The organism is Pseudomonas sp. GW821-FHT02H06 (assembly GCF_059421525.1).
The window spans coordinates 173,015-634,387 of record NZ_JBWKVD010000002.1 but is presented as its reverse complement, the minus strand read 5'-3'; the positions used below and the strand labels follow the sequence as shown (position 1 = coordinate 634,387).

407 protein-coding genes, 2 tRNA genes and 11 pseudogenes (1 of these 420 running past the window's edge) are annotated in these 461,373 nt (G+C 61.1%); 175 read left to right on the top strand and 245 right to left on the bottom strand.

Annotated features, from left to right (window positions below; all coding sequences use genetic code 11):
- Window positions 1-30: 30 nt before the first annotated feature.
- The gene (locus AC07VF_RS05935; protein WP_495009286.1) at window positions 31-1,263 is read left to right on the top strand and encodes an acyl-CoA dehydrogenase; all 1,233 of its coding nucleotides are present in this window, start codon (window positions 31-33) and stop codon (window positions 1,261-1,263) included.
- Between the two features lie 62 nt (window positions 1,264-1,325).
- On the opposite strand, the gene AC07VF_RS05930 is transcribed toward AC07VF_RS05935, so the two are convergent.
- Window positions 1,326-2,678, bottom strand: coding sequence for a substrate-binding domain-containing protein (locus tag AC07VF_RS05930; RefSeq protein ID WP_495009287.1), 1,353 nt, complete (start codon window positions 2,676-2,678; stop codon window positions 1,326-1,328).
- 140 nt (window positions 2,679-2,818) lie between these two features.
- Window positions 2,819-3,631 (bottom strand): exodeoxyribonuclease III, encoded by an 813-nt coding sequence (gene xthA, locus AC07VF_RS05925; RefSeq protein WP_192173906.1) that lies wholly within the window; start codon window positions 3,629-3,631, stop codon window positions 2,819-2,821.
- A 220-nt stretch (window positions 3,632-3,851) separates the two neighbouring features.
- Between xthA and AC07VF_RS05920 the strand changes: the two genes are divergently transcribed.
- The 3 genes from AC07VF_RS05920 (at window position 3,852) to AC07VF_RS05910 (ending at window position 9,988) form a co-directional block, all read left to right on the top strand.
- Window positions 3,852-4,502 carry a GNAT family N-acetyltransferase gene (locus AC07VF_RS05920; RefSeq protein WP_495009288.1) on the top strand — a complete coding sequence of 217 codons (651 nt, stop codon included), beginning with the start codon at window positions 3,852-3,854 and terminating at the stop codon, window positions 4,500-4,502.
- Between the two features lie 66 nt (window positions 4,503-4,568).
- Window positions 4,569-6,299, top strand: a complete 1,731-nt coding sequence (locus AC07VF_RS05915) for an autotransporter assembly complex protein TamA (protein WP_346625989.1) — start codon at window positions 4,569-4,571, stop codon at window positions 6,297-6,299.
- Between the two features lie 71 nt (window positions 6,300-6,370).
- Entirely contained in the window at window positions 6,371-9,988 is a 3,618-nt protein-coding gene (locus tag AC07VF_RS05910; RefSeq protein WP_495009367.1) for a translocation/assembly module TamB domain-containing protein, read from the top strand.
- 113 nt (window positions 9,989-10,101) lie between these two features.
- Here AC07VF_RS05910 and AC07VF_RS05905 read toward each other — a convergent pair whose 3' ends face one another.
- Window positions 10,102-11,097: an aldo/keto reductase gene (locus tag AC07VF_RS05905; protein ID WP_495009289.1), complete on the bottom strand. Its 996-nt coding sequence runs from the start codon at window positions 11,095-11,097 to the stop codon at window positions 10,102-10,104.
- 126 nt (window positions 11,098-11,223) lie between these two features.
- Here AC07VF_RS05905 and AC07VF_RS05900 point away from each other — a divergent pair, with 126 nt between their 5' ends.
- The 8 genes from AC07VF_RS05900 to AC07VF_RS05865 all read left to right on the top strand — a co-directional run bounded on the left by AC07VF_RS05900 (window position 11,224) and on the right by AC07VF_RS05865 (window position 25,083).
- Window positions 11,224-12,153 carry a LysR family transcriptional regulator gene (locus AC07VF_RS05900; RefSeq protein ID WP_495009290.1) on the top strand — a complete coding sequence of 310 codons (930 nt, stop codon included), beginning with the start codon at window positions 11,224-11,226 and terminating at the stop codon, window positions 12,151-12,153.
- Between the two features lie 87 nt (window positions 12,154-12,240).
- Window positions 12,241-12,741, top strand: coding sequence for a thiol peroxidase (gene tpx, locus AC07VF_RS05895; protein ID WP_192173901.1), 501 nt, complete (start codon window positions 12,241-12,243; stop codon window positions 12,739-12,741).
- 213 nt (window positions 12,742-12,954) lie between these two features.
- On the top strand, window positions 12,955-14,271 hold the full coding sequence (locus AC07VF_RS05890; protein ID WP_495009291.1) for an MdtA/MuxA family multidrug efflux RND transporter periplasmic adaptor subunit: 1,317 nt from the start codon (window positions 12,955-12,957) through the stop codon (window positions 14,269-14,271).
- Window positions 14,268-17,363, top strand: coding sequence for an MdtB/MuxB family multidrug efflux RND transporter permease subunit (locus AC07VF_RS05885; RefSeq protein ID WP_495009292.1), 3,096 nt, complete (start codon window positions 14,268-14,270; stop codon window positions 17,361-17,363). Before AC07VF_RS05890 ends, AC07VF_RS05885 begins: the two co-directional genes overlap by 4 nt.
- A 112-nt stretch (window positions 17,364-17,475) precedes the next feature.
- Window positions 17,476-20,583 (top strand): efflux RND transporter permease subunit, encoded by a 3,108-nt coding sequence (locus AC07VF_RS05880; RefSeq protein ID WP_346630386.1) that lies wholly within the window; start codon window positions 17,476-17,478, stop codon window positions 20,581-20,583.
- Window positions 20,584-20,591: 8 nt separating this feature from the next.
- Window positions 20,592-22,070: an efflux transporter outer membrane subunit gene (locus AC07VF_RS05875; protein ID WP_495009368.1), complete on the top strand. Its 1,479-nt coding sequence runs from the start codon at window positions 20,592-20,594 to the stop codon at window positions 22,068-22,070.
- Window positions 22,071-22,197: 127 nt separating this feature from the next.
- On the top strand, window positions 22,198-24,288 hold the full coding sequence (locus AC07VF_RS05870) for a putative bifunctional diguanylate cyclase/phosphodiesterase (protein ID WP_495009293.1): 2,091 nt from the start codon (window positions 22,198-22,200) through the stop codon (window positions 24,286-24,288).
- Between the two features lie 48 nt (window positions 24,289-24,336).
- Complete coding sequence (locus tag AC07VF_RS05865; protein ID WP_282372508.1) at window positions 24,337-25,083, top strand: SDR family oxidoreductase; 747 nt, start codon at window positions 24,337-24,339, stop codon at window positions 25,081-25,083.
- Window positions 25,084-25,110: 27 nt separating this feature from the next.
- Here the strand turns inward: AC07VF_RS05865 and mapR are convergent, their stop codons facing one another.
- Entirely contained in the window at window positions 25,111-26,547 is a 1,437-nt protein-coding gene (gene mapR / locus AC07VF_RS05860) for a GntR family transcriptional regulator MpaR (RefSeq protein WP_495009294.1), read from the bottom strand.
- Window positions 26,548-26,779: 232 nt separating this feature from the next.
- Here mapR and AC07VF_RS05855 point away from each other — a divergent pair, with 232 nt between their 5' ends.
- Window positions 26,780-27,325, top strand: coding sequence for an MgtC/SapB family protein (locus AC07VF_RS05855; protein ID WP_192173894.1), 546 nt, complete (start codon window positions 26,780-26,782; stop codon window positions 27,323-27,325).
- Window positions 27,326-27,486: 161 nt separating this feature from the next.
- Here AC07VF_RS05855 and AC07VF_RS05850 read toward each other — a convergent pair whose 3' ends face one another.
- Complete coding sequence (locus AC07VF_RS05850; protein WP_163022162.1) at window positions 27,487-27,663, bottom strand: hypothetical protein; 177 nt, start codon at window positions 27,661-27,663, stop codon at window positions 27,487-27,489.
- Window positions 27,664-28,002: 339 nt separating this feature from the next.
- Here AC07VF_RS05850 and AC07VF_RS05845 point away from each other — a divergent pair, with 339 nt between their 5' ends.
- The 6 genes from AC07VF_RS05845 (at window position 28,003) to AC07VF_RS05820 (ending at window position 39,957) form a co-directional block, all read left to right on the top strand.
- Window positions 28,003-30,039: an alpha-1,4-glucan--maltose-1-phosphate maltosyltransferase gene (locus tag AC07VF_RS05845; RefSeq protein WP_282372510.1), complete on the top strand. Its 2,037-nt coding sequence runs from the start codon at window positions 28,003-28,005 to the stop codon at window positions 30,037-30,039.
- 16 nt (window positions 30,040-30,055) lie between these two features.
- On the top strand, window positions 30,056-33,376 hold the full coding sequence (treS, locus tag AC07VF_RS05840; RefSeq protein ID WP_495009295.1) for a maltose alpha-D-glucosyltransferase: 3,321 nt from the start codon (window positions 30,056-30,058) through the stop codon (window positions 33,374-33,376).
- Window positions 33,377-33,378: 2 nt separating this feature from the next.
- On the top strand, window positions 33,379-35,628 hold the full coding sequence (gene glgB / locus AC07VF_RS05835) for a 1,4-alpha-glucan branching protein GlgB (RefSeq protein ID WP_495009296.1): 2,250 nt from the start codon (window positions 33,379-33,381) through the stop codon (window positions 35,626-35,628).
- 382 nt (window positions 35,629-36,010) lie between these two features.
- On the top strand, window positions 36,011-36,691 hold the full coding sequence (locus AC07VF_RS05830) for a TIGR04211 family SH3 domain-containing protein (RefSeq protein WP_495009297.1): 681 nt from the start codon (window positions 36,011-36,013) through the stop codon (window positions 36,689-36,691).
- 160 nt (window positions 36,692-36,851) lie between these two features.
- Entirely contained in the window at window positions 36,852-38,579 is a 1,728-nt protein-coding gene (gene ggt, locus AC07VF_RS05825; protein WP_346630380.1) for a gamma-glutamyltransferase, read from the top strand.
- 193 nt (window positions 38,580-38,772) lie between these two features.
- On the top strand, window positions 38,773-39,957 hold the full coding sequence (locus AC07VF_RS05820; protein ID WP_495009298.1) for an acetyltransferase domain-containing protein: 1,185 nt from the start codon (window positions 38,773-38,775) through the stop codon (window positions 39,955-39,957).
- A 37-nt stretch (window positions 39,958-39,994) separates the two neighbouring features.
- Here the strand turns inward: AC07VF_RS05820 and AC07VF_RS05815 are convergent, their stop codons facing one another.
- Entirely contained in the window at window positions 39,995-41,137 is a 1,143-nt protein-coding gene (locus AC07VF_RS05815) for a MalY/PatB family protein (protein ID WP_282367982.1), read from the bottom strand.
- Between the two features lie 249 nt (window positions 41,138-41,386).
- Between AC07VF_RS05815 and AC07VF_RS05810 the strand changes: the two are divergent.
- The 11 genes and pseudogenes from AC07VF_RS05810 to AC07VF_RS05760 all read left to right on the top strand — a co-directional run.
- Window positions 41,387-43,723, top strand: a pseudogene (locus AC07VF_RS05810) (type VI secretion system Vgr family protein); the annotation flags it as partial.
- Window positions 43,709-45,316: a T6SS phospholipase effector Tle1-like catalytic domain-containing protein gene (locus AC07VF_RS05805; RefSeq protein ID WP_495031051.1), complete on the top strand. Its 1,608-nt coding sequence runs from the start codon at window positions 43,709-43,711 to the stop codon at window positions 45,314-45,316. The pseudogene AC07VF_RS05810 and the gene AC07VF_RS05805, both read left to right, overlap by 15 nt.
- Window positions 45,313-45,951, top strand: coding sequence for a DUF2931 family protein (locus tag AC07VF_RS05800; protein WP_495009299.1), 639 nt, complete (start codon window positions 45,313-45,315; stop codon window positions 45,949-45,951). Before AC07VF_RS05805 ends, AC07VF_RS05800 begins: the two co-directional genes overlap by 4 nt.
- A 97-nt stretch (window positions 45,952-46,048) precedes the next feature.
- Window positions 46,049-46,684, top strand: a complete 636-nt coding sequence (locus AC07VF_RS05795; RefSeq protein ID WP_495009300.1) for a DUF2931 family protein — start codon at window positions 46,049-46,051, stop codon at window positions 46,682-46,684.
- Between the two features lie 220 nt (window positions 46,685-46,904).
- A complete protein-coding gene (locus tag AC07VF_RS05790; protein ID WP_495009301.1) occupies window positions 46,905-47,168 on the top strand; it encodes a PAAR domain-containing protein in 264 nt (87 codons plus the stop codon).
- A gap of 351 nt (window positions 47,169-47,519) precedes the next feature.
- On the top strand, window positions 47,520-48,404 hold the full coding sequence (locus AC07VF_RS05785; protein ID WP_346626006.1) for a manganese catalase family protein: 885 nt from the start codon (window positions 47,520-47,522) through the stop codon (window positions 48,402-48,404).
- Between the two features lie 76 nt (window positions 48,405-48,480).
- On the top strand, window positions 48,481-48,687 hold the full coding sequence (locus AC07VF_RS05780) for a hypothetical protein (protein ID WP_192173883.1): 207 nt from the start codon (window positions 48,481-48,483) through the stop codon (window positions 48,685-48,687).
- 272 nt (window positions 48,688-48,959) lie between these two features.
- Complete coding sequence (locus tag AC07VF_RS05775; protein ID WP_495009302.1) at window positions 48,960-50,348, top strand: ATPase domain-containing protein; 1,389 nt, start codon at window positions 48,960-48,962, stop codon at window positions 50,346-50,348.
- A gap of 101 nt (window positions 50,349-50,449) precedes the next feature.
- On the top strand, window positions 50,450-50,815 hold the full coding sequence (locus AC07VF_RS05770; protein ID WP_423571365.1) for a response regulator: 366 nt from the start codon (window positions 50,450-50,452) through the stop codon (window positions 50,813-50,815).
- 100 nt (window positions 50,816-50,915) lie between these two features.
- A complete protein-coding gene (locus AC07VF_RS05765; protein WP_282367967.1) occupies window positions 50,916-51,257 on the top strand; it encodes a hypothetical protein in 342 nt (113 codons plus the stop codon).
- A 98-nt stretch (window positions 51,258-51,355) separates the two neighbouring features.
- Window positions 51,356-51,529 (top strand): hypothetical protein, encoded by a 174-nt coding sequence (locus AC07VF_RS05760; protein WP_495009303.1) that lies wholly within the window; start codon window positions 51,356-51,358, stop codon window positions 51,527-51,529.
- A 29-nt stretch (window positions 51,530-51,558) separates the two neighbouring features.
- On the opposite strand, the gene AC07VF_RS05755 is transcribed toward AC07VF_RS05760, so the two are convergent.
- From AC07VF_RS05755 to AC07VF_RS05745, 3 genes are all read right to left on the bottom strand, one after another.
- On the bottom strand, window positions 51,559-52,404 hold the full coding sequence (locus AC07VF_RS05755; RefSeq protein WP_495009369.1) for an alpha/beta fold hydrolase: 846 nt from the start codon (window positions 52,402-52,404) through the stop codon (window positions 51,559-51,561).
- Window positions 52,405-52,663: 259 nt separating this feature from the next.
- The gene (locus AC07VF_RS05750) at window positions 52,664-53,032 is read right to left on the bottom strand and encodes a histone-like nucleoid-structuring protein, MvaT/MvaU family (protein WP_192173877.1); all 369 of its coding nucleotides are present in this window, start codon (window positions 53,030-53,032) and stop codon (window positions 52,664-52,666) included.
- A gap of 216 nt (window positions 53,033-53,248) precedes the next feature.
- Window positions 53,249-54,214 carry a tyrosine-type recombinase/integrase gene (locus AC07VF_RS05745; protein WP_495009304.1) on the bottom strand — a complete coding sequence of 322 codons (966 nt, stop codon included), beginning with the start codon at window positions 54,212-54,214 and terminating at the stop codon, window positions 53,249-53,251.
- A gap of 180 nt (window positions 54,215-54,394) precedes the next feature.
- Here AC07VF_RS05745 and AC07VF_RS05740 point away from each other — a divergent pair, with 180 nt between their 5' ends.
- From AC07VF_RS05740 to AC07VF_RS05725, 4 genes are all read left to right on the top strand, one after another.
- Entirely contained in the window at window positions 54,395-55,402 is a 1,008-nt protein-coding gene (locus AC07VF_RS05740) for a DNA-binding protein (protein ID WP_495009305.1), read from the top strand.
- 32 nt (window positions 55,403-55,434) lie between these two features.
- Complete coding sequence (locus tag AC07VF_RS05735; RefSeq protein ID WP_495009306.1) at window positions 55,435-58,020, top strand: bifunctional diguanylate cyclase/phosphodiesterase; 2,586 nt, start codon at window positions 55,435-55,437, stop codon at window positions 58,018-58,020.
- Window positions 58,021-58,099: 79 nt separating this feature from the next.
- Window positions 58,100-59,455, top strand: a complete 1,356-nt coding sequence (locus AC07VF_RS05730) for an MATE family efflux transporter (protein ID WP_495009307.1) — start codon at window positions 58,100-58,102, stop codon at window positions 59,453-59,455.
- Between the two features lie 55 nt (window positions 59,456-59,510).
- Window positions 59,511-60,161 (top strand): TetR/AcrR family transcriptional regulator, encoded by a 651-nt coding sequence (locus AC07VF_RS05725; RefSeq protein WP_272631967.1) that lies wholly within the window; start codon window positions 59,511-59,513, stop codon window positions 60,159-60,161.
- 51 nt (window positions 60,162-60,212) lie between these two features.
- Here AC07VF_RS05725 and AC07VF_RS05720 read toward each other — a convergent pair whose 3' ends face one another.
- Together AC07VF_RS05720 and AC07VF_RS05715 are read right to left on the bottom strand one after the other, a co-directional pair.
- Window positions 60,213-62,906, bottom strand: a complete 2,694-nt coding sequence (locus AC07VF_RS05720) for a beta-glucosidase (RefSeq protein ID WP_495009370.1) — start codon at window positions 62,904-62,906, stop codon at window positions 60,213-60,215.
- Window positions 62,907-62,962: 56 nt separating this feature from the next.
- Entirely contained in the window at window positions 62,963-63,202 is a 240-nt protein-coding gene (locus AC07VF_RS05715) for a hypothetical protein (protein ID WP_495009308.1), read from the bottom strand.
- A gap of 598 nt (window positions 63,203-63,800) precedes the next feature.
- Here AC07VF_RS05715 and gspE point away from each other — a divergent pair.
- The 12 genes from gspE to AC07VF_RS05655 all read left to right on the top strand — a co-directional run bounded on the left by gspE (window position 63,801) and on the right by AC07VF_RS05655 (window position 76,427).
- Complete coding sequence (gene gspE, locus AC07VF_RS05710) at window positions 63,801-65,519, top strand: type II secretion system ATPase GspE (RefSeq protein WP_495009309.1); 1,719 nt, start codon at window positions 63,801-63,803, stop codon at window positions 65,517-65,519.
- Between the two features lies 1 nt (window position 65,520).
- The gene (gspF, locus tag AC07VF_RS05705) at window positions 65,521-66,735 is read left to right on the top strand and encodes a type II secretion system inner membrane protein GspF (protein ID WP_346630371.1); all 1,215 of its coding nucleotides are present in this window, start codon (window positions 65,521-65,523) and stop codon (window positions 66,733-66,735) included.
- A 33-nt stretch (window positions 66,736-66,768) separates the two neighbouring features.
- Window positions 66,769-67,197 (top strand): type II secretion system major pseudopilin GspG, encoded by a 429-nt coding sequence (gspG, locus tag AC07VF_RS05700; RefSeq protein WP_282367938.1) that lies wholly within the window; start codon window positions 66,769-66,771, stop codon window positions 67,195-67,197.
- Between the two features lie 9 nt (window positions 67,198-67,206).
- A complete protein-coding gene (locus AC07VF_RS05695; protein ID WP_282367936.1) occupies window positions 67,207-67,644 on the top strand; it encodes a GspH/FimT family pseudopilin in 438 nt (145 codons plus the stop codon).
- Window positions 67,641-68,021 carry a type II secretion system protein gene (locus tag AC07VF_RS05690; protein ID WP_495009310.1) on the top strand — a complete coding sequence of 127 codons (381 nt, stop codon included), beginning with the start codon at window positions 67,641-67,643 and terminating at the stop codon, window positions 68,019-68,021. The genes AC07VF_RS05695 and AC07VF_RS05690 overlap by 4 nt, the downstream gene beginning before the upstream one ends.
- Window positions 68,018-68,662, top strand: a complete 645-nt coding sequence (locus AC07VF_RS05685) for a type II secretion system protein GspJ (RefSeq protein ID WP_495009311.1) — start codon at window positions 68,018-68,020, stop codon at window positions 68,660-68,662. The genes AC07VF_RS05690 and AC07VF_RS05685 overlap by 4 nt, the downstream gene beginning before the upstream one ends.
- Complete coding sequence (locus AC07VF_RS05680; protein WP_495009312.1) at window positions 68,659-69,381, top strand: type II secretion system minor pseudopilin; 723 nt, start codon at window positions 68,659-68,661, stop codon at window positions 69,379-69,381. Before AC07VF_RS05685 ends, AC07VF_RS05680 begins: the two co-directional genes overlap by 4 nt.
- Entirely contained in the window at window positions 69,378-70,433 is a 1,056-nt protein-coding gene (locus tag AC07VF_RS05675) for a PilN domain-containing protein (protein ID WP_495009313.1), read from the top strand. The genes AC07VF_RS05680 and AC07VF_RS05675 overlap by 4 nt, the downstream gene beginning before the upstream one ends.
- Window positions 70,408-71,046 carry a type II secretion system protein GspM gene (gene gspM / locus AC07VF_RS05670; protein ID WP_346630365.1) on the top strand — a complete coding sequence of 213 codons (639 nt, stop codon included), beginning with the start codon at window positions 70,408-70,410 and terminating at the stop codon, window positions 71,044-71,046. Before AC07VF_RS05675 ends, gspM begins: the two co-directional genes overlap by 26 nt.
- Complete coding sequence (locus AC07VF_RS05665; RefSeq protein WP_495009314.1) at window positions 71,043-71,579, top strand: type II secretion system protein, XpsN-like; 537 nt, start codon at window positions 71,043-71,045, stop codon at window positions 71,577-71,579. The genes gspM and AC07VF_RS05665 overlap by 4 nt, the downstream gene beginning before the upstream one ends.
- A 7-nt stretch (window positions 71,580-71,586) precedes the next feature.
- Entirely contained in the window at window positions 71,587-73,905 is a 2,319-nt protein-coding gene (gene gspD / locus AC07VF_RS05660) for a type II secretion system secretin GspD (protein ID WP_495009371.1), read from the top strand.
- Window positions 73,906-74,054: 149 nt separating this feature from the next.
- Window positions 74,055-76,427 carry a membrane-bound PQQ-dependent dehydrogenase, glucose/quinate/shikimate family gene (locus AC07VF_RS05655; protein WP_495009315.1) on the top strand — a complete coding sequence of 791 codons (2,373 nt, stop codon included), beginning with the start codon at window positions 74,055-74,057 and terminating at the stop codon, window positions 76,425-76,427.
- Between the two features lie 259 nt (window positions 76,428-76,686).
- Here the strand turns inward: AC07VF_RS05655 and AC07VF_RS05650 are convergent, their stop codons facing one another.
- Window positions 76,687-77,577 (bottom strand): LysR substrate-binding domain-containing protein, encoded by an 891-nt coding sequence (locus tag AC07VF_RS05650; RefSeq protein WP_495009316.1) that lies wholly within the window; start codon window positions 77,575-77,577, stop codon window positions 76,687-76,689.
- A gap of 221 nt (window positions 77,578-77,798) precedes the next feature.
- Here AC07VF_RS05650 and AC07VF_RS05645 point away from each other — a divergent pair, with 221 nt between their 5' ends.
- The 9 genes from AC07VF_RS05645 (at window position 77,799) to AC07VF_RS05605 (ending at window position 86,184) form a co-directional block, all read left to right on the top strand.
- Window positions 77,799-78,875 carry an ABC transporter substrate-binding protein gene (locus AC07VF_RS05645; RefSeq protein ID WP_495009317.1) on the top strand — a complete coding sequence of 359 codons (1,077 nt, stop codon included), beginning with the start codon at window positions 77,799-77,801 and terminating at the stop codon, window positions 78,873-78,875.
- Window positions 78,876-78,983: 108 nt separating this feature from the next.
- Window positions 78,984-80,057, top strand: a complete 1,074-nt coding sequence (locus AC07VF_RS05640; RefSeq protein ID WP_495009318.1) for an ABC transporter ATP-binding protein — start codon at window positions 78,984-78,986, stop codon at window positions 80,055-80,057.
- Complete coding sequence (locus AC07VF_RS05635) at window positions 80,044-80,916, top strand: ABC transporter permease (protein WP_065990802.1); 873 nt, start codon at window positions 80,044-80,046, stop codon at window positions 80,914-80,916. The genes AC07VF_RS05640 and AC07VF_RS05635 overlap by 14 nt, the downstream gene beginning before the upstream one ends.
- A 6-nt stretch (window positions 80,917-80,922) precedes the next feature.
- Window positions 80,923-81,720, top strand: coding sequence for an ABC transporter permease (locus tag AC07VF_RS05630; protein ID WP_495009319.1), 798 nt, complete (start codon window positions 80,923-80,925; stop codon window positions 81,718-81,720).
- Window positions 81,717-82,859, top strand: coding sequence for an NAD(P)/FAD-dependent oxidoreductase (locus AC07VF_RS05625; RefSeq protein ID WP_495009320.1), 1,143 nt, complete (start codon window positions 81,717-81,719; stop codon window positions 82,857-82,859). Before AC07VF_RS05630 ends, AC07VF_RS05625 begins: the two co-directional genes overlap by 4 nt.
- Window positions 82,849-83,232 (top strand): (2Fe-2S)-binding protein, encoded by a 384-nt coding sequence (locus tag AC07VF_RS05620; RefSeq protein ID WP_192173854.1) that lies wholly within the window; start codon window positions 82,849-82,851, stop codon window positions 83,230-83,232. The genes AC07VF_RS05625 and AC07VF_RS05620 overlap by 11 nt, the downstream gene beginning before the upstream one ends.
- The gene (locus AC07VF_RS05615) at window positions 83,229-84,623 is read left to right on the top strand and encodes an FAD/NAD(P)-dependent oxidoreductase (RefSeq protein WP_495009321.1); all 1,395 of its coding nucleotides are present in this window, start codon (window positions 83,229-83,231) and stop codon (window positions 84,621-84,623) included. Before AC07VF_RS05620 ends, AC07VF_RS05615 begins: the two co-directional genes overlap by 4 nt.
- Window positions 84,624-84,645: 22 nt before the next feature.
- A complete protein-coding gene (locus AC07VF_RS05610) occupies window positions 84,646-85,797 on the top strand; it encodes an NAD(P)/FAD-dependent oxidoreductase (protein ID WP_495009322.1) in 1,152 nt (383 codons plus the stop codon).
- 36 nt (window positions 85,798-85,833) lie between these two features.
- Window positions 85,834-86,184 (top strand): RidA family protein, encoded by a 351-nt coding sequence (locus tag AC07VF_RS05605; RefSeq protein WP_407073248.1) that lies wholly within the window; start codon window positions 85,834-85,836, stop codon window positions 86,182-86,184.
- A 62-nt stretch (window positions 86,185-86,246) separates the two neighbouring features.
- Here AC07VF_RS05605 and AC07VF_RS05600 read toward each other — a convergent pair whose 3' ends face one another.
- From AC07VF_RS05600 to AC07VF_RS05590, 3 genes are all read right to left on the bottom strand, one after another.
- Window positions 86,247-86,489 carry a hypothetical protein gene (locus AC07VF_RS05600; RefSeq protein ID WP_192173851.1) on the bottom strand — a complete coding sequence of 81 codons (243 nt, stop codon included), beginning with the start codon at window positions 86,487-86,489 and terminating at the stop codon, window positions 86,247-86,249.
- Window positions 86,490-86,734: 245 nt separating this feature from the next.
- On the bottom strand, window positions 86,735-87,313 hold the full coding sequence (locus AC07VF_RS05595) for a nucleotidyltransferase family protein (RefSeq protein ID WP_495009323.1): 579 nt from the start codon (window positions 87,311-87,313) through the stop codon (window positions 86,735-86,737).
- 54 nt (window positions 87,314-87,367) lie between these two features.
- Entirely contained in the window at window positions 87,368-88,102 is a 735-nt protein-coding gene (locus AC07VF_RS05590) for an HAD family hydrolase (RefSeq protein ID WP_495009324.1), read from the bottom strand.
- Window positions 88,103-88,474: 372 nt separating this feature from the next.
- On the opposite strand from AC07VF_RS05590, the gene AC07VF_RS05585 reads away from it, so the two are divergent.
- The 9 genes from AC07VF_RS05585 to AC07VF_RS05545 all read left to right on the top strand — a co-directional run bounded on the left by AC07VF_RS05585 (window position 88,475) and on the right by AC07VF_RS05545 (window position 97,150).
- A complete protein-coding gene (locus AC07VF_RS05585) occupies window positions 88,475-89,689 on the top strand; it encodes a methyl-accepting chemotaxis protein (RefSeq protein ID WP_495031050.1) in 1,215 nt (404 codons plus the stop codon).
- Window positions 89,690-89,699: 10 nt separating this feature from the next.
- Window positions 89,700-90,068, top strand: a complete 369-nt coding sequence (locus tag AC07VF_RS05580; protein WP_065990830.1) for a response regulator — start codon at window positions 89,700-89,702, stop codon at window positions 90,066-90,068.
- Window positions 90,069-90,091: 23 nt separating this feature from the next.
- Window positions 90,092-90,379 (top strand): STAS domain-containing protein, encoded by a 288-nt coding sequence (locus tag AC07VF_RS05575; protein WP_495009325.1) that lies wholly within the window; start codon window positions 90,092-90,094, stop codon window positions 90,377-90,379.
- 67 nt (window positions 90,380-90,446) lie between these two features.
- Complete coding sequence (locus tag AC07VF_RS05570) at window positions 90,447-92,492, top strand: chemotaxis protein CheA (protein ID WP_495009326.1); 2,046 nt, start codon at window positions 90,447-90,449, stop codon at window positions 92,490-92,492.
- Between the two features lie 29 nt (window positions 92,493-92,521).
- The gene (locus AC07VF_RS05565) at window positions 92,522-94,180 is read left to right on the top strand and encodes a methyl-accepting chemotaxis protein (protein WP_495009327.1); all 1,659 of its coding nucleotides are present in this window, start codon (window positions 92,522-92,524) and stop codon (window positions 94,178-94,180) included.
- A 36-nt stretch (window positions 94,181-94,216) separates the two neighbouring features.
- The gene (locus AC07VF_RS05560; RefSeq protein ID WP_495009328.1) at window positions 94,217-94,756 is read left to right on the top strand and encodes a chemotaxis protein CheW; all 540 of its coding nucleotides are present in this window, start codon (window positions 94,217-94,219) and stop codon (window positions 94,754-94,756) included.
- Window positions 94,757-94,765: 9 nt separating this feature from the next.
- Entirely contained in the window at window positions 94,766-95,575 is an 810-nt protein-coding gene (locus AC07VF_RS05555; RefSeq protein WP_495009329.1) for a CheR family methyltransferase, read from the top strand.
- Window positions 95,572-96,105, top strand: a complete 534-nt coding sequence (cheD, locus tag AC07VF_RS05550; protein WP_495009330.1) for a chemoreceptor glutamine deamidase CheD — start codon at window positions 95,572-95,574, stop codon at window positions 96,103-96,105. The genes AC07VF_RS05555 and cheD overlap by 4 nt, the downstream gene beginning before the upstream one ends.
- Window positions 96,068-97,150 (top strand): protein-glutamate methylesterase/protein-glutamine glutaminase, encoded by a 1,083-nt coding sequence (locus AC07VF_RS05545; RefSeq protein ID WP_495009331.1) that lies wholly within the window; start codon window positions 96,068-96,070, stop codon window positions 97,148-97,150. The genes cheD and AC07VF_RS05545 overlap by 38 nt, the downstream gene beginning before the upstream one ends.
- A gap of 41 nt (window positions 97,151-97,191) precedes the next feature.
- On the opposite strand, the gene AC07VF_RS05540 is transcribed toward AC07VF_RS05545, so the two are convergent.
- Complete coding sequence (locus tag AC07VF_RS05540) at window positions 97,192-98,496, bottom strand: tyrosine-type recombinase/integrase (RefSeq protein WP_495009332.1); 1,305 nt, start codon at window positions 98,494-98,496, stop codon at window positions 97,192-97,194.
- 1,238 nt (window positions 98,497-99,734) lie between these two features.
- Between AC07VF_RS05540 and AC07VF_RS05535 the strand changes: the two genes are divergently transcribed.
- Window positions 99,735-100,070 (top strand): hypothetical protein, encoded by a 336-nt coding sequence (locus tag AC07VF_RS05535; RefSeq protein ID WP_282367849.1) that lies wholly within the window; start codon window positions 99,735-99,737, stop codon window positions 100,068-100,070.
- Between the two features lie 147 nt (window positions 100,071-100,217).
- Here AC07VF_RS05535 and AC07VF_RS05530 read toward each other — a convergent pair whose 3' ends face one another.
- Window positions 100,218-100,802, bottom strand: coding sequence for a CGNR zinc finger domain-containing protein (locus AC07VF_RS05530; protein WP_282367848.1), 585 nt, complete (start codon window positions 100,800-100,802; stop codon window positions 100,218-100,220).
- Window positions 100,803-100,875: 73 nt separating this feature from the next.
- Here AC07VF_RS05530 and AC07VF_RS05525 point away from each other — a divergent pair, with 73 nt between their 5' ends.
- Window positions 100,876-102,063 carry an MFS transporter gene (locus tag AC07VF_RS05525; protein ID WP_495009333.1) on the top strand — a complete coding sequence of 396 codons (1,188 nt, stop codon included), beginning with the start codon at window positions 100,876-100,878 and terminating at the stop codon, window positions 102,061-102,063.
- A gap of 59 nt (window positions 102,064-102,122) precedes the next feature.
- On the opposite strand, the gene AC07VF_RS05520 is transcribed toward AC07VF_RS05525, so the two are convergent.
- Window positions 102,123-102,908, bottom strand: coding sequence for an NAD(P)H-dependent oxidoreductase (locus AC07VF_RS05520; RefSeq protein ID WP_192174713.1), 786 nt, complete (start codon window positions 102,906-102,908; stop codon window positions 102,123-102,125).
- A gap of 85 nt (window positions 102,909-102,993) precedes the next feature.
- On the opposite strand from AC07VF_RS05520, the gene AC07VF_RS05515 reads away from it, so the two are divergent.
- Window positions 102,994-103,914: a LysR family transcriptional regulator gene (locus tag AC07VF_RS05515; RefSeq protein ID WP_495009334.1), complete on the top strand. Its 921-nt coding sequence runs from the start codon at window positions 102,994-102,996 to the stop codon at window positions 103,912-103,914.
- 978 nt (window positions 103,915-104,892) lie between these two features.
- On the opposite strand, the gene AC07VF_RS05510 is transcribed toward AC07VF_RS05515, so the two are convergent.
- Window positions 104,893-105,141 carry a CsbD family protein gene (locus AC07VF_RS05510; RefSeq protein ID WP_133775252.1) on the bottom strand — a complete coding sequence of 83 codons (249 nt, stop codon included), beginning with the start codon at window positions 105,139-105,141 and terminating at the stop codon, window positions 104,893-104,895.
- 269 nt (window positions 105,142-105,410) lie between these two features.
- Between AC07VF_RS05510 and AC07VF_RS05505 the strand changes: the two genes are divergently transcribed.
- Complete coding sequence (locus AC07VF_RS05505) at window positions 105,411-106,037, top strand: glutathione S-transferase family protein (RefSeq protein WP_282367843.1); 627 nt, start codon at window positions 105,411-105,413, stop codon at window positions 106,035-106,037.
- A gap of 126 nt (window positions 106,038-106,163) precedes the next feature.
- Here the strand turns inward: AC07VF_RS05505 and AC07VF_RS05500 are convergent, their stop codons facing one another.
- The 3 genes from AC07VF_RS05500 to AC07VF_RS05490 all read right to left on the bottom strand — a co-directional run bounded on the left by AC07VF_RS05500 (window position 106,164) and on the right by AC07VF_RS05490 (window position 108,212).
- A complete protein-coding gene (locus tag AC07VF_RS05500) occupies window positions 106,164-106,532 on the bottom strand; it encodes a histone-like nucleoid-structuring protein, MvaT/MvaU family (protein ID WP_282367842.1) in 369 nt (122 codons plus the stop codon).
- Window positions 106,533-106,689: 157 nt separating this feature from the next.
- The gene (locus tag AC07VF_RS05495) at window positions 106,690-107,133 is read right to left on the bottom strand and encodes a GNAT family N-acetyltransferase (RefSeq protein ID WP_495009335.1); all 444 of its coding nucleotides are present in this window, start codon (window positions 107,131-107,133) and stop codon (window positions 106,690-106,692) included.
- A gap of 134 nt (window positions 107,134-107,267) precedes the next feature.
- Window positions 107,268-108,212, bottom strand: coding sequence for a LysR family transcriptional regulator (locus AC07VF_RS05490; RefSeq protein ID WP_495009336.1), 945 nt, complete (start codon window positions 108,210-108,212; stop codon window positions 107,268-107,270).
- A 103-nt stretch (window positions 108,213-108,315) separates the two neighbouring features.
- Between AC07VF_RS05490 and araD1 the strand changes: the two genes are divergently transcribed.
- The 3 genes from araD1 (at window position 108,316) to AC07VF_RS05475 (ending at window position 112,315) form a co-directional block, all read left to right on the top strand.
- On the top strand, window positions 108,316-109,314 hold the full coding sequence (araD1, locus tag AC07VF_RS05485; protein WP_495009337.1) for an AraD1 family protein: 999 nt from the start codon (window positions 108,316-108,318) through the stop codon (window positions 109,312-109,314).
- Window positions 109,315-109,383: 69 nt separating this feature from the next.
- Window positions 109,384-110,703, top strand: a complete 1,320-nt coding sequence (locus AC07VF_RS05480) for an MFS transporter (protein WP_495009338.1) — start codon at window positions 109,384-109,386, stop codon at window positions 110,701-110,703.
- Window positions 110,704-110,758: 55 nt separating this feature from the next.
- A complete protein-coding gene (locus AC07VF_RS05475) occupies window positions 110,759-112,315 on the top strand; it encodes a UxaA family hydrolase (RefSeq protein ID WP_495009339.1) in 1,557 nt (518 codons plus the stop codon).
- Window positions 112,316-112,509: 194 nt separating this feature from the next.
- On the opposite strand, the gene sfnG is transcribed toward AC07VF_RS05475, so the two are convergent.
- Entirely contained in the window at window positions 112,510-113,610 is a 1,101-nt protein-coding gene (gene sfnG, locus AC07VF_RS05470; protein WP_495009340.1) for a dimethylsulfone monooxygenase SfnG, read from the bottom strand.
- A 397-nt stretch (window positions 113,611-114,007) separates the two neighbouring features.
- Here sfnG and AC07VF_RS05465 point away from each other — a divergent pair, with 397 nt between their 5' ends.
- Complete coding sequence (locus AC07VF_RS05465; RefSeq protein WP_495009373.1) at window positions 114,008-115,252, top strand: acyl-CoA dehydrogenase family protein; 1,245 nt, start codon at window positions 114,008-114,010, stop codon at window positions 115,250-115,252.
- Window positions 115,253-115,308: 56 nt separating this feature from the next.
- On the opposite strand, the gene AC07VF_RS05460 is transcribed toward AC07VF_RS05465, so the two are convergent.
- Together AC07VF_RS05460 and AC07VF_RS05455 are read right to left on the bottom strand one after the other, a co-directional pair.
- Window positions 115,309-116,778, bottom strand: a complete 1,470-nt coding sequence (locus AC07VF_RS05460; RefSeq protein ID WP_495009341.1) for a chemotaxis protein CheW — start codon at window positions 116,776-116,778, stop codon at window positions 115,309-115,311.
- Window positions 116,775-118,541: a PAS domain S-box protein gene (locus AC07VF_RS05455; RefSeq protein WP_346626085.1), complete on the bottom strand. Its 1,767-nt coding sequence runs from the start codon at window positions 118,539-118,541 to the stop codon at window positions 116,775-116,777. The genes AC07VF_RS05460 and AC07VF_RS05455 overlap by 4 nt, the downstream gene beginning before the upstream one ends.
- 552 nt (window positions 118,542-119,093) lie before the next feature.
- On the opposite strand from AC07VF_RS05455, the gene AC07VF_RS05450 reads away from it, so the two are divergent.
- Together AC07VF_RS05450 and AC07VF_RS05445 are read left to right on the top strand one after the other, a co-directional pair.
- Window positions 119,094-120,581 carry a SulP family inorganic anion transporter gene (locus tag AC07VF_RS05450; RefSeq protein ID WP_495009342.1) on the top strand — a complete coding sequence of 496 codons (1,488 nt, stop codon included), beginning with the start codon at window positions 119,094-119,096 and terminating at the stop codon, window positions 120,579-120,581.
- A 271-nt stretch (window positions 120,582-120,852) separates the two neighbouring features.
- Window positions 120,853-123,111, top strand: a complete 2,259-nt coding sequence (locus AC07VF_RS05445) for a putative bifunctional diguanylate cyclase/phosphodiesterase (RefSeq protein WP_495009343.1) — start codon at window positions 120,853-120,855, stop codon at window positions 123,109-123,111.
- A gap of 68 nt (window positions 123,112-123,179) precedes the next feature.
- Here AC07VF_RS05445 and AC07VF_RS05440 read toward each other — a convergent pair whose 3' ends face one another.
- Window positions 123,180-123,974, bottom strand: a complete 795-nt coding sequence (locus AC07VF_RS05440; protein ID WP_495009344.1) for an SDR family NAD(P)-dependent oxidoreductase — start codon at window positions 123,972-123,974, stop codon at window positions 123,180-123,182.
- A gap of 242 nt (window positions 123,975-124,216) precedes the next feature.
- On the opposite strand from AC07VF_RS05440, the gene AC07VF_RS05435 reads away from it, so the two are divergent.
- Both AC07VF_RS05435 and AC07VF_RS05430 read left to right on the top strand, forming a co-directional pair.
- Window positions 124,217-125,356 carry a glutathione-independent formaldehyde dehydrogenase gene (locus tag AC07VF_RS05435; protein ID WP_192174678.1) on the top strand — a complete coding sequence of 380 codons (1,140 nt, stop codon included), beginning with the start codon at window positions 124,217-124,219 and terminating at the stop codon, window positions 125,354-125,356.
- Window positions 125,357-125,513: 157 nt separating this feature from the next.
- Complete coding sequence (locus AC07VF_RS05430) at window positions 125,514-127,076, top strand: sensor domain-containing diguanylate cyclase (RefSeq protein ID WP_495009345.1); 1,563 nt, start codon at window positions 125,514-125,516, stop codon at window positions 127,074-127,076.
- A 93-nt stretch (window positions 127,077-127,169) separates the two neighbouring features.
- Here the strand turns inward: AC07VF_RS05430 and nac are convergent, their stop codons facing one another.
- Window positions 127,170-128,084 (bottom strand): nitrogen assimilation transcriptional regulator NAC, encoded by a 915-nt coding sequence (nac, locus tag AC07VF_RS05425; RefSeq protein ID WP_192174731.1) that lies wholly within the window; start codon window positions 128,082-128,084, stop codon window positions 127,170-127,172.
- Between the two features lie 316 nt (window positions 128,085-128,400).
- Here nac and AC07VF_RS05420 point away from each other — a divergent pair, with 316 nt between their 5' ends.
- The 3 genes from AC07VF_RS05420 to AC07VF_RS05410 are packed head-to-tail and all read left to right on the top strand — an operon-like array spanning window position 128,401 to window position 131,682.
- Entirely contained in the window at window positions 128,401-129,954 is a 1,554-nt protein-coding gene (locus AC07VF_RS05420) for an MFS transporter (protein WP_495009346.1), read from the top strand.
- 43 nt (window positions 129,955-129,997) lie between these two features.
- Window positions 129,998-130,708 carry a 5-oxoprolinase subunit PxpB gene (pxpB, locus tag AC07VF_RS05415; protein ID WP_495009347.1) on the top strand — a complete coding sequence of 237 codons (711 nt, stop codon included), beginning with the start codon at window positions 129,998-130,000 and terminating at the stop codon, window positions 130,706-130,708.
- Window positions 130,705-131,682 carry a 5-oxoprolinase subunit C family protein gene (locus AC07VF_RS05410; RefSeq protein ID WP_495009348.1) on the top strand — a complete coding sequence of 326 codons (978 nt, stop codon included), beginning with the start codon at window positions 130,705-130,707 and terminating at the stop codon, window positions 131,680-131,682. The genes pxpB and AC07VF_RS05410 overlap by 4 nt, the downstream gene beginning before the upstream one ends.
- A gap of 68 nt (window positions 131,683-131,750) precedes the next feature.
- On the opposite strand, the gene AC07VF_RS05405 is transcribed toward AC07VF_RS05410, so the two are convergent.
- The 11 genes from AC07VF_RS05405 to accB form a co-directional block, all read right to left on the bottom strand.
- On the bottom strand, window positions 131,751-132,959 hold the full coding sequence (locus AC07VF_RS05405; protein ID WP_495009349.1) for a pyridoxal phosphate-dependent aminotransferase: 1,209 nt from the start codon (window positions 132,957-132,959) through the stop codon (window positions 131,751-131,753).
- 180 nt (window positions 132,960-133,139) lie between these two features.
- On the bottom strand, window positions 133,140-133,409 hold the full coding sequence (locus tag AC07VF_RS05400; RefSeq protein ID WP_192174674.1) for a PA2433 domain-containing protein: 270 nt from the start codon (window positions 133,407-133,409) through the stop codon (window positions 133,140-133,142).
- Window positions 133,410-133,457: 48 nt separating this feature from the next.
- Window positions 133,458-134,291 (bottom strand): ABC transporter substrate-binding protein, encoded by an 834-nt coding sequence (locus AC07VF_RS05395; RefSeq protein WP_423571488.1) that lies wholly within the window; start codon window positions 134,289-134,291, stop codon window positions 133,458-133,460.
- A gap of 88 nt (window positions 134,292-134,379) precedes the next feature.
- Window positions 134,380-135,108: an amino acid ABC transporter ATP-binding protein gene (locus AC07VF_RS05390; RefSeq protein WP_495009374.1), complete on the bottom strand. Its 729-nt coding sequence runs from the start codon at window positions 135,106-135,108 to the stop codon at window positions 134,380-134,382.
- Between the two features lie 14 nt (window positions 135,109-135,122).
- On the bottom strand, window positions 135,123-135,881 hold the full coding sequence (locus AC07VF_RS05385) for an amino acid ABC transporter permease (RefSeq protein WP_192174672.1): 759 nt from the start codon (window positions 135,879-135,881) through the stop codon (window positions 135,123-135,125).
- A gap of 6 nt (window positions 135,882-135,887) precedes the next feature.
- Window positions 135,888-136,589, bottom strand: a complete 702-nt coding sequence (locus AC07VF_RS05380; protein WP_495009350.1) for an amino acid ABC transporter permease — start codon at window positions 136,587-136,589, stop codon at window positions 135,888-135,890.
- Window positions 136,590-136,685: 96 nt separating this feature from the next.
- Window positions 136,686-137,432: an SDR family oxidoreductase gene (locus AC07VF_RS05375; RefSeq protein ID WP_495009351.1), complete on the bottom strand. Its 747-nt coding sequence runs from the start codon at window positions 137,430-137,432 to the stop codon at window positions 136,686-136,688.
- 162 nt (window positions 137,433-137,594) lie between these two features.
- Window positions 137,595-138,362: a LamB/YcsF family protein gene (locus tag AC07VF_RS05370; protein ID WP_495009352.1), complete on the bottom strand. Its 768-nt coding sequence runs from the start codon at window positions 138,360-138,362 to the stop codon at window positions 137,595-137,597.
- A gap of 24 nt (window positions 138,363-138,386) precedes the next feature.
- On the bottom strand, window positions 138,387-138,797 hold the full coding sequence (locus AC07VF_RS05365; protein WP_192174668.1) for an acetyl-CoA carboxylase biotin carboxyl carrier protein: 411 nt from the start codon (window positions 138,795-138,797) through the stop codon (window positions 138,387-138,389).
- A gap of 5 nt (window positions 138,798-138,802) precedes the next feature.
- Entirely contained in the window at window positions 138,803-140,158 is a 1,356-nt protein-coding gene (gene accC / locus AC07VF_RS05360; protein ID WP_495009353.1) for an acetyl-CoA carboxylase biotin carboxylase subunit, read from the bottom strand.
- A 17-nt stretch (window positions 140,159-140,175) separates the two neighbouring features.
- Window positions 140,176-140,640, bottom strand: coding sequence for an acetyl-CoA carboxylase biotin carboxyl carrier protein (gene accB, locus AC07VF_RS05355; RefSeq protein WP_495009354.1), 465 nt, complete (start codon window positions 140,638-140,640; stop codon window positions 140,176-140,178).
- A gap of 441 nt (window positions 140,641-141,081) precedes the next feature.
- Between accB and AC07VF_RS05350 the strand changes: the two genes are divergently transcribed.
- Complete coding sequence (locus tag AC07VF_RS05350; protein WP_495009355.1) at window positions 141,082-142,425, top strand: OprD family porin; 1,344 nt, start codon at window positions 141,082-141,084, stop codon at window positions 142,423-142,425.
- Window positions 142,426-142,548: 123 nt separating this feature from the next.
- Here AC07VF_RS05350 and AC07VF_RS05345 read toward each other — a convergent pair whose 3' ends face one another.
- Both AC07VF_RS05345 and AC07VF_RS05340 read right to left on the bottom strand, forming a co-directional pair.
- The gene (locus AC07VF_RS05345; protein WP_192174664.1) at window positions 142,549-143,172 is read right to left on the bottom strand and encodes a dTMP kinase; all 624 of its coding nucleotides are present in this window, start codon (window positions 143,170-143,172) and stop codon (window positions 142,549-142,551) included.
- Window positions 143,173-143,175: 3 nt separating this feature from the next.
- Window positions 143,176-143,721 (bottom strand): glutathione peroxidase, encoded by a 546-nt coding sequence (locus tag AC07VF_RS05340; RefSeq protein WP_495009356.1) that lies wholly within the window; start codon window positions 143,719-143,721, stop codon window positions 143,176-143,178.
- A gap of 281 nt (window positions 143,722-144,002) precedes the next feature.
- Here AC07VF_RS05340 and AC07VF_RS05335 point away from each other — a divergent pair, with 281 nt between their 5' ends.
- The 3 genes from AC07VF_RS05335 to AC07VF_RS05325 all read left to right on the top strand — a co-directional run bounded on the left by AC07VF_RS05335 (window position 144,003) and on the right by AC07VF_RS05325 (window position 146,507).
- Entirely contained in the window at window positions 144,003-145,586 is a 1,584-nt protein-coding gene (locus tag AC07VF_RS05335) for a putative bifunctional diguanylate cyclase/phosphodiesterase (protein WP_192174663.1), read from the top strand.
- A 197-nt stretch (window positions 145,587-145,783) separates the two neighbouring features.
- The gene (locus AC07VF_RS05330) at window positions 145,784-145,945 is read left to right on the top strand and encodes a hypothetical protein (RefSeq protein WP_192174662.1); all 162 of its coding nucleotides are present in this window, start codon (window positions 145,784-145,786) and stop codon (window positions 145,943-145,945) included.
- 265 nt (window positions 145,946-146,210) lie between these two features.
- On the top strand, window positions 146,211-146,507 hold the full coding sequence (locus AC07VF_RS05325) for a phosphate-starvation-inducible PsiE family protein (protein ID WP_495009357.1): 297 nt from the start codon (window positions 146,211-146,213) through the stop codon (window positions 146,505-146,507).
- 144 nt (window positions 146,508-146,651) lie between these two features.
- On the opposite strand, the gene AC07VF_RS05320 is transcribed toward AC07VF_RS05325, so the two are convergent.
- The 3 genes from AC07VF_RS05320 to AC07VF_RS05310 form a co-directional block, all read right to left on the bottom strand.
- Complete coding sequence (locus AC07VF_RS05320; protein WP_423571501.1) at window positions 146,652-147,737, bottom strand: Gfo/Idh/MocA family protein; 1,086 nt, start codon at window positions 147,735-147,737, stop codon at window positions 146,652-146,654.
- Window positions 147,738-147,932: 195 nt separating this feature from the next.
- Window positions 147,933-148,844, bottom strand: coding sequence for a LysR family transcriptional regulator (locus AC07VF_RS05315; protein WP_495009358.1), 912 nt, complete (start codon window positions 148,842-148,844; stop codon window positions 147,933-147,935).
- A gap of 55 nt (window positions 148,845-148,899) precedes the next feature.
- Window positions 148,900-149,829, bottom strand: a complete 930-nt coding sequence (locus AC07VF_RS05310; protein WP_495009359.1) for a helix-turn-helix domain-containing protein — start codon at window positions 149,827-149,829, stop codon at window positions 148,900-148,902.
- A gap of 291 nt (window positions 149,830-150,120) precedes the next feature.
- Between AC07VF_RS05310 and AC07VF_RS05305 the strand changes: the two genes are divergently transcribed.
- The 3 genes from AC07VF_RS05305 (at window position 150,121) to AC07VF_RS05295 (ending at window position 153,217) form a co-directional block, all read left to right on the top strand.
- Window positions 150,121-151,434, top strand: coding sequence for an ABC transporter substrate-binding protein (locus tag AC07VF_RS05305; RefSeq protein WP_495009360.1), 1,314 nt, complete (start codon window positions 150,121-150,123; stop codon window positions 151,432-151,434).
- A 55-nt stretch (window positions 151,435-151,489) separates the two neighbouring features.
- The gene (locus AC07VF_RS05300) at window positions 151,490-152,263 is read left to right on the top strand and encodes an L-iditol 2-dehydrogenase (protein WP_495009361.1); all 774 of its coding nucleotides are present in this window, start codon (window positions 151,490-151,492) and stop codon (window positions 152,261-152,263) included.
- 171 nt (window positions 152,264-152,434) lie between these two features.
- Window positions 152,435-153,217 (top strand): YkgJ family cysteine cluster protein, encoded by a 783-nt coding sequence (locus tag AC07VF_RS05295; protein ID WP_495009362.1) that lies wholly within the window; start codon window positions 152,435-152,437, stop codon window positions 153,215-153,217.
- 18 nt (window positions 153,218-153,235) lie between these two features.
- On the opposite strand, the gene AC07VF_RS05290 is transcribed toward AC07VF_RS05295, so the two are convergent.
- Window positions 153,236-154,192, bottom strand: a complete 957-nt coding sequence (locus AC07VF_RS05290) for a threonine dehydratase (protein ID WP_495009363.1) — start codon at window positions 154,190-154,192, stop codon at window positions 153,236-153,238.
- Window positions 154,193-154,289: 97 nt separating this feature from the next.
- On the opposite strand from AC07VF_RS05290, the gene AC07VF_RS05285 reads away from it, so the two are divergent.
- On the top strand, window positions 154,290-155,165 hold the full coding sequence (locus AC07VF_RS05285; RefSeq protein WP_495009364.1) for an AraC family transcriptional regulator: 876 nt from the start codon (window positions 154,290-154,292) through the stop codon (window positions 155,163-155,165).
- On the opposite strand, the gene AC07VF_RS05280 is transcribed toward AC07VF_RS05285, so the two are convergent.
- Complete coding sequence (locus AC07VF_RS05280) at window positions 155,123-155,749, bottom strand: glutathione S-transferase family protein (RefSeq protein WP_495009365.1); 627 nt, start codon at window positions 155,747-155,749, stop codon at window positions 155,123-155,125. The two genes, AC07VF_RS05285 and AC07VF_RS05280, sit on opposite strands and share 43 nt — an antisense overlap.
- 17 nt (window positions 155,750-155,766) lie before the next feature.
- Window positions 155,767-155,982: a DUF6434 domain-containing protein gene (locus AC07VF_RS05275; protein ID WP_192174652.1), complete on the bottom strand. Its 216-nt coding sequence runs from the start codon at window positions 155,980-155,982 to the stop codon at window positions 155,767-155,769.
- Window positions 155,983-156,169: 187 nt separating this feature from the next.
- Between AC07VF_RS05275 and AC07VF_RS05270 the strand changes: the two genes are divergently transcribed.
- The 3 genes from AC07VF_RS05270 (at window position 156,170) to moaA (ending at window position 159,739) form a co-directional block, all read left to right on the top strand.
- A complete protein-coding gene (locus AC07VF_RS05270; protein WP_192174651.1) occupies window positions 156,170-157,519 on the top strand; it encodes a cation:proton antiporter in 1,350 nt (449 codons plus the stop codon).
- Between the two features lie 319 nt (window positions 157,520-157,838).
- Window positions 157,839-158,666, top strand: a complete 828-nt coding sequence (locus AC07VF_RS05265; RefSeq protein ID WP_282370676.1) for a formate/nitrite transporter family protein — start codon at window positions 157,839-157,841, stop codon at window positions 158,664-158,666.
- Window positions 158,667-158,740: 74 nt separating this feature from the next.
- On the top strand, window positions 158,741-159,739 hold the full coding sequence (gene moaA / locus AC07VF_RS05260) for a GTP 3',8-cyclase MoaA (protein WP_192174649.1): 999 nt from the start codon (window positions 158,741-158,743) through the stop codon (window positions 159,737-159,739).
- A gap of 88 nt (window positions 159,740-159,827) precedes the next feature.
- Here moaA and AC07VF_RS05255 read toward each other — a convergent pair whose 3' ends face one another.
- The 20 genes and pseudogenes from AC07VF_RS05255 to AC07VF_RS05160 form a co-directional block, all read right to left on the bottom strand.
- A complete protein-coding gene (locus AC07VF_RS05255; protein WP_495009366.1) occupies window positions 159,828-160,649 on the bottom strand; it encodes an alpha/beta fold hydrolase in 822 nt (273 codons plus the stop codon).
- Between the two features lie 792 nt (window positions 160,650-161,441).
- Window positions 161,442-162,041, bottom strand: a pseudogene (locus AC07VF_RS05250) (methyl-accepting chemotaxis protein); the annotation flags it as partial.
- Window positions 162,042-162,299: 258 nt separating this feature from the next.
- Window positions 162,300-163,190: pseudogene (locus tag AC07VF_RS05245) on the bottom strand (PDC sensor domain-containing protein); the annotation flags it as partial.
- Window positions 163,191-163,587: 397 nt separating this feature from the next.
- Window positions 163,588-164,337 (bottom strand): phosphonate metabolism protein PhnP, encoded by a 750-nt coding sequence (phnP, locus tag AC07VF_RS05240; protein WP_495009801.1) that lies wholly within the window; start codon window positions 164,335-164,337, stop codon window positions 163,588-163,590.
- Window positions 164,328-164,894: a phosphonate metabolism protein/1,5-bisphosphokinase (PRPP-forming) PhnN gene (gene phnN / locus AC07VF_RS05235; RefSeq protein ID WP_423571523.1), complete on the bottom strand. Its 567-nt coding sequence runs from the start codon at window positions 164,892-164,894 to the stop codon at window positions 164,328-164,330. The genes phnP and phnN overlap by 10 nt, the downstream gene beginning before the upstream one ends.
- Complete coding sequence (locus AC07VF_RS05230; protein ID WP_495009800.1) at window positions 164,894-166,057, bottom strand: alpha-D-ribose 1-methylphosphonate 5-triphosphate diphosphatase; 1,164 nt, start codon at window positions 166,055-166,057, stop codon at window positions 164,894-164,896. The genes phnN and AC07VF_RS05230 overlap by 1 nt, the downstream gene beginning before the upstream one ends.
- Window positions 166,051-166,800 (bottom strand): phosphonate C-P lyase system protein PhnL, encoded by a 750-nt coding sequence (gene phnL / locus AC07VF_RS05225; protein WP_346630293.1) that lies wholly within the window; start codon window positions 166,798-166,800, stop codon window positions 166,051-166,053. The genes AC07VF_RS05230 and phnL overlap by 7 nt, the downstream gene beginning before the upstream one ends.
- A gap of 22 nt (window positions 166,801-166,822) precedes the next feature.
- Window positions 166,823-167,653 carry a phosphonate C-P lyase system protein PhnK gene (gene phnK / locus AC07VF_RS05220; protein ID WP_495009799.1) on the bottom strand — a complete coding sequence of 277 codons (831 nt, stop codon included), beginning with the start codon at window positions 167,651-167,653 and terminating at the stop codon, window positions 166,823-166,825.
- The gene (locus tag AC07VF_RS05215; protein WP_495009798.1) at window positions 167,650-168,543 is read right to left on the bottom strand and encodes an alpha-D-ribose 1-methylphosphonate 5-phosphate C-P-lyase PhnJ; all 894 of its coding nucleotides are present in this window, start codon (window positions 168,541-168,543) and stop codon (window positions 167,650-167,652) included. The genes phnK and AC07VF_RS05215 overlap by 4 nt, the downstream gene beginning before the upstream one ends.
- A complete protein-coding gene (locus AC07VF_RS05210) occupies window positions 168,540-169,613 on the bottom strand; it encodes a carbon-phosphorus lyase complex subunit (protein WP_495009797.1) in 1,074 nt (357 codons plus the stop codon). The genes AC07VF_RS05215 and AC07VF_RS05210 overlap by 4 nt, the downstream gene beginning before the upstream one ends.
- A complete protein-coding gene (gene phnH / locus AC07VF_RS05205) occupies window positions 169,613-170,230 on the bottom strand; it encodes a phosphonate C-P lyase system protein PhnH (RefSeq protein ID WP_495009803.1) in 618 nt (205 codons plus the stop codon). Before phnH ends, AC07VF_RS05210 begins: the two co-directional genes overlap by 1 nt.
- A 26-nt stretch (window positions 170,231-170,256) precedes the next feature.
- On the bottom strand, window positions 170,257-170,739 hold the full coding sequence (gene phnG / locus AC07VF_RS05200) for a phosphonate C-P lyase system protein PhnG (protein ID WP_282370656.1): 483 nt from the start codon (window positions 170,737-170,739) through the stop codon (window positions 170,257-170,259).
- A gap of 14 nt (window positions 170,740-170,753) precedes the next feature.
- A complete protein-coding gene (gene phnF, locus AC07VF_RS05195; RefSeq protein WP_282370654.1) occupies window positions 170,754-171,473 on the bottom strand; it encodes a phosphonate metabolism transcriptional regulator PhnF in 720 nt (239 codons plus the stop codon).
- A 38-nt stretch (window positions 171,474-171,511) separates the two neighbouring features.
- On the bottom strand, window positions 171,512-172,300 hold the full coding sequence (phnE, locus tag AC07VF_RS05190) for a phosphonate ABC transporter, permease protein PhnE (RefSeq protein WP_122535792.1): 789 nt from the start codon (window positions 172,298-172,300) through the stop codon (window positions 171,512-171,514).
- 90 nt (window positions 172,301-172,390) lie between these two features.
- Window positions 172,391-173,395: a phosphonate ABC transporter substrate-binding protein gene (gene phnD / locus AC07VF_RS05185; protein ID WP_495009796.1), complete on the bottom strand. Its 1,005-nt coding sequence runs from the start codon at window positions 173,393-173,395 to the stop codon at window positions 172,391-172,393.
- 67 nt (window positions 173,396-173,462) lie between these two features.
- On the bottom strand, window positions 173,463-174,296 hold the full coding sequence (phnC, locus tag AC07VF_RS05180) for a phosphonate ABC transporter ATP-binding protein (RefSeq protein WP_495009795.1): 834 nt from the start codon (window positions 174,294-174,296) through the stop codon (window positions 173,463-173,465).
- 947 nt (window positions 174,297-175,243) lie between these two features.
- The gene (locus tag AC07VF_RS05175) at window positions 175,244-176,008 is read right to left on the bottom strand and encodes a methyl-accepting chemotaxis protein (protein WP_407073227.1); all 765 of its coding nucleotides are present in this window, start codon (window positions 176,006-176,008) and stop codon (window positions 175,244-175,246) included.
- A 93-nt stretch (window positions 176,009-176,101) separates the two neighbouring features.
- Window positions 176,102-177,136: pseudogene (locus AC07VF_RS05170) on the bottom strand (HAMP domain-containing protein); the annotation flags it as partial.
- 365 nt (window positions 177,137-177,501) lie between these two features.
- Window positions 177,502-178,173, bottom strand: coding sequence for a response regulator (locus AC07VF_RS05165; RefSeq protein WP_192172203.1), 672 nt, complete (start codon window positions 178,171-178,173; stop codon window positions 177,502-177,504).
- Window positions 178,148-181,549 (bottom strand): ATP-binding protein, encoded by a 3,402-nt coding sequence (locus AC07VF_RS05160; protein ID WP_495009794.1) that lies wholly within the window; start codon window positions 181,547-181,549, stop codon window positions 178,148-178,150. Before AC07VF_RS05160 ends, AC07VF_RS05165 begins: the two co-directional genes overlap by 26 nt.
- A 261-nt stretch (window positions 181,550-181,810) precedes the next feature.
- On the opposite strand from AC07VF_RS05160, the gene urtA reads away from it, so the two are divergent.
- From urtA to AC07VF_RS05125, 7 genes are all read left to right on the top strand, one after another.
- Window positions 181,811-183,055, top strand: a complete 1,245-nt coding sequence (urtA, locus tag AC07VF_RS05155) for an urea ABC transporter substrate-binding protein (RefSeq protein ID WP_495009793.1) — start codon at window positions 181,811-181,813, stop codon at window positions 183,053-183,055.
- Between the two features lie 163 nt (window positions 183,056-183,218).
- Complete coding sequence (gene urtB, locus AC07VF_RS05150) at window positions 183,219-184,136, top strand: urea ABC transporter permease subunit UrtB (protein ID WP_495009792.1); 918 nt, start codon at window positions 183,219-183,221, stop codon at window positions 184,134-184,136.
- Window positions 184,137-184,159: 23 nt separating this feature from the next.
- Window positions 184,160-185,341, top strand: coding sequence for an urea ABC transporter permease subunit UrtC (gene urtC / locus AC07VF_RS05145; RefSeq protein WP_495009791.1), 1,182 nt, complete (start codon window positions 184,160-184,162; stop codon window positions 185,339-185,341).
- Window positions 185,338-186,099, top strand: a complete 762-nt coding sequence (gene urtD, locus AC07VF_RS05140; RefSeq protein ID WP_495009790.1) for an urea ABC transporter ATP-binding protein UrtD — start codon at window positions 185,338-185,340, stop codon at window positions 186,097-186,099. Before urtC ends, urtD begins: the two co-directional genes overlap by 4 nt.
- Before the next feature lie 10 nt (window positions 186,100-186,109).
- Window positions 186,110-186,799: an urea ABC transporter ATP-binding subunit UrtE gene (gene urtE / locus AC07VF_RS05135; RefSeq protein ID WP_282370635.1), complete on the top strand. Its 690-nt coding sequence runs from the start codon at window positions 186,110-186,112 to the stop codon at window positions 186,797-186,799.
- A gap of 58 nt (window positions 186,800-186,857) precedes the next feature.
- A complete protein-coding gene (gene fmdA / locus AC07VF_RS05130; RefSeq protein ID WP_495009789.1) occupies window positions 186,858-188,087 on the top strand; it encodes a formamidase in 1,230 nt (409 codons plus the stop codon).
- A 77-nt stretch (window positions 188,088-188,164) separates the two neighbouring features.
- Window positions 188,165-188,512 carry an FmdB family zinc ribbon protein gene (locus tag AC07VF_RS05125; RefSeq protein ID WP_192172210.1) on the top strand — a complete coding sequence of 116 codons (348 nt, stop codon included), beginning with the start codon at window positions 188,165-188,167 and terminating at the stop codon, window positions 188,510-188,512.
- Between the two features lie 70 nt (window positions 188,513-188,582).
- Here AC07VF_RS05125 and AC07VF_RS05120 read toward each other — a convergent pair whose 3' ends face one another.
- The 14 genes and pseudogenes from AC07VF_RS05120 to mrdA all read right to left on the bottom strand — a co-directional run bounded on the left by AC07VF_RS05120 (window position 188,583) and on the right by mrdA (window position 206,897).
- Window positions 188,583-189,566, bottom strand: a complete 984-nt coding sequence (locus AC07VF_RS05120; protein ID WP_495009788.1) for an oligopeptide/dipeptide ABC transporter ATP-binding protein — start codon at window positions 189,564-189,566, stop codon at window positions 188,583-188,585.
- Complete coding sequence (locus AC07VF_RS05115) at window positions 189,563-190,597, bottom strand: ABC transporter ATP-binding protein (protein WP_495009787.1); 1,035 nt, start codon at window positions 190,595-190,597, stop codon at window positions 189,563-189,565. The genes AC07VF_RS05120 and AC07VF_RS05115 overlap by 4 nt, the downstream gene beginning before the upstream one ends.
- A 2-nt stretch (window positions 190,598-190,599) precedes the next feature.
- On the bottom strand, window positions 190,600-191,499 hold the full coding sequence (gene ddpC, locus AC07VF_RS05110) for a D,D-dipeptide ABC transporter permease (protein ID WP_192172213.1): 900 nt from the start codon (window positions 191,497-191,499) through the stop codon (window positions 190,600-190,602).
- Between the two features lies 1 nt (window position 191,500).
- A complete protein-coding gene (locus AC07VF_RS05105) occupies window positions 191,501-192,517 on the bottom strand; it encodes an ABC transporter permease (protein WP_495009786.1) in 1,017 nt (338 codons plus the stop codon).
- Between the two features lie 123 nt (window positions 192,518-192,640).
- Window positions 192,641-194,197, bottom strand: coding sequence for an ABC transporter substrate-binding protein (locus tag AC07VF_RS05100; protein WP_495009785.1), 1,557 nt, complete (start codon window positions 194,195-194,197; stop codon window positions 192,641-192,643).
- Between the two features lie 202 nt (window positions 194,198-194,399).
- The gene (ddpX, locus tag AC07VF_RS05095; RefSeq protein WP_495009784.1) at window positions 194,400-194,954 is read right to left on the bottom strand and encodes a D-alanyl-D-alanine dipeptidase; all 555 of its coding nucleotides are present in this window, start codon (window positions 194,952-194,954) and stop codon (window positions 194,400-194,402) included.
- An 89-nt stretch (window positions 194,955-195,043) separates the two neighbouring features.
- Entirely contained in the window at window positions 195,044-195,895 is an 852-nt protein-coding gene (locus tag AC07VF_RS05090; protein ID WP_495009783.1) for a MurR/RpiR family transcriptional regulator, read from the bottom strand.
- 284 nt (window positions 195,896-196,179) lie between these two features.
- The gene (locus AC07VF_RS05085) at window positions 196,180-197,490 is read right to left on the bottom strand and encodes a hypothetical protein (RefSeq protein ID WP_495009782.1); all 1,311 of its coding nucleotides are present in this window, start codon (window positions 197,488-197,490) and stop codon (window positions 196,180-196,182) included.
- Between the two features lie 254 nt (window positions 197,491-197,744).
- Window positions 197,745-197,843 (bottom strand): annotated as a pseudogene (locus tag AC07VF_RS05080) (MurR/RpiR family transcriptional regulator); the annotation flags it as partial.
- Window positions 197,844-198,155: 312 nt separating this feature from the next.
- The gene (locus AC07VF_RS05075; RefSeq protein WP_495009781.1) at window positions 198,156-200,822 is read right to left on the bottom strand and encodes an NHL repeat-containing protein; all 2,667 of its coding nucleotides are present in this window, start codon (window positions 200,820-200,822) and stop codon (window positions 198,156-198,158) included.
- A 312-nt stretch (window positions 200,823-201,134) separates the two neighbouring features.
- A pseudogene (locus AC07VF_RS05070) lies at window positions 201,135-201,311 on the bottom strand (ubiquinone-dependent pyruvate dehydrogenase); the annotation flags it as partial.
- Window positions 201,312-201,507: 196 nt separating this feature from the next.
- Complete coding sequence (locus AC07VF_RS05065; protein ID WP_495009780.1) at window positions 201,508-202,788, bottom strand: hypothetical protein; 1,281 nt, start codon at window positions 202,786-202,788, stop codon at window positions 201,508-201,510.
- A gap of 314 nt (window positions 202,789-203,102) precedes the next feature.
- Window positions 203,103-204,824 carry a ubiquinone-dependent pyruvate dehydrogenase gene (gene poxB / locus AC07VF_RS05060; RefSeq protein ID WP_346628244.1) on the bottom strand — a complete coding sequence of 574 codons (1,722 nt, stop codon included), beginning with the start codon at window positions 204,822-204,824 and terminating at the stop codon, window positions 203,103-203,105.
- Between the two features lie 138 nt (window positions 204,825-204,962).
- A complete protein-coding gene (mrdA, locus tag AC07VF_RS05055) occupies window positions 204,963-206,897 on the bottom strand; it encodes a penicillin-binding protein 2 (protein WP_495009779.1) in 1,935 nt (644 codons plus the stop codon).
- A gap of 522 nt (window positions 206,898-207,419) precedes the next feature.
- Between mrdA and AC07VF_RS05050 the strand changes: the two genes are divergently transcribed.
- The 4 genes from AC07VF_RS05050 to AC07VF_RS05035 all read left to right on the top strand — a co-directional run bounded on the left by AC07VF_RS05050 (window position 207,420) and on the right by AC07VF_RS05035 (window position 212,806).
- A complete protein-coding gene (locus AC07VF_RS05050; RefSeq protein WP_423571553.1) occupies window positions 207,420-208,166 on the top strand; it encodes a gluconate 2-dehydrogenase subunit 3 family protein in 747 nt (248 codons plus the stop codon).
- Between the two features lie 6 nt (window positions 208,167-208,172).
- Window positions 208,173-209,936, top strand: a complete 1,764-nt coding sequence (locus AC07VF_RS05045) for a GMC family oxidoreductase (protein WP_192172221.1) — start codon at window positions 208,173-208,175, stop codon at window positions 209,934-209,936.
- Window positions 209,933-211,159 (top strand): c-type cytochrome, encoded by a 1,227-nt coding sequence (locus AC07VF_RS05040; RefSeq protein ID WP_495009778.1) that lies wholly within the window; start codon window positions 209,933-209,935, stop codon window positions 211,157-211,159. The genes AC07VF_RS05045 and AC07VF_RS05040 overlap by 4 nt, the downstream gene beginning before the upstream one ends.
- A 516-nt stretch (window positions 211,160-211,675) precedes the next feature.
- On the top strand, window positions 211,676-212,806 hold the full coding sequence (locus AC07VF_RS05035) for an SMP-30/gluconolactonase/LRE family protein (protein ID WP_495009777.1): 1,131 nt from the start codon (window positions 211,676-211,678) through the stop codon (window positions 212,804-212,806).
- An 88-nt stretch (window positions 212,807-212,894) separates the two neighbouring features.
- Here AC07VF_RS05035 and AC07VF_RS05030 read toward each other — a convergent pair whose 3' ends face one another.
- From AC07VF_RS05030 to AC07VF_RS04985, 10 genes and pseudogenes are all read right to left on the bottom strand, one after another.
- Window positions 212,895-213,236: a hypothetical protein gene (locus AC07VF_RS05030; protein ID WP_495009776.1), complete on the bottom strand. Its 342-nt coding sequence runs from the start codon at window positions 213,234-213,236 to the stop codon at window positions 212,895-212,897.
- Window positions 213,237-213,458: 222 nt separating this feature from the next.
- Window positions 213,459-213,959, bottom strand: coding sequence for an SUKH-3 domain-containing protein (locus AC07VF_RS05025; protein WP_495009775.1), 501 nt, complete (start codon window positions 213,957-213,959; stop codon window positions 213,459-213,461).
- A 928-nt stretch (window positions 213,960-214,887) separates the two neighbouring features.
- On the bottom strand, window positions 214,888-215,520 hold the full coding sequence (locus AC07VF_RS05020; RefSeq protein ID WP_192172225.1) for a hypothetical protein: 633 nt from the start codon (window positions 215,518-215,520) through the stop codon (window positions 214,888-214,890).
- A 1-nt stretch (window position 215,521) separates the two neighbouring features.
- Window positions 215,522-220,205, bottom strand: a pseudogene (locus AC07VF_RS05015) (RHS repeat-associated core domain-containing protein).
- Entirely contained in the window at window positions 220,202-223,042 is a 2,841-nt protein-coding gene (locus AC07VF_RS05010) for a type VI secretion system Vgr family protein (RefSeq protein ID WP_495009774.1), read from the bottom strand. Before AC07VF_RS05010 ends, AC07VF_RS05015 begins: the two are co-directional and overlap by 4 nt.
- A 492-nt stretch (window positions 223,043-223,534) precedes the next feature.
- Window positions 223,535-224,884: an APC family permease gene (locus AC07VF_RS05005; protein WP_495009773.1), complete on the bottom strand. Its 1,350-nt coding sequence runs from the start codon at window positions 224,882-224,884 to the stop codon at window positions 223,535-223,537.
- Window positions 224,885-225,075: 191 nt separating this feature from the next.
- The gene (locus AC07VF_RS05000; RefSeq protein ID WP_282373075.1) at window positions 225,076-225,300 is read right to left on the bottom strand and encodes a DUF6555 family protein; all 225 of its coding nucleotides are present in this window, start codon (window positions 225,298-225,300) and stop codon (window positions 225,076-225,078) included.
- A gap of 89 nt (window positions 225,301-225,389) precedes the next feature.
- On the bottom strand, window positions 225,390-226,232 hold the full coding sequence (locus AC07VF_RS04995) for an OBAP family protein (protein ID WP_495009772.1): 843 nt from the start codon (window positions 226,230-226,232) through the stop codon (window positions 225,390-225,392).
- A gap of 475 nt (window positions 226,233-226,707) precedes the next feature.
- Window positions 226,708-227,019 carry a hypothetical protein gene (locus tag AC07VF_RS04990; RefSeq protein WP_282373073.1) on the bottom strand — a complete coding sequence of 104 codons (312 nt, stop codon included), beginning with the start codon at window positions 227,017-227,019 and terminating at the stop codon, window positions 226,708-226,710.
- A 249-nt stretch (window positions 227,020-227,268) separates the two neighbouring features.
- Window positions 227,269-227,796 carry a hypothetical protein gene (locus AC07VF_RS04985; protein ID WP_495009771.1) on the bottom strand — a complete coding sequence of 176 codons (528 nt, stop codon included), beginning with the start codon at window positions 227,794-227,796 and terminating at the stop codon, window positions 227,269-227,271.
- A 287-nt stretch (window positions 227,797-228,083) separates the two neighbouring features.
- On the opposite strand from AC07VF_RS04985, the gene AC07VF_RS04980 reads away from it, so the two are divergent.
- On the top strand, window positions 228,084-230,039 hold the full coding sequence (locus tag AC07VF_RS04980) for a putative bifunctional diguanylate cyclase/phosphodiesterase (RefSeq protein WP_192172232.1): 1,956 nt from the start codon (window positions 228,084-228,086) through the stop codon (window positions 230,037-230,039).
- A gap of 65 nt (window positions 230,040-230,104) precedes the next feature.
- Here the strand turns inward: AC07VF_RS04980 and AC07VF_RS04975 are convergent, their stop codons facing one another.
- The gene (locus tag AC07VF_RS04975) at window positions 230,105-230,596 is read right to left on the bottom strand and encodes a helix-turn-helix domain-containing protein (protein ID WP_495009770.1); all 492 of its coding nucleotides are present in this window, start codon (window positions 230,594-230,596) and stop codon (window positions 230,105-230,107) included.
- A gap of 775 nt (window positions 230,597-231,371) precedes the next feature.
- Between AC07VF_RS04975 and AC07VF_RS04970 the strand changes: the two genes are divergently transcribed.
- From AC07VF_RS04970 to AC07VF_RS04955, 4 genes are all read left to right on the top strand, one after another.
- The gene (locus AC07VF_RS04970; RefSeq protein WP_495009769.1) at window positions 231,372-244,781 is read left to right on the top strand and encodes a BapA/Bap/LapF family large adhesin; all 13,410 of its coding nucleotides are present in this window, start codon (window positions 231,372-231,374) and stop codon (window positions 244,779-244,781) included.
- A gap of 174 nt (window positions 244,782-244,955) precedes the next feature.
- Window positions 244,956-246,398: a TolC family outer membrane protein gene (locus AC07VF_RS04965; RefSeq protein ID WP_495009802.1), complete on the top strand. Its 1,443-nt coding sequence runs from the start codon at window positions 244,956-244,958 to the stop codon at window positions 246,396-246,398.
- On the top strand, window positions 246,395-248,554 hold the full coding sequence (locus tag AC07VF_RS04960; protein WP_423574505.1) for a type I secretion system permease/ATPase: 2,160 nt from the start codon (window positions 246,395-246,397) through the stop codon (window positions 248,552-248,554). The genes AC07VF_RS04965 and AC07VF_RS04960 overlap by 4 nt, the downstream gene beginning before the upstream one ends.
- On the top strand, window positions 248,551-249,759 hold the full coding sequence (locus tag AC07VF_RS04955) for a beta-barrel domain-containing protein (RefSeq protein WP_495009768.1): 1,209 nt from the start codon (window positions 248,551-248,553) through the stop codon (window positions 249,757-249,759). The genes AC07VF_RS04960 and AC07VF_RS04955 overlap by 4 nt, the downstream gene beginning before the upstream one ends.
- On the opposite strand, the gene AC07VF_RS04950 is transcribed toward AC07VF_RS04955, so the two are convergent.
- The gene (locus AC07VF_RS04950) at window positions 249,760-250,356 is read right to left on the bottom strand and encodes a trypsin-like peptidase domain-containing protein (protein WP_495009767.1); all 597 of its coding nucleotides are present in this window, start codon (window positions 250,354-250,356) and stop codon (window positions 249,760-249,762) included.
- Window positions 250,357-250,755: 399 nt separating this feature from the next.
- On the opposite strand from AC07VF_RS04950, the gene proP reads away from it, so the two are divergent.
- From proP to AC07VF_RS04935, 3 genes are all read left to right on the top strand, one after another.
- Entirely contained in the window at window positions 250,756-252,258 is a 1,503-nt protein-coding gene (gene proP, locus AC07VF_RS04945; protein ID WP_192172238.1) for a glycine betaine/L-proline transporter ProP, read from the top strand.
- Between the two features lie 173 nt (window positions 252,259-252,431).
- Entirely contained in the window at window positions 252,432-252,674 is a 243-nt protein-coding gene (locus AC07VF_RS04940) for a hypothetical protein (protein ID WP_192172239.1), read from the top strand.
- Between the two features lie 92 nt (window positions 252,675-252,766).
- Window positions 252,767-253,441, top strand: a complete 675-nt coding sequence (locus AC07VF_RS04935; protein WP_282372360.1) for an HAD family hydrolase — start codon at window positions 252,767-252,769, stop codon at window positions 253,439-253,441.
- A gap of 534 nt (window positions 253,442-253,975) precedes the next feature.
- Here the strand turns inward: AC07VF_RS04935 and AC07VF_RS04930 are convergent.
- A complete protein-coding gene (locus AC07VF_RS04930) occupies window positions 253,976-255,106 on the bottom strand; it encodes an alkene reductase (protein WP_495008260.1) in 1,131 nt (376 codons plus the stop codon).
- Window positions 255,107-255,412: 306 nt separating this feature from the next.
- Between AC07VF_RS04930 and AC07VF_RS04925 the strand changes: the two genes are divergently transcribed.
- Window positions 255,413-255,724, top strand: coding sequence for a cupin domain-containing protein (locus AC07VF_RS04925; protein ID WP_282372364.1), 312 nt, complete (start codon window positions 255,413-255,415; stop codon window positions 255,722-255,724).
- Between the two features lie 58 nt (window positions 255,725-255,782).
- On the opposite strand, the gene AC07VF_RS04920 is transcribed toward AC07VF_RS04925, so the two are convergent.
- Genes AC07VF_RS04920 through AC07VF_RS04905 form a run of 4 tightly spaced genes read right to left on the bottom strand, consistent with a single transcriptional unit; the run spans window position 255,783 to window position 258,679 of the window.
- A complete protein-coding gene (locus AC07VF_RS04920) occupies window positions 255,783-256,622 on the bottom strand; it encodes a transporter substrate-binding domain-containing protein (RefSeq protein WP_495008281.1) in 840 nt (279 codons plus the stop codon).
- The gene (locus tag AC07VF_RS04915; RefSeq protein ID WP_346628227.1) at window positions 256,616-257,377 is read right to left on the bottom strand and encodes an amino acid ABC transporter ATP-binding protein; all 762 of its coding nucleotides are present in this window, start codon (window positions 257,375-257,377) and stop codon (window positions 256,616-256,618) included. Before AC07VF_RS04915 ends, AC07VF_RS04920 begins: the two co-directional genes overlap by 7 nt.
- Window positions 257,374-258,033: an amino acid ABC transporter permease gene (locus AC07VF_RS04910; RefSeq protein ID WP_495008259.1), complete on the bottom strand. Its 660-nt coding sequence runs from the start codon at window positions 258,031-258,033 to the stop codon at window positions 257,374-257,376. The genes AC07VF_RS04915 and AC07VF_RS04910 overlap by 4 nt, the downstream gene beginning before the upstream one ends.
- Entirely contained in the window at window positions 258,014-258,679 is a 666-nt protein-coding gene (locus AC07VF_RS04905; protein WP_282372367.1) for an amino acid ABC transporter permease, read from the bottom strand. Before AC07VF_RS04905 ends, AC07VF_RS04910 begins: the two co-directional genes overlap by 20 nt.
- A 523-nt stretch (window positions 258,680-259,202) precedes the next feature.
- Between AC07VF_RS04905 and AC07VF_RS04900 the strand changes: the two genes are divergently transcribed.
- The 10 genes from AC07VF_RS04900 (at window position 259,203) to AC07VF_RS04855 (ending at window position 268,531) form a co-directional block, all read left to right on the top strand.
- The gene (locus tag AC07VF_RS04900) at window positions 259,203-260,576 is read left to right on the top strand and encodes an LLM class flavin-dependent oxidoreductase (protein WP_495008258.1); all 1,374 of its coding nucleotides are present in this window, start codon (window positions 259,203-259,205) and stop codon (window positions 260,574-260,576) included.
- 475 nt (window positions 260,577-261,051) lie between these two features.
- A complete protein-coding gene (locus AC07VF_RS04895) occupies window positions 261,052-261,903 on the top strand; it encodes a sensor histidine kinase (RefSeq protein WP_495008257.1) in 852 nt (283 codons plus the stop codon).
- Window positions 261,904-262,105: 202 nt separating this feature from the next.
- On the top strand, window positions 262,106-263,080 hold the full coding sequence (locus AC07VF_RS04890) for a GlxA family transcriptional regulator (protein ID WP_495008256.1): 975 nt from the start codon (window positions 262,106-262,108) through the stop codon (window positions 263,078-263,080).
- Between the two features lie 133 nt (window positions 263,081-263,213).
- A complete protein-coding gene (gene msrA, locus AC07VF_RS04885; RefSeq protein ID WP_346628222.1) occupies window positions 263,214-263,735 on the top strand; it encodes a peptide-methionine (S)-S-oxide reductase MsrA in 522 nt (173 codons plus the stop codon).
- 257 nt (window positions 263,736-263,992) lie between these two features.
- Window positions 263,993-264,898: an aliphatic sulfonate ABC transporter substrate-binding protein gene (locus AC07VF_RS04880; RefSeq protein WP_495008280.1), complete on the top strand. Its 906-nt coding sequence runs from the start codon at window positions 263,993-263,995 to the stop codon at window positions 264,896-264,898.
- Between the two features lie 64 nt (window positions 264,899-264,962).
- Window positions 264,963-265,835, top strand: a complete 873-nt coding sequence (gene ehuB / locus AC07VF_RS04875; protein ID WP_495008255.1) for an ectoine/hydroxyectoine ABC transporter substrate-binding protein EhuB — start codon at window positions 264,963-264,965, stop codon at window positions 265,833-265,835.
- Between the two features lie 253 nt (window positions 265,836-266,088).
- A complete protein-coding gene (gene ehuC, locus AC07VF_RS04870) occupies window positions 266,089-266,769 on the top strand; it encodes an ectoine/hydroxyectoine ABC transporter permease subunit EhuC (RefSeq protein WP_495008254.1) in 681 nt (226 codons plus the stop codon).
- Entirely contained in the window at window positions 266,766-267,416 is a 651-nt protein-coding gene (gene ehuD / locus AC07VF_RS04865; RefSeq protein WP_346630255.1) for an ectoine/hydroxyectoine ABC transporter permease subunit EhuD, read from the top strand. The genes ehuC and ehuD overlap by 4 nt, the downstream gene beginning before the upstream one ends.
- Window positions 267,409-268,200 (top strand): amino acid ABC transporter ATP-binding protein, encoded by a 792-nt coding sequence (locus AC07VF_RS04860; protein WP_192172254.1) that lies wholly within the window; start codon window positions 267,409-267,411, stop codon window positions 268,198-268,200. The genes ehuD and AC07VF_RS04860 overlap by 8 nt, the downstream gene beginning before the upstream one ends.
- Window positions 268,201-268,294: 94 nt before the next feature.
- Entirely contained in the window at window positions 268,295-268,531 is a 237-nt protein-coding gene (locus AC07VF_RS04855) for a hypothetical protein (RefSeq protein ID WP_495008253.1), read from the top strand.
- 121 nt (window positions 268,532-268,652) lie between these two features.
- Here the strand turns inward: AC07VF_RS04855 and AC07VF_RS04850 are convergent, their stop codons facing one another.
- From AC07VF_RS04850 to AC07VF_RS04680, 35 genes are all read right to left on the bottom strand, one after another.
- Complete coding sequence (locus AC07VF_RS04850; RefSeq protein ID WP_463581588.1) at window positions 268,653-269,012, bottom strand: response regulator; 360 nt, start codon at window positions 269,010-269,012, stop codon at window positions 268,653-268,655.
- A gap of 45 nt (window positions 269,013-269,057) precedes the next feature.
- Complete coding sequence (locus AC07VF_RS04845) at window positions 269,058-270,485, bottom strand: ATPase domain-containing protein (protein WP_274605507.1); 1,428 nt, start codon at window positions 270,483-270,485, stop codon at window positions 269,058-269,060.
- 175 nt (window positions 270,486-270,660) lie between these two features.
- Complete coding sequence (locus AC07VF_RS04840; RefSeq protein WP_192172258.1) at window positions 270,661-270,846, bottom strand: hypothetical protein; 186 nt, start codon at window positions 270,844-270,846, stop codon at window positions 270,661-270,663.
- A gap of 258 nt (window positions 270,847-271,104) precedes the next feature.
- The gene (locus AC07VF_RS04835) at window positions 271,105-272,400 is read right to left on the bottom strand and encodes a sensor histidine kinase (protein WP_495008252.1); all 1,296 of its coding nucleotides are present in this window, start codon (window positions 272,398-272,400) and stop codon (window positions 271,105-271,107) included.
- Window positions 272,401-272,482: 82 nt separating this feature from the next.
- Window positions 272,483-273,739, bottom strand: coding sequence for an MFS transporter (locus tag AC07VF_RS04830; RefSeq protein ID WP_495008251.1), 1,257 nt, complete (start codon window positions 273,737-273,739; stop codon window positions 272,483-272,485).
- Window positions 273,740-273,866: 127 nt separating this feature from the next.
- Window positions 273,867-276,092 carry an ATP-binding protein gene (locus AC07VF_RS04825; protein WP_495008250.1) on the bottom strand — a complete coding sequence of 742 codons (2,226 nt, stop codon included), beginning with the start codon at window positions 276,090-276,092 and terminating at the stop codon, window positions 273,867-273,869.
- Complete coding sequence (locus tag AC07VF_RS04820; protein WP_495008249.1) at window positions 276,082-276,714, bottom strand: biliverdin-producing heme oxygenase; 633 nt, start codon at window positions 276,712-276,714, stop codon at window positions 276,082-276,084. The genes AC07VF_RS04825 and AC07VF_RS04820 overlap by 11 nt, the downstream gene beginning before the upstream one ends.
- A 192-nt stretch (window positions 276,715-276,906) precedes the next feature.
- Window positions 276,907-277,662, bottom strand: coding sequence for a type VI secretion system ImpA family N-terminal domain-containing protein (locus tag AC07VF_RS04815; RefSeq protein WP_495008248.1), 756 nt, complete (start codon window positions 277,660-277,662; stop codon window positions 276,907-276,909).
- A complete protein-coding gene (gene tssE, locus AC07VF_RS04810; protein ID WP_495008247.1) occupies window positions 277,659-278,099 on the bottom strand; it encodes a type VI secretion system baseplate subunit TssE in 441 nt (146 codons plus the stop codon). The genes AC07VF_RS04815 and tssE overlap by 4 nt, the downstream gene beginning before the upstream one ends.
- 3 nt (window positions 278,100-278,102) lie before the next feature.
- Window positions 278,103-278,639 (bottom strand): type VI secretion system lipoprotein TssJ, encoded by a 537-nt coding sequence (gene tssJ / locus AC07VF_RS04805; RefSeq protein WP_495008246.1) that lies wholly within the window; start codon window positions 278,637-278,639, stop codon window positions 278,103-278,105.
- On the bottom strand, window positions 278,620-279,708 hold the full coding sequence (gene tssG, locus AC07VF_RS04800) for a type VI secretion system baseplate subunit TssG (RefSeq protein ID WP_495008245.1): 1,089 nt from the start codon (window positions 279,706-279,708) through the stop codon (window positions 278,620-278,622). The genes tssJ and tssG overlap by 20 nt, the downstream gene beginning before the upstream one ends.
- Complete coding sequence (gene tssF / locus AC07VF_RS04795; protein ID WP_495008244.1) at window positions 279,672-281,441, bottom strand: type VI secretion system baseplate subunit TssF; 1,770 nt, start codon at window positions 281,439-281,441, stop codon at window positions 279,672-279,674. Before tssF ends, tssG begins: the two co-directional genes overlap by 37 nt.
- Window positions 281,442-281,463: 22 nt before the next feature.
- Complete coding sequence (gene tssA / locus AC07VF_RS04790) at window positions 281,464-283,074, bottom strand: type VI secretion system protein TssA (RefSeq protein WP_495008243.1); 1,611 nt, start codon at window positions 283,072-283,074, stop codon at window positions 281,464-281,466.
- Window positions 283,071-286,448 (bottom strand): ImcF-related family protein, encoded by a 3,378-nt coding sequence (locus tag AC07VF_RS04785; RefSeq protein ID WP_495008242.1) that lies wholly within the window; start codon window positions 286,446-286,448, stop codon window positions 283,071-283,073. The genes tssA and AC07VF_RS04785 overlap by 4 nt, the downstream gene beginning before the upstream one ends.
- A 13-nt stretch (window positions 286,449-286,461) precedes the next feature.
- Window positions 286,462-287,685 (bottom strand): KPHS_23130 family T6SS system protein, encoded by a 1,224-nt coding sequence (locus tag AC07VF_RS04780; RefSeq protein WP_495008241.1) that lies wholly within the window; start codon window positions 287,683-287,685, stop codon window positions 286,462-286,464.
- Window positions 287,686-287,687: 2 nt separating this feature from the next.
- The gene (locus AC07VF_RS04775; RefSeq protein ID WP_495008240.1) at window positions 287,688-287,951 is read right to left on the bottom strand and encodes a PAAR domain-containing protein; all 264 of its coding nucleotides are present in this window, start codon (window positions 287,949-287,951) and stop codon (window positions 287,688-287,690) included.
- 205 nt (window positions 287,952-288,156) lie between these two features.
- Window positions 288,157-288,882 carry a hypothetical protein gene (locus AC07VF_RS04770; RefSeq protein ID WP_495008239.1) on the bottom strand — a complete coding sequence of 242 codons (726 nt, stop codon included), beginning with the start codon at window positions 288,880-288,882 and terminating at the stop codon, window positions 288,157-288,159.
- Window positions 288,883-289,012: 130 nt separating this feature from the next.
- Window positions 289,013-289,729 (bottom strand): hypothetical protein, encoded by a 717-nt coding sequence (locus tag AC07VF_RS04765; RefSeq protein ID WP_346630238.1) that lies wholly within the window; start codon window positions 289,727-289,729, stop codon window positions 289,013-289,015.
- Window positions 289,726-292,392, bottom strand: a complete 2,667-nt coding sequence (locus tag AC07VF_RS04760; RefSeq protein WP_495008238.1) for a hypothetical protein — start codon at window positions 292,390-292,392, stop codon at window positions 289,726-289,728. Before AC07VF_RS04760 ends, AC07VF_RS04765 begins: the two co-directional genes overlap by 4 nt.
- A 254-nt stretch (window positions 292,393-292,646) precedes the next feature.
- Window positions 292,647-293,285 (bottom strand): DUF2931 family protein, encoded by a 639-nt coding sequence (locus tag AC07VF_RS04755; protein WP_495008279.1) that lies wholly within the window; start codon window positions 293,283-293,285, stop codon window positions 292,647-292,649.
- A gap of 97 nt (window positions 293,286-293,382) precedes the next feature.
- A complete protein-coding gene (locus tag AC07VF_RS04750) occupies window positions 293,383-294,021 on the bottom strand; it encodes a DUF2931 family protein (RefSeq protein WP_346628205.1) in 639 nt (212 codons plus the stop codon).
- The gene (gene vgrG, locus AC07VF_RS04745) at window positions 294,018-297,950 is read right to left on the bottom strand and encodes a type VI secretion system tip protein VgrG (RefSeq protein WP_495008237.1); all 3,933 of its coding nucleotides are present in this window, start codon (window positions 297,948-297,950) and stop codon (window positions 294,018-294,020) included. The genes AC07VF_RS04750 and vgrG overlap by 4 nt, the downstream gene beginning before the upstream one ends.
- Window positions 297,950-300,580 carry a type VI secretion system ATPase TssH gene (gene tssH, locus AC07VF_RS04740; protein ID WP_495008236.1) on the bottom strand — a complete coding sequence of 877 codons (2,631 nt, stop codon included), beginning with the start codon at window positions 300,578-300,580 and terminating at the stop codon, window positions 297,950-297,952. The genes vgrG and tssH overlap by 1 nt, the downstream gene beginning before the upstream one ends.
- A 191-nt stretch (window positions 300,581-300,771) precedes the next feature.
- On the bottom strand, window positions 300,772-301,263 hold the full coding sequence (locus tag AC07VF_RS04735; protein WP_065991578.1) for an Hcp family type VI secretion system effector: 492 nt from the start codon (window positions 301,261-301,263) through the stop codon (window positions 300,772-300,774).
- A gap of 19 nt (window positions 301,264-301,282) precedes the next feature.
- Complete coding sequence (locus tag AC07VF_RS04730; RefSeq protein WP_495008235.1) at window positions 301,283-303,070, bottom strand: OmpA family protein; 1,788 nt, start codon at window positions 303,068-303,070, stop codon at window positions 301,283-301,285.
- Window positions 303,071-303,077: 7 nt separating this feature from the next.
- Window positions 303,078-303,749, bottom strand: coding sequence for a type VI secretion system protein TssL, short form (gene tssL / locus AC07VF_RS04725; protein WP_495008234.1), 672 nt, complete (start codon window positions 303,747-303,749; stop codon window positions 303,078-303,080).
- An 8-nt stretch (window positions 303,750-303,757) separates the two neighbouring features.
- The gene (gene tssK, locus AC07VF_RS04720) at window positions 303,758-305,113 is read right to left on the bottom strand and encodes a type VI secretion system baseplate subunit TssK (RefSeq protein ID WP_495008233.1); all 1,356 of its coding nucleotides are present in this window, start codon (window positions 305,111-305,113) and stop codon (window positions 303,758-303,760) included.
- A 23-nt stretch (window positions 305,114-305,136) separates the two neighbouring features.
- Window positions 305,137-306,675, bottom strand: coding sequence for a type VI secretion system contractile sheath large subunit (gene tssC / locus AC07VF_RS04715; protein ID WP_346629920.1), 1,539 nt, complete (start codon window positions 306,673-306,675; stop codon window positions 305,137-305,139).
- Between the two features lie 31 nt (window positions 306,676-306,706).
- On the bottom strand, window positions 306,707-307,210 hold the full coding sequence (tssB, locus tag AC07VF_RS04710; protein ID WP_423574541.1) for a type VI secretion system contractile sheath small subunit: 504 nt from the start codon (window positions 307,208-307,210) through the stop codon (window positions 306,707-306,709).
- Between the two features lie 387 nt (window positions 307,211-307,597).
- Window positions 307,598-309,223, bottom strand: coding sequence for an NADP-dependent glyceraldehyde-3-phosphate dehydrogenase (locus AC07VF_RS04705; protein ID WP_346628198.1), 1,626 nt, complete (start codon window positions 309,221-309,223; stop codon window positions 307,598-307,600).
- A gap of 142 nt (window positions 309,224-309,365) precedes the next feature.
- Window positions 309,366-310,490 (bottom strand): GGDEF domain-containing protein, encoded by a 1,125-nt coding sequence (locus AC07VF_RS04700; protein ID WP_495008232.1) that lies wholly within the window; start codon window positions 310,488-310,490, stop codon window positions 309,366-309,368.
- 149 nt (window positions 310,491-310,639) lie between these two features.
- Window positions 310,640-311,407 (bottom strand): DUF72 domain-containing protein, encoded by a 768-nt coding sequence (locus tag AC07VF_RS04695; protein ID WP_495008231.1) that lies wholly within the window; start codon window positions 311,405-311,407, stop codon window positions 310,640-310,642.
- A complete protein-coding gene (locus AC07VF_RS04690; RefSeq protein ID WP_495008230.1) occupies window positions 311,404-311,835 on the bottom strand; it encodes an HhH-GDP family DNA glycosylase in 432 nt (143 codons plus the stop codon). Before AC07VF_RS04690 ends, AC07VF_RS04695 begins: the two co-directional genes overlap by 4 nt.
- Window positions 311,836-311,922: 87 nt before the next feature.
- Window positions 311,923-312,615 (bottom strand): RES family NAD+ phosphorylase, encoded by a 693-nt coding sequence (locus tag AC07VF_RS04685; protein WP_495008229.1) that lies wholly within the window; start codon window positions 312,613-312,615, stop codon window positions 311,923-311,925.
- Window positions 312,609-313,013 carry an antitoxin Xre-like helix-turn-helix domain-containing protein gene (locus AC07VF_RS04680; RefSeq protein WP_282373384.1) on the bottom strand — a complete coding sequence of 135 codons (405 nt, stop codon included), beginning with the start codon at window positions 313,011-313,013 and terminating at the stop codon, window positions 312,609-312,611. Before AC07VF_RS04680 ends, AC07VF_RS04685 begins: the two co-directional genes overlap by 7 nt.
- A gap of 357 nt (window positions 313,014-313,370) precedes the next feature.
- Here AC07VF_RS04680 and AC07VF_RS04675 point away from each other — a divergent pair, with 357 nt between their 5' ends.
- Both AC07VF_RS04675 and AC07VF_RS04670 read left to right on the top strand, forming a co-directional pair.
- On the top strand, window positions 313,371-315,428 hold the full coding sequence (locus tag AC07VF_RS04675) for a TonB-dependent siderophore receptor (RefSeq protein ID WP_495008278.1): 2,058 nt from the start codon (window positions 313,371-313,373) through the stop codon (window positions 315,426-315,428).
- 247 nt (window positions 315,429-315,675) lie between these two features.
- Window positions 315,676-315,751 (top strand) — tRNA-Asn (locus AC07VF_RS04670).
- A 114-nt stretch (window positions 315,752-315,865) separates the two neighbouring features.
- Here AC07VF_RS04670 and AC07VF_RS04665 read toward each other — a convergent pair.
- The 6 genes from AC07VF_RS04665 to AC07VF_RS04640 form a co-directional block, all read right to left on the bottom strand.
- A complete protein-coding gene (locus AC07VF_RS04665) occupies window positions 315,866-316,552 on the bottom strand; it encodes a dihydrofolate reductase family protein (RefSeq protein WP_495008228.1) in 687 nt (228 codons plus the stop codon).
- A 433-nt stretch (window positions 316,553-316,985) separates the two neighbouring features.
- Entirely contained in the window at window positions 316,986-317,393 is a 408-nt protein-coding gene (locus AC07VF_RS04660) for an SRPBCC family protein (protein WP_495008227.1), read from the bottom strand.
- A 158-nt stretch (window positions 317,394-317,551) separates the two neighbouring features.
- A complete protein-coding gene (gene ycaC, locus AC07VF_RS04655; protein WP_282373664.1) occupies window positions 317,552-318,175 on the bottom strand; it encodes an isochorismate family cysteine hydrolase YcaC in 624 nt (207 codons plus the stop codon).
- Between the two features lie 126 nt (window positions 318,176-318,301).
- Entirely contained in the window at window positions 318,302-320,140 is a 1,839-nt protein-coding gene (locus tag AC07VF_RS04650) for an amidohydrolase (protein ID WP_495008277.1), read from the bottom strand.
- Between the two features lie 145 nt (window positions 320,141-320,285).
- Window positions 320,286-320,915: an antibiotic biosynthesis monooxygenase gene (locus AC07VF_RS04645; protein ID WP_495008226.1), complete on the bottom strand. Its 630-nt coding sequence runs from the start codon at window positions 320,913-320,915 to the stop codon at window positions 320,286-320,288.
- Entirely contained in the window at window positions 320,908-321,324 is a 417-nt protein-coding gene (locus AC07VF_RS04640; RefSeq protein WP_495008225.1) for a DoxX family protein, read from the bottom strand. Before AC07VF_RS04640 ends, AC07VF_RS04645 begins: the two co-directional genes overlap by 8 nt.
- Before the next feature lie 100 nt (window positions 321,325-321,424).
- Here AC07VF_RS04640 and AC07VF_RS04635 point away from each other — a divergent pair, with 100 nt between their 5' ends.
- Entirely contained in the window at window positions 321,425-321,568 is a 144-nt protein-coding gene (locus AC07VF_RS04635; protein ID WP_495008224.1) for a hypothetical protein, read from the top strand.
- Between the two features lie 259 nt (window positions 321,569-321,827).
- Here AC07VF_RS04635 and AC07VF_RS04630 read toward each other — a convergent pair whose 3' ends face one another.
- The 3 genes from AC07VF_RS04630 to AC07VF_RS04620 form a co-directional block, all read right to left on the bottom strand.
- The gene (locus tag AC07VF_RS04630) at window positions 321,828-322,097 is read right to left on the bottom strand and encodes a hypothetical protein (RefSeq protein WP_495008223.1); all 270 of its coding nucleotides are present in this window, start codon (window positions 322,095-322,097) and stop codon (window positions 321,828-321,830) included.
- Window positions 322,098-322,410: 313 nt separating this feature from the next.
- Window positions 322,411-323,331 (bottom strand): LysR family transcriptional regulator, encoded by a 921-nt coding sequence (locus AC07VF_RS04625; protein ID WP_133771037.1) that lies wholly within the window; start codon window positions 323,329-323,331, stop codon window positions 322,411-322,413.
- A 133-nt stretch (window positions 323,332-323,464) separates the two neighbouring features.
- Window positions 323,465-323,887 (bottom strand): helix-turn-helix domain-containing protein, encoded by a 423-nt coding sequence (locus AC07VF_RS04620; RefSeq protein WP_495008222.1) that lies wholly within the window; start codon window positions 323,885-323,887, stop codon window positions 323,465-323,467.
- Between the two features lie 225 nt (window positions 323,888-324,112).
- On the opposite strand from AC07VF_RS04620, the gene AC07VF_RS04615 reads away from it, so the two are divergent.
- Window positions 324,113-324,757, top strand: a complete 645-nt coding sequence (locus AC07VF_RS04615) for a phosphohydrolase (RefSeq protein WP_346629911.1) — start codon at window positions 324,113-324,115, stop codon at window positions 324,755-324,757.
- A 67-nt stretch (window positions 324,758-324,824) separates the two neighbouring features.
- Here the strand turns inward: AC07VF_RS04615 and AC07VF_RS04610 are convergent, their stop codons facing one another.
- The 4 genes from AC07VF_RS04610 to AC07VF_RS04595 all read right to left on the bottom strand — a co-directional run bounded on the left by AC07VF_RS04610 (window position 324,825) and on the right by AC07VF_RS04595 (window position 330,792).
- Window positions 324,825-327,110, bottom strand: a complete 2,286-nt coding sequence (locus AC07VF_RS04610; protein ID WP_495008221.1) for an ATP-binding protein — start codon at window positions 327,108-327,110, stop codon at window positions 324,825-324,827.
- A gap of 195 nt (window positions 327,111-327,305) precedes the next feature.
- Window positions 327,306-327,923, bottom strand: a complete 618-nt coding sequence (locus AC07VF_RS04605) for a response regulator transcription factor (protein WP_282369867.1) — start codon at window positions 327,921-327,923, stop codon at window positions 327,306-327,308.
- A 22-nt stretch (window positions 327,924-327,945) separates the two neighbouring features.
- Window positions 327,946-329,472, bottom strand: coding sequence for an ATP-binding protein (locus AC07VF_RS04600; protein WP_495008220.1), 1,527 nt, complete (start codon window positions 329,470-329,472; stop codon window positions 327,946-327,948).
- A gap of 309 nt (window positions 329,473-329,781) precedes the next feature.
- Complete coding sequence (locus AC07VF_RS04595; protein WP_495008219.1) at window positions 329,782-330,792, bottom strand: MBL fold metallo-hydrolase; 1,011 nt, start codon at window positions 330,790-330,792, stop codon at window positions 329,782-329,784.
- Window positions 330,793-331,027: 235 nt separating this feature from the next.
- Here AC07VF_RS04595 and AC07VF_RS04590 point away from each other — a divergent pair, with 235 nt between their 5' ends.
- Window positions 331,028-332,458 carry a mechanosensitive ion channel domain-containing protein gene (locus tag AC07VF_RS04590; RefSeq protein WP_495008218.1) on the top strand — a complete coding sequence of 477 codons (1,431 nt, stop codon included), beginning with the start codon at window positions 331,028-331,030 and terminating at the stop codon, window positions 332,456-332,458.
- A gap of 122 nt (window positions 332,459-332,580) precedes the next feature.
- On the opposite strand, the gene AC07VF_RS04585 is transcribed toward AC07VF_RS04590, so the two are convergent.
- A complete protein-coding gene (locus AC07VF_RS04585) occupies window positions 332,581-333,066 on the bottom strand; it encodes a Dps family protein (RefSeq protein ID WP_282369874.1) in 486 nt (161 codons plus the stop codon).
- A 210-nt stretch (window positions 333,067-333,276) separates the two neighbouring features.
- On the opposite strand from AC07VF_RS04585, the gene AC07VF_RS04580 reads away from it, so the two are divergent.
- Window positions 333,277-334,224: a VTT domain-containing protein gene (locus AC07VF_RS04580; protein ID WP_495008217.1), complete on the top strand. Its 948-nt coding sequence runs from the start codon at window positions 333,277-333,279 to the stop codon at window positions 334,222-334,224.
- A gap of 45 nt (window positions 334,225-334,269) precedes the next feature.
- Here AC07VF_RS04580 and hemB read toward each other — a convergent pair whose 3' ends face one another.
- Window positions 334,270-335,244, bottom strand: a complete 975-nt coding sequence (gene hemB, locus AC07VF_RS04575; protein WP_074887680.1) for a porphobilinogen synthase — start codon at window positions 335,242-335,244, stop codon at window positions 334,270-334,272.
- Between the two features lie 221 nt (window positions 335,245-335,465).
- Between hemB and AC07VF_RS04570 the strand changes: the two genes are divergently transcribed.
- Complete coding sequence (locus tag AC07VF_RS04570; RefSeq protein ID WP_495008216.1) at window positions 335,466-336,710, top strand: MFS transporter; 1,245 nt, start codon at window positions 335,466-335,468, stop codon at window positions 336,708-336,710.
- A 9-nt stretch (window positions 336,711-336,719) separates the two neighbouring features.
- Here AC07VF_RS04570 and AC07VF_RS04565 read toward each other — a convergent pair whose 3' ends face one another.
- A complete protein-coding gene (locus AC07VF_RS04565) occupies window positions 336,720-337,253 on the bottom strand; it encodes a GNAT family N-acetyltransferase (protein WP_495008215.1) in 534 nt (177 codons plus the stop codon).
- Window positions 337,254-337,435: 182 nt separating this feature from the next.
- Here AC07VF_RS04565 and AC07VF_RS04560 point away from each other — a divergent pair, with 182 nt between their 5' ends.
- On the top strand, window positions 337,436-338,374 hold the full coding sequence (locus tag AC07VF_RS04560; RefSeq protein WP_495008214.1) for a class I SAM-dependent methyltransferase: 939 nt from the start codon (window positions 337,436-337,438) through the stop codon (window positions 338,372-338,374).
- A 523-nt stretch (window positions 338,375-338,897) separates the two neighbouring features.
- Here the strand turns inward: AC07VF_RS04560 and AC07VF_RS04555 are convergent.
- On the bottom strand, window positions 338,898-340,517 hold the full coding sequence (locus AC07VF_RS04555) for a methyl-accepting chemotaxis protein (RefSeq protein ID WP_495008213.1): 1,620 nt from the start codon (window positions 340,515-340,517) through the stop codon (window positions 338,898-338,900).
- A gap of 266 nt (window positions 340,518-340,783) precedes the next feature.
- Window positions 340,784-341,620: an IclR family transcriptional regulator gene (locus tag AC07VF_RS04550; RefSeq protein WP_346629902.1), complete on the bottom strand. Its 837-nt coding sequence runs from the start codon at window positions 341,618-341,620 to the stop codon at window positions 340,784-340,786.
- A gap of 246 nt (window positions 341,621-341,866) precedes the next feature.
- Here AC07VF_RS04550 and AC07VF_RS04545 point away from each other — a divergent pair, with 246 nt between their 5' ends.
- From AC07VF_RS04545 to AC07VF_RS04515, 7 genes are read left to right on the top strand one after another with little or no spacing between them, the layout of a single operon-like run.
- Complete coding sequence (locus tag AC07VF_RS04545) at window positions 341,867-342,895, top strand: ABC transporter ATP-binding protein (RefSeq protein WP_495008212.1); 1,029 nt, start codon at window positions 341,867-341,869, stop codon at window positions 342,893-342,895.
- Window positions 342,892-343,755 carry an ABC transporter permease gene (locus tag AC07VF_RS04540; protein WP_346629900.1) on the top strand — a complete coding sequence of 288 codons (864 nt, stop codon included), beginning with the start codon at window positions 342,892-342,894 and terminating at the stop codon, window positions 343,753-343,755. Before AC07VF_RS04545 ends, AC07VF_RS04540 begins: the two co-directional genes overlap by 4 nt.
- A gap of 3 nt (window positions 343,756-343,758) precedes the next feature.
- A complete protein-coding gene (locus AC07VF_RS04535; protein WP_037010374.1) occupies window positions 343,759-344,553 on the top strand; it encodes an ABC transporter permease in 795 nt (264 codons plus the stop codon).
- Window positions 344,554-344,596: 43 nt separating this feature from the next.
- On the top strand, window positions 344,597-344,887 hold the full coding sequence (locus AC07VF_RS04530; RefSeq protein ID WP_495008211.1) for a (2Fe-2S)-binding protein: 291 nt from the start codon (window positions 344,597-344,599) through the stop codon (window positions 344,885-344,887).
- Complete coding sequence (locus tag AC07VF_RS04525) at window positions 344,884-346,260, top strand: FAD/NAD(P)-dependent oxidoreductase (RefSeq protein ID WP_495008210.1); 1,377 nt, start codon at window positions 344,884-344,886, stop codon at window positions 346,258-346,260. The genes AC07VF_RS04530 and AC07VF_RS04525 overlap by 4 nt, the downstream gene beginning before the upstream one ends.
- Window positions 346,257-347,453: an NAD(P)/FAD-dependent oxidoreductase gene (locus AC07VF_RS04520; RefSeq protein ID WP_495008209.1), complete on the top strand. Its 1,197-nt coding sequence runs from the start codon at window positions 346,257-346,259 to the stop codon at window positions 347,451-347,453. Before AC07VF_RS04525 ends, AC07VF_RS04520 begins: the two co-directional genes overlap by 4 nt.
- A complete protein-coding gene (locus AC07VF_RS04515) occupies window positions 347,450-348,502 on the top strand; it encodes an ABC transporter substrate-binding protein (RefSeq protein ID WP_495008208.1) in 1,053 nt (350 codons plus the stop codon). Before AC07VF_RS04520 ends, AC07VF_RS04515 begins: the two co-directional genes overlap by 4 nt.
- Before the next feature lie 533 nt (window positions 348,503-349,035).
- On the opposite strand, the gene AC07VF_RS04510 is transcribed toward AC07VF_RS04515, so the two are convergent.
- Window positions 349,036-349,572 carry a GNAT family N-acetyltransferase gene (locus tag AC07VF_RS04510; RefSeq protein WP_495008207.1) on the bottom strand — a complete coding sequence of 179 codons (537 nt, stop codon included), beginning with the start codon at window positions 349,570-349,572 and terminating at the stop codon, window positions 349,036-349,038.
- A gap of 321 nt (window positions 349,573-349,893) precedes the next feature.
- Here AC07VF_RS04510 and AC07VF_RS04505 point away from each other — a divergent pair, with 321 nt between their 5' ends.
- Complete coding sequence (locus AC07VF_RS04505; protein WP_423574842.1) at window positions 349,894-350,691, top strand: CAP domain-containing protein; 798 nt, start codon at window positions 349,894-349,896, stop codon at window positions 350,689-350,691.
- 43 nt (window positions 350,692-350,734) lie between these two features.
- On the opposite strand, the gene AC07VF_RS04500 is transcribed toward AC07VF_RS04505, so the two are convergent.
- Together AC07VF_RS04500 and AC07VF_RS04495 are read right to left on the bottom strand one after the other, a co-directional pair.
- Window positions 350,735-351,334: a hypothetical protein gene (locus tag AC07VF_RS04500; protein ID WP_192171923.1), complete on the bottom strand. Its 600-nt coding sequence runs from the start codon at window positions 351,332-351,334 to the stop codon at window positions 350,735-350,737.
- Window positions 351,335-351,481: 147 nt separating this feature from the next.
- A complete protein-coding gene (locus AC07VF_RS04495) occupies window positions 351,482-352,633 on the bottom strand; it encodes an ABC transporter ATP-binding protein (RefSeq protein WP_495008206.1) in 1,152 nt (383 codons plus the stop codon).
- A gap of 222 nt (window positions 352,634-352,855) precedes the next feature.
- Here AC07VF_RS04495 and AC07VF_RS04490 point away from each other — a divergent pair, with 222 nt between their 5' ends.
- The 5 genes from AC07VF_RS04490 (at window position 352,856) to AC07VF_RS04470 (ending at window position 357,878) form a co-directional block, all read left to right on the top strand.
- Window positions 352,856-354,190: an ABC transporter substrate-binding protein gene (locus tag AC07VF_RS04490; protein WP_495008205.1), complete on the top strand. Its 1,335-nt coding sequence runs from the start codon at window positions 352,856-352,858 to the stop codon at window positions 354,188-354,190.
- Window positions 354,191-354,345: 155 nt separating this feature from the next.
- Window positions 354,346-355,251: a carbohydrate ABC transporter permease gene (locus tag AC07VF_RS04485; protein WP_495008204.1), complete on the top strand. Its 906-nt coding sequence runs from the start codon at window positions 354,346-354,348 to the stop codon at window positions 355,249-355,251.
- A gap of 1 nt (window position 355,252) precedes the next feature.
- Window positions 355,253-356,119, top strand: coding sequence for a carbohydrate ABC transporter permease (locus AC07VF_RS04480; protein ID WP_346629891.1), 867 nt, complete (start codon window positions 355,253-355,255; stop codon window positions 356,117-356,119).
- A gap of 36 nt (window positions 356,120-356,155) precedes the next feature.
- The gene (locus tag AC07VF_RS04475) at window positions 356,156-357,136 is read left to right on the top strand and encodes a sugar-binding transcriptional regulator (protein ID WP_495008203.1); all 981 of its coding nucleotides are present in this window, start codon (window positions 356,156-356,158) and stop codon (window positions 357,134-357,136) included.
- A 22-nt stretch (window positions 357,137-357,158) separates the two neighbouring features.
- Window positions 357,159-357,878 carry an SDR family oxidoreductase gene (locus tag AC07VF_RS04470; RefSeq protein ID WP_495008202.1) on the top strand — a complete coding sequence of 240 codons (720 nt, stop codon included), beginning with the start codon at window positions 357,159-357,161 and terminating at the stop codon, window positions 357,876-357,878.
- 21 nt (window positions 357,879-357,899) lie between these two features.
- Here AC07VF_RS04470 and AC07VF_RS04465 read toward each other — a convergent pair whose 3' ends face one another.
- Together AC07VF_RS04465 and AC07VF_RS04460 are read right to left on the bottom strand one after the other, a co-directional pair.
- Window positions 357,900-358,619 carry a dienelactone hydrolase family protein gene (locus AC07VF_RS04465; protein ID WP_495008201.1) on the bottom strand — a complete coding sequence of 240 codons (720 nt, stop codon included), beginning with the start codon at window positions 358,617-358,619 and terminating at the stop codon, window positions 357,900-357,902.
- A 130-nt stretch (window positions 358,620-358,749) separates the two neighbouring features.
- Window positions 358,750-359,277, bottom strand: coding sequence for a sterol desaturase family protein (locus AC07VF_RS04460; RefSeq protein WP_495008276.1), 528 nt, complete (start codon window positions 359,275-359,277; stop codon window positions 358,750-358,752).
- Window positions 359,278-359,477: 200 nt separating this feature from the next.
- Here AC07VF_RS04460 and ppnN point away from each other — a divergent pair, with 200 nt between their 5' ends.
- The 5 genes from ppnN (at window position 359,478) to AC07VF_RS04435 (ending at window position 367,678) form a co-directional block, all read left to right on the top strand.
- Window positions 359,478-360,851: a nucleotide 5'-monophosphate nucleosidase PpnN gene (ppnN, locus tag AC07VF_RS04455; RefSeq protein WP_172612611.1), complete on the top strand. Its 1,374-nt coding sequence runs from the start codon at window positions 359,478-359,480 to the stop codon at window positions 360,849-360,851.
- 219 nt (window positions 360,852-361,070) lie between these two features.
- Window positions 361,071-361,664 carry a GNAT family N-acetyltransferase gene (locus AC07VF_RS04450; protein WP_282369938.1) on the top strand — a complete coding sequence of 198 codons (594 nt, stop codon included), beginning with the start codon at window positions 361,071-361,073 and terminating at the stop codon, window positions 361,662-361,664.
- Window positions 361,665-361,744: 80 nt separating this feature from the next.
- Window positions 361,745-366,559, top strand: coding sequence for an AvrE-family type 3 secretion system effector (locus AC07VF_RS04445; protein WP_495008200.1), 4,815 nt, complete (start codon window positions 361,745-361,747; stop codon window positions 366,557-366,559).
- A 59-nt stretch (window positions 366,560-366,618) separates the two neighbouring features.
- Entirely contained in the window at window positions 366,619-367,071 is a 453-nt protein-coding gene (locus tag AC07VF_RS04440; RefSeq protein WP_495008199.1) for a type III secretion system chaperone, read from the top strand.
- A 160-nt stretch (window positions 367,072-367,231) separates the two neighbouring features.
- Window positions 367,232-367,678, top strand: a complete 447-nt coding sequence (locus AC07VF_RS04435) for a CBS domain-containing protein (RefSeq protein WP_346628360.1) — start codon at window positions 367,232-367,234, stop codon at window positions 367,676-367,678.
- A 69-nt stretch (window positions 367,679-367,747) separates the two neighbouring features.
- Here the strand turns inward: AC07VF_RS04435 and AC07VF_RS04430 are convergent, their stop codons facing one another.
- On the bottom strand, window positions 367,748-369,742 hold the full coding sequence (locus AC07VF_RS04430) for a methyl-accepting chemotaxis protein (RefSeq protein ID WP_495008198.1): 1,995 nt from the start codon (window positions 369,740-369,742) through the stop codon (window positions 367,748-367,750).
- A 118-nt stretch (window positions 369,743-369,860) separates the two neighbouring features.
- Window positions 369,861-370,547, bottom strand: a complete 687-nt coding sequence (locus tag AC07VF_RS04425) for a hypothetical protein (protein WP_495008275.1) — start codon at window positions 370,545-370,547, stop codon at window positions 369,861-369,863.
- 289 nt (window positions 370,548-370,836) lie between these two features.
- Here AC07VF_RS04425 and mltA point away from each other — a divergent pair, with 289 nt between their 5' ends.
- Together mltA and AC07VF_RS04415 are read left to right on the top strand one after the other, a co-directional pair.
- Window positions 370,837-371,994, top strand: coding sequence for a murein transglycosylase A (gene mltA / locus AC07VF_RS04420; RefSeq protein WP_192172280.1), 1,158 nt, complete (start codon window positions 370,837-370,839; stop codon window positions 371,992-371,994).
- A gap of 119 nt (window positions 371,995-372,113) precedes the next feature.
- Window positions 372,114-373,325, top strand: coding sequence for an MFS transporter (locus AC07VF_RS04415; RefSeq protein WP_495008197.1), 1,212 nt, complete (start codon window positions 372,114-372,116; stop codon window positions 373,323-373,325).
- Window positions 373,326-373,399: 74 nt separating this feature from the next.
- Here AC07VF_RS04415 and AC07VF_RS04410 read toward each other — a convergent pair whose 3' ends face one another.
- Window positions 373,400-373,687, bottom strand: a complete 288-nt coding sequence (locus tag AC07VF_RS04410; RefSeq protein WP_346629884.1) for a DUF2934 domain-containing protein — start codon at window positions 373,685-373,687, stop codon at window positions 373,400-373,402.
- A gap of 121 nt (window positions 373,688-373,808) precedes the next feature.
- Entirely contained in the window at window positions 373,809-374,141 is a 333-nt protein-coding gene (locus tag AC07VF_RS04405) for an ElaB/YgaM/YqjD family protein (protein WP_192171937.1), read from the bottom strand.
- Window positions 374,142-374,309: 168 nt separating this feature from the next.
- Between AC07VF_RS04405 and pseH the strand changes: the two genes are divergently transcribed.
- A complete protein-coding gene (gene pseH, locus AC07VF_RS04400; RefSeq protein WP_495008196.1) occupies window positions 374,310-374,864 on the top strand; it encodes a UDP-4-amino-4,6-dideoxy-N-acetyl-beta-L-altrosamine N-acetyltransferase in 555 nt (184 codons plus the stop codon).
- 59 nt (window positions 374,865-374,923) lie between these two features.
- Here the strand turns inward: pseH and AC07VF_RS04395 are convergent, their stop codons facing one another.
- The 6 genes and pseudogenes from AC07VF_RS04395 to AC07VF_RS04370 form a co-directional block, all read right to left on the bottom strand.
- Entirely contained in the window at window positions 374,924-375,142 is a 219-nt protein-coding gene (locus tag AC07VF_RS04395; protein ID WP_192171939.1) for a hypothetical protein, read from the bottom strand.
- A 147-nt stretch (window positions 375,143-375,289) separates the two neighbouring features.
- Window positions 375,290-375,511 carry a hypothetical protein gene (locus tag AC07VF_RS04390; protein ID WP_495008195.1) on the bottom strand — a complete coding sequence of 74 codons (222 nt, stop codon included), beginning with the start codon at window positions 375,509-375,511 and terminating at the stop codon, window positions 375,290-375,292.
- A gap of 318 nt (window positions 375,512-375,829) precedes the next feature.
- Entirely contained in the window at window positions 375,830-376,693 is an 864-nt protein-coding gene (locus tag AC07VF_RS04385; protein WP_423574839.1) for a methyl-accepting chemotaxis protein, read from the bottom strand.
- A pseudogene (locus tag AC07VF_RS04380) lies at window positions 376,685-377,758 on the bottom strand (methyl-accepting chemotaxis protein); the annotation flags it as partial. The gene AC07VF_RS04385 and the pseudogene AC07VF_RS04380, both read right to left, overlap by 9 nt.
- Window positions 377,759-378,047: 289 nt before the next feature.
- Window positions 378,048-379,328, bottom strand: coding sequence for a translesion error-prone DNA polymerase V subunit UmuC (gene umuC, locus AC07VF_RS04375; RefSeq protein WP_495008194.1), 1,281 nt, complete (start codon window positions 379,326-379,328; stop codon window positions 378,048-378,050).
- A pseudogene (locus AC07VF_RS04370) lies at window positions 379,315-379,567 on the bottom strand (LexA family protein). Before AC07VF_RS04370 ends, umuC begins: the two are co-directional and overlap by 14 nt.
- A 1,140-nt stretch (window positions 379,568-380,707) precedes the next feature.
- Here AC07VF_RS04370 and AC07VF_RS04365 point away from each other — a divergent pair.
- Window positions 380,708-380,878 carry a hypothetical protein gene (locus tag AC07VF_RS04365; RefSeq protein ID WP_346628381.1) on the top strand — a complete coding sequence of 57 codons (171 nt, stop codon included), beginning with the start codon at window positions 380,708-380,710 and terminating at the stop codon, window positions 380,876-380,878.
- 667 nt (window positions 380,879-381,545) lie between these two features.
- Here AC07VF_RS04365 and AC07VF_RS04360 read toward each other — a convergent pair.
- The 48 genes and pseudogenes from AC07VF_RS04360 to AC07VF_RS04125 all read right to left on the bottom strand — a co-directional run bounded on the left by AC07VF_RS04360 (window position 381,546) and on the right by AC07VF_RS04125 (window position 418,878).
- Complete coding sequence (locus AC07VF_RS04360) at window positions 381,546-381,845, bottom strand: LexA family protein (RefSeq protein WP_495008193.1); 300 nt, start codon at window positions 381,843-381,845, stop codon at window positions 381,546-381,548.
- A gap of 43 nt (window positions 381,846-381,888) precedes the next feature.
- Complete coding sequence (locus AC07VF_RS04355; RefSeq protein WP_495008192.1) at window positions 381,889-382,185, bottom strand: hypothetical protein; 297 nt, start codon at window positions 382,183-382,185, stop codon at window positions 381,889-381,891.
- A 1,035-nt stretch (window positions 382,186-383,220) separates the two neighbouring features.
- The gene (locus AC07VF_RS04350) at window positions 383,221-384,861 is read right to left on the bottom strand and encodes a methyl-accepting chemotaxis protein (RefSeq protein ID WP_346628384.1); all 1,641 of its coding nucleotides are present in this window, start codon (window positions 384,859-384,861) and stop codon (window positions 383,221-383,223) included.
- 390 nt (window positions 384,862-385,251) lie between these two features.
- On the bottom strand, window positions 385,252-386,499 hold the full coding sequence (locus tag AC07VF_RS04345) for an SGNH/GDSL hydrolase family protein (RefSeq protein ID WP_495008191.1): 1,248 nt from the start codon (window positions 386,497-386,499) through the stop codon (window positions 385,252-385,254).
- Entirely contained in the window at window positions 386,496-386,711 is a 216-nt protein-coding gene (locus tag AC07VF_RS04340) for a hypothetical protein (RefSeq protein WP_346628386.1), read from the bottom strand. Before AC07VF_RS04340 ends, AC07VF_RS04345 begins: the two co-directional genes overlap by 4 nt.
- Before the next feature lie 52 nt (window positions 386,712-386,763).
- Window positions 386,764-387,189: a cell wall hydrolase gene (locus AC07VF_RS04335; protein WP_495008190.1), complete on the bottom strand. Its 426-nt coding sequence runs from the start codon at window positions 387,187-387,189 to the stop codon at window positions 386,764-386,766.
- 378 nt (window positions 387,190-387,567) lie between these two features.
- Window positions 387,568-387,789 (bottom strand): hypothetical protein, encoded by a 222-nt coding sequence (locus tag AC07VF_RS04330; RefSeq protein WP_495008189.1) that lies wholly within the window; start codon window positions 387,787-387,789, stop codon window positions 387,568-387,570.
- A 54-nt stretch (window positions 387,790-387,843) separates the two neighbouring features.
- Window positions 387,844-388,710, bottom strand: a complete 867-nt coding sequence (locus AC07VF_RS04325; RefSeq protein WP_495008188.1) for a hypothetical protein — start codon at window positions 388,708-388,710, stop codon at window positions 387,844-387,846.
- Window positions 388,710-389,012, bottom strand: a complete 303-nt coding sequence (locus AC07VF_RS04320; protein WP_495008187.1) for a hypothetical protein — start codon at window positions 389,010-389,012, stop codon at window positions 388,710-388,712. The genes AC07VF_RS04325 and AC07VF_RS04320 overlap by 1 nt, the downstream gene beginning before the upstream one ends.
- Before the next feature lies 1 nt (window position 389,013).
- Window positions 389,014-389,469, bottom strand: a pseudogene (locus tag AC07VF_RS04315) (DUF1983 domain-containing protein); the annotation flags it as partial.
- A gap of 2,529 nt (window positions 389,470-391,998) precedes the next feature.
- Window positions 391,999-394,887: pseudogene (locus AC07VF_RS04310) on the bottom strand (TipJ family phage tail tip protein); the annotation flags it as partial.
- 58 nt (window positions 394,888-394,945) lie between these two features.
- A complete protein-coding gene (locus AC07VF_RS04305; RefSeq protein ID WP_495008186.1) occupies window positions 394,946-395,554 on the bottom strand; it encodes a tail assembly protein in 609 nt (202 codons plus the stop codon).
- A 511-nt stretch (window positions 395,555-396,065) separates the two neighbouring features.
- Window positions 396,066-396,821 (bottom strand): C40 family peptidase, encoded by a 756-nt coding sequence (locus AC07VF_RS04300; protein ID WP_495008185.1) that lies wholly within the window; start codon window positions 396,819-396,821, stop codon window positions 396,066-396,068.
- Window positions 396,822-396,823: 2 nt separating this feature from the next.
- Window positions 396,824-397,573: a phage minor tail protein L gene (locus AC07VF_RS04295; RefSeq protein ID WP_495008184.1), complete on the bottom strand. Its 750-nt coding sequence runs from the start codon at window positions 397,571-397,573 to the stop codon at window positions 396,824-396,826.
- A 7-nt stretch (window positions 397,574-397,580) separates the two neighbouring features.
- Window positions 397,581-397,919, bottom strand: a complete 339-nt coding sequence (locus tag AC07VF_RS04290) for a phage tail protein (RefSeq protein WP_495008183.1) — start codon at window positions 397,917-397,919, stop codon at window positions 397,581-397,583.
- The gene (locus AC07VF_RS04285; RefSeq protein ID WP_495008182.1) at window positions 397,909-400,434 is read right to left on the bottom strand and encodes a phage tail tape measure protein; all 2,526 of its coding nucleotides are present in this window, start codon (window positions 400,432-400,434) and stop codon (window positions 397,909-397,911) included. Before AC07VF_RS04285 ends, AC07VF_RS04290 begins: the two co-directional genes overlap by 11 nt.
- 18 nt (window positions 400,435-400,452) lie before the next feature.
- Window positions 400,453-400,686, bottom strand: coding sequence for a phage tail assembly protein T (locus tag AC07VF_RS04280; protein ID WP_495008274.1), 234 nt, complete (start codon window positions 400,684-400,686; stop codon window positions 400,453-400,455).
- Window positions 400,662-401,087, bottom strand: coding sequence for a phage tail assembly chaperone family protein, TAC (locus AC07VF_RS04275; RefSeq protein WP_495008181.1), 426 nt, complete (start codon window positions 401,085-401,087; stop codon window positions 400,662-400,664). The genes AC07VF_RS04280 and AC07VF_RS04275 overlap by 25 nt, the downstream gene beginning before the upstream one ends.
- 9 nt (window positions 401,088-401,096) lie before the next feature.
- The gene (locus AC07VF_RS04270) at window positions 401,097-401,588 is read right to left on the bottom strand and encodes a phage tail tube protein (RefSeq protein WP_192131208.1); all 492 of its coding nucleotides are present in this window, start codon (window positions 401,586-401,588) and stop codon (window positions 401,097-401,099) included.
- 63 nt (window positions 401,589-401,651) lie between these two features.
- A complete protein-coding gene (locus AC07VF_RS04265; RefSeq protein WP_495008180.1) occupies window positions 401,652-402,020 on the bottom strand; it encodes a DUF3168 domain-containing protein in 369 nt (122 codons plus the stop codon).
- Window positions 402,017-402,502, bottom strand: a complete 486-nt coding sequence (locus AC07VF_RS04260) for an HK97-gp10 family putative phage morphogenesis protein (protein ID WP_495008179.1) — start codon at window positions 402,500-402,502, stop codon at window positions 402,017-402,019. Before AC07VF_RS04260 ends, AC07VF_RS04265 begins: the two co-directional genes overlap by 4 nt.
- Window positions 402,495-402,827, bottom strand: coding sequence for a phage head closure protein (locus AC07VF_RS04255; RefSeq protein WP_369304785.1), 333 nt, complete (start codon window positions 402,825-402,827; stop codon window positions 402,495-402,497). The genes AC07VF_RS04260 and AC07VF_RS04255 overlap by 8 nt, the downstream gene beginning before the upstream one ends.
- On the bottom strand, window positions 402,827-403,168 hold the full coding sequence (locus tag AC07VF_RS04250; protein WP_495008178.1) for a head-tail connector protein: 342 nt from the start codon (window positions 403,166-403,168) through the stop codon (window positions 402,827-402,829). The genes AC07VF_RS04255 and AC07VF_RS04250 overlap by 1 nt, the downstream gene beginning before the upstream one ends.
- A gap of 1 nt (window position 403,169) precedes the next feature.
- Window positions 403,170-403,652: a hypothetical protein gene (locus AC07VF_RS04245; RefSeq protein ID WP_495008177.1), complete on the bottom strand. Its 483-nt coding sequence runs from the start codon at window positions 403,650-403,652 to the stop codon at window positions 403,170-403,172.
- Between the two features lie 55 nt (window positions 403,653-403,707).
- Window positions 403,708-404,904, bottom strand: coding sequence for a phage major capsid protein (locus AC07VF_RS04240; RefSeq protein WP_495008176.1), 1,197 nt, complete (start codon window positions 404,902-404,904; stop codon window positions 403,708-403,710).
- A gap of 70 nt (window positions 404,905-404,974) precedes the next feature.
- Window positions 404,975-405,838 carry a head maturation protease, ClpP-related gene (locus tag AC07VF_RS04235; RefSeq protein ID WP_495008175.1) on the bottom strand — a complete coding sequence of 288 codons (864 nt, stop codon included), beginning with the start codon at window positions 405,836-405,838 and terminating at the stop codon, window positions 404,975-404,977.
- Between the two features lie 2 nt (window positions 405,839-405,840).
- Window positions 405,841-407,142 carry a phage portal protein gene (locus AC07VF_RS04230; protein ID WP_495008174.1) on the bottom strand — a complete coding sequence of 434 codons (1,302 nt, stop codon included), beginning with the start codon at window positions 407,140-407,142 and terminating at the stop codon, window positions 405,841-405,843.
- The gene (locus tag AC07VF_RS04225; RefSeq protein WP_163023144.1) at window positions 407,135-407,299 is read right to left on the bottom strand and encodes a hypothetical protein; all 165 of its coding nucleotides are present in this window, start codon (window positions 407,297-407,299) and stop codon (window positions 407,135-407,137) included. Before AC07VF_RS04225 ends, AC07VF_RS04230 begins: the two co-directional genes overlap by 8 nt.
- A complete protein-coding gene (locus AC07VF_RS04220; RefSeq protein ID WP_122537673.1) occupies window positions 407,296-409,023 on the bottom strand; it encodes a terminase large subunit in 1,728 nt (575 codons plus the stop codon). The genes AC07VF_RS04225 and AC07VF_RS04220 overlap by 4 nt, the downstream gene beginning before the upstream one ends.
- A complete protein-coding gene (locus tag AC07VF_RS04215) occupies window positions 409,023-409,508 on the bottom strand; it encodes a phage terminase small subunit P27 family (RefSeq protein WP_495008173.1) in 486 nt (161 codons plus the stop codon). The genes AC07VF_RS04220 and AC07VF_RS04215 overlap by 1 nt, the downstream gene beginning before the upstream one ends.
- A 161-nt stretch (window positions 409,509-409,669) precedes the next feature.
- Window positions 409,670-410,071, bottom strand: a complete 402-nt coding sequence (locus AC07VF_RS04210; protein WP_495008172.1) for an HNH endonuclease — start codon at window positions 410,069-410,071, stop codon at window positions 409,670-409,672.
- Window positions 410,062-410,241 carry a hypothetical protein gene (locus AC07VF_RS04205; protein WP_369304795.1) on the bottom strand — a complete coding sequence of 60 codons (180 nt, stop codon included), beginning with the start codon at window positions 410,239-410,241 and terminating at the stop codon, window positions 410,062-410,064. Before AC07VF_RS04205 ends, AC07VF_RS04210 begins: the two co-directional genes overlap by 10 nt.
- A 74-nt stretch (window positions 410,242-410,315) precedes the next feature.
- Window positions 410,316-410,528 (bottom strand): hypothetical protein, encoded by a 213-nt coding sequence (locus AC07VF_RS04200; protein WP_495008171.1) that lies wholly within the window; start codon window positions 410,526-410,528, stop codon window positions 410,316-410,318.
- Window positions 410,529-410,674: 146 nt separating this feature from the next.
- On the bottom strand, window positions 410,675-410,905 hold the full coding sequence (locus AC07VF_RS04195; RefSeq protein WP_495008170.1) for an Acb2/Tad1 domain-containing protein: 231 nt from the start codon (window positions 410,903-410,905) through the stop codon (window positions 410,675-410,677).
- Window positions 410,906-410,965: 60 nt separating this feature from the next.
- Entirely contained in the window at window positions 410,966-411,154 is a 189-nt protein-coding gene (locus tag AC07VF_RS04190) for a hypothetical protein (RefSeq protein ID WP_495008169.1), read from the bottom strand.
- Entirely contained in the window at window positions 411,114-411,500 is a 387-nt protein-coding gene (locus tag AC07VF_RS04185) for a hypothetical protein (RefSeq protein ID WP_495008273.1), read from the bottom strand. Before AC07VF_RS04185 ends, AC07VF_RS04190 begins: the two co-directional genes overlap by 41 nt.
- Window positions 411,501-411,541: 41 nt before the next feature.
- The gene (locus AC07VF_RS04180) at window positions 411,542-411,868 is read right to left on the bottom strand and encodes a phage holin, lambda family (RefSeq protein WP_495008168.1); all 327 of its coding nucleotides are present in this window, start codon (window positions 411,866-411,868) and stop codon (window positions 411,542-411,544) included.
- A gap of 565 nt (window positions 411,869-412,433) precedes the next feature.
- Window positions 412,434-412,703, bottom strand: a complete 270-nt coding sequence (locus AC07VF_RS04175; RefSeq protein WP_495008167.1) for a hypothetical protein — start codon at window positions 412,701-412,703, stop codon at window positions 412,434-412,436.
- A gap of 487 nt (window positions 412,704-413,190) precedes the next feature.
- Complete coding sequence (locus AC07VF_RS04170) at window positions 413,191-413,574, bottom strand: antiterminator Q family protein (RefSeq protein ID WP_495008166.1); 384 nt, start codon at window positions 413,572-413,574, stop codon at window positions 413,191-413,193.
- A 310-nt stretch (window positions 413,575-413,884) separates the two neighbouring features.
- Window positions 413,885-414,091, bottom strand: coding sequence for a hypothetical protein (locus AC07VF_RS04165; protein ID WP_495008164.1), 207 nt, complete (start codon window positions 414,089-414,091; stop codon window positions 413,885-413,887).
- The gene (locus AC07VF_RS04160; RefSeq protein WP_495008163.1) at window positions 414,085-415,380 is read right to left on the bottom strand and encodes a tyrosine-type recombinase/integrase; all 1,296 of its coding nucleotides are present in this window, start codon (window positions 415,378-415,380) and stop codon (window positions 414,085-414,087) included. Before AC07VF_RS04160 ends, AC07VF_RS04165 begins: the two co-directional genes overlap by 7 nt.
- Window positions 415,377-415,793, bottom strand: coding sequence for a VRR-NUC domain-containing protein (locus AC07VF_RS04155; RefSeq protein WP_495008162.1), 417 nt, complete (start codon window positions 415,791-415,793; stop codon window positions 415,377-415,379). The genes AC07VF_RS04160 and AC07VF_RS04155 overlap by 4 nt, the downstream gene beginning before the upstream one ends.
- A gap of 94 nt (window positions 415,794-415,887) precedes the next feature.
- Window positions 415,888-416,163 (bottom strand): hypothetical protein, encoded by a 276-nt coding sequence (locus tag AC07VF_RS04150; RefSeq protein WP_495008161.1) that lies wholly within the window; start codon window positions 416,161-416,163, stop codon window positions 415,888-415,890.
- Window positions 416,160-416,465 (bottom strand): DUF1364 domain-containing protein, encoded by a 306-nt coding sequence (locus AC07VF_RS04145; protein ID WP_495008160.1) that lies wholly within the window; start codon window positions 416,463-416,465, stop codon window positions 416,160-416,162. Before AC07VF_RS04145 ends, AC07VF_RS04150 begins: the two co-directional genes overlap by 4 nt.
- Before the next feature lie 109 nt (window positions 416,466-416,574).
- A complete protein-coding gene (locus tag AC07VF_RS04140) occupies window positions 416,575-416,775 on the bottom strand; it encodes a hypothetical protein (protein ID WP_495008159.1) in 201 nt (66 codons plus the stop codon).
- Complete coding sequence (locus AC07VF_RS04135; RefSeq protein ID WP_495008158.1) at window positions 416,772-417,428, bottom strand: replication protein P; 657 nt, start codon at window positions 417,426-417,428, stop codon at window positions 416,772-416,774. Before AC07VF_RS04135 ends, AC07VF_RS04140 begins: the two co-directional genes overlap by 4 nt.
- Window positions 417,428-418,204, bottom strand: a complete 777-nt coding sequence (locus AC07VF_RS04130) for a helix-turn-helix domain-containing protein (RefSeq protein ID WP_495008272.1) — start codon at window positions 418,202-418,204, stop codon at window positions 417,428-417,430. The genes AC07VF_RS04135 and AC07VF_RS04130 overlap by 1 nt, the downstream gene beginning before the upstream one ends.
- 11 nt (window positions 418,205-418,215) lie before the next feature.
- Window positions 418,216-418,878, bottom strand: a complete 663-nt coding sequence (locus AC07VF_RS04125) for a phage antirepressor KilAC domain-containing protein (RefSeq protein ID WP_495008271.1) — start codon at window positions 418,876-418,878, stop codon at window positions 418,216-418,218.
- Between the two features lie 218 nt (window positions 418,879-419,096).
- Between AC07VF_RS04125 and AC07VF_RS04120 the strand changes: the two genes are divergently transcribed.
- Window positions 419,097-419,357 carry a hypothetical protein gene (locus AC07VF_RS04120; RefSeq protein WP_495008157.1) on the top strand — a complete coding sequence of 87 codons (261 nt, stop codon included), beginning with the start codon at window positions 419,097-419,099 and terminating at the stop codon, window positions 419,355-419,357.
- An 82-nt stretch (window positions 419,358-419,439) separates the two neighbouring features.
- Here AC07VF_RS04120 and AC07VF_RS04115 read toward each other — a convergent pair whose 3' ends face one another.
- On the bottom strand, window positions 419,440-419,862 hold the full coding sequence (locus AC07VF_RS04115) for a phage regulatory CII family protein (RefSeq protein WP_495008156.1): 423 nt from the start codon (window positions 419,860-419,862) through the stop codon (window positions 419,440-419,442).
- A 77-nt stretch (window positions 419,863-419,939) separates the two neighbouring features.
- Entirely contained in the window at window positions 419,940-420,158 is a 219-nt protein-coding gene (locus AC07VF_RS04110) for a helix-turn-helix domain-containing protein (protein WP_495008155.1), read from the bottom strand.
- A 102-nt stretch (window positions 420,159-420,260) separates the two neighbouring features.
- Here AC07VF_RS04110 and AC07VF_RS04105 point away from each other — a divergent pair, with 102 nt between their 5' ends.
- The 3 genes from AC07VF_RS04105 (at window position 420,261) to AC07VF_RS04095 (ending at window position 423,503) form a co-directional block, all read left to right on the top strand.
- The gene (locus tag AC07VF_RS04105; protein WP_495008154.1) at window positions 420,261-421,103 is read left to right on the top strand and encodes a LexA family transcriptional regulator; all 843 of its coding nucleotides are present in this window, start codon (window positions 420,261-420,263) and stop codon (window positions 421,101-421,103) included.
- Window positions 421,104-421,215: 112 nt separating this feature from the next.
- Window positions 421,216-423,075, top strand: a complete 1,860-nt coding sequence (locus AC07VF_RS04100; RefSeq protein WP_495008153.1) for a DEAD/DEAH box helicase — start codon at window positions 421,216-421,218, stop codon at window positions 423,073-423,075.
- Window positions 423,072-423,503, top strand: a complete 432-nt coding sequence (locus AC07VF_RS04095; RefSeq protein WP_495008152.1) for a hypothetical protein — start codon at window positions 423,072-423,074, stop codon at window positions 423,501-423,503. Before AC07VF_RS04100 ends, AC07VF_RS04095 begins: the two co-directional genes overlap by 4 nt.
- A 47-nt stretch (window positions 423,504-423,550) precedes the next feature.
- Here the strand turns inward: AC07VF_RS04095 and AC07VF_RS04090 are convergent, their stop codons facing one another.
- Window positions 423,551-423,868 (bottom strand): DUF1654 domain-containing protein, encoded by a 318-nt coding sequence (locus AC07VF_RS04090; RefSeq protein WP_495008151.1) that lies wholly within the window; start codon window positions 423,866-423,868, stop codon window positions 423,551-423,553.
- A 345-nt stretch (window positions 423,869-424,213) separates the two neighbouring features.
- Here AC07VF_RS04090 and AC07VF_RS04085 point away from each other — a divergent pair, with 345 nt between their 5' ends.
- The 7 genes from AC07VF_RS04085 to AC07VF_RS04055 all read left to right on the top strand — a co-directional run bounded on the left by AC07VF_RS04085 (window position 424,214) and on the right by AC07VF_RS04055 (window position 428,186).
- The gene (locus AC07VF_RS04085; protein ID WP_495008150.1) at window positions 424,214-424,786 is read left to right on the top strand and encodes a hypothetical protein; all 573 of its coding nucleotides are present in this window, start codon (window positions 424,214-424,216) and stop codon (window positions 424,784-424,786) included.
- A 6-nt stretch (window positions 424,787-424,792) separates the two neighbouring features.
- Window positions 424,793-424,981 carry a hypothetical protein gene (locus AC07VF_RS04080; RefSeq protein ID WP_495008149.1) on the top strand — a complete coding sequence of 63 codons (189 nt, stop codon included), beginning with the start codon at window positions 424,793-424,795 and terminating at the stop codon, window positions 424,979-424,981.
- An 822-nt stretch (window positions 424,982-425,803) separates the two neighbouring features.
- Complete coding sequence (locus AC07VF_RS04075) at window positions 425,804-426,091, top strand: hypothetical protein (protein WP_495008148.1); 288 nt, start codon at window positions 425,804-425,806, stop codon at window positions 426,089-426,091.
- A complete protein-coding gene (locus AC07VF_RS04070; protein ID WP_495008147.1) occupies window positions 426,088-426,402 on the top strand; it encodes a hypothetical protein in 315 nt (104 codons plus the stop codon). Before AC07VF_RS04075 ends, AC07VF_RS04070 begins: the two co-directional genes overlap by 4 nt.
- Window positions 426,403-426,486: 84 nt before the next feature.
- Window positions 426,487-426,813, top strand: coding sequence for a hypothetical protein (locus AC07VF_RS04065; RefSeq protein WP_495008146.1), 327 nt, complete (start codon window positions 426,487-426,489; stop codon window positions 426,811-426,813).
- Entirely contained in the window at window positions 426,797-427,021 is a 225-nt protein-coding gene (locus AC07VF_RS04060) for a LexA family protein (protein WP_495008145.1), read from the top strand. The genes AC07VF_RS04065 and AC07VF_RS04060 overlap by 17 nt, the downstream gene beginning before the upstream one ends.
- 460 nt (window positions 427,022-427,481) lie before the next feature.
- Window positions 427,482-428,186 carry a hypothetical protein gene (locus AC07VF_RS04055; RefSeq protein WP_495008144.1) on the top strand — a complete coding sequence of 235 codons (705 nt, stop codon included), beginning with the start codon at window positions 427,482-427,484 and terminating at the stop codon, window positions 428,184-428,186.
- On the opposite strand, the gene AC07VF_RS04050 is transcribed toward AC07VF_RS04055, so the two are convergent.
- The 4 genes from AC07VF_RS04050 to AC07VF_RS04035 form a co-directional block, all read right to left on the bottom strand.
- The gene (locus AC07VF_RS04050; RefSeq protein WP_495008143.1) at window positions 428,187-428,390 is read right to left on the bottom strand and encodes a hypothetical protein; all 204 of its coding nucleotides are present in this window, start codon (window positions 428,388-428,390) and stop codon (window positions 428,187-428,189) included.
- A gap of 56 nt (window positions 428,391-428,446) precedes the next feature.
- Entirely contained in the window at window positions 428,447-428,650 is a 204-nt protein-coding gene (locus AC07VF_RS04045) for a hypothetical protein (protein WP_495008142.1), read from the bottom strand.
- Between the two features lie 199 nt (window positions 428,651-428,849).
- A complete protein-coding gene (locus AC07VF_RS04040; protein ID WP_495008141.1) occupies window positions 428,850-429,065 on the bottom strand; it encodes a hypothetical protein in 216 nt (71 codons plus the stop codon).
- A 101-nt stretch (window positions 429,066-429,166) separates the two neighbouring features.
- Window positions 429,167-429,637, bottom strand: coding sequence for a hypothetical protein (locus tag AC07VF_RS04035; protein ID WP_495008140.1), 471 nt, complete (start codon window positions 429,635-429,637; stop codon window positions 429,167-429,169).
- Between the two features lie 88 nt (window positions 429,638-429,725).
- Here AC07VF_RS04035 and AC07VF_RS04030 point away from each other — a divergent pair, with 88 nt between their 5' ends.
- Window positions 429,726-430,583 (top strand): phosphoadenosine phosphosulfate reductase domain-containing protein, encoded by an 858-nt coding sequence (locus AC07VF_RS04030; protein WP_495008139.1) that lies wholly within the window; start codon window positions 429,726-429,728, stop codon window positions 430,581-430,583.
- A gap of 11 nt (window positions 430,584-430,594) precedes the next feature.
- Here the strand turns inward: AC07VF_RS04030 and AC07VF_RS04025 are convergent, their stop codons facing one another.
- Window positions 430,595-431,365: a hypothetical protein gene (locus AC07VF_RS04025; protein WP_495008138.1), complete on the bottom strand. Its 771-nt coding sequence runs from the start codon at window positions 431,363-431,365 to the stop codon at window positions 430,595-430,597.
- Window positions 431,366-431,545: 180 nt separating this feature from the next.
- On the opposite strand from AC07VF_RS04025, the gene AC07VF_RS04020 reads away from it, so the two are divergent.
- Window positions 431,546-432,211 (top strand): hypothetical protein, encoded by a 666-nt coding sequence (locus AC07VF_RS04020; protein WP_495008137.1) that lies wholly within the window; start codon window positions 431,546-431,548, stop codon window positions 432,209-432,211.
- A gap of 111 nt (window positions 432,212-432,322) precedes the next feature.
- Here the strand turns inward: AC07VF_RS04020 and AC07VF_RS04015 are convergent, their stop codons facing one another.
- Window positions 432,323-433,126: a hypothetical protein gene (locus AC07VF_RS04015; RefSeq protein ID WP_495008136.1), complete on the bottom strand. Its 804-nt coding sequence runs from the start codon at window positions 433,124-433,126 to the stop codon at window positions 432,323-432,325.
- A gap of 250 nt (window positions 433,127-433,376) precedes the next feature.
- On the opposite strand from AC07VF_RS04015, the gene AC07VF_RS04010 reads away from it, so the two are divergent.
- The 5 genes from AC07VF_RS04010 to AC07VF_RS03990 all read left to right on the top strand — a co-directional run bounded on the left by AC07VF_RS04010 (window position 433,377) and on the right by AC07VF_RS03990 (window position 436,222).
- Complete coding sequence (locus tag AC07VF_RS04010) at window positions 433,377-433,703, top strand: hypothetical protein (protein WP_495008135.1); 327 nt, start codon at window positions 433,377-433,379, stop codon at window positions 433,701-433,703.
- The gene (locus AC07VF_RS04005) at window positions 433,700-434,290 is read left to right on the top strand and encodes a hypothetical protein (protein ID WP_495008134.1); all 591 of its coding nucleotides are present in this window, start codon (window positions 433,700-433,702) and stop codon (window positions 434,288-434,290) included. The genes AC07VF_RS04010 and AC07VF_RS04005 overlap by 4 nt, the downstream gene beginning before the upstream one ends.
- Window positions 434,291-434,562: 272 nt before the next feature.
- Window positions 434,563-434,871, top strand: a complete 309-nt coding sequence (locus AC07VF_RS04000) for a hypothetical protein (protein ID WP_495008133.1) — start codon at window positions 434,563-434,565, stop codon at window positions 434,869-434,871.
- A 26-nt stretch (window positions 434,872-434,897) separates the two neighbouring features.
- Entirely contained in the window at window positions 434,898-435,110 is a 213-nt protein-coding gene (locus tag AC07VF_RS03995) for a hypothetical protein (RefSeq protein WP_495008132.1), read from the top strand.
- Window positions 435,110-436,222: a tyrosine-type recombinase/integrase gene (locus AC07VF_RS03990; protein WP_495008270.1), complete on the top strand. Its 1,113-nt coding sequence runs from the start codon at window positions 435,110-435,112 to the stop codon at window positions 436,220-436,222. The genes AC07VF_RS03995 and AC07VF_RS03990 overlap by 1 nt, the downstream gene beginning before the upstream one ends.
- An 88-nt stretch (window positions 436,223-436,310) precedes the next feature.
- Here AC07VF_RS03990 and AC07VF_RS03985 read toward each other — a convergent pair.
- The 9 genes from AC07VF_RS03985 to thrS all read right to left on the bottom strand — a co-directional run bounded on the left by AC07VF_RS03985 (window position 436,311) and on the right by thrS (window position 443,784).
- A tRNA-Pro gene (locus AC07VF_RS03985) sits at window positions 436,311-436,387 on the bottom strand.
- Window positions 436,388-436,495: 108 nt separating this feature from the next.
- Complete coding sequence (locus tag AC07VF_RS03980) at window positions 436,496-436,852, bottom strand: MerR family transcriptional regulator (protein WP_074887387.1); 357 nt, start codon at window positions 436,850-436,852, stop codon at window positions 436,496-436,498.
- Window positions 436,833-437,135: an integration host factor subunit alpha gene (gene ihfA, locus AC07VF_RS03975; protein WP_002553164.1), complete on the bottom strand. Its 303-nt coding sequence runs from the start codon at window positions 437,133-437,135 to the stop codon at window positions 436,833-436,835. The genes AC07VF_RS03980 and ihfA overlap by 20 nt, the downstream gene beginning before the upstream one ends.
- Before the next feature lie 3 nt (window positions 437,136-437,138).
- On the bottom strand, window positions 437,139-439,517 hold the full coding sequence (pheT, locus tag AC07VF_RS03970) for a phenylalanine--tRNA ligase subunit beta (RefSeq protein WP_495008131.1): 2,379 nt from the start codon (window positions 439,515-439,517) through the stop codon (window positions 437,139-437,141).
- A gap of 32 nt (window positions 439,518-439,549) precedes the next feature.
- Window positions 439,550-440,566, bottom strand: coding sequence for a phenylalanine--tRNA ligase subunit alpha (gene pheS, locus AC07VF_RS03965; protein WP_065991532.1), 1,017 nt, complete (start codon window positions 440,564-440,566; stop codon window positions 439,550-439,552).
- A 104-nt stretch (window positions 440,567-440,670) separates the two neighbouring features.
- Window positions 440,671-441,027 (bottom strand): 50S ribosomal protein L20, encoded by a 357-nt coding sequence (rplT, locus tag AC07VF_RS03960; RefSeq protein WP_007905879.1) that lies wholly within the window; start codon window positions 441,025-441,027, stop codon window positions 440,671-440,673.
- Window positions 441,028-441,055: 28 nt separating this feature from the next.
- Window positions 441,056-441,250 carry a 50S ribosomal protein L35 gene (gene rpmI, locus AC07VF_RS03955; RefSeq protein ID WP_003442181.1) on the bottom strand — a complete coding sequence of 65 codons (195 nt, stop codon included), beginning with the start codon at window positions 441,248-441,250 and terminating at the stop codon, window positions 441,056-441,058.
- 60 nt (window positions 441,251-441,310) lie between these two features.
- Window positions 441,311-441,862, bottom strand: a complete 552-nt coding sequence (gene infC / locus AC07VF_RS03950) for a translation initiation factor IF-3 (RefSeq protein WP_172613086.1) — start codon at window positions 441,860-441,862, stop codon at window positions 441,311-441,313.
- Entirely contained in the window at window positions 441,862-443,784 is a 1,923-nt protein-coding gene (gene thrS / locus AC07VF_RS03945; RefSeq protein WP_133771115.1) for a threonine--tRNA ligase, read from the bottom strand. The genes infC and thrS overlap by 1 nt, the downstream gene beginning before the upstream one ends.
- Before the next feature lie 389 nt (window positions 443,785-444,173).
- Between thrS and AC07VF_RS03940 the strand changes: the two genes are divergently transcribed.
- Both AC07VF_RS03940 and AC07VF_RS03935 read left to right on the top strand, forming a co-directional pair.
- A complete protein-coding gene (locus AC07VF_RS03940) occupies window positions 444,174-444,488 on the top strand; it encodes a hypothetical protein (RefSeq protein WP_133771120.1) in 315 nt (104 codons plus the stop codon).
- Window positions 444,489-444,785: 297 nt separating this feature from the next.
- Entirely contained in the window at window positions 444,786-444,998 is a 213-nt protein-coding gene (locus tag AC07VF_RS03935) for a cold-shock protein (protein ID WP_065991529.1), read from the top strand.
- A 71-nt stretch (window positions 444,999-445,069) separates the two neighbouring features.
- On the opposite strand, the gene AC07VF_RS03930 is transcribed toward AC07VF_RS03935, so the two are convergent.
- From AC07VF_RS03930 to AC07VF_RS03885, 10 genes are all read right to left on the bottom strand, one after another.
- The gene (locus tag AC07VF_RS03930; protein ID WP_495008130.1) at window positions 445,070-445,408 is read right to left on the bottom strand and encodes an I78 family peptidase inhibitor; all 339 of its coding nucleotides are present in this window, start codon (window positions 445,406-445,408) and stop codon (window positions 445,070-445,072) included.
- 193 nt (window positions 445,409-445,601) lie between these two features.
- Entirely contained in the window at window positions 445,602-445,907 is a 306-nt protein-coding gene (locus AC07VF_RS03925) for a hypothetical protein (protein WP_495008129.1), read from the bottom strand.
- A 63-nt stretch (window positions 445,908-445,970) separates the two neighbouring features.
- Complete coding sequence (locus AC07VF_RS03920) at window positions 445,971-446,999, bottom strand: nucleoside hydrolase (protein WP_495008128.1); 1,029 nt, start codon at window positions 446,997-446,999, stop codon at window positions 445,971-445,973.
- Window positions 447,000-447,041: 42 nt separating this feature from the next.
- The gene (rbsD, locus tag AC07VF_RS03915; protein ID WP_192171987.1) at window positions 447,042-447,446 is read right to left on the bottom strand and encodes a D-ribose pyranase; all 405 of its coding nucleotides are present in this window, start codon (window positions 447,444-447,446) and stop codon (window positions 447,042-447,044) included.
- Window positions 447,443-448,375: a ribokinase gene (rbsK, locus tag AC07VF_RS03910; protein ID WP_495008127.1), complete on the bottom strand. Its 933-nt coding sequence runs from the start codon at window positions 448,373-448,375 to the stop codon at window positions 447,443-447,445. The genes rbsD and rbsK overlap by 4 nt, the downstream gene beginning before the upstream one ends.
- A gap of 47 nt (window positions 448,376-448,422) precedes the next feature.
- On the bottom strand, window positions 448,423-449,445 hold the full coding sequence (locus tag AC07VF_RS03905) for a LacI family DNA-binding transcriptional regulator (RefSeq protein ID WP_192171989.1): 1,023 nt from the start codon (window positions 449,443-449,445) through the stop codon (window positions 448,423-448,425).
- A 1-nt stretch (window position 449,446) separates the two neighbouring features.
- Window positions 449,447-450,442 carry an ABC transporter permease gene (locus AC07VF_RS03900; RefSeq protein WP_122538241.1) on the bottom strand — a complete coding sequence of 332 codons (996 nt, stop codon included), beginning with the start codon at window positions 450,440-450,442 and terminating at the stop codon, window positions 449,447-449,449.
- Window positions 450,442-451,992 (bottom strand): sugar ABC transporter ATP-binding protein, encoded by a 1,551-nt coding sequence (locus AC07VF_RS03895; protein ID WP_495008126.1) that lies wholly within the window; start codon window positions 451,990-451,992, stop codon window positions 450,442-450,444. Before AC07VF_RS03895 ends, AC07VF_RS03900 begins: the two co-directional genes overlap by 1 nt.
- Window positions 451,993-452,083: 91 nt before the next feature.
- Window positions 452,084-453,043, bottom strand: a complete 960-nt coding sequence (locus AC07VF_RS03890; RefSeq protein ID WP_495008125.1) for a sugar ABC transporter substrate-binding protein — start codon at window positions 453,041-453,043, stop codon at window positions 452,084-452,086.
- A 264-nt stretch (window positions 453,044-453,307) separates the two neighbouring features.
- Window positions 453,308-453,571 (bottom strand): DUF1652 domain-containing protein, encoded by a 264-nt coding sequence (locus tag AC07VF_RS03885; RefSeq protein WP_282371560.1) that lies wholly within the window; start codon window positions 453,569-453,571, stop codon window positions 453,308-453,310.
- 371 nt (window positions 453,572-453,942) lie between these two features.
- On the opposite strand from AC07VF_RS03885, the gene AC07VF_RS03880 reads away from it, so the two are divergent.
- Window positions 453,943-454,614 carry a lipopolysaccharide kinase InaA family protein gene (locus AC07VF_RS03880; protein ID WP_192171993.1) on the top strand — a complete coding sequence of 224 codons (672 nt, stop codon included), beginning with the start codon at window positions 453,943-453,945 and terminating at the stop codon, window positions 454,612-454,614.
- Between the two features lie 69 nt (window positions 454,615-454,683).
- On the opposite strand, the gene AC07VF_RS03875 is transcribed toward AC07VF_RS03880, so the two are convergent.
- Both AC07VF_RS03875 and AC07VF_RS03870 read right to left on the bottom strand, forming a co-directional pair.
- Window positions 454,684-457,299 carry a PAS domain-containing hybrid sensor histidine kinase/response regulator family protein gene (locus AC07VF_RS03875; protein ID WP_495008124.1) on the bottom strand — a complete coding sequence of 872 codons (2,616 nt, stop codon included), beginning with the start codon at window positions 457,297-457,299 and terminating at the stop codon, window positions 454,684-454,686.
- A 139-nt stretch (window positions 457,300-457,438) separates the two neighbouring features.
- The gene (locus AC07VF_RS03870) at window positions 457,439-457,663 is read right to left on the bottom strand and encodes a YgdI/YgdR family lipoprotein (protein ID WP_037010898.1); all 225 of its coding nucleotides are present in this window, start codon (window positions 457,661-457,663) and stop codon (window positions 457,439-457,441) included.
- Window positions 457,664-457,933: 270 nt separating this feature from the next.
- Between AC07VF_RS03870 and AC07VF_RS03865 the strand changes: the two genes are divergently transcribed.
- Together AC07VF_RS03865 and AC07VF_RS03860 are read left to right on the top strand one after the other, a co-directional pair.
- Entirely contained in the window at window positions 457,934-458,134 is a 201-nt protein-coding gene (locus AC07VF_RS03865) for a DUF1654 domain-containing protein (RefSeq protein ID WP_074887522.1), read from the top strand.
- A 172-nt stretch (window positions 458,135-458,306) separates the two neighbouring features.
- Window positions 458,307-459,356: an endonuclease/exonuclease/phosphatase family protein gene (locus AC07VF_RS03860; RefSeq protein WP_495008123.1), complete on the top strand. Its 1,050-nt coding sequence runs from the start codon at window positions 458,307-458,309 to the stop codon at window positions 459,354-459,356.
- Between the two features lie 92 nt (window positions 459,357-459,448).
- Here AC07VF_RS03860 and AC07VF_RS03855 read toward each other — a convergent pair whose 3' ends face one another.
- On the bottom strand, window positions 459,449-459,778 hold the full coding sequence (locus AC07VF_RS03855; protein WP_192171997.1) for a hypothetical protein: 330 nt from the start codon (window positions 459,776-459,778) through the stop codon (window positions 459,449-459,451).
- A 482-nt stretch (window positions 459,779-460,260) separates the two neighbouring features.
- On the opposite strand from AC07VF_RS03855, the gene AC07VF_RS03850 reads away from it, so the two are divergent.
- A complete protein-coding gene (locus tag AC07VF_RS03850; protein ID WP_192171998.1) occupies window positions 460,261-460,485 on the top strand; it encodes a DUF6555 family protein in 225 nt (74 codons plus the stop codon).
- An 83-nt stretch (window positions 460,486-460,568) separates the two neighbouring features.
- Entirely contained in the window at window positions 460,569-460,838 is a 270-nt protein-coding gene (locus AC07VF_RS03845) for a hypothetical protein (protein ID WP_192172285.1), read from the top strand.
- Window positions 460,839-461,061: 223 nt separating this feature from the next.
- Here AC07VF_RS03845 and map read toward each other — a convergent pair whose 3' ends face one another.
- On the bottom strand, window positions 461,062-461,373 hold the 3' portion of the coding sequence (map, locus tag AC07VF_RS03840) for a type I methionyl aminopeptidase (protein ID WP_346626226.1). Its footprint extends 474 nt past the window's final position; only the last 312 of its 786 coding nucleotides appear in the window; its start codon lies beyond the right edge, outside the window — the gene reads right to left on this strand; the stop codon is at window positions 461,062-461,064.

Genomic DNA, 461,373 nt, shown 5'->3' with positions numbered 1-461,373 from the left:
TGACAACACCTCACAGAAGGCAGCAGCCCCATGGATTTCGCTTACTCCCCCAAGGTTCAGGCACTGCGCGAGCGCGTGACCGCCTTCATGGACACCTACGTGTACCCGGCCGAGCCGGTGTTCGAGCGTCAAGTGGCCGAAGGCGATCGCTGGCAGCCGACGGCGATCATGGAGGACCTCAAGGCGAAGGCGAAAGCCGAGGGGCTGTGGAACCTGTTCCTGCCGGAATCCGAACTGGGGGCAGGGCTGTCGAACCTCGAGTACGCGCCGCTGGCGGAGATCATGGGCCGCTCGCTGCTGGGCCCGGAGCCGTTCAACTGTTCCGCGCCGGACACCGGCAATATGGAAGTGCTGGTGCGCTATGCCAATGACGCGCAAAAAGAGCGATGGCTGGAACCCTTGCTGCGCGGCGAGATCCGCTCGGCGTTTGCGATGACCGAACCCGACGTGGCCTCTTCGGATGCCACCAACATGGCCGCGACCGCCGTACGCGATGGCGATGAGTGGGTCATCAACGGACGCAAGTGGTGGACCTCCGGCGCCTGTGACCCGCGCTGCAAGATCATGGTCTTCATGGGCCTGAGCAACCCGGACGGCCCGCGTCACCAGCAGCATTCGATGATTCTGGTACCGACTGACGCGGCGGGGGTGAAGATCGTCCGGCCGCTGCCGGTGTTCGGCTACGACGATGCGCCCCACGGTCACGCCGAAGTGCTGTTTGAAAATGTACGCGTGCCGTACGAAAACGTCCTGCTGGGTGACGGACGCGGGTTCGAAATCGCCCAGGGTCGTCTGGGCCCGGGCAGGATTCACCACTGCATGCGTTCGGTCGGCATGGCGGAACGCGCGCTGGAATTGATGTGCAAACGCTCGGTTCAGCGCACCGCGTTTGGACGGCCATTGGCGCGACTGGGGGGCAACATCGACAAGATCGCCGACTCGCGCATGGAAATCGACATGGCGCGCCTGCTGACCCTGAAGGCCGCCTACATGATGGACACCGTGGGGAACAAGGTCGCAAAAAGCGAGATCGCGCAAATCAAGGTGGTCGCCCCAAACGTCGCCCTGCGGGTGATCGACCGGGCAATTCAGATGCACGGCGGTGCGGGGGTGTCCGGCGATTTCCCGTTGGCCTATATGTACGCCATGCAGCGCACCCTGCGCCTGGCCGATGGTCCGGACGAAGTGCACCGCGCGGCCATTGGGAAGTTTGAGATCGGCAAATATGTGCCGAAGGAGTTGATGCGCGGCGAGCATCGGTGATCGACCACGGCGTCACCAGCAACCCGTAGGTTGCTGGCACGGATGCGGGCGGCTGAGCCGCCTCACTCGACCCAAACCTCGACCCGGCGGTTCTTGATCCGGCCTTCATCGCCTTCATTGGCCGCCACCGGCATTTCGTCGCCAAACCCGCGCACGTCACGCAGCACCACCTGATGTTTCAGCAGCTCCCGGCGCACCGCCATGGCGCGCAGTTTTGACAGCAATTGCGCCCGCGCCGGATCGCTCTTGGCATCGCCAAATCCCGCCAGCGTCACCTTCTGATCCAGCTTGTCATGGGCCTTCAGGTACTCGACCACGCGCTTCAGATCGAGCATCGCCTTGGTGTCCAGCGTCGCGCTGCCCTGGGCGAAACGGAAATTCACCGACAGCCGCTCGGCCTCCCGCGCCAGATTCTGATACTCCAGCGGCATCTGTGCCGTCGCCCTCACTTTCACCGCCTGAACCGTCTGCGCCACAAACCCGTTCTGCGCGACGATAGACTGGCCCTGGGGACTCTGGGCGAACCGCACCAGCGCCTTGGCCCAGCGCTGCCTCGAGTCGGGCGGCAGGTAAAAATAGAGACGGCGCGACAGCGGATAGTCTTCGGTAGCAATCAGGCTGACCGTGGGCAGCATCGGTTTTGACTCACCGTCGATGATCGCCACGGCCTTTGCCTGGCGAATATAGGGCAGGCCGATGAAGCCGATGCCCTGACGGTCCTGACTGATCTGGTCGGACAGTTCCTCACTGGACTCGAAGCGCCTGGCCTCCTTCGACAGCGTCTTGGCGGACTTGGCCAGCACCAACTCGTTGAAGGTGTCGAACGTGCCGGACTGTTGATCCCGTGCGTATAAATGGATAGCCCCGGCCGGGCCGCCCAGTTGCTCCCAGTCGCGGATCTCGCCGGAAAAGATTTTCGCCAGTTCCGCCGTACTCAGCTCCCGCAGCGGGTTGCCGGGGTGAAGAATCACTGCCACGCCGTCGATGGCGATGACCTGCTCGGCCTCATGACTGCGCAGATCGCCCAGGGCCGCCAGCTCGATAGCCTCATTGTTCTTGATCGGTCTTGAGGATGCCGCCACATCGGCCAACCCGTCCTTCAGCGCTGCAAACCCGGTGCTCGATCCATGGGCAGCAATGTCGATGCTGACGTTCTGGCCCGAGGGCAATTGGGCGGTAATGCGCAGTTCGTTAGGGCGCGCGCCCGGTTGTTCCTGTATCGATTGCGCGTTTTGCTGCGCGAGCAAGCCTTTGACCAGCGCCGGCCCTAGCTGCGCGCCAATCGTATTCGAGCCCTGAATGCGCAAGGCGGGCGAGCCGTCAGTCGGCGCCGGAAGCGTAGCCGCGCCAGCGCTGACCGAGAGGGCGGCGGCAAGGAGTGAAGAGAGGACAAGGAAAACGCGAGTGCGCAGCATGTGCGGCATCTTTATATGAGCTGAGGTGGCCGGAGAATAAGACAGGCGGATGACGGCCAGATGACAGATCGCCGCTTGGTGCGCGTTGGAGGAGCAAGCCGCAGGCAGGGCGCCATGCGGCTCATCATTTAATGATTCGGTTATTCCAGCTCAAGCCAGATCGGCGCGTGGTCGGACGGCTTGTCCATGGAGCGCAAGTGATAATCCACGCCCGCTCCCTTGATGCGCGGTTGCAGGCCGTGGGACGCGAGGATCAGGTCGATGCGCAGGCCGCGCTTGGGCTCGTCTTCAAAACCGCGACTGCGGTAATCGAACCAGCTGAATTGATCGACCACTTCCGGGTACAGGTGGCGGAAGCTGTCCACCAGGCCCCAGTTCTTGAGTTTGGCGAGCCACTCGCGCTCCTCCGGCAGGAAGCTGCACTTGCCGGTTTTCAGCCAGCGCTTGGCGTTGTCGGCGCCGATGCCGATGTCGCTGTCTTCCGGAGAGATGTTGACGTCGCCCATCACCACCAGCGGCTGGTCATTGCTGAATTTCGTTTCCAGCAAGTTCTGCAGATCTGCGTAGAAGCGCAGCTTCGCCGGGAATTTGGTCGGGTGATCACGGCTTTCGCCCTGTGGGAAATAGCCGTTCATGACTGTCACCGGATTACCGTTGCGATCGGCGAATGTGCCCCAGATGAAGCGGCGCTGGGCGTCCTCGTCGTCGTTGTCGAAGCCCTTGTGAATTGACAGCGGCGGCTGACGGGAGAGCAGGGCGACGCCGTAATGGCCTTTCTGCCCGTGGAAATGCACGTGGTAGCCCAGCGCTTCGATATCGGCCTGGGGGAATTGCTCGTCGGAGACCTTGGTTTCCTGCAAGCCAATGACGTCGGGCTGATGTTTCTCGATCAACGCCGCCAGTTGGTGCGGTCGGGCGCGAAGGCCGTTGATATTAAAAGACACAAGTTTCATGGGCGGCGCTCCTGGCAGCTCCTTGCAAATACAAACGGCGATGCTAGCCGACCTGCCCGGTGACGGCCAGCGCCCGGTTCGCTCGGCTGCATTGGAACCGGGGGGCGTGCATTTCTGAATGGCGGCCAAGTCGTGGGAACTGCGCTTGCGGGCGGCGACTCGAAGCCTTGAAGACAACCACCCGAGCGACCGCCCCGGGCTCATCAAAAGGACGAACACCATGCCTGAACTGCCTGGCGAAACGGCGCAAATCCGTCAGCTCGACAGCGGCTATTCCCGCGAAACCCGCACGTTGCTGTACCTCGCCTACCGTCAGGAGCCGAGTTTCGCGTACCTGTTCGAATCCGGCCGCTCCGGCTACGAGCATCGGGTCAAGGCGACCATCCGTGCGTTGGTCAAACAGCACTTTCTTCAGGACTTGCCGGCGTTGGGGCTGTTCGTGGCGGACCGTCTGGTGGGCGTTGCGCTGATTGCGCCTCCCCAGCGGCGACTGGGCATCACCGAAAGCTGGGCCTGGCGGATTCGCATGTTGATAAGCACCGGCCTGCGCGGCACCCAGCGCTACCTGGAGTATTACCATGACGTGCTGGCCTGTGCGCCGTCGGAAGCGGTTCATGTGCTGCCGCTGCTCGGCGTCCATCCTGATTTTCAGGGCAAGCATTATGGTGAGCAGTTGCTTCTGGCGTTGCATGAGTGGTGTGGGCAGGACAAAAACTCGGAAGGCATCGTCCTCGACACGGGAAATGGCCATTATCTGGATTTTTACGATCGACACGGTTATCAAGAAATCGGCGAAGTGGAAGTAGGACCCGTCCGAGAACGCATATTTTTCCGCCCAAATCCCCAGGTTTCATTGGGCTCTGTGGCTTGAGCTACGCAAGCTTCCCCATTTGAGCGGGTTCCAGCAGCCCGCGTCGCTCGTGTAGCATTCGCGCCTATGAAGTTTCCCCATCGATACACCAGTGGCTTTCTCTTGATGTTGTCCAGCTGCGCGGCATTCGCCGATGCGCAGCTGGAGGTCCGGATCAAGCCGTCCAATGCCGCCCTCAAATCCAACATCGAAGGGTATGTAGGCAGCCTCGGCGAGCGCGACGAGCCGGCCCTCGAACGTTTCAGCGTGGGGGCCGTCGAGCAGGCGCAGAAGGCCGCTCAGGCCCTTGGTTATTATCAGGCGCAGATTGACAGCGAAGTCCGCCATGTCGACAACAACCTGCAACTGCTGCTGAAGGTCGAGGCGGGTGAGCCCGTCCACCTGCGCAATGTGTCCATCCGCGTGACCGGGCAGGCCACCCAGCTGAAAAGCTTTCGGGTCCCAAAGGGTGACGCCCTGAAACCCGGCGCTGTGCTCAACCATGGTGTCTACGAGGACGCCAAACACCTGATCGAAACCCAGGCCGCGCGCTATGGCTTCTTCAATGGCCGGTTCGTGACCCAGCGCCTGTCCGTTGACCCCCGTGCCGGTGTCGCCGACATTGAACTGGTCTACGACAGCGGGCCGCGTTTCTCCCTTGGCAAAGTCACCTTCAGCGGCGACGCGCCGTTCGATGAAGACCTGCTGCGGCGCATGGTGCCGTTCAAACAAGACACGCCTTACGACTCCGAACTGATCGCCGAACTCAATCAGGCCATGCAATCGAGCGGCTATTTCGAAGGGGTGCGGGTCAACGCATCGCCCACCGACGCCCAGGCTCAGGTCATTCCGGTGGACGTTCAGCTGCAAACCCGCAAGCCGCGCACCATGGGGCTGGGTGTCGGCTATTCGACCGACGTTGGCCCTCGGGTAAAAGCCAACTGGACGCGCCACTGGGTCAATCCCCAGGGTCACAGCTATGGCGCTGAAGCCGAAATCTCTGCGCCACGGCAGAATGTCGGCCTGTTCTACGACATCCCGCTGGACCCGCCCCTGACCGACAAACTGCGTTTCGCCGGCGGCTACCAATATGAAGAAATCGCCGACACCGACAGCCTCAGCAAGCTCTTGACCGTCGGCCCCGAGTGGCACAGCAAATTGCCCAGCGGCTGGGAACGGGTGATCTCGCTGAAATGGCAGCGCGAAGAATACCGGCTGGGCAACGATGAAGGCCTCAGCACCTTGCTCATGCCCGGCGTCAGCTATTCATACCTGCGCAGCGATAACCGCATCGACCCGCACAATGGCTACCGGCTGCAGTTCGATACTCAGGTCGCCAAGGAAGGACTGGGCTCGGACGCCAACCTCTTGCACGGCACGGTCATGCTCAAAGGGCTGACCACCGTGGCGCAGAACCACCGCTTTCTCGGGCGGGTGCAGGTCGGCGGCAGTGCCACCAATGGCTACAAATCGATCCCGCCTTCGCTGCGTTTCTTTGCCGGTGGCGATCAGAGCGTGCGCGGTTATGACTACCAATCGCTGTCCCCGGAAAACTCCGACGGCGACAAGATCGGCGGCCGCTACATGATCGCCGGCAGCGCCGAGTACCAGTACTCCATCGCCGAAAAGTGGCGAGTGGCGGCGTTCGTCGATCAGGGCAACTCGTTTAATACCCTGGACCTGCCGAGCCTCAAGACCGGCGTCGGCATCGGTGTGCGCTGGGTGTCTCCGGTCGGGCCGCTGCGCCTGGACCTCGCCCACGCACTGGATGAAGACGGCGGTATTCGTCTGCACTTCTCGATGGGACCTGAACTGTGACGAATAGGGATTTGTTGAAACGCACCGTCGCAATCACGGCGATTACGCTGCTTTCGTTGGTCATCCTGGTGATGCTGACATTGACGTTCGTTCTCGGTACCCAGAGCGGCAGCCGTTGGGCGCTCGGTCTGGTGCCGGGCCTGTCGGTCGAAGGGTTTTCCGGTCGTCTGGGCGGCGCATGGCAGGCGGATCACCTGATCTGGCAGCAAGGCCAGAGCACAGTCGACATTGACGCGCCGGTGTTCGACTGGTCACCGGCGTGCCTGGCGCGCATGACGCTGTGCATCGACAACCTGCAGACGGGCGACATCAGGCTGCAATTTCCGCCTTCGAGCGACGAAGCCAGCAGCGGCCCCATCAAATTGCCGGATCTCAAGCTGCCGCTCGCCCTGCAGCTGGGTCGCGTGCAGATCGGCAGTCTGCACCTGGACGGCACCGAACAGGTTCGCGATGTGCAACTGGCGGCGCACTGGACTGCCGAAGGGTTGAAGATCGATTCGCTGCACGCCGGTCGTGATGACATCGCGCTGGACTTGTCGGGCCTGCTTAAACCCGAGGGCGACTGGCCGCTGACCGCCGAAGGGCAATTGAAGCTGCCGGATGTCAGCGGTCAGCCGTTGTCACTGGCGCTGAACATTCAGGGCGATCTGCTCAAGACGTTGACGCTGAATGCGCAGAGCAAGGGGTATATCGACGCTCATCTGATCGGTGAGCTGCAGCCGTTGGTGGAAAACCTGCCGGCAACCATTGCCATCACCAGCGACACGTTCAAACCCGCTGCCGATTTGCCGGACACGTTGCAGCTCAATCAGTTGGTTCTCAACGCCAAGGGCGACCTTGCCCAGGGCTACGCCATCACCGGCAACGCCAGCCTTCCCGCTGAAAAAGGTCCGGTGGCACTGGCGCTACAAGGGCGTGTCGACGCCAAGGGCGCGGACATTGCGGCGCTGGACCTGACCGCCAGTGACAATCAGCGGCTCAAGGCCAGCGGCAAGCTGGATTGGCAGCAGGGCCTGCGCGCCGACGCCAAAATCGACTGGCTCGATTTCCCCTGGCATCGCCTGTACCCGCTGATCGATGAGCCGCAGGTCAGCGTGCATACGTTCACCGGCGAAGTGTCCTACACCGACGGCAAATACCTCGGCCATTTCGCTGGGGACTTCAAAGGGCCGGCCGGTCCTTTCACTCTGGAAAGCCCGTTCAGCGGCGATCTGCAGCAGATCTTTCTGCCCCAGCTTGAACTGGCAGCCGGGCAGGGCAAGGCCAGCGGTCACCTGAACCTGCAATTTGCCGACGGCATCGCCTGGGACACGGCGCTGGATCTCAGCGCCATCGATCCCGCTTATTGGGTCGCGGAGTTGCCGGGCGCCCTGGCAGGTCCGCTGCGCAGCAAAGGGTCGCTGCGTAACGAGCAATTGAACCTGAATGCTGACCTGGATCTGAAAGGGCGTCTGCGCGGCCAGCCTGCGGTGCTGCAAGCCAAGGCCGATGGGGCCGACAATAAATGGAATCTCAACGCCCTGGACATCCGCCTGGGCGATAACCGGATTCAGGGCACGGGCAGCCTGCAGCAGAAAATCGCCGCACAGCTGGACATCAACCTGCCGCGGCTGGGTCAACTGTGGCCCGGGCTGCAAGGGCAGATGAAAGGCCGCCTTGATGTCGCCGGCTCTGTGCAGGCGCCTCAGGGGCAATTGGCGTTGCAGGGCACTCAACTGGCCTTTGAGGCGAACAAGCTGCAAGCCCTTACTGTGGCGGCCAAGCTCGACAACGCCCAGCGCGCGACCCTTGATCTGAAGACATCCGGCATTCAAGCCGGCGATACCGCACTGGGCGCTTTGACTGTCAACGGTCAGGGCGACATCAAGCGTCAGCAGGTGAAACTCGACCTACAGGGACCGTTGCTCAAACTGGCCCTCGCGCTGGACGGCAACCTGGACAAAGGCAACTGGCGCGGGCGTCTGGCCAGCGGTGACATCCAGAGCGGCGGGCAGGACTGGAAGCTGCAGCAGCCGGCCAAACTGGAGCGTCTGGCCGACGGCAAGGTCAACTTCGGTGCCCATTGCTGGGTCTCGGGGCCTGCGAGTCTGTGCGGCGAAGATCAGCGTCTGATGCCGGAACCGCGCCTGCGCTATCACCTCAAGCGCTTCCCGCTGGAAAGCCTGGCCCAGTGGCTGCCCAAGGATTTTGCCTGGAAGGGCGCGCTCAATGCCGACATCCAGCTGGACGTTCCCGCTGCCGGCCCCAATGGCCAGGTGGTCATCGACGCCAGCGGCGGGACGCTGCGGGTCAAGGACAAGAACCAATGGCTGGACTTCCCCTACGACACGCTGAAGCTGACCAGCAGCCTGACCCCGAAGAAAGTCGACACTAGCCTCGATTTTCGTGGCGGCAAGCTCGGCGAACTGCTGGCCCGACTGAGCATCGACCCGATCGCCAAAAACAAGCCCGTCACCGGCGACTTCACCCTTAGCGGCCTGGATATTTCAGTGGGCAGGCCTTTCGTCCCGATGATCGAAAGACTCAACGGCAAGCTTAACGGCAGCGGCCGGATTTCGGGCAGCTTGATGGCGCCGCAGATCAACGGCAATGTGGCGCTCGTCGACGGTGAGGTGTCGGGTCCGGAAGTGCCCGTGAGCTTTGAAAAACTCAACGTTCAAGCCCTGATTGCCGGCGAACGTGTGGATTTGACCGGCAAATGGAGCAGCGGCGCGGCAGGTCAGGGCAGTATCGGCGGGCATGTGGCCTGGGCCGATGCGCTGGATGTCGACGTTGCGGTGAAAGGCACCCACCTGCCGATCACTGTTGAGCCCTACGCCAAGCTGGAAGCGGCGCCGGACCTGAAGATTACTCTGCAGGGCGACCGGCTGGCGGTGTCAGGCAAAGTCCTCATCCCGAAAGGCGAGATCACGGTGCGCCAGCTACCGCCCTCGACCGTTAAAGTGTCCGATGACACGGTGATCGTCGGCCAGCAGACCAAACAGGGCAAAACCCCGCTGGCCATCGCCATGGACGTGAACGTCGAAGTAGGGCAGGAAACCCTGAGTTTTACCGGCTTTGGCCTGACCGCCAATCTCGTCGGGCACGTGCACATCGGCGACAACATGGACACCCGCGGAGAGCTCAATCTCAACGATGGCCGCTACCGGGCTTACGGCCAGCGCCTGACCATTCGCAAGGCACGCCTGTTGTTCGCAGGGCCGGTGGATCAGCCGTATCTGGACATCGAAGCCATCCGCCAGACCGACGACGTGATTGCCGGCATTCGACTGAGCGGCAGCGCCGAGCAACCGACCACCACGGTGTTCTCGGAACCGGCCATGAGCCAGGAGCAAGCGCTGTCCTATCTGGTGCTGGGCCGTCCGCTGAGCACCAACGGTGAGGACAGCAACATGGTCGCCCAGGCGGCGCTGGCATTGGGCCTGGCCGGCGGTTCATCTACGGCGGGCAAGCTGGCGTCCGGGCTGGGGATTCAGGATTTCGACCTGGACACCTCCGGCAGCGGCGACAAGACGGCGGTGGTCGCCAGCGGCAAGATCACCGACAAGCTCAGCCTGCGGTATGGCGTGGGGGTGTTTGAACCGGCCAATACGCTGACCTTGCGCTATCTGTTGAGCAAGAAGGTGTATCTGGAGGTCGCGGGTGGTGTGGCGAGTTCGCTGGATATTTTCTATAAGCGGGATTTTTGATCAGACGAGGCGGATGGGGAGGGAACCGGCTTGCCAGCGGCGGAGTGCAGCCGCCAACAAGCCGGTCTAACGCATTACACCGCAAAGGATGAGCGGCTGCCGAACAACCCGCCTCAGCCATTGACCAGTTTCATCGCCGCGTCCGGATAACGGCCGCCTGCGACCGCGTTAACCGGGAACAGGTCTTTCAACGCCTGCAATTCCGCTGCACTGAGTGTCACGTCCAGCGCAGCGACGTTCTCCTCCAGGTATTTGCGCTGCTTGGTGCCAGGAATCGGAATCACGTCAGTGCCCTGGGCGAGCACCCAGGCCAACGCCAGCTGGCCGGCAGTGATGCCTTTTTCTGCCGCCAGTTGCTCGACCTTCTGCACCAGCAGCAGGTTTTTGGCGAAGTTTTCGCCCTGAAACCTCGGGCTGCTGCGGCGGTAGTCATCGGCGGCGAAGTCGTCCGGGCTTTTAAGGGCGCCCGTCAGAAAACCTCGGCCCAACGGGCTGTACGGGACAAACGCGATACCCAGACGGCGGCAAGTGTCCAGCACGCCGTTTTCTTCCGGATCGCGGCTCCACAGGGAGTATTCGGTCTGCAAGGCGGCAATGGGGTGAACCTTGTGAGCGCGTTCGAGGGTGCTGGCCGACGCTTCGCTCAAGCCGAGAAAGCGCACCTTGCCGGCTTTGACCAGCTCAGCCATGGCGCCAACGGACTCTTCGATTGCCACGCCCGGATCGATGCGGTGCTGGTAATACAGATCTAGCGTGTCGATTTTCAGCCGCTGCAACGTGCCATCGATCGCGGCGCGGATGTACTCGGGGCTGCCATTCACCCCGCGCGCGCCGGCGTCGCCCGGTGTACGGACGATGCCGAACTTGCTGGCGATGAACGCTTGATCCCGCTTGCCCGCCAGCGCTTTGCCCAACAGTTCTTCGTTGGTGTGGGGGCCGTACATGTCGGCGGTGTCGAGCAGGGTGACGCCCAGCTCAAGCGCCCGGTGAAGGGTGGCGATGGCTTCATCGGGATTGCCGCCGGTGGTGTAAAAGTCGGTCATGCCCATGCAGCCCAAGCCCAGGGCCGAGAGCTGTGGTCCGTTTTTGCCAAGTTGACGCGTTTGCATGATGAATGCCTTGTCGATCAAGAGGACCGCCATTCTTGCGCCTCGACAGCGTCGGGATAAACCGGCTAAAAGTGGTTTCACTATTGGTTATTTCTAAACAATCCCTCAGCGGACATGTGATGAGCCATGGATAAATTCAATGCGATGCGAGCCTTCACGCGCATCGTCGAGCTGGGCGGTTTCGCCAAAGCCGCCGACAGCCTGCACATGCCGCGCGCCTCGGTGACCATTCTGATCAAGCAACTGGAGGCGGAACTGGGCGTGCAATTGTTGATGCGCACCACGCGACAGGTGACGCCAACGCCGGACGGTCAGGCCTATTACCACCGCTGCGTGAATGTGCTGAACGCGCTGGAAGCCGCCGAATCGGTGTTCTCCTCGGTGGCCAAAGACCCGGAAGGGGTGCTGCGCGTCGACATGCCGTCTGGCATCGGTCGGCTGATCATCATGCCGCTGTTGCCGGAGCTCACCGAACGTTACCCCCGGCTGGAAATGGAAGTGGGCATGAACGATCGCCCGGTGGACCTGATTCGGGAGGGCTACGATTGCGTGATTCGCGGTGGCCAGCCCCTCGATCATTCACTGGTGGCCCGGCCGCTCGCTCAGATGCGCCAAGTGGTGTGCGCCAGTCCGAGCTATCTGCAGCGAAGGGGCACACCGCAATCACTGGCCGATCTGCAGCATCACCAGATCATCGAATACTTTTCTTCGACCACCAACAAGCGCTACGGGCTGGAGTTCGTCATCGACGGCCGGACCCAGGCGCCGGACCTGCCCAAAGCCCTGGCGACCAACAGCGCCGATGGCTACCTCGCCGCGTGCAGCGCGGGTTACGGACTGGTGCAGACGCCGTATTACCACGTTGCCGAATTATTGCGTCGTGGCGAGCTGATCGAAGTGCTGGGCGATGTCGAACAACCACTATTGCCTTTGACCGCGCTGTACCCGGCACACCGGCAGACCTCACGGCGGGTGAGGGTATTCGTCGACTGGGTGGTGGACGTGTGCTCGCGTCCGGGGCTGATGGACAAACCGGTAATGCACCGCGTTTCCTGACAACAAAATCGTTTCTGGCGGTAGGTTGCCGCGGTTTTTCATGGTTAACTTCCGCCTTCGCATGCCACTCAAACAAGGACTCAGCTCATGCCACAAGTGACTCGTAGAGGCTCCCCGGTACAGATCAGCGGCGAACTGCCGAAAGTCGGCAGCAAGGCGCCGGCCTTCAAACTGGTAGCGGGCGATCTGTCCGACGCCACGCTGGAAACCTTCGCCGGCAAGCGTAAGGTGCTGAACATTTTCCCGAGCGTCGACACACCGACCTGCGCCACTTCCATCCGCAAATTCAACGCCCAGGCCAACGAGCTGAACAACGCCGTCGTGCTGTGCATCTCCGCCGACCTGCCGTTCGCCCAGGCACGTTTCTGCGGCGCCGAAGGTCTGGAAAACGTGAAGAACCTGTCGACCATGCGCGGCGCGCAGTTCATGCAGGACTACGGCGTTGCCATCGCCGACGGGCCGATGGTGGGGCTGACTACCCGTGCCGTGGTCGTGCTGGACGAAAACGACGTTGTGTTGCACAGCGAGCTGGTACCGGAGATCGGTCAGGAGCCGAACTACGACGCAGCACTGGCGGTATTGAAGTAAGCTCGCAAGCGGCTTATTGCCATCAGCGGGCGCGGTAACATCCCGCAACATACAAGCGGCCTGACTCCATCAGGCCGTTTTTATTGGTACATCAGCACCTTATCCAAAGTAAGCACCAGGTAAATTGCCGGTAAAGGCCCTTTGCCTGTCCGCTCTCTGTGCTTATTGTTCAGCCTCCCGAAGACGCTCACGCGCACACTGGTTGATTTATTCATGCAATCGTCTGCCCCCCGTAATTCCCGTCGCTGGCTGATAAGCCTGTTGGTTCTGTTGATCGTCGCCGGCCTGTGCTGGCGCTTCTGGCCGGGATCCGCGTCGCAACCGAACGCCACGGCGCAGAAAGGCGAGCAGGCCCAGGCCAGCGCAACCCGCGGCGGCAAGGCGGTGGCCAAACGGCCCGGGTTCGGCGGCTCGACCGTTCCGGTACCGGTGCGGGTAGCAGCAGCGACCACCGGTGATTTCCCCATCTATTACAAAGCCCTCGGTACCGTAACGGCGCTGAACACGATCAACGTGCGCAGCCGTGTGGCGGGCGAATTGATGAAGATCAATTTCCAGGAAGGCCAACAGGTCAAGGCCGGCGATCTGCTGGCGGTGATCGACCCGCGCAGCTATCAGATCGCCCTGCAGCAGGCCGAAGGCACGCTGATGCAGAATCAGGCGCTGCTCAAGAATGCTCAACTCGACGTACAGCGTTATCGGGGCCTGTACAAAGAGGACAGCATCGCCAAGCAAACCCTGGACACTGCCGAATCCCTGGTGGGCCAGTATCAGGGCACGATCAAGACCAATCAGGCGGCGGTGGGCGACGCCAAACTCAACCTGGAGTTCTCGCAGATTCGTGCGCCGATTTCGGGCCGCATCGGCCTGCGCCAGCTGGACGTCGGCAATCTGGTGGCGGCCAATGACACCAACCCGTTGGTGGTGATCACCCAGACCAAGCCGATCACGGTCAACTTCACGCTGCCGGAAAAAGACCTCGCCGAAGTACTCAGCCGTTATCGCAGCGGCGGCAAGCTCCCGGTGGAAGCGTGGGATCGCGGGGACCTTAAGCTGCAGGCCACGGGCGTGCTCGCCAGCATCGACAACCAGATCGACATCACCACCGGCACGCTGAAATTCAAGGCGCGCTTCGATAACGACAACGAAGCGCTGTTTCCCAATCAGTTCGTCAACGCGCGGCTGCTGGCCAACACGCTGAAAAACGTGGTGCTGGTGCCTTCGGCGGCGGTTCAGTTCGGGGTTAACGGCACCTTCGTGTACGTGATGGACGGCGACAAGACCGTGCGCATCCGCCCGCTTAAAACCGGTGCCAGCGACGAGACCTCCACAGTCATCACCGAAGGTCTGGTGGCCGGTGACCGCGTGGTGCTTGAGGGCACCGACCGCCTGAAAGACGGCAGCGCCGTGGACGTGGTCAACGACAGCAAGGACGTACCGGCCACGCCGGGGCAGCAGTTGCAGGGCAAGCCGTCCAAGGAGCCCGGTGAGTCTGCGGGTGCCGAGCCGGCGAAGAAAGGCGACGTATGAACCTGTCACGGCTGTTCATCCTCCGGCCGGTCGCCACCACGCTGAGCATGCTCGCCATCGTGCTGGCCGGTCTGATCGCGTACACGCTGCTGCCGGTATCGGCATTGCCGCAGGTGGATTACCCGACCATCCGGGTGATGACGCTGTACCCGGGCGCCAGTCCGCAAGTGATGACCAGTGCCGTGACCGCGCCCCTTGAACGGCAGTTCGGGCAGATGCCGGGCCTGACGCAAATGGCCTCGACCAGCTCGGGCGGCGCCTCGGTCATCACCCTGCGTTTCAGCCTCGAGATCAACATGGACGTGGCCGAGCAGGAAGTGCAGGCGGCGATCAACGGTGCGACCAACCTGCTGCCGAACGACCTGCCGGCGCCGCCGACGTACAACAAGGTCAACCCGGCCGACACGCCGGTGCTGACCCTGGCAATCACCTCGAAGACAATGCTGCTGCCCAAACTCAACGATCTGGTCGATACGCGCATGGCGCAGAAGATCGCGCAGATCAGTGGAGTAGGCATGGTCACCATCGCCGGCGGTCAGCGTCAGGCGGTGCGGATCAAGGTCAATGCCGACGCGCTGGCGGCCAACGGCCTGAATCTGGCGGACGTGCGCACGCTGGTCAGCGCCTCCAACGTCAATACGCCCAAGGGTAACTTCGACGGCCCGACGCGGGTGTCGATGCTCGACGCCAATGACCAGCTCAAGTCCCCCGAGGAGTACGCCAACCTGATTCTGGCGTACAACAACGGCGGCCCGTTACGGCTCAAGGACGTCGCCGAGATCGTCGACGGCGCTGAAAACGATCGCCTCGCCGCCTGGGCCAATGAGAACCAGGCCGTGCTGCTGAACATCCAACGTCAACCGGGAGCCAACGTCATCGACGTGGTCGATCGGATCAAGGCCCTGCTGCCCAGCATCACCGAGAACCTGCCCGCCGGACTGGAAGTCACCGTGCTCACCGACCGCACGCAGACCATCCGTGCCTCGGTCAGCGACGTGCAGCACGAGTTGCTGATTTCCATCGTGCTGGTGGTGCTGGTCACCTTTCTATTCCTGCGGCGGTTCAGCGCGACGATCATTCCCTCGGTGGCCGTGCCGCTGTCGCTGATCGGTACGTTTGGCGTGATGTACCTGGCCGGCTTCTCGGTCAACAACCTCACGCTGATGGCGATGACCATTGCCACCGGTTTCGTGGTGGACGATGCCATCGTCATGCTGGAGAACATTTCCCGGCACCTGGAGGAGGGCGAGACGCCGTTGCAGGCCGCGCTCAAGGGCGCGCGGCAGATCGGTTTCACCCTGATCTCGCTGACCATCTCGCTGATTGCCGTGCTCATTCCGCTGTTGTTCATGGCCGATGTGGTCGGGCGCCTGTTCCGTGAATTCGCCATCACCCTGGCGGTGGCGATCCTGATTTCCCTGGTGGTGTCACTCACCCTGACGCCGATGATGTGCGCGCGCTTGCTCAAGCGTGAGCCGAAGGAAGAAGAGCAGGGCCGTTTTTACCGGGCCAGCGGCGCGTGGATCGACTGGCTGGTGGCCGCCTACGGGCGCAAGTTGCAGTGGGTGCTCAAGCATCAGCCGCTGACCCTGCTGGTTGCCGTCGCCACCCTCGGGATTACGGTGTTGCTGTATCTGGCCGTGCCCAAAGGCTTTTTCCCGGTGCAGGACACCGGCGTCATTCAGGGGATTTCCGAAGCGCCGCAATCGGTGTCGTTCGCTTCCATGAGTCAGCGCCAGCAGGCCCTGGCGAAAATCATCCTCAAGGACCCGGCAGTCGCCAGTCTGTCGTCCTACATCGGCGTCGACGGCGACAACGCGACCCTCAACAGCGGCCGCATGCTGATCAACCTCAAGTCCCACGGCGAGCGGGATGTCACCGCGTCCGAGGTGATCCAGCGCTTGCAGCCCGAGGTTGATCAGCTGTCCGACATTCGCCTGTTCATGCAGCCGGTGCAGGACCTGACCATCGAAGACCGGGTCAGTCGCACCCAGTACCAGTTCAGCATGTCCTCGCCGGACGCCGATCTGCTCAATCTGTGGAGCGGCAAACTGGTGGAGGCGCTGGTGCAGCGCCCGGAACTGACCGATGTCGCCAGCGACTTGCAGGACAAGGGTTTGCAGGTCTTCCTCAACATCGATCGCGATGCCGCCAGTCGGCTGGGCGTGACCGTCGCCAACATCACTGACGCGCTGTACGACGCGTTCGGCCAGCGGCAGATTTCCACCATCTACACCCAGGCCAGCCAGTACCGCGTGGTGCTGCAGGCGGATTCGCGCAGTGAACTGGGACCCGAAGCGCTGGAGCAGATTCACGTCAAGACCACCGACGGCGGGCAGGTCAAGCTGTCCAGTCTGGCCCGGATCGAACAACGGCAGGCGCAGCTGGCGATTGCCCATATCGGCCAGTTTCCGGCGGTGATGATGTCGTTCAACCTGGCGCCCGGTGTCGCGCTGGGCAAGGCCGTGGAAGTCATCGAGCAGGTGCAGAAAGACATCGGTATGCCGATCGGCGTGCAGACGGAATTCCAGGGCGCGGCCGAAGCGTTTCAGGCGTCGCTGTCCAGCACATTGCTGCTGGTGCTGGCGGCGGTGATCACCATGTACATCGTGCTGGGCGTGCTCTATGAGAGCTACATCCACCCGATCACCATTCTGTCGACCCTGCCGTCGGCGGCCATCGGTGCACTGCTGGCGCTGCTCATCAGCGGCAACGACCTGGGCATGATTGCCATCATCGGCATCATCCTGCTGATCGGCATTGTCAAGAAGAACGCGATCATGATGATCGACTTCGCCCTCGACGCCGAACGCAACCGCGGCATCGACCCGCAGACCGCCATCTACGAAGCGGCACTCCTGCGCTTCCGCCCCATTCTCATGACCACCCTGGCCGCGCTGTTCGGCGCCATCCCGCTGATGTTTGCCTCGGGCTCCGGCGCCGAGCTGCGTCAGCCCCTGGGTCTGGTGATGGTCGGCGGGCTGCTGGTCAGCCAGGTCCTGACGCTGTTTACCACGCCGGTCATCTATTTGTACTTCGATCGGCTGGGGCGCCGGTTCCAGCGCAACGAGAAAACCGAGGTGGCGGTATGACCGGCCAGCTGCAAGCTTCAGGCTTTAAGCCTCAAGCCAGAAGCAGCACCGCGCAGGCCGGGGCTGGTGCGTTCACTTGCCGCTTGAAGATTGCCGCCTGGAGCTCCCCCCCATGAACCTCTCCGGGCCCTTCATCAAACGCCCCGTAGCGACCATGCTCCTGAGCCTGGCGATCATGCTCCTGGGCGGGATGAGCTTCGGTCTGCTGCCGGTGTCGCCGCTGCCGAACATGGATTTTCCGGTCATCGTCGTCAGCGCCTCGCTGCCCGGCGCCAGTCCGGAAATCATGGCGTCCAGCGTGGCGACGCCGCTGGAGCGCTCCCTCGGGGTGATTGCCGGGGTTAACACCATGAGCAGCCGTTCGAGTCAGGGCTCGACGCGGATCATTCTGCAGTTCGACATGGACCGCGACATCAACGGTGCTGCGCGGGAAGTGCAGGCGGCCATCAACGCCGCACGCAACCTGCTGCCCAGCGGGATGCGCAGCATGCCGACCTACAAGAAGGTCAACCCGTCCCAGGCGCCGATCATGGTCCTCTCACTGACCTCCGACGTGCTGGAGAAGGGCGAGCTGTACGACATGGCGTCGACGATCCTGTCCCAGAGCCTGTCCCAGGTGAACGGCGTCGGCGAGGTGCAGATCGGCGGCAGTTCGCTGCCTGCCGTGCGCGTTGAGCTGGAGCCAAAATTGCTGTCCCAGTACGGCGTGTCGCTGGATGAAGTGCGCACGACCATCTCCAATTCCAACGTGCGGCGCCCGAAAGGCTCGGTGGAGAACAGCGAGCACAACTGGCAGGTGCAGGCCAACGACCAGCTGGAGAAGGCCAAGGATTACGAATCGCTGATCATCCATTACGCCAACGGCGCGGCGTTGCGTCTCAAGGATGTGGCCAAGGTCAAGGACTCGGTGGAAGACCGCTACAACAGCGGCTTCTTCAATGACAAAGCCGCGGTGCTGCTGGTGATCAACCGCCAGGCCGGCGCCAACATCATCGAAACCGTGGCGGCGATCAAGGCCCAGTTGCCGGCGTTGCAGGCGGTGCTCCCGGCCAGCGTCAAGCTTGACCTGGCCATGGACCGCTCGCCGGTGATCAAGGCCACGCTCCACGAAGCGGAAATGACGCTGCTGATTGCCGTGGTGCTGGTGATTCTGGTGGTGTTCCTGTTCCTGGGGAATTTCCGCGCCTCGCTGATCCCGACCCTCGCGGTGCCGGTGTCGCTGGTCGGCACCTTCGCGATCATGTACCTGTACGGTTTCTCGCTGAACAACCTGTCGCTGATGGCCCTGATTCTCGCCACCGGGCTGGTGGTCGACGATGCCATCGTGGTGCTGGAAAACATCTCCCGGCACATCGACCAAGGCGTGCCGCCCATGGAAGCGGCGTACCTGGGCGCCAAGGAGGTGGGCTTCACCCTGCTGTCGATGAACGTCTCACTGGTGGCGGTGTTTGTTTCGATCCTGTTCATGGGCGGGCTGGTGGAGAGCCTGTTCCGCGAGTTTTCCATCACCTTGTCGGTGTCCATCGTCGTTTCGCTGGTGGTGTCGCTGACCCTGACGCCGATGCTCTGCGCGCGCTGGCTCAAGCCCCACGTGCCGGGCACGGAAAATCGCTTGCAGCGCTGGAGCCAGCGGGTCAACGACCGCATGGTCGCCGGCTACGACCGCAGCCTGCGCTGGGTGCTGCGTCATCGGCGCCTGACCCTGCTGACGCTGCTGTTGACCATCGTCGGCAACATCGCTTTGTACGTCGTGGTGCCAAAGACCTTTCTGCCGCAGCAGGACACCGGCCAGCTGATGGGTTTCGTGCGCGGCGACGACGGCCTGTCGTTCTCGGTGATGCAGCCGAAGATGGACACGTTCCGCTCGGCGATCCTCAAGGACCCGGCCGTGGAGAGCGTCGCGGGCTTCATCGGCGGCAACGGCGGCACCGGCAACGCGTTCATCATCGTGCGCCTGAAGCCGATCAAGGAGCGCAACATCGGCGCCATGGAAGTGGTTGAGCGATTGCGCAAGGAAATGCCGCTGGTGCCGGGCGGGCGCCTATTCCTGCAGCCCGATCAGGACCTGCAGCTGGGCGGCGGCCGCGAGCAGACCACCTCCCAATACCAGTACATCCTGCAAAGTGGCGACCTGGAAACCCTGCGCCTGTGGTACCCGAAGATCGTCGCCGCCCTCAAGTCGCTCAAGGAATTGACCGCCATCGACGCCAACGACGGCGGCGGCACCCAGCAGGTGACGCTGATCGTCGACCGCGATGCGGCCAAGCGTCTGGGCATCGACATGAACATGGTCACCACGGTGCTGAACAACGCCTACAGCCAGCGCCAGGTGTCGACCATCTATGACCCGCTGAACCAGTATCAGGTGGTCATGGAGGTCAACCCGAAATACGCCCTCGACCCGACCACCCTGGAGCAGGTCCAGGTGATCACGGCCGATGGTGCACGGGTGCCGCTGTCGACCATCGCCCGTTACGAGCGCAGCCTGGAAGACGACCGGGTCAGCCACGACGGCCAGTTCGCTTCGGAAAACATCTCATTCGACCTGGCCGATGGCGTTACCCTCGACCAGGCCAACGCCGCCATCGAGCGCGCCGTCGCCGCGGTGGGCCTGCCCGAGGACGTGATCGCCAAGATGGCCGGGACCTCCGACGCCTTTGCCGCCACCCAGAAGAGCCAGCCGTGGATGATTCTCGGCGCGTTGGTGGCGGTGTATCTGGTGCTGGGCATTCTCTACGAAAGCTACATTCACCCGCTGACCATCCTCTCGACCCTGCCATCGGCCGGGGTCGGCGCGCTGCTGAGCATCTACCTCACCGGCGGGCAATTCAGCCTGATCTCGTTGTTGGGGCTGTTCCTGCTGATCGGCGTGGTGAAGAAGAACGCGATCCTGATGATCGACCTCGCCTTGCAGCTCGAACGCCAAGGCGGCATGACCCCGGTGGAGTCGATTCGCAATGCCTGCCTGCAGCGTCTGCGGCCGATTCTGATGACCACGCTGGCGGCAATTCTCGGCGCCGTGCCGTTACTGCTGAGCAGTGCCGAAGGCGCGGAAATGCGCCGGCCGCTGGGCCTGACCATCATCGGCGGCCTGATCCTCAGCCAGATCCTCACGCTGTACACCACGCCCGTGGTTTACCTTTATCTCGACCGTCTGCGCCATCGTTTCAACACGTGGCGCGGGGTGCAGACGGATGCTGCCCTGGACACTCCGCTATGAACGACTCGATGAAAGCCCCTGGCCCACAGCGGACGTTGCCGTTTCCCAAGACGTTCGGCGTCGCCTTGTGCGCGCTGCTGCTCAGTGCCTGTGCCGTCGGCCCGGATTACAAAACGCCGGACATGCCGACCCCGGCGCACTTCAAGCAGGCCGAAGGCTGGACCCAGGCCAACCCGAGTGATGCGATGGCCCGCGGCGCGTGGTGGGAAATCTACGGCGACGCCCAGCTCAACGCGCTGGTGGAGAAACTCAACACGTCCAACCAGACCGTGGCGCAGTACGAGGCCCAATACCGGCAGGCCGCCGCTCTGGTGCGCAGTGCGCGGGGCGCGTTCTTCCCGACGCTGGACCTGACCACCAGCAAGAACCGCTCGAGCCAGGGCACCGGCAGCAGCAGTTCGAGCCTGAGCAGTTCCAGCAGTGGCATTCGTGACACCTACAACGCGCAGCTGGGCGTCAGTTGGGAAGCCGACGTGTGGGGCAAACTGCGCCGCGGCCTGGAGGCCGACAAGGCCAGCGCCCAGGCGAGCCTCGCCGATCTGGCGTCGATGCGCCTGAGCCTGCAATCGCAACTGGTGCAGAGCTATCTGCAACTGCGGGTGATCGACGAGCAGAAGCGCTTGCTCGAAGCGACCGTTGACGCCTATCAGCGCTCGCTGACCATGACCCAGAACCAGTACCGCGCCGGGATTTCCGGCCGCGACGCCACCGCCCAGGCACAGACGCAGCTCAAGAGCACCCAGGCCGACCTGATCGACCTGCAATGGCAGCGTGCCCAGTTCGAGAACGCGATCGCCGTGCTGATGGGCCAGGCGCCAGCGGATTTCAGCCTCGCGGCGACCACCTCGATTCCGGCGGTACCGCAGATCCCGGCGCAGCTGCCGTCACAGTTGCTTGAACGCCGCCCTGATATTGCCGCCGCCGAGCGTTCGGTCATGACCGCCAACGCCAATATCGGCGTGGCCAAGGCCGCCTATTACCCGGACCTGACCCTGAGCATGAGCGGCGGTTACAGCAGCAGCACCGTCAGCAACTGGATTTCCCTGCCTAATCGCTTCTGGTCGGTGGGCCCGCAACTGGCGATGACCCTGTTCGACGGCGGTCAGCGCGCTGCCGAAGTAGACCGCACCGAAGCGGTCTACGACCAGACCGTCGCCCAGTACCGCCAGACCGTGCTCGACGGCTTCAAGGAAGTCGAGGACTACATGGCCCAGCTGCGCGTCTATGAGGAGGAAGCCGGGGTGCGCGACGAGGCGCTGCAATCGGCGCGTGATTCTCTGCGTCTGACCAACAACCAGTACAAGGCCGGGCTGATTGGCTACCTGGACGTGGTCAACGTGCAGACCACCGCGCTGAGCAACGAACGCAGCGTGCTGAACGTGCTGGAAAGCCGGTTGGTCGCCAGCGCCCAGTTGATTGCGGCATTGGGTGGCGGCTGGGACGCCGCGACCGGACTGACACCCGGCGCAGATGTGCCCGACCGTTGATTCCAGCTAAATAGCTATGTGCCATCTTTGCGACGGAGTGACGGGACTTTTACGGGAATTTCGGTACAATCGCCGCCGAATTGATCAGGGCTGAAAGGCCGCACTCCGTTGAGCCAAGGGCCAGCCCATGTTGATCGGCCATTACACCTATTCGCTGGTTTTGATTTCAGTTCTGGTTGCGATTCTCGCGTCTTACACGACCCTTGATCTGGCCGGGCGCATTGCTTCGGCCAGCGGTCGGGCAAGGATGTTGTGGGTGTGCGGCGGCGCGCTGTCCATGGGTGTCGGCGTTTGGTCCATGCATTTCATCGGCATGCTGGCGTTCATGCTGCCGATCCCGCTGGCGTACGACATCCCGCTGACACTCCTCTCGCTGCTGATCACCATCTTTTCTTCGGGTTTCGCGCTGTGGCTGGTCAGTCACGACCGCGTACCGCTGTCGAACATCGTGCTTGGGGCCTTCGTCATGGGCCTGGGCAGCAGCGCCATGCATTACACCGGCATGGCGGCGATGCGCATGCAGCCGGGCATCGACTACGACCCCGGCTTGTTCGGCCTGTCGTTGGTGATTGCCGTCACTGCATCCGCCGCCGCGCTGAGCATCGCCGTGCGGCTGCGCAAGGAAACCCCCTATGTGCGCCTGGCCCGGGGCGGCGCTGCGGTGGTCATGGGCTTTGCCATCCTCGGTATGCACTACACCGCAATGACCGCCGCCAATTTCCCGGTCGGCAGTTTCTGTGGTGCGCTGCCCACCGGCTTGCACACCGACGGTCTGGACAAGCTGGTATTGATCACCAGTCTGACGGTGCTGGGCATTACCTTGCTGACGTCGGTGCTTGATGCGCGCATGGCGGCGCGCACCGCCCAATTGTCGGCGTCGCTCAAGGAAGCCAACCGCGAGCTGACCCAACTGGCCCTGCACGACAACCTCACCGGACTGCCCAACCGCATCCTGCTGGCGGATCGCATCGATCAGGCCATGCGCAAGGTCGACGCCCAGGGCGGCATGTTCGCCCTGATGTTTCTGGATCTGGACGGCTTCAAACCGGTGAACGACGCGTTCGGTCACCACGTCGGCGATCAACTGTTGCGCGCGGTGGCTGTGCGCATGCGGGAAAACTTCCATCGCCACGACACCCTGGCGCGCATCGGCGGCGACGAGTTCGTGCTGCTGGTCGAGCTCGACGATGGCGAAGAGGCGGTCAGCGTGGCCTCGCGTCAGGTTTCCCTGGTGAGCCAGCCGTTCAGCGTGCAGGAACATGATCTGCAGGTGACGGTGAGCATCGGCATCAGCCTGTATCCTGGGAACGGCCGCACTCAGCAGGAACTGCTGATGAACGCCGACGCCGCCATGTACCACGCCAAGAACGCCGGCAAGAACGGTTACAGCTTTTTCGATGCGTCGATGAACACCAACGCGCGCAATCAGCTGCAGCTGTTGCAGGACCTGCGCCTTGCGCTGCGTAAAGGGCAGTTCTGCCTGCATTACCAGCCGAAATTCTCCGCCGGTACCCAGGAGCCCATCGGCGCCGAAGCGCTGGTGCGCTGGAATCACCCGCAGCTCGGGTTGCTGATGCCGGACAAATTCATTGGCCTTGCCGAAAAAACCGGCCTGATCATCCCCATTGGCGAGTGGGTGCTGCACGAGGCCTGCCGGCAGATGAAGCGCTGGTACGACAGCGGCTTTACACACTGGCGCATTGCGGTGAACCTGTCGGCGTTGCAGTTCAGCCATGTCGGGCTGGTCGAGACCGTCGCGGACGCGCTGGCCACCCACGGTCTGCCGGCCAACTGCCTGACCCTGGAAATCACCGAAACCACTGCCATGAGCGACGCCGATGCGAGCATGACCGTGCTGCAGAAGCTCTCGGACATGCACGTCGACCTGTCCATCGACGACTTCGGCACCGGCTATTCCAGCCTGATGTACCTCAAACGCCTGCCGGCCAACGAATTGAAGATCGACCGCGGTTTCGTCCGCGATCTGGAGCACGACAGCGACGACGCGGCCATTGTGTCGGCCATCGTCGCGCTGGGCCAGGCGCTGAACCTGCGCATCGTCGCCGAGGGTGTCGAGACCGCCAGCCAGCAGAAATTCCTCACGCGCCTGGGCTGCGACTCGCTGCAGGGTTACCTGCTGGGTTATCCGCTGCCGGCCGAGCGGTTCATGGCAGACATCGAAGCCGCGCGGCGTCGTGTCAGCGAAATCACGGATTGAGTGTTAATGCCCACCCCACCTCCACGCATTGATCGAACGGGAACATTTATGGATAAAAATCTCCTCATCACCGGCGGCTCCCGGGGTATCGGCGCCGCCACGGCGGTTCTGGCAGCAGCGCAGGGTTATCGCGTGTGCATCAACTATCTGTCCGATCACGCCTCCGCCGAGCGGCTGTGCGGGCAGATTCGCGAGACGGGCGGTCATGCCATCGCGGTGCAGGCCGATGTCAGCAACGAAGACGAGATCATTCGTCTGTTTGCGCGGATCGATTCGGAGATGGGGCGGATCACCGCGCTGGTCAACAACGCCGGTACGGTAGGCGAGGCGTCGCGGCTGGACACCATGTCGGAGTTTCGGCTGCTGAAGATCATGATGAGCAACGTGGTCGGGCCGATGCTGTGCAGCAAGCACGCACTGCTGCGCATGTTGCCCCGCCACGGCGGGCGCGGTGGCAGCATCGTCAATGTGTCGTCCGTCGCCGCACGGCTCGGATCACCCGGTGAGTACGTCGACTACGCGGCATCCAAAGGCGCGCTGGACACCTTCACCGTCGGGCTCGCCAAGGAAGTGGCGGGCGAGGGCGTGCGGGTCAATGCCGTGCGTCCCGGTTACATCTTCACCGACTTCCACGCCCTGAGCGGTGACCCCCATCGCGTCAGCAAGCTGGAACCGACCATCCCCATGGGCCGTGGCGGACTGGCCGATGAAGTGGCGGAAGCGATCCTGTGGCTGCTGTCCGACAAGGCCTCGTATTCGACGGGGTCGTTCATTGATCTGGGCGGCGGGCGCTGACGGCTCTGCAGCCATATCCAAGGCCGGCTAACCCATCATCGAGCGAATGATTTTCCCCAGCGTCTCCATCGCCCGTTCAGTCGTCTCACCCCACGGGCTGCCGTAGTTCAGGCGGATGAAGGGCTTGAATCGCCGCGTTGGCGAGAACATCGGGCCGGGGGCGATGCTGATGCCCTGGGCGAGGGCGGCCTGGAACACTTTCAGTGAATCGATTTGTTCCGGCAGCTCAACCCACAGGAAGTACCCGCCGGTGGGCTGGCTGACGCGGGTCTGCGCCGGAAAGTACCGGGCGATGGCGCCAAGCATCGCGCGCTGCTGATCTTCCAGGCTGTGGCGCAGCTTGCGCAGGTGGCGGTCGTAACCGCCATGTTGCAGGTAATCGGCGATGGCAGCCTGGGCCGGCATCGAGGCGCACAGCGAGGTCATGATTTTCAGCCGCTCGACCTTCTGCGCGTAACGCCCGGCAGCCACCCAACCCACCCGATAACCGGGCGCCAGGCTCTTGGCGAAGGAGCCGCAATGCAGCACCAGCCCTTCAGTGTCAAACGCCTTCGCCGGCTTCGGCGCGTGCTGGCCGTAATACAACTCGGCGTAGACGTCATCCTCGATCAGCGGCACCTCGTGCTTGCGCAGCAATTCCACCAGTTCCCGTTTGCGCGCTTCAGGCACCGTCGCGCCGGTGGGATTCTGAAAACTGGTCATGCTCCAGCAGGCTCTGATCGGGTAGCGCTCGAGCGCCTGTTCAAGCACCGCCAGGTCAATGCCTTGTTGCGGGTGCACCGGAATTTCCACCGCCTTGAGCTTCAGCCGTTCGAGCACTTGCAGGCAGGCGTAGAACGCCGGCGCCTCGATGGCCACCAGATCGCCGGGCTCGGTCACCGCTTGCAGGCACAGATTCAGCGCTTCGAGGGCGCCGTTGGTGATCAGCAGCTCGTCCATGGGCAGCATTTGCCCGGCGACCATGTACCGCAGCGCGATTTGCCGGCGCAGCGCAGGATTGCCGGGCGACAGGTCGCTGACCACCATGCGCGGGTCCATATCGCGGGTGGCGCTGGCGAGGGAGCGGGCCAGGCGCTGCAACGGGAACAGCCCGGCGCTGGGGAAGGCGGAGCCGAAGGGCACGGTGTTCGGGTCCTTGATGGATTCGAGAACCGAGAACACCAGATCGCTGACGTCGACTTCGGTGGACTCGCTAACCTGTGGCGGCGGGCGCGCATCGTGTTCTGAAACCTCACCGCCCAGACCCTGCAGGCGGACACTGTCGTTGACGAAGTAGCCGGAGCGCGGGCGTGCCCGGATCAGGCCTCGACGTTCCAGCAAGTAGTACGCCTGGAACACCGTAGACGGGCTGATGCCGTGGGTCTGGCTGGCGTAACGCACCGAAGGCACCCGTTGCCCTGCAGCCAGCACACCGGACCGGATCAGCTCGGCAATGTCGTCGGCAAACTTTTCATAGCGCTTCATGGCGGACTCGTGCTGAGTGGCTTCTGGGGTGCAGCCGCCATACACAAGCGACTGGGGCAGGGCGGAGGACCCGGCTGCAGGACCGGAATATGCCCTCGGTCTGCGGATTAGTACAGATGCAGATCGGCTGACAACCACCGGATCAGGCGTACCTCTTCGGTATCCACCTCCCGCACTCTCGCCCCGCGCTGCGGTCCATACCGCACTGACGTTAACCGAAGGGAATGCGCTGATGAATGCCTGGTGGGAAGAAGTGGTGGACACACTGCAGGCCGAGTTCTCTGATATCACCGATGCCGGGCAGATCACCCGCGTGACCATACGCCTGGTCATCGCGGCGCTGCTGGGCGGGATTCTGGGTTTCGAGCGGGAACACAAGGGCAAGGCGGCCGGGGTTCGAACGCACATGCTGGTGTGCATGGGGGCCGCGCTGTTTGTGCTGGTGCCGCGCATGGCCGGTGCCGACGACGCTGCTTTGAGCCGGGTGGTGCAGGGCATTGTGGCGGGGATCGGCTTTCTCGGCGCAGGGACCATCCTCAAGGGTGATGCGCTCAATGCCACTCAGGTGAAAGGCCTGACCACGGCGGCCGGTTTGTGGATGACCGCGGCCATTGGTATCGCGGCCGGGATGGGCAGGGAGATGACGGCAGTCTTGAGTACGGTGCTGGCACTGGGCATCTTTAGCCTGATGCCGATGATCGTCAGGCGGGTTGAGTCGGCGGAAGAACGTGCACACGACCCTGCCCGCAGGACGGGTGGCGATGCACAGGAGCCTTAGTCCGGCGGTTATTCAGGGGTATTGAGGGTGTGACGCTCGATTAATAGTGGGACCGGCTTTAGCCGGGAAGAAGCCAGTTGGCGCACCCTCAACATTGCGGCTAGCCATCTAGAAGCTTCCCGGCTAAAGCCGGTCCCACAACACCGCGTTGGGTCAAGGAATCACTCAGGAAACGTGTCATCCAGAATCGCCGGGGGCTCGCCGCTTGGCGGGTCACCCACCGGCGGTTCGATCACCGGAGGCATCAGCGGGGAAGGTGGCTCCTCGGGCTTGGGCACCGGCAGCTCGGGGTCGTCGATGTTCGGATCGGGCGTTTCTGCGGGAACGGGAATGCTCATGGTCTTCGCTTCCTTGGGTTCGTCGAGAGGGCGTGTCAGGTGACGTTGCAGCACACCCGTCAGCACGCACACATGTCGACCGCAGCGCCCTGGCAATGATTCACTTAATCCGCCTGGATACCCCGTTACGCCGGAGCCCCCGGCCTGCCATTATCCCTGGGGTGACTTGATCAAACGTCATGCAAGCTGTTTGAACTTTTGCCCGAGGCTGGCGTTCGGAACCTATGCCGCCACGTCCGGATGCGTTGATCCCGTGGCTCTCTCTTATGTTATGGACAAAGACGCTGAAGCAATGGGCGCCCCACGGTGGGCGTCCCTGGGCGTGAGGAGTGATGCTCGATGAATGATACTGCTGATCAGCCGTACGGCCCGGATTCCCTGGCCAACGATGTTCTCCACTCTATCCACCCTATCCCCCTGACCCAAGCCTTGCAGCTGCCGCGGATCGTGATCGAGGACACCCAGCCGGTGATCGATAACGGTCAGCTGGCGGCCAAGGCCGTTGTCGGTCAGCCGGTCACGGTCACCAGCAAAATCTACGCGGACGGCCACGACAAGATGGCCGTACGTATCGTCTACCGGGCCATCGACGACGAAGAATGGCAATCGGTGCCCATGCGCGAGCTGGGCAATGACAGCTGGATCGGCGAATTCACCCCGCCGACCTTCACCCGCTATGTCTATCGCCTTGAAGCCTGGATCGATCAGTTCGGCAGCTACCGCTACGAGCTGGAAAAGAAATACGCCGCCGGCGTGACCATCGATTTGGAGCTGGAAGAAGGGCGCCTGCACCTGGTGCACGCCGCCGAGCGCAGCAAGCTGGAAGTACGTGGGCAACTCGACACGTTGATCACGCGCTTCGGCGAGGCGACCGAAAACGAGGCCAAGGTGGCGCTGCTGCTGAGCAGTGACGCCGCCAGCGTCATGGCCAAGGCCGACAACCATGCGTTCTTGAGCCGCAGCCTGGAATTTCCGCTGGACGTCGAACGTGAGCTGGCCCAGTTCGCCAGCTGGTACGAACTGTTCCCACGTTCGATCACCGACGACAAAAAGCGTCACGGCACCTTCAAGGACGTCCACTCGCGCCTGCCGATGATCCGCGACATGGGCTTCGACGTTCTGTACTTCCCGCCGATCCACCCGATCGGTCGCGCTCACCGCAAAGGCCCGAACAACTCCCTCACCGCAGGGCCCGATGATGTGGGCAGCCCGTACGCCATCGGCAGCGAGGACGGAGGCCACGACGCTATCCACCCGCAACTGGGTACCCGCGAGGACTTCCGCGAGCTGGTCGCCGCGGCAGCCGAGCATGGCCTGGAAATCGCCCTCGATTTCGCCATCCAGTGCTCCCAGGACCACCTGTGGCTCAAGGAACACCCGGGCTGGTTCTCGTGGCGTCCGGACGGCACCATCCGTTACGCGGAAAACCCGCCGAAGAAATACCAGGACATCGTCAACGTCGATTTCTATGCGCCGGACGCGATTCCGGGCCTGTGGACCGAGCTGCGTGACGTGATCCTCGGCTGGGTGAAGGAGGGCGTGAAGATCTTCCGCGTCGACAACCCGCACACCAAGCCGCTGCCGTTCTGGCAGTGGATGATTGCCGACGTCCGCAGCAAGCACCCTGAAGTCATGTTCCTCGCCGAGGCCTTCACCAAGCCGGCGATGATGGCGCGCCTGGGCAAGGTCGGTTATTCCCAGAGCTACACCTATTTCACTTGGCGCAACACCAAGGCCGAGTTGAGCGAGTACTTCACTCAGCTCAACGAGTCGCCATGGCGCGAGTGCTACCGCCCGAATTTCTTCGTCAACACGCCGGACATCAACCCGCCGTTCCTGCATGACTCGGGTCGTCCGGGCTTCCTCATCCGTGCGGCGCTGGCGACCATGGGGTCGGGTTTGTGGGGCATGTATTCGGGCTTCGAGCTGTGTGAATCGGCGCCGGTACCGGGCAAAGAGGAATACCTGGACTCGGAGAAGTATGAGATCCGTCCCCGCGATTTCACCGCGCCTGGCAATATCATTGCCGAGATCGCCCAGCTCAACCGCATTCGCCGCCAGAACCCGGCGCTGCAGACGCACCTGGGTCTGAAGATCTACGCCGCGTACAACGACAACATCCTGTACTTCGGCAAGCGCACGGCGGATGGCAGCAATTTCATTCTGGTCGCCGTGAACCTCGATCCGCGCAACGTGCAGGAAGCGACGTTCGAGCTGCCGCTGTGGGAAATGGGCCTGCCGGACGATGCCGCCACCCTGGGCGAAGACTTGATGACCGGGCATTCCTGGACCTGGTATGGCAAGTACCAGTTCATGCGCCTGGACCCTTCGTACCAGCCGTTCGGTATCTGGCGCATCAAAGCCACAAACCAATAATTCAAAGGATGTGGTCATGGCAAAGAAACCCCGCAACGCTGCCTTTATCGAAGACCCGCTCTGGTACAAGGATGCGGTGATCTACCAGGTCCACGTGAAGTCGTTTTTCGATTCCAACGACGATGGCATCGGTGACTTCCCCGGCCTGATCGCCAAGCTCGACTACATTGCCCAGCTGGGCGTCAACACCATCTGGCTGCTGCCGTTCTACCCGTCGCCACGCCGCGACGATGGCTATGACATCTCCGAGTACCGGGGCGTGCACAGCGACTACGGCACCATGGCCGATGCGAAGAAGTTCATCGCCGAGGCGCACAACCGTGGCCTGCGGGTGATCACCGAGCTGGTCATCAACCACACCTCTGACCAGCACGCGTGGTTCCAGCGGGCGCGGCATGCCAAGAAGGGCTCCAAGGCGCGGGATTTCTACGTTTGGTCCGATGACCCGCAGAAGTACGACGGCACCCGGATTATCTTTCTCGACACCGAGAAGTCCAACTGGACCTGGGATCCGGTGGCCGAGCAGTACTTTTGGCACCGTTTCTATTCCCACCAGCCGGACCTGAACTTCGACAACCCGCAGGTCATGAAGGCGGTGATCGAGGTCATGCGCTACTGGCTGGACATGGGCATCGACGGCCTGCGTCTAGACGCGATTCCGTACCTGATCGAGCGTGACGGCACCAACAACGAAAACCTGCCGGAGACCCATCAGGTCCTCAAGCAGATCCGTGCCGAAATCGACGCCAACTACCCCGACCGCATGTTGCTGGCCGAGGCCAACCAGTGGCCGGAAGACACCCAGCTGTACTTCGGCGATCGCAAGGGCAAGGACGGCGACGAATGCCACATGGCGTTCCACTTCCCGCTGATGCCGCGCATGTACATGGCGGTGGCTCAGGAAGACCGTTTCCCGATCACCGACATCCTGCGCCAGACACCGGAAATCCCGGAGAACTGCCAGTGGGCGATCTTCCTGCGCAACCACGATGAACTGACGCTGGAAATGGTCACCGACCGCGAGCGTGATTATCTGTGGAATTACTACGCCTCGGACCGTCGCGCGCGAATCAACCTGGGCATTCGTCGTCGGCTGGCGCCGTTGCTGGAACGTGACCGCCGTCGCGTTGAACTGCTCAACAGCATGTTGCTGTCCATGCCCGGCACGCCGACCCTGTACTACGGCGACGAAATCGGCATGGGCGACAATATCTACCTCGGCGACCGCGACGGTGTGCGCACGCCGATGCAGTGGTCCATCGACCGTAACGGCGGCTTTTCCCGCGCCAACCCGGCGAGCCTGGTGCTGCCACCGATCATGGACCCGCTGTACGGTTATCAGTCGGTCAACGTCGAAGCGCAGGATCACGACCCGCACTCGCTGCTGAACTGGACCCGGCGCATGCTCGCCGTGCGCAGGCAGCAGAAAGCCTTCGGCCGCGGCACCCTGAAAATGCTCTCGCCGAGCAACCGCCGCATCCTGGCCTATACCCGCGAGTACACCGGGCCGGACGGCAAGACCGAAATCATCCTTTGCGTTGCCAACGTCTCGGCCGCCTCCCAGGCCGCCGAGCTTGAACTGGCGCCGTACGCCGGGACCGTTCCGGTCGAGATGCTCGGTGGCAGCGCCTTTCCACCTATTGGCCAGCTCAATTACCTGCTGACGTTGCCGCCTTACGGCTTCTACTGGTTCTTGCTGGCCGCGGAGAATCAAATGCCCAGCTGGCACGTTGAACCGGCCCAGAGCATGCCGGACTTCCCGACCCTGGTGCTCAAGCAGCGCCTGGAAGAATTGCTCGAAGAACCCCTGCGCCAGACCATGGAGCAGCAGTCGCTGTCGGTCTATCTGCCGAAACGCCGCTGGTTCGCCGGCAAAGGCACGGCGATCGACAGCATCCACATCGCCTACGCCGTGCGCTTCGGCTCCACGGTGCGGCCGGCGTTGCTGAGCGAAATCGAAGTCACCTCCGGTGGCGAAACCGTGCGCTACCAGTTGCCGTTCGGCCTGTTGCCGGAAGACGACATCAGCAGCGCCTTGCCGCAACAGTTGGCCCTGTCCCGCGTGCGTCGTGGTCGTCAGGTCGGCTTGATCACCGATGCATTCACCCTCGAGCCGTTCATTCGCAACGTCATCAAAGGCATGCAGGACAACACCGTGCTGGCGACGCCGGACGGTGAGCTGCAGTTCCAGAGCACGTCGCAACTGGCGCCGCTGGGCCTGAACGAGGACGCCGAGGTGCGTTACCTCTCGGCCGAGCAGTCCAATAGCTCGGTGGTGGTCGGCAAAAAGCTGGTGCTGAAAATGATTCGCCGTGTCGCGGCCGGTACTCACCCTGAGCTGGAAATGGGCGCGTACCTCACCGAAGCCGGCTACCCGCACATCTCGCCGCTGTTGGGCGCAGTCGTGCGCGTCGACGGGCAGGGCGAGAAAAACCTGCTGATGATCGCCCAGGGTTACCTGAGCAATCAGGGCGATGCGTGGGAATGGACGCAGAACAACCTCGAACGCGCCGTGCGTGATCACATGGCCCACGGTCAGTCGGCGCTGGAGCAGCAAGCCAACGCGCTGATCGAACTGAAAGACTTCGCCGGCCTGTTGGGTCAGCGTCTGGGCGAGATGCACGTGATCCTCGGCGCTCCGACGGATAACCCGGACTTCAAGACCGAAGTCACCAGCGTCAAGGACAGCGAGGCCTCGGCGAAGAGCGTTTCGGCGCAGATCGAGCGCGCCTTGCAGCTGCTTGAACAGCACCGCGACTCCCTCGAGGCCCAGGATCAGCAGCTCATCACTGAACTGCTGGGCAAACGCAAAGCGCTGCTGGCCCAGGTCAAAACCCTGGCGAAGCAGTCAGTCGGCGGCCTGAGAATGCGCGTGCACGGCGACCTGCACCTCGGCCAGATGCTGGTGGTGAAGGGCGATGCCTACCTGATCGACTTCGAAGGCGAGCCGGCGCGTCCGCTGCAGGAACGTCGGGCCAAATACAGCCCGTTCAAAGATGTCAGCGGCGTGCTGCGCTCGTTCGACTACGCTGCGGCGATGGCCCTGCGCAACGCGCAAAGTGCCGACACGTCGGTGCAGGCTGAAACCGCCCGCCAGCAAGTGGCCGAGACGTATTTGAAGCAGGCGCGCGAGGCCTTCCTCGACGGCTACCGCAAGGCCACCGTCGAAGTGGGTCACGACTGGAAAGATGCCAAGGGTGAAACGGCCGCGCTGGCGCTGTTCACCCTGGAAAAAGCCGCTTATGAAGTGGCCTACGAGGCTGAGAATCGGCCGACATGGTTGTCGGTTCCGCTTCAAGGCTTGCGCGGGCTTCTCGACCTGTCTGATGGAGAATGAAAATGAGTGCCTCTGACCAATTCGGTAACGGCAACCACGCAATATTGCCCAGCGCCGTCGACCTGGACGCGCTGATCCGCGCGGAGCACCGCGACCCGTTCTCGATGCTCGGCCCCCACAGCGATGGCGCTGAAGGCCAGGTGATCCGCGCCTATCTGCCCAATGCCCTGGCCGTGCGCGTGCTCTCGCGCGACGGCGAACGTGACCTCGGCGAGCTGAGCATGTCCGACAAACCGGGCTTCTTTGCCGGTCACTTTGCGGTTCGCGAACCCTATCTGCTGAAAATCTCGTGGGCCACTGGCGAGCAAATCACCGAAGACCCTTATAGCTTCGGCGAGCAGTTGGGCGAAATGGACTTGTACCTCTTCGCCGAGGGCAACCACCGCGACCTGAGCAGCGCTCTGGGCGCACAGGTCAAGAATGTTGATGGCGTCGACGGCGTGCGTTTCTCGGTATGGGCACCGAATGCCCGCCGAGTGTCCGTGGTGGGCGATTTCAACAGCTGGGATGGCCGTCGTCACCCGATGCGCCTGCGTCATCCGACCGGCGTGTGGGAAATTTTCATCCCGCGCATCGGCCCGGGCGAAGCGTACAAGTACGAAATCCTCGGCCAGCACGGCGTTCTGCCGCTGAAAGCTGACCCGATGGCCCTGGCCACCCAGCTGCCGCCGGCAACCGCGTCGAAAGTCGCTGCACCGCTGACGTTCGAGTGGCAGGACCAGGACTGGATGCAGTCCCGGGGCGAAAAGCACGACATTCATCAGCCGCTGTCGATCTACGAGCTGCACGCCGGCTCGTGGCAGTGGCACCACGGCGGCGATGACGAGCCGGATCGCCCGTACGACTGGCGCGAGCTGGCTGAAAACCTGATTCCTTACATCAAGGACCTGGGTTTCACCCACATCGAATTGATGCCGATCATGGAACACCCGTTTGGCGGCTCATGGGGTTATCAGGTGCTGTCGCAGTTCGCACCGAGCGCGCGCTACGGCACACCGGAAGACTTCGCCGCCTTCGTTGATGCCTGCCACCGTAACGACATCGGCGTAATTCTTGATTGGGTGCCGGCGCACTTCCCGACGGATGCACACGGTCTGGCTCAATTCGACGGGACTGCACTGTACGAATACGCCAACCCCCATGAAGGTTTCCATCAGGACTGGAACACCCTGATCTACAACCTGGGGCGCACTGAAGTCCACGGTTTCATGATTGCCTCCGGCATCCATTGGCTGAAGAACTTCCACGTCGATGCGTTGCGCGTCGATGCGGTGGCGTCAATGCTGTATCGCGACTATTCCCGCAACGCCGGCGAATGGGTCCCGAACCGTTACGGCGGCCGCGAAAACCTGGAGGCCATCGACTTCCTGCGCCACCTTAACGACGTGGTCGCGATCGAAGCGCCGGGCGCGTTGGTCATTGCCGAGGAATCGACGTCGTGGCCGGGCGTTTCGCAGCCCACCCAACAGGGCGGTCTGGGCTTTTCGTACAAGTGGAACATGGGCTGGATGCACGACACGCTCAAGTACATCGAGCAGGACCCGATCCATCGCCAGCATCACCATTCTCAGCTGAGTTTTGGCCTGGTCTATGCCTGGTCCGAGCGGTTCGTGCTGCCGATTTCCCACGATGAAGTGGTGCACGGCAAGCATTCCTTGATCGACAAGATGCCTGGCGACCGCTGGCAGAAATTCGCCAACCTGCGCGCGTACCTGTCGTTCATGTGGACCCACCCGGGCAAGAAGCTGCTGTTCATGGGCTGCGAGTTTGCCCAGTGGCGCGAGTGGAACCACGACACCGAACTGGACTGGCATTTCCTGCAGTACGCCGAGCACAAGGGCGTGCACTCGCTGGTCAGCGACCTGAACCGCCTGTACCGGACGGAAAAGGCGTTGTACGAGCAGGACTGCCAGCCACAGGGTTTCCAGTGGGTAATCGGTGACGACGCCGGTAACAGCGTCTATGCCTACCTGCGCTGGAGCAAGGAGGGCGAGCCGTTGCTGGTGGTCGCCAACCTGACACCGGTGCCGCGCGAAGGCTATCGTGTCGGCGTGCCGTTCAGCGGCAAGTGGGCCGAGCTGTTCAACAGCGACGCGGGGATCTATGCCGGTTCCAACTTCGGCAACGGCGGTGGCGTGCGCACCGACGACATCAAGAGCCATGGCCAGGCGTTCTCGCTGCCCTTGAACCTGCCACCGCTGGGTGTGGTGATCCTCAAGCCGACCGTGGAGCAGCTGCAGCAGGAGGGTTGATTTCCTCCGCCACACTGTTGTGAACCTGTGGGAGCGGGCGTGCTCGCGAATAGCGTTCTATCAGTCGACCTGATCGCCTGATGAAGCATTCGCCAGCGGGCTCGCTCCCACAGTCGTTTCTGCCCTGCCGACAAAGGTTGTGGGACCTTTCCCGGACGAATGTCATCCCTCGTCACTGAACCTGACATCTTTTGAATGGTCTGTTGACCACTGCGCGCGCAGTACGCTGGGGCCACGGCCTTCGACGTCCGGCTGAATTTCGCCCGCGCCAGATGCCTATTCCAGCAGTTGCAGCGCGTTGTTCGTCGCTGTCCGACCAGGCGTGATTCCCTTGCATGCGGCCCGCCCACCGGCCTTCTTTTCAATTTGTCGAAGATTATCCATGCCAATTTCTCCCTCCGATGTTTCCTTTCGCTTTACCCCTGTGCCGGGCGTTCGACGCCGTTTGCTAGCCGGCCTGCTGACCTCGCTGTTGTCCGTTGCCGTTGCCAGCCCGTTGGTCCACGCCGAAACGCAGAGCAAGGACCGCTGGGTCAGCGACACACTCAGCACTTACGTGCGCAGTGGCCCCACCGACGGTTATCGCATCGTCGGCACGCTGAAATCCGGGCAGAAAGTCGAGCTCATCAATACCCAGGGCGACTACAGCCAGGTGCGCGGCAGCGCCGGCGATAACGTGTGGATTCCCACCGCTGACCTGCAGGAAGTACCGGGGCAGGCCGAGCGCTTGCCGCAACTGACGCAGAAAGCCGCGGATCTCAGCGCGCAACTGAAGACCATCGACGACGACTGGAAGACCAAGGTTCAGGGCATGCAGGAAACCCTCGAGTCGCGCAAGAAACTGGTCGACGAGCTTGAGGCCCGCACCAAGGACCTGAACGCGCAGTTGGCCAGCGCCCAGTCCGACTTGCGCACCACCCAGGCGAAACTGGGTGACGAGAACAATCAGGTGCTGATGCGCTACATGGTCTACGGCGGCAGCATCGCTGGCGCGGGCCTGTTGCTGGGCCTGATCCTCCCGTCCCTGACCAAGGGCCGCAAGCGCAACGATCGCTGGTTCTGAAGCAGACTCAGCGCTGTCCTGCATCTACGCGCACCGAGCCCGGCATTTACCCTGCCGGGTTTTTAACGCTCACTGGCAACTTTCCCCCCATGCGCTAGTTTAGTGCGGGGCACCCTCTGCCCACGCTGTCCCCCCATCACAAGAAAAAGAGAAACCGCCCATGAAGTTCGAACCCTTCGCCCAGTCCCTCGTTGCGACGGCGCTGATCCTAGGTCTGTCCTGCGCTCACGCCGCTTCCGTGGCCCCGGCTGCCGCTGAAAACGGCATGGTCGTCACCGCGCAACACCTGGCCACCCACGTGGGCGTTGACGTGCTCAAGTCGGGCGGCAACGCAGTCGATGCGGCAGTCGCCGTGGGCTATGCGCTGGCCGTGGTCTATCCCGCCGCCGGCAACCTGGGCGGGGGCGGTTTCATGACCATCCAGCTGGCAGACGGGCGCAAGACCTTTCTCGACTTCCGCGAAAAAGCGCCGCTGGCGGCCACCGCCAACATGTACCTGGACAAGGACGGCAACGTCGTGCCGGACCTGAGTTCCAAGGGTCACCTGGCCGTCGGCGTGCCCGGCACGGTGTCGGGGATGGAAATGGCGCTGAGCAAATACGGCACCAAGAAACGCGCCGAAGTCATTGCCCCGGCGATCAAGCTCGCTGAAAACGGCTTCGCCCTGGAGCAGGGAGACGTTGACCTGCTCGGCACCGCCACCGACGAGTTCAAGGCCGACGCCAAAGACCTCGGCACGATCTTCCTGAACAAGGGCCAGCCGCTTCAAGTCGGCGACACCCTGGTGCAGAAAGACCTCGCCAAAACCCTCAAGGAAATCTCCGCCAAAGGCAGCGACGGTTTCTACAAGGGCTGGGTGGCCAAGGCCATCGTCGATTCCAGCCAGGCGGGGAAGGGCATCATCACCCAGGCGGATCTGGACAAGTACGCGACCCGCGAACTGGCGCCGATCGAGTGTGATTACCGCGGCTACCACGTGGTCTCGGCGCCGCCACCGAGCTCCGGCGGCGTGGTCATCTGCGAGATCATGAACATCCTCGAAGGCTACCCGATGCAGGAATTGGGGTATCACTCCGCCCAGGGCCTGCATTACCAGATTGAAGCCATGCGTCATGCCTACGTCGACCGCAACAGCTACCTGGGCGACCCGGACTTCGTCAAAAACCCGATCAGCCATCTGCTCGACCGCGACTATGCCGCCAAGCTGCGGGCCGCCATCGAACCGCAGAAAGCCGGGATCTCCCAGAACATCAAACCCGGCGTCGCGCCTCACGAAGGCAACAACACCACGCACTATTCCATCGTCGACAAATGGGGCAACGCGGTGTCCGTCACCTACACCCTCAACGACTGGTTTGGCGCTGGGGTGATGGCGAGCAGCACCGGCGTGATCCTCAACGACGAGATGGACGACTTCACCTCCAAGGTCGGCGTGCCGAACATGTACGGCCTGATTCAGGGCGAAGCCAACGCCATCGCCCCGGGCAAATCGCCGTTGTCGTCGATGAGCCCGACCATCGTCACCAAGGACGGCAAGACGGTGATGGTCGTCGGTACTCCGGGCGGCAGCCGCATCATCACCGCCACCTTGCTGACCATGCTCAACGTCATCGACTACGGCATGAACATCCAGGAAGCAGTCGATGCGCCTCGCTTCCACCAGCAGTGGATGCCGGAAACCACCAACCTGGAAACCTTCGCCGTCAGCCCTGACACCCAAAAGATCCTGGAAAGCTGGGGCCACAAATTCGCCGGCCCCCAGGACGCCAATCATCTGGCTGCCATTCTCGTTGGCGCGCCTTCGCTCGGTGGGAAGCCAGTGGGTAATAACCGTTTCTACGGCGCCAACGATCCGCGTCGCAGCACGGGGTTGTCGCTCGGTTATTGATCTGCGCGACAGCCGAGTCACCGGACGGGGCAGGGTGCTCATGGCCGGTGACGAGGCATTGTGGTGGTTTCGGGCCGCACCCTGCGCGTGATTTTGGTTGCGCGCAGGACACCTTGAAGTGTTATGTTATAACTCGCTTTTTACAGGCCTGACATGGGCCTGTCGGTTATCGCGCTTCGAGAGTCCACTGCGTATGCAAACCCTGTCTGTCCCTCTGCAATCTCCCGCCACGTCCATCGCCCACCCCGGCCGCCTGCAATCGATCGATGCCCTGCGTGGGCTGATCATCATCTTCATGTTGCTGGACCACGTGCGCGAGACGTTCTTTCTGCACCACCAGGTCAGCGACCCGATGGATGTCGCTCACACCAGCGTCGATCTGTTCATCAGCCGCACCCTCGCGCATTTCTGCGCACCGCTTTTCGTGTTCCTGACCGGGCTTTCCGCCTGGCTGTACGGTGAACGGCATGCGGGCAAGGGCGCGGTGGCGGGCTTTCTGTTCAAGCGCGGACTGGTGTTGATCGCGCTGGAACTGACCCTGGTGAATTTCGCCTGGACGTTCCAGTTTCCACCGACGGTGATTTACCTGCAGGTCATCTGGGCAATTGGCCTGAGCATGATTGCGCTGTCGGCGATGGTGGTATTGCCGCGCGGTGTGCTGGCGGCGCTGGGGCTGGCGATCATCGCCGGGCATAACCTGCTGGACGACGTGCATTTTACTGTGGGCTCGGCGATGCACATTCCGTGGGCGATTCTCCATGACCGCGGCTGGATCGAGGTCGGCGACAGTGTGCGCTTGCGTACCTCGTACCCACTGCTGCCGTGGATCGGCGTGATCGCCGTGGGTTACGCCGCGGGGCCGTGGTTTGGCCGCGACGCGAATGCGGAGAAGCGCGAGATCAACCTGATCGCCTGGGGGTTTGGCGCACTGACGCTGTTTCTCGCCCTGCGCGGCATCAACGGCTATGGCGAGAAGCCGTGGGTGGAGGGTGACACCATGGCCCACACGCTGATGAGCGTCCTCAACGTCACCAAATACCCGCCGTCGTTGCTGTTCATCAGCCTGACCCTGGGCGTCGGCTTGCTGGTGCTGGACTGGCTTGAGCGGCGGCAGGGGCGGGCATGGCTGCGACCGCTGGTGACTTTTGGCGCCGCGCCGATGTTTTTCTATCTGCTGCACTTGTATGTGCTCAAGCTGCTGTATGTCGGCGCGGTGGCGATCTGGGGGACGACCCAAGGCCAATACTTCGGCTTCACCTCGGTACTCGGCCTGTGGGGTTGCGCCGCGGTGCTCACTGTCGTGCTGTTGCCGGCAGTGAGCTGGTTCGCGGCGCTCAAGGCGCGACGCCGGGACATCGCCTGGCTGAAATACTTCTAAGCACGGCCATGCAGGACCGGCTTTAGCCGGGAAGGCGTCAGGCGCGGCGCAGGCTGCGTTCCATACGCGCCAGGCCTTCTTCCAGCATCGGCCGCGGGCAGCCAAAGTTCAGACGCACGAACTGGCCACAGTCCTCGCCGAATTCCAGCCCGTCGCTGAGCGCGACTTTGGCGTGTTCGAGGAAGAACTGCTGTGGGTTTTCCAGCCCCAGGCCGGAGCAATCCAGCCACGCCAGATAGGTGCTCTGGGGCAGGTTCATCGTAATACCGGGAAAGCGGGTTTTGATGGCCTCGGCCAGGTAATTCCGGTTGTCCTGCAGATATGCCACGACCTGTTCCAGCCACGGGCCGCCTTCGCGATAGGCCACTTCGGTGGCTTCCAGGCCCAGGGCGTTGACGCTGTCCACCAGCCCCAGCCGCCCGGCATTGAAACGCTGGCGCAGCTCGGCGTTCTGCACCACGGCGAACGCTGTTTTCAGACCGGCGATGTTCCAGGCCTTGCTCGCCGACATCAGCGTCACGCTGCGCGCCGCGATCTCCGGGCTCAGGGAAGCGATCGGCGTGTGCTGACGGCCGTCGAACAGCAGGTCGGCGTGGATCTCATCGGAAATGATCAGTGCATCGCGCCGCACGCAGGCTTCGCCGATGGCCAGCAATTCGTCGCGTTCGAAGACCTTGCCCAGCGGGTTGTGGGGATTGCTCAGCAGCAGCGCGCCATGGTCAGGCAGCGCGCGTTCCAGCGCCGCGACGTCGGTGGGGTATTCACCCTGAGCGTCAGCATGGAAGGGCAGATCAATGCGCGGCAGTTTCCAGTTGGCCGGCGCGTGCAGCAGCGGCGAGTAGTTCGGCGTCTGGACCAGCACCGCGCTGGATGGCGAAACCAGCGCGTGGAGCGCCATGTTTACCCCAGGCTCGACCCCGGGCAGAAACACCAGATCCTGCGCCTCGATCTGCCAGCCGTAACGGGCGGTGAGATGCTTGACCAAGGTTTCCCGCAACGCTTGCTGGGGCACGGAATAGCCCAGCAGCGGATGCTCCAGACGGTTCTTCAGCGCCTGCACAATGGGCGCTGCCACCGGGAAATCCATGTCCGCCACCCACATCGGCAGCACGTCTTCAGGGTACTGGCTCCACTTTTTGCTGCCGGTGTTCAAGCGCTGAAAAACGTTATTCAGATCCATGTTCTGGCCTGTCCTGCTCGAAAAAAGGGGGATTGTGCCAGAGAATGGCGGCCTGGGTTTGCTGTCGATTTGCGGTTTGTAGGATTACTCCGTAAATGCCGCTGGAACCGTCTCCTTCGTGTCTCCCCCTCTGGAGTCACACTTTGAAATGTCGCATCTTCGCCCGCTTCAGCCCTCTCTCATGGACGAGTTGATCCGGTTTTCTGCAGACCGGTCAGGGGCGCTTTCTCCTGCCAGGGACGCTCATTCATGATCACCGTATTGCCGCCTTTCTTCGATCACAGTCGCCATAAACTGGTTGTCCATCGCCTTCCTTTCTCGCTTGATGTGCTGGCGTTTGAGGGTGAGGAGCAGCTGAGTCAGCCGTTTCTGTATCGCGTGGAATTTACTTCGGTTGAGCAGGACATCGGGGCTGAACGTGTGTTGGGGCGGGACGTGCAGTTCAGTACGCATGCGGCGGCGCATACGTTGCCTGTTCCGATTCGTGGGTTGCCGGTGCCTTCGGTTAAACCGCTGCGCACGTTGCATGGGGTGGTGACGGGTTTCAAGCGGCTTTCCTGTTCTGCTGACGAAGCCAGATACGAGATTACTTTGCAGCCGCGCCTGGCGTTGCTGGGTCGAGGGCGGCAGTTCCGGATTTATCAGCATCAGTCGGTGCCGGAGATTGTCGAGAGTATCTTGCGGTCGCGGCATGATTTTGAGGGGCAGGATTTTCTGTTTTCGTTGGTGCGGGAGTACCCGACGCGTGAGCAGGTGATGCAGTACGGCGAGAGTGATCTGGTTTTTATCTCGCGGCTTCTGGCGGAGGTGGGGATCTGGTATCGCTTCACCAACGATGAGCGATTGGGTATTGCGGTCGTCGAGTTTCACGATGATCAGCGGCATTACGTTCGGCCGCGTGTGAGCTTGCCGATTCGGCCGCAGTCCGGGTTGGGCAGCAGTGGCGCGGACGGGGTCTGGGGGCTGCAGTCCAGTCATGGGGTTGTGGAGCAGAGCGTTCACTTTCGTGCTTATCACCATCGGGATGCGAGTGCGTGGCTGGATGGGGATGTGGATCAGACGCGGGGGGATTCCACGACCTATGGCGAGGCCTATCACTATGCCGAGCCGTACAAGGTGCTTGGCGACAAGCTGGATCAGGATGAGGATTTAGAAGGGGAAAGCGGGTTTTTCTATGGGCGGTTGCGGCATGAGCGGTATCTGAATAACCAGACTCGGCTGAGTGGCGTCAGCAGCAGTGCTTCGTTGGGATTGGCGCAGGTGCTGGCGATTTCCGGTGGAGCGCCCCAGGCATTTGAGCCGGGGGCGGTCATTACAGGATTGAAGTTGCGTGCTGCGCGGGACCGTAGTTTCGAGCTGAATTTTGATGCGATTCCGTATTCAGAAAGTGTGTGTTTTCGGCCGCCTTTGCTGGCTAAACCGCAAATAGCCGGCACTGTTCCGGCCCGTGTCACCAGCTCGCTGGCCAACGATCCGTATAGCCACATTGATAGTGAAGGTCGTTACAAGGTCAGCTTTCTGTTCGACCGAGACAGCTGGGAAATCGGTCAGGAAAGTCTGTGGCTCAGGTTGGCTCGGCCTTACGCAGGCGATACCCACGGCCTGCACCTGCCACTGATCTGCGGGACCGAGGTGGCTGTTGCCTTTGAGCAAGGCGACCCGGACCGACCGTACATCGCCCATGCGCTTCATGACAGCCGCCATCCCGATCATGTGACGTTGCTGCGCAGCGATTACAAACGCAACGTGCTGCGCACGCCGGCGAATAACAAATTGCGCATGGAAGACGACCGCGGCAAAGAGCACATCAAGCTCAGCACCGAACACAGCGGCAAGAGCCAGCTGAACCTTGGGCATCTGGTCGACAAAGAGAAGGATAGGCGCGGCGAAGGCTTTGAATTGCGCACCGATGGCTGGGGTGCGATTCGGGCCGGGCGTGGGGTGTTTATCAGCGCGGATGGCCAGGCCAAAGCGCAGGGCAAGCAGCTCGACATGAGTGCCGCAATCGGTCGCTTGCAGAGTGCCGGCGAGCAGCTGAAAACAATCTCCGCAGATGCTGACATTAGTCACGCCGATGCCGCTGGCGTCCAGGCGCAACTCGATCTGCTCAAACAGGATCTGGACGCGCTCAAATCCTCGGTGTTGCTGCTCAGCGCTCCGGACGGCATTGCCCTGACCAGCGGCAAACATCTGCAACTGGCCGCGCAAGACAACCTGATGCTCAACGCGGGCGGCCACGCCGACATCAGCGTGGTCAAGAAACTGTTCATGGGTATCGGCCAGGGCTTGAGCCTGTTCGTTCGCAAGGTCGGCCTGAAACTGATCTCCAACGAAGGCCCGGTGAGCGTCCAGGCACAGAACGATACGCTTGAACTGCTCGCTCGCCAGGGAATAAACATCACCAGCACCGAAGATGAAATTCACATCACGGCGAAGAAGCGGATCGTCCTCAATGCTGGCGGCAGCTACCTCGCCATTGAGCGGTGCAGCATCGAGTCCGGCACCGCGGGCGACTATTTCATCAAAGCCGCGCACTTCGATTTCAAAGCGAAAGCGGAACAGCCGGTTGAAATGCCAGTCCTGCCGCCGCTGCTGGATATTCCGCCCGAACTGCACGAATTCTGGGCCAGCTTCAGCGGCGGCAACATTCACTACGAGCGGAGCATGATCAAAAATGCTGCGCCGGTTGAACAGCCCGAGACACTTGAGGAGGAAGAAGAGGAAGAGGAAATCACCGAAGGAATTACTCTGCGTATTGGGTTGTTCTTTGACGGGACCGGGAATAATCAGAGCAATGCAGCGGCGACGGAGCGTTGCCGACGGCAGGATCTGGATACCTTTAGCAGTGAAGAGCTGGAGAGCATTGCCGCGACGTGCAAGCAGTATGGGTTTGGGGAGTTTGACGGCAGCGCGTTTAACAGCGCGCCGAATAACAGTTACGGGAATGCGCCGAGTAATGTGGCGCATTTGTATGACTTGTATCCGGATAACAGCAACACTCTGCTCAAGGCAGACCAAACGATCGCCTACATATCCGCTTACGTAGAAGGGATTGGTACTCGCAGCGGCGGGAAGGATGCCACGCTGGTTGGTCAAGCTCTTGGGCAGGGTGAAACGGGTGTCGTAGCGCGGGTTCTGGAAGCGCCAGCTTTGGCGGCGAAAGAGCTGAAGCGCTTTCGCCAAACAAATCCTGGGGTTTACGTCCAGCAAATCGAGTTCGATATTTTCGGTTTCAGTCGCGGCGCGGCGGCTGCCCGGCATTGTGCCAATGAACTGCTAAAGCCTGAACGTGGAGTATTTGAATATCTGCTCAAAGGCGGCGGCTTCGGGCTGTTGAAGAATTTCGATCCAGCCTACGAAGTCAGCATCAATCTAATTGGCCTGTTCGATACCGTTGCAGCCATCTCAGATCCTCTACATGGTGACTTCAGTCCTGGCAACGACCTTAATCGTGGCGTCAATCTATACCTGCCACCCGACTGCGCGCGACAGGTCATTCACCTTCAAGCCCTCGACGAATATCGCGCCGACTTTTCTCTGAATAATGCGCACCACACGCACCTCCAGATAGGGCTGCCGGGAGCGCACTCCGATGTCGGCGGGGGCTATCTGCCACGCGCGCGAGAAAAGTTGTGGATGACGCAACCCTGCAAGGCCAGCGTTCCGACCGGTCAAAGGGTTGAGTCCCACCCCGCGTGGGCTCGTGTAGAGGCGGACGCCAAGGCATTGCGCGAATCAGGCGTGGCCCGGGATGGCTACGTTGCGGTGAAAGCCTGGCCTGCAGCAACTAACCCTCGCGGCAGAGCTGCGTCGGTCACCGAGGACTACTGGGTAACAGTGCTGCTCGAACGCCCGGTGCACGGCGAACTGAGCCTGATTGCATTGCGTGTTATGCGTGAGCTGGGGATACGTCACGGCGTTCCATTCAAAGGTCTGGAGGCGCGGCCTGAACTCGCAGTGCCAGAGGAGCTAATGCCTATCGCCAAGCAAATCTTGCAGCAGGTAATGATGGACCGGCTCGTACGCCTTGAACCTGCGCAAGAGGCGTTGCTACGAGCGAGGTACATCCACCTGTCCGCACACTGGACCCCACGAGGCCCCTTCTTACTAAGCAAGCCAGCACCGCTGAATCGTAGGAATGTGCATCTCAACCGCCCGCAAAAGGGGTATCCAGAATGAAGCGTCTGATCTTAGTGGTTGGATTACTGATTAGTCTTAGTGCCTGTGCAATGAGCCCCTCAATGTCACCGCCCCCCAAATTGCCCTATCCAGCATGGTATGTCGGTCTGGCGGCTCCCCAACATATGGAGGTGTGGGTGGAGACGGTTGATGTGACCGATCAGCGAGGCCTGAGATTTTTTCGAGTGCATGGAGGAGTCGCGAGTTACACCGGTCAGCCAAAGGGCTGGGGAAATGGTGCTGGCAAGTCGAAGCCCATCAACAACGTCGATCTTCCTGAGCGTATCTTTCTGCGCTGGCAATCCTTGGTTGAGCCGCAAGCCTACAAGATTAGTATTCAGATACCGCAGTGGGTGCGCGATCAGATGATCAAGCCAGAGCAAGCATTTTGCTTATGGACAAGCAAATGGGAGGAGGACTATCGCGATGCGCTCACCCTCGGAATGGCGCCGGGGGGGATTGTTAAGGTCTGGGTAGGGGGATCTTGTTTGGGATACAGGGAAGTTGGCCGTTTTCAGGCTGAAGTCGAGCCGCTCGGTCCCTACCGTGGCGCAAGCAAAGGCAAGTACATCCCGCTCGAACCGGAGAACAAAGCTTATGTAGAACAGCACGGCATCCCCTATGGGAGTTGGTAACTCGGCGATGAGCGCTAACAAGGAGCATCACGGCACGCGACGGCTAGTGCATTTGCGGCTTTGTTCTTGGCTCCCATTTGCAGAATGGGTTTCCCAAATGAGGCGTCTGGTCTTTGCGGTCGGCTTGCTGATCAGCCTGAGTGCCTGCGCAACGGGAGGCTTAGTCCCCCCTGTCAAGCTGCCATATCCGGCGTGGTATATCGGCTTCGCCGCGCCCAAACACATGGAGGTGTGGGTGGAAAGTGTCGATGTGCTCGATCAGCGGGGATACGTTTTTTTCAACGTGCATGCCGGCGTCGCCGGTTACACGCGTAAGCCCGAGGGTTGGCACAAGGGCACATCTGGCGGGAAACCCATAAGTAACGTCGACTTACCAGACCAACTCCTTCTGCGTTGGCAATCACTCGTAGAGCCTCAAGCTTACAAAATCAGTATCCGGATACCGCAGTGGGTCCGTGAAGAGATGGTTAGACCGGAGCGTGTTCTCTGCCAGTGGAATCAGCAATGGAAAACAGACTATCGAGAGACGATCACACTCGGCATGGCACCCGGCGGGATTGTAAAAGTTTGGCTAGGCGGATCTTGCCTGAGCTTCAAAGAAGTGGGCCGCTATCAAGCTAAAGTCGAGCCGCTTGGCCCCAACCAGGACGGAAAAGGGCTGTTTTACCGTGCACCCAATCCAGCGGCACAAGCCTGGATAGATCAACACGGCATCCCTTATGGAAGTTGGTAATACTGTATAGGCATTCAAAGTTCCAGACGCGTTCTTAGTTGTAACTCCCCGAGCAGCTCAGGCCAGTGCAACAACTATCGCCCGATACAGCCCACTCGTCAGTAAGTTATTTCTCTAAACTTAATAGCGACAGAAACACGACGGGTAGAGCCAAACAACTAAATCCAGAATCACCGCAATCAAAGCATCAATCACTAAAACCAACAACGAGCCTCAAAACATGAAAGACATCATCCGCCTAGGCGACCTCACCACCCACGGCGGCGTCGTGCTTCAGGCCTTTCCGCAGACCGACCTGAACGGCAAGTCCATCGCCGGGGTGGGACACAACGTCAGTTGCCCATTATGCAAAGGCATTTTCCCCATCGCCGAAGGGAGCAGCACCTACACGGTCGACGGAATTCCCGTCGCATTAGACGGCATGAAAACCGCCTGTGGTGCGGCGCTTATCGCCAGTGCCCCAAAGGGCGCCGTTACCAGCTGAAAAAACCTGCGCGGGTCACCAACGGGCCTCGCTAGAACAATTCAGGGAGATCGACGGCGCAATGCCGTCGATCCTTGTGACGCCCCGCCGATCTAGACCTATTGTGGTCGACTTTCAGTAGTTATCTGAGCTCGAATGAAATGAGAAACCGCCCGTCGGCACATTATCAACCGTTATAAACTTTCAACGCGAAACCATTGGTCGGGTCTATTTCCGCTTTCCTGAATTACATCTTCAGCGATGTCTCTTTATATCTGTGCGGTCTGCTTAGTTGACAGATCGCCGCAATAGAAAGCTGAACTTGTCGTTAAAAACCCTGATACGAAATTAGCCTGAGAAGGGAGTAAGACTATGTTCCTGCACAATAAACGTCTTCAATACACGGTTCGCGTCGCCGAGCCTAATCCGGGTCTGGCCAACTTGCTGCTGGAGCAGTTCGGCGGCGCCCAGGGCGAGCTGGCTGCGGCCACTCGTTACTTTACCCAAGCGTTGGCTGAAGAAGATCCAGGTCGCAAGGATCTGTTGCTGGACATCGCCACCGAGGAACTGAGCCACCTTGAAATCATTGGCTCGATCATCGTGATGCTCAACAAGGGCGCCAAAGGCAAACTCGCCGAAGGCGTGCAAGCCGAGGGCGAGTTGTACCGTGACATCAACGGCGCCGGCAATGACTCGCACATCACCAGCCTGCTGTACGGCGGTGGTGCTCCGCTGGTCAACTCGGCCGGTGTGCCATGGACCGCAGCCTACATCGATACCATTGGCGAGCCGACGGCGGACTTCCGTTCGAACATCGCTGCTGAAGCACGGGCGAAGATCGTCTACGAACGCCTGATGAACGTGACCACCGATCCAGGCATCAAGGACGCCTTGGGCTTCCTCATGACCCGGGAAATCGCGCATCAGATCTCCTTCGAGAAAGCGCTCCACTCGATTCAGCCGAACTTCCCGCAAGGCAAGTTGCCAGGCATGCCGGAGTTCTCCCGCACTTACTTCAGCATGTCCAACGGCGAGCCGAACGTACGTGGCCCGTGGAACAGCGACGCAGATTTCGAATACGTCGAAAATCCAAAGCCGGCAGTCGATGGTGGTGACGGTACCGCTTCGGTGACGTTGAGCGAGGACGACTCGGTCACCCTGACGATGATGAAGGAGCGTCTGAAGTCTGATCTGGACGCGGAACCGATGACCGGCGCCGACCTTGGCTCGGGTCTGGCTCAGGGTAAAGCTGAGTAGCGCGATAAGGGGAGGGCCGGTACGTAGTGGCTCTCCCGGCGATGTGATCAAGACCACGTACGACATGGAGATTCTGATGAACAAGTTATTGGAAGATTCGACGCCCAATGAAGCCAGCGAGTTGTTCAACGACAACGCTCAGCTGGACTTCACATCCTGTGTGACCCGCTTCGAAGCAGAAGCTGCAACGCTGGGGCGTGGATTCAGAACCGCGTTGTTTGTTCAGCAATTCAAGGCCGGACTGTTGCCGAAGTCCGTAAAAGGGGTTGAAAGACTCCACTAAACCCCGTGGCTTCTAAGTTAGATTCCATAGAAGTGTCCGCTGGAAGGGCTGTCTGATCCGCTACGACTCCATCGATTTTGCCCGCGAAAGCGGGCTTTTTTTTGTCCCCGATCAGGGGGTAAAGTTGGATCCCGGCGCAGCCCCGGCATGCCCCGCCACCCGCAACGGTGCGACGGGCTGGACTGATCCGCGATTACCCGCCACTGTATTGCCTTTCGCGCGTGGGCAATGCGTATTTTCAGGCCTGATGCACATCAGGAGAGGGAGCAGATTTGAATCAGCTAAAACGCCTTGAGAGCGGGATCAAGGGCTTCGACGCACTGCTCAAAGGAGGCCTTGTGGCGGGCGCGTCATACATCATTCAGGGACGCCCGGGGTCGGGCAAGACGATCCTTGCCAACCAGTTGGGGTTCAATCACGTCCGGCAGAACGGCCGCGTGCTGTTCGCCACACTGCTGGCCGAGCCTCACGACCGGCTGTTTCATTTCCTCTCGACGCTGAGCTTTTTCGATCGCCAGGCGGTGGGCCAGAGCATCCAGTTTGTCAGCGCCTTCGACACGCTGGAGAACGACGGTCTCGACGAGGTCGTCAAGTTGCTGCGCCGCGAGATCAGTCGTCAGCATTCCAGCCTGCTGATTCTGGACGGGCTGCTCAACGCACGCTCCAAGGCAGAGACGCCGCTGGACACCAAGCAATTCATCTCCGAGCTGCAGGGCCATGCCGCTTTCGCCGGCTGCACGGTGCTGTTTCTCACCAGCTCGCAACTCGACGATGGCAGTCCCGAGCACACCATGGTTGACGGTGTGATCGAGATGGGCGAAGACATGGTCGGCTCCCGCACGGTGCGCCGGATCAAGATGCGCAAGACCCGGGGCAGCGGCGCGATCCCCGGCGCCCATGAATTCGAGATCAACGACCAGGGCATTTCCATTTACCCGCGTCTTGAATGTATGCTCACCCGAACCGGTGCGATGCCCGAACACCCTCACACCCTCCTGAGCAGCGGCATTGGCGGGCTGGACTCACACATCGGTGGCGGTCTGGTCCGGTCGTCGGTGACGCTGATCATGGGCCCTTCAGGCGCCGGGAAGACGTCTCTGGGCATCCAGTTTCTGAGCCAATGCTCTGCGCAGGAGCCGGGGCTGTACTTCGGCTTTCATGAGTCGCCGCAACGGGCAATGACCAAAGCGCGTTCTCTGGGCGTGGACTTCACGGCGCTGCAGGCGTCGGGCGCGCTGCACATCGTCTGGACACCGGCATCGGCAGGGCTTATCGACCGGGTGTGTTACGACTTGCTTGAAAGGGTGGAGCGGCTGCAGATCAAGCGCGTCTTCATCGACAGTCTCAATGCCCTGAGTCGGGCGGCCACCGATCAGCGTCGGGTGCCGGATGTTCTCGAAACCGTGCTTGGCGAGCTTCGCGCGCGCGGCGTCACGGTTATGGCTTCCTGGGAAGCGCATCGGTTGTTCGACGATCAAACGAGCATCCCGGCGCCTGACGTCTCCGGCGTGGTCGATAACCTGCTGCTCGTCCAGTTCGTTCAGCATCGGACTGAACTTCAACGCCAGGTTTCTATTCTGAAGATCAGAGACAACGCCTACGATCCCTCGCCACTTGAAGTCGTGATGAGCAACGCTGGAATCACCATGAAGAAGGTCTGAGATATGCGATTCGCAACGTGGGGATGGCCAGAACCATTGAGTTGCCTGACCAGGTGCCTGACCCTCGCGACATCGTGGGCCCGCCGGGAAATGGCCCTCTGATGCCAACCATTCTAATCATCGATGACGAATACCTGATTGCCGATATCCTCAGCTTCGCGCTGGAGGACGAGGGCTTTCAGACTGTGGTGGCCGGAAGCGGGCGCAAGGCACTGGAGATTCTTGATCGCGAGCGCCCCGACTTGATCATCACCGATTTCATGATGCCCGGCATGACCGGTCTGGAACTTGCCGAGACGATCAAGTCTCGGGACGTGCACATGTCGACGCCTATCATGCTCATGAGTGGCGCCCAGGCGTACATGGGGGCCGAGCGGCCAGACCTGTTTGATGAGGTGATTGAAAAGCCCTTTGATATCGACCAGGTCATCGGCAAGATTCACGCCCTGTTTCAAGCCCGCCGCTAAGCCCGCCTGTAAGGTTCTCGCAGTCCATCGTTATTGCCGTTGAACGAATCGATTCAGCCCAGGGTCGATACTGATAACGCTTATTGAGATGGGCAGTGCAATGAATACCTGGTACAGCAAATCGTTGGGTGAAGGCACCGTCGTCTACCGCCGCTTACGTGTGTTGAACGAACTTCGTCATCAAGTTTGTCCCGACGCTTCCTGCCCCTATTCGCTATACATGGACGCCGTCAGCGCGGAAACCATCGTGTTGTTTGATCCCGAGCAGATTGTGCTGGCCACCGCTTTTGGCGCACTGCCGTGTGGGCAACCCCATATCAATGGGGTTCGGTTGATCGATCTTGAATACCGTCCGCTCCCTGTCACATCCCAAAGTGCACAACTGTTCAGCTCTCCACGCATCCACCCGCAACCCCGGTTCTACGCTGAATACCGCGCGTGACGAGTTGCGCCTTGAATATTCAAGCTGATAACCGACGCAAGCCAGTTCCAGCGTGAGCGGCTGCGTTTGCTGTCAGTGCCGACCGCAGGAGAATCATCATGGCCGTGGCCGTTGTCAGACTGGAAGGTGAAGACATCCCCCTCGAACACAGGCAGTCGGGCGCAACCGCCGTCTTCCGTGTCAAAGATGACGAGGGCGCCGTACTGTATTTCGATGATGAAGTGGAAGCCGCCAAGTCGGCTGTTGAACTAAGCAATGCCGAGCAATCATGAGTTGGCAGCGGTCTGACATTGACTTGTGCTCAGTGATTTCTCAACAGGCTTAGTATCGCATCGGCGAATTCTCGCGGTGCTTCTTGCGGCACATTGTGGCCCACTCTCGCTATCACCTGCCGCCGGACTGGGCCTGCAAAACCCCGTAACGCAGCACTGTCCTCGCGTTTCGATGAGACGCCATCGTCTGCTCCCGCCAGAATCACCGTGGGCACTGTGATCAGGGGCTTCTGCGCGAGCTTCTCCTGAATCGCCGCGCAGGCAGGATCGCCCGCCGCCAGTCCATAGCGGTGTCGATAGGAATGCACGACCACGTCAACAAAGTCCGGGTTATCAAATGACTGCGCACTTTCAGTGAACGTGGATTCCGCAAATTGCCACGTTGGTGACCATAATTTCCAGAGCAAGTGGCAGAACTCATTTCGATTGGCCGCAAGGCCGGCGCGTCCGCGCTCACCGTGCAGGTAGTACTGATACCAGAGCCGTCGCTCTGTTTCGGGTGACGCCGGTGTGTTGGCTGCAGCGATGTCCTGAATGTTGTAGCCCGGGTCGCAACTGACCAGCCCGGTCACCCGTTCCGGCCACAGCGCAGCCACCACACACGCCGCGCGTCCGCCCCAGTCGTAGCCAGCGAGAATGGCTTTCGGGATATTCAATGCATCCAGCAGTGCCAGCAGGTCAGCGCCCAATGCGGCCTGTTCGCCCGAGCGGGGCGTGGCTGAATCTATAAAACGGGTAGGGCCGTATCCCCTCAGATAAGGCACGATGCAGCGGCAGCCGGCCTGGACAAGCTGCGTCGACACGTCGTCGTACGCGTGGATGTCATAGGGAAATCCGTGGAGCAATACCACAACCGGCCCATCGCCTGGGCCCATGTCGCGATATGAAACATTCAGCACGCCAGCAACTATATTCTTCACGGGAGTACTCCGGCAGACAGCAGTAAGGGAGCCCTGACGAATGTCGGGCTGACGTGTGAGGCGAAGAGGTTAAAACGATCCAATTGCGCGATTGGCAATTGCAGACTAACAAGAGAGCAATGATCGAATCACCGATGCCGCGCGACGGGCGCGGGCATCGGGAGATCGGCAACGGAGCGAAGGTTAATCACCTGTCCCCCCGTTCACAGATCCATCAGGAAACCCAGGATTCGACGGTGTCGGAACCGTGTTCGGCTTTCCATTCTTTCAAGGTCTTGTGATTGCCGCCTTTGGTTTCGACGACTTCACCGGTGTGCGGGTTTTTGTAGACTTTAACGGCGCGGGCTTTGCGAGTGGTCTTCTCGGGGGCAGTAGCGTTCTTGCCCTGTTTGGATCCGGTAGGGTGATCCAGAATCGAAATAATATCTTTCAGGCTCTTATTGTATTCGCCGAGCAGCGTACGCAATTTGCCTTCGAATTCGATTTCCTGTTCCAGGCCTTTATCGCCTTTCATGGCCTCAAGGGCCGCGAGCTGATCGGCAAGGTGACGTTCGAGTTGGCGGTATTCAGCAAGTTTAGACATTGGAACTCCATGTTTCGGTTTGTTGATACTGACGTGCGGCGTTAGCACTGGCGAACATTGGAGCGCACGGTGGTGACTGGTGTGACCGTGGACACTGTAGTGCGAGTGGGTGCATGGATGCCAGTACTAACAGCAAACTTTTCTGCCTTCTTTCCTGCCTTGACTGCAAAGCTGGCAGTTCATATGGCGCAGGCCGCTTTACAACATCAACGGCCGTCAGGTTTCGGCCAGGGCTGCAGGCTGCAAAGCGGTATTCAAAGCAGGCTTCAATGCCAGGCCGCCAAACGAGGTGGTCGGGTCTACATAACGCAGCGCCGATTTAATGTCTTTCCAGCCGACGTAATTCATCAGGCTTTTAATATCCCAGCCGTTAGCGGACGCCCAAGTTGCAAACCCTCGGCGCATTGAGTGACTGCTGTAGAGGTCATCAGGCAACCCGGCGTCTTTAAAGATGCGCCGCAACATCGGCACAAGGCTGTGGGAATTGATGGCTTCCATGGACAGGTTGCCCCAACGATCAATCCGGCGGAACACCGGACCGTGGGACAGGCCGGCCACCGTAATCCAGTTGATATAGGCATTGACCGGGCAGAGCGTCTTCAGCGCGGGGGTGCGAAACGTGGTGCCCTCATGCTGGCGGTCGCCTTTGGTGTAAGGCAGATAAAAGGTGATGCCTTCACCCGCCTGCGCCTGGGTGTTGCCGACGTCCAGCCTGGCCAGCTCATCGCCGCGGAACCCTCGCCAGAAACCGATCAGCACCAGAGCGATAGAGCGTCGGTGACGCATCAATGACTTGTGGTCGCCACGTGCCCAGGCAGCATCTGCCTCGTTCTCCAGCCACGTCACCGCTTGCTCGAGGTGACGCAGCAGCAGCGGCGCCGCCTGCTTGGCTTGCGCCGGGTGGACGACGCGGATGCCTTTGAGCAGCTGCCGTACCGTGGGCGTTTTGGTCGGGTCCGGAAACCCCTGGGTGACGTGCCACTGGGCCAGCGCGGCCAGACGCTGCTTCAGCGTACTGATGGCGTGCTGATCCGCGTACTCCGCGAGGTAGCGCACGATACCGTCGCCCGTGGTGGGCAGGTAACCGCCCCAGACCACTTCGAAGTGTTCGATCGCCGCCCGGTAGCTGCGGCGCGTGTTGGCGCGGGTGCCTGCTGACAGGTATCGATCTGCCTTTTCCATACATCCCTCGATCGGCGTGACACGGGCGCTTTGCTGGCTCAAATCGCGACGTGAGCGCCTGAAAAGCGATAAAGCACTATTATCGGCTGCTGGCAGAAACATTTCCACACAACGTTTTAGCTGATATCGTAACCTGTAATAGCGTGTTACGTAACACGGTACGAAATCGTAGGAGATGGCATGGCACGCGGTGGCATTAACAAGGCGGTAGTGGAGCGGGCCCGACAGGCGTTGCTGAGCAAAGGCGCTTACCCCAGCATCGACGCGGTGCGCGTGGAACTGGGCAACACCGGTTCGAAAACCACCATTGCCCGCTATCTCAAAGAGCTGGACGCCCAGGCGCCGGCCGAAGCGTCGTCCCGAGAGCGCATGGGCGAAGAGCTCAAATCATTGGTTGAAAGCTTGCTTGATCGGCTGACGGAGGAGGGCGAGGAGGTCGTCGCCCAGGCCCAGGCGGACTTCGATCGTCAGCGGATAGCCTGGGAGGCCCGACTGGAGGCCCTTGAGCTGGAGCTGAAATCAGCCCGGCACCAGTGCGAATCCCAGCACGCCGCGTTGACCGAGCAGGGCGCCCAGCTGCAAACCACCCATTCTTCCTGGCAGTCGGAACTGACGCGCAATGCCGGTCTGAGCCAGCAGTGCCAGGACCTTGAACGGCGGGTGCAGGACAAGGACCTGCAGATCCAGTCCCTCGAAGAAAAGCATGTCCACGCCCGCGCCGCGCTGGAGCATTACCGCGAGGCCATCAAGGAACAACGCGAGCAGGATCAGCGTCGCCACGAAGCCCAGCTTCAGCAGATTCAGCTTGAACAGCGAAAACTTCAGGAGACACTGGTCATCAAGCAGGATGAATCCACGCGCCTGAACCGCGACAACGAACGCTTGCTCGGCGAAATGCGTCAGCAGGCCCGGGCGCTGGCCGATCATCAAGACCACACCCAGCGCCTCGCCACAGAACTCCGCGAAGCGCAGATGGCCACTGCGAAAGCCGAAGGCGCCCGTGAGCAGCTGCAGGAGCAGTTGGCGGCGATAAAAGTGGACAGTAAATCCCTGGCGAAAGCAGTGGCACTGGCCAATGAGCAATTGGCGCACGCCAACCAGCAGATAGCTGCCTTGACCGAAGACAACGACAGCCTGCGTGCTCAGGTGCAGCTCATCATTGCTACACCGCCGCCGATACAGACGTAAGCGACCTGCCGGTCTTCAGCTTGCGGAAAACCATGCCAAACCAGCCCACCCCCGATGTCATCAAATCCGCCAGCCCCTCGACCGTTGCTTTGGCGCGGGGCTCGTTATTCAAATTTGTGTTCCTGCTGGCAGGCGTGTTTCTGCTGGCCGCTTACCTGTTGGCGTTCCTCGCCCATGACCTCGATCACACCGAGGAGATCGAGAGCGCTTTCTACACCGACAAGGCGGTGCGCTCGCTTCAAAAAACGCTGACCGTCACGACCAAGGATTATGCGTTCTGGGGCGATGCCTACCGTTACCTGCACCTGAGTGTCGACCCCGACTGGGCTTTTGTTCGTCAGAACATCGGGCCGACGCTATTCAGCGATTTCGGATTCCAGGGCGTGTTCGTCATCGATGACACCGGCCGCACGGTGTATGCCGTGGTGGAAGGGCAACTGGAAAAGGTCGATGCCGAGCCGTGGCTGGGCCCTGCCAAGGACGCGTTGTTGGCCAAGGCCCGGGAGGGCGCCGAGACAGAAACCCCGTTCACGGCGTTCATCGACCTGAACGGCACACCCGCGCTGGTCGCTGCAGCCGCCATCACCCCCGGCACCGATCCAAGCGTCGTTCCTGATGGCCGGACGCCCTCGGTGTTGATCTTCGTCGATATGCTGGACGACGCCAAGCTGGCCATTCTGGGCAAGGAATACGGCGTAGAGGGGTTGCACGTTGCAACGGCCGACGAGCGCGATCAGGTCTCGATCTTTCCGCTGGGCGAGGGCGGTGTCGCCGGCGCCTTGCACTGGACACCACCCAAGCCAGGCCAGCGATTGCTGGCCCTCGGTTTGCCGCTGATCGGGCTGGCCGCCGCGCTGGTGTGCCTGATGACCTGGGCGATCTTGCGTCGCACCACCGCCGCTGCGCGCTCCCTTGATGACAGTTACGCGTCCCTGCAAAAAAGCGAAAGCGCCCTCGCCACCAGCGAAGCGCGCTTTCGTGACGTGGTCGAAGCCAGCTCGGACTGGGTCTGGGAAATCGACAGCGAAGGGCGCTTCACTTACCTTTCCGACCGCTTCGAAAGCGTCACCGGCTTGAACCGCACGCAGTGGATCGGGGCACTGATGGACGACCTGCTGCAGACCGAGCTTGGCCAGGTGTCCCAGTGGCTGGCGATCCCCAATCGTCGCCCTGACATCACCATTCAGTGCCGCTACCTGGAGACCTGCGGCCGCGAGCGCATCAGTCGTCTGTCAGCGCGTTCGATGGCGGCGGGAGGATTCCGTGGCACGGCCACCGATGTCACCGAAGAAGTGGAAGCCCGTCGGCGCATCGAATTTCTCTCCCAGCACGACGCCCTGACCGGGCTGCCCAATCGGGTCCGCTTGCAGGAGTTTCTGGACGGCAAACTGAAAGCGTTGCCGACCCTTGACCAGCCACTGGTGATGCTGAGCATTGACCTGGACCGCTTCAAGCCGGTGAACGACCTGCTCGGCCACGCCGCCGGCGACCGCGTGCTCAATGACGTGTCCAGTCGGCTGTCCGATTGCGTGCGCCATGGCGATCTGGTCGCGCGGGTGGGCGGCGACGAATTCGTGCTGATCCTCAGCGACGCCCAGACCCAGGACGAAGTCGAATCGCTGTGCCGGCGACTGATCGAGTCCATCGAACGCCCGGTGCAGATCGACGACCAGGAAATATTCGTCAGCGCCAGCATCGGCATCGCCATGGCACCCACCGATGCACGCGAGGCGGCCGAGCTGCTGCGCTACGCCGATATCGCGCTGTATGAGGCCAAGGCCAGCGGTCGCGGCACCTGGCGGTTTTATGCCGGCGACATGAACGCCAAAATCATCGAGCGCAGGCGTCTTGAGAGCGACCTGCGCTATGCGATCAAACACAACGAACTGCGTCTGCATTTCCAGCCACGCTTTCGCATTTCCGATGGCAAGATGGTCGGCGCCGAAGCGCTGGTGCGTTGGCAGCATCCCCAGCGCGGTCTGATTCCGCCGGACACCTTCATTCCCATCGCCGAAGAAAGCGGGCTGATCATCCCCCTCAGCGACTGGGTCATGACCCAGGCATGCGCTGAAGCCGCGCGCTGGCCGAAACACCTGTTCATTTCCATCAACCTGTCGCCTGCCGAATTCAAGCGCGGCAACCTGCCGGCGCGCATTCAGTTCGCCCTCAAGGCCACCGGGATCGAGCCGTCGCGGGTCGAACTGGAGATCACCGAAGGGGTGATGATCGAGGACGCCGTAGGCGCGCTGGACGTCATGCAGACGCTGAAGCAGTTGGGCGTGCGCATCGCCATGGATGACTTTGGCACCGGTTATTCGTCGTTGAGTTACCTGCGCACGTTCCCCTTCGACGGGCTGAAGATCGACCGCAGCTTCCTGACCCGCCTCAGTGAAAGCGAAGGCGACCGCTCCATCGTGCAGGCCATTGTCGGGCTGGGCCGGGCGCTTTCACTGACGGTCACAGCCGAGGGCATTGAAACCGCCGAGCATCTGGCATTGCTGAAGGCAGTGCAGTGCGAGGAAGGCCAGGGGTATTTTCTGAGTCATCCCCTGACCACGTCGGACTTCCACGCGCTGCTGGACGCGAGAAGTGCGGCAGCGGCGGATACAAACGTATAAAGTGCCCGCGCTGTCCCGGCAGCACCTCTTCCATCACACCCGCTGCCGCACCCGGCCACTGTTCATTTCTGGAGTGTTCATGACTCACCCGCGCGCTGTTTTCACCGAAGGCTCGGTGGCCCGGCACGTCATGGTGATGTCGAGCACCAGCGCGTTGAGCCTGCTCGCGGTGTTTCTGGTGGACATTTTCACGCTGCTCTACGTGTCGATGCTCCACGATCCGATGCTGCTCGCGGCGACCGGGGTGGCGAAGGTGCTGATCTTCCTCAACAGCGCGGTGTCCAGCGGGCTGATCATCGCCGCCGCCACGGTGCTGTCCGAGCGGATCGGTCATCGCGCATCGAAGGCGTCTTCGCGGCTGGTCACTCACTTGATGCTGATGGTGGTGATCGCGTCGGGCGCGGCGGCGGCGTTGCAACTGGCGCTGTTGGTGCCGCTTACTCGCTGGCTCGGCGCGGACGCCAGCACCTACGAAGCCGCGCGGATGTTCATCTGGCTGACCCTGCCGTTCAGCGTGCTGCAATCGGCCATGCAAATGGCGGCGCAGATCCTGCGAACCGCCGGCGACAGCCGCCGCGCCCTGTGCGTGGTGCTTTCGGGCGCGGCGACACTGGCCCTTGCCGATCCACTGTTCATTTTCGGCTTTGGCCTCGGGCTTGAGGGCGCGGGGATTTCCTATGCGCTGTCGGCGCTGGTGTCCCTGGGCCTGGGCATTTGCTGGCTGCGCGCGCGGCTGGCGATGCCGTTTTCCGTCCGATGGCGACTGCTGCGTCTGCACACGCGCAAGGTCATGCAGGTCGGTTTGCCGGCGATGGTCGGCAATCTGGCGACCCCCGTGGGCCTGACCTATCTGGTTTCGTCGATCGGCGCCTATGGCACATCGGCGCTGGCGGCCATGTCGGTGATGGACCGGGTCATGCAGTTCGCCTACTGCGTGTTCTTTTCCCTGCCCAGCGCCCTCGCACCGGTGCTGGGGCAGAACATCGGCGCCCATCGACACGCTCGTGTGGCCAGGGCCATCGGCTTCAGCCGCAAGCTGGTGATCGTCTATGGTCTGTTGGTCTGGGCGGTGCTGCTGCTGGCGGCGAATCCGCTGGCGGACACCTATCAACTGGAAGGCACCGGTCGGGCGATCTTTCTTGCGTTCTGCCACGTCGGCGGCGGCCTGTGGGCGCTGATCGGGCTGGATTTCGTCGCCATCGCGATGTTCGTCACCCTGGGCCGGCCGTGGCTGGTGGCGCTGTTCGCCTGGCTGCGGGCGACGCTGGGGACGGTGCCGTTCGTACTGGGCGGGATTTCTTTGTTCGGCGCGGCCGGTGCGTTCCCGGCCATGCTGACCGGTAACGCATTGATCGCCGTGACTTCGATTACAATCGCGTCCCTGACCGCCAGACGGTTTTTTCAGCGCCGGGGCGCCGCCCAGGCCGTGGCGTGAGCAGGCCAATGCCGGGCTCTGTCAGGCTTTATCCGAATCAACGAGACAAGGTGTTATGACAGACGACGAATCAGGGAATGACTCGCCCGAGGTGGCCTCGCCGAAACGCCGCCGTGCGCCCAAGGGTGAAATGCGTCGCGCTGCCTTGCTCGATGCGGCGACGCTGATCTTCGCCCGCAATGGTTATTCCAGTGCGTCGATGAAGGACGTCGCGCAGCTCGCCGGCATCACCACCGTCGGCCTGCTGCATCACTTTCCGAACAAGGAAGCGCTGCTCAATGCGCTACTGGAGCGTCGGGATCAGCGGGTGGTGTCGCGGTTCAGTGAACTGACCATGGAGATGACGCTGGAGGGGTTCATCAAATTCGTGCGGATGAGCATGAGCTTCAGCGTCCAGGACGCGGCCGAATGCCAGGCGGCGATGGTGCTCAACACGGAAAGCCTGTCAGAGGCCCATCCGGCCTTCGACTGGTACAAGACGCGCTTTCACATCACCCACGAACATGCGCGGGGGCATCTGCAGGCGTTGATCGAGGCGGGAGAGGTGCGGCCGGACATCGACGTGAAGGCTCTCGCTCAGGAGATCTTTTCGGTCATGGACGGTGTGCAGATCCAGTGGCTCAGGGCCCCGGAAGATGTCGACGTGATGGCCGTGTTCGAGGGCTATCTGCGCCGTTTGAAAGCCGACCTTCAAGCTCGTCCCTGAGCTTGAAGTGACTGTTTGAACCCCGACCGGAACCCCGACCGGGTTACCCACTCAGTAGGTTTGCGAAGCGCTGACCTGCACTGCCTTGCGCAGTGGCAGCGGCAGCGGGTTGCTGTCGCGGGTGGTCAGGTGTTCCGGGAACAGCGTAATCAAGGTGCGATCCAGCGGCAGGTCTTCGGAGTCCGGCCCTACGAGGATCTTGAACTTGCCGGCGTCGACATCCCAGCTGTCGGTCTTCTCGACGTAGTACGCCAGGGAGCGCGAATCGATCGGGATGCTTACCGTCTTGCTTTCACCCGGTTGCAGGTAAACCTTGGTGAAGCCCTTCAGCTCCTTCTCGGGACGGTCGACCGCCGGGTTGTTCGGGTGGACGTACAGCTGGGCCACTTCGAAGCCGGCCTTGTCACCGGTGTTGGTCACTTTGAAAGTGACATCGACGGTGCTGCCCGGCGCCATGACGTTGGTCGACAGCTTCAGGTCGCTGTAACCGAACGTGGTGTAGGACAGGCCGTAGCCGAACGGATACAGCGGCTTGGCGTGCTTCTTGTCATAACCGCGATAACCCATGTACAGGCCTTCGCTGTAGGTCATTTCGGTCAGCGCGTTGTCGCCACGGTAGGCAGCCGGATCCGGGTACGACGCGTAGCTCGGGTTGTCCTCGATCTTCTTGTCGATGGTAATCGGCAGCTTGCCCGACGGGTTGACCTTGCCGAACAGAATCTCGGCCAGGGCCTGGCCGCCTTGCTGACCCGGGAACCAGGCTTGCAGCGATGCGCCTACCTTGCTGGCCCAAGGCTGCATGTCCATCGAACCGCCGCCGTGCATGACCACGATGGTGTTGGGGTTGGCTTTGGTGACGAAGCTGATCAGCTCTGCCTGCTGGTCAGGCAACTCGAAACCGTGGTCGGAACCTTCACCTTCGTGCTCGTAGTTGGAACCTGTTGCGATGACGACCGCGTCGTACTTCGACAGGTCCTTCGGTGGACGCAGCGCGGCCCAGCTCATCTGCACGCCAGTCACGCCACCCAGTGCCGGGATGAAGTTGCCCTGAATGCGTTGGTACTCAAGCTTCACCGAGTACGACTTGCCAGCCACCAGTGCGGCGGTTTTACCCGACGTCGTCAGCGCGTTGACCACGTCGGCAGAGTACGGCGCACCGTCGCTCTGCAGGACCAGCTCATCATTGACCCAGAGTTTGTACGGGCCGTCCGCACGGACCTTGAATACCTGGGCGCCGGAAACGGTCGGCTTGATGGTGGCCGTGTAGCGTGCCGAGAACGCGCCCGGGGTCGGGCTGAAACCGGACACCGCGGTGGTGCCGGCGTTGGTTTCGTTGGTGCCGGTGGTCCAGTTGAGGTTCACGCCGGGTTCAACGCGGGTCACGGCCGGGCTTCCGGAGAAGCTGGTGTTGGAGAAGTACTCCGCCTTCACGCCGGCATTGTTGACGTTATTGCTGCCCACCGCAGGCTGATACCAGGCCGAGGCTTTAGGGTTCAGGCTCAGCTCGGACAGGTAGGTGACGTTGGTGCTGCTGGACGCCAGTTGCTGCAGACCGCTCAGCTCGGTGACGTAGCTGTTGGGCGGCGAGTTGGCGGTGCCGAACGGCGACGCAGGCGCCTGATAGGCCCAGTCACCGATGACCGCGATCTTCGCGTCGCGCGCTAGCGGCAGCAGCGGTTTGCCGGCCGCCGTGTTCTCGTTGCGCAGCAGCACGATCGACTCACGCGCCGTGTTCAGCGATGCGCGCTGGCCGTACTCGGGGTGGTCCAGAGTCTTGGCAGTGTTAAGGTTTTCCTGGAAGTCATAGCTGACGATGGCGCGCAGGTTGCGTTTGACCTTGTCGTCGATGACGTTCTGGCTCAGCTGGCCGCTCCACACATACGGCATCAGGTTGGCTTCGGTGAATTGCAGGCCCGACGGCATGTCGATATCGGTGCCGGCCCAGGCGCCTTTGAACGCGTCATGGATTGCGTTGAAGTCACTGATCACGGTGCCCTGATAACCCCATTCACCCTTGAGCACGTCAGTGATCAGGTGATGGTTTTCACAGGCGTAATCGCCGTTGATCTTGTTGAAGCCACACATGATCGACGCGACGTTGGCGTTCTTCACCATCGACTCGAAGCCCGGCAGGTACAGCTCGCGCAGGGTGCGCTCGTCGACCACCACGTTGACGGCCTGACGGTTGGCTTCCTGTTCGTTGGCTAGGTAGTGCTTGCCGCTCGCCTGAATGCCCTGAGCCTGAATGCCGTTGACCACGGCCGGCGCCAGTACGGCGCCGATGAACGGGTCTTCACCGCTGGCGTATTCGGCCGAGCGCCCGTTGTACGGCGTGCGGTACAGGTTGACGCCGGGTGAGAGCATTTGCTGACCGCCGGAGATCCGCGTCTCGTAGGCAATCGCCAGACCGAATTCCTTGGCGCGATTGATACTCCAGGTCGCCGCGAGGGCGGACTGCGACGGGTACTGCGCGCCAAAGGTGGCGTTGTTGACGTGTACGCCCATGGAGGAGTCATAGGCGACGGTGCCTTTGATGCCCCATTTGAGCAAAGACGGGATCATGTGGCCGTCGTTGACGCGGGTGAAGTTGATCTTCTCGGACTGATTCATGTTGTCGAGGATCGAACTGACCCGGGCTTCGACGGCGTTGCCGGTGGCAGGCGTGACCGCCGCCAGTGCCAGGTTGGCTTGCAGCACGCCAAGGGACAGCAGGCTCAAGGCCAGGGTGTGTTTGAAGGCTGACATCGGGAATGCGCTCACTGGTCGCTGACGGTGGACGGACTGCGGGGTGCGTTGGTCGGTCATGGCTTCTGCACCAGAACCGGCGCGTCACCGGTGTCGACCGGCGCATCGAGCATGGCGGAAGAGGTTTGGGTGGTCGGCACGGCAACCTTGTCGACGCCGGACAACTGGTCGCGCTGTTTCTCAACATTTACGCGAAGTGTTTCTGCCGAGTTCGTCGTTTGAGTGGTCGTGGAGTCCGCCGCAACAGCAGCAAAACTGCAGACGCCGAAAAGCACGACGCTGCAAACAGACAGCATGGGTCTATTCATCGATTGTTTCTCGATTGATGGGGTGTGGAAAATATATGAACGCGCAAACCCGCCCCGTGAGAACAGGATGAACGTTAAGTCTGCGGAATCTACTGATTAGTTCAGGGTTTGCAAGACTATTTTTAAATTAGACGAGCGGTGATCGAAAAAGCGCGTTCAGGAGGGTTTCCGAGCAGGGCAGAGTGCTGGGTAGCAGACTATGAATCACAATTTGCCGCAATAAACCTCTATTCCAAGCGAATTAAGTGAAGAATAATTGCTCATAAGCACGTGTAGACATGATTTATATTGCGATGTAGAAAACCTAATTGCTATTAGGTTTAGCTTGCTGATAAGCTCTATCCGCGCTGAGTAATCCTCGACCATTCAGACGACTGCATAGCCGCCTTAGTTGCCGATACACAGTCGCCAGCTATGGCGGTTAATAGCATTCAGTCGTTTAGTTATATTCGGCTAAAAAGTACCCAAGTTAAACGCAGGCCGATTGAAAGCCGTTGGATGAATCATCCGCGGCTTATAGCGCGTGGGCGCTATTAAATAGCCGCCGTATTCATTAGTTAATCCATCATCCAGACCCATAACCGCCATGCCCCTAAACCCGCTCGACCCCAGACAGTTGCAGATTCCGGACGCCGAGCAGGTCTGCGCATGGCTGTCGGCGAACGCCGGGCTGAAGGCTGCTGATCTGGAGCGGGCGCGTCGCCTGATGGCCGAATCCGAAGGGTCCGGGCTGCTGGCTTTACTGACCCGCCTGGGGCTGGTTTCGGAAACCGAGATGGCCCGGGCCTGGGCGGCGCTGCTGCAGACGCCACTGCTGGCCCTCGACGCGGCGGCCGACATGCTTGATCCCTTGCCGGCCCTGACCGAGCGCTTCATGCGGCATTTCCAGGTGGTGCCCCTGGCGTGGCGCGAAGACGGTCTGCACGTCGCCTCCGCAAACCCATGCGAGCAATACGCCTTCGAAGCCATCGCCTATTGCTGTCAGGTGCCGGTGTGGCTGTCGATCGGTTCGCGCAATGACGTCGACACCCTGATCGAGCGCTATTACGGCCAGGGCCGCAGCGCCATCGGCACGCTGATCGAATCCCTCGACGACCACAACGGCTCGCCCGAAGACATCGAACACCTCAAGGACCTTGCCTCCGAAGCGCCGGTGATCCGGCTGGTCAACCTGATCCTGCAGCGGGCCGTCGAGCAACGGGCCTCGGACATTCACATCGAGCCGTTCGAGAGCCAGCTGAAAGTGCGTTATCGCATCGACGGCGTGCTCCACGAAGCCGAAGCGCCGCCGTCCAGTTCTTCGGCAGCGGTGATCTCCCGGCTGAAAATCATGGCGCGCCTCGACATCGCCGAACGGCGCTTGCCCCAGGACGGCCGGATCATGCTGCGGATTCAGGGCAAGGAGCTGGACCTGCGGGTGAGCACCGTCCCCACCAGTTTTGGCGAATCGGTGGTGATGCGCCTGCTCGATCGGCAGACCATCAATTTCGATTTTCCCAGCCTCGGGTTCGACGGCGAGCGCCTCGATGCTTTTCTGGCGGTGCTCGAGCGGCCCCACGGCATTCTGCTGGTAACCGGGCCGACTGGCTCCGGCAAAACCACCACGCTGTACACCGCGCTGTCGCGGCTCAACACCGCCGAACGCAAGATCATCACCGTCGAAGACCCGGTGGAATACCAGCTGGAAGGGATCAATCAGATTCAGGTCAAACCGGCCATCGGTCTGGACTTCGCCGGTGCGCTGCGCTCCATCGTCCGACAGGACCCGGACGTGATCATGATCGGTGAAATGCGCGATCTGGAAACCTGCCGCATCGCCATTCAGTCTTCGCTGACCGGGCACCTGGTGCTGTCGACGTTGCACACCAACAGCGCGGCGGCAAGTATCACGCGCTTGCTGGACATGGGCGTCGAGAGCTACCTGATCGCCTCCACGGTCAACGGTATTCTCGCCCAGCGCCTGGTGCGCCGCCTTGATCCGCTGACCCGCGAAGCCTTCGAAGCCCCCCAGGCGCTGATCGACGAACACGAACTGGAGCGCTTCACCGACGAGCGTCCGATTCTTCTGTACCGCCCGCGCACCGATGCGCCCGGCGGCGGTTATCGCGGCCGCAGCGCAATCACTGAACTGCTGGTGATGAACGAAGAACTGCGCAGCCTGCTGATGAGCCGCGCCGATGCCTCGACCCTGGAGCAGGCCGCGCGGCGTGCCGGGTTGCGCACGCTGCATGAGGAAGGCCTGCGTCAGGCGGTGGCGGGAATTACCTCGCTGGAAGAAGTCCTGCGCGTGACCCGAGGCGAATGACATGACGCCGTTCAAATACCGCGCGCTGGACGGTCAGGGCGCTGAACACAATGGCCTGCTGGACGCCGCCGACCGTGACGCCGCCATCGCCTTGCTGCACAAGCGTGGCTTGATGGTCCTGCAGATCGACCCGTCGAGTCTGGGCGGTCTGCGTCAGGCCCTCGGCCGCGGCGCATTGAGCGGCGCCGCGCTGATGAGCTTCACACAGCAACTGGCGACCCTGCTCGGCGCCGGCCAGCCGCTGGAACGCGCGCTGACCATTCTGCTGCGCCAACCCGGCCAGTCCCGGAACCAGATTCAGACCCGCGCGCTGATCGAGCGCATTCGCGAGCAGGTCAAGGCCGGCAAGCCGCTGTCCGTGGCGCTGGAAGAAGAGGGCCGGCAGTTCTCCCCGCTGTACATCAGCATGGTCCGCGCGGGCGAAGCCGGCGGCGCGCTGGAAAACACCCTGCGTCAGCTCAGCGAGTACCTGGAGCGCAGCCAGATGCTGCGCGGCGAGGTGATCAACGCGCTGATCTACCCGGCGTTTCTGGTGGTCGGCGTGCTCGGTTCCCTGGCGCTGCTGCTCGCGTACGTCGTGCCGCAATTCGTGCCGATCTTTCGCGACCTCGGCGTGCCGATTCCCTTCATCACCCAGGCGATTCTCTGGCTTGGGCAGTTCCTCAGTGACTTCGGGCTGATGCTGCTGGCCGGCACTATTGCGCTGGTCTGGGTCATCGCCTTGCGATCCCGCGATCCCCAACGCCGCTTGCGACGTGACCGGCGTCTGTTGCGCATGCGTGTGATCGGCCCCTTGCTGCAGCGCATCGAAGCGGCCCGGTTGGCGCGCACCCTCGGCACCTTGCTGAACAACGGCGTGGCGCTGTTGCAGGCGCTGGTCATCGCCCGGCAAGTCTGCAGCAACCGCGCGCTGCAGCAACAGGTCGAGCAGGCCAGTGAGTCGGTGAAAGGCGGCGGCACGCTGGCCAGTGCTTTCGGCGAGCAACCGCTGCTGCCGGACCTGGCCCTGCAAATGATCGAAGTCGGCGAACAGGCCGGCGAACTGGACACCATGTTGCTGAAGGTGGCCGACGTGTTCGACGTCGAGGCCAAACGCGGCATCGACCGCATGCTCGCCGCGCTGGTGCCGAGCCTGACCGTGGTCATGGCGGTGCTGGTGGCGGTGATCATGCTGGCCATCATGCTGCCGCTGATGAGCCTGACCAGCAATATCTGAAACCCGAATCCTTTCAATCAGAGAACCAGACCGATGCGCCCCACGCCGTTCACCGCTGTCACCCGCCGCCAGCGCGGCTTCACCCTGCTGGAGATGCTCGCGGTCATCGTGCTGCTGGGCATCGTCGCGACCATCGTTGTGCGTCAGGTCGGCGGCAACGTCGACAAGGGCAAGTACGGCGCCGGCAAGGCGCAGTTGGCGAGCCTGAGCATGAAGATCGAAAGCTACGGCCTGGACCTGGGTTCGCCGCCGAAAACCCTGCAGCAACTGGTCGAAAAACCGGCCAACGCCTCAGGCTGGGCCGGGCCCTACGCCAAGCCGTCGGACCTGAAGGACCCCTTCGGTCATGCCTTCGGCTATCGCTTTCCGGGTCAGCATGGCCCGTTCGACCTGATTTTCTTCGGTCAGGACGGCCAGCCCGGCGGCGAAGGCTACAACGCCGACCTGGGCAATTGGGAGTAATCGGCGAGCATGAACGCGCCTGGGGCAAGCCGCGGTTTTACCCTGCTGGAGATGCTGGTGGTCATCGTCTTGATGAGCATCGGCATCGGCGTGGTCGGGTTTGGATTGCACAAGGGGTTGCAGCAGGCCGCGGACCGTCAGTTGCTCGGGCAAATGGTTCAGGCCCTGCGCACGACCCGCAGCGCGGCGATCATCAGCGGGCAGCCTCGGGAGACTTCATTTGATCTCGACCGCCGCACCTTTCAGGCCCCCGGCAAACGGCCCCAGCAATGGCCGGCTGAAGTGGGCGTGCAGCTGAACACGGCGGCGGATCTGAATGCAGCTGTCGCGTTCTACCCGGATGGCAGTTCCAGCGGCGGCAATCTGCTGGTGTTCCAGGGTGAGCGGCGCTGGCGCATCGACATCGGCTGGCTCACCGGCAGCGTCAAGAGCCGTGCTCTGCCATGAAGGCTCGCAACGGTCAGGCTGGTTTCACCCTGCTGGAAATGCTCGCCGCGCTGGTGGTCATGGCCCTGTGCAGTGGCGTGCTGCTGATGGCGTTCGGGCAGAGCGCTCGCTCGTTACAGGAGGTTGATCGCGAGGACCGGCTCAGCCAGGCAGCGCGTTCGGTGCTGGATGATCAGGCCGTCGGCGTGTTGCAACCGGGGCTGAGCAACGGCGTGATGGACGATGGCATTGAATGGGCAATGAACGTCTGGGCGTTGCCCACCGACGCCGGCCAGCCGCGAATGTTGCGGGTGAATGTGATCGTCAGCGAAGGCCGGCGTGAGGCGCGGTTCAGCACCCTGCGGCTGGTCAGTCCGGCCAGGGCGAGCACCCAATGAGCAAACGACAAACCGGTTTCACGCTGCTGGAAATCATGATCGTGCTGAGCCTGCTGGCGGTGCTGCTGACCCTGGTCGGCGGCGCGCTGGTGGGTGCCAATCGCGCGATGGTCAAGGCCGATCGCTACACCTCACGCCTGGATGAACGGCGGGCCGCCCAAGGCTTTCTGCGCCAGGCCATCAGCCAGGCGCTACCGCTGGATCTGGCGGAAAACGACCATTCCGGCGCAGGGCTCTTTGTGGGTTCGGCGCAACGCATGCAGTTTGCCGCGACCTTGCCGGGCAACCTGGGCGGCGGCATTCAGTTGCACACCCTGGAGATGTCCGGGCCGGCAGCGGACCGTCGTTTGCAGATCGCTTTCGCCCAGGTCCAGGACAACGTATTGCGCGCGTGGGGTGAGCCCCAGGTGTTGCTTCATGGCGTGAAAGGCCTGTCCTTGAATTATCGCGGCGTGACGCCAAAAGGTGAGGCGACCGGCTGGCTGGCTGAGTGGCCGTGGCCCAACCGTCTGCCCCGCGCCGTGCGCGTCGAGGTGCAGATGGACGGCCCGGTGAACTGGCCCGGCCAAATCATCGCCCTGCGGCTGGACCTGTCCGGCGGGGCGTCCGGTGCTACGTCCGCTGCGGGAGGCGCGCAATGAATCAGCAGCGCGGCGTGGCCTTGTTGCTGGTGCTCTGGGCAGTGGCGACGCTGAGCCTGTTGCTCGGCGGACTGGCCGGCTGGGTGCAGCTGGAGACCCGGCAGGCGTTATGGCAGCGGCAGCACACCCAGGCGCTGCTGGCGGCCCAGGCTGGCATGAACCTGGCGTTGCAGTCGTTGCTGGACCTGAATCACCGACCGCGCTGGATCGCCGACGGCCGCGCCGTGCCGCTGGCCTTCGACGACGCGCGGATGGTGGTCAGCGTGAGCAGCGAGCGCGGCAAGCTCGATCTGAATGCGGCCAGCAACGAGGACATCACCCGGGTCGCCCAGGCCTGCGGCGCGGATCGCGATCAGGCGACCCGTCTGGGCCGTGCCTTACAGGCGCGTCGCGACGGCAGCGCTGCGCCGTTGCGGGTCATCGAAGAACTGCGCCAGGTCCCGGGCATGACCCAACGCCTTTACCAGCGCATGGCCCCTGAAGTGACGCTGTGGAGCGGGCTGGCGCGCCCGGACGCCGCATTCGCCTCGCCGTTGCTGCGCAGCGCCTTGAACCTGCCAAAACAGACAGCCACGGGCACCGACCCTGGCAGCGTGCTGAGCATCGACAGTCAGGCGCAACTGCCGGATGGCGTTGTCGCCCGGCTCCAGACCACCGTTCTACTGTCCCCATCGGAGGGTAACGCTCAGCCGTATCGGGTGCTGCGTTGGCAAGAATGAATTCACTCCTTTCAGTCCCTGCGCCGCTTCGGGCGTACCTGGCCAATGTTGAACGGCGCTGGCAGGGCAGCGTGGCGCAACGTGTCTGGCAGCTCTGGCTCGCGGAATTGCGAAGCTGCGTGCCGGTGCGTTTGCGTCATCGCTTCAGCGCCCAGGTACCCGTGCAGACCCATCGCTGGCCGATCACGATGCCCGGCCCCGAAGTGCAGGCCGGCGCCCGGCAAGTGCTGATGTTGCCGACCCCTTTGGTGATGATCCATCGCCTGCAATTGCCGACGGCGGCGGCGCGGGATCTCACCGCCGTGGTCGGCTATGAGCTGGACAAATACACGCCGTATCCCCGCGACCAGTTGCTTTATGTGGTGCGCCAGGGCGGCCGCAGCGCCGGGTGGTTGCAAGTCACCCTGATCGCCATCCTCCGCGAGCGCCTGAATGCGATTCTGGCCGAGTGCGGCGCCCATGGCCTGACGCCGCAACGGGTGGACGTCTGCGCAGAGGACGGCACGCCGCTGGGCATCGACCTGCTGCCCGACGCCGCGCGTCCATTGAACCCGCGCGCAGGCATCGACCGGCGTCGTGTGCTTGCCGGGTCGTGCGCCGTGCTGCTCATCACGCTGATGGGCCTCTGGCTGCACGATCGTCAGCAACGGCTGCAAGGCATGCGCGCCACGGTGCAAGCCCAGAAAGCCGAGGTGGCGCAGGTCCAGCAGCTGCGTCAGCAACTGACCAACACCCTCGGCGCCGCCGATTACCTGAGCCGGCACAAGGCCGCGCGCCCGACCATGGCCGCGCTGATGAGTGAATTGACCGCCTGCCTGCCCGATGACACCTGGCTGGAGCAGCTCGAAATCGACGCTGACGACGTGTCGTTTTCCGGCCAGAGCGTGCGTGCCAGTGCGCTGATCAGCCGCTTGAAAGACTGCCGCAGCCTCGAAAATCCGCAGTTTCAGGGCGTGATTCAGCCCGACGCCGCCAGCGGCAAAGAACGCTTCGCCTTGCACGCACGCCTGCATCAGGAGGCCGCCGATGGGCCGAACACTGACACCCCGTGAACGTCGCGGCGCTGCATTGATCGTCCTCGCGCTGGTGATCGGCGCAGGCTACTGGCTGCTCATCGACAGCTGGTTCGCCGGCCCGCTGCGGGACATGGGCGAAGAGACCGAGCAGCTCAAGTCTCAACAGCAGCGCTACGCCGGCGTGCTGCAGCAGCGCGAAAGCCTGAACGCAGCGCTGGAAACGGCCGCGCAGGACCCGGCCAGCAGCGCGAGCCTGTTGACCGGCGAAGACCCCAGCGCCGTAGCCGCCGATCTCATGCAGCACGTCGCTGACGTCATCACCGCCCAAGGCGCGAACGGCGCCGGCTGCACGCTCACTCAACGGATGCCGATCACCCCGGAGCAGGACGGCAGCGAGCCGTTTCGCCAGGTCAAGGTCAGCGTCACCCTGGAATGCGCCATCGAGCCGCTGATGGCGGTGTTGCACGGGCTGGAGTATCAGCGGCCGTTGCTGTTCATCGATCACATGAGCGTGCGCCGCGCGAGCAGTGCGCCGGGCAAAGGCGGGGCAGGGCGGTTGGCGGTGCAACTGCTGATTCGCGGCTATTTGCAGCCGGTGGCGGCCAAGGCAACGGCCGATCAATCCGACGCCGCGCAGGCCGCCCCATGATGCGTTCCCCGATAACGGCCGAGCGCGCGCTCATGGCCGTCGCCCTTATCCTGCTGGTGCTGATCGCTCTGGTGCTCAACGGCACCTGGCAGTCGGCGGACTGGCTGCCCGCCGAAGCGAACCATCGCCCGGCCGTCGCACCAAAAACGCCGGTGTTGTCGCCCGTGGCATTGCCCAGTCTGGCCAACGCCTGGCAGACCCCGCTGTTCAGCGTCGACCGCCGCCCGGACCTGCAACAGCCGGCCAATCAAGCAGCGTCCAGCCTGAGCGGACTGACCCTGACCGGCGTGCTGCTCGACGGCACGGTGCAGTTGGCATTCATCAAACCGGCCACCGGCCCGTCGCTGAAAGTCCGCCTCAACGGGCCGTTGCCCAACGGCTGGACCCTACGCGCGATCAGCCCGACGAGTGCCACGTCTGGCATCGGCGAGCGCACCGAAACCCTCACTGTCCGGCGCCTGCGATTGCCTGCGCCGTCGACCTCACCACCGCTTTCCCTTTCCCGTGAAGACCTCCATGAACCTGCCCCGTAATCCTTCCATGCGCCGTGCCCGCAGCACCAAACCCGTCGCGACGCTGCGCTCGCCCTTGCTGTGCCTGGCGGCGGCCGTCGCCTTGAGCGGCTGCACCACCGCGCCGACGACCCTTGAGCCGGACAACGGCATGCTCCGCGAGGCGCTGGACGGAACCGGAAGCCAACGCCGGCCGGTCGACCCGCGCAGCGAACAAATACCGGTCCAGGCACAAGCCAGTCCCGCGGACAGCTCGACGGCGACTACCGGTTCCCGGCAAATCATCAGGGGCACCCAGCGTTTCGTGAAAGCACCGGCGCCAGCCGCCGCAACGCCACGCGCGGCGGAAGGCGACATCGTCTTCAATTTCGCCAACCAGCCCATCGAAGCGGTGGTCAACAGCATCCTCGGCGACATGCTTCACGAGAGCTACACCATTGCCCAAGGGGTGAAGGGCGAAGTGAGTTTCTCCACGTCTCGGCCGGTCAACCCGCAGCAGGCGCTGTCGATTCTGGAGACCCTGCTGTCGTGGACCGACAACGCGATGATTCGCCAGGGCAATCGCTACGTCATCCTTCCGGCCAGCCAGGCGATTGCCGGCAAGCTGGTGCCGGAAATGGCCGTGGCCCAGCCCTCTGCCGGGTTGTCGGCGCGGCTGTTCCCGCTGCGCTACATCTCCGCCACCGAGATGCAGAAGCTGCTCAAGCCGTTCGCCCGGGAGAACGCGTTCCTGCTGGTGGACCCGGCGCGCAATGTGCTGAGTCTGGCGGGCACTGCTGAGGAGCTGGCGAACTATCAGCAGACCATCGACACCTTCGACGTCGACTGGCTCAAGGGCATGTCGGTGGGCGTGTTCGGCCTGCAACGGGCCTCGGTGAGCGAGCTGATGCCGGAGCTGCAAAAGCTGTTCGGCCCGGACAGCGGCATGCCGTTGGCGGGGATGGTGCGTTTTCTGCCGATCGAGCGGACCAACTCGGTCGTGGCGTTTTCGTCCCAGCCCGAGTACCTGAACGAAGTGGGCACCTGGATTCGCACCATCGACGAGGGCGGCGGCAACGAGCCGCAGCTGTACGTGTACGACGTGCGCAACATGAAGGCCACCGACCTGGCGAAATACCTCAAGCAGATCTACGGCACGGGCGCGGTACAAGAGGAGAGCGCGGCGAAGGTCGCGCCGGGTTTGCGCACGCGCTCGATGTCGTCGTTGACGGGGGGCACGTCTGGCGGTCTGGGTTCAGGTAGCGGATTGAGTGGCAGCGCCGGTTTGAACAGCAATGGCCAAGGCGGCATGTCCCAGAACGGGACTCAGAACACAGCGACCTCAGACGACGAGCAGGAGCAAGACGCGGACACCGGCAGCGACAGCGGTTCCGACGACAGTTCGACATCCGGCGCTGCCACCTCGGGCAACGGGCAGAAAGGGCTGGACTCGACCACCCGCATCTCGGCGCAGAAAAGCAGCAACCAACTGCTGGTGCGCACCCGTCCTGCGCAGTGGAAGGAGATCGAAGCGGCGATCAAACGTCTGGACAACGCGCCGCTGCAAGTGCAGATCGAAACGCGGATTCTCGAGGTCAAGCTGACCGGCGAGCTCGATCAGGGGGTTCAGTGGTACCTCGGACGCCTGGCCGGCAATTCCACCAGCACCACGGTCGCCAACACTGCCGGCAGTCAGGGGGCACTGGGCGGAGGCGGTGCCGGGCTGGGTTCGACCGATTCGCTGTTCTATTCCTTTGTCAGCACCAACCTGCAAGTGGCGATTCACGCGCTGGAAACCAACGGCCGCACCCAGGTGCTGTCGGCGCCGTCGCTGGTGGTGATGAACAACGAAAGCGCGCAGATTCAGGTCGGTGACAACATCCCCATCAGCCAGACCACCGTGAACACCGGCACCTCGGACACCACCCTCAGCAGCGTCGAGTATTTGCAGACCGGCGTGATTCTCAACGTCGTCCCGCGCATCAACCCGGGCGGTCTGGTGTACATGGACATTCAGCAGCAGGTCAGCGATGCCGACGACACCGTGACGGTGAACGGCAACCCGCGCATCTCGACGCGCTCGGTGTCGACTCAGGTTGCTGCGCAAAGCGGGCAGACCGTGTTGCTCGGCGGGCTGATCAAGCAGGACAACAGCGAGAGCGTCAGTGCCGTGCCGTATCTGGGTCGGGTGCCCGGGCTGGGCTGGCTGTTCGGCAATCGCAGCAAGTCAAAGGACCGCACCGAGTTGCTGGTGCTGATCACGCCGCGGGTCATCAACAGCAGCAGCCAGGCACACCAGGTCACCGACGATTATCGTCAGCAGATGCAGTTATTAAACGGCTCAGGCGCGCCACAAGCCCTGCGCTAGACGCTCGCGCAGCTGTAACAAAGTTTTCCGGGGTGCGCAGTGTGGGCGCTAATATGGGCGGGAACGCTTGCGAACGGTGGCTCGGAGCTCCCGCTTTCGCCCACTTCCCACACGGGAGCCATCACCGGCCCCAACACGGAAAACCAACAATGATCTTGAGAGTGACTGGGGTGGTGATGGCGATTTTCGCCATTGCCCTGTTGTACATGGGGGCGCAACTGGTGGCCGCCGGCGGCTCGGCGGCGTACTCGATGATTGCCCTCGCGGTATTGGCTTCGGCGGTGCTGCTGATCCTGAAAAGGAAAGCGGCGCTGACGGTGTATGCGCTGCTGATGTGGGGGATACTGATCTGGATCGTCTACGAGGTCGGCTTCGACAAATGGCAGTGGATTCCGCGCGGCGACCTGTTCGCGCTGCTGGGTCTGTGGCTGGCGCTGCCGTGGGTGGTGCGTCCGCTGTACAAGGCGCAGAACCCGGGCGACACGCGCCGCTTCCACCCGTTTCTGGGTGGCACCGTGGGCGTGATGATGCTGATCGTGCTGGCGGTGATGTTCTACGACCCGTACCCGGTGGCGGGCAAGATCGACACCCCGCAGGCAGCGCGCAGCACGGGCGAAGCCGCTAACGATTGGGTCGCCTACGGCGGCACCAACGACGGTCAGCGTTTCTCCAGCCTTGACCAGATCAATGCCGGTAACGTGAAGAAGCTGTCCGTGGCGTGGGAATACCATACCGGCGATCTGCGCGATGCCGCCAAAGACGCCGGCGAGTACACCTTCGAAGCCACGCCGCTGAAGGTCAACAACCGGGTCTATGTCTGCACGGCGCACAACGAAGTGCACGCGCTGAACCCTGAAACCGGCAAGCTGGACTGGAAGTGGGCGCCGGAGAAAAACCGCTCCTACCTGCAGCAGCATCAGACCTGCCGTGGGGTCAGTTACTACGCCCCTGCTGAGACCGCCGCTGCCAGTGCAACGCCGGAGCAGTGCGCCAAACGCATCCTCACCGCCACGACTGACGCGAAGCTGGTAGCCCTCGACGCCGATACTGGCAAACTGTGCAGCGATTTCGGCAACAACGGCGTGGTCGATCTCAGTGCCAACATGGGCGAGATCCGCCCCCACGCGCTGATGCAGACCGCCGCGCCGCTGATTGCCGGTGATCTGGTCATCGTCGGCGGTTCGGTGATGGACAACGGCTACAACGACGGCAACCCGTCGGGGGTGATCCGCGCCTACAACGCCGTAACCGGCACGCTGGTGTGGAATTTCGATCCGGCCAACCCGGCCATGACCCAGCCCATCGCCGTCGATCAGACCTACCCCCAGGACACACCCGTGGCGTGGGGCACCTTGAGCGCCGATATGAAGAACGGTCTGGTGTTTGTGCCGTTCGGCAACGCCTCGCCGGACGAGCTCGGCATCAACCGCGACCCGAACAGCAACACGGAAAAATTCCGCGACACGCTGGTGGCCTTGGACCTGAACACCGGTGCGTTCAAGTGGAAATTCCAGTCCTCGAACAACGATCTCTGGGACCGCGATAACCCGTCGCAGCCGACGCTGATGGACGTGGGCAAGGCGGGCAGCCAGCAACCGGCGCTGCTCCTGCCGACCAAAGTGGGCAACATCTTTGTGCTGAACCGGCTGACCGGCGAACCGATTTTCCCGGTCGATCAGGTCAAGGTGTCGACCCAGGGCGGCGTGCCGGGCGAGCATTTCGCGCCGACCCAGCCGGTGTCGAAGATCAACTTCATCCCGGAACCGCTGAGCGAGAAGTCGATGTGGGGCCTGACGCCGTTCGATCAGATGTCCTGCCGCACGACCTTCAACACGCTGCGCTACGACGGCAATCCATGGACGCCGAGCACCGAGCAGGGCTCGCTGATCTTCCCGGGCAACATCGGGGCGTTCAACTGGGGCTCGGTGGCGGTCGACCCGGATCGGCAGATTCTGATCGCCGCGCCGGTGCGTCTGGCCTACACCTATCACCTGATCAAGCGCACCCCGGAAACCGCCGAGAAACGGCTGTTCACCCAGGACGGCACGCCGTACTGGAACGAGAACTTCAACGGTGACTACGCGATTCGCATCAAGCAGTTCGCTTCGGCGCTGGGCGTGCCGTGCATTGCGCCACCGTGGGGCCGCATGGTCGGCGTTGACCTGACCACCGGCAAAACCGAGTGGATGCGCCGGACCGGCACCACCCAAAACCTCAAGACCTCGTTCCTGCCGGGCCGCTTCCCCATCGGCTTCCCGATGGGCATGGTGGCCCACGGCGGTCCGCTGGTGACGGCGGGCGGTGTGGTGTTCCATGGCGCCACGGCGGACAACTTTATCCGCGCGTACGACATCAACACCGGTGACGTGCTCTGGGAGAAGGAGCTGCCCGCGGGCGGTCAGGCGACGCCTTCGACCTACCTGGGCAGCGACGGCAAACAGTACGTCGTCATCTCGGCCGGCGGGCACGGCTCGCTCGGCACCACGTTGGGTGACAGCGTGATTGCGTTTCGTCTGGATTGATTGACCGACGTGTGAAAAGGCCGTGACGCAGTGGTGCGTCACGGCCTTTTTTGTGATGGCATCCCGCACATTCTTGGGTGCTCACACCGGCCTGTTCCCGGCTGAAGCCGGTCCTACTAGGGATATGCGGTCGTGCTGTAGGACTGGCTTTAGCCGGGAAGGCGCCGGATGTCACACCGCTGAATATGTGCCGCTCACACTAGCGTCTTCCCGGCTGAAGCCGGTCCTACAAAACTGATATTCAGCATCCCCGTCAGCCCTAAAAAACGATATCCCGGTAGAACGCTTTCAGCGTATCAACGAACTCTTCGGACAATTTCGTCCGCACTTGGGCCGGGGCCCACATGACATAGGTGGGGAAGAGGATCTGCGGCACGAACGGGCGGATGACGATGTCGCGATGGCGATAATCCCGGGCCACCAGCGGGTGGGCGAGGGTGATGCCCATACCCAGTGCCACCATCTCGCAATTGATCGCGCTGTACTGCGCCTCCACGGTCATGACCCGTTCCACGCCCGCCTGCTCGAACAGGCCATCGACCAGCGCACGGGTGCCGTCGCCGTGGCACAGCGAAACAAAGGTCTCTCCCTCCAGGTCGGTAAAGGTGATCTCTTTCCGGCTCGCCAATGGATGAGCCGCCGGCAGCACGCACACCGCCGCCACTTCACTGAGCAACTCGATCTGCTGACTGTCGACATCGCCGGGGTGCACCACAATCCCCACGTCGCAGAACTGGGACTTCACCCATTGCTCGACGGTGGGCGAAGAGTTCACGTGCAGGGAAACCGTCAGCTCCGGTCGCGACTCGGTAAACGCCTTCAGCACTCGGGGAATCATGCTCAGCCCGGTCGAAGGCACCGCCGCCACCCGCAAGCGCCCCGTGCCGAGATTGCGGATGTTCTTCGCCGAGAGTTTGAGGCTGTCCAGCCCGACATAGGCGCGCTCGACCTCCTGAAAAAACGCCTGACCCTCCTGGGTCGGAATCAGCCTGACGCCCGCTCGCTTGAACAGGGTCAGCCCGGTGCTGAGTTCCAGTTGGGCTATCAGCCGGCTGATGTTGGGTTGCGAGGTAAACAGCACCTCGGCGGCAGCGGTCATGGAACCCAGGCGCATGACGCTGCGGAAGGCTTCGATCTGTCTCAGGTTCACGGCGCGCTCCATATCAAATATGAATAACTAAGGCGGATATCCGTATTTGACCATATGGAGGGGCGGTCGCAATACTCGAACCAGCCACCCATAGCGCACTTGAAGATGCGCCACCCCGCGATGGATTCGCCGGGAGCATGCACGCTGCATGCACGGCCTCGGTTCACGCCGAAGCGACTGACGCATTGTTCGATCTGCCCCACGCACTTCGGAGATAGTCTGTGAATAGCCTTGACCTTCCCTCAGCAGCACGACCGTTTCGTCCCTTCCATCGCAATGCCGTGGCGATTGCCCTGACGCTCGCAGCAATCAGCAGCACGCCGGCCTTCGCCGAGACCACGCTGTACGTGGCCGGGGTCGGCGGTTCCACCGAGCAGATGTACAAAAACCGCGTCATTCCGGCCTTCGAAAAACAGCACAACGTCAAGGTCGTCTACGTCGCCGGCAACTCCACGGAGACCCTGGCCAAGCTGCAGGCGCAGAAGGGCCGTCAGCAGATCAACGTCGCGATGATGGACGACGGCCCGATGTACCAGGCGTTGCAGATGGGCCTGTGCGAAAAGCTCAGCGACGCGCCGATCTACAAGGACCTTTATCCGTTGGCGCGGCTGAGCCCTGAAGCCACGGGGATTGGCGTGGTGGCCACCGGTATCGGCTACAACGAAGACGCGTTCAAGAAGCGCGGCTGGGCGGCACCGGATTCCTGGGAAAACCTCACCGACCCGCGTTTCAAGCAACTGCTCGGCATGCCGCCGGTGACCAACACCTACGGCCTGCACACGCTGGTGGAAATGGCCCGTCTGAGGGGCGGCGGCGAGAAAAACATCGACCCCGGCTTCAAGGCGCTCAAGGATGAAATCGGCCCCAACGTGCTGGCATGGGTGTCGGCGCCGGGCGAGATGGACGGCATGATGCAGAACGGCGACATCGTCATGGCGGTGTACGGCAGCGGTCGGGCCGTGGCGTTGCAGGGCACCGGCTTCCCGCTGAAATTCATCTACCCGAAGGAAGGCGGCATCGCACTGCAGGTCGCCGCGTGCAGCGTGACCCCCAACGCGCAATCCGACCTGGCCCAGGCGTTCATTCAGTACGTGCTGTCACCTGAAGTGCAGGAAATCCAGGCGCGGGAGAATGGGTTTGCGCCGGTGAACCAGACCGTCAAGCTGCCGGACGACGTCGCCGCGCGGATGCCGTACGGGCCTGAGAAGGTCAACGCGCTGATCAAGGTCGATTGGGAAACCATCAACCAGCAGCGCAGCGAGTGGACCACGCGCTGGAACCGCACCGTCGAGCGATAGCGGTCGATCTACCGATCCCTTTCGCTGATCGACAGTCGCTGATCGACGTAAGCGCCGATCTTCCCCAGCACCCTTCCGGAGACGCAGGTTCGCCTGCGTGGCACGCCCATGGCATTTCTCACCCTTGAAGGCATCGTCAAGACCTACGGCACGTTCAGGGCCATTGACGGTTTGAACCTGGAGGTCCGGCATGGCGAGTTCATCGCTTTGCTCGGCCCGTCCGGGTGCGGCAAGACCACCACGCTGCAATCCATCGCAGGCTTCGTGCAGCCCACCGAAGGCCGGATCGTCCTCGACGGCCGCGACATCACCCACGTGCGGCCCGAGCAGCGCGGGCTGGGCATCGTCTTTCAGAGCTATGCGCTGTTTCCGCACATGACCGTGGCGCAGAACATCAGCTTCGGCCTGGAAATGCGCGGCGTACCCAGGGCCGAGCGCGGCAAGCGCGTCGACGAAGCGCTGGATCTGGTTCGCCTTGCTGGCCTCGGCGAGCGTTACCCGAAAGCCCTGTCAGGCGGGCAGCGCCAGCGGGTGGCGATTGCCCGCGCCCTGGCGATCCGTCCGAACCTGCTGCTGCTCGACGAGCCGATGTCCAACCTCGACGCCAAGCTGCGCGAAGAGATGCACATCGAATTACGGGCGATTCAGCGCGAGCTGGGCATCACCACCATTCTGGTGACCCACGATCAGGTCGAAGCCATGACCATGAGCGACCGCATCGCAGTGATGCAGAAGGGCCGCATCGTGCAGATCGACACCCCCTTCGAAGCCTACGAGCGGCCGCATTCGCCCTTCGCGTCGGCGTTCCTCGGCAAGACCAACGCCTTCGCCGGCGCCGTGCAATTGCGCAACGACCGATGCTGCCACGTGCAGGTCCACGACACGCTGATGCACGTGCCCCACGAAGACCGCGCGCTGGGCAATGACGTCAACGTCTACATTCGCCCGGAGAAAATCCGTCTGGTGGCGCTGGGCAGCGGGCGGTTTTCCGGGCCCGTCCGGCTGCGGGTGTTTCTCGGCAATCTGTGGCTGATGGCGGTGGAAAGTCGCCTGGGCCTGGTGCACATGACCCTGCCAAACCTCGGCACGCCGCCGCCGGAGGAGGGCAGTGAGGTTGGGCTGGACTGGTCGGATGACGACCTGCGCCTGCTGGACCGGGAGGTCACCCATGGCCAGGTATGACGCCGAACGGGTGGGCGTGGCACCGTGGCTGCTGAGCGGGCCGGCATTGCTGGTGTTCATCGCGCTGTTGCTGGCGCCCTTGCTGCTGACCGCCGTGCTGTCATTGAACCTGTTCAGCGACACGGACGGCGTGGTGCCGAGCTACAGCCTTGGTAATTACCTCGAAGTGTTCAAGGACGATTACTTCCACGAGATCTTCCTGCGCACCGGCGGCATGGCCCTGGCGGTCACGGTGTTGTGCGTGCTGTTGGGCATTCCGGAAACCATCATCATTGCGCGCATGGCGCCGCGCTGGCGTTCGCTGTTCCTGCTGGTGGTGTTGGGACCGCTGCTGATCTCCGTGGTGGTGCGGACCTTGGGCTGGGCGATTCTGCTGGGCAATAACGGCCTGATCAATGATGCCCTGCAAGCGCTGGGCATCACTGACCAACCGGTGAAAATGCTGTTTACCCAGGTCGGCGTGGTCATTGCCCTGACCCACGTGTTGGTGCCATTCATGGTCATTGCGGTCTGGGCCACCCTGCAACGGCTGGACCTTCAAGTGGAGTGGGCGGGCCTGTCCCTCGGCGCATCGCGGCTGACGGTGTTCCGCCGGATCATCCTGCCGCAGATCATGCCCGGCGTGCTGTCCGGCTCGATCATCGTCTTCGCCCTGGCCGCGTCGGCCTTCGCCACCCCGGCGATCATCGGCGGCCGACGCCTGAAAGTGGTGGCGACAGCAGCGTATGACGAGTTCCTCGGCACCCTCAACTGGCCCCTCGGCGCGGCCATCGCGATGCTTCTGCTGCTGGCGAATCTGATCATCATTCTGGGTTGCAGCAAACTGGCCGAGCGCCGGTTCAAGCAAGTCTTCGAGTAGGCGACCATGCACAGGAACGGATTTTTCTCGCTGCTGTTCCATTCGCTGTTCGTCACGTTCATCGTCGCGCCGCTGGTGGTGGTGATGGCCATGGCGTTCACCAGCAAGGGCTACCTGTCGCTGCCCACCGAGGGCCTGTCGCTGCGCTGGTTTCGGGCGCTTGCGGACAACCAGGACATGCTCGACGCCTTCGCGCTGTCGATCAAACTCGGCCTGGCGTCGGCGACCATTGCCGCCTTGCTGGCGATACCGGCGGCACTGGCCATCAGCCGTTATGACTTTCCCGGCCGAGGCGCGGTAACCGGGTTTCTGCTGTCGCCGCTGATGATTCCCTCGGTGGTGCTCGGCATCGCGTTCCTTCGCTTCTTTTCCCTGGCGCAGATCGGCGGCTCGTTTTGGGCGCTGACCCTGACCCACGTGATTGTCGTGCTGCCCTATGCGCTGCGCCTGACGCTGGCCTCGACCATCGGCCTTGAGCGGGACATCGAGCACGCCGCGCTGTCCCTCGGTGCCAGTCGCTGGACGGCGTTCTACCGGGTGGTGCTGCCGCGGATTCGCACCGGTGTGGTCGGCGGCTGGATGCTCGCGTTCATCCAGAGCTTCGACGAACTGACCATGACCGTGTTCGTCGCCACCCCCGGTACTACGACGCTGCCGGTGGCGATGTACAACCAGATTTCCCAGACCATCGACCCGTTGATCACGGCGGTGTCGACGGTGCTGATCGTCGGCACCTTGCTGCTGATGCTGATATTGGACCGAATGGTCGGATTGGACCGGGTCTTGATTGGAGAAGGCAAATGAGCCAGGGCACACAGAGCGTCATTCACTCGGACGTGATCGTCATCGGCGGCGGGCTGGTGGGGACGGCAGTCGCTTACGGCCTGGCCCGCAGCGGCGCCGACACCGTGGTGCTGGACCAGGGTGACGATGCGTTTCGCGCCTCCCGGGGCAATTTCGGGCTGGTCTGGGTTCAGGGCAAGGGCCACGATTTGCCGGACTATTCGCGCTGGACGCGTTCCTCGGCGAGCCGTTGGCCGGACTTCGCCCGGGCGCTGATGACCGACAGCGGGGTGGACGTGCAGCTCCGTCAGCCCGGCGGCTTCCACATGTGCTTCAGCGATGAGGAGCTGATCGAGCGGCAATCGCGTCTGCAAACCCTGCAGGACGCCCTCGGCGACTACCCCTTTCAGATGCTCGACGCCGCCGACCTCAAGGCGCGCTTGCCCTTGATCGGCCCGTCCGTGGTGGGCGCCAGTTACACGCCCCAGGACGGTCACGTCAATCCGCTGAAACTGCTACGCGCGCTGCACACCTCGGCCCAGGCCAAAGGCGCGCGGTTTTACGGCGGCATTCAGGTGGATCGCATCGACGGTGCAACCGGTGAGTTTTGCGTCACTGCCGGCACTCAACGCTTCATCGCGCCACGGGTGGTGCTGGCGGCCGGGCTGGGCAATCCGGGGCTGGCCCGCCAAGTGGGGCTGCATGCACCGGTGGCGCCGAACCGCGGCCAGGTGCTGGTCAGCGAGCGGGTCCGGCCGTTTCTTGATCACCCGACGGTCCACGTTCGGCAGACCGACGAAGGCACCGTGCAACTGGGCGACTCAATGGAAGAGGTGGGGTTCGACGACAGCACCTCCACCCACGTGCTTGAAGCCATTGCTCGACGCGGTGTCGCGACCTTCCCATTGCTGCGTGAGGTGCGGCTGATTCGGGCCTGGGCGGCGCTGCGCGTCCTGAGCCCCGATGGATTTCCCATTTATCAGCAATCGGCCAGCCACCCGGGCGCCTTCGTGGTGACCTGCCACAGCGGCGTGACCCTGGCCGCCGCCCATGCCCTGCGCATCGCGCCGTGGGTGATGGGCGGTGCCATGCCTGACGAGCTCGGCGCATTCGCCGGCGAGCGTTTCCTGACTGACAAGGTGTTTTCCCATGCGCACTGATCCGCTGTTTCAACCGGTCATGAGTGAAGTCAGGTCGACGCGGACTGTCAGCCTCAGCTTCAACGATCAAACCCTCGAGGTGCCAGCGGGCATTAGCGTGGCAGCGGCACTGCTGATGTCCGGGATCAACCGTTTTCGCGCGACGCCTGTGAGCGAATCGCCTCGGGCGCCGTATTGCATGATGGGCGTGTGCTTCGAGTGCCTGGTGGACATCGACGGCGTGCCCAACCGCCAGAGTTGCCTGATCGAAGTGGCGGACGGCATGCGCATCCGCTCCCAGGAAGGCGCGCGGGACCTGATTTTCCAGCCCGGCGATGTGCAGAACGCCGATGTGCAAACCGCCAGTGTGCAGACCGTCGAGGTGCAGTCATGAACGATCTTTTTGGCGGTGTCGTCGACGCTGTGGACGTGGTCGTCGTGGGCGCAGGTGCCGCCGGCATGGCAGGCGCGGTGGCCCTGGCCGGGCTCGGTTTGCAGGTGGTGTTGCTCGACGAGCAGGGCAGTCCGGGCGGGCAGATTTATCGCGGCATCACCCTCGCGCCCCTGTCGCGAAGGGATCTCCTCGGCGCGGATTACGCCCATGGCAACGTGTTGGCCCAGGCCCTGGCGTCGTCATCGGTGCGTTATGAAAAAGGCGCGGCGGTCTGGCAGGTGACGCGGGATCATCAGGTCAGCTACCTGCGCGACGGACGCTTGCACACGCTTCAGGCCAAGGCCGTTCTGCTCGCCACTGGTGCCATGGAGCGGCCGTTTCCCATTCCGGGCTGGACATTGCCCGGTGTCATGAGCGCGGGCGCCGCGCAGATTCTGCTGAAGAGTGCCGGTCTCGCGCCGACCGAGCCGGTAGTGCTGGCCGGCTGTGGCCCGCTGCTGTACCTGCTGGGCTGGCAATACCTGCGCGCGGGCGTGCCGATCAAGGCCTTGGTCGACACCACTCGGCCGGAAGATTACTGGCGGGCGCGGCGTCATCTGTTCGCGGCGCTGCGCGCCTGGCCGTACCTGCGCAAGGGCCTGGAGTTGATGCGCAGCCTGCGCAGCGCCCGCATCCCGCACCACACCGGCGCCGAGCAATTGGCGATCGAGGGTGAGGACGCCGCCACGGCGTTGACCTTCACCGTGGCCGGCAAGGCTCAGCGGATCGACGCGCGCTGCGTGCTGTTGCATCAGGGCGTAGTCCCGAACATTCAATTCAGTCAGTCGTTGCGCGCACGCCATGTCTGGGACGTCGATCAGTTGTGCTTCAGCCCGGTGGTCGACCCGTGGGGTGAGCTGGACGTGCCGGGGATGTTCGTCGCCGGTGACGGGGCCGGCATCGGCGGTGCCCAGGCCGCGGCCCTGCAGGGTGAGTTGGCGGCGCTGGGCATTGCGCAACGGCTGGGCAGGTTCGATACAGGTCAGCGTGATGAACGGGCAGGGCCGCTGCGTGAAAAGCTGGCGCTGAACCTGCGCATTCGGCCGTTTCTCGATGCGCTCTATCAGCCGAAGGAAGCGAACCGCATCCCCGCCGATGAGGTCATCGTCTGCCGCTGCGAGGAAGTCACGGCGGGGGACCTGCGCAAATTCGTCGCCCTGGGCTGCGCCGGCCCCAATCAAGCCAAATCCTTCGGCCGCTGTGGCATGGGGCCTTGTCAGGGGCGGATGTGCGGGCTGACGGTCACCGAAGTGATCGCCAAGGCCCGCGGCGTGTCGGCGGCAGAAGTCGGTTACTACCGCATTCGCCCGCCGATCAAGCCCATCACCCTGGGAGAGCTGGCCGGTGAGTGAGGCACGGGCAAGGCACAGCGACGTGCTGGTGATAGGCGGCGGCATTCAAGGTCTGAGCACTGCGTTGCACTTGGCTCAGCGCGGCGTCGAGGTCACAGTGCTGGAGGCTGATTACTGCGGCCGCCATGCGTCCGGGGTCAACGCGGGCGGGGTGCGCACCCTCGGCCGTCACGATGCGGAAATTCCCCTAGCGCTGTCGTCGCGCGCTCTGTGGCATGACCTGGCGCGGACACTGGGGGATGACGGCGGCTTCGTGCCCAGCGGCCAGCTCAAACTCGCAGAAACCGCCGCCGAACTCGACGAATGCCGACGGCGGGTCGAACACTTGCAGCGCCTGGGTTTCACCCATGAAGTGCTGATCGACGCTCAACAGGTGTTCGAGATCATTCCTACGGTTGCCCGGCATGTGGTGGGCGGCATCTGGGTCAAGGATGACGGCTATGCCATTCCCTACAGAACGGTGACGAGCTTTCGGCTGGCGGCAGAGAAACTCGGAGTGAAGGTGCTTGAAATGACACCGGCCCAACGCATCGAGCAACGTGGCAGTGAGTGGCAGGTCACCACGCCCGCCGGGGTGTTCAGCGCCGGGCATCTGGTGATCACCGCCGGGGCCTGGGCGCGGGAGTTGGCCGACCAAGTCGGCGAATCGGTGCCGGCCCATCCCGAAGGCCTGATGCTGATGGTGACCCACCGCGTCGCGCCGTTTTGCGCGCCGGTGCTGGGAGCAACCGGTCGCTCGCTGTCATTTAAGCAGTTCGCCAATGGCACGGTGGTGATCGGCGGCAAACTGATTGGCAGCGTGGATTTCCCGGCGCGCCACGGCGAAGTGGACCTGGCACGCCTTGGCATCAGCGCGAGGACCGTCACCGACCTGTTTCCCCATCTCAAGCACCTGGGCGTCAATCGCGTCTGGGCCGGCGTCGAAGCGTTTACCGCGGATGATTTGCCGGTGATCGGCGCGAGCCGCAAGGCCAGCCATCTCAGTTATTCCTTCGGCTTCTGCGGCAGCGGTTTCCAGATGGGCCCCGGCACCGGCAAGCGCCTGGCGCAGCAGATCCTCGGCGAGCATTCGGACATTTCGCTGGAGGCGTTCGACATCGGCCGGTTTGATGACGCCCGTTGTAAAACGCCACATTTCGATATTCCGAGCGGCGCCTCTTTAGTCGCTCGATAACCCTTAATACCCTCCCTCCCATCAGGAGTTCACATGCTGGAAATCAATCGCATCGAAACAAACCAACGCATGAGCCGCGTCGTGCAGTGCAACGGCTTTACCTTCCTCGGCGGCCAGACCGCAACTGATCGCACGTTGGACATCAAGGGGCAAACGGCGCAAGTGCTGGAGAAGATCGACAACTACCTGGCCAAGGCCGGCCTCGATAAAACACGGATTCTCACCGCGCAGGTCTGGCTGTCGGATATCGCGGCAAATTTCGCCGGCATGAATGAAGTGTGGGACGCCTGGGCGCCGGAGGGGCACGCACCCGCGCGGGCCACCGTGGAATCACGCCTGGCGGCGCCGGATTTGCTGGTGGAAATCACAGTGGTGGCGGCGGGCTGAATCAGCCGGCTATGTAAATGCACTGCGCCGGGCGGGGTTTACCCCTGACCCGGCGTTGTCGCTCAAGGGCGGACAGACGCTTCGGCGGAGTTGGTCACCAGGTGATTCTGGGTCGCGCGGCGCTGCTGGGTGATCAGCACCTGGGGCACCGATGAACAGCGGTATTTGATGCCCTTTCTGGTCGGCATCACGGCAACGCTCTCCATGCATTCTGCGCGGGTCGAATACGCCGTCGGCTGGCTCTCGTCCAGACATCCTTCCCCACCGGAACACATAGTCATTACAACCACAAAGATGCTCTTCATTGCTCTCATTCCTTTTTGGCAAATCACGGCGCGGGACAGCGGGTGTGCGGCGATTTTGAGGGGAGGGGATGGCAGAAGGCAATGCGGCGGAGATGCATTTCGTCGGGAATATGACGCTTTTAGGCGTCGTGTTGATTTAGGTGTCGTTTGGCAGTCGGTAATTTGACGCCATCCTTTTTAAAGGGGTTTGCTTTACTCAAGTCTGGCGTCAATTCAATGCGCTGGCGTGGGTCTCCAGAACCGTTTTAGAGACCGGAATCTGGCTCGGACTCAACCACGCGCAACCAGTCCCAGCGTGCCTGATAGTCCTGCGCCTTTTTGCGGAACTGCGCCGGTTGCGGGAAGTTCGGGTTCATACGCAAAACCCCCGGTTCGAGCTCATCCAGGCCATGGGGCGCGTAGAGCTCGCCCGTGTCGATGTGCAATCCGACGCAGGTCGAGCAGATGAGGAAGCGGTCAATGCCTTCTTTCGCGGACTGGAGCGGCGGGTAGTCAGTGCCAAACCGGTCTGCAAACCACAGGTGCACGCGCGCCTGATTGCGCAGCTCCACTTTGACGTCCAGATCCTGAAAAAGCGCCTGCGCCGCGACAATGACGCGGTTCTCTGCCTCCCATGAGAGGTCCTCATCGAAATAGAACACGTCGTAATCATTCACGCCCCATTCGGCGGGACGGTCGGATAGCCGATTCCAGACCGCCTGAAACAGGCAGCCTGCGGTGAGCAGGGTCTGGTTGAGCCCCAGGGACGGCAGCCGCTCGACCAGTTGGGCGTTGATCGGGTTGGAGAGGGCGATATCGATGAGGCCGGAGGCAGTCAGTGTCATGTGGAGTTCCTGGGTGGGGCAGCTTTGGCAGCGAGCTCTGCTTGAAAAAACCGATCAGGGCGAGTCTGCGCGGGTGAATCTACCGCTGCTGTTTGCCTGCTCAAGCAGCGGCAGAACATCCTCCAATGCATTCACGGTAGTGACGGGCGCCGCTTCCGACTGCGGCCAGGGGTGAAACCCGCTTAACCACACTGCCTTCATGCCAGCGGATTCAGCGCCTTTGACGTCGTTGATCGGATGATCGCCCACGTACATGCATTCGCCTGCATCGAGCCCCAGCAGTTGAGCCGCCTGCAGAAAAATCCGCGGATCGGGTTTTCGCCAGCCTGCTGCCTCGGAGCTCACCAGATGCGTGACGTGCCGTGCAAAGGGGAGGCGAGCGACTGTGCGCTCGCGTGATCGCTGGGTGCCGTTGGAAATGATACCGACGGTGATGCCGTGTCCCAGCAGCGTGTCGATCAGCGTCCGAGCGCCCGGCATCTCGACGGTTTGCGCCGGGAACAGCTCGACCCAATGCGCTGCCAGCTCTGCCACGTCCACCGGTAGCCGCCATTGCAGGCGTTCAACCAGCGCTGATGCGACAGCCATTCTGATAGTGGGGTGAGGACTGTCCGCTGATAGATAACCGCCGTTGTCCTGAGCTGCAATCAGGTCGGCGATCAGCGCAAGATCATGGCTGCCAAGGTGCGATGCATACTCGCGCACAAACACTTCCGCGTAGGCATCGATGCTTTGCCGGCGATGGACCAGCGTGTTGTCGAGGTCGAACAAAACGGCGCGGATGTGCATGGGTGGTTCAACTCAAAATGTTGGACTCAAAGCGTCTGATTTATCGATCTTGCCCCCGCCTTGCGGCGCTGAGATACCTCGTATGACTAAATCCGCCTCCTTTGAACAGCACATTCTCTGGGGAGTATCAGATGCTCATTGTCTTGGCTGGTCTTCCCGGTGTCGATAAGACGACCTTCGCCAAGTGTCTGGCCGCAACGCCGGGGAGCTTCTATGCGAGGCCCGGCGTTGTCGCGAAAGGCAAGCATCCTGCGCCGTAACGCGATAGTCATAAACCAGACGGAAGGCAGGGCGGGTAACTCAAGTTGTGACGCGCTGGGCAGATAACCGTGATGTCAGTTACATACGCAACATTGTTCAAGGATCGAACCCATGACCCAGCGTCAATCCAGCCCCATTTCCGTTCTCCGCTCTCGGCGCTTTCTCGGGTTCACCCTCGTTCCGGTCGTGCCCGCCGTGGCCTGGATACTGTTCCAATCAACCTCTCTCCCCAACCTCATCGCGTGCGCGGCACTGGTTCTGATCGGCCTCGGCGCGGGGGTGTGGAGTGCTGTTTCCCAACGTGACGTGGTGCTGCGAGCCACTGCCCGGGCACAAGCGGAGCAGTCAGAGGCGGATGCGGCGAGCCACAGCGTGGCCTCGCGGGTACAACTCGATGAGGTGTTGCTGGGCGCCATGCCGATCTGGGCCCGGCAGGTGGAAAGCTCACGGCATCAGACCGAAGAAGCGATTGTGAATCTGACCAATCGCTTCATCGGAATCGCAGCGCGGTTGCAGGAAACGGTTCAGGCTTCCCAGCGCGCCGCCGGCGAACTCGACGGGCAAACCGCGGACGGGGCGCTTGAAGTGCTGTCCCTCAGCGAAAGCGATTTGAGCCAGGTGATCAACTCGCTCAAAGCCGCTCAAACCAGCCGTGACCAGACCTTGGCCCAAGTACGCGGTCTCACCGCGTATACCGGCGAACTGCGCACCATGGCCGCCGACGTGGCGGCGATTGCCGCGCAGACCAACCTGCTGGCACTCAACGCCGCCATTGAAGCGGCCCGTGCGGGTGAAGCCGGTCGCGGCTTTGCCGTGGTGGCCGACGCGGTGCGCAGCCTGTCGAGCAAATCCAGCGAGACCGGCCAGCAGATGTCGGCCAAGGTCGACATCATCAATAACGGCATCACCCAATTGGTGCACGCCGCCTCCAGCAGCGCCGATCAGGACAGTCAATCGGTGGCCGCGTCAGAGAACAGTATTCAAGTCGTCCTCGAACGTTTTCATAACATCACCGGCCGCCTGGCCGAATCCGCGGACCTGCTCAAGCAGGAAAGCCGGGGCATTGGTGACGAGATGACCGAGGTGCTGGTCGACCTGCAATTCCAGGACCGTGTGAGCCAGATCCTCAGCCACGTGCGCGACAACATGGACGACTTGCATGGCCACCTGCTCCAGGCCAGCGAGACCCCGGAGCAGGCGAAGTCCATCGATGCCCGCCAGTGGTTGGCGCGCATGGACGCCACTTACGCCACTGACGAGCAGCGGCGCACCCACCGTGGAGAGACGCCCGTGCAGCAGAACTCTCAAGACATCACCTTCTTTTAGGAGCCCCCTCATGGCGAAGAATGTATTAGTGGTCGACGACTCCAGCAGCGTGCGGCAAGTGGTAGGCATTGCCTTGAAAAGCGCCGGTTACGACGTGATCGAGGCGTGCGACGGCAAGGATGCGCTGGGCAAGCTCACCGGGCAGAAAGTGCACCTGATCATCAGCGACGTGAACATGCCCAACATGGACGGCATCACCTTCGTCAAGGAGGTCAAGAAACTGGCCAGCTACAAGTTCACCCCGATCATCATGCTGACCACCGAATCCCAGGAGTCGAAGAAGGCCGAGGGCCAGGCGGCGGGTGCCAAGGCGTGGGTGGTCAAGCCGTTCCAGCCCGCGCAGATGCTGGCAGCGGTGTCGAAACTCATCCTGCCCTGAATCCTTGCGCGAGGGAGTCTGCGATGCCGATCACCATCGAAACACTCGACGACAGCACCTGCGTCAGCATTGACGGCGAGCTCACGATCTACTCCGTCGCCGAACTGGCGGGCGCGCTATTGCCGCAGATGGGTGGGGCGCCACGCCTGAAGCTCGACCTCTCGCAGGTCACCGAAATGGATGGAGCGGGGCTGCAGTTGCTCGCGGTCATCCAGCGTGAAGCCAACAACGCCGGCACCGCGTTAAGCGTCACCGGCCAGAGCGTGGCGGTCACGCAGGCCCTTGAGCTGTGTCGCAAAGCGGCCTCATAGCCAGCGCCCGCCACGCCAGTCTCAGCCACGTTCATTGCACGTTCATTGATAGACAAGGAAGGTCCAGGTGAGCATCAATCTCGACCAGGCATTGCAGACATTCATTGTCGAGGCGCACGAACTGCTGCAGGTCATGGAGCAATCCCTGCTGCAGTTGGAAACGGAGCCCGCTGACCAGGATGCCATCGGCGCGATTTTTCGTGCCGCGCACACCATCAAGGGTTCCGCCGGTCTGTTCGGCCTGAACCCCGTCGTCAGCTTCACGCACATCGTCGAGGACGTACTCGACCGTCTGCGCGACGGCAGTGTGGCAGTCGACACCGGGCTGATCGCGGTGCTCCTCAAGTGCGGCGATCATATGCTGGAGTTGATCAATGTCGTCGCCAGCCGTGGCGAAACGCTCCAGCCTGCGGCCCTGGAGCGTGAAGCAGCATTGCGCGAGGCGTTGAGCGCCTATCAGGCCCCGCACAGTACCCCCGACACCGGCGTTCAAAACACCGAAACCGGCTCTGCCGACACGTCAGCCGAGGTGCTCTGGCATATCTCCCTGCGCTTCGGTGTGGACGTGTTTCGCAATGGCATGGACCCGCTGTCGTTCCTGCGCTACCTGGAAACCCTGGGGCACATAACCCAAGTCACGACCCTCACCGACACTATTCCGGCACTGGACAGCTGGGACCCGGAAAGCTGCTACTTGGGATTCGAGATTGAGCTGCGCTCAACGGCCAGCCACGCCACCCTCAACGAAGTCTTCGACTTTGTGCGTGACGACTGTGAAGTGCGCATCCAGGCCATCGATGAGGCGTCACTCGGTGCGGTGTCCATCGGCAGCGAACTGGTTGCCCAGGCAGAGCAGGGCCCATTGACGGCTTCGGTGCAGCGGTTACCGGCGGCCAGTGAGCCGAAAGCCCGGGACGGCAACTACGTGCGCGTCAATGCGGACAAGCTCGACGAGCTGATTAACCTGGTCGGCGAACTGGTGATCGCGAGCGCCGGTGCCAGCCTGTTGGCACGTTCCTGTCAGAACGACCCGCTGCAAGAGGCGACCTCGACGGTTTCAGGACTGGTGGAGGAGATTCTTGATGGCGCACTGCACCTGCGCATGATCCCCATCGGCGACACGTTCAACCGCTTCCGCCGCGTGGTGCGCGACATCAGCCAGGAGCTGGGCAAGGACATCGAGTTGACCATCAGCGGTGCAGAAACCGAACTGGACAAGACCGTTGTCGAGAAAATCGGCGACCCATTGATGCACCTGCTGCGCAACGCCATGGACCACGGCATCGAAAGCGCCGATGCCCGGCGCGCTGCCGGCAAGGCGGGGAAGGGCCATCTGAGCCTCAACGCCTACCACGACTCGGGCAGCATCGTCATCGAAATCGCCGACGACGGCAACGGACTCAACCGCGAACGGATCCTGGAGAAAGCTCAAGAGCGCGGTTTGGTGGCCAGCGGCGCGGTGCTTTCTGATCAGGAGATCTACAACCTGATCTTCGAACCGGGTTTCTCTACCGCCGAGGCGGTGACCAATCTGTCGGGCCGTGGCGTGGGCATGGACGTGGTCAAGCGCAACATCACCTTGCTGCGCGGCACTGTCGATCTGGACAGTCGCCCGGGCGAAGGCACCGTGGTGCGCATTCGCTTGCCGCTGACTCTGGCGATCATCAACGGTTTTCTGGTCGGCATCGATACATCCACCTACGTGATTCCGCTGGACATGGTTCAGGAATGCATCGAACTGGACGAACACCAGCGTCAGTCGAGCCGCGACCAGGGTTACCTGGATTTGCGTGGCGAGGTGTTGCCGCTGGTGGACCTGCGCGAGCACTTCAGCCACGAAGGCAGCGCCGGCCGACGCCAGAATGTGGTGGTAGTCCGCTACGCCGAGCACAAGGCCGGGCTGGTCGTTGACGACCTGCTCGGTGAGTTCCAGACCGTGATCAAACCGTTGGGCAAGTTGTTTGGCGCACTGCGCGGCATCAGCGGCTCCACCATATTGGGCAGTGGCGCGGTGGCCCTGATCCTCGACATACCGGCCTTGCTCAACCAAATCGTACAACTGGAAGCCCGCACGACTCAGGCGGCTTATTCGCCAACCGTCGTCGCCCGCTGACGTATTCGCAACACCCTGGAGGCTCCACGATGAAATGGTTTTACGATCTCAAAATATCCACCAAGTTGATCAGCTCCTTCCTGGTGGTCCTGGCACTCACCGCGGCGATGGGCGTCTTTGCCATTCATCAGCTGGGGGCCGTGAACCAGGCGGCCCAGGACATCCGGGGTAACTGGATGCCTTCCATGCGTGCAGCGGCAGGCATGCGTTTTTTTGCCGCCAACTATCGCTTGAAAGAGTACCGCTTCATAACGACCGACGTCGCTGAAGAGAAGGCTCAGGCTGAGCGGGAAGCCGCCGAGTCCCGCCAGCAGTTCGAAACCCGCGTGGGCACCTATGAGCAGTTGCTGTCGAACGACGAAGATCGTCAGCTTCTGGCCGCTGCGAAAAGCGCATGGGCCGCCTACCTGGCAACTAGCAATCAGGTGCTTGAACTGTCCCGGCAGAACCAGGAAGACCGGGCACGCGTCTTGCTGAGGGGCGAGTCCAAAACGCGCTTTGATGACGTGACCAACCGCCTGCAAAAAATGGTCGAGCTCAATGACGGCGGCGCAACGGCTGCCGGTGACAAGGGCTCGGCGCTGTATGAAAGCGCGCGCCTTGCGATCATCGTGGCGCTGGTGGCGGCGTTATTGATCGGCCTGGGCCTGGCCGTGTTTATCGCGCGGATCATTTCGCGTCCGCTGAGACAAGCCGCCACCGCCGCCGAGCAGCTGGCCGAAGGCAATCTCAGTGCACCTATCGCACCGGGGACGAAGGATGAAACCGGCATGGTGCTCAACGCCATGCGCAACATGGTCGGCAAGCTGGGACACATCATCGGTGAAGTGCGCAACGCCGCCGATAACCTGGCCAGCGCCTCCGAGCAGGTCAGTGCCACCGCGCAATCGATGAGCCAGGCGACCAGTGAACAGGCCGCCAGCGTCGAGGAAACCAGTGCCTCGATCGAGCAGATGAGCGCCAGCATCAACCAGAACACCGAAAATGCCAAAGTGACCGATGGCATGGCCAGCAAAGCCGCCAAGGAAGCCACCGAGGGCGGCGATTCGGTGCAACAGACCGTCGTGGCGATGAAAAAAATCGCCCAGCGCATCAGCATCATCGATGACATCGCCTACCAGACCAACCTGTTGGCCCTCAACGCCGCCATCGAGGCCGCTCGGGCCGGTGAGCATGGCAAAGGCTTCGCGGTGGTAGCGGCCGAGGTGCGCAAACTGGCCGAACGCAGTCAGGTGGCTGCCCAGGAAATCGGCGAGCTGTCTTCCAGCAGCGTGGACATGGCCGAGAAGGCCGGCAAGTTGCTCGGTGAGATGGTGCCGTCCATCAACAAGACCAGCGACCTGGTGCAGGAAATCAGCGCGGCCTCCGAAGAGCAGGCCGCCGGTGTCGCGCAGATCAACACGGCGATGACCCAGCTCAACCAGGTGACCCAGCAGAACGCGTCGAGCAGCGAGGAGCTGGCCGCCACCGCCGAAGAAATGAGCAGTCAGGCCGAACAGCTGCAACAGGCCATGAGTTTCTTCGTGCTGGATTCAACGCCACGGCCCGCCGCTCAAAGCAACAGCGTGGACAACTCCGGCAGCAAGCCGGGCCATCAGCCGCCTCGGGTCAAACCGCAGCCGCCGCGCAAAGCGTTCGCGTACAGCATGGCCAGTGCCCCGGACGAATCGGAATTCACCCGCTTCTGATCACACGAATCGATGCGGGCCTACACGGAGAACGACATGGGCGCAGTGACGACCACTCGGCAAACCGCAGTTGCGGTGGATGAGGACGCGCAGTACCTGACCTTCATGCTCGGCGGCGAAATGTTTGCCATCGGCATTCTGGGGATCAAGGAAATTATTGAATACGGCAGCCTGACCGTGGTGCCCATGATGCCCGCCTTCGTGCGCGGGGTAATCAACCTGCGCGGTGCGGTGGTGCCGGTGGTCGATCTGTCGGCGCGCTTCGGCCGGGCGAACTCCGCGATCACTCGGCGCTCCTGCGTCATCATCATTGAGGCGAGCACCGAGGAGGGGCAGGCGCAGGACATCGGCTTGCTCGTCGACACCGTGTCTGCCGTGCAGGAGATTCCGGCCACACAGATCGAGCCGCCGCCCAGCTTCGGCGCACGGATTCGATCGGATTTCATTAGCGGCATGGCCAAGGTCGATGGCAAGTTCGTGATTGTGCTGGACGTGGACAACGTGCTGTCCATCGATGAAATGTCCAGCCTTGCCGAAGCCGGTCAGGCACCGTCCCTTGATCTCGACCCGCGTTGAGGCCCGAACATGGCAGACACCGCTTCCATTGATGATCGTGAGTTCGGTCAGTTCCAGAGCTGGCTGTACCGTGCGGCCGGCATCAACCTGTCGCCCGCCAAGAAAGCGCTGGTGGCAGGGCGCCTGTTCAAGCGCCTCAAGCATTACGAGCTGCAGAGTTATGGCGAGTATTTCAAGCTGATCATGAATGACCAGCGCAAGGGCGAGCTGCAAGTTGCCCTGGATTTGCTGACCACCAACGAGACCTATTTCTTTCGCGAGCCCAAGCACTTCGACTTTTTGCGTCAGCAGGTGCTGCCCAAGGCTCCGCCGGGCAAGGTGTTTCGGGTATGGAGCGCGGCCAGTTCCTCGGGCGAGGAGCCCTACAGCCTTGCGATGACTCTGGCGGAAGGCCTGGGAACCACGCCCTGGGAAGTGGTGGGTTCGGACATCAGTACTCAAGTGCTGGCCAAGGCGCGCAGCGGCCATTACGCCATGGGGCGTGCCGAGACGTTGCCTCAGCCGCTGCTGATCAAGTATTGCCTGAAGGGCATCGGCCGCCAGGAAGGGACCTTCCTGATCGACAAAACCCTGCGTAGCCGCGTCAACTTTGTCCAGGTCAACCTCAACGAAGCGCTGCCGGCGCTCGGTGAATTCGAGGTGATCTTCCTGCGCAATGTGATGATTTACTTCGACCAGCCGACCAAGGCCCAGGTCGTCGCACGCATGCTGCCGCTACTCAAGCCCGGTGGCTACTTGATCATCAGTCACTCTGAAAGCCTCCACGGTGTTAATGACACCCTGAAGCTGGTGGCGCCCTCGATTTACCGCAAGCCATGAAAATGCCCGTCGGCGCCGCCGAAGTGGTATTGGTCCCGGGTCAGGTCAGTTTCGCGACGCGTCCGACGCGCTTGCGCACACTGCTCGGTTCCTGCGTGGCGATCACGTTCTGGCACCCGCAACGGCTGATCGGCGGCATGTGTCACTTCATGCTGCCTGGCCGCCTGCGCCACGATCAGCCGCTGGACGGCCGATATGGCGATGAGGCGCTGGAGTTGCTGCTTCGACACGTCCTCATCAACGGGACGCAGGTTGAGGATTACCAGATCAAGCTGTTCGGCGGCGGCAGAATGTTTCCCGATCAGCAGCGCGACCCGCGCACGCAGGACGTCGCCAGTATGAATATTCGCGCGGCGCTGGCCCTGGCAGAGCGTTACCACCTGCACCTGACTGCTCAGGACATGGGCAGCACCGGTCACCGCACGATCATGTTCGACGTGTGGAACGGCAACGTCTGGGTTCGGCACCAACCAATGGGAACACTTCAACAAGATGCCTACCAAAAAAATCAGCGTACTGCTGGTCGATGACTCGGCCGTGGTGCGTCAGGTGCTGATGGCCATTCTCAGCGACACGCCGGATATCCACGTCATGGGTGCCGCGTCCGACCCGATTTTCGCCATGGACAAGCTCGCCCGGGAATGGCCCGATGTGATCGTGCTGGACGTGGAAATGCCGCGGATGGACGGGATCACCTTTCTCAAGAAAATCATGAGCGAGCGGCCGACGCCGGTGGTCATCTGTTCCTCGCTGACCCACAAAGGCGCGGAAACCTCCCTGCAGGCGTTGTCGGCAGGCGCAGTGGAAATCATCACCAAACCCACGACCGGGTTGAAAAATTTCCTGATCGAATCGGCGGCCGAGCTGGTGGCCGCGATACGCGCTGCCGCCAACTCCAACGTCAGGAACCTGGGAAAGCGCAGCGCCAGCCCGGCGCCGTTACCAGTTCCGGCCGGCAAGTTGACTGCAGATGCGATCCTGCCTGCCGCCAGTGGCCACGCCATGGCACAGACCACTGAGCGCATCGTCGCCATCGGCACCTCCACGGGCGGAACCCAGGCGCTGGAAGCGGTGCTCAAGGCGCTGCCGAGGGTGTGTCCAGGCATTGTGATCGTGCAGCACATGCCGGAGAAGTTCACCGCCTCGTTTGCCGAGCGCCTCAACAGCATCTGTTCGATCGAGGTGCGCGAAGCGCGCAACAACGACCGCATCCTCCCAGGACTGGCCTTGATCGCCCCCGGGGGCAAGCACCTGATGGTCAACCGCAGTGGCGCTTATTATCACGCCCAGGTGATTGACGGGCCGCAGGTGAACCGGCATCGGCCTTCAGTGGATGTGCTGTTTCGGTCGGTGGCCAAGTTCGCCGGCAAGAACGCTACCGGGATCATCATGACCGGCATGGGCGATGACGGCGCGCGCGGTCTCAAGGAGATGCTCGACGCCGGCGCCGCCACCGTGGCCCAGGATGAAGCGAGCTGCGTGGTGTTCGGCATGCCCAAGGAGGCCATCAAGCTCAACGCTGCCCAGCGGATCATGCCGCTGGAGCATATTCATCAGGCAATCCTCAACAGTTAGCCTGACCGCTGACCTTCAGCATCTGCCCAGGGATTGACCGATCACGATCGCTCTTTCATGGGCAGACGCTTGACCGAATATGCCCGCTTTTCATCCTCGGAGTTGTAGTAGACGTTCTGTGTCGTGCTGAGGCTGTTATGGCGCAGATCGACCTGCAGATCCTTCATGTCGCGGTGCGGCGCATCGAAGGTCGCCGAGGTGTGGCGCAGCCAGTGCAAAGATGCCGCGCGCAGGCGTCCGACGTCTTCATCCGGCCAGTGCTCGGCCTGCATGCGCTGCAGCGCGCCATCAAACACTTCCTGCAGCAGGACGCGGATATGCCGGTCGGATAACCCGGCGCGGCCACGCTGAGTGGCAATCAGCGGTGTGCTTTCGCGGAAGCCGGGCAGGGGTGACAGGCCCTGGTGCAGACGCCAGCGCTTGAGGTAGTTCTCGACATAGTCGTCACGCACGCTGATCTTGCCGGCTTTATTGCCTTTGCCCACCACGTGATACCACCAGTTGCCGGCGCCGTCCTTGCGCAGATCGCCCATGGTCGGCTTCCAGTTGTCGCGGCCCACCAGATCGGAAACGCGGAGGTACATGGAGAAAATCGTTGCCACGATAAACAGCGTGCGCTCGTACTTGGCGTCCTCGGCCGCCAGCAACTCGGCGGTCTCCAACACGAAATCCCACTGCAGCGAGGTCAGGATGCGCGTGTCCTGGTTGTCGGTGTTGCGCTCTTTGTATTTGCTCTTCTGTTTCACCGCCCGAAACGGGTTCTGCTCGCAGAAACCCTCATCAATGGCGTGCTGGAAAAAGCTGCCGCACACCGCGAAGATCTGCGCGATAGAGCCTTGGGCCAGCCGATACGTGTCCTGAAGGGCAGGCCGGTTTTCTTCCTGCGCGCGCTTGCGTTCTTCCTTGGCAACGGTTTGGCTGAAGGGCCGCCAATCAGGGTTGAGCACGTAGGTGTCCGTTGCGGTTTTTTTGCGCGCACCGAGGCGGGTGAAGCGGGATTTGACCACCGGACCGACCCATGCCGGATCGGGCGCCAGGCAGAATTCCATGAAACTCTCGGCCTGGGTGCGGCGCATGGCGAGGAGGGGCGTTCTGGATTTGAGCATCGTCCACAGCAGCAGACGCTCGACGTGGGTGCGGTAGGAATTGAACGTGGATTCGTTGCCGGCGTAGGACTTGAGAAAGCTGCGCACGGCGCGGTAGCCTTCGATCGCCTGGGTTTCGGCGGGGAATTGCTCCAGATAATCCCGGATCGCCGGAAGCTCTTCCTTTAAGGAACTGAAGTTCAGCTCACCGAACTTCGCGTAGGTTTCAAACAGCGGATGGGGTGACGAAGGCGCGGGCATGGAATTCGCTGGCTGTGAATGCGGAAGGTGCCGGCATGATCGTGCAGGTGACGTGCATATGCAATATCCGGGTCTGACAGTTATCGGATATTGCATTTGTGGGTTGGGGTGTGTTAGTCGGGGTGCCTGGATCTCTCTGGCTTTTGTGGGCTGATTTGGGCATCTCAGGTCATTGGGCTGGTTGTTTCTGAATTGGGCTGCGGTTTTGCGAGGTTTAGGCCAGTTTTGGCGCGTGAATGCGGCGGTTTTGCTGACTGTACGGGCGTTGTCAGTCTCGCGTATATGGGCTGCAGGGCCAGTATTACGGGGCTTTCAGGGAATACTCGGCCGTAATCGAGCTTAAATGTTCGACTTTAGACTGCCTTAGGTTAAGTGGTTTCGTTGGCTTACCGTGCGGGCTGTCCTGGGTTTTGGCTGGGGACGGCTGGGCCTGTTGTGACTGGGTATCGCGGGTTCGCTCTTTAAATCCGGGTGATCAGGCATGTGTTGTTGGACCGCGTTGTGATAGGTCCTAGGGGCCGAGCCTGTGATGCGATCTGCGGCGCGAGTCATCGGCGCCGGTTAGACATCAGCGCTCACTTGATGCGAGCACCGGCGGTCATCCGGGTGCCAGGCAGTTGCAATGCTTAACAGGTGCCGGTGTGAATTCAAACTCAGACTTTGCAGGGTGGGCAGCTGCAGCGAACATTAGATCGTGATCGATACGGCCGGGAGGCTTGCGATCAAAGAAACGCCGGAATCGAGGGTAAGCGTTGACGTCGCCAGTCAGGCCGGACGCTGAAAGACCAGGGACAGTGGATTCATGAGGCGGCACATTCGATTCTCCGTCACACCGCCCCAGCACCGTAATATCCCGTTACGCATAATGTATATTATGTTAAATTATGAAACACTTTACGTTGTACATCAGTCCAGCCGCTTCTTGACAGCTGGCCTCCAACAGCGCCTGTGATGCCGAATCTTACGTTCTCCAGGTCTTGGCGATCTGAGCGCACGCATCCTCAACCTTGTCATGCCAACTCGTTCTTTCTCAAAATGTCGGTTAGGCCATAACGTCTTTCTCAAGCACCGGGCTCAATTTGTCTGAAACTGCAAATATTCAAGCGCTTGGAACGGCCGCAGTCATCAGTCAGTGAGGGCGTCGAATCAGCGTTAAAGGTGTGCGTAAGTGTTATCCGTTCGGGTAAAGTGGCGCCGCTCGATAATTGGATTCGGGCTTTATTCAATGGAGTTTGTAAGTGAAGTCCTTCAGCAAAATCATCGTTTCTGCAGCATGTGGTCTGGTTCTCGCGGGTTGCACCGGCACCGCCATGAAGACCCAGCAATACGACAGCAGCCAGTACACCGTCGTTGGCCATAGTGAGGCAAGCGCCACTGGCCTGATGCTTTTCGGTCTGATCCCGATTCGTCAGAACGACCGTTTTGTCCGCGCGCAGAGTTACGCCATCCAAGCCAAAGGTGGCGATGCGCTGATCAACACTCAAGTGCAGGAAAAGTGGTTCTGGGCATGGGTTCTGAACGGCTACACCACCACCGTATCCGGTGACGTGATCAAACTGAAAGCCGCTCGATAAGTAGCGCTCGGTTTAAGAGAGCCCGGTTCGCCGGGCCTTTCTGTTTTTAGCGGTTGGAATGTGTGGTGCCGCAGAAGTGTGCGGCGAAAAAAACGGTTTGAATGTTTGTGGCCCTCAATAAGCATTCGGCGGACCTCTGCGCGCCACTTAGTGTGCGCCCGGATCCGACTTCGCTCTGGCGGCTGCTCTTGCCCTGAAGGCGCTAACTTTGGCAATCGTCCCGCAAGCCCTGCCATCCACCCCGCCTTTGGTCATGCCACACCAACGCTTGCTGCCGTTGCGGGTGTTGTCGTAGAAAGCCCAACGGCAATCGCCACACGTTTTAAGTCGCGACCATGTACCTGACGAAATGGCATTGGCTACCGCCGCAAGAATATAGGCAATGTAACTGCCGTCTGCAGGCATCACACAGAGTTGGGACGCCCCCTCCTCCACAGATTTAACGCGAACTGACAGAGAGACGCGCGAGAACCAGGCGTTCAGCAGACCATTCGCCTTATCCAGTCCCTCGCATGACTTACGTAAGTCCGAGCGCAACTCCCGTAGCTGCTCCAAGGAATCCTTATCGGCCGGAGGATGAAGCGAAAGTGCCTCGCGCCAGCTTTCAGCGTCCCTTGCAAGCAGCGGCAGGTCATCCGTTGCCGTGCGTGTCTGGTTTGGAATCGACCACGTGTTAATGAAGCGTCGAACGTATTCGAGATCCCCCGGTGCTGCTTGATGCTGAGGTTGCATCGCCCTCTCCTATTGCAAACGCCATTTATCTAAGTAACCATCAAAATAACATTGACGGTTACGGAGCCTCAACATGATCAAGGTAGTGCAGCCCGAACGACCGTTCTGGCCCCACGATATCCGCAGATTGCTGTGGATGCAGGGTCTGATGAATGCCTCCCATTTTATGACTATCCCACTGCTGGCCCTGTATATGTCGGCGAACCTTCATTTTGGTGCTGCCGCACTCGCGTCGGTGATGTCCGCCAATTTGCTTTCCGCGCAGGTGTTGCCGCTCGCCGCAGGCGCGATTACTGATCGGTTCGGCTCACACAGGGTCATCACCTTGGGCCTCCTGCTGCGAGGCTTGGGCTTTCTGGGTTTCAGCTATTTCGAGGGGGTGAGCGCCTGGGTAGTCTTCGCGGTGATCGCCGGTACCGGTGTCGCATGCTACGAGGGTGGCGTGTATGGCCTCTTCGGCCGGCAACCCAAAGAAGCCCACTCAGCCCTCTTCGCGTCCAACAACCAAATGCTGAACGTCGGAGCAGTGGTGGGTCCTACAGTCGGCGGTCTTGCGGGCCTGGCTGATATCCGTGTGGCTTTCGGAGTCAGCGCCATTTTGTTCATTACCCTCAGCGTCGTCGCCCACCGGTCGAAATTCGGATCATTAGTGAGCTTCCGAAGGCAGTCCATGATTGAAAGCCTGAAGGCGGCCGCCACACATGCCGGGCTATGGCGGTTGATCGTGGTTTCATTACCGTGGTTTTTCCTGTTCCCACAGCTCTACGTTGCGTTTCCAATGTACGCAGGACAACTGGCCGGGCCTCATGCCGCTTCCGCCATTTATGTCATCAATGGCGTGGCCGGCCTCGCCTTTATCATTCTGGCGAAAGGGTGGATGACGAAAGTAAATCCTGCATCACTGACCACTTGGGCGTATCTGGGGGCGGGAGCTAGCTTCGCCAGTCTCGCTATGCTGCGCGGCATCGAATGGTTTCTGCTGTTTATCGTCGCCTATTCAGTCGTCGAGACCATCCTGTTGCCCACGCTCGAAAGCATGACCGCATCATTGGCAACGGAAGGGAGTCAGGGAACATTCTTCGGAGTGATGAGCGCAGTGGGGGCGCTCAGCGGCGCCGCCGGTTATTACGTGGGTAGCTGGCTCATACTAAACCGCACCCCTGTCGAGACCTGGTTAGCATTAGGGAGCGTAGGGCTTTTGGGATTTGTCAGCTCAGTGCTGTTACTTCGTGGGCCGAAATCCAAGGCGCTGGTCAGCTAATCTGCGCCTTGGCGAGCGGGTCGTTCGCGTGCACCGCGCTTCTACGGGCCCGACTACCTTTATTCCTCACCAAGGAGGTGGATTCCTAAATCATGCCGATCAGGCGCAAGGTGTGGCTTGAGCGTCAGTGCCGGAATTTCATAGTCGCCAGCGTTTTGCCTGCGAAACCGCAAAGGCTGGTCAAGGAACAGGTTATCCAGCCGAGTGGCATAGGCTGCGCATATCTGTTCGAACCGATCGGCGTCGGTTTTGCTGGTTTTATAGATCGGGAACGGCGGCATCACAGTGAATCCCGGGTAGAAAAGCACACCGTGCTGGATAGGGAACAGCACGTCATTCAAGGCACCATTGACGCCCCGGCCACTGTAGTGGGATTCCCAACCTCCCATCGTGACCACCAGCATCGCACGCTTGCCCGCCATGCTTCCCTCGCCGTAGCGATCCCCCCAGTGGCTTTCGCTGTGTTCGCCGACGCCGTAGGCAAAACCATGGGCGTACACGCGATCAATCCAGCCCTTCAGAATCGCGGGCATGGAAAACCACCACAAGGGAAACTGGAAGATCACGGCATCGGCCCATAGCAACTTGGCCTGCTCGGTCTCGATGTCCGCCGGCTGGGTACCGGCGACAAATACGCGATGGGACTCTGTCGCCGGGTTGAAGGGCTTATCGCTGGCGTAGCCGGGTGCGTCGTCCGGGTCCAGGGCGGCCTTCCAGCGCATCTGGTAGAGATCCGAGACTTGGACGTCATGCCCTGCGGCTGTCAGATGGGCAACCGCAAAATCTCTCAATGCGCCATTGAGAGAGCGAGGTTCGGGGTGGGCATAGATTAGAAGTAGCTTCATTGCGGGCTCCGAGTGGGTTGATGGCCTCACCGTAGCGTCGGGGCTACTATGTTGGAAATGAATTCCCGAAACACATGGTATTTACATGAGCAATAGCTTGCATCGGCTGGATCTAAATCTTTTGGTCACGCTGGACGCGCTGTTGGCCGAGCAAAACGTCACCCGAGCGGCGCGATTGCTGAACCTTGCTCAGCCAACTGTCAGCTTGCAGCTAGGCCGTCTCAGAGAGATGCTGAACGATCCGTTGTTGCTGCCTGGCCCTCGAGGGATGTTGCCCACAGAGCGGGGTCGCGAATTGCGTGGACCGCTGCGCGAAGCACTCGCGGCTTTAGAAGGCGCGCTCAGCCCCACTGTGGCCTTTGAGCCCTTACTGTCGACTCAAACCTGGAAGGTGGCCGCCAGTGATTACGCAACTGCCGCTCTGGTATGGCCGTCACTCGGGCCGATGCGGCGCCTTGCGCCAAACACTCGATTGGCGCTGCTCAGCAAATACCCGACCGACCTGGCTCATGATCTGGAGAACGGTCGGCTCGACCTGGCTTTGCATATCCGCGATGAAGCGCCGCCGAAGTTACGGCAGCGCTCATTGGTTCACGAGCGCTACGTGCTGGCCGGGCGGCGTGATCACCCGGCGTTGGCGTCCAGGCTAAGCCTCAAAGCGTTCTGCAAGCTTGAGCATGCGGTCATGTCTCCAAACGGAGCGGGTTTCGTAGGCAGCACTGACCAGGCACTTGCTGCCAAAGGTCTGGAGCGGCGCGTCGTCTTGTCGGTGCCCAACTTCAACTCGCTGCTATCCGCATTGGCGCACAGTGATCTTGTTGCAGTTGTGCCTGAAAGGCTGGTACGTGATGAGCCGGCCCTCCTTGTCCAAGAGCCGCCGCTCAGCATTCCGGGGTTTGAAATGCTCATGCTATGGCCGGAGCGACTGCACCGAGACCCCGCCCATATGTGGCTACGCGAACTCATCGCTTCGAATGTGCCTGGAACGCCTAACCCCCAGGTCTGAGTAGTCAATGCGACGACTCAATTCTGCCGGTTGATCAGTCGCAGTCGATCCGACGCTGAACACACGTCAGCGCTGCGACATGGCAACTTACCCGGGAAGCGCGGTCGCCTTTCATTACTCTTTGCAGTGGCCGCGCTTTTTCTGATGCTTGGTGCAGTATTTTTTGTCATCCCCATGCAGCCATTTGTCTTGCTGCGCTTTTTCCCAGGGCGACAGACAGGAATTGAAACCGCGTCCCCACCCTTGCCAGTAGCGCCCCTGGAGATGAGCCCGGGCGTCAGCATCCCGCGCCTCATAGCCCGAACCCTGCTCACGAGCTTCGCAGCCACGATGAAAACCTTCCCCGTAAGCTCCGGTTAGAGGAACTGTTCGAAACCAGGCGCACCCGGTCAGACACAACATCACAGACATGACAATCCAGGTACTGAGGAACCGTTTGGCCACAAAGCCCTTCCCGGGGAGCGAGAGACATAGAAGTTGAGATCTACGAATGAGATTACAATGGCATCACTTTGTTCGCCGAGAGGTCTGTGCTATCAGGATATTTGGCGTCGAATGAAGAGAAGGTAAGCATGAGCAACACACGAACTGCATTGGTGACAGGTGCTACCAAAGGGGTAGGTTTAGCGCTCAGCTCCCATTTGACAGAGTCAGGATGGGATGTGGCTGGCATCGCCAGGCAACCAATCGATGACTTTCCCGGCACGCTAGTGCTGTGTGATTTAGCTAACGCCTAGAAATTCCTCTAAGTGGATACGGCGCGAGCCATGCAAACCAGCGAAGATGTTATGTGAAGATGAATTAAATGAGTTGCTCGTTGCTTCCAGCGCACTCGCATCGTAAGCAAATAAACGGGGAGCCTCGGGAGATTCCTGTCCACGCTTTCCTCCCCCCGAAGCTGCTAGCGGGCAGTCCTCGGGGGCAGGCATATCGAAACGTAACGGGAAGGCCCCTGTAGGAGCGTCCCTCGCTCCTCACTCAGCGGCGAAAGAGACGGTCCAGAATCAGCAAAGCAATTCCACCAATGGCAACTGCAGCGACTGGTTTCTCTTTAACAAACGCAGAGATGCTGTCCATCGCATCGCCATAAGCTTGGGTCAACTGACCAGAAGCCTGGCGACCAGTACCTTCCGCCTCCAGCTTCGAATCACCAAACAGTTTCCCTACTGCGCTCTGTGCTTTGCCGGCAACCTGCTCTACAACGCCTTCTACCTGTTCGCTCTTCATGATTCACCAAACCTTCGTGTGTGAGTGACCCAGGATCAGCCTGGGATTGGCGCAACGTGCGCAGAATTAGGGGACGGGCGCAGTGATTAGTTCAGCGGGGATGAGCCTCTGGATTCCTCCGCATGACACCCACCACCCCTACCCGTCGCCATCCTGACGGAGACACGGCCTTCGAGAAGGCTACTGACTACTGATTTCGCAACCTTTTAGAACCACAGTGCGACACAACAGTCTGTCCCTACACACCTTTCCATCTCATAGGGATCTTCATGATCATCGTTCACCATCTCAATAATTCCCGCTCGCAGCGCATCCTCTGGCTACTCGAGGAGCTCGCCCTGCCCTACGAAATCAAGCACTACCAAAGAGACGCCAAGACCAACCTGGCGCCACCTGAACTGAAAGCCATAAACCCGCTGGGCAAATCACCGGTTATTCAGGATGGTCCTCATGTGCTGATCGAATCCGGGGCTATCGTCGATTATCTGATCCGCCGCCACGGCGACGGCCGCTTGCAACCTGACCCGGCCACCGCAACCTATGACGAATATGTGCAATGGCTACATTTCGCAGAAGGGTCGGCCATGCTGCCGCTGATGCTGAGTCTTTATGTCGGGCGCCTTGGGGAAGCTGGCAAGCCGCTGCAGCCGCGAATCGAATCTGAACTGGCCAACTATCTAGGTTACCTGGAGACCGCCTTGAAACTTACTCCCTACTTGTTGGGTGAAGAAATCAGCGGCGCGGATATCCAGATGAGCTTTATTGGCGAGTTTGCAAAGTCCCAAGGCATGCTGCACGACTACCCAGGCATCTCCGCGTGGATCGACCGGTTCCAGGCGCGGCCGGCCTATGTCAGTGCGGTAAAAAAAGGCGGCGATTACAAGTTCGCAAGCTGAGTACTAAACGCGCAGGCTTGTTAGGTCCTGCCCTGAAAGCTTCTCCAGACGCTCTACAGCTCACGTCAGAGCGCAATCGCAGCCATAAAAAAGCCGTCTTACGACGGCTATTTCAACTCCAACGGGTCATTTAACCAACCAGTTCTCAACCTCGTCGCCGAACTGGCCTTTCCAGGCTTTCAGCAGCTTGTGGTTGCCGCCCTTGGTTTCTACGACCTCACCTGTCAGCGGGTTTTTATAAACCTTCATCTCTCGGGCCTTGCGTGTCTTTTTCTCGGCGGCCACTGGAGCAGACTGCCGACCGCTGGTTCCCTGAGGATCGAGAATGCCGACTATCTCTCTCAAGCTGAAGCCGTACTCACCGAGCAGGCCACGCAGTTTGGTTTCAAATTCGATTTCTTTCTTCAAACCGCTGTCATTTTTCAGGGTTTCAAGTTCGGCAAGCTGGGCTGCGAGCTGTTGTTCAAGTTTGCGGAATTCAGCAAGGCGGGACATTTAAATCTCCAAGGTCGTTTTGATACGACCGATGTTAGCCGAACGCCGGTAATCAGTCATTCGCCTAGGTATATCTATTCCGCTTCGAATCCTGACGGGCTGCACCCAGCCGGTTTCTCAAGCTTTCTGGCTGAAGCGTTGCTGTAGCCGAGGCGCATCAAGCACAGCGCTCATACGTAAGATAATCATGTGCGCCGGTACCCGTGTGTAGAAAGCCAAACCGCTCATACATCAACCTTGCAGGGTTGTCTGCTCGCACACTCAAGCGCAACTGACTAAAGTCCTGACTCTTGGCATCTAGCGCATACGCTGCCAGCAGCGCTGTTCCAACGCCGCTGCGCCTATAACTTGAATCTACATGGATTGTGCAAAGCTCAGCGCATTCGGGCTGCCGAGTCCAAAGTGAGTAACCTGCGAAATGACCGTTCAAGAGAGCTATGTTTAGCCGATCGAAATTCTCCACCCAGCATGTCAGGTGCTTCTCAAATTGGGAGTTCCAGGAAGCCTCGTGGTCGGGCTCCCAGGAACGGATATAGCTCTGCTCTCCCCGGTAGATGGCCGGGAGATCGGTGACCACTGCTTGTCTTAATATGAGTGTCATTTCCTGCCCTTGGAGTGTGTCGCCCGTCCGCTCTCTGAGGCTAAAACTTGCTTAGAACACGGGCTCACTTTGAGCGACGGCGTTCGTTGATGATCACAGGCTCTGCTGTAGCTCTCTACCTTCGGCTGCGGTGATCAATATTTAAGTGAAGAATTCAACCCCACCCCCGTCATCTCCTCAATCAGCAACACCATCGACGCCGTGTACTCGACATTCGATCGCGTCACAATCTCATAAGGCTCGCTAGTGGACTGAATCGTCAGCGCCAGTTTCACCAACATACCGTGCTCCACCGCCATTTGAGCGACGTCGTTCGGCATGACGGCTACCAGATTCGGATCCTTGAGCAGCAGCGACAACGTTGTGAAGGTCGACGAGGTTTCGATCGCGTAAAGCGGAAAGCTCAGCCCCACCTGGCGGAACTCGCGCTCCAAGGTCAGGCGCATGGGCATGTTGACTGGGAAGACTACCCAGCGGCTGTCCATCAAGTCGTCCAACTGCAGCTTCGGCGCATGTGCGAGGCGATGCGCCGGATTCGCCACCACCACCAGCGGTTCCTGTGCGCGGAAGCGGGTTTGATAAGCGCCCGGACGCGGGCTCACGCTGGTTCGGCAGATCGCAACGTCCAGCCTCCCCTGATCCAGCAAGCTCAACAACCGCGAACTGGTGTCTTCGACGATGGAAATTGACAACTCCGGCTGTTTGTCACGCAGTCGCGCCAGGCTGTCCACCAGCGTCGGCACGGCGCCCATGATGGTGCCGATGGCCAGGCGCCCGCCTTGTCCTTTGAGGATGCCGACCATTTCTTCGCGAAGGTGCTCAAGGTCGGTGTGAATCAAACGGGCATAACGAATCACGCAGCGGCCAAGATCGTTGGCCTCCAGACCCTTGCTCGTGCGCTCGAAGAGGCTTGAACCGAAAACCGTCTCGATTTCCTGCAACGCCTTGGTGGCGCCCGGTTGCGACAGCGCCATGATCTCGGACGCCTTGCGCACCGAGCCATGCTCGTCGAGGGCAATCAACAGGCGCAGCTGCTTGAGTCGCAGGCGAGACACCATGGATGAGAAGGACGGCAGCATGGGTATACCTAAAGGTTATCGCCTGGGTCGTAACTCTCATTAGGCAGCAGCAGGCTGGAAATTTAAAGTGGCCTCAACCATAACAACAAGCCGAGGCCTCACCATGCGTTTAATCCAGTTTGAAGATTCCACGGGCCAGCGTCGTGTTGGCGTGGTCGAGGGCGACTCGATTCAGGTGGTCAACGGCACATCCAGCACGCGCACCCTTGCCCTCGCCGCCATTGCCAATGGCCACAGCCTGCAGCAAGAAGTCCAGAGCGCAGGCACCTCACTGAGTGCCGAAAGTTATACCCATCTATTGGACACAGGCCGCGTCCTGCCGCCACTGGACCATGAAGACCCGGCGCACTGCCTCATCAGCGGCACCGGCCTGACTCACCTGGGAAGCGCTTCGACTCGCGACAAGATGCACCAGGAAAAAGCCGACAATCAGGCTGAGATGACGGACACCGCGCGGATGTTCCAGTGGGGCATCGACGGCGGCCGCCCGGCAGCCGGTGCTGTGGGCGCGCAGCCTGAGTGGTTCTACAAGGGCGACGGTTCGATTGTGGTACGCCCGAATCAGGCCTTCCAGTCGCCCGAATTCGCTGAAGATGCGGGCGAAGAACCCGAGCTGACCGGCCTCTACGTGATCGGCCATGACGGCAAGCCCTACCGCCTGGGCTTCGCCTTGGGCAACGAGTTCTCCGACCATGTCATGGAGCGCCGCAATTACCTCTACCTGGCCCACTCCAAGCTGCGCAACTGCGCCTACGGGCCAGAGCTGCGCGTCGGTGATCTGCCCCGACACCTGGCGGGCACCAGCCGGATCTGGCGCGACGGCAACGTGCTCTGGGAAAAAGAGTTTCTCAGCGGCGAGGACAACATGTGCCACAGCCTTGAGAACCTGGAGTATCACCACTTCAAGTACATCCAGTTCATGCGCCCGGGCGATGTGCATGTGCACTTCTTCGGCACGGCCACCCTTTCAGTCGCGGACAACGTCAAAACTCAGCCGGGTGATCGGTTCGAGATCAGCATGAACGAGTTCGGAAAGCCGCTATGCAACAGCATCGAAGTCGCGCCTTCTGCGTTCAATATTGGAGACGTGAGGTCGCTGTGACAGGTCAGGCCCTGCATCGGGCCTTTAGCAAGGGATGCATTTCATAATAAACATAAGAGTGAGATGAACATGACCACTGGCAATGTACAGGCCGTTACGCCTGCTGCTTCGACGAGTGCCACGAGCGCCCGTCCCACCACGGTGCGGTGGAGGATATTCCTGCTTCTGCTGCTCCTGTCGGCCATCAACTACATCGACCGGGCGTCGCTGTCCGTTGCGCTGCCGTTGATCTCCGCTGATTTCAACATGACGCCGGCGCTGGAAGGCTTGATGCTCAGCGCGTTTTTCTGGTCGTATGCGCTGATGCAGATCCCTGGCGGCATGCTGCTCGACCGTTTTCAGACCCGCAACATTGTCGGCATTGCCACCATTGGCTGGGGCCTCTTTCAGGCCTTGGCGGGCGGCGCGCACAACTGGATCACGCTGCTCATCACGCGCATCGGTCTGGGCGTCGCAGAGTCACCGATCATGCCGGCCGGGGCCAAGCTCAACGGTGCCTGGCTCACGCCCAATGAACGCGGACGCGGTGCGACCCTCGTCGATGGCGGCGCACCGCTGGGCACTGCATTGGGCGCCATCCTCATCGCGGGATTGATCACCTGGTTTGGCTCCTGGCGGATCGCATTCGTCATCGCGGGTGTCGGCACCATGGTCGTAGGCGTCTGGGCGTGGTGGTACATCAGAAACCACCCCAGTGAACATCCCAAGGTCAATGCCGCAGAACTGGCGTACATCACCGACGCCAATGAGGCGGCCAGGAAAGCAACGGGCGGGCGCAAGGCGATCCTCAAGGAATTGCTCAAGAGCCGTTCCGTGCTGGCCATGTTCGCGGGCTTCGCTTGCTACAACAGCGTGTTTTACGGCCTGCTGACCTGGATGCCGAGCTACTTGCACCAGGCCCATAACCTGGACATCAAGGCCATGGGCGGCGCGACCTTTCTGATCTTCATGTGCGGGTTCATCGGCGAACTGTTTGGCGGCTGGGTGGCAGACAAATGGAAAGCGGCCGGCGGTCAACCCAACACGGTCATGCGCAGCATGTTCGCAGGCTCCGCAGCCATTGCCGCCCTATGCATTCTCGCCGTGGCTTATACCAGCGACGCCATCGCTGTCATCTCGCTGCTGTGCGTCGCGCTGTTTTTCATTCGCTGGTGCGGCATGTACTGGTGCCTGCCCGCGATCCTCGGCGGCCAGTCCAAAGCGGGCGTGTTGGGCGGCAGCATGAACTTCTGCGGGAACATGGTCGGCGTGATTGTGCCCATCCTGATTGGCCTGATCGTGCAGTACACCGGTTCGTACTTCCTGGCGCTGATCTTCTTCGTCGTCATGGCGTCCGGGCTGATGCTGTTCTCCAGCCTGATCGATTACCGCGAGCGTGGATTGGCCTGACCTGCCCTGCTCTCCCCATTCCCATTGCGCTCAATGAATAACCGAGGCAATCGTCATGCAGCTCATAACTACAACAGGCAGCGACACCGCTGCCAATGCCGTGATCAGACTCAACGTGCTGGACGATGTGTTGATCGCGCGGCAACCGCTGGTCAAAGGTCTGGTGCTTCAAGCCGAAGGTATCGAGGTGCTGGAGCCTGTGCCTTCCGGTCACAAAGTCGCGGCGCGCCATATCGACGTGGGCCAACCCGTGCGCCGCTACGGCCAGATTATCGGCTTCGCGAGCCAGCCCATCGAAGCGGGACAACACGTTCATGTCCACAACGTCGCCATGGGGGATTTCTCTCGGGACTACGCGTTCGGTGTCGACGCCAAAGGCAGCCCTGCCCCGACCGCAGAGACGTTCATGGGTATCGTGCGCGCCGATGGCCGTGTGGCCACTCGCAATTACATCGGCATTCTGACGTCGGTCAATTGTTCCGCGACTGTGGCGCGGGCGATTGCCGACTACTTTCGCCGCGACATTCACCCTGAGGCGCTGGTTGAATACCCCAACGTCGACGGCGTCGTCGCGCTCACCCACGGCGTGGGCTGCGCTGTCGACCCGGGTGGCGAGGCACTGGCTATGTTGCGCAGGACGTTGGGGGGCTATGCCGTTCACCCGAATTTTGCCTCGGTGCTGATGATCGGCCTGGGTTGCGAGACCAACCAGATTCCCGATCTGCTGGCGGCCCAAGGCCTGACCAGCAGCCATTCGCTGCGCACGTTCACCATTCAGGGCACCGGCGGCACGTCGAAGACCATTGCCAGTGGCATCGCCCAAGTGAAGTCATTGCTGGTAGAAGCCAACAACGTCAAACGCGAACCCGTCAGCGCCAGGCACCTGATCATCGGCCTGCAATGTGGTGGATCCGACGGCTACTCGGGCATCACGGCCAACCCGGCCTTGGGCAATGCGGTCGATCGCCTGGTGGCGGCTGGCGGCACCGCGATTCTGTCGGAAACGCCGGAGGTCTACGGCGCCGAACACCTGCTGACCCGTCGCGCCGTCAGCCAGACGGTCGGTGAAAAGCTCATCGCCCGTATCCACTGGTGGGAGGCCTATTGCAAGCGAATGGACGCCGAGCTGAACAACAACCCTTCTGCGGGCAACAAAGCCGGAGGCTTGACCACCATTCTGGAAAAATCCCTGGGTGCCGTCGCCAAGGCGGGCTCTACCGATCTGGTGGATGTCTACGAATACGCTGAAACCGTCAGGGCGCACGGCCTGGTGTTCATGGACACCCCCGGCTACGACCCGATCTCCGCCACCGGCCAGGTCGCCGGCGGCGCCAACCTGATTGCCTTCACCACGGGGCGCGGTTCGGCGTATGGCTGTGCGCCCTCGCCGTCCATCAAGCTCGCCACCAACAACCGTCTCTGGGAAACCCAGGAAGAAGACATGGACGTCAACTGCGGCGGAATCGCCGACGGCTCCATGACCATCGAAGAACGCGGCGAGTACATCTTCCGCATGATGCTGCGCATCGCCTCGGGTGACAAAAGCAAAAGCGAACAGCATGGCTATGGCCAGAACGAGTTCGTGCCGTGGCAGATCGGCGCCATCACCTAAGACTTTGCATCCCCCTTTTGCATCCCCTTCGACACGCCGGCTCCCGTCGTCCAGCACGACGCGGAGCCGCTTCATTTAGCGGGCTTCCCGTCTCGCAGATTCATTACTCATCCAAACAGGAAACCTGACATGACTCAGATTCTTGGTCTGAACTATATCGGTGGGGACAGTGGCCATGGTTTGTAACCCGTACCTCAGGCGCTTTGAGCAGTAGGAACAGTCTGATGTGAAGCTTCCAGCTCCCGTACGAGCGGCAGTACGTGTTCACCGAAATACGCCACTTCCTCCTGAAAGTGCAGAAATGCAGAGAGCACCAGATCCACGCCCACGGCTTTCAACGCCACAATGCGCTCCGCAATCTGTTTTGGCGTTCCAATCAGATTCGTTTTAAACCCGTCATTGTATTGAACCAGGTCTTCAAACGTGGACTTGGCCCAGTTGCCCTCGCCTTCAGGGCTGGCCTTACCGGCCTGTTTTGCCGCATCGCCGAAGGCATTTACGGCTTCCGGGTCAGCCTGATCGATGATGTCCTGAAGCACCGCGCGCGCTTGCTCTTCGGTTTCGCGAGCGATGATGAACGCGTTGACGCCGATCTTCACTGAATGCCCGTTGGCCGCTGCCTTCGCGCGAATATCATCCACCTGCGCCTTGATACCTTCTACCGTGTTGCCATTGGTGAAGTACCAGTCAGACACGCGTGCAGCCATGTCGCGGGCGGCACGGGAGCTGCCGCCCTGAAAGATTTCAGGATGAGGTTGCTGAATGGGTTTGGGACGCAGCGTGTAATTGTGGAAGCGATAGAAATCGCCTTTGAAGGTGAAGTTGTCGGTTGTCCAGATGCCTTTCAACGCCTGGATGAACTCTTCCGAACGACGGTAGCGCTCGTCATGCTCCAGCCATGGTTCGCCAATGGCCTGGAATTCACCTTTGAACCAACCACTGACGATGTTGATCGCCACACGGCCGGCCGTGAGTTGATCGATTGTCGCCAGTTGCTTGGCAACCACGGCGGGCGTCCAGGGCCCGGGAAGGATGGCGGCAATCACCTTGAGTTTCTCGGTCGCCGCCAGCAATGCATGGCTGAACGCAACAGACTCATGCTGGTTATCGGCGCCGTATCCGGCGGTGAAACGGATTTGCGTGAGCCCGTATTCAAAGCCCGACTTTTCAGCAATTTGCGCCAGCTTACGGTTGTAATCGATGCCCCAGTCGGTGCGCTGCTCGATCTTACTGACGACCAAACCGCCGCTGACGTTAGGTACCCAGTATGCGAATTTAATTGCGTTCTGACTCATCTACCGATCTCCAAATAGAGCAAGGGAGCCGCCCGGCGTGGTCGCCAAGTACGGTGTGCCCACCTTCCTGCCATAGAAATAGCAGCAACTGTGCCAGTTGTTTATTTACTGCAATTTCAACAGGTTAACGACCGGGTCAGGGGTTTGGATTTGTCGGCCAACACCGTTTTGCTGAACAGGTGTTTCCAGGCAAACAGTTGTGTTTCCCGCACGCCGCGAAACCCTGTCGCAGGGCAGCCAGCGAAACAGCACAACTGTTGATGCATCAACAGTTGTGCCCGCTCATTCAACGGATTCACCGAGAATAATCGGCCCGATATCGTTCGGCATGGAGCATGCAAAGCGGGTGTATCAAAGCCGCCAGCACCGGACAGCTTTCATCATCACGGGATTTCCCATGCCTGACACGCCGAACAATCCGCTTTCTCTGGGTACCGACTACGAAGCACTGGCTAATCGTTTTCGGCCGCTGTTCCAGCACATTGCAGCGGGCACCGTTGAGCGAGAAAACGCTCGTACTCTCCCATACGAACCCATCAAGTGGCTCAAACAGGCCGGGTTCGGCGCTGTCCGAGTGCCCACAGAATATGGCGGCGCCGGCGCTTCTGTTGAGCAACTGTTCGAGTTGCTAATCGAATTGGCCGAAGCCGACTCCAATATTCCGCAATCCCTCCGCGGCCATTTTGCCTTCGTGGAAGATCAACTGAATTCGCCCCCGACGGCCGAACGCGAGGCATGGTTTCGGCGCTTCGTTGAAGGCGATCTGGTGGGTAACGCCTGGACAGAAACAGGGACTGTGAAGCTCGGTGAAGTCATCACCAAAGCGATTCCGGACGGAGCGCAGTTTCTGTTGAGCGGGAAAAAGTACTACAGCACCGGCAGTCTGTTTTCAGACTGGATCGATGTGTACGCGCAGCGCTCGGACAATGGTGCCGACGTTATTGCAGTGGTGGATGCCCATCACGCCGGCGTACAACTAAGCGATGACTGGGACGGTTTCGGCCAACGCACTACAGGCAGTGGGACCTCAGTGTTCAATAACGTTCCGGTTCCCGCTACACACATCATCCCCTTCGAAAACCGTTTTAAATATCAAACCGCGTTCTATCAACTGGTATTGCTTGCCGTATTGGCGGGCACAGGTCGGGCGATAGAACGCGACATTACCCAGCAGATCCGCGAGCGCACACGCGTTTACAGCCACGGTAATGCCAGCCGCGTCAGCGCCGATGTCCAGATCCAGCAGGTGGTGGGCCAAATTTCCGCTCAGGTTTACGCTGCACAGGCCACCACTCTTCGCTCTGCAAGACCGTTGCAGCAAGCCTATGAAGCTCGCTTTTCGGGGAACCCCGAGGCAGAGCGAACGGCAAACATTGCAGCAGAAATCGAAACGGCGAAAGCACAGGTCGTCGTCTCTGACCTCATTCTGCGAGCCGCTACCGACCTGTTCAATGCGCTCGGCGCCTCAGGCATCAGCGTCAATAAAGCCCTGGATCGACACTGGCGTAACGCGCGTACCGTTGCGTCCCATAACCCGCTCATCTACAAGGCGAAGATCGTCGGTGACTGGAGTATCAACGGCACCGAGCCACCCTATGTCTGGCAAATCGGGCAGGGAGAGCCGGAGGCCAGGCCGCAATAAACGGCGACCCACCCCAAACCCCGAACGTATTCTGCTCAGCCCGCGAGGCGGCCCGTCTATTCCTGCGTACCGGTCATCTCCAATCCCCTGACGACGTTGCTCAGATTGATCAGCGTCATCCAGCGCACCTGATCACCCTTGCCGATGCTCACCAGGCTGCGCAGGCGGTCGTTGACCGAACCCCTGACTCTGACGCTCTGCTCCCAACCCTCGGGATGCTCGGAGGCCGGATGGGTGAAGGTTTCAATGGAATCGGTCCGGTTGACCACCAGCCCGAAGCTATTAAGCTCGCCCTTGACCAGCAGTACCCGCTCCAGCCTATTGTCGGGAGGCGTTCCGCCTTCTATCAGACTGCTCAGGCAGACCAGCGGAATCTGTTCGCCACGTAAATTGAAACTGCCCAGCAAATGGGTTTCCTGTTGCGCGAAGCGGACAAAGTGCTCAGGCATATCCAGGATTTCCAGCACTTGGTCCAGCGGCACCACGAACGGCTGAGAAGCCTGGAACACCAGGCACGTCTGGTTCATCTGCGCGAGGCGAGAGCCCAGCGCGTCCTGGATCGGCGGACTGGTCTGGTAGATCCGGGCGAAACTGAGCGTCTCCTGTCGCTCCACCAGCGCGCGATGTTCCAGCAACAGCGCCTGTTCTCCGTTTTCCAGGCCGACGACACCGGCAAACAGCGCGGGCTCCCGTAACCCATAACGCGGCAACGGCAGGATTTCATGAGCACGCTTGCGCACGATCGAGATCATTCGGTCATAGGTCAGACCGATGCGATAGCCTTCCTGCGAGGTCAACACCAGCAATTGGGTCTGGTTGCGCGCCTGCTCGGTCGCGGGGCATTCAATGCCCAGTACCCGGTTCAGGTTCAAGGCAGGCACATCCACGCCACGCCGGTTCACCACCCCCAGGCAATAGTCGCCCCCCAGCTTGCTGGGCAGCATCTCCGGTCGGTCCACCAGCTCGGTGATCGCCTTCGCGTCCACGGCGTAGCGCTTTCCTTCGCACTCGAACAACAGCAAGTGATGCAGCTCCCGGGCGGGGTCCTGAACCTGCTTCTCCTGGTTTACATCCCCGGAGTGCGCAGTCAAGACCTGGGGCAAGCCGCACAGTGCTTGCAGATCGAGCCGGTAGATCATTCGCTCACTGTCCAGCAGCGCGAGTTCGGGCAGCAGCGCAACCGCGGTGCCCTCCCCGCTGAGCCGGCACAGGTTTCGCGGCTCGACCTTCATCACATCACTGACGCCGCTGACCGCAATGCCCAGGCGTCGACCTTGATGATTGACGATGGCGACCATCTCCATCGGATCATGAGAGGAGACGTCATGCTCACCGAGCAACGACCGCAGTTCGATCAGCGGCAGCGCCCTCCCGCGCAGGCTGAACATGCCGAGCAGCGCGCCGCCTTGCTGCGGGTGAGGCTGCAGCCGGGCGGGCCAGTTGATCACCTGTTCCAGTGCGTGGGCGTCGATCGCGACTTCCATCCCGGCGATTTTGACGACCCCAAAAGCCAGGGCGTCGCTCACAGGCTTTCAACCTGGCCTGGCACGCTCACGCCTTTGCCCAACCCGGTCGCCAGCTTGATACGGTTGAGCTCGCCGATCAGTTCGGCTACCCGCTCAGCCAGATGATGCTGTTCCTGAGTGGCCGCGCCGATGGTCGTCATCGCGCCATTGGTTTTTTCGACACCGGCCACGATCCGCTCGAACGCACTGCCCGCGCTGCGGGAGATCTCGCTGCCGGAATTGATGCGGCGGACCGTCTCCTGAATCAGTTTGTTGATTTTGGTGGTGGCCTGGGAGGATTTTTCAGCCAGCTTGCGCACTTCATCCGCCACCACTGAAAAGCCCAGTCCATGTTCACCGGCCCGTGCCGCTTCGATCGCTGCGTTGAACGCGAGCATGTTGGTCTGGCCGGCGATCGTACTGATCACCTCAATGATTTCCTGGATGTCTTCGGCCGACTTGCCGATGGTGTCCATCGCCGCGGACGCCTCGTTGAGGGTCTGGGAGCCGCGCTGGGCTTCATCCTGGGTAATGCGTGCCTGATCGTTGGCGTCGCCGGTGGTTTTGACCACTTCGGCAATGGCCTGCATCAGGCGGGTGACTGACTCATCCATGGCCTGGGTCTTGGCTTCAATGGCTTCTTCCAGCTCGACCTGGGCGGTAATGTCGGTGGCGAACTTGACCACCTTGTAGGGTTGCCCCACCGCGTTGAACACAGGATTGTAGGTGGCCTGAATCCATATTTTCTGCCCGTATTTGCTGATGCGCATGAAGCGACCTGTGAAGAACTTGCCGCTGCTCAGGGCGCCCCAGAACTCACGATAAGGCGTGGTCTTGACGTACTCGGGTTCACAGAACAGCGAGTGATGGCGGTCCTTCAATTCCTCCATCCGGTAACCCACCAGATCGAGAAAGTTAGCGTTGGCCGAGAGAATATTGCCGCTCAGGTCGAATTCGATCACGCCCTGGGCGCGGTTGATGGCGTTGACCTTGCCTTCGTGCTCCATCGTCCGCAGTTTGGTCTCGGTGACGTCGGTGGCGAACTTGACGATCTTGTAGGTCTGCCCCTGGGCATCAAGAATCGGGTTGTAGGACGCTTGAATCCACACATCCCGACCGTCCTTGCTCAGGCGCTTGTACTCGTTGGAGTCGTATTCCCCCTTGCCGAGTTTCTCCCAGAACTCGCGGTAAGCCAGAGAAGCCGCGTATTCGGGTTCACAGAACATGCGGTGATGTTGGCCCACGACTTCTTCCAGGCTGTAACCCATGGCCGCGAGAAACTTGCTGTTGGCGTTCAACACATAACCTTCAGGCGTGAACTCGATCAACGCCTGGGAGCGCTCGATTGCAGCGATTTTGCTTTCCCATTCGGCATTGCGATTGCGCACTTCCGTGACGTCGCTGGCAAATTTGACGATTTTGAAAGGCTTGCCGTTGTTGTCCATTACCGGGTTGTAGGTAGCCTGCAGCCAGATCTGGCGCCCGTCCTTGGCCTGACGTTGGTACTGACCGGCGTCAAACTTACCGGTGCCCAGCTTCTCCCAGAACATCAGGTATTCCTTGCTGGTCGCATAGTCGGGCATGCAAAACAGCCGGTGATGGCGCCCACGAATTTCCTCGATTTCGTAACCCATGCAATCGAGGAAGTTCTGGTTGGCGTACAGCACGTTGCCCTGCAGGTCGAATTCGATGACGGCCTGGGAGCGGTCGATGGCGCTCAGGAGGGAGTTCAAGTCAGCGCCGGCCTGGGCAAGTTCGGCAGCAGGGTTTGATCGGTTGTTCATGGGGCAGGTCCGCTAATTGGAGTTGGATGGGCGGGGTTCCTTCCCTGAAAGTAACAAGCAGCAGCTATTCACTTTCCAGCGTTCGAGCGCGTCGCCTGAGATGAAGCTCGGGGAAACTCGGCTTGCGTTGTTCGCTGACCAGGCAACAATCGGCGGGCCTGGCCAGTACAAAACGTGCGTGCTGGCCTATTCGCATCGGCAGCAAATGGGATGAACTTGAGCCCGGGTTGTACATTTATTTATGCATGTACAACGTTGTACCTCGGCAAGTCGACCGGCGGGGGTTGTAGGGTGCCTCGGCAGGCCTTTAACATTTACTGGCTTTTTGAAGCACATTGAAGGAGACACCGTGTCTTTGTCCCTCTGGTTGCCTACGCCGCCTTAGCGCTACGCCCCCCTCGCAACACGCTTACCGCCCCCTGATTGCGGTTTAATTCTGCCGTGCCTGATTGATCGTCGCGGCGACCCCAAAAACTCTATTGACTACAGACGCACCTGCATGCCTCAGCGTTTGGCGCTGGGCCTCATGCCGTGCCTGCTATGGGTAAATACATGCGCGAACCTATCAAAACCGCCTGGTTATCAAACATCAGGGCGGATGTCCTTGCCGGCCTGGTGGTGGCGCTGGCCCTCATCCCCGAGGCCATTGCGTTTTCCATTATTGCCGGCGTCGACCCCAAGGTCGGTCTTTACGCCTCATTCTGTATTTGTACGGTCATCGCCTTCGTTGGCGGTCGTCCCGCGATGATTTCCGCCGCCACGGGCGCCATGGCGTTGTTGATGGTGAACCTGGTCAAGGACCATGGCCTTCAGTACCTGCTGGTGGCGTCCCTGGTGTGTGGCGTTCTGCAGATAATGGCTGGCTACCTGCGGCTGGGCGAACTGATGCGATTCGTGTCTCGCTCGGTCGTCACCGGCTTTGTGAATGCCCTGGCAATCCTGATCTTCATCGCGCAGCTCCCCGAGCTCACCGGGGTTACCTGGCCGGTTTATGCCATGACCGCGGGAGGCCTGGCGATTATCTACCTCTTCCCCCGCCTGCCCGTGCTCGGGAAACTGCTTCCTTCACCGCTGGTGTGCATCGTTGTACTCACAGCTATTTCAATCAACATGGGCCTGAGCATCCACACAGTGGGAGACATGGGATCGTTGCCCGACAGCTTGCCGGTTTTCATGTGGCCGGATGTCCCGCTGACGCTGGAAACACTGTTGATCGTGCTGTCCTACTCTGCCGCGCTGGCCGTGGTGGGGCTGCTCGAATCGATGATGACAGCGACCATCGTCGACGACCTCACCGACACGGGGAGCGATAAAAACCGTGAGTGCAAAGGCCAGGGTGTCGCCAACATCGCGGCCAGTCTCATCGGTGGCATGGCGGGTTGCGCCATGATCGGGCAGTCGATGATTAACGTGAAATCGGGTGGCCGAACCCGCTTGTCGACCCTGAGCGCAGGGGTGTCCCTGCTGATCATGATGGTCTTCCTGGGTGACTGGCTGGGCCGCATTCCCATGGCAGCATTGGTCGCGGTCATGATCATGGTGTCCATCAGCACCTTTAGCTGGGATTCCATCCGCAACCTCAAGGCGCACCCCCTTCCAACCAACATCGTAATGATCGTCACGGTGGTGGTCGTCGTAGCCACAGACAACCTGGCGTTCGGCGTCATCGCCGGCACCTTGCTCGCGGCGATGTTCTTCGCCAACAAGATCGGGCATGACCTGGAGGTCACGTCCAGCCGCGATCCTGAACATCGTCACCGCACTTACTACGTATCAGGCCAGGTGTTCTTCGCCTCATCGGACCGGTTCTCCAAGGCCTTTGATCTCAAGGAGCCACTGGAAACGCTGGCCATTGACCTGCGCGAGGCCCACGTGTGGGACATTACGGCAGTCGCGGCTCTGGACAAAGTGGTGTTGAAGCTTCGCCGTGAAGGCGTGCAGGTGGACGTGATCGGGATGAATCGGGCGACTGCCACCCTGGTGGACCGCTTCGGCATCCATGACAAACCGGGCAGCGTTCATACACTGATGGGGCATTGACGGCCCGCGATGCGAGCTGTGGCTGTGGCTGCGGAGCGCCCGTCAAGCGCCCGTCCATGCTCCGTTGCCCGTAAAGCCCCGGGGCGATGCGGCGGTACGCGCGTTCGTCCGTTCGAAGGACCTGTTGAACTTCACCGCCGCGCCGATACCGAAGATGCTGAACGATCTGCCCGTGGGCGGCCGCTCTCCCGCACAGCCGTACACGCCCTTGCTCGACCCGATGCGGGTCGAACGATGGCCTGACACTTCGCCCCCTTTTCAGGTAATGCACATGGCAGCAAAGGCTCACCTCGGTTTAAAAAATCATGAAGTTCTGGGGCATTTTCTAGACGCAGCTTCGCACCTGACCGGGGCGGCGGGCGCCATACTGATCCTGCAAGACGAAGACCAATGGCACACGGTAGCGACCCACGGCGCCGCACCGCTGGTGCGTCCGGACGAAATCACCGGCGGTTGGCTGAAGATGATGTTGTCCTACGGTGACGTCGTCGACGTAGGCGCAGCGATGCCCGCTGACACCGTACTGCCTGCCGGGCTCGATCAGATTGTCAACGCATCGCTGGTGTGCGTTGCGATCAGGGATTGCAACGCGGTGCTGGCCGGAGCGGTACTGATGACAATCCCGCTGCCCCATACACGACTCAGCGCCGCACACATCTACGGCCTGCAAACCCATGCCGCCGATCTTTACGACGCGCTGAAGATGGACCCGGCCAACGGGGCCGGCGCGTCTGCGGTGATCGAACGTCTGCGCTTGCTGGAGTCGGTGGTGGTCAACGCCAAGGACGCCATCCTGATCACCGAGGCGGAACCCATCGATTTGCCGGGGCCACGCATTGTTTATTGCAATCCAGCGTTCCTGACCACCACCGGTTTCAGCCTCGACGAGGTCATGGGAAAGACGCCGCGGATTCTGCAATGCCCGGAGACCGATCGCCAGACGCTGCAAAAAATCAGGGATGCGCTGCAACGGTGGGACCCCGTTGAAGTCGAGCTCATCAACACCCGGCGTGACGGCACTCAGTTCTGGGTGCAGCTCAGCATCGTGCCGGTTGCAAACGAGAAAGGCTGGTTCACCCATTGGGTTTCCGTTCAGCGCGACATCACCGAGCGCAAAGACGCAGAGCAGCATTTTCGGCAGGCTCAGCTTGATCGTGAGGAACGCGTGGCGCTCGAGTCGAGGTTGATCGAGAGAGAGCGTATTCAGGACGAGTTGTCCTACGCGGCGTTTCATGACGAGTTGACGCGGCTCAAAAACCGGGGCTATTTCATGGCCCGCATCCATTCGGCCCTAAGCAAAGGGACCACGCAGAAGCCCGGCGCGGCGACGGTGTTGTACCTGGATCTGGATCGATTCAAATACGTCAACGACGGCATGGGCCACCACGCCGGGGACAGCCTGCTGAAAAGCGTTGCCCTCCGCCTGAGCGAATGCATCGATCCCACTGCGGTGATTGCCCGCATCGGAGGCGACGAGTTCGCGATCCTGTTGACTGACGAAGGCCATCAGGAACAGGCCATCGAGACGGCCGAGCGCGTGACCCACGCCTTAAGCCTGCCGACCGCCATCGACGGGCAACAACTCTTTATCTCCTGCAGCATTGGCATTGCGACGCTGGACGTTCAGCACACCACCGCCGAAGACCTGATCCGTGACGCGGACGTGGCCATGTACGCCGCCAAGAAGAAAGGCCGTGGCAGCTGGGCCGTTTTCGACCTCTCGATGCGTCAGGCGTCGATCGACATGCTGCTGATGCAGAACGCGCTCAAGCACGCGATCACCCGCAATGAGTTCTATCTGGTGTACCAGCCGATCTATTCCATTGCGACTGAGACGATCGTAGGCGTTGAAGCCCTGGTCAGGTGGCGCCACTCGACTCTCGGCATCATCGCGCCGGATGTGTTCATCAGCGTCGCAGAGGACATTGGCGTCATCTGCGACCTTGGGCAGTGGGTCATGCGCAGCGCGTGTCGCGAAGTCAAGAAATGGAGTGACGCCGCCGGAGCAGTCACCCTCAAGCTGAACGTCAACGTGTCCGGCGTTGAACTGAACCGCAGCGACTTCGTCACGCAGGTCGCCGAGATTATCGCCGAGACCGGATTCGATGCCCGCGCCCTGCAGATCGAGATCACCGAGTCAGTGTTCCTCCATGAGCCGGAGATTGTGGCCAAAACCCTTGAAGACCTTCGCGCTCAAGGCATCCGCATTGCGCTGGACGATTTCGGCACCGGGTACAGCTCCCTTGGTTACATCGACCGCTACCCCATTGACGCGATCAAGATCGACCGTTCTTTTGTCACGCGCATGATGAAACATGAACGCAGCGTTGCCATCGTCAACAGTATTTTGTCGCTGGGGCAGGCACTGGACCTGGCGATTGTCGCCGAGGGCGTCGAGACCCTTGGCCAGCTGGATCAGCTCAGGGAATTGGGCTGCCCTTACGCCCAGGGTTTCCTGCTCAGCCCGCCGGTGCTGGCTGAAGATGTGCTGGCGATGCTGATGACGAGCAAACGCCAGCCCCTCCCTTGATGCGTTAGCCACTTGAAGCTGCCGTTGCCAGGGCCACGTGCTGTATGAGTTGGGAGCGCTTACGCGGCTTAAACGATGTCGTCAACCACACCGCCATCAACCCGCAGCGCTGCGCCGGTAGTGGCCGATGCCTGGGGCGAGCACACGTAGACGATCATATTGGCGACCTCTTCGACGGTGGCGGCACGCTGAATAATCGAGCTGGGACGGTGCTCGGTTACGAAGGCCTTGGTCACTTCCTCCAGGGATTTGCCCTTGCACGCCACTTCACTTTGCATCATGGCGGCAACGCCATCGGACAAGGTCGGCCCCGGCAGCACGCTGTTGACCGTTACCCCGCTGCCCGCAACCCGTTTCGCAAGGCCCCGGGCCAAGGCCAACTGCGCGGTCTTGGAGACGCCGTAGTGAATCATGTCAGCGGGGATGTTGCGTGCGGACTCGGACGACACGAACACCACCCTGCCCCATTTCCTGGCCACCATTGCCGGGAGCAGTGCGCGACTCAGGCGTACCCCTGACATCACGTTGGTCTGCCAGTAGCTGTCCCACACCTCATCTTCGGTTTCAAAAAAATCCTGGGGGCCATAGATCCCGGCGTTGTTGACCAAGACGTCGATAGGCCCGGCCTCCTGCAGCAGCGTTTGAACACCGCCTGCATCACTTAGATCTGCGGCGACGCCGGTAATCGTGGCACCGGGCACAGCGCTCATCAGTCGGGCAATTGCTTGCTTGACCGAGCTTTCACTGCGGCCATTGATCACCACCTCGGCACCCGCCTCGGCCAGACCTTTGGCAATCGCGAAACCGATGCCGCCGGTTGACGCGGTGACCAGCGCACGTTTGCTATTCAGCTGAATGTTCATTTCCACTCCGTCACATTTGGGTTGGGGGCAGTACAGAACTCACCCTATTTGAGCTGCCACGGCTTGCATAGACGCAATCGCGTCTTTCGCCATCGAGTGGCCACAAGCCGCGTCTCAGAGCCTTTTGCCAGCATTTACCGTTCGTCACTCCCGGCCAATCTCTTTGAACGACAGGCCGGTACGGTCGTACTAAATCTGGCGCATATATGTCCCTATCTGCACCTCATTCTTCTGGAGAACCCATGAAAGCCATTATTTACAACGGTCCTTACGACGTCAGCGTTCAGAACGTTCCCGATGCCAAAATCGAAAAAGCGACTGACGTGCTGGTACGCATTACCACGACCAACATCTGCGGCTCCGATTTGCACATGTATGAAGGCCGCACCAGCTTCGAAACGGGCCGGATTCTGGGTCACGAGAACCTGGGCGAAGTCATCGAAGTGGGCGCCGCAGTTGATCGCGTGAAAGTGGGCGACATGGTCTGCCTGCCGTTCAATATCGGTTGCGGCTTCTGCGAAAACTGCGAGCGTGGTCTCACCGGATACTGCCTGACCGTCAACCCCGGCAGTGCTGGCGGCGCGTATGGTTTTGCCGAGATGGGGCCTTACGAGGGCGGCCAGGCCGAACTGCTGCGCGTGCCGTATGGCGACTTCAACTGCCTGGTGCTGCCTGAAGATGCCAAGGAGAAAGAAGACGACTACGTCATGCTGTCTGACATCCTCCCAACCGGCTGGCACGCGACAGAGTTGTCCGGCTTGCTGCCAGGTGAAAGCATCGCGATCTACGGCGCTGGCCCGGTCGGACTGATGGCCGCCCATGCCGCAATGATCAAAGGTGCCTCGCAAGTCTTTGTGGTCGACAACCATCCAGACCGTCTGGCACTCGCGGCCAAGCTGGGCGCCACGCCGATCAACACGGCACAGACCCAGGCCGTGGAGCAGATCATGAATCTCACCAATGGCAAGGGCACTGACCGTGGCTGCGAATGCGTGGGCTATCAGTGCTGCGACAAGCATGGCCATGAAGCCAATCACGAAACCATGAACAACCTGGTCGCCTCCACCAAGCCCACCGGCGGTATCGGCGTCGTGGGTGTCTTCGTGCCCCAGGATCCCAACGCTGCAAGTGATCTGGCGAAAGAAGGCAAGATGGCCTTCGACTTCGGTTCCTTCTGGTTCAAGGGTCAGCAGATCCGTACTGGCCAGGCCAACGTCAAGGCATACAACCGTCGCCTCGCCGAGCTGATCCACCATGACCGCGCCAAGCCGTCGCAGATCATTTCCCACAGCCTGAAGTTGTCCGAAGGTCCGGACGCCTACAAGCACTTTGATCAGCGGGACGACGGCTGGACCAAAGTGGTGCTCAAGCCTTCGGCATAACCCTTCTGCACCCTCCGTTGAGGCGCTGTGACACTGGCGCCTCGACGACCCTTCCCTGGCGATCCAGTTCTCCTTGATCCAGAGGCGCAAAGGCACATCCCTGCGCGGTACGAAAACTGCATTTGCTCATCCAATCGCCAATTAGATGACGCCTGACATGACGCTGGTTCGATTTTTTTCCACAAGATTGACACCCAAAGCGCTGTCCAACTCGCTAATAGGTTTCATCGCATTAGTCTGTGTACTTTTAGTGCTCGCCACCGCCTGGCAGATGCAGCAATCGGCCAATGAGCGAGTGGACGCGGCGAAAGTGTCTGTCTCGAACATAGTCCTCGCCGCCGAACAGTTGGCGCGTGACACGATGCTGCAGGCCGATAACACCTTACAAGACATCGCAGAGCGCGTGGCCCATGACGGGATCATTGCTGATCAACAAACTCGCCTGACGACCTTATTGGCTCGACAGGTCGAACGTATTGACGGAATTCAAGGGCTGTTCATCTTCGATGCAGAGGGCAATTGGGTTGCAAACTCTTTTTCTCAGGGCTTACAGACCAAAAACAACAGTGATCGCGCTTACTTCATTTACCATCGGGACAACACCAGCCAGGCGATCCATATTGGTTCTATCGTTGAGAGCAGAACCACCGGAGAACTGATCATCCCCATCAGCCGCCGCATTGAATCGTCCGATGGAACATTTGCGGGCGTCGCGCTCGCCACGATTCCTGTTGCCTATTTTCAAAGCTTCTTCAAGCGGGTAGACATCGATAACGATGGGGTCATCTTCCTCGCTCTCGACAAAGGCGAATTGCTTGCACGGCGTCCGACGGTGGATGCGCTGATGACAACCAATATTTCAAGGGGAGATATTTTCAGTCGCTATCTTCCCCATAGCGATAGTGGCACTGCGATTATCAAATCGGTCGTGGATGGCGTAGAAAGGATATATGCCTATCGTCGGCTATCGGGACTGCCCATCGTCGCAGCGGCCGGGATCTCATATCAGCAAGTGTTCGCGCCGTGGTGGTCATATGTTTTCCATTCCATGATCGTTATGGGGGTGATCATTTTAGCGATGGCGTTGCTGGGCGGGTTGCTGTACCGCCAGATCCAGCAGCTGCTTGTTGCAGAAAGCGAACTCAATGCGGCGCAGGACAAACTGGAAATCATTGCAATGACGGACAGTTTGACGTCATTGGCCAACAGGCGAAGTTTCGATGTTGCCCTTAAGAAAGAATGGGGCCGCGCGCTCAGAAACCAGTCAAGTCTTGCCGTGATCCTGTTGGACATAGACTGGTTCAAACAATACAACGATCACTACGGCCACCTGCCGGGCGATGACTGCCTTGTTGAAGTGGCTGCACTCATTGCGCAAAGTGCCAGCCGGCCTTTCGATATAGCCGCTCGTTACGGCGGCGAAGAATTTGTGATTTTGCTTCCTGAAACGGAGCTGGCGGGTGCCATTGTGGTGGCTGAAAAAGTGAGACGCTCGATAGAACAGGCGCAGATTCAACATTCAACAAGCGCCCTGGGCATCATTACGATCAGCGCTGGCGTCGTCGCGGTATGCCCGACTGACAAAAATAGCCACAGAGACAGCATGGCCGAGGCTGACCGTCTGCTGTACTGCGCAAAGATTAACGGGCGCAATTGTATAGAAGCCGCTTCATACCAGCGCGTCCCATCGGTGGTTTGCTGTGAATCGAATGGTGGATGATCGCGCTCAGGGTTGATGCGCGGCTGAATCCCCAGGCGCTCAGGGCTATGTCAAAGGCGACGGTCATCCGCGCATCAACCGGTCATGCCCCTGTCAACGGGAGGCCCCCAGGCTTCCGCGCATTTCGGCAATCATGTCCAGCAAGATAATTTTGACCGCCTGGGCCGGCACCGACAGCGGCAGATGCCCGGACAGGCACAGCGCCAGAGGCGCCTCGATCTCGGGTTCGACGATGCGGGTCAGGTGCACGTCCTGGTGCTGCTGCATCGCCCGCGCGGCGGACTCGGGCAGCACGGTCGATCCGAAGCGTTCGGCAACGGCGGTTGCAAGGGTCGAGGCCGATTCGACTTCGGCGATCACCTTCGCGCTGAGGTTGAGTTTCATCAGTGCATCGTCCACCAGCCGCCGCATGATGTTGTAGGTGCGCGGCAGCAGCAGGTCGAGCGCGGCCAGCTCGGTCAGCGGAATGCTCGGCTGGGCAGCAAACTGCGGATCGGCGCTGACCAGGTACAACTGCTCGCGCAGCAGGGGCGTGAAGCTCAGGCCGTGGATTTCGCGACCGCCGTACAGCACCGCCATGTCCATGCGCCCGTTCATGATCAGCTCACTGAGCGTGGTGCCAAAGTTTTCGTTGAGGTAGAGAAGGATCCCCGGATGCTGCTCTCGCACGCGGCGCAGCAGCGGCACCGACAGCGCCGAGGCCGCCGTGCCGGGGGCCAGTCCCACCGACACCTGACCTGACAAGGCATGGCCGGTGGCGTTGACATCGCTTTGCGCCTGTTCGCATTGACGCAGGATCAACTGCGCATGCCCGTAGAGGACCTTGCCGGCTTCGGTCGGGGTCACGCCGCGCTTGGTGCGGATCAGCAACTGCTGCTGCACCTCGGTCTCGAGCGTCACCAGCTGTTGGCTGAGTGCCGGTTGTGCGATGTGCAGGACGTTGGCCGCCTGGGTCATGCTGCCGATGTCGACAATCTTGACGAAGTACTTCAAACGGCGAAAATTCACGCGGTCACACCTTTGTTTAAGATCATTGCCTTGCCAGAGCAAGAGCCGCGCCAGCCGGTGAAATCCAGGCCCACGCGCAGGTCATCGCCTTTACCTATGGTCCGCGCCGGGCGCTCCAGCATCGAACCCGCACGCGGCACCCTCCTCCCTCCCACCAAATTGGTGCAGCCCGGCCCCCGGGGTGCGTCATAAGGAGGCCTTATCCGTCCAGAACAAAGACGTCTTTCTGCCTGCGCGCCTCAGCTCTTAAATTAGCCTACCGACACCCGAGGAGCGGCCGCATGCCTGCCTGTCATCCGTATCGTAGCACCCGCCCATGACCCGCGCTGAAACCCGACCTTTGACGTTTCGCCAGGCACTGCTGGCCATGCTCGGGGTCTCGCTGGTGCTGATGTTGTCGGCCCTCGACCAGACCGTCATCGGCAACGCGCTGCCCACTATCGTCAGCGAGCTGAACGGTTTTGATCTGTACGCCTGGGTGGCAACCGGCTACCTGCTGACCTCGATCGTGACCATTCCGATCTTCGGCCGCCTCGGTGATTACTACGGGCGCAAGCCTTTCGTCATCGCCGCCACGCTGATCTTTATCTTCGCCTCCGTGCTGTGCGCGCTGGCCAACGGGATGGTTGCGCTGGTGGCCGGACGCGCGCTGCAGGGCATCGGCGGCGGCATGCTGGTCGGTACGGCATTCGCGTGCGTCCCTGAACTGTTTCCCGACACCCGCCAGCGCCTGCGCTGGCAGATCATGCTCAGCGCGCTGTTCAGCGTGGTCAATGCCATCGGGCCGGGGCTGGGTGGTTTCATGACCGCGCATTTTGGCTGGCGCTCGGTGTTCTGGCTGAACCTGCCGCTGGGGGCGCTGGCGTTGTATTTCGCCTGGCGCCATTTGCCGTGGTACCGGCCGGCCTCCACCGGGACGATTCGCATGGACTGGACCGGGGCCGTCCTGATCGCGCTGGGCCTGGGCGCTCTGCAACTGTTCGTCGAATGGCTGGGGCATTCCAGCGCGGCGGTGTGCACGGCGCTGGGCGCTATCAGCCTGGCGGCGTTCACGGCGCTGTGGTTTCAGGAGCGACGCAGTGCGGCGCCCCTGCTGCCCGGTCCGCTGTTTGCCGATCACAGCATGCGGGTGCTGTTCATCCTCGCGCTGCTGGCCGGCGCGGTGATGTTCACCCTCTTGTTTTACCTGCCGCTGTTGCTGCAAGGGGGCTATGGCTATTCACCGCAACAGGCCGGCGTGTTGATTACACCATTGGCGCTGAGCATCACCCTGGGGGCGATCGTCAACAGTCGGATCATGACGCGCCTGCGCAATCCCAATCGCCTGCCCCAGGCCGGTTTCGCCACCCTGGGGGTTGCCTGTCTTGGCCTGGCGCTGAGCGGCCCGAGCGCCGGGTTCAACACCCTGCTGGGGTTGATCCTGCTGGCGGGCCTGGGTCTGGGGTTCATCTTTCTCAACCTGTCGGTGTTCACCCAGACCCTGGTGCAGCGACAGTACCTGGGCATTGCGACCGCGCTGCAGCAATCGCTGCGACTGGTCGGCGGCCTGCTGGGCACGGCGTGCATGGGTGCGCTGGTGAACGTGCTGTATGCCTGGCACCTCGGCCGCTTGCTGACCCAGGCCGGTCAGACTGAGGCACTGTCGTTGCTGAGTGATCCGCAAGTGCTGTCCCAGGGTGCGAACGCGCCAGGTCCTGCACTGCTCAGTCCTGCACTGCTGACGCTCGGACGCACGGCATTGGTCGAGGCCATGTCCATGGGGCTGGCGACCTGCGCCGTGCTGACCGTCATCGCGCTGTGGATATTGCGGCGGCTGCCCACGGTGCAACTGATGCCCGCTCCAGGTCACGCGGCAGGCGCCACGTCATGAACCCGACCCTTTTCTTATCCCCCTGCGCTACAGGAATTTCCCCATGAACAGCAGTCCGCAGCCGCTCGGTGCCTCCCCTGCCCCCGCGCTGCTTTTGACCGACGGGCTCGCCAAGGTCTCGATGATCGGCAGTCGTGCGTTTCTCATCGATGCTCCGGGCGATTTCGATCTGGCCGCGCAACGGCGCATCTGGGCCTTGAGCAACGCGCTGCAGCGCGAAGACGATATCGAGGAGCTGGTGCCGGGCATGACCAATCTGCTGGTGGTGCTCAAGCAAACGCCTCCCGCGCCGGACCTGATCATCGAACGACTGCGCGAAGCCTGGAGCCTGGCGCGAGAGCTCGACCTACCGGGCCGGCTGATCGAGATTCCGACCTGCTACGGGGGCGAACACGCCATCGACCTGCCAGCCATCTGCGACTTTTCCGGGCTGCCCGCCACCGAGGTGATACGGCGTCATCATCAGGCGACCTACACCGTGTTTGCGGTCGCCAGCGCGCCGGGCTTCGGCTATCTCGCAGGCCTCGATCCGGCCATCTACATGCCACGCAAGAAGGTCCCTTCGCTGAACATGCGCAAAGGCATGGTCACCATCGGCGGCATGCAATCAGGGCTTTCGGTACTCGACGGCCCCAATGGCTGGAACGCCCTGGGCAGCGCCGATCTGGCGATGTTCGACCCCTATGCCAGCGTTCCCGCCACCCTTGCACCGGGTGACACCGTACGTTTTTTGCCTGAAAGGATCGAACTGTGATCGAGATTATCGCCAGCGGCCCCCTCAACACGGTGCAGGACCTCGGGCGCCGCGGTTATCGCAACATCGGCGTCGCAACCGCCGGTGCCATGGACCCGGTCGCCCTGCGGGTCGGCAACCTGATGCTCGGCAACGCCGACAACTGTGCCGCCATCGAAATCCAGACCTTTCCCTTCAAGGTGCGCTTTACCCGCACCCTGGCAATCGCGCTGACCGGTGCTGACTGCAAGGCGCGTCTTGATGGCCAACCCATGCTGCCCTGGTGGGCTTGTACCGTGCAGGCCGGTCAGGAACTGGAGCTCAGTTTCCCCAAGGGTGGCGCCCGTGGCTACTTGTGTGTCAGCGGCGGTATCGACGTGCCGGTGCTGATGGGCTCGCGCAGCACGTCGCTGCGGGGCAACTTCGGCGGTCACGAAGGCCGGACTCTGACTGCCGGTGACACGCTGGCGGTGCTCGACGGACCTCTGCCAGCGTTGCCAGCCGGAGGGTTTGGGGTGACACCGCCAGGCCAGGCCTTGCGCGAGCACTTCCCGGTGGACGACGATGGGGCGCTGCTGCTACGGGCGATTCCGGCGGGTGAGTACGCGTTGTTCCAGGCCGATGCCGAGCGCTTCTGGGCGCAGAGCTGGAAGATCTCGGCGCAAAGCAACCGCACCGGCTATCGCCTGTCAGGGCTGGCGATCCAGCCGGAAACCGTGGTCGAAATGCGTTCCTATGGGCTGGTCCCCGGTATCGTCCAGGTGCCGCCTGCTGGCGAGCCGATCATTCAGATGAGCGACGCCAACACCGCTGGCGGTTACCCGAAGATCGCCGGGATTATCGAGGTGGACCTGTGGCGGTTGGGGCAGGCACCGATCGGCAGCCGGATTCGTCTGGTCAAGGCAGACACCCAGGATGCAATCGCTGCCGAACAGGCGCTTGAAGGATATTTGCAGGGGGTGGGCCGGATGCTGCAGGCGCTGGCCCTGCGCTGATAGAAGGCGGGCTTGCCGGCAACAGGGCCTTGGCGGGCCCCATCGTCGACAAGCCAAATCAACTCAAATCACTTCAGCCCCGCACAGAACTCGGCGATGCGGTCACAGCCTTCGCCGAGCACGTCGAGGCTGGTGGCATAGGACAGCCGGAAGTACGGACTCATGCCGTAGGCAGCGCCCTGCACCGTGGTCACATGGTGCTCCTCCATCAAGGCCATGACGAAATCCGTGTCGTTGCCGATTCGGCGGCCACCGCGGGAGGTCCGGCCGATCAGCGCCGAGATGTTCGGGAACAGATAGAACGCGCCTTCCGGCTTGTGGCACTGCAACCCGGGAATATCCGCCAGCCGCCCGAGGACGAAATCGCGGCGCTGCTGATAGATCGCCGCGCGCTCCTTGAGCAATTGCTGAGGGCCATCGAGCACGGCAATCGCCGCCGCCTGGGTCAGGGTGCAGATCCCGCCGCTGTTCTGGGTGTTGACATTGCTCATCGCTTTGACCAGATCCGCCGGGCCACCGCAGAAGCCCATGCGCCAGCCGGTCATGGCATACGCCTTGGACACACCGTTGACGGTCAACACGCGGTCGAGCAGACGCGGTTCGACGTCCCCGATGGTGCAGAACTCGAAATCGTCGTAGATCAGGTGCTCGTACATGTCGTCAGTCATGATCCACACGTGCTCATGACGCAGCATCACCGACGCAATGGCGGCCATCTCGGCCCGCGAGCACGCCGAACCCGTCGGGTTGCTCGGGTAGTTGAGCAGAAGCCACTTGGTCTTCGGCGTGACGGCCGCTTCGAGGTCTTCGGGGCGCAGTTTGAAGGCATTGGCCTGGGTGCAATTGACCGGCACCGGCACCCCCCCGGCGAACTTGACGATGTCGGCGTAGCTGATCCACGCCGGGGTGGGAATCAACACCTCATCGCCCGGGTTGATGGTCGCCAGCATGGCATTGAAGATGATCTGCTTGCCGCCGCCCGCAGTGAGGATCTGGGTAACGTCGTAGTCGAGATTGTTATCGCGCTTGAACTTGCGCTGAATCGCCGCGCGCAAGGCCGGCGTGCCGTCGGTGGGCGGGTATTTGGTGTCACCGGCACGGGCCGCCGCATAGGCGGCGTCGATGGCGTGCTCGGGCGTGGGGAAGTCGGGCTCGCCGGTCGACAAGCCAATGACCTTGATGCCTTGGGCGGCCAGGTCACGGGCTTTCTGGGTCATGGCCACGGACGCGGAAACGGAAACGTTTTTCAAGCGATCAGCGATAGCAGGCATTGTCATCAGTCTTCGTGGTTGCGGGATCGGGGGGCAAAACAAGCATAAAAGCAAACGTCCGACGGGCTCCAATAGCGCTTTACTGTGGTGACATAACCTAAATGGATGGCCCACTTCACCGTGCCGCAGATGCACCAAGGCCCGGCATGATTGCCGGGCCTTGGTGGCGCGAGTCAGCCTGGGCGCTTATTGCGTGGCCGAGCCGCCCGAGGTCTGCTTGATCAGCGTCAGGGCCTTCTGACCGCTGCGCGCGCAGTTGTCCAGATCACCCTTGGCCTCGTAAGCCTTGGCCTCGGCAATCAGCTGATTGACCTCGGACGAAGGGCCGGTGACAGACGAAGGCTTGGTGATCGCCGCTTGATCGGCGAGCTTCTGCAACTGCAGCGAGCACAGGTCCTCAGCGGCCATCGCACTGCCGGCGACCATCATTGCCGCAACAACCATTAATCGTTTCATTGCACAGTCTCCCTGATTCATGGATAAACCCGGCCCGCCATCGGGTGGTCATTCAAGCGGTTCGAATTTCAGTGCGCTGAGCTTCTGCACCTTCTCTTCGCGCACCATCTTGTATTCGGTGTTCGGCCCGATCCACTTGGCCCAGATCTGGTCGATCTCGCCAGCGGTCTCCATGGCCATCAGCGCGTCGTTGACCTTCGCCAACAGGGCGGGCTCTTCCAGGCGCATGCCGACGCTCACCGGTTCAAGCGCCATCGGCTCTTTGACGATGCCCAGCTCGACACCGCCGGCCCCGGCCTGAGCGACCAGCTTGGCCGCCGACATGGCATTGGTCACCACGCCCAGCACCTTGTTCTGCTGCACCGCCAGGTACGCCGAACCGGTGTCCTGGAAGGTCACCGGGGTGGCCTTGGCCATGCGAATCGACTGCTCGGAGGTCGAGCCCTTGGTGGCGCTGATGCGCTTGCCTTCGAAGTACGAACGCGGTTGGTCCGCCAGCGGCTTCTTGACCACGAGCATTTCCTTGGCCACGTAGTAAGGGTCGCTGAACTGGATCTGCTGGGCGCGGGTCTTGGTGTACGCCAGATTGGCGATGACCACATCGACGCGGCCCATCTTCACTTCCGGCACCCGTGCTTCGCCCGACAGTGGCTTGAGTTCCACCTTCACGCCCAGGTGCTTGGCCAGCGTGGTGCACAAGTCCACGTCCATGCCTTCGAGCACGCGGGTTTGTGGATTGGGCGAAGAGAACGGCGGCACATCGGAGTAAACGCCGCAGCTCAGGGTTTGTTTGGCCTGGATATCCGCCCACTGATCGGCGTGAGCCGCCATGGCGATTACCGGGGTGACGATCAGGGCCAGACAGGCCGATTTGATTCGCATGCATCCATCCTCAAAAGTGTGTTGTGTGGGCGGCAGCCTGAGCGCGCGGGGATGCCGCGCAAGGGTCGTGGGCGGCTCTGACGGCGCCTCAATGAGAACGTAGATCGCTGATGAAACGTTGCGCGCGAGGGTGCGCGGGCTGGCTGAAAAACACTTCGGGCGTGGCTTTCTCGAGAATCTGTCCCGCGTCCATGAACCAGATGGTGTCGGCCACTTCGCGAGCGAAGTGCATCTCGTGGGTCACGCACATCATGGTCATGCCCTCCTTTGCCAGCCCGCGCATCACGCTCAGCACTTCCCCGACCATTTCCGGATCGAGGGCACTGGTGGGTTCGTCGAACAGCATCACCGGCGGCTCCATGGCCAGCGCCCGGGCGATGGCCACGCGCTGCTGCTGCCCGCCCGACAACTGCCCGGGGTAGGCACCCGCCTTGTGGGCCATGCCGACACGATCCAGCAGCTCCATCGCTTGCTTCTTCGCGGCCGAGCCCTTGATGCCTCTGACCTTGGTCGGCGACAGCACGACGTTGTCGAGCACCGAGAGATGCGGGAACAGGTTGAAGCTCTGGAACACGAAGCCGATGCGGCTGCGCAGGCGATTGACGTTGGCATCGGTGCCGTGGATGTCGTGGCCTTCGAACAGAATCTGTCCGCCCTGGATGGCCTCGAGGCGATTGACGGTTCGGATCAGCGTCGATTTGCCCGAGCCCGAGGGGCCGCAGACCACCACCACTTCACCCTTGGAGATTTCCGCGTTGATGGTGGTCAGGGCACGGTACTCGCCGTACCACTTGTCGATGTTGGAAAACGTGATCATGGGTTTCATGGCGATTACCTGGGCAGATCGGTGGAGGCGAGTTCGGGAATGGCCTTGGCGGCAGATGCTCTGCCGTTATCGCCCTGGCGCTTGCGCTCGATGCGATGTTCCACGGCACCGGCCAGCCGGGTCAGGCTGTAGCAGATGCAGAAGTAGCTGATTGCCAGAATGAAATAGACCTGGAACGGTTTGGTCAGCAGCTGGTTGTTGACCTGATTGGCCGAGAAGGTCAGCTCCTGCAGGTTGATGATGTAGCCCAGCGTGGTTTCCTTGATGATCGAGACGAACTGGCTGATCAGGCTCGGCAAGGCGTTGTAGAGCGCCTGCGGCAGGATCACGTAACTCATCGCCCGCCAGTAACCCATGCCCAGCGCCCGGGAGGCCTCGTACTGACCCGTGGGCAGCGCTTGGATCCCGCCCCGCACGATCTCGCTGAGGTAAGCGCTCTGGTAAATCACCAGCGTGCACAGCATGGTGGTGAAGGCGCTGATGTTATGGCCGATCAGCACCGGCACCAGAAAGTAGGTCCAGAAGATCACCAGCAACAGCGGGATGCCGCGCAGCACATACACCCAGACGAATGCCGGGTAGCGCAGCGCGCGGAACGGCGAGATGCGCGCCATGGCCAGCAGAATGCTCAGCGGAAAGGCGATCACCAGCGCCAGTGCCGACAGCACCAGGGTGTTGACCAGGCCGCCCATCGGCCCGCTTGGGTACTGGCCGATCAACAGCAGTTCCCAGTTGCCCCGCAGGATAGTAAAGACATCGAACATGTGGGATTACCTCGCCCGCGCCAGATCGAAACGACGAGCGATCAACGCCCCGATACCCATCAGCACCAGCGAGACCGCCAGGTAGCCGACCGTGGCAACCAGGTACGACTCGAAGGTGCGAAAGGTGTAGTTCTCGACTTCACGGGTGGCGTAGGTCAATTCGACCACGCCGATGGCCATGGCCAGGCTGGTGTTCTTGAACAGCAAGACGGTGTGGTTGATCAACGAGGGCAGCGAGTTGCGCACGCCCTGGGGCAGGATCACGTAACGCATCGAACGCACATAACCCAGGCCAAGCGCCCGCGAGGCTTCGGTCTGGCCGTCGGGAATCGCCCGCAAGCCGGCGCGCAGGTCCTCGGCGAAATACGCCGCCTGGCACAGCCCCAGGGCGATCACCGCAAAGATGAATTCAGTGCTGAAATCGGCCAGCCACAGCTGCACGCTTTCCGGCAGGAGCGTCGGCACACCGAAGTACCAGAGCATCAACTGCACCAGGGTCGGGACATTACGGTGGTACGCCACATACGCGGCGACCAGGTGTTCGGCCAGTTTGTTGTGGGTCAGGCGCACCACCACCAGCAAAAACGCCAGACTCATGGCCAGCAGCCAGGCGAAGAGCATCAACTTGAGGGTCAACAGCGCACCCTGAAGCATCAGTGCGGCGTATTCGCCGGTCAGAATCGGCCCCAGATCGAAACCTTTAATCATGGGAGTCACCTATGGAAGTCTGTAGCGGCAGCGTCAATCGAAAGCCGGAGCCCGCAAGGGCGTGACGGATGCATCCGTTCTTGTCCGGCAGCCGCCTCAACTCCCCTGGGGGCGCGTGGTTTGCAGACCTCCGGGGACCTGCAGCGTCGGGGTGATTTCCATATGGCCGACGTTCATCGACACCGGCGCCGCGATGGCAAAGGCGATGGCGTCGGCAATGTCGGCCGCGACCGGCAGCTCGAAGCCTTCGATGTACTTCTTGTGGCTTTCTTCCGGGTTGCCGTGGACGTGGGCAAAGATGTCCGTGGCCACGCGGCCGGGGCAGATTTCAGTCACCCGCACGCGCTTGCCGAACACGTCGATGCGCAGGTTGCGCGAGAGCATGCTGACAGCCGCCTTTGTGGCGTGGTACGTCGAGTTGCCACCGAAGTTGTAAGCGGCGGCGATCGAACTGATGTTGATCACATGGCCCCGGTCGCGGCTGACCATGCCGGGCACCAGCAAGCGGGTCAGGTGCAGCACTGCGCGCAGGTTGACGTCGATCAGTGCGTCGATGCCCTCGGCGTCGGCATTGAGAATCGAGCCAGGGCGATCGACGCCGGCGTTGTTGACCAGAATGTCGATGTCCAGTCCTTCGGTCAGCGCCGTAATGCCCGCCAGGTCAGCCACGTCCACGGCGTGGGGAATGCAACCGGTACGGGCAGCGAGGGCGGCGAGGTTCTCGGCATTGCGGGCCACTGCGTGCACGGTGATGCCTTCGCGACACAGGCGCTCGACCGTGGCAGCACCGATGCCCGAAGAAGCGCCGGTCACCAGTGCGGTCTTGTAGTCTGAAAATGGCATCTCTCATTCCTCATCAAATCGTTCGGCGACCCCGTGTTGCCGGTGTCGGAAAATAGGGGCCGGGCCTGTGTCACGACTCTACTGGGCCACGATTGCGGGCGCCAAGACGTAATCACTGTGTGGCGATAAGCGCTGCTTATGGCCCGCTGCAGCCCAATGAATTCAGGGGATCAGCCGCGAGATCGGGGCAATTTCACCGCCGCCCTGCTGGATTTCTTCACGGATGTCCCGCGCCAGTTGCACCGCCCCGGCGGTATCGCCATGGAGCAGAATCGAACAGGCGTCGATGTTGATGCGCTCGCCGCTGTAACAGGTCACGGTGCCGTCGTCGAGAAACTGCCGGACCCGCTCCAGGACCTTGCCCGGCTCCTTGATCACCGAATCGGGCAGTTTGCGGGGCACCAGCAGGCCGTTCTTGTCGTAGGCGCGGTCGGCCAGAAAAGTAGTCGCCACGCGCAAGCGGTGACGTTCGGCGGCGCCCTCGATGGCGCGGCTGGTGGACGAACTGACAATGATGTTCGGATCGAAGGCGGCCACGGCGGCGATCAGCGGCGCCGCTAGCTCGGCATCGGCCGCGGCCATGTTGCCCAGGGCCCCGTGAAAACTCATGTGGGTCAGCCGATGCCCCGCCACGGCGGCGAACCCGGCCAGTGCGCCGAGCTGGTAGATCACGTAAGTGGCCAGTTCCCGCGGCTCGATCTGCATCGGCCGGCGACCGAAACCGAGCAGATCGGGAAAGCCCACGTGGGCGCCCAGGTCGATGCCTCCGGCAAGCGCCAGACGCACCGTGGTGTCCATGATCAGAGGATCTCCGGCATGGAAGCCGCAGGCGACGTTGGCCGACGAAATGATCTGCATCAACGCCTCGTCCTCGCCCATCCGGTAGGCCGCGAAGCCCTCGCCGAGGTCGGCGTTCAAATCGATTTTCATGCCCTGCTCCTTATGCCCTGCTTGTCATGCGTGGACCAGCGACAGCAGCGCCGTGCCGTACTCGACCCGTTGCTGTTCGTCGACCATGAACGCTTCCACGGTGCCCGCTGCGGTGGCGGTGACCGGCAGCAAAACGTCGCCGACCTGGATCAAGCCGATCAATGTACCCACGGCGATCACATCGCCGGGCTGCACTTCAGGCGTGTCGCGGCCGGGATGGCGGGACAGGAAGCGTCCGCAGACCGTGGCCATGGCACCTATTCGGGTCGCGGGCGCAGTGGGTTCCGCTGCCTGGGCCGTCACCGCAGCCCCGGACGCGATGCGATCGAGCGGACGGGTCAGGCGCAAGCTGAAGTCGCCGCTGTGCAACTCGAACTGCGCCAGGTTGGCGCTGCTGATCCATTCCACGATCTGTCGAATCTTGCTGATGTGCATCGCGCTTACTCCGCTTGCCGTCGGGCCTTGAGCCAACGTTCCAGATGATGGATGTCCACCGAGCCCGCGCAGAAATCCGGGTCTTGAAGGATGTCGCGATGGAGCGCGACGTTACTGCTGATGCCTTCGATGCGCAGCTGCGAGAGCGCCGTGCGCATACGCGCCAGCGCTTCCTCGCGGGTCGCGCCGTGGGTGATGACCTTGGCAATCATGGAGTCGTAGTACGGGGGCACCTGGTAGCCGGCGGTTACATGGGAATCGACGCGCACGCCCATGCCGCCGGGGACTTCCCAACGCGTTACGCGCCCTGGGGTGGGAATGAAGGTTTGCGGGTCCTCGGCGTTGATGCGGCACTCCAGCGCATGACCCAGCGTGTGGATGTCGCGCTGTTCGAAGGTCAGCGGTTCCCCCATCGCCATGCGCAGTTGCTGTTGAACGATGTCGATACCCGTGGTCAGTTCGGTCACCGGGTGCTCGACCTGCAAGCGGGTATTCATCTCGATGAAATAGAACTCGTCGTCTTCGAACAGGAATTCGAAGGTGCCCACCCCGCGGTAGCCGATCTGTTGGCAGGCCCGCACGCAACGCTCGCCGACGGCCGCCAGCAGCGCTGCATCGATACCCGGCGCCGGCGCCTCCTCGAGCACTTTCTGATGACGGCGCTGTTGCGAACAATCACGGCTGCCCAGCCACACGCCCCGGCCGTGGTTATCGCACAGCACCTGGATCTCGACATGGCGCGGATGTCCGAGGAATTTCTCGATATACAGCTCGGGATTGCCGAAGGCCCGTCGGGCTTCCTCACGGGTGACGCTGACGGCCGGCAGCAGATCCTCACTGCGCTCGACCTTGCGCATGCCGCGTCCGCCGCCCCCGCCTGCGGCCTTGACGATCACCGGATAGCCGATTTCATCGCCGATGTTCTGGATCAGCAACGGATCGTCCGGCAACGCGCCTTCAGGCCCCGGCACGCAGGGCACGCCAGCCTTGCGCATGGCACGCTTGGCCGCGACCTTGTCGCCCATTTGCCGAATGCACGTGGCGGTCGGCCCGATAAAGGTCATGCCGGCGGCTTCGACCCGCTCACTGAAGTCCGCGTTCTCGGACAGGAAACCATAGCCGGGGTGGATGGCCTGGGCGCCAGAAGCCTGTGCCGCATAGATGATCGCTTGTTGATTCAAATAGCTCTGTCCGGGCGCGGCCGGGCCGATGCACAAGGCTTCGTCGGCATACTGCAGGTAGGACGCCTGGGCATCGGCCTGGGAATAGACCATGACGGTTTTCAAGCCGAGGCCGTGGCACGCGCGCTGAATGCGCAGGGCAATTTCACCGCGGTTGGCGATCAGTACTGTGTCGAACATGGGAAACCTGCCTGGGGCTAAATGAGGTCGAACAGCGGCTGACCGGATTCCACTTCGGCGCCGCCCGCTGCGAGGATCGCGTTGACCTGCCCGGCCCGGGTGGCCGTGACCTGATGAAACATCTTCATCGCCTCGACGATGCACAGGGTCTGCCCTGCGGTCACAGCATCACCGATTGCCACGAACGGCGGCTCATCCGGCGAAGGGGTCAGGTGCAGGACGCCGTACAGCGGCGAACACACCGGTTGGCGGGCCGGCTCCGAATGACTCACGTCTGCCGGGGCGTTTGCCGGGGCACTTGCGGGCGCCGCAGCAGGCTCGACGGTTGGTTGAACAGCGGTGGTTTCGACGACGGGCGTTGCGACAGGCGCTCCGGCATGGCGGCTCAGCGTGACCGTCGTGCCGCCTTCGCTAAGCGTCAGTGCGCTCAGATCGGACTCGGCAAGCAGGTCGATCAGTTGTTTGATGCGCTGTTGATCCATCTCTTTTTTCTGCCTCTTGCTCGCTCGGCCGAGCGGTCATGACTCGGGTCTGCCGCCAATGTACCGAGGCTGCCGGGTGGCACGCCAAGAGCCTTTATAACTGGAGCAATAAGCCCGACTTATGACCGCTTTTGCACCGGCCATCACGGCGCTGCACTTATTAAATGCACAACGCACATCCATAAGTGTTTGTTATCCAGCCAGAGCGAAGTTGTCTTAACCCGCCGATTAAAACTTTGCGTAGTTTTGCGCTGTGCCGAGAACAGCAAGACGTGACACAGATCACGCAAAGGAAACGCTGCCTGCAACGGCGGGCAATTAATAACAGGCGCTGACTCAGCGCGGCAATCGGTTATTACTGCGCACTCGCACGACTGCGCACGCTCAACACTGCCAATCGCACGGTATTCCACACTTCATGCAACGGCATTAGGTAGCATCATGACCTTGATTAAATACTCCACGGGGATTCTCGGCTTGCTGGCCGTTCACAATGCGATGGCAGCAGGTTTAATCGATGACAGCCACGCGACGTTATTGGCTCGTAACTTCTACAGTAACGCCGATAACCGCGATGGCGCCGCAGCGCCTAATTACACTCAAGAGTGGGGCCAGGGCTTTATTCTGAACTTCGCCTCCGGCTTCACCCAGGGTCCCGTCGGTTTTGGTGTCGACGCCGTGGGCATGCTGGGGATCAAGCTGGACTCAGGCAAGGGCGTGCACTACAACCCCACCGGCAGCGCTCGTCAGGGCAACATCTTCCCTACCGACGGCGATGGCCGTGCGGTCGACGACTTCAGCAGCGTCGGCATGACCCTCAAGGCCCTGGTGTCGAAAACCGAGTTCCGTTACGGCACGCTGCAACCGAAGCTGCCGATCCTGATCGCCAGTGATCGTCTGGTCTGGCAGACCTTTCAGGGTGCCCAGGTAGAGTCGCGGGAGATCGATAACCTGACCCTCACCGCCGGCCGTATCGACAAGGTCAAAGAGCGCGGTTCAACCGATGAAGAAGGTCTTTCGATCGCGGGGTCGAATGCCAAGTTTGACCCGGTCAATCCAGGCATCAATACCACGCGCAGCACCTATTCCCATGAATTCTGGTATGGCGGCGGTTCATACAAAGCCACCCCTGATTTGACCCTACAGTACTATTACGCCAACTTGACCAACTTTTACAAACAGCACTTTCTGGGTGCCTTATATGGTCTTCAGTTGGGGCCGGGACGTTTAACGTCGGATATTCGTCATTGGGACAACAGCTCCGATGGCCGTAACGGTAATGACCCTGATTACTTCAGTACCGGCTATTACGGCAACGGTGTGACCCGCGGCAAAGTCGACAGCCGTTTGACCAGTGGGCTGTTTACTTACACCTTGGGCGCGCACGCTGTTTCTGCGGGTTACCAACAAGTCAACGGCAGCAGCGATGCCGTCTGGCTCAACGAAGGCGCAGGCACGACCAGCTACTTCATGACGGAAACTATGTCCGGTAAATTCCAGCGCGCCGGCGAGCGCGCCTGGCAGTTGCGCTACGCCTATGACTTCGCCGGAATGGGCTTCCCGGGCTGGTCGCTGAAGACGGTCTATACCAATGGCGATCACATCAAGACCGCTGCCGCCGACGGCAAGGAATGGACCCGCGATACGACGCTGGCCTACGTGGTGCAATCCGGCCCCGCCAAAGGCCTGAGCACGGCCGTTCGCCAGGGCGTGTTCCGCACCGACATGCAGCGCGACACCGACGAATACCGGGTCATCATCGACTACCCGATCTCGTTGTTTTGAGACGACGCCGCGCACTTCAGGGGTGCGCCTTGTTAACCCCGAGTTATCCGGGTCAAGGCGACAGTGCGAAGCTGTCGCCCTGTCACCTCCACGCCTCCCGGATTACGCTGAAACGGGCACGCTCTACGGCGCAAACCCTCGAAGCACGTTGTCAATCTCCGAGACCACCTGCTTCGTTGCCTCCTCGATCAGCCCTTCATTGCGACACAACACCCAGCCGTTCTCTGAAACCGCTCGCTCGAACGCCTGGGTGCACGCAGCGTGTTCGTCCAGTGAGTGAATCACCGTACTGCTCAACCCACGGCGTCGAGCGGCGGCCCTCCCCCATGAAATCTCCGCCGCAGTGACCACCCCGACGTGCAAGTCCGGCACGCGCACGTTCCTGTCAATGTTCAACTGCAGGATCTCGGCAAACGGGACTAGCCGGCGAAAGGCGGCATCGGACGGGTACCAGCGATCCATGAGGATGATGCTGTCGGCGGGCTGCTTCGTCAGGACGTTTCGGGAAATCCAGCCACGGCTGTCAGCAAGACGCTTACACACCTCCCACTCCAGATTCCGGTCGGGGTGTCTGACGAGTTGGTTGACGAGCGCCATTGTTTCACCCCGGTGGGGGTCACTTTTGCTCTCGCACAGCCGAATCACTTTCTTGTGGTCAGCCCTCAGAGATTTCGTCACGGCTTCCAGGAGGGTGGTTTTACCCACCCCCTTTGGCCCATCCAGAGAAACAAACAGCGGATGGTTCATGCTTTAAACAGCGAGGGCGTCATCAATGGCCGCTGTCAGGCGAGGATCGTCCGCCGTCACGTCTGGGGCAAAGCGCCCGATCACCTTGCCGTCTCGCCCGATCAGAAACTTCTCGAAATTCCACAGCACGTCGGTGCCTGCGCCGCTTTCAATGCCGTAGCCCTTGAGGCGTTCACGGAACGGCCCGTCGCCGGTGGCAGCGGGCTGGGCGGCGGTCAGTTCGCGGTAGAGCGGGTGCGTATCGTCGCCGGCGACCGAGATTTTCGAGAACAGCGGGAAGTGCACGTCATAAGTGGTCGAGCAAAACGACTGGATGTCGCTGTCACTGCCCGGCTCCTGTTCCTTGAAGTTGTTGGCCGGAAAGCCCAGCACTTCAAGTCCGGCGTCCTTCTTGCTCTGATACAGGCTTTCAAGCCCTTCGTATTGCGGCGTCAGCCCGCATTTGGACGCCACGTTCACCACCAGCAACACTTTGCCCTTGTACTGGCCCAGGTTGACTGGCGTGCCATCGATTTGCTTGAGGGGGATGTCGTACAGAGAATCCGTCATGAGTGGCTCCTGCTTGCTGGGTCGGGATATCTGGACCAACCCATCGGTCAGCCTTTAGGGACACCTTAAAGCATGCGGCCGATGATTCGTTGATGTTTTTCGCCCTCCTCCCAAGGCTTTGTCAGAAAGGCAGAACATGGTTCGGCCCTTTCCTCGTTTCCGGTCGAGCGGAGATACCGTTCAGCGTCCCGGGCGTAATTCTTCGATCAACGGTCAGAACCTATGTGACAGTATGGCAGTCTGACATCACATATTATTTTCTCGGCCCTGCGAGGCCTGACATGAATGACCTGCACCGCCGCAACCCGTGTCGCCTGCCTGTACTGCTGTTGATCACGCTGTCCACGGTGATCGGACTTTCCATTGTGTGGGAATTCGAGCTCGAAGCCTGGGTGATGCGCTGGCTCGCCTTGCCCTATGACGCTGACTTTGAAGACGCCGAAAGATGGCGATTCGTCCTCACTGTCACAGGGTTTTCCCTGATCTCGTTGATCATCCCGACCATCCTGCTCAAACGCCTGATCGCCAACGCCCAGTCCAGCTTCCGCGGACTGAAACAGGCACAGGCGCAGACTGAAACCCTGGCCACTTATGACTCGCTCAGTGGGCTGATCAACCGGCGCATCTTCATGGACATGGTTCGCAATCAGCTCGGTTTGAAGCGGCCTGCGGCAGTCATGCTTATCGATCTGGACCACTTCAAGGCGGTCAATGATCAGCACGGTCACGCCGCCGGCGATACGGTGCTCGTGGAAATAGCGCGCAGGCTCGAAGCCATCGCCGACGATAACGGGGGCGTGGCGGTGCGCCTGGGCGGTGATGAGTTCTGCCTGCTGTTTCTCACGTTCAAACACCAGGCCGAGCTCTGCCAGATCGCCGAGGCGGCTGTGTCCGGGCTTGGCGCGCCATTGTCCGGCGCCGTCGAACCTTCAGCGTTGGGCGCCACCATTGGCATTGCACGTTCGTGGACCGACGCACAGGAGGCTTCGGCGTTGTTGCACTGCGCCGACACGGCGATGTACCGAGGCAAGAAGGACGGGCGTTCGACCTACAACTTCTACGACAGCGAATACGAAAAGCAGCGCCGGGCCCAGGCCGACCTTGAACTGGCACTGAGACGGGCGGTTGAAGCAGACGAAATCGTGCCCTACTTCCAGCCCATCGTGGCGCTCCCTTCTCAGGAGGTTGTGGGGTTTGAAGTCCTCGCACGCTGGCTCAAGCCCGACGGCAGCACCGCCACACCGGCCGACTTCATTCCGGTGCTGGAGCGCCTGGGATTGATCCCGGCCATGACCCGCTCGCTGATCAGCCAAGCCTGTCGCGCCGCGAATCGTTGGGACGATCACCTGCGCTTGTCCATGAACGTCAGCGCCGCCATGGTGACCGACGCGCTGTTTCCCGATCAGTTGCTGGAGCAACTGCGGCGAGAGCAGTTTGCGTTTCACCGCTTCGAAGTCGAAATCACCGAGGAAGCCCTGGTCGGCAATCTGGACGTGGCGCGGCAGAACCTGAGCAAATTGCACGACCACGGCATTACGGTGGCGCTGGATGACTTCGGTATCGGTTATTCCAGCCTGTATCACCTGACCCGCCTGTCCATCGACAAGATCAAAATAGACCGGTCGTTCTTTGAACCCGGGCAAACCGATCACCTGCCCATGGTCGAAGCCATCCTGGGCATGGCGCGCAGCCTGAAAATGCAGGTCACGGCCGAAGGCGTCGAGGAGTTCCACCTGCCCCATCTGCCGTCCTGGCTGGCCAACAGCGGATGCGATTATGCCCAGGGCTACCTCTACGGCCGCCCGAAGCCTGCTTCGAGTCTGTTCTGCTACAACCACTCATCGTTTGCCCAGCTGGCAGGCTGAAGCATCGTCGGCATGTGCGCGGGTCATAGCGTCTGCGCTTCCGGGTCTTCGCGGGCCAGTCGGCGCGGCTCAGTCAGTGCGGTTTGAAATGCACTGAACGCTGGCGCCGGCCTTGACTCCAAATCTTGCCCCGACGCTCACGGCCAACGTGTCGCGTCGGCGAGCATTCGAATCATCTGCCAGATCAAGGAATTCCCATGACCGATCCACGCAACGTCGCCCACGACAAAAAAGTCCAGCAAGAAAAGAAGAACCACGGCGAAGAAGTCGCACCGGATGCCGTGCACGCGCCGCAGCCAGGCATGAAGCCCGCGCTCAAGCACGACGATGATGCTGCAGAGCAAGACGAACAGGCGTGAATCAGGCGTTGAACCGAGCTTGATATCAGCGTTTGGCGGCGCTGACTGACGTCAGTTGCCGCTGTATTTCCTCTTCCCCTTGTCATTATTCGTAAGTTCCCCCGCACAGCCCCTGCACTTAGCCATCATCTGCCTGAAAGCATGACAGGGCACCACCTCCCCTTGAAAGCATCGGCGCGGTCCCTATCTTGGGCTTCTGTCTTAAGTTTGAACCGGGCAGGAGCCAGTCTCCCGTTGCCTGCGAGAGAGAGAAGGAGGCCAGATCATGCGCGGCAATGCCGTCAACCACCCAAAATCCGACCCATCTTCCGTCAAGCACCCGGGCGCCCAGTGGCGGTTGATGAGTGCCTACGAGCGCTTCGAGCAACTGGTGGTCATCGCCCTCAGTTTGATCATCGCTGCGGTGATTCTCATCGCGCTACTGGCGCTGAGCCGCAAGTTCGTCATTCTCGACACCCTGACCACGCCGGCGTTGACCATTGCCGCGCTGGGTTTCGCGACCCTGGTGCTTGGCTTGGTCTGCTGGTTGCTGGGCAAACGAGACCTGTCGGCGCAGGATTAGCGGCCTGGCATCCGGGCAGGACTGCCCTCCCATGCCTTTGCCGATGGGTTGCGTGAACACTTCCCCGCGTTGCACCCCAGGTGGTTCAAAGCTGACTGACACAACCGAATGGCCGGAAGGCGCCGATGAGTAGCGGCCTTGGGCTCACCCGTTGAAGAACGTCCGGGACGCTTCGGTGATCCGGTCGATCAGGCGATGCTGGCGGAGGGCGTCTTCAAAGCGGGTCACGTTGCTGGAGCCCGTGGCTTTGTCCTCGGCATAGGCGGCGTAGAGGTAGGCCACGTCCTGGGCACTGGCATCGAGGTGCGTCACGTCAAGGGTCTGGTACCGCGCAGGGATCGGCAATTCCACGAATCTTTCGCTGCCGCCGGTCATCGACGCAATAGCATTGTCGTGAGTGTTCTGGAAACCGCGCGGATTGGTGATCCGCAGCGCGCCCTCCGTGCCGGTGATGTCGATCTGCAGGCCGGTTTTGTGGTCCTGGCCTCCCTCAAGCTGAACCGAGAACAAGCCGCCCCCAGGCAGCGTGCCGATGATCATGACTTCGTTCGGGGCGTCATAGGGAATCTGCTCGCCGGTTTCCTCAATCGTGGTGACCGGGAATTGAGTCTGCGCAACCGCCGCGAGCATTTGTGGGAAGCCAACGCCATGAAACAGCATGTCGTGAAAGTGCCCGCCGTAGATCGACAACAGGTGGGTGAAGTTTTCGGTGTTGACCGCCCACTTGGCAAATGCCGGCATGACCGCACCGAATGCGTCCACGCCCACCGACATTCGCACCGCCCTGATGCTGCCGATGTGACCCTGCCGGATCAGGTCGTGCCAATACCGCGAACTCGGAGAGAAGCGGCGCTGCAGGCCGATGATATGGCTGATGCCCCTGGCGTTGACCATTTCCAGGATCTGCTCCGATTGCGCGGTGGTCGTGGACAGCGGCCATTCGCAGTACACGTCTTTGCCCGCCTCGATCACCTTTTGGGTAAGCCGACCGTGTTCGGGCGTGGGCGCCAGCACCACTACAAGGTCAACGTCGGGGTGGCTGACCAGTTCATCGGCGTTGTCGAACGCGTGGCGGATCTTGAAATCATCGGCATAGCCGCGCACCTTTTGCAGGTCACGACCGGAAAGCGCCACCACCTCGAATGCGTCAAGGGATTGCAGGGCGGGAATGTGTCCGTAGCGCGCCCACCCGCCGGTGCCGATGATGCCGACGCGGATTTTATGAGTCATTGAGCCTTCCTCTGTTCATGAAAGTGACGAGCGAGGCACCTGCGAGTCCTGCATTGCCGGAGCGAGCGGGAGATCGCGCAGAGGCACAACGCGCTGGTGAAACAGAGTAGGCGTTCTCAGGTAGACGATTAAGAGGGTCAAGCGTCCATGCATAGGTGACGAATGTGTCCGCAATGGGTAAAGAAACGGCCGGGCTTAGCCAGCCTTTTCAATCACCAGGCCGCGGGCAAAATGAGCGACGACGAAGTCCACGAAAACCCTGACCCTGGGCGCCATTTGCCGGCTGCTCGGCCAGACAATATGAAAGGTGCTCGCGCCTGTCAGGTGCGTTGTCAGCAACGTCTGAAGCTGCCCGTCTGCCAATGCGTCCCGGACCGCGAAATCGGGCAGACACGCAATCCCGCGACCCGCTTTGGCCATGTACAGCAAGGCAGCGACATCGCTGCAGATCATGGCGACGGGCAGTTGACCGACGGCTGACCGGGCGGCGGTCTGTTTGAAAGGCCATTGATACAGCTTTCCCGAATTCTGCCAGCGGTAGTGAAGGCACGCATGGTCCAGCAGGTCTGCGGGGCTGGACGGCACACCGTGAGCGTTGAGGTACCCAGGCGCGGCGACGATGCAGGCGCGGTATGGGCCCAAAGGCCGGGACTTGAGCCGGGAGTCGCTTAGATCGGTGCCCCGGATGACGACGTCGAACCCCTCCTCGATCACATCCACCATCCGGTCAGTAAAGTCCAGGTCCAGCTCGATCTCAGGGTAGGCCTGCATGAAATCAGCGATAACCGGCAGCGGCAGCCCTCCCGCCAGGGCCAGCCCGACGCGCAACCGACCTCGCGGGCGCCCGGTCATCGCGGACATGTGGTCTTCGGCGGCCTGGACTTCGTCGAGGATGCGCCGGCACCTCTGCAGAAACTCCTCGCCTTCCGAGGTGAGGCGAACGGTGCGAGTGCTCCGCTGAAGCAGCCGCACCCCCATCCGCGCCTCCAACCTGGAGATGCTTTTACTCACCGCAGAAGCAGAAATGCCCAGACTGCGTCCGGTGGCAACAAAGCTCTGGCTTTGTGCTGTCTGGACAAAAATTTCCAGCCCGCCCAGTGCGTTCAATCTGTCCAACAGTGCCTCGCTTGCGACATTCGATAGAAGGTGTGATGAAGAATAACTAAGACGCCTTCGACGTGTTCAAGTTGAACAACGTCGCCGCAGTGCCTCTTCGGTAGTCGGTCGGCGTCTGGTTCATCTCGTAACGGAAGTGTCGATTGAAGTTGGACAGGTTGATGTAACCCACTTCAAAGCAGACATCGGCGATGGACATCTGCGTCTGCAGCAGCAACCGGCAGGCCTTCTGGATGCGCAGCTTGCGCATCAGGTCGATAAACCCGTGGCCCGTCGCGCGCTTGAAGAACCGCGAGAACCCCGGCTCGCTCATGTGCAGGCGCTCGGCGATCACTGACAGCCTGATATCCCCCGTCAGCTCCCGTTGCAGGTAGTCGAACGCCCGGTGGACGCGCTCGGCACTTTTGGCATCCAGAGCAGGCGCGTAGCACGAACTCGCCAGCGTGCGGGCTTCACGGGCAGGCGCCGTGCTCAGGGTGTTGAGCAGATCGAAAAACAGCAGCAGGCGCGGCAACCCCTGCGCCATGCCGATGCGTTCAAGCAGCTCCGCCGCCTGCACGGCGGTCCCGCCGGTAAATTCCAGCCCGCGGCGGGCGCGGTCAAACAACCCCTGCAATTCACCCAGCTCAGGCAGCGTCTCGCGCAGCGCCAGCAACGTATCGCCGTCGAATTGCAGCACGACGTCCCGGCCTTGCAGGTGCTCCCCCGGCGCAAGATCGCCCATCCAGTCATGGGGCAGATCAGGGCCAATCAGCGCGACATGGCCGGGGCCGAAAGCGCCGATGTAATCGCCCGCCACCAGTTTGCCGCTGCCTTTGCGGATCAGATGAATTTCGTACTCAGGGTGATGATTCCAGCGCGCGAGCGGATAGGGATAGTCGTGCTCGTACCAGCGAAAACTCTGCTGGGGCGCCGGCAGGATGATCTCCAGTTCGGCAGGCAACTGCTCGAATAAAGCGGTTCGGCTTTCAGGCATGTCTGCCCCTTTTTTGTCGTTGTTGGCGCGAGCGTCCACACACCATACCCCTCTTGCTTCCCCCTGCTCCACCTCGCCTGTCACTGCGCGCTGATACTTTTTTAGCCGGACGCAGGGCTGGGCTGCACGGTTAAAAAAGCATCAGTGGGACATCCTCAGCGTGTTTGTTGCAGCGCGTGCGAGCTGCTGTAATCGGCACGCCACTGCCCCGAAGTGAGACGTCAGAGGGATCGGCAGTGCTCAAAAACAACAATAACGATTCCGCGCCACCGGCGTGGAATGGAGATCACCATGAAGATCACCCAACACGCGCTGATGCTGTCTGCCGGTCTGTCCCTGGCGGGCATCAGTCAGGCTGCCGAGACGATCACCATCGCCACCGTCAACAACAACGACATGATCCGCATGCAGCGGCTCTCCAGGGTATTCGAAGAGCAGCATCCGGACATCAAGCTCAATTGGGTGGTGCTCGAAGAAAACGTGCTGCGCCAGCGGCTGACCACCGACATCGCCACCCAGGGCGGCCAGTTCGATGTGCTGACCATTGGCACCTACGAGACGCCGTTGTGGGGCGCGAAAGGCTGGCTGGAGCCGATGAAGGATTTGCCGGCCAGCTACGACCTGGACGACATCATCCCGTCCGTGCGTCAGGGCCTGTCGGTCAACGACACCCTGTATGCATTGCCCTTCTATGGCGAGAGCACGGTGACCTATTACCGCACCGACCTGTTCAAACAGGCCGGGCTGAGCATGCCCGAGCGCCCGACCTGGACCCAGCTCGGCGAGTTCGCCGCCAAACTGCATCACCCCGACCAGGGTCAGTACGGCATGTGCCTGAGGGGCAAGGCCGGCTGGGGCGAGAACATGGCCTTGCTGACGACGATGGCCAACGCATTTGACGCCCGCTGGTTCGACGAACAATGGCAACCTCAGCTGACCAGCCCCGAGTGGACGGCCGCTGCCAACTTCTACGTCAATACGCTGAAAAATTACGGCCCGCCCGGCGTCTCCAGCAACGGCTTCAATGAAACCCTGGCGCTGTTCAACAGCGGCAAATGCGCAATCTGGGTCGATGCCAGCGTGGCAGGTTCGTTCACCACCGACAAAGAACAGAGCCGGGTCGTGGACAGCGTGGGTTTCGCGCCGGCGCCCGTTGAAGTGACCGACAAGGGTTCGTCCTGGCTGTACGCCTGGTCCCTGGCGATTCCCGCGACCTCCAAGCACAAAGATGCCGCCAAGACGTTCACCACGTGGGCCACCTCCAGGGAATACATCCAGCTGGTCGCGCAGAAGGATGGCATCACCAACGTGCCGCCTGGCACCCGCACCTCCACCTACAGCGACGCGTACCTCAAGGCCGCGCCGTTCGCCAAAGTGACACTGGAAATGATGAAGCACGCCGATCCGACGCACCCGTCGGCCCAGCCTGTGCCCTACGTCGGCATCCAGTACGTGACCATCGCGGAATTCCAGGCGATCGGCACGTCCGTGGGCAAACTCTTCTCGGCCGCGCTCACCGGCCAGACCACTGTCGAGCAAGCCCTGGCGGCCGCGCAGTCGACGACGGAGCGGGAAATGAAACGCGCCGGTTACCCGAAAAAATAAATGCCCTGTCGGCAGCCCGCTGCCGCCTCTTTCTGCATGACGGATGACTCTTTCAATGAAACGACTCGAAGGTAAAAGCGCACTGATCACAGGTTCAGCCCGGGGTATCGGGCGTGCCTACGCCGACGCCTACATTCGCGAAGGCGCGACAGTGGCCATCGCCGACATCAATCTGGAGCGCGCGACCCAGACCGCCACCGAACTGGGCACCAGTGCCTACGCGGTGAGGATGGATGTCACCGATCAATCGTCCATCGACGCGGCCATTGCGGCCGTCGTCGCCACCACCGGCAAGCTGGATATCCTGATCAACAACGCTGCATTGTTTGATCTGGCACCAATAACCGAGATCACTCGCGAGAGTTACGAGCGCTTGTTCTCGATCAATGTGGCCGGCACGTTGTTCACCCTTCAGGCGGCGGCCAGGCAGATGATCGCCCAGGGTCATGGCGGCAAGATCATCAATATGGCGAGCCAGGCCGGCCGGCGCGGCGAGGCACTGGTGGGCGTTTACTGCGCGACCAAGGCCGCGGTCATCAGCCTGACCCAGTCAGCGGGACTGAACCTGATCAAGCACCGGATCAACGTCAATGCGATCGCCCCGGGGGTCGTCGACGGCGAGCACTGGGATGGTGTGGACGCGCTGTTCGCCAAACACGAGGGCCGGCCGCTGGGCGAGAAGAAGCGGCTCGTCGGTGCCGAAGTGCCCTACGGCCGCATGGGCACTGCCCAGGACCTGACCGGCATGGCGATCTTTCTGGCGTCGGTCGAGAGCGATTATGTCGTCGCCCAGACCTACAACGTTGATGGCGGTAACTGGATGAGTTGAGCCCAAGGAGTGACCTCCAGGATATCGGGCGTTGTTTTGCATCGGGCCTTACGCGACCCGGTGGAATTGAATATACCGAGACCGGCCTCTTCCCGGCTGAAGCCGACTCCACTGACTGATCGCGCACATCCCGTTATGATTGACCGCTCAATGAAAAGGGACGCAGGTCACATGGACATCAGAGGATCAGGCGTCATCGCCACAGCCAAAGGCCTCGCGATAGACCCCGACGTCCGTTTCGAATGCGTCGGCTGTGGGGGGTGCTGCCGTGGCCGCTTCGTGCCCTTGACCCTTGGCGAAGCCGTGACCTGGCTGAAACGCGGCGATCCTGTGGGGGTATTGCTTGAGGCATTCGACGATTCACTCTGGCCGGTCGACTCACCCGAATATGCCTACAACGCCGGGCGATCCGCGCCGGTCACCGGCGGTTCGGGTACGCTGCGGGTGACGGTGATTCTGGCGGCCAATGCGATTCCTGAATGCCCGAACCTTCAAAAAGACGGGCTCTGCTCGGTGTATCTCGAGCGGCCGCTGGTGTGCCGGATCTACCCGATGGAGATCAGTCCTTTCATTGAGCTGAAACCTGAAGCCAAGGACTGCCCGCCGGAAAGCTGGCAACAGGGCAGCCTGCTGGCCTCGGATCAGGGGTTAGCGATGCTGGTCCAGCAATCCCGCCAGACCGACCGCGAGGATGCCCGGCGCAAGGTGGCGGTATGCGAAAGCCTGGGCCTGACCGTCGCCGGCTGGAAAGGCAACGGTCTGGTGATTCACCAGCCCTCGGTCGAAACACTGCTCGCCGCCTGCGAAAGCGCTGAGGTCAATGCCGGCCCCGCTGCTCAAGCCTGGCAGATCAAGGCAGAAGACCCGGCGTTGAGGGCTTATCTCCACGCTCAGTCCGTGCCCCTGGCTGACTCACCCAGCGACGATTACATCTTCCACCCACTGCCCCGCTGAACGGCCGCCGCTGCCGCCTCAGCCTATTACCCGCGCATACACCGCCCGGTCCACATTCCCCCCGGACAGAATGACCCCGACCTTCTTCCCTGCCATGGCCCGGCGTTCCTGGATGAGCGCCGCCAGTGCAGCGGCCCCTGCGCCCTCCGCGAGGTTATGGGTGTCGGTGTAATAGACGCGCATGGCCTCGGCGATTTCTTCCTCGCTGACCGCGACAATGCGCTCCGCCCCGGTTCGATAGATCGCGAAGGCCGCAGGAATGGGCCGGCGTACGGCGAGGCCATCGGCGAAGGTGTTCGCCGACGGGGTCTGCAAAATAGTGCCTTCCTCGAACGACCATTTGGCGGCCGCTGCCTCGGTGGAGACCACACCGACCACCCGGGTCTGCAGGCCCAGCGCGTCACGGGCGGCAATGACGCCGCAAATGCCCGAGCCACAGCCGATCGGCACGTAAACCGTGTGCAGATCGGGCGCGGCCATGAACAACTCCAGCCCATAGGTGGCCACGCCCTTGAGCAACTCGATGTGGAATGGCGGGACCAGGTAGTGCCCATGCAGATCCGCCAGCCGCGCGGCCTCTTCCCGGGCTTCGTCGAAATCCCGGCCGCATTCGATGACGGTGCCGCCAAGTGCACGCATGGCGTTGTTCTTCTCCGGCGAGTTGCCTTCCGGCACCACGATCGACGCACTCAAGCCCAGCGCGGTGGCGGCCAGCGCCAGGCTCTGACCGTGGTTGCCCCGCGTCGCCGTGACGATGCCTCTGACGGTCGGGAAAGTGCGCTTGAGCCAGTGCATGAACGTAATTCCGCCGCGCACCTTGAACGCTCCGGTGGGCGTGTGGTTTTCGTGCTTGACCCACACCGTGCTGTTGAGCCGCTCGGCCAGTAACGGCCACGGGTATTGGGCGGTGGGCGGCATGACCTCGTACACCTGGCGAGCGGCCTGTTCGATATCGTCCCGTGTCAGTCCGTGCATGGCCTGTCTCCTCGAAAATGTGGCCCAGTCTAGGCAGACGTTCACCCCGCCGGCTTTCAAAAAACTGACCTGACTTTTGCTGAATCACTTGATTACTATGAGGCCCATGAACCCGACAAAACGCCCGCCTCACCCGCTCCCGTCTGAACCGGTTCGCCGTGTCGAAGCAGGCCCGTGGATGATCGAATTGCTGCCTGCCGCCGGTTATGCCACGCGCTACGTGGCGACCCAGGCGGCGATCGGCTTTGCCTTCGAAAGCCAGCGTGGTCTGCACGCCATCGGCAGCGACCGGGTGCAGCCCTTCGACGCAGTGCCCAACGGCCTGGCGTTCGTGCCCGCCGGGTGCGACGTGTTATCGGAGTCGCCCGCGGGCGGTGAATACCTGCGGCTGCTGCGCACCGACGGGCTTGCTCTGAAGGGGGATCACGCTTTCAACAACCGCATTGATGCTCAATCGATCGCCCTGGCCGTGAGGATGCGCGCGGCATTGTTGCAGCGCTCGGCGGCGGATGACTGGGAGGGCTGGGCGCTGGCCCTTGCTGAACGGGCCGATAACAAGAACGCTTTCGACGCGCCGCTGCAAGGCTCGATCAACGGCAGCCGGATGCGCAGACTCGATGAGTTCATTGACGCCGGCATCGACGGCCCGCTGGGGGTGCAGGCCATGGCGCAGATGCTGGGGTTGTCCGAGGGTTATTTCATTCGAGCGTTCAAGCACACCACGGGCAAGAGCCCGCACAGTTACCTGATCGACCGGCGTCTGGCGAAGGCCCGGGCCCTGATGCGCGATTCAAACGCGCGACTGGCGGAGATCGCCCACGCCTGCGGCTTCAGCTCCCAGGCGCATATGGCGACGGCGTTTCGGCTGCGCATGGGCATCATGCCCGGCGAAGCTACGCAGTCAGTCGTCGTCGTAACTGTTCACGCGTCTCACCAGCCGTGCCGCTGCAGCACCGCCTTGATAACGGGGTGATGATCGACGACGTCCAAAGACCCATGAAACTCGGGCCGGGACGCCCGGAGGTGTTCCCGCGCCCCACTCCACTGGCTGACCACGCAGGCGAGAATTTCGACGGCGCTTGGGGCATGGGGATGCCAGACAACCGGGTTGTAAAACACATCGGCGAACACCTCCCACTGACTGTGCAGCTTGCTCCGGGCACCTGCGACCAATCGGTCTAATTGGCCAGGCTCGGCGTCAGGCAGCCACCGCTCCGGATAATCGATCAGGCCGATGGACGCATAACAATTGGTGGTGAGGTACGCCAGGGCCCGGAGTTGCTGGGCTCGCTTAAGGGTGTCTTGAGACAGCAGGCCGGACAGCGGAAAGGCCAGGCCCAGGTGCGTGAGGATGGCCGCGCTCTCCGTCATCACTCCGCCGCCGGGGATGACCAGCGTCGGCACCTGCATCAACGGGTTCAGGCGCTTCAGCTCGTCCTGCCCTGCACCGGCTTCCCATGAACTTGCGCCTATCAAGCGGTAATCGGCGCCGCACAGCGTGAGCGCGATCTCAATAGCGGCCGAGCCGGATCTGTCGGCCCCGAATAATCTGAACATGCTGTCTCCCGCTCTCATCAGGCTTTATAGCCGTGGCGCCGCTGCCATTCATCCGCAACATCGCCCAGGGTCTTGGCGCTGTCGTTGCGTATCCACGCCATGAAGTCGCGGTCGAACTTGAAGGCCGGCCCGCACTGCGCGGTCATGAACCGGCGCACGTTCTGGGTGTTGCGGTAATCCTGGGTGACAGGGGTGTCTCGGGAAAGGGATTCGCTGTGCCAATCGAAGGCCATGGGGACTTGGTCCAAGTAAGGGGGGCGCCGCACAGTCTAGTCGGGAAATACGTATGGGTCAGACCGAGCGACAGGCGCCAGGCAAGGCAGTGCGCCGGTCGCGGGATCCATTCCACATTTATTTCAACTATCCCCCCCTCTTACAGTCACACAGTCATTCCCGCCCATTGACTGATGATGTATCCGCATGAGTTTCATTCTTTGCATGACCGTCTTCGGTGTCCTCCTGATGCTGCTGGCGCTGACTTCTTCTTACCTGCGCTGGCTGCCGGTCACGACGTCGGCGGTGTGTCTGGCGTTTGGCGCCGCGATCGGGCCCTGGGGCCTGGACATCGCGCAGCTCGACGTTCGCGATGCACGCCACTGGCTTGAACGCCTGACTGAAATCGCCGTGCTGTTTTCCCTGTTCAACACCGGCATCAAGCTGCGCCTGCCCCTGCACCGTGGCGCCTGGCATTCGGCATATTTGCTGGCCGGGCCGGTGATGCTGGCGACCATTGCCGGCGTCAGCCTGACCGCCCATTACCTGTTCGGCCTGTCATGGCCGATCGCGCTGTTGCTCGGCGCCATGCTCTCGCCCACCGACCCGGTGCTGGCGGGGCTGGTCCAGGTCAACAGCGCCCAGGACCTGGACCGGGTGCGCTTCGGCCTGTCCGGTGAGGCCGGGCTCAACGACGGCACCGCGTTCCCCTTCGTGATTTTCGCGCTGATGTTCATCACCCACGGTTTTTCGGATTTCGACTGGACCCAGGGCTGGCTGCTGAAAAACATCATCTGGGGCGTGCCCGTCGGGCTGATGCTGGGTTACGGCTTGGGCCGTGGCGTCGGGCATCTGATGATCTACCTGCGCATCAAGAACGCTGACAGCACCCTGTCGCCGAATGACTTCCTCGCCCTGGCGCTGATTGCCATTGCCTACGTCACCGCCGAAGGCCTGGGCGCCTATGGATTCCTGGCGGTGTTCGCGGCGGGCATTGGCGTGCGTCACGCCGAGTCCAACACCACCCAGTCGGAAGTGCCGTCGGAACACGTGGCGATTCCGGTGGTGGGGCACACCCACAGCGATCCGGAGTCGGCGATCATGGGTGACCGTGATTCGCTGTCCGACAGTCAACTCGCCGCCGGCGTGATGATGGGCGACATGATGGTGTTCGGCAGCCTGGTGGAGCGCGCCATGGAGGTGCTGCTGATCACCCTTCTCGGCGCGGCCCTCGCCAGTTACTGGGACTGGCGCGCCGTCGGTCTGGGCCTGGCGTTGTTCTGCGTGATCCGGCCCTTGAGCGTGTGGCTGCTGATCAGTGGCAAATTGCTCACTCGGCCGCAGAAAGCGCTGGTGGGCTGGTTCGGCATTCGCGGCATCGGCACGCTGTATTACCTGTGCTATGCGCTGACCCATGGCCTGCCGACCGAGGCGGTCCACACCACCATCAGCCTGACGCTGTCGGTGGTTGCGCTGAGCATTCTTTTGCACGGGATCAGCATTCAGCCGCTGCTGGAGCGCTACGAGCGCAGCATCACCAAAGACAGCAAAGACTAGCGCAGGGATCGCGACCGCATTGATTTGCAGAGCAGGCCCTGTGACTAAAACCCTCGTGATAGACAGCGTCGATGACCCTATCGGAACAAGCGATTGGACGCTCAGGAGCCCGATCGGTAGCGTGCTCACTAATTGATCAGGCCTTTTGGGCGCCCTCTGCCATGCGGTTTAACGTCGCAGCGGCGCGCCCATCAGAGATCGGCGCCGTGTCGGCTGACACTCCCGCGCACCAAGACTGGATGCTTGAACCCCTCCTTCGTTTTCGCGTCACGGCTCACTCAGTCGTGGCGCGGTTCATTGCTTGCGAGCCTGAAAGCCTATGTCCATCAATACACCGCAGCAGATCGCCGAAATCACCATCGAGGCTGGCGTCAAGAAGTCCCATCTGCCGACCCCGGCGATCCTGGTGCTGGGCTTTCTCGCCGGGGCGTTCATCGCCCTGGGCTTTTTGCTGGACATCCACGTCAGCACGATGATCCCGCCGCAGTGGGCCTCATTGGGCAACCTGCTGGGCGCGGCGGTGTTTCCGCTGGGTTTGATTCTGGTAATCCTTGCCGGCGGCGAGCTGCTCACGGGCAACATGATGAGCCTGCCGACGGCAATGTTCGCCGGTCGGGTGCCGCTGTCGGCAGTGGCGCGCAACTGGGCGCTGGTCACCTTCGCCAACCTGCTGGGCGCGCTGTTCGTCGCCTACTTCTTCGGCCATGTGCTGGGCCTCACAGAAGGTGCGTACCTGGCCAAGACCCTGGCCATCGCCAAGGCCAAGGCCAGCGCAGATTTCAGCCAGGCGTTTATTTCCGGCATTGGTTGCAACTGGCTGGTGTGCTTGGCGGTCTGGTTGTCATACGCCAGCAAAGACGTGACCGGGAAGGTCGTTGCCATGTGGTTCCCGATCATGGCCTTCGTCGCCATCGGCTTCCAGCACGTCGTTGCCAATATGTTCGTGATCCCGGCGGCGATCTTTGCAGACGCCCTGAGCTGGACCGATTTCGTTGAAAACTTCGTCGCGGTGTTCCTGGGCAACGCCGTGGGGGGTGCAATTTTCGTCGGGCTCGCGTATTACGTGTCCTATTCGAAAGCCATTCAGGCTTCGGCCACCGGCGTCGCTGCAGCGAGTATCGAGCAGCAGACCGGTCGCCAGATTTAACGCTGCAGCCGCGCGCTTCGTTGCTGCAGGCGCGCACCCTGTTTCTGCCACGCGTCACGTTGTGAGAGTAATCAATGTCAGATCGAGTCCTGATGGACAGCTATTCACGCAAGGTCGATTACGTCCGCATGTCGGTCACGGATCGCTGCGATTTTCGCTGCGTGTATTGCATGGCCGAGGACATGACGTTCCTGCCGCGTCAGCAGATTCTTTCCCTCGAAGAAATTCATCAACTGGCCGAGCGTTTCGTGGCGCTCGGCACAAAGAAGATTCGCCTGACCGGTGGTGAGCCACTGGTGCGCTCCGGCATCGTCGGGCTGGTTCGCAGCATCGCCGCCCTGCCCGGCCTGCGCGAACTGTGCATGACCACCAACGGCTCGCAGCTGGACAAACTCGCCGTGCCGCTGTTCGAAGCTGGCCTCAAGCGCCTCAACATCAGCCTCGACAGCCTGGACCCGGCGCGCTTCAAGGAATTGACCCGCACCGGTGATCTGAGCAAGGTCATCGCCGGGATCGACGCTGCCAATGCGGCGGGTTTCGAGCGCACCAAGCTCAACTGCGTAGTGATGCAGGGCCGCAACGACCACGAGATTAATGATCTAGTCGCCTTCGCCATCGATCGCGGCGTCGATATCACCTTCATCGAAGAGATGCCGCTGGGCACGATCAGCGAGCACAGCCGCGCCGAGTCGTTCTACTCCAGCGAGCAGGTGCGCGAACGCATCGCCGAGCGCTACACCCTGGTGCACTCGACTGAAACCACGTCCGGGCCTTCGCGCTACTGGCGAGTGGCTGAAGCGCCGCACATCCGCATCGGCTTCATCTCGCCCCACAGCCACAACTTCTGCGCAACCTGTAACCGTGTTCGGGTCACGGTGGAAGGTCGTTTGCTGTTGTGCCTGGGTAACGAGCATTCGGCCGATCTGAAAGCCGTGCTGCGGGCCAATCCGGGGCAGCCGGACAAGCTCGAGAAAGCCATCGTCAACGCCATGCAATTGAAGCCGTGGAAGCACAACTTCGAGCTCAACGATGACGTGCAGGTGGTGCGCTTCATGAACATGACCGGCGGCTGAATACGCCCTGGGGCTGAGCTGTCAGCGCCTCATGAAACGCCTGGCAGCCTCCAGCCCAGAGACCGCCAGTCCTTGCCGAACAGGCTGATCAGCCCTTGATGAAGCCCAGCAGGATCTCGTTGATTTCTTCCGCCTGAACCGTGCACATGCCGTGGGACCCACCCTTGACCACGTGCAATGTCGAGCCTTCTACCAACTCGTGACTCTTGTAGCCGGACGCGACGATCGGGACGATCTGGTCGTCATCGCCGTGGAGGATCAGGGTTGGCACGTCGATTTTTTTGAGGTCTTCGGTGAAGTCGGTTTCCGAGAACGCCTTGATGCAATCGAACTCGCCTTTGACGCTGCCCAGCATGCCGATGGACCAGAACGAGTCGATGGCGCCCTGGGAGGCTTTTACGCCGTCGCGGTTGAAGCCGAAGAACGGCACGGCCAGATCCTTGAAGAATTGCGAGCGGTCGGCGGTGAAGCCGGCGCGGATGCCATCAAACACCTCGATCGGCAGGCCTTCGGGGTTTGCGTCGGTTTTGAGCATGAGGGGTGGCACGGCGCCGATGAGGACGGCTTTGGCAACGCGGGCGGTGCCGTGGCGGCCGATGTAGCGGGCGACTTCACCGCCGCCGGTGGAGTGGCCGATCATGATGGCGTCTTTGAGGTCGAGGGCGTCGAACAGTTGGGCGAGGTCGTCGGCGTAGGTGTCCATGTCGTTGCCGTCCCAGGTCTGGCCGGAGCGGCCGTGGCCGCGGCGGTCGTGGGCGATGACGCGGTAGCCGTGCTGGCCGAGGAAGAGCATTTGTGCATCCCATGCGTCGCCGTCGAGGGGCCAGCCATGGGAGAAGACGATCGGCTGGCCGGTGCCCCAGTCTTTGTAGAAGAATTCGGTGCCGTCTTTCAGGATCAGGGTGGTCATGGGATGCGGTCCTCGGGATAGGGTGCGGGGGGAAGGTTGAGCGTAGTCGTTCGTGGCGCGGCTGGATTGGAGATATGTGCTTGTTTGCGCTTCGCGAGATCAGGATCAAGATCGAGGGCGTCGGCCTAACGGCCTCGGTTTCGCCTTCGGCGAGTTACTTGGAAAAGCACCCCAAGTAACCAAGGGTGCCTGCTCCTGGTTTGGCCCTTCCTTCGTCAGGGTTCCTTCACTCCGGTCTCGCTCCGTGGGCCCGCGCCGAACGGACATCCATGTCCTGACGGCGCTCTCGCCGCATCCATGCGGCTCGGCCCACTCCACGAGACCTGCGTTCAGCCTGCACCCAAGTCGCGACTGGCGGTGACTGGGCTTTTTGCGTACGAAGATCAAAAGCGCTGCACAGATCAAGAGCTTCCCGGCTGAAGCCGGTCCCACAGGATGGCTGACCGCACGCGGTGTGTTAGTGGGACCGGCTTTAGCCGGGAAGAGGCCGGTGTGGACGCCATCAATTTCCTGGCAACCACCATCCATGTAGGAGTGAGCTTGCTCACGAAGACGGCGTTTGTCTGATCGTGCCCACGCTCCGCGTGGGCATGCATCCCGGGACGCTCCGCGTCCATCCCAGGCTGAAGCCGGTCCTAATGACCGCAAGCGGTGTTTTAGTGGGACCGGCTTTAGCCGGGAAGACGCCGGTTTGGACGCCGTCGATTTCCTGGCAAACACAATCCCTGTGGGAGTGAGCTTGCTCAAGATTTGATCGTGCTCACGCCCGGCCTAACCAGCGCGCAAGATGCCTCAGCCCTGGCTGCCTCCGCGGCTCAACGCACCCAGACGACCGGAGATCGACTGCATGCCTTTGCCCAGTTCGCGCAAGGTGCCGGCATCCCGGGCGCCTTGTTCGCTGGAGGCGTGGATGCGCACCGCCAGCTCATTGATTTCGTGAGTGACGTGGCTCTGCTCCTGGGCGGCCACGGCGATTTGATGGGCGCGCTGGACGATGTCGTCGAAGCTGAAGACGGTGGTGCCCAGTGTGGCGGCAACATTGACCGCCTGCTGCACCGACTCACGGGTGCGATGGGCGCCGTTCTGCATCGTCGAGACCGCCGCACTGGAGGCCTGACGCAGTTGCGAGATCATCTCCTGAATTTCGTTCGCCGAGGCCTGGGTTCTCCCGGCCAGCGTGCGCACCTCATCCGCCACCACCGCAAAGCCACGGCCCTGCTCGCCTGCGCGCGCCGCTTCAATGGCGGCGTTCAGGGCCAGCAGGTTGGTCTGCTGGGAGATCGATTTGATCACCTCCAGCACGCTGCCCACGCGCTCGATGTCATCGCCCAGTTGGGTGATGGCGCCCGCCGCGCCGGCAATGTCCGTTGCCAGCACTTCGATGGACTGGCTGTTGCTGTTGACCTGATCCTGGCTTTTCTGCGCATCGCCCAGGGAACGGCGGGCGGTGTCGGAGCAGTCGGTGGTGTTCTGGGCGACTTCGTTGGCACTGGCCGACATCTCGGTGATTGCGGTCGCCAGTAAGGTGTTGTCCTGACGCTGGGATTCGGCCCGCTCGGCGACGCCTTGGGACAGCTGCGCCAGCTCGTTGGCCTGGCGTTCCAGGGACACCGACTCTTCGGCGATGCGGTGCAGCATGTCGCGCAGGGAACCGGCGTAGTGGTTGACCGACTCACGCAACGCACCGATCTCGTCGGCCCGCACGATGGCCAGCTGAGTATCGATCTGACCGCCCTGCCCCAGACTCGATATCTGCGCGGTGGTTTCCTCCAGTTGAGCCAACAGGCGCTTGCCGGCCAGCCAGGCCAGACCCAGCAGCACGCCAAGCAGCGGCAGCAGAAACAACAGAATCTGTCCGGTGAGGCGGTTGGCCAGGCCGACGACGCGGGCTTCCGGGGTCACCAGCCCAATGCGCCAGCCCGTGCCGGCCATGGTCGCCAGGGTGACGTAGGCCGGGCCGTTGAGCCGACCGTCGTGCTCAATCCTCAGGGTCGAGAGGGCCGAAGTGTTGCTCGCGAGCTGATCAGCCACCGGCTTCAACCAGGGTTGTTCCTGGCTTAAACCGGTAATGGTCAGCAGGCCCTTGGTGCCCTTCGCATCGGGGAAATACAGCAAATTCCCTGAAGGATCGACCGCAAACGCGTAGCCGTCCGTAACGCCGCCTTTCTCTTTGAGGAAAGCTGCCAGACCATCAAGTTTCAAATCGATGGTCGCGACACCGGCGAACGCGCCCTGCGCCCGATAAGGGACGCTGCAGGTGGTCATTGCCACGCCGCTGACCGGGTCCTGATAAGCATCGGACCAGACGCAACGTCCCGCCGGTGCGGACTTGGCCCCGGTGTACCAGGATTCAGCCTGATAAGGCGGCGTTTTGGCCTGATTGTATTCGTCCGAGAAGCCCAGTCGGTTGCTGGCGTCCCGTGCCCAGAAAAAACTGCGACGTTCGGTGCCTGGGGAAAAGGCATTGGGCTCCGGCCACACGCCGCCACCGGCGATGGCGGAATCCCCCTGGCTGTCGATCAAGCCGGGGAAATTGCTCATGTACAGGGTTTCTTCGTGGGGCAGTGTCTCGGCCAGCAGCGCCATGGCGGCAGCGGTCCCCTCGATGCGGCTCAATGGCAACGCCAGCTGACGGGTAATGGCGCTGGCTGACTGCTCCGCCGACTCGGTGCCGGCGGCCACCAGTTGGGGTTTGCCCCCCAGGGTCATGACCGCGAAAATCGCGACGGCCGTGAGAATCAGCAATGTCAGGATCCCCAAGGTCATTCGTCCAGCAATACGGCGGGGAATCAACGACATGGTCAAGCTCCGAAGGAAATGTAGGGCTACATTTGCAACGGCCGTGACAGGGAAAAGTTGAAGCCGGACCGAGGTTTAACCGACATGGGCGACAGGTGGTTATAGGACGACTGGCCAAACGACTCCCCGCCCGCCCCGTTCAGACCTCCATTGCGTCCCGCGCCACCCGAATGTGGTCGGGCAGTTCCGCGGAATGCTCCATCAGCCACGCATCCAGCGTATGCCCGACATGGGTCAGCACGGCCTGATCGGGCTTCACCGCTGCAATGATCTGCAGCGCCACATTCACATCATTGTGGTTGCGCGGCGTCTGCGGTTGCGGCGGCATGGAGCAGTCGAGGACCAGCACGTCGACCGCCTCGCGCTGCAAAAAAGCCTGTGTGTCGTGGGGCAAACCGACGGTGTCGGTGAGATAGGCGATGCGGCGGCCACCGCCTTCCAGCAGGTAACCCAGCGTCGGCTTGGAGTGCAGCAGCGGCAGCGCGGTGACTTGCAGTTCGCCCAGGGCGCGGCTTTCGAACGGCATGAAGGGCTGACTGAAATCGAGAATGCCGGGGTGTTTGTACAGGTCCGACAGCCCTTCCGGGTCCACCGGGCCGTGGACCGGGATGACCAGACCCTGGCCCCAGCGCAGGTGCAACAGGCCCTGGGCATGGTCGGCGTGGTAGTGGGTTTGCAGGATGCCGCTGAGGCTGCGCGGCGGGAAGCGTTCAGTCAGGTCGGGCAAGCCGCTGTCGATCAGCCAGCGTTGCTCCCCTAGTTCCACCAGCGCGCAACACGGGCGGCGGCGCAAGCGTTGGTCGGCGTGGGCGGCGCGACAGGCCACGCATTCGCAGCCGTAAGCCGGCACTTGCCGCGCATCCCCCGTGCCCAGCAGGGTCAGGCGCATGCGGGGGTTCGCTCCAGTCGCTGCAACAGTCGGGCGACGGTTTGTTCCAGGGCACCGGAGTTGTCGAGCACGATCAGCGAAGGGTCATTCACCTGCAAATCGTCAGCAAACTGGGCATTGCGCGCCAGTCGGGTTTCGATGTCTTCGGCCGATTCCCGCGCCCGGCTGAGCAATCGATCCCGCAGCACCGATTGATCCACCGTCAGCAGCACCACCCACAGCGACGGATACCGCGACCGCGCTTGGGGCAGATGGCCGCGCGAGCCGTTGACCAGCACGTCGTGCCCGTCGGCCAGCCATTGATCGATCTCTTTCGGGATGCCGTAATGCAGGCCGTTGGCGAACCAGTCGAGCGCAAACGCGCCCTCGGCCTGCAGCGCCTCGAAGCGCTCGACGCTGACGGCCTGGGCCGCTTCACCCTTGGCTTCCGCCGAACGGGTGATGACCCGACGCACGATGCGGCAGTCCCGCGCAGCCAACGCCTCGCGGGCCGCGTCCAGCAGGCTGTCCTTGCCCGAACCCGACGGCCCGATGAGATAGATCAACCTGCCTGCCATCAGAACACCCTCTTCGCTTGTCGCCAGACTTGTTGAATGATTGGCAGTGTGCCGATAGCCCGGGCGTGGATCAGGTCGGCGCGCAGGCCGACGCGGATCTCGCCGCGATCGTGCAAGCCCGCCGAACGGGCCGGTGCCAGGCTCACCGTGGTCACGGCACGCGCCAGCCCGGCGCCCGTCGAGTCATCCGCTGCCTCCAGCTGAGCGCCCAGGGTGAATGCCGCCTGCAACAGGCTGGCCGGATAGTAATCGCTGGAGAGAATATCCAGTAGCCCTTCTTCGGCCAGTGTCGCCGCCGCGATGTTGCCCGAGTGCGAGCCGCCGCGAACGATGTTCGGCGCGCCCATCAACACGCTCATGCCCAGACGCCGGCAGCCCTGCGCGGCCTCGAGGGTGGTCGGGAACTCGGCGATGCTCATGCCGTAGGCCGCCGACTCCTCGACGTGGGCCAGTGTCGCGTCGTCATGACTGGCCACCGACAGCCCGCGTGCCAGGCAGATGTCGACGATGGCCCGGCGATAACGGTCGCTGTAGGTCTTGGAGTTGGCGACCTGCTCAACGATGAATTCGTCCATCTGCTCAATGCTCAGGTGGTATTTGCCCATGTAGTACTCACGGTACTTGGATTCGAGGGCGAACTGGCGCTGGCCCGGCGAATGGTCCATCACCGACACCAACTGCACCAGCGGCTGCTCGACCAGGTCGCGGAACACGCTGAGGGTGTCGGGGTGGCAAACCTCGCAGCGCAGGTGCAGGCGGTGCTCGGCGCGGGTCATGTCGGCGGCGTTGGCCTTGGCGATCGCGTCGACCATGCCCGGCAGTTGCTGCATGCGCTTGCCCTTGGGATTGACGTCGCCAATGGACAGCGCGTCGAACACCGTGGTGATGCCCGCCGCGATGATTTGCGCGTCGTGGCTCATCACCGCCGAGGCCGACGGCCAGTCCACACCGGGGCGCGGGCTCAGGTGTTTTTCCAGGTTGTCGGTGTGCAGCTCGACCAGCCCCGGCAGCAGGTAATCGCCGTTGAGGTTTTGCGCCTGGGACAGCTGGCTGATGCTGTCGTCGACTTCACTGATCACACCGTCGCGCAGCACCACGGTGCCGGTGAAGACCTGCTCGGCAGTGACGATCTTGGCGTGGGTCAGGATCTGTTCGTTCAGCATTGTTCGGTCTCCTTCGGGCTCGATGCCATGGATGCCAGTGAGGCCTGCGGATCAAGGTCGGGCGGGGTCATGTCCAGATGACGGTCGGACACCGCTTCCCGGGCCAGTCGGTCGTGGAAGATGCCGATCACCGCAGCGCCGGCGCTCTTCGCTTCATTGATCAATTCGAGGACCACCTGGCGATTGCCGTCGTCCAGCGAGGCGGTCGGCTCGTCCAGCAGCATCACCGGCCACGGCACCATGAAGCCGCGGGCGATGTTGACGCGCTGCTGTTCGCCACCGGAAAACGTCCCCGGCGCCAGTTGCCACAGGCGCTGCGGGATGTTCAGCCGGGCGAGCAGATGCTCGGCGCGGGCCTGGGCGTCTTCGCGCTTCCAGCCACGGGCCAGCGCCGGTTCCATGACCACATCGACGGTGGCGACGCGAGGAATGACGCGCAGAAACTGGCTGACGTAACCGAGGGTGTGCTGGCGCACTTGCAGCACCTCCCGGGGCGCAGCGCCGACCAGTTCCAGCCATTCGCCCTGATTCTGCACGCGAATGCTGCCGCCGGCCGGCAAGTAGTTGCCGTACAGGGTGCGCAGCAGCGTGCTTTTGCCCGCGCCGGAATGGCCGTGAAGCACCAGGCATTCGCCGCCGCCGACGGAGAAATTCAAGCCGCGCAGCACGTTGAGCACGACGCCGTTCTGCTGGTGCAGGGTGAAGGTTTTCGAGAGGTCACGGACCTCGATCAGCGTGTTCATTGTAGGCATCCCGAGAGGCGGATCATGGCTGCAGCACCGAAGACACCAGCAGCTGCGAATACGGATGTTGCGGGTCGTCGAGGATCTGGTCGGTCAGGCCGGTTTCCACCACGTGGGAACGGCGCATGACCATCAGCCGATCGGCGAGCAGGCGGGCCACGGCCAGGTCGTGGGTGACGATCACCACCGCCAGATCCAGCTCGCGCACCAGCCCGCGCATCAGGTCGAGCAAACGCGCCTGCACCGACACGTCGAGGCCGCCGGTGGGCTCGTCCATGAACACCAGCCGTGGACCGGACACCAGATTTCGGGCGATTTGCAGGCGCTGCTGCATGCCGCCGGAAAAGGTCCGCGGCAGGTCGTCGATGCGCGCCGGGTCGATCTCCACCTGATTGAGCCAGTCCAGCCCCGCCGCCCGCAGCGCCTGATAATTGCGCACGCCCTGGGCCATCAGCCGCTCGCCGATATTGGCCCCGGCCGACACCGCCATGCGCAGGCCGTCCCGGGGGTTCTGCTCGACGAAGCCCCATTCGGTGCGCAGCAAGGTGCGCCGTTCGGCCTCGCTGGCGCTGTACAGGTCCAGCCACTGGCCGGCGCTTTTGTGGGTGTCGGCGAGGCGGTAATTGATGACGCCGCTGTCGGGCGGGCAACGGCCGCTGAGCAGTGAAAGCAGCGTCGACTTGCCGGAGCCGGACTCGCCGACGATGCCCAGCACCTCTCCGGGATAGAGCTCGAAGCTGACGTCCTGGCAGCCTTTCTCCGGGCCGTACAACTTGGTCAGGCCACGCACTTTCAGCAGCGGCTGGGTGCGGTCGCTGACGGCATCACGGTCGATCTGTTGAGCAGCATTCATCGCGCGGCCCTCCCCTGACTGACCCGTTGCGCGCAGTAGTCGGTGTCCGAGCAGACGAAGCTTTGGGTGCCCTGGTCGTCGAGGATCAGCTCGTCGAGGAACGAGTCCTGGCTGCCGCAGATGACGCAGTTGTGTTCCCACTTCTGCACTTCAAAAGGGTGATCTTCAAAATCGAGGCTGGTGACGCGGGTAAAGGGCGGCACGGCGTAAAGACGCTTCTCGCGACCGGCGCCGAACAGCATCAATGCCGGGCTCATGTCCAGCTTGGGGTTGTCGAATTTGGGGATCGGCGACGGGTCCATGACGTAGCGTTCGTCGACGGTCACCGGGTAGGCGTAGGCCGTGGCGATGTGGCCGAAGGTGGCGATGTCTTCGTAGAGCTTGACGTGCATGACGCCGTAATCATTCAGCGCGTGCATGGTGCGGGTCTCGGTTTCCGACGGTTCGATGAAGCGCAGCGGCTCGGGAATCGGCACCTGATAGACCATGATCTGGTCGGCGTGCAGCGGCGTTTCCGGGATGCGGTGGCGGGTCTGGATAATCGTCGCTTCGGGGGTGCGCTCGGTGGTGGCGACGCCGGCGGTGCGGGCGAAGAAGTGGCGAATCGACACCGCGTTGGTGGTGTCGTCGGCGCCCTGATCGATGACTTTGAGCACGTCCTCGGCGCCGAGGATCGCAGCGGTCAGTTGCATGCCGCCGGTGCCCCAGCCATAGGGCAGCGGCATTTCACGGCCACCGAAGGGCACTTGATAACCGGGAATCGCCACGGCCTTGAGCAGGCCGCGACGGATCATGCGTTTGGTCTGTTCATCCAGATAGGCGAAGTTGTACGCCTCGTCTCGCGGCGTCGGCGGTAATGGCTGTGGGCGTGGCGGCGTGGCGGCATTCATTGGGCCTGCTCCCTGGAGGGCGTGCGCAGTTTGCGGATCAGTTCCAGTTCGGCCTGGAAGTCCACGTAGTGCGGCAATTTCAAGTGCGAGACGAAACCGGCGGCTTCGACGTTGTCGCAGTGGGCCAGGACGAATTCTTCCTGCTGGGCCGGCGAGACGATTTCCTCGCTGTATTCCCCGGCGCGCAGCGAGCGGTCCACCAGCGCCATGCCCATGGCTTTGCGTTCGGCGTGCCCGAAAGCCAGGCCATAGCCGCGGGTGAACTGCGGCAGCTCGGTGGCGGAACCGACGAACTGGTTAACCATCTCGCACTCGGTCACTTCGATGGCGCCGATGGAGATCGGGAATCCCAGCTCTTCCGGCTCGATCCACACCTCCACTTCTCCCACCCGAATCTCCCCGGCAAACGGGTGGTTGCGGCCGTAGCCCCGTTGGGTCGAATAACCCAGCGCCAGCAGGAAACCTTCGTCGCCCCGGGCCAGCGCCTGCAGGCGTTCGGCGCGGCTGGCCGGGTATTCCAGTGGCTCACGGGTGATGTCGGCGACCGGCGCGCCGGTGTCCTGTTCTTCCTTGATCAGGCCTTCTTTTGCGAGCAGGCCCAGCACCCGAGGACAGTCCTGAACGATGGCATCGGCCTGGGCCTCAGGGCCGGGAAATTCGCCTTCGGCCAGCAAGGTGAAATCCAGCAAACGGTGGGTGTAGTCGAAGGTCGGGCCCAGCAGTTGCCCGCCGGGGACGTCCTTGAACGTGGCCGACAGACGACGGTTGAGCTGCATGGCCGAGGTGTCGATGGGCAGACTGGCGCTGAAGCGGGTCAGCGTGGTGCGGTAGGCGCGCAGCAGGAAAATAGCTTCAACCAGATCGCCTGCCGATTGCTTGATCGCCAGCGCCGCCAGTTCGGCGTCGTACAGCGAGCCCTCGGTCATCACCCGGGCGACAGCGAGCGGCAGTTGCTGGCGGATCTGCTCCACGCCAAGCTCGGCGACGGAGGTGTCCCCCCGGCGCTGTTTCGCCAGCAGTTTGTGGGCATTGTCGATGGCCTGTTCGCCACCCTTGACGGCGACGTACATCAGGCCACCCCTCTTGACGGCTGAGGCTTGAACAGCACCTGGGTGCTGCGCGGCAGGCCGAGCAATTCGCTGCCGGCGACGAAGAACACGTCGATTCCCCGGGGGAAGTCATTGCGCGCTTCGCGCTCCTGCCAGAACGCTTCCTGCAACGGCAGGCTGACGTGGTTTTTGCTTTCGATGCCCGGCCCGCGCCAGGCCAGTTGCGTGCCGCCCTGCAGACTCGGCAGCTGGACCAGCAGCGTGCAGGACTGATCGGGATAACGGTCGTTGCCCAGGTCGAAACCGCTGAGATCGTGCAACTGGCTGTCGTCGAGCAGCGCGAAGCGGGCGTTCTGCCGGTCGCTGACGATCGGGCAGCCACAATGGAAGGTCAGGTTGGCGCGAATGGCCTGGGTGTCGAACGCCGGCGCGAGCCACAGCGGCGTGTCGATGTCCAGCAAGGCCAGGCACAGGGCGTGGCTGGCCGCAGCAAGGCCTTCGAGGTGCGGCGGGGTTTGCGTGGCGAGCAGGCTTTGCGCGACACCGGGACCGGCCAGCGCCTTGAGGGCGGCGCGAAAACTGCGCTGGGCATCCAGCACCGGATCGGCAAATGCCGGCTGCAACAGCGAAGCGGGCAAGGATTGAGTGGCGAGAGAGGTGCTCATCAGTTTTCTCCTCTGACCAGGGTGAAGAAGTCCACTTTGGTCGCGGCGGTTTCGGCTTGTTGTTGGGCCCGGCGCAGGTCCTGCGCGCGGGCCAGGGGGGCGATCAGGTCAGTCATCCAGTGCGCCTGTTGGGCGCCCTGCAAATGCGCGTCGGCCAGGGCGGCGAGTTCGGCGTGGGCCTTGTCGCGCCCGGCCAAGTAGCTGAAGCCGGTGCGGCCGTCGGCCAGGCGCACCACGCAGCGGGTCACGGTCATCTCGCCGACGTTGAACGGCGCACCGCTGCCGCCCATGCGGCCCCGCACCAGGGTCATGCCGATTTCCGGCGCACGGATCAGTTGGTAGTCGGCGTCACGCAACGCCGCTTCGTGGGCCTGCAGTTCGGCGCGGCGGCTGCGCGAGAGCACGCCGATCCAGTGCTGGCGGGCAGCGTGGCCGGGTGTCTGGGCGTCGGGCGCGCTGGAAGAAACGGGTGTGGCAGTCATCGAGGGCATCTCCGTCAGGTGACGATCTGATACTGAAAGCGGTCGGAGCGGCTGGTGGAATGGGCTATCTCCACCGGGTTTCCGTGCGCATCGTGGGAAAGGGTGAGCACCGTCAGCGCCGGCAGGTGACGTGGCATCAGCAGTACGCTGGCCTCTTCGCGACTGGGCAGACGCGCGCCGATCAGGCTAAAGGTGCGGGTCAACGGCAACTGGCGCTCGGTGAGGAACTGGCGCACCGAACCGCTGACGTAGTCGGCGATCAACGACGCGCGGGTGGCGCAGTAGCGGTGGCGAATCAGGCAGACCGGCTGGCCGTCGAGGCGGCGCAGGGTTTGCAGTTCGATCAGCGGCGCGTGGGGTTCAAGGCCCAGATGCCCGGCCTCTTCCGCCGTCGCCGTGCAGTGACGGCGTTGCAGCAGCACCGCTTCGACGCCATGGCCCAGCGCCGCGAGGGATTCGCTGTACGCGCTGCCGGCGGCAACCGGGTACACCAGCGGACGGCCCAGCACCTGGGTGCCTTTGCCCTGGCGGCGCAGCAGGCTGCCTTCGCGCACCAACTCGTCGATGGCCCGGCGCACGGTGTGCCGGTTGACCTCAAAGCGCGCCGCCAGCTGGATTTCGGCGGGCAGGTATTCGCCGGCGGTGTAGCGGTCGAGTTCACGGCGCAGGGTTTGCGCCAGTTCGAGGTACATGGGTTCTCGGTGAAGCGGTTCGGATTGTCTAGACAACTGCATGGCTAAAAAAGGGTTAGCACCCTCTCCTGTCGTGGTCATTAGATGAACTGCTTGCGCAGGCGCTGGGAGAAGATGTCGATGACGCTCACCACCACGATGATCACCAGCAGCACCGAGCAGGTCTGGGTGAACTGGAAGGCGCGGATGTTTTCCCAGAGGATCACGCCGATCCCGCCGGCACCGACCATCCCCACCACCGTCGCCGAACGCACGTTGGATTCGAAGCGGTACAGCGCGTAGGAAATCCACAGCGGCATCACCTGCGGGATGACCCCGAAGATCACTTCCTGCAGGGCACTGGCGCCGGTGGCTCGCACGCCTTCAACGGGGCCGGGATCGATCGCTTCCACGGCTTCAGCAAACAGCTTGGCGAGCACGCCGGTGGTGCTGATCCACAGCGCCAGCACGCCCGCAAACGGGCCGAGGCCGACCGCCACCACGAAGAGCATGGCGAAGACCATTTCGTTGATCGAGCGGAACGAATCCATGACCCGGCGCAGCGGTTGATGAATCCACCACGGCGTGATGTTGTCGGCGCAGAGGATGCCCAGCGGCACCGAGCAGACGATCGCCAGCAACGTGCCCCACAGGGCGATCTGCACGGTGACGATCATTTCCTTGAGGTACGCGCGCCATTCGTGGAAGTCCGGTGGGAAGAAGTCGGCGGCGAAAGTCGCCATGTTGCCGGAGTCGCGGTACAGGGCGAGCGGGTTCATTTCCGCGCCGTGCCAGGCCCAGGCCATCATCGCCAGGAACAGGCCCCAGCCCAGGTATTGCGGCCAGCTGCGCTTGCCAGCGGCCTGGATGTAAGCAGCGTGAGTGGTCATAAAAAGTCCGGTTGCGATCGGGTGAGGCGTCATGACTGGCGCGCCGTGCCTGCACGGGGCTTACCCCCGCAGGCAGGCGCGCCCCGTGCATCAACCCGCCTTGGCGGTGCCTTGTTTTTCCAGCTCGGAAATACGGTCCTGCAGCTTCGCTAAACCCGCGTCGATGTCTTTCAGGCGGGTGGCCTTTTCTTCGGCGCTGAGGGTGGTGCTGGCCGTGGTTTCAGTCTTCTGCTTGAACAGCTCGAGCTGGCGGATGGTCAGCAACTGGTCATCCGAGGACTTTAGGAACTTGCCCATCTGCATGTTCTTCAGCACGGCCTTTTCTTCGTCGGTGTCGCCGTAGTTGGCGAAGAAGTCGCGGATCTTGTTCTTCTCCGCGTCGGACATGCCCTTGTGCCAGACCATCGGGTCGGCCGGGATCAGCGGCGATTTCCAGATCACCTTGAGCATTGCGGCCTTGTCGGGCTGAGTGACTTCCAGACGGTCCCAGCTTTCGGTGTTGAAGGTGGCGACGTCCAGTTGCCCTTTGGCCACGCTGAGGGCGTTGACTTCGTGGCTGGAATTCAGCGTCCGTTTGAAAGCGGTGGCGGCGTCGACGTGGTTCTGCGCGAACACGTAGTAGCCCGGCACCAGGTAGCCCGAGGTGGAATTCGGGTCGCCGTTGCCGAAGGTCAGTTCCTTGGCGTGCTTGAGCATGTCCTCGACCGAATTGATCGGGCTGTCCTTGCGCGCAATGATCACGCTCCAGTAGCCGGGCGCACCGTTGGCGGCGGCGGTCTGGGCGAAGATTTCGCCGCCGGAACGGTCCACCGCTTCCATGGCCGCCTTGTTGCCCAGCCAGGCCACGTCGACCTTGTTGAAACGCATGCCCTGAATCAGGCCGGCATAGTCGGAGGCGAAGGTGGCGTTGACTTTAAGCCCGGTCTTTTTCGACATGTCGTCGAGGAACGGCTGCCACACGCTTTTCAGGTTCTGCGACGACTCGGTGGACATGATGCCGAAGTTGATGACGTTGTCGTCGGCCTGCGCGTTGCCCAGCAGGCAACCGGCAACGACAGCGGCAGACGCGAAGACGCGCCCGATACGGTTCAACATGGGAAACTCCCGGAGCTGGTTTTGGGTGTGGGGTTGGGTGTTGTCTGTTACCGGTGCCGCCACTGAGTCAGGCGCGAGCCATCATCAGTCGCGACGGTCGTTCGGTGTCCCGCGCGCTGCCGTCGAACATCAGGCTGGTGTCGGCGTCGGCGCCATACAGGTCGTTGAGGAACTGGCTGTTGAGCTCGGCGCCGTCGCCGTCGAAGTGAATCCGTCCGCCCTTGAGCGCCACGGCACGCGGGCAATAGCGCACGGCGTAATCCACCTGATGCAGGGTGACGACGACCGTCTTGCCGTCCCGACGATTGATGTCGGCGAGGATTTCCATGACTTTGCGCGCCGACTCGGGGTCGAGGGAGGCAATGGGCTCGTCGGCGAGAATGACTTCGGCCTGCTGGGTCAGCGCGCGGGCGATAGCCACCCGCTGCTGCTGGCCGCCGGACAGGGTCGAAGCCCGCTGCGGCGCCAGATCGGCAAGGCCGACGCGGTCAAGGTTGGCCATGGCCCGGGCCTTTTCCTCGGCGTTGAACAGCCCCAGGCTGCCACGCCAGCGCGGCATACGGCCCAGACAGCCGAGGAGCACGTTGTCGAGCACGCTCAGGCGATTGACCAGATTGAATTGCTGAAAGATGTAGCCGATGTCGGCCCGCAGGCGGCGCACTTTGCCGTTCAGCCGGCCCGAGGCCTGCACTTCGCGGCCCAGCACCTGGACGCTGCCGCCGTTGCTGCGATCGCAACAGGCCAGACCGGCCAGATGGCGCAACAGCGTGGATTTGCCGGAACCGGAAGCGCCGATCAGCGCAACCATTTCCCCGTGTTGTATAGACAATGCAAGGTCAACCAAAGCGGTCTTTCGGGCGAATGTCTTGTTCAAGCGGTCGACGTCGATGGCTGCGGTCATGGGCTTCTCTGGTGTTGTGATTCCAGCGTCCTGCCGGGGATGAATGATCCGCCGCACGACCGTCCTTGGCCGCGTTCGGTGCGAGTGACATTAGGGGCAGCCTGTGGCAGTTCCATGAATCGACGATGACGGCGGCGTTTCACTTCGGAGACGGTTTGATGCGGGATTTTTCGGGGGGTTTGTGGACATCACGAGGTTAAAGGGCGGTCTAGCGGCTGTGCAGGCTAGACAAGTTGGAGGGTTGTTGAGGATTCAGTGGAGGGGATTGCGGAAGGGCTGAAACAAATAATTCGTGCCGTTGGTCCGTTGGCACAACGCGATGCCTCTGGTGGGACCGGCTTTAGCCGGGAAAGCGTCGGATGTCGGGCCGCAGAATTGAGGGTGTGCAGGCTGGCCTCTTCCCGGCTGAAGCCGGTCCCACTATGGACATGCGTTTCGACCGTAGGACTGGCTTTAGCCGGGAAAGCGTCGGGTGGCGCGCTGTAGAAGTGAGGGTGTGCAAACTGGCCTCTTCCCGGCTGAAGCCGGTCCCACTATGGACATGCGTTTCGACCGTAGGACTGGCTTTAGCCGGGAAGGCGTCGGGGGTCGCGCTGCGGGATTAGGGGTGTGAAGGCTGGCGTGTTCCCGGCTGAAGCCGGTCCTACTACGCGTGCTTTGATTTGCTTTTGATCTTCATACGCAAAAGGCTCAGTCACCGCCAATCGCGACTTGGGTGCAGGCCGAACGCAGACGACGCGCAGTGGGTCGAGCCGCATGGATGCGGCGAGAGCGCCGTTGCGGACATGGATGTCCGTTCGGCGCGGGCCCACGGAGCGTCGTCGGAGTGAGGGTATTCCGACGAAGGAGGAACCCAACCGAGAGCAAGCACCCTTGGTTACTTGGGGTGCTTTTCCAAGTAACTCGCCGAAGGCGAAACAGTCTGCCCCCAGGCAGACGCCCTTGATCTAGATCCGGAAAGTGCCGACCAGATGCTGCAGCCGTGCCGTCTGATGCTCCAGATGCGCACAAGCATCCAGAGTAGATTTCAGGTTATCGACGCCCTCCTGATTCAGCGTATTGATCTCCGTAATGTCGACATTGATCGACTCCACCACCGCCGTCTGCTCCTCGGTCGCGGTCGCCACCGACTGGTTCATGCCATCGATCTCACTGATCCGGCGGGTCACGCTATTGAGCCGTTCGCCCGCCTGATTGGCGATGGTCACACTATTCTCGCTCTGGCGCTGGCTCTCGGTCATGTTGATCACCGCATCGCGCGCGCCGACCTGCAACTCCTCGATCATGCCCTGCACCTGCTGCGCCGAATCCTGGGTGCGGTGCGCCAGATTCCTCACCTCGTCCGCCACCACCGCAAAACCACGCCCCGCTTCCCCTGCCCGCGCCGCTTCGATGGCGGCATTGAGCGCCAGCAGGTTGGTCTGCTGAGAAATACCGGTAATCACTTCCAGAATCTGCCCGATGTTGGCGGTCTTGTTGTTCAGCGTTTCAATGTTGGCGCACGACTCGCTGATCTTCTCCGACAGCTGATTCATCGCCGTGATGGTCTGGCTGACAACGCCCTGCCCTTCGCTGGCCAGTTGCGTGGCCTCGCTGGAATGCTGTGATGCCAGCGCGGCGTTCTGGGCGATTTCCTGAGCGGCGGCGCCGAGCTGGTTGATCGCGGCGGCCACACTGCTGGTGCGGCTGGTCTGCTGATCGGAATTGCCCATCGACGAGTTCGAGGCACCGACCACGCGGGCCGCGACTTCACCCAGCTGCCCGGCGGTGGAGGCCACTTCGCGGATCGAGCCGTGAATACGCTCCACAAAACGGTTGAACGACTGCGCCAGCGCGCCAAACTCATCCTGGGACACGATGGCCAGACGCATGGTCAGGTCGCCTTCTCCGTCGGCGATGTCCTGCATCGCCCGGCCCATCTGGTGCAACGGCTGCATCAGCACGCGGATCAACAGGCCCAGCAGCACCATGATGATCGCCACAGCGATGACCATCGCGAAAATTGCCGAAGAGCGGAATTCGCTCAGCATCGAGTAGGCCGCGTCGCGGTCAAGCACCAGCGCCACGTACCAGTTCGCCGACGACAGCCCCTCCACCTTGGTAAACGAGATGATCTGCGCCTTGCCGCCGGACTCGATTTCCGCCACGCCCGGCGCGATGGTTGGCGCACCGCTCGGATAGGCTTCGCTGACGTTCTTGAGGATCAGCTTGCTGTCCGGGTGAATCAGAATCTTGCCGTCGGCGCTGACGATGTACGCATAACCGTGGCCGCCGAAGTTCAGCGAGTTGATGGTCTTGCTGATGGCGTCCAGGGAAATGTCCGCACCCGCGACGCCGATCATCTGCCCTTGCTGGCGGACCGGCGTGGCCAGTGTCACCACCAGCTTGCCCGACGAAGCGGCGATGTACGGCTCGGTGACGATAATGCCCTGCGCCGCATCGGCCGCCTTGTACCAGCCACGGGCCCGCGGGTCATAGTCGGCCGGGCGATTGCCCGTCGGCACGGAGAACATCACGCCGTCCTTGCTGCCGAAATAACTGAGCTGGAAATTGTCCGGATACACCGGCAAACCGATCGCCCGCTGCAAGCTGCCCTGGGCCGGACCGTCGACCGCGATCTGCTGGGCCATGGAGTTGAGCAACTGCGTGCGGCTGTCGAGCCAGGTTTGAATGTTTTGCGTGGTCAGACTGCCCATCTGTTGAAGTTCGGAGGCGACGCTGTTCTTCAGGGTTTCGCGCTGGCGATAATCGTTCACCAGAATAAAACACGAGAAAGCAACTACCACGATGAGTGCAGCGGCCAGCAAGATCTTTTTGCTGAAACCCAGACGTTTGATCATATGCGTGTGTCCATAACAGAGATGACAGCGACAAGAGTGCGATGCCGATAGGTGCGCTGCGCTTTGCACGGGTGCTGCAGGAAAGAGAAGGCACGGCCTGAAAGATGTTTCGGCAGCGAACCCGGGGAATTTAGGGCCGGTTGTCGATGAAAGTTGAGTGCTGTTCTATGAGGGGAGAAATAGTTCAACTTCAATTCAATTGCGGGGCATTAGTTCAAGTAGTGGATCCAATAAAGACCGTTGGTTGTATAGGGCTTATATAACCGAGCTAAATACAGGCAGGTTTAATAGCCAATCTGTTTGCGCAGCCAATTGCGACCGACTCCGACGGTAGGACCAGCTTCAGCCGAGAAGTTTTTGAGGGATCACACCCGATCGGTCATCGCTGCCATGGCCACGGAGGTGGCAGCGGTGCGGGTTTCGACGCCGAGTTTGATGTAGATGTGTTCCAGGTGTTTGTTCACCGTTCGCGGGCTCAGTTGCAGGATGTCGGCGATGTCTTTGTTGGTTTTGCCGCAGGACACCCAGCGCAGCACTTCGATTTCCCGGTCGGTGAGCTGGAAGCGGCGGGACAATTTGCCGTAGGCGGATTTGTCTTCGAACGTCACCGGCTGCGACGCCGTGCGGGCGGTTTGCAGGATGCGCGCGGTGCGCAAATGTGAAGCGACCCGGGCCAGCACTTCGGCGCACTCGATCGGCTTGGTGACATAGTCGATGGCGCCGGCCTCGAAACCCTGCACCACGTGCTCGCTGTCGGTCAGCGCGGTCATGAACAGCACGGGGATGTTGGCGGTGTCCGGTTGCGCCTTGATCTGGCGGCAGGTGTCGAAGCCATTCAGGCCGGGCATCATCGCGTCCAGCAGAATCAGGTCCGGACGCCGACGCTGGATGCGGGTCAACGCACTGTGCCCGTCCAGCGCCACCAGCACCATGTACCCCGCCTCGTCCAGCGCATCGGACAGCAGCGCCAGGTTATCGGGTACGTCATCGACGATCAGGATGACGCCGTTTTCAGCGGCTCGGGTCATGGCGTCCATTAAGGGCCTCCTTCAGTTGAAGACTGAGTTCATCCAGGCGAAAACCGGACGCCAGGGTTCGCAGGCCGGTGACAAAACCGGCGCTGTAGGTGTTCTCGCGCTCGATGGCGTCGAGTTTTTGTTGAATGCCACGGATGTAGCCCAGGCCGCACAGTTCATACAGCTCTTCCAGATCCTCCCGCGACGGCAACACTCCCGGCGTCTGCACGAGCAACGGGGCGCTGCGCAAACGCCGCTGCCAGGTCAGTTGCAGGTGGTGCTGAATGCGGTCCAGCAGTTGCGGCAAATGCAGGGGTTTGGCCAGGTAGTCATTGCACACCTGCAGGCTGCGTTCCTTTTCATCGGCGAAGGCATTGGCGTTGGCCGACAGCACGATGATCGGCGCCAGGGACAGCGCGTTGCGGCGGATCATGCGACTGGTCGCCCAACCGTCCATGTCCGGCATGGACAGGTCCATCAGGATCAGGTCCGGGTGCAGCAGCGACACCTGCCTGACCGCCTCTTGCCCGTTGGCCGCCTGCGCCACGTCAAAGCCCAGCGGCATGAGCATGCCGCTGATGACCTTGCGGTGCTCGATGTGATCGTCCACCACCAGAATCAGCCGCCGCGAACCGTCGTAACCGATGACGTCGTGGTTGACGTCGATGATCGCCTTGGGCACCCGCACTTCGGACAGGAACAGCCGCACCTGAAACCGTGTCCCTTCCTCGGGCTGGCTGCTGACGGACAGGGCGCCGCCCATCAACGCCGTGAGCATCCGCGTGATGGTCAGCCCCAGCCCCACGCCGTTGTCTTGCCGTACCAGCCCGCCCCGTTCGAACGGCTGGAAAATCCGTTCGATCTGTTCCGGCGCGATGCCGATCCCGGTGTCGATGATGTCGAAGGTCGCTGTTTCACGCCGGTAACTGACGCGCAGGCAGACTTCTCCGCTGTCCGTGAAGTTGATCGCGTTGCCCAGCAGGTTGATCAGAATCTGCCGCACCCGCTTCTCGTCGCCGCGCACCACTTCCGGCATGCGTCCGATCAGCTCCAGTCGAAAGTGCAGGCCTTTCTCCCGGGCCGTGCTGGCGAACATTTTCTCCAGATCGTCGAGAAACTCCTGGAACAGGATTTCCGTCGGCTCCAGCCGCAGCTTGCCGGCTTCGATCTTGGCCACGTCCAGCAGGCCGTCGATCAGCGACAGCAAATGCGAACTGCTGCGCATGATGGTCGCCAGGGAATCGAGGTGTTTACTCGGGGTGGCGACGTCCCGCTGCAAGATCTGGGTGAAACCGAGAATGCTGTTGAGCGGCGTGCGCAGCTCGTGGGAAAGCCCGGTGACGTAGCGACTCTTGGCGGCGTTGGCGGCCTCCGAAGCTTCCTTGGCCTCCTGCAGCGCCTGATCGGTTTTGTGGTGCGCCTCGATTTCCTGCATCAGCAACGCTGTCTGCCGCTCGGATTCTTCCAGGGCCACGCGCCGGCTCTCCCGGGTCAGCACCACCCACCAGGCCAGTACGCCGGCGAACACGCAAAAGGTCAGGAACGCTTTGAGAAACGCCAGCATCAGGGTGTGATGCACCTGCGGTGATTGATCGATCAGCCCATGTGAGACCTGGCTGTAAATCATCGTCAGCGCCCCGGTCAGGGTCAGCACCAACACGGTGAGCAGGCCCAGGTAGTGCGCCAGCCGGGTGTGCAGGTACTGGCGCGGCAAGCGGGGCAGCAGGCGGCCGATCAGGTCCTCGAATTGCATCGACAGCCGCGAGCGGGTTTTGCATTGATCGCCGCAACGGGCGTCCAGCGAACAGCACAACGAGCAGATGGGCGAACCGTACGCCGGGCACCAGGCCATGTCCTGGGTTTCAAAACGGTTGCTGCACACGCCACAGCGCAGGCTGGTCTGGCGGCCAAGGGGGAACAGCAGACCGGGGTCGCTTTCCCTGGCGATGTAGTAACGGCCTTTGGTCAGCCAGGCGATCAACGGCGCCGCGATCAGGGCGCTGGTCAGGGAAATCAGCGGCGGCGCAGCCCGCGCCACCTCCCCCAGCGCACCGAAATGGGCACACATCGACAACAATGAGGCAATGAACATCGCGCCGACGCCCACCGGGTTGATGTCGTAGAGGTGCGCGCGTTTGAATTCAATGTACTTGGGCGACAGGCCGAGAGGCTTGTTGATCACCAGATCGGCCACCAGCGCGCCGATCCAGGCGATGGCGACGTTGGCGTACAGGCCGAGCACTTCCTCGATGGCATCGAACACGCCCAGTTCCATGAGGATCAGCGCGATAGCGACGTTGAACACCAGCCAGACCACCCGGCCCGGATGGCTGTGGGTGACCCGGGCAAAGAAGTTCGACCAGGCCAGGGACCCGGCGTAGGCATTGGTCATGTTGATCTTGATCTGGGAAATGATCACGAACAGCACCATGGCCGCCAGCGCCCATTCCGGCGAGGCAAACACGTCGTTGAACGCCACCAGGTACATCTGCGTCGGCTCGGCCGCGCGCTCGATGGGCACTTGATGTTGCAGGGCGAGGAAGGCGAGAAAGGCGCCGGCCATGATTTTCAGGCCGCCGGGGATGACCCAGCCGGGCCCGGCCATCAGCACCGCGGCCCACCAGCGTTTGCGGTTGCGGCGGTTTTTTTCCGGCATGAAGCGCAGGTAGTCCACCTGCTCGCCGATCTGCGTCACCAGGGACAACGCCACGCTGAACGCGGCACCGAACAGCAGCAGATTGAACGTGCCGCCCTCGCCCTCCCGGCCGGCAAAGGTGGTGAGGTCGGACAGCGCGTCGGGGTTTTTCCAGATCACGAACACGTAGGGCACGATCAGTAACGTCAGCCACAACGGTTGCGACCACATTTGCAGGCGACTGATCAGGGTGATGCCGTAGGCCACCAGCGGGATGACGATGATCGAGCAAATCACGTACGCCAGCGCCAGCGGAATGTGGGTGTACAGCTCCAGCGCCAGCGCCATGATGGCCGCTTCCAGGGCGAAGAACAGGAAGGTGAAACTGGCGTAGATCAACGAGGTGATGGTCGAGCCGATGTAGCCGAAGCCGGCGCCACGGGTCAGCAGGTCCATGTCCACGCCATAGCGCGCGGCGTAGTAGCTGATGGGCAGCCCGGTGAGAAAGATCACCACCGTCATGGCGATGATGGCCCACAAGGTGTTGGTGAAGCCGTAGCTCATCACCAGCGCGCCGCCGATGGCTTCCAGTGCCAGGAACGACACGGCCCCGACAGCCGTGTTGGCGATGCGGAATTCCGACCATTTGCGAAAGGACTTGGGCGTGAAACGCAACGCGTAGTCTTCCATGGTCTCGTCGGCGACCAGACGATTGTAATCGCGGCGCACCTTGATGATGCGTTGAGAGCCGGAGGGTCGCACTGAGGGGTTCCTGATGAGAGAGAGCGAATTCGCCACTCACCGTCCTTGCTGGCGCGAAACTGAGAACTGTGTTCAAACAGCAACTTCTGTGCCGCGGGCGCAATCATGCCTCGGTCCGGCGTTCCCGGCCCTACGTCAAATGACGTACGCGCATACGTCACGCTGCGTATACCTCGATTCCCGCGCCCGCCTCATCCTTGCTCGCAGCTCGCGACGGACCCTTATTCGGCCGTCGCGAATCACCAGCACAGGAGCGGGAACATGGATTCACGACTGACAGGCCCCACGCGCTTTTTCCCCCGACGCCTGGCATTGGGGGCGGCAGCCCTTTCGCTGATCGCCGCCAGCGTGTTCAGCCAGATGACCCTGGCCGACGACGTCAACACCACCGGCCTGGCCGTCACGCCGACCGAAGTGACCGTCGGCCAGCTGCACTCGGCCACCGGCACCATGGCGATCTCCGAAACCGGTTCGATCCAGGCCGAACGCCTGGCCATCGACCAGATCAACGCGTCGGGCGGCATCCTCGATCGCCAGATCAAAATCGTGCAGGAGGACGGCGCGTCCGACTGGCCGACCTTCGCCGAGAAAGCCCGCAAGCTGCTGGTCAACGACAAGGTGGCCACGGTGTTCGGCTGCTGGACCTCGGCGTCGCGTAAAGCGGTGTTGCCGGTGTTCGAGAAAGAAAACGGCCTGTTGTACTACCCGACCTTCTACGAAGGGCTGGAACAGTCGAAAAACGTGATCTACACCGGGCAGGAAGCGACCCAGCAGATCCTTGCCAGCCTGGACTGGATCGCCAAGACCAAGGGCGCCAAGACCTTTTACCTGATCGGTTCGGATTACATCTGGCCGCGCACCTCGATGAAGATCGCCCGCAAGCACATCGAAAACGTGCTCCACGGCACGGTCGTCGGCGAAGACTACTACCCGCTGGGCAATACCCAGTTCGGTTCGCTGATCAACAAAGTCAAATTGAAGAAACCTGACGTGGTGTTCGCGGCGGTCGTGGGCGGCTCCAACGTGGCGTTCTACAAGCAGCTCAAAGCCGCTGGCGTCGATTCCACCAAGCAGACGCTGTTGACCCTCTCGGTCACCGAAGACGAACTGCTGGGCATTGGCGGCGAGAACATGAAGGGCTTCTACGCGTCGATGAAGTACTTCCAGAGCCTGGATAACCCCAACAACAAAGCGTTCGTTGAGGCGTTCAAGGCCAAGTACGGCAAGGATTCGGTGATGGGCGACGTGACCCAGGCCGCCTACCTCGGTCCGTGGTTGTGGAAAGCCGCGGTGGAGAAAGCCGGCAGCTTCGACGTCGACAAAGTGGTGGCGGCGTCCCCGGGCATCGAGCTGAAAACCGCGCCCGAAGGCTACGTGAAGATTCACGAAAACCACCACCTGTGGAGCAAGACCCGCATCGGTGAAGTCCAGGCCGATGGCCAGTTCAAGGTGGTTTACGAGTCGGAATTGATTGAGCCGAATCCGTTTCCGAAGGGTTACCAGTAATTGCTGCTGACATGGCGCGCTGATCGTTCCCACGCTCTGCGTGGGAATGCCGGTCCGGCCGCTCTGCGGCCATGCAGGACGCGGAGCGTCCGGGGATGCGTTACCACGCAGAGCGTGGGAACGATCAGGCGCCCCTCTACCTTTCACCTCGGAGACCATCATCATGGAATGGCTATCGGAATTTGGTGCCATCGCGGCCATGCAGGGGTTCAACGGGCTTTCCGTGTTCTGCGTGCTGTTGTTGATGGCCTTGGGGCTGGCGATCATTTTTGGTCAGATGGGCGTGATCAACATGGCCCACGGTGAATTCCTCACCATCGGCGCCTACACCACTTACCTGCTGTCGACCCTGGTACAGACCTATTGGCCGTGGATGCAGCCGTACTATTTCTTCTTTGCCATCGCGTTGTCGTTCGTGGTGGCCGGTGCCGTGGGTTGGGTGGTGGAGTGGGTGATGATCAGTCGCCTCTACCACCGACCGCTCGACACCCTGCTGGCAACATGGGGCCTGTCCCTGGTGATGCAGCAAGCGTTCCGTTCCATCTTCGGCGCCCGTGAAGTCAGCGCCAACCCGCCCGAATGGCTGATGGGCGCGGTCAACCTCACCGACGCCATTGAAATCCCGCGCAACGGCCTGTTCGTCATGGGCCTGACCGTGCTGATGACCGGCGGGATTTTTCTCATGCTGTACCGCAGCCGCTGGGGGTTGCACGTCCGCGCCACGGTGCAGAACCGCATCATGAGCCGGGCGGTGGGCATCAACACCCGCAAGGTCGACCGCATGACCTTCGCCCTGGGCTGCGGCGTTGCTGGGGTCGCGGGCGCAGCGTTCACCACCATCGGTTCCACCGGCCCCACCGCCGGCTCCCTGTACATCGTCGACACCTTTCTGGTGGTGGTTTTCGGCGGCGCGGCCAGCCTGTTCGGCACCATTGCCTCGGCGTTCGCCATTGCCCAGACCCAGTCCCTGTCGGAGTTCTTCATGAGTGGCTCGATGGCCAAGGTCCTGACCCTGTCCATCGTGATCCTGATCCTGTTGATGCGCCCCCAGGGGTTGTTTGCCAGCAAGGTTCGTAAATAAGTGTGCGCCAGAGAGGTAGCCCCATGAACGCGCTAAATAAAATGCTCGGTGGACGCCAGGGCGTGGTCGGCCTGCTGATCCTCGCGGCCCTGATCCTGGTGGTCTTCCCCCTGACTCTGGACGCCTTTCGCCTGAACATGGTCGGCAAATACCTGACCTACGCGTTCGTTGCCGTGGGCCTGGTGTTGTGCTGGGGGTACGGCGGCATTCTCAGCCTGGGGCAAGGGGTGTTCTTCGGCCTGGGCGGCTACTGCATGGCGATGTTTCTCAAGCTGGAAGCATCTGATCCGGAGAGCACCAAAATCCAGTCGACCCCGGGCATTCCGGACTTCATGGACTGGAACCAGATCACCGAACTGCCCTGGCTGTGGGTGCCGTTTCACAGCTTCACGTTCACGGTGATGGCGGTCATCGTGTTGCCGGTGCTGCTGGCGTTGATCATTGGCGTCGCGCTGTTCAGACGCCGGGTGGGCGATGTGTATTTTTCCATCGTCACCCAGGCCATCGCGTTGATCCTCACGGTGCTGATCATCGGCCAGCAAGGCCTGACCGGCGGGATCAACGGCATCACCGATCTCAAGACCCTGCTGGGGTGGGACATCCGCAGCGACAGCGCCAAACTGCTGTTGTACTTCATCAACGCAGGCCTGCTGTTCGCCTGCATCCTGTTCGGCAAATTCATCCTCCATTCCAAACTCGGCCGGCTGCTGATGGCCATGCGCGACAAGGAAGAGCGGGTGCGGTTTTCCGGTTACGACGTGGCGGCGTTCAAGGTCTTCGTGTACTGCGTCGCGGCGTGTTTCTCGGCCATCGGCGGGGCCATGTTCGCCTTGCAGGTGGGGTTCATGTCGCCCTCGTTCGTGGGCATCGTGCCGTCCATCGAGATGGTGATCTTCGCCGCCGTCGGTGGGCGCATGTCGCTGCTGGGCGCGGTGTACGGCTCGCTGCTGGTGAACTACGGCAAGACCTATTTCTCCGAGTCGTTCCCCGAATTGTGGCTGTACCTCATGGGCGGGCTGTTCATCGCTGTGGTCATGTATTTCCCCAACGGCCTGGCCGGTTTGTGGGAGAGCCACGGGCGCAAATGGTTGGCGGGCTTCACGCGCAAGCCGGCACCGGTGATTGCCTCCCCGGCCCCGGTCATCACGCCACCCCCCGCCCCCGCTGACAAGAAAGCCGCCAGCCCGCTGGAGATTCAGCCATGACCCGCCCGACAGGCTTTCAGATGAACAAACCGGTCCTGGCCATTGAGGGCCTGACCGTGTCCTTCGACGGTTTCAAGGCGGTGGATGACCTCAACCTGTACATCGACCGCAACGAAGTGCGGGTGGTGATCGGCCCCAACGGCGCAGGGAAGACCACGGTGCTCGACCTGATCTGCGGCAAGACCCGGGCCACGGGCGGCAGCATCCAGTTCAAGGACCGCGAGCTGACCACCATGAACGAGTACGACATCGTCCGTGCCGGGGTCGGACGCAAGTTCCAGACGCCGTCGATCTACGACAACCTGAGCGTGTTCGAGAACCTGGAGATGTCGTTTCCGGCGGGGCGCTCGGTCTTCGGCGCGCTGTTCTTCAAGCGCACCCAAGAGGTGCTGGACCGGGTCAATCAAGTGGCCGCCGACATCTTCCTCGGTGACCGGCTGCAGCAGCAGGCGGGCCTGTTATCCCACGGCCAGAAGCAGTGGCTGGAGATCGGCATGTTGCTGATGCAGGACCCGGAACTGCTGATGCTCGACGAGCCGGTGGCGGGCATGAGCGTCAGCGAGCGGGCGCAAACCGCCGACCTGTTGAATCGCATCAGCCAGGGCCGTTCGGTGCTGGTGATCGAGCACGACATGGAGTTCGTCAAGAGCATCGCCCACAAGGTCACCGTGCTGCATCAGGGCAAGGTACTGGCCGAAGGCAGCATGGAGTCGGCGCAGAACAACCCGAAAGTCATCGAAGTCTATCTGGGCCATTGAGGAGCGCAGCATGTTCAACATCCAGCAGCTGGCGTGTGGTTATGGCCAGAGTCAGGTCCTCCACGACCTGAGCCTCTCGGTGCAGAAGCAGGAAATCGTCGCGGTGATGGGCCGCAACGGCATGGGCAAGACCACGCTGTTCAAAAGCCTGATGGGCATCCTGCCGCAATGGGGCGGCCAGGTTCAGCTGGACGGCGTGGACGTGTCCGCCATGGAAACCCACAACCGTGTCGCCGAGGGCATGGCCTACGTGCCACAGGGGCGGATGATTTTTCCGTCGATGAGCGTGCTGGAAAACATCCAGACCGGCCTCCCCGCCTCGGCCGGCGGCAAGGTACCGGAAGACCTGTACGCGCTGTTTCCGGTGCTGTTCGACATGCGCGGCCGACGCGGCGGCAACCTGTCCGGCGGCCAGCAACAGCAGCTGGCCATCGCCCGGGCCCTGGCGACCAATCCCAAGGTGTTGTTGCTCGACGAGCCCACCGAAGGCATCCAGCCGTCGATCATCAAGGACATCGCCCGCAGCCTCAAAGAGATCCGCACCCTGCGCAACCTGACGATCATCGTCTCGGAGCAGGTGCTGTCCTTCACCCTGGAAATCGCCGACCGCTTGCTGGTGATCGAGAAAGGCCGCTTCGTCATCGAAGAAACCCGCGCCAATGTCGATGAAGCGACGATCAGTCGGTATTTGTCGGTGTAGCAAGGCCCGGAGACATGCAGCGTCATTAGCACCTACCGAGAACCCAAGGAGAACCCCCATGACCGATACCTTGATCAAAGTCGACCTCAACCAGCCTGTCACCGAAAACGAGCAGATCCACAACCGCTGGCACCCGGACATCCCGATGGCCTGCTGGGTCAAGCCGGGGGATGATTTCATCCTCGAAACCTACGACTGGACCGCTGGCGCGATCAAGAACGACGACGATGCCAGCGACGTGCGCGACGTCGACCTGACCACCGTGCATTACCTGTCCGGGCCGGTCGGTGTACATGGCGCCCAGCCCGGCGACCTGCTGGTGGTGGAGCTGCTGGACATCGGCGCCCGAGCCGATTCGCAATGGGGCTTCAACGGCTTCTTTTCCAAACAGAACGGCGGCGGCTTTCTCACCGAGCATTTCCCCCTGGCGCAGAAATCCATCTGGGATTTCAAAGGCATGATGACCAGCTCCCGGCACATCCCCGGCGTCGAGTTCGCAGGCTTGATTCACCCCGGCCTGATCGGCTGTCTTCCGGACCACAAGATGCTCGCCGAGTGGAACCGCCGCGAACAGGAACTGATCGACACCGACCCGGACCGCGTCCCGGCCCTGGCCTGTCCGCCCTGCGCCAGCACGGCGCACCTGGGCAAACTCAAAGGCCCGGCCCGCGACCTGGCCGCCGCCACGGGCGCACGCACCGTGCCGCCCCGTGAGCACGGCGGCAACTGCGACATCAAGGACTTGTCCCGGGGCTCGAAAGTGTTCTTCCCGGTCTACGTCGACGGCGCGGGTCTGTCCGTGGGCGACCTGCACTTCAGCCAGGGCGACGGCGAAATCACCTTCTGCGGCGCCATCGAAATGGCCGGCTGGGTGCACATGCGCGTCGAGCTGATCAAGGACGGCATGGCCAAATACGGGATCAAAAACCCGGTCTTCAAGCCCAGCCCCATCGTGCCGAACTACAACAACTACCTGATCTTCGAAGGCATCTCGGTCGACGAAGCCGGCCAGCAGCACTACCTGGACGTCAACGTCGCCTACCGCCAAGCGTGCCTGAACGCGATCAACTACATGACCAAGTTCGGTTACTCCCCGGCCCAGGGTTATTCGCTGTTGGGCTCGGCACCGGTGCAGGGTCACATCAGCGGCGTGGTCGACATCCCCAACGCGTGCGCCACCTTGTGGCTGCCGACCGAGATCTTCAAATTCGACATCAACCCCAACGCCAACGGCCCGATAAAATTCATCCACGGCACCGTGGACTTGCCGATCGCGCAGGATAAATAACGCCGGGCTGACTCCCGACCTGCAGGCGCGAATGAATCCGCGCCTGCAGAACCCACGCCGATTAAAGGATTTGAGCCATGCCCCTGTACGAATACGACTGCCCTGACTGCGGGGATTTCACTTCGCTGCGGCCCATGGCCGAGAGCGCGCTGCCGTGCGAGTGCCCGGCGTGCGGCGCATCGAGCCTGCGGGTGATTCTGTCCGCGCCGGGGCTGAGCACGATGGCCGGCAACACCCGCACCGCCATCGCCCGGAACGAGCAAAGCGCCCACGCGCCAAAAACCATGGACCAGTACAAAGAGAGCCGGGGGCACCCCAGCGGCTGCAGTTGCTGCGGCCCGACGAAAAGACTCCAACCCACCAAAGCCAATCCCCACGCCCTGAAAGGCAAGCCGGCGGGCCGACCGTGGATGATCAGCCATTGATCGACTCATGGGGCCAATTGGCCCCTTCACATCAGGTAAAGGGGGCAGTAAAGGGGCGAGCGGCCGCGCATCAGTGCTGCGACACCAGATGACAGCGCACCGATTCCCCAGCGCCTTTTACCGGTAATAACGCCTGGGGCTTTTCGCAGCCGTGGGTGGCTTTCGGGCAGCGGTCGCGAAAGTAACATCCGGTCGGCAACGTGCGGTTGCCCGGCAGCTCGGTCGGCGCCGACACCTGCGCGTCGTCCACCGGCACCCCCAGCCTCGGCACAGCCTCCAGCAACAGCTGCGTGTACGGATGACGCGGCCGCTCCAGCACTTCCGCCGCCGAACCCAACTCCACAATCTGCCCCAGGTACATCACCGCCACCCGGTCAGCCATGTGCCGCACCACCGAGACGTTGTGGGAAATCAGGATGTAGGTCAGGTCGCGAGTGCGTTGCAGCTGGGCCAGCAGATTGAGGATTTGCGCCTGCACCGAAATATCCAGCGCCGAGGTCGGCTCGTCGAGGACGATGATGTCCGGATTGGACGACAAGGCCCGGGCAATCGCAATCCGCTGACGCTGTCCACCGGAAAACTGATGAGGAAAGCGATCAAGGTATTCCGTGCGAATACCCACCTGAGCCGCCACCTTCTCCGCGATGCCACGCATGTCGTGGCGCGGCGCCGATCGCTGAACGAACAACGGCTCGGTGATCACTTTCCACACCGGCAGCCTGGGGTCGAGGGACGACTGCGGGTCCTGAAACACAATCTGCACGTTGCTGCTTCGTTCCTTGTCGCTGTTGTAGATCCAGTCGAGTCGCCCGGATGTTGGCTTGATCAAGCCCATCAGCAACTGCGCCAGGGTGCTTTTGCCGCAGCCGGATTCGCCGACCACGCCGAGGGTTTCGCCGGCACGAACCTGGAGATCGATGCCATTCAGGGCATGGGCCAAAGCCTTGGGACGACCGAGCCAGTCCTTGCCCATCGGGTAATGCACGCGCACATCTTGCAGACCGAGGATGGTCGGGCTTTCGCCGGGCAAGGTCTGCAGGGCTGAACGGATCATGGCCGCGACTCCTGTGGGGTGGCGTGTGAAGGAGCGCTCAACCAGCAGGCGCTTTTGCGGTCGGCGGCGGCGTCGATGGTCTGCATCGGCGGGCGTTGCAGGCATTGGGCTGTGGCATGGGCGCAGCGATCCAGGAACGTGCACCCTTCCGGCAACGCCGACAGATTGGGCACCTGTCCGGGAATGGTCATCAGGTCCTGGCCCGGTTCGACTTGCTCCGGCAATCCGCTGAGCAGGCCCTGGGTGTACGGATGCCGGGGGTCCGCCATCACTTGCGCGGTGACGCCCTGCTCCACCACTGCGCCGGTGTACATCACGTACACCCGGTCGCAGAACTGCGACACCAGCGCCATGTCATGGGTGATCAGCAGAATCGCCGTGCCCCGCGCCCGGGCCTTTTCTCGCAGCAGCAACAGCACTTGCCGCTGCACCGTGACGTCCAGCGCGGTGGTCGGCTCGTCGGCGATCAGCAATTGCGGGTCGCAGGAAAACGCCAGCGCGATCATCACCCGCTGACGCATGCCGCCGGAAAGTTCGAAGGGGTAGCTGTTCATCACCTGCTCGGGGTCGGCGATGTGCATGTCCCGCAGCAACGCGATGGCTTTGGCCTTGGCGTCGGCCTTGCTCAGCCGCTGGTGATGAATGATCACGTCAAGCATCTGCCGACCGATGCGCCGGGTCGGATTGAGCGCGGTCATGGGTTCCTGAAAGATCATCGCGGCGTCACGGCCACGCACACTCAGCAGGTCCTTCTCTTTGGCGGTGAGCATGTCGCGGCCCAGAATGCTCAGGCTGCCACTTTTCACGTCATAGGAACGCTCCGGCAGCAGGCGCAGGCTGAGCATCGCGGTGACCGACTTGCCGGAGCCTGACTCGCCAATCACACCGACGATCTCGCCGGGATTGACGTGCAGCGACACGCCGTTGAGGGCCTTGACCGTGTTTTTGTACGCCGGGAACTCGATGCGCAGGTCGTCGATGACCAAGACCGGCGCTTGCGCCGCAAGGGGTTGTTGAACGGAAGCCTGCATGGTCATTTCCCCTGCTGCCGTGGGTCGAGCAAGTCACGCACGCCGTCGCCCAAAAGGTTGAAACCGGTGGCGGTGATCAGAATCGCCACGCCGGGAAAGGTCGAGTACCACCATTGATCGAGGATGTAGTTGCGCCCGGTCGCGACCATCGCGCCCCACTCCGCCGTCGGCTGTTGCGCGCCCAGGCCAATGAAGCCCAGGGCCGAGGCCATGAGGATGGCGCTGCCGATGTCCAGGCTCAGTTGCACCAGCAACGGCGGCATGGCGTTGCGTGCCACGTGCCAGATGACCATGTGCCAGCGCCCGGCGCCGAAGGTCTCGGCGGCCTTGACGTAACCCATCTGGCGGATGCTCAGGGCTTGCCCCCGAGCCAGCCGCACGTAGAACGGAATCCGCACCAGCGTGATCGCCAGCATGGCGTTGAACAGGCTCGGGCCCAGCGCCGCGGCCAGGGCCATGATCAGCACCAGCGAAGGCACCGACAGCATGATGTCCATCAGGCGCATGATCAGGCCGTCGAAACGCCCGCCGATGATGCCGGACATGCAGCCCAGCAAGCCGCCGGCAAAGCACGAGGCAAAGGCCACAAACAGACCGACGCCGACGGATTGGCGGCTGCCGTATAACACGCGGCTGAACAGGTCCCGGCCCACTTCGTCGGTGCCGAACCAATGGGCGGCGGACGGCGCGGCCAGGCGCTGAGTGAGGTTCAGCGCGTTGGGATCATGGGACGCGAGCCAGGGCGCGAAGGCCATCACCAACAGCACCATCACGGTAATCAGCAACCCGGCCATGGTCAGGGGACTGCGGCGAATCTGATGGGCCAGGTAGGCCCATTTGTCCTGCCAGCGCGAGGCGGCCGGCAGTGGCGCCACGGCGGGCGCGGTGATCGGAGTCGTCATGTCAGTTGACCTCGCCAATGCGCGGATCGATCAGGCGGTACAGCAGATCGATCGCCATGTTCAGCAGCACGTAAATGAAAGAGACCATGATCGCGAAGCCCATGACCGCCGGGAAATCCAGCGACTGGATCGACTTGACCACGTAGGCGCCCATGCCCGGCCAGGCGAACACGGTTTCTGTGAGCACCGCGCCATAGAGCAAGTCGCCCAGGGTCAGGCCCAGCACGGTGACCGAGGGAATCAGCGCGTTGGGCAAGGCGTGACGCAGAATTACCGCCCACTTCGACAGCCCGTAGGCCCGGGCGGTGCGGATGTAGTCTTCGCCAAGCTGGTCGAGCATCGCCGAACGGATCTGCCGCGCGACGACGCCGAGGTTGACGAAGCCCAGGGTGATGGCCGGCAGAATCAGGTGCTGCACGGCGTTGAAAAACAGCCCGGTGTCGCCCTCCAGCAGCGTGTCGATCAGGTAGAACCCGGTAACGGTTCGGGGCGGGTCCAGCCCTTCGTCAAGACGACCGCTGCCGGGCAGCCAGTTCAAATGGCCGTAAAACAGCACGATCAGGCCCAGCCCCAGCCAGAACGCCGGGGTCGAAATCCCGGTCACCGCCAGGGTTCGCGCGACCTGGTCGATGAAGCGGTTGTGGTACACCGCCGAGAGTACGCCCAACGGCACACCCACCAGAATCGACAGGGTCAGGGCCGCCAGCGCCAGTTCCAGCGTCGCCGGGAAGAACGCCTGCAAATCTTCGAGCACGGGGCGATGGGTGCGAATCGACGTGCCCAGGTCGCCGTGCAGCAGGTCGAGCATGTAGCGGCCGTATTGTTGATACAGCGGCAGATCCAGCCCCAACTGATGGCGGATGTTGTCGACGATGGCGTCGGTGGCGCGGTCCCCGGCGATCAGTCGCGCGGGGTCGCCCGGAATCAGGTGCGAGATGGAAAAGGTAATCAGAGAAACGCCGAACACCACCAGCAGCAGGCCGCCCAGGCGTTTGCGCAGCATATTCAGGAAGGCCATGGGGCACCTCGGTCACGCAGTCGATCAATAACGCGAAACAGCTCGCGGACACAGCGCTGCTTCACCGGGCCCCGCCTCCCTTGCAGGGCCCTGTGAGTCACAGCGATTTACGGGATGCAGCGCTTACTTGGTGATCGTGCCGACGTTGAACACCTGTTCCAGCATCGGGTTGAACACGTAGCCCTTGACCTTCTCGCTCATCGGCAAGGTGTAGGCCTTCTGATACAGGTAGGCGTAGACGCTGTCGTTGAGCACGATCTTCTGCGCCTGCTGATACAGCTCGGTGCGCTTGGCCATGTCGTTGGTAGTCGCCGATTCCCGAATCAGCTTGTCCACCGCCGGGTTGTCGTAGAACGAACGGTTGCCGGCCAGGCCTTTCAGCTTCGAGTCGAAGAAGAAGTTCATGAACATGTAGGGGTCGGCGAAGTCCGGGCTCCACGAGCCGATGGCGATGTCGAAATCACCGGTGCCCAGGCGCTCACGCATGCTGGCGTTGGCGAGTTTTTCCAGCTTGAGGTTGACGCCCAGCGGTTGCAGGCCAGCCTGCAGGGTCAGGCCGATGGGCTCCCAGTTCGGGTCTTTGTCGGAGTACATGAACGTCAGGTTGCTGACCTTCGGCGACACTTTCCCAAGATCGGCTTTGGCCTTTTCCATATCCTGCTTGAACGCCGGCAGCTTCTCGTCGTAGGCCCACATGCCCTGAGGGATCGGCCCGTTCAGCGGCTTGGCTTTGCCTTTCAGGATGCCGTTGATGATGCCGTCGTAGTCCAGGGATTCGACAATTGCGCGCCGCGCATCGGGGTTATTCATCGGCGCTTTCTGGGTGTTGAGGTACAGCAGCGTCACCCGCAGCGACGGGTAGTCGCCGACGACGATGCCGGATTTTTTCGCCAGCGCTTCGAGCTGGTCTTCGGGCATGTCTTCGATGATGTCCAGGTCACCGTGTTCCAGCTGCAGACGACGCACGGAGGCCTCGCCGATGATCTTCACCACGACTTTTTTCAGGCTCGGCTTGGGACCGGCGTAGTAGCTGTTCTGCTCCATGGTCAGGGTCTGGCCTTTCTGCCAGTTGACCAGCTTGAACGCGCCCGAACCTGCGGTGTGGTTGGACAGGTAGGCGTCCGCGCCTTCGGTTTTCTTCGCAACGTCCGGGTTGATGATCGCCGCGCCGTTGTGGGCCAGCGTGGAGAGGAACGGCGCGTATGGCGCTTTCAGGGTGAAGCGCACGGTCAGCGGATCGACCACCGACACGGCCATGTCCTCGGGGAAGGCGCCGGACGGACCTTGCTTGAGCTTCATCACCCGGTCAAAGGAGAACTTCACCGCCTCGGCGTTGACCTCGGCGCCGTCATCGAATTTGTTGCCGGGCTTGAGCTTGAATTCCCAGGTCAGGTTGTCCGCCGAGGTGGTCCAGCTGCTGGCCAGCTCCCCTGCCACTTCGGTGCTGCCCTTGCCGTTTTCGACCTTGTAGGTCACCAGCCGCTGGTACGCCGGGTAGGTCACGGTCCAGTCGTTGTTGTCGATGGTCACGGCCGGGTCGAGGGTCTGCGGGTCGGACGGTTTGCCGATCATCAGGGTGTCCTGGGGCACGGCTGCGCTGGCCGATTGCCAGGCGCCGAGGCCCATGGCGGTGCAGAGGACTGCCATCGCCAGCGTGCGTGGGGTAAGGATTGATTTCATGCCGGTTCCTTGATCGTTCGATGTCTGAAAGTTCGTCAGGTTTGTTATTGAAGCTATACCGGGCAGTTCAAGCTCACAGGCCTCAGGCCTGCGAAATGGCGCGCCCTGCTCTTGCGAGGTCGGGTGACGCCAGGTTCAGCCGGGATTCATGGTTGTCCCGGTCGTGTGCGGTGTTGCGTGATACGTGATGCGTGATGCGTTTTTAGTGAGCGGGCTGGATCGAGCCGTCGTCGATTAAGGGGTAGTCCTCGGCGTTCGGCAGTTCGTAGTGCCACCACTCGCTGTCGATGTAGGTGAAGCCTGCCGCCAGCATGATCCCCAGCAACAGCAGGCGGTTCCGCTGTATGTCGGCGGGCAGATCAGCGAAGAACTGATGGGACTGCTCGCGCATGTCGTCGAAGCCGGTGCCCATGTCCAGGGCGTTGCCGCTGGCGTCGATCAGGGTCAGGTCCACGGCCACGCCCCGGGTGTGGTGGGAACCCAGGCTGGGGGCGCGCACGTATTCGGGGTTGGGCAGCGCCTGCCACAGCAGGTATTGCGCGTACGCCGGGCGATAGGCGTCGAAGATGCGCAGGCGCAACCCGGACTGGCGCGCCAGGGTGCTGGCCTTGCGCAGACAGCGCTCGGCGTCGCGATGCAGCAGGCAGCGCGGGTCCTGGTAAATCTGCTTGCCGGCGAGGTTGTCGACGCCGGCGTAGATCAGGTCGACCTCGACCTGCAGCGCGTGGGCATCGACTTCGACGAGGGGGCTATTCACGTAACGGCACTCCAGATCAGCGTGTTCATTCATCATGTGTTGGGGGCGATGCTTCCCCCGTAGGACCGGCTTTAGCCGGGAAGCCTTATCTATTCAAACTGGCCAAACAGTTGTTGCAGCTCACGGTTCTTCGCCAGCCTCTGGTCGAGGCGGTCGCCGTATTTATCGGCCACCGCCGACACCATCAGATTGAACAGGCAGGTCAGCGGCGCCAGGGAATCCCAGAACTGCCCCACATCGGAATTGAGCTGCAGCAGATCGCTCGGGTAATCCCTGGCCCATGGGCAGTGAAAGTCGGTGATAAACGCCAGGCCTACGTTCTGTTGATGGGCGACTTCGCAGAAGGTCCGCGTCACGGCGGAATAGGTTCGGAAGTCGGCGATCACGGCGTAAGGGTTCTCAAATTGCGAGTTGAGTGATTCGGCGTAGGTGCCGGACAAACCGTCGACGTAGTACACCTTCGGGCGGATGTACTCCAGGTGACTGAAAAACGCGTTGAGGATGCCGCGGGTGGTCTGGATGCCGACGATGAACACCGCGTCGGCGCTGTGCAGCCGCTCAACGATGCGGGCGAAGGCCTCGCCACGGGCCAGGGCGTAGACCCGCTGGATCGCTTCCAGCTCACGGTTCATCGAGCGTTCCAGCGCATCGCCCTGGGTGTTTTCTTCACGAAAGGCGCCGAGCCGATCAGTGATCACCCAAGGGCTGGCGCTGTCGCCGCGCAGGCTCTGTTTGACGTCGTCGATGTTGCGATAGCCCAGCGAACGCAGAAACCGCCCGACTGAAATGCCGGTGGTCCCGGTCTGCTGGGCGATGCTGTCAGCGGTTTCGAACGGCAGCTTTTGCGGATTGGCCAGCAGGTAGCCGGCGATGCGCTTACCCGTCGGCGTCAGATCGCTGAACCGCTGTTCCAGTGCATCGAGGAAGGGACGCTTTTCCATGGGAATTCCGCTGATGGAGCCGGGTTGCGTGGACCGGGATAATGTTATCCGGCGGTCATTTTGCAACAGGATGTTAGCAACATAACATCGTGTTTCGAGATGGCACAATGATTATTTTAAGAGATTGGCGAGGGGGAAAGCGGCGTGTTTCAGGGTGGTGCGAGGTTGCGGAGGATGCGCGTTTTCGGGGCGAAAAACGGCTACCTGTATTTTTCACAAAACAAGGGTTCATCTGCAAAAGCGCACTGCAATCACAAATGAACCCATTCTGAGAGGGTATCTATTTATGCCGCGCTCTCGCCGAAGAATCGGAAAAGCACAGCGCGATCATTTCCATTCTCCCGGTAGAAGGCCTTCAACAGGATATCCACTCCGTTCTGGATGATAAGCTCAGTGGCCGGTCCGATGTTTGGATGGACCACTGAACCGTCTGAACCAAACGCCAAGTCACGATTCCCGTCTTTCAGCAACCGGATTAATCGGACATCAGACGATGTTTGACCATATGAGATGACCACACGCTGTTGATCGTCGACCGCCATCAGAGCAAAGGACTGAAGCGACGTATCAACTTCACTGACGACCAATGGCTGCCCACCCTGGAACGCTGGATCATACTCGCCGTATTGAGTCAGCTTGATAATCACCAACTTATTCTTGCCGTCACTGTCTTGAATATTCGCCTGAAGCGTTACGCCGCCATCATCCCCGTAAAAGACCTTTTTTAGCAGGATGCTGGTGACGCCGGGCAACTGGGGAAGATCGATAATTTTGCGCCCCCCCGCAAACTGCGTGTCGAGCTCGCCGGCCGAGGTATATCGGGAGACAACGCCCAAGACCCTGCCATTGTTGAAATGACCCGCCAGTGTGACACTGCCGTCGCTGCCCGCTGCATAGTCTGCCCAAAGATCAGACGTGGGCGTAATCGCTTTAACCCCGTTATCGCCAAAACCCTTAACCGGAAGGCCGTCAACGTCGAATTTTACAAGGTGAAAGGTAGCCACTTGGCTATTGATGAGTCTGCACGGAAATAGGACGCTGCCATCCTGTTGCCGCACGGACGCGCGGACGGAATTCCAAGGGGAGAAGTATTCCTTTGTGGAGGTGTCGGCTTCACCGTCTACCTTTAACTTAAACAACTGCTTGCCGTCTTTACCGAACTTGATATCTGGCTTGCCAGTTGCGAATATCCGAATGGCGGCCGGAACGTTCACCAGAGAACCGGTACCTTCTGGCTTCAGGAACTCTGAAACCCCGACGCAGGTGATAGTTGTCTCCTTTTGATCAGTGCTGAAAATAAAACCTTCGCTGTCCAGAACGGTGGGGTAAAGGTCGTCCATAAATGGATACGTGAAGCGCCCCCCATTGCCAAAATCATGATCCAATGTTCCATCAGACTTATGACGGCCGATATTACCGTTCTGGGATCCCCTTTGACCATTTTGAATTTCGTAAAAACCTTGGTCACTCTCACTTCGCGGATCAGACACATACAGTTGATAGGGGTTTAGAATATAACCACTACCGTTGAATTCAACATCTCGATCGCCCGCTTGATGAGCAGCATTGGCAGGATTCGCTTTCTTATCACTCATGATCGTTCTTCCTTGAGGATTTATTGAAACCAAAGACTATCCCCAATCTACATCTCCGTCCACTTAGCGAGATCGTTCATATTTTCAATACAGAACTGAAAATATCGAATACAAACAAAGTGTTAGCATCGGTTATAGCGAATCGCGATTATGGCAACTTCGATTCAATCTAGGCAGCAAATAAACATCGCAATAAATGGCAAGCCACTCACGAGTATCTGTTCTAGCAGTCAACGCGTCGGGGCTGTGCAGCCGCGCTCGACGATACGAGCAAAGGTTTCGCCACGGGCCAGGGCGTAGACCCGCAGGATCGCTTCCACCTCACAGTTCATCGAGCGTTCCAGCGCATCGCCCTGGGGGGGGGCAGGCGGGGGATATTCATGATACAGGATGACCGTGCAGGAGCGGACCGGTCTGCGGAAAGACCACTTCAGGCCAGACATCTGCAGGTTTGAGCCCCAAACTTGACCACTGGCTTCGACGAAATCCGCGCAGGGCGAATATCTCGCCGATCCACGGAGACCGTCGTAAGCAACAGCATGTTTTTACCTTCTTCCTCTGGACGACTATTCATCCTTAAATATCTGGCTATCAGCCAGACTTCGCGGCGATTCCCCTGTTGGGTCAGTGTGAACACTGAAGGCCCTGCAACAGAATAGCTGCACTCATGACCCGAGAATCCGGGCAAATGATTCTCTTGCTGTGTTGAACTTGAAAGCTGCAGCCAGCAGATCCGTTCCGTTTTGAACCGCGTACAGCTCCAACACCGTCAGTTCCGGAAACTCGACTGAGCCATTTGCTTCAAAACCAGTATCTATCGAGCCATTGGCGGTTACCCTGAATAGACGAGGCTGAATTTCTCCATTGCCGGATTTAGCAATGAGATAACGCCCTTCACCGTCAACTTGCATGGTCGTATAGGTGGCCACAGAATCTATTACAAGCGGGTTCCCATTATTGAATGTGCCGTCGGCAGCGCCATTGTCGGCCAGTCTCATCAGCGCAATCTTGTCGTCGCCTTGTTCAGTAAAGGTAAGGAGCACCGTACTTTTGCCGTCAGCTGAGACATCAAGCTGCAGCAATCTATGCCGACCGCCCTGGCCGGTAATGATGACTCTTCCGCCGGAACCAAAGGTCGAATCAAGTGTGCCATTGGGCGTGAACCTGACCACCACACCCTGAACTGTACCGTCCGAAGTGGTCTCCCCAATCGCAATGAGTCTTCCCTGGTCATCTACACCATAGTCAGTCCAGTTGTTACCTATGGTTTTCGAATCCAGTTTGAGAAAGCCGCTGCCGTGAAACCCCGTATCCGGTAATCCGTCCGACGTTATTTTGACAAGATAGTTCGCCGAATAATATTCAGGACGGTCGGCATTGCTTGGGATGCTCGACAGGAAAAAGCTACCGCCTGCCCCTTTTCTTTCACTCTGTCGAAAGGTAGCAAAGCGAAGATTTATCTCATTTGAGGGGTCGCTAAATGGAAATGGCTGGCGGTTTTCAAAGATAGCTGTGCCATTACCGGTACTGCCGAAGTTTTGGTCCAGTTCCCCTGTTGAAGTGAGCCGCAGTGCTGCAGAGGAAGTGTAATAACCGGGATCGTTGGAGATGGCTATGGCGTCCCCCACACAGGTAATCGACCCATCCGAATCAAAGATCATGCCGTCAATGACGATGTATGCGGATTCGGCGATTCCAACCAGCAACGACGGTAACTCCAGCCTCCCGCCATTGAAGGAGGTATCCAGAGAACCGTCGGCGTTGTAGCGAGAGATCCAGCTTTTCCTCTCTAGAGTTTGTTCCTCTCGGCCGCTATTCTTTCTAGGTAGACGCCCTTCGCCGACCACGTAGAATCGTTGACCCGCATCCGGATTTGGATCGATGAATACTGCCACAGGGACTGGACCGCTAAAAAAGAAGTAGGGGTCCAGCTCTCCACCCGCCCGAGAGGCGGGAGGGTTTTCACTGCCTGCTTCCCCGAAAAACCTGCAGAGCAAAAGTTCGTTGGGCAGAACGAAATTCGGATCCTGAGCACTTGCAAGTATATCCGTACCTTTTTGAATCCCCAGCCTGCGGAACCCATTAAGATTGTTATAGGTTCTGGAACCGTTAATACCAAACTCGCTGTCCAGGGTCCCATCAGGCATTATCCTCGTCATGCGTGCATGCTGCTTCGATACGGCATCCTGTCCAACCACGATAATTCGTTTTTGTTTATCCAACTCCATGGACACAAACGCATCGTTCATGCCGCCCAGTTCACTCAATAAAAGCGCTTTACCATCATTGAAACTTGCATCCTCCTTCCCGTTCTTGTCCAGCTTCATGACACCAAATTCTACGCCTCCCTGCGACTGTAGGTAATCCACGGCAAGCAAGACGATGACTTCGCCGCCATCCAGGACCTTGGCTTCTTTAACAGAAACATTGGCCCCTTCGATCTTGATGATCTGCTCACCGCTATTGCCGAAGCCGGAATCGAGTTTACCGTCCGAGGCATATCGAGCCAGGACCCCCTCTGTAGCATTGACACCTTGCCCCCTGCCAGCAAGCGTGATGCTCCCATTGCTATCAATCCCGTAGTCTAACCATTGCAGCCTGCGTTCTGGACTTGCCGCAGGTATCGTCAAGACGCCGTTTGTCCCAAACCCAGGCACCGGAGCGCCGTTCTCTTCAATTTTTACCAGATGGTAAGAAGTAACCTGGGTGTTGTATTTGTAGAGACTGCAACAGAAAAGTATATTTCCACCTGACTGTACAGTGCGCCGGATAGAGCCGAATCCATGAGAAACAGCTTGAGTGTGTGGAGCACGCGGGTCGTCAGGGTGAGATAAATCAACGCCGTAGCCGGCCGCTTCTTTAGACAAGTCGACCTCGTATATCTTCCGCCCCTTATCCCCGAAACTCTCATCTATTGCAGCAGAGGTGCCTGAGGTGGTAATACGGAGCGCCGCAGGTTGGAAATATCTAGCGGATCCGGTATTAAGTTCCGTAATGCCAACACAGGTGATTTTGCCGTTGTTATTAAAAATCAGCCCCTGAACATCCATGACGGCGCTCAAACTGCCATCGACAGATGGAAGGATTAAGTTCCCAAAAGCAGGATCAACAGCACCCGTCGGCAACCGGCCAACTATCACACTTGGGTTACTGGCACTCGTCCCGTAGGTAATGACATACATCCTTTGATCAGTATCCGTCGTTGGATCAGTGATAAACGGATCACGAATATATCTGACATAACCACTACCTCCGAATTGTAGATCCTGATCGCCAGCAACATGCGCGGCGTTGGCAGAAGTGGTGCTTCCGTTGCGATTGTCGTTACCCATGACTTTTCATCCTTTGAATGTGTTTGCGGTTTCCAGAGCCTAGCGCCTGGCGCTGATCACATTCAAACAGGATGAAATCCACGTGATTTATTGTGAATTAGAAAATCCCTTTGAATACATCAGCTTGGAAATTGATAGTGCGGTTCGCAATTGAACTTACTTCCAAACAATCTAAATGCTTATAAATAACCGAAATAAGGATTACCGTACTATTCCCTTTTATCTTGCAACGTACCACTGCTCGCAACGAGTACGCTGGCTGACCTACAGGCGCTGTGCATTGCACACAGCGCCCACTCAACCCGCAGACGCTTAACGCAAATTAGTCTTCGCCAACTCCAGCACCATATCCGCTTTACCGTTCATCACGGCCTTGAGCATGAATAGGCTGAAGCCTTTCGCCTGGGCGAGCTTGATCTTTGGTGGCATGACCAGCTCTGGCTTTATAGTGACTGCATCTAACAGCGATGGCCCTAGGTGATCGAATGCCTACTCAAAACGTTTGCCAGCATTCTGAAAGAGACGCGGGCAAACCTGATATGCCCGTTGTAGAGATGTTTTTTTTGCAGCCAGTGAATGGTTCACTGGATTTTCTAGATCCAACGGGCCGGGCGAAATATTGAGGCTGAAAGGGCAATTGATGCCCTTTCAGTACGAACGGCTCAGTCAGTGCGCATCACGAATGTCAACCGAAATACCGGTTAAGTAGCGCTAACGAGTTGAGGTCACGAATTCCCACCAGCAGATCAGCACGGTTGTGAACAGTGAGATCTTTCAGCCGAGGGTACCCCGGGAATGTGACGGTCCCGTCCACGCCAAATGTCCTGTCCATCTCTCCCTTCGGCGTATACCGTTTTATACTGCCCTCCCGATCCCCCGTAGAGTTCTGAAGCAAGATGAATCGCTGCAAGCCATCCACGCACAGTTCAGGCCAAATAGTATCTCGACGACTAGCGCTTACGACACAGGGAGCTCCGTTACAAAAGGAGGGATCGGCAGCACCATTTTTCAGCCGTCTCATCAGAGCAATTTCAATACCGTTCTGTAGAACTACCTCAACGAGTAGTGCGATATTTTCATCAGGTAGAATATGGAGCTGTATTACCCGCACCACGCCGTCCGCGACATCGAAAGTTTGTACCCCTTTGGAGCCAAAATCCGGATCAAGCTCGCCATCGGCTTTGAATTTCACGAGCACGGGGTGCTTGAAATTCTGATCGCTTGGAGCACTCATGCCTGCGAGTATCAAACCACCATTCCTGTCGGCGACGTAGTCACCCCAGGCCGTGCCCAAGGTCAAGGGATCAATCAACTTCACCCCCCCTGTCTGGAATGTGGTATCCAGCGCGCCATCGGATTTAATCTTTACGAGGTAAAAAGTCTCAGTGCGCGTGGCGTAGTCGATGACATATGATAAAAACAGAACGTCTCCCTCAGCCTGACGGCTCCGTCGGTTCGAATTAAAGGGCGGGTACACGTAGATTGGGGATATATTAGTTGGCGTACCGATTTTGTAGATCGCTACACCTTTATGCCCAAAAGAAGCGTCCATCTCTCCCGCTGGGTTGAACCGTATTGCCGCAGGTGAATGATAGTAATGATGATCCATCTTTGCCGTGGCATCACCTACCCCGGTAATTGCTCCGTCGTCATGAAAGATGAAACCACGGATATGAATGTGCGCTTCATTGTCGGGGCCGGTGATTAGCGAAGGAATCACCAAACGCTTTCCTTCATTAAATGTTTTATCGGCCGAACCGTCGGCTTCACGGCGGGAAATCCAACTATTCAAATGCCCAGTCAGTTGCTCGTACCCAATAAGGTAGAATTTCTGATTGACATCTACGGCCATGTCGGTAATCAGAGTCTTATGGTCAGCGATGAGATAACCATCAGTGCCGAATCTAAGGTCCCTGCTCCCTGGAGCGTGTGATGTTTTGTTATCGTCAACTGCTTTTTTGCTCATGATCCTTCATCCTGAATTCAATCCGAGCTTTGAGCTTAAACATTCGTCGTTGAAGTTTCAAAGGAATGACGTAGCCAATAAAAATCCGGTCAGAAATTTATGCTAATGAAAACAGTCAGTTGCAACATCTTATCGCGACTGGCGATTTAGATAACTTCCAAACGGTATAAGCATATAGACAGATACAGCGTTGGATGCCGCCCGGCAATTTCCATTTATTCTAAAAGAAGGGTGTAGCGGTAAGCACTCAACCTCCCAAAAAAAATCCAAGGGCGCTGTGCATTGCACACAGCGCCCACTCGACCCGCAGGTGGTTAGCGCAAATTAGTCTTCGCCAATTCCAGCACCATATCCGCTTTACCGTTCATCACGGCCTTGAGCATGAACAGGCTGAAGCCTTTCGCCTGGGCGAGTTTGATCTTCGGCGGCATGCCCAGTTCCTGTTTAGCGGTCACGACATCCACCACCACAGGCCCCGGGTGTTCAAAGGCTTTCTTCAGCGCATTGGGCAGGTCCGCCGAGTCTTCCACGCGAATGCCCAAGATCCCCGCGCCGATGGCGATGTTGGCAAAATTGGTGCTGTTGAAGTCAGTGTCATGGGGCACATAACCGCCTGCCTGCATTTCCATCGCCACAAACCCCAGCGAGCTGTTGTTGAACACCACCAGCTTGATCGGCAGGTTCAGTTGGCGGATCGACAGCAAGTCCCCCATCAGCATCGACAAGCCGCCATCGCCGCAGAGCGCCACCACTTGCCGCTGCGGGAACGCCGCTTTCGCGCCCAGCGCCTGAGGCATCGCGTTGGCCATGGAGCCATGGTTGAACGAACCCAGCAGCGAGCGCTTGCCGTTCATGGTCAGGTAACGCGCCGCCCACAGGGTCGGCGTGCCGACATCGACGGTGAAGATCGCGTCCGGGTCGGCGTAGGCGTCAACCAGTCGCGTCAGGTATTGCGGGTGAATCGGCTCGCCATGGCCTGACGGCGTGGCCAGTTCATCCAGCTCGTCGCGGGATTTGGCGTAATGATCCAGCGCCTTGTCGAGGAACTTGCGGTCGGTGTGGGCCTTGAGGCGAGGCAGCACGGCGTCGAGGGTTTCAGCGACGCCGCCTGCCAGACCGAGGGCCACCGGCACGCGACGGCCGAGGGCCGTCGGATCGATGTCGATCTGGATGACGGTGGCTTTTTCCGGGTAGAAATTGCGGTATGGGAAGCTGCTGCCGAGGATCACCAGCGTGTCGCAGGCCATCATCGCGTGGTAGCCGGAGCTGAAACCGATCAGCCCGGTCATGCCGACGTCGAAGGGGTTGGCGTATTCGATGTACTGCTTGCCGCGCAGAGCGTGAACCACCGGCGCAGACAATTTCTCCGCCAGCGCAACCACCTGATCGTGGGCCTCGGCACAGCCAGCGCCGGCCAGAATCGTCACTGCTTTCGACTTATCCAGCAGGTCCACCAGGCGTTGTAAATCGGCTTCGGCCGGGATGACCCGCGCAGGCGCGTGATCGACCCACTGGGGCTTGATGTCGGGCGCTGCGCTCAGGGCGACATCGCCGGAAATCACGATCACCGCGACGCCGCGCTGGCTGATGGCCGCGCGCATCGCCCGCTCCAGCACCCGAGGGAACTGCTCGGGGGTGCTGACGGTTTCGACGAAGTGGCTGCACTCTTTGAACAGGTCGGTGGGGTGAGTTTCCTGGAAGTAATTCAGGCCGATCTCGGAAGACGGAATCTGCGCCGCGATGGCCAAGACGGGCACACCGCTGCGATGGCAGTCATACAGGCCGTTGATCAAGTGCAGGTTGCCCGGGCCGCAACTGCCCGCACACACCGCCAGCTTGCCGGTGGACGCCGCTTCCGCACCGGCCGCGAACGCCGCGACTTCTTCGTGACGGGTGTGCATCCACTTGATCTTGCCCAGACGCTGGAGGCTGTCGGTCAGACCGTTCAGGCTGTCGCCGCTGACGCCCCAGATCTTCGAGACGCCGGCTGCGGCGAGGGTTTGGGCGAGGTAATCGGCGATGGTTCTGCTGGACATGGGGCAAGTTCCTTGTCGAGTCGAATTGGCGCGCGAGGCCGGAACAGACATCACGCGTGGTCTCAAATCGACCCGTCACGCCGGGCACAGTTCAGTGCGTGTGGGCAAACGTGCCCACCCACCCACAGACGCCTGCCATCACACCGGCGGCTGGCCCGGCGCCTTGCTCGGCGCGGCGATCTGCACCTTGGGGTTGATTGGCGTGACATTCGGCGTCGCGTACTGCTGTTTCAGGTGACCGTCCTGATCCAACAGCCAGGCATCGAGGATCTCCCGCACCACGGGACCCGCCACCCGTCCGCCCGCCTCGCCGTTCTCGATCATCACCGCGACGACAATCTTCGGATTGGCCGCGGGGGCAAAGCCGACGAACAAGGCGTTGTCGCGGTGCCGTTCCAGCGTCTTGTCGCGGTTGTAGCGTTCGCCCTGCTTGATCGCCACCACCTGCGCGGTGCCGCTCTTGCCGGCGATGCGGTACTGCGCACCTTGCGCGGCCGCACGGGCGATGCCGCGCGGGTCGTGCATCACCGCTTGCATGCCGTTGTTGACCTGATCCCACTCGTGGGAATCGCGCAGCACGATGTTCGGCATCGGATGCTCGTCCACCGGCGCCACGCCGCCGATTTCCTTGGCCAGATGCGGACGGTGCCAGATGCCCTTGCTGGCGATCAGGGTCGTCGCCTGGGCCAGTTGCAGCGGCGTCACCTGCATGTAGCCCTGGCCGATGCCGAGGATCACGGTTTCCCCCGGGAACCAGGCCTGACGCCGGGTGATGCGCTTCCATTCTTTCGACGGCATCAGCCCCGCCGATTCTTCGAACATGTCCAGGGAGACCTTCTGGCCGATGCCGAACATGGTCAGGTAATCGTGCAGGCGGTCGATCCCCAGCTTGTGGGCCAGGTCATAAAAATAGGTGTCGTTGGAGCGCATGATTGCCGCGTACAGGTCCACCCAGCCATCGCCGCTGTGGTTCCAGTTGCGGTACTTGTGATCGAAATCAGGCAGCTGGAAATAGCCCGGGTCGAACACCCGCGTAGACGGCGTGACGACCCCGCTGTCCAGCCCGGCAATCGCCACTTCCGGCTTGATGGTCGAACCCGGCGCATACAAGCCGCGCAGCACGCGGTTGAACAGCGGTCGGTCGACCGAATCACGCAGCGCCGAATATTCCTTGAAGCTGATGCCGGTGACGAACAGGTTCGGGTCAAAGCTCGGTTTGCTGACCATCGCCAGCACTTCGCCGGTGGCCGGATCGATCGCCACCACTGAGCCGCGACGATCGCCCAAGGCATGTTCAGCCGCCTCTTGCAGCTTGATGTCCAGGCTCAGCGTGATGTTTTTTCCAGCCACCGGATCGGTGTGTTTGAGCACGCGCAATACACGACCTTGCGCGTTGGTTTCCACTTCTTCGTAGCCGACATGGCCGTGCAGCTCGCTCTCGTAGAAGCGCTCGACGCCGGTCTTGCCGATGGACTGTGTGCCGCGGTATTCCACCTGATCGAGCTGAGTCGCTTCCTTCTCGTTGATCCGCCCGACGTAGCCGATGGAGTGGGCGAAGTGCTCCGCCAGCGGGTAGTGGCGAACGAACTGCGCCTCTACGTCCAGGCCCGGCAGGCGGAACTGATTGACCGCCAACAGGGCGATCTGCTCTTCGGTGAGTTCATACAACAGCGTCACCGGCACGAAGCGGTGCGGCGAGTTTTTCATCGCCTTGTCGAAGATGATGCGGTCCTCGTCGGGCAGGTTGAGGATCTGCATCAGTTCGTCGATGACCGCATGCCAGTCGCCTGCGCGCTCGCGGGTCATGGTCAAGTTGAAGCTGGGCCGGTTGTCGGCGAGGATCACGCCGTTGCGATCGAAGATCAGCCCGCGCTCGGGAGGAATCGGCAGGACATGGACGCGGTTGTTTTCGGAGATGGTCGAGTGGTAGGCGAATTCGGTGACTTGCAGGAAGTACATGCGGCACACCAGCGCGACGCTGAGCATGGCCACGAACACGGCGCAGGCGATCAAGCGTTTGTTGACCAGCCGGGTTTCCTTCTCGTGGTCTTTTAAAGGTATTGGATCGGGCATTTCTGCAGCTACTCGGTGAACAGATGGACAGCACAGTCAGCACCCCGCGTGAATAGGCGGGACGCAAATGGCGTGCACGATACCAAGAAGTGCTCCTGGCGACGGACTCGGCTTTATGAAGATTCTGTCAGGTTCGAGCCGCCGCCCGCGCTGACATTCAAACCGTAAGGCCCGATTAGGCGAAACGACACGCGCCGTCGCCGGCTCATTGTTACTCGAAAGGACCGTGACTGTTACGGGATCGGTAAGAGTCATTTACAGAATTCACTCGCCGCAACACGTCGTAACACATCTATCATGCCAGTTGGCGTGAAAAAACAGGGATCAGTTACGGCAACTCCCCGCTCAGCGTGCGCTATTCGGCCGCCGGGCTGCCAGAGACCCAATGTCACACCCCGCCAAGAGCCACTTGCCGTGCACATCGTATGCGCGGCAATACCCGTGATAAAGAACGCAGAGCACAGCCCCGGCACGGACCATTCCCCAATGGCCTGTGGGGGCGTGGTTTTGCAGGAGCCCTGAATGACAGAGAAATCCAAAGGCCTCACCCGCCGCCAGTTGCTGAAAGGTTCAGCCACGACGCTGGCCGTGGGCGCCGCCGCTACGGCCCAGGCCGCCACCGTCGTTGGCGTTCCGCAGTGGGTGCCCTTCGACCACAACGGTCCGATGCACTACGACACCCCCGGCTGGCAGTTCTTCACCGACGCCGAGGCCACTGCGGTGGAAGCCATTGTCGCCCGACTGATTCCCGCCGATGACCTCAGCGTCAGCGGCAAGGACGCCGGCTGCGCGGTATTCATCGACCGTCAGCTGGCCGGCGAATACGGCACCTTCAGCCGTCTGTACATGCAGGGGCCATTCGTTCAGGGCACGCCGATGCAGGGTGACCAGTCGGAACTGGTGCCGCGCCAGCGTTACCGTCTCGGCCTCGCCGGCCTCGAAGGCTATTGCCAGAAGCAGTTCCAGAAAAACTTCAGCGCCCTGACCGCGGAACAACAGGACAAAGTCCTGACCGGTCTGGACAAGGCGGAAATCACGCTGGACGGCATCGACGCCAAGCTGTTCTTCCAGCAAGTGCTCGGCAACACCATGGAAGGCTTCTTCGCCGACCCGGTCTACGGCGGCAACCGCGACATGGTGTCGTGGAAAATGATCGGCTTCCCCGGTGCCCGCTACGACTACCGCGAGTACATCGGTCTGCACAACCAGAAGCTGAATCTGGTGCCGCTCTCCATCATCGGCAGCTCCGCCTGGACCAAGAAGGGTTAATTCGACATGGCCAAAAAACTACCTTCCACGGACGTCGTGGTTGTCGGGCTCGGCTGGGCCGGATCCATCATCGCCAATGAACTGGCTGACGAAAATCTGAAGATCATCGGTTTCGAACGCGGCCCTTGGCGCGACACCGCCGCTGATTTCAACGTCGCGTCAGCGGCGGACGAACTGCGCTACAACCGCCGTCAGGACCTGATGCTGAGGACCCGGCAAAACACCACGACCATTCGTAACAGCGTGACCGAGACAGCGCTACCCATGCGCAGCTGGGGCTCGTTTCACCCGGGCAACGGCACCGGCGGCGCAGGCAACCACTGGGCCGGCATCACCTTCCGCTTCCAGCCCCACGAATTCCGGCTGCACAGCCACCTGACCGAGCGTTACGGCAAGGAGTTGTCGCCTGAACTGACCTTGCAGGATTGGGGCACTGACTGGGACGAAATGGAGCCGTTCTACGCCAAGTTCGATCGACTGGCGGGCATCTCCGGCAAGGCCGGCAACATCAAGGGCGTGATCCAGGAGGGCGGCAACACCTTCGAAGGCGCTCGCTCGGAGGAATACCCGAACCCGCCGACAGCACAGACTTACGCGCCGACGCTGTTCGCCGAAGCCGCGAAGAACCTGGGCTACAAGCCGTTCCCGGTGCCCTCGGCCTTGGTTTCGCGTCCGTACGTGAACTCCCTTGGCGTAGCCATGGGTGCCTGCACCTTCTGCGGTTTCTGCACCAACTACGGCTGCGCCAACTACTCCAAAGCCAGCGCCATCACCACGGTGTTGCCGGTGCTGGTGCGCAAGCCGAACTTCACCGCGATGACCAACTGCGAAGTCCTGCGCGTGACCATGGACAGCAGCGGCAAGCGCGCCACCGGCATCGTCTACATGGATTCCAACGGCGAAGAGTGGGAACAACCCGCCGAACTGGTGGTGATCAGCGCCTTCATCTTCGAAAACGTGCGCCTGATGCTGCTCTCCGGCGTCGGCCAGCCGTACGACCCGGTGACCAACACCGGCACCACGGGCCGCAACTACGCCTACCAGACCGCCAACAGCGTGCGCATGTTCTTCGATGACAAGAACTTCAACCCGTTTATCGGCGGCGGCGCCATCGGCATGGGCATCGACGAGTTCAACAACGACAACTTCGACCACTCGGGTCTGGGTTTCGTCGGCGGCGGCAGCACCCGTGTGACGCCGATCGGTGCCGCGCCCATCGACTCCCGCCCTCTCCCGCCCGGCACCCCGGCCTGGGGTTCGGAATGGAAGAAAGCCACGGTGAAGAACTACGCCAGCACCATGTCCATCGGCTGCGAAGCAAGCAGCTACGCGACCCGCACCAACTACCTGTCGCTGGACCCGACCTATAAAGATCCGCTGGGTCGTCCGCTGCTGCGCATCACCTTCGACTTCCCGGAGAACGACCGCAAGATGGCCGCTTACGTCACCGGCAAGGTCGGCGAAATCGCCAAGAGCATGAACCCGCGGCAGATGGTGCCCAGCTCCCAGCAAGGGCATTGGAACAGCGCGCCGTATCAGTCGTCGCACATCGTCGGCGGCTTCATCATGGGCGCCGACCCGAAAAACAGCTCGGTGAACAAACACCTGCAAGTGTGGGGCGTGCCGAACCTGTTTGTGGTCGGCTCTTCCGCCTTCCCGCAGAACCCGGGCTACAACCCGACCGGCACCGTCGCGGCGCTGGCCTTCAAAGCGGCGGATGCCATCCGCACCCGCTACCTCAAGCGTCCAGGGGAGATGATCAGCGTATGAAGACTCTCCTGACGGTCTGCGCAGGCGTTATCGGCCTGTCTGTTTCCCTGGCTCATGCCGCAACCGGCGCCGATTCCTACAACATCGTGGAAAAAGGCCGCTATCTGACCACTCTGGGCGACTGCACCGCGTGCCACACGATCCCGGGCAAGCCGCTGTTCTCCGGTGGCGTCATCCTCGACACGCCGTTTGGCAAGCTGGCCGGCGCCAACATCACCCCGGACCCGGCGACCGGCATCGGCCGCTGGAGCTTCGAGGATTTCCAGAACGCCATGTCCAAGGGCCACGGCCTGGACGGCAAGCGTTTGTACGGCGCCATGCCGTTCACCGCGTACACCAAGGTGCTGCGTGAGGACAACCTGGCGATCTTCGCGTACCTGAAAACGGTCGACCCGGTGGAAAACAAGGTTGAAACCAACCAGCTGCCCTTCCCGTTCAACGTGCGCACCAGCCTGATCGGCTGGAACCTGATTAACTTCAAGGAAGGCGAATTCAAGGCCGATCCGCAGAAGTCCGAGCAGTGGAATCGCGGCGCGTATCTGGTGGAAGGTCTGGGCCACTGCGGCACGTGCCATACGCCGAAGAACCTGATTGGCGGCGACAAGAACGATCAGTTCCTCACCGGCGCCAATCTGCAGAGCTGGGTCGCACCGAACATCACCTCCACTGGCCACGATGGCATTGGGGCGTGGAGTGAGGCGGACATCGTCAAGTACCTGAAGACCGGTGCGAACCGCTTCGACATCGCGTCCGGGCCAATGGCCGAGGAAGTCGAGCATTCTTCGCAGCACTGGAAGGATGAGGATTTGCTGGCGGTGGCGGTGTACTTGAAAGACGGTGCCAAGCCGGTTGAGGCGGCCAAGCCAATCGCTGCGGATGATGCGGCGATGGTGGCGGGCAAGGCGATTTATGCGGATCGCTGCTCGGCGTGTCATACGCCGACCGGTGAAGGCGCGGCCAATCTGTTCCCGAAACTGGCGTTGGCGCCGTTGGTGAATAGCAGCGATCCGTCGTCGCTGATTCGTGTGGTGCTGGCCGGCAGTCGTGCGGGTGCGACGGATGCTGCGCCGACGGCTCCGGCGATGCCGGCGTTTGGCTGGAATCTGTCGGATGAGAATGTCGCGGATGTGCTGACGTATGTGCGTAATACGTGGGGCAATGCGGCGCCGGCGGTATCCGGTTCGGATGTGAAGGACGTGCGTGAGGGGTTGAGGGCGAAGTAGTTTTTCCGCCTGCCTGACGTTGGAGATCAAGATCAAGGGCGTCTGCCTAGGGGCAGACGTTTCGCCTTCGGCGAGTTACTTGATAAAGCCCCAAGTAACCAAGGGCTTGTGCTCCTGGTTTGGCCCTTCCTTCGTCAGGGTTCCTTCACTCCGGTCTCGCTCCGTGGGCCCGCGCCGAACGGACATCTATGTCCTGACGGCGCTCTCGCCGCATCCATGCGGCTCGGCCCACTCCACGAAACCTCCGTTCAGCCTGCACCCAAGTCGCGATTTGTGGTGTCTGAACTTTTTGTGGTTGAAGATCAAAAGCAGATCAACCGCTTCCCGGCTAAAGCCGGTCCCACTGGCTTCACGCGTTGCTTTTAGTGGGACCGGCTTTAGCCGGGAAGAGGCCTGTTTGCGCACCGATATCGTCGGAGGGTGAGCTGGATACCCACCCATCATTCACTTGTACGATGTCTTATCAGGAGGTATTACTAGTGGCCCGTAAAAAAATAATAGAACGGAGATCGCTACATGGACTCATCCCTGTCCGCCTTGCCCCCGCACGCTGAAACCGCTGGTCACTCAAGCGGCAACACGCGCCGCAGTTTCCTGAAAAAATCCCTCGCTGTTTCCGCCACGCTGGCCACCGTCGGCAGCGCCGCTCTGCCCCGCCTCGCGTCTGCCGCAGAACCCCTGAGCCAGCGCTACCCGGATCCGCTCATTCACATTCTCGACGACAGCTTTCTTGAACTGCGTGTCTTCAACGCCAGCGTGGAAAAACTTGCCACAGGCATGCGTTGGGCCGAGGGGCCGGTGTGGGTCGGCGACGGGCGTTACCTGCTGGTCAGCGATATCCCCAACAACCGCATCATGCGTTGGGACGAAATCACCGACACCTTCACGGTGTACCGCGAGCATTCCAACTTTTCAAACGGCATGTGCCGCGATCGCCAGGGGCGCCTCATCGTCTGCGAGGGTTCGACCACCACCACCGAAGGCCGGCGCATCACCCGCACGGAATACAACGGCACCATCACCGTGCTGGCCGACAGCTTCGACGGCAAACCCTTCAACTCCCCCAACGACATCGTCTGCAAAAGCGACGGCTCGATCTGGTTCAGCGACCCGCCCTTTCAGACCAGCAACAACTACGAAGGCCACAAAATCACCCCGACCCAGCCCCACGCTGTCTACCGCATCGACGGCGAGAGCAGGAAAGTCACCCGGGTGATCGACGACCTCGCCGGTCCCAACGGCCTGTGCTTCTCCCCTGACGAAAAGACCCTGTACGTCGTCGAAGGTCGCGCCAAACCCAACCGCCTGATCTGGGCCATCGCGGTCAAGGACGACGGCACCCTGGGCGAACGCCGCAAACACATCGAAGGCCTGGACTACGCCGCCATCGACGGCATGAAGTGCGACGAAGCGGGCAACCTGTGGTGTGGCTGGGGCGGCAACGGCGACCCCAAGGCCGACCTCGAAAAACTCGACGGCGTGCGGGTCTTCAACCCCCAGGGCAAGGCCATCGGGCACATCTCGCTGCCAGAACGCTGCCCGAACCTGTGCTTCGGCGGACGCGAAGGGAATCGGTTGTTCATGGCGAGCAGTCACTCGATTTATTCGTTGTTTGTGAATACGCGTGGGACTGGGTTTGTGGTGTAAGGGGCTGGCTGGATCACAAGACGGTCAAACGACCGTCTACCTCCGCACTCTTGGACTTAAGGGGACCGTCCCCTTAAGGATTTAAGTGTCACAGTCCGAAAACATGAAGATGTCCAAGTTGAAATGCCTCGCTCAGCTCAACTTCCTCATTAACGTCCCCCTCACTCAAACACTTGCATGGCCTATTCTCCAGCGCTGCGCGCACTAGGTCATGTAGCGCCGACGATTTAAAATTGACCTCAAGCCATAGTGTACTGTCATCATCATGGCTCAAGCGTGCGTCATAATCCGCTTCAGTCTTAGAATTTTGATCTTTCAAGTACAAAAATTCTTGATCTGCCCGAACGCAAGACTCACTCGCCTTTAAAGAATCCATAATGCGCTGAGCTGTAAGATCGTTGGAAAACACCAGTCTATATTCATGACTCATGAGCCGTGCGGCCTCCCTCGAACTGTGGGTAAATCAATGGGAATACGAATGCCGATATGACTTTTGTTTGGATCCGTCGTGCCGGTGCCATGATCATCTAGAGTGTTTCCAGAAGGATTCACTTTATTGAGCGAAAGGAGTCCGACCCCTTTAACAGTCCCTCTAAGCCTGATTGGTCGCAGGCGAGCGAGATTTTCTGCCCCCGAACGCAGGATAGGGCTGTCATAGGGTGCCGGCGCAAAAGATCGGTATCGCGCCTGGCGTTGCGAGTTGCGCCTGCCCACCGGCCTTACGCCCAAATATCAAGTTCTCCATGGCTTGAGCAAGGCCCAGCCCCTGTATCCAAAGCCCGTCGTGGATGAGGCTCAAGACGTAGCAGCAACCCTTTTCGTCCATCAACAGCGCGCCGTGGCCGTGTTGGATTTCGGCGATGCTCACCAAGGTACTGCCCAGGCGTTGCTGCCACTCAAGGAAATCTTCGCTTCCATGCAGATGTTCGAATGTGCCAAAGGCGACATCACTGGTAGCGCACTCCTCTCCTGCGCCGCAGATGCCTACCTTCACCCCGACAAGCTGTTCAAGTAGAGCAGCGGCAGGATGCTCGGGTGGAACATAATGCGGTAGTGGTATGGTGGAAGTGCTGGGCCAGCCTGCGGCAAGAAACAGTGGGCTCAGGCTTTCAGGAAGTTCGATCAGCGGGGGTACGTTCAGTGTGTCGGTCACGATTTTACCAAGCTGTTAGTGGGAGATATAAAGAAAAAATAAAGGAGTCTGTCCCATTCGAACACGCTGGAATCGGATCGGATCGGTCAGGCCGACTTCTTCGGCGAATTCAGAGAGTTAAAGGGTCCGTCCCCTTCAACTCTGTAGTGTTGGAGGATGCTTAAGACGAAAGGCCTTATGTAATGGAACTTCATCATCTTGCTCCCCACCCTCTAAGCATCTGTATTGTTTGGTGTCAATTGCAGCCTTCAGCAACTCGTATAAATTCGGGGATCGAAAGCCTACTTCGAGCCAGAGTGAATTAGAGTCCTCTAGCGTTAGTCTCACATCATAGGCTGCTTCACTGTTCACACTCAGCTCTTTCAAGCAAATACATTCGCCAGCCGCACCAATGCATGCCGTACTGGTTTTCACCGAGTCAAGGACATTGCGAGCTGAAAACGAGTCCTCGAATACTAATCTGAATTCATAGCTCATAATCCGCGTGGTCTCCCCCGGACAATAGGTAAGTCTTTAGGGTTACGAATACCCATATGGTACTTATCTGGATCGGTTGTAATCTCTCCTTTATCGTCAAGCTGGTTTTCACATGGGTCCTCTTTGTGCATGTGCGAGTTAAAGAGGTCTGTCCCCTTTAGCCCAAGATCAACACGTTCGTGCTTAGTGCCTTCCACTCTAAAGGTGTGACTGATAAAAGCATCTGCGCCTCCGCACTTACTCGCATTATCGATATATTTTCCGCCTTTTTGAAAGCATCGTCACGGATGGCAAGATCCTTCCTGAGAAGTGTTGCCTTTAACTCACTCAGATTTTGCTTAGAGTTAACGGGGTCCGTACCCTTTAGCCTCTTAAGCCAGCTAAAGGGGGCAGCGCATTTTCGCTTTTTATCTGCACAATTAAGAGGGGTCACCCCCTATAATGCTCTACATTAATAAAAGATTAACTCGCGGACGCTGTTCACGAAACGAATCTCGGCATCACCGCCCACTATTTCTTCAAACTCTCTAAAAAAGAAGTCCAAGTCCTTTGAGAACACAAAGAATGCATCACGACCATGCTCTCCAGACACCAATGCTCGTAGTATGTAGTGGCAGCTTTCATGTAGTGCTTCATACAACTCTTTTCCGATTATCGATAAATATTGAGCCTGAACAATACTAGCTAGCATCGAACTTTTAGGCATTGTTGTGGGCCTATGCCTCGAGATCACGTTGTGTTTCCTGAGGTCTTTGTCATACTGCATATGTTCTTGAACCAGCCTTTCGAATTTGCCGGCTTTACCTCGAAACAGGAGCCGAGGCATTCCTTCGACGTCTTCCGCCAGTGGTATTTTTATACTCAAATTATTTATATCGACTGAATAGCATTTTGATACAAGCGCTTTTATAGCCGCTTCACCTTGGGCCGTCGTTCCGAAGCCAACCCCTCCTTGCAGATTCGTAGCCATCACCAAGGCGAACTCGTCAGTATCATCCGCGGACATTTCTCTTATAAAATCGTTAGCATGATTTTTAAACTCACCAAATTCGGCTTTAAAGCATAAGATCTTGTAGTATTTCATATCAGATTCCTTTACGTCCTGCCGGGTAGGTGAACACTATTACCGCACCCTTTGTATTTGTGGCGTGAACATGTGGAATTTCATGGTGAGCTGGTTGATCATCTCCGACCAAGTCAGGGTGCCCATCTGGATGCTCGAACACCTCTGCTACCCCATTTTTATCCCTGCGCCCTAGCGTGGTGATCCCGCGACTTTTCATACAGTTGCAATTCACTCCATGGCTACTCAGGTTGAGATCTTTCATTGGGATCGCCTCCCCACCTCTACCTAACCGCGGTACCTGAGCATGTTGCTGGGCCTTTTTCATTGCGCTCCTACGGCTATTTGTTGCGACAACTTTTTGCAAACCGAGTGGGTCGATCCAACCCGTCGGATTTGAAACGTAGTGATAGAGATTTAGCCCACCACTGTAGCCAATCGGATCCTTGCTAATAAACCGACCGACCCTTGGATCATAGTACCGATGCCGGTTGTAGTGCAGGCCGGTCTCGTGGTCGTGGTACTGCCCTTGGAATCGGATGGGGTTAGTCAGGCCGACTTGTTGGGCGAATTCAGAATGGTGTTCCTGCGCTTCGCCCCACGCTTTGTATTGCGCGCTCCAAGCGGTGTTGCCGTTTTGATCGGTGATTTCCTGGGGCGTGCCGAGGTGGTCGCATTGGTACCAGGCGAGGACGTCGATAGGCAGCGCTGTGGGTTTGTAAGTCCAGAGCGGATCTTCCTTGAAGTTGTAGCGGCCGGTGTAAGTTGGCTGGCTGACGAGGCGAATTGTTTCGTGGCGGATGGCCTGGGCCGCTGGCACGAAAGTGCCGGGCTCGTGGATGTAGTGGACGGTGCGGCCGAGGGCTCCGGCGTGGGGCGGCGGACTGCTTTCCCAGGCGAGGTTGTCTCCGTCCCAGCCGTAGAGGGTGAAGCCGCAGCCGAGCTCGCGCTCCTTGCGGGCGTGTTCATTTTCGTTCCAGCCGGTGCCGGCTTCTGGGCGCGGTCGGTAGTGCGCTTTGGAGAGCTTGTAGAGGCGACGTCCGAGTGGGTCGTAGCCGAAGTCGACGGTGAGGCGCGGATCGCGGAAATGCACAAGGCGATCAAAGAGGTCCCAGTGCAGTTCGCTGCGCAGGCCGTTGGTCCAGCGCTCGGTCTGGTTGCCGCGTTCATCGTATTCGTAGTGGTTGCCGGCGTAGTCGCGCAGCAGGTTGTCCACGAGTTTATGGCGGACCGGTTCGGGGTCGAGTGGGCGGCGTACGGGTGCGGCGCTGTCATCGAGCAGGTTGCTGGCCGGGTCGAAGGCGAAGGTTTCTGTGCCCAGGCGACTCGTTGCGGCGAGCAGGCGGCTCACCGGGTCGTAGCGGTATGAGAGCGGACCGCGACGGCTGTCGTTGATGTCGGTGAGCTGCCCGGCAGCGTCGTAGGTGTAGGCGCGTTTGATGAGCGTGGATTTTGTCGTCTGCTCGTCCCAGCAGTTGCTCTTGCAGGCGTCCCGCCGGGTCCCAGCTTTGGGTTTGCAGCAGTTGGTTGCCCTGATGGCGGGCGACTTCGCGGTGCAGATCATCGCGCTCGTAACTGAGCAGTTCGTGCTCATCCAGCTTCAAGCCGAGCAGATGGCCGCTGCCATAGGTGAGCCAGCTGACGCGATGGCCGTCCGGGCGAATGGTGGCAATGCGGTTGTTGAGCGCGTCGTACTCGTGCTGCCAGATGGCGACCAGTGGTTTATCCAGGTTCGAGTAATGCTGATGCTCGCGCAGGAGGTTACCGGCCGGGTCGTGGAACCATTGCAGTTTGCTGATGGCGTTGGTCGCCATGACCAGATGGCCGTTGCCGTCGTAGGCGAAGGTTTCGCTTTGGGCTTGTTCGCCGAGGGTGGCGCGGCGTTTGGTCAGGCGGCCCATGGGGTCGAAGGTCAGCGCAATCGTGCGCTGGCCGTTCACCGTCTGAGCAAGCCTTCCAGTTTCGGGATCGTATTGATAGCGGCTAGAACGCCCATCGAAACCGCGTTCTTCCAGCAGCCTGCCCACAGGATCGTAGTGAAAATGCGCACGGCGTTCGTTTTCGTTTTCCAGCGCAACGAGGCGGCCAAGCTTGTCCCAGCGATAGCGCAAGGTTTGTTCGGCGGCGTCGACGCGTTCGGCGATAAATCCCGCAGCGCTGTAACGCCAGGTGGTGCAACGTTCCAGGCCGTCCGAGTGAGCCAGCAACCTACCTTCGGCATCGCGGCTAAAGCGTTCTTCGGTTTTTTCCGGGTGCTTGATCAGTACCAGTTGACCGGCTTTGTATTCGTACGCGGTGCTGTGGCCAGCAGGGTCGGTGAAGCGAACCATCTGGCCGCGATCGTCGTACTCCCATCTACTCACCTTGCCCGAGCAGTCGGTGTACTTAACGAGTTGTCCGGCGTCGTTGTAGGCCAACGCCTTCGTGTTGCCGCTGGCGTCCTTGATCGCTGTAGGAAGACCGAACGAGTTGTAGGCGTATTCAGTAACGTTCTCTAGCGGATCAATCGCTTCTACGAGATTGCCGCGAAGGTCGTATTCCCGTTTCCACAACCCGCCTTCGCCATCGCTGATTTTGATCAGGTGGCTTTTGTCGTCGTAGGCGTAGTTCATCACGCTGTGATCAGCGCGGGTATGCTCGGTGAGGTTGCTCAGCTTGTCGTAGCGATACCGATCCGTGCTGCCGTCAGTGTGGACGTGGCGGATGATGTTCTTCGCCTGATCACGAAAGAACCACTCGGAACGGCCGTCTGCGTGGCAGATGCGGTACGTGTAACCGAGGCTGTCGTAGTAGTGCCGGGTTTCGTGACCGAGGGCATCAGTGACGTAGGTCAGGCGGATGTTTTCGTCCCACGCCAACCGAGTATCGAAACTGCCGTCGTCGGCCCATTCGCGAATGGCTTTGGCATCGGGGCCAGATCCCTGCCATTGCAGATTCAAACCACGATTGGTGCGGTCGGTATAGCGGGTAATCAGGTGGTCTTGATACTGATAACGCCAGGCAGCGCCGTTCTCATCCTGGGCCAGAACAAGGTCACCGAAATCGTCGTACTGATAGGCACACAGTTGGCGTTTGACGTCGCCATCACGAACCTCCCAAAGACCGGTCAGACGCCCCTGATCATCGATCAACGTGCCCAGGCGCAGATGAACTCTGTTGACGTCTTTTTCCGAGTAAGTGACTAACTCGGAGAGCACCATCCAATCTCCATGGCGATGCTCGTGATGCAACATCACCCCGGCGCCGTTGGGCAAAACCTTGTTGATCAGGACAAAACGATTACTCCGGCGAACATAGGTCTCCCTGTGCTCCAAACCCCGCATCAGCATTAACCGATCTTTGCTGGGGCGAACAACGGTCAGGTTTTCAATGGCGTTGAAGTGAAAGAGTTTTACCTTGGGAAGGGGGAACTCATGGCTGCGTCCGTCGAAGTCATGAAACACCAAACCGTCGCTGACGAGATCGAAACGTGTAGTAAACGGCGTGATCCAACGCGCGCCCACCACGTCATGATCGTAGGCATCCAGACTCGAACAGTAAGTCCGCGTCCACTCAATGGGAAAAGGCCCCGGCAGGCTGAAATCGGTATGGCTAACCGACTCCGAACCCATCGCAAAACTGATGCTCCTCGCCGTCGACCCACAGGCACATTCACAAGGGCACGGACACGTACAGTTCTTCCGCTTGTTAGGCCGGGCTTTCGCAGGCTTCTCGAAACCAACTGCCTCCAGCTTCCCTTCGCCGCCCTGGCGCCTGGCCTGATTAACAACCCCGGGCTTGATGTTGAAAGCCTGCCCATGGCCATTGCGTGACCGCCAACTGACAACGGCATCACCCAGCGTCAGCAGCAGCGAACCAATGGAATTCTGAACCCCAGGATCCGCCAGACCAGTCATCCTGGTGCGAAGCTCCGGCCCCATGGCGCGCAACAATTTGGCCTGTCTACCTATCTCTTTCTTAACCGACTCCGGCACAAAATTTTCGACGGCGCCGTTAACCGCACCCTTACCCGCAGCAACGCAAACATCCGCAGCCGCCGCAAAAATGTTGCCAATCGCGGCTTTGGGGTCATAGGCCCACTGATCCCCAGCGGCCTGAACCAACTGCTCGGCCTCAAGCAAATCAGCCTTGGCGTTCAGCTTCGGGTCAACCAGCTGTTCAAGACTGGCAGCGATCTCAAAGAGCACGCCTTCCCCCAGTTTCCCGGCATCCTCAAGAATCCCCGGAAGCTTCCCCTGCGCCTGCGTCACAAAATCATCAAGCGTCCCGACGATGTCGGCATTGAGGTGCCCGATCAGCACCTCGATCAGCGAATCACCCAGCACCATCTTGCCCGCCTGACGCATCTCCTGGCGCACCAGAAACAGCGTCGGCCGCAGGCTCATTCGCGCTGCCGCCATGGTCGGCGGCGTCGGCAAGACGCCAATCAAATTGATGCCCAGACTCACCCAATCCAGCGGGTCGCGCTTTTCGCTCGTCGCCAGCCGAACGATGTCATTCAGCGCATCAACCAGCGCCATGATGTTGCCCACCACGGGCAAAAATCCCGCAGCGTTCTTGATCCGCTCAAGCGAAACGACCCCGCCGCTGATGTCCTGCAGCCAGGCATCGACGTTCGCCGCACCGGCGCCAACGTCCTCAAGCTGAATCAGATCAAGCGGAACGATCGCCACCTGAGCTTCGCGCTCTGCAATGCCCGCGCTCATGACAACTTCTCGCCGGCCAGCAGGCCCGACACTTCAAGCAAGCCCTCATCCACCGTGGGCACTGCCAGGCTCGGAAGCTTCCCGCTTTTGATCATCCCGCTCAGAAGACCTGAAGCGATTGGCAGAGCCGCAGTCGCCAGCGGCGGCAAGCCCAAGCCCGCCGCCCCAGCGTCAACCGCGGCCGTCATGACGTGCGCAACATCCCAGTTCTTGCTCGGCAGCCCCTCGCTAACCTCCGTCTCTAACGGCGCAGGTACCTCCACCGCACTCGGCGGCAGGACCGGCCATTCGGGCTTGCCGATGAAGCTGCTCTCCGTCCAGGTGTCCGCCGGGTCCTTGCCGAAGGACACCCGTCCAGGCCCGGGTGCAGCACCGGGAACGGTCGCGAATCCCTTGGCATCAAGGGACCCTTTAAGCCGCTGGCCCAGGGCATCGATCACCTCGAAACCGCCGCCCTGAATCCCTTGCTGCCCCGCGTAATGGTTAAACAGCTCAAGATCGCCCTGCCCCGGTTTTGGGGGCTCCGGGAACACGCCCGCGAGGTTTTTCGCAGAGGTATAGGCGAAATTGGCGGCGTGGGCGGTGTACGGACCGGTGGTGACGTGGGTGATGCCGGCGGCGTTGTAGGTGGTGGCGCTGCCGCCGCCCTGAATCACCAGCTCGGTTTTGGCGGTGAGGGTGATGCGCTCGGCGTTGGCGGTGATGTTGAGTTTGGCCAGCAGGTTGATGCTGTCCTTCAGGGCGCGCACGTCGATGTCGCCGGACGCCGCAACCAGACGCCAGCCGAGGCTTTGCACGAACAGGCGCATGCCCTGGCTGGCGCTGGCCAAGAGGCGTTTACCCACGGAAAAGCTGGTGTGACCTGTGCTGCTCAACGCCAGGTGCTCGCCGGTGGCGATGTGGCTTGAACGCGGCGTGGTCAAGGCGATGCCGGCCGGGCTGGCGAGGACCAGGTGCGGTTCGGTGAATTCGGGAAACTCGTTGGCGCTTTTGTTCGCGGGGCCGCTGCCGAGTACGCCCTGATGCTGGGCGTGCAGGGCTTTGGCGACGTCATCCTGATCGCCGGGCTCCTGAGCCTGCAATTCCTTGGCCTGCAGCGCGAAGCCGTCCTGCTGATCGGCGGCAGTGGCCAGGCGTTCGGCGGTTTCCGGCAAGTCCTTATGGTGCTTCGACTCGTTGGGACGCGGCTCGGTGGTGATCAACAAACCTGCAGCGGCGCGCACGGCGCCATGGCGGTCGGTGCGCAGCTCGAAACCCTCGCCCCGGGGCTGACCGCCGGCGGGTCGCGGATGGGTCAGGTAACCGAGGTTGATGGCACTGGCGCCATGATCGCTGCGCAGGGCAATGCTGATCTCGCTGGTGGTGTCGTCGATGCGCAGTTCGTTGGCGCGGCCGCCCTTGTATTCCTTGCTCTTGACCGTGGCCACGGTCTTGAAATCGGGCAGTTTGTACGGCGGCAAATGAGCGCCGTGGTACAGGCAACCGGTGATGAGGGGCTGGTCGGGATCGCCTTCGAGGAAGGTGATCAGGACTTCCATGCCGACCCGCGGCAGGTTGATCGCACCGAAGTTCTGGCTGGCCCAGTTCGAGGCCACGCGCATCCAGCAGCTGGTCTTGTCGTTGTGCTGGCCGTCGCGGTCCCAGAAGAACTGAACCTTCACCCGGCCATGCTGATCGCAGTAAATCTCCTCCCCTTCGGGCCCGGTGACCACGGCACTTTGGGTGCCCAGCACCTTCGGTTTCGGATGTTCCAGCGGTGGCCGGTAGTGGACGTCCCACGGCGTCGCGCTGAAACGATTGCGATAGCCCTGATGGAAATCGCTTTTCAAGTCAGTGACGTCGCTGGTGATGACCTCTTCCAGCACCTGGGGCTGCTTGCCTTCGTGGAAAACTTCGGTCAGCAGCCACAGGTCGTTCCACAGCGGGTTGGCGTGCCCGGTCAGGGCGAGAAAATGGCCACTGACCAGCCGCGGTTGATCGCTGCTGCCTTCGGCCAGCCGGTAGTCGCTGCGGTGGCGCTCGAGGGCACGATTGGCCAGATGGCGGCCACGTTCGCGATCGGCGAAGCGGCCGGGGTAGTCATAATCTTCGAGGTCGGGAACGGCCGCACTTTTGGCTGTGCTCTCCAGCTGGAACTTCGGTTTGGTGAAGTCGTAATCGCGGCGCGTGGTGCGGCTGGTGCGTGTGTTCATGCGCAGGCCGAAGCGCTTGATCACCTGGGCGTCGGCCACCAGTCCGGTGTCCTGCTGGTAGAGCACCGGCGCCAGCTTCGGGAACACCGTCTGGTCGTCGCCGAACACCAGCAGATGACCCTTGGCGCTGTGCTGAAAATGAAAGTGAATGCCTTCCTCTTCGCACAGCCGCTGGATGAAATGCAGGTCAGATTCGTCGTACTGCACGCAGTAGACGCGCTCGGGGTAGGTCGCGCCGAGCTGGAACCGGTAATCGATGGAAAGAATGCCGTGCTCTTCCAGGACCTGGCTGATGATCTGCTGCACCGTCATCTGCTGGAAAATCCGCTGATTGATCCGGTGCGCCAGATAAGCCAGCTGAGGCCGCAGGGAAATCCGATAGCGGGTCATGCGCTTGCCGGCATCACCTTGGGCGATGCTGTAAACCAGCCCGTGAACCCCGGTGCCGTCCTCGGCCAGCTGCAGAAACGTCTGCGCGTGCAGCAGGCTTTCCAGATCGAGCGCTGCCTTTTCGCTGACCAGCTCCAGCTCGAATTCGTAGGGTTGGTTGAGGCGCTCCCGACCGGTGAAAGACAGCACTTGAAACAACGTGTCCTGCCCGTTGAGGGTCAGGCTGAATTGGGCTTGGTTGGCCGGTGCGAACATCCCTTGTTCCTTATGCGCTGTTGCGGCAGACGTCGATGCAAAGGGGGTGATCAACGACTGCAAGTGCGTGGAAGGACAGCGAACCGCCAGGCGTCGGCAGTGCTCTCCGCGGTCTGAAAATCACGACCGATCGGGGTTGATCGCGCATTCAGAGGACGACGGAGATATCAAGGGCCGTGCCAGCGGGCGCGGAGCCCTTGTGCCACAAGGGTTTGCAGGAGATTCTTGCGGGCTGGGCGAGATGCCTGGTCAGGACTTACGGGAAATGTGCGCAAGAAGTTGCGCACCCCTGCGCAAGTCCTTGCGCACTCCTCTGCAGCCCACGAGCGACGTGCCCTGCAGGTCGGTAAGCCAGCAATTGGCGACCGTCACTGCGCAACTTTTTGCGCATGATGGCGATGGGGAGTCACGGGGAAGTGAGGGGTGTGACAGGGTGTTCAGAGGTCCGGCAGGAATCGGCGGCGTTGCGCCACCGATCCCCATGGCGCCGGATCAGGACTCGGCGTCGGCGTCCGCCAGATGAGTGTTGAATGCAGGCCGCGTCCCGCCCACTCGCGCAAGGAAATACAGCGCCACCCCCACCAGCATCAGCGCCCCGGCACGCAGCCAGGTTTCGGCACTTTGCTGAGTCAGCAGGATCAGGCACGACACGATCGCCAGCACCGGCACCCACGTCGGGACGCGGAAGTGGTCAGCCTCGACGGTGTCCTTGCGCAGGACCAGCACGGCGAGGTTGGTGCTGATAAACACGAACAACAGCAGCAAGACCACCGTCTCCGCCAAGGTTGCCAGTGAGCCGGTCAGGGTCAGGATGATCGCGACCACTGTCGTTGCGACAATGGCCACCCACGGCGTCCGCCGCTCAGGCAGCACGTTAGACAGCGCATTGGGCAGCAGGCCCTGGCGCGACATGCCATACGCCAGACGGCTGGACATGATCATGGTCAGCAGCGCGCCATTAGCCACGGCCACCAGCGCAATGAAAGCGAATAACTGGGGCGGAATGCCCAGATGCGACGCCTTGACCACTTCCAGCAGCGGTGCCGAGGAATGCACAAGCTGCTCGATAGGCATGACGGTGGCAGCGGCGATGCCGACGCCCATGTAGATGGCCCCGGCGATCAGCAGCGCACCGAACAACGCGCGGGGATAGACCGTGCGCACGTTGCGCACCTCCTCCGCCAGATTGGCCGAGGTCTCGAAGCCCACGAACGAATAAAACGCCAGCAACGCAGCGCCGAGCACGGCGAACGCGGGGTTGACGCCCGCCTTGAATTGCACGGCGCGTGACAGGTCCCCATCGCCGGAGCGGAAAAACCACACGGCGGCGACAATCACCAGCAGCAGGCCCGAGACTTCAATGACCGTCATCACCAGGTTGGCGGACAGCGATTCCTTGATGCCCCGCGCGTTGAGCAAGGCGATGACCACCAGGAAGATCAGCGCCACGACGTGAGGCGGCAGGTCGATGAAGGGCGCCATGTAGTCGCCGGCGAACGCCAACGACAGCCCCGCCGCGCTGGTCACCCCCGCTGCCAGCATGCAGAAGCCCACCAGAAACGAGATCAATGGCGACTTGAACGCCTTGCCGGCAAACACGGCAGAAGCGCCGGCGTGGGGATATTTGGTGACCAGTTCGGCGTAGGAGCCCGCAGTGAGCATCGCGAAGCACAGGGCGATGAGCAGCGGCACCCAGATCGCCCCGCCCACTTCACCGGCGATGGTCCCGGCCAGGGCGTAGACACCGGCGCCGAGCACGTCTCCAAGAATGAAAAGCAGGAGCATGGGGCCTGTGACCGCGCGTTTGAGTGCTCGGCCTGGCTGAGCAAGTGGTGTCGTCATGGGTTGGCTCCGAATCAGGTGGCTCTTACAGGGCTTGGTTGAAACGTGTGGATCCAGGGGTAACCGGTCCAGCCGAGGCGTAGCCGACCAAAAGCTTCCCGGCTGAAGCCGGTCCTACGGGAATTCGGTGCCGTTGCAGGACCGGCGTTAGCCGGGAATGCGGACTGATGACCCCCACCCCTCTCACTGCTTCACGCCGGCTTCCAGGTCACCGCATCTATCCCCAATCGCTCGGCCTTGGGCTTGGAGAGTTTGATGGCTCTGTCGCTCCGGTATTTGGGGATGTCGGCCACACCGGCGTCCACCGCAGCCCAGTGCCACGCCTCAGCGTTGTCCATTTGCGTGGCGCACACGTAGAACCAGCGTGGCTTGCCATGGAAAAGGTATTCGATGCGGTAGTGTTGGGTATGTTGCATGGTCTTGATCTCGTGCAGGGGTCGATTTCGTTGTTTGATTTCCATCTTGGGTGGACGACTGACTCACCGCAGGCGGGTTGAGCGACAGACTAGGGATCCGCTTGTGGCCCGGCGGATCGACTGTTGGTACCCGGCGGCGAGGGTTGGGTGGGTTGCATGATGTGGGCGCGACCGGCGGGGTCTGCCAACTGCACCGCATCGCCGTGCTGCCAGGCGTCGGCGCCCTTGAGCACCGGCTGGGCCTGAATGTCCGCGCGTTCCGAGCGTTTCTCCCGGGTATCAATACCCATGCGGCGGTTGCGCTGCTCGACCATGGCCGGGTGCGCCTGGCCGTCCGCGGTGAAGCCCATCATCAGTTGGGGCACGCCCAATGGCAGTTGCTTGTCCTGGTCGGTGTGCCAGGTGTGCCAGGTCTTGCCATAGGTATTGGCAAGTTTGGCCATCAAAGCGTGTTCGGCGGTGGCAGGAATACCGGGAGCCACCAGTTGCCCCGACTTCACCTCATGGGCATGGCTGTGCCAGAAGCGCTTCTCGCCATCGGGCAGCTTCTCGAAGAGTTGAGCGCTGATGATGTATTCAACGCCCATCAACTTGGCATCCCGAACATTGCCGTCGTAAATCACGCACTGAATGAACTCTTCACTCAACACCGAGCAATAGTGATGAGCTTCCATCTGCACGTCAGGATGACCGTTATAAAAATGAAAGCCATCCAGATACGCGTTGAGCGCTTCGATGGGCGGACGCGACTGCAGTGTCGCGGCACCCGCGTCGAGCACGCCGAGGGTTGCGCTGGTCGGCTTGCCGGGAGTCGGCACACTGGATCGAGTGTCATCACCCGCACACCCACTCAATGCACCACAGGCCAAGGTGACCGATAAGGCCAGGCTTGGTCTGAAACAGGCTAACGTCTTCTCAGGGAATGACCGCATTGAAAGTCTCCATAGTTGAGGCCTCAGGCTTTCAAGGGCGGCTTCGTGCCGCGTTATAACTGGGCGGGGAACCCATTGATCCAATCAAATGCAAATAGACCGGGGCAGACAATGCGCCGGTAAAAAGTTGACCCTGTCCCGAAGCCGTATGTTCATCCCTAATGTCAACTTTCGGGACGAGCGGCTCAGAGGCGAATCAAGACTGTTAGTTGACGCCTTATATCAATCAAAGAGATGTATTAAGTCCGGCAGCAGCCTCGAATCATTCATTCGGATAGGTGCCGCTTCAGGTCAACAAACAGCTCGCACCGCTTACCCGACACTTATCAAAGCCTCTTAACCATCGAACAGCGCGGCTCACTGGATTAGTTGTCCGTCAGTGACAGTCGACACAACCCGCTAGTTGATATCGGGGAGCCATCATGACTGCCGTCAACGAAAAACCCGGGCAACTTCGCCAGCGATCATGAGCACGTCAGTCGCTCGCCCGCCTCACCGCTTCAGTGCCCGCCCAGTCCACAGGCTCTCCAACGGCAATGCGCTCGGCCTGATCACGTCCCCGCTCAAGCCCTTGCTCGACGGTCGATTCCGACGCCGGCAGCCTGAACAGATGCTCCACCACCCTTTCCCCGTCCGCTGCGTAAACACAGACCAATACTTCGACGAAGTCGCCATTGGCCCGGGCGCGAACTTCCAGCTGACAACCATTTTCCGCCGCCTCGCTGTAGGACTCGTCGGTGAGTGTTAGTTGCACCCAGCCCTGATAGACATCACCACGATTGAACATTAAAAACTCCTGATTGGATTGATAAATAGCCGTCGCTAGTTGCACTGGCAAAACGCCCCCCGATTGACGCGGGTGACCCGCGAAAACAACGGGATGGGTTCATCGCTCGCTTCGTTAGTTCACCGTGTTTCACGGGGGCCAGTACGCTTGAACATTCATCTGATAGCGAGCGTCCAGTAGCAACCACCCAAACAGGCTGGTCCTTACAACCGTTGCAGGGTATGCACCGGCATGGCATGGGCCTGCCTGTCACTTCCAGCCCAACTGCTTCTGGATGTCACGACGATAAGGGGTGTCGATCTGGGCCGGTACCTGGCGAATGTAATCCCGGGCATGTTCGAGCTTCTCGCCGGTCAGGCTTCGCAGGTACGCCAGGGCGTCCTCGCTCGTTGGCAGGCGCCCCTCGCTACGAAAGCGCGGCGGCAGCGCTGTCCAGATCAGCGCATCGATCTGGCGCTCGCTGGCCCACTGCGCCAGCGGCCCGGTTGAAGACGCTTCCACCCGATACACGCCGATGCCGTCCTCACGCTCTTCAGGGATCTGCTCACGTTCACGCAGCGCACTGCACGCCTGCTCCAATGAATCGGTCGCCAGAACGGACCAGAGCACCCGGCATGGCGGCGCGTTCAGGCAGATGGCCGTGGCCAGCTCCCCGCCATCACCTATCCGAGAAAATTCGACCGGTAACGCCGGCCCGTCCATAAACCACTCACTGGCGAGCGGCAGTGCGTCCGGCTTCCATATCAATGAGCCCCAACCCAAACAGGCTATTACCATCGCTTTTGCATCCTTCCAGGGTGTACATGAAGTTTCTCGACGGCGGGTGTTCTTTCAGCTTCGCCACGCGCCCGTGTGTTGCGCATCTTCCGTTGGGCACGGCAACGCTGAAAAAAGTCATTTTTTTGCACAACGCCAGCGAGCCAGAGCGCTCGGCGTCTCAAGCGCTGCAGTCGCTATAGAAACCTACCCTGCCGCCGATATCCTCTAACAGTCATAACGTTCTGCAGCGCTGCAAGTTGTGGGGTTCACCGTTTTTTTCTTTTGCGCGCGTTGGGTTCCTAGTCATGAAATTCCCGTCTTTTGATCGACTGAAAACGCTGATCTGCGTCCAGCGAGACAACACGCGACTGATGGAAGCGCAATACATTGCGCTGTCCAGACAGTTGCCCATGATGTACGTCATCCTGCTGATCAACACCCTCGCCCTCGCGGCCACCCATTACGGCATCGCTCCGCTGTGGCTGACCGTCTACATCCCGCTGTTGCTGACCCTGGTAGGCACCGTACGCGCGGTCCTCTGGTGGCAGAGCCGCAGTCAGACCCTGACCACCGAGCAGATCTTCAAGAAACTGACCCGCACCAACCAGGTGACGGTGGTCATTGCGTTCGGCTTCACGATCTGGGCGCTGCTGCTGTTTCCCTACGGCGATACGTACACCAAGTCCCACGTGGCCTTCTACATGGCGATCACGGTGATCGTCTGCATCTTCTGTCTGATGCACCTGCCTTCTGCAGCGATGATGACAACGGCGGTGGTCAACATCGCCTTCGTGGCGTTTTTCGCCAGCGCCGGCAATGCCACGTACACCGCGATGGCGGCCAATGTCTTTCTCGTCTCGCTGGCGATGATCGTGGTGCTGCAGAACCACTACGGCGAGTTCACCCGGCTGGTGAACATGCAGATACGCACGGAAAAGCTCAGTGATGACAATGAACGGCTGGCCAACGAAGACAGCCTCACCGGCCTGCCCAACAGGCGAAGGTTCTTCAACCTGCTCGACCGTGAACTGAACCACGCCCGGCACGAGGACACGCGACTGGCGGTGGGGATGATCGACCTGGACGGTTTCAAGCCGATCAACGACTCCTATGGCCACGGCGTGGGCGACAAGCTGTTGCGCCAGGTCGGCCAGCGGCTGCGGGCGTTTGCCAGTGAGCAGCTGCATGTGGCCCGCCTGGGCGGCGATGAGTTCGGGCTGATCATCGTCCGGGCCGGTGATGAAAGCGACCTGATCAAACAAGGCCAGTCGCTGTGTCGCACCATGCGCCAGCCGTTCGTGATCGGTGACATTCAGGTCAGCATCAGCGCCTCCATGGGCCTCGTGGTGTTTCCGGACCTGGCGAGCACCTCGACCGAGGCCTATGAGTTCGCCGACTACGCGCTCTATACCAGCAAGCGCGAAACACCCGGCGAGCTGTGCATGTTCTCGCCCGGCCAGCATCAACGCCTCAAGCGCGACATGCTTACCGAGCAGGGACTGCGCCAGGCCAATGTCGCTGAAGAATTCACCCTGGTGTTCCAGCCGATCGTTGACATCCGAACCTCGCGCACGGTGGCGTTCGAAGCGCTGGCCCGGTGGATGAGCCCGAAGCTGGGCAACGTCGCGCCGGGCCACTTCATCGGTGTGGCCGAGCGGATTGGACTGATCCACCGCCTGACGCCACCGCTGCTTGAAAAAGCCCTGCAAGCGGCGCAGTTGTGGCCGGACGATGTCAGGCTCGCCTTCAACCTGTCGGCCCACGATTGCTCGTCGATGGAGGCAGTTGAACAGTTGATTGAGGTGATCCGTCAGAGCGGTTTCGACGCCTCGCGGCTGGACCTGGAAATCACCGAGACCGCGGTCATCAAAGACCTCGTTCAGGCGCAAAGGGCGATCAACGCGTTCCGTGAGCTGGGCTGCGGCATTTCCCTGGACGACTTCGGCACCGGATATTCAAGCCTCAGCCAGCTTCACGCCCTGCCGCTGACCAAGCTGAAGATCGACCGCTCGTTCATCACCGACATTCACCAGAACGCCGCGAGTTTCAAGATCGTTAAATCGCTGCTGGCCCTGAGCCAAGACATGGAATTGCAGTGCGTCAGTGAGGGTGTTGAAACCGACGCGGAGCTGGAGGCATTGCGGACCCTGGGCTGCACGCTGGTGCAGGGCTACCTGTTCTCACGGCCGATGCCCCTTGAGCAGACCCTGGAGTGGATCGGCTCAACGTCGAGCGCGCCTGCGGCGGCGGTCGTTCTGTGAAGGTGTTCCGGGGAGAGAACAGCGGCGCTTATCGCCGCTGAGAGGATGGCAACGAACGTTGCCGATCAGACGCTGTGCTGGACTTTCATCATGGCCAGGCCAATGAAGCGTCGCGAGTCTTCCTGAAAATCGCGGACCTGGGCGGCGAACTGCTCTTCGCGGGCGTCCTGGTGGCGCGTGCTGAAACAGATGGCAACGTCGGCGATGACCTGCGTCGTGTCGTTGAGGGTCTGGTGAAGCGTGCCCAGAATACCGACCGCATTGCGATTTGAAATTGTTACTTCTCGGTGATTGCCGGGGAGCGCCCTGCCCGCAGACGGCTGCTCGTCCGCACCCTGTCTGTCCGCAGTGCCCGCCAGGGCGTTGCCGGAAAACAGGTAATGCATGTCAACGCCAGCGTCACAGACGCGCTGAAGATAATCGGCCTTGGGTGATCGATGGCCACTTTCGTAGTGACCCTGGGCGTTAGGTTCGACGCCGCCAATTCTGGCGAACGCAATTTGCGTCAGACCAAGCCGTTTGCGTTCTTTTCTCAAACGCGTTCCAAGCTTTTCCATGAGCAAACTCCTGCTGAATTCACGCCACACGATGGAGCGGTGGGTGCAATGGGGGGCTGGAGTGCGAGCTTCCTGGGTTAGCGAAATAGCCTCGTACGGTGGGGACCCACCACTTTACAGTGTTTGCAACATTCGCGAACAAGTATTTCAGTTTTACAGCCTTTACAACGAGCCAAAGAGGTACTTAGCCAGTTTGATTATGTCCATATGAATAGCGCTGGGGACGTTGCAGATGGGGTAGATGTTTATCCCGCCAACAGCCGCATTTAACGCTTGAGAGGGTTTAAATGGCACCGGACGACGGGTTAATTGGCGACCCACGCGATGTGGGTGCATTAGCGCAGGTGCGCCAAAGATAACTAATTCGTTTGAATACGATAAACATTCAAACGAGGTAAACCTGCCTTCGCGCACTGTTTAAGAATGGGGTCTTGGATTTAAACATGTTTTAGGCAAGGTCAACGACAGGCTACTGCCTCCAGCATTTACCTCCAATTGAGAACATTTCCCGAAACCGGCCGACGATCGGTAGCGCTGTCCGACTTACCAAAATAGATCTTTTAAAACAGCAGCTTGCGGCCATATTTTTGTAATCCTAAGATGATCGTCAAACAATTTCCTATTGAAATCGGATGGATCCACTCTAAATTTGTGCAAAACGGCTTTCACCCAAACAAGAAAAGAAGTTGCGCCTGGCTCTATGAATCGGGCGGCTGGTATGACACGCCATTAACCGCGTTGTTGTAGTGCTAAAAGCGAAGAAAGGGACTGTCACATGGATAATATTGTTGTAGCCAACAAAGCAACGTCTGAACTCACTGCCAACACCTGGGGAGATCTTTCACTCAACTCACCGTCCGTTGTTCAAATGCCCGTCCCACCCAGTCAAGTTGCTTCGGTCTCCCGTAACGGGCAAGACCTTGTGGTGAACTTGAAAAATGGCGAACACATCAAAGTCGCCAACTTTTTCAACACCGCGCCTGACGGTCCCAACAGCGACATGGTGTTCCAGGGCGAAGACGGCACGCTTTGGCAGGCGCAGTACGACACCCAGTCCTTCAACGGTTTCACATTCGACGAAGTCGATTCCCTCGACCAGCTCATCGCCGACGCCGGCGTAGTGAGCGGTTCGACCCCGACGTTTGCGATTGCCGGGCTCGGCCTGTTGGGCGCCGGCGGTGCGGCCGCCGCCGGCGTTGGCGGCGGCGGTGGTGGGGGTGGCGGCGGTGGTGCTCCCGCTGACACCTCCGCGCCCCTGGCGCCGGGCAACTTGCTCGTCAGTGCAGACGGCACCCTGCTGACCGGCACCAGTGAAGCCGGCGCGACCATTCAGGTGCGCAACAACACGGGTGCCCTGCTCGGCAGCGGTGTCGTGGCGCCGGACGGGACGTTCAGTGTGACCCTGAACCCGCCGCAAACCAGCGGCCAGCCTCTGGCGGTCAGCGCCACCGACCCCGCAGGCAACGTTTCACCGACCACCCAGGCGCCAACGCCCGACACCGGCGGTGATCAGCCTGGGCCAGATACCACGGCTCCCGGCGCTCCGGCCAATCTGGCGGTCAACCCCACCGGCAGCGTGCTGACCGGCACCGGCGAAGCGGGTGCGACCATTCAGGTTCGCGCCGCCAACGGCACCCTGCTGGGCAGCGGCATCGTCGCATCTGACGGCACCTTCAGCCTCACCCTGAGCCCGGCGCAAACCGACGGCCAGTCGCTGACCGTGACAGCCACCGACGCCGCCGGCAATATCTCCGCGCCGGCTCAAGCGCTGGCACCGGACATCGATGTCACTCCGCCAGGCGACACCACGCCGCCCGATGCGCCGGCCAACCTCGCCGTCAGTGCCAACGGCACCCGGCTGACCGGTTCCGGCGAAGCGGGCGCGACCGTTCAGGTGCGTGCCGCCGACGGCACCCTGCTGGGCAGCGGCGTCGTCGCAGCTGATGGCACCTTCAGCCTCACCCTGAGCCCGGCGCAAACCGACGGCCAGTCGCTGACCGTGGCGGCGACCGACGCCGCCGGTAACGTCTCGGCGCCGGCTCAAGCGACCGCACCGGACATCGACGTTCCACCGGTCGACACCACCGCGCCCAATGCCCCGGGCAATCTCGTGGTCAGCGCAGACGGCACGCGCATCAACGGCTCCGGCGAAGCGGGCGCGACCGTTCAGGTGCGTACCGCCGACGGCACCCTGCTGGGCAGCGGCGTTGTAGCGGCAGACGGCACCTTCAGCCTCACACTCAGTCCGGCGCAAACCGACGGTCAGGCGTTGACCGTGACGGCAACCGACGCCGCCGGTAACGTCTCGGCGCCGTCTCAAGCGACCGCACCGGACATCGACGTTCCACCGGTCGACACCACCGCGCCCAACGCCCCGGGTAATCTCGTGGTCAGCGCGGACGGCACGCGCATCAACGGCTCCGGCGAAGCGGGCGCGACCATTCAGGTGCGCGCCGCCGATGGCACCCTGCTGGGCAGCGGCACGGTCGGCGCAGACGGCACGTTCAGCCTAGGCCTCAATCCGCCTCAAACCGACGGTCAGTCGCTGACCGTCAATGCGATCGATGCCGCGGGCAATGTCTCCCAGCCTGCTCAGGCCCAGGCGCCGGACATCGACGTCACTCCGCCCGGCGGGGATGTCACGCCGCCCGATGCACCTACCGGCATTGCCATCAGTGGCAACGGCGCGATCGTCAGCGGCCATGGCGAAGCCGGCAGCACCGCGAGCGTCATCGATGCCAACGGCAACGTCCTCGGGACGGCCGTTGTGGGCACCGACGGGCTGTTCAATATCACCCTGAACGCGCCGCAAACTGCCGGTCAGTCGCTGCAGGTCACCCTCACCGACGCCGCCGGCAATACCTCGCCTAACGTGCCACTGCAAGCACCGGACACCACGCCGCCAGCGGCACCCTCGGATTTCGTCCTGTCGGCTGACGGCCTGATCCTCACCGGTCGTGCCGAAGCCGGCTCTCGCGTCCTTGTGCGCAATGCGTCGGGTGCGGTCATCGGCGCCACTCGCGCCGGCCTTGACGGCACCTTCAGCGTGACCCTGGACACCGCGCAGACCAACGGCGAAAAACTCAACGTCAGTGCCACGGATGCGGCCGGCAACTCTGCCTCGGCCGAGCTGACCGCGGCCGACACAACGCCACCCGCCCAGGTCACCGATGTGGTGATCAGCGCCGACGGCACCCAGGTCTCAGGCAAAGGCGAAGCCGGCGCGACGGTCACCCTCCTCGACGCCACCGGCGCCGCAATCGGCACTGTGGTGGTCGGCGCCAACGGCACCTTCTCTACAACCCTGACACCGCCGGTCAACCCCGGTGATCAGGTGCAGGTCACCCAGACCGACGCCGCAGGCCTGCCGTCCCCCGTGCTGGTGGTCACGGCGCCTGACGGCAGTGGGCCGGCAACCCCTTCTGGTCTGGTCATCAACGCCGACGGCACCCAGCTGGCCGGCACCGCAAGTGCCGGATCGCTGGTCCAGGTGCGCGATGCCAACGGCGTGCTGCTCGGCAGTGCAACGGTTGGCAGCAACGGCAGCTTCACCGTCGTGCTCAATCCGGCCCAGGCCAACGGCGAAGTGCTCGACGTGGTCGCGGTGGACGGTCAGGGCGAAAGCTCGGTCACCGTTCCCGTCACCGCGCCCGACATCACCGGTCCTTCCGCCGCCACTGATCTCGCGGTGGCCAACAACGGACTGACCCTGACCGGCCGCGGCGAACCGGGGTCGACCGTTTCAGTGCGCGACGCCCAGGGCAATGTCATCGGCACCGGCGTAACGTCGGCGACCGGCAACTTCAGCGTCACCCTTGCTTCCGCTCAAACCAATGGTCAGGCGCTACAGGTGGTCCTGAGCGACGCCGCCGGGAACCCGTCCCTGGCGACGCCGGTCACCGCGCCGGATCTGGATGGCCCGCTGCAACCGTCGGCCATCAGCATCGATGCCAGCGGCACCACGCTGACGGGCACCGGCGAGGCCGGGTCGACGATCACCGTCACCGACGTCAACGGCAACGTGCTCGGCACCGCCGTTGCGTCTGCGAACGGCCAGTTCAGCGTGATCTTGAACAGCCCGCAGAACAACGGCCAGACCCTGCTGATTGGCGCCAGCGACAGCAGTGGCAACCCGGCCTTGCCCGTGACCTTTGTCACGCCCGACACCCAGGCGCCCGCCGCGCTGACCGGCGTTGCCCTCGACGGCGCCGGGCTGATTCTCACCGGCACCGGTGAAGCCGGTGCAACCGTGACGGTGCGTGATGCGGGCGGGAACATCATCGGCACCGGCCAGGCCGGCGCCGATGGCCGCTTTACCCTGACCCTGACAGCGGCGCAAACCGACGGCCAGCTGTTGCAAGTCACCCAGGCCGACAGCGCGGGCAACCAGTCGCTGCCGGTCCCGGTCACTGCGCCGGACCTTAGCGCACCGGCACCGGTGACCAACCTCGATCTGTCGGCCAACGGGTTGATCGTCACCGGTAACGGCCAGATCGGCGCCACTGTCACCGTCAAGGACGCCCTCGGCGCGACCCTCGGCAGTGCCGTGGTGGGCAGTGACGGACGCTTTGAAGTCACCCTGTCCAGCGCGCAGATCAACGGCCAGGCACTCAACGTCTCGCAAGTGGATGGCTCGGCCCTGGCGTCTCCGACGGTGCAACTGCAGGCAGCGGACATCCAGGCGCCCGACGCCCCGACCGGCCTCACCCTGAGCGCCAACGGCCTGACGCTGAGCGGCCAGGGCGAACCCGGCGCGACGGTCAACGTGCGGGATGCCAACGGCACGCTGCTGGGCACCGCGACGGCCAATGCCGTGACCGGTCGCTTTGACGTCACGCTCAATTCGGCCCAGGACGACGGCCAGGTGCTGTTGGTCAAACAGACCGACGCGGCGGGGAACATCTCTCCCGCGGCGTCTTTGACCGCACCTGACACCACCGCGCCCGACGCGCCGACCGGCATCACCATCAGCAATGACGGCCTGACCGTGTCCGGGACGGGCGTTGCCGGCGATACCGTTCAAGTGCGCGATGCCAGCGGGACCCTGCTGGGCTCCGCCACCGTCGCCACCAACGGCAGCTTTGCGGTGACCCTGAGTCCGGCGCAGCTGGACGGACAGGTGCTGAGCGTGACCCAGACCGACGCCAGCACCCTGCCCTCGCCCCCCGCGTCTGTCACGGCGCCCGACATCACGGCACCTCCTGCGGTCATCGACCTCACGCTCGACGGCAATGGCGTGCTGACCGGCACCACCGTGCCCGGCGGTTCGGTGAAAATCCTCGATGCCAACGGCATTCTGATCGGCAATGCCACCGCCGGGCCTGACGGCACGTTCACGTATACCCTTCAGTCCGTCCTGAGAAACGGCGAGACGGTGCAAGTGGTCGCCACCGATGGCACCAACGACGCCCTGGCGACCCCAGTGCTCGCCCCCGACACCACCCGGCCGGTCGACGTGACCAACCTGGCGATCAGCCCGGACGGCGCGAGCGTCTCCGGCATCGGCGAGCCCGGCACCACCGTTACCGTTCGCGGGCCGGGCAATGTGCTGCTCGGTACCGGCACCGTCGGCCAGGATGGCGCATTCGTCATCGGCCTCAATCCGCCTGCCGCCATCAACACCAACGTCGACGTCATCAGCACCGACGCCAGCGGCAACGCGTCCAACCCGGTTACCCTCCCAGGGCCGGACGGCACGCAGCTGGCGACTCCCAGCGACCTGGCCGTCAGCAGCGACGGTTTCATTCTCACCGGCGCCGCCACTGCGGGAAGCACGGTCAACATCCTCGACAGCAACGGCGTCAGCCTGGGCAGCGGCAGGGTCAACAGCCTCGGCCGCTTCAGCATCCTGATGCGTTTCGCTCAACTGAATGCGCAGACCTTGCACGTTGTCGCCACCGATGACGCAGGGCACACCTCGGTCACCGCACTGATTGTCGCCAACGACCTGACGGCGCCCGAAGCCCCGGCCGGGCTGACCATCAACGCCGATGGCAGCTCTGTCACCGGGCGCGGTGAAGCCGGTGCGACGGTGACCATTACAAACAGTGGCGGCACGGTGCTGGGTTCCGGGATCGTCGCGAGCAACGGCGTCTTCACCATCGCGCTGACCCCGTCCCAGCTGGATTCGCAACCCCTGACGGCGACCCAGGTCGATCAGGCGGGCAACGTTTCCCAGGCCGGCAGCATCATCGCGCCGGACCTGACGGCGCCCGACGCCGCCACGGGTCTGACCATCAACAACGTCGGCACCGTGGTCAATGGCCTCGGCGAGGCTGGGGCGACGGTGACGATCCGCGACGCCGCGGGCAACATCCTCGCCACGGGGCTGGTCAATCAGAGTGGTCAGTTCCAGGTCACCCTGCCAAACGCCGTCACCACTGGCGCGGCGCTGACCGTCACCCTGACCGACGCGGCGGGCAACGTCTCGGCCGGCACAGCCCTGACGACGGTGGACACCACACCGCCGGCCCTGCCACAGAACCTGTTGATCAGCGCCAACGGCAGCACGCTTACCGGGACCGGCGAGGCCGGTGCAACGGTGAAAGTCCTCGACGCCAGCGGCACGCTGCTGGGCACCGCGCTGGTGGCAAATGACGGCACCTTCACCGTGACCCTCGCGCCTGCGCCGAACAACGGCCAGGCTCTGGACATCAGCCAGACCGACCCGAGCGGCAACGTCTCGCCGTCGGCGAACCTGACGGCGCCGGACATCACTCCGCCTGCCGCCCTCACCCAGGTGTCGGTGAACGCCGACGGCCTGACGGTGATTGGCCGTGGCGAACCTGGCGCAACGGTATCGGTGCGCACGTCCGGGGGTGCCCTTCTGGGCACGGCGCTGGTGGCCGCCAATGGCGCGTTCAGCGTCACGCTGAGCACCGCGCAGATCAACGCCGAAGTCTTGACCGTCACCCAGGAAGACCCGCCCGGCAACGTGTCGACGGCGGTCAATGTGACGTCCGAGGACCTCACTGCGCCGGACAGCCCGACCGCCCTGCTGCTCAGCGGCAGCGGCGTGCAACTGGCGGGGAACGCCGAAGCCGGCAGCACCGTCATTGTCCGCGATGCGTCCGGCAACGTGCTGGGTTCAGGCGTCGCCGGGGCCAACGGCGTGTTCCAGGTCACTCTGTCCAGCCCGCAACTCAACGGCCAAAACCTGAGCGTCACCTCCACCGACGCGGCGGGTAATGTCTCGGTGCCCGCGGCTTATCAAGCCGCCGACACCACCGCGCCCTCGGCTGCCAGCAACCTGGCCGTCAGCGCCGATGGCCTGACCCTGGGCGGGACCGGCGAGGCCAGGGCAACGGTGGTCGTGCGCGATGCCAATGGCAACGCGCTGGGCACCGCGACTGTGGCGGCCAATGGCAGCTTTACCGTCGGGCTGAACCCGGCGGCGACCGCTGGCTCTACCCTGACCGTGATCCAGACCGACGCCGCCGGCAATCCGTCCGATGCCAGCACGGTGGTTGCTCCCGGCAATCTGGCGGAGCCTGCGCCCCTCAACCTGGCCCTCAGCGCCGACGGCCTGACCCTGAGCGGCACCGCCAACGCTGGCAGCACGGTCAGCATCCGTACCGCCTCTGGTGTGCTGCTGGGCACGGCGCTGGTCAGTGGCGACGGCACGTTCAGTGCGCAGCTCAATGCCGCGCAACTCAACGGTGAGTCGCTCTCGGCCATCGCCACGTCCAGCGACGGCATCAATTCGCTGTCCACCGGTTACCTGGCGGCGGACGTCACCGCGCCCGGGCAGCTCACCGATCTGGTGCTCAATACCAACGGCGTCACCCTGACCGGCCACGGCGAAGTGGGCGCAACGGTGACGGTGCTGGGCGCTGGCGGGGTCATCCTCGGCACCGGGCAAGTGGGCGTCGACGGCAACTTCTCGCTGACGCTGAACGCGCCGCAGATTGCCGGTCAATCCCTGAGCGTCAGCCAGACCGACGTCGCCGGTAATGAATCAGCCAGCATCGCGCTGACCGCCCGAGACCTGATTGCCCCGAATGCGCCGCTCGCCCTGGCGATGACGCCAGACGGCGCGGTGCTGTCGGGCACCGGTGAACCGGGTGCCACGGTCAATGTGTTCAACGCCAGCGGCGCCCTGATCGGTTCCGGCAGCGTGCTCATCGACGGCACCTTCCAGCTCACCCTGACCACCCCGCAAGCCAACGGCGAACTGCTGGCGGTCACCCTGACCGATGCGGCCGGGAATACGTCCCTGCCCGCCGACCTGACCTCGGTCGACACCACGGCGCCGCTCGCCCTGACCCAGCTGAACATTTCCAGCGATGGCGCGACGCTGACCGGCCGCGGTGAAGCCGGGGCGATTGTCAGGGTGACCAACAACCTCGGTGCCCTGCTGGGCACGGCAACAGTGGGCAGCACCGGGGCGTTTACCCTGGTGTTGGTCCCGGCGCTGTCCAATGCCGAAGTGCTGACGCTGGTGCAACGGGATGCCGCCGGCAACGTGTCGCCCCAGGCCAGCCTGACCACGCCGGACTTCACGCCGCCCGAACAGCTCGACAACGTGCGCATCAACGCAGCCGGCGCGGTGATTACCGGTACCGGTGAAGCCGGCGCCACTGTTACCGTCCGTGATGCCAGCGGCACCCTGCTCGGCTCAACGCTGGTGCTGACCGATGGCACGTTCAGCGTCACCCTCTCCACCCCGCAGATCAACAACCAGGTACTGAGCGTTCAGCAGGCCGATCCGCCCGGCAACGTCAGCGTGCCCGCGACGGTGATCGCGCCGGATTTGACCCCCCCGGCGGTCGCCACCAACCTGCAGTTCAATGCCTCCGGCAGTGTGCTCAGCGGCAGCGGCGAAGCGGGCGCGGTGGTGCGCATTACCCTGGCCGATGGCACGCAAGTGGGCACCGGCGCCGTGGGTGTCGATGGCAAATTCCTGATCACCTTGAACCAGCCTCAGAACGACGGTCAGCCCGTATTCGTCGTGCTCACCGACGCGGCCACCAATGCCTCGGCAGCCGGCTCCGTCGCCTCACCTGACCTGACACCGCCCGCAGCGGTCACCAACGTGCAAATCGATAACACGGGCGTGGTGGTCAGCGGTCGCGGTGAAGCAGGCGCCAGCCTGTTGATCACCGATGCCGCCGGCAACATTGTCGGCACAGGCGTGGTCGGCGTGGACGGCAATTTCGCGGTGTCGCTGTCGGTACCGCAAATCAATGGCGAGCTGCTGTCGGTGGTGCAACGTGATGCCGCGGGCAATCCGTCCGCCGGCGCCCCGGTAACGGCACCGGACACCACGCCCCCGGCGCTGCCGGTGGTGACCGCGCTGAGTGCCAACGGCCTGACGCTGACCGGCACCGGTGAAGCGGGCGCGACGGTCAAAGTGACCAGCGCGACCGGCGCCAGCCTCGGCAGCGCCACGGTGCTGGCCGACGGGACATTCAGCGTCGCGCTGAGTCCTGCCCAACTGAACGGCGAGAAGCTCAACCTGACCCAGACCGACGCGGCGACCAACGTCTCCGGCACCGTGGTCTACCAGGTTGCCGACGTGACCGATCCGGCTGCGGTGACCAACCTTTCGGTCAGCCAGGACGGGCTGACGCTGAGCGGACGCGGCGAACCCGGTGCTTCGGTGAGCGTTTCGCTGACCGGCGCAAGCGCGGGCACGCCTGCGCTGGGCACGGCCATCGTGCGCGCGGACGGCACGTTCAGCGTTTCGCTGTCGACTGCGCAGCTCAACGGTCAGTCGTTGTCGGTGGTGCAAGTCGACGCAGCGCTGAACGATTCGGCGCCGGTTCCTGTCATCGCACCGGACATCACGCCACCCGCAGTGCCGGTGTTCACCTCGCTCACCGGCAACGGCACGATCCTGCAAGGGACCGCCGAAGCCAACAGCACGGTGACCGTGCGGTCCGCCGACGGCACGTTGCTGGGCACCACGCAGACCGACGCCGGTGGACGTTACGAGGTCGGGCTGAATCCTGCGCAAACCAACGGTCAAGTCATCTCCATTACGGCAACGGACGCGGCCAACAACGCTTCCGCGCCGCTGGTTTACACCGTGCCGGACACTCAGGCACCTGATCCTGTCAGCAACCTGACGATCAGTGCCGATTATCTGCTGTTGGCGGGTCGCGGTGAAGCGGGCGCGACAGTGACCGTCAAAGACTCCCTGGGTATCACGCTCGGCATCGGACAGGTGGCTGCCAATGGCACGTTTGTGGTGGGCCTGCCTGCCGGCATCACTGCCAACGACGTCCTCACGGTCGGTCAGGCGGACGCCAGCGGCAATGCCTCCGGGACCCTCGGCCTTACCGTCCCCGTGACCCCTCCACCGAATGCGCCAACCAATCTGCTGGTCAGCGCCGACGGCCTGACGGTCACAGGCAGCGCCGCAACGGGCACCACCATCACGGTGTACAGCGCAACGGGCGTTGTGCTCGGGACGGCGGCTACCAATGCGAGCGGCACCTTCAGCGTCACACTCAATACCGCGCAAACCAACGGCGAAAGCCTGGGCGTGACGGCCAGCACCGGGGCGGGCGGCGCCTCCTTTCCGGCTGCAGTGCTGGCGGCCGACTCCACGCCGCCGGCGGCGCTCGCCGACCTTGCAGTCAATGCAACCGGCACCTTGGTGACCGGTCGTGGCGAAGCCGGGGCGACGGTGACCATCACCACTTCCGACGGCGTCACCCTGGGCACTGCGCTGGTCAATGCCGGCGGCACGTTTGGCGTCCTGTTGAGCCCGGCGCAAGCCAACGGTCAGATCCTCAACGCCTATCAGACCGACACCGCGGGCTTGCCGTCGGCCGTCCTGCCGGTCACTGCGCCCGACATCACCGCGCCCAACGCACCGGTGTCGCTGGTTCTCAATGGCGCCGGCACCGTGCTGAGCGGGATTGGCGAAGCCGGCGCGACAGTGACCGTGCGCAGCAGCCTCGGCGTCGTACTCGGGACGGCAACCGTCGCCCTGGACGGCACGTTCAACGCCAACCTGTCGGCGGCGCAACTCAATGGCCAAGTGCTGACGGTGAGTCAGCGTGACGTCGCAGGCAACATCTCGGCGCTCGCCAATGTGACTGCCGTCGACACCACACCGCCCGCCGCCCTGACCAACGTCGCGCTGAACGTCGCGGGCCTGCAGGTCAGCGGCAACGGCGAAGCCGGCGCGACCGTGCGCGTGACCAACGCAGCCAACATCGTGCTCGGCACGGCAGTGGTCAATGCGGCGGGCGGGTTCGTCGTCTCGCTCTCCAGCGCGCAATTGAATGGTCAGGTGCTGAGCGTCCAGCAAGTGGACGCGGCGAGTAACGTCTCGGTCGTCACGACGGTTAATGCCCTCGACCTTCAGGCGCCGAATGCACCGTCCGCTTTGTTGTTGGCCGGCAACGGCCTGACCCTCACCGGCAGCGGTGAAGTCGGGGCGACGGTCAACGTGTTCAATGCTGGCGGTGCGCTGCTGGGAACCACCACCGTGGGCGTTGGCGGGACGTTCAATGTCACCCTGAATGCTGCGCAACTGGACGGCCAGGCGCTGACGGTGCGTCAGGTCGACGTCGCCGGCAACGTGTCGGCTGCCGGCAGCCTTCTGGCACCGGACATCACGGCGCCGGGCGCACCTACAGCGGTGACCGTGAATGCCAGCGGTTCCGTGGTGACCGGGACCGGTGTCGCCGGTTCGACGGTGACCGTGCGCAATGCGCTGGGGGCTGTGCTCGGCACCACAACAGTGGCCGCCAACGGCAGCTTCACGGTGGCACTGAATGCCGCGCAGATCGATAACCAGGTGCTGAGCATCACTCAGGCGGATGCCGCCGGGAATGTGTCGGTGGCCGCCAGCGCTATCGCACCTGACCTGACGCCGCCTGCGGCACCGGGTGCGCTGCTGGTCAGTGTCGATGGCCTGACGGTCAGCGGCACCGGGGAAGTCGGTTCGACGGTGCAGATCAAATCCACCGGCGGCGCGGTGCTCGGGACGGGCACCGTCGGGGCCACGGGGCTGTTCAGCGTCACCCTCGCCCCTGCGCAGATCAATGGGGAAACCCTGCTGGTCAGCCTCACCGACATCAAGGGCAACCTCTCGGTGGTGGCCAACGTCACCGCGCCGGACATCGACGTCAACACCCCGGTCATCGCCAGTGACAACCTCGCCACGGCGTCGGTCACGCTGGTACCGGTGAAGACCACGCAGAACTTCGCAGACTCCTTCACCACGCTGCTGGCCGGCTTCTCCAAGGCGTTTGTGTTCACGGTCAACAGCGGTACCAGCCTTGATCCGACCCTGACGCTGACCACCGGCAGTGCGGTGTCCTTGCTCGACGGCGTGGTCTACACGCTGCAAGTGAAGAACGCCAGCGGCAATTGGGTCACGCTGGACGTCAACGGCAACGGCGGTCTGATCGACCTCGTGGCCCTGACCGGCCAGGGCGTGCGGGTGAACATCGGTGATTTGCTGGGTGGCGATTACCGGCTGGTCGTGTCGAGCACCGGCATCGGCGTGGTGACCAACGTCACCACCCAGCTGCAGCTGGACGTGACCAGCCTGACCCAGTTCAACGGGGTGGCCGGTGCCGCCGTGACCGGCAACGTCATCACTAACCCGGGCGTTGACGGCCAGGCGGACGTGACCGGCCCGGACAACGGCGCGGTGCTGCAGGTGCTGAAAAACGGCAGCTACGTCACGGCCAGCGCGGGCACCACGGTGCAAGGCCTGTACGGCACGCTGACCATCGACGCCAGCGGCAACTACAGCTACACGCCGAACGGCGCGGTCACCAGCGTCGGCAAAGTGGATGTCTTCAGTTATCAGTTGGTGCACCCGAACGGCCTCAGCGACACGGCCAATCTGTACGTGCGCATCGACAGCCCGCAGGCCACCGAGGTGTGGAGCGACAGCAGCCTGGCCAGCCCGGCGTTCCTGGTCGACGCCACCAACGACATCGCGGTCAGCGACATCACCCTGGTCAACAAGGAGGTCATCACCAACTCGACGCTGGGCAGCTTCAGCGTACCAGTGCTCGGCGGTGGCAACGGGTCGTGGAACACCAGTGTGGCGGCCGGCACCATCAGCGATCTGACGGTAGTGGTCAGCTCGAGCAACGTGGCCAGCCTGCTGGGTTCGCTGACCGTCGGCCTGTACAAGCTCAACACTGCGACCGGCCAATATGTACTGGTCAAGAGCTACGGCGGCGGTGCCCTGGCGAGCCTGGGCGGCAACAGCTACGGCATCCGCTTCGACGACCAGACGGCCGGCAGCTATCAGGTGAAAATCAGCTCCGGCGGCATCGGTGTGCTGACCACCGTCAACGCCAGCCTGATCAACGACGCCACCTACACCAATCAGTTCGTGGTCAGCAGCTACACGCCGGTGGCGGGCAATCTGCTCACCGACACCGCCGGCGGCGGCGCTGATGTGCTGGGCTCGGCGTACACCGTGCTCAATGTGCTGGCGGCCGGCAATTACGTGACGCCGGGCTACAACGGCACCACGATTGTCGGCACCTACGGCTCGTTGCTGGTGCAGGCCGACGGGCGCTACACCTACACGCTGACGCCGGGGCAGACCGATGCGGTCATCGGCCATGAGGACGTGTTCACTTACCAGCTCAAGCACCCCAACGGCACCACCGACACGGCGACGCTGACCATTGATCTGGAACAGGCCGGTGCCGCCGTCACTACCTCGTTCGCCGCGCTGTCTACCGTGGCGAACGTCGATGATCACAGCGCTACGGCCGTGGCCACCACCGGTGCCGAGCTGATTCAAGGCACGGCGGGCAACGACACGCTGGACGGGTCCCATGGCGGCGCGGTCACCCTGCAAGGCGGCGCCGGCAACGACACGCTGATCATCGCCGACCAGCATTTCGCCTCGGTCGATGGCGGTACGGGCACCGACACCCTGCTCTGGGCCGGGGGCGATGCGACCATCAATCTGGGTGATCTGCAGACCCGGATCCACAACATCGAGGTGCTGGACCTGAACCACACCAGTGCCGTCGCGCTGACCATCAGCCTGGCGGACCTGGTCTCCATTACTTCGGCCGACAACAACACGTTGATCATCAAGGGGGGCAGCGAGGACACCGTACACATGACCAACACCTGGGTCGCCGGCGGTGCGCAACAGGCCGATGGCGTCGATTACACCCAGTACACGCCGCAGGAAGATCCAACCCATCATCTGTGGGTGCAGAACGGTATTCACGTCGTTTGATCAGCCCGCCGTCTGGCGCTGCCAGCGGCGGGGTTCAACCGGCCGATTGATTGGGTCGGCCGGTTGATTCACTAAAAGGGAAGCTCTGTATTCGTACAGTAAGGAAGCCATGTGGAGCGCGTTCGCAAGCAGAAATGGCCGGCGGTCGTCCTGACCCTCGGCCTGTGTCACCCGATGTTTTCCGTTGCGCTGGCGGAGGATCAGATCGATCCCGGCCTGCGCAGCATCAGCCCTTCGCGCCTGCAGGTAAAGCCTGCGGATCAGCGCCGCAAGGGCAATGGCCCTGAGGGCAGCGACAAAAGCAGTGCCAAAGGCAATGCCAAGGGGAATACAAATGACCGTTCCGGGCCCGGGGCGGTCATGGTCAAGGAAGACAGCCAGACCCTGGGCCTCGAACAGGCGGTCAGGCTCGCCGTTGACTGGCACCCCAGCATCAGCGAAGCGATCGGCACCCTGTATCAACAGGCCGAGGGCATCAACGTGGCCGAAGCCGGTTACTACCCGCAGATCTCCGGCGGGATAAAAGGCGGTTACACCAGCGGCTACGGCAGCGATGACGGCAGCCAGTCGGTGAGCATCTCCCTCAAACAGATGCTTTACGACTTCGGCAAGGTGTCGAACTCGGTCGAAGCGGCCCGGGCCAAGGTAGCGCGCAGCCAGGCAAGCATCCTGCTGACCATCGATCAGGTCAGCCGCGACACCGCGTTCGCCTACATCGAGGTCCAGCGCTACCAGCACCTGGTGGACATCGCCCGGGAGCAGATCCGCGGCATCGGCGACATCGTCGAACTGGCCAAACAGCGCAGCGACATGGGCGCGAGCACTCGCTCCGATGTGGTTCAGGCGCAGTCCCGCGCCGAGGGCGGCATGGCCACGCTGCAGGAGTACAAAGCGCTGTACGCGCGCTGGCAGTCGACGCTGACCAACCTTCTCGGTCGGCAGACCCCGCCCCAGGTCAGCGACACCTTCACGCCCTCGATGACCGACGCCTGCACCGCGCCCGTGAGCACAGACGCCCTCCCCGCCGTGCTGCAAGCCGTGGCACAGCGCACCCAGGCCCAGGCCGAACTGGCCCAGGCCAAAGCCGAAGCTTATCCGACACTGTCGTTGCAGCCGTCGATTAACCAGTATCTGGACGACCACTACGACGACCAGAACTCGAGGATCAATCGCACCCAGGCCGGGATATTTCTCAACCTGGAAGTGCCGATTTATCAGGGTGGCGCCATCAGCGCCCGCAGCCGCGCCGCCAACTATGCGCTGACCGCCGCCGATTCCGCCGAAGACGCCGCCCGCCTGCAGGCGCGGCAAGGGCTGGGCGAAGCGCAGGCACAGACATCCGGCCTGACGCGCCGGCTCAGCTCGCTGGAATCGCGGCAGACCAGCATCACCGAAGCCCGCGAGTTGTATGGCCGGCAGTACCTGGAACTGGGCACCCGGCCGCTGCTCGATCTGCTCAACGCCGAGCAGGAAATCCACCAGTCGCGCTTCGACCTGGCCAACACCCAGGCCGACCTGCGTCGCCTGCAAATCGATTGCCTGTACAACAGCGGTGCGCTGCGTCGCGCGTTCGGCATCGATCACAGCACCATCCAGCACGTGGAGATCCTGCCATGACCGAGACCATCGTCATCCCCGAAGCCCCTGCGGCAGGCCCCGATCGTCCGGATTATTCGCCGTGGCTGGAAGCCATCCTCACCGTCGCCCGGCATTACCGCCTCGACGTTTCACCGGAAAGCATTCGCCTGGCATCGACCAACAGCGAGGGCCGTGTCGAAGAAGTGGTTCGCTACATGGCGCGCCAGGCGGGCTTGAGCGTCAAGTTCGCCCGCTACGACCGCAAGAGCCTGTCGCGCTGGCGCACGCCGCTGCTGGTGCAACTGCGCGACGGCCAGGTCGGGGTGATCGAAAGCGTCAGCGAGCAAGGCGAACTGGGCATCGCCTACAGCGGCGATCAGGGCCTGCAAAGCCGCATCGACCCGGCCGTGCTTGCCGAGCAGGCGCTGCGCACGGTGATCCTGCGGCCCATCCAGCCCCTGAGCGACGTGCGCACCGACGACTACATCAAGCCTTACGACGAGCACTGGTTCCGGCGCATCGTCCTCAGCGACCTGCGCCCCTACCGCCAGGTGATGCTGGCGTCGCTGGTTGCCAACCTGCTGGGCATGGCCGGCGTGGTGTTCTCCATGCAGGTCTACGACCGGGTGATTCCCGCCGAGTCGCTGCCGACCCTGTACGTGTTGTTCGGCGGCGTGATGCTGGCGCTGGTGTTCGACTTCGTCATGCGCATCATGCGTCTGCGCATCACCGACGTACTGGGCAAGCGCGCCGACCTGCGGGTGTCGGACCTGGTGTTCGGCCACGCCCTGCGCCTGCGCAATTCGGCGCGGCCGAAATCCACCGGCTCGTTCATTTCGCAGCTGCGCGAGCTGGAGCAGATCCGCGACCTGATCACCTCCAGCACCGCGACGGCGCTGGCGGACATGCCGTTCTTCTTCCTGTTCTTGCTGGTGTTCTATCTGATTGGCGGGGCGCTGGTGCTGATTCCTCTGGTCGCGCTGGTGGCGATGGTGCTGCCCGGCGTCCTTGCCCAACGCAAACTGGCGCGGCTGGCCAATGCCTCGATGCGCGAAGCCGCACTGCGCAACGCCATGCTGGTGGAAGCCGTACAGGGCATGGACGACATCAAGGCGCTGCAGGCCGAGCAACGTTTCCAGCAGCAGTGGAATCACTACAACGCCGCGTCTGCCGACAGCAGCCTGAAATTGCGTTCGCTGACCAACAGCCTGGTGGCCTGGACCCAGAACGTGCAGGGCGCGGTGTTTGCCGTGGTCATCGTGTTCGGTGCGCCGATGGTGATTGGCGGCGACCTCACCACCGGCAGCCTGGTGGCCGCCTCGATGCTGGCCTCGCGGATGATGGCGCCAATGGCGCAACTGACCCACGTGCTGACCCGCTGGCAACAGGCGAAAGTCGCGCTGCAGGGGCTCAACCGGCTGATGCAGATGCCGGTCGATCACCCCGAAGGCAGCCAGCGCGTGCATGTGCCCGCCATTCGCGGGGATTACGTGTTGCGTCAGGCCGGCTTCAAATACAGCGAAGAGGCATCGCCCGCGCTGAGTGGTATCAACCTGAACATACGGCCCGGTGAGCGCGTCGCCATTCTCGGGCGCAATGGCGCGGGCAAGTCGACGCTGCTGCAGGCACTGGCGGGTTCGATGGATTTGTCCAGCGGCGAGACCACGGTGGATGGCATCTCCCTCGCTCACCTGGACCCGGCCGACCTGCGCCGGGACGTCGGCCTGATGTCGCAGCAGGCGCGGCTGTTTCACGGCACCCTGCGCGACAACCTCACCCTCGGCGCGGGCCAAGCCAGCGATCAGGAAATCATCGCCGCCCTGTCGGTGACCGGCGCGCTGGAGTTTGTCCGCCAGATGCCCAAGGGCATGGACCACCTGATTCTCGAAGGGGGTCTGGGCCTGTCCGGCGGTCAGCGCCAGAGCCTGCTGCTGTCACGCTTGCTGATTCGCCAGCCCCAGGTGCTGCTGCTGGACGAACCCACGGCGTCACTGGATGACATCACCGAACGCCAGTTGCTGGAAAAACTCTCGACCTGGTGTCAGGGCCGCACGCTGATCGTCGCCACCCACCGGGTCAGCCTGCTGCAACTGGTGGAACGGATCATCGTGCTGGACAACGGCCGCATCGTCATCGATGACCATCGCGACGCCGCCCTCACCCGACTCAGACAGCCGCAAGGAGCGCAGGCATGAACGCACTGACCACGGAGCAAACCCCACGGCTCGCCGACCAGATCACCTACCTCGACGGCAGGGACGAGCGCAGCATCACCGGAAGCGTGCGGGTGATCTGGACCTGCGCGCTGATGCTGGCGTGCTTTATCGCCTGGGCGGCCTGGTTTCAGGTGGTGGAAGTGTCCACCGGCACCGGCAAAGTGGTGCCCAGTTCCAGGGAGCAGCTGATTCAGTCCATGGAGGGCGGGATTATCAAGGAGCTGAATGTCAGCGAAGGCACGCTGGTGGAGCGCGGTCAGGTGCTGGCGCAACTGGATGCGGTAAAGAGTGAATCGAACGTCGGTGAAAGCGAGGCGAAATACCGGGCGGCGCTGGCCAGCGTCAATCGGCTGCAGGCGGAAGTCAGCGAGAAACCGCTGACCTTCGACGCGTCGCTGGACAAGTACCCGGAGCTGCGCCGCGCGGAGACGGACTTGTTCAACGCCCGGCGCAGGGGCCTGAGCGAAACTCTGACCGGCATCGAAAGCTCGCTGAAGCTGGTGCGCAGCGAACTGGACATCACCGAGAACCTGGCGAAGATCGGCGCGTCGAGCCGGGTCGAAGTGCTGCGCCTGAACCGCCAGCGCTCCGAGCTTGAGCTCAAGGCGACCGAGGCGCGTTCGGAGTACATGGTCCATGCCCGCGAAGACCTGGCCAAAGCCAATGCCGAGGCGCAGATGCTGTCGGCGGTGATCCGTGGGCGCAGCGATTCGTTGTCACGCCTGACCTTGCGCTCGCCGGTGCGCGGCATCGTCAAGGACATCAAAGTCACCACCATCGGCGGGGTCGTGCCGCCCAATGGGCAGCTGATGCAGATCGTCCCGCTGGATGAGCAACTGCTGATCGAAACCCGCATCTCGCCCCGGGACATCGCTTTCATTCACCCCGAGCAGCAGGCCAAGGTGAAAATCACGGCCTACGACTATTCGATCTACGGCAGCCTCGACGGCGAGGTGGTGACCATCTCGCCGGACACGATTCAGGATGAGGTCAAGCCGGAAATCTTCTATTACCGCGTGTTTATCCGTACGGACTCGGATGTGCTGCGCAACAAAGCGGGCAAGACCTTTGCCATCGTCCCCGGGATGATCGCCACCGTGGACATCCGCACGGGTGAAAAAACCGTGCTGGATTACCTCATCAAGCCCCTCAACCGCGCCCGTGAAGCCCTGCGCGAGCGTTGATCAGTTGACCGCGAGATGGACCGGCGCTGGCGTGGCAGGCTTGAGCTGCGCCATGTAACGGGTCCACTCGCGGTTGATTTCGTTGTACGGCATGAAGATGCTGATCCGTGGCTGGTTGACCAGGTCTGGACGCTTGATCTTGGCCAGGTCGCTGGAGGTCAGCAACGCCACGGTGATCCCCACCACCTTGCCATCTGCGGCGAATACCGGACCGCCCGACATGCCCTTGGCCACCGGGCCATCATGGGTGCCGTACATCACGTTGCCTTCTTTTGCGTCCAGGCGAACCATCGCCGGCAGCGCATGGCCTGTGCCTTTCACCGACATGTAAGCGGAGTTGTAGCCCACGGAGGTGAGCTCTTCACCCGGCTGGTATGAACGCCACATCGGAACGGAATCGGCCTTGTGCTTGAAGAATTGCACGTCGCCCTGCCCCTGAAACACCGCGCCCGAGATGTAAGGGATGTGTTTGACGGTCACCGCATAATCTTGATTCCACTGGATCGCGGTGCCCATCAACAGATAGGGCAACGGCGCACCGGAGTGGACGACGAAGGCTTGGTCAAAGACAGGATCCTGGGTAAAAGCGGTGGGCATTCCGTTGCACCCGCTGATCAGCACTGAGGCTGCAACAAGTGACTTGAAGGGGCGCATCTGGTTTTCCGTGTGTGAGGATGGATGACGGGAGCGAATATGTCATTGCGCCATCACTCTGGCAATAGAGTGTAACTACCACCCGACTAGTGGTAATGCACTCAGGTTATTGGATCCAACCTATTTGGATCATGCAACGACCTGCGTCACGCTCAATACCATTCATTTGCGGATAATTCGGGAAATCCAGGCCAGTTAATGAATTATTTACCCTCTGCACCTATCAGATGCAGATCGGTCTGCCACTACTACGACAGCACACATTCTCCACGGAGTGCATGGACTGCCGTTGGTCGGGATACTGATCGCCGCAACGTCACACCTCTACCTGCCGGGACTTTTATGAGATCACGCAAGAAAACCGTCAACCCGATCGGGTTGCAAGACATCACTATTGTCGACGATGCCAAGATGCGGAAGGCCATAACGGCCGCCGCTCTGGGCAACGCAATGGAATGGTTCGACTTCGGCGTCTACGGCTTCGTGGCGTACGCACTGGGCAAGATCTTCTTCCCCGGCGCCGACCCCAGCGTGCAGATGATCGCGGCCCTCGCGACCTTTTCCGTGCCCTTCCTGATTCGCCCCATCGGCGGCGTGTTCTTCGGCGCCATCGGCGACAAATACGGGCGACAGAAAGTCCTCGCCGCGACCATCGTCATCATGTCCCTCAGCACCTTCGCCATCGGGCTGATTCCCTCGTATGAAACGATTGGCATCTGGGCGCCGATCCTGCTGCTGCTGGCGAAGATGGCCCAGGGGTTCTCGGTCGGGGGCGAATACACCGGCGCTTCGATCTTCGTGGCTGAATACGCGCCGGACCGCAAACGCGGGTTCCTCGGCAGCTGGCTGGATTTCGGCTCGATCGCCGGTTTCGTACTCGGTGCCGGCGTCGTGGTGCTGATCTCTTCCGTAGTCGGCGAGGAGAAATTTCTCGAATGGGGCTGGCGCCTGCCGTTCTTCCTCGCCCTGCCCCTGGGCATGATCGGCCTCTACCTGCGTAACGCCCTGGAAGAAACCCCGGCATTCCAGCAGCACGTGGAAAAACTCGAACAGGGTGACCGCGAAGGCTTGGCCCACGGCCCGAAAGTGTCGTTCAAAGAGGTCGCCACCAAGCACTGGCGCAGCCTGCTGACCTGCATCGGCGTGGTCGCGGCGACCAACGTCACGTATTACATGCTGCTGACGTACATGCCGAGTTACCTCTCGCACAACCTGCATTACAGCGAGAACCGCGGCGTACTGATCATCGTCGCGATCATGGTCGGCATGCTGTTCGTGCAGCCGCTGATTGGTTTCCTCAGCGACAAGATCGGCCGTCGTCCTTTCATCATCGCCGGCAGCATCGCTCTGCTGGTGCTGTCGATTCCGGCGTTCAAACTGATCAACAGCGGCCAGCTCGGCTTGATCTTCGCCGGCCTGCTGATGATCGCGGTGATCCTCAACTTTTTCATCGGGGTGATGGCCTCGACACTCCCGGCGATGTTTCCCACCCACATCCGTTACAGCGCGCTGGCCAGTGCCTTTAACGTGTCGGTGTTGATCGCCGGCCTGACCCCGACCGTGGTCGCCTGGCTGGTTGAAACCACCCAGGACCTGTACATGCCGGCGTACTACCTGATGGTCGTCGCGGTGGTGGGCCTGATCACCGGCCTGACCATGAAGGAAACCGCCAATAAGCCTTTGCGCGGCGCAGCGCCGGCGGCATCGGACCTCAACGAAGCCCGTGAACTGCTGCAGGAGCACCACGACAATATCGAACAGAAGATCGAAGACATCGACACGCAGATTGCCGAGTTGCAAGCCAAACGCGAGAGCCTGGTTCAGCAGCACCCGCGTATAGATTGATAGCAACTTATACAAACAGATGGCCGCGACGGTATCCCTGCCGTTCGCGGCCATTTCGGCAAATTTGTCTGAACCGCTGCGTCCCTCTCCCGGTCAGGTCTTGCATGAGCATTCACCCGCTTCTGTGCAGGCACTGACAGGCGGACAGAGAACTGAAAGGCAGCCTCCTCCCCATGACCGACATCATTGATCACTTGCCCCCCGTGCTACGACCGCAAAGCGAAATGATCCTGGCCGACATACGCGCCTCTGGCTCGACCATCGATGTGGTCAAGAGCGGCGCTCAGGCCAATGGCTTCGTGCTCGGTTTGCGTTGCTGCGGGGGAATCGACGCGCAGCAGGCCGAGCAGCTTTCCGAGTTCTACGACGCCGTCGTGGAGTCGCGGTTGAAACGGCTGACACTCGGGTTGTCCTGAGCAGCTTTATGCGGCTTGCCTGAGCGCCGGGCCCGTCCCTTTTATTTTTAGCCATTGTCAGCGGATGACATGTTTACCAACGGAGCCACACCATGCGATCCAATACTTCCTTTCTTTTCGACCTCGACGGCACCCTGACCGACAGCGTTTATCAGAACGTCACGGCGTGGAAAGAAGCCCTCGATTCGGAAAACATTCCCCTGGCGATGTGGCGAATCCACCGCAAGATCGGCATGAGCGGCGGTTTGATGCTGAAGATGCTGTCCCGGGAAACCGGGATGGAAATCACCGAGGCGCAGGCCGAGCGGTTGAGTAAACGGCACGCCGAGGCGTATGAGAGAACCCAGGATCAGATCATTGCTTTGCCTGGCGCTGTTGATTTGCTGAAGACGCTGGACGATGAGGGCTTTCCCTGGTGCATCGCGACCAGTGGGGAGATGTCGACGGCGGAGATCAATTTGAAGGCGTTGGGGCTGGACCCGAAGAAGATCAATCTGATCACGCGCGATGATGTGAAGAACGGCAAGCCGGACCCGGATTTGTTTGTGACGGCTGCGAAGAAGATCGACGCGAAGATTGAGGATTGTCTGGTGATCGGCGATGCGATCTGGGACATGCTGGCGGCGCGGCGGTGCAAGGCGACGGGGATAGGTCTGTTGTCGGGCGGGTATGATGTGAGCGAGTTGGAGCGCGCGGGAGCGTTGCGGGTGTATGAGGATCCGCTGGCGCTGCTCAACCATCTCGATGAGATCGCTACGCGCGAATAGCCAAATCAAGGGCGTCTGCCTGGGGGCAGACGGTTTCGCCTTCGGCGAGTTACTTGGAAAAGCACCCCAATTAACCAAGGGTGCTTGCTCCTGGTTTGGCCCGACTTCGTCGGGTTCCTTCACTCCGGTCTCGCTCCGTGGGCCCGCGCCGAACGGGCATCCATGCCCTGACGGCGCTCTCGCCGCATCCATGCGGCTCGGCCCACTGCGCGAGACCTGCGTTCAGCCTGCACCCAAGTCGCGTTTCGCGCTGACTGAACCTTCTGTGTATGAAGATCAAAAGCAGAGCTAACGCGTTCTTGGTAGGACTGGCTTTAGCCGGGAAGACGCCAGTGCTGGCGCCATCAATTTTGATGGCGCCACGCGCAGCTTTTTAGTGGGACCGGCTTTAGCCGGGAAGAGGCCAGTTCATGCGCCACTAATCTTGGCCGTTGAAACCGGCTCCAGAATCCACGCGCTGATCGTTCCCACGCTCCGCGTGGGAATGCATCCTCCGACGCTCCGCGTCACCCCAATCGGCTAACCACCCTGCCTTCACTCACCCGCGTTATAAACCGGATAGTCGATATACCCCTCTTCCGTCCCGCCATACAACGTGGCCGGGTTGACGGGATTGAGGGGCCAGCCGTTGGCGATGCGGGCCGGCAGGTCGGGGTTGGCGATGAAGGGGCGGCCGAAGGCGATGAGGTCGGCCAGGCCGGCGTCGATCAGGCGGTTGCCGCGTTCGGCGGTGTAGCGGCCGGCGTAGATGATGCGGCCGGTGAAGGCTTCGCGGATGGCTTTGCGGAAGGTGTCCGGCAGTTCGGGGGCGTTGTCCCAGTCGGCTTCGGCGATGGAGACGTAGGCGACGCCTGCGTTTTCCAGGACCTTGATGGCTTCGACGTAGGTGTGGTGCGGGTCGCTTTCCACCAGCCCGATGTAGACGCGCTCTTCGTCGGTGCTGGCAAACAGCGGCGAGAAGCGCACGCCCAGACGGTCCGCGCCTACGGCTTCGGCGACGGCAGTGACGATCTCGCGCAGGAAGCGCAGGCGGTTTTCCAGCGAGCCGCCGTATTCGTCATCGCGGTGGTTGGCGTGCTCGGAGATGAACTGGTTGACGAGGTAACCGTTTGCCGCGTGAATTTCCACGCCATCAAAACCCGCTTCGATCGCATTCTTAGCCGCCTGGGCATACAGCGCGACCAACTCGCGGATTTCCTCGACGGTCAGCGCACGAGGCGTCGGCGGTACGACCAATTGCCCTGCGCCCGGCGCCGTTTCGATGAACGCTTTGGCGTTGGCCGCCGGAATCGCCGAAGGGGCAACCGGTGCTTCGCCGTTGGGCTGCAGCGCGTGATGGGACACCCGGCCGACGTGCCAGAGCTGGGCGAAAATCACGCCCTCTTCTGCGTGCACTGCATCGGTCACTTTGCGCCAGCCTTCGACCTGCTCGGCGCTGTAGATGCCCGGGGTCCATGCATAGCCTTGGCCGCGCGGCTCAATCTGGGTGCCTTCGGTGATCATGAAACCGGCGGACGCCCGTTGCTGGTAGTAGCTCGCCATCAAGTCCGAAGCGATATCGCCCGGCTGCAGGCTTCTCTGCCGGGTCAACGGCGGGAAGGCAATGCGGTTTTTCAGCACGTGCCGACCGAGCTTGACGTGGGTGAGCAAGGGTTGAGTGGACATGGGTGATACTCCGTTCAAGTCGTTGAAAGTGTTGGCTAGATCGCACTGCGTAGACCAGTCGTCTAGTGGATGGCCGGGAGTCTAAAGCGCACGTGCAGACCCGGCAATGTCAGATCCGCAATGATTCCGGACATCGGCCGCAGACAACGCCACTTGCAGAATCTTGCGCTTTTGAGCTCACCTACCCAGACAACCCGTTGCAGTCGGCCGTCCCGCGCTTATGATTCCGCGCATCGAACGTTGGTCGACCCTCGGCAATGCCAGTGGGCTCATTGGTCAACACCCCACATCCTGAACAGGCACTTCATGAACATCATCCGCAGCAAGGACTTCACCGGTGACCGCCCATGGGCCGCGTTGGACATCGCCAACATGAACGGCATCACCACGCGACTGCACTGGACGGATCAGCCCTACAAATGGCACGTGAATGACGGTCAGGAGGTGTTTGTGGTGCTGGACGGGCAAGTGGAAATGCGCTTCAAGCAGGACGGCGTCGAGCAAAGAACCGTGCTGCACATCGGCGATATTTTCTACGCCTCCATCGGCACGGCCCACGTTGCCCACCCGTTGGGTGAAGCGCGGATTCTGGTGATCGAAAGCGAGGGCAGCGTCTGAGCCAGGCCGCCTGATCACTGCAAAGCGGTGGTGCCTGGACGGGCCCCTTCGCGATCAATCAAGGCTTCCACGCCCCGCCTTCAACGATCACCGCCGACGGATCGGTGTCCGCCGCCAGTTGATCGCGCACGTACTGGTTGTACAGCGAGAGCAGATACTTCTGCTGACCGAGGCTGGCCAGTTCGGTGTTCACCCAGTCGCGCAGTTCAGTGTTGCCCTTCTTGACCGCCGGGGCGATCGGCGCTTCGTCACCGAGTTTCTGTGCGAGCACGCGGTAGCCGGGGTTCTGCTTGGCCCAGCTGAACAGCACCACGTTGTCCTGGGCGTAGGCATCGCCTCGGCCGTTGGCCAGCGCCTGCAGCGACTCGGAATTCTTCTCGAACTTGAGCAGCTTCCAGTCCGGGTGGTTCTTGGTCAGCCAGATATCCGCCGTGGTGCCGGTGGTGACGATGACGGTTTTGCTCGCCAGATCATCCAGCGTCTTCACCGGGCTGCTGTCGGGCACCAGGGCCTGCACGGCGACGCGCAGGTTGGGGTGGGTGAAATCGACCACTTGCGCCCGTTCCGGCGTCACGGTCATGTTGGCGAGGATCAGGTCAACCTTGTCGCTCTGCAGAAACGGAATGCGGCTGGCGGGCTCGACCACCACGAACTCGATCTTCTTCTCGTCGCCGAGCAAGTCCTTGGCAAAGCGCCGACCGAGATCGGTGTCGAAGCCGACGTAGTCGCCCTGTTCGTTAACGAACCCGAACGGCGGTTTGTCGCTGAAAACGCCGACAATCAACGTGTCGCGCGCCTTGATTTTTTCCAATGACCCGGCGGCATGGGCGGCAGCCGAGCCGACCAGCAATCCGAGGGCGAGCAGTGGCAGTACGAGGGCAGATTTAAGGGTCACGATGCTTTCCTTTTTGGCATGTTTTCTACGTACGAAAATTTCTCCAGGAACTGCTGCGCGCGTGCGGTCTGCGGGGCGCTGAAGAAGGATTCGGGGTCGCTCTGTTCGGCGATACGGCCGCCGTCCATGAACAGGATTCGATCGGCCACCGCGCGGGCAAAGGCCATTTCGTGGGTGACGATCAACAGGGTCATGCCGCTGCGGGCCAGGTCCAGGATGACTTCCAGCACCTCCTTGACCATCTCCGGATCAAGCGCCGCGGTGACTTCGTCGAACAGCATGACCCTGGGGTTCATGCACAGCGCGCGGACGATGGCGATGCGTTGCTGCTGACCACCGGAAAGCTCGCGCGGATAGGCGTCGCGTTTGTCCAGCAGGCCCACTCGGGTCAGCAGCGTCTCGGCCTGTCGCTGCGCGTCGACGCGTGTGCGCTTCTGCACGCTCAACGGCCCGAGCACAATGTTCTCCAGCACGGTCATGTGCGGGAACAGGTGATAGCTCTGAAACACCATGCCGATCTGTTGCCGCACCTGGCGCCAATCGGTGTTGGCCGGCAGGTCCTGACCGGCAAAGCGGTACTGCCCGGCATGGCCGAGTTCGAGGCCGTTGAGGCAGCGCAGCAAGGTGCTTTTGCCGCAGCCGCTGGGGCCGAGAATCACCACCACTTCGCCTTCACGAATGCTCAGGTCAACGTCTTGCAACACCGGCACCGAACCGAAGTTTTTGCTGAAGCGGGTCAGTTCTATCAATGGGCTCATGAATGATTCCAACGCCGCTCGAGCACCCGCGAAGCGGCCGAGAGCGGATAACAGACAAGAAAGAAAAACACGAACAGGAAGCCGTAGATCAGCACCGACTCATAGGTCCGTTCGATGATTTGCTGGCCGATCTTGATCACGTCGACGACGCCGATCAGCACCGCCAGGGAACTGGTTTTGATCAGCCGGGTGAAGACATTGATCAGCGGCGGCGTCATACGCCGCAACGCCTGGGGCAGCAGTACCCGGCCGTAGAGCTGCAACTGGTCGAGGCCAATCGCGAGCCCCGCTTCCCGTTGCCCTTTCGGAATCGAGCGCAGCGCCCCGCGCACCACTTCGCCGGTTTCACTGGCGCCCCACAGCGAAAGCACCAGCACCGCGCACCAGAAGCCGGGGATGCTCCAGCCGAGAAAAATCGGCAAACCGAAAAAGAACAGGTACAGCCAGACCAGCACCGGAATCGCTCGGAACAGCTCCAGGTAGACCAGCAGCACCCCGTCGATCCAGCGCACGCCGAGGTTGCGCAGCACGCCATAGATCAGCCCGCCGACGCTGCTGAAGACGATCGCCAACAGCGAAATACCCAGCGTGCGATCGATGCCCTGGGCCAGTTGCGGCGCCGAAATCCACAGCAATTCAAGACCCGAACTGGCCATGCTGGAGCCTCCTTTCAATCAGACGAAGCAGCAGCGACAGCGGCACGAACAGCAGCACGCACAGGCCGGTCATGACCGCGAGCATTTCGTAGGTTTTGTAATACAGCGCGATGTAGCTCTTGGTGGTGTAGAGAATTTCCGGTACCGCCACCGCCGAGACCACGGTGGTTTCCTTGAGCAGAAAGATGAAGTTGGCGAACAGCGCCGGCAGGCTGAGGATCCCGGCCTGGGGCAGGATGACGTGGCGCAGCAACTGCCAGCGCGACAGGCCGATGGACAGCCCCGATTCGATCTGCGATTTGGGCACCGCGTCGATGCCCGCGCGCAGGATCTCGGTCAAGTACGCGCCGCCCATGAAGGTCATGGCAATGACCGCCGAGGCAAACCCGGAGAGGCGGATGCCCAGCGTGGGCAGCGCGAAGTAGATGAAAAACAGCTGGATCAGCAACGGCGTGTTGCGCGCCAGCTCCACATAGACGCGCACCAGCGGACGCAGGATCGGCACGCCGAACGCGGTGATCGCGGCATTGATCAGCGCCACGCACAGCGAGGTACCGATGGCGATGAAGCCCACTTGCAACGTGACCCCGACGGCGCTGACGAACGCGGGCAGCGTGGACACGGCAAATTCAACATCGAACGCCATATCAACCCTGGCCCTGGTTGGTGAGGTTGTCGCCATCGACGGGTGGATCGATACCGGCCGGTCCCGGGGCTGAAAGGTTGTGAGAGATCGTTGATCGGGCGGTAGACACATTAACTCCTGCCAATGACGGGTAAAACGCGACGCCATGGGTGGGTCGACGCGGGTTCGTTTCTGGGTCATTGCAGGCTTTATGCCACGCCGGAAGGTCCCGGGATTCAGCGCGATCGAGGGTCGTTAAGGGGCGTAACTGTTTGTTTTCCATGGCAAGTGGTGGAGTGCTGTTGCTCAGGCAACAGTGTCGACGGTTATCAGAATTAGGGGGCTGAAGGCACAGGCTGCTATTGCGCGAACCTAAGGCATTGCCATGGCAGGCTTTCTTGCCGATGCCGCGTCGCCGTCCAGCCGACCCAGCAACGTGGGCACACGCCTTGCTATCTCCAGAGCACTCCGCGCTTTCGGGCTTTACGCACAACAAGCCGTGCCGCGGACCTCGCCCGTTTCGATCCGATCCAGGAGCCTCCCCATGACCCAACGCACTGAAACCCTCAAGCTCGGCCTGTTCCTGCGGGCCACCGGGCATCACATCGCCGCGTGGCGCGACAGCGGTTCCGAGGCCGACGCGGGCATTCGGCTGGACCACTTCATTGATCTGGCGCGCAAGGCCGAGGCGGCCGGGTTCGACACTCTGTTCCTCGCCGACAGCGTGTCAGTCAGGGGCATCGATGCGCCGACGTTCGACCGGGTCATCGCGCCGAGCCTGAGCTTCGAGCCTCTGACCCTGTTGTCGGCACTGGCCACTGTCACCTCGCGCATCGGTCTGATCGCCACGGCCAGCACCAGCTACAGCGAGCCGTTCAACCTGGCGCGCCAGTTCGCCTCGCTGGACCAGATCAGCGGCGGTCGCGTGGGCTGGAACCTGGTCACCAGCAGCGACCCCGACGCGGCGAAGAATTTCGGCGGCGGGCATCAGGGCGAGCAAGCGGCGCACGCCGACCGCTATAGCCGGGCGCGGGAATTTCATGAGGTGGTCGACAAGTTGTGGGACAGCTGGGAGGACGACACGCTGCTGCTGGACAAGGACAACGGCGTGTTTCTGGACCGCAACAAGGTGCACCGGGCCGACCACCGGGGCGAGCACTTCCATGTGCGCGGGCCGCTGAACGTGCTGCGCTCGCCCCAGGGCAAACCGGTGCTGGTGCAGGCGGGTGCTTCCGAGGATGGGCGTGCGCTCGCGGCCGCGACCGCTGAAGCGATCTTCGCCGCGCACCAGAATCTCGGCGACGCCCAGGCGTTCTACAGCGATATCAAATCCCGCGCGGCGGTGCTGGGGCGCAAACCCGAGCACATCAAGATTCTGCCCGGGGTGACGATCTTCACCGCGCCGACCTCCGCCGAAGCCCACGCCAAGCATCAGCGCCTGCAGAATCTGGTGCACCCGGAAGTCGGCCTGAGTTTGCTGTCCGGGCTGCTCGGCGGCGTCGACCTCTCGCACCTGCCGCTGGACGGGCCGCTGCCCCAGGACCTGCCTGCCACCAACGCCTCGAAAAGCCGCCAGCAATTGATTCTGCAATTAGCCGCCGAGGGGCTGAGCATCCGCGAGTTGTACCTGCGGCTGGCCGGCGCACGGGGTCACTGGACCCTGGTCGGCTCACCCGAAGAAGTGGTCGATCAGCTGCAAGCGTGGTTTGAAGGGTACGGTGCCGACGGCTTCAACATCCTGCCGCCGACCTACCCCGAAGGACTGGACGATTTCATTGCGCTGATCCTGCCGGAGCTCAAACGCCGCGGCCTGGTGCCCGCCGATGGGCCGACCGGCAAGACCCTGCGCGAACGGCTGGGCCTGCCCTACCCGGCCCACCCGGCAACGCTTGCGCGCGGCATTCTGCTAGCGGTTTGACGCATGACGCCTTCCCGGCTAAAGCCAGTCCTACAAGATGATCGCAGTCCCACCATGGGCTCACGGTCATTCAGTGGGACCGGCTTCAGCCGGGAAGAGGCCCGCGTGTACACCATCAATTTTGCGTTGCAACATCTGATGCGTTCCCGGCTAAAGCCAGTCCTACAAGGTAATCGCAGTGCCACCATGGGCTCGCGGTCATTTAGTGGGACCGGCTTCAGCCGGGAAGAGGCCCGCGTGTACACCATCATTTTTGCGGAGTGGGAGCCGACGTCTTCCCGGCTAAAGCCAGTCCTACAAGGTAATCGCGGTCCCACTATGTGCGCGCGGTCCCATTGGGCGGGTGCTGTGGGGACCCTGACAGACATCAGGGTGCCCGTTCCTGCCAAAGCCCCTTCGCCGCCGTTTCAAGCCGGACACGCTGCGTATACTCAAGCGCGACGAAGCACAGGACTTCGAACCGCCGGGGGCTACGATGCTGGACGAACATCAATCTCCTCTTTATGACCGCTTCCCGCCGCCAGCGGAACAACACTGGCCGGAGGCGATTCGGCACCCTTCTCTGCAGCCCCTTGCGCACCCGGCCGCGCGCATCACTCCCGTCTGCCATCAGGACGCCGCCGCGCAAAGCGATTACGCCCAGAGCCTTCACACCCGCAAGATGGCCGAGTTCAGCGCCTCCATCGCCCATGAAATCTGCCAGCCTCTGCTGGGCATCGCCGCCAATGCCGCTGCCAGCCTGCGCTGGCTGCAGCGCGACGTGCCAGAGATCGAAGAAGCCATTGCCGGTCTGAAGGACATCCGCGCCGGGTGCGAACGCGCTGCCAACATCGTCAAGGCCCTGGGCGCGCTGGCCCGTCAGGCGCCTTTGCAGCTGCAGATCCTGAAGATTGACGACGTCATTCGCGAAGCCATACGCCTCACCCAGCCTGCGCTTACCGCCCAGCGGGCGCGGCTCGAAACCGGTTTGTTCGTCGACCAATCCATCGTCGCCGACGCGGTGCAGTTGCAGCAATTGCTGGTCAACCTCATCACCAATGCCGTGGAAGCCATGGCCGGTAACCGCGACACCGCTGTCCTGCGCATCAATTCGTTCACCCTCGATGACGGCGTGGAGGTGTGCGTCGAAGACAACGGTCCGGGCATCCCGGCAGACCGTCGCGAACAGATCTTCGGCGCGTTCTATACCACCAAGAGCAGCGGCCTCGGCGTCGGGCTGGCGATCTGTCGCGCGGTGGTGGACGCCCATCACGGGCGTATCTGGGCCCAAGCCTCGGCCAGCGGTGGCGCACGCATCCGCGTTCAGCTGCCGACGTGCTGTTACTGAAAGCCTGCCAGCCAGCTAGCCATCCCCCAACGACGCCTCATAGAGCCCGTGCCGATCAGCCGCGGCAGGCACGCCCCACACCCACGATTGTGTCCAAACGCCAATCATTCACATTCGTTCGCGCAATCCCCTAGAATGCCGCCTGGATTCAGGCTCGTGCCCCCTGCGCTGGCAGTGGCGGTAACAGAAAGGCGATCAAGGCATGCGCGACATTCCAAAGCAGAAAACAGTGGCGGTGGTGCTGTTCAACGACGTGCTCATGCTCGACGTGACCGGCCCCATGGACGTTTTTTCGATTTCCAATCGACTGCTGGCGCCGGAAAAGCAGTACCAGCTGATCACCGTGGCCCAACCCCCGCTGCTCATCCGCAGCTCCTGTGGGCTCAAGGTTCAGGCAGACCTGGCGCTGGACGATCTCCCAGCCGACATCGACCTGCTGCTGGTCCCCGGCGGACCGGGCGCGTACGGCGTCAGCCATCCGCAACTCAACGCCTGGTTGCCTACCGCCGCCCAGAGCGCCCGGCGTTTCGGGGCGATCTGCACCGGCGCGTTTCTGCTGGGTGACGCCGGTCTGCTCGACGGTTACCGCTGCACCACTCACTGGAACTACGTCGAGCGGTTGGCCCGGCGCTTTCCCGCCTCCCGGGTCGAAACCGAGCAGATCTACGTCGTCGACCGCAACCTGATCACCTCCGGCGGCATTACAGCGGGGATCGACATGGCGCTGGCCATCGTCGCCGAAGACCACGGCAAAGACATCGCGCTGGAGGTCGCCAAAGTGCTGCTGGTGGTGATGAAGCGTCAGGGCGGACAAACGCCCTACGGCCCGTTGCTGGCGGCGGTGCCCCGGGATGACAGCGCGATCGCCCGGGTGCAGGCCTACGTCGTGGACCACATTGATGAGCCCTACACCGTGCAGCGCATGGCCGACCTGGCGGCGATGAGCCCGCGCAATTTCGCTCGGGCGTTCCAGCGCGAAGTCAGCCTGACGCCCATGCAATTTCTGCTCAACGCGCGCATCGACCATTCACGCAAACTGCTGGAAGGCAGCGACCTGCCCCTCAAGGTCGTGGCCAGTCGTTGCGGCTTTGGCAGCGCGCGGCACATGCGCAAAGCATTCAGCGAGCGCATTGGCGTGACGCCCGGACAATACCGTCAGCAGTTCGGCGGCGACTGAACGAGTGCGCGCGTCAGTCATCTGATCTTCAAGGGCGGCCATTGCGCCGCACACTCGCAAACAAGCTCGCAGACACGCACACTGCGCTGCTTGTCTGAAACACACACCGTTCAATCGCTGGAAGGACTTGCCCATGACCACCCACACCGAAACCGCGCTGCTTGCCGGAGGCTGCTTCTGGGGCATGCAGGACTTGCTGCGCCGCTACCCCGGCGTCGTCTCGACCCGCGTCGGCTACTCCGGTGGCGACGTCGACAACGCCACCTATCGCAACCACGGTACCCACGCCGAAGCCATCGAAATCGTCTTCGACCCCGAGCAGATTTCCTACCGCAAAATCCTGGAATTCTTCTTCCAGATTCATGACCCGTCGACCCCGAACCGCCAGGGCAATGACCGGGGCGTGAGCTATCGCTCGGCGATTTTCTACCTCAACGACCAGCAGAAAGCCGTGGCCCTGGACACCGTGGCCGATGTCGATGCCTCGGGCCTGTGGCCGGGCAAAGTCGTCACCGAAATTGCCCCGGCCGGACCGTTCTGGGAAGCCGAGCCCGAGCATCAGGATTACCTGGAGCGCATCCCCAACGGCTACACCTGCCATTTCATTCGCCCAAACTGGACACTGCCGGTGCGGGACAAGGCCACTACCGCCTGATTGGGTTTACTTTGACGGGGGGCCGCGTGCCAGAGCGGTCCCTCGCACATCACGGTCATCGCCGAAGTAGAGTCTCCAACTGGCATCCGTGCATAAACTAATAACCAAACGATATTTAGCCAATTCTTTTTAGAACATTATGATTCGTGGCTTGCGCCCTTTCGCGCCTCACTCGCCACGAGTTCGCCATGCCCATTCTTCGTACCATCGCTGGCACTTTCATTCGAAACGCATTGCTGACCGGCCTGGTCGCTGCGATGGCGAGCGGTTTCGCGCTGTCGGCGAGTGCTCGAGAAACGGTGCGCATCGGCTACCAGAAATCCTCCACCCTGATCACCCTGCTCAAGACCCAAGGCACCCTTGAGGAGGCACTGGGGAAAGACAACATTGACATCACCTGGCACGAGTTCCCCAGCGGTCTGCCCCTGCTTGAAGCCCTGAACGTCGGCAATGTCGACATCAGCGCGGACGTCGCCGATACCGTGCCGATCTTCGCCCAGGCCGCGAAGGCCAAGCTCACCTATTTTGCTGAAGAGTCGCCCTCGCCCGCCGCCCAGGCCATCGTTGTGCGCAATGATTCGCCGATCCGCCAGTTGTCGGATTTGAGAGGCAAGAAGATCGCCGTGACCAAGGCGGCTGGCACCCATTACCTGTTGATCGCCGCGCTGAGCAAGGCCGGCCTTTCGTTCTCCGATATCCAGCCGGCGTACCTGTCCCCGGCAGACGGCCGGGCAGCGTTCGAGAATGGCAAGGTCGACGCCTGGGTGACGTGGGAACCCTTCCTCACCGGCGTGCAGCGCCAGTTGCAGACGCGCACGCTGACTGACGGCGTCGGCCTGGCCAGTTACAAGCGCTATTACCTGACCAGCACGCCCTACGCCAAGGCGCATCCCGAGGTGCTGAAGCGGGTTTACGAACAGCTGCAAGAGGCCGGCGGCTGGATCAAAGGCCACCCCCGGGAAGCCGCGCAAGTGCTCGGCCCGCTGTGGGGCAATCTGGACGTGGAAACCGTCGAGGCCGCCAACGCCCATCGCAGCTATCAGGTCGAGCCGGTGAAGGCCGACCAACTGGGCGAACAACAGAAGATCGCTGATGCCTTTTTCAAGGCCGGGCTATTGCCCACTGCTGTGGATGCCAAGGACGTGGACATCTGGACGCCATGAATGGAGCACCTGGCGTTGCCAACCGCTGCACCTGACCCTTCATTCCCACTCTTGAGCGCACTTGATGAAAGGCTTAAAACCGCTGTCGCTGTCTGCCGTACTCGGCTCCGCCCTGCTGCTGAATGCCGTGTTTTCGTTCTCCGCCGTCGCCGGCCTGCTGGAAAAGGGCCGCAGTCAGGGCCTGACCGCCGGCATCGCCAATGAGCAACCCTATGCGTACGTGGGCACTGACGGGAAAATCGTCGGCGCCAACGTCGAAATCCTCCGGGCCATTCTGGAGCCCCTGGGCATCAACAAAGTTGAACTGCCGATCACCGAGTTCGGCTCGCTGGTGCCGGGTCTTGCGGCAGGTCGTTTCGATCTGATCGGTGCCGGCCTGTTCATCAATCCGGCGCGCTGCAAAGTGATTGGCTATTCCAACCCGGTCACCCGTTCCGGCGGTGCGTTTCTGGTCAAGGCCGGCAACCCGCTGGAGCTGCACAGCCTCAAGGACGTCGCGGCCAACGGCAAGGCGCGGCTGGCGACCCAGCCCGGCAGCAACCAGGTGCAGGAAGCCAAGGACAGCGGCATCAGCAATGGCAACGTTGTGCTCTTCGACAAGGACACCGAAGCCCTCGCCGCGCTGCAGGCCGACCGCGTCGACGTGGTGTACTTCCCGGATGCCGAGATCATCGGCCTGCTGAAAAAAGCCGAGGGCACGCCGGTTGAACGGGCGCTGCCGTTCGAGCAGATCCCGGACGCCGACGGCAAACCGACCTGGAATTACCACGCCTACGGCCTGCCGAAAAACGACCCGGCGTTTACCCAGGCGTTCAATGAGCAACTGGCGAAACTGCGCGCGTCCGGCGATCTGCTGAAGATCCTGCAGAAATACGGCTACACCGAAAACGAACTGCCACCCGCAGACGTGACGGCCGAGCAACGCTGCAACCGCTGATGCCGACCTGATGCCGATGCCGATGCCGATGCCGATGCCATTGTAGGACCGGCTTCAGCCGGGAAGGCGTCGGTGAGCACACCGCAAAATTGATGGCGCCTGCACGGGCCTCTTCCCGGCTGAAGCCGGTCCTACAGCGGGACCGCGTGCATTCAGTAGGACCGGCTTCAGCCGGGAAGGCGTCGATAGGCACACCGCAAAGTTGATTTTTCACCCCGCAACATAACGGCCCCAGCCCATACGAGTACGGCCCATGCTTTTTGATGCTTCCAACCTGGACACCGCGCGCTTCATTGCCCGCCAACTGGCCAACGGCGCACTGGTCACCCTTGAAATCACCTTCTTCGCCCAGGTCGTCGTGGTGGTGATGTCGTTTGTCATCGCGCTGATGCGCCTGTCGCCGTGGCGCGCGTTGCGCTGGATCGCGACGGTCTACGTCGAGATCCTGCGTGGCATATCCGCCCTGGTGCTGCTGTTTTACCTGTTCTTCATCCTGCCGCTGTTTGGCATCACCCTGGCCCCGATGACCACCGGCATTCTCGGCCTGGGCCTGACCTTCTCGGCCTACGGTTCGGAAATCGTCCGCTCCGCCTTGAGCAACGTCGCCCGGGGCCAGCGCGACGCGATCAAGGCCCTGGACTTCGACGCGATCACCGCGTTTCGCCGAATTATCCTGCCTCAGGCTTTGCCCTTCATGCTGCCGCCGATGGGCAATCAACTGGTCGAATTGCTGAAGACCACCTCGCTGGTGTCATTGATCACCCTCAGCGACCTGACCTTTTCCGGCGGTCAACTGATCACCACCCTGGGTCAGCAGACGCTGATCTGGAGCATTGTGCTGGTGTGTTATTTCGTCATGGCCTGGCCGCTCAGTTGGCTGGTCAAGCGCTACGAGCGACGGGTCACCCACTGGCGTCGCGGGGTGGCGCCATGAACTTCGATTACGCCTTCGCCTGGTCCATCGTCCCCGATCTGTTTCAGGGGCTGCTGGTGACGCTGCAAGTGGTGATCCTCGGCTTTCTGCTGGCGGTGCTGCTCGGTCTGCTGCTGGCCATCGCCCAGCGCTCGAAAAAAGCGCTGGTGCAACGACTGAGCGCCGGCTACCTGAGCTTCTTTCGGCACACGCCGCTGATGGTTCAGCTGTACGTGCTGTTCTTCGCCCTGCCCCTGGCCGGCCTGACCCTGCCGCCGATTTCCACCGGAGTGATCGGGCTGGGGCTGTACTACGCGGCCTACATTGCCGAAGCCTTTCGCGGTGCCATCGAAGGCGTGCCGGCCGGTCAATGGGAAGCGGCCAGGGCACTGGATTTCGACAGCGCCACCACGTGGCGGCGGATCGTCCTGCCCCAGGCCCTCAAGCCGATGCTGCCGGTGCTCGGCAATTACCTGATCGGCATGTTCAAGGAAACCCCGCTGCTGGCGGTGATCACCATTCCCGAGCTGTTCCAGGCGGCGAAACAGATCGCCGGCATGACCTACCGCTACAACGAGCCCTACACGGTGATGGCGCTGATGTTTCTGGCGATCAGCGTGCCGACCTCCCTGTTGTTCAAATATTTCGAGAGGCGCAGCCATGTCTGATCTCGCACACGCTCTGCCCGGCGCTTCGCCGCAGATCATCCTCAAGCAAGTGGTGAAAAACTTCGGCGCGACCCGGGTCATCGATCACCTGGACCTGAGCATTCCCGCCGGCCAGAAAGTCGCGCTGATCGGCCCTAGCGGTTCGGGCAAATCCACGGTGCTGCGCCTGATCAAGGGCCTTGAGGCCTATCAGCACGGCAGCATTGAGGTGGCCGGCGCGCCGGTACCGGCCAAATCCGGCGGCTGGCACTGGCCCGGCGCGAAAAAGCCACCGGTGGTGCACCGGGTGGGCATGGTGTTTCAGCAGTTCAACCTGTTTCCGCACCTGACCGTGCAGCAGAACGTCACCGAAGCGCCGCTTCAGGTGCTCAAGCTCAGTCGCGAAGAGGCCCTGGAGCGCGCCCATCAATACCTCGGGCTGGTCGGTTTGAGCCACAAGGCCGATGCCTATCCCGCGCAGCTTTCCGGCGGCCAGCAACAGCGCGTCGCGATCGCCCGGGCGCTCGCCATGCGGCCCCAGGTCATGCTGTTCGACGAGGTCACCTCCGCGCTGGACCCGGAGCTGGTCGGTGAAGTGCTGGCGGTGATCCGTGCCATCGCCCACGAGCAGCAGATGACCATGCTGCTGGTGACCCACGAAATGAAGTTCGCCCAGGACATCGCTGACCGCGTGCTGTTCATGGAGGCCGGGCGCATCGTCGCCGATGGCTCGCCGACCGAGGTGCTGGTCGACCCGGACAACGAGCGCACGCGGCGCTTTCTCAATCTGGTGGAGCAACGTTGATCGGCCGGGGTCAGGTTCGTGCGCCGCCGAAAAAAACCGAACTCGCTGACCGCTCACACATCCAACCTTCATACCCCACAGCGAGGATGAATCCATGAGCAACGACACCCCGGTCGACCCACGCAACGTCACGCAGCCTGACGCGCCTACCCTCGACAGCGCAGGCAAACCTGTCAATGTCGTGCAGCGTGACCTCAACGACCCGGACGACGACACCCGCGCGGTGGACGAAGTCATCACCCCGACCTCCATTCGGGAAAAGGAACAGGACGCCGAAGAGCTGAACAAAAAGTCAGCTGAAATCGAACGCAAGGTTGCTGATGGCCGTTGATTCAATCCGGGCCGCCTTACAGCCGCCCTGCTCTCCTGAGCGTGTATCCACTCCCGGCAACATCTGCCGCGCCGCAATACCGATTGTGTCCGCACTGGCCTTTTCCCGACTTAAGCCGGTCCTAGGTGCCCAGCAGTGCGCGCACGGCGTCGAGCACCGCGCTGATCTCGAAGGGCTTGTCGAACACCTTGCTGAACAGATCGGGCCGGGCGATGCCCAGATGGGACTGCGCACCGCTCATCAGCACAATGGGAATCTGCCCCAGGCTCTGATTCAAGCGAACCGCTTCCGCCAGCTCGATGCCGTTCATCCCGGGCATCATGTAATCGGTGATGATCAGCTGCGGGCGCTCGCGTTCGAGAATGCCGAGGGCCTTCAATCCGCTGCTGGCGGTGACGGTCAGGTAGCCTTCGTCTTCCAGCGCGAAGCTCAGTATGTCGGCGATGAGGTATTCATCATCGACAATCAGAATCGTGGTCATGCAGCCCTCCGCGCGAACGAGCGATCATCGGCTCGATGACGACTTCTACGCCGTTGCATTGCCTGAATCGTCGAGGGCATGAAACGCAGCCTTTTTCACAGTCAGACCCTGCTCGCCAATCAAGACGTCCAGCAGGGCCGGGTCGTAGGGGTTATCGCGGATTTTGAGGATCGACAGTTGCCGGGTCAGCCCCGCTGTCGATTGCGCAAAGCGGATCAGCATGAGGTTGTCGACAATGCCCGACATGTCCGGGGCCGGGGCGTCGATCTTGCCGCCAATCAGGCCGCGGATTTCCCAGCTGCAGACCACCGTGACGCCACGGGCGCGAAGCTCGCTCATCAGGGCACTGAAGAGGTCGAGAATCCGCGATTGATCAGCCGAAGCGCGGGCCATGCCACCGAGGCTGTCGAGGAACACCCGCTTGATGCCCTGCTGCTCGACGATCCTCAGCAGGTCGAGGGCCAGTTTGTCGATCAACTCGGCGCTCGCCGATTTCCAGGCAATGTGCAGCGCACCGGCGCGTTCCAGCGCTTCGAAGTCCAGTCCGAGCGCCGCCGCCTTCACCCGAAGGCGCTGGGGCGACTCGTAGAAGCCAAACAACAACCCGGGCTCGTCGGGCGTCGAGCGAGCGAGGAAATTGAGGCCGAATGTGGTCTTGCCAGTGCCCGACGGGCCGAGGAGCAAGGTCACCGACGATTCCACCAGACCACCGCCAATCAACGGGTCCAGCGTGTCGATGCCGCTGGGGACGACACTGAATTCTGCGCTGTCGCGCAGTGCCGAGTGGGTGATGGTGCTTTCGAGGCGCGGGTAGACGACCAGGCCGTTTTCCGTGATTTCGCATTCGTGGGCGCCGGGGATGGCGCCGCTGCCGCGGGTCTTGCGCGCCTTGATGCGGCGTACGGAACGGTTGCCGACCAGTTCTTCACCCATTTCCAGCACGCCGTCGACCATGGTGTGTTCGGGGCTGCCGTCATCCAGCTGGGAGCTGGTCAGAAAGAACACCGTGCAACCGGCGAAGGCGGCATGGCCCTGCAATTCGGAGATAAAGCGTTTGGTGTTGAGGGTGGATTCGGCTTTGGAGCGGGCATTGAGCAGCCCGTCGAGGATCATCACCGTGGACTTCTGGCGGACGATCTCCCGGCGCAGCAGCTTGACGACTTCATCGAGGCCGTCGTTTTCCATGGTGTCGAACGCGCTCACGAACTGGATCTGGTCGCCGACCCGGTCCTTGTCGAAGAAGCTCAGCGTGGAAAGAAACTGAAACAGCCGCTCGTGGGGTTCGGCGAGCAGGGTCGCGAACAGCACTCGGCCGCCATTGCGGATGTGATTGAAACCGATCTGGTTGGCCAGAATGGTTTTTCCGGAGCCCGGTCGGCCCTGAATGATGTACGAGGATCCGGCAACGAAACCGCCCATTAGCAGCTCATCAAGCCCTTCAATTCCGCTCTGAAGGCGTTTTAGCTGATTCAAATTTGCTTCCTCCGCCACCATATTGGCGTCGTGAATATTGCGAGTTAAGTCCGCGACTAATCGCGGATTATTGAGTTTTTAAGGAAGCTTTCCAAGGGCAATCATCAATTCTCATGACAGATTCACACGCATTCGCCGACAGACATCGCGGCAAACCCATTCGAACGGGTGTTTATCACTCGACCGAATCGGATCCGGGTTCCGGGGCACAGCCGTCCGTCTCGGCCTGGGACTGCTCGGTGCGCCGCTCGGGATCGTCGGGCTTGATGGGGGCGGACAACGGGTATTCAGGCGTGTCGTCAGGGTCAGCCGGTTGATCGTCAGCAGCCCCGCGAACGAGTGATGAGCGGTCTGGGCACATGGTTGCAGGTCCATTGAGGGAGGCAGGTGTTGGAGCGCACCGGCAGGCACTCGTGCGGTTCACCGGACCAATGGAGTGAACGGTGTCGTGTGCACCGAGCTGGATTGGCTACGACCTCAACTGTAGGACCGGCTTTAGCCGGGAAGGCGTCAATACCCCCACTGCAAAATTGAGACTGTACCCACTGGCCTCTTCCCGGCTGAAGCCGGTCCTACTGCCGGGAAGGCGTAGGTCGTTACAACGCAAAACGGAGGGCGCTCACACCCGTTTTCCCCCGGCCTCATCCAGATTCAGCAACACGGTAAAACAGCATCCGCCGTCATCGCGGCTGGTCAGGGTCACGGTCCAGTGCTGATTGGCGCAGATTCGCTGAACCAGCGACAACCCCAGTCCCAGCCCCTCACCGCGCTGCTCGTCGCCGCGCACGAAGGGCTGGAACATGGCCTGCTGTTTTTCCAGCGGAATGCCGATGCCGCTGTCCTCGACGCTGAAACCATCACTGCGCAGGGTCAGCTTGATGAACCCCTGATCGGTGTAATGCCAGGCGTTGCGCAGCAAATTGCCCATCACCGAGCGCAGCAAGGGCGCGTTGTAGACCTCACCGTCGCCGTCGTGGCGCTGATAAATGAAGCGCAAACCTTTGGCTTCGATGGGCGTGCGCCAGGTGTCCACCAGCTCATCGGCAATCAGCACCAGCGAAGAACGCTGACCCTGAGGCGTGTTCTTGCCCTCCGTGCGCGCCAGCAGCAGGAAGGTTTCGACCAGTTGGTTCATCCCCGCCGTGGCCTTGCCGATGCGCTTTACCTGCGTGCGGGAGCGGTCGTCCAGCGCCGGGTATTCCATCAGCAATTCGCAGGACGTCGCCAGCACCATGAGCGGCGTGCGCAGTTCATGGCTGACGTCGCTGGTGAACAGTTTCTCGCGGCTCAATGCGGCGCGCAGCCGGCCCAGGGTTTCGTCGAATGAGCGGGCCAGCGCACCGACTTCATCATTGGCGTAGTCGCTGGCGAGCACCGGCGCCATCTCCAGCAACTGATCGCGATGACGCACCTGGCCGGCCAGGCGCGACACCGGCGTGATCACCCGGGACGCGAGCAGCCGACCCAGCAGCACCGCCAATAGCACGCTGAGAAAGAAACCGACCAGCACGACACCGAACAGAATGCGCTCGCGCTTTTCGAACTTGCGCTGATCACGCAGCAGCACGTAGTGGCGCCCGTTTACCTCGGAGACCATGGCGTAATAGGCTTTCTTGCCGCGAAAGAACTCCTGGAATCCCAGGCGCAAGCCCTTGAGGTCGTCGCTCATGGCGAGGTCACCGACGCCCTCGTCGGCGTAGAACAACTCGTCTTTTTCCGGCCGGTGGCGCCAGTCGTTGACGCTGTCCACGGCCAGCAGCCGGTGCAGATTGCCGCCCAGGCTCATGATCGTCAGGCGCTTTTCGACCACGTGCACGGTGGCGATGATGCCGACGGCGAATACCCCGGCGACCAGCGCGCTCATCAACGCAAATACGATGACAATCCGTTGTTTAAGGCTGTGTTTGATGTCCATGAAGGTCCGTGCATGGCGGTACTCGAATCCGGGGCGTGGCCCCACCGGCGGCGATTATCCGGTGCGGGATGTCATGGTTTTGTCAAATGCCGCGCTCTTTCCGGCTGAAGCCGTTCCCGTTGGAAATCAGCGGCCGCATGAGCAACATGCCGACCGCGCATCCGCCCATCAGCAGGCAGGTGACGATGAAGACCACCGGCATGCCGAAATGCCCGCCCAGGTATCCCCCGGTCAGTGGCCCCAGCACCTGGCCGATGTACTGGCAGGACGTGGAGTAGCCGAGCATGCGCCCGGCGACGGCGTCGGGCACCGAATGGCGGATGATCGCCGCAATGCACGGCAACAGGCCGCCCAGGGCGATGCCCATGAGAAAACGCAGCAGCACCAGCTGCCAGGCATGGGTGACGAACGCCTGGGGAATGAGCAAAACAGCCGCCGCCGTCAGACAGCCGATGACCACTTTCCAGTGGCCGATGCGGTCGGCGAGCTTGCCGATCCGCGAGGCCGACAACACACTGGCCAGTGCAGTGGCCGACATCACCAGCCCGGCCATCAGCGTGACGTTTTCGCTGTGCATCTGGGTCAGGTACACGGTGATGATCGGCTCGATGGACATGATCGAAAACATCACCAGACAGGCCACAACCAGCATGGTCAGCACCGGTTTCCTGTCCGCGATGACGTCCCAGGCCCGCACAGCCGGCGCTTTCGCCACGCCAGTCTGACGCTTGGGCCGAGGTGCCTCCTTCATCAGAAACAGCGTGGCAAGGAAGGTCAGAAAGATCACGCCCCCGGCCAGGAAGAACGTGCTGCGGATGCCGATCAGCGGCGGCAACAGCCCGCCAATCAACGGCCCGGTCAGATTACCGGCCATGATTCCCGACGAGAGCATGCCCAGCGCCCAGCCGGTGCGCGCCTTGGGCGTCTGCGTGGCCACCAGAATGGTCGCGCCGGAGGCATAGCCGCCGAGCAACCCCGCCAGCAAACGCAGCCCGACCAACTGGTAAATGTTCTCTGCCAGCCCGATCAGCGACATCGCCACCGCCATGCCCAGGCTGGCACGAATCAGCATGAGCTTGCGCCCGTAGCGATCACCCAGCCGCCCCCACAGCGGCGCGGTCAGCGCAGCAGACAGAAAGGTCGCGCCAAACGCCACCCCTGACCACTGCACGATGGCGGCCTGATCAGTGACGCCCAAGTGCTCGACATACAGCGGCAGAAACGGCAGCAGCAAGGTCATCGCAACGATGGTGGTGAACGCGCCGAACACACAGACGGCCAGGTTGCGCCTCCAGTGTTCTTCGACGAGGGATGGCTGAGATTGCGAGGGCGTGGTCATGACGGCTCTACCGTGAACGGAATACGCTCACGGTAGAGGGCTGGGGGCCATAAATAAAATTCATGTTTTTCATGCGGGGGATTCCAGCCAGGAATAACCCCCTGCCGCTAAAGCGGTCGCACCCGATTCACGACGCCATGGACGCGCGCGGTATCGTGAAACGGAATTCGCTGCCGACGCCCTCTTCACTGGTGGCCGTCAGTTCACCGCCGTGAACCTTGACGATCCCTTGGGAGATATAGAGCCCAAGGCCGGTGCCATTCGGGTTGCCTTCACGTCTGCGCCAGTAGCGCTCGAACACATGGGGCAACTGATCGCTGCGAATACCCTCCCCGGTATCCACCACGGTGAACACCACATGGTCGCCCGCACCTGCCGCCGTGACCTTCACACTACCAGCCTTGGGGGTAAATTTGATCGCATTGCCCACCAGGTTGGACAGCACCTGAAACATGCGCTCCGGATCGGCGAAAACCGTCAGCTCGGGTTCGGCGTGGAAGGTCAGGTCGATGAATTTGTTCAGTGCCAGTGGCGTGAGCAGTGACCAGGCGTCTTCGAACAACTGGCTGACTTCCAGCCGCTCGGCGTCGATGAAGTAGCGGCCGGCTTCGATCTTTGACGTATCGAGCAAATCCTCCAGCAGGCTGCTCATCCGCGAAGACGCGCGCTGCAGGATGTCGACGGCAGAGCTGAGTCGTTTGGTAGATGCTGTGGCGTCGGCGTTGATGACTCGCTGCATCATGCCGCACTGCATGACGATAACCGTCAGCGGGCTGCGCAGGTCGTGGGACACCACCGCCACCAGTTCATCGCGGGCACGCACCGCCTCTTTCTCGCGCAGCACCTGCCGTGACAGGTCTGCCTCCAGCGCAGAGCGACGCAGATCGGACACCGCGTAGACCTCACCGGCGCTCCAGGTTCTGGCCTTGCCCTCGACCTGCTGTTCCCACAGGGCAAAGGATTCCCGTGGTTGCAGGCGATCATTGACGACCCGTTTGGCCTGTTGCGGGTTACCGCTCCACTCCACGCTGCCCCTGACTTCGGCGCGAAACCACAGCACCCCGTTGGCCACCGGCTTGGGCAAACTGAACGCCAGCAGTCCGCTGGCCACGCGTTGGTACGCTTGCGCGTCGGGGAACACGGCACCAAGGCTGGACGTCTCGAACACCGATCCGGGCCGGTTCTGCAGCCATTGCTGCAACGCGCTCACTTGCTCGGTGCTCGGGCACTGGCCGATCAGGTGTACCTGACCGTCGATGATCACCGCCGCACCGGTGGCGTCGACCAGTGTCAGCAGCGCCTGGGCGTGTTCAAGCAGCCCGTTGTACACGTCGTCAGCGGACTCGTTCATCGCCCTGGAGAGCCTGTCCAGCATGTGATGCTTGGCCAGTCGCTGGCGCTGAGTCTGCTGATCTTCCAGCAGGCTGATCTGCATCGACAGCACTTGCCCGATGGTCTGGCAGGCCGAGCGCAGCGTGTGGGGAACCTGCAGCGGCTCGCGATTGCCGCAACTGATCAGGCCCCAGAGGCGTTCATCCTTGAGCAGGGAAATGCTCATTGATGAGCGCACGCCCATGTTGTGCATGTACTGACAATGGATCGGCGACACGCTGCGCAGCACCGCGTGGCTCATGTCCAGCGGCTCGCCGGTATCCGGGCGCAGGGCCGGGACCAAAGGCGCCGGCACATACGCGGCGTCGGGGATGATGCGCAGCCAGTTCAGGCGGTACAGCTCGCGGGCCTGCTGCGGGATGTCGGTGGCGGGGAAAAACAGCCCCAGGTAGGCGTCCAGTTCGGCCGTCGCCGACTCGGCAATGACCTGCCCGTGACCCTCCTCTTCAAAGCGATAGATCATGACCCGGTCGTAGCCGGTCAGTGCACGGATTTCCGAGACGCTGATGGCGTACAGATCGTCCAGCGATTTGGCCGATTGCAGGCGACGCAAGGTGCGCGTGAGGCGCGGCCCCAAGTGCTGCATCGATGCCTGTGTGGCGACGGGCTCGAGTTCCAGAAACAACAGGCCGTCGTGGCGATGCAACAGGCCATCGAATGCCTGCCCGGCACATTGCATCGGCAATGGATCAAGGCTGTGCAGATCCGCGTCCTGAACAGCGTCGCGCAAAGCGTCCGCCTGCGCCTCGCCCAGCCAGCGTACCAGCGAGTCGCCGGCCTGCACGTCGCCGGGGATGCCCAGCATTTGCCAGGCATTGGCGCTGGCCTGTTGCACGGTCCAGTCGGTTTCGAGCAGGGTCAGCAGAACGCCGTGGGGCTGAATGGCGCCCGGGATACGAATCGGTTCGTTGGCGCAGGTGTCCAGCAGCTCATCCATATTCAGCGTGTGGTCAAGCGTCATTCAACACTCCCGTTTGCTCCAGCCAGGTTTGAAAGCAGTGGAAAGTGGCACAGGCCGCCTGCACCACCTCGGCGTTGTGCAGCGGCGTATCGAACTCGGCCAGTTGCTTGAGGAAGGCCTTCCACAAACGCCCGGTGTCGCGGCCGTACACGTCCAGAAACTCGCCGCCGCTGTCGGCGTCGACGCCCAGCCTGTTGGCGATGATCCGGCGCAGCACCTGCCCCCCCAGCGTAGCCCCTTCCATGACATACATCACACCGAGCAACTGCGCGACGCTGTCGATGGCGGGCAGTTCGGTGCACAGCGGCAACGCCTGAATCTGCAGGTCGTCCAGGCCGAGGGCGTGCAGATCCTTGATCAGCGCGGGGATTTTCTGCCGGGCAGGGTCGATGGCCTGGGGCGCAAGAAAGCGCTCCATCGATTGTTGCAAGGGCAGATGGAAACCGTAATAGGCCGCGATGATCCGTTTGTAGGTGCCGAAATCAAGCTGGGGGTGGGTCAGTGGCAGTCGGGCTTCGAGTGTCGAGTGCTGGACGGCGGTAGCCGTTCGCAATTGCTGAAGGACACTGGCATAGGGGGCCGGGACGCAAGGGTCGCGCAACGCAGGGGTGATTTCAACCAAGGGCGAAAGTGTCCGGTCTGAGCGGACGTGCCTGAACATGCGGCAGCCGCTGTTGAGGCAGATGATGCGCGCACACTAATGGAGACAGTGCCCGGCTGTAAATATGGCTGACGGGGAAATGCCGACGTTCGGCCGGGCGGTACGTTCTCTGCGCGACCTTGGCCGTCGGCAAGCCTTGATACACGGGTATTGTCACAGCCAGGCCAATGCGGCGAGCAGGCCGAGCAATCCGCCGATGAGTAATCCGATCCACATCGCGGTGCGTTTTTCTGCAGTGACCTTGATGTCGGTGGACGTTGGCTGCGTGGCTGCAGAGTTTCTCTGGGTTGGGGTGTTTCTCTGGGTTGAGGAATGAGTCCCGATGTGCAGCGATGGGGGTGGCATGGCGTTCGGCGCGACCAGCACCGCGGCCTGAGCTTCGCGCTCGATCCGCGACGCCCGTTGCGCCACCTGCGTGCGCAAGCCTTCCAGGCTATTGATGGACACAGGAAGCCGCTCAAGCAGCGTCCGGCGCACGTGCTCAAGCCGCACGCAAAACAGACCGAGGTCCGCCAGATCGCCGACATTGATCTCCAGTTCACGCAGCACCGCTTGCCAAGAGCCGAACAGTCCATTGAGGAGTTCCGCCCGCGCCGGCCCCCCTCGCGGCCAGGGTTGGGCGTCTGCCCGCAACAGGGTTTCCAGGACCGACAGGCCTTCGTACATCCCGTTCAGCCCGGCCAGATGACTGCGCGCCAGGGCGTAACCCGCCGCCGTTTGCAGGTCCGCGACATTGCGGGCAAAGACACCCAGGCAGCACTGCTCGACGTGCCGCCAGTCGACATCAGGACAGGCGGGATGAGCGAGCCTGGCCATTTCGGTGCGCAGCATGCGGTATTCGGGCAGCGCGCGCGGATCGCCCCCAGGCTGGATGTCCAGGCCCGACCGCCTTTTTGCCTGGCCGCTCACGTTCGGCCCTGCACATTATGGCGCTTGAGATGACGCACCACCGCCCTTCCCTCCGGGCTCAAGGTCGTGCCGAACGTCGCGGTGCGGTTCCCTTCAAGGGTGGCGTCGAGGGCGTAGACCAGATGGCCCGGCTGGGTCTGGGGCAACAATTCGATGTCCAGCGACAACAGGCGCGGCTCGTACTTGAGCAGCGTGTCGGCGATGGTTCGCATCAGCCCATGGGCGGCAGAGGGCAAGCCTTCGAGCACAGCGCCCATGTCCGGCAGGCCGTAATCGGGCAAGTGCGCGAGGGTGCCCGCGCGGCTGTTGAGCACACGTTGCACATTGTCCAGCACCGAGAGCACGTATTGATCGTTTTCCCCCACCCGGGACAGGTCGAGCTCGCCGCTGAAATTCTGTAGCAGGGTTTCGTACAGCGAAGGGTTGAGCTCGCTCATGGCTCAACCCTCGGCCAGGGGGCGCAGGGTCAGCCGGCTTTCGCCCAGCTCGATGACCCGGGGCCGGTCCGGGTCGAGGTCGTCGCGGGTGAGCAGCAAGCGCCATTCATTGAGCTGCATATCGGGCTCGCGGAATAACCCGACCACGGCGACCACTCCGGCGTTTTCGTTCAGCGGTACATCCAGCGGCGCGCCCTCGCCGGGCTTGATCACCAGCGATCGCTGATCCAGCAGGTCAGCGCCGAGCACCTGGTCGGCGTCCCGCAGCAGGTCGTCGTAGGTGGCTTTGCTCGCCGACTTGCCATCGCGCAGCTGATACACCCGCACCATGACCGGCACCGACAGCGCGCGCATGTCCGTGCCGTCGGTGTTCAGGGCCAGGCGGCCGTCGAAGTCCAGACGCAGGGTTCTGACCTGTTTGTAGAAAATCGCCTGGGTCATTGCTGCGGTGGATTCGGACACGCTCTGCGTCACCCCGCAGCCACTGACGAAGAGGCCGAGGGCGATGACGGACAACGCTTTATAAAAAATAGGCGACATGGGTGGGTTCTCTTTCCTGAGGATTGATGTGGAGCCCCTGGTAACGGCCCAGATGGATAGTGATGATGTCGTTTATCCCGGCAGCGCTGCCCTGCAACCCGAGTCCGGCGGTCATGCCCAGCAGCACACCTCGTCCGCCGAGCGCTGGCACCGGCAGGCAGCCGATGGGCAGCGACAGGCGCAACCGCGCGGTACAGCGCCAACCGAGGTAAACCTGCAACAGCACCCGCAGGTCGCTGTGCAAACCACCGCCGGGCAGCCATTCCCGCGCCTCGTCGTGGTCGGCGGTGAACGTCAGCAACAGTTCGCTATTGACGTCGCGGCCGACGCAGCCCAACGGCGTGCCCTGGGACAGACTCACCGGCCGCACCGACGACAGGCTGGCAGGCGCGTCGAGGGCAATGTTTCGCGGCCAGTGCGGCTTGATCGACGCCTGAGTGTGAGACGCCAGCAAATGCACCAGCGCCGAAATGCCCTCGGCATTGCGGGTTGGCAGACGCATCACGCCGAGCAACGCCAGAAAACGCGACAGCGGCGTGGCGATGCGCTTCGCGGTACCGGGGATACCCAGCCCGATCAGCCCGAACAGGCACTGGGAGGTGGGGTCGGCCCCAGCGGGCGCGAACGAGGCCGGGTAGGAATACTTGCGCCAGATCCGGTAGAACTGGGTGAAGACCCGGTGGTTGAAGATGTCGAGAAACCCCTCCAGCGCCTCGTGGCCTTCCCGCTTTTGCGCGATGTCGTCGAGGTAGCGCGTCGGCATCGGCGAGTCCACGCCGTAGAGGCCGAGCAAGCGGGTGCGCACGGTTGCAGGTAGCGGCTGATCCTCAGACGACCACTCCACGGCTTTCAACTCACTGGCAGGAAAACCCATGCCGGGATCGGGCCGGAAGCGCACCGGATCATCCGCCGGATCTTCCGAGCTGCCCAACGGCGGCTGCTCCGGCGCAGCGTTTTCCAGCAACTGGCAGAAGCGGTAGACGCTCGCCTCGGCCACCCGACCCTGCACGGCAGCGAGCCATTCGGCGACCCTTAACCGGGAATCCGCTGGCTGTGGTTTTCGCTCCATCGCAGGCTCCTCCCGGTCGGTTGCAGAATCAGGGTGATCTGGGTGAACAGATGGATGTCGGCGTACAGCGCGAAGAACCGGTTGAGCATTTCGCCGAACAGGCAGATGTCGCCCTCGCCGGCAAAGCCGTTGGCATCGAGGGTCACTTCGATGTCCACGCCGCGCAGCAGAAAGCCTTTTTCGAAGCGCTGAATGAGGTGGTGACGCACCTCAACGATGGCTTCCAGACGCCGGCGATTGAGCTCGCTGCCGGTCCAGTCGTACAGCGCCAGGGTGCCGCGCAGCACTTCGGCGCTGTCGAGCATCGGCAGAAAGTTCGAGCCCAGATGGCTCAACACCCGCCAGTGAAAGCGGTCGCGGCTGGGCGGATAACACGGCAGGGTCGGCGCGCACAGGTTGCGCACCCGCAGACCGGACTGGGTCGTGTGCAGCGGCGTATCAAGGATCGTGCTTTGCAGCGCCTTTCTCGGCAGTTGCCCATTGGTGCCGGTAAGGCGCAGGGACAGGCACGGCCGCTCGGTCAATCGATCAAGGTCGGCGCCCTCGCCGCCCAGTATCAGCCAGGTGTCGTGCAGCCCGTTCGCGCCGCGCTTGAGGCGGGTGTGGAAATAACGCTCGGGCGCCTCGTCACGGAGCATGCCGCCTTTATGCCGGAAGCTGGAAAACGGCACGTATTCTTCCCGCCCGGAATCCCGGGACGCCGTTACCCGATCCACTGAATAGATTTCGGTGTGGCCGTCCTGCAGGCGCATGGGCCGCAGCAAATAGTCGGTCTGCAAGGGATCAAGGGACAGCGGGTCGGCCTCCAGCGGAAACAGATTGATCACCGGCACGGCGTGCAGGCGAATGTGCTCGCTGCTCAGCGAAAATGCATGGGGCCAGGGCACACTCAGGACAGCCTCGAGTTCGAACCACGGCGCGTCCGGCGCGATGCTCATGTTTTCGAGCCCGTGCAGGGTCACGAACATGAATTTCTCGCGAAAACTGAAGTACTCCAGCAGCAACTGATAGCCACTGAAGGCGCTGTCGCCCTTCGGCCAGAGCCGGTCGTCATCGCCGAAGCCCTTGGGCCCAAAACGTCCTTGCAGCGGTTGACGTTGCGCGTCCCCGGGCTGACGCACGTAGAGGGCCTGAGTGCCCAGGGTCAGCGCGTGATGCAGCGCGTTGGCCACCGCCGGGGTGGCGTTGAGGTACAGCGGGATGCGGCGCAAATCCAGTTGACCCCAGTTGCTCAGCGCACCACAGGAAAACCGCAGGCGAATCACCGAGCGCCCGTCCGGTTCCTGCGCCAGGCGCACCGAATCCAGCGCCAACGGACGCAGGGTCAGGTCCTGGGTGGTGGTGTAACTGCAGCGCGTGCGCTGGGGGCCGATGGGTTGCGACTGAATTTCAAAGCCGGTCGCGACCTGCTCGCTCTGCTTCATCTGGTTTACGTCGGGCTGCAGCTCGACGATCGACAGCGACGGAATCGTGCGCAGGTAATGGGGCCACAGCAGACTGACCAGGCCTTCGGTCAGCTCCGGCAGGTCATCGTCGAGTTTTTCCCGTAGCCGTCCCATGAGAAACGCGAAGCCTTCGAACAGCCGCTCGACGTAGGGATCGTGGGCGCCGGGCTTGTCTAGATTCAGCGAAGCGGCGCGGTCGGGAAACGCCTGGGCGAACTCCTTGCCGGCCTCGCGCAGGTAGCGCATTTCCGCATCGAAGTAGCGCAGGGTCAGATTGTCCGTGTTCAAAAAAACCTCCTGGTTGAAAGTGTCAGCCGCACAGCACTGCCGCGCGCACCGGGTCCATAGCCACCAGAGCCGCCAGCAGCGGCTCCATCCGTTTGCCCAGCGCAGCCTTGTCGGCGTCGCTGCGCTGGGCTTTCATGCGCAGCAACTTGAGCAGCCGCGCCTTGACTTCAAACACCCGCGCCGGCTCCCACTGAGCGAGCACATGGCGCTGGGCCGTGGCGTCCAGTTCGCCGAGGACGTGCAACGCCAGCTCGCTTTTGCCGTACTGTTCGGCGACCCGCGCCATCAGCAGGCGCAGTAGCCAGCGCTGCCGGCCGCCGTGAATGTCGGGGCGCGTGTCGAGCCAGCTCAGCGCCACCTCGACGCCGTCGCGATCGGCCTGGGCCAGTGCCTCGCTTTCGAGGGCCAGAATGTCGGCTTCGTCTGCGTTGGAAGCGGCCGTCGCGGGCAGCCAGGCAGCCACGCTTTGAGTGCTGACGTCCTGATCGATCCACTCGCGGGTGGTCTCGTCGGCAAAGGCCGAGCCGTCTTCCCAGCACAAGGTTTCGAGGCCCGGCAGTCGCTCCAGGAGCAGGCCCAGATCCTCTTTGACGATGCGCGCCCAGACCTCGGACGGCGCCGGTTGCCGGCTCAGCGCCTGGTACAGAAACCATTGCAGGTCGAGCCAGAAATGGTTCACGCCCTCGGCGAACATGCGCTCCACCTGATCGAGCAACTCGTTCCAGCTCTGTTGCAGGTACAGCCGCTTGAGTTGCGCGCGGTATTCGGATCGGGGCGGTGCCAGGCGCGTGCGGCCAGTGGCGTCCTGGGGCGGCGACTGGTGCACGGTGTCCCAGCGCAGACTTTTCATCAGCCGATGGGCGGCCAGCCAGCCCTGGGGTTGTTCGCGCAGATAGCTGGCCAGCGCGCGGCCGCTGTCCAGCAGGTCGCGGCCCGAGCGGATGGTATTGGGCACGGGGCCGGCGCCGTGGGTTGCGGCTTGTTTGGTGGCCTGAGGGTTCGCAGCGTCATGGCTGGCACTGAATTGCGGCACCACGGCATCCAGTCCGCCGGCCTGGGCCAGCCGTGCCGACAGCGCCGAGTACAGCGTGCCCAACTCAGGACGCTGATCGACAGGCCATTGTTCAAGCACCTCATCCAGCCAGGCGAGCGCGGCGACCGTGCGTTCGGCCTCGGCCTTCACCGCTTCCGGGTACAGCGTCAGGCTGTCGAGGACTTTGGCGCTGGCCAGCCACTCCAGCGCGACCTTGCGACTATTGGGCCGCGCCGGCAGCACCTCGACGCTGTAGCGATCAACCATGGCGGCCAGCAGATTCAAACCGTCCGCCAGCCCCGCTTCGCCGTCCCGCTGCAGGCGCGCCCACAGGTAATAGGTGAGCACGCGCAGGTCCTTGCAGGTGCCTTTGAGGAGTTTTTCCGCCAGCACGATGACCCGATCGGCGTCCGCCCCGGACAGCTTGTTGACCTCCTCGCGCATGCTTTGGAAATCATCGTCATAGCCAGGATCTTGACCCACATTTGAGTCACCACTGATCGGAGCCAGCCATGACGCCCACTCGGTAGCGTGGGCCTTGGCGAGGGCCACCGCGTCGCGCTCACCCAGCGTCGTGGCGATCAACGCTTGCAGGCTCATTCCATCACCTCGGCGCGCGACGCGGTTTGCGCGCTGGCGATGCCGTTGAGGAAGATCTGTCGCGGCAGTTTGAAATTGCGCAGCGCCAGCAGGCTCATCGGTCCCGCGCCCAGCTCGGTGCGCATGTGCCAGGTCAAGTCCAGGCCGTCCGGCGCCGGCACGCTGATGCGGTAGCGGCTGTCGCTGTCGTCCAGCGCGGTGACCGTGGCGGCGTCCAGCAAACGGATCAGCCCCCAGGCGCCCTGAAAGTCACCGTACAAACGCTCGCCGCTGCGCACGCTGGTCCATGTGAGGCTGGCGCCAGGGTAATCGCTGCTGCCGGGCCAGGCAAAGCGCTGCCAGCTCTCCTTCTGATTGAAGTACTGATGGCGCGCGCCATTGAGCACGAAGGTGGTCTGTACCACGTCGCGCACCGCCTTGCCCTGCAGCTCGAAGTTGATGCCCATGCCGCCGTCGGTGTAGAGCACGTCGGCCAGGTGGCTGAGCTGATTGACCGCCGCGAGAAACCTGGGGTTGATCTGCAGGCCCTGACCGTGGGCCGGGTCCACCCCCCAGCGACCGCCGTCCTTGCGCAACACGCCGGTCAGCTCCCGCTGCAAGAACTGCTCAATGCGCCCCGAGTCCGCGCGGATCATCTTGCCCAGCATCGTCAACGAGGCGTCGCTGCCGGTGGCGGCGAAGGGATAACGGCCGAGAAATGCCTTGTCCCATTCATCAACCACCGCCTGCTGCCACTGCCGGTTCAGTGCGATCGCCGAAGGTTCCAGTACCTTGCCCCACGCCTGATCCAGCGGCTGCACGAACAGCGCATGGGCCACGCCGTCCCACTCCTCGCCGAGGCTGGCCGCCAGCAGTTCGCCGTAGGCCCGAGTATCGGTAAGGTCGATGTTCTTGCCCTGGAACACCGTCTGCGCCATGGCCTGGGTCATGCCCTGGGGATCGGCGGCGTGACTGACCTGCTGCAACTTCAGGCGCACCCGCGTCACGCGGGTCAGAAACGCTTGCAGGCTGAGGTCGTCATCGCCGCCCTTGCCTTCCGCGTCCTTGCCCAGCAACCCCAACAGTGGGCCGAAGGTCGGATCCAGCGGCCCGGCCGGCGTGTCGAGCTGCTGGCTGATGGCAGGGACCTGCGACGGGCGCTCGCTGCCCATCAGCTTCTGCGCCGACTGCATCAGCGAGTCCTTCAGCCCCTGACTGCGATGGCCGGCCTGACCCTGCCACGCCAGGGTGTTCATGAAGGCGATCAAGGGTGACTGGCGGACGTCGCTCATCAGGGTCAGTTGATCGATGACGTCGGCCAGGCTGTCGGCCCGCCGCCATTGCACGCTGTTGAGAAACTCCAGCCAGGCGCCGGAGTAATCATGGAAGTAGCGCTCGGTCAGCCGCGCTCGCAGCTGTTCCGGCGAGGTATTCGCGACGCCGCTGTTTTCCCGGTCGCTGAGCACCCAGTCGATCTGCTCGCGGCGGGCCGCGACGATGTCGTCGATCGCCTGACGCACCTGCCCTTCCCACGCCTGCCGCGTGAACACACCCGGCACACGCGCCTCGGTGAAAAACAGCGGCCACACCTCTTTGTCATCGACCATCTGCTCAACCCCGAGATCGGGAGCGTGAGTCGCGGCGGCCTCCAGCACCTGCTGATACAGGCTGGCTTCGCCATTGCGCTGGCCCAGTTGCACCAGCAACACCTGCCGCGCCTGGGCCACCAGCGCGTTATCCGCCTCGATTCGCCACTGCGGATTGGCCTTCAGTTGCTCGGCATAAAACTGCCACAGCGTCGGTGACAGCCCTTTCCATAATCCCGGCGACACGCCCATGCGCGTCGGTTCGGCATGACCGAGGGCCGTGACCAGAAACCCCGCGTCCACTTTCTCCGGGCGGGCCATCATCAGATAGGCCTTGAGCTGCACATATGCGTTGTGCGCGCCCTTGGCACGCCGAGGACTGTCGGCGGGCGATGCCACCAAGGCGGCGAGTTGGCGCTTCAAATTCTCTGCCGCCGGGTCGCGCATCAGCCGGTTATTGGCTTCCACGTAACGCGGCCACATCGCCGCGAGCAAGGCATCGTTCTGACTCAGCCCGAAGCGCTGGAACCACGGCTCGCCCCGCCGCGCGCGGTCTTTCAGCCGTCCCATTTCGAGGATCAGCGCGTTGAGGGCGAGCAACGGCTCATCGCCGTTGCCCGACGGCTCCACGGCCGCGAAGGACGACTTGATGTCGAGGATCTGGGTACGGTGGGTGGAGAACGACAGCAGCAGGCCCGTCAACCAGATCAGCATGGCGCCGAGGGCAAGGGCGTAGCTGATGCGCGTGACCGGCCAGCCCAGGCGCCGGGCGTCGCGAGGTGTGCCCGCGAGCACGCCGGCCCACGCCGGACCCGGCAGCCACAGATTGCCGACGGACTCGGTCGGTAGCGCCGGCAAACTGAACCACAGCCCGCGTAACGGCACGCCCCGCGCGAACTTGCCCAGCAACGGCGTCAGGGCTTGGTGCCAGCGGGCGATGCCCTCTGCTTTCAGGTTGGAGGACAACCGGGAGAGAAAGTCATGGTCGGGGTAGACCGCCAGCTCGGCCAGGCCCATCTGATGCAACGAGCCGTCAATGGGGGCCAATATCATCTGCAATTGCGAGCCGCGGAAGCGCGGGGGCAGCAGCGACCCAGCGGGCCCCCGTGCGTGCTTTTGCTGCGTCCGATTGCTCTCGCAGACCTCCCACAGGTGCAGCGGCAACTGCCAGCCCAGGGTTCGCGCCAGTTGCTGCAGACCGGCGACGCCACTGGCCATCGTCGCGGCGTTGGCGCTTTGCTGTTTATTGAGGGCCCAGACAGCGCCGTCCAGGCCGCGCCGCTGGGTTACATCGTGCCAGCGGGTGGCGGTTTTGCAGAGCTGGGATTGCGGGCTGCCGCCCCAGAGCAGCACGGTGTTCTGGGATTCAAGCCACTGGGCGTCGGCCAGACCTGGTGCGATGGCTTCGATGTGCTTGGGCTCGCCGACGACCAGGAGAAAGCGGGTGCGGGTGCGCTGGAAGGCGGTGTATTGATGGTGGAGGTGCTCTTTGAGCCCATCGGCCACCTGTGGCGCCTTATCCCCGCCCGGTCCAGTCCCTTCGACAGACGCTGGCTGGGGAGAGATTTCACTGGCTTTTTTGAGATATTCCGCCCGCCCCAACCGTTGCGTCAGCCACTGAAAACTCACCGCGCCCGCACAGGCCGTTATTGTGGCGGCCGCAACACCCAGCAGCCATGCGGTTTGTTCTTCGCTGCCGGCAGCGATGCCCATGAGGTGAGGGAACTGCCATATCAGAATTATCAGGCCGAAGCCCACCACCAAAATGGCTGTGAGAACAACGAACCCGATAGAACGTGGAATACGCATAAAAAAGCTCCTGCTAGGGACGCGCGGGGACGGGCGTCAAGACCATGCCCCAGAGTGCGGTTTCACCCGAACCCTCCCCGGACAAAACAAATTGAGGATTGGCTTCGTGCTGCAGATTCAGCGCAGCGGCGGCGAGGGCCAGCCACGGCGCGGCAGGTCCGGCGTGGCCCAGCAACGCGTCGAGATCGATCAGCTCCGGTTTGGCGTCCGCCGTCGGCAGGGCCGCTGGGATCTGTGCAGCAATTGCGGCGTTGCGCGCCCCATCGACACCTGCGCGCCAGACCTGACCGACCTGCTCGGGCTGCAGCGGCACCCAGACCAGCGCTTGACGCATTGCCCGGATCAATGAGGTGTCGTCTTGCTCGCGCTCCGGTTCAGGACGATGAAGGCAGGCAAGCGTCGTTACACCGCTATGGTTCGTGGGGTTTGCAAGCAGCAGCCCAACGGCGGCCTCAGCCGTTGCATCGGCGTTCGAGGGGGCGATCTGCAGCGCGATGACCATCAGTGGGCTCTGGTCCGCAGCGCGTTGGTCGAGCCATTGGTCGACAGCGGCCATGCCTGTTTCGGCAACGGGCACTGGGGCGTGCCGGATGCCTGACTGTTGCCACGCCTGTTTCCAGATGTCTTGAAGCGTTTCCTCGGGTACACAGGTCTCAACCGTAAGCAGCAACGTGATCGGGCTGTCTTGTGGGAACTGCGCCAATGCAGGTGCCAGATCACCGAGCACTCTGCGCAAGGCCCCATCCAGCGCATCCTGAGGCGCTTCGGCTACATCCCCGGGCAAGCGACTGTGACGTGCCACACCGCCAAGTCTTGTTACCTGGGATTTGATGGCGGGTTCGTCCCCGAGCATCAGGTCGAGCTGAGGGTGTGTATCCGAGTCCGGCGCTCGCATCGCGGTGTGCAGGCTTGCGCCCAATACGTCAAGCGAGCGGCGACCACAGCTGATCCGCTGAGCCAGGTCCTCTTCCCGCACCTCATCCCAGCCGTCGGCCGAGCGCTGTTGGCCGGCGAAGATCATCGCCCTTAACCCGGCAAGGGCAGCCCAGATCATGGCCGACAAAGACACCGCCGGCCCCAGGATGATTGGCCGGCCCTCCTCCGGTGGCGGGATCAGCAGCACCTGCGCGGCCAGGCCCGCCATCACCAGCAAGACGAGTGCGCCAAGCCACAGCCACACCCGGGGCCGACCGGGTCGCTGAGCAACGGGCGGCACTTGATCCAGTCTGACCGGCATGACTAACGTGCGCTCGCTTGTGGCATGGACGAAATCAACAGGCATCCGCATGCGCAGCGATGGCCGTGAAAGGCGACCGGGATACCTTTGTCATTGAAGGTGGCGTGCCCTTCGGCCACGAACGTCGGGCCATGCCCGGGCAGCGGACAAAAGACAGGATCGTTCAGCCGGGCGACGCCAATGCCGCCGAATTTCATGACCCCGGAACCCGAAAGCACCTGGCCGCCTCCGGTGTGTGTGTCGCCTATGCGGATGATGTTTTTCATGATGTTTGTCTCTTGATGGCAGAAATAAAAGTTGATCGAATCCACCCGACTTCATAGAGGTCGGGGATGTAACAGTGCTCTGCACAAAAAAGTGCATTGCAGGAAAAGCCCTTCAGAAAGTGCGCCTGGCAGTCCTTCAGGCATTTTTAGATACCTCTGAAAACTGCCTATGGGTAGCGCTTGCTCGTGCGCCCGCACCCAGGTTTTATTTGGATTTACGGCATCTATTGACGGCCATTTTTGTCAGCTTTTCTTCTGTTAACCGATCTAACAAAAACGGATCATGAGAGCGGATGACATCTAGATATACCGGCTTATCCGGCTGAGGCTTGTTAAATACCAAAAAGGCCAGCTTTTGTTTGAAGTAATAACAACCCGACGACGTTTTCACGTATTTCTCGGGCTTTGCATTCGACAGATCATCCATGGAGGCATATCGATCGTATACCTCAACCTTGCCAATTTTTCCCAGGAGAAAGTCTCCGCTAGTTTTATTGCTGATCATTGGCCATGTGTCGAATGCGTAGACCGAATGCATCCAAGTATTAGCGAGCTCCTGTGCAATGCTCTGAGAGTCTTCGTCGATCTTTGCATTGAGACCGCACATCCCCGCAAGCACTCCAGCGCCATTTCTCGAGTTTCTGCCATCGGCATACGCGCAATCGATATACGCACCGCGCGCATCTGCTTTTAAAGTGTAGTAATAACTGTCTCTTCCGAAAGCGAACAGCGCGGGCGCATTATTGATGAGCTTTACGCCTGTCGATAAGCCATATCGATCGCCGATAATATTGGGATATTGAAACTCCTGACCGCTAACATGTGCCGTCAGGGTTCCATCTTTGTCGTTGGAAGAAATTGAAAAGGCTGCGTTCACCCCGGTTGCCATCGACAGGCTCATAAGCCCCAGTAACACCTTCACGATTTTCATAGCGATTTCTCCGGACAGCCTTCGTGACTGCTTTAATTTTCTTCTTAAAAGGTTCCGTGCATCGGGATCAATTATTTGCTAGCCGTAGCTGTCTTTTTTTGCACGCGTCAATGCCTTAGTGCCGTTCCTGTTAACGGCACTTTCTGACGGCCATTTTTGTTAATTTGGCTTCTGTTAACCGATCTAACAAAAATGGATCGTGAGAGCGGATTACGTCTAGAAATACAGGCTTATCCGGCCGAGGTTTGTTAAACACCAGGAAGGCCAGCTTTTGTTTGAAGTAATAACAGCCCAAAGACGTTTTCACGTATTTCTCGGGCTTTGCATTCAACAGATCATCCATGGAGGCATATCGATCGTATACCTCAACCTTGCCAATTTTTCCCAGGAGAAAGTCTCCGCTGGTTTTATTGCTGATCATTGGCCATGTGTCGAATCCGTAGACAGAGTCTTGCCAGTCGTTTGAGTAGTTCTGAGCGATCACCTGAAAGTCTTCGATAATTCTCTCATCGAGCCCGCACATACCAGCAAGCACTCTGGCCCCATTTGTGGAATTTCTGGCATCGGCATACGCACAGTCAATATGCACACCCCCTGCATGCGTTTTTAAAGTGTAGTAATAGCTATCTCGACCCAAAACGTAGAGCGCGGGCGCATTATTGATCAGCCCGTCCGTCGTCCAGAGACCATCTTGGTCACCAATAATATCCGGGTACTTAAATTCATGACCATCCACACGCGCTGTTAAGATCGTATTATCGGCACTAGATGATAAGGAAAAATCCGCGCTTAGCCCAGTAGACATTGACAAACACATGAACATCAGTGTCGCGCGCTCAATTTTCATAATAGCTTTCCCGACAGTCTTGATGACTGCTGTAGTATTTTTTCAAAGCGCTCTGCGTAGGAAGCAATCAATTCTTGCTCATCAGTGTCGTTAATGATCCGCCTGGCGGAAAAATAGTCGTGCTTATCAATTTTGAAATAGTGCGACAACTTCTTTCCTGTAAAAAGCCCTTTGGTCATGCCAATGATCATAATAGGCACTGAATGCTCGACCTTAGCCGCCGCATCCGGATCAGCGACATAATCAAAGCCTCGCAAATCAGAAAACTTCTGATAGTTGACTTTCCATGTCAAATGCACACAGCCGCGGCCCCGATACTTAAATCCATCGCCCTTATTAGTATTTCCGTATCTCACAGCTTTTGCTCGCTGATCGGAATTAGGAGCAAGCACTGGGTCATACTTATTAAAGTAAGAAAGCTCTCCAACCTCAGGCTTTTCGCTGAAAAACTCACCAGTCAGGTAGTAATAAGTTTCATGCCTCACCGTTGCCAACATATAAGCAACTTCGTACACGCTCGCAACGTCGGTGGATTCCTCGTAATACTTGTTGATCGCCAGGACGGTCCTGCGCAGATTTTCTCTTGAGCCCGCCGTAAGCGCAGGCGTGCCCGGAGCGAAGCAAGTGTGTTCCGCGGCATACAACGTCAAAAATGCTTCGACATCTATCAGGCCACCTGTCTTTTCAAAACACCCGATCAACCCGATCGGATGCAGATGATGCAACTTCCCATCTGCGGGCAACCCAAGCCGTCCGGCCACCTCTGCCCACCAACTCATCGCCTTGATCCGCTCCTTCTCTGCCAACCAGTTCAGGTTAGGCGTCGAGCCGCCGTGCCCCAGCAAGTCGTCCAGCGCATCCCACTTGCCCGGGACGTGATGCCATTCGCTTTGGTAGCGAACGATCAACTGCGAAATCGACTGCGCGTGGGCTGGCAGTCTTAGCGCGGCTTGTATCTCGCTACCGCTCAGTTTGCCGTCACGGTTGCGGTCAATGATGTCGAACAGGCGCTTTTTGATCGGGCCTTGGTCGGCCTTGTCAGCGGTCGCGTCGTGGCGAGTGATCTCGTCATCATCGAAACGTCCCGATGCGCGCATAAAAGACGCCAGCATGCTCCGCGGCGAATCGTAGTCGGCGAGGGTCTCGTAGCCTTCCCACGACCAAGGACTGAGCCACGGCGTCACGCCGACTTCTTCACGCACCCAACCGTCGAGCAGGTTGTTGTCGGCGTCGTGCAGCAGCCCATCCAGGCGATACCAGTTGCACGCTTTGTTGTCGGCACTGGCAGGCACCGCGATTTTTCGTTCGGCCGGCAAGCCGTCGATCAGACTTTTGGGAAGCAACAACTGCGCGGCGCTGAACGTGCCTGCCGCCTTCAACGTCGGCGGCTTTTTGCTGCTGAAAGTCCCCTGATGCGCGACCACGGGAGTGCCTTTCACCAGCTTCAGCCAAGTCCTGCTGCTGGCGGGCAGTTTGTCTGCCCAAAGGCGACTCAGGCGCAGGAACGTTTTCACGTCGCCCGCGCTGAACACCTCCAGGTGCAGACGATTCTCCGGGTAATCGACGGCGCCTTCGTGATATCGGCCCATGTGCCCGATCAGTTCACCGGCCTTGATCGCAACCGGCTTATCCAGAACGACAACGCTGCCCCGCGCTTCCGGCTCGACCGCGCCGCTCTGCAACGAAGCGAAGTGCACGTATTGATTGACCTGCTCCAGCTTGCGAAACCGGCCTGTGCCACTGACCGTCACCTCGGTGCCTGGATACAGCGTGCCGATCTCGTTGCCTTTGCGAACCATTGGCTGAGCACGGACGTTCAGGGGCGTCTCGGAAACGACCCGATGCTGCTCGCCCGCCATGGGTCGCAGGAAGTCGGCGCAGACATAACCTCGCAACCCGCCGCTGGCGTCTTTCAGATGATCGGGGCCGGGGGTGTTTTCAAGCTTGCGATAAGTGCCTTCGCCGCTGACCTGGACTTCCGCACCACGCGGCAGCCAGCCGATGATCGCGCCCTTGCTCGCCTTGTTGCGCACGTTCAGGCCGCGTTGCCCGGGGTAGTCCCCATGGATGTCGTTAACGTCGACGCGAACCTGAAGGGTCGATCCGGATTTCCAGAATCCTGGCCTGACGACAGCAGAGTCTTTTTCGTACGCCGCCCAATCCCGCAAATGCATGTAGAGGCTGTAGATGATCAGACTCGGCGACGTGTCCGTGTTGCCCTTGATGGCAGGCGGCTGCAGGCGGTGTCGCACCAGCACGAAATTCCGCGAGAACGGCTTTGAAACGAGCTGTTTATTGACGAAATACGTCGTGTCAGGCGACTGCTCATCAATGCGATAGGCCACCACTTCACCGTCCGCGATGCAGTGCACGCTCGACTGGTCCAGCGTGCCCGCCGTTCCCGCATCAAAATGCACACCGCCATGCCAGAGCTCGCTGCTGCCGAGGGGATAGCTGCCGCTTGCGGCATTTGCCAGATGGGTCAGGTGCTGGAGCACATCGCGTTTATCGCGGAAGGGATGGCTCCAGTTTTGGACGGGTTGCAGTAGTTCTGTATTAGCCCCGACGCCAGTCGGTGAACGAGGTGGCAATGCGTCGGTGGTTGGCAGTATCGGAGACTGGGTATCTTCCAATCCGAACGGCCAGGCAAATTGAGTATTCATAGTGTTATTCGCTCCTGCGATGACGGTGCGATGCGCCCGTTAAGTCCATCCGCACTTTTACCGGCGCGCGACAGTAAATGGGCCTGGCGAACAGCTGGTCCCTGCTCTTTACAGATGTAAGCCGGGGCACTTTGTAAATTGCAGTTGTGGTTGAACCGCAATTCGATGGGCGTGCTACCACATAGCAGTGTCCTCCGCCCGGAGTTAATGCCGCCGGAGAGTAGCGACGCATGCCAGTCATGCCCATGGCCGAATTACCAACTGCCATAGGGAATACCGTGCTGGTCAATCCAGGCCTGTGCAGCTGGATTTGGTGCTCTGTAATACAGCCCCTTATTGTTCAGATAAGGGCCGCGAGGTTCGACTTCGGCCTGAAAGCGGCCTACCTCTCTAAAGCCCAAGCAAGATCCGCCTACCCATACTTTTACAATTCCTCCGGGTGCCATCCCCAGTGTGATCATTTCTCGATAGTCGGTCTTCCACTGCTGATTCCATTGGCAAAGCACACGCTCGGGCCTAACCATCTCATCACGGACCCATTGCGGTATTTGAATTTTGATCTTGTAAGCCTGCGGCTCCACCAGTGACTGCCAACGCAGGAATAACTGGTCGGGCAGATCGACGTTATTTACAGGTTTCGACTTGCCTCCTCCCTGGTGCCAGCCCTCGGCTTTTCCGGTATAGCCGGCGACACCACCATGCACGCGAAAGAATGCGAGGCCGCGTTGATCAAGCACGTCCACAGTCTCTACCCAGACTTCCATATACTTGGGTGCGGCTAATCCTACGTACCAAGCCGGATATGGCAGCTTTGGCGCAGGAGGTAATCGTGGCCCACTCGCGCATGCACTCAGACTGAGTGAAAAACCGACTACCCAGACCAGGCGCCTCATCTTGGAAACCCAGTATCCGGTTGATCCCCATGAGCCGAGCCGGAAAGGTGGCGGCTGTCGCGCGGGGTCATGATTGTCGTGAGCATTCATGGCCGGGTTACCAACTGCCATAGGGAATGCCGTGTTGTTCGATCCAGGCCTGTGCCGCTGGATTTGGTGCGCGGTAAAACAGCCCTTTATTGTTCAGATAAGGCCCGCGAGATTCGACTTCGGCCTGAAAGCGGCCGATTTCTTTGAAGTCTAAACACGCTCCTCCCACCCACACCTTTACGATCCCGCCGGGCGCCATGCCCAGCGTGATCATCTTCCGATAATCGTTTTTCCACTGCCGATTCCACTCGCACAGAACGTGCTGTGGCTTGATCATCTCGTCACGGACCCATTGCGGTATCGTTATTTTAATCTTGTAAGCCTGTGGCTCCACGAGTGACTGCCAGCGCAGAAAGAGCTGGTCCGGTAGATCAACGTTATTGATGGGCTTCCCGCCAGACACTCCCTGGTGCCACCCCTTAACGTTTCCTGTGTAGCTCGCGACACCACCGTGCACGCGGAAAAAGGCAAGTCCGCGCCGATCAAGAACGTCGACCGTCTCTATCCATACCTCCATGTGTTTCGGCGCAGCAAAACCTATATTCCAGGCTGCGTATGGCAGCTCGGGAATCGGAGGTAGCCTTGGTCCGCTTGCACAGGCAGTGAGGCTAAGCAGCAGGCTCGCAAAGCAAATTAGTCGCTTCATTCCGGATATCCTGCTTGAGGAAAATCCGGGTGCCTGTTTCGGCGGTTCATCGCCGACGGCTTGCTTAGGAACAGTGGTCCGGTTGGGGTCCAGTGCGCCGACAGGTGGACGTAGCGTGATCGCAGCAAGCCCTCCTCCGCGGGTTCAAGTTTGATAAACCTGTCGGACAAAACCTGCCTTAGGACGTTTTCTGAGATGAGCTTGAGCTCGTCAGGCAATTTGAAGCGCTTATCCGTGTCTGCGATAACGTCGAATGGCACCCTATGACGCACACCAAGCTCGCGCATCACTCTTAATGCAATCAGGCTCAATTCGCCATATATCGGGCGCTCAAGGATCACTGTGATCCAGTAATCCTGTACCGTCGGCTCACTCTTGCCACGAGGCGCGGCAGCCGCCGGCCAGGCTTTCACTTCGATATAGCCTTCGCGTGCCACTCCGGAATCACGTAGCAGCTGCGCCTCCACTTCCGCGCGACCCCATCCCGGGTGAGATTCAATCTTTTTGCCAATCTGAACGCTGACCTTGCAAGGCTTCATCATCCACAATTTCTCTCGCGATCGCGGCAGATAGCCCCCGCCGATATCCGAGTGCGCGCCTGGCATCCCGATCTGCAGATGACTGAAGTGCACTTCATTGAGAGAGAAGTTGGCGCGATACTCGTCGAGCGCATGTAGCTGGATGACTTTTCGCGCACATCCAGGCGGGAGGTGAAGGTTGACGCCTTTATTGATGTCATTGCCCGGGCTGAAATCGCCACGGGAAGGCGTCGAGACAGCTGCAACGGTATCGAACAAGCCGATCAAGTTGATGCAAACATTAGCGGCCGAATCGAAACTTCTAAATAGGCCCGCAACTCCGCCTGTAAACAGTTCGCTGAATAAACCATAACTTGGCTTGAGCACCTCATTAGCGCAATGCCGCGCAGCGGCAGCGCCACGGCTAAAGCCGAAAATGTCGAGTTCAACAGAGCGAACAACTATGCTGGGATTGATTTTTCTAAAAAGGCTCAGCTGCTCTGAAATGATCTCTGGAGCCTGCGTCACCCGAGCGACAACTCCGGTCTCTCCCTGCCCCAGGCCTTGTCCAATTATCGTGTCATCCTCGCCACCGCTACGAGTACCAATGCCTTCGATGTACACCCTGACATACCCGATATCCGAATCCTTACTAACTAGCGTCGCAGTGTTATCCGGATACAAGTCATACAAATACGCCACATTACTCGGCGCATTCCCGTAACTGTTATCCGGCGCGCTATTGAACGCACTCCCGTCAAACTCCCCAAACCCATACTGCTTGCACGTCGCGGCGATACTCTCCAGCTCTTCACGGCTGAAACTGTCCAAATCCGATTGTCGGCACTGGGCGGTCGCCGCCGCATTACTCTGGTTATTCCCGGTCCCGTCAAAGAACAACCCGATGCGCAAGGTGATGCCTTCGGTGATTTCCTCTTCCTCTTCTTCCTCCTCAACTAGCTCGGGTTGTCTAACCGGCGCAGCATTCTTGATCATGCTCCGTTCGTAGTGAATGTTGCCGCCGCTGAAGCTTGGCCAGAATTCGTGCAATTCAGGCGGTATATCCAACAACGGTGGCAAAGCAGGCAGTTCAACCTCCTGCGCGGCTTTCGGTCTGAAGTCAAAGTGCGCGGCTTTGATGAGATAGTCGCCGGCGGTGCCGGATTCAATACTGCATTGTTCGATCGCCACGTAACTTCCACCCGCGTTGAGGACGATGCGCTTCTTCGCGGTGATGTGGATTTCGTCTTCGGTGCTGGTGATGTTTATTCCCTGGCGAGCGAGCAGTTCAAGCGTATCGTTCTGTGCCTGGATGCTCACCGGGCCTTCGTTGGAGATCAGCTTCAGGCCGACCTTGCGGACGAACAGGCTCAGGCCCTGGCCGATACCCATAAAGAGTTTCTTGACCACGCTGATGTCGGCGTGGCCGCCCGCGTTGAGCATCAGGTTGTCTTGTGCGGCCAACTGCAAGTGCTTGCCGCTGGTCAGCGCAATACCATCCGGGGCGCTGAGCAGCAGGACCGAGGATTTGAGCGCGTCCAGGTCCTGTTTCAGCAGATCGAGTTGCGCCTGCACGTCGGCGGGGGCGGCTTGACTGACTGCGGCGTCTGCCGAGATTGTTTCCAACTGATCGCCGGCACTTTGCAATCGACCGACCGCCGCGCTCATGTCGAGCTGTTTACCCTGCGCTTTGGCCTGTTCTTCCGCACTGATAAACAGTCCCCTTCCCGCCCGAATCGCACCCCAGCCATCGGTGCGTAGTTCAAAGCCTTCGCCGCGCTTATCCTTCACGCTGTCGACCAGATGCCCAAGGTTCAGCTGGCTCTTGCCGCTGTGTTCGGTGCTGAGTTTGATGTGTTCCTTGCCGCGGTCGTCTTCCATGCGCAGCTTGTTGTTCGCCGGCGTGCGCAGCACATTGCGTTTGTAATCGCTGCGCAGCAGCGTCACATGGTCGGGATGGCGACTGTCATGAAGCGCGTGAGCGATATAGGATCGATCCGGGTCGCCCTGCTCAAAGGCAACAGCCACCTCGGTCCCGCAGATCAACGGCAGATGCAAGCCGTGGGTATCGCCGGCATAAGGTCGGGCGAGGCGCAACCAAAGGCTTTCCTGACCGATTTCCCAGCTGTCACGATCAAACAGAAAGCTGACCTTGTAACGACCTTCACTATCAATGTGGCCATACGGATCGTTGGCCAGCGAACTGGTGACCCGCGCCGGAACAGTGCCCGCTATCTCAGGCTTGGCCAGCAAAGGCGGCCGAAAACACACACTCTCGGAATACGGAATAGCCTCAAAACTCAGCTCAAAACTGCGATCCCGCGCCGCACGCAACCGTAGCCTTGTGAGCACCGCTCCCGGCTCAAACGCCTGCGGCGCTCCGCCGGAAATCGCCAGCACCTGGGCCAATCCCAACGAAGCGCTGCTGCTTATCCCACTCAGCCGCGTCTGACCATTCAGATACCGCTCATGCCGCAACCGCCCATAGAAAAACCCGCTTTCCCCCAGCAGATCCTCATCCTGATCCAGCTTGTCGCCAAGCACCTTGTACGGCTCGGCATAGTGATAAGCCTCGCCGTAAGTCGTGGTATCACCCCGCGTCTGATCGACATCGCCATCCAGCCAAGCACTCGCATCCCGATGGTGATAAGCCCGAAAGTGAACGCTCTTTTCCACCACCTCATGACTGACCTGCAGCCCCCAAACCCCATCCTGCCCGGTGCTGCCCAACCCCGACTGAGGCCTGAACGGCAAGCTCACCCGAGGCCGAACGTAATGCCGCTGATCATCATTAAACTCGACGACCTCAATCCCCAATCGCTCATCGTTAGTGAAGCGATACCAGATCCCCACCTCAGCCAACAGCCGCGAAACAAACGCGAGATCACTCTCGGCGTACTGCATCACCTGCTCACGCTTCGGGTACTCCCGCACCAACGTAAACAGAAAATCCTGCCCCTCAAAATCATGCCGCGTGCGCAGAATACTCTCGACAATCTCCGGCACCGACTGATGCTGATAAATCCGAAACTGCCGCCCACGACCCAGCAAGGCCAAGCGCGGCTCCAGCGTCACTTCATAGCGCGCCTCGTCAGCCGAGCCAGACAGCCGCTTAAACCCGGTGATGACCCCATGCAACGTCCGCAGCGCCTGAACCTTAGGCACCGCCAAGCCACGAATCGCCACCGGCAACGTATGCGGCGCCGCATGCAGACTGAACTGCGCATCCTGCCCGAGCATCCGCTCAGCCCCGATGTCCCGATCAACCGAGGTAAATTCCACCCGGTAATGAAAGGGCTGACTCAGGCGTTCTTCACCCTCAAACGCCAGCACATCCAGCGCCACAGGCAGGTTACGAACGGTGAGCTTGTGACGGCTATGGTCGAAAAACACCCCAATGGAATCGTTCATCATTCACCCTCCACCGAAGCCAGGGCTCCGACAAACTCAAGGGTGATGCCCTCCTCCTCGCAGTGCCCCAGCACCACGCCCCGCGTAGCCAATCGCGCGGCTTGGCGCTGCAAAAGCTGCTGACTTAGCACCGGCAAAATCTGCTGATTGAGCAAGCTGTCGATGTTCCGCGCGCCGCTGTCGGGGAGCAGGCAGGCCTCCACCAGCGCATCATGCAGGCGCTCGTCAATTCGGCACTCCAGCCCGTAATGCCGGCGCAACCGCTCCGCCACTTTGCCCAGCTTGAGCGCGACGATGCGTTTGAGCGCAGACGCCTGCAGCGGTCGATAGATCAGCGTCTGAAAATGCGCCAGCAACGCCGGCTGAAAATGCTCGCGCAGCACCGGCCGCAGTTGCTCGTGGACCTCCCCGTCGAGCGCTTCGGGGTTCCCCAGCAGGTAGTCCTGCAACAGGTCGCTGCCCAGGTTGGAAGTCATGACGATGACGGTGTTGCGGAAGTCGATTTCGCGCCCTTCGCCGTCCCGCATGAAGCCCCGATCGAAGATCTGATAAAACAGGTTGAGCACGTCGCGGTGGGCCTTTTCCACTTCATCGAGCAGCACGACGCTGTAGGGTCGCTGGCGCACCGCTTCGGTGAGCACCCCGCCCTGTCCGTAGCCGACGTAACCGGGCGGCGCGCCTTTCAGCTGGCTGACGGTGTGGGCTTCCTGGTACTCGGACAGGTTCAGGGTGATCAGCGATTTTTCGCCGCCAAACAGGGTGTCGGCCAGCGCCAGGGCGGTTTCGGTCTTGCCGATCCCGCTGCTGCCCACCAGCAGGAATACGCCCAGCGGGGCGTCTTCTTCGGTCAGTCCGGTTTTCGCAGCGCGCAGTCGTTGAGCCAGCGCCGTCAATGCGCGGTCCTGCCCGATGACGCGGGATGCCAACGACTGCTCCAGCGTCAGCAGGCTGGCCTGTTCGTCCTTGAGCAGGCTGCTCAGGGGCACGCCGGTCCAGTCGGCGATGACCTGGGCGACGCTGCGATCGTCGACGTCCAGCGACAACAGCGGTGCGTCGCCCTGAACCGCCTTGAGCCGGGCCTGCAGATCCGCGCAGATGTCGGCGTCGAAGACCTCACCATGGCGGGCCGCGAGCAAGGTCTGCGCGAGATCAAGTTCGTTGGCATGCTGGTCCTGCAGTCGCGCCAGCTCATCACTCAGGGATAACAGCTGCTCGGCGATGACCGCCATACGTTCATCGGCGTTGCGTCCACTGATGCGCCGATCGTCTTGCAACGCCAGACGTTCCTGCTCCAGCGCAGACTGCCGGGCCTTGCTCGCGATCAGCGCCTGGGGTTGGCAATCCAGGCTCATGCGCACCCTGGCGCTGGCGGTATCGAGCAGGTCGACGGCTTTGTCCGGCAACTGGCGGCCGGGCAGATAGCGGCGCGACAGCACCACCGCGGCCTGGATTGCGGCGTCCTCGATGTGCACGCCGTGGTGGCTGGCGTAGCGGGCCTTCAACCCGCGCAGCATGACCATCGCGGTGGCGTCATCCGGCTCGTCGACCTTGACCGTCTGGAAGCGCCGCTCGAGCGCCGGATCGCGCTCGAAGTACTGCTTGTATTCGCTCCAGGTGGTTGCGGCGATGGTGCGCAGTTCGCCACGGGCCAGGGCGGGCTTGAGCAGATTGGCAGCGTCGGCGCCTCCCGCCTGATTGCCCGCGCCGATCAGCGTGTGGGCTTCGTCGATGAACAGCAGCACCGGGTGCTCGGCCTGCTGCACGGCCTCGATCACGTCTTTGAGGCGCTGTTCGAATTCGCCCTTGACCCCGGCGCCGGCTTGCAACAGCCCGAGATCCAGCGTCCGCACGCTCACCGGTTTCAGGCTGGCCGGCACGTTGCCTGCGACGATGCGCAGGGCCAGCCCTTCGACCAGCGCAGTTTTGCCGACGCCCGGCTCGCCCACCAGAATCGGATTGTTCTTGCGCCGACGGCTGAGGATGTCGATGACCTGACGAATCTCGTCGTCACGCCCCAGCACGGGATCGATCTCGCCCTTGCGCACTTTCTCAGTGATGTCCTGGGTAAATCTTGCCAGCACAGGGTTGTCCGCAGCAGTCGTCATCGAATCCACGGGCACAGCATCGGGAACAAAATCCAGCCCTTGTCCCGTCTGCGCACGCTCATCGGAATGCTCCTCAAGAAACGGCAGCAAGTGACGCAACTGCACCTCGCTCAGGCTGAGCAACGGCCAGGCCTCTACGCACGCCAGCAAGTCGGGGCTTTCGATCAGCGCCGCCAGGACGTGGGCCGAACGCAGTTGCTCGTTGTCCTCGTCCAGCGAGGCGCGCACCCAGGCGTTCTTGATCAGCCGCTGCAATTTTTCACACAGCTGCGGCTTGGCCTGGACGCTGCGCGGCAGGCGATCAATGTGGTCGAGCAAGCCGGTCCACAGCGCTTCGATGTCCCACTCGTAACGCCGGCCGATCAGCACCAGATCGCCGTCGCCCTGCCCCAGCAGTTTCAGCACCCAGTGCTCGATGGTGATGTGGCCGTGGCCGCGGCTCTGGCACAGCGTTGCCGCCGCGCTGAGGGCCTGGGCGCAGAGAGGGTTGAGGCGGCGAAGCAAACGGGAGGAGCTCTGTGCCATGGGTTATCGTCCTTGAACGGAAGGAGTAATTAGCGCCGACGAGACCGTTGAGCGGTCGGCGCCTCGCTGTTTTTTCGGGGGAAACGTGCCGTGTAGATGTGCTTGGCGCAGCGGCAGCGAACGGCCGCTCAACCCAGCACACCGCAGCCGGCAGACAGCCATGCAAAAGCCTGCCTGCCGGCCTTGCAGCGTCAGGCGGTCTGGCGTTCGTTCCACGAGTCGGAGTGGATGATGTTGCCGTCCTTGTAGGTCCAGGTGACCTTCTCGTAACGCAGCTCGACCATCTCCAGGTGGTTGTGCTTCTCCTTCGCCGGGTCCTTCACGTCGTGCATTTTCGGCGCGACGCGCACGACCTTGACGTTCTCCAGCAGGGTGTTGAAGTACTCGACTTCCTGGCCGGCGTCGTCGATGCGGTACCACTTGAACTCGGCGCTTTTCAGGGTCTGGCCGGTGCCGACGGCCTTGTACAGGTACGGGCTGCTGGCATCGATTTCTTTGGTGAACAGGAACGGCGTGTGCACCCGGGCGCCGGTCAATTTGCCGGTGTTGTTGTCGGTGGGGATGTAGACGCTGTGGTCCTGGGCGACCACTTCGACGCTGCCTTCCCGGGACTGCACGTTGACCGAGCCTTTGATGTCAGCGCCGCCGTCATCTTTGAGCCAGAGGTAAACGGGAATTGCCATGTGAAACTCCTTGCTTGGGTTATCGAGTGCCGCGAAATGCGACGGGGGTAGCCGGCCCGGCCCCGGCAGAAAGCGACCCGCAGGCCCCCTCTTCCGGTACCAGACGGATGTCGACGCGGCGATTGGCCCTGCGTCCGTGTTCGGTGTCATTGCTGGCGATCGGCTGGCTGGCGCCGTAGCCCTGCACGGCAAAGCAACTGCCGGGAATGCCGCCCATGCGTTGCATCCAGTCGCGCACCGAGGCGGCGCGGTCGCGGGACAGGCGCAGGTTCTGTTCTGCACTGCCGGTGGCATCGGTGTGTCCGGTGACGACGATCAACCAGCCGGGTCTGGCCTTGATGCCGACCAGTGCGTTGATCAGCACCTGGGTCGATTCCGGCTTCAGCTCGGCGCTGCCAATGTTGAACAGCGACAGCGTGTCCAGACGCACGGGTCCGCCCGCCTGCACCGTCTCGGTTGGCGGTTGGTAACGGCCGATGGCGTGCCAGACCCTGATGCGCAGCTGTTCGGCGCGGTACAGGCCGAGGCCCAGTGACCGAGGCTCGCCGCGGCGGTAGTAGTCATCCAGCCGTCGGGCGTCGTCGTGCAAGACGGTCAACGCCGCTTCGCGCAGCGCCACCGCCTGCGGGTCCTCGCGGGCGGTTTCGTTGATCGAGGCATAGCGGCGCAGGTCGTCACCGACCTGGCGGATCAACAAGGTATTCTGCCGGGCCGAGCTCGACATCGCGATGACGGCGGCGAAAGCCGTCAGCCAGATGCCGATGACACTGGCGCGCCGCGCGGCGGTGTTGCCGGTGTGTCGGGGAAGCAGCTCCAGCAGGCAATCCGGCACGGGCAAAACACCGACCGTGCTGCCCGTCAAATGGGTCGGCACCAGCGCAGTCTTCGCCTGTATCCAGTGCTGCCAGACGCTGCCCGGAACCTGTTCCGGCAAACGCGGCACGCGGCAGATTGCGTAGGCCACCGGCAGCCGCGCGCTTTGACGGCCAAGGCGGGAGAAGTGCGGGGCCACAGACTGCTCCAGCCACGCGCCGTGGGTATTCATCTGCACCGCGATGTGCATTCGGTGAGTGAGAGCGGCGCGGTCTTGTCGTTGCCAGTCCTCGACGCTGGCGCAGGTGCCGTTGCTTCTAACCCGCGCCGAGGGCCTGCCATTTTCCCAGCTGAACCACACAGATGGGTCGCTCGAACCGACCTCTTCCCGGGTGAAGCCGGTCCCACAAACATCGCGCGTATCCTGGGACGCTTGCTGATAACTCACGACCCACAGCGGCAACGTCAGCGCGCGCTTGCGGACCACGGACAGCTGATGGGTCAGCGCACGAAGCTGGCCATCCAGCTCCGAGCTGTCAGCGTGTTGAGATGGATTGACCACACACATGACGCTCATCTGCGCACGCCATTGCGAACGCGCTGCCAGCAGCGCTGCGACCAGACCGGGCAATCGCTCAATGTTCGGCACACTGACGTAACACCCGCTCGCCGTCGTCCGCACGGCGATCTGCTCGGCAGTATCGACACCGGCATCCGCATCGCCAGCAAAAAGCGCCGCCGATCCCTCACCGCACACCAGCACCACGGGCAGGTGGTACTCGCTGCCGGGCAAGGCTCGGAACTCACCCAACCCCGCAGGACCACCAAGACGGACCGAGCGTCGACCCGCCAGCAGCCAGCCCCCGGCCACCAGCATCAGGGCGCCCGCCACGGACAGGGCTTGAACGATCAGGCTCAGGGGCAAGACGCTGATCACCATCAGCGCCATACATCCCGACCACAGCGCAAGTGCACGCATCAACTTGAGTGTCATGGGCGCGTCACACCCGCTCGGTCACAAGGGAGGCCACCAGAGCCGCCAGATGCGAATCCAGCACCCACCAGACGCCCGCCAGCAGCAATCCGGCCAACAGCAGATGCAGCAAGGGTGCGCGCAACCATCCCGACAAAGGCTTGCGGCCCCGTGCGTCGATCCACGTCGGCAGCGGCTGATCCAGGGTCACCGGTGCAACCCGGGTGGTCAACTCAGTCATCAGCTGCTGACGCTCGGGGTGGTTCGGCTCTTTGTAGCGACCAAGAAAGCCCAGCATCAGCACGCGGTGATACACCCTCAGCACGCTCGGGTACGGAGACGGCTCGTGCAGCACTTCGCGCATTTCTTCGTAGAGAAACTGCCCCGCCTGATGACGTCCGAAGTAATGCGCCTGAAGCGGTTCGTGGGTCCATTTGGCGCGGGCACTGGCATCGGCGTGGATCAGCACGGTTTCATCCAGCAGCGCGCATTGCGCGTGGCTGATGAAATCGACATTGCGCTGGCTGACGCCGGCTTGCGTCAGCGCATCGCGGACCCACACCACCTGCCGGGTGCACACCTCCCAGAGCGCGTCGCTGTCCGGAGCCGACGCGCCGTGGCGCAACTCGACCACCAGCAGGTAACTGTCCTGCAGCAGTTGGTCGACATCGACGGACCGCGCAGCCGCTTGGCTTTTCATTGGCCGGCTCATGAGCGCAGTACCGCAAACAGCTCAAGCTTGACGTCCGGCAGCGTTGCCGGGACGTAGAACGCGCAGACCCCTTCGGCGAGCACCGCCTGGCCGCTCGGATGGGCAAAATCGAGGGCGAAATACTGGTTTTCGAGACGCAGCGGGATCGCCGCAGGCACGTGACTCAACGGCTTCAGCGGAACACCGTCCAGCGCGGCATTGATCAACTGATCGACGTCGTCCGGTGTGCCGATTTTGCACAGCCGCGGGAACTGCGCCTGCAATTGGGCCGGGGCCTCGCGGCAGCGCACTGACAGGTAAAAGTCAGCAGCGTCGGCTTCGCGCAGGCGCGGGTCGTTGAACGTCACTTGCCAGCGACCCGGGATCACCTGCTCCAGCTCCAGGGCAATGACTCGCGACGGCAGACTGGCTTCCAGCAACGTCGAGATCATCTGCATCAACGGCGGCAACACGGTTTCCAGGTCGTCGTGGCGGTAGGCCGGAATGGCGTCAACGTCGTGTTCGAGGGAGAACGTCAGCAGCGCCCCCGCCAGTTTCACCAGTTCCTGATAGACCTGCTCGGGATGGCGCGCCGGGCTGGCCTTGAAATCGGCGAGCACGGGTTGATAGGTGTTCAGCGCATTGAGCAGCCAGAACAGCGAAACATCGGCCACCGCGAAGTCGGCCATGCGCTGATTGCTCTCGCGGCGCATGCCCATCAAGCGATGGCGCTTGGACGCCAGTTGGGTCAGCAGATTGTCCAGTTGGACCTGCAAACCGAGGTGCCCGGCGAAGCTCAACAGCGGCGGCACGAAGGCTTCGTCCAGGCACGCGCGTCCCTGCCCGTCAAGCACCAACCGGGCGACCGGACAAGTCAGGTAATCAGCGTTGTCATCGCTGGCCAGACGCAGGCTGAGCATGTGCTCGAGCACACCGATCGACTGTTGATCGTCGCCGTACAGATCCTGCACCTCGCGCCAATTCTGGCGGTAACGCACGGGCCGGTCGGCGCGGGCGCTCTCGAACAGGCAGTTGCCGCCGTTGGCCTGCTCCAGTGGCAGGCACAACAGCACCGTCGCGCCCTGCCCCGAGTCGATCGGGATCTGTTCGAGGGCCAGCGCGGCGGGCAGCCGATCAACGCTGTCGGTGTCGATCAGCGTGCCATCCGGCAGGCGAACCCGTAGCGTGGACGCCTTGAGTTTGCCCAGCCGCAACGCTTCTGAATCAAACGTCGCCGTCTGCACACCCCACGGATGAACCCGCGACAGATGCGCAATGCATTCGTTGGTCCAGGCTTCCCAGCGCGCTTGCTGCTGGAATTGCTGCTGGGACAACAGCGCCCCGGCAGCCCAGAGAGGTCGGTCGATTTTCATGTTGTGCTCACCTATGGCCGACGTCAGGTTTTGGCTTTGGGCATCTGGGAAACCAGCGAAAGGTTCACGTCCATGCCTTCCACCTGGAAATGCGGCACGGCGTACAACTTCACGCGGAAGAAGCCGGGGTTGTCGTCGATGTCTTCCACCGTCACCCGCGCGTCGCGCAGCGGATGGGAGGCTTGCAGATCGTCCCCCGGGTCGGTCATTTCGGTGACCAGCCCGCTGATCCACTTATTTAATTCCAGTTCCAGCAGACGCCGGTCCTTGGTGGTGCCAATGTTCTCGCGTTGAATCAATTTCAAATAATGCGCAATGCGCGACAGCAGAAAGATATAAGGCAGGCGCGAGTTGATCCGGCTGTTGGCCGTGGCATCGGCGGTGTCATACAACGCAGGTTTTTGTGTTGAATTGGCGGAGAAGAAACAGGCGTAATCGCGGTTCTTGTAATAGGAGAGCGGAATAAACCCCAGATTGGCGAATTCAAACTCCCGGGTTTCCGGGATCATCACTTCTGACGGAATCTTCACCTGACTGCCGGTGCCGAGGTCATATAAATGAATCGGCAGATCTGTCACTGCACCACCGGACTGTGGCCCGCGAATTTGTACACACCAGCCGTTATTGACGAAACTCTTCACCATGTTTGCAGCGAAGGCAAAAGAAGCATTGGTCCACAGGTATTTGCTGTGATCGGTGCCTTTTACACTTTCCACATAATTGAAACTGCGCACCGGAATGGTGTCCGGCCCATAGGGCAGCCGTCCCAGCACACGCGGCATAGTCAAACCGATGTAACGGGAATCGTCGGTGTCGCGGAATGACTTCCATTTGATGTATTCCGCGCGATCAAAGTAATTACCGATGTCTTTGATGGCGGCGACTTCTTCCATGGTGTCCTTGCCGAAGAAGGCCGGCCCCACCGAACCAATGAATGGCATGTGCGCTGCCGCCGCGACCTTCGATATGTTGCGAAGCAGCGCGATGTCTTGCGGGCTGCGATCAAACTCGTAACTGGAAACAGCCGCCGCAATGGGTTCACCGCCGGGCGTGTCGTACTCCTGGGTATAGGTGTGCATGTACAGACCGCTTTGTGCGATCTCGGGGGCGTCTTCGAAATCCTGGACCAGATGGTCCTTGCTGATGTCCAGCAACTCGATGCGCACGTTCTGCCGGAAGTCCGTCTGATCGATCAGCGACTTCACCCCGCGCCATGTGGACTCGACCCGCTGGAAGTCCGGGTGGTGCATGACGGCGTCGAGCTGGCGGCTGATCTGCGCGTCCAGCGAGGCGATGTGTTCGTCGAGCAGGGTTTTGTCGAGACGCTGCACCTTACGCGACGAGCCCTTGAGCAGGTTGAGGAACACGCTGACCGCCGCGGTCACGCGCTCATCGGCGGAGATCTCCGACAGCGCCTCGTTGTTCTGAAACGCCTCGATATCGCCGAGGGCTGAAACCGGGTTGAGGTTTATTTTTGAAAACAGCGCGTTATAGACGCCGGTGCTTTCTTCGGACAAAACGGTGCCACCGCCTGATACTGCGGAAGAGTGTTTCGAGGACATGTTCGATACCTGCTATCAGAGACCCGGGTGATTAACGCTCTGGGGGTGCGGCGAGTACGGCCAGTTCGGCGCGCAACTCATCACTGAGCGTTTCGTCTTTGACGATGCGTTCAAGCTCGTGACGGAAGGTCGCGTTGTCGAGCAGGTTTGATTTGAGATCACGCAACAGATTGCGGGTCGCCAGCAACGCGCGCAGTGACGGTATTTGTCTGGCGACCTGTTCTGGCTCGAAGTCTTTCATTTTCTGGAAGTTCAAATCCACGGAAGCATCCGAACCGTCGTCGGCGAAGGTGTTTTCAACGGTGAGTTTCAATGCAGGGGAAAATTCCGCCAGCACACTGTCGAAATTGTTTTTATTGATATTGATCTTGGTGCGTTCGGACAATGGCCGATCTTCCTGGCCGTTGCTGTAATCCCCGAGCACCATCAATTTGAGCGGGAGTTCGACTTTTTTCTGCGCACCGCCCGTATGCAAATCAAGTTTTATATTGACCCGCGCTTTGGGCACTTCATTTTGAAAGCTGTTTGAAGCCATAACTCCTCCGTCGAAAATGCCACACGTCACAAAGGGGAATATCTGGATCGCAGGGCCTTTTTATCAGCCGAGCGTCCGTGACCCAAGCGATCAAGTTTTAACAAGTGTGAGCAGCGAATGGGTTGATGAAGTTTTCATCGAATTCGGGAAGCGGCAAGGCTAATTCCCTACGAATAAAAACTCTACCCACCAAGGACAGGAAGAGAGGTGTCCTACGGAAGTCTAGAATCCTTCCTACAAAATAATCCCGGACAGTGGAACGGCTGCAGAATTAAACGGCGTACGCAATACAGTGGCGGCGGGGTTTAAGGTACAGATACAAAAAACCGCAAGCGGTTGAACAGCATCAGCTGTGCAACACGCCTGCGGCTATTTCGAGCAAATGAATCAAAAGATGTAATCGGTGGTGAGGAATGTCGATTCGCGGTTGTGGATGATGTCGCTGATCAGCGCCTTGTTGCTTTCCTGGAACTTGGTCGCCACCAGGGTGCGGATCGAGAACACGCGCAGCGCATCGTCCACCGACAGCGTGCCTTCGGCCGAATTCTTGCGGCCGTTGAACGGGAAGCTGTCCGGACCGCGCTGGCACTGAGCGTTGATGTTGATCCGCCCCACCTGATTGGCGAACGCGTCGACCAGACGCCCGACCTGCTTGGAGTCGTTGCCGAAGATACTCAGCTGCTGGCCGAAATCGGAATCCAGCACGTATTCGATCACCGTTTCCAGATCGCGGTACGCCACCACCGGTACCACGGGCCCGAACTGTTCTTCGTGGTAAACGCGCATGTCCGGCGTGACCGGGTACAGCACGGCCGGGTAGAAGAATTGCTCATGGGTGGTGCCGCCGCCTTCGTTGACCACTTTGGCGCCCTTGCTCACGGCATCGTCCACCAGTCCTTGCAGGTAGTCGGTCTTGCCCGGCTCCGGCAGTGGCGTCAGAGAGACGCCCGGCTCCCACGGCATGCCCGGCTTGAGCTGAGCGAGTTTTTCTTCGAACTTCTCGAGGAAACTGCCGACCACGTTTTCGTGCACGAACAGGATTTTCAAGGCGGTGCAACGCTGGCCGTTGAATGACAACGACCCGGTAATGGCTTCCGTTACCGCGTTGTCCAGGTTCACATCCGGCAGCACGATCCCCGGGTTCTTCGCATCCAGACCCAGTGCGGCGCGCAGACGGTGCGGCTTGGGGTGGAGCTTTTTCAGGGCGCTGGCGGCCTTGTTGGTGCCGATGAAGGCAAACACGTCGATCTTGCCGCTGGCCATCAGCGCGCTGACGGTCTCGCGGCCGCTGCCGTAGATCACGTTGATCACCCCGGCCGGGAAGCTGTCGCGGAACGCTTCGAGCAACGGACGAATCAGCAACACGCCGAACTTGGCCGGTTTGAACACCACGGTGTTGCCCATGATCAGGGCCGGAATCAACGTGGTGAAGGTCTCATTCAGGGGATAGTTGTAAGGCCCCATGCACAGGGTCACGCCCAGGGGCACGCGGCGAATCTGGCCGAGGGTGTCCTGTTCCAGCTCGAAGCGGCTGGAGCGACGGTCGAGTTCCTTGAGGGCGTTGATGGTGTCGACGATGTAATCACAGGTGCGGTCGAATTCTTTCTGCGAGTCCTTGAGGTTCTTGCCGATTTCCCACATCAGCAGCGTGACCACCGCGTCGCGCTGCTCGCGCATCAGCTTGAGAAAGGTCTCGACGTGATGAATGCGATCGGCGACGCGCATGGTGGGCCAGGCGCCCTGGCCCCGGTCGTAGGCGTTGACGGCGGCGTCCAGTGCAGTCATTGCGGTGTCGGCGTCCATCAGCGGCGTGCTGCCGAGCACCACGGACTCAAGGCCCGCGTCGGTTTTCAGCGAGACCGGGCTCAGCACCGGTGCCAGCGGCCCGTGCCATTGGTGCAGTTCGCCGTTGACCAGGTAATCGCGCTGCTCGATGGCGGGGCCTGCGCGAAACTGCTCAGGGATCTCGTCGGCGCGCGGGTACAGGTTGTCCAGGCGGTTTTGCAGGGTCATCTCATTTACCTCTTCCAGTCGGTCATCGTGCCAAACAGGCTGGACACACTACGCCACAGCCGCCGCCGAATGAAAAGCATCGAGATAAATGTCACGTCCGGGTGACACGAAAAACGTCTGCCGACGGTGCCAGAGGCGCTGTTCAGGCCACCGCGGTCTGGTTGCGCCCGGATGCCTTGGCCCGGAACAGCGCCTTGTCCGCCAGTCCCAGCAGCCCGTGCACGTCCTGACCGGTGTTGCTCAGCGCGGCGACACCGAGGCTGGCGGTGACGCCTTCGTCGTGCTGGCAGGTGATGTCGGCGATTGCCTGGCGCAGCTTCTCGGCGATGACATGGGCCGCGTCGAGGGACGTATTGGCGAGCAACAGCGCGAACTCCTCGCCGCCCAGCCGACCGCAGACGTCGCCTTCCCGCACGGACTGGCAGATGACCCGGCCGATCTGCCGCAACACTTCATCGCCGGCCTGATGGCCGTGGCAGTCGTTGATGCGTTTGAAATGATCGATGTCCAGCATCAGCGCGCACAGCGGTAACCGGCTGCGCTTGCAGGCGTCGTACGCGCGTTCGGCCTGATGGAAAAAAGCCCGGCGGTTCTTCACCCCGGTCAGTTCATCAGTCTGCGCGGCGTGGTCGGCGATGCGATGGGCATGTTCCATTTCGCGGCTCAGGCGAAAGGCCCGTTCCATGGCCTGGCACAATTTGCGCGTCGCGCTGACCACAAATCCGGCAAAGATCAGCGACGCAACCGCCATACCCTGCTGCGCGGTCTGGGGTTGAAACAGCAGCCAGGTCGAGCACGGCAAGAGCACCAGTGCAATCGACACCAGGGTCATCGAGCGGTACGCCGAATAACAGGACACCGCGCTCACCGACATGCCAACGGCGAACAGCAGCACCAGCGTCTGGATCAATAAATCCCCGGCGTGCATCAGCGCCAGCGCGCCGCTGCCCCAGATGCCGGCCGACAACACCAGCGTGACCCAGTAAGTGGTTTCCCAGCGCTCCGGGGTGCGGGCGGTTTCCGGCATCCGGAAATAGGCGGTCAACATGATCAGGCGCAAGGTGGTCGAGGCACCCAGCAGCCCGAGCCACCCGAGAATCAGGGAGTGTTCCAGGCGCTCCCAGCAGATCCACGAGAGCATTACAGCCGCCAGCGCGCTGCCGAACACCGAGAAAAAACTCTGACGGAAAAGCAACTGCAAACGATCGTTGCGCACCTGGGCCCGTATCAGGGCCTCGCGCGCCGGTTGAGAATCATGGAGGTACATCGAATTCGCCCGACCCTGGCATTGGATGGGTCGGATTGTGGCATCGTGCTATGACAGTAAACAACTCGCGCGCCAACTAATTGCTGCGCCACGCAGCGGATGCGGCAATTCGCCGGAAAAATGACGGTTCGACCCCCACGGCGTCAGCCTTACTCCTCACGCGCGGACGGCGGTTGACCGAGGATTTCAATCAAACTCAGGGCATTGCCCGTTGCGGCGCCGCTGGCGGTGTTATCGAAAATACACCACGTCGGCGCACCGCTTAGCGCCTTGGCTTTCAGCTCGACGGCCAGACGCATCAGGAAATCTTCTTCATAGGCGCTGTAATAGATGCGCGGTGCGCCGTGCAGTCGCCAGTAGCCCAACCCCGGCCAGCCGGCCGGTTGGCGGTCATTGCTGAGCCTCGATGGGTCAACCGTTGCTTGCGCAATGCGGTAGTGCGTGAGCATTGGCTCGGCCTGGAGCCAGCTTTCATGACGCGGTTCTATGACCATATGACCCGCGAAGCGCTCGCGGAGCTGGATGAAAAACCCTTCGGCTACGAGTGGATCGAACGTCAGCGAAGGCGGCAACTGCAGCAGCAGGCAACCGAGCCGTTCGCCCAGTTCACTGCATTGTCCGAGAAACTCATCCAGCGCATGGCCGCTACCCTGCAACTGTTGTTCATGGGAAATAAGCTTGGGGATCTTCACCGAAAAGCGAAAATCCTCCGGCACTGAGTCGGCCCAGCGGGCGTAGGTCTGCGGCCGATGGGGGCGGTAGAACGAGCTGTTGATTTCCGCGGCGTTGAATTGCCGTGCGTAGCGCTGCAAGTGGGTGCCGTCGCCCGGAAAGGCCGGCGCGTGCTCGCGGCCCAGACTCCACCCGGCGCAGCCCACGAAGATTCTGCCAGGCGCGGTTGAGATGGCATCGTTCAAAACAGCACCTCCCCGGCTTCGCCCATGAAAATCTCTGCCGTCTTCGGCCCGATGCCGTTGAAGTCCTGCAGGCGCTTTTCGAACTCGCGACGGTCGGCGCTGGCGGCAGCCATGCCGCTGACCGTGCCGCCGTATTCATCCATCAGCTTGGCCGCCAGTGCCAGCAGGCGCACGGCGGTGGATTCGTCGTAACGCGCATAACCGCCCTCGCCCAGCATCCTCACCAGCTCCCGGTGAGTGCACGCGGCCAGTTTGCCCGGCGTGTCGCGCCCGTGCCTGTCGACGATGACGTGATAGGTCTGTACCGCCGCCTGCGCCCGAATCCGTTTGCCCATCAGAAAACTGGCCAGCAGCCATTTGAACAGCGCCTTTTCACCGCCCTGCACTAGGTCGATGCCCAGCTCCTGCGCTGTGATGTTCTTGCCCATGAACGCTCCTCGATTTCCATTGCTGGAGTGACTTCTCAAGGGGCAGATGAGTTCGATGTTTTGGGTGGCGGCTGGATCGATGCCCCCTCAGGCGTTGGATATCTGGTTGATCCCGATGACCTCGCCGCTCCAGATCATCTCGTAATGGGCGCTCTGCACAATGGAGGTGACGTGGCGCGGGGTCAGCAGTGCCCAGCAGTGATTGCCCGGCGAGCGCACCGAGTGATAGCGCAGGCCGGCCACGCCCGCCTGCTTGGCCGCCCCGCCCAGCACATGGGACTGCGCGTAGTCGTCAGGTGCATAAATCGGGTCGGAGAGCGGAATCGAGGTGGCGTCGACACTGCCCTCCTCGCTGAAACTGCAACTCAGGCAGCGGAAAACAAAGCGCTCGTACTTCAGGGCCGCGACCCGCGACCAGTACAACTTCTGATGGTGGCGCACTTCGGCGATGGCCGTGTCGACGGTGTCGGCCAGGTACAGCACGCCGAACTCGCCGCTGCTGAAGCGCGAGCCCGCAGGATTGACGTGGGTGAACGGCGCGACGGCATAAGAGCTTCCGGGAATGCCGAACGGAATCTCGGCCAGGGGAATCAGCTCAATGCGGCCGATTTCGTTCTGCAGGCGAGGATTGGTCAGCGCCTGAATCCGGTACAGCGTCTCGAACTCGGCGGCATCGGCAACGTCGCTGAACAGGTCGATGGGCGGGAATTTGGAATTGACCAGGCGATAGGCCTGCTGGGTCTCACCGGCGAGTATGGGGAGCGCGTCCGGCGTCACCATTGGGCGCCCCGGAGGGTGTCGATGCGGCGGAAGGTTTCGTACAGCGAGATCATGTCGCCCTGGGCCATAACGTCCAGTGGCTTTCTGCCGTTGAAGAACTCGTTGTGGTTTTCCATCGACGGGAAACCGTAGGCGTTGTCGGGATTATCAAAGAGGGTTCGGAGGGCGGCGTGGATGTTCAGCACAAAGCTGACTCGCTGCATTTGGTCTTGATCCAGCGCCACCGACCACTGCGCGTCGTCCTGGCGAGCGCGGGTGTACGTGCTTCGGGAAATACGCAGGATCTGGCAGGCCTGCTCGCTGGAGGCCTTCCACTTGTCCAGCACCCGCAACGCCGCTCGCAAACCGACCACGCACTCGGATTTGGAAAGTTGCCGCGCTGGAATGGCGGTGGTCATGGGCGTACCTCTTGATGGCTACAGCTTAATGTCTGTGGACGCAACTCTAATTCAATTGCGTCCATAGATGCAATGTCAAGTTTCGACAGGGTTGATGTGCGGCGCGTTATCTGACGCGTTCCCGGCTAAAGCCGGTCCTACAGTCGAGGTCCGATCAGACCCTCCCGGGCGCAAACGATCACCGAGGCCCATTCCATAGCCTCCAAAAGTGAAAAAAAGGTGAAAATTCAGCTTAGTCACATCTGGTAATGATTCGCATGTTGATTCAGAATCGCGCTCCCCACCGCGCCTTCAGGAATTTCCATTGTGATCCCTCGCCTTCCCGCCACCTTTCTCCTGGCCGGTATCGTTGCCGCCATGTCTACCGCCAACGCAGCCGACGACGTCACGCTGCCGGCGATGCAGATCCAGGACACCGCCGCACAGGACGACGGGCAAAGCGTGGGTTATCAGGGCAAGCCGTCTTCGAGCACCACCAAGCTGGGGCTGACCAACAAGCAGACGCCCCAGGCGATCACCACCATCACCCGCGCTCAGATGAACGATTTCAAAATGAACGGGGTCAAGGACGCGCTGCGCTCGGCGCCGTCGGTGACCGTCGAGCAAAGTGAAAGTGACCGCACGGAGTACACCTCCCGCGGGTTCGACATCGGCAGTTTCGAGTACGACGGCATGGGCATGCCCTTCGCCCAGACGATCATGATCGGTGACCTGGACATGGCCGAGTTCGAGCAGATCGACGTGCTCCACGGAGCGAACGGTTTGATGAGCGGCACCGGCAACCCGTCGGCCACGGTCAACTTCATCCGCAAGCGACCGACCCGGGATTTCCAGGCGCAGATCGACACCAGCGTGGGCTCGTGGGACAACCGTCGCATTGATGTCGACGTGTCGGGGCCGTTGACCGACACCGGCAACGTCCGCGGCCGCTTCATCTATGCCCACGACAAGGGCAACTCGTGGATGGACCGCTACAGCCACGAAAAGAACGTTGCCGCCGGCCTGCTCGCCTTCGACCTTTCCGACGCCGACACGCTGACCGTGGGTTTCACTCAGCACAACAGCGATTCCAACGGCAGCACCTGGGGCAACCTGCCGCTGGTCGACAGCAACAACAACCCGATCCACTACAGCAGCCGCTCGTCCAACGTCGGCCAGCCGTGGACCTACTGGAACATGCACACCCAACGCGCGTTTGCCGAATGGAAGCATGACTTCGGCAACGGCTGGAATGCCACGGTGACCGGCACCGGCATTACCGAATACCAGGACACCAACATGCTGTACGTCGCGAGCGTCACCGATGACGACGCCTCGGTGTTCGCCGCCCACACCAGCAGCAAGGCCCATCAGTTGCTGGGCGAAGCGAAGGTCTCCGGGCCATTTAGCCTGTTCGGCCGCGACCATGAGCTGACTTTCGGCGCCGCCTACGGCCGCACCCATCAGAAAGCCCGGGAATACGACGCTGGCGGGGGCACCTACTTCGACACCTCGTTCGCGGGCATTCTCGCCGGCAATACCCCTTCGCCGCAGTTTGGCTACACCAGTGACATCACCAACACCCAGAACTTCGAGGACCGGCAGAAAAGCCTGTTCGCCGGTGCCCGCTTCAGCTTGGCGGATGATCTGCACTGGATCGCCGGTGCGCGCATGCTCAGCGTCGACGGCACGGGCGAGAGCTATGGCACCGATCACGCCCAGCGCGAGCACGGCAAGGTCACGCCCTACACCGGCCTGGTCTATGACCTGACCCCGCAGTGGAGCCTGTACACCAGCTGGACGCAGATCTTCAATCCGCAGTACGGCACGGTCGGCGTCGACGGTAAAGTGCTCGCGCCGCTGGAAGGCAAGAGCCTGGAAGCCGGCGTTAAAGGCAGCGTCATGGACGATCGCCTGAACCTGACCGCCGCCGTGTTCAAGACCAAACAGAGCAACGTCCAGTCGGCAGACTTCATTGAAGTGGGTTCGCAGTTCCGCTACTTCACCGATGATTACAAAAGCCACGGCATCGAACTGGAAGCGTCGGGCGAAGCGCTGCCGGGCCTTGACCTGCTGGCGGGCTACACCTACGTGCACATCGAAAACGACGACGGCGACAAGGCCCGTCGTTATGTACCGACCCACGCCTTCCGTGGCATGGCCAGCTACCGACTGCCCGGCCTGCCCCAAGCCCGAATCGGCACCCGGGTCAGCTGGCAGAGCGGGATTCAGAACGACAATTACAGCGTCATCCGCCAGAACGCCTACGCGCTGGTCGACCTGATGACCAGCTACGACATCGACAGCAACTGGAGCACGGCGCTGAACTTCAACAACGTCACCGACCGCAAATACCTGACCTCGCTGTACAGCGGCACGGCGAGCAACTATGGCGCACCGCGCAATCTGACGGCGTCGTTGACCTGGCGGTACTGATCCGGGCAGTTGTCCGGTGCTGGCAACCGTGCACCCTCCTGTGGGAGTGAGCTTGCTCACGAAGATGGCATTCCAGCCGCTGAAAATTTAGCGGATGTACTGGCCTCTTCGCGAGCAAGCTCGCTCCCACAGGTTGCTCAACAGCGGCAACATCCTGGATGACTTCATTTGATGAACGCATCCGTCCGAGAATTTTTTTGAGTCGCTCGCTTGACTTCCCTTTTCCAATCAGTAAGATAGCGCGCATTCCGCGATAGCTCAGTTGGTAGAGCAAGTGACTGTTAATCACTGGGTCCCTGGTTCGAGTCCAGGTCGTGGAGCCAGACAGAAGTAAACGAAAAGGCCAGCGCTTAGCTGGCCTTTTCCGTTTCCGATCGCTTTTCCCGGGCGCTCCCTGCCTGAAGCGGGACTGCATCAGCCCCGCTCCGCCCTTATCGTCAGGCCTTGGTGTAGCGCAGCCACACCGCGCCGCCGTCCTGCACCTCCGCCGACGTCAGTTTCAAATGCGTTGGTTGTTTCCACGCCTCGGTCGACACCTCGAACGACGCCGGATGCTCGCCCCGCCCGTCGATCAGCGGCAGGATCAGCACGCTGACTTCATCGACTAGGCCGGTGTTGACGAAGGAACCGCTGACATGGGGGCCACCCTCGACGATCAGGCGCTTGCAACCCAGTTCGCTCGACAGGATCTGCACGACCTGCTGCAGATCAATCTCGGTCTTCCCGGCAAAAATGTAGGACACCTGAATCGACTGCAGGTACGCCAGATAGTCATCCGACACGCCTTCAGTCAGCACCTCGACCACGTGGGAATCCAGCGCCTGATTTTTCTTCCAGCCGACCTTGCCCTGAGGGTCGATCGACACGGCGTAGGCCTTGGCATTGCGGTCGGCAAAATAATGGCTGCGCTCGATGGGGCCTGTGGCGAGGCCTTTGGGATAGCCCTCGTCGTGGGCGATTTCCTGCATCGTCACGCGCCCGCAGATCCAGGCGTCAAACTCAAACGTCTGGGCGAGCTTTTCGTACAGATCACCGGCGTCTTTCTTGAACGCGCGATCCCAGCCGTCGGTAAGGGCGTGGCCGTCGAGGGAGGACATCATGTGGCAAATGACATAAGGCTGCATGGCAGGCTCCAGGCTGATAAGTGTGTAGAGCCGACCTGGATCACGCGGAAATAGTTCACCCCGTCACTCGACCTGCCCTTCACAACCTGCTGCCCATCATTGCCGGTGATGTACACCATGAAGCCTATTGTCTTCAGCTTCGGCAGGGCTCGCGTAACATCGCGTCATCCCAGACCCGACACGGACTTACTCCCATGACCCTGCACATCATCAATGCCGTCGCCCTCACCGCCGTGACCGTTTTCCTGGTCAACCGCGCGTTCGCCCTGTACGACCTGATCAATGCAGCGACCGTGTCCGAGCATCACTAAGGCGCTGTACTCAAGCGTGACGCAACAACGATTCAAGCAAGGCACCGAAATGCCAGGCCGCAATGGCCTGGCGGTCCCGCGATTATCGGCGGGTTAAATCATCGATGGCTCGTATTGACGGATCAGAAATTGGCCTTCAGCGCCTCAAGCCCCCCCTCGTAAATCCCCTTGAACAATTCCTCGACTTCACCATCGGTGACACCGTCCGGCGTAAAGACACCTGACCATTCCACCCAGGTGCTGTCGGCGCCATCTTCTTTGACTTTGAACGTCGCCAGATAGTCGTTGATTGGAAACGGTCCCTTGTCGATGGAATAGCTGTAAGTGCGCGCCGCATTATCGTAGGTCTGCAGGCGCTCGATGATTTCAGCGCCGTCGTCGGTGGTCAGGTGACGCACGCGCCCGCCTTCCTGTGCCTCGCTTTGCTTGATGAACGGCAGCCAGTGGTTCAAGGACAGGAAGCCGCCCGTCAGTGCCCAGACCTTGTCGGCCGATACCGGGATGTGAATGGATGCAGATGCTTGAGCCATGTTGCTTTCTCCGGAAATGGGGGGCAGCGGCCGATCAGCCAGCGCTGGATGGCGTGGCGGGCCGCGCCCACTCTAATAGGCGGTAAACGCGAGCAATCTTGTCACGGTTACCGCTGATTCGGGAGGGTGTGCGCCGCAAAAAGGCGGCGCACAGGGTGTTACTTGGCGGTGAAGGCCGAGTAGCTATTCATCAGGTTGCGGTAGTTCGGAATGCGCTGGGACAGCAGGTTCGCCAGGCCTTCCATGTCGTTGCGCCAGTCGCCCTGCAGCTCGCAGGCCACCGAGAACCAGTTCATCAACTGCGCGCCGGCCGCAGTCATGCGCGCCCAGGCGGCCTTTTGCACCACGTCGTTGAAGGTGCCCGACGCATCGGTGACCACGAACACGTCGAAGCCTTCTTCCAGCGCGCACAGGGTCGGGAACGCCACGCAAACGTCAGTTACGACGCCGGCGATGATGATCTGCTTGCGGCCGGTGGCCTTGACCGCTTTGACGAAGTCTTCGTTGTCCCAGGCGTTGATCTGGCCAGGACGGGCGATGTACGGCGCGTCCGGGAACATCGCCTTGAGCTCGGGCACCAGTGGGCCGTTCGGGCCGGTCTCGAAGCTGGTGGTGAGGATGGTCGGGAGTTTGAAGAATTTGGCGCAGTCGGCCAGGGCCAGCACGTTGTTCTTGAACTCGTTCGGCGTGAAGTCCTGGACCAGCGAGATCAGGCCGGTCTGGTGATCGACCAGCAGAACGACGGCATCATCTTTGTTCAGACGCTTGTAGGGAACGGTCATGATTGACTCCATTGAGTGGGTGACGGATGAGTACGAGGGCCAGCGCATCACGCTGACGGAGAGCCCCGCCGGTCAGTGCCGACGAGGCCTTTCATGCTCTTTTCAATTGCCCTGTTCAGGCGCCGGTCAGAAAGCGAAGCACGAACAGCCAAACGCGCCCCAGAAACCCTGGAAGTCGCTGACCGGTACTTTCGACTGGCGCGCTTTATCGTGGCTGTGGGCGTGGACGCCGCAGGGACCGCTGCACTGGTGAACCGCCGCGGCCATCGGTGCGCCCTGGCGCCAGTGGCCCGGGACCTTGGAGACCGGCGACCAGTCCGGCAGCACCGGCACGCTCGGCGGCGCCAGATCGTCGAACTCGCCGGAGCCGTACACCACCTGGCCGTCGACGATGGTCAGCACCGATTCGATCCACTTGATCGACTCCTCCGGCACGCTGAAGAAGTCCTGGGACAACGCCACAACGTCCGCGAGCTGGCCGACCTTGATCTGGCCTTTCTTGCCCTGCTCGGAGGAAAACCAGGCGCTGCCGCGGGTGAACAGTTCCAGCGCGGTTTCCCGGGACAAACCTTCCGGGTACAGCTCCAGGCCGCCGACGGTGCGGCCGCTGACCATCCAGTACAGGGATGTCCACGGGTTATAGCTCGACACGCGGGTGGCGTCGGTCCCGGCACCCACCGGCACGCCTTCGGCCAGCATGCGTTTGATCGGTGGCGTGTGCTCGCCGGCCTTGGCACCGTAGCGCTCGACGAAATACTCGCCCTGGAAGGCCATGCGGTCCTGGATGGCGATGCCGCCGCCCAGCGCCTTGACCCGCTCGATGTTCTTCGGCGTGATGGTTTCGCAGTGGTCGAAGAACCACGGAATGCCGTTGAACGGAATGTCGCGGTTGACCTTTTCGAACACATCGAGCATGCGCGAAATGGACTCGTCATAGGTGGCGTGGAGGCGGAACGGCCAGCGGTGCTCGACCAGATGGCGCACTACCGGCTCGAGGTCCTGCTCCATACCCGTCGGCAAATCCGGGCGAGGTTCAAGGAAGTCTTCAAAGTCTGCTGCCGAAAAGGTCAGCATCTCGCCGGCGCCGTTGTGGCGCAGGAAGTCATCGCCCTGGTGCAGCGTGACGGTGTTGGTCCAGTGCTTGAAGTCTTCCAGCTCTTCCTTGGGCTTCTGGGTGAACAGGTTGTAGGCGATGCGCACGGTCAGCTGTCTGGCCTCGGCCAGTTGCGTGATGACCGCGTAATCGTCCGGGTAATTCTGAAAACCGCCGCCGGCGTCGATGGCGCTGGTCAGGCCCAGACGGTTCAGCTCGCGCATGAACTGGCGGGTGGAGTTGACCTGGTACTCCAGCGGCAACTTCGGCCCCTTGGCCAAAGTCGAGTAGAGGATCATCGCGTTGGGCTTGGCCACCAGCATGCCGGTAGGATCGCCATTGCTATCGCGGACGATCTCGCCACCCGGCGGGTTCGGCGTGTCACGGGTGTAACCGGCCACACGTAGCGCGGCGCGGTTGAGCAGCGCGCGGTCGTACAAGTGCAGGACGAACACCGGGGTGTCGGGCGCCGCCTGGTTGAGTTCTTCAAGGGTCGGCATGCGTTTTTCGGCGAACTGGAATTCGTTCCAGCCCCCGACCACTCGGACCCATTGCGGCGTCGGCGTGCGGTCGGCCTGGGCCTTGAGCATGCGCAGCGCGTCGGCCAGGGACGGCACACCCTCCCAGCGCAGTTCGAGGTTGTAGTTCAGGCCGCCACGAATCAGGTGCAAGTGCGAGTCGTTGAGGCCCGGAATCACCGTGCGCTTGTGCATGTCGATGACCTGCGTGGCCGGGCCGCGCTGGGCCATGATCTCGGCGTCGGAGCCCACGGCAACGAATTTCCCGCCGCTGATGGCCACGGCGCTGGCCTTGGGTTTTTCCTGGTCAACCGTGTGGAAATTACCATTGAAGAGAATCAGATCGACGTTCATTGCGCCTCCGTTCGTGGAAGATTTGGATGCCCCGACGGCAAGGCCGGTGGCAGGCAGTGAAGAAATCAGTGCGGCGGCCGCGCCGAGCAACGAGCCCTTGGCGACGAATCGGCGGCGGTCGCTGGAAGACGGTTGATCGGCGTCGTCATCCTTCATGATCGGCGCCCGCCACCGGCGTCGGCCGGGCATTCAGCCAGGGAGCAAACAGCCGCGTCGCCCGGGGCATCAGCACGTACACCACCAGCAGGACGATGGTCACCGTGACCAGTGCGGTGCTGATGATGTAATGGGCCAGCAGCGGGTACAGGCGAAACACCGGCCCCCAGACCAGCGGCACCAGCAGGGTCAACGGGCAGATCACCAGGAAGGTCACGCAGGCCTGTTTCCAGCGCGGCGGCGGGTTTTCCGCGGCGGGAACGAACCAGAATTCGTTGTGCGGGTTGACCTCGGTGAAATCGCCGTCGGCCAGCATGGGCGACGCTTCGGCCACCAGTTCGCGGCGATGGGACGAGTCGAGCCAGCTGTGCATGGCGTCGGTCGAGCAGAAGCGCAGGACGCAGGTGAACATGTGCAGGCCGTCGGCCTTGCCGCGTATGACGTCGACGCCCAGATGCCCGGGGTAACTTGCCGCCATGGCGATGATGCGTCGCAGCCAGGCTTCGTATTGGGCTTCGAAGCCGGCCTTGATCCGGTGCTTGACCACCAGGGTGACGATCTCGTCAGCGGACAGTTTCGACGTCGGGACGATGTCGGCGGTCGTGGCGTAGTCAGGCATAGCGAAGCGCTCCGGGCAAACCATGGTTGAGCGCCAGACGACCGGGTCCGGCGATCAGCACACTGGTGAAGATGATCAGTAATAACCAGCCGAATTGGCCCTGTTCGACGCTCCACTCGCTGTGCACCACGACGAGCGCGACAAGCAGCAGGATGAGAATAGGCAGACACGCCAGACGCGCCACTACGCCGGTCAGAATCAACAGGGGGCAGAGGACTTCGGCGAAGATGGCGATGCTCAGGGTCATTGGCGCGCCTAGATGGAACGGGTCTTCGATGAGGGTCAGTTGGGTGTTGAAGTCGAGGAGCTTGGGCAGGCCGTGGACGAACAGCAGGAACAGCGCGCCGGCGGACCTGAGGAAGAGCAATCCGAGGTCTTGTGCGCGGTCGTTGAGGGTTGAGTAGGTCATCACACACCGTTGATTTCGTGGGCCACGACGCCTGAGGTGCAGGTGTGTGTGGCCGATGAAATCAGTGTGGCGGTGCGAAGGAGATGGGTATTGAACAGACGTGCTTTTGAGGATCCGGATCAAGATCAAGATCAAGATCAAGATCAAGATCAAGATCAAGATCAAGATCCTTAAGATCAAGGGCGTCGGCCTAACGGCCTCGGTTTCGCCTTCGGCGAGTTACTTGGAAAAGCACCCCAAGTAACCAAGGGTGCTTGCTCTCGGTTTGGCCCTTCGTTCCTCAGGGTTCCTTCACTCCGGTCTCGCTCCGTGGGCCCGCCGCCATCCGCCATCCATGGCGGGGGGCGGCTCTCGCTGCATCCATGCCGCTCGGCCCACTCCACAAGACCTCCGTTCAGCCTGCACCAAAGTCGCGATTGGCGTCGTCTGGGATTTTTGTGTTTGAAGATCAAAAGCAGATCAAGGGCGGGTCAAGCGCTAAGGACTTGTGGGAGTGAGCTTGCTCACGAAGCGGTCGGTACATCCACCGGATATCTGGTGTTTTTGATAGAGCATTCGCGAGCAAGCTCGCTCCCACAGGATGGGTGTGAGATCAGCAAAATTGTTGGCGCCTGGGCTGGCGTCTTCCCGGCTAAAGCCGGTCCCACTAAACAGCAGCGCGTGTATTCAGTAAAAGTGGCGGCGACCTCGACTGTAGGACCGGCTTCAGCCGGGAAGCCGTTGCCTTTGCCTTTGCCGTTGCCTTTGCCTTTGCCTTTGCCTTTGATCTTCATACGCAAAAAGCCCAATCACCACAAATCGCGACTTGGGTGCAGGCTGAACGCAGGTCTCGCGCAGTGGGCCGAGCCGCATGGATGCGGCGAGAGCGCCGTCAGGGCATGGATGCCCGTTCGGCGCGGGCCCACGGAGCGGGACCGGAGTGAAGGAACCCGACGAAGTCGGGCCCAACCAGGAGCAGGCACCCTTGGTTACTTGGGGTGCTTTTCCAAGTAACTCGCCGAAGGCGAAACAGTCTGCCCCCAGGCAGACGCCCTTGATCTTAAGGATCTTGATCTTGATCTTGATCTTGATCTTAAAGATCTCGCCTCACGGCAAAGGCCGCGTCTCCTGAGACATGAACTCGGTAATCCGCGAACGCAACCACCGCTCAGCCGGATCGTTGTCGTGAACACCCGCCCAGACCATCGACAACTCCGCCGGCGCGATCGGGAATGGCGGATCCTCCGCGCGCAACGCGCAGCCTTCGATCAACGCGCAGGCCGCGTAATCGGGGACGGTCGCGATCAACTCGGTGCCCGCCAGCAACGCCCGCAAACCGCTGAACTGCGGCACCGCCACCACCACCCTTCTCGCCCGCCCGACTTTCGCCAGATCGATATCGATGTTGCCGCTCAGATCGCCAGAGAACGACACCATGGTGTGCGGCCGCTGGCAGAACTCGTCCAGCGTCAACGGCTCGGGGCGTTTGTCGCCGCGCAGGACCTTGACGCCGATGTCCCGCAGCTTTTTGCGCTTGGCGTTGGCCGGCAGTTCGGTGGTGTAGCTGATGCCCACGGAAATCTCCCCCGACGCCAGCAGCGCCGGCATCAGCAGGAAGTTCGCCCGGCGCACCACCACGATGATGCCCGGCGCTTCTTCACGCAGGCGATTGAGCAAGGGCGGGAACAGGCCGAATTCGGCGTCGTCCGACAAGCCGATGCGGAAGATGTCGCAGCTGGTCGCCGGATCGAACTCCTTGGCCCGACTCACCGCCCCGGAAATGGTGTCCAGGGCTGGCTGCAGTTCTTTGAGAATCGCCAGCGCCCGGGCGGTCGGCTCCATGGCGCGACCGTTGCGCAGCAGCAGAGGGTCGTCGAACAGGTCGCGCAGCCGCGCCAGTGCCGCACTGATCGCCGGCTGGCCCATGAACAGCTTCTCCGCCACCCGCGTCAGGTTGCGCTCGAACATCAGCGCTTCGAAGATCACCAGCAGGTTCATGTCGACGCGGCGCAGGTCGTTGCGGTTCATTCAGCGATTCCGGAGTAGGCGTTTTCGGGAGGCCTGACGATGCCAGACCGGCGCAGGTAGACACAGGCGCCGAGGGGGTGTCTTGAACATCGGTGCTGCCACCCGCCCGATGCAGCTGGAAGGATAGCCGTCCTCAACAGGCATGCACGCTCCGCGCCGCGCACCCCTTGGCGGACATAAGGGTCATGGTGCGACGCCAACTGAACGGGGTCAGCCCCACCACGCGGGTGAACACCCGGGTGAAATGGGACTGATCGGCGAAACCACAATCCAGGCTGATCTGGGAGATGGTCAGCACTGATTCGCCAAGCAAGGCCCGGGCCTTGTCCAGGCGCATCTGCAAAAACCAGTCGCGGGGCGAGAGACCGGTGTTCTTCTTGAATGCGCGGGAGAAATGACTGCGTGACAGCGAACATTCGGCGGCAATGCGGGCAATAGACAGGCCCTTGTCCATCTGGCTGGACATCAAGTCCTTGGCCCGACGCTCCTGCCAGGGCGACAGGGCGACGCGTTCGAGAACGGATTCAGGGTTCAGCGAGGGGTTGAATGCAGTCATGCCAGGCACTCCAGCTTCACAGTTGGCGGTGAATGAAGTGTCTACCGCGGCGTTCTTAAAGTCCTTCTCGGGGTATTAAACGTTCTGAAAAGTCGTACGACGACGCGCATCGCTGCGGTGCGCCGAGCCACACTTCAGAACATTTAAGACCCCACCAAGGACGGCACTTGGCGTGCACACTACCCTGTTCACTCCAACGGTTCGGTTTGCTGCGAGGGACGGCATGTGACCACCCGATACGTGGCTGGCATTGTGATTCCCGACGGCGCGATGGCCCGCGCGGCGACCGACCTGATGCGCGATCACCAGTCTGATCTGCTGCTGAACGCGGCCTGGCGCACGTTCGTCTTTGCCAGCCTGCTGGGGCACAGTCGCGGGCTGCGCGTCGATGCCGATCTTTTGTACACCGCCGCCCTGTTTTTGCGCATCGGCATTACCCGGCTGTACGCCCGGTCGCAACTACGGTTCGAAGTCGACAGCGCCAATGCCGCGGCCCAGTTCCTGCGCGGGCACGGGCGCTCGTGGGATGACATCGCCCAGGTCTGGGACGCTATCGCGCTGCATACCACGCCGGGCATCCCGCAGCACAAGCCGCCGTTGACCGCCCTGCTCTGCGCCGGCGTCGAAACCGACCTGACCGGCGCCCATTGCCGGTGCTTCAGCCCTGCCGCACAGGCACGGGTGTTGAGCGCGTACCCCCGCGAACCGGGGTTCAAATTCAAGTTTCTGCATGTGATGGCATTGGGTCAGGTGCATCGACCGCAGACGACCCTGGGCACGACCAACGCCGACGTGCTGGCGTTTCATGCCCATCGCCTGAACGCGGGCGGCTTCTGCGAACGTCTGCTGGCCTCGACGTGGCCGTACTGAGCGGTGAGATTGGGCTTTAAGATTGAGACGTGCGATTGACTGGGTGCATCTCGATGAGCCGTCGGCGTTACGCGGCGATCGGCAAGGTAAACACGAAGGTCGCACCGCCGTAGCGCGCCGGCATGGCGTAGAGGTGGCCGCCGTGGGCACTGATGATCGACTGACAGATCGCCAGCCCCATGCCCATGCCTTTGTCCTTGGTGGTGAAAAACGCGTTGAACAGCTGATGCAGGTCCACCGGGTCGATCCCGCGCCCGCTGTCTTCAACGCTGACCACCACGTAATCGCGACCCACCACTTCGCTGGTGATCGACAGCCGCCGCAGCACGTGATCCCCCGCGCTCATGGCGTCCAGCGCGTTGAGGATCAGGTTCAGCACCACTTGCTGCAATTGCACGCTGGAGGCGCAGACCCGCAACGGTGAACAGGTCAGGTGGGTTGTCATCAAGACCCGCTGTTGCTCGACCTCTATGCCGGTCACCGCCACCACATGACGAATCACGTCGTTGACCAGCAGCTTGCGCCGGTGATGGGGCCCTTGCCGCGCCAGGCTTTGCAGCGCGTTGACGATTTCCCCGGCACGCCGGCCCTCGGCCACGATGTCTCGCAGGCCCGACAAGGCTTCGTCCACCTGCGGGTTTTGGCGATTGAGCCAACGGATCCCGGCGGCAGCGTTGGACACCATCGACGCCAGCGGCTGGTTGATTTCGTGGGCAATGGACGCCGCCAGTTCACCCATCACCGTGGCGTGGGCCACGCTGGCCAGACTGGCCCGGGCGCCGCGCAGGGCGATTTCCACATCCCGACGCCGCGCGTTTTCCTGCTCCAGGGCCTGGTGCAGGCGCGCGGTTTCCAGGGAAATGGCCGCCTGGCTGGCGAGCAGCTCCAGCACTTCGGTGCGACAGACCGTGAACACGCCCGGCGCGAGGTTGTTTTCCAGGTACAGCACGCCGAGCACCCCGCCCTGTTTGACCAGCGGCACGCACAACGCCGACCGCACCGGATGCTGACGCAGGTATTCGTCGGCACTGAAACAGGCATCGGCGCAGACGTCGTCCAGCACCACGCGCTGACGGGTGCGCATCACCCGGTAGAGGATCGACAGCGGCAGGTGGTGTTTGTCGGGGACCGTGTCCGTCAGCTCGATGCGCAAGCCGTCGTCGCTGCTCTGGCCGATTGCGCAAATCACCGGTGCCTCGTCCTTCACCAGCAACAGCAAGGCCCGTTGCGCACCGGCATGGACGATGGTGTTGCGCAGCAGGGTCTCGATAAGGCGGTCCTGCTCGCTTTCGTCGCGCAGGGCGTGGGCGGATTTCATGACGGAGGACAGATCAAGGGCGTCGCGTCCGGCCAAGGTGATCGATGTGCGCGGGGACGACACGTTCTCCAGCCCCGGCGCAAGGTTCGGACCCGGACCGAGCGGGATGGCAGACGCGCCATGTCGTCCGTCTGGCAGGTCGGACTGCAGATCCGGAATGTCCCGGAATTGCTGCCACTGCTGGTGCATCTCGCTTAGCGCCTGATGCAGCGCGGCGGCACTTTGATAACGGTCATCCGGGTTTTTAGCGATCAACCGATGCACAAGATCGGCCAGCGGCCCGGGGATGTCACCACGGTGCTGGCTCAGCGGCGGCGGGATGCGCGCGACATGGCAATACACCCACTCCACTGCATCGGCGGCCTCGAACGGCAATCGCCCGGCCAGCCATTCATAAAACGTCATGCCCAGCGAATAGAGGTCGCTGCGTGGGTCGGCCTGACGCTGCACCCGGCGCGACTGTTCGGGGGCCATGTAGCCGAGCGAGCCGCAAAGCGTGTCGGACATCGGCAGTTGCGGCGCCGACTGCACATCCACACTCAAGCCGAAACCGCTGAGCCGCACCTCACCTTCGGCACTTTCGATCAGGTTGCACGGTTTGATATCGCGGTGCAGCAGGCCTGCCTGATGAACGCCTGTCAGAGCCTCAGCGGCAGAAATTCCTCGCTGCAAAAAGCCCTCGATGGACAGCGGCGCGTCGGGTTGATCATGCAACGGCACGCCGCTGGCATCCTCCAGCACCAGCAGCGTGCCGTCCGGCCCCGACAGCAACGCCACCGGTTGCACGGCCCATTGCGGCATCAGCCGGGGGGCCAGTGAGAATTCGTGTTCAAGACGGCGGACCGCAGCAATCGCGGCGCCGGGTGCGGGACGCACGATGCGCCAGTGGCGTTCTTCCTCCGTCAGCGTGACCCGGTAATGAGCGAGTTCTCCATCGACAAACAGCAACTGCCAGACGAGCTGCTCAAGCCACTGAGGCCCGAATGCCCCGGCGCTGGAGATCGCTGTGTAAGCCCCGTTGAAAATGCTGCTCATGAAGCCCCTTTATTGGAATCCCGCTGCTGGCACCGTCCCGGCCATTCCCGGCTGAAGCCGGTCCCGTTTGCACGACCCGTGGGAGCGAGCTTGCTCGCGAAGGCGTCGGACGTCACACCGCCAGTCTAAGGTTGCTCAATCCGGCCTCTTCCCGGCTAAAGCCAGTCCTGCAAAAACAACGCATATGCGCCGGGGTCAGTTCACGTGACAGCCCAGCCGGTCACTCATCTTCAGCAGCTCGATCACATTTCGCGCATTCATTTTGGTCAAAACGTGCCTTTTGTGGACCTTGGCGGTGACTTCGCTGGTGCCCAGTTCCACTGCAATCTGTTTATTCATCTTGCCGGTGATCAGCAGCGCCATGACCTGCCGTTCCCTCGGGGTGAGGCTGGCGAAACGCGCTTTGACGCCTGCGGTCAGGCAGCGCTCGTCCAGGCTCGTCGCGTCGCTGGTCAGTGCTTCGCGCACCAGATCCAGCAATTGCTCCGGCTCGAAGGGTTTAGTCAGGAACTCGCGGGCGCCGGCCTTGATGGCGCGCACGGACATGGCGATGGTGCCGTAGCCGGTCATGAAAATGATCGGAAAGGTCTGGCCACGATCCAGCAAGGTCTGCTGCAGATCGAAGCCGGTGCCCTGGGCCAGATTGACGTCCAGCAGCAGGCAGAGAGGGCCTTGGCTCAGGGGCTGGGCGAGAAACGCCTGAGCGCTGTCGAACACCTCGCAGACGATGTCCGCCGAATGCAACAGTCGCTGCAAAGAGGTGCGGATGGCGGCGTCATCGTCCACCACATAGACCTTGGGATTCACAGTCATGACGGGCTCATAAAGGGTTGCATCAACTGCCAACGGCCAGTGCTCTCTGATGCCGCGCATGATACCCGTCGGGCCCGGCCGGCACAGCCCTGATGCTTTGCAAGGTCGCCAGCGCCGAAGGTGCGTCGCAATCCTGCACGCGCGGCACGCTCAGCTCCGGCGTCACGGTGTCCTGAGCACTGGCCGTCAGCAGGCAGGCGCGGGTGGTGCCGAGCATCCGGTAGAAGCGGAATGGCCCCTGGGCGCTGACCATCAGCAACGACTTGGTCGCCAGCCGCACGATGCAGTCCATGACGCAGGCGCGCGGCAAGCGGGTGCGCTGCAAGGCATCGCAGGCACGTTCCAGGGTGAAGCGACCGTCCAGCTCGGCCAGCCGCCGCAGCACGGTGCGCTCTTCGCGACCGAGCAAACGCAGGCTCCAGGCCAGGGAAGCCTGCAGCGTTTGCTGACGCGGCGGCGCAGTGCGCAACGACGCCGAGAGCAGGTGCAGGCTGCCATCCAGGCTCGCCACCAGTTGATACAGCCCCAGCGCGCAGGCCCGGGCGGCGGCCATTTCCAGTGCCAGCGGCATCCCGTCGAGGCGACGGCAGATTTCCCCCACCAGCTCAACGCTGTAGTCGTCCAGCTCGGCGTTGCCGTCAGCCGCCAGATGGCTGTCCAGCGCACGCCATTGGCGCAGGAACAATTGCGCCGACGCACTGCGCAAAATGGTGTCCGGGGAGGCGTTCAGCTCAGGGATATCGAGGGGCGGCACTTGCAGGCTGCGCTCGCCGGCAATGCGCAACGGCTCGCGGCTGGTGGCAATCGCGCGGACCGCCGGCGCGCCACGCAGGATGACTTCCAGCAGGCTGGCGACGCTTTCGACCAGATGCTCGCAGTTGTCCAGAATGATCAGGCCCGGCTGTTGCTGCAGATAGCGGATCAGCCCTTGCAAATCCGGGTCGCCGCCGCTGCAGTCCACGCCGACCGCGCTGGAAAATGCTTCCAGCAACAGTTCGGCGCATTGCAGTTGCGCCAGCGGCACGAAGTACACGGGGGTCGTGCCGGCTTCCAGCAGCGTCTGACCCAACTCGGCGGCCAGCGCGGTCTTGCCGACGCCGCCCGGGCCGATCAGCGTGACCAGCGCGCAGCCTTCCGCCAGTGTGTTGCTCACTTCATCCAGCAATGCCTGACGCCCGAGCAAGGCGACGCGGGCGGGCAGTGGGTGATGACAGCTGACGCCCTGAAGCACAACCGAGGCGCGGGTGTCGGTCTGTGCGCCATCCCCGCCCAGCAGCACGTAACCGCGGCCGGGCACGGTGCGGATCTGCTCGCGGTCGGTGCCCAGCGCCTTGCGCAACGCGGAGATATGCACTTGCAGGTTGTTCTCTTCAACCACGGTGTCCGGCCAGACACTCTGAAGGATCAGTTCCTTGCTGACCAACTGACCTTGATGACGCAGCAACAGGTCGAGTATGTCGAAGGCGCGGGTGCCAATGCGCATGGCGACGCCGTCCTTGAACACGTCTCTGTGCTCGCGGGAAATCATCGTCTGACCGAGACTTATCATTTCATGCTGTCCTTGGAAGTGGAGTCGCAGGCCCTGATTCGCTGACCATCGTCCGGGCGGGGGTTGAATCCCGGAGACGTTCAGCGCAGCTATCCATTTTTAACAAGCGCTCATCTAACCAGTTAAAACCAGACACCGATATTAGCTGTAGGGATAGTGTCCGTGGGGTTAGGCGGCAAGCTGCAAGCTGCAAGCGGTGATGACTGAACAGGAGGGTTGCGCGCAGTGGCCGGTGCCTGGCCTCGAGTAAAACGCGCAATAAAAAACGCCCCGGCTTTTAGACCGGGGCGTTTTTATTGGATCGTCGAGCTATTCCAGCAACGGCACATGGGCCGCGCGTTGATACGGGCCGTACTCGACCGGCACCCACTGGAAGTGTTTGTCGATGGCGACGATGTGGCCGGTGCCGGGGAATGGCAGGTGTGCGGCGGCGACCCAGATCTTCTTGCTGGCCGCTTGAGTGAACACCTGATCGCGGCTGGCGATGGCTTTCTGGCTGTTCTCGTCGAAGGCGATGCTGACGTCCGGGTGATCGAACTGCACGGCGAGGCTGTGGATCAGGTCACCGATGAACAGGATGGTCTGGCCTTTGGAGCTGAACTGATACGTGGTGCTGCCTGGCGTATGCCCCGCTTCCAGCGCCGTGCTGACTTCCGGCACCGGCGACTGGCCTGGGGTGAAGGTCTTGAACCGGCCAGCGGCGACGTAGGGTGCGGTGGAATCCTGGGCGATCTTGAAGTAGGCCCTGGCCTGTTCCGGCACGCGGCCAATGGCGGTCGGGTCGAGCCAGTAATCCGCTTCGGGTTTGGCGGCATAGACCGTGGCGTTGGCAAACACGGGCTTTTTGCCGGCGTCGACCAGGCCGCAGACGTGATCGAGGTGCATGTGCGTGAGCAGCACGGTGTCGACCTGATCCGGCTGATACCCGGCGGCCTTGATGTTCTGCGAGAGCATGCCGGCCGTCTCGCCGATGCACTGGCCTGCGCCGGTGTCGACAAGGATCAGGTGCTCGCCGGTGTTGACCAGAAAGGCGTTGAACGCCGTCTGCATGCCCGGTGTTTCGATGGCGCGGCGGGCCAGCAAGGCGCGGATGGCGTCGGGCTTCATGCCTTTGAGCAGCTTGGGCGACAGGTCGTTGTAGCCGTCAAACAGTGCCGTGACTTCATAGTCGCCGACGGCCAGCCGGAAATAACCGGGCACCTGGGTTTTCTGCTGGGCGGGCGCCTGAGCCAGCGCGACGCCGGAGCACAAAGCGGCTGCGAGAGCGACGGAGCCCGCCAGAGCGACGGAACGGGCGATTGGAAGAACGGATGCGCGCATGGGGATGCCTCGAATCGGAGAACGTGAGACGTCCGATACTGCGCGGCTCAGGGGCAATGGTCTTGAAGCAATGTGCTGGAAGCCATGTGTTTCTTGGCAGGATCACCAGGCCCCATCGGTTATAGACATCGATCAGAGCGGTGCCTACATTGTGCGCGCGCCTTCGCGCGGGTCGGTCCTGCCCTGCACTTGGCCCCTGCACTTCAGCCCTGCACTTTTCCTGCGGATATCTCCCATGTCGACCGTCGTTCCCCATTACTCGCTGGCGTGGAGCCTGCTACTGCTGCTCGCCGACGTGCTGGCCTGGCACTTGCTGGCCGACCGCAACCGGCTGGCACGCATCGCCACGCGGCTGGCGGCATTCGTCGCCTACAGCCTGGTGATCATCAACGCCGGCGTGAGCCCGCTGGAAGCGCCGGCCTGGCCTGACGACAGCGCCCTGCAATTCGGCGCCACCGCGCTGGCGATCGTATGGTGGCTGTACGCCGCACGCACCCTCACCGTGGTACTCGGGCTGGCGCTGACCAGTCGCGTGGGACACAGCGGTCGGCTGTTGCAGGAGGTCATCGGTGCGGTGATTTTCCTCATCGCCATCGTAGCGGCAGCGGGCTATGTGCTGCAGCTGCCGGTCAAGGGCTTGCTGGCGACGTCCGGCGCTATGGCGATCATCGTCGGCCTGGCCCTGCAGAGCACGCTGAGCGACGTGTTCTCCGGGATCATCCTCAACACCACCAAGCCGTATCAGGTCGACGATTCGATCTCCATCGACGGCATGGAAGGCAAAGTCATGGACATCGACTGGCGCGCCACGCACCTGCTGACGGGCGTCGGCACCATGGTGGTCATCCCCAACTCCGTGGCGGCCAAGGCCAAGATCGTCAATTTGAGCCGACCGGTCCATATTCATGGCGTGTCGATCAACATCATGATGTCGCCGCACATTCGCCCGCGCCGGGTGCTCGATGCCCTGGAGCGCGCGCTGCAGGGTTGCAGCGCGTTGCTGCAGACGCCCAAGCCTCGCGCGGTGGTCAAGGAAACCAGCCCGACCACCATCGAATACGTGATCACCGGTTTCATCAGCAACCTGAACAACAAGAGCGACGTGCGCAATCTGCTGTTCGATCTGGCCTATCGGCATCTGGAAGCCGCGGGTATCGCCTGGCAATCGGAAACCACCGCCGAAGCGATGTCCCGGCCGCGCGCCTTGCTGGACGAGGTCAAGGTGTTCCGCACCAGCACTGCCGAGGAGAAAAATCAGCTGGCGCAAACTATGGTCGCGCGGGAATACACCGCCGGGCAGACGATTATCGAGGTCGATGAGGTCACCGATGGCTTGCTGGTGATTGCCACGGGCGTGGTGTCGGCGAGCGTCAAGGACGGCAACGAGATGGTGGAAGCCGGGCGCATGGGCCCCGGCGAAGTCATGGGTGAGCAGAGTGTGCTGGCGGATACGCCTTCGCAAGCGCGCTTCACCGCCCTCACCTCCTGCGTGGTTTACCGCATCGACAAAGCCGCCACGCGGCAGGCTATGGAACAGCGGGTTGAAATCGTGACGGCGTTGAACAAGCTGCAAGCGGTGCGCCAGCAAGGGACCCAGCATGTGCTGATGCGTAAGCCGGTGGTGATCAAGAAGAATAATTTTCTGGGGTGGTTGCAGAAGCGCTAAGTGAATGGCGAATTCAGTGGGACCGGCTTTAGCCGGGAAGAGGCCGGTTTGTCCACCATAAATGTTGCGGTGTAACACCTGACGCCTTCCCGGCTGAGGCCGGTCCTACATTGAATTGGCTTTCAGGCAACGAACCCGTCACCTTCCAGCAGCGAGCGCAGCATCCAGGCGGCTTTTTCGTGGACTTGCATGCGCTGGGTCAGCAGGTCGGCGGTGGGCTCGTCGCTGACTTTCTCCAGCAGCGGGAAGAGTTCGCGGGCAGTGCGTACCACTGCCTCCTGCCCTTCGACCAGTTGCTGGATCATGTCGGTCGCAGCGGGCACGCCCGGCTCTTCCTTGATCGACGACAACCGCGCATAGGTGGAATAAGTGCCCGGCGCCGGGAAGCCCAGGGCGCGGATGCGCTCGGCAATGGAGTCCACCGCCGTCGCCAGTTCGGTGTATTGCTCTTCGAACAGCAGGTGCAGCGTGCGGAACATCGGGCCGGTGACGTTCCAGTGAAAGTTGTGGGTTTTCAGGTACAGCACGTAGGTATCGGAAAGCAGTCGCGACAGTCCTTCAACGATCTCTGCACGGTCCTGCTCGTTGATTCCGATTTCAATAGCCATGAATTGCTCCCTAAGGTCTGTTGATTGCTGAGGGGTCGATTCTAGTGGCGACGACCGAGGGACGGAAATCAGCCATGGCAATCGCGGCCATCGACGCGGCCTATGAAACGTCCTCGGCCCAAGACATTCAGCGTTGACACAAACGGGCGGTTCAGGCGACGTTACGGCCTGCTCTTTTTCGCTCCCTGAACCTTCCGAACAGGCAACGCCATGAACGAACTGCAGCAGCTGAATGAAAGCCACGGGCTGTTGCTGGTGTTCGTCAACGTGCTGCTGGAGCAGATCGGCTTGCCGGTGCCGGCGTACCCGACGCTAATCGTCACCGGGGCGCTGGCCATGCAGAGCAAGCCACTGCTGGGCGCCGGGGTGCTGGTGGCGATGGTCGCCTGCCTGATCGCCGATGGGCTGTGGTACTGGGCCGGCAAGCGTTATGGCGGCGTCCTGCTGAAAACCATCTGCAAGATTTCTCTCTCTCAGGACTCCTGCGTTCGTCAGGGGTTGACCGTTTATGAGCGCGTCGGTCCGCGAGCGATGCTGCTGTCGAAATTTCTCCCCGGCGCCGGTGCGCTGGTCACCACCGTGGCCGGCATGAACGCCACGCCGGTCTGGGTGTTCGTGCGCTATTCCCTGGCCGGTTCGTTTATCTGGGCGGGCTCGGCGCTGCTGCTGGGCATGCTCTTCAGTGACGCGCTGATCCCCATGCTCGACTGGTTGAGCGGTTACATACCGATCGCTATCGTCAGCGTGCTGGCGGTGCTGGGGCTGTTCATTGGCTGGAAGTACTTCAAGCGGCGCCGGCTCAAAACGCGCACGGCGCGAGTGCCGCGCATCACCGTTCCCGAGCTGCTGGCCCTGCGCGACACCGACGATGCGCCGGTGGTCATCGACGTGCGACCGAGTTTCCATGCGGCGGTTATCGAAGGCATTCCGGGGGCGGTGTCGATCAGTCTCGAGGAGCCGATAGCCCCGTGGATCGAGCGCCTGGGGGATGTCGACATGGTGTTCTATTGCGCCTGCCCGAATGAGCTGTCGGCGGCGTTGCTGGCGGAAAAGCTCCACGCCCACGGCCTGACCCGGGGCAAGGCGCTCATCGGCGGGCTGGATGCCTGGCAGGCTGCGCAGGTGCAGGCTGAGGTGTCGGGCAGAACGGCGGCGTGACGCCGGGAGCACGCGGCCCCCAGCATCATCTTCTGCACATCGAAATCAGATCCCGCTGAGCGCCAGGTCCATCGCGAAGTACGTGAAGATCAAATCCGCACCCGCGCGCTTGATCGCGCCGAGGGTTTCGCGCACGACGCGGTGTTCGTCGATGGCCCCGGCCTGGGCGCCGAACTTGATCATCGCGTACTCGCCGCTGACCTGATACGCCGCCAGCGGCAGATTCGAGGCTTCGCGGATGTCGCGGATGATGTCCAGGTACGCGCCGGCCGGCTTGACCATCAGCGCATCGGCGCCTTCGGCCTCGTCCAGCAGCGATTCGCGCAGGGCTTCGCGGCGGTTCATCGGGTTCATCTGGTAGGTTTTACGGTCGCCCTTGAGCGCCGAGCCGCCGGCTTCGCGGAACGGACCGTACAGCGCCGAGGCGAACTTGGTCGAATAGGCCATGATCGGCGTCTGGGTGAAACCGGCGGCGTCGAGGGCGGCACGAATCGCCTTCACCTGGCCGTCCATCGCCGCCGAAGGGGCGATCACGTCAGCGCCGGCACGGGCCGCCATCACCGCCTGCTTGCCAAGGTTTTCAATGGTCGCGTCGTTGTCGACATGGCCGCCGTGCATCACGCCGCAATGGCCGTGGTCGGTGTACTCGCAGAAGCAGGTGTCGGACATCACGATCATTTCCGGCACGGCGGATTTGATGGTCCGCGAGATCCGCGAGACCAGACCGTTTTCCTGCCAGGTGTCGCTGCCGGTAGCGTCCAGGTGGTGGGAGACGCCGAAGGTCATGACCGACTTGATGCCGGCCCGGGCGTAACGCTCAACCTCCTGCGCCAGCTTGGACTCAGGAATGCGCTGTACGCCGGGCATGCTGTTGATCGGCACGAAGTCGTCGATTTCTTCTTCGACGAAGATCGGCAGCACCAGATCATTGAGGGTGAATTCGCTTTCCTGAAACAGCGAGCGGAAATGTTCGTTGCTGCGCAGACGGCGTGGACGGGCAGCGGGAAACAGGCTGGACATGGCGGTTCCTGAGTCAAGAATATCCGGAAGATCGCCGGACTCAACACGTCCGGCGATATCAATGGCGCGAAGCTTATGCCTGGGACGGTTTCGATTCAAACGCCCTGACAAGAAAGTCCGTTACGTTAGCCGCAACAGTGCGCAGAACCAAAACAATGGCGCCGGGTCATTTAGCAATGCCGCAGCCGTTTCGCTTGCGCACCGCCAGAGTGAGGCCGACCTTGAGCAACCCATCCGATCAGCGCAATAACCGTTCTCTGGACGGTCTTAACTTCTTTCTGGCGGATGTGCGCGACGGCCTTGGGCCCTATCTCGCGATCTATTTACTGGCCGTCCACAAGTGGGATCCGGCGAGCATCGGGCTGGTCATGACCCTCGCCGGCATCGCCGCGCTGGTCACACAAACCCCGGCGGGTGCGCTGATTGACCGCACCCGCAGCAAGCGGCTGGTGGTCATCGTGGCAGCGTTGCTGGTGACGGCGGGCTGTCTGGTGCTGCCGTTCATTCACTCGTTCACCTGGGTGGCGATCACCCAGAGCATCAGCGCCATTGCCGGCTCCGTATTCGCCCCCGCCATCGCGGCCATCTCCCTGGGCATCACCGGGCCGAAAGCCTTTACCCGCCGGACCGGGCGCAACGAAACCTGGAATCACGCCGGCAACGCCGTCGCAGCTCTGCTGGCGGGCATCTTTTCATGGATGTTCGGGCCGATTGCGGTGTTCTACCTCATGGCGTTCATGGCACTGGCGAGCATTGTCGCGGTGGCGTTCGTCGATGCCTCGGCAATTGATCACGACGTCGCCCGAGGCTTCGACCCCAGCCATGACCAGGGCAAGGACCAGCCCAGCGGGTGGGCTGTCCTGCTGCATAACCGACCGTTATTGGTGTTCGCCATCTGCTGCGGGCTGTTTCACCTGGCCAATGCGGCGATGCTGCCGCTGGTGAGTCAGAAGCTCTCGCAGATCGACGTCAACCTCGCCACGCCGCTGACGTCCGCCTGCATTGTCGCCGCGCAGTTGGTCATGGTGCCGGTGGCCTGGCTGGTGGGCGCCAAAGCCGACGTGTGGGGACGCAAGCCCTTGCTGCTGGCGGGTTTCATTTTCCTGCCGCTGCGGGGTGTGCTGTATGTCATGTCCGACAACCCTTACTGGCTGGTGGGTGTGCAGTTGCTCGACGGCATCGGCGCCGGGGCGTTTGGCGCGCTGTTGCCGTTGGTGGTCAAGGACCTGACGCGGGGCACCGGGCGCTTCAATATCAGTCTCGGTGCCATCTCGACGGTGTTCGGCCTGGGCGCGGCGCTGAGCAACGGCCTGGCGGGGCTGGTCGTGCGCGAGGCAGGCTACAGCGCGGCGTTCCTGACGTTGGCGGCCATTGCGGCGGTGGCGTTTGTGCTGTTGTGGCTGGCGGTGCCGGAAACCGGCGACCGCGTGGCGCAGGATCAACCCGAGGGCGCGCCGGCCACCTGATCGGCAGGGTTAACGGTCGGGGGTCGTGCTTGCGCCCTCCCCCAGTTCGCGCTGCATGATCACCGTGTCCAGCCAGCGGCCGTGCTTGAAGCCGACGGACTCGAACACGCCGACCTGGCGAAAGCCCAGTCGCGTGTGGAGCCGGATAGAGGCGCTGTTCTCGCTGTTGCCAATGATCGCCACCATCTGCCGGCGGCCGGATGCCGTGCAGTGCTGGATGACCGCCGCCAGTAACGCGTGACCAATCCCGAACCCGGCCATGCCCTCGCGCACGTACACCGAATCTTCCACGGTAAAGCGATAGGCCGGGCGCGGCCGGTACGGGGTCGCGTAGGCGTAGCCGACCACTTCACCGTCGCGCTCGGCGACCAGATAGGGCAAACCGTTGGCGCAGATGTCGGCGCGGCGCTGCAGCATTTGCTCGAGGGTCGGCGGTTCCAGTTCGAAGCTGGCGGTGCCGTGAATCACATGATGGGCGTAGATCGCCTGCACGGCGGGCATATCGGACTCGCGAGCGTCGCGCAGGATCAGTTCCTCGGCCATGGCATTTCCTTTTCCGGATCAGAACGCAGAGAGCGCTGAGCTTGCCCGTGAAGCGATGGGCTGTGCAACCCGGTTAGGCGCGTGTGCCCGAGGGTTTCGCGGCGGACGCAGGGGCGACGAACGCGGGTTCCGCGATTGGTCTAGAATGCCGCCCTTTCCCACTGCCGACCTGCCACCCACCGATGAATGCCGCCGCCCTCGACCTGCTCGACTCCCACCTTCAGACCGCCCTCGCCGACGCGCCCGCCGAGACCCGCCGGCTGTTTCACGGCCGTGGCCGACGCTGGCCGGGGCTGGAACAACTGACCGTCGACTGGATGCAGGGCGTGGTGCTGGTGTCGCTGTTCAAGGAGCCGGCCGCCGATGAGCTGGAAGCGCTGAAGCAGCGGTTGTTCAGGCTGATCGATTCAGCGGCATGGCAGCAATCCCGCGCCCATACGCTGTTGTTGCAGCACCGTTATCTGCCGGACAGCCACACCGAAGCGTTGTTGGGCGAGGTGCTGGAGGAATGGACGCTGACCGAGGGCGGCCTGCGCTATCTTGTGGATTTCGGCAAGAAGCAGAACACCGGGCTGTTCCTCGACATGCGCTATGGCCGCGACTGGGTGCGGGCCAATGCGGCGGGCAAGCGGGTGTTGAACCTGTTTGCCTACACCTGCGGGTTCTCGGTGGCGGCGATCGAGGGCGGCGCGGACTTTGTGGTCAATCTGGACATGTCGCGCGCGGCGCTGAGTCGCGGTCGCGACAACCATCGCCTGAATGGCCATGACCTGAGCAAGGTCACCTTTCTCGGCCACGAGCTGTTCAAATCCTGGGGCAAGGTGAAAAGCACCGGGCCCTATGACCTGGTGATCATCGACCCGCCGTCGTTTCAGAAAGGCAGTTTTCTGCTGACCAAGGATTATCAGCGGGTGCTGCGCAAACTGCCGGAGCTGTTGACGGCAGAAGGCACGGTGCTGGCGTGCATGAACGACCCGTTGCTGGGCGCGGACTTTCTCATCGAAGGCGTGACCCGCGAAGCGCCCGGGTTGCAGTTTGAACAGCGCCTGGAAAACCCGCCGGAATTTGCCGACGCCGAGGAAGGCGGCGGGTTGAAAGCGCTGGTGTTTCGCCAAGGCTAACCGCAACGCATGGTGGTTTAGTGGGACCGGCTTTAGCCGGGAAGAGGACCGTTTGTACGCCATCAATTCTGCGGTGTGACACCCGACGCTTTCCTGGCTAAAGCCAGTCCTACCAGGTGATCGCGCTGTGTCAGTGGGACCGGCTTTAGCCGGGAAGAGGCCCGTTCGTACGCCATCAATTCTGCGGTGTGACTTCCGACGCTTTCCCGGCTAAAGCCGGTCCCACTAGGTGACCGCGCTGTGTCAGTAGGACCGGCTTCAGCCGGGAAGAGGCCTGATCGTACACCATCAATCCTGCGGTGTGACTTCCGACGCTTTCCCGGCTAAAGCCGGTCCCACCAGGTGACCGCGCTGTGTCAGTGGGACCGGCTTTAGCCGGGAAGAGGCCCGTTTGTACGCCATCAATTCTGCGGTGTGACACCCGACGCCTTCCTGGCTAAAGCCAGTCCTACCAGGACGCGGAGCGTCCAGGGCTGCATGCCCACGCGGAGCGTGGGAACGATCATCATCTGAAGCCCGAGTCTTACGCACTCAGCCGCGAAATCACGTCGTTCAACCCCACCGACAACACGTGGAGATCCTGACTCGCGGTCTGGGTGCGCTGGACGTTGTCCTGGTTGGTGGTGGCGATGGCGGTGATTTCGGTCAGGTTGCGGGAGATGTCTTCGGCCACGGACGTTTGCTCTTCCGCCGCCGTGGCGATCTGGCGGTTCATGTCGCGGATGGCCTCGACGGCCGTGGTAATGCGTTCCAGCGAAGAGCCTGCCAGCGCCACCTGATCCACGCTTTCCTGGCTGCGTGCCTGTCCGCTTTCAATCGCCTGGGCAGCATCGACCGCGCCGGTCTGCACCGAGCTGATGATCTGGTTGATTTCTGCCGTCGAGGCCGCCGTGCGCTGGGCCAGCGTGCGCACTTCATCGGCGACCACCGCAAAACCGCGCCCGGCATCGCCGGCACGGGCCGCTTCGATGGCCGCGTTCAGCGCCAGCAGGTTGGTCTGCTCGGCGATGCCGCGAATCACTTCCAGCACCTTGCCGATCCGACCGCTGTCGGTTTCCAGACGACGAATGACGTTGGCAGTGTTGCTGATCTCCGTGCGCATCTGGGTGATGGCGGTGATGGTCGCGCCCATCACCTTGCTGCCTTCCTGGGAACTGCGGTCCGCTTCGTCAGCGGCCTGAGCTGCCTGGGCCGCGTGGCGGGCGACTTCCTGGGCGGTGGCGGACATTTCGGTCATCGCCGTCGCCACCTGGTCGGTGCGCTCGAACTGCTCGTGGGTGCCCTGGGCCATCAGCGCGGCAATCGCTTTCAGCTCGCCACCGGCACTGTCCAGGTCAGTGGTGCTGCGCTTGAGGCGGGTGAAGGTGTCGGCGAGGAAATCCCGCAGCGTGTTGGCGGCAACGGCCAGACGCCCCAGTTCATCCTGACGGGTGATGCTGACGCGGTCGCTGAATTTGCCCTGACTCAATTGCGCGACGTATTCGATCAGCAGGCGGATCGGGCCGACGATGTTGCGGTTGACCATCCACAGGGTGAGCACACCCACCAGCAGCGCCGAGGCAAGCATGACCAGCGTGCCGATGAGAATGGTCCGGTCAGCCGTGCTGCTGAGGATTTTCGACTGCTCGTCACTCTGCTTGCGCAGGCCATTCACCAGGCCGGTCATCTGCTCGCTGGCGGCACGGTCAACGCCTTTAACAGCTATGTCACCGGCGACCGGATCACCGCCGGCAGCGATGTAAGCGTCACGGCCTTTGCGATAAGCCACACCCAACGTGCGGTGCTCGGTGCGCAGCGCCTCGACCTGGGTTTTGGTGGCCGGATCCAGCCCGTCCATTGCACTCAGGCTGCCGAGGGTGTCCTGCACCTGACGTTCCTGGTCTTCGAATTGCGCCCAGAACTTGTCGCGATCGGCCGGCTGTTTGCCGCGCAGCAGCACGTTCTTCCACTCCTGCACCTGAACCTTGAATTGCAGGTTGGCCTGATCGACCAGTTGCGAGGCGTGCAGCGGCCCTTCAAGCAGACCGCGATAGGCGTGCACGTTGCTGGACAGGAACTGGAAACACGCGAGGGCAATCAGCACGACCAGCACGAGGCTGCCGCTGAGCAGCGCGAGGATCTGCAATCTCAGGGATTTCGACATACGAGGATCTCAAAAGGGAGGACAACCTGCTCCGAGGATCGCCCGGAGTTTTTTGCGGCTTGCCACATCCCTGTGCCATCGCGTCGGACCGATCCGAAAACGAGGCGCCTACACAGAGTGATTCGACCCCGCGCAGGGCTTCTTGAAGGCCGGTCGGGCAGATCCGACCAACGGCTGAAAAGCGCCAACGGCAAGGGCTGCAGCCCAGTCAAACGGTGGTCGAGACGTGCTGAACGGGATTCAGATGAGTGCGTACCAGCCAGCAATCACTCCCGCTGACCGAACACCTGGGAGGGTCTGCGCAACACCGGATCGAAGGGGTTGATTTTCTGGCTGATCGCCGCGGCCTCGCGCTTGAGCATGTCCACCACCGTGGGCATGCGGTCGGCACTGAGGCGGTCGCTGATGGTCGCCACACTTAACGCCGCCACTGCCCGGCCATCACGGTCGAGGATCGGCACCGCCAGACCCGCCATGCCTTCCAGCACGCCGGTATTGCGCGCGGCATAGCCGGTACGCCGCACCGTGTCGATTTCCGAGCGCAGCATCACTTCGTCGTACAGATGAAAATCCCGCAGGCGCGGCAGGTTGTAGCGGATCACGGTCTCGCGTTCGTCTTCCGGCAGAAACGCCAGGATCGCCAGACTGCCCTGCCCCACGCCCAGCGCCACGCGGCCGCCGATATCGCCGGTGAAGGTGCGGATCGGGTATGGCCCTTCGCTGCGGTCCAGGCAGACCGCATCGAAACCACTGCGGGCGAGCAGAAACAACGAGTCCCCCAACGAGGCCGACAGGCGCAGCAAGCTCGGCCGCACCACGTCCCGCAGGTTGCCGGACTGCCCGGCGCGCGCGGCCAGGGCGAAGAATTCCAGGCTCAGGCGGTAACGCTTGCTGCGCAGGTCCTGCTCGACCATGCCTTCGTCCATCAGGCTGCGTAGCAAGCGGTGGGTGGTCGGCTGCGACAGGCCGACCTGTTGAGCCAGTTGCGTCACGCGCTCACTGCCATCGGGACACTTGCCCAGCGCCCGCAGCACGGCAAACAGGCGAGAGACCGTACCAACCCCTGTTTCTTTCTCACCGCTCTTCCGCTCAGTGGAATCCATTTCGCTCTGCTCCTCATTTCTTTTCGCTGAATGAATGAATTCAAAAAAACGACTCACTCAATGAAATTGCTCGTTGAGCGCATCCTAGTCTTGGGCCTAGGATCGGTCCACAGGGCGATTTGAATAACAGCGGCAGCCGACACCGATCGAGCGCCAGCGTCCACGGCCACACGCAGCACTTCTCTTCGCATCTGCCCATAAAAAACGCGCGCCTTCGGTGCGCACGAAAAAAGGTGGAACGCAGCCATGGCTTTTCTTGAACTCCAGGCACTGTGCAAACGCTACGGCCCCGTCAATGCCGTCGTGGCCACTGACCTTTCGGTGGAGCAAGGCGAATTCGTCTCCCTGCTCGGCCCCTCCGGCTGCGGCAAAACCACCACCCTGCAAATGATCGCCGGCTTCGTTGATGTCAGCGCCGGACGCATCCTGCTGGATGGCCGCGACATCACCCACGCCAAGCCGGCCAGTCGCGGCCTCGGCGTGGTGTTCCAGTCCTACGCGCTGTTCCCGCACATGACCGTGCGCGACAACGTCGCCTTCGGCCTGAAAATGCGCAAAGTCTCGGGTGCCGACATCGAGCGCCGCGTCTCCCGGGTGCTGGAGCTGGTGCGCCTCACGCCCCATGCCGAACGTTACCCCCGCGAGTTGTCCGGCGGGCAGCGTCAGCGCGTGGCCCTGGCCCGGGCGCTGGTGATCGAGCCGCCGGTATTGCTGCTGGACGAACCGCTGTCCAACCTCGATGCGAATCTGCGCGAAGAGATGCAGTTCGAAATCCGCCGCATCCAGCGCGAAGTCGGCATCACCACCCTGATGGTCACCCACGACCAGGCCGAAGCGCTGTCCATCAGCGACCGCGTCGTGGTCATGCAGGCCGGGCGCATCACCCAGATCGACGAGCCCTACACCCTTTACGAACACCCGCGCACGCGTTTCATCTCCGGCTTCGTCGGCAAGGCCAATCTGCTGCGCGGTGATCGCGATGCCAGCGGCGCGGCCCAGCTCCGTCATCAGCCCGGCGATGGCGAACTGGTGTTGAGCCTGCGCCCGGAAAAAATCGATCTGGTGCCTGCCGGGACCGGTCGCCTGCAAGGCCGCGTGGTCATGCGCTACTTCCTTGGCAGCCAGTGGCTGTACCGCATCGAAACGCCCATCGGCGAAATCACCGTGGTGCGCCGCAACGATGGCGATGCGCCGATGAACGAAGGCTTCGCGGTGGGGCTGGACTGGCCGTCGGACCTGCTGCGGGTGTTGAGCGTCGACGAGGTGCCGGCATGAGTGTGCTGCGCGACACCGGACGCGGGTATCTGCTGTCGGCCCCGGCCCTGGCGTTGTTCTTCGGCCTGCTGGTGCTGCCATTGGCCTTGACGCTGGTACTGTCGTTCAACGTGTTCGACTACGAAGTCGGAGTCAAAAGCGGTGAATGGACCCTGGCGCAGTACGCCAATCTGCTCACCGATTCGTACTTTTACGAGATCTTCCTGCGCACCTTCTGGATCAGCGCCCTGGTGACCCTGCTCTGTGTGGTCATTGGCGTGCCCGAGGCCTACATCCTCAGCCGCATGGGCACCCCGTGGCGTTCGATTTTCCTGATCCTGATCCTCACGCCGCTGCTGATTTCGGTGGTGGTACGGGCGTTCGGCTGGAGCCTGTTGCTGGGCGCGGACGGTCTGATCAATCAGGCGATCCAGGCCCTCGGCGGGCGTCCGATCAAGATGCTGTACACGCCGTTCGCGGTGATTCTGGCGCTGGTCCACGTGATGCTGCCGTTCATGATCATCCCGGTATGGACCTCGCTGCAGAAACTCGACGCCTCCGCCGAACAAGCCGCGCTGTCCCTTGGCGCGACTCAGGCGCAAGTGATGCGCATGGTGGTGTTGCCCCAGGTGATGCCCGGCGTGCTGTCGGGCACGTTGATTGTCTTCGGCCTGTCGGCCAGTTCGTTTGCCATCCCGGGTCTGCTCGGCGGGCGCCGGCTGAAGATGGTCGCCACCGTCGTCTACGACCAATACCTCTCGGAACTCAACTGGCCCATGGGCGCGGCGATTGCCGTGGCGCTGCTGCTGATCAACCTGTTGGTCATGCTGTCGTGGAACAGGCTGGTTGAAGGCCGCTACAAAAAATCCCTGGGGGAATGAGCGATGTCCAAGAACGGTCCTCTGGCCCTGTCGTTTCACGCCCTGGTGGTGGTTTTCATGCTCGCGCCGCTGGTGGTGGTCTGCCTGGTGGCGTTTACCCCGGAAAACACCTTGAGCCTGCCGTGGCACGGGTTTTCCCTGCGCTGGTTCAGGGCGGTGTTCGAGCGCGCGGACTTCATTCAGTCGTTCTACAACAGCCTGATTCTGGCGGTGGTCGCGGCCACCCTGGCGACGTTGATTGCCGTGCCGGCGGCCTTGGCGATCACCCGCTATCGCTTTCCGGGTCGCGACTTTCTCAACGGCCTGTTCCTGTCGCCGATCATCATTCCCCATCTGGTGCTGGGAGTGGCGATGCTGCGTCTGTTCGCGCTGATGGGGGTGAACGGCAGTTTTGTCTGGCTGATGTTCGCCCACGTCGTAGTGATCACGCCCTACGTACTGCGCCTGGTCATCGCCGCTTCCATCGGCATGGACCGCAGCGCCGAGCAGGCCGCTGAATCCCTGGGTGCCAGCCGCTTCACCCTGTTTCGCCTGATCACCCTGCCGATGATCCTGCCGGGCGTGGCCGGTGGCTGGTTGCTGGCGTTCATCAACAGCTTCGACGAGGTCACGCTGTCGATCTTCGTCACCTCGCCCTCGACCCAAACCCTGCCGGTGCGCATGTACGTGTACGCCACCGAATCCATCGACCCGATGATGGCGGCGGTCTCGGCGCTGGTTATCGCACTGACGGCGGCCACCATGATCATCCTCGATCGGGTGTATGGGCTGGACCGTGTGCTGGTGGGGAGGCACTGATGACTCTTCCATCCATTGACATCTGTCTCAGGGAGCGCGCGCCATGGCATTGCTGAAACGACTGGCCGAACGCGATCGCGCCGTGGTCGTCTTTACCCTCGACGGCCAGCCGGCCAGTGGTTTGCAGGGCGATACCTTGCTCACGGCGGTGCTGACGGCGGAGGACTCGCTGCGCGGCAGCGACTTCAGCGGCGAACCCCGCGCCGGTTTCTGCCTGATGGGCGCGTGCCAGGACTGCTGGGTGAAACTGGGCGACGGCCGACGGGTGCGGGCTTGCTCGACGCTGCTGGAAGCCGGCGTGTGCGTGAGTCGCGAGCCGGGGCGCAGCGTATGAATGAGCCAACCCTTCAGGCCATGAACACCGTCATCGTCGGCGCTGGGCCGGCCGGAATTCGCGCCGCGCAGACACTGCTCGCCCACGGCCTGCGCCCTTGTCTGCTGGATGAAAGCCTGCGCGGCGGCGGTCAGGTCTATCGTCGCCAGCCGGAGAACTTCAAGCGATCGGCGAAGGCGCTGTACGGTTTCGAAGCGGGCAAAGCCGAGTCGGTTCACGCCACCCTCGATCAGTTGCAGACCGAAATCGACTACCGCGCCGAGACGCTGGTGTGGAACGCCGAAGCACGCACCCTCGACACCCTGCGCAATGGCCGCACGGCGCAGGTGCCGTTCAAGCATTTGATCGTGGCCACCGGCGCCACCGACCGCATCTTGCCGGTGCCGGGCTGGACCTTGCCCGGCGTCTACAGCCTCGGCGCGGCACAGATCGCGCTGAAGTTTCAGGGCTGCGCCATCGGTCAGCGCGTGGTCTTTGCCGGCAGCGGGCCGCTGTTGTATCTGGTGGCGTATCAGTACGCCAAGGCCGGTGCGACGGTGGCGGCGGTGCTCGACAGCTCGCCCTTTTCCGCCCAGACCCGCGCGCTGCCCGCGCTATTCGGACAACCGTCGACGCTGGCCAAAGGGCTTTATTACCGCGCCTGGCTGACGGCCCACGGCATCCCGGTGCATCAGGGCGTTCATCTGCACGACATTCAGGGCGAGCGACGGGTCAGCGGGGTCAGTTGGCAACAGGGCCAACAACGGAAAAATCTGGGCTGTGACGCCGTCGCCTTCGCCCACGCGCTGCGCAGCGAAACCCAATTGGCCGATCTGCTCGGTTGCGACTTCGCCTGGAGCCCGTTGAATCGCGCCTGGCTGCCCACCCGCGACGCCGCCGGCCGCAGCAGCGTCGAGGGGGTTTATCTGGCCGGGGATGGGGCCGGGATCATGGGCGCCGACGCTGCGGAAATGGCCGGCGAACTGGCGGCGCTGACCTTGCTCGGCGACATCGGTTACCGCATCGACCGGGCGCGCAGCATCGAATTGCAGCGGCAACTGGAGGCCATCCAGCGGTTTCGCCAGGGACTGGAAACGGCGTTCCCCTTCCCCGAAGACTGGGCGGCCAAGGCGCCGGACAGCCTGACGGTGTGTCGCTGCGAGGAAGTCAGCGCTGGCGACATCCGTCAGACCGTGGCCGAGGGTCACTGGGAGATCAACCGCGTCAAGGCCATGTGCCGGGTCGGCATGGGCCGCTGCCAGGGGCGCATGTGTGGGCTGGCCGCGACGGAAATCGTCGCTCAGGCGTCGGGGCGGGAGATTGCCAGCGTCGGTCGATTGCGCGGGCAGGCGCCTATCAAGCCGCTGCCGTTTGGCGTGGAGGCAGAACAATGAGCCAGCCCGTTGAAGTGGATGCGGTGATTATTGGCGGCGGGATCGTCGGCGCCTCGGCGGCGCTGTTTCTCGCCCTGAGCGGCAAACGCGTGGCGCTGCTGGAGCGGGACTTTTTCGGCTCTCACTCAAGCGGCGTCAATTATGGCGGCGTGCGCCGTCAGGGCCGGCCGTTGTCGCAGCTGCCGCTGTCCCGGCGCGCCCACGAAATCTGGGGGGACCTGCGCGCATTCATTGGCACTGATGGCGAATACGTGCGCTCGGGGCATCTCAAGCTGGCCCGCAGCGACAAAGACATGGCCGCGCTAGTCGCGTATGAAGAGGCGTCGCGCGGGTTCGGAATGGAGCTGCAGTTGCTCGATCACGGCCAGTTGCGCGCGCGCTTCCCCTGGGCGGGCGATGTGGCGGTGGGCGCTTCGTTGTGCGCCGAGGACGGCCATGCCAATCCGCGCCTCGTCTCCCCCGCGTTTGCCGCTGCCGCACGCCGCGCCGGTGCGCAGACGTTCGAGCAGGCCCAGGTCAGCGAGGTCAGCCATGACGGGCAGTCTTTTCGGGTGAGGACCGCCAGCGGTCTAAGCTTTCGCGCCCCGTGGCTGCTCAATTGCGCCGGTGCCTGGGCGGCTCAACTGGCCCAGCAGTTCGGCGAGCCGGTGCCGATGCGCGCGGGCCACCCGGCGATGCTGGTGACCGAACCGCTGCCGATGTTCATGGACGTCAGCACCGGCGTCGAGGGCGGCGGGATCTATGCGCGACAGGTGGCGCGGGGTAATTGCGTGCTGGGCGGCGGTCAGGGATTTCCGCTGGACCCGGCCACCGCGCGGCCGGGTCAGGCGGCGATTCTGGAGATCCTGCGCAACGCCGTTGAACTGTATCCGCCGCTGGCCGGTGCTCAGGCCATTCGCACCTGGAGCGGCACCGAAGGGTATCTGCCCGACCGCGAACCGGTGCTGGGGGCCAGTTCGACCCAACCCGGTCTGCTGCACGGCTTCGGATTCGCCGGATCGGGCTTTCAGATTGGCCCGGCGGCGGGCGAGGCCCTGGCGCAGATCGTCTGCGTCGGGGCGTCGAACATCGAACTGAGCCCGTTCTCGATCACACGCTTTCAATCGCAACCGCACACTTCATCGCCCGCCATCGTCTTGCCGTCCGGCACCGATAACGTCATTCCATTGCTCAGAGGAAGGTCAAACCCATGACTCACATGAAACGTGTTGCCCTGACCGGCTTGTCTTGCCTGCCCCTTGCCGTGTTGCTTGCTTCGATGCCCGCACAGGCCGAACCGACGCTGTACCTTGGCATGAACGGCGGCACCATGGAGCGCTTGTACGCCGACAATGTGCTGCCCGCGTTCGAGAAGGCCAACAACGTCAAGGTGGTGATCGTGCCGGGCACGTCCTCGGACATCCTCGCCAAGGCCCAGGCCAGCAAGGACAACCCGCAAATGCACGTGATGTTCCTCGATGACGGCATCATGTACCGGGCCATTTCCATGGGCCTGTGCGGCAAGTTGAACCCGAGCGCGAGCCTGGCGGACATTCCGGCCAAGGGCAAGATCAAGGAGGAAGCGGTGGCCGTGAGCCTGGGTGTCACCGGGCTGGCCTACAACACAAAGATGTTCAAGGACAACGGCTGGAGCGCGCCGACGTCCTGGGCCGACATGGCGGACCCTAAGTACAAGGAGAAGCTGGTGTTCCAGTCGCTGGCCTCCTCCACTTTCGGGCTGCACGGTTTTCTGATGTTCAACCGGCTGCAGGGTGGCAACGAAACCAACGTCGAGCCGGGGTTCAAGGCATGGCCGAAGACGGTGGGCCCGAACGTGCTGGAGTACATCGCCAGCTCGGCGAAAATCTCGGAAATGGTTCAGACCGGTGAAGCGGCGCTGTTCCCGCTGACGCCGACCCAGGTGACCGCGCTCAAGCTCAAGGGCGTGCCGGTGGAATACGCGCCGCCGAAGGAAGGCGGCGTGGTCTTGAACGTGGCCGAATGCACCATCGCCAACAACGACCAGCCGGAACTGGCGCAGAAGCTTGCGGCGTTCCTGCTGACCCCGGAAGCCCAGGCGCCGGCCCTGGAGATGGGCGACCAGATCCCGTCCAACCCGAAAACCCCGACCACCGACAAGACCCGTGGCCAGGTGGAAGCCATGAACAAATACCTGGAAACCGCCGTGACCATTGATTGGGACCAGGTCAACCAGGTCCGCCCGGAATGGAACGCCCGCTGGAGCCGCTCGATCGAGCGGTAGGTGGTTAAGGTTGGACCGCGATCCAGTAGTAGGACCGGCTTCAGCCGGGAAAGCGTCAGTAGGCGCACTGCAAAATGGATGGCGTACACACTGACCTCTTCCCGGCTAAAGCCAGTCCCACTCATCGACCGCGATCCGGTGTAGGACTGGCTTCAGCCGGGAAGACGTCGGAGGCCATACCGCAAAATAGATGGCGTACACACTGGCCTCTTCCCGGCTAAAGCCAGTCCCACTCATCGACCGCGATCCAACAGTGGGACCGGCTTCAGCCGGGAAAGCGTCGGAGGCCATACCGAAAAATGGATGGTGCGCATGCTGGCCTCTTCCCGGCTAAAGCCAGTCCCACTAATCAACCGCGATCCCATAGTGGGACCGGCTTCAGCCGGGAAGACGTCGGAGGCCATACCGCAAAATGGATGGCGTACACACTGGCCTCTTCCCGGCTAAAGCCAGTCCCACTAACGCGCCGCGTATGCTGCAGGACCAGCTTCAGCCAGTCCCACCCAAGTGCCGCGTATCCTATGGCACCGGCTTTAGCCGGTCTCTGACCCGGAACGCCGCAAATCACACCACATATGCACCTTCGAGACGTACCGCTCATCCACCGCCACCGCATACGGCTCGACCCCGAACGCCTCAAACCCCATCCGTTCATACAAGTCCTGGGCACCGCGGTTGCCGTCGGTCACCGTCAACTGGACGAGCAACAGCTGCGGCACGCTCTGCGCATAGGCCAACACGCTGCCAACCAGATCATGCCCGACACCTTTCCCCCGATGGGCGTGGGGAACGTACATCCCGAACAGCGTGGATTTGTGACGCGCCTTTTTTCTGCTTTCAAGAGAAAGGCCGGCAACCCCCAGCAGTCTCCCTGCTTCAACGGCGCCGAACACCACTTCCGTCGCCTCAGGCCCGACCACGAGCCGTTTCTCCCACCAACTGATCGGCAAGGCTTCGCGCTCGCCGACGTCGGACGTAAACGCATCGGGATGGAGGGCATAGGCTTCAAGCATCAGGGCTCGATAAGCCGAAGCATATTCCGGGGTCAGTCGCTGAATGGTCGTGGTCATCGAAGTCACACTGCAGGTCGAGCGCTGATTATGTGGCTCAGCCCGCGTGACGACTACCGCCCAGGCGCAGAATCAACCAACGCCCTCTCCCGTCGTACCCGTTAGTTCATGCATCAACGTGCACCAGAAGGCAAAACACCGGGTTTTCACGCCGGCTATTGCAAAAACCCTGCTCATCGCTGCAACCTCCACGGTTTGTGCGGCTCAGACTATTTCGCGACAGGTAAAATCGCGCACCGTGGGCGCGTCAGTTCGAGGGAGATTTCCATGCGTTTCAGATCATTCATCCAGTGTCTCGCTGTTGTGCCCCTGGCGCTGCTGATGGCAGGGACGGCCGTCGCCAGCGAAGAAACGCAACTGATCCAGTCAATCAATACCTATCGCAGCCAGGCCCAGCCCTGCGCCAATGTGGCGTCGACCGAGCTGCCGCCGCTGAACAGCGACCCGCGCCTGAACCTGCCCGCCAGTGGCACGGTGGATCTGCAGCCGATGCTGGCCCGGGCGTCGTATCCGATGGTCAGCGTCCAGGCCATCACTCTCTCGGGCCCGCGCGACGCGCAAGCGGCCATGGCGGCGATTCAGGAAAGTTTTTGTCAGGTGGTGCTCAATCCGCAGTTCGTCGACATCGGCGTCAGCCGCAACGACAGAGACTGGCGCATCGTGCTGGCGCGTCCACTGCTGGCGGGCGGACTAGGTAACGCGCAGGCCGAGGGCCAGAAGCTGCTGGGGCTGATCAACGACGCGCGCAAGCAACCACAGCAATGCGGCACTCAGTCGTTTTCCGCTGCTGCCCCGCTGGTGTGGAACGACACGTTGATGAGCGCAGCCGAAAGCCACTCGCGCTCCATGGCCAACAACAACTATTTTGATCACAAGGGTCGCAACGGCGGGACGCCGGGGGACCGTGCAGAGCTGGCCGGGTATATCGGGCAGCAGATCGGCGAGAACATTGCCGCCGGGCAGGACAACGCGCGCAAGGTGGTCGAAGGCTGGCTTGCCAGCCCCGGCCATTGCGCCAACCTCATGAACCCGCAGTTTCATGACCTCGGCGCTGCCTACGCCACCGACCCGAAGAGCGACGCCGGCATTTACTGGACGGCGCTGTTCGGGGTGCAGTGACGCGGGTCGCTAGTGCGAGCCGCCTTGGCAAGCGGCTCTGCGATCAGAGGCCGTCAGCGGCGTGCAACGTGCGCAGTTCAACGTCCGCCGCGCTTTTCTTCTGCCAGACCGGCCAGTACTCAACCCGCTTGGACTCGACCGAGGTCTTGTTGCTCTCGAACCAGCTCAGGGATTTAGGCGAGTTGGTCATCAGCTTGGTGTCGGCGATCCAGTCCTTGAAATCGCTGGACTGCGAGCTGTATTCCGCTTTCGGATCGCGGGCGACCGGCCACGGCGAGAAGCGCGCTTTCCACATGCCCATGCGCGGGATGACCATCGAATAGTAGGTCTTGCCCGGGGCCAGGTCGGCTTCCAGGAAGTCCGCCGCTTCGGAGACCACCATGAAGGTGTGGTGGCCCGGCGTCGTCGGGTAGGCAACCTTGGTGCCGTTGGCCAGGATGCCGATGAACTGGGTCTTGCCGCCGGTCACGTCATACACGGACGCATCGATGGCCTTGGCCATGAACGCGCTGCGCATGAAGACGACCTGTGCGCCGTCCTGAGGGCTGGCTTCGATGACTGGGTTGTCGGCGGGTTTCATCATGGACGAACAGCCGGTCAGCACCAGTGTGCCAACCAACGCCAGAATGTGGGTAATGCGCATTTACAGCTCCTTGGGAAAAATATCCGGCCCGAAAACGGATCGGGCCCGGGGCTGTATCGGCGCTGACACCTTTCTCTTGAATGAAAAAAACACCGCGAGGGCTCTGGAACGGGCGTCCCAAGACGTTTTGATCGAAGCGCAGGCCGCTTATCCCGCGTGGATCGCCGACGCCGGAACCTGCCCGTCACTCACGTTCGCCTCGGTGTAATGCCGCCGGTGCGCCAGTGCCTCACCCTGTTCATCGAACAGATGGCAACGGTGGCTCTGCACACCGACGCGCAGCGATTGCCCCGCCTTGACTGCCGACATTCCCTCGGCTTTGACCATCAGATCATGGCCATCGTCGGTCTGCGCGTGGGTAAACGTCTCCCCGCCCAGATGCTCGACCACCAAGGTTTTTACCGGAATTTGCGCATCGCCCTCGCCCCGATCCGACAGATGCTCGGGCCGCAGGCCCAGGGTCAACGGGTCGCCCGCTTTCACCTGCTCGCCCGTCACCGGAACCCACAACAGCTCGCCACCCGGCAGGCTGACCTGGACGCCTTCACCACTGATGGCCACCGCCGTGACCGGTAGAAAACTCATCTGCGGCGAGCCGATAAAGCCGGCAACGAAACGGTTGCGCGGATGGTGATAGAGCTCCAGCGGCGAACCCACCTGTTCGATGCAACCCTTGTTGAGCACGACGATTTTGTCGGCCAGGGTCATGGCTTCGACCTGGTCATGGGTGACGTAAACCATGGTTGCCTGGAGGTCGGCATGCAGCTTGGCGATCTCGATACGCATCTGCACGCGCAGGGAGGCATCGAGGTTGGAAAGGGGTTCGTCGAACAGAAAGACTTCCGGCTCATGGACGATGGCCCGGCCAATGGCGACGCGCTGACGCTGGCCGCCAGACAGTGCCTTGGGCTTGCGGTCGAGCAGCGGTTCGAGCTGCAGGATGCGCGCGGCGTTGCGCACCTTGGCTTCGATCTGGTCTTTGGGGGTCTTTTGCATTTTCAGCCCGAAGGCGATGTTGTCGTAGACCGACATGTGCGGGTACAGCGCGTAGGACTGGAACACCATGGCCACGCCGCGATCGGCCGGCTCCAGGTAGGTTACATCGCGGGCGCCGATGCGAATCTGGCCCTGGGTGATGCTCTCCAGGCCCGCGATACAGCGCAGCAGGGTTGACTTGCCGCACCCCGAAGGCCCGACGAACACCACGAACTCGCGGCTCTCGATACTCAGGTGGATGTCATGCAAGACCTTGATCTCGCCATAGGCCTTCTCGACGCCACTCAAACTGAGTTCAGTCAAAATCGTATCCCCTGAATTATTGTTGTTTGGGCATTTTTCATGGCAACGGAGCGCTGATTTGACAGCAATGCATTTTGTCCTACGATCATTTGTAATTCGTAAATTACAAATGTCAAGGAACTCGCCCGAACCGGATTGACTGCCCCGTAGATCCACCTATATGCACCGTTGAATACATGTCCCCGCGTAACCCTCACCCACAACAATAATGAGGTCACGTAAATGAAGAAGCTGGTTTGGAATGCCCTCGCCCTGTCGATTGCGCTGGGTTCCGGCGCCGCACAGGCCTGGACGCTGGAAGAGGCCGCCGCACCGTACAAGGGCACCGAAATCAAGGCGATTTTCCTCGACCGTCCCGGTTACGCCGCCGCCATCAAACTGCTGCCGGAGTTCGAGAAAAAAACCGGCATCAAGGTCAGCTACGAAACCATCCCCTACGAGAATAGCCGCGAACGGGAGGTGCTGAGTTTCACTTCCGGCGAGCAGCTCGACGTCGTGCTCACGGACGTGGTGTGGATCGGCGAATTCGCCGGCAACGGCTGGCTCGAACCGGTCACCACCTTCACCCAGGACGCGAAGCTCGCCGACCCGGACCTCAAGCTGGAAGGCTTCTTCCCGATCCTGCTGGAGTCGTTCGGCAGCTGGGACAAACAGACTTACGGCCTGCCGTTCGATAACTACTCAGGCCTGCTGTTCTACAACAAGTGCATGCTCAAGGACGCCGGCTTCGACAAACCGCCGGCCACGTGGGACGAGCTGCTCAAGGACTACGCGCCCAAACTCACCGACAAGACCAAGGATCGCTACGCCTACGCCCTGCAGTCGCGGCGCGGTGAAACGCAATCGGCGGACAGCTTCATGCGTTTCCTCTGGCCGTTCGGTGGCTCACTGCTGGACGATAAATTCAAATCCAACCTCAATTCCAAGGCGTCCCAGCAAGGCCTGCAATTTCGTCAGGACCTGATGAAATACATGCCGCCGGGCATCGTCGATTACGACCACAACGAAGCGGTCAACGCCCTCGCCCAAGGCAAGGTCGCGATGATCACCGAATGGTCAGCGTTCTACGGCACCTTGGCCGACCCGACCAAATCCAAAATCACCGATTGCCTGGCCGTGGCCACTGAACCCAAAGGCCCGGCCGGTCTGAAGCCGGCCCTGGGCGGGTTCTCGCTGGGAGTAAACGCCAAGTCCGATGAAAAGCAGAAAGCCGCGGCGTGGCTGTTCATTCAGTGGGTCACCTCCGAAGCCATGGCCAAGCCGTACCTGGACGCCGGTGGCGTGAGCGGGCGGATGTCGGTGTACAAGGACGCCGACGTGCAGAAGAAATACCCGTTTGTGCAGCCGATGGTGACCTCGTGGGAAGGCGGCGTCCCTGACTACCGCCCGCGCTTCCCGCAATGGCCGGAGATTTCCGAAGTGGTCGGCGAAAACGGCACGGCGATCATGCTCGGCAAAACCAGCGTGGAGGCCGGGGCCAAGGCGATTGGCAGCAGGATGGAGGAGATCCTGAAGAAGGCCGGGTATTACGACGGCAAGGTCAAATTGCTGAAGTGACGGTTTGACCACACTCCCGTAGGAGCCGGTTTGCTGGCGAATGGAAAATGTCTGACACCTCTGCGGTGAATGGCACAGCGTATTCGCCAGCAAGCTGACTCCCACAGGGGTTCAGCGTAATGCCGTGAGATGCCCGCACCTTCGAGACCCAACACATGCCGAACAAGAAAAAACCACCCTTCCCGACCCTGTGGAACAACACCCGCGCCGCCTTTGCCTTTCTCGCGCCGGCCACCGTTGCCCTGGCGCTGATCGGCATCTTTCCGACGGTGTTCGCGCTGGTCAATTCGTTCCGCCAGTACAACCTCGCCCGGCCAAAGGACGCGACGCCTTTCATCGGCTTCGACAACTACCTCAACGTGCTCAACGACGCCTCGTTCTGGGCCGCGCTGGGCCGCACCGGGCTGTTTCTGATCACCGTGGTGCCGATCCAGCTGGCCCTGGGCCTGATCATCGCGCTGCTGCTGCACAAGCCCGGTCTGTCCGGTTTCAAGCTGCTGGCGCGCATGAGCCTGGTCATCCCGCTGGCCACTGCGCCTGCGGTGGCCGGGCTTATCGGTCGGCTGATCTTCAACCGTGATTTTGGCGTCGCCAACGCCCTCCTCTCAGTGGTCAATGCAGGGCCGGTCGAATGGCTGGGAGACACCACCAACGCGTTCATTGCCGTGGGGCTGATGGACATCTGGCAATGGACGCCCTTCTGCGCGCTGGTGCTGCTCGCCGGGCTGACCATGGTGCCCAATGAAATCGAAGAGGCTGCGCGCCTGGAAACCCGCAGCCGCTGGCAGATCGTGCGCTACGTGCAGTTGCCGTTTCTGCTGCCCAGCGCGACGGTGATTCTGATTCTGCGCACCGCTGACATCCTCAAGATGTTCGACACCGTGTTCACCATGACCCGCGGCGGCCCGGGCGCGGCGACCGAGCTGGTCAGCGTCTATATCCAGCGCATCGGCTTTCGCGTGTTCGATCAGGGCGTCGCGTCGGCGCAGGCGATCCTCATGCTGATCCTGACCATCGTGCTGGCCCGTCTGTACATCAAATTCGTTTACCGGGAGATCTGACATGGCCACCGTTGCGACTGCGAAAAACCCGGCCACCCCCGCCCTGGTTCGCCCACGGGCGAGCGTCAATGCCTGGCATCTGGTGGGTCTTCTGGCGATCTTCCTGTTCGCGGTGTTTCCGTTCTACTGGATGGTCGCCACCAGCCTCAAGACCCAGGCCGAAGCCCTGGCCTCGCCACCGATCTGGGCCTTCACACCGCACCTGGATAACTACGTAAAAGTGCTGTTCGAGCGCGACGTGCTGCACAGCCTGGGCAACTCGCTGATCGTCGCGGTCTGCACCACCGTGCTCGCCGTCGGCCTCGGTACGCCAGCGGCCTACGCCCTGGCGCGGTTCGAATTCAAGGGCAAGGAAGACCTGTGGTTCTGGTTCATCACCAACCGCATGCTCAGCCCCATCGTCGTGGCACTGCCGATCTTTCTGATGGCGCGCAACATGGGCCTGATCGACACCCATCTGGTGCTGATCCTGATCTACCTGACCTTCAACCTGCCCATCGTCGTGTGGATCTGCACGGACCAGTTTCGCGGCGTGCCGAAGGATCTGGACGAAGCCGCGCGGCTGTCGGGCGCGTCACGCTTCACCATCTTCTGGCGCATCGCCCTGCCCCTGGCGATGCCGGGGGTGGCGGTGTCGGCGATCTTCTCGTTCATCTTTTCCTGGAACGAGCTGCTCTATGCCCTGGTGCTGACGCGCAACACCGCCCGCACCGCGCCGGTGACCGCCACCAGTTTCATGAGCGGCTACGACTTGCCCTGGGGCGAGATCATGGCCACCGGCACGCTGATCGTGTTCCCGGTGATCATTTTCGCGTTGATGGTATCCAGGCATCTGGTACAAGGGCTGACCATGGGCGCCGTGAAATAGACTCCCCGCTTTACCGGCCACAGTAAGGACACCGCCGTGCAGAACCTTTACCCGGACACCCCCTTCGCCACCGAACCGGTGAACGCCGAGGATCAGCTCAATATCCGCATCGCCTGGTCCTATTACGTCAACAGCATGACCCAGCAGCAGATCGCCGACCGGCTGGGCATCACCCGCGTTCGGGTCAACAAGGCCCTGGCGACCTGCCGCGAAACCGGCGTGGTGCAGATTCGCATCACCTCGCCGCTGGCGGCCTGCATCGAACTGGAAGAGCGTCTGCAGGACCGCTTCGGCCTGCGCCGCGTCACCGTCGTGCCCTCGCCCGACGATCCGTCGAGCATCTTCCGCGTGCTGGGCGTCGGCATTGCGCCGAGCATCGAGGAATACCTCACCGACGGCAGCATCGTCGCCGTGGGTTGGGGCCGCACCCTGCGCCAGGCGGTGCGCGAACTGTCGGCGCGGGCGCTGCCGAACCTGACCGTGCTGTCGCTGCTCGGCGGCCTGCATTACGGCTCGGCCAACAACACGGTGGAAATCGCCTCGAGTTTTGCCGGGCTGTTCGGCGGCTCCTGGTACTACCTCGCCGCGCCGGTGTTCGCACCTTCAGAGCAATACCGCGACATGTACCTCGAAGAAGCCTCGGTGCAAGCCGTGCTCGGCAAGGCGCGGCAGGCCGACCTGGGCTTGCTCACCGTCGGTGATTTGAGTGAGCGCTCGCTTATGCTCGAGCTGGGGCTGGTCAATGATGAAGACGCGCGCTCGTTGCGGGCCGCCGGTGCCGTCGGTGACCTGCTCGGCCGCTGGCTGGACCGCGACGGCATCGAAGTCAATCACCCGCTGAACCGTCGCGCCGTCTCCCTGGACCTCGAAGACCTGCGGCGGATCAAGAAGGTCGTGCTGGTCTCCGGCGGGCCGTACAAGGCCGACATCATTCGCGCGGTGCTGCTGCGCAATTTCGTCCACGAGCTGGTCATCGACCAAAGCGCGGCGCGGCAACTGCTCGATCAGGACAAATAAATCCCCTTCTGGAGCAATCGCGATGGCCCATTATGACTTTGGCGGCAAGCGGATTCTGGTCACCGGCGCAGGCAAGGGCATTGGCCGGGAAACCGTGCAGTGGCTCGAGCGATGCGGTGCAGAGGTGATCGCCATGGGACGCAATCTGGAGGATCTGGCCTATTGCGCGCACTCAGCGGTGGCGAACCTCGCTGACGTCAGCGCCACCCGCGCGGCCGTGGCCTCGGTGCTGCCCATCGACTTGTTGGTCAACTGTGCGGGGGTGGTCGAGTTGGAGTCGTTTCTCGACACGTCGGTCGAGACCTTCGATCACTTGATGGCGGTCAACACCCGGGCGCCCATGGTCGTGGCGCAAATTGTCGCCCGCGACCTGATCGCTCGCGGCGTGCCGGGCGCCATCGTCAACGTCTCAAGCCTCGCCGCTGCGGTGGGCACACGGGATCATCTGGCGTACTGCGCGTCGAAAGCGGCGCTGGATGCCATGACCCGAGTGATGGCCGTTGAGCTTGGCCCCTACGGCATTCGGGTCAACAGTGTGAATCCGGTGGTGACACTGACGCCGATGGCAGACAAGGCCTGGAGCGACCCGGTCAAGGCCGGCGCGATGCTGTCGCGGATTCCCCTGGGCCGCTTCGTTCAGCCCGGGGAAATCGCCGCAACCATCGCCTTTTTACTCAGCCACGACGCCGGCATGATCAACGGCGTGACCCTGACCGTGGACGGCGGTTTCAGCGCGGGCTGATGCCCGCGCCCAAGGCCAGGCTCAGCCCCACAAGTTCCGGCCGAAGAACGTCAGCGTGCGGTCCATGGCCAGTTGCGCCCAGACCGGATCGTATTGCGTGCCCGGAATGCGGCCAGGGCCGACGGCTTCTTCGTTGGCGAAGGCGTGGTGGGCCAGGTAGCGGTGGAATTCCAGGTCGACGCCGCCTTCGCTGAGTTTGGCTTCCAGCTGATCGACGCCGTCCACCGGGAAGAATTCATCCTGAGTGCCCCAGTGCGCCTGCACCGGCACCTTGATCGCCGCAGGGTCGAGGAATTCCAGCGGCGGCATGCCGTAGAACACCACGCCGGCGGACAGCTCGGGGATGAAGTTGAGTGCCAGCAGGGTCAGCGCACCGCCCATGCAAAACCCGGTGACACCGACTTTCTGGCTGTGGCCCTTGAGGTATTGCACGGCGCCGCGGATGTCCTGGGTGGCGGCATCGGCGAAGTCGAGCTTGTCCATGAGGTGATGGGCTTCTTCTTCCTCGACCGTCATTTCGCCGCGATAAAGATCAGGCACAAGCGCCAGGTACCCGGACGCCGCCAGCCGATCGGCCACGCCACGGATCTGGTCGTTGAGGCCCCACCACTCCTGAATCACCACCACGGCGGGTGCGCCTTCGGTCTTGGCCGGGCTGGCCAGGTAGCCACTCAACTCTTTGCCGTCCGGGCGTTTGAACGTGATGGTCTTGCCCGTTGCCTGTGTCGATGCTTGAGTCATGGGGTTCTCCGGATAGAAATTCGGTTGGATTAACAGCGTAAGACGACTGACCGTCAGTTCTACGGCAGCAACACGACGGTGAACAGCGTGACCCACGTGAAATTACTGACAGGTTCGGCGTGGACCCCGTTCAACCGTTTTGCAGATCCGTGCCCATGGCAGCGCCGGTCATGTCTCGACGACGCTCGTCACGTGGGGCAGCGCGATGCTCGCGCAACTGCTTTTTCAGGGTGGCCGCCGAGGGCGCATAAAGAAAGCCGAACGACACGCTGTTGCGTCGGCCTTTCACCGCGTGGTGCATCAAGTGTGCGTGGTAGAGGCGTTTGAGGTAGCGACTGCGCGGCCGTGGTCGCGCAGGCCAATGGCGATGGACCATGCCGTCGTGAACCAGCACGTAGATCAGGCCGAACGCCGCGACGCCTGCGCCCACCCATTGCAGCGGGTCATGGCCGTGGTTGCCGGCAACGATCAGCGCGACCGCCAGCATGCCCAGCGCCAGCAAATAAATATCGTTGGTTTCGAAGGCGCCGAGCTGTTCTTCGTGGTGGGATTTGTGCAGGAACCAGCCCCAGCCGTGCATGACGTACTTGTGGGCCAGAAAGCCGACCCCTTCCATGGCGACAAGGGTGAGGAGAAAAATCGTGAAGTTGAAGATCATAGCGTCGGGAAGGCCGATGGGTCTGGACGTCGACGTGCAGCATACCGGGGTCACGGGAAATTTCCAGATTCGCGCTCACAACGTTTGCTTTCCTGACCAACCGATGTAAAAAATGGCCCCATGGGTGAGCGTCCCGGACGTTCACTGTATTCGTGCCCTGCCCCCTCGCGGCGGCCGGCACCGCTTTCAAGGAATCAAGCATGGCTCCAAGACACGTCATCAACGCTTCGGTCAGCCCCAAGGGCAGCCTGGAAACACTCTCGCAGCGTGAAGTCCAGCAACTCAGCGCCGCAGGCTCCGGCAGCATCTATACCCTTTTCCGCCAGTGCGCCCTGGCCATTCTCAACACCGGCGCCCATGTCGATAACGCCAAAACCATCCTCGAGGCCTACCAGGACTTCGAAGTGCGCATCCACCAGCAGGACCGTGGCGTGCGCCTCGAACTGCTGAACGCCCCGGCCGACGCCTTCGTCGACGGCGAGATGATCGCCAGCACCCGGGAAATGCTGTTCAGCGCCCTGCGCGACATCGTCTACACCGAGAGCGAGCTCGACAGCCAGCGCATCGACCTGAGCAGCTCCCAGGGCATCACCGATTACGTTTTCCACCTGCTGCGCAACGCCCGGACCCTGCGCCCCGGCGTCGAACCGAAGATGGTGGTGTGCTGGGGCGGTCACTCGATCAACACCGAAGAATACAAATACACCAAGAAAGTCGGCCATGAGCTGGGCCTGCGCAAGCTGGACATCTGCACCGGCTGTGGCCCTGGCGTGATGAAAGGCCCGATGAAGGGCGCGACCATTGCCCACGCCAAGCAGCGCATCACCGGCGGCCGTTATCTGGGCCTGACCGAGCCGGGCATCATCGCCGCCGAGGCGCCGAACCCGATCGTCAACGAGCTGGTGATCCTGCCGGACATCGAAAAGCGCCTGGAAGCCTTCGTCCGCGTCGGCCACGGCATCATCATTTTCCCGGGTGGCGCAGGCACGGCAGAGGAATTCCTCTACCTGCTCGGCATCCTCATGCACCCGGACAACCAGGACCTGCCGTTCCCGGTCATTCTCACCGGCCCGAAAAGCACCGCGCCGTACCTGGAGCAGCTGCACGCGTTCGTCGGCGCGACACTGGGCGACGCCGCGCACAAGCATTACCAGATCATCATCGACGACCCGTCTGAAGTGGCGCGGCAGATGACCCTGGGCCTTGCGTCGGTGCGCCAGTTCCGCCGCGACCGCGCTGACGCGTTCCACTTCAACTGGCTGCTGAAGATCGAAGAGAGCTTCCAGCGTCCCTTCGACCCGACCCACGCCAACATGGCCAGCCTGCAACTGCGCCGCGACCTGCCGCCCCACGAACTGGCGGCCAACCTGCGCCGGGCGTTTTCCGGGATCGTGGCGGGCAACGTCAAGGACAAGGGCATTCGCCTGATCGAGGAACACGGCCCGTACGAAATCCACGGCGACGCGGAAGTGATGCAGCCGCTGGACAAGCTGTTGCAGGCCTTCGTCGAGCAGCACCGGATGAAACTGCCGGGCGGCGCGGCGTATGTGCCGTGTTATCGAGTGGTGTCCTAACGGCGCATGGCCTGAGGTCATACTTCAGGCATGACACTGCACCACCCCTGTGGGCGCCCAATTGTGGGAGCGAGCTTGCTCGCGAAGAGGCCGGAACAGCCGCTAAATATCCAGCGGCTGAAAGAACCTCTTTGTGAGCAACGTACAGCGCCACCCCGGTCACTCCAACAAGTGCTATGCCGCAAGCACCTGCCTCTCCCCGAATTCCGGAATTGATCCATGATCCACATCCGCCCCATGACCGCCGATGACTTCGCGGTCTTCTGGCCCACCTTTCAGGCTGTTGTTCTGGCGCAGGAAACCTACGCCTACGCCCCCGACCTGAGCGTCGAGCAAGCCCGGCACCTGTGGCTGGAATACCCGCTGCACACGCTGATCGCCGAAGAAGACGGCATATTGCTGGGCAGCTATTACCTCAAGGCCAACGCTGCCGGCCCTGGCAGCCATGTCAGCAACTGCGGCTACATGGTCACCCCGGCCGCGCGGGGTCGTGGCGTCGCGCGCCTGATGTGCGAGCACTCTCAGCAACTGGCGCTGGACAGCGGCTTCTCGGCCATGCAGTTCAACTCCGTGGTCGCCACCAACGACGTCGCCGTCGCGCTCTGGCAGAAACTCGGTTTTGAGATCGTCGGCCGTCTGCCCCGCGCTTACCGCCATGCCCGGCTCGGGCTGGTGGATTGTCTGGTGATGTACAAATGGCTGGCGGACATGCCGGCCTCACGCAAAGCCAAAAGCCCGTTGCTGATCGGGCGCAAGAACATCGAATCGGTGATTTCCCGCCCCCGGCGCAAGCCCTCTGACGGACCTGCCTGATCTTTTCGTAAATCGGGAACCACCTGCCTGCCTGACGCCACTCACCCTGCAAAGTACTCACTTGCACGGACGGCGTCAGCATGGCTTTACCTACAGTCTCACGTGGCCAGACCACCAATGTCGGCACCACCCATCTGAACCCTGCCGCTGCAACGGCAACCGGCCCCACGCAGCGTAAAAACGTTCTGGCGCGCATGGCCACTGCCAGCCGGTCGACGCTGCAGAAAAGCCGCCACTTCGCAGGCAGTCTGTTCAAGGCCCGGCCGGGCGATGCCTCGTCGATCCCACGCGCCTCCGGGGCCGGGAACACCACCAACACTGCGCTCGCACCCAACGCGGCGGCGGCATCAACTACGGCCGCTGCATCAGCCGCGCCACAGGCGAACGCGCCGGTGCCGCCCACCGGTCCGGCGCCAACCGCTCCAACCGGTCCTGCGACAACTCAGCTACCCGCCATGGCGATGACACCCCGGCTAAGCATGGCGTTGCACAATCAGCAACTGACTTTTGGCGGCTCCGGCCAGCCCAACCGCACCGAGCGCCTGCTCGAAGGGATTCTGAGCAAGCACGACCAGCGTTATCAGGGTCTTGCGGAGCTCAATCAGACTGCAGAAAAAACCGAATACCTGCTGGTCGACACCCAGCACCGGCTGCTCCACGCCCATGCCAGTGATGCGGCCATTTCCCTGTTCAAAAGCAGTGAAAAACGCGCCAACAACGCCTTCGATGTGGCGATGCCCACCGATGCCCATCGCGCGCAGATCACCGGCGTGCACAAAGACGCCAACAACACCGCTTGGCGCATTCACGAAAATAAGCTGTACGCGTTGCAAGGGGGCCAGTGGCAGGAAAACACCCAAGGCGCAACGCTGAAAACCCTGCACAACATCGGCGCTGGCAACCTGTTCGGGCTCAACGGCGAAGGCCGGGTGTATTCGCTGAATGATCTGAATACCCCGTTGAATTTCGATCACAAGGTCACGGCGCTGGGACGCTCGCCGGACGGTCAACTGATGGCGCTGAGCGAAGACACTCAGGGGCAGCACTTGCTGGTACAACGCAATGCCCTAGGCCCCGATCTTCACGATGTACACCACTTGATCACGCCCACCGGCACGGACAACGACGAGGCGCTGAAACCCAAATCGGTGGCCATCGCGGGGCAGCGCCTGCTGGCGACGACGGCGTCGGGCAAACTGCTGCAGGCGACAATGCCGGCCGTAGATGATCGCAAGAAAACGATGCTCGTCACGGGCGAGCTCACGCTGCAGCCAGCGCCACCCTCACCCGCCCTGCTGGCTGCCTTCGGCAATCACACCGTCAGCGACTTCTTCCACGACGATAAAAATGTCCTGCACGCCCGAGTCAAGGATCAGCAAGGCCTGGAGCACAGCGCCGCATGGGATGACAAAAGACAGGACTTCGTCCCCGGCTGGTCCATGGCGCCGCTGGTTATGGACCGTCAGCACGGCTTGCCTGTCCTGACACCTGAGGCCGCCGCGCAAATCCAGCTGCCACGGGGCAAAATCGCCAGCCACGACAACACGCTGCTGGTCCAGGACCCGCGCACCGAGGAATGGAAGAAGACCACCGAAAAGGACATCAAAGCCCTGCAGGCAGGCCAGGACGGCTTCGCTTACATCATCGACAAGGACGGCAAGCTCAAACAGTTGAAAGTGGTGCCCCAGGCCGCCGCCCATGACATGGGTCGCGGCGCCGATCTGGCCCTGCAGGGTCGCGGGACCGAAGCCAAGGGCACCGCCCTGCGCGGCGCCGAGCATCTGGTCGCCGACAAACTGGCGGTACAGAACGATCAGAATTTCATGACCCTGAGCGACGGTGAACTGCGTTTGCATGACCAGAACGGCGAACGCGCGCAGTTGCCCAAGCCACCCGGCACCGGTGATATCCAGGCGATCAGCACGGGCGGCAAGGATTGGTTCGCCCTGCGCGGCGGCGCCCTGTTTCGGCTGAGCGGCGACGATGCCAACGCTCGAAAGCTCAATCCTCAGCGGGCCTGGCAAGCGGTTCAGGGCCCGACCACCCCGCCGGGGGCCGTTCTTCAGGACCTGCGCCCCCATCACGACGGACGTTTGGTGGCTACCACCAGCGCGGGAGAATTCGTCAAAACAGCGACCGGGTGGGAAGCGGCAACACCCACCCCGGCGGCCCCGTGCAATGACCACGCGGCCTTCAATCGGCTGGCGGCGGCCGAGCCGGAAACCCTGCGCAGAGGCTCGGCCAAACTCACCGTCAACGTGATGGGCAGCAACAACGTCGAGAGCACGAAGGTGAAGCAATATGCCCCCGCCACCCTCAGGCAGAATTACCTGACGGCTCATCTGTCCTTGACCGGCGCAGCGAAAGTGCCGGCCGACAGCCTCCAGCACGCCTGGAAAGGCCGCGAAGGCCTGAGGCCGATCTACACCGAAGAAACCGCGCTGCTGCGCGAACTCCACACCCGCGCGACGGCGGCGAACGGAGCACCGGGGCGGCCAATGGCACAGCGCATTGATGACCTGGCGCCCCGCCTGACGTCACCTGAATCGGGCGAGCTGGCGGAGCTGTTCAACTGGTTCCAGACCAGCGTCACCGAGGACCTGCAGAAAACCCTCCGTGAACTGGCTCAGGACGAGGGCGCCTTGCTCAAGAACGGTGCCGCCAATCCGGCCTTTCGGGGAAAGCCGCGCACCAACGACATGCTGCCGCAAGTGGCCGGCGTCTTGCGCCACAGCGGCATCGACAACGCCCATGAGCTGGGGCAGTTGCTCGACTCGCTGGAGAATGCGCATTTCACCCTGGAGCGTCGCAACACGGAGAAACCGCTGGATGGCTCCCGCACCCAGGGCGATAAACAGGCGCTGCTGCGCGCTCGCCTGGCCCTGGACGTCAAGGTGCTCAACGACATCAGCGCCGCCCTCGACGGGTTCGCCGATGAGGTGAAGAAACCGGGCGCCAAGGATTTCGCCCCCATCGCCACGGCGCTGGCCGCCCTGCACAACGACACCTACGAAGGCAGCCCGGTCAAACGCTATACCGACGCGGGCTTTCGTGACCACGCCTCCCTCGAAGCCAGTTACGACGCCACCAAGAACCTGCTCAAGCACTTGCGCAAGGACAACCACCCGCTCAAGCGCAACATATTGCAGGGACTGGAAACCCCTGCCGGCCCCAATAACGCCGATGTCACGCGCAGCCTGACCCAGGCGCTTCGCGATCTTGAACCCCGGGAAAGCGTCAAGCTGAACCGCAACTACGGCGGCGGTATCACCGGCGGCGTCGCGGGCCCGGCGGAACCGGCCTTCCTCGGTTTTCGCGGCAACATCGATCCGGAGCGCACCTACGGCCTGACCTTTACCCGCTTTGATCGCGGCCTGAAAGTGTCGATGAGCCGCGAAGGCGCCATCAGCGGCACAGGAAGCTTCGGTTTTGGTGGCGGCAAAAGTGACACCAAAACCACGCCGGGCGACAGCCACGCCAACATCCAGTCCAACGGGGGCTGGTTCGGCGGCAGCCTGGACGCCAAGTACAAATACGCCAACAGCACAGCACTAAGCTTTTTCATCCGTGACGACGAAATCGATGATTTCATGGCCGACCTGATGCAGACGCCGCTGGCCAGCAGCAAGCGCCCGACCCAGGGTGGCCTCAAACCGATGGAATTGATGGATCGTGGCGTCGAGAAGGAAGTGCGCACCACCGGCAAGCACGCGCTCGACCTGGATGCAGGGGTCAACCTGGAATCCCGTACCAACAAAGGCCAGACCGATGCGGAGCCCGTCGCCGGCTTCATGCGCTTCGGCGCGGGGCTGCTGGGAACCGTGTCACTGCTCAGCGCCGAACGGGAACGCACCGAGGGCCATGGCAGCGATGGCCTGCACACTGATATCTACAGCAGCAACCGCGCCCGTTTCCTCGAAAAAGGCTCGGTGACCGGCTACGCGCGGATGTTCAGCACCGTCTTTACGTCGCGCCCCAGCAACCTGTTCGTGGCTGGCGGTGCACCCTTGGGGGTCAGCGCGACACTGGCGTTCGACAACAAGACCGGCAAGAGCTACGACGTGCGCTTCAAGAACGCCCTGCCGCTGCAGACCGCCGACGTCAAAACCCTGGGCGAAACGCTGGAGAAGGCCTTCCCCGGCATGAGCAAGAATCCGTCGGCTGAAGGGAAGAATCCTGCGCAGGTGCTGCAGGACCTCAAGGGCAAATACCTGACGGCCACGCCAGACGAGAACGACGCGCAATACGCCGCGCGCCAGAGCCTGCGCCAGCTCGACCGGCAGAACACTGCGGCCGGCCAGGGCTCGAGCCTGATGTCGCTGATGGACATGGTGGTCAAGCACAACAACGTCAACCGGCTGGATCAAGCGGCGCCGTCCAAGCGACAGATCGACCGCGTCAAACAGATGCTCGGCCGCGACTGCAACGAAGGCAACGCCCAGCGCATTCACGACATGATGAGCGCCGACCCGCAGTTCAAAGGCCTGCTCGACGCGATGAAGGACACCAAGGGCACTACTCGCGCGGAAATCAAGCTTGAGGTCCGCGACGACATCAAGGAACGCATCGAAACCGGCGCGTTGGACGGAAGCCTGACCGACGCGATGCTCAAGGACATGCTCGGCGACAAGAACAATCTGCGCATCAAGAGCATCGCGGTGTTCAAGACCGCAGCCAAGGAAGACTCGTTCGGCACGCCCTTCCCGTTCGTCAGCTACAAGAGTGGCAGCGCCCTGAGCATCGAACGCCTGATGGGCGAAGTCACCTTCGAGTACGGCATGGACCCTACCAACCCGAAGAAGGCCACCGCCGACGGCGACATTGCCGACCGTGGCGACTCGCAGCCCGCCCTTGAACTGGGCCAGGTCGGCAACGGCGCCTTCCGGCCGCGCTAGGCCGACGCCCATGACTTTCCATTGATTCAATCGAAACCCCGGACAGGACACCGCAGATGATGAACACGACGACACAAGCAGACGCCTGCATTCAGGCACTGGGCAAACAACTGGGCACGGCGTTGCAACTCGAAAACGGCGTGTGCGCGCTGTTCGACGAGGGCCGCGAGGTGGTCATCATCGAGATCCCGGCGGGCGGCGACGTCGCGATCCTGCATTGCAAACTGTCGCTGCGCCCCGACCCGAGCCTGTACGAGCGGCTGATGAGGCTCAACTTCGACAGCGGCGCCATGAGCGGCTGCTGGTTGGCGCTGGATGAACAACACTCGGTTCGCCTGTGCACACAACTGCCACTCAAGGCACTGGATGAGCTGACCTTCGTGTACTCGGTGCAAGGGTTCGTCCTGCAGACCCGTGACGTTGCCGGCCTGCTGCAACAGCGCCCTTCATCGCCGGCCAAGGCACCGACTCATGCCCAGGGACACGGTGGCCTGTCGCGGCGGATCGGCTGACATCGTGCCGGCGCGCCGATGCTGAATCTGGAAACCGGGCCGGTGACGTTTTCAGGGCCGGGCATGGCGCTTTCAAACTTGCCGGAATGCCATCTCTCGACGATTCTCTATGCACGGCCAGACAGGCCGTGCTCACAAGAAACGCGCCGGAGAGGCCAGCATGACGACCGTAGCCGAACTACTGAAGTTGAAAGACCCGCATCACGCTGACGTTCACACCGTCGGGCCTGGGGAGATGGTCCTCGAGGCGATCAAGTTGATGGCCGAAAAGAACATCGGCGCCGTGCCGGTGGTGCGCGATGGCAAGGTGGTTGGCATCGTCAGCGAGCGGGATTACGCCCGCAAGATGGAGCTCAAGGGCCGCGCCTCGGCCGGCACGCCGATCAGCGAGATCATGACCCACGACGTACAGACCGTGGGTTCGCAGCACACCGTCGATCACTGCATGAACATCATGACCGACCGCCGCCTGCGCCATTTACCGGTGGTGGACGAAGGCCGGCTGATCGGTCTGCTGTCGATCGGCGACCTGGTCAAGGCGGCCATCGCCGAGCAGGCCAGGCTGATCGAAAAAATGCAGGAATACATTCGCGGCGAAAGCTACTGAGCATCCACACGAAAAAGCCGGAGCTTTAAGGGCTCCGGCTTTGTGTTGTGCGAGTGAATGAATCGCCGGTTAGCGAACCTTGAAGCGATCGATCATCGCCACCAGTCGCTCGTTGGACGCCATCAGCGCGTCAACGCTGGTGTCGGTCTGCTGACCACAGCCCACCAGCTCACCGACCATGTGCCGAATGGCGATCATGTTCTGGTTGATCTCCTCGGTCACCGCGCTCTGCTCCTCTGCCGCCGTTGCGATGTGCGCGCTCAGGTCATGAATGCGCAGCACAGAACCGGCCATGCCATCCAGGCCTTCGTTGACCCGCGACGTGCGGTCGGCGGTGGACTGGCAGCTGACTTTGGTTTTTTCCATGGCGCCCACGGCGGTGCTCACGCCCTGCTCCAGCCGCGCGAGCATCTCGTTGATCTCCGATGTGCTCTGCTGGGTACGACCGGCCAGCGCCCGCACCTCATCGGCCACCACCGCAAAGCCACGGCCCTGCTCACCTGCCCGCGCCGCTTCAATAGCCGCGTTGAGGGCCAGCAGGTTGGTTTGCTGGGCGATGCCGCCGATAACCCCGAGCACATCGGTGATGCGCTTGGCATCGACCTGCATTTCCTGCACGTATTTCGTCGCGTCTTCGACTTCCGCCACCAAGGCCCGCACGCTGACCGAGGCTTCGTCGACGACGTCACGGGAACGCTGCGCTGCGTCATTGGCCGATTGGGTAAAGCTCGCCGTCTGCGTCGCGCTCTCGGCGACGCTGTCGGCGGTGGCGCTCATCTCGTTGATCGCGGTCACCGCCTGATCGGTTTCCGAAGCGTGACGGTTGAGGATCTGGTTGATGTTGCGCGACTGATCCTGCAACTGCACCAGCCCGGCCGAGATCTGCTCGGTGCCGTTGCGCACCTCGACAATCATGGCTTGCTGGAAGGCGATGAACTGGTTGACCGAATGGCCGACAGCGTCCAGTTCGTCCTGGCCTTTGATCGGAATACGGCGGGTCAGGTCAGCCTCACCCGAAGACAGCGCGTCGATGTTGGTGCGCAGAACGGTCACGCGTGCCAGCAGACGGTGGAAGGCAAAGCCCAGCACCACCAGCAACAGAATGACCAGCGGGATCTGCAACCAGCCCAGGGTCTTCAGCACTTCGGTACTGCTGGCGGTGAGCATGGCGGTCGGCAGCGATGTGGCGATGACCCACGGCGTGCCCGCGACCGGACGCAGGAAGAAGGTCAGATCACCCAGTTGCGGGTCGATGTATTCCTGGGAATACACAGCGTCGCCGGAGATCTTGCCCAGACCCTCCTGAATGGCCTTGGCGAACATCGACTGGCCGCTGAAGCCGGAAATGTTCTTGAGGATGATTTCGCCGGGGATGCGGCTCTGGTTGGTCAGGATCTTGCCGTCGCGCTCGACGATCATCACCTGACCCTGAATGTCTTTTTCCTTTTCCTGGATCAGGCCGTTGAAGAAGCCCAGGGTGACGTCGATGGTCGAAACGCCGTACAGCGCGCCATCCTTGTAGATGCCCATGGCGCAGTTGGTGCGCGGCTGCGGGCTGGCTTCGTCCTGGTAGGCAGCGGCCCAGGCGCATTTGCCCTTGGGTGCGTTCTGCCCGGCGCGGTGCCATGGCTGTTCCCAGTAGTTGGGCGCAGGGTCGGAGTTCCAGAAGGTGCTCACCACCAGCTGGCCACTGCCGTCACGGTGGAAGAATGAGCTGTGCTTGTTGCGCCCCGCGGTGCGCTTGTCTGGCATCGGCCAGACGCCGCCGCCGAAGACTTTCTGGTCGCCGTATTGGTCAACCAGGCCTGGCAGCACCTTGTCGATGCCATCGCTGTCCAGCAGCGGCACCGCCTGGGTGATCGCCCGGGACTGGGCCTCTACGCGGGCCAGGTCCGACAGGATACGCGTGCCGATCTGATCAACCTGGCTCAGGACTACCTGCTCCTGGGTCGCGCGGACCTTGGGCGTGACCAAGTGAACGATGCCCTGTTCAGTGATCACCGCGATCACCACAATCAAGGCCACAAATATGACCGTATAGCGCGCCTGCACTGTTTTAAACATCGTCGTCCCCATGCCAAATATTTTGTAATTGTTTTGCATACTCCTGATGGGCTATCGACCGAAAGTCGCCAAGGATGAGGGGCGCAAAAAAAGGTTTTTCCCCCGGCCCGGCGGGGCGTCATTGCACCGGGAGGAAGTTCAGGAACAGCAGGCTCTGGGCGTAATTCAAACCGATGCGTCTATATCGCTCGTCGAGCATCTGGGTGAGCAGGTCGAGGCGCGCCACGATCTTGCCGAACTCGGTGGCGAAACTGAGGTTGCTGCCCTCCTCCGAAATTTCGTTGGAGAACAGCAGCAGCTCGCCATTGGCGTTCTGTCGCTGGCTCAGCAGCCAGGTGGCCTTCTCGATATTGCGCGCGGCGTTGCTGACGAAGGTCGGGTTGATCTGGTCGGTCATGAAGAATTCCAGGCGCCCGCCGTGGGCCGTGACCAACATGCTGCCTATGGCATAGATGAAGGCACCGACGCGGTCGCCAAGAAACTCCGGGCTCAGGGCGTAGCTCAGCGCGGCGAGGTCACGCCGGGTGCCCAACTGCGGCAACGGCTTCTGTTGCTCGATGGCCTGTCGCACGTTGCGCTCCGCACTTGCGGCGTCAACGAAGCCGGACTTGCGCCACTCGGCGGGATTGCGCAGGTAGAGTTTGTTCATCAGCAGATAGAGGCTGTCGAGGTTGTCGGCCATGGCCAGTGTGGCCATGCGGTCCACGCTGGTCTGGAAGAACTCCTGGGGGCGGGTCTCGCTGAACTGCGTGGCGACATCCCGGCCGTCCTTGCGCGTACAACCCGCCGCGCAGAGCCCGAGCATGCACAGGGCAAACAGCGGGCGCAGGTGGCGGCAAACGGATAAAACAGTGAACACGGCGAGCATCAATCCCAGGTTTCAACGAACGGGACACCGCGTTCATCAGCGCGTCCCGGCCAAGGTCAGAACGGCTGAAGGCAAAAAAGTGCAATGTCGGCGGCAAATCCGCGTTTAAAGCGGTTCGGCAGACATGTGAGCTTTCATGCAAATGATCCCCTCATCCATTTGACGCCGCCGTCCGCTTTCACCAAGCTAGCCGCCTTCGCATGATTCTCAGGAAACACCCCGCGTGATGACCACAAGCCTGCACTGGCGCCGTTTCGTATTTTGCCTCGCTCCCCTGATCGCCCTGCTCGCCGCCTGTGACGGCGGTGCGCCGAAGACCAAACCCTCCGAAGCGACGACCTACGTCAGCGTCGAGTGGGACAAACTGCCGGCGGTGAACGACACCGACCTGATGGCGGGCTACAACAGCTGGTTCTCGGCGTGCAAGCGTCTGGCCAAGGACCCGGTCTGGGGCGGCACGTGCGCCCTCGCCGCCCAAGTGCCACAAAATCCTGCGGCGGTGCGCGACTTTCTCAAGAACCAGCTGCAGGTCTACAGCCTGCGTTCCTCCGAGCACGGCGCCAACGGGCTGATCACTGGCTATTACGAGCCCATCTACAAAGGCAGCGAGCAGCGCAACGACGCACACCCGGTGGCGGTGTATGGCGTGCCCGATGACCTGATCATCGTCAACCTCGACAGCATCTATCCCGAGCTCAAGGGCAAACGCCTGCGCGGGCGCCTTGACGGCCGGGTGCTGCGTCCCTACGACGACGCCGCCACCATCGGCAACAAAGGCGCCAATGCCCCCGTGCTGGCCTGGCTGGAAAACCCCATCGACCTGCAGTTTTTGCAAATCCAGGGATCGGGTCGGGTTCAGCTGGAGAACGGCCGTCAGCTGCGCATCGCCTATGCCGATCAGAACGGCTACCCGTACAAGCCGATCGGCCGCTGGCTGGTGGAGCAAGGGCAATTGACCAAGGACGAAGTGTCCATGGGCCGCATCCGCGACTGGGCGATTGCGCACCCCGAACGCGTGAATGAACTGCTGGGCAGCAACCCGAGCTACGTATTCTTCACTCAGCGCCCGGACAGCACCGAAGGCCCGCGCGGCTCGCTGAACGTGCCGCTGACCGCCGGTTACAGCGTGGCGATTGATCGCAAGGTCATCCCCCTCGGCAGCCTGTTGTGGCTGTCATCGACCCGCCCCGACGGCACGCCGCTGGTACGTCCGGTTGCGGCGCAGGACACCGGCGGCGCCATCGCCGGCGAAGTCCGCGCCGATATGTTCTGGGGCACCGGCGACGCGGCCGGCGAGCTGGCTGGCAATATGAAGCAGCAAGGGCAGATCTGGATGCTGTGGCCTAAAGGCGCGGCCCTGCCGGATGCCAAACCCAAGGACTGATCGAGCTGAACCGCCGACTGATGCGCCTCTCGCGTCAGGCGGCGTGTATCGCGGGTTGAACTGAAATCGGTTTCAGGTATCACAGCATGCTTCTTCCCGGAAACCCTTCTCGATCTCCCATGAATACCTCAGACACCCCGCATGACTTCAACATGGGCTGGCTGCTCTTCGCCCTCGCCATGGGCGCGTTTGCCATCGGCACCACCGAATTTGCCTCGATGACCCTGCTGCCGTTTATTGCCGGCGATTTCCAGGTCACCCAGCCGCTCGCCGGGCACGCCATCAGTGCCTATGCATTGGGCGTGGTGATTGGCTCACCGGTGATCATGGTCCTCGGCGTACGCCTGCCGCGACGGGCGTTACTGGTGGCCCTCGCTGCCTTCATCGGAATCGCCAATGGGCTGAGTGCCGTGGCGCCTTCGCTGCCGTGGCTGGTGTTCTTCCGCTTTCTGAGCGGGTTTCCCCATGGCGCGTATTTCGGCGTGGCCATGCTGCTGGCCGCGTCCCTGGTGCCGAAGAATCGCCGCGCCCAGGCCGTCTCCCGCGTTTTCATGGGGCTGACCATCGCCACCATCATCGGCGTGCCGTTCGCCACCTGGATCGGCCAGACCATCGGCTGGCGCTGGGGAATGGCCATTGTTGCCGGGCTGGCTGCCATCACGGCGGTGCTGATCCGCTGCCTCGCCCCCGCGTCCCCTGCCCAGGCCGACGCCAGCCCGTTGCGCGAACTCAACGCCCTTTGCTCGCGGCAGGTGTGGCTGACCCTGGGCATTGCCGGGATCGGCTTCGGCGGGATCTTCTGCGTGTACACCTATCTGGCCGCCACTCTGATCGAGGTCACCCATGCCTCGAGCTTCATGATTCCGGTGGTGATGGCGGTGTTCGGTCTGGGTACCACGGTGGGTAATCTGATCTGCGGCTGGGCCGCCGACCGCGCCACCATGCTCGCCGCTGGCGTCTCGCTAGGCTTCACCGCGCTGGTGCTGGCGCTGTATCCCTCGGCCACCGATAACCTGTGGCTGCTCATTCCGCTGGTGTTTTTCATTGGCTGTGGCGTGGGCCTGGCGGCGATCCTGCAAACCCGCCTGATGGACGTTGCGCCCCATGCGCAATCTCTCGCGGGTGCACTGGTGCAGAGCGCGTTCAATATTGCGAACGCCATTGGGCCGCTGGCGGGTGGCGCCGTGATTGCGGCGGGATACGGTCTGCCGGCCACGGGCTATGCGGCAGCGGCATTGACGCTGGGCGGTCTGGGCATGTGGTATTGGGCGCTGATGGATGCGCGGCAGGGTGATCGCCGCGTTGCCCGGCAGGCTTCCGGGTCAGTCTGAAGCCGCGAGCTGTTTGATTGCGCGGTTGATCCGAGCTCTGCCCTGACACTGCGTCCGGGCGAGCTCCAGACCTGTCACACGTTGGGGTCTGCCTCATCGGGCGACGGGAACAACGTATCGACCTTGTGCTTGCTTGAAGTGCGAACCGGCGCCATGGCAGCGGACTCCGCCAGGCGTGTGGCCATTTCCCAGTGACGGGATTCCTGCCCTTCAGGCTTGCCTTCGGTCTCCCAGATCAACTGGGCCAACTGACGAACAGTGTCTTCGTCGACATTCATGCGTATCCCCCATTGATGCTTGCGCAGGACATTGGCCGGCGCCAGAGCGGTGCCGAATCCAGCCTCCGCTACGGTACCCGCCATGAATAGTACCAGCCGATAACGAGGGTAAATGACGGGCGTGCAAAGGCCGGCGAACGCAAGCCGGCCGCTGGTCGGACTTAACGGATCCACCGGAAATCGGCGGCGAACCACGATGGCCTCCTCAATCCCTGTTGCGTTTGAGCAACAGGCTGGCAACCAGGCCCAGGCCTGCAGCCACGCCGACGGCGGCCCAGGGATGGGTCGTCACGTAGGATTTGGCATTACCCACCGCACGGGTCAGCGCAGGTTGGGCTTCCATCTCGATCTCGGTCACTGCGCTGGTGCCGCGGGCCAGAAAATCCTTCAGCCGCTCACGGGCCTGGGTGGTGCGATCCTCATTCAAGGCATCCCCTGCCGCCAGCAAGGCATTGGTCTCGTCGAGAAAAGTGTTCAGCTCGGAACGGGTTTTCTGATAAAGATCGTCACGCAGTTGTTCGGTGATATCGCTTGCCATAATAGTTTTGCCTCCTGGGTGTGAGAAAGGTTGACTAAATCGCCAATCGATTCGTTCCAGTGACTTCGAAAAAACCTCTTTTCGCCGCACCGCAATTGATCATGCACCGCTCGCGGTGCAGCCTGAAATCGGATTCAACAGCCGTATGACGTATTTAAAAGGGACTCAATGAAAGTCGTGCCGATCCTCGAACTGCCAGCTGATCAACAGGCCAGCGTTCGGCAACTGCGCAACCAGCCAGACGTGCGCAAGTTCATGTACACGGACCATGAAATCGGCGAGGCCGAGCATCTGAACTGGCTTGAGGGGCTGCGTGACAGCGCCCGGCAGCAGGTCTTCGCCATCGTGATGGAAGCTGCGCCCGTTGGCGTTGTGTCCCTGAGCGCCATCAACACCACCCACGGCACAGCGGACTGGGCCTTTTATCTCGACACCACGCTGCAGGGCAAAGGCCTCGGCAGTCAGGTGGAGTTGTGGATGCTCGACCACGCGTTCGGCGCCGCAGGACTGGAAAAACTCAATTGCGAAGTGCTTGAGATCAACCCGGCGGTGATCAAGATGCACCAGAAATTCGGCTTTGTGATCGAGGGCGTACGGCGGGAACACATCGTGCGCGATGGCAAGCGTATCGACGCCGTGCTGCTGGGTATCACCAAAAGTGAATGGCAGGCGCAGCGGCCCAAGGTACTAGCCGCGGTGGAGCGGATTGCAGGACGTCGCTAGCGCATTGTGCAGAAATGCGCGCCCATGCTTGGCTTGATGCGGATGGAGCTGTTCGCAGATCAGGCGATGTTAAGCAGGCGAACCGCCGGGCGTTCATCGGCTTTGCAGTACAGATAGTCGCGCCATTTTCTAAAAGCGCTCTGCTGCCGCACGAAAGCCTCTTCCCATTGCATGCCGCCGATGTGCTCGACGGGGATAGACATCATCTGCTCAGTTGCCTGATCCAGCTCGCTGATCAGGTCGAGTGCGTTAGGAATATCGTTGGTCTGAGGTCTCATCCGGGGCACCTTATTTTTTGATTAATGAATGGAGTACCCAACCCCTTGTTAGTGCTCGCGTTCCGACGAGTGGCTCGTTTGTTTAACACATTCGTCGTGTTGTAAGAAAAACCCCACGCTGGGTGGGGTTTGGTGTGACATCGGCCGCTAGCTGTTACCGGGAGAGGGCTCTTCGTCCTCGTCGACAGGCGGATTGTCAGGAATCTCCATCTCATCCAGCCCCTTGTTTCGGGCTGCGATGGCGGCATCCTCTTCGTTGTCGATGCCTTCAGCCGAGTCGGCACTTGCGTCGGGATAGACCTCTTCTTCGCTACCCGGCTCGGCAGGGCCCTGATATGCGTTATCTGGCCCGTTGTCTTCGATACCCATGATGACCTCCAGTACGAGTCGCAGGAAATCTGCGCTTACAGGACAGAGGTGCATCAGGAAGGATTAGTGCCCGGTGGAAGATGAATGGCGCGTGAAGCCGATGGAAACTGATCTGCCGGTCATCGCGATCAGGCCGGCCTCCAAAGGCGCATTTCAAGATCTGCCCCCGGAGCCAGTCTGTTCCCCGGCTCCCCTCTTTGCCCAGCCAGTCGCTCGAGATGACTCTTCAACAGGCCTGTACACTGAGCAACGCACTGAATGCGACGAACAAAAAAACCGCCGAAGCGGTTTCTTTTGTGCAGCCCACCGTGGGGGTCGTCACACCTTGAAGCGAGCCACCATGTTCTGCAGCGTATTGCCCAGGCGTGCCAGTTCCAATGTCGAGGCAGCACTCTGCTCCGTCGCGGTAGCAGACTGGTCAGCGACGTCACGAACACTGATCACGCTGCGATTGATTTCGTCGGTCACCGCGCTCTGCTCCTCGGCCGCAGCCGAAATTTGCTGGCTCATCTGCTCTATCGTGCCAATGGAATGCGTAATCTCTACGAGGGCTTGCTCGGCCTGCCGCGCCAGCTCGACGGTGCCCTCTGTTCGCCGCATGCTGGCGTCCATCAAACTCGACGCTTCCACAGTGCCGTGCTGGAGGGCCTGGATCAGCGCTTCGATTTCAGTGGTCGAGCTCTGTGTCCGCTGGGCCAATGACCGGACCTCGTCGGCCACCACTGCAAAGCCGCGACCCTGTTCGCCGGCGCGTGCAGCTTCGATGGCGGCGTTGAGTGCGAGCAGATTGGTCTGCTCCGCCACGGCCTTGATCACGTCGATGACGCTGCCGATCTTATCGCTGTCATGGGTCAGACGCTGCATTGCCACGCCCAACTGCCCGACCTCTCCAGACAGCTGACTGATTTCCTTGGTTGCATGCTGTACGACCGTGCTGCCATGGGCCGCACGCTCGGTCGCTTGCCGGGCCGCACGCGACGCATCCTCGGTGTTTTGTGCAACTTCCTGCACGGTTGAAGCCATTTCATTCATGGCAGTTGCCACCTGGTCCACTTCCAGTTTCTGCTGGGTGACGCCAGCGCTGGTCTGTTCGGTCGCGGCCGACAACTCTTCGGCGGCGGTTGCGATCTGGGTAATGCCCTGCCCGATGCCACCAATCAGTTCACGCAAGGAAGACGTCATGTGCTGCATGGTGTTTTGCAGCAGGCCCAGTTCGTCTTTCCGGTCTGTGCCAATGTCGTAGGTCAGGTCGCCATCGGCGATGCGACGGGCAGCGATGACGCTGTCGTTCAGTGGACGAGTGATCTGGCGGGTGATCAATGCTGCGGCGAGAACACCCAGTAACAGCACCACTAACGCAACACTGAACAACTGGATGATCGCATTGCTCTTTTCATTGTTTGCTGCAACGACCTGGGAGGCCATCAAGTCCTCGACACTTTTTACGGTGTCGGTCGTGAGCTTTTGTAACGCGTCACGTATCTGGTCATTTTGTTGCAGCATCTGCGAGATCGTCGCCATGTTCTCCTTGTACTGCCGGAGCGCGACAAGCGAGGTGTCAACTGCTGCAGTTGACTGCGCGGGTAACTGGCTTCGGGCTTCAGCCACCTGGCTAACCAGCGCGTCGGCAGTCGCAAAAGTGGCCTGGCGATTGTCTTCGGTAGGAATGCTCAAGTAGCGACGGAATACCAGACGGAAGTTGGTCATACCATTGCGCAGGTCGCCTGCAATTTTCACATGGTCGATACCGGCCTGGTCTGGCGAGTTTGAAGCATCGTCCAACGTCTTCTGCAGCAGGCTCTCGAAGGTCGCGCTTACTTCATCCGAGACCTTGATCAACGGTTTCATCGCCCCATCGATTTTCTGGTTGTTGCTGACCAGTTGATCGAAGGTTTTCTTGAGTTCTGCTGCCTGGTTATCGATCCCCCTGAGCATGTCCACGTTTTTGGCGACGGTCAGGATCTGCAAACCTTTATCGATGGTGCTGTTCAATGACGCAAGGGCAACGCTATACGCTTCCGCAGCGCCGGCACTGGGGCTGGCCGCGTAGGTTTGCGACGCCACTTTAACGTCGAGCATATCGGCTTTCACTTCAGCGACCCTGGCTGCTTTCTCCAGTCGCTGGATAAGCAGGTTCGCGCTGCCATAACCAATCCCGGTAACCACCAGAACGCCCAGCAGAATGGCACCAAAGCCCAAGCCGAGCTTCTTGCTTACTTTCAAATTATCCAACCAGTTGGATCTCATCGCCTTTTAACCTTTGATTTTTTCGTAATGCTCTGTTATCGACTCCTTATATAAAAAGTTAATCAAAAGGATCATCGTTAAAACTGATGATTTAGTTCGAATTTCTCTATCGATCGTGGTTGATCACCCTCGGCCCCCGGCCAGGCTTCAGAACCCGGGCTCCGCGTTCGGGAGGGTTGAAGGGCACGCCCAACCTCATTCGAATGGCTGATTTTCGCCATTCGGGAGCGGGTGCCACGGTGGAATTAAGGGAAACCACGTGCAACGCTCGTTTCTGACAGCGATGACCCTAATTGCACCTCACGATCCACAGCTGACCGATTTGTGTCGTAAAGCTCTGACTCATCAGATCCCGCCGCATGGCCCACTCAGGGGCAGCCGGCACACTCGCCGCGCGCAGCGTTCCACGCCCCCACTTGGCATTGATCTCATCCAGCACGTTCATCACCTTCTCGGCTTCCACGGGTTGCGAATGGGCGAACAGGTCGTCGGTAAATTCGCCGGGCTGCCGCAGGTCCATTAAAAGGACTTCGGCCTTGCTGTATTTGAAGCCTTCCCGGAATAACCGGTTGACCGCTTCCGTTGCCGCTTTCGTCATCAAGCGCACGTCATTGGTGGGGTACGGCAATTCGACCAGAGCGCCGTTGGCATATTTGGCCTCCTCAGGATTGAACATCCCCGTTCGGATACTGACCCGGATTTTTTTGCACAACGAGTTCTGTGCCCGGAGCTTTTCCGCGGCGCGCTGGGTATAGGTGGCGACGGCTTCCCTGATGGGCTCGATAGTTGTCAAACGGCTGCCAAACATTCGGCTGCAGCAGATCTCTTGCTTCGGCGGATCGGCTTCCCCCAACTCCAGGCATGGAGTTCCCGACAACTCGCGCGCAGTCTTCTCGATCACAACGCTGAATTTCTGCCGCAGCGTCCAGGGATCGGCCTTCGCCAGATCCATCGCGGTCTTGATCCCCATGACTTCGAGATGGGCCTTCATGCGCTTGCCCACGCCCCACACTTCGCCGACGTCCGTGTTACGCAACGTCCAGTCACGGTTGAACGGATCGCAGATATCGACCACCCCGCCGGTCTTCGCCAGCAAGCGTTTCGCCGTGTGATTGGCGAGCTTTGCCAGTGTTTTGGTGCGGGCTATGCCCACGCCCACCGGAATGCCGGTGCGCTTGTAGAGGGTCGCCCGAATCTGCCTGCCGAACGCCGTCAAGTCGCCGGGGATGCCAGACAGGTCAGCGAAGGCCTCGTCGATGCTGTACACCTCCAGCGCGGGGACCATCGATTCGATAATGCTCATGACCCGCTCGCTCATGTCGCCATACAGCGCGTAATTGCTGCTGAACGCGATCACACCGTCTCGGCGCAACTGGTCCTTGATCTGAAAGTAAGGCGCACCCATCTTCACGAAGGGCTTTGCGTCATAGCTTCGGGCAATCACGCAGCCGTCGTTATTCGACAACACCACGATGGGCGTTTTGGCGAGGTCAGGCCGAAAGACGCGCTCGCAACTCGCATAAAAGCTGTTGCAGTCGATCAGCGCAAAGACGGGCTCAGGCTTTGTCATGATCGCGAACGCTGAATCACCACGCCCCAGATCACCAACTCATCCCCTTCCACCACATGGCGAGAGGGGTAGTTCGGGTTCTCCGACTTCAGAACAACCTCTTCCCCCCGCATGTGCAGAGCGATGCGCTTCTCGATGTGATCAGCCGCCGGCGATGGAAAGCCGGCAGGTACGTTAAAGGCATAAAGACGCAGCTTTTCGCCGCTGGCCGACAGTGGGCCGAGAACAGTGACGCTCATGATGCAAGCCTAGTTGTAAATAACTGTATTTATATACAGTTAACGTTCTGGCCTGCGTCCGGTCAATGTTCTGTGCAGGAAATTTCGACGGGTGACCGCATGTGCGGACGCTGCTCGATCCAACAGCCTATGGAACATTGCCTCAAGAAGCTTGCGCCAGAGCAGTGGATGTTTGATGAATACGACTTTTGGCCGATCGAGTGCTACAGCGTCGCGCCGATGACTCGGGGTTGAGGTTATGAAGATGTGCGGCATGCTAGCCGCGCAATTCACTTGGTTCGAAGTGGCAAGGACGTGGGAGTGTAAGAAATCAAAGGATGCAGTGGGTCGATCCCCCTTGAAGAACCTGTCGAGTGATCTGGATAATCAGCTTCAGGCGACAGAGGCGCGTAGCGTGCCGATCAATGCCAACCGATGGCTGCGTCATTCATTATGAAAGTCAAACTTACAGGGAGAACACGATGAAACTCAGGATCCTGGCACTGGCCATCGCAGTTGTTATGCTTTCGGGGTGTAACCATTTCAGCCAGGGCGATTATCGGGGCATATACAGAGCCGGAACCATCCCTTGCAATGGCACACCGCCGAATCAGCCAGGCTGTTATTGAAGGCACACATCCCTTAGGTACGTCTGAGCAACGCTCAAACCTGGTTCCAGGCGGGGCTCAGACAAGTCCCGCAAAACTTACGCGCATGAAAAAGCCCAACCTGAGAAGGTTGGGCTAAGTCATTGAAAAATATGGTCGGGACGGAGTGATTCGAACACTCGACCCCTAGCACCCCATGCTGGGGACCATAGTCCAGCAAGACTTTGTTTAATAAGGAAATACCCACCTAACCGGCGTCGCAAAATATGGCCCTTCTTGTGGCTTTGCAAACGAAAACACGCGGCCTCCAGAGTAGGTTTTGCGCACTCGCCAGGAGTTCTGTATACCCTCTTCTCCCGTTTTCCAAAGCTCTGCCGTCCTTCAGCCTCGGTCACTGATTTGACGTTAAGGGGTGGGGTGGTGACCCGTTTTCTGGCCGCTGTAACGTCATGTGTGAGAAGTTTTTTCGCCTAAGACCAAGGTCTCATCCAAGCTTTGCGAACGGTCGGCTATGCTTCAGACAACAAGATCACACACTATAAAGGAGGGCAGGATGCCCCAAGTGAACGGACGAAGCCTGAATCAAATAGCGAAACTTCAGGCGATGGTGGAGTGGCATCTTGAGATGGCCGCTGAGTTGGAGCGCTCCGGCAAGTTCGATCAGGCACGCATCCATTTAATTCGAGCAAACCTATTGAAGCCTGCCGCGACGCCCCTGAGTTAACGTAACTGAAGCGTGGCTCGAGGCCCATGCGCCGTTATTAGCGTTCCGATACTTTTTAAAACCCCCCGAGCTACAGACGGCATGAACGCGGAGCGTGCGTTGCGTTTCGGAACTGATTTCGCCCACCAGCAGGAACATCCCCAAAGCCAGACCCGTGAAATCGACTATGCTCGCTAAGCCAATCTCTACCGAGCCAAGCAACTATGTGGGCGCATTGTCAACATACGCCCCTTTGTCAAAAACGAAATTAGTCGGGGCTCCGAACGCGCTTCAGTCTCGAAAGCGATACCGGCGCATGCGACATAATTCTGAGTGCGTTGATCCAAAAAACTAGGGCAATAATTCCGGCAATTTGCTTACCCGGATCTACCCGCCTTGACCGTTTGATACGCAAAAAAATGGTACGAGATCCTTAGTCCCGCCGTTGCCTCACATCGGCTACATCCCCTTCCCGGCGTTCTGCCAACGATTACTAATCACTCTTCCGCCACATGGCCATACGCTGCATCGGCGTGAACAACATCTCCCGCAACTCCTCCTCATCAATGAGGCCTATCCGGTGTAATGCTACAGCGTGGCCTGACCAGTGGTTGCGGGCGATCTGTCGCCGCCGCGATATCGATCAGGTCATCCCGAATTTCAATTCCGCGCGCCTCCAGGCTCGTGCTCAATTCCTCCCATGATCACGGATGCTGTGAGTAACCACGCCCCAGATATCGAAGTCGTCCCCTTCCATGATGAAGCGGTCGTGGTATTTCCGGTTCGCGGAGCGCAGCACCACGTGGCAACCCACAAAGGCGAGGTACTTGACCAGCGGTTGTTGGTTGACCACGCCGATGATGACCTGCCCGGCCTTGGCATCGATCCCCTTGTCGACTATCAGCAGATCACCACAAAAGATGCCAGCCCCCTCCATACTCTCGCCCTCAACCTTCACCAGGTAAGTGCCCGGCGCGCGGATGTTCAAGAGCTGGTCCAGTGAGATATTCAGGTGGTCTAGGGATATATAGTCATTCAAAGCGGCACCACCACGACTGGAAGTAGAACGCCTCTTCGATCTGCTCGATGCCGGAGATGATCAGGCCCTGGGTACCCATGCTCGTCACACTGGCATCGATAAGCCTTGGCAAAGCATCCCGCGCGTGCCCGACGCAGTTCAAAATGAAGGCTTCTCGGGTGATGCGGCCGAGGGCGGAGCACTGAGACTCAACGATCTGCACGTCGCCTTTGAACGTCGGGAGCTTGCTGAGTTGGTCTTTCGGTATGGCGACGCCCATTTGGCGGCGCGGGGTGATAAGGACGTACATGAGAATGCTTCGCTTAGTGATGCTGTATATGCGTACAGTTAACTAAGCGGGACGAATGCGGTCAACACTGTGTAAGCCAATTTGCGACAGGTGACCTCATTCGCGGACGATACTCGATCTACGAGCCGATGGACCATCACCTCAAGAAGCTTGTCCCAGAGCAATTGGTCATCAATGGATATCACCTTTCGCCGATCGGACGCTACAACGATCTGCAATGACTCGTGTCGAGATAATCAATTCGACTGAAGGCGAATTGAACGTTTATAGGCATCAGGTAAGGGGCCGCTATCTGGCCGAGCGCTTTTTTTCGGTCGAAAGGGAGATGGATGAAGGCGGGGGCTGCCCGGTCAATACTGCGAGGCGCTCTTCGAAAGCTCGAGTGTAAGCCTCAGCCAATATATTGAACTGCTGCGGGGTGACAGCTTTCACCAACCCGAGCCCTACGCCGAGACCAAGAGCGCGGCCATGAGCATGGCTCAGACCGGCGACGGTTTCCGCGTTCCAAATACGCTCGAGGCCAGACTCCAGCCCCCATTGGAGATCGTGGCCCAGCCGCAACGCGCGTATAACGCGGAGCGGATCAGATGACGAATTAAGCAAGCGGTACGCCATGCAGCTCTTCTCTGCCGGTTGAGTTCGAAGGCGCTCATACCGTCTCAGGATTACTGCCAGTCAACGTCCCCTAAGTCAGCAGCTGACGAAAGTTCAAACCGTCCCAATCCCAAATTTGACAGATCCGCCAAAGAGTCAGGCGCGACCCGAGACTCAAACTCCGGCCCTGTCGCCAGCTGATCGCCGTTTCGCTCGATTTTAGGCCATACATCGAAGAACAAGCAATCTGGGGCTTGCTCTTGGAATCTTAAGGCAGCGAAACCTTAACGACGTCGGAGGCGATGATATTTGTCACCGCCAAGCCCACTGGAAATCGATCTAGCTGTGTCGCTCCGACTCACCTAACCCTAACTCCAAGAGCGCATGCATTCATCGATAAAGGGCTTACGGCAGGAAAATCACGGAGCTGTCGTGAGCTGATTAAAGTCGGAATTGCGCCACCAACGTGTTGAATGAAATTGCCAGCCGCGATAGCTCCTGACTCGAGGCGCTCGTTTGGTTGGCGCCTGCCGCCGTTTGAGTCGAAAGATCCTGGATGTTTACTAGATTTCGGTCAACCTCGCGCGCTACCTGGGCTTGCTCCTCTGCCGCGCTGGCTATCACCAGGTTTCGTTCATTGATCTGGCTGACGCCTTGGTTAATCCGTTCCAAAGCCAAACCGGCCTCAGTCGCGAGCTGCTGAGTACTTCGCACGAGATTTTGGCTTTTCCCCATGGCCTGCACTGCATCGTCGGCGCCGCTACGAACGCGGCTGATCATGGCTTCGATCTCGCCAGTCGAGGTCTGGGTGCGGTGGGCCAAGGCACGAACTTCATCGGCCACTACTGCAAAACCACGACCTTGCTCGCCCGCCCGCGCTGCCTCAATTGCCGCGTTGAGCGCGAGGAGGTTTGTCTGTTCAGCAATGCCACGAATGACGTCCAAAACCTTTGTAATTTCGTGGATTTGTCCGGCCAGCGCTTCTACCCGCTGCGTCGAGTCAGTAATTTCCTCAGTCACGGTATTGATGGCCGTCACAGCCTGCTGGACCTGTTTCTGACCTTTCGACGCGTCCTCAGCGGTTTGAGTGGAGATTTGAGATGTGCTGACAGCGTTACGTGCCACTTCTTCCACCGCGGCCGTCATTTCGTTAACTGCAGTTGCCGCTTGTTGAATTTCATCGTTTTGCCGAACCAGTCCACGAGTGCTGTCCTCTGTAACGGCAGTTAATTCTTCGGCTGCTGAAGCTAACTGGTTTGAGGCATCTGCAATTTGCTGCACGGTGCCCTTGAGGTTGCTTTGCATATCGGACAACGATCGCAGCAGTTGTCCGGTTTCATCAGTACCACGAACTTCGATGGGGTAGGTCAGATCGCCATTAGCAATGCGACCTGCACCTTCGACAGACAAGAATATCGGGCGTGTGATCATGCCTGTGACGATCAGGCCAAGCGCTCCAGCGCAAACCATAGCGATTAAGCAACCTATGACAAGCACCCAAGTCACCTGCTTGTTGGCATTATCACCATCCACCATGACCTCAAGAGCCTGCCGAGAGTTGGAATCGATTATGATATTGAGTTCTGCAATGACCTTGAGATATGCGGGTGTTACGCTGGTCGCACCAAGCATTCTAGCCTGTGCAATGTCGCCATTTTTGAGCGCAGCGTAACCTGCATCCACAGCTGCAATGTAAGCCGGCCAATCACGTTCAAATTGATCGCCTGCGGCCCGTTCGTCCGCCTCAAGGGGAGTAGCGCGATATAGCTTAAACGCAGCTTGGGCCTCAGACTGATTGTCGTGATATGACTGGATGACGACGTTTACATCATCAGCACTGGCGGCAGAAGCCGTCAGCACAATGGCCTGGAAGAAATCGCGGTGGGTGGCAACAGTGTTTGTCTTTATTGCGTTGGTTTTCTGGATTGAGACAAGGTTATTTGTGACAGTATCCTGCAGCTGGCCATACAGCTTGGCGATACCGGACTGACCTAGCCCGGCGACAATCAGGGTGATCATCGCGCATAAGCCAAAGGACAGTAGCAGCTTCGATTTTAGCTTAAGCTTTCTCAGCCAGGACATATAAATCACTCATTAGGAGATACAAAATGGTTGGTGAATCCAGGTTCTGCAAAAAGCATAGCGGCCTAGATGCGGAAAACTTGAAGCATGTCAGCGGTGCGCAATTTCCGCCGATTCAGTATTAGTCAAAGCCGCACCACTATGTTTCCACCTCGTGGGCAGCGTGAGCAGTTCGTGGTACTCGGCCATCGTGCGGTGATAGATGAGTGGGGACGCGCCGCAGACAGACGTGGTGATGCCTGAACCTGGCTTTCCCCCGCCCCTTGTCTATTCTTAAAACGGGCTTCAGCAGTACGAGGCCTAGCCCGCCAGGCCCGCCTACCTTCTCTGGCGGGCTCCTGCTGCCGGGATCTGTACCGCGCATTCGACTCGCCGAGTCGAGCACACCCCCTACACCTTCCTGATTCCGAACTGGCCAGCCTTCACACGAACACCCTGCAGATTGACGCCGGTAGCCAGATACAACCCCATCCGGGCGGTCACCAGTGTCTCCGATTTGTCGACTGTAGCTCGCTGGGTCTCAAGAGCTCCCGAGAACACGGCTGGCAAGGTGAAAGGCTCCTGGTACTTGTCCATTGAGCGGTAATAGATCGTCGTTGAGGCGCCGTTCACCGGCTTCGTGAAGATCAGCTCGGCCTCCCAGCCAAGTATCGCGCGCGATGTCCCGGCGATTTCAACTGCCGATACCATCTCGACCAGGTCACCAGCCAGCAAACTGTCGAGCGTGACGTTGGCGTTTGGCTGCAGGTAAATATAGCCGCCTGCGGCTGTCATGCTGCCGTTCAGTTCAATGCATTGCACCTCCCCGTATTGACCTTGCTCTTTGTACCAGCGAGTGGTGACGCCAGCCAGGCCAGAGCCGGCCGCCTTGTAGTTGTCCGCCAGCACCGAACCGGCCACCGCATTGACGCCGGCTGGCAGCGTACCGCCCACGCCGATCATCAGAGGGTTGGCGTTGAGACAGCCGAATGGGCGAATTGCCGAGTACAGATCGGCGGCATCTGTAGGCAATGGCACGCCGAAGAATTCGAAGTTGGCGTTGATGATCGGCACGCAACGGGCCTGGAAGAAGTCAGCGCCTATCATGTTCAGGTGAAGATCATCGACAGTCATGTCCTGTGTGAACCCATCCCAGACGTTGACCACCGGCACGAACTGGCTGACATAATTCAGCACCCAGTCCTTGTAGGCAATCGCGTCCGTCAGCGCTTGGCCGGTCAGCGCCTTGGTGCCGAATCGAGGCGTGCCGGTCCCGACGATCAGGTATTTGCCAGGCGTATTCTGGAAGGCGGTGATAACCTTCATCACGTTCGCTTTGCTGTCCGCCAGCGTCATGCCCGGCGTGGTGCTGTCGTTGGTGCGCGATAGCAGCATCCACAGATCTGCAGTGGCCGAAGTCAGACAAGCCGGAAGCCGCGCCATAAACTGCCCAGTGTGGTCGCCAACCTTTCCTTGATTGTCCAGGTAGCTCGGGAACAGTCCGGTCTTCGCCGCAATCGCTCCAGCGTAACCGTAGGCTTCAGTGCCAAACGCCTTGGGGTCAACGGTGTGGCAGTTCGCGCTGAAGCTGTCGCCCAACAGTCCGAGACCGCGACGGATGCGGCGGCGAGCCACCGCATTGCTGATCAGAAGGCTCATGAGTAAATCTCGAATACCGCACCGGCCGATGGCGTAAAGCGTGTTTGCGAATAACCAAGATCAAGACGCCAGGCGCCGTCCTGCGCGAACACATCAGACACAACCCAATCGGTGCCCACCTGCTTTTCGACCTTTACACTTCCACCGTTTGCTTTGACCGCGAGCGTCACCGGTGCCAGGCTCGCGGGGGCGATATATTGTTGGGATTGCATCTTCTTCTCCTAATCTGAATCTGTACTGAGGGCAGCCTGATGATCGGCGCGATCAAGGCACGTCGCGGAAGAAAATATGGTTGCCAAGCTTCAGCGTCCGCTTTGCCTTGGCCGCCCAGTCCGGCGCCTTCGGCATGGTGGTCGCGTAGTAGTGGGTCGCCCCGCCAGTGGGGTCTGGGACATTGCCGTCGATTACCTGGTCAGCAGCAATGCGGCACTGCGCCAGCTCGCGGAAAGGGATCGCGCGCGCGCCGCTCAGAAACTGATAGTTCGGGTCGCTCCGGTTCCAGCAACTGAACTGGTACGGCTTCTTGCAGACGCCGGCGTAATCCTCGCCCCACCACGATTTATCCTTGCCGTCGTCCACGCGGTTGCGGATCGTCCAGGCCACGGCGACCATCCCGGCGAGGCCCTCCCCGCGCGCTTCACCCCACAGAGTTCGCGCCAACACATCACGGTCTTTTTCAGTCACTGTCATCACTTTTCTCCAGGCGTAAAAAAGCCCGCGAAATAGCGGGCTGGATCTATAACTATCTGTTCAAGGGGGTTTTCACCAGTGCGTGGGCGCGCGTAACCTAATGCGTCAACTGGAGATCAAGATGTCACTAAGCTACCGCAGGATCACCGGCATTGAGAGACCTGCGCACTTCAAGGAGCGCAACGTAGAGGTGGTGCTCAAAATCACGGCGGGCGACGGTCAGCAGTATTTCTTCGACTCAATTGAAGAAGCAGCGCGATGGGCACGGCAGCTCCATTTGCTAGACCTGACTCCTGACTCGCCTAGGCAGCGCCATGGCCCAAGACGGCGCCCAAGAAACTAAGTACGGAACCGCCGGGACATCCACCCCTGCTTCGACTAGCCATATGCATTCTGAGTAGTAGAGGCCTCGGGTACAGCCTTGGACGTGATCGTGACCTTTGCGGAGTAGCTGTTCAGGAGCTGGGCAGTCCGGACGATGGACTGAGGGAAGGCCTGGAGAATCTCCCGCGCCTTGGCATCTGCCTCTTCCGCAGTGGCGTACTCCTGCTGGTTGTTTGGGTCGTAGGCGTTGCTACCGTTGATGATGATAAAAGGCATTTCATTCTCCAGCGTTTGATTAGAAGGTTGATGTAGCGAGTTTCGAAAATTGTTTCAGTTATATGGGAATGGAAGATTGGAAGTCGCCACCACAAGAGCAACTGGATAGCGGTCAGTTGGAAGAGCCGCTACCGATCCGGGCGACGACATTGCACCGCTATATGCTCCGTCTGTCGTTGCACCAGCAGGTCCGAACATGAAACTGACGCCACCAACTCCCCCGTAGGCGCCCTCAGACATACCCACCAGCTGTGGATTGACGCCGGTGAGAACATCAGACCAATACCCGGCACAACCTCGTGAGAAGTTTAGAAAGGCCGCATATTCGACGCCCCCGCCCAGCGCGATGTCGACCACGTAGTGCGCAACAGGGTCAACCGAGGCGGACTGCCTTCGGATCACTTGCCAGCTACCGCCTGCATAGGGGCCAGAGAATTTGCCAAATTGGTCCACCGCCGCTGGGCCGGGGGCCTGCACAGTGGCAATGATATTCAGCGGCACCTGCAGCGAATTGAATGAAACACTTCCGTCTGCGCGGCGCGTCTTCAGCCAGGGCTTGTTTCCAGCTACGTTGTCTGACATGAGATCAAAGACGTAAGCCTTCGTCGAAGTACTCGCACCGCTGAACAGGAGTTTGAGCGTATTGCCTGACCGCGTTGTCCCTTGAAGCGTCCCCTTGCCCACCAGAAACACGATCGGATTCAACGCATTGTTAACGGTGATCGAAAACATCTGATCGCCAGCGCGGAATGAATCGTCGTAGCTGGAGCCTTTATCAGGATCTAGGTTGAGGCCTCTCAGGTACTTCCGAGGCCACGTTTCATCCGCTACGAGGTATGCGCTTTTCACCAAACCGTGCGTGATGTACTGCGTGTCGAAAAGCACGGTTCCATCAGTTTTTCTGACAATGAGACCAGCCATTAATAAGCCCCGTAAAAAATGCGGCAATTGGCTGAGAAGTAACCCCAGCCATTTGTGCTGTAGGAGTAAGACCAAGTCAGCGAGGTGCCGGAAAGTGTCACGCCCGGCTTTTTTCCTTTCTCTCGCTGCAGGTCAACCAACGGGACCACCACGTAGTAGAGCTGCTTGCCAGCCGGGGGCGGCGGCAACGAGGCGCTGCCGTTCGCCCCATTGGTGTCCACCCATCCCATGTTCTGACTGATCCTCATCGTCATATCGAGGATCACCTGCCCGGAACTGTTTCTCAGGATCAGACCGGCCACGTCATACCCTCAATTCGAACATGACGACGTTATTCACGACCCCGAAAATGCCCTCGCTGTTGACCTGGCAATAGCCATTACCCGCATTGTTGCGGGTGATAACCTGGCCCGCGACCATGTCGAGCGTCATTATCTCCGCGCCATTCGAAGCCTTCGCCGCAGACCTGAGATAGCTACCAACGACTGCCTCCGTGATCGTTGCTTTCTTGATCACGGCGTCGGACATGAACACCTGCCCGCCTTCGATGATGAACGGCGACGTAACGTTGCCAGCCACATCGCGGATGACAGCGAATCGGTCCGCTGCTACCACGAACTGCGACTGGGTGGTGCCAGCGTTGTTATCCAGGCTGATACCGAAGCCAGCAACGTATTGCAGCCCGTTTTGGGCCAGATTCAGACGCACGCTGTAGGCTGCGGAAATCTTGCCGTTACTGTCCGCGATGGCCTGAGCTTGCGTCTGCAGCGCTGCACCCTGGTTTCCGACCACCGAGTTCAGGTTGTTGATTTGCGAAGCCTGAGAAGTGATCGTGTTGCCTTGCGACGTAACAGTCGTCTGGAGCGAGTTCAGTGCGGCTGAGCTCGCCTTTGTTGCAAGGCCGGTGCTGCCGTTATTGACCGTGCTTTCCAGCGAGGTGATGCGCGATGCACTGCTGGTCGTCGTACCTTCAACAGTCGACACTCGGGTTGTCAGGCTGTCGAGTGCTGAAGCGCTGGCCTTCGTCGCAAGCCCGTTGGTAGTGCTGTTGACCGACGATTCCAGGCTAGTGGTTCGGGTAGCTATGCTGGTGACAACCCCCTCTGCCGAAGTAACCCTGTTGGTCAGAGCGTCCAACGCCTGGGCCGACGCAGCGGCGGCCCGGCGCCCCAAGGCGATATAGGCGATATCGATGATTGCCGTGGTGTCGGTGTTGTTTTCCAGATCCAAACGGATCGCGAAGATCCCAGTCTTGCCGTACCACTGGGCGTGGCTGGACAGGTTCAGTTCGATGTCTTGCCAGTCCTCGCTGCCTGTGATCGGGAAGTTAATTCGGCGTGCTTCTGCCAACCCCCCATCCTCGTTCGCCCAGTACATCGAGCCTGTCGTGCGGGTTGTGTTTTTACGACGGAAGCGGAAGCGCACGAAGGGGTTCTCGGTGCCGTTCGCCTTCCCGAACGAGTCGGTAGCCTGGAGATTGGCCAGGCCGGTAAGGGTCGAGTAAGCCGGGCCAGCCGTGAATGTGCCCACGGGCGAACCGCCATTGCTGGTCGCGTACCAGTTGCGGTTATTGCTCGAGAACTCCCAGGCAATACCGGCCACGAATGGGGAGGCACTGCCGATGCTGTTCTTGAGCGACACGATATCGGCGCTGTTGCTGGTCAGCGACTGACCCTGCTGGGTGACGGTCGATTGCAGCGAGGACACGGCGGTCGAGGTCGCGGACTGTTGGATCTCGACGCCTTGGACCGAAGGCGAATACGCAGTCGGCACCGTGCCCTCCTGGAGCTGGACGTTGTCGATCTCCATCCACATGTCGGTTGCCGCTGCGCCAGACCTGTTGAAAAGGCGCCCCGGGTAGACCTGCAGGCGCGTCGCTCCAGCAGGCGCGATGGCGGTCATGCTCAGTCGTGTGAAGGAAGTCCCCACTGCCGTCTCAGCAAGCTGCGGTGCCGAGACCACCGTCCCGCCCTCGTTCACGAAAACCATGTACATCGCGAAGCGGGCGCTGGCACTCGACAGCCGCGCGTAGACACTGAGGGTGTAGCTGTTGCCTGCTACTACCTTCGGCCTCGGCCCATCTTCAGGTGCAAAGGTCGGGCCGATGTATCCGTTGACAATCAGGGACGGCTTCGATAACCGAATGGCCTTGGTGCTGGAAGGCAGCGGCGAGTCGACCCACGTGAAGACAGGCAGCGCCCCGTCACCCATGTCGCCACGCCAATACTGGGGACGGTTGGCATCGATTGGCGAAGGGAGCTCAAAGGAGCTGTTGCCTAGCAGGTTGTCGCCGCCAGCACTGCCGATGCTGTTGTTCAGAGTGACGAGCTGGCCGCTGACGCTGGTCAAAGTGGTTTCGGTCTGAGTCACACGCCCGCTCAGCGCGCTTGTCGCCACTGCGCTTGCGTTGATATCAGAGGCGTTTACCTTGCCGTTATCCTTCCACCCGCTCATGACCGGTGCGATCTCCAGCTGCATCCGGTCCCACTCGCTAAAGCCGCTGATCGCAGATCCGTTAGCCGGTCCCCGGGTGCGGAACAAAACGCGAACAGAAACAGTGCCGGCTGGGGCAGGAGCAGTGGCGGTTCGGCTCAGACGTTTCCAAGCGTCAGTACCATCGGCCGTAGTGGGGCCATCGGTGCTGATTATTTGCCCGGCCGCGTTCCTGTACTGGATGTAAATCTGCGCGAGAATACCGACCGTAGAGCGGAAGTGGCCGGACGCCGTGACTACGGTGCCCGGGGCGACCTTAGGCTCGACATCAACGTTGGCGCCCACGTCGGCATAGGCGTTGCCGTCAGCCAAGGTCAGGTTAGTCCGCTGCGCTTTGCCTGCTGTATCCAGGGTCGAGGCCACCAACGATGTGACGAGGTTGGTAGCGTTACCGACGATGGACCAGCCGTCCGCCACCAAAGCCGGGTTGGTCGGCCAAGGCTTATCAAACGACGGGTTGTAGTAGAGGTTCTCGCCGCCGACGCTCGCGAGGTTTGCACTGATGGAAGTGATCGCGCTGCCAGCGGCCGTCAGATCGGTGCCTTGCTGCGTGACCTTGTTGCTCAACGCCTGGACGGTCGACGCGTCCGCTTTGCCGGCGACAGTGTTCTGCAGGCCTGTGATGGCTGTGCCTTGGCTGCTGATGCTGTTTTCGGCGGTTGTTACGCGGCTCGACAGGCTGCTGACAACTGACGAGTCAGCCTTGCCGGTCAGAGACGTTTGCAGGCCGCTGATCTGAGTGGCCTGCGAGGTGTTCACGCCCTCGATGCTGGTGATCTTGGTTTCCGCGGTGTTGACGCGCGCGGCGAGGCCGTTCGCGGTCTGCACTGCCTGGCCAACGTTCAGCCAATAGGCGGTGTTCGGCGGCGGCGTGTTGATCGGAACGGCTTTGATGGCCTGATAGATGATCCCATCATCGCCAAGCGTGCCTTGCCCGGAGGTATATGTCTCGGCCGGCTTGTACGGCATCGAATCGGCCAGGTCCCCAATCTGGTCGATCTGCTCCTGCAGCTCGTTTTTGACATCGGAGACTGTGTTGTTCACATCGGTGATTCGCTGGCCCAGGCCATCAGTAGCCTGTTGAAGCTCATCGCGAACCTGATCCACTCGCTCGTTGACGGAGCCCGGCCCTTCACCGCCAATCTTGCCGATCTCCGACAGCAGCTCTTTGCCAAGCTCGCTTTCCGTGATCTTGCCGGTGAGGTAATCGAGGATGTCGCCGGCATCAGCGCTGGCCTGACCGTTGACGACAGTGCCGTCACCCGGGAACCACGGACCGATGTTGCCGGAGCGATCGACCAATCGCGCCCAGAAGAAAAACGACTGCCCCGCACGCAGCCCTTGCATCGTGTAGTCGGATTGCGGATACGCCAGATCGGCCAGCTTGATCGCGCCGTCCAGTTTCGGCGTGGCGCTGTACCAGATCTCGGTGCGCTGAGTGTCTTCCGCACCTGGTGGGAAGGTCCATTTCAGGCCGATACCAAAGATCAGGCTTTCGGTCGTCAGCGACGTTACCGCCGGCGGCAAGCCTTCCTTGCCGTTCAACTGCGTCAGCTGCGAGCTACGCCAGATCGACGAAATATCATAAGCGCTGACGGCGCGGACACGCGCCAGATAGGCGCCCGAGTAGATGCCAGTGATGTCGACGCTGGTGGTGCCAGTGCGCTGCACCCTGATCCAGTTGCCGTTGTCCTTGCGCCACTCCACGTCATACGCGACCGCGCCACTCACGGCCGGCCAGGTGATTGTCATCGTGTTGATGGCGATACCCTGGTCTATCGCGGAGTGCGACGTCAGGGTGACGCTCGCCGGCGCCGGAACTACTGTGATCGGGATGACGCTGATCGGGCGTTCTTCCAGGCGCGCGCCAGTGTCGATGTAAGCGAACTTCCCCGGCTCGTATTGCAGGGCAGAGATTTCGTAGTCGCCCTCGGCGGTGCGCCGGGTGCTCAACACACGGAACAGCGGGATAGCCAGGTCGTCGGCGTCGAGCGCCCACTGAAGCTGCGCGTCAGGCGCTTGGCTGTACGGAGTGGTGACAGTGATAGCCCGACCTTTCACAGATTGGACGGTGCGCCCCTCGGCTTGGCCGCTGGGCAAGTTGATGATTAAGCGATCGCCAGCCTTGGCCAAGGTGTCACGGTCCAGCGTAACCACGCGGCCAGCGGCAGCAGATATACGGCCGCCGACCTCACGCCCCGCCAACAGCGAATCTGCGATCGGGATAATGTAGCCAGGCAGTGGGATAGCGCCTTCCATCCCGGTCTTGAACGTGACAGTCCGGTCTTGGCTGTTGCTCATCACCACCCATTTGCCACGACGCTGAGCTTCGGATGCGCGCGTGCAGCCGATGGCGCTGATCTCGACCGGCTTGTCACCAAACCTGCGTTGCAGGACGGGATCGGCATATGCAGTAACGTCGGTATCGTAGTTGTTCGCCGGGTTGTCGTAGCTCACGATAGCGCGCGTGTACCGGGTTTTCGCCGAAGCGCTGCCGTAGTTCAGTTCACCGTTGATGACGTTGGCCCGGGTGAACACGTAGTCAAAATCTTGCGCGCGCGGCATGTCGGCCTGCATGACCAATTGGCCTTGGGCCCAGTAGGTCATGCCTCGATAAATGGCAGAAATATCGCGCAGGAGCGTCCATGCATCGGGCTTGCTCTGCAGGTTCATGTCGCAGAGAAAGCGTGGCTCCTGCCCGCCGGCGCCGTTGCTCACCAACTGGTCGCAATACTGCGCGATCCGGTAGAGCTCCCACTTGTCCACCATGAACGGTTTGATGCGTTTGCCCAGCCCGAAGCGGTCAACAGTGCAGATCCCGTAGGTCACCCAAGCGGGGTTGTTCGTCCAGGCCTGCTTGAAAGAGCCATCCCAAACGCCGCTATAGGTACGCGCGGCTGGGTCGTAGTTGCTTGGTACCTGCCATTTACGGGCTTTGCATTTGACGGTGACGGCTGGAATGTTGCTGAACTGCTCGGCATCGAACTCAATGAACAACAGCGCGGTGTTCGGATAACGGAGCTTTTCGTCAATCACCTCGGTCAGCCCGGCCACGATCATCGTGTCGGCGATGCGGTTAGTGTTCTGGTTCGGGGTCAGGCGGCGGACACGGATCTGCCAGCCGGAGGTCGCTGCAGGCAGGTCGATACGGCGAGAGCGCTCATAACGAGTCGTAGTCTTGCCATCCACGGCCTCCGTCAGCACTTGTTGGTAAGCGCCGCCGTCAGTGGCCAGATCCACTGCGTACTCGATCCTATAGCCACCGACATTCCCCTCATCGTCCTGCCGCTGAAGCGCAGGCCATGCGAGGCGAACACGCACAGCCGATAGCTGGACGTTTGTGATCGAACGGATCCATGCGCTGTCCGCACGCAGCTCGACGTTGATGCCGGTCTCGTTCTCGACCGATGGAATGCCCGGGATGTAATCCTGCTCTACGCTGCCGGACCGCCACTCCCACTTCACGTTAGGAAAGTTGACGTTGCCGCTCGAATCGCTGATCGGCGTGTTGTCCAGATAGATGTCAGCGGCCGTGGGCACGCCGTCAAACTCACCCTCACCCACCGCGATCAGGATTTTTGCCAAGTTCGTGGAGCGCAGGCTGTCCGTTGCCTCAGTTGGCGTCTTAGGAGTGCTGCTGCCACCTTTGGCGCCACGGATGTCGATTTGCTCAGCTGCGCCCATGCTTTTCTCCAGGCATAAAAAAAACCGCCAATCGGCGGCCAGGTGTTTCAGTTCAAGATCAGGTTTTGTCTTCAGCAAGAATCGACGCAGAGATTATCGCCCCACCCCACCGGCGATCGCCGATGCAGATAGGAACCGGGTTTCCGCTTGCCGTGGTGTTCTTGGCGCTGCCGAAGGCGTAGGACGGCAGATTTTCTGGGGATGCACTCTGCTTTAGGCCGGAGGCCTGTGGGCTGAGCATTTGAATCACGCCGCCAGCTGCTAACGCGACACCCGGGGCGACAAGAGACATACTCGCCCCACCGGTAAACCCGGACAGCGCATATCCGGCGATAATGAGGACCACGCCGATGATTGTTTGCAAGGCACCCGCGCGCTTACCGCCCTTGATTACCGGCAGGATTCGCAAGGTTCTCGTACCACCCAGATCAAAGTCGCCTGCACCGACGTTTTTGCCATTACGAAACACCGCGAACTCCATGCCCAGCCTTTGTAGACGAGCGATCTCTTCCGCAAAGCCTTGGACGGTAGCCTTCAGCGCCCGGAAAACTTCCCAAGTGCTGCCCGTATCAAGCTGAAAGGGCATGCTGCGAAAGAACTTTCGACCAAGAATACTTCCAAGTTCGATAGTGGTTTTCGGGGTGTACTGAATAGCGAGAGCTGACATTTCTGTTTCCTATGAAAAAGCCGCCCGGAGGCGGCTTGGTTGTTTATCTACAGTGATGTAGGCCTCAAATCCAGCCCATTGGTATCGCCGGATATCCGAAACTTTTGGGTTTCACCAGGCCTGATCTCAGCGGCAGTTTCTTTGATCGGCTGACCGATTTTCAGCGCGCATATCCCGCCACCTTCAGCGTCACCGGACAATCCAACGATGTGGCGACCTGGAGCAATCTGGAGTCGGACGACCTCGCCAGTACCAACCCGTGCAGCGACACGACCATCAACCAAAACAGCGATGTAACATCCTCCTCCGGCAGTCCAACCATTATCACGAGTCACTACCAGTGTGCCGCCATCCTTCACCGATGACTGATATCCGAGAACTCGGCTCGACGGAACTGGCTTCGCATCCCTGGATGAAACGGGCGTAGTTCCACACCCCGCCAGCAGGGCAACTGCCAGCGCCCCAATCAACATTCGCATGATGATCCCTCATATTGAAAGGGCCGAGGGTATCACCGCGCATCGCGATGGCGAAGTATCAGCCGTGTGCGGTCATGCCATGGCCCGCCGAAAATGATGATCTCGGACGGCCTGCCATAGAGGTGATGGAGCAGGAACGGACCGGCGCCGTGAACGGCAGTCGTTTCACCCCGCAGCTTCGGATCTGCGCCGAGGTAGATCCCAGCATGGTTAGGATGCTTGGTACGCCCTACTTCCATCACAATCATGTCGCCGCGCTGCGGAGTGCTGACACGTTCAAACCCGGCCGCCTCGTAGGCTTGCTCGTAGAGGCTCGGGCCCTCGGCCTGCTCCCACCAACCGTCCTCACGCTTGAAAGATTCGAATTCCAACCCCCACTCACGCTTGTACCAGTCAGCGCAGATCTGCCAGCAATCCCAGGCGCCATGCACGAACGGCCGGCCCAGCAGCGGCGTATTGCCGGTGGGAACGATCGTTCGCAGATCTCCCTCAGGCCAGCTGAGGATGTGCCATGGCAATTCCGTTGCCTCGCACATCGCCAGATCACGCGCAGATGGCCTGCTCGTGGCGTCCGGATGCGAATGGACGATGCCAATTACTTCGCCCAGGTCTTCGGCGGCGGCGTAATCCTCCGGCGCAATCCGAAACTCATCATTCGGGTCGGCGGCCGTGTTTTTGCACGGGATGTACTGCTGCTTTCGGCCGATGCTGATTAGCAGGCCGCAGCACTCGCGAGGGTATTGCGCGACAGCGTGCGCCTGAACCGCCTTGAGAATGTGTTTCAGCATGGTCAGCTCCTGGCGATCAGGGAAACGGCGGGGAACCCGCCAAACGGTAAGGAATTGCCCTCACCGAATCGAGGCACACAGCCACGCCCCAGCGTCGCGTCGCACTCGTCCTTCTCTGGGTCGTCGGTGAGGTTTCCGTCCCGGTCCCGGTACGGCCCCGTGTAGTTGCAATTGGGCCCACGGTAACCGCCGGTGAGGCACCAGTGGCACAGCGTCGTCATCTGCCGGCCGATGGATTCGCCGCCAACGTCACCCGGGCTCGCGAGCTCCCACGACACGCTCGAACCGTTTTCGGATGTTTTTTGGTCCAGATACCAGACCTCAATGCTTTCCTGCGTAGAGTCCGCATTGGGGTTGCCGCTCGGGAAGTTCTGCGCATCGAGGTACGTGCCCAGCGTGTGACGCATGGTCAGCTTGAAATCCAGCAAGTCTTCGAAGGCAAGGCACAGCGCGGTGATCCGCCCGTTTACGTTGCCTACAGATAATGTGGGCCGCACCGCCGTGCCATCGCCATTGGCCTCGATGCCATCGATCTGCATCGGCCAGGCACCGTACTCCTCCCCCTGCCACCAGATTGCCTTTGCCGGCAGCTGATCGGCGTCCGCGCCGGCGACCAGCAGCTCGGCGGCCGTGTACGGGATGGCATGACCGTGAAACCGCAACACATCCGCCCCGAAATCGCTCCCATCCAGTTCGAACAGCAGCACTTCACTGCCAGGCTCGAGCACCTGGATATCTTTGATCAGCGGCATGTGAATCCTATGGCATGAATGACTGGGTAAATGTGGTGGTCAGGGTGTAGAACCCCGCGCCCTTGGCACTTACGGCAGGTGCCGCAGCGCGCCAGAAGCTGAGCTCGCCAAGTGGTGGCGTCCAAAGGAACGACTTGAAATTGCCGTGACGGTCGAGGAAAGCTTTGATGTCCAGCGCGGTGGCTTTACCGACCACAAAGGTGAGCGACCAACTGTCGACGCGGTTGTTGATCCCGTCGCCCACGACCTGCTCATACCCGTCGCCGAATTTTGATGAACGGGTTCGATATTCCGGAGCGCTAGTGGCATCGATCTTCGGGCACCAGGTGAATGTATCAACGGCCATTTATGACTCTCCAGATTGCTCCACCGGGCCGAAGCTCTTCGGCGATGGCTTGCTGAGCACCTCGCTTGGCGGTGTCCGCGTAGGCTTGGCCAACCGCCTGCATATCCTGCGTGGCACCGCCGCCGCTGGAATCGGGGACAGCGATCGTTTGCTGGATCAGAACCTGAGTGGACGACGCGGAACCGCCCCCGCCGATCGCCTTGACGCCCAACGAGCCGTCGGAGGTGCGCGACAGGGGCAGAATCGCTTCCGGGCCGGCCTCGCCCATCAGCCCTACATTCCCGCCAGCCATCCCGAACGTAGTCGGGGATGAAACCAGCCCGTTCGTGAACGCACCGCCCTTGGCGAACATCTGGATTCCATCAGCCCATGCGCCACCTTTGGCTTGAGTACTTGCCCAGCTTGAGAAAGCGGCGCCCGTGTAATCCGACTGGGAAGACCCTGCCGTAGCGCCGCCGGCGAATAATCCGCCGACCGCAGAAACACCGGCGGCTAGTAGGCCGCTGGCAGCCTGTCGGGCAGCGATGCGGGCCATGTCAGCCAGCACCGACTTGGTGAAGTCAGCGAACGAGAGCTTGCCTGTCAGGGCGAAATTCGTGACTGCATCCTCCATCGAGCTGAAGGCACTGGTGAACAAGGTCTGAGTCTGTCCGGAAATGTCCTGTGCGCTGTCCAGGTAATTCGCCAAGGCGGCAGATGCTCCGCTGATCCAATCCGCCTGCGCCGCATCCAGCCCCTTGTAATAGTCCTGCTGGATCGCGAGGCGCTTGGCCAGTGCGTCTTTGAGTTGCCCGGTTTGCTTGGTGAAAGTTTCCTGGCTGATATCGCCGGTGTTCAATTGCTTCTGCAGATCCGCCATCTGCTGGTTGTAATCCTCCTGGATGGCCAGGTCCTGCTTCAGGCGATCGCGCGCCTTGTCACCCAAGCCAACGTCAGCGATCTCCTGATCAAAGCCGGATTTGGCGGTCTGGTTGGCGGCGTTCAGCGTGGCCGCGAAGGCTGCTGCCTTTGCCTCGTCCTCGTTCGCCTGCTTGAGCTGTTTCTTCACATCCAGCTCAGAAGCAAGCCCAAGCAGTCGTTTCTGCTGCTGGGCATTGATGCCGACCAGCTTCCCGGATTCGATCTCGAACTGCAGCTTCGAAACCTCGGTGGCATTTTTCCTTGCATCCACCGATGTGTTTATCAGCTCGATCTGTCGCTGCAGATCCGTTTCGGAATCTGCGAACGAGTCCTGAATCTTCTTCGCGGCCGCAGCTGCATCAGAAGCGGCTTTCTTCGCAGCCGCGGCGGCGGCCGCAATCGCTGCCGGGTCCACGCCCGAACCAGTGCCGGGCGTGATGGAAGGAGTCGTCTTGGCGAGTTCAGCGGCCGCCTTCTTGGCATTGGCCACGTACTCCTTGAACTGATCCCCAACCAGCGGCCGGTCAAGGTTTTCGTGAATCTTACCGGCAGCCTGCGCAGCCACTCCGAACTGAATCTGGGCGCTGTTGGCAAAGTCAGCAGCGTTCTGCTTGAACTCCTTCGATGTATCACCGAACGTGAGCACTGAAAGCGCAGTGTTGGCCTGCGCCGCCAAATTGTCGGTGTGCCCTACGGCCGTGGCGAACATGCCGACCAGCGTGTTCGCGATCACGTCAAACACGCGAACCACGCCATCCCCGGCGTTAGCGATTAACGCAGTGGACTCGACCAGCTTCTCGCCGAGGTCTCCTACAACGCCCTTCAACCCGCCAGCCTCTTTCGCCGATGAGTTCAGGTCCTTGGCAAACTGAGCAATGACCGGAAGAAATTCAGCGGCAAGCATGGTCTTTGCAGAGGTCAGATACTGCTCAAGCCCTTGAATCTCGATCCCGAATTGTTTCGCCGCCGCGATGGTGCCTTCGTCCATGACGCCGCCGGCGGCCTCGGCAGAGGCTCCCAATTCGTCGAACGCCTTGCCGCCGTTGCGCAGCAGTGGCACGAGCGCAGTGGAGTCGCTGGCGATCGCTTCCATGTAGAACGTCATTTCCTGCTGGCTGACGTTCGCTTTCTCCAGACTCGTGACGTACAGGGCCAGCGCGTCCTTGCTGTTGAGCTTTTTGAAGCTGTCAGCCGTCAGGCCAACTTTAGGTGCGATGTTGGTGAAAAAGTCCTTCAGAGCACCGCCGCCCGTATTCGCAAAATCCCCGAGCTTGTCGTTGGTGTCTTTGAAAATATCGGCCAGCTTGTCCTGCTCGATGCCCACGCTCTGAGCGCCAGCGGCGTACTTCTGAAACTCCGTCGTGCCCAGGCCGGCCATCGCCGCTTGGTTTGAGATTTCCTTCGCCACGCTTGCGGAATGGATGACAAGGGCGGTGAGCGCCGCAGGTATGGTGCCGACCGCGGCACCCACGCCCTTTGCCAAACTGTCGAATGACTTGGAGATCTCCGCGGTCCGCTTTTTCGCGTCCTGACTCGCTTTGTCTAGCGGGCCAGTGAATGCACCGATTTTCGCAATCAGATCAAGCGTGAGCGTACCCAGTGAATTACTGGCCATTCATAATCTCCGGGAGTGTTACACCCATGCCTCCATCGCTTCCTCAAGACTGACCTCGCGCGCACGCTCATGCGGCAAGAAGTCGGCAAGCTTGAAGCCGCCATCTCTGGATATCCGATTCGCGTAGATAGTGGTCAAGAGTGCAACGCTGCGCTCGATCCTGGCCCCCACGTTCAGAGAGCCGCGTTCCCGCCGGTACTTTGCCCAGCGGTTGTATTCACGAAGGCTTAGGCGCTCTTGGGCTTCCGCAATCGTGCAGCCGAACGTGGTCGCGAGTTCGTGCCAGAGCTCTTCTCCGTCAGTGAGGGCTTCGTCTTTCCCAGGTTGTTCACCTCGAAGATGGCGGCGAGCAGCGCTACGGTGAGACGGCCGTCAAGGGCGCCGCGCTGGGGGTCGGCCGTCCCGGTGATATCGCCAACGGTGAACACGGCATTGCCGTTCTCATCGCAGACGCTGGCAGCGATTCGTCCTGCCAGGCTGTCGTGCTTGCCGTTCAGCGCCGTAACATCGCTGACCGCCGCCTGGTAGCCCAGCGGACGGATGAACACTGTTGCGGTGAACTCGTCATCGCCCTGCGACCACTTGATTTCTTTTTCGACCGGGCGGCCAGTGAAAGCGCCGACCGATTTGAGGCTTTCCAGAGTGAGTTTCATGGGTTCGCCTTATGTCGTTTTGCGAATCCAGGCGGAGCCGCCGGAACGCTGAATGGTTGCCGCGGTGCTCACGACGGTGTTTCCTGCGAAGTCGAACGGGAAGTCGGAGACGTACCCGCTGAAGGTGAACCAGGTGCGATCTTCAGGAAGTTCGAAATCGTCACCGGCGGCATTCAGCGTCGGTGCAGACTTCCCGTCGGACCAGCCAACCGCCCACGGGATGGTCGTATCGCCGTTCGCTTCGGAAAGCTGGTGAAGCCGGATGTGACTTGCGTTGTTGGGGTCAGCGTTGATAGTCAGCGAGGCCTGCCCAGGCGTGCGCAAACCCTTCTTGTAGCTGCGCTCCTGGTCTTCCAGGCAAGTGTCTTCAATCTGGTCAGCCGGAGCCCCACCTGGACTGAACGCCGTGGCGCATTCGATAGCGAGCACGGTCTTAGGACCGGTACCGGACAATGGCGGCACCAGCGCGTAAATCTGGGTTCCTTGGGACAGAATCGACATGGTGATCTCCAAATGTCGGGCACAAAAAAGCCCGCGCGTGGCGGGCCGGTTCTGGGTATTCGGTTATCGCTGGACGATCCAGTCGACGTCGAAGCTGTAGCGGTAGAGCATTGTCTCGGCATCTCGGGTCTCGCCGTTGTAACTCGTCACCCGCGCAGCCAGTTCGATGGCGTACTCAATGGCCTGACCAGCAGCCCGAGCACCTGTGGCAGTTGATGCGTAGACGTCGACCTGCAGGTTGTAAGCCTCCACATCGGGGCGCCCAGCCAGATAGTTTTCGGGGCTGCCGTTGATGACTTGCCACACACAATAGGTACCGGCGGGTTTATCCGGCGCCATACCGAAAAGATAAAGCCTGACCGGGTTTTCCCCGATCAAGGCCGTTACTGCAGGATCCGCAGCGGCAACTTGGAAAATTGGTGGGTATTTCATTTGCCTGCCTTCGTCGCGCGCCGGATCGCCCGGTCAATGGCCTTCTCGTATTCGGTGATGAACGCGTTCGTGGCTTGGCTGATGTTATCGGCCAGGGCCTTACGCATGAATGGGTCTGCCGCCATTTTGGCAGTCCCGAACTCGAAGAACCGCCAGTGCGGTGTCGGCCCGGCCGCCCCCTCGTCGGGGTTGCCCTTCTTGGCGATTTTCGCACCGTGAAGAACGCCAACGCGGAAGCCGAGATCGCCGGATGCCTTGAACAGCCGGCCATTCCAGCGAAGCGCGATGTTCTTTGCGATCGAGCGGCCCGTAGCCGCATCGTCGAGCTTCTGCGCTCCTTCCTTCGCCTTGTCGGCAACGACCTGAGCGGCCTTGCGCAGCGCCGCACGACCGCCCTTGCGTTTCACGTCGTACGACACGGCTTCCAGCTTGGCGACAAGCGAATCTATGCCGGTCAGGCTGAACTGCACCGTATCAGCCATCGCTCACGCCCTCGCTGCATGGAAGCGTCAAGTAATCGAGGCCGCTGTCCATGTCGGCAAGCACACCCTGAATGTTGTAGACCTTACCTCGGTAAAGAACTCGCATGGTCGACGTGATGCCCGGGCGGTAACGAATCACGATGCGCGCCGCCACCTCCGACTGACCTGCCGCTGCGGCGATGAACTCGCGCGCCGACAGCGGCTCAATAGCGGCCCATACCTTGCCGACTTCAACCCATGACGGGGTAACCTCCCCGGTCACTGGATCTTGTGAGTACTCGGCGCGCTGGAGCATCACATGGTGGCGAAGCTTTCCTGCGCGCATCAGATCCCCCAGCCGATTCTGTACGGCGTCAGCAGTGATCGGGAGCCCATTGGCAATTCACTGAATGCGGCACCGCTGGCCGCATCTTCCCGGTTGGCATAGAGCGAACCCAGGATCAGCAGACACGCCGCGCGGATTGATGCATTCATGAGTACTGGGTCAAGGCCGGCCGACCCTTCGAGCACAGCAGCCCCCAGCGAATCCAGGTCCGGATAGAACCGCCGATTCATGAACTGGGCGGCACTGTCCTCGGCGGCGGTCAGCAGCAGCTCGACGTACTCGCGGTCATCCTCGTCCGCCCGCAAATGTTGCATCGCTTGATCGGTCGGGATGGCGTTCATGTCAGACCTTCGGCTTTTTGTCGGTGGCCAGGCCAGCTGCGACCAACGACACCGCGTCATGCTTCGGCGACTTGTAGCCTTTACCTCCGGCACGGCGGATCTCTTTTCCGTCCAGGTAGCTGCGCAACGGGTAAATCATGATCTCGTTGCCGTCCTCAGCAGCGCCATTCGCCTGCAACTGGTCACCGGTTGCTGCAGCAGCGTCGAGGGCAATCGTCGAGCCGGCTGCTGCGGCACCTGAGGCCGGTTGACCAGCCTGCACGGCGTTGCCGATGCCATTGGCCGGATCAGTGGGCTGGAGCGGACCAGTCCCTGCGCTTACCACGGAAGCGCTATCTGCTACCGCGGTCCCACCTTGTACGCCGGGCACAACGGCCGTGGCGGTGGTGCTTTCTGCTGGGGTCGGTTGACCAGACGGGGCAGAAGTCGTATTCGCGGCTGTAGCAGCCCCCTTGGTCGCATCGCTCGCGCTTGCACGTGCCATGTTCGTTTCTCCTGAATCAGTGAGGCCGCCCGCGGGCGGCGCTCTGTGGGAAGGGTTAAGCCGCTGGGGTCAGAGGACCGGTCACGAAGGCTTCCGGGCGGTACACAGAGAAGGCCAAGCGCTCTTCAGCGCGGATGGTCACCATGTTTTTCTCGAAGTCGTCGGCGTTCTCAGTCGACACCAGCACCTCGATACCCATCCGATCGAAGATCTGCGCCGCCAGGCTGAAGGCGCCCACCAAGAACTGGTCCTGAACAATGGCCTGGGTTTCAACGACCGGCAGGTTCCACAAGCGCGCCGCGGTGCCTTCTTGCGGCTTGCCGATGATGTAGCGACCTTCACCGTCCTTGAGCAGCTCGATGGCCGCCCAGTCGATCGGGTTCAGCACGATGCCGGTGGACGGGAACTCGGCCAGCTGCGCCTGCAGCAGCGCCAGACGAATGCGGTCGATACGCTGAATCGCCTGCACCTGGATGCCAGCAGGCGCTGCGTAAATCTGGGCCTGGGGGATGATGCCTTTCACGTTGTTACCGGTGCCGTTGCCGTACAGCAGCTGGGCCTCTTCGGCCATCAGCAGGCCGTAGCGAGCCCGGGCGTCGATGTAGCTCTGCAGCGCAGAGGCGTCGTCCAAGATCTGGCGGCTGCCTTTGAACAGGTGTGCGATGGTTCGCACGTTGGCGTTCTGCAGCTCGAATTTCAGGTCGCTGTAGGGCTTTGCCAGACCCTCGCCGACGATTGCGGCGTTATTCGTGAAGCCGGTTTCACGCACGTACTCGATAGCGTTGCTGTCGGTGGTGCCAGGCGCAACAAGATCGCGAATGGTCAAGCGGCGCTGAGGCGCGAGAACGATGCCGACGCGCTCGGTCTGCACCAGAGCGCCGCCGGAGGTCGGCACGGAGGTGATTGCGGCTCGTGGTACGGTCACACGGCGGGAGCCGCGGAAAGAGCTGTTGACGCCCTCTTCGGTCATTTTCGCAGCGACGAGCTGACCGGCAGACTGCTGAACTTCCGGGTCATGACGCTTGTTCGCATTGACCAGCTTTTGCTCAGCATCCTGCATGCGCGCCTGAAGCTCGCCCTGCTTCAGCAGCAGCTCGTCCACCTTGCCACGTGTGTCAGCCTGCATTTCACCGGAGGCTTTGATTTCCTTCTCGGTGCGCTCGGCATAGGTCTTGATCTGGTCGCCGACGGCCTTCAGGTCGGCTTGGGTTTGCTTTTGGGAAGCTTCAATTGCAGAAAGATCTACAGCCATAATTTTGTCCTTTCAGAAATGAAAAAACCGCCTCTAGGGCGGTTATCAAATGGGTTGCAGCGCCAGTCGATCAGCAGGCGGGGATGAGCCCCCGAAGTGCCGACGCCTGATTTGCGGTTTCTTCAAACGCGGATACATCAAGGGCAGCGCTAGGCTTGCCCGGCACGACAGCGCGAAGCGTGTCGCCGCCAGCAGCGCTAGACGTGCTGGTCTTGATTTCTGAAATGAGCTTGCGGCGCTCGCTGCGCGGCATGCCTGATTTGGCGAGCGCAGCGTCGAGCTTGCGGGCCGAGTGGGCCTGATTAGCTTCTTCGCTGGGGGCTTGTTCCACTTCGGATGCCGCGATCAGGCCGGTGGCGAAACCCTTATCGACGGCGTTCGAGCCGTTCATGTAGGTCTCCGCGTTGAGCATCTTCTCCACCGCGGACTCGTCCTGGCCGCTGGTGTCTGCGTACAGGCTGATCATCGCGCGGTCGAACTCTTCCATCGTGTCCGCAAGCTCGCGGATGGCGTGGCGGTTCCCGGCGAAGTAGGTCCAGCAGTTATGAATCATGAGGAACGCCGTCTTGGCGACTTCGCGTTTGGCGCCAGCCATCGCAATGACCGACGCGGCCGAAGCGGCCAAGCCCAGGACCTTGACCGTCACCTCTTGGGAGTGCTCAAGCAGACGGTTGTAGATCGCGATCCCCTCGAACATGTCACCGCCAGGCGAGTTGATATAGACGGTGACCGGTTTGTCGCCGATGGAGCGCAGTGCAGCGTCGACGCGCTTGAGCGTAACGCCATCACCGTACCAGTCTTCGCCGATGATCCCGTACATGGTGATCGTATCGGTGCCGGCTTCCAGCGCGGCGCGCAGATCGGGATTCCACAAATCAAGCGCGCGCGGGCTCAGCTCACAGTTGAAACTGCGAGCGTTTACATTCAGTGGCATGGTTACTCCTGGGCCTGGCCGAGCCAGTTTTTCAAAGCGTTTTGAGCGGCTTGCCCGTCGGTGGACTGGCCGAGCTTGTCGATTGGCGCGAGGTTGGTCTGAACGGTGAGCACCGAAGCGTTGCCGCCGTGGCGTGGGAGGTTCTCCTTAACGCGGCATTCGTCACGGGTCATGATCCCGTTCTGAGTCATCTTGCTGTACCACTCCGCGCGTCCCGCACTGTCGGCTTTCAAAAAGGCCTCCAGCGAAAACTCGGTGTAGTAGGTTCGCCGGTCGACCGGCGTGAGCAGGCGCTTATTAACGCACTGCTGAATCTGGCTCGTGATTGAGCTGATGCAGAAGGTCAGGAAGGCGATCATCTGCTGCTCAAGACCAGTCCCCCAATTGCTGCCGGCGTCCGTTTTACCCACCATCCACGGCGGGACGCCGAACCAGCGGCAGATCTCCTCGATGCTGTGTCCGCGCGACTCAAGCAGCTGTGCATCCACCGGATTGATGCCGATGGTTTCAGCCTTCACGCCCTGTTCAAGTACCGGCGACTTCCCGGCATTCATGGCGCCGGATACCGTTTTCACGTACTCCCTGAACTCTTCTCGCTGATCAGGCTTTAGGACTCGGTCAACGCTGAACGCGACAGTTGGGAGCAGACCATTTTTGAACGTGCCGTTCGCGGCGTCGTCGGCAGACATCGCCGCACCGAAGACCTCGGAGCCGAATCGGATCGCAGACATTCCCACTCGCCCATCGATGCTGAACGCGGGGATATGCAGCATGTCGCTGCGGGCGATCTGACGGCGAGGCCCTTTGCGGGGCCGGTACCAATACTCCAGCCGCCCGTCATCATCGACATCCAGATCCACCCGGGAAGGCAGGAGGAAGTCCAAGGCAATGACCCGGCCGCCTGATCGGTGAATTTCGCAGTACGCGTTACCCCAGAGCAGCATCGACGACACCACCGCCTGCCAGAACTGGAACGCAGTCATGTCCTCGTTGGGGCTGCTGTGGATCACGTCGTACAGCGAGAAATCTCGCGCGTCCTCGCGATCGCCATCGGCCTTGCGCCGGAATACGCCCAGTGGCAAGCCAGCGACAGAAGTGGAGATGATCCGAACGCAGGCCCAAACGGTGGAGAGGCGCATGACGTTGTCGGCATTCACGGATTTGCCGGAGCTGGACTGGTTGCCCAGGAATGCGCCCCAGAACCCCCCGTCACTCAGGCGGATGGCTTTTCCCGTCCAGTCGCCGAGCGACCTGATCGGCTTGGCCGCAGACCTGCCGAGGACCAGCGAGAGAGATTTATTCACCTGCTAGACCTTTTTGAATGAAGCCGGAAATCAGAAACATTGATGCAGCCGCTGCAATGAGCGCCCACCCGATGCCGAACAGGATAAAAACCCCTCCGACGAGCAGGCCGAAACCTGCCAACGCCGTCAGGATGAAAAACATCAATGGCAGGCTCATGCGATTATTGGATTCCGGATTGAGTCCATGAAAGATTCGGTGGTGTTCTGCGCTGCATCTACAAGCACGCGCCCGATCGTCATGATCAGCGCCACCGCCCCGTCAATCTTGTTGTCATCGCCCTGCTTGATCGGACGCACCACGTCGTCGTTGCCCGGCAGGGTCTTGCCGATGACGTTGCCTATGCACCAGGTCATGATCGGATTGCCGTCATGATGGAATCGGCCAGACTCGATCGCGGCCTCAAGCTCCTTCATCGGGTCGGACATGTTGGTGTAGTTCTGCGTGATCGTGATGGGGTTGAACCCTTCATCGTCCAGGTCGTGGCTCAGACCGGTTGCACCGTGCGGGTCAATTGGCGACTCCCTGAGCGGCGCCTGGTGGTTGGCCTCTTTGGTGTCCTCGAGGATCTCGCGGTAATCGATCTCCGCCCCGTCGGTGACTTCCAAATGCCCCGAGTTGATCCAAGCCTGGAAGCGCTCCGACATGCGCTTGTTGTCGGTGTTGTAGGCAGTGTCGTAAGGCACCCAGAATTTCGGACCGATGCAGTAATAGTGGGTCTTGCCGTCGATAACCCGCCAAAACAGGCGCGCCCTGGAGTTCATGTCCAGCTTGCGCGCCAAGTCAAAGCCGGCTATCCACTCCTGGCCCTCGAATTGTTCGAGCGTAAGCGTCGTGTCTTCGCAGGCCTTCCAGCTTTCCATGTTGAAAAAGCCGGATTTCGCACTGACCCACAGGTTGAGATGCTTGGTCTTGAACGTGTTGGCGAACCGCGCGGACCGAATGGCCCTCGCCTGCTGGCTTTCCAAGTACTCCTGGAACACCGAAACGCCGTGATTCGGATTGGCCTTCGCCAGCATTTTCGGGTCGGTCCAGTCATCCCCCTCGTCGAGAGTCCATATCCAGCCAAACAACTCCTCGTCGGGCACGGTGCCGGCCAGCATCTCTACGACCTGGCGGCGCTTGTCGTAGCAAGGACCTTCGATATCGGCGCCGGCGGTGGTGATGATGAACATCAACGGCTGACGCCGTGCGCCCATCCCCGTCAGCATGGTGTCGTACTGAGCCGAGGTCCGGTGCTCGTGGTATTCGTCAACGATCGCGCAGCTCGGTGAAGCACCGTCACCGGGATCACCGATCAGCGGCTCGAAGCGGCTGAAGTCGGACGGAATGTTCATGTTCGAGGCATTGACCTCGATGCCGGCAGCTTGAATCAGCATGGGCGACTTGCTGACCATCAGCTTCGCGGGCCGGAAAACCTCCCACGCCTGCTTCTCGGTGGTCGCGCCGGCATACACCTCGGCGCCGAACTCGCCGTCGGCCACAAACATGCTGATACCAACGCCGCCGGCGACGACGGACTTCCCGTTCTTTCGGGGCACTTCCCAATAGCTTTCACGGAACCGGCGGTGGCCGCCTTTCTTCTTGACCCAGCCAAATGTGACCGCCAGGCCGAACAGCTGCCAGGGCTCCAGACTGATCAGCTGACGCTTGAATGCCCACTCGCCCTTCGTGTGCGGCAGGAGCTGCATCAGCTTCAGCTTTTTTTCAGCCTTCGCGGGATCAAACTTGAAGCGGAACCCACGCTTGCGGCTGGCAGCCACGTCATCGAAGTGGCGCTGGACCGCCTGATGAATGTAACGGCAGGCCGGTACCTTCCCGCGAAGCAATGACCGACCCCACGCCATCGCTTTGTCGACGTTGGGGTGGGCGGATTTGGCCATCAGCTACTCAGTAATTTTGCGAACTCGTTGGTTTCCTTTTCTTTATTGCCGCCGATCAAGCGTGTGCGGCTTGCCGGGTCCAGGCCCAGCATCGATCCGAACGTCACCATCTGGCGCATCGTTTCGTTTGCTGCGGTCAGGGCTGGATTCTTCATCGGGCCGCCGGTGGCACCGGTCACCACAATGCCGTGCGCCTTGATCGACTCCTGCGCCATGCGCCAGTTGTCATAGGCGCTGCAGAAGGCTTCGACGTTATGCAGATCGGTGATCGCGACGACGTTCTCGCGCAACAGCTCCGGAACAATCATGTTCCACATGGTGGCCGCCCGAGGGCTGAACCACTCCGGCGGGTCGATGTGGGTGATCTTGGAAAACTGGGGCTCGGCGGTGTTCAGCGCACGCTTGCCCGGGTTTCCGGCCAGTGCTTTCTTGGCCGTTGGCTTGGGTTTGCGACCACGGCCGGCGACCGTGGCGGTGCCTCCCATCGCGCAACTCCTGAATTTTTAATTTCGCGGGTGTAAAAAAACGACTGAGGGCGCGGTCTAGAAGCGAAAGGTCCCAGACTTTTAGCCCACCCCACCCCTAGAAATGGGAATCTTTCTCGTTTGCACTGAATTCGATGAAATTCGACGAGAATCAATCTCATTCATGCACTACCGGCACGGGACGCCCTTATGTTGCCCCATCCACCATCCTCTGCCGCCGTCTTGCGACTGTGGCATGGGTGACACAGGCCCTGCCAGTTAGAGCGAACCCAGAACGCTTCCTTGTCGCCATCGTGCGGCACGATGTGGTCGAGATCAGTAGCTTCCACCACCAATCCTTGGCGCTCGCACTCGGCACACAGCGGGTGCTTGGCCAGGTACGACTTGCGGGCCTGCTGCCACTTGTAGCTATAGCCACGCTGGCTGCTGGTCTCGCGCTGCTTCTCCCGCTGCTTCACTTCGAACTGCTTGCCCACATCTTTGTGCTCATCACAGTACCGAGGGTTGCGGGTAAGCGTGTTGCAGCCCTGGGCATTGCATGGCTTCTGCGATCTCAGCGGCATGGCGTGCCGTCCATGTATCGGAGGGGCTGGGCATCGGGGTCTTCGGGTTCATCCTCGGCCAGCGCCTGAATCAGCAGGTCTAGACGCTCGGCTACCATCTGCATCGCCTTCGCCTGGGCTTCCTGTGCTGCCGTTGTTCTTTCCAGCAAAGAGATCAGCTGCTCGTTCATACGCTACCTTCGACCACTTCTTGATCCGCTCACGCCGGGCGGCGCATCCACTACAGGCCATGATCAGTTCACCGTCAGCCGATCAGCGCTTGGGTTTCACGCAAGGCGTGTGCATGAAGGACCGCAACGATGAAGCCCATAGGCAGCCCAGCAGTCTTCGCGTCATTAATAGAGGCCGTGATGCGCTGGTCCAGGTGGCCTACCTCGTTGGCGCCGGGCGCCAGTGAAGGCACCTCAGCAGGCTGGACGATCTCGGCGGTTGGTGCTGGTGCTCGTTTACGTGGCATGAATGACCTCGATTATCGAATGGTGCAGGTCGGCCACTTACAACGCGCGAATGCCAGGGCACCAGCGTGGTCGTTGTCTTCCTGCATGATCATGGGGAATGGTGGATAGCCTGGTGCTGAAACGAGCCAGGACTTCTTCCGGTGACTCAGCTGAAAGGGTCTGCGGGCTTTGCAATGGACCGCACGAACCACATGAAACCCTGCTGCAGGTTGGTCTTTGCCAGTGCGAGCAGACGCTGATCCACGCCTTCGATCTCGCCGATCTGCTTGAACAACTCCCCCGCATCGGCCTCGAGGGCCTTGATCGAGTTCATGCCGTCGATTTCAGACTGCGTCAGGTCGCGGTAGCCAGTGATCTTCTTGTGCTGGTTATCCATGGTGTTGCCCTCTGGGAGATTCGCGCCGCGAGACGGGCGCATCTGATTTAGTGGCGGTTTCTACTTGCTTTGGCTGCGGACGATCTGCGCATCGACCTGGTCGGCACATGTGTCGAGCAGCTTGATGGCATGATCCTTCAGTTCCCACACGTCGCCGTTGTCACGCAGATCGGTGTCGTCTGCATTGACCCGCTCGCATGGGATCAGCTCAGGGGCTTCCAGCCTTATGGCCGTTGTCTTTGTTACCACTTGCGGCTTTGCCGCGCAGGCCGTCAGGCAAAGGCTGAGCAGCCCAATCACGAACAGGTTTGCTGTTGCGCTTGAGATCATCGAAATCCTTCTTGGCCTTTTTGGCCTTGTCTTCGCTGGCTTTGATGCGCTTGCCCAGATCGGCTGTGTACGCAGCATTACGGACGGCTTCAGCTTTCAACGTGGTGATCGTGGCCTGGCTTTCCTTGTTGGCATCGACTGCCAGTTGCTTAGCATCTCGCTCGAAGGTGACCGCGCCCTGCAACGTAACGACCCGGATCTGCTGGATAGCGATCAGCAGCCCCATGACGATGACAATCACGCTGCCGGCCGCAATGGCTCGCAACGTGGAACCGGCTTTTGCGACTGCGACAACGGGCTCGAGGCTCATAGTGAATCCGCCTTGCGTCCGAGGAACCGGATGATCAGTTCGCGTATTGCCGTGACGCCGATGAAGCCGATGGATCCCCCAGCGGCGACCGACAAGCTCGAAGGCCAGGCCATCCATTCAATGACGCTACTGGCTGACAGGCTCAAGGCGCCACACATCAGCGCCTCGAGGATGATCCTGCGCTTGCTGGTTTCTTTGGCCTCGTACAACACGCGGAGACCTGAAATAACAACTGCCATAATTGCCCCCTGCCACAGCGGGTTGCTTAGGGCCTGGTAGATGATGGCCCAGAAATCGGGATTCTTTTCGGGCATGACAAGCATCCGAGTGTCTACCCTCGCGGGGTCAAGAATGAATCAGCCCCGTAGCACTCCCAGTTCGGAGCGATGGGTGTGACGGGGCCGAAAACGAAAAGCCCAGGCAAATGCCGAGGCTTTAGAATGTGCGAGCTCCTACCACTAGTCTGCCCATCACCTGAGGGACCAGCAGCCATACGATAAGGCCTACTAGAATTGCGGGTCCTTTCTGCGCTCCCGTGAAATACCCGTCAAAGTGTGTGTGGCTGAAAGCAAACGGTGTCCCAGCGAATTTCGCGCTGTTAGGACATATTCGTGTATTTCGCGTGATGAGTTACGACGGCACTTTCACAGACTTAATCAGCGCGGCAGATGCAGCTGCGCTGAGGCGTGCCAGTGAGTACTCTTAAGAGATGGACAGACCCGAAACGCATAAAGCCCGGCACTCCGGCCGGGCTTTATGCACTTGCACAGTATTTTCCAGCTTGACATCAGCAGACGGGCTGCCTGCATCGAATGGATGCGTGACCCACGCAACTAAGATCGTAATTCCCAACAAGCCCCGCCGGAACGGGGCTAGGGGGTGGTAGTACTACGGCAGCGGCTTACCGCCTGGGGTTACGGTAGCCCCATCACCCTGCTGGGAACCGTCATCTTCGTCAGCGTCATCAGTCGGATCCCTTGTGACATCTGATTTACCAGGATCATCACTGCGATCAGGATCATACGGTTTGGTTTTTTCGGGGGCTTTACCGGGCTTTCCAGCGGTACCGGTATGCACCTCCTGGTCACGGGACGCATCCTCCATCTCCGAAGATCTTCCTCCAGAGCCCTTCCCGACATTTTCTTTGCCAATACTCATGATTGTCTCCTTTGCCCAGCTCAGATGCCGGGCATTAGTTTGATGAGAGCTGGCTCCGCCAAATTCATATTCCCCGCTGAACGGTAATACCGTTGATCTCCGGCAGTTTAAGGATTAGCGGGTTAGCCCCTGCGAAGGACTTAGGGCTGCGTTGTCAGAGGTCAAACGACTCAAGAGGCCACGCCAATAGTTGGAGGACACTGGTGTGGCCGTAATCTTGAATTGCATGGGAAGCTTCGGGACGCGACTACGTCCGCGTAGGCCGGTCGTTATGCGGTCAGCTCGTGATACGACTCGCCATAACCTTTTTGGTCGCATGCCGCTACCACAGGCCTCACAACTCGGTATAGACCTCATGACAGTCTGCCTACCGTGGAAACAAAAAAAGCCCGACACAGTGGCCGAGCTTCTATAAATGGGGTGTCGCGCAGAATGCGTTGAACACCGTGCCATGAAAACAGAGCTATTCCATATGGACAACTGTTTTCTATGCGGCTTCTCTCAGGTCTTCCAACGCGCAATCAATCCATGCTACACCGGCCTTTATCAGCTCCCGTGCCTTCATCTCGCTCACACCATAGTGGCGACCCACTCGGGTGGCGGGCCACTTCGCGCCGTAGTAGAGCCAGATCATGTCGCCCATCTGCGCCTCACGGCGGCAGAGCCTGGCGACGGCCGCGTCAACAACCCCGGCAAGCTCGTCGGTGATGGCGTAGGACTTGCTCGTTGAGGGCATCACGTCTCGCATGATTGCCAGCGATGGCGACGTGTAGCCCGGCACGCCCATACCATCCATACGCCAGAAGCCCCACTGCTCCAGCATGTTCTCGGTATCGCCCAGAGGACGGTGCAACGGTTTGCGGATATTCATGTTCAGTCCCCTGTGTAGTTTGATCCGCCGGCGCCGCGGCGGTTGTTCTGTTCGTATTGTTCGTGCGCGCCGCCCTGGCTGTGCCGCGCCCGGTTCAGCTCGGCAGTGACACTCCGCAGCTTCAAGTTGAGCTGCTGCACCATCTCAGGCAGCGGGAGCGGCTCTCCGGTGCTGGCGCAGACCCAGCCAGATGCGTAGCAATGGTCGCAATCCAGCTGATGGAAAATGCCGCGCACAACCGTCGCGCCGCGGCAGACACCGCACTCCATTAACGGCTTCAATTCCTTCCGAAAAGCTGGTCCGTGGCTTCTCACTTGCTGGCCTCCAAGATCTGGGCGTGCACCACATTGAGGTCTATACGACCCGAATCGTTGTAGGCCGGGATGAGGATCTCCCTGCCTGAAATCATGTGCAGCTGCAGCGCAGAGCGGCCGTTGGGTAGAACAACGGTCTGCATCGAGCTGATGTCGCTTGGCTGAACTGCCAGATCGCGGCGCGGATCGACCAAAATCAGCATTTTGAAACCTCGCCTATGGTTGATTCTTGAATAGGGTTGCAGGCCATATAGGCCGCGGCCTGTAGCAGAATGCTGGACTCTTTGTTTTCGACTCCCTCCAACCCGTGAATCGCGCTAAATCCTTTGGCGTCTAAATGGGCGTGCCACTTCTCCAGCGCCTCGCGTTTGCGGGTCTCGACAGTGGTGTGGATGTAGGCCTGCACGTTGTGGCCCATGGCGTGGTTGATCAGCATCTCGCCGATCAGGAAGTCGATGCCAAGATCTGCCCAACCGGTTCGAGCCAACTTGCGCAGGTCGTGGCTGGTCCACTCGCCCTGCCCGAGCTGCGTGAACACCATGCTGGCTTGGCCCTCGCTCATGCCCTTGCCGTGTCGGGCCGGGAACAGGTACTGCCCGGTGTAACCGGTGGCAGCCTGACGGGCTCGGTACTGGGTCAGCAGCGCGCAAACCTGCTCGGTGAGTGGCAGCGAATGCTCGACGCGGGTCTTGGTGTGCGCGGCCGGCAGATGCCACGTGCGGTCAGCGAGGCTGATGTGCGACCAAAGCGCCATGCGGGTTTCGCCAACACGGGTGCCGTGACAGAGCATCATCAAGGCCAGCATGCCCTGAGCCGGGCGCCGCTCGAACGCCTCGGCCAGTTGACCCAGCAGGCCTTCCACCTGAACGCCACGCAGGCGCGCGGACTTGGCTTTGATCTTGGTCTTCGAGAAGTCGCTGAACTTGATGCCTGCCATTGGATTGGCCGGGATCGAGCCCAGCGCGTGCGCTTGGCGGCAGGCCAGCACCAGCAGCGCGAAGATCAGCCGCACGAACTCCAGCGAAAGCGTCTCCTGCAGAGGCCACATCAGTTTCGTGTCCAACGTCGCGCGATCGATCTCGCCCAGCGCCAAGTCGCCAACGCGCGGTATCAGGTGGCAGGCGATTGCTGACTTGGCCGTGGCCTTCCGCTTGGCTGACAGATGCCGGTCGCGACTCATCCTGTCGCTGTACCAGGCCAGCAACTCGCCAAGGGTGGCCCACGGGGAAATGGCGGCGGTGGCCTTTGCATCGGCGGACAGGCGCTGCCGGGTTTCAGGCAGAGCAGCCAGCACCGCTTTGGCGGACAACTCAGGGTATGAGCCGATCCGCAGCCACTTCTTGCGCACCACCAGACTCCAGGTGCCGCGCGGACGTGCCTCGGTGAAGCGGAAATACAGCCCGGGATGGCGTGGATCACGCATCAGCACCGCAGCAGGGTCTTCGGCACGGCGCCGCAACTCAGCATCGGAGAACGCAACGGTCATGGTCATGCAGCCACCACAGTCGGTGCGAGTCGAAGGTAAGCGCGGATCTGCTCCATCGCATCAAAGTGACCCCGGCACACGATCGCCAGATAGCCCTGATCGTTGAGCCGGCGAATCCACACTTGCTGGCTGGCCGATACCGCCGCGTCGTTCGGCGCCGTCGCCTTGAACTCGAGGTAAAGGCCGAAGTAGCCGCCGCGCGCCATCGGCAGCACTAGGTCGGGCACGCCCGCTTTGACGCCCTGCCCCTTCAGCTTGATGGCGACCAGCTTGTGACGGTGTCCGCCATTGGGGACGTGATAGATCAAAGCGGCCACAGCAGGCAGGCGCAGTTCGAGCTCCTTGATCAGCGCTGCCTGCTCCAGGCCTTCGCGGTCGACCGGCTTCTCGCGGGTGGCCTTCGGCTTGAACAGCCTCATTTCGCCGAACCGCGCAGCGGAGTGAAAGCGAAGCCGCCGCGCCCGTCATGCAGAACTTTGGCAGTGTTCAGCAGTGTTTTGAGTTGCAACCAGGTCATGGCTTTCCCCTGTAGAATTCGGCCTCAAAACCCCGTGCAGCGAGCTCCAATTCGACCTTTGCCCAACTGGCCGAGGACATGACCGCCTTGCCGTTGAACATCAGGACCGTTTCGCATGGCACCTGTTTGGCGTGGTTGCGGTACCGAAGCTCCGGCCTGTTCTTCCAATGGCACCACTTGCGCTCGGTACGCCACTTGATCGTTTTCATAGTCGGTAGGTGCTCGGAAATGACCACCGGGATCCCGCCGAACATCATTGCTGGGCTGTTCAAGCTGCCACCTTCCCTTCGCTCACCAGAATGTCGATGGTCCGCACCATGCCTTCCATGTGCATATGGCTGAGCTGCTCGCGGGTGAATTCGGATTTGCTGCGCGCGTCGACGGCGTCATGGCAGGCAGAGCACGCCCAGGCTCCCTGCAGGTCGTGGGGCTTCATACCCATGCCGCAGCGCGTGCCGGCCATCCGCAGGTGAGCCAGCACCGTGGTTTCGGGGTTGCCGTTGCACACGCCAGGCACACGGATCTGGCAGTCACGGCCGCGCGCGGCCTTAGTGAACTTTGTTTGTTTAGTCATCAAATCCACGCCCCGAACTGAGATTCAACTGGAGGGACAGACCCGTCGTAGCTGGCCCCCATGAAAGCGATGAAGCACCTGGCAACATTGGCGAGCGCCTTGATCGTTCTCATGATGCGGCCCCCATCAGATCGACGACTTCAAAGGTGCTGGGCCACATCAACCGTCCGAACGACTCGGCAACGCCTTTGCGATCAAAGAGCGCGACAGCTGGATCCGGCGGAGTCGACAGATCGATCTTCGATGAGCACGCGTAAACGGCGTAACGGAACGCCGCGGGGTCAGGTGCAGCAAGTCTGGTGTCGCTCATGCTGATGCTCCGGCGCGGCGGGCGCGCAGTTCGGCCAAGGCCTTGTTTCCGATATCGGGAGTGCGCCGGGCTTCAGCGCGGGTCGGCAGGGCCAAGGGCATCGCCTGCAATGGCAGACCCTCGATCATGCGGCGGACAGTGATCACGTAGTTGCGCTCGAACAGCTTCATGGCGAGGGAAGATTCCAGGCGGTTGAGCGGTTCGAAGCCGCACTCTTTCGCCGTATGCCAGACAGCCTGATGCGACCACCTTCCCTGCCCGGCCATGGACGGGTGAGCGTTACGGCAGGCCTCGCGGAAAGCCTTCTCTAGCGGTGGGATGCCGAGCATTTCCGGCGTGGGCTGGCACAGCTTGATGAACTTGCCAACGCTCGGTGCGAAGTCCGAGCCCAGCTTGCGGCACTGCTCGATCCCGAAGCGGATCTGCTCGATGCGGTTGATGTTCTCGGCCATGAACGCCTTGACCCAAGTGGCTTTGGCAGCGCCGATGGCTGCATCGTCAGGCCACGCCTGCTTCCACGCGGGGAAGATCGCCATCAGCTCGCGGAACAGAGAGTTGATTACCTGGACCGTACCTGAGTCGATCTTGAGCGGCACGACCTCGGCGGATGGAACGTTCGGCAGTTGCTGCATGATGCTCGCGATGGACTTCATCACAGACCCCCCAAGTTTTCAGCCCAGCTGGTGTCGTCGAAATCTGGTGCCTGGCCTTTGCCGGCAGACTTCACGCGCTCTTTCCGCACCCACTGGACCAGTCGGTAGCACCAGCCCGGCGATGAATCGACCGTGCCAGGGCGGGCAGCGAAGAAACCCTTGAAGGCCCGAACGGCCGCTTCCGGCACTGAGTCCGCAGGTATTCCGGCGATTGCGATCTGGTCAGCAAGCGCTTTGGCGTTCGGCTCCCAAGCAGCGAACATGGCGAAGCGCTGGTTCGGCGATGGGCATTCAGCGGCGGCGAGGTCTTGCTCGGCAATCTCAGCGGCCAAATCGCGCTGCAGCTGCTGCTCTTCGGTTAATTGATGGTTAAGTGATGTATTGGGTGCAGCTGCTGCACCCCGTTCTGCGTTTTCCTGCACCCCGTTCTGCTGTGAGCTGCACCCCGTGCGGTTATCTGCACCCCGTTCTTTACGGGGTGCAGCATTTGCACCCCGTTTAAGTTGGAGGTCGTACACGACTGGGCGGCGGTCACGTCGATCGATGTAAGCGGCGGCAATGGCCTGATTGCCCTCGGTGATGAAGCCCGCCTTCTCCAGCTCATCCAGCTTCAGGCGCACGGTGCGCTCGGAAAGACCTGTGTCGTCTGACAGGGTCAGCGCAGACGGGAAGGCCCCACGGCCATCGCTACCGGCATAGTTCGCCAGGCACAGCAGCACGTGACGGGCAGCAGGGTTTTCAAGGGAAGCCTTCGGCAGTGCGAGAGCCCATGACATAGCTTGAACACTCACAGCGCGGCTCCAATGTTCTTTCCGGCCAGATATGCCAGGCCTTTCGGGGTGATCAGTGGTTGGTACGCAGCGCGCTCAGCACCAGTCTCGGCGTCGGGTTTGAGTTCGGTCACCTTGTGCACCATGAAGCCCTTGGTGATCTGAGGCTGGTAGGCAGTCCAACGCTTGGAGCCGCCGCGATGGAATATCCAGCGATGGGCTTCAAGCCAGGCAAAAAGCTGTTGCGGTGAAATCTGGAGGTGCTTTGCGGCATCGCTGATGCAGATCGAACCGCCAGCGGCCGCGAGCCGATTAATGGCTGCGACCTTGGGGGCTTGGAGTTCGAGCACGCCTATCAGTCGCTGGGTTTCCTTGGCCTGGTCCGCGGCTAGCTGGAGCGCCTCGGCGTAATTGGCCGGGATGCGTGGGGCGCCCTGCTCTTCCAGCTCGCGCCAGCGGCGAACGACTGACATGCGAAGTGGCGCGCTGTAACCGGTGAGCAGGCAATCGGTGTGCTCACGGTCAAGCAGGTACTCGGTTTGCTTGCGGTTCAGTCCGTCGAAATAGATGCGCGCAAACCTGCTCACATCTTCTTTAAGGTCGGCGGCCATCGTTTGAAAGTCGCGCTTCACGTCTGGGTGCCGCTTTCCGGTAAGAGAGGCGATCTCGCGAGAAGACATGTACTGACGCGTCATGTTCTGACCGATTGGGAAAACTGACGAGTCAGCACGGGTATTGCTCTGGGGGTTCGTGGTGTGCATAATCGGCCTCGCTAACGCTGTAGAAAGAGCCGACCTCGACCGTCGGCTTTTTTGTGCCCGAAATTCAGGCGGTATAGGTGTCCGGCGCATCCGTGGTAGCTTTTGGCTTCCACACAAAAAGGCCTCGGAGGCCGGACATGACTGATGTGAACGACAAAATCATTGCCAAACTGAATGAGCAAAAAGGAGAGCTAATCGCGACCCAAGCTCTGCTGTTGGGAGTGCTCAGGTCGTTACCGCTCGACTTGCGCGCGGAGGCGCTCCGAGAATTTGATGTCGAGATCGCCACCGCGAGGTCAACGCTTGCGTATCTGCCGATCCCGGACGAAGTCATCAACGGCCTCGAGAATTACGTGAAGGCCCTGAATCACCTTCGGCTTTCACCCAACCAAGATTGAGGATCGCGGAGTAGAAGGCTTTGCGGCTCTGCTCATCCACCTTGAGCAGCGCCGATGTCTGCAGTAGCTTTTTCGGTTTCATTCAGGCCGCCTTCACCGAAGCTTCCATCACATCCAGGCTCTGCCGGACATGATTGATCTCGACCTTGATCTGAGACTTCTCGAACTGACTGACGTGGTTGTCCTCAAGCGCCTGATGCACCGCGATCGTCAGATCAGCAACTTCTTTACCCACGCTGATCATCGAAGCTGTCAGTGCTTGCGGGTTGGGCGCCGTCTTCGCGATGAGCTCGAAGCCAAAAGAGTCAGCCAGCGCCAGCAGCGGACGCATGTCCTGGGTGTGCAGCAGAATCCCGAAGAGGTGCTCGATGGTGAGGTGGTGAGCAGCGTTGTCCGGGTTGGAGCGCTGCAGCAGGCTCACGTGGGCAAGACACATCTTCCCGGCCAGCTCTTCTGCACCGCTTTCCTTGATTGTCGTGTGGCAGGCCCGCAGGAAATCTTCCATTCGTAAAACCTCAAATTTGTTTCAGTGGCTGCGTGCCATCACGCATTGCAAAATGTTTCCACCAGCCAGCACGGTGCTTAAGCAGCGGTTTTCTTTGCCGGTTTGGTGGGCTTAGCCAGTTCTTCGTGCATCAGGTCGATCGCATGGCCAGCGATGTAGCTGGGGTTGCTGATCTGCCCACTGCGGATGCGGAAAATGGTGGATATGTCGCACTTAGCGCGCTCTGCAATGGCCTTGTACGTCCAGCCAGAGCCAAGCAATGCGTCCAACTTGTTCGGGAGATCGGTAGCGCTCATGGCTGCCTCCTTTGTAGTTATGCACATGATCATGCACTGGTGCATATCTGTCAACGATCCACTCTATTGCTCTATGCACTGCCCAAGGCGACGATTGCACTCATGCATAAATCTATCGATAAAATCCTGGCTGAACTCATGCGCAGGGACAGGCTTAGTCAGGTTCAGGTATCCGCTCGGGCGAAGGTAGGGCAGTCGACGATATCCAGAATCCTTAAGCCGAATGGGCCCAAGGGGATAAAGGAACCGACCGATAAGCAGGTCCGCCCACTCGCCGAACTGTTCGGCGTTACGACAGATCAATTGCGTGGATTTGCACCGCTTGATGTCGGCGAGCCGGCTGCGCCCTCGACTGACATTCGTGTCCCCTCCTCGGCTGCTGAAAAATTGCGGGAGATGCTTTCCGGCAAAGCGCTTGGCGATGAGAAGTTGCAGAAGCTATTGGCGGTGGCGGAAGGTGATGAAGGCGAGACGTCTGGCAGCGTACTAGTGAATGACGCTTACCGGCCAGGTAAGGTCGGGGATGAGGTTTGGATTGCCCACTACGATGTCAGGGGCGCGCTGGGGGGCGGCGAGGTCGCACACGACTTCCCCGAAATGCTTCAGGACGTGCGCGTTAGCCCTTCCCAACTCCGCTCAATGGGTGTCGAGTTCAAAGAGCACTACCACCTGAAAGTGATTACAGGGTGGGGCCAGTCGATGACGCCCACCATCAAGCATGGCGATCCGTGCCTGGTGGACGTTAGCATCAAGGAATTCATTGGCGACGGGATCTACTTCTTCTCCCACCAGGGCTTCCAGTACATCAAACGCTTGCAGATGAAAGGCAAGGACAAATTCAAGATGATTTCGGATAACCGCAAGCACAAGGCCGAGGACATTTTCATCGACGAGACCTATATCCAGGCCCGCGTGCTATTCGTGTGGAATGGAAATTTGGTTTAACGGACATCGGGGGACCTAGGCAAAGGGAAATTCAGCTAGTAGGTCCCCGCCAATAAGCTAATTAAGTTGTCTGCAACAGCGACTCAACCTCAACGACAAGCAGGGAGCATGTATGTCTTACTTCATAGATACGCCATTCAACATCGAAGGAAACACAAAACTTAGAACACCTCAAATCGAGGCGTACCTAAAAATCAGAGATTTTTTTGGCAACCCGGACAACCGGGAAGCCTTAGTGGTCCTACCCACCGGGACTGGAAAAAGCGGTCTCATTTCAATCGCGCCATATGGCGTATCTAATGGGCGAGTGTTAATCGTTACCCCAGGTCTGGTTACGAAGGATAGTATCCGCAAAACCCAAGACGCGCTGCATGACAATTTTTGGGTTAACTTCGATATAGTCTTTAACTACAAACTATTACCTATCACCACCGAATACAGCCCGAACTTGCTACGCTCTCACTTAGACGCTAGCCAGTTTATTTACACCAACATCCACCAGCTTTCCCAAAGCAGAGAGAGCAGCCTGGTCAGACAGGTCCCGCGGGACTATTTTGACATGATCATTGTGGACGAAGCACATCATGCTCCCGCAAACAGCTGGAAGGAAGTGCTGTCTTATTTTGATAGTGCAAAAAAGCTTTTTTTAACTGGCACCCCATTTCGCGGGGATGGACTTACCGTCCCGGGCCAATTGATTCACGAAACCAAGCTGTCTGAAGCAATGCGTGACCAATATGTGAAATGGCTCAGGAAAGAGACCGTTAACGCCTCCGAACTTTATTTCACGATGCCTGCATTTCCGAACCGGCAGTTTACCAAGGATCAGGTCCTAGCGTATAAAGATGCAGAATGGATCGAGAAAAGTGTTGCATTGTCAGAGGCATGTTCCAAAGACGTGATTGCCCATAGTATAAAAAGTTTGAATGACATCCGTCAAAAATCCAAAACTGTCCCTCATAAAATACTCGCTGTAGGATGCAGCATTTTACACGCTGAGGACTTGCGCACCTGGTACCTAGAGCGCGGGATGAGGGTAGCACTGGTTCACAGCGAGATGGATCTTGAAGTGAGGGATGCCGAGTTCAAGAAAATTGAGCGGAACGAGGTCGAGGTAGTAGTCTCTGTAAACATGCTCATGGAAGGCTACGACCATAGATACTTGACTGTACTGGCGTTATTCCGACCATATCGCAGCATTAACGCCTTCGCACAAGTTGTAGGGCGCGTCTTACGAGCCATCCCTGCCGACGAAATTACGGCGTTCGAGATAGATAACAACGCGCTCGTTATCTACCATGAAGAAACCGGTCTAAATGATATGTGGTCATTATTCCAAACTGAAGTTGATCGTGCAAAGCAACAGCACACGAGAGAATACGCCGATTTGGATTTGGACTATGTACAGCGTGACAATACTCTTGCTGGGGTAGCAAGCGCAGAGAGCTTTGTCGCCACCCAAGACTCCTATCTAACAGATATAGACTTTAACGCCATATTTCAACAAAAGCGGAAAGAAATTGAGGCTGCGGCAGATATTCAAGTGCAGATCCTCAAAGATGCTGGAACTCTGCTAGACGAAGAAACGCTGCGGAAGATACGGTCAATTGTAGTTGACTCCCAAACAAAACAAGCATCTGAACATATCGATCCCGAGCTGGTTGAAAAACGGCCCGCGCAGGCAAGGCAAAAACTCCGAGAAATCCTCACAAAAAGGATCCAAGATGAGTCTGCTAGCCTCCTCTTCGATAAATCGATAGATCCCAAGGGGACAAACCTGTCTGGGCCTTTCAGGAAGATTGTGCCGCGCATAACCGACGGTCAGGCCAATGACGCAGTTCTTGTGATATTTGTCAACAGCAAGCTATACTCCCGCTTCGGAAAGCGAGATGCATTAGATAACAAGATGTTAATCAAGTGCCTCGATTATATTCCGACGATTATAGAAGAACTAAGGAGCATGCTTAAATGAAGGAAGGCGTAAACATTGCCGTTAATGCCCTCATCGCATTATATGTCGCGAAAGGTGTGCAGCCCAGTGAACTTACGGACAATATCTTCGATGATGAGTACCGTACAGTTAGCAGCAAGAGAAATCCTGACCAGACAGTAACATTGACTCTCTCCTACATCGATCAAGGCGCTGAATCCGTGCAGACGGTGGACTGCCGCTACACTTACGATGCTGGTAGAACACTTCTGTTGGTTGAGCAGAAGGTCGGCGCAGGCAGATATTTAACGCAATGGTCTCGCCAAGCAGCCACCGCTATAGCCGTCGAGAATCTTGCCACCGCTCTTATTGAGGCCGGCTACTCGCCCGAACGCATCTCGTCCTCCTTGGCAACCCTACCGGTAGATTTGCATCACCGAGTCCGGACTGCCTTGAAAGCAGTGGCTTAAGCCGGTGCATGGTATCAGCCCGCCATGAGCGGGCTTTTTTGTGAAAATTAGAAAGGTGCCGGCTCTTCTGGCTCGAACGGATCCGCAACCTGGACGGACCTCTCGTCCGCCGCCGACGGCTCCCACCTCAGCGTAATCGACGCGTCTTCGTGATTGTGCGCCAGCTCAATCCCATCAGCCTCTGAAAGACCGCTCACGATCTCGTTCCACTCCCTCTCCCCGTCCGTATCAAGCCGATGAATCCTCACCTCCCTCCGCTCTTGAGCGATCGGGTGGTTGATCATCGACGATACCCGTAGCGAAAGCCGCTCCATCGCGCTCATCGGTTTCAGTGCCGCTTCCTTTTTCTTGCCCTGCTGCGCCATAGATACCTCCTCTTTTATGCTGTATATCCATACAGTAATAGACGAGCTTTGATCCGATCAAGGGGAATATTTCTCAATTTATATATGCACAGGTGCATTGACACGGCAATTGCACTGGTGCATATTTGACTCATCGAAACGGAGCAGCCCCTACCAGGGGCTTCACGAATCGAACACACGACTGGTAAAGCCGCCAGATAGCCAGGGACCAGCGAAGTGGTCTCCCAGCCCCGACAAGGGATCGACTGGATCAAAGCTCTTTAAGCAGAACGGACATACCGATTTCACTGGCTGGCCTTGGCAACAGGGCCAGACGGGAAATCAACCGCCCTGGAGGGCACTAGCATGAACATCAGGGGTTTGGATAAGGCAGAGGTATTGGCGGCCCTCTTCAATGCGTCACGCCAGCAAGGGATGGGCTTTTTGGACTCTCGCGGCGGTCGCGATATGACAAAAGAGCGGGCAGCGGAGATCCTCAAAATTACCGAGGACTTCGACTATCTGGACGGCCGAGTGATGAAGATCAGCCTGGATCGCGACGAAGTCGAAACCCGCCTTTACGACCGCGACAACGGGCAAGGCTCTGCCGAACGCGCCATCGCTCATCTGGTTGCGGCGCGGGACAAAACTGCTGCTGGAGTAGCGATGCTCACGCCGGCGCCAGTAGCAGCCACTTCACGATCTCGCACAACGGCAAGATCCAGCACTGACAACAGCTTGGATCTGACCAACCCGCTGAACCCGCTGAGCCCATTCAGCCCGCTCAATACCACGTTCGACAACTCGCCTCAAACCTCCTCAGGTCACTGCTCAAGAAGTAGCCACACCAGCAGCGATTACGGTTCGAGCAGCTCATCAAGCGATAGCTCGTGCAGCTACTCAAGCGACAGTGGCTTTTCCAGCAGCAGCTACGACTGAAAATGCATGTCGACCTTGGATGCCACCAAGCAAATCACGCTCGAGCTGGAACACCCCGCAGGCTCGATGAAGTTCAACGGCGACCTGGCCGAGGACCTGTACCTCGCAGCACGGCATCTGACCGGGCAAGAAAGGCTAAAGCTGATCCAGCGCATGCAAGACAGCCAGGCCGAACTTGAAGCGTTCGGCCGATAGACAACAGCGCCAGTGTCAGCCTGACGAACACTGCCCGATACCTGGAACGCTCTAACTCTGACAACGCTGCATCGGAAATCCCCCGACCTACGACGTACGGGAGGCTTAAGCCGAACAGAGCGATTCATGGCGATCTCTGATGCGGACAAACCATCATGACTTGACGCTGCCCCACGCGCCGCTAAGGGATGGAGCCAGGAGGAATCTTATGCTCCCAAGTCTCACGGAAAGTGTCCTGTACGCAACACCACTTAATCCAAGCCGAGCCGCAGTCCCCGCAAAACATCGGGACGCCAGTCAGGCTTAGAAGTCGAATCACAGCACCACTACGCTCCATGCGCCGTGAGTCCGGCGGTGCAACGCCAAACTCTCCGGGTTTAACCAGCTCCACGCACAGGTGACAGAGCACGATGGCACTTCCCGACGACGAGGTTTAAGAAGAATCGATCATACATTTCCGGGGTGACGGCATCTAGCTATCAATCCGAAAGACAGGCATTCCTCACCGCCTGTTCTCCTCTGCCCATTCGTCCGATCGCTCCTACGTCATTTAATCAAAAAAGTAGCCACTGCCAACCCAGTGAGCGCGCTGCGGAGGATTTGCAGCCATGTAAACGACATTGACCCGACCTACCGCAACAGGCGGCGCCGGCGAGCAAGGCTCACGTAGGGAGGCCTCGTGACAAGCGATATCGAAAGCCCCACGTCGATGGGGCTTCTTTTACCCAGCGTTTACCCGTCAGCACTCTCCCCTGCGCCCAATCGGCCTATGTCAGGCGGCCAGAGTGCTGACAAGTGAACGCACCGAACTGAGGAAAGGATATGGACTCACAGATACAACAGCGCGTGGATGGCCTGAACGCTATGCGCGCCCGCACTCATCTCGCCACAGCGGAGTTCTACGCAATGATCGGGAAAAAGCCGCCAGCCCAGACGATCCGCTATCAGGTGATCCGCAAGAGCGCAGACGCTTGGCATGTCGTTGAGATCAGCACCGGTAAAGTCCGCGGCTTCCGCTTCGGCTACAAGGAAGCGGTCAATTACGCTCAGGTGCTAGAAGCGCGCCCCGGAGGCGTGGCGATCAGCCTGTTGCGGGCGGTGCCCCAGTGATCGGCCAAAGTGTGTCGGATCAACACAAGCAGGCGATCACGCAACTCGCCGCCCAGATCGACCACTACCTCGCCACCGGCCACCGTATCCAGCGCATCGACCAGGGCGTCAGCGCCAACGCGCCGCTGCTGGGCACCACAAATCATCATGAAACGCTCAAGGCCAAGCGCGCTAGACGTGCGCCGCACATTAGCGCACTGGCCGAGTCTGGTCTGAATGCGCGCGAGATCGGTATGAAGATCGGCATCGATACCCGCACCGTCGCACTCACCGCCCGAGAGCACGGCATCACCTTCATCACTGCTAGATGACGCGGCGTCTATTCAAGTGCGCGAACCAGCGTCGGCGGCAGACTTGGCTCAGTTTGCCAGTGCACCAGATCGGAGAACCACCCAATGGAACAGACGGCAGCCGCCAAGCACGCAGCGGCGTACCGGCTCAGGCAGAAAGAGAAGAAGAACCAGCTGGGGATAACGACCCTAACGATTGAATTGGCGCAGGGCATCGCCGCCCAGCTGCCAGATTTTCTGAAGCTGCACAGCTTCGACAACGCGCAGGAGCTGTATCAAACCTTGGTGCTTTACGTTCTTCGAGCGCCTGCTGAGGAAGCTGCGCGGATTCTCACGCCTCACACGTCAGGTTTCGTAATCACAGAAAACATGATGCATCAGTTAAAAGCGGCCGGCCTGGCCAAGGTGGACCCGGATGCAGACGAAGAATGAACTCACCCCATTGCAGACAGAGACCTTGGCGTTCATCGCCGGGTATATCGCTCAGCATGGCTACTCGCCGACTATCGCGGAGATCGCCAAGGCCCAGCGCGTGAACGTGAATGCGATCGGCGACCGAATCGTGAGGATGGTGAAAAAAGGCGCTCTAACCAAAGCTGACGGCATTGCGCGCAGCATACGGCCCGTGACGGAGGCATAACATTCAGCGCTGGATGTTATACATACTGAAGACCTGCGAGGACACCCGCCACGGAACAACGTTATGGCCAATCGTTGCGCGGAAAATAGAGCTGACTATCAGCAAGAGGCTTTGCGTGTAACTGCAGAATGATCCTTACATGCCAGGCTAAGTGTTGTCAGCCTTCAGAGCTGCGTGACCTCGGGCAAGGCCAGCGGCAACGGCCTGATCTTTCGTTTTGAATTCTCCTTCGCGTAAAGGCATCAATGACCTACCGCGCGCGTCGATGTCTAAGATATCCCAGCCTTTGCTCAGGCCATAGTTCGAGACCTGCACAGCGACTATGCCGTCAGACTCGCGTGATAAAACTGACATTCATTACTCCTCAGCCCGACCCCGTGCCGGGCACCACGTACAGCCTACCACCAACTTAGTCGCCACCGTTCCGTATCGAAGGACGGCGCATGCCATGGAGAAAACCATGAAATACCTCGCCCGCGTCAATCCGAAGTACTTCGCAGCCATCCACCAGTGCGCCGCCAAGGGTGATGTTCGCTATTACCTAAACGCCGTCCAGATTGAGCCTCATGCCGCCGGTGGCGTCCTCATCGTTGCCACAAACGGTCACTTCATGGGCGCCATTCACGACCCCGACGGTTGGATTCATCCTGAACACAAGTCGGTTCTCATCGGCACGGTCTCCAAGCGAATGCTGTCTGCCTGCGCAGCCCGCAAAGGACCGGACGGCGAGCCACCCGCGCTACTCTGGATCGCGGAAAAATTCTCGCTCATCACCAGCCTGGCCGACGTGTCGGAAGAGCCAGAGCTGTTCGGAAAATCCTCGCACCTGACCGAGAAAACCGAACTTGTCGACGGCGTGTTCCCCAACTGGCGCCGCGTTATTCCAAAGAAACGCCAGAAATTCGAGGGTTCGTATCCGTGCTTTAACGGTGAATACCTGGAGATATTCAACAAGATCGGCGTAATGCTTTCTGGGCAGAAGCGTTTCGGAGGTGGCGGGATGCACCTAGAAACTGGCGAGGACAACGGCTCAGTAATCGTGCGGTTCAATCGCCTTGACCTGAACGAGCTCTTTGTCGGCGTGCTCATGCCGATGCGCGGCGAGGACTTGAAAGGGTTTCTGCCGGCCTGGACCAAAGCAGAAACCGAATCTGAAGCTGCCTGATCAGTGGATCGCTGGCAGCGCATCAGCCGCCGCCTCAATTACACTGGATGCCTGGGCGACATCCTTTGCGTCGTAAGCCTTGTCATTGAGCATCGACTGAAACGCTGTCTCCGCAAGCTCATCGATATCAATGTAGAGCTCTTGCGCAGCAGTGAGCACTGCTTTCAACGCAATCTTTAACACTTTTTCCCTTTCTTTACTCATTACGGCCTCCTTTCCTGTGGAACGGGCAAGCTTACGCCATTAGCGAAGTGGTTGTATCAGAGTTTCAAAGCATCAACCGCCAACTCTATTTCGCGAATGGCCATCGGTACGTGCTCCGCGTCATAGGCCCTGTACTGCAGAAGCTCATCAGCAGCGGCTTCGCATATCTCATCCAGATCCAAGCCGCGCTTTTTTGCCACGTTGAGTACTGCTTTGAGTGCCAGTGACAATCCAAGCGCTCTGGCCCTATCTGTGATCATGACCGTCCCCTTCAATGTGGAACGGTTAGCGTAGACCAACCTCGGGCGAAGAGCCTCTTTGGAGGCGAAAACACGTGACCGAACACTGTGCCGTAGGAGATGAGCTGTGCCTCCTGCCAGCACTGCGTCTTTTCAACAAAGGGATCCGGCAATTCAGCACACCCTATAGAGAGAAAATCACGCCCATGACGCCGTTCCTTCACTCTGCGTCTGGATCGTCATAATTCAACACCTCCGCCGCCTTCTCTATTGCGTTGATAGCAAGCGCAACGGCCGGTGACACACCGCTCGGAACAACCATCAGGGACTCAATTGCAGTTTCACACAGCTCATTGATATCGATGTGCAGAGATCGCGCCGCCGAAAGCACCGCCTCAAGCGCGATTGAATAAATCAACCTGTCGTCTTCGCTCATGACCGTATCCCTTCCTGTGGAGCGGTAAGCGTAGGCCATTTTCCCGATTGCAGAAAATCGACTCAGAAACGTCAGATTTTCATAGCCGAGAACTGCTAACTTTAGATACGTTCTTTGGCGTCCAAATGCCTTTGCGTTCTGTAGTACCAAAGGATGATTCCGAAGAGAAAAGTAATTAACGAAATCACGGAATAGATAATGTATCTACTTCTCAATGTGGCTAACTCGCCTTCCAAGCGTCGGACAATTTGCAGCTTATAAGTAGCCGGCTCAACTTTAATTCCAAGTTTATTGAATTCCTGCTGAAAAGCGGCTGCCCGGTCGAATTCGGCCTTTTGCTCATCGGCGGTTTTTGCCTGAGTACCAAACTTGTCGTAACGCATTTCTAGAGCTTTCAGTTCGCGGGAAGAAGCTTCCATAGCTGAATTCAGCTCTAAGGCACTAACCATCCACTCATCCTTTTTGTTTTGGACTTGCTCCTTGCGCTGGTTGTAATCGAAATAAAAAAACAGGATGCAAATGAGTCCCGAGATCGCGAGAAATTTGTACAGGTTATCCGTTGGTGCTTGCATTTCTATCTCCTTATAAGGCTGGGCCCACGGCCCAGGCAGCACAGAAATATCCCATTTTTGCGAATCACGCCACTGGCGAGGATCCCTCATGTCTCCCTACAAAATGTCCGGGACGACTGTCGTCAGCTTTTCCGGCGGCCGAACAAGCGCGTACATGCTGCGCCAGGTGCTGGACAGCAACGATGATCACAGTGACCTGATCGTCACTTTCGCCAATACCGGAAAGGAGCACCCCGCCACTCTGACTTTTGTTCAGGAGTGTTCTGAGCGATGGGGTATGCCGATTGTCTGGCTGGAGTTTCGGGATGACGAAGTCGGTTTTGCAGTTGTTGACTTCGCCAGCGCCAGCAGGGCCGGCGAGCCCTTCGAGGCACTGATACGGAAACGAAGCTACCTGCCGAACCCTGTCACCCGCTTCTGCACCATCGACCTGAAAATCAGGATCATCCACAAGTACCTTCGCAGCCTGGGGCTATCTACTGAGGGCGATCCGGTCGACATGATGACGGGAATTCGAGCTGATGAGCCCCGTCGAGTTGCAAAGATCCGGCACCGCAAAACGACCAGCGAGAGCAAGCACGCAACGATGGTGATGCCGCTGGCGGATGCCGGCGTAGGCGTGCACGACGTGACCGAATTCTGGAAGGCCCAGCCTTTCGATCTGATGCTGCCGACGATTAATGGCCGGACTCTGGAAGGCAACTGTGACCTGTGCTTTCTCAAAGGCGCCAAGCAGGTCTACTCGATCATCGCAAGCGACAGAAAGAAGGCTGAGTGGTGGGCGCGCATGGAGCGCACCGCCGTATCCAGCACCAGCGTGACCGCCGACGGCGCGCTGTTCCGCTTCGACCGACCAAGCTATCAGCAGATGCTCGACTACTCCGACACCCAATTCGACATGTTTGCCGACCACGACGAAGCGATCGCTTGCTTCTGCGGAGATTGAACGTTAGCTCTCTACTTCTTGCTGTACAGGCTTTCATAGTACACAGCTTTAAGGTTTACAATCTTCTCCGAGTTTTTCGGAAGGACCGATGTATTTCCGTCAAAGTGACCATCGGCAATACCGCCAAGCACAAACCTGTCACCGTAACCAGCAAGGACCACATACGACTTGCCCTCCATCGCGAAGGTAGGGAACGCAGTCTTAAACATAGCAGCTCGCCCCCCGACCCCCTTTATCATCAAGCAAACTATCAATAAGATGCCGAATACAGCCACAACCGACTTTAAAGTCTGCCATACAGTCGGGGCGTTAGTTTCAGGCTGCACACCATCAAAATTACGGATGTTTTCTCCATCCGCAGCTTTGGAAAACGCTTCATCCCACCCCACGCGACGCGCCATCCATGCCACTCGAAGAAAAGCAATAGCCAAGAAAAAAAGCGACAAGATCCAACCGGCCCAAGCGAATAATGAATCAAAAGAAGTTATGTAAAGTGAAATCGAAGTGAACCAGACAAACATTAACTGCAATGCCCACCAACGGCTCCTCCGATTTCGATTCACAAAGCCCATATATAAAAACAGGCAAGTAAAAGCCAAGAAAGGTAGCAGCGTTACCAAGCATACTAGCAGCGATATGAGTATCGCTTTCAGATCAACTTCAATTAATTCGAATGAGATACCAAAAGCTTCAGCATAACCAATTTCAAACATCCAAGCCGTGACATACGCAACAACAGGAGCAACTGACAAAACTACGCCTTCTCTAAAAATCAAGCTCATCTTGAACGTCCTATACCTGTCGTTCCTTCTGAGTGTATATGAAAGCAAGAACAGTTAAATGCGTTCACGTTCAACGCATGCAGGTTGAGCCCGCGGCACCCACGTAGAAATCGAACTGGCCACCCACTTGGGCATGGCTGTCATTCAAGCAAGCGGCATCGTTTCGCCGCAGGAGGGGTTATGAGCAATCAAGCAAAGCGTTTGAGCAATTGTGCTGCGGAGCGCCTGGCGCAGTGCCGTGGTGGGGTGGTGCCGCCTGCTAGCCTGCAGCCGGAGGTTTTGGCAGTCGTTGCTCAAACGGACAGTATCTTCCCGGAAACACAATTGGATCATCGTGACGCCATCGAGTTGGCACCAGTCGGAACCGAGCTGATCGACCGCGCCCACTTCACCCGCCTCCAGGCCGAGGTGTCAGCCTTACAGCAGCGCTTGAACATCGCTGATCAGCGGGTGTGCGACCTGCAATCGGAGCTGACCAAAATGCGGTCCGGATTTAGCAACCTTCGAGACGTTGCCCGTGATTGCGAACATCTTGCGAGCTCCTACTGCGGTTCGATCGATGGCGTAGAGGAACATGGCGGCGACGACCATGAAGACCCGACATGCGCTATCTGGCATCGGCTCTATTACGCCATGTTCGACGCCGACAAGGCACTCGCACACCAACCCGTGCCAGCGCCAAACGAGGAAGACTGGCACATGAACCCATGCAAGCAGGGGCACGGCGACGTCGGCGCGTGCGGCGGCAAGGCCTTCTGTCACACCTGCGACGAAACGATTACCGCCACCACCACGCAAGAAGCCTTCGAGCAGTGGAGCGCGACACACCCTGCCAACCCGAAGTAACCCTGCTGCGCATGCGGCGAGTGATCGTGCACTCATGGAAAAATCAAAACGAACAACAGCCTTTGAGCTCAACGGCAGCCCGCGCCTGCTACTTAACGGTTTCCCCCAGCATCAACCACGAGCTGAATGCTTGGCGAGCTTGCCTTTAGCGACCACCCTGTTTTTCACCTGCTCTGCCAGCTTCGAATAGGCTGGCGATTGGCGAAAGCTAAGAGCAAAGATCAACATATTCGTATTCAAAATCTTAAAGCCATCGAGCGTCGCTTTATTTATGGTCCCGCCGACGTACATATTAAATCTGATACCAAGGATGGTGAAAACATGGCTAATCTCTCCTTTATACCGGTTAGAAGTCGGAAAAGACATAAACGCCGTCATACCTTCGTCAGTATTCACCTCAAGGATGAAACGTACAGCATCCAAAGTACCCTCACCTAAGAGAAACTTTCTAAACACAGCCTCGTACTTATCGCCCAGAGATTTTCTGTAAGGATCGCCCCCATAGCCCCAGTTCCAAACCTGAGCCCGCCAGAACACACTGGCCGCAAAATACGTCAACCCCGCTGTTATCTCTGTTTCGAGCTTGGACGCATCATAAGCTTGATACGCATCTGCGGTTACACAAGGCCCGTTGCGTCGCAGCTTCTCGAGGAGTGGGAAACCGTCGGAAGTCGCCCATAAATAACCCATAATCCGCTCGCCATGTTTTGAGAAAAGGTCTTCGCACGAGCGGCACAAGAGTTCCATGGTCACTTGCTTATCATTGTGCGCGGCAGTTCCTTTAAACGAATCAATTCGAACAGGCGATAAACCACTATACTCACCTTGCCCCCTAACATGCGGATACGCTGCCGAGGGTATGAAGTGGCTATCTATAAGTTTTCCTTTTTCTTTCTCACACAATGCGCAAATCATCAGCGTCCTCCTTGATTAATGCTTCTAATACTCTTTAGAAACAAAAGTGCATCCCAGTGCACATGTATCTTAGACCGCTCCAGTGCCTTTCGGACGTTATAACTGGACCAGTCGCCAGGCATCAAATCGAATCCCGCACAACGATCCAACCCAAAGCACCGCCGCTGAGTAATAGCAGCGAGCGGATGCCCTTACAACCCTCCCACACCCAATTCCTATTGCCTGCTGCGTATGCGGCGAGGACGAAGTCATGCCTGAAGACATCAAACTGATTCAAGTCGCGCCAGTGGTGCGAGACGAAAACGGCTTTTTCCAGCACCCCGATCTGCCGGACTTCGATGAAGGTGACGGCGACAAGTGCAAGGCTTGGATTGCCAAACAAGGTCTGCAGGTAAAGATGATCAGCCTGGAGTACCACAGCGACGAAGCAGTATCTGAACGCTACTTTGAAGCCGGCGACCCGGACTGCAGTTACTGGGAACCCGACCGGCCAGACGGCGAAGAATGGTTCTGCCTTGCGATCCACGATACAGATGACGGTCCTGTGTGTTGGTGGGCTCGGAGCATACAGCCATGATCATCGACGACATCATGACCGACAAAATTACGCTGCACGGCCTGGGCTTTGTCCAGGTGCAGTTGGAGGGAAATCAACGCCTGCACGTCTGGCACCCGGAACTGCCGCGCCGCGCCTGCTTCGAAAACTCGGCGATTCACGATCACCGCTTCGACTTCGTATCGCGAGTGCTGGTCGGCACGCAGGTCAACCACTGCTTTGACATGCAACGCCATGACGCCGGGGACTTCGTCCTTTACCTGCATGAAGGCAAGCGCAGCGCCAACGGCGGCCGACCATGGACGCCGGACGGACGGGCCATTCTGGAGCGTGGCCCGGTCTTCGAGGTTCGCGCTGGTAACGACTACGGCACACGGGCCTACGAATACCATCGGACAGAGCCAGGCGGAGACGGCCGAGTCGCAACAATCATGCAGAAGCAGAGTGAGTTCCCAGCGGGCGCCCACTCGACATGCCGCTTCGGCGTACAGCCCGACGCAGACTTCGACCGCTATCAATGGTCGCCGGCCAAGCTGTGGGAGGTGGTGACCGACGTGCTGCTCGGGCGTTTGATATCAGGCCCATCCAGCGAATCCTCACCTTCGTAAACTGCGAGGACTTCAGGGACGTCGTAAAGCACACCTGGCGTTCTCGATACCAGAACAACCACGGCGCATGGCGCGTTGCATGGTTTGCAGGCGCCAACGCCAAGTATCTCTTGTGATGCATAGGTTTGATTTGAGCGCATAGAAACCTCGGCCGGTGGATGTATTCATCCTACACGTCCAGATAATTCCTGCTTTCAGCGCCAAAATTTGCGCTCACTGCCCCTTCCCCATCTATCCACATGCCTGCCGGTGTCGGCGGGCAGGAGATTCCTGTGTCCAAAGAAAACCCGATTCATCAGCAAGACCAGGCCCTGATTGAGGGCATTCATTCACAACACCTCGAAAGGATCGGCGTCCTGGGTGATGAGGCGATTCAGTTTCAAGACGCCTCCTACGCCGTCGGCAGGCAGCGCGGTGTAAAGGAAGCAAACGAAACGCTGCTTGCCTTGGTGATCCGGATGCGCAGCTACATGGATCAGGCAGGCATCGAATCGAGGCTCGAAAGCATGAACCCAATGGAGAAGCTGGCTTCGGACCCCGACGTCGCGCTCGAGGCATTCCGCCCACTCAACCCCGCATAGACCCCCGGACGGGGAAGAGGCATCCCATGAAGCGTGAACTGATCAAGATCAGCGAATTCCAGCGGCGGCGCTGGGGCGAAAACGGAACACCGCCCTGCCCTCAGGCAATCCGTAACTACATCCGAAACGGCAAGCTTCCGGGCGAGCAGATCGGCAAACTCTGGTATATCGACTGGGCGGCATTCAACAAAGCTGCCGGCAACGACCTCGTCGCGATGGTATTGAAAGGAGCTGCATGATGGTCCCACGGCCGCGCAACAAGTCGAACAGAGGCTTGCCGCAGAACCTTTACCTGGATGACCGGCGCGGGACATACCGGTACCGGCGCCCAACTGATGGGAAGTGGTTTCAGTTCGGCACCGATCGGGTCAAGGCTGTGGATGCGGCCAAGCAACTGAATTTGGCATTCATGCAGGGTGCCGACCTGGTCGGCGTAGTACTGGGCGAATCAGCCGAGCTGTTCACCGCCTTCCTGGATGATTACGAGAAGAACGTGCTGCCGCCGCGCGAGCTGTCGAAGGGAACGCTCGGACTTTACGCCGTGCACTTCCGCAGATTCCGACGTGAGTTCGAAGGAAAGGCTGTCGATCAGATCTCGATCCGCATGATCGCCCAAATGCTTGACCTGTTGACGCCGCGCACGGCCAACCAATGCCGGGCGCTGCTGATCGACATTTTTAATCACGCGGCGGCCAAGGGGCTTTGCCCCGACAATCCTGCGGCGAGCACCATCAATCGCATCGAAAAGAAAACCCGCAAACGGCACACGGTCGACGGACTCAAGGCGATTCGGGAGGCAGCACCCGCCTGGCTGCAAAACGCGATCGATTTGGCGCTGATCACTGCTCAGCGGCGCACCGATATCCTCGCGATGAAGTTTGAAGACGTGAAGGACGGCTATCTCTACGTGGTGCAGCAGAAGACTTCGAAGGCCAGTGACGCGGCGTGGATCAGGTTCAGGGTGACGCCCGAGCTGCAGCGAGTGATCAGCCATTGCCGTGACAACGTCGTTTCCCCTTTCCTGGTGCACCGCAGACCTGACCGGAAGAGGCAAAAGCAGGCTGAGGCCAAAGAGCACTGGACCAAGGTTGAGGAGCGTTACTTGACGCGCGCATTCAAGGACGCCAGGGAGACGGCGGATTGCTACAAGGGATGGAAGGAAGAAGAAATGCCAGGCTTTCACGAAGTCAGGGCACTGTCGCTCCACCTGTACAAAAAAGCCGGGAAAGATGGGCAGAAGATCGCCGGGCACGCCAGCGAGGAAATGACCAAAAACTACCAGAAGGAACACTCGGAAGTGATCTGGTCGGAGGCCATTCCGGACCTCGATATCAGCGAAATCGCCGGATAGTTTTGCGCCAGTTTTGCGCGGGTTTTGCGCGAGCCAGCAATGAAAAAGGGAATCGAGCCGGTAAGTGGCTGATTCCCTTTACAAAATATGGTCGGGACGGAGTGATTCGAACACTCGACCCCTAGCACCCCATGCTAGTGCGCTACCGGACTGCGCTACGCCCCGACTAGGCGTTACTCACTGCTACTTCTGTATTACGGGTTCTTGCGAAAGCGTCGAGGAATATACCCTAAGCTTTTGAATGATGGAAGTATTTCGGCTTACCACGTCAAGTCATTTACGCAGCACGACCAGCACGTCTTCCAGCTCGACAATCATCTGTTTGATCAGCTGCTTGTACTGCAGCGAATCATCCTTGACCTCATCGCTGGACATGCGCAAACGCGCGCCGCCAATGGTGAAGCCCTGATCGTAAAGCAGCGCGCGGATCTGGCGGATCATCAGCACGTCCTGTCGCTGATAATACCGGCGGTTTCCGCGGCGCTTGACCGGGTTGAGTTGAGGAAACTCCTGCTCCCAATAACGCAGAACGTGCGGTTTGACCGCGCAGAGCTCGCTGACTTCACCAATGGTGAAGTAGCGTTTGCCGGGGATAGGCGGTAGCTCGTCGTTATGACTTGGTTCCAGCATAAGCCTCAACTCGGGCCTTCAGTTTCTGCCCTGGGCGAAAGGTGACCACACGGCGAGCGGTAATCGGGATTTCTTCCCCTGTCTTGGGATTTCGGCCCGGTCGCTGGCGTTTATCGCGCAGATCAAAATTGCCGAATCCAGACAATTTGACCTGCTCGTTATCTTCCAGAGCGTGCCTGATTTCCTCAAAGAACAGCTCGACCAGTTCCTTGGCTTCTCGTTTGTTCAGGCCTAGCTCTTCGTACAGACGTTCGGCCATCTCAGCTTTCGTCAGAGCCCCCATACGCTACATCCTTAACGTGGCGTTTAACCTTGCCTCTAGCGAGGTGAGAATTTGCTGCGTCGAAGCGTTTACCTCATCGTCGGTAAGAGTGCGCGATGGATGTTGCCAGGTCAAGCCGACTGCAAGGCTTTTTCTAAGCGGATCAATGCCTTTACCCTGGTAAACATCAAACAGCCTGAGGTCTGTGAGCCATTCCCCTGCATTCTCACGAATAACGTCCAGCACGGCGGTCGCGGAAACATCACGATCAGCCAGCAGCGCCAGGTCGCGACGCACTTCCGGGAAGCGTGAAAGCTCATGGAATTTCGGCAGGCGACCGGTCGCCACTTCAGCCAGAACCAGCTCGAAGACGAACACGGGACGATCAAGGCCCAGGGTCTTCGACAGTTCCGGGTGCAGTGCGCCGATGTAGCCCACTTCTCGCCCGTCACGCTCGATACGTGCGGTCTGACCCGGGTGCAACGCGGGGTGGCTTCCGGGTACGAAACGGAAATCATCTTGCGCACCGGCAAAGCCCAGCACAGCTTCAACGTCAGCCTTGACGTCGAAGAAGTCGACGACATCGCGGCCTTGCGCCCAGCCTTCCGGCAGACGGCTGCCACAGATCACGCCGGCCAGCATCGGCTCTTGCTTCAAGCCTTCCAGTTGACCGACAAAACGCAGCCCGCTCTCGAACAGGCGCACGCGGTCCTGCTGGCGATTGAGGTTGTGCTGCAGCGACTTCACCAGACCCGGCCACAGGGACGAGCGCATTGCCGACATGTCAGCCGAGATCGGATTGGCCAGCAGCAGCGGCTCAGCACCCGGGCTGAACAGCTCGAACCATTTCTGATCGATGAAGCTGTAAGTGATTGCTTCCTGATAACCGCGAGCCACCAGCAGACGACGCAACGCTGGCAGATCACTCCGAGCCTCGGCACGCGGTTGCGGTGCCAGGCGCGCCTGCGGGTAACGAACCGGCAGACGGTTGTAACCATGGAGGCGGGCCAGCTCTTCAATCAGATCGACTTCGAGGGTGATATCGAAGCGGTGGCTCGGCACTTCGACGCGCCACTGCTCGATGGCGTGAGGCGCGACGGTGAGACCGAGCGCTGTGAGCAGACGCTCGATTTCCGCTGCGTCCATCTTCATGCCCAGCATCTGCTCGATACGCTCGGCACGCAGAATGATCGGCTCAACCGAAGGCAGGTGCTGATCGCTGACGGTTTCGATGACCGGACCAGCTTCACCGCCCGTGATCTCCAGAAGCAGGCCAGTGGCACGCTCCATGGCTTCACGAGCGAGCTGCCAGTCAACGCCGCGCTCATAGCGATGGGACGCGTCGGTGTGCAGGCCATAGGACCGTGCCTTGCCGGCAACGGCAATTTGATCGAAAAAAGCGCTCTCAAGGAAAATATCGCGAGTGGTCGCGGACACGCCGCTGTGCTCGCCACCCATGACACCGGCGATGGCCAGGGCACGCTGGTGATCGGCGATGACCAGAGTATCAGCGCGCAGGCTGACTTCCTGTCCATCCAGAAGCACGAGCTTTTCGCCCTCTTCCGCCATGCGCACACGAATGCCGCCGTTGATCTCGGCAAGGTCGAACGCGTGCAGCGGCTGACCCAGCTCAAGCATCACGTAGTTGGTGATGTCGACTGCGGCGTCGATGCTGCGGACGTCCGAGCGACGCAGGCGCTCAACCATCCACAACGGCGTAGGACGCGACAGGTCGACATTGCGGATGACGCGACCCAGATAACGTGGGCATGCCGCAGACGCGATCACGTCTACAGGACGCACTTCATCGTGCACGACCGGAACCACTGCCACCTGTGGACGCGTGACGACTGCGTCATAGAGCGCACCCACTTCACGGGCCAGACCCGCGACCGACAGGCAGTCACCGCGGTTGGGCGTCAGGTCGACCTCGATGCTCGCGTCGTCCAGTTCGAGATAAACGCGCACATCCTGACCCACCGGCGCGTCGGCCGGCAGCTCCATCAGGCCGTCATTGCCCTCACCCACCTGCAGCTCGGCTTGGGAGCACAGCATGCCGTCGGACTCGACGCCCCGCAGCTTGGCTTTCTTGATCTTGAAATCGCCCGGCAATTCGGCGCCGATCATCGCGAATGGAATCTTCAGGCCGGGACGTACGTTTGGCGCGCCACACACAACCTGAAAGGTTTCGGCGCCATTGCTGACCTGGCAAACGCGCAGCTTGTCAGCGTCCGGGTGTTGCTCGGTGCTCAACACCTCGCCCACCACAACACCGCTGAAAACGCCCGCTGCCGGGGTGACGCTGTCTACTTCAAGGCCGGCCATCGACAGACGAGCAACCAGCTCGTCGCGGGACACTTGCGGGCTTACCCAGCCACGCAGCCATTGTTCACTGAATTTCATCCTGCTCTCCTAAAGAATTCGTTACGGGCGACCTAGCGAAATTGCGCGAGGAACCGCAAGTCGTTGTCGAAGAACAGGCGCAAGTCGTTGACGCCATAACGCAGCATCGCCAGACGCTCTACGCCCATACCGAAGGCGAAGCCCTGGAATTCTTCCGGATCGATCCCAGACATGCGCAGCACGTTCGGGTGGACCATGCCGCAGCCCATGACTTCAAGCCAGCCGGTCTGCTTGCACACGCGGCAGCCTTTGCCGCTGCACATCACGCATTCCATGTCGACTTCGGCCGAAGGTTCGGTGAACGGGAAATACGAAGGACGGAAACGCACTGCCAGCTCTTTTTCAAAGAACACGCGCAGGAATTCCTCGATGGTGCCTTTCAGGTCGGCGAAGTTGATATCGCGGTCGACCAGCAGGCCTTCGACCTGGTGGAACATCGGGGAATGGGTGATATCGGAGTCACTGCGATACACACGGCCCGGGCAGACGATGCGGATCGGAGGCTTCTGCGATTCCATGGTGCGGACCTGGACCGGTGAGGTATGGGTGCGCAGCAGCATGTTCGCATTGAAATAGAAAGTGTCATGCATCGACCGGGCCGGGTGATGGCCTGGGATGTTGAGCGCTTCGAAGTTGTGGTAATCGTCTTCGACCTCAGGGCCTTCGGCGATGCCGTAGCCGATGTGGGTGAAGAACTGCTCGATTCGTTCCAGAGTGCGGGTGACCGGGTGCAGACCGCCAGTGGTCTGGCCACGGCCAGGCAGGGTCACGTCAATGGATTCGGCCGCGAGCTTGGCCGCAAGATCGGCCTCCTCGAACGACGCCTTGCGCGCATTGAGAACCTCTGTGACACGCTCCTTGGCTTCGTTGATCAGCGCGCCGACCTTCGGACGCTCATCAGCAGGCAGATTCCCCAGGGTCTTCATCACCTGAGTCAATTCGCCCTTCTTGCCAAGGTACAGAACCCGGATTTGCTCCAGGGCATTGATATCTTCGGCGCTTTGCACAGCCTCAAGTGCTTGAGAGACCAGCGCGTCCAGGTTTTCCATGTACAGACTCCAGATACAAAATAGGGGAAGAGCTTACAAGGCTCTTCCCCTATTTATGACGTTTAACACCGAACCCCGAGCGGGGTCCGGTGATTGCCGGGGACTTAGGCCAAAGTGGCTTTAGCTTTCTCGACAATCGCAGCAAACGCCGCTTTTTCGTTCACTGCCAGATCAGCCAGAACCTTGCGGTCGATCTCGATCGACGCTTTTTTCAGGCCAGCGATGAAACGGCTGTAGGACAGACCGTTGATACGCGCACCAGCGTTGATACGAGCGATCCACAGAGCGCGGAACTGACGTTTTTTCTGACGACGGTCACGGTAGGCGTATTGGCCAGCCTTGATTACCGCTTGCTTGGCAACACGGAATACGCGTGAACGCGCGCCGTAGTAGCCTTTAGCAAGTTTCAGAATTTTTTTGTGACGCTTACGGGCAATGACGCCACGCTTTACACGAGCCATGAGTTAATTCCTCTGTTCTTGATCAAAATTAGCAAAGGCGCAGCATGCGCTTGACTTTTGCCACGTCGGACGGATGCAGCAAGCTGCTTCCACGCAATTGACGCTTACGCTTTGTCGACATTTTGGTCAGGATGTGGCTCTTGAAAGCGTGCTTGTGCTTGATGCCATTCGCGGTTTTCAAAAACCGTTTAGCTGCACCACTTTTAGTCTTCATCTTTGGCATGTTCGGATACTCCGCATTCAGTTGATAAACATAACCGCAAGGCCTGCCGTGCCCTGGTGGTTATTTCTTCTTTTTCGGGGCGATGACCATGATCAGCTGGCGTCCTTCCATCTTAGGATGCTGTTCGACCGAACCGTATTCGAGCAGGTCAGCTTCAACCCGCTTCAACAGCTCCATCCCCAGCTCCTGGTGGGCCATCTCACGACCGCGAAATCTCAAGGAAATCTTGGCCCTGTCCCCGTCACTCAGGAAACGTACCAGGTTGCGTAGTTTTACCTGGTAATCCCCTTCCTCCGTCCCTGGACGAAACTTGATTTCTTTAACCTGGATCTGCTTCTGATTTTTCTTGGCGGCAGCAACCTGTTTCTTCTTCTCGAAGATCGATTTGCCGTAGTCCATCAGTTTGCAAACAGGGGGTACTGCATCGGCGGAAATTTCCACCAGATCCAGTTTGGCCTCTTCAGCCTTAAGAAGCGCGTCTTCAATTGACACAATCCCAAGCTGCTCACCCTCAGCCCCAATTAAACGAACCTCACGTGCCGAGATATTCTCGTTGATCGGGGCTTTCGGTGCAGCTCGTTTATCTTGTCTCATTTCACGCTTAATAATAATTACTCCGAATCTTGGCGACCACGCCGGGAAACCGCTTGTGCAAGGAACTCCGAGAACTGGGCGACCGGCATCGAGCCAAGGTCTGCGCCTTCACGTGTACGCACAGCGACAGTTTGTGTTTCAACCTCCCGATCCCCAATCACCAGGAGATACGGAATTTTGAGCAACGTATGCTCGCGGATTTTAAAGCCGATCTTTTCATTTCTCAAGTCGGACTTGGCACGGAATCCGCTTTGCGCCAATGTTTTTTCCACCTCAAGGGCAAAATCAGCCTGTTTATCAGTGATATTCATGATCACTGCTTGAGTTGGAGCAAGCCACGCAGGGAAGGCGCCTTCGTAATGCTCAATCAGGATTCCGATGAAGCGCTCGAAGGAGCCAAGGATTGCGCGGTGCAACATGACCGGGTGCTTGCGACCGTTGTCTTCCGACACGAATTCGGCGCCCAGACGGATCGGCAGGTTGAAATCGAGCTGCAGAGTACCGCATTGCCAGACGCGACCCAAGCAATCCTTGAGAGAAAATTCGATCTTCGGACCGTAGAACGCGCCCTCGCCCGGTTGCAGATCGTACGGCAGACCCGCGCTGTCAAGGGCTGCAGCCAGTGCAGACTCGGCGCGATCCCACAATTCATCGGAACCGACACGCTTCTCAGGACGGGTCGACAGCTTCATTTCGATGTCTTTGAAACCGAAATCGGCGTAGACGGCCATGGTCAGCTTGATGAATGCGGCGGATTCAGCCTGCATCTGTTCTTCGGTGCAGAAGATATGCGCGTCATCCTGGGTGAACGCCCGCACGCGCATGATGCCGTGCAGCGCACCCGAAGGTTCGTTGCGGTGGCAGGCGCCGAATTCGGCCAGACGCAGCGGCAACTCGCGGTAGCTTTTCAGGCCCTGATTGAACACCTGCACGTGGCACGGGCAATTCATCGGCTTGATGGCGTAGTCGCGGTTTTCCGACTCGGTGGTGAACATGTTCTCGGCGTAGTTCGCCCAGTGCCCGGACTTCTCCCACAGGGAGCGGTCGACAACCTGAGGCGTCTTGATCTCGAGGTAGCCGTTTTCGCGCTGGGTCTTGCGCATGTATTGCTCAAGAACCTGGTAGAGCGTCCAGCCGTTCGGGTGCCAGAACACCATGCCCGGCGCTTCTTCCTGGGTATGGAACAGGCCCAGGCGCTTGCCGATCTTGCGGTGATCGCGTTTTTCGGCTTCTTCGATGCGCTGGATGTAAGCCGCCAGCTGCTTCTTGTCCGCCCACGCCGTGCCGTAAACGCGCTGCAACTGCTCGTTCTTGGCATCGCCGCGCCAGTAGGCGCCGGACAGCTTGGTCAATTTGAATGACTTCAGAAAGCGGGTATTCGGCACGTGCGGACCGCGGCACATGTCGACGTATTCTTCGTGGTAGTACAGGCCCATGGCCTGCTCGTTCGGCATGTCTTCGACCAGACGCAGCTTGTAGTCTTCGCCACGGGCCGTGAACACTTCGATCACTTCCGCGCGCGGCGTGACCTTCTTGATGACGTCGTAATCCTTTTCGATCAGCTGCTGCATGCGCTGCTCGATCGCCGCCATGTCGTCCGGTGTGAAAGGACGCTCATAAGCGATGTCGTAATAGAAGCCATCATCAATGACCGGGCCGATCACCATCTTTGCAGTTGGATAGAGCTGCTTGACGGCATGGCCGACCAGGTGCGCGCAGGAGTGACGAATGATCTCCAGACCTTCCTGATCCTTGGGGGTGATGATTTGCAGGCTCGCATCGGTATCGATGATGTCGCTGGCGTCAACCAGTTGACCGTTGACCTTGCCGGCCACGGTGGCTTTGGCCAGGCCCGCACCAATGGATGCTGCGACCTCGGCAACGGATACCGGGTGATCGAAAGAACGTTGACTGCCGTCGGGAAGAGTAATAGTTGGCATGGCGCCTCCTCTCCTAGTGGTGACCCCTACCAAAGGTCACGTGGGTGGGATAGAGCCAGTACGCGATTCGGTGGTATGCCTGCCTCACAGTGGCAGGAGCCCGAAGGCCAACCTGAAGACCGAACCAGAGTGACTGGAACTTACGAAATCGACAGAACTTGCAGCAGGGCAACGGGGCCCCGCGAGATGCGAGCTAATCTGCAGGCGCGCATGCTATCACAGCGTTACCGCAGGGTCAGCTAAACGGTGGTGGGCGCTGCACGGGGATCGGCAAATGAACCGAGACGTAGCGGCGCCACGGAACTGGTGCGCTTCAGGGGCCTCAGATTATCGGTAGTACCTGTTCAAGGCCTGACACCTCGACGGCCACCGACAAAAAGGAATCCACCATGAAGCTTCTACGCGTTGCCGCCCTTCTCGCCCCGCTTGCCCTGACACTGCCCCTCAGCGCTCATGCCGCGATGGATGCGAAAACCAAGACCAGCTACATGAACGAATGCACCACCGCAGCCACCCAGAGCAATCCATCGATGGACGCCAGTGCAGTGAAGGCGCATTGCGAGTGCGGCGCTCAACAAATCAACCAGAACTTCTCGGACAAGGAGATCGCGTCGCTCAATGACAAAACGACGCCTCCCAGTACCGATATGACCTCTCGTCTGCAGGCAGCGGTGAGCAAAAATTGCCTGAACGGCAAAAAATAAAAAATTTACATTTCCTTGATGCCCCAGACCGGGGCGTAAAGAAGTACCTAACGACCGACACCCTGAAGCCCGCGAATTCAGCGGGTTTCAGGGGTTGAAGAAGGGTTCGCCGCTGAACGCGCCGACCGGGCTAAACAGGCCTACGGGGCCCATTTGGGGCGTTATATCGAAGATGCTGACGCAAAGTTCTAATCGAAAAAGTCCAGCATTCACACAATTCGACTATGATAGCGCTCGTGTGCCCAGTTGGCCTGAGCAACACAGCACTACTGAAAATTATGTTCCTGGAGATACACCATGTCTAATCGCCAATCCGGCACCGTAAAATGGTTCAACGATGAAAAAGGCTTCGGCTTCATCACCCCACAGGGTGGCGGCGACGACCTTTTTGTACATTTCAAAGCCATTGAATCCGACGGTTTCAAAAGCTTGAAAGAAGGCCAGACTGTTTCCTTCGTGGCTGAGAAAGGCCAAAAGGGCATGCAAGCTGCTCAGGTTCGCGCGGAGTAATCCCAGCGATCTGAAAAAACCCCGTCACTGACGGGGTTTTTTTATGCCTGCAATTCCGTAATGCGCTGACGTTAACCGCAATTGACGCGGTTCACTTTCCCTGAATCATCGGTGTTCAGGTTCAGACGGTCCGAGCGGTATTCCAGTGTCACGATGTCGTTGGGCCCGAGCACTCTGGCGGTCTGCGCGCCGGCCTTGGCCTTCACCTGGTCCAGCAATGCCGCTGACGCCGGCTTGCCGACAGCGAACTGCACCGCTGCCGCGTCACAACGGGCATAACCACCAGCGGAACTGGCCGGGGAACTGGCGACGCTCTCCTCAGGCTGGCTCGAAGACTCCGACGTGCTGCTGCAACCGGCCAGCAGCGCTGCGGCGAGCACCAGACCCGATGATGCGTATTTCCAGGGCATACAACCTCCTAACGTTTAACTGAATCAGAACCTCTGCGACAGCGGTCCAGCGGCTTCGTTTCGCCACGCGCAAGCCAAGGCATGCCGAGTACAGCGCAGGAGTCTGCCCGAGGCATCGCCTGCCCGGCGTGTTCAAATCGTGACAAAACGTTTAAGGCACGCCCGCAGGACGGGCTAAACAGGCGGGCGCGAGTCAATAGACGTCGACGTAATCCGTGGTGGGATTGGCCCAGTTGTCCCGCAGGGCATTGTAGATCTGCGTCACCCATACGGCATCGCTGGCAGCCACCGGGCCCACGCAACCGGAACCGGCCGCCCAGGTCTCCAGACGAAACAGCAGTCCGCCGATGTCGACGCCGCCCACCGCGTCACTGGAGATCCACGCACGGCCGTCGCGACCGACGCGCAGCTGGTTGTGCACGCCATCCCGCGCCGCCGCGATCATTTGCCGGACAGCGTCGTGGGTAAGGGAATCGGGATTATTGAGGTCGATAGACACAGTTTTGCACCATGATTGCTCTGCGCCCCGCAGCGGGATGCCACGCGGCGCAGCACTGCAGATTTACTTCAAAAGACCAAGGCGCTGAGTCAACAGGTCAAAAAAGCCTTGGGCATCGCCGTTTTCGACCCAGAACACATTTTTGTTCTGAGCGAGGGTGTCATACCAGTCCGCAACGGTCTGGCCGTGGGTCACACCCTCACGGTTATCGATCACCAGATTGACCTGTCTGCCGCTGAACAGCTCCGGCTTGATCAGCCAGGCAATCACGCTTGCATCATGTACCGGCCCGCCGGGCAGGCCGTAATGGACCATATCAGCCTTGACGTACTCGTTGAGGATACCGCTGACCAGCTTGCCAGCCTGATTGTTCAGACCGTCGATCTGCTCGATGCGCGCTTCGCTGGTGAGGATCTTGTGGGTGACATCCAGCGGCACGTAGGTCAGCTTCACGCCGCTGTCCAGGACAACCTTCGCCGCATCGGGGTCGGCGTAGATATTAAACTCGGCCACTGGAGTGATGTTGCCACCGTTGAAGTGGGCGCCGCCCATCACCACGACTTCCTTGATGCCCTGGGTGATCTCCGGCGCCTGAATCAGCGCAAGCGCCAGATTGGTCTGCGGCCCGAGCATGGCGATGGTGATGCTGTGGGGCGCAGCTTTCTTCAGGGTGTCGACCAGGTACTGCACGGCATTGCCTTCAGCCAACGGCTTCTTCGGCTCATGCACTTCCACGCCCGGCAGTCCTTCCTTGCCGTGGATGTTCTCGGCGTAGATCGGCGTGCGCACCAGTGGCTTGCCGGCACCGGCGTACACCGGCACTTCTTCACGGCCGGCCCATTCCCGAGCCAGCCGGGCATTACGCGACGTCTTGTCGATGCGCACGTTGCCCGCCACGGTGGTGATCGCCATGACGTTGAGTTCTTGCGGCGACGCCAGCGCCAGGAGCAGTGCGACGACGTCATCGGCGCCCGGGTCGGTGTCGATGATCACGTCGCGCTTCTCGGCGGCATGCACCGACGTGGCGGATAAAATGGCCAACAGCGCGGCACTCCTGATCAGTCCGGTGAAAAAATGACGGGTTGTATTCATGGGAACTCCTTGTTCCTGACGGCTGAAAATAAAAAACCGGCGTTAAAAAACCACGCCCGCCACGAGCGCGATGTTGGTGTAGGGCTGGCATTCGCCGGTGCGGATGATAGCCCGAGCGCCGCGGCTGAGCTGTTTCAATGCCTCATGACTCACCAGGCGTTGCTCACCGAGGCTGCCCGAGGCCTGCAAGCTCGAAACGGTGGCCAACGCTGGCGGTTGTTTCGACAGCATCTCTTCGGCGAGGACGTGACTCTCGACCTGCATTTCAGTCAGCACCACATTCAGCACGCTGAGAAAATCGGGCACACCATGGGTCAGGGCCAGATCGATCAGCTCGACGCCAGCCGGTACGGGCATGCCCGCATCGACGATCATCAGGATGTCGCCGTGGCCGAGAGACGCGATGGCGCGGGACAAGGCAATGTTGAGCAGTGGGTTTTTTTTCATGATGAGTGCCCTTGTGCCGCAGAGGCTTGAACCTCGGCAAATGTCGGAATGGAAGGTTGGGCGCCGGAACGGGTCACGGACAGCGCCGCTGCGACCTGACCGAAGCGAATGGCGTCCGACTCGGATTTGCCATCGGCCAGCGCCGCCGCGAAGCCGCCGACAAAGGTATCGCCTGCCGCCGTGGTGTCAACGGGCTGCACTTTGGGTGCCGGGAAGTGCTCGGAGCGTGACGCGCTGGCGAACAAGGCGCCCTGCTCGCCCAGCGTCACGATCACCTTGCTGACGCCGGCTTTAAGCAGTGCTGATGCAGCGGCGTCTGCGCTGGCGGTGCTGTCGACGGGCAAACCGGTCAGCGCGGTGGCCTCGCTTTCATTCGGGATCAGGTAATCGATCCAGGCGAACCACTCGGCCGGCAGCGGGCCACTGGCCGGCGCCGGGTTGAGGATGACGGTCTTGCCCAGTTCGTGGCCGCGCTTGAGCACGTGGCCGACGGTGTCGAGCGGCACTTCAAGCTGGCAGATGATGACTTCGGCCCCGGACAGCAGCGCATCGAAGCTGTCCACCACGGACGCGGTGACGTGGCCGTTGCCGCCGGCCACGATCACGATAGCGTTCTGGCTGCTGTCATCGACGACGATCAGCGCAACGCCGGTGGACTCGCAGGAGACCGGGGTCACTGCCTGGCAATCGATGCCTTCGGCCAGCAGCGCGGTGCGAAGCTGTTCGCCGTAGGCATCATCGCCGACGCAACCGACCATGGCGACACTGGCGCCCAGTCGTGCCGCCGCTACTGCCTGATTGGCGCCCTTGCCGCCCGGCACGGTGACGAACGACTGCCCGGCCAATGTTTCTCCGGCCCGGGGCAAACGCGGCGCGCGCGTCACCAGGTCCATGTTCAGGCTGCCCACTATCACTACTTTTGCTTGCATGACGTCTACTCTTCAGAACGCTTTCTAGACCGGGCGGAGCGCTCGGCTTAACGAAATTCGGTAAATACCTGGGGTGGAGGCGCTGTGGATTCGCGCAGCACGATACTCGGCGCAACGACCAGGTGTTCGACAGCGGTTTCGCCCCGCGAGGAGATCCGCCGCAGCAGCATCTCGGCAGCGCGCTCGCCCAGTTGCAGAATGGATTGGCCGACGGTGGTCAGGGCCGGGTAAACGTATTGGCTCATCTGGATGTCGTCGAAGCCGATGACCGATAGGTCCGCCGGGACCCGCACGTTCCGCTCGGCAGCAGCGCGCAACACGCCGATGCCGACCATGTCGTTGGCCGCAAAAATCGCCGTCGGCGGATCCTGCTCCAGCAGTTTCACCGCAGCAAGATAGCCACTGGGGCCGGTGAAATCGCTTTCTACCACCCAGCTTTCCGGCACGTCGACCGACGCTTCCTGCATCGCCCGGTGGTATCCCGCCAGACGCATCTTCGCCACGCTGGTCTGCGCCGGGCCGCAGATACAGGCGATTTTCCGGTGGCCCAGGGACAGCAAATGCGACGTCGCCAGATACGCGCCCAGCTCATGGTCGATGCGCACCAGGTCAGCCGTGACGCCATCCAGATCGCGGTCGACGATGACCAGCGGCGTGCGAACCGCGGACAAGCCCTCGACGAGGCTGTCTCCGCCGCCCACCGACGACACGATCAGGCCGTCGACGCGTTTTTCCAGCAGCACGCGCAGGTAGCTGCGCTGCTTGTCGGGGTTGTCATCGGAGTTGCAGAGGATCACGCAGAAACCGTTGCGCTCGCAGTAATCCTCGATGCCCCGTGCCAGTTCGGCGAAGTACGGGTTGATGCCGTTGGGAATCAACAGGCCGATGGTCGCCGTGGCCTTAGCCTTGAGCGACCGCGCAACGGCGCTGGGCACATAGTCCAGCTGCACGATGGCGGCTTCGACCTTCTTTCGTACTTCTTCGCTGACCGGTCGGGTGCGGTTAAGGACATGGGACACCGTGGTGTAGGAAATCCCGGCAATCGCCGCTACGTCCTTGATGGTTGCCATGTCAGCCGCGCCGCCGCGCGCGATTGCTGCGGTAGGTGTCGAGGACCACTGCAACGACGATTACAGCACCGGTGATGATGCGTTTGGTTGGCTCGGTCGCGCCGATCTGCGCCAACCCTGCCGCCAGGACCGAAATGATCAGCACGCCGAAGAAGGTGCTGATCACCGAACCGCGCCCGCCCATCAGGCTGGTGCCGCCGATGACCACCGCCGCAATCACTTGCAGTTCGAGTCCGGAACCGGCGTTAGGGTCAGCGGCTTCCAGGCGCGAAATCTGGAACAGCGCGGCAACGCCCGCCAACAGGCCCATCAGCGAGAACACCAGGATTTTGTAAGGCTTGGGATTGATGCCCGCCAGACGCACGGCTTCCTCGTTGGTGCCGATGCCGATCAGGTAGCGGCCAAACACGGTGCGCGTCAGCACGGCCTGGGCGGCGAAGATGACGATCAGCGCGATGACGAACGACGGCGAGATGCCAAAGGCAAAGGGGTTGGACAGCCACGCAAAGGAGTCACCGATGTATGCGGTGCGCGAGTCGGTCAGCTGATACGCCACGCCGCGGGCCATTTCCAGCACGCCGAGGGACACGATGAACGAGGGAATACGCCACGCCACGGTGATCGAGCCGGTCAGGGTACCGGCCGCCGTTGCGCAGGCGATGCCCAGCAACGCCGACGGAAACACGCCCCAGCCCCAGCCGAGCATGGCCACACTGACCGCCGACGCAGCCAGCGCCAGCACCGACCCCACCGACAGGTCGATGCCACCGATGATCAGGATGAAAGTCATGCCGACTGCCAGCACCATCAGGTCGGGAATCTGGTTGGCCAGAGTGCTGAAGGTTTCGTACGACAGGAAATGATCGCTGAGCAACGAGAACAACACGATCATCGCCAGCAATGCGCCCGCCAGCCCCAGGTAAGTGCCCAGGCCGAAGTAGTTGCCGCTGCGCTTGCCCGGAGACGGCAGCGCGGCAGGAGAAGTAGAAGTTTTCATCAGTCGATCCTGGGCGCGGCTTCAGACAGCAGCGCGTCACGTTTTTGATAGCCCGCGAAGGCAGCGGCAAGCAGTTCGTCCTGGGTCCAGGTATCACGCTCGAAGGTGTCGATCAGGCGCCCGGCAGACAGTACGCCGATGCGGTCGCAGATCAGCATCAGCTCGCGCAGATCACTGGACACCACCACCAGCGCCCTGCCCTGACGGGTCAGTTCACCCAGCAGCGCGTAGATGTCGAACTTGGCGCCGACGTCGATGCCGCGGGTGGGCTCGTCGAACAACATCACCTGGCAATCGCGCTCCAGCCAGCGGCCGATCACGACCTTCTGCTGGTTGCCGCCCGACAGCTCCGACACCAGTTGCGTCGGGCTGGAACTGCGAATGCGCATGGCGCCCACCTGACGCTGAGCCAGAGCGATCTCCGAGTTGCCGTTGACCACGCCGGCACTGGAAATGGCTTCCATGTTGCCCAGTGCAATGTTGGCGCTGATCGATTGCGACAGCAGCAACCCCTCGCCCTTGCGGTCTTCGGTGATCAAGGCAATGCCATGACCCACGGCGTCCACCGGCGACTTGATCTGCACGCTGCGCAGCGGGCTGCCGACTTCGATGCTGCCGCTGTCGGCCACGTCCGCGCCGTAGATCAGCCGCAGCAACTCGGTACGTCCGGCGCCGATCAGCCCGGAGATCCCGAAAATTTCACCGGCCCGGACATCGAAGGAAACGTCGCGGACCTTGTCGGTGCGGCTCAAGCCTTTGACCGACAGCGCCACCGCGCCGATCTTGCGCTCGCCCAGATCGATCTTCTCGCCCAGTTCACGGCCCACCATCAACGTGACCAGTTGCTCGCTGTTGTAATTGGCCATGAAGTCGACGCAGACCAGCTTGCCATCGCGCAGCACGGCGATGCGCTGGGCAACGCGGGCGAGTTCTTCCAGGCGGTGAGAGATGTAGATAATGGAAACGCCACGGTCCTGAAGACGCGTGATCTGCTCGAAGAGCATTTCCACCTCGCGCGCCGTGAGCATGGCCGTCGGCTCGTCGAGGATCAGCACATGGCAGTCGCCGATCAGGTTGCGGGCGATTTCGACCATCTGTTGATGGCCAATGCCCAGTTCGCTGACCAGCGTGTCCGGGTCAATGGCCTCAAGGCCGACCTGGGCCATGGCCTTGATCGCATCCTCGCGCAGCTTGCGGCGATTGATGAAACCGGCGCGGCTGGGCAAGTTATCGAGAAACAGGTTTTCCGCCACCGACAGCGTTGGCAGCAGATTGAGTTCTTGCATGACCATACGCACGCCGAGCTTTTCGGCCTGGGTGCGACTGGCCGGCTGGTAGGGTTGCCCCTGAAACTGCATCTGGCCGGTGGTCGGTGTGACCAGCCCGCCGATGATTTTCGACAGCGTGCTTTTGCCGGCGCCGTTTTCCCCGGTCAAGGCCAGCACTTCCCCGCGCATCAGCGTCAGGTCGATGTCACCGAGTACAGGTTGGGCGTAGGTTTTGCCAATACCACTGACAGATAGAACAGCGGCCTGAGCAGACGCTGACATAACGATCTCCACGCACCTGCCCTCACGGGCAGGCGGTACATATTTGGAAAACTGCGGGTTTGGAATATGTTGACTGAGAAACCAGGCCGGCTTATTGCGGCTTGGTTACCAGCTCGACCGGGGTTTCGATCACGCCGTTGGTGATCTCGAGCTTCTCGCCCTTGACCATCTTCAAAGCGGTGTCGATACCGAACACGGCCTGACGCGCCGCGAACTGGTCAGCGGTGGCCAGAATGCGGCCGTCTTTCAGCATCGGCTTGATGGCATTGATGTTGTCGTAGCCGACCACCTGAACCTTGCCCGCCTTGCCTGCCGCACGTACTGCCGAGACCGCGCCCAGCGCCATGCTGTCGTTGCCGGCCAGCAGCGCTTTCAGGTTCGGGTATTCGTTGAGCATGGCGGACGCAACGGCGTTGCCCTTGTCGATTTCCCAGTTACCCGACTGCGTGGAAACGATCTTCATCTGCGCAACGTCCATCGCGTCCTTGAAACCCGCGGTGCGTTGCTGCGCGTTGGTGGTGGTCGGAACGCCTTCGATGATCCCGACTTCATCACCTGCCGTCAGTTGCTTGGCCAGGTAGTCACCCACCAGCTTGGCGCCTTTGCGGTTGTTCGGGCCTACGAACGGCACTTCCATGCCCTTGCTTTTCAGCACGTCGGCGTCAAGCTGGTTGTCGATGTTGACGACTTTGATGCCCGCGTCCATGGCCTTCTTCAGGACCGACGCCAGGGCTTTGGAATCCGCCGGGGCGATGACCAGCGCGTCGACTTTCTTGACGATCATCTGGTTGACGATGTCGATCTGCGCGGCCGTGTCGGACTCGTTCTTGATGCCGTTGGAAATCAGGTCAAAGTCAGCGGAATGTTCTTTTTGATAGACCTTGGCGCCGTCTTCCATGGTCAGGAAGAATTCGTTGGCGAGGGATTTCATCACCAGCGCGACGGTCGGCTTTTTAGCGTCGTCGGCAAAGGCGGATGAGAGAGGCAGGGTTGCAGCGGAAGCGGTGAGCATGGCAACAGCAAGAAGGCGTGCAGCGAATGGCAGCTTCATGGAATCACTCCGACATTATGATTGTTGTTATCGGCAGCGTTTACGCGTCGGGGGATGCATCGACGAAATCGCAAACGTTTGCGTGAGCGAAACTATGGGAACCGTTCAAGCATTTGTCAACTGTGCAAAGCGGTCAAAAGAGGCGGGCCGTGTGTTGCCCTGCTCCTCCGATCACCGTTGCAGCGCTGGCGGCCTGCACCCTGAATCGGAGGATAGAAAGGAAGGGTGAATCGTGCCTCGGTTGTCGTGAGCGTTACTGAGGAATTACGCGCGTTCCTGATGGGCGGTCGGACGTCGGCTGGCTGAGTGGAGCTTCAAGTCTTCTTTGAGCGTGGCAATGAGGTTGGCGATGGCGCGGCTGGAGTTGAGCGAGCTGACCGGAATACCCCCGGCCAGGAGATCGGCGTGGCCCCGCTCGCGGTCAAAAATCTGCACCATTATTTGGTCATTGGCATCGATGGTGCATTTGCACTTGGCAGGCAGAAAACCTGATTCGACGATATGGCAGAGTTCAAGTGTAGAGATCATGGCAAATTTCCTTATTTAGTTATGCACGGTGGATGTCGCCAGGTTCCAGCAATTCCGCGAGTTTCACAGGAATGGGACGAACGGGCATGACGTGGCTCACCAGGGACACGGCCCAAGGGTCATTCAACGGGACTGCCTGGCGGCGTAATCAGACAAATGCTGCCTATACGACCTGCTGGATGGCGTAAATGCCGCGGGTTTGACTGGTTAATGAGAGCGGCAAGCCAGTAAGCTGGGCGCCTTCAAAATGGCCATTCGCCAATATCCTTGAGCGGCAGTGAACTAATCTGGCCCGCGACGGCCAGAGGGGCTCGCACTGCAACACGGCAGTCGCTGCACAAGCAAGATTTCTACAGTATTCGGAGCGCATGATGGGTCGGGCAAACAACGAGTTTGAGTTCTGGTGGGGCACGTCGGGGCCTTGGGTCGAGCCACCAAACGTGCGCCGCAACGGCACCAGCGGTGTGCAACGCGTTGTGCATGACGGCAAGACGCTTTACGTGAAACGCCAGACGGGCCACCTGTTTCGCAGTTTCCGTTACCCGACAGGCCGCCCGACTGCACTGCGTGAGGGCATCGCGCTGACAAAACTCGAGGAACTGGGCGTCAACGCACCACGACCGGTTTTTTATGGCGCACGCAAGGTTGCCGGTGTATGGCAAGGCGTTCTGGTGACCAAGGATCTGGGCGGTTTCATCGATCTTGACACCTGGTATGCCCAGGGCGGTGCCAGCACCTTGAGCGTCGAGCAACATCAGCGACTCTTCAAGCGCCTGGCCGAGACCCTGGCAAAGATGCACCTGGGCAAGTGGCAGCATGGCTGCATGCGCTCCAAGCACATCTTCATCAAGGCGACGGTCACCGAGACGCGTTTTGATTTTGAGCTGGCGCTGCTGGATCTGGAAAAATCCCACGGCCGGATCACCACCCTGGGCGCGGCGCGTCACGACATTCCGCAGCTTAGAAGGCACTCATTCTGGGACGAATCCCAGTGGCAGTATTTCCTGTCGTGCTACGAACAGGCCATCGGCCGAGCCGTCTAGGCGAAGCAGCCACCCTTCATGCCGTTGCAGCACCTGGCATGAAGGGTACGGCGTTAAGGGCTCACCCCATCAAGAGGCGTGACCGGCCTGCTCGCTGATCAATGCCGGTGCTTTCCGGTCGTTGATCACCTGCGCCACTTTCGACGCAATGTCAGCCCGGCTGAACGGCTTGGCCAGCATCTCGAAACCGGCAATCTGCGTCGACGAATCGCTGGTGTACCCCGTGACGACCAGCACCGGCAGCGCAGGCAGGACTTCGCGCAGACTCAAGGCGAGCTGGGTACCGCTTTTTTCGGCCATCAACTGATCGGTGATCAGCACGTCCGGCCGCAACCCGGCGCTGACCATCTGCTCGGCAGCGGACGGCGACGCCACTTCGGTCACCCGATAGCCCAGGTCACGCAGTTGCAGCGCAACGGTGTAGCGGACCAGTTCCTCATCATCCACCACCAGCACGTGAAAAGGGTGATCCGCGGCGGGCGCCGAGTCGCCCTCGCCTTCTGCCGGTGTCAGCACATCCGCGCTCGACACGGGCAGCCAGATGTCAACGCGCGTGCCGAGACCCGGCGCCGACTGAACATCAAAACCACCGCCCGATTGCAGGGCCAGCCCCTGCACCATCGACAATCCAAGACCGGTGCCCTTGCCGACGCCTTTGGTTGAGTAGAACGGCTCGACGCAGCGTTGCAGCACTTCCTCGGTCATGCCGCTGCCGTTATCCGACACTGTCAGCCTGACGTAGCAACCCTGCGCCGGCGCCGGGCCCAACCCTGGACTGTCGGCAATCACCTCGGGACGCGCGCTGATTTTCAGGTAGCCGCGTTCGGCGATCGCGTCCCGGGCATTGACCGCGAGATTGAGCACGCCCAGTTCAAGCTGATGGGGGTCGATGAGTATGTTGGGCAGGTCTGCAGGAATCTCGACGATTACTTCGATGGTCGGACCCAGCGAGCGCTGGATAAGGTCACGCATGTCGTTGACCAGGCTATCCAGCGCCACCACCTGAGGCTTGAGCGTTTGCCTGCGAGCAAAGGTCAGCAAGCGGCCGACCAGAATTCGCGCTCGATCTGCGGCCTGCAGTGCGGCGTCGATCAGCCGATGGGAACGGTCATTGCTGACCGGCTGGCGCCGCAGCAACTCCAGCGAGGTCATGATCGGCGTCAGCAGGTTATTGAAGTCATGGGCGATGCCGCCGCCGAGCTGACCGACCATCTCGATCTTGCGCGACTCGTGCAGCAGCGAAATGGCCGCCTCGCGCTCGGCCACCATAGTCGCGACGCGCTGTTCGAGGCTTTCGTTGAGCTCGATCAGTTGATGTTCGGCACCCACACGCGCGGTGATGTCAACGCAAACAAACAGCAAGCCGCTGAGGTGTTGTTGCGCGTCGAGCAGCGGCGTCACGTGGGTCTGCACCCATACGACGGAGCCATTGGCGCGCACATGGTGCTGGGTCAGCTCGAAGGGCGCTTCGGCGGTCAGGAAGTTCTCGTGGAACATGGACTGCGTGTCAGGCGCGAGGTCGTTCTGTAAATCGAGGATTGAGCGGCCGTCGATGGCCCGGCGCTGCAGCCCCATGATGTCGCAGTAGCGATCATTGACCTGCTGAAACACGCCTCGGTGATCACACAGCGCAATCCCGGCGCCTGCCTGTTCGAACATCCCGGCCAGTTGCGCGGAACTGGCGTGCAGCGCCGATTCAGCCCGCGTGTGGTTGATCCATTGCCAGCCCAGCTTGGCTGTTTCTTCGATGATGTGAATGTCATGGGGGCTGCAGACCCGTTGCCCGTCGAACTCAACAGTGAACACGCCGGCCAGGACGTCATGGCGCATCAACGGCACATGCACGGCCAGACTCGTTGTGCGGTCTTGCTGAAGAGCAACGCCGTGAGGGTCAGCCAGAACGGCGTCAGCCTTAATCGACGCTTGCACGGTAAAGCCCTGGCGCAACGCAGTACAGCTGTCATCGCTGACGGCGATCAGCCCTGATCGGGTCGTCACGTCACCCTGCCGGTATTCACGGCGAATGACGAAGTCGCCCTGCTCGTCAGCCTCCGCGAGGTGGACTCGGGTGGCGCCCAGCTCGCGCCCGATACGCCGGATGACGTCCGCTTCGATCTGCTCGGGGTCGCGAATGGAAGGCAAGGCCTGCCCCACCTCAAGCAGCAGCGCCTGACGACGTTCGAAATGCACGCGCTCGGTGGTTTCGGTCACAACGCAGAGCACGCCACCCACGGCCCCGTCGCTCTGGTGTACCGCAGAATAGGAGACGTCAAAGTAAACGGTTTCGCCGTAGCCGTGGCGTTCGATATAAAAGGCACGGTCCTTGGCAGCAAAGGTTTTCCCGGTTTCACGCACGCCGCGCAGCAGCGGCTCGAGGTCGTCCCACAACTCGCGCCAGTTCTCGACCGCAGGCCGGCCAAGGGCACGGGGATGTTTCTCGCCGATGCTCGGCGCATAGGCGTCGTTGTAGAGCGCAACGAATTCAGGTCCCCAAAAGAGCACAATCTGCGCCTGCACAGGGAGAATCGTGCCCATGAGGGCCTTCAGACTGTCCGGCCAGCCGGAGGGCGCGCCGAGGGGCGAGCCGTCCATCAATGGGGACTGAAGTAGATCACCGACCGCACCGCCGTTGGCAAGGAAACGCAGGGGTGCTGCGCTGAACCCGGTGTTGGGTGGGGTATCCATAATTAGGGCCTGAGAGGAAATATCGTGAGCAGAAAGCCTCGCTTAGAGCGACGGCAATGCGAGGACGTTCCATTCAGATCGGGACGAGTTTACATACAGCGCGGGCCCGGCGGCCATGCCAGCCGGGCCCTGGCGTGGCTCAGTCCTCTTCTTTGACGGTGGCTACCTCGTCAGCGCGCACGCGGATGGTTTTGCCGGAGATGTCCTCGAACTCATAAAAGCCGTCTTTGCTCTTGGTCTTCGGCGCATCCTTGGTCACGTACTGCGTGCCGTTTTGCAAGGTGACCACGGTCGACGTAGAGCAACCCGCCAACGCTGCACAACAGGCGAACGCGACCGGCATCAGCAATGATTGAATTTTCATAAAAGCCTCCTGGTGTGTAGGGCTCAAGCGCCATGCGCTCAAACGCTGAATCGTCATCTAGCAGATCAGATCAGCGCCATCGACTTTGGTTCGCAACCCCGGACAATCAACCGAAAAATCAGCGACTTGGGTCAAAGGAGGTTTTTGTCCGATCCGCTGTTGCGAAACGTCCGACACTCAAATACTGTATGCGCATACAGCGAACAGGAGGGTCACGTTGTGTCTGACACCAACGCATCAACCGCAGCATCGCCAGGGCACTACGAGCGCATGGCCGTGCGGGTTCAGAAAATCATCAACTCGCAGAGTGCGCAGAAAGCCCGCGCGGCGCTGATTTTCCGGCTTGCGGACGAACTCGAAGACGACTGGAAACAGTTGCTGGAAGAGATCGACGAGAACGACAACGTGACCCTGGCCTGGCGGGACGACGGCGGCGTGCAGATTTTCTGGACCGTGCCCAAGGAAGATTGACCTGCCGGCGTCCTTGAGGCCGAGGTCATGGCCAGACATCCCCGCTACGACAGTGATGGCCGCAGGCGCACACCTCACGGCCATCGACTCGTCACCGCTGCACCCCGAATCAATCTCCCTCGATGAATAACCCAGTTGGATAAACATGCTCAGATTTTGTGTCGCTCTGCTTTTGTCTTTCACTTTCCTGCAAACCGCTTCCGCTGACGTCAACATTGGCACCTGGAACCTGGAGCACCTGAGCGTGCGCCCGAACAAGGACTTTCAGGGCATCGCCAAAGTCGCGCAGAAGGTGGACTTTCTCGCGGTTCAGGAGCTGATGAGCGAAGACGCGCTGGAGGCGCTGGCCAAGGAGCTGACCCGGCAAACCGGCAAGCACTGGAGCTCAATGGCGTCCCATGCCGTGGGCCGCTCTTCCTACAAGGAAATGTACGGATTCGTCTGGCGGGATGATGCCGTTGCCTATGAAGACGGCGCCGTGAGCTACCTGGACCGCAGCGACACCTTCGAACGCGAGCCCTACTCTGCGCAGTTCCGCTCGCTCAAGGACGGCAAGAACTTTGTCGTGGCCACCGTGCACATCCTGTATGGCAAGAACCAGGCGGACCGCGCTTCGGAAATCGTCGCGCTGTCTAATTACTGGACCTGGCTGCAGGAAACCTACCCGGGCAACAACCAGATCATGTTGATGGGCGACTTCAACACCCCGCCCAACTCGCCCGCGTGGGACAAGCTCGACAGCAGCGCCAGGCCGCTGGTACTTGATGGCGCGAGCACGCTCTCGACGAAGGACGGCAAATTCGCCAACCTCTACGACAACATCTTTATCAGCAAGCAGTCGGCGATCCGGGTGAACAAGGTCGAGGTGTTCGATTACCCGACATTCCTCGGCGTGACCCACGCCAAGGGCCGTGACAGCGTGTCCGATCACGCACCGATTTTCCTCAGCGCCAATTTGAGCGGTGGCAACGGTGCTGCCGGGGCGTCTGCCGTGACCGCCAAGGCACCGCCCACTGCAAGCAATCCGATGAAGCCTGCTGCGAGTGGCGGCGGGAACCCGGCGAACCTGACGCTGGCGATTCGCGGCAACAAGAAGACCATGGTGTACCACCGTCCGGACTGCCCTTCGTACAACGCGATTGCCGAGAAAAACCGGGTGGAGTTCAACAGCCCGGCGGCTGCCGAAGCGCAGCATTATCATTTGGCCGGCAACTGCCATTGATCCGCAGCGGCGCGCGCCGATCCCTACTCAAGTCGCCTGCCACGCCGTGAAAGGCGACTTGATTGGCTGCCCAACGCCGAATAACCCCCCAGTTATTTACGCGCCAGGTCGTGCTGGATGCAGCCCTCGTAGTAAGTTTGCTTCACCGCGGCAGGTTTCAGCTTCGATGGGCTTTTGTAGGTCTGTTCCGTGATGCCCAGCGCCATCTTGCTCATCCACGGTTTGGCGAACTTACGGCTCTGCAGTTTCTTGCGCGCGCTGTAGAGGGTGGTGCCAGAGAGCTTTGACTGCTGCGCCGCCCCCGCAACACCTGCTCCCCATTTGCAGACCTGCAGGTCGTTCTTGCTGAGGTCTTTGGCGTGCGCGGTCACGGACACCGCTGCCAGAAAAACCGCCACTACCGCCAAGCCCACACTGCGCATACAGGTTCATCCCGGAATCAATTGATAAAAAAGGATTTTTTCAGAAAAGCCGGTCGAAGCGGGCCATCAATTTGCCTTTTCCGCACAAAACATTTCCGACCCCTCCAGCATTCACCATCGCGGGCGGGTTTGATCCCCGGCATCCCCTCGAAAACGCCCTTTTATCCCTAGTCAACGCGTCTGGATGTATGGCGAATATTCATATCGATATGGCACATGGCCGCCCATCGGCCGGCGATGTTAAACCCTCATGAAGGTATGCAATTCTGCGCCGGTCGGCCGCTTCGCAACCCGATTGCGGATGGCCCGTCTCAGGTAGAGATGCATTACGGTCCAAGGCCACCGAGAGTTGATCAGCCTGTATCGATCTCGAAATGAAGTGACAGCAATGCCGATGCAGTCGACGTGCAGGCTGTCAGGTACATGAAGCAAGCCCCCCCTCATTCAGCCGGCGTTAACGCACGCCCCTACAGGCCAGCACCATGAATGACTATAAGGATTTTGAAATTCATTACCGGTTTCAAGGTGAGCCGCGGCACTTCAATCATCAAGGCAATCATCTCTGCGAAAGTGACGCGCTGCATTTTGCGACCTTGCACGCAGGGGTGGGCGCCGTCGAGGGTCACATCTGCGCGGGGCCGGTGAAACGCGCGCTGCTTTACGCCGAAGGCCTGGGCGTCACGCAGGTGCAATGGAAACGCACCTGATCGAGGAAAACTGCAAACAAACCCGGATTCACGTGGTCGGAATTTACAAGCAGCGCTCATCACACCAGCAAAGCGAGGTAAACATGACCATCGATAACGCACTGAAGCAGGAAGTCCTGACCCGATTGCTACATGCCCACCCGGCAGGCCTGGGCAAGGAAGTTCTGGACAACTACCGAGGGGAGAATGCGGTTGCAGACACCCTTGAGCATTTGCAGGAGGCGGGATTGATTCACGACGGGTGCGTTAACCGCCCTGCTGAAGGGGATCGCACGTTGAAGTACCCCGTTAAACTCAGTTCTTCCGGAGTCGTGGCTGCCAGGCAGCTGGAAGCTGAGCCATCCAGACATTAAGGTTCAAGCAGGCAACAAAAAACCGGCCAAGGCCGGTTTTTTTGTGTCCGATAAGTGGTGTTCTCCCCTGGTGCTACCTGCACTGATCATCCAAAGCCTGTCAGGAAGCAGCACCACAGGGGAACGAGAAGGAGCCTACAAGCTCAGTCCCGTTTTCGTCACGTTCGCTATTGTGACTTCATGCGTCCAGACCCACTTGCTCAACCTTGCTCAACGCCCGCGCTCAGACCGCCGGGTAGTTGCCCGTGCCGTCCGGCCACGGGGTCAGCAGCTCGAAGCCCGTCTCGGTCACCGCCACCATGTGCTCCCACTGCGCCGACAGCGACTGATCGCGGGTGAGCACGGTCCAGCCATCATCCAGCACGTAAGTGCCCGGTTTACCGGCGTTGATCATCGGCTCGATGGTGAAGACCATGCCGGTCTTGAGCTTCAACCCCTTGCCCGCTGCGCCGTAATGCAGGACTTGAGGTTCCTCGTGGTATTTGCGACCGATGCCATGCCCGCAGTACTCACGCACTACGCTGAAGCCTTCGCG

Coding starts and splice junctions, on each gene's coding strand:
- AC07VF_RS05880 (WP_346630386.1), top strand. CDS start 17,476: ATGAACCTCTCCGGGCCCTTCATCAAACGCCCCGTAGCGACCATGCTC.
- AC07VF_RS05545 (WP_495009331.1), top strand. CDS start 96,068: ATGCCTACCAAAAAAATCAGCGTACTGCTGGTCGATGACTCGGCCGTG.
- accC (WP_495009353.1), bottom strand. CDS start 140,158: ATGTTCGACACAGTACTGATCGCCAACCGCGGTGAAATTGCCCTGCGC.
- AC07VF_RS04485 (WP_495008204.1), top strand. CDS start 354,346: ATGCCGAACAAGAAAAAACCACCCTTCCCGACCCTGTGGAACAACACC.
- AC07VF_RS03900 (WP_122538241.1), bottom strand. CDS start 450,442: ATGAAAACTTCTACTTCTCCTGCCGCGCTGCCGTCTCCGGGCAAGCGC.
- AC07VF_RS04960 (WP_423574505.1), top strand. CDS start 246,395: ATGACCGAGACCATCGTCATCCCCGAAGCCCCTGCGGCAGGCCCCGAT.
- AC07VF_RS05065 (WP_495009780.1), bottom strand. CDS start 202,788: ATGAGCAAAAAAGCAGTTGACGATAACAAAACATCACACGCTCCAGGG.
- AC07VF_RS04390 (WP_495008195.1), bottom strand. CDS start 375,511: ATGGGTATCGAAGACAACGGGCCAGATAACGCATATCAGGGCCCTGCC.
- AC07VF_RS05430 (WP_495009345.1), top strand. CDS start 125,514: ATGACGCTGGTTCGATTTTTTTCCACAAGATTGACACCCAAAGCGCTG.
- AC07VF_RS04970 (WP_495009769.1), top strand. CDS start 231,372: ATGGATAATATTGTTGTAGCCAACAAAGCAACGTCTGAACTCACTGCC.
- AC07VF_RS05785 (WP_346626006.1), top strand. CDS start 47,520: ATGTTCCTGCACAATAAACGTCTTCAATACACGGTTCGCGTCGCCGAG.
- AC07VF_RS04270 (WP_192131208.1), bottom strand. CDS start 401,588: ATGTCGATTCTGTCCCAAGGAACCCAGATTTACGCGCTGGTGCCGCCA.
- tssG (WP_495008245.1), bottom strand. CDS start 279,708: ATGGAGCGAAAACCACAGCCAGCGGATTCCCGGTTAAGGGTCGCCGAA.
- AC07VF_RS04225 (WP_163023144.1), bottom strand. CDS start 407,299: ATGAGCCTGCCATTGATGTTTTTCATCCTGACGGCGTTGGCAGGTTTC.
- phnF (WP_282370654.1), bottom strand. CDS start 171,473: ATGCAGTTGTCTAGACAATCCGAACCGCTTCACCGAGAACCCATGTAC.
- AC07VF_RS04100 (WP_495008153.1), top strand. CDS start 421,216: ATGTCTTACTTCATAGATACGCCATTCAACATCGAAGGAAACACAAAA.
- AC07VF_RS04735 (WP_065991578.1), bottom strand. CDS start 301,263: ATGGCAATTCCCGTTTACCTCTGGCTCAAAGATGACGGCGGCGCTGAC.
- AC07VF_RS03890 (WP_495008125.1), bottom strand. CDS start 453,043: ATGAAGCTGCCATTCGCTGCACGCCTTCTTGCTGTTGCCATGCTCACC.
- AC07VF_RS05635 (WP_065990802.1), top strand. CDS start 80,044: ATGGCCAGGTATGACGCCGAACGGGTGGGCGTGGCACCGTGGCTGCTG.
- AC07VF_RS05020 (WP_192172225.1), bottom strand. CDS start 215,520: ATGAAATACTACAAGATCTTATGCTTTAAAGCCGAATTTGGTGAGTTT.
- tssK (WP_495008233.1), bottom strand. CDS start 305,113: ATGAAAATCGACCGACCTCTCTGGGCTGCCGGGGCGCTGTTGTCCCAG.
- AC07VF_RS03935 (WP_065991529.1), top strand. CDS start 444,786: ATGTCTAATCGCCAATCCGGCACCGTAAAATGGTTCAACGATGAAAAA.
- AC07VF_RS04445 (WP_495008200.1), top strand. CDS start 361,745: ATGGCTTTACCTACAGTCTCACGTGGCCAGACCACCAATGTCGGCACC.
- AC07VF_RS04160 (WP_495008163.1), bottom strand. CDS start 415,380: ATGACCATGACCGTTGCGTTCTCCGATGCTGAGTTGCGGCGCCGTGCC.
- AC07VF_RS04245 (WP_495008177.1), bottom strand. CDS start 403,652: ATGGCACGTGCAAGCGCGAGCGATGCGACCAAGGGGGCTGCTACAGCC.
- AC07VF_RS04690 (WP_495008230.1), bottom strand. CDS start 311,835: ATGGGCAAGAACATCACAGCGCAGGAGCTGGGCATCGACCTAGTGCAG.
- thrS (WP_133771115.1), bottom strand. CDS start 443,784: ATGCCAACTATTACTCTTCCCGACGGCAGTCAACGTTCTTTCGATCAC.
- ppnN (WP_172612611.1), top strand. CDS start 359,478: ATGGCTCCAAGACACGTCATCAACGCTTCGGTCAGCCCCAAGGGCAGC.
- AC07VF_RS04025 (WP_495008138.1), bottom strand. CDS start 431,365: ATGAGCTTGATTTTTAGAGAAGGCGTAGTTTTGTCAGTTGCTCCTGTT.
- AC07VF_RS05890 (WP_495009291.1), top strand. CDS start 12,955: ATGCAATCGTCTGCCCCCCGTAATTCCCGTCGCTGGCTGATAAGCCTG.
- urtD (WP_495009790.1), top strand. CDS start 185,338: ATGACCCGCCCGACAGGCTTTCAGATGAACAAACCGGTCCTGGCCATT.
- AC07VF_RS04065 (WP_495008146.1), top strand. CDS start 426,487: ATGGAACAGACGGCAGCCGCCAAGCACGCAGCGGCGTACCGGCTCAGG.
- tssE (WP_495008247.1), bottom strand. CDS start 278,099: ATGAGCGAGCTCAACCCTTCGCTGTACGAAACCCTGCTACAGAATTTC.
- AC07VF_RS05275 (WP_192174652.1), bottom strand. CDS start 155,982: ATGGCCTTCGATTGGCACAGCGAATCCCTTTCCCGAGACACCCCTGTC.
- AC07VF_RS05690 (WP_495009310.1), top strand. CDS start 67,641: ATGAAGGCTCGCAACGGTCAGGCTGGTTTCACCCTGCTGGAAATGCTC.
- AC07VF_RS05885 (WP_495009292.1), top strand. CDS start 14,268: ATGAACCTGTCACGGCTGTTCATCCTCCGGCCGGTCGCCACCACGCTG.
- AC07VF_RS04330 (WP_495008189.1), bottom strand. CDS start 387,789: ATGCCTTTTATCATCATCAACGGTAGCAACGCCTACGACCCAAACAAC.
- AC07VF_RS05620 (WP_192173854.1), top strand. CDS start 82,849: ATGCGCACTGATCCGCTGTTTCAACCGGTCATGAGTGAAGTCAGGTCG.
- AC07VF_RS04140 (WP_495008159.1), bottom strand. CDS start 416,775: ATGAGCGACACCAGACTTGCTGCACCTGACCCCGCGGCGTTCCGTTAC.
- AC07VF_RS04955 (WP_495009768.1), top strand. CDS start 248,551: ATGAACGCACTGACCACGGAGCAAACCCCACGGCTCGCCGACCAGATC.
- AC07VF_RS05800 (WP_495009299.1), top strand. CDS start 45,313: ATGAAGCGTCTGATCTTAGTGGTTGGATTACTGATTAGTCTTAGTGCC.
- AC07VF_RS04750 (WP_346628205.1), bottom strand. CDS start 294,021: ATGAAGCGACTAATTTGCTTTGCGAGCCTGCTGCTTAGCCTCACTGCC.
- AC07VF_RS04210 (WP_495008172.1), bottom strand. CDS start 410,071: ATGCCGCTGAGATCGCAGAAGCCATGCAATGCCCAGGGCTGCAACACG.
- AC07VF_RS05435 (WP_192174678.1), top strand. CDS start 124,217: ATGAAAGCCATTATTTACAACGGTCCTTACGACGTCAGCGTTCAGAAC.
- AC07VF_RS04940 (WP_192172239.1), top strand. CDS start 252,432: ATGACCGACATCATTGATCACTTGCCCCCCGTGCTACGACCGCAAAGC.
- AC07VF_RS04905 (WP_282372367.1), bottom strand. CDS start 258,679: ATGGCGTTCGATGTTGAATTTGCCGTGTCCACGCTGCCCGCGTTCGTC.
- AC07VF_RS05390 (WP_495009374.1), bottom strand. CDS start 135,108: ATGATCACGTTTTCCAACATCGACAAGTGGTACGGCGAGTACCGTGCC.
- AC07VF_RS04505 (WP_423574842.1), top strand. CDS start 349,894: ATGGCAGGGACGGCCGTCGCCAGCGAAGAAACGCAACTGATCCAGTCA.
- AC07VF_RS04205 (WP_369304795.1), bottom strand. CDS start 410,241: ATGAACGAGCAGCTGATCTCTTTGCTGGAAAGAACAACGGCAGCACAG.
- AC07VF_RS04290 (WP_495008183.1), bottom strand. CDS start 397,919: ATGGCCGTTGATACATTCACCTGGTGCCCGAAGATCGATGCCACTAGC.
- AC07VF_RS05335 (WP_192174663.1), top strand. CDS start 144,003: ATGAATGACCTGCACCGCCGCAACCCGTGTCGCCTGCCTGTACTGCTG.
- AC07VF_RS05405 (WP_495009349.1), bottom strand. CDS start 132,959: ATGACAATGCCTGCTATCGCTGATCGCTTGAAAAACGTTTCCGTTTCC.
- AC07VF_RS05310 (WP_495009359.1), bottom strand. CDS start 149,829: ATGCCTGAAAGCCGAACCGCTTTATTCGAGCAGTTGCCTGCCGAACTG.
- AC07VF_RS05830 (WP_495009297.1), top strand. CDS start 36,011: ATGCCAATTTCTCCCTCCGATGTTTCCTTTCGCTTTACCCCTGTGCCG.
- AC07VF_RS04035 (WP_495008140.1), bottom strand. CDS start 429,637: ATGCAAGCACCAACGGATAACCTGTACAAATTTCTCGCGATCTCGGGA.
- pseH (WP_495008196.1), top strand. CDS start 374,310: ATGAAAGTCGTGCCGATCCTCGAACTGCCAGCTGATCAACAGGCCAGC.
- ehuC (WP_495008254.1), top strand. CDS start 266,089: ATGCTTTTTGATGCTTCCAACCTGGACACCGCGCGCTTCATTGCCCGC.
- AC07VF_RS04990 (WP_282373073.1), bottom strand. CDS start 227,019: ATGTTCAATCGTGGTGATGTCTATCAGGGCTGGGTGCAACTAACACTC.
- AC07VF_RS05510 (WP_133775252.1), bottom strand. CDS start 105,141: ATGAAGAGCGAACAGGTAGAAGGCGTTGTAGAGCAGGTTGCCGGCAAA.
- AC07VF_RS05450 (WP_495009342.1), top strand. CDS start 119,094: ATGCGCGAACCTATCAAAACCGCCTGGTTATCAAACATCAGGGCGGAT.
- AC07VF_RS04325 (WP_495008188.1), bottom strand. CDS start 388,710: ATGGCTGGTCTCATTGTCAGAAAAACTGATGGAACCGTGCTTTTCGAC.
- AC07VF_RS05540 (WP_495009332.1), bottom strand. CDS start 98,496: ATGCCCGCGCCTTCGTCACCCCATCCGCTGTTTGAAACCTACGCGAAG.
- AC07VF_RS05850 (WP_163022162.1), bottom strand. CDS start 27,663: ATGAGCATTCCCGTTCCCGCAGAAACGCCCGATCCGAACATCGACGAC.
- AC07VF_RS05475 (WP_495009339.1), top strand. CDS start 110,759: ATGCAGCTCATAACTACAACAGGCAGCGACACCGCTGCCAATGCCGTG.
- AC07VF_RS05050 (WP_423571553.1), top strand. CDS start 207,420: ATGACAGAGAAATCCAAAGGCCTCACCCGCCGCCAGTTGCTGAAAGGT.
- AC07VF_RS04130 (WP_495008272.1), bottom strand. CDS start 418,204: ATGTCATGGGCTCTCGCACTGCCGAAGGCTTCCCTTGAAAACCCTGCT.
- AC07VF_RS05625 (WP_495009320.1), top strand. CDS start 81,717: ATGAGCCAGGGCACACAGAGCGTCATTCACTCGGACGTGATCGTCATC.
- gspE (WP_495009309.1), top strand. CDS start 63,801: ATGCCCCTAAACCCGCTCGACCCCAGACAGTTGCAGATTCCGGACGCC.
- gspM (WP_346630365.1), top strand. CDS start 70,408: ATGGGCCGAACACTGACACCCCGTGAACGTCGCGGCGCTGCATTGATC.
- AC07VF_RS05685 (WP_495009311.1), top strand. CDS start 68,018: ATGAGCAAACGACAAACCGGTTTCACGCTGCTGGAAATCATGATCGTG.
- ehuB (WP_495008255.1), top strand. CDS start 264,963: ATGAAAGGCTTAAAACCGCTGTCGCTGTCTGCCGTACTCGGCTCCGCC.
- AC07VF_RS04415 (WP_495008197.1), top strand. CDS start 372,114: ATGAATACCTCAGACACCCCGCATGACTTCAACATGGGCTGGCTGCTC.
- moaA (WP_192174649.1), top strand. CDS start 158,741: ATGTCAGATCGAGTCCTGATGGACAGCTATTCACGCAAGGTCGATTAC.
- AC07VF_RS05555 (WP_495009329.1), top strand. CDS start 94,766: ATGGCAGACACCGCTTCCATTGATGATCGTGAGTTCGGTCAGTTCCAG.
- AC07VF_RS04600 (WP_495008220.1), bottom strand. CDS start 329,472: ATGATAAGTCTCGGTCAGACGATGATTTCCCGCGAGCACAGAGACGTG.
- AC07VF_RS04305 (WP_495008186.1), bottom strand. CDS start 395,554: ATGTCAGCTCTCGCTATTCAGTACACCCCGAAAACCACTATCGAACTT.
- AC07VF_RS04730 (WP_495008235.1), bottom strand. CDS start 303,070: ATGACACTCAAGTTGATGCGTGCACTTGCGCTGTGGTCGGGATGTATG.
- AC07VF_RS05115 (WP_495009787.1), bottom strand. CDS start 190,597: ATGCAGGCTTCCGTTCAACAACCCCTTGCGGCGCAAGCGCCGGTCTTG.
- AC07VF_RS05345 (WP_192174664.1), bottom strand. CDS start 143,172: ATGAACCATCCGCTGTTTGTTTCTCTGGATGGGCCAAAGGGGGTGGGT.
- AC07VF_RS04090 (WP_495008151.1), bottom strand. CDS start 423,868: ATGGCGCAGCAGGGCAAGAAAAAGGAAGCGGCACTGAAACCGATGAGC.
- AC07VF_RS04145 (WP_495008160.1), bottom strand. CDS start 416,465: ATGACTAAACAAACAAAGTTCACTAAGGCCGCGCGCGGCCGTGACTGC.
- AC07VF_RS04580 (WP_495008217.1), top strand. CDS start 333,277: ATGAACGAACTGCAGCAGCTGAATGAAAGCCACGGGCTGTTGCTGGTG.
- AC07VF_RS05560 (WP_495009328.1), top strand. CDS start 94,217: ATGGGCGCAGTGACGACCACTCGGCAAACCGCAGTTGCGGTGGATGAG.
- AC07VF_RS04395 (WP_192171939.1), bottom strand. CDS start 375,142: ATGAGACCTCAGACCAACGATATTCCTAACGCACTCGACCTGATCAGC.
- AC07VF_RS04350 (WP_346628384.1), bottom strand. CDS start 384,861: ATGTCCTGGCTGAGAAAGCTTAAGCTAAAATCGAAGCTGCTACTGTCC.
- AC07VF_RS04055 (WP_495008144.1), top strand. CDS start 427,482: ATGAAATACCTCGCCCGCGTCAATCCGAAGTACTTCGCAGCCATCCAC.
- phnL (WP_346630293.1), bottom strand. CDS start 166,800: ATGAACACGCTGATCGAGGTCCGTGACCTCTCGAAAACCTTCACCCTG.
- AC07VF_RS05270 (WP_192174651.1), top strand. CDS start 156,170: ATGAGTTTCATTCTTTGCATGACCGTCTTCGGTGTCCTCCTGATGCTG.
- pxpB (WP_495009347.1), top strand. CDS start 129,998: ATGAACAGCAGTCCGCAGCCGCTCGGTGCCTCCCCTGCCCCCGCGCTG.
- AC07VF_RS04120 (WP_495008157.1), top strand. CDS start 419,097: ATGACTGATGTGAACGACAAAATCATTGCCAAACTGAATGAGCAAAAA.
- AC07VF_RS04220 (WP_122537673.1), bottom strand. CDS start 409,023: ATGGCCAAATCCGCCCACCCCAACGTCGACAAAGCGATGGCGTGGGGT.
- AC07VF_RS05795 (WP_495009300.1), top strand. CDS start 46,049: ATGAGGCGTCTGGTCTTTGCGGTCGGCTTGCTGATCAGCCTGAGTGCC.
- AC07VF_RS05030 (WP_495009776.1), bottom strand. CDS start 213,236: ATGAGTCATGAATATAGACTGGTGTTTTCCAACGATCTTACAGCTCAG.
- AC07VF_RS05490 (WP_495009336.1), bottom strand. CDS start 108,212: ATGCTGCCGTCCTTCTCATCCATGGTGTCTCGCCTGCGACTCAAGCAG.
- AC07VF_RS04785 (WP_495008242.1), bottom strand. CDS start 286,448: ATGCGTATTCCACGTTCTATCGGGTTCGTTGTTCTCACAGCCATTTTG.
- AC07VF_RS05395 (WP_423571488.1), bottom strand. CDS start 134,291: ATGCGAATCAAATCGGCCTGTCTGGCCCTGATCGTCACCCCGGTAATC.
- AC07VF_RS04665 (WP_495008228.1), bottom strand. CDS start 316,552: ATGCAGCCTTATGTCATTTGCCACATGATGTCCTCCCTCGACGGCCAC.
- AC07VF_RS05300 (WP_495009361.1), top strand. CDS start 151,490: ATGAAACGACTCGAAGGTAAAAGCGCACTGATCACAGGTTCAGCCCGG.
- proP (WP_192172238.1), top strand. CDS start 250,756: ATGAGATCACGCAAGAAAACCGTCAACCCGATCGGGTTGCAAGACATC.
- AC07VF_RS04515 (WP_495008208.1), top strand. CDS start 347,450: ATGACTCACATGAAACGTGTTGCCCTGACCGGCTTGTCTTGCCTGCCC.
- AC07VF_RS04770 (WP_495008239.1), bottom strand. CDS start 288,882: ATGAAAATCGTGAAGGTGTTACTGGGGCTTATGAGCCTGTCGATGGCA.
- AC07VF_RS05930 (WP_495009287.1), bottom strand. CDS start 2,678: ATGCTGCGCACTCGCGTTTTCCTTGTCCTCTCTTCACTCCTTGCCGCC.
- phnG (WP_282370656.1), bottom strand. CDS start 170,739: ATGACTGCCACACCCGTTTCTTCCAGCGCGCCCGACGCCCAGACACCC.
- AC07VF_RS04620 (WP_495008222.1), bottom strand. CDS start 323,887: ATGACTGCATTCAACCCCTCGCTGAACCCTGAATCCGTTCTCGAACGC.
- AC07VF_RS04115 (WP_495008156.1), bottom strand. CDS start 419,862: ATGGAAGATTTCCTGCGGGCCTGCCACACGACAATCAAGGAAAGCGGT.
- AC07VF_RS05385 (WP_192174672.1), bottom strand. CDS start 135,881: ATGTTCGATGTCTTTACTATCCTGCGGGGCAACTGGGAACTGCTGTTG.
- phnK (WP_495009799.1), bottom strand. CDS start 167,653: ATGAATGCTGCTCAACAGATCGACCGTGATGCCGTCAGCGACCGCACC.
- AC07VF_RS05530 (WP_282367848.1), bottom strand. CDS start 100,802: ATGCAACCTCAGCATCAAGCAGCACCGGGGGATCTCGAATACGTTCGA.
- AC07VF_RS05750 (WP_192173877.1), bottom strand. CDS start 53,032: ATGTCTAAACTTGCTGAATACCGCCAACTCGAACGTCACCTTGCCGAT.
- urtA (WP_495009793.1), top strand. CDS start 181,811: ATGGATTCACGACTGACAGGCCCCACGCGCTTTTTCCCCCGACGCCTG.
- AC07VF_RS04175 (WP_495008167.1), bottom strand. CDS start 412,703: ATGAGTATTGGCAAAGAAAATGTCGGGAAGGGCTCTGGAGGAAGATCT.
- gspF (WP_346630371.1), top strand. CDS start 65,521: ATGACGCCGTTCAAATACCGCGCGCTGGACGGTCAGGGCGCTGAACAC.
- AC07VF_RS04590 (WP_495008218.1), top strand. CDS start 331,028: ATGTCGACCGTCGTTCCCCATTACTCGCTGGCGTGGAGCCTGCTACTG.
- AC07VF_RS05740 (WP_495009305.1), top strand. CDS start 54,395: ATGGCACGCGGTGGCATTAACAAGGCGGTAGTGGAGCGGGCCCGACAG.
- AC07VF_RS04700 (WP_495008232.1), bottom strand. CDS start 310,490: ATGTACCTCCATGATTCTCAACCGGCGCGCGAGGCCCTGATACGGGCC.
- AC07VF_RS04545 (WP_495008212.1), top strand. CDS start 341,867: ATGGCTTTTCTTGAACTCCAGGCACTGTGCAAACGCTACGGCCCCGTC.
- AC07VF_RS05265 (WP_282370676.1), top strand. CDS start 157,839: ATGTCCATCAATACACCGCAGCAGATCGCCGAAATCACCATCGAGGCT.
- AC07VF_RS05125 (WP_192172210.1), top strand. CDS start 188,165: ATGCCCCTGTACGAATACGACTGCCCTGACTGCGGGGATTTCACTTCG.
- AC07VF_RS04250 (WP_495008178.1), bottom strand. CDS start 403,168: ATGAACGCCATCCCGACCGATCAAGCGATGCAACATTTGCGGGCGGAC.
- AC07VF_RS04265 (WP_495008180.1), bottom strand. CDS start 402,020: ATGAAATACCCACCAATTTTCCAAGTTGCCGCTGCGGATCCTGCAGTA.
- AC07VF_RS05870 (WP_495009293.1), top strand. CDS start 22,198: ATGTTGATCGGCCATTACACCTATTCGCTGGTTTTGATTTCAGTTCTG.
- AC07VF_RS05230 (WP_495009800.1), bottom strand. CDS start 166,057: ATGCTGAACGAACAGATCCTGACCCACGCCAAGATCGTCACTGCCGAG.
- AC07VF_RS05725 (WP_272631967.1), top strand. CDS start 59,511: ATGACAGACGACGAATCAGGGAATGACTCGCCCGAGGTGGCCTCGCCG.
- AC07VF_RS05000 (WP_282373075.1), bottom strand. CDS start 225,300: ATGCAACATACCCAACACTACCGCATCGAATACCTTTTCCATGGCAAG.
- tssJ (WP_495008246.1), bottom strand. CDS start 278,639: ATGTCGCCTATTTTTTATAAAGCGTTGTCCGTCATCGCCCTCGGCCTC.
- sfnG (WP_495009340.1), bottom strand. CDS start 113,610: ATGAGTCAGAACGCAATTAAATTCGCATACTGGGTACCTAACGTCAGC.
- AC07VF_RS04520 (WP_495008209.1), top strand. CDS start 346,257: ATGAGCCAGCCCGTTGAAGTGGATGCGGTGATTATTGGCGGCGGGATC.
- AC07VF_RS04760 (WP_495008238.1), bottom strand. CDS start 292,392: ATGAATACTCAATTTGCCTGGCCGTTCGGATTGGAAGATACCCAGTCT.
- AC07VF_RS04480 (WP_346629891.1), top strand. CDS start 355,253: ATGGCCACCGTTGCGACTGCGAAAAACCCGGCCACCCCCGCCCTGGTT.
- AC07VF_RS04450 (WP_282369938.1), top strand. CDS start 361,071: ATGATCCACATCCGCCCCATGACCGCCGATGACTTCGCGGTCTTCTGG.
- AC07VF_RS05580 (WP_065990830.1), top strand. CDS start 89,700: ATGGCGAAGAATGTATTAGTGGTCGACGACTCCAGCAGCGTGCGGCAA.
- AC07VF_RS05520 (WP_192174713.1), bottom strand. CDS start 102,908: ATGAAGCTACTTCTAATCTATGCCCACCCCGAACCTCGCTCTCTCAAT.
- AC07VF_RS05320 (WP_423571501.1), bottom strand. CDS start 147,737: ATGACTCATAAAATCCGCGTCGGCATCATCGGCACCGGCGGGTGGGCG.
- AC07VF_RS04830 (WP_495008251.1), bottom strand. CDS start 273,739: ATGACCACGCCCTCGCAATCTCAGCCATCCCTCGTCGAAGAACACTGG.
- AC07VF_RS05165 (WP_192172203.1), bottom strand. CDS start 178,173: ATGGACGCCATGACCCGAGCCGCTGAAAACGGCGTCATCCTGATCGTC.
- AC07VF_RS05325 (WP_495009357.1), top strand. CDS start 146,211: ATGCGCGGCAATGCCGTCAACCACCCAAAATCCGACCCATCTTCCGTC.
- AC07VF_RS05010 (WP_495009774.1), bottom strand. CDS start 223,042: ATGTTCGCACCGGCCAACCAAGCCCAATTCAGCCTGACCCTCAACGGG.
- AC07VF_RS04045 (WP_495008142.1), bottom strand. CDS start 428,650: ATGATCACAGATAGGGCCAGAGCGCTTGGATTGTCACTGGCACTCAAA.
- tpx (WP_192173901.1), top strand. CDS start 12,241: ATGCCACAAGTGACTCGTAGAGGCTCCCCGGTACAGATCAGCGGCGAA.
- tssA (WP_495008243.1), bottom strand. CDS start 283,074: ATGAGCCTGCAAGCGTTGATCGCCACGACGCTGGGTGAGCGCGACGCG.
- AC07VF_RS04910 (WP_495008259.1), bottom strand. CDS start 258,033: ATGGCCAGTTCGGGTCTTGAATTGCTGTGGATTTCGGCGCCGCAACTG.
- AC07VF_RS04780 (WP_495008241.1), bottom strand. CDS start 287,685: ATGCCGGTCAGACTGGATCAAGTGCCGCCCGTTGCTCAGCGACCCGGT.
- AC07VF_RS04005 (WP_495008134.1), top strand. CDS start 433,700: ATGATCATCGACGACATCATGACCGACAAAATTACGCTGCACGGCCTG.
- poxB (WP_346628244.1), bottom strand. CDS start 204,824: ATGTCCAGCAGAACCATCGCCGATTACCTCGCCCAAACCCTCGCCGCA.
- AC07VF_RS05730 (WP_495009307.1), top strand. CDS start 58,100: ATGACTCACCCGCGCGCTGTTTTCACCGAAGGCTCGGTGGCCCGGCAC.
- AC07VF_RS05630 (WP_495009319.1), top strand. CDS start 80,923: ATGCACAGGAACGGATTTTTCTCGCTGCTGTTCCATTCGCTGTTCGTC.
- AC07VF_RS04235 (WP_495008175.1), bottom strand. CDS start 405,838: ATGCCACTGAATGTAAACGCTCGCAGTTTCAACTGTGAGCTGAGCCCG.
- AC07VF_RS03865 (WP_074887522.1), top strand. CDS start 457,934: ATGGCCGTGCGGGTTCAGAAAATCATCAACTCGCAGAGTGCGCAGAAA.
- AC07VF_RS04460 (WP_495008276.1), bottom strand. CDS start 359,277: ATGATCTTCAACTTCACGATTTTTCTCCTCACCCTTGTCGCCATGGAA.
- AC07VF_RS05400 (WP_192174674.1), bottom strand. CDS start 133,409: ATGAAACGATTAATGGTTGTTGCGGCAATGATGGTCGCCGGCAGTGCG.
- ggt (WP_346630380.1), top strand. CDS start 36,852: ATGAAGTTCGAACCCTTCGCCCAGTCCCTCGTTGCGACGGCGCTGATC.
- msrA (WP_346628222.1), top strand. CDS start 263,214: ATGACCACCCACACCGAAACCGCGCTGCTTGCCGGAGGCTGCTTCTGG.
- AC07VF_RS04215 (WP_495008173.1), bottom strand. CDS start 409,508: ATGGGAGGCACCGCCACGGTCGCCGGCCGTGGTCGCAAACCCAAGCCA.
- AC07VF_RS04595 (WP_495008219.1), bottom strand. CDS start 330,792: ATGCGCGCATCCGTTCTTCCAATCGCCCGTTCCGTCGCTCTGGCGGGC.
- AC07VF_RS05445 (WP_495009343.1), top strand. CDS start 120,853: ATGGCAGCAAAGGCTCACCTCGGTTTAAAAAATCATGAAGTTCTGGGG.
- AC07VF_RS04975 (WP_495009770.1), bottom strand. CDS start 230,596: ATGGAAAAGCTTGGAACGCGTTTGAGAAAAGAACGCAAACGGCTTGGT.
- AC07VF_RS04680 (WP_282373384.1), bottom strand. CDS start 313,013: ATGACCACCGCCATTCCAGCGCGGCAACTTTCCAAATCCGAGTGCGTG.
- AC07VF_RS04880 (WP_495008280.1), top strand. CDS start 263,993: ATGGCGAGCGGTTTCGCGCTGTCGGCGAGTGCTCGAGAAACGGTGCGC.
- AC07VF_RS04255 (WP_369304785.1), bottom strand. CDS start 402,827: ATGCGCGCAGGAAAGCTTCGCCACCATGTGATGCTCCAGCGCGCCGAG.
- AC07VF_RS04085 (WP_495008150.1), top strand. CDS start 424,214: ATGAACATCAGGGGTTTGGATAAGGCAGAGGTATTGGCGGCCCTCTTC.
- AC07VF_RS04080 (WP_495008149.1), top strand. CDS start 424,793: ATGTCGACCTTGGATGCCACCAAGCAAATCACGCTCGAGCTGGAACAC.
- phnN (WP_423571523.1), bottom strand. CDS start 164,894: ATGGCAGGCAGGTTGATCTATCTCATCGGGCCGTCGGGTTCGGGCAAG.
- AC07VF_RS05695 (WP_282367936.1), top strand. CDS start 67,207: ATGAACGCGCCTGGGGCAAGCCGCGGTTTTACCCTGCTGGAGATGCTG.
- AC07VF_RS03875 (WP_495008124.1), bottom strand. CDS start 457,299: ATGGATACCCCACCCAACACCGGGTTCAGCGCAGCACCCCTGCGTTTC.
- AC07VF_RS05935 (WP_495009286.1), top strand. CDS start 31: ATGGATTTCGCTTACTCCCCCAAGGTTCAGGCACTGCGCGAGCGCGTG.
- AC07VF_RS04135 (WP_495008158.1), bottom strand. CDS start 417,428: ATGAAGTCCATCGCGAGCATCATGCAGCAACTGCCGAACGTTCCATCC.
- AC07VF_RS04855 (WP_495008253.1), top strand. CDS start 268,295: ATGAGCAACGACACCCCGGTCGACCCACGCAACGTCACGCAGCCTGAC.
- pheS (WP_065991532.1), bottom strand. CDS start 440,566: ATGGAAAACCTGGACGCGCTGGTCTCTCAAGCACTTGAGGCTGTGCAA.
- AC07VF_RS04660 (WP_495008227.1), bottom strand. CDS start 317,393: ATGGCTCAAGCATCTGCATCCATTCACATCCCGGTATCGGCCGACAAG.
- AC07VF_RS04840 (WP_192172258.1), bottom strand. CDS start 270,846: ATGTGCCCAGACCGCTCATCACTCGTTCGCGGGGCTGCTGACGATCAA.
- AC07VF_RS04410 (WP_346629884.1), bottom strand. CDS start 373,687: ATGGCGGGTACCGTAGCGGAGGCTGGATTCGGCACCGCTCTGGCGCCG.
- AC07VF_RS05330 (WP_192174662.1), top strand. CDS start 145,784: ATGACCGATCCACGCAACGTCGCCCACGACAAAAAAGTCCAGCAAGAA.
- AC07VF_RS05375 (WP_495009351.1), bottom strand. CDS start 137,432: ATGCCATTTTCAGACTACAAGACCGCACTGGTGACCGGCGCTTCTTCG.
- AC07VF_RS04050 (WP_495008143.1), bottom strand. CDS start 428,390: ATGAGTAAAGAAAGGGAAAAAGTGTTAAAGATTGCGTTGAAAGCAGTG.
- AC07VF_RS05040 (WP_495009778.1), top strand. CDS start 209,933: ATGAAGACTCTCCTGACGGTCTGCGCAGGCGTTATCGGCCTGTCTGTT.
- phnE (WP_122535792.1), bottom strand. CDS start 172,300: ATGACCACTCACGCTGCTTACATCCAGGCCGCTGGCAAGCGCAGCTGG.
- AC07VF_RS04965 (WP_495009802.1), top strand. CDS start 244,956: ATGTTTTCCGTTGCGCTGGCGGAGGATCAGATCGATCCCGGCCTGCGC.
- AC07VF_RS04040 (WP_495008141.1), bottom strand. CDS start 429,065: ATGAGCGAAGACGACAGGTTGATTTATTCAATCGCGCTTGAGGCGGTG.
- rbsK (WP_495008127.1), bottom strand. CDS start 448,375: ATGCAAGCAAAAGTAGTGATAGTGGGCAGCCTGAACATGGACCTGGTG.
- tssC (WP_346629920.1), bottom strand. CDS start 306,675: ATGTCCTCGAAACACTCTTCCGCAGTATCAGGCGGTGGCACCGTTTTG.
- AC07VF_RS05680 (WP_495009312.1), top strand. CDS start 68,659: ATGAATCAGCAGCGCGGCGTGGCCTTGTTGCTGGTGCTCTGGGCAGTG.
- AC07VF_RS05480 (WP_495009338.1), top strand. CDS start 109,384: ATGACCACTGGCAATGTACAGGCCGTTACGCCTGCTGCTTCGACGAGT.
- AC07VF_RS05525 (WP_495009333.1), top strand. CDS start 100,876: ATGATCAAGGTAGTGCAGCCCGAACGACCGTTCTGGCCCCACGATATC.
- AC07VF_RS03855 (WP_192171997.1), bottom strand. CDS start 459,778: ATGCGCAGTGTGGGCTTGGCGGTAGTGGCGGTTTTTCTGGCAGCGGTG.
- AC07VF_RS05585 (WP_495031050.1), top strand. CDS start 88,475: ATGACCCAGCGTCAATCCAGCCCCATTTCCGTTCTCCGCTCTCGGCGC.
- AC07VF_RS05440 (WP_495009344.1), bottom strand. CDS start 123,974: ATGAACATTCAGCTGAATAGCAAACGTGCGCTGGTCACCGCGTCAACC.
- AC07VF_RS05905 (WP_495009289.1), bottom strand. CDS start 11,097: ATGCAAACGCGTCAACTTGGCAAAAACGGACCACAGCTCTCGGCCCTG.
- AC07VF_RS03870 (WP_037010898.1), bottom strand. CDS start 457,663: ATGAAAATTCAATCATTGCTGATGCCGGTCGCGTTCGCCTGTTGTGCA.
- AC07VF_RS04465 (WP_495008201.1), bottom strand. CDS start 358,619: ATGACTCAAGCATCGACACAGGCAACGGGCAAGACCATCACGTTCAAA.
- AC07VF_RS05045 (WP_192172221.1), top strand. CDS start 208,173: ATGGCCAAAAAACTACCTTCCACGGACGTCGTGGTTGTCGGGCTCGGC.
- AC07VF_RS05590 (WP_495009324.1), bottom strand. CDS start 88,102: ATGCACATCCGCGCCGTTTTGTTCGACCTCGACAACACGCTGGTCCAT.
- AC07VF_RS05615 (WP_495009321.1), top strand. CDS start 83,229: ATGAACGATCTTTTTGGCGGTGTCGTCGACGCTGTGGACGTGGTCGTC.
- urtC (WP_495009791.1), top strand. CDS start 184,160: ATGAACGCGCTAAATAAAATGCTCGGTGGACGCCAGGGCGTGGTCGGC.
- AC07VF_RS05760 (WP_495009303.1), top strand. CDS start 51,356: ATGGCCGTGGCCGTTGTCAGACTGGAAGGTGAAGACATCCCCCTCGAA.
- AC07VF_RS04295 (WP_495008184.1), bottom strand. CDS start 397,573: ATGCCGCTGATCAAAGATATCCAGGTGCTCGAGCCTGGCAGTGAAGTG.
- phnD (WP_495009796.1), bottom strand. CDS start 173,395: ATGTTGAACCGTATCGGGCGCGTCTTCGCGTCTGCCGCTGTCGTTGCC.
- AC07VF_RS04435 (WP_346628360.1), top strand. CDS start 367,232: ATGACGACCGTAGCCGAACTACTGAAGTTGAAAGACCCGCATCACGCT.
- AC07VF_RS04980 (WP_192172232.1), top strand. CDS start 228,084: ATGAAATTCCCGTCTTTTGATCGACTGAAAACGCTGATCTGCGTCCAG.
- AC07VF_RS04060 (WP_495008145.1), top strand. CDS start 426,797: ATGCAGACGAAGAATGAACTCACCCCATTGCAGACAGAGACCTTGGCG.
- AC07VF_RS05005 (WP_495009773.1), bottom strand. CDS start 224,884: ATGACGACACCACTTGCTCAGCCAGGCCGAGCACTCAAACGCGCGGTC.
- rpmI (WP_003442181.1), bottom strand. CDS start 441,250: ATGCCAAAGATGAAGACTAAAAGTGGTGCAGCTAAACGGTTTTTGAAA.
- AC07VF_RS05735 (WP_495009306.1), top strand. CDS start 55,435: ATGCCAAACCAGCCCACCCCCGATGTCATCAAATCCGCCAGCCCCTCG.
- AC07VF_RS05305 (WP_495009360.1), top strand. CDS start 150,121: ATGAAGATCACCCAACACGCGCTGATGCTGTCTGCCGGTCTGTCCCTG.
- AC07VF_RS04110 (WP_495008155.1), bottom strand. CDS start 420,158: ATGAGCGCTACCGATCTCCCGAACAAGTTGGACGCATTGCTTGGCTCT.
- AC07VF_RS04540 (WP_346629900.1), top strand. CDS start 342,892: ATGAGTGTGCTGCGCGACACCGGACGCGGGTATCTGCTGTCGGCCCCG.
- AC07VF_RS05815 (WP_282367982.1), bottom strand. CDS start 41,137: ATGGATCTGAATAACGTTTTTCAGCGCTTGAACACCGGCAGCAAAAAG.
- ihfA (WP_002553164.1), bottom strand. CDS start 437,135: ATGGGGGCTCTGACGAAAGCTGAGATGGCCGAACGTCTGTACGAAGAG.
- AC07VF_RS04425 (WP_495008275.1), bottom strand. CDS start 370,547: ATGCTCGGGCTCTGCGCGGCGGGTTGTACGCGCAAGGACGGCCGGGAT.
- AC07VF_RS05820 (WP_495009298.1), top strand. CDS start 38,773: ATGCAAACCCTGTCTGTCCCTCTGCAATCTCCCGCCACGTCCATCGCC.
- AC07VF_RS04530 (WP_495008211.1), top strand. CDS start 344,597: ATGGCATTGCTGAAACGACTGGCCGAACGCGATCGCGCCGTGGTCGTC.
- AC07VF_RS05865 (WP_282372508.1), top strand. CDS start 24,337: ATGGATAAAAATCTCCTCATCACCGGCGGCTCCCGGGGTATCGGCGCC.
- pheT (WP_495008131.1), bottom strand. CDS start 439,517: ATGAAATTCAGTGAACAATGGCTGCGTGGCTGGGTAAGCCCGCAAGTG.
- AC07VF_RS05365 (WP_192174668.1), bottom strand. CDS start 138,797: ATGCACATCAGCAAGATTCGACAGATCGTGGAATGGATCAGCAGCGCC.
- AC07VF_RS05100 (WP_495009785.1), bottom strand. CDS start 194,197: ATGAAATCAATCCTTACCCCACGCACGCTGGCGATGGCAGTCCTCTGC.
- AC07VF_RS04365 (WP_346628381.1), top strand. CDS start 380,708: ATGCCCCAAGTGAACGGACGAAGCCTGAATCAAATAGCGAAACTTCAG.
- AC07VF_RS05720 (WP_495009370.1), bottom strand. CDS start 62,906: ATGTCAGCCTTCAAACACACCCTGGCCTTGAGCCTGCTGTCCCTTGGC.
- AC07VF_RS05085 (WP_495009782.1), bottom strand. CDS start 197,490: ATGAGTGATAAGAAAGCGAATCCTGCCAATGCTGCTCATCAAGCGGGC.
- AC07VF_RS03905 (WP_192171989.1), bottom strand. CDS start 449,445: ATGGCAACCATCAAGGACGTAGCGGCGATTGCCGGGATTTCCTACACC.
- AC07VF_RS04195 (WP_495008170.1), bottom strand. CDS start 410,905: ATGGATAACCAGCACAAGAAGATCACTGGCTACCGCGACCTGACGCAG.
- AC07VF_RS05280 (WP_495009365.1), bottom strand. CDS start 155,749: ATGTTCAGATTATTCGGGGCCGACAGATCCGGCTCGGCCGCTATTGAG.
- phnP (WP_495009801.1), bottom strand. CDS start 164,337: ATGCGCCTGACCCTGCTGGGCACGGGGGATGCGCGGCAAGTGCCGGCT.
- AC07VF_RS05770 (WP_423571365.1), top strand. CDS start 50,450: ATGCCAACCATTCTAATCATCGATGACGAATACCTGATTGCCGATATC.
- AC07VF_RS04180 (WP_495008168.1), bottom strand. CDS start 411,868: ATGCTTGTCATGCCCGAAAAGAATCCCGATTTCTGGGCCATCATCTAC.
- AC07VF_RS04355 (WP_495008192.1), bottom strand. CDS start 382,185: ATGTACGTCCTTATCACCCCGCGCCGCCAAATGGGCGTCGCCATACCG.
- AC07VF_RS05600 (WP_192173851.1), bottom strand. CDS start 86,489: ATGAAGAGCATCTTTGTGGTTGTAATGACTATGTGTTCCGGTGGGGAA.
- AC07VF_RS04640 (WP_495008225.1), bottom strand. CDS start 321,324: ATGACCTACTCAACCCTCAACGACCGCGCACAAGACCTCGGATTGCTC.
- AC07VF_RS05380 (WP_495009350.1), bottom strand. CDS start 136,589: ATGATTAAAGGTTTCGATCTGGGGCCGATTCTGACCGGCGAATACGCC.
- AC07VF_RS04340 (WP_346628386.1), bottom strand. CDS start 386,711: ATGCAATCCCAACAATATATCGCCCCCGCGAGCCTGGCACCGGTGACG.
- phnC (WP_495009795.1), bottom strand. CDS start 174,296: ATGACCGCAGCCATCGACGTCGACCGCTTGAACAAGACATTCGCCCGA.
- AC07VF_RS05755 (WP_495009369.1), bottom strand. CDS start 52,404: ATGGGCCCAGGCGATGGGCCGGTTGTGGTATTGCTCCACGGATTTCCC.
- AC07VF_RS04850 (WP_463581588.1), bottom strand. CDS start 269,012: ATGACCACGATTCTGATTGTCGATGATGAATACCTCATCGCCGACATA.
- ddpC (WP_192172213.1), bottom strand. CDS start 191,499: ATGACGACTCCGATCACCGCGCCCGCCGTGGCGCCACTGCCGGCCGCC.
- AC07VF_RS05665 (WP_495009314.1), top strand. CDS start 71,043: ATGATGCGTTCCCCGATAACGGCCGAGCGCGCGCTCATGGCCGTCGCC.
- hemB (WP_074887680.1), bottom strand. CDS start 335,244: ATGTCCAGCCTGTTTCCCGCTGCCCGTCCACGCCGTCTGCGCAGCAAC.
- AC07VF_RS04440 (WP_495008199.1), top strand. CDS start 366,619: ATGAACACGACGACACAAGCAGACGCCTGCATTCAGGCACTGGGCAAA.
- AC07VF_RS05765 (WP_282367967.1), top strand. CDS start 50,916: ATGAATACCTGGTACAGCAAATCGTTGGGTGAAGGCACCGTCGTCTAC.
- AC07VF_RS04015 (WP_495008136.1), bottom strand. CDS start 433,126: ATGATTTGCGCATTGTGTGAGAAAGAAAAAGGAAAACTTATAGATAGC.
- AC07VF_RS04985 (WP_495009771.1), bottom strand. CDS start 227,796: ATGGTAATAGCCTGTTTGGGTTGGGGCTCATTGATATGGAAGCCGGAC.
- AC07VF_RS05845 (WP_282372510.1), top strand. CDS start 28,003: ATGAATGATACTGCTGATCAGCCGTACGGCCCGGATTCCCTGGCCAAC.
- AC07VF_RS04430 (WP_495008198.1), bottom strand. CDS start 369,742: ATGTTTAAAACAGTGCAGGCGCGCTATACGGTCATATTTGTGGCCTTG.
- AC07VF_RS03895 (WP_495008126.1), bottom strand. CDS start 451,992: ATGTCAGCGTCTGCTCAGGCCGCTGTTCTATCTGTCAGTGGTATTGGC.
- AC07VF_RS04860 (WP_192172254.1), top strand. CDS start 267,409: ATGTCTGATCTCGCACACGCTCTGCCCGGCGCTTCGCCGCAGATCATC.
- AC07VF_RS05500 (WP_282367842.1), bottom strand. CDS start 106,532: ATGTCCCGCCTTGCTGAATTCCGCAAACTTGAACAACAGCTCGCAGCC.
- AC07VF_RS04555 (WP_495008213.1), bottom strand. CDS start 340,517: ATGTCGAAATCCCTGAGATTGCAGATCCTCGCGCTGCTCAGCGGCAGC.
- AC07VF_RS05090 (WP_495009783.1), bottom strand. CDS start 195,895: ATGGAAAAGCGTCCCTTCCTCGATGCACTGGAACAGCGGTTCAGCGAT.
- AC07VF_RS04930 (WP_495008260.1), bottom strand. CDS start 255,106: ATGTCCACTCAACCCTTGCTCACCCACGTCAAGCTCGGTCGGCACGTG.
- AC07VF_RS05920 (WP_495009288.1), top strand. CDS start 3,852: ATGCCTGAACTGCCTGGCGAAACGGCGCAAATCCGTCAGCTCGACAGC.
- AC07VF_RS04765 (WP_346630238.1), bottom strand. CDS start 289,729: ATGAAAATTGAGCGCGCGACACTGATGTTCATGTGTTTGTCAATGTCT.
- AC07VF_RS05175 (WP_407073227.1), bottom strand. CDS start 176,008: ATGGGCAATTCCGATCAGCAGACCAGCCGCACCAGCAGTGTGGCCGCC.
- AC07VF_RS04405 (WP_192171937.1), bottom strand. CDS start 374,141: ATGGCAAGCGATATCACCGAACAACTGCGTGACGATCTTTATCAGAAA.
- AC07VF_RS05780 (WP_192173883.1), top strand. CDS start 48,481: ATGAACAAGTTATTGGAAGATTCGACGCCCAATGAAGCCAGCGAGTTG.
- AC07VF_RS05285 (WP_495009364.1), top strand. CDS start 154,290: ATGAGGCCCATGAACCCGACAAAACGCCCGCCTCACCCGCTCCCGTCT.
- AC07VF_RS03940 (WP_133771120.1), top strand. CDS start 444,174: ATGAAGCTTCTACGCGTTGCCGCCCTTCTCGCCCCGCTTGCCCTGACA.
- AC07VF_RS05295 (WP_495009362.1), top strand. CDS start 152,435: ATGGACATCAGAGGATCAGGCGTCATCGCCACAGCCAAAGGCCTCGCG.
- AC07VF_RS04300 (WP_495008185.1), bottom strand. CDS start 396,821: ATGCTGAAACACATTCTCAAGGCGGTTCAGGCGCACGCTGTCGCGCAA.
- AC07VF_RS05255 (WP_495009366.1), bottom strand. CDS start 160,649: ATGACCACCCTGATCCTGAAAGACGGCACCGAATTCTTCTACAAAGAC.
- AC07VF_RS05875 (WP_495009368.1), top strand. CDS start 20,592: ATGAAAGCCCCTGGCCCACAGCGGACGTTGCCGTTTCCCAAGACGTTC.
- AC07VF_RS05655 (WP_495009315.1), top strand. CDS start 74,055: ATGATCTTGAGAGTGACTGGGGTGGTGATGGCGATTTTCGCCATTGCC.
- AC07VF_RS04285 (WP_495008182.1), bottom strand. CDS start 400,434: ATGGCCAGTAATTCACTGGGTACGCTCACGCTTGATCTGATTGCGAAA.
- AC07VF_RS04915 (WP_346628227.1), bottom strand. CDS start 257,377: ATGAGCCCATTGATAGAACTGACCCGCTTCAGCAAAAACTTCGGTTCG.
- AC07VF_RS03850 (WP_192171998.1), top strand. CDS start 460,261: ATGAATGACTATAAGGATTTTGAAATTCATTACCGGTTTCAAGGTGAG.
- mrdA (WP_495009779.1), bottom strand. CDS start 206,897: ATGCCCGATCCAATACCTTTAAAAGACCACGAGAAGGAAACCCGGCTG.
- AC07VF_RS05455 (WP_346626085.1), bottom strand. CDS start 118,541: ATGAACAACCGATCAAACCCTGCTGCCGAACTTGCCCAGGCCGGCGCT.
- xthA (WP_192173906.1), bottom strand. CDS start 3,631: ATGAAACTTGTGTCTTTTAATATCAACGGCCTTCGCGCCCGACCGCAC.
- AC07VF_RS05215 (WP_495009798.1), bottom strand. CDS start 168,543: ATGAATGCCGCCACGCCGCCACGCCCACAGCCATTACCGCCGACGCCG.
- AC07VF_RS05290 (WP_495009363.1), bottom strand. CDS start 154,192: ATGCACGGACTGACACGGGACGATATCGAACAGGCCGCTCGCCAGGTG.
- AC07VF_RS04155 (WP_495008162.1), bottom strand. CDS start 415,793: ATGAGGCTGTTCAAGCCGAAGGCCACCCGCGAGAAGCCGGTCGACCGC.
- tssB (WP_423574541.1), bottom strand. CDS start 307,210: ATGGCTTCAAACAGCTTTCAAAATGAAGTGCCCAAAGCGCGGGTCAAT.
- AC07VF_RS05715 (WP_495009308.1), bottom strand. CDS start 63,202: ATGCTGTCTGTTTGCAGCGTCGTGCTTTTCGGCGTCTGCAGTTTTGCT.
- AC07VF_RS04950 (WP_495009767.1), bottom strand. CDS start 250,356: ATGCCCACCGCTTTTACCCAGGATCCTGTCTTTGACCAAGCCTTCGTC.
- AC07VF_RS04610 (WP_495008221.1), bottom strand. CDS start 327,110: ATGAGCAGCATTTTCAACGGGGCTTACACAGCGATCTCCAGCGCCGGG.
- AC07VF_RS05340 (WP_495009356.1), bottom strand. CDS start 143,721: ATGACGGATTCTCTGTACGACATCCCCCTCAAGCAAATCGATGGCACG.
- AC07VF_RS05350 (WP_495009355.1), top strand. CDS start 141,082: ATGACCTTGATTAAATACTCCACGGGGATTCTCGGCTTGCTGGCCGTT.
- AC07VF_RS04625 (WP_133771037.1), bottom strand. CDS start 323,331: ATGAACCGCAACGACCTGCGCCGCGTCGACATGAACCTGCTGGTGATC.
- AC07VF_RS04835 (WP_495008252.1), bottom strand. CDS start 272,400: ATGGACATCAAACACAGCCTTAAACAACGGATTGTCATCGTATTTGCG.
- mapR (WP_495009294.1), bottom strand. CDS start 26,547: ATGAAGCGCTATGAAAAGTTTGCCGACGACATTGCCGAGCTGATCCGG.
- AC07VF_RS04345 (WP_495008191.1), bottom strand. CDS start 386,499: ATGAGCCTTCTGATCAGCAATGCGGTGGCTCGCCGCCGCATCCGTCGC.
- AC07VF_RS05495 (WP_495009335.1), bottom strand. CDS start 107,133: ATGACACTCATATTAAGACAAGCAGTGGTCACCGATCTCCCGGCCATC.
- accB (WP_495009354.1), bottom strand. CDS start 140,640: ATGGATCAACAGCGCATCAAACAACTGATCGACCTGCTTGCCGAGTCC.
- AC07VF_RS04675 (WP_495008278.1), top strand. CDS start 313,371: ATGTCTACCGCCAACGCAGCCGACGACGTCACGCTGCCGGCGATGCAG.
- tssH (WP_495008236.1), bottom strand. CDS start 300,580: ATGGCACAGAGCTCCTCCCGTTTGCTTCGCCGCCTCAACCCTCTCTGC.
- glgB (WP_495009296.1), top strand. CDS start 33,379: ATGAGTGCCTCTGACCAATTCGGTAACGGCAACCACGCAATATTGCCC.
- AC07VF_RS04075 (WP_495008148.1), top strand. CDS start 425,804: ATGGACTCACAGATACAACAGCGCGTGGATGGCCTGAACGCTATGCGC.
- tssL (WP_495008234.1), bottom strand. CDS start 303,749: ATGAAAAGCCAAGCGGCTGCGCGGTCCGTCGATGTCGACCAACTGCTG.
- rbsD (WP_192171987.1), bottom strand. CDS start 447,446: ATGAAAAAAAACCCACTGCTCAACATTGCCTTGTCCCGCGCCATCGCG.
- AC07VF_RS04095 (WP_495008152.1), top strand. CDS start 423,072: ATGAAGGAAGGCGTAAACATTGCCGTTAATGCCCTCATCGCATTATAT.
- treS (WP_495009295.1), top strand. CDS start 30,056: ATGGCAAAGAAACCCCGCAACGCTGCCTTTATCGAAGACCCGCTCTGG.
- AC07VF_RS05900 (WP_495009290.1), top strand. CDS start 11,224: ATGGATAAATTCAATGCGATGCGAGCCTTCACGCGCATCGTCGAGCTG.
- AC07VF_RS04535 (WP_037010374.1), top strand. CDS start 343,759: ATGTCCAAGAACGGTCCTCTGGCCCTGTCGTTTCACGCCCTGGTGGTG.
- umuC (WP_495008194.1), bottom strand. CDS start 379,328: ATGACAAAGCCTGAGCCCGTCTTTGCGCTGATCGACTGCAACAGCTTT.
- AC07VF_RS04565 (WP_495008215.1), bottom strand. CDS start 337,253: ATGGCCGAGGAACTGATCCTGCGCGACGCTCGCGAGTCCGATATGCCC.
- gspG (WP_282367938.1), top strand. CDS start 66,769: ATGCGCCCCACGCCGTTCACCGCTGTCACCCGCCGCCAGCGCGGCTTC.
- AC07VF_RS05565 (WP_495009327.1), top strand. CDS start 92,522: ATGAAATGGTTTTACGATCTCAAAATATCCACCAAGTTGATCAGCTCC.
- AC07VF_RS04510 (WP_495008207.1), bottom strand. CDS start 349,572: ATGACCACGACCATTCAGCGACTGACCCCGGAATATGCTTCGGCTTAT.
- urtE (WP_282370635.1), top strand. CDS start 186,110: ATGTTCAACATCCAGCAGCTGGCGTGTGGTTATGGCCAGAGTCAGGTC.
- AC07VF_RS04385 (WP_423574839.1), bottom strand. CDS start 376,693: ATGACGTCTTCCTTGCGTGAACTGATTGGTGGCATCGGGCAGGGCATT.
- AC07VF_RS05675 (WP_495009313.1), top strand. CDS start 69,378: ATGAATTCACTCCTTTCAGTCCCTGCGCCGCTTCGGGCGTACCTGGCC.
- AC07VF_RS05035 (WP_495009777.1), top strand. CDS start 211,676: ATGGACTCATCCCTGTCCGCCTTGCCCCCGCACGCTGAAACCGCTGGT.
- AC07VF_RS04755 (WP_495008279.1), bottom strand. CDS start 293,285: ATGAGGCGCCTGGTCTGGGTAGTCGGTTTTTCACTCAGTCTGAGTGCA.
- AC07VF_RS04165 (WP_495008164.1), bottom strand. CDS start 414,091: ATGCTGATTTTGGTCGATCCGCGCCGCGATCTGGCAGTTCAGCCAAGC.
- AC07VF_RS04260 (WP_495008179.1), bottom strand. CDS start 402,502: ATGGCTGATACGGTGCAGTTCAGCCTGACCGGCATAGATTCGCTTGTC.
- AC07VF_RS04630 (WP_495008223.1), bottom strand. CDS start 322,097: ATGAAGATCAAAGGCAAAGGCAAAGGCAAAGGCAACGGCAAAGGCAAA.
- gspD (WP_495009371.1), top strand. CDS start 71,587: ATGCGCCGTGCCCGCAGCACCAAACCCGTCGCGACGCTGCGCTCGCCC.
- cheD (WP_495009330.1), top strand. CDS start 95,572: ATGAAAATGCCCGTCGGCGCCGCCGAAGTGGTATTGGTCCCGGGTCAG.
- mltA (WP_192172280.1), top strand. CDS start 370,837: ATGACCACAAGCCTGCACTGGCGCCGTTTCGTATTTTGCCTCGCTCCC.
- ycaC (WP_282373664.1), bottom strand. CDS start 318,175: ATGACCGTTCCCTACAAGCGTCTGAACAAAGATGATGCCGTCGTTCTG.
- AC07VF_RS04170 (WP_495008166.1), bottom strand. CDS start 413,574: ATGAATATCCGCAAACCGTTGCACCGTCCTCTGGGCGATACCGAGAAC.
- rplT (WP_007905879.1), bottom strand. CDS start 441,027: ATGGCTCGTGTAAAGCGTGGCGTCATTGCCCGTAAGCGTCACAAAAAA.
- AC07VF_RS03930 (WP_495008130.1), bottom strand. CDS start 445,408: ATGCCCTGGAAATACGCATCATCGGGTCTGGTGCTCGCCGCAGCGCTG.
- AC07VF_RS04525 (WP_495008210.1), top strand. CDS start 344,884: ATGAATGAGCCAACCCTTCAGGCCATGAACACCGTCATCGTCGGCGCT.
- AC07VF_RS05515 (WP_495009334.1), top strand. CDS start 102,994: ATGAGCAATAGCTTGCATCGGCTGGATCTAAATCTTTTGGTCACGCTG.
- AC07VF_RS04900 (WP_495008258.1), top strand. CDS start 259,203: ATGACCCAACGCACTGAAACCCTCAAGCTCGGCCTGTTCCTGCGGGCC.
- AC07VF_RS04645 (WP_495008226.1), bottom strand. CDS start 320,915: ATGCCTGACTACGCCACGACCGCCGACATCGTCCCGACGTCGAAACTG.
- AC07VF_RS05210 (WP_495009797.1), bottom strand. CDS start 169,613: ATGTACGTCGCCGTCAAGGGTGGCGAACAGGCCATCGACAATGCCCAC.
- AC07VF_RS03920 (WP_495008128.1), bottom strand. CDS start 446,999: ATGAATACAACCCGTCATTTTTTCACCGGACTGATCAGGAGTGCCGCG.
- AC07VF_RS04275 (WP_495008181.1), bottom strand. CDS start 401,087: ATGAAACTCACTCTGGAAAGCCTCAAATCGGTCGGCGCTTTCACTGGC.
- AC07VF_RS04010 (WP_495008135.1), top strand. CDS start 433,377: ATGCCTGAAGACATCAAACTGATTCAAGTCGCGCCAGTGGTGCGAGAC.
- AC07VF_RS04935 (WP_282372360.1), top strand. CDS start 252,767: ATGCGATCCAATACTTCCTTTCTTTTCGACCTCGACGGCACCCTGACC.
- AC07VF_RS04825 (WP_495008250.1), bottom strand. CDS start 276,092: ATGACGCTTGACCACACGCTGAATATGGATGAGCTGCTGGACACCTGC.
- AC07VF_RS04030 (WP_495008139.1), top strand. CDS start 429,726: ATGTCTCCCTACAAAATGTCCGGGACGACTGTCGTCAGCTTTTCCGGC.
- AC07VF_RS05370 (WP_495009352.1), bottom strand. CDS start 138,362: ATGAAAATCGATTTGAACGCCGACCTCGGCGAGGGCTTCGCGGCCTAC.
- AC07VF_RS04105 (WP_495008154.1), top strand. CDS start 420,261: ATGCATAAATCTATCGATAAAATCCTGGCTGAACTCATGCGCAGGGAC.
- AC07VF_RS04925 (WP_282372364.1), top strand. CDS start 255,413: ATGAACATCATCCGCAGCAAGGACTTCACCGGTGACCGCCCATGGGCC.
- AC07VF_RS05575 (WP_495009325.1), top strand. CDS start 90,092: ATGCCGATCACCATCGAAACACTCGACGACAGCACCTGCGTCAGCATT.
- AC07VF_RS04200 (WP_495008171.1), bottom strand. CDS start 410,528: ATGCCACGTAAACGAGCACCAGCACCAACCGCCGAGATCGTCCAGCCT.
- AC07VF_RS03980 (WP_074887387.1), bottom strand. CDS start 436,852: ATGCTGGAACCAAGTCATAACGACGAGCTACCGCCTATCCCCGGCAAA.
- AC07VF_RS05805 (WP_495031051.1), top strand. CDS start 43,709: ATGCCAGTCCTGCCGCCGCTGCTGGATATTCCGCCCGAACTGCACGAA.
- AC07VF_RS04335 (WP_495008190.1), bottom strand. CDS start 387,189: ATGACAGTGACTGAAAAAGACCGTGATGTGTTGGCGCGAACTCTGTGG.
- AC07VF_RS05595 (WP_495009323.1), bottom strand. CDS start 87,313: ATGACACTGACTGCCTCCGGCCTCATCGATATCGCCCTCTCCAACCCG.
- araD1 (WP_495009337.1), top strand. CDS start 108,316: ATGCGTTTAATCCAGTTTGAAGATTCCACGGGCCAGCGTCGTGTTGGC.
- AC07VF_RS05105 (WP_495009786.1), bottom strand. CDS start 192,517: ATGGCCTTCCTGAATATGCTGCGCAAACGCCTGGGCGGCCTGCTGCTG.
- AC07VF_RS04240 (WP_495008176.1), bottom strand. CDS start 404,904: ATGGCTGTAGATCTTTCTGCAATTGAAGCTTCCCAAAAGCAAACCCAA.
- AC07VF_RS05505 (WP_282367843.1), top strand. CDS start 105,411: ATGATCATCGTTCACCATCTCAATAATTCCCGCTCGCAGCGCATCCTC.
- AC07VF_RS04895 (WP_495008257.1), top strand. CDS start 261,052: ATGCTGGACGAACATCAATCTCCTCTTTATGACCGCTTCCCGCCGCCA.
- AC07VF_RS05790 (WP_495009301.1), top strand. CDS start 46,905: ATGAAAGACATCATCCGCCTAGGCGACCTCACCACCCACGGCGGCGTC.
- AC07VF_RS04550 (WP_346629902.1), bottom strand. CDS start 341,620: ATGGATTCCACTGAGCGGAAGAGCGGTGAGAAAGAAACAGGGGTTGGT.
- ehuD (WP_346630255.1), top strand. CDS start 266,766: ATGAACTTCGATTACGCCTTCGCCTGGTCCATCGTCCCCGATCTGTTT.
- AC07VF_RS04775 (WP_495008240.1), bottom strand. CDS start 287,951: ATGAAAAACATCATCCGCATAGGCGACACACACACCGGAGGCGGCCAG.
- AC07VF_RS05915 (WP_346625989.1), top strand. CDS start 4,569: ATGAAGTTTCCCCATCGATACACCAGTGGCTTTCTCTTGATGTTGTCC.
- AC07VF_RS04560 (WP_495008214.1), top strand. CDS start 337,436: ATGAATGCCGCCGCCCTCGACCTGCTCGACTCCCACCTTCAGACCGCC.
- urtB (WP_495009792.1), top strand. CDS start 183,219: ATGGAATGGCTATCGGAATTTGGTGCCATCGCGGCCATGCAGGGGTTC.
- AC07VF_RS05465 (WP_495009373.1), top strand. CDS start 114,008: ATGCCTGACACGCCGAACAATCCGCTTTCTCTGGGTACCGACTACGAA.
- AC07VF_RS05910 (WP_495009367.1), top strand. CDS start 6,371: ATGCTGACATTGACGTTCGTTCTCGGTACCCAGAGCGGCAGCCGTTGG.
- AC07VF_RS04650 (WP_495008277.1), bottom strand. CDS start 320,140: ATGAACGTCGATCTGATTCTCTTCAATGGTAATTTCCACACGGTTGAC.
- AC07VF_RS05120 (WP_495009788.1), bottom strand. CDS start 189,566: ATGATCCGTTCAGCCCTGCAGACCTTGCCCGGCGAAAGCCCGACCATC.
- AC07VF_RS05075 (WP_495009781.1), bottom strand. CDS start 200,822: ATGGGTAACGACAATCGCAACGGAAGCACCACTTCTGCCAACGCCGCG.
- vgrG (WP_495008237.1), bottom strand. CDS start 297,950: ATGAACGATTCCATTGGGGTGTTTTTCGACCATAGCCGTCACAAGCTC.
- AC07VF_RS04125 (WP_495008271.1), bottom strand. CDS start 418,878: ATGTCTTCTCGCGAGATCGCCTCTCTTACCGGAAAGCGGCACCCAGAC.
- AC07VF_RS04995 (WP_495009772.1), bottom strand. CDS start 226,232: ATGCGGTCATTCCCTGAGAAGACGTTAGCCTGTTTCAGACCAAGCCTG.
- AC07VF_RS04490 (WP_495008205.1), top strand. CDS start 352,856: ATGAAGAAGCTGGTTTGGAATGCCCTCGCCCTGTCGATTGCGCTGGGT.
- fmdA (WP_495009789.1), top strand. CDS start 186,858: ATGACCGATACCTTGATCAAAGTCGACCTCAACCAGCCTGTCACCGAA.
- AC07VF_RS03845 (WP_192172285.1), top strand. CDS start 460,569: ATGACCATCGATAACGCACTGAAGCAGGAAGTCCTGACCCGATTGCTA.
- AC07VF_RS03995 (WP_495008132.1), top strand. CDS start 434,898: ATGAAGCGTGAACTGATCAAGATCAGCGAATTCCAGCGGCGGCGCTGG.
- AC07VF_RS03880 (WP_192171993.1), top strand. CDS start 453,943: ATGGGTCGGGCAAACAACGAGTTTGAGTTCTGGTGGGGCACGTCGGGG.
- AC07VF_RS03990 (WP_495008270.1), top strand. CDS start 435,110: ATGGTCCCACGGCCGCGCAACAAGTCGAACAGAGGCTTGCCGCAGAAC.
- AC07VF_RS05855 (WP_192173894.1), top strand. CDS start 26,780: ATGAATGCCTGGTGGGAAGAAGTGGTGGACACACTGCAGGCCGAGTTC.
- AC07VF_RS05640 (WP_495009318.1), top strand. CDS start 78,984: ATGGCATTTCTCACCCTTGAAGGCATCGTCAAGACCTACGGCACGTTC.
- AC07VF_RS03885 (WP_282371560.1), bottom strand. CDS start 453,571: ATGATCTCTACACTTGAACTCTGCCATATCGTCGAATCAGGTTTTCTG.
- AC07VF_RS04705 (WP_346628198.1), bottom strand. CDS start 309,223: ATGACCCTGCAAAACCGCCTGGACAACCTGTACCCGCGCGCCGACGAG.
- AC07VF_RS04605 (WP_282369867.1), bottom strand. CDS start 327,923: ATGACTGTGAATCCCAAGGTCTATGTGGTGGACGATGACGCCGCCATC.
- AC07VF_RS04585 (WP_282369874.1), bottom strand. CDS start 333,066: ATGGCTATTGAAATCGGAATCAACGAGCAGGACCGTGCAGAGATCGTT.
- AC07VF_RS05420 (WP_495009346.1), top strand. CDS start 128,401: ATGACCCGCGCTGAAACCCGACCTTTGACGTTTCGCCAGGCACTGCTG.
- AC07VF_RS04890 (WP_495008256.1), top strand. CDS start 262,106: ATGCGCGACATTCCAAAGCAGAAAACAGTGGCGGTGGTGCTGTTCAAC.
- AC07VF_RS04685 (WP_495008229.1), bottom strand. CDS start 312,615: ATGGTGACGCCGGACGCGCTCCCCATACTCGCCGGTGAGACCCAGCAG.
- AC07VF_RS04500 (WP_192171923.1), bottom strand. CDS start 351,334: ATGCGCATTACCCACATTCTGGCGTTGGTTGGCACACTGGTGCTGACC.
- AC07VF_RS05745 (WP_495009304.1), bottom strand. CDS start 54,214: ATGGAAAAGGCAGATCGATACCTGTCAGCAGGCACCCGCGCCAACACG.
- AC07VF_RS04020 (WP_495008137.1), top strand. CDS start 431,546: ATGAGCAATCAAGCAAAGCGTTTGAGCAATTGTGCTGCGGAGCGCCTG.
- AC07VF_RS04470 (WP_495008202.1), top strand. CDS start 357,159: ATGGCCCATTATGACTTTGGCGGCAAGCGGATTCTGGTCACCGGCGCA.